This window comes from Klebsiella sp. P1927 (genome assembly GCF_018204675.1).
GTDB classification, from domain to species: domain Bacteria; phylum Pseudomonadota; class Gammaproteobacteria; order Enterobacterales; family Enterobacteriaceae; genus Klebsiella; species Klebsiella pneumoniae.
In genome coordinates, this window is the sequence record NZ_CP073377.1 from 3,095,109 (window position 1) to 3,556,481 (window position 461,373).

A 461,373-nucleotide genomic window follows, 5' to 3' on the forward strand; every position below is an offset into this window, starting at 1 on the left:
TTACCCTTAATCGCGCTCTGTCAGATGTTGCGCCGTGAAAACTACAACCCGCTGTTAGGCTGAGGCAAAAAAAACGGCGGAACTGATTCCGCCGTTGCGCTTATTTGCTCTTCCGTAGCACCTGTAAACAGTGCTTCAGCTGGTTGTCCAGCGGCGCCTCAACGCGCATCACCTCCCCGCTCCCCGGGTGGGTAAACTTCAGCGCCGCCGCGTGCAGGAACAGGCGGTTTAAGCCGGTAGCGGACAGCTGCTTGTCGAACTCGCGGTCGCCATAGCGGTCGTCAAAAGCGATAGGATGGCCGGCATACTGGGTATGAACGCGGATCTGATGCGTGCGGCCGGTGACCGGGCTGCAGCGCACCAGCGTGGCGAATTCGTAACGCTCTTCCACTTTAAAACGCGTCTCCGACGGCTTGCCTTCCTGACTCACGCGAACGATGCGCTCCCCGCTCTGCAGAATATTCTTCAACAGCGGGGCCTGGACCACTTTGGTATGCGACTGCCACTGGCCGCGCACCAGCGCCAGATAATCTTTCTGCATGCCTTTATCGCGCAGTTGCTCGTGCAGCGAACGCAGCGCTGAGCGCTTTTTCGCCACCAGCAGCACGCCGGAGGTATCCCGGTCGAGACGATGCACCAGCTCAAGGAAGCGCGCCTCCGGGCGCAGGGCGCGCAGCCCTTCAATCACGCCGAAGCTTAGGCCGCTGCCGCCGTGTACCGCGGTACCAGAAGGCTTATTGAGCACCAGAATATGATCGTCTTCATAGAGGATCACCTCAGAGAGCGCGGCCACTTTCTGCAGGTGCGGCGATACCGCCTCTTCTTCACGCTCCGCCACGCGCACCGGCGGGATACGGACTTCATCGCCCGCTTCCAGCTTATACTCCGGCTTCACGCGCTTTTTGTTTACCCGCACCTCGCCTTTACGCAGGATGCGATAAATCATGCTTTTCGGTACGCCTTTCAATTGCGTACGCAAAAAGTTGTCGATACGTTGCCCCGCTTCATCAGCAGCAATGGCAACCATTTTTACGGTTGGGGTCTCAGTTTTCATGGTGCGCGATTCTAAATAGCCGGACGCATTAGCGCCACTCATTTTTATATGCTTATATTTATCATTATCCTGTTTTCACGGTTTACCTGACCGCCATTTTGTTTGTTATTAGAACAATCTGTATGGGCAGGTGATAAAACTGTGAGTAACCGGGTGATAAAAGGTGAAAGTCAACTTGCTATAACAAGGTTAGCAATGGAATAATGAGACCGTTTTCCGTATTGCATCTTGTTAGAACAAGACATTAGCGGAATGACCAATTTTGTCTGACCGATCGCCCACGCAGCAATGGCGTAAGACGTTGTGATCTTTCAGACAGTTAGCGGGCTGCGGGTTGCAGTCCTTACCGGTACAGGCTCTATGGATTTCAAGTCGCAGGAAGGCGTCAACTCCGGGACTCCCGGGAGCTCATCTGGATCGCCAGATCGAGGTGAGCAGGTTAAGCCACCATGCCTGCAACGCGAAAGACGACGAGTATAAATGGAATATTCTCTGGTGATACATCCCAGGCTGTTCCCCTGAATAATTGCGCTGTGTTTCCGTTTGAAACATAGGCGACCGACACTCTGCGCCTCTTAAGCGCGCGATAACCGTGAGGTTGGCGACGTGAACCAGACACGAGGCCATCGGTTTTCCCCCGGAAAGGCATTACTCTGCCCGCAGCTTAGTCGTCAATGTAAGAATAATGAGTAAGTTACGATGAAAAGAATGTTAATCAACGCAACTCAGCAGGAAGAGTTGCGCGTCGCCCTTGTTGATGGGCAGCGCCTGTACGACCTGGATATCGAAAGCCCCGGGCACGAACAGAAAAAAGCGAACATCTACAAAGGCAAAATCACCCGCATTGAACCCAGCCTTGAAGCCGCGTTTGTTGATTACGGCGCCGAGCGTCATGGTTTCCTCCCCCTCAAAGAAATCGCCCGCGAATACTTCCCCGCCAACTACAATGCGCATGGTCGTCCTAATATCAAAGACGTACTGCGGGAAGGTCAGGAAGTTATCGTGCAGATTGATAAAGAAGAACGCGGCAACAAAGGCGCTGCGCTCACCACCTTTATCAGCCTGGCGGGCAGCTATCTGGTACTGATGCCGAACAACCCGCGCGCCGGGGGAATTTCCCGCCGTATCGAGGGCGACGACCGTACCGAACTGAAAGAAGCGCTGGCGAGCCTGGAGCTTCCGGACGGCATGGGCCTGATCGTTCGCACCGCTGGCGTCGGCAAATCCGCCGAAGCCCTGCAGTGGGACCTGAGCTTCCGCCTGAAGCACTGGGAAGCGATTCAGAAAGCCGCGGAAAGCCGTCCGGCGCCGTTCCTGATCCACCAGGAAAGCAACGTCATTGTCCGCGCCTTCCGTGACTACCTGCGCCAGGACATCGGCGAAATCCTGATCGATAACCCGAAAGTGCTTGAGCTGGCGCGCCAGCATATCGCCGCGCTGGGTCGTCCGGATTTCAGCAGCAAAATCAAACTGTACACCGGTGAAATCCCGCTGTTCAGCCATTATCAGATCGAATCGCAAATTGAGTCCGCCTTCCAGCGCGAAGTGCGCCTGCCTTCCGGCGGGTCTATCGTTATCGATAGCACCGAAGCGCTGACCGCGATCGATATCAACTCCGCCCGCGCCACCCGCGGCGGCGATATCGAAGAGACAGCCTTCAATACCAACCTCGAAGCGGCTGACGAAATTGCCCGCCAGCTGCGTCTGCGCGACCTCGGCGGCCTGATCGTTATCGACTTCATCGATATGACCCCGGTTCGCCACCAGCGCGCCGTGGAGAATCGTCTGCGCGAAGCCGTCCGTCAGGACCGGGCGCGCATTCAGATCAGCCATATTTCGCGCTTCGGCCTGCTGGAGATGTCCCGTCAGCGCCTGAGCCCGTCGCTGGGCGAGTCCAGTCACCACGTCTGCCCGCGCTGCTCCGGCACCGGCACCGTGCGTGATAACGAATCGCTGTCGCTCTCTATTCTGCGTCTGATCGAAGAAGAAGCGCTGAAAGAGAATACCAAAGAAGTCCACGCCATTGTTCCGGTACCGATCGCCTCCTATCTGCTGAACGAAAAACGTGCCGCAGTGAGCGCTATCGAATCCCGTCAGGGCGATGTGCGCGTTATTATCGTGCCAAACGACGAAATGCAAACGCCGCACTACTCCGTCCTGCGCGTGCGCAAAGGTGAAGAAACCTCAACGCTGAGCTATCTGCTGCCGAAGCTGCATGAAGAAGAGATGGCGCTGCCAGGCGACGATGAGCCGGCGGAGCGGAAACGTCCGGAACAGCCGGCCCTGGCCGCTTTTGTCATGCCAGATGCGCCGCCAGCCCCGATGCTCGAAGAGCCTGCCGCCGCGCCTGTCGCCGCAGCGGCACCGGTCGCGGCCGCCGCACCGGCGCAGCCTGGCCTGCTCTCACGCTTCTTCAGCGCGCTGAAGAATATCTTCTCTGGCGCCGAAGAGGCCAAACCGGCTGAAGTTCAGATCGAGAAGAAAGCGGAAGAAAAACCGGAGCGTCAGCAGGAGCGTCGTAAACCGCGCGCCAACAACCGCCGCGACCGCAACGACCGCCGTGATAACCGCGACAATCGTGACAACCGCGATAACCGTGACAATCGCGACACCCGTGCGGACAATGCCGAGGGCCGTGAACCGCGCGAATCGCGTGAAGAGAATCGTCGCAACCGTCGCGAGAAGCCGTCGCAGAACGTGGAAGCCCGTGATGTTCGCCAAACCTCAGGCGACGACGCGGAGAAAGCGAAATCCCGTGACGAGCAGCAGCCGCGCCGCGAACGCACCCGCCGCCGCAATGACGACAAACGTCAGGCGCAGCAGGAAGCCAAAGCGCAGACTCGCGAAGAGCCGGTTGTGCAGGAGACGGAGCAGGAAGAGCGTGTACAAACTCTGCCGCGTCGTAAACCGCGCCAGCTGGCACAGAAAGTGCGCGTTGAGTCCGCTGTCGTCGAGCCAGTTGCCGAGATCGTGCCAGAAGCCGTAGTGGCTGAAGTTATCGCTCCGCACAGCGAGCCGGTGAAAGCCGAGCTGCCGGCAGGGGTGGAGAGCGTTGCGGACCAGGACGAAAATGGCGAATCCCGTGAAGCGAACGGTATGCCGCGTCGCTCACGTCGCTCCCCGCGTCACCTGCGCGTCAGCGGTCAGCGTCGTCGTCGCTATCGTGACGAACGCTATCCGACCCAGTCGCCTATGCCGCTGACCGTAGCCTGCGCATCGCCGGAGATGGCTTCCGGTAAAGTCTGGATCCGCTACCCGGTGGTTCGTCCGCAGGATCAGCAGCCGGAAGAGGTTCAGGTTCAGGACGCCAGCGTCGCGAAAACTGTCGAGGCCGTAGCGGCCCCGGTTGCCGTCGTTGAAACCGTTACCGCTGCGCCGGTCACCGTCGAGCCGGCTACCATGGAACCAGTAACCGCTGAGCCGGTAGTCGTCGAGCCGGTAGCGGCCGCCGAGCCGCTGGTCGTTGATGCTGCGGAAGTTGTCGCGCCAGCAGCCGTCGAGCCAGCGCCTCAGGAGCCGGTCACCGAAGCACCGGCTGTCGAAGCGCCTCAGGCTATCGCGCCAGTGACGCTCGACCCCGAGCCGGTGGTGGTAGAGCCTGAAGCGCTGGAAACGACGCCTGTCGTTGCAGCGCCAGTTGAAACCATCGCCCCGGTCGCAGAAACCGTGGAGCAAGCGCCAGTGATCGAAGCGGCCCCTGCCGAACCGGTCAAAGCCGAGCCCCCGGTGAGCAAGCCGGTCGTAGTGGCGGGTCATCGCCATGCCACCGCGCCAATGACCCGTGCGCCAGCTCCGGACTATGTCCCGGAAGCACCGCGTCACAGCACCTGGGTGCGCCCGCCGTTCGCCTTTGAAGGTAAAGGCGCCGCCGGTGGTCATAGCGCGACCCATAAAGCCACCGCTGAACCGACTCGCCCACAGCCCGTCGAGTAAGCGTGCTTAATAAAAAAACCGGCCTTTGGCCGGTTTTTTTATGCGCTTTGCGGACGCTGCATCCCGGCGAGATCCGGCATGATCTCCCGCATCAGGTCGAGGAACTTACGCAGGCGTGTCGGGTAATAGCGCGCCCAGGGATAAACCAGATGAACCGGCAGCGAGGCGGGTCGCCACTGCGGGAACAGCTCAATCAGCCGTCCGGCGGCAATATCCTCCACGACCGTCCAGCTGGACACCATCGCCACCCCCAGCCCCGCCAGCGCGGTGTTGCGCGCGACGTAAAGACTGTCAGTGCTCAGACAGGGAGTAATCGCTGTAGAGACAATCTGCCCGCTTGCCTGATGCCTGAGCCGTACCTCATGCTGATAAAAGGTATTAATGGCGATCCATGGCAGGCCCGATAACGCCTCCAGCGAGGTTAACGGCGGATACTTCGCCAGCAGCTCAGGAGAAGCCACTACGCAGCGCGGCACTTCCGCCAGCAGTACGGATACCGTTGCTGGATCCACCTCCGCCCCCACGCGAATAGCGCAGTCGATATTATCGCTGAGGAAGTCGACGGTATTATCGTTTAGCATCCACTCCACCGACAGCTGCGGATGGCGCTGTAGAAATGCCACCAGCGGCGCCAGCAGCTGCTGCTGGCCAAACGCGTGGGGCGCCCGCACTCGCAGAACGCCCACCGGCCGATCGTCGGCAATACGCAGGTCATCCTCCAGCGCCAGCCAGGCGTCCACCACCTGACGGGCGTGACGATAACAGCGTTCGCCATCGTCAGTGAGCTTCATCGCATGGGTGGTGCGCAGGATCAGCTTAACCCCCAGCAGCCCTTCAAGGGACTGCAGGCGGCGGCTGACGGTCGCCTGGGTAGTGTCCATCTGCCCTGCGGCGGCGGAGAGCGATCCGGCCTCTACGATGCGGATATAGGTGCGCATCAGCTCAATGCGGTCTATACGCTCTTGTCTTTTCATTTTCCTTTTGCCTATACGTGCTACGTATAACCGTTTTACCACCAGCCCGGCTACCGCGCCAGTCGCGTTCAGGGAAAAATAGCCCCATCGCATCTATGAGGCATTGAACATGACACCGACTTCCCTTTCCACCCGCGACGCAGGCTGGATTATCTTCATTCTCGCACTCGGCGCCGGCTTTAGCGTCGCCTCTATTTACTACGCGCAGCCGCTGCTGCCGTTGATGGGCGCCAATCTCCACCTGACTGTAGAAGGTATGGGTCTGGTCCCTACCCTGACGCAGGCGGGTTATGCGCTCGGCATTCTGTTCCTGCTCCCGCTCGGCGACCGCCACGATCGCCGCCGGCTGATCCTGGTGAAAAGCGCGCTGCTGGCGCTCCTGCTGCTCCTGTGCAGCCTCACCGGCCAGCTCAGCTCACTGCTGGTGGTCAGTCTGCTGATCGGTATGGCGGCGACCATGGCGCAGGATATCGTCCCGGCGGCGGCGATCCTCGCCCCGGCGGGCAAGCAGGGAAAAATGGTGGGCACCGTGATGACCGGGCTGCTGCTGGGGATCCTGCTCTCCCGGACGGTCAGCGGCGTGGTGGGCGCCGTATTCGGCTGGCGGGTGATGTATCAGGCGGCGGCGGTCAGCGTCGCGCTGATTGGCCTGGTAATGTGGCGCGTCCTGCCGCGCTTCGCTGTGCACTCGACGCTGAGCTATCCGCAGCTGATGGCCTCGATGGCGCATCTGTGGCAGCGTTACCCGGCATTACGCCGCGCCGCGCTAGCTCAGGGCGCGCTCTCCATCGCCTTTAGCGCCTTCTGGTCGACGCTGGCGGTGATGCTCTCCGAACACTATCACATGGGCAGCGCAGTAGCGGGCGGTTTCGGTATCGCCGGGGCCGCCGGGGCGCTGGCCGCGCCGCTTGCCGGCGGTCTGGCCGATAAATTTGGCGCCGGTAAGGTGACACAGATGGGTGCGGCGCTGGTCACCCTCTCCTTTGCCCTGATGTTTGTGCTGCCGCTGCTGCCAGTGCACGCTCAGTTGGCGCTGATTGCCCTGTCGGCGATTGGCTTTGACCTTGGCCTGCAGTCAAGCCTGGTGGCGCATCAGAACCTGGTATATGGCCTTGAGCCACAGGCCCGCGGCCGCCTCAACGCCCTGCTATTCACCGTGGTGTTTATCGGGATGTCGCTGGGATCGGTGCTGGGCAGTAAGCTGTACGTGCTGGCCGGCTGGAACGGAGTGGTCACGCTGGCAGTGATCACTGGCGCGCTAGCCCTGGCGATCCGCCTGCTGGAGAATGCCCGCATCCTCGCTGCCGAACGCAGCGCATCATAAAAAACCCCGCTTCGCCTGAGGCGAAGCGGGGTTTTTCTACCCTCACAACCGCTTACGCCGTGCGACGGACAAACTCTTTCACGCGGAAGCCCAGCACCAGCAGCGTGGCGAAATAGGCTACCACCCCGGCGATAACCACCGCCAGCAAACGCATCAGACGGAACGGCATCGTCCCCAGCGACCACTCAGGCATGAGATGCATGACGCCCAGCAGCGCCGCGGCCATAACCAGCACTGCAATAATCAGACGCAGCAGGAAGGCCAACCAGCCCGGCTGCGGGGTGAAAATTTTCTGTTTACGCAGCTGCCAGTAGAGCAGCGCGGCGTTCAGGCAGGCCGCCAGGCCGATGGACAGCGACAGACCCGCATGCTTCAGCGGGCCGATAAACGCCAGGTTCATTACCTGAGTCATAATCAGGGTGATAATAGCAATCTTGACCGGGGTCTTGATGTCCTGACGGGAATAAAAGCCCGGCGCCAGCACTTTCACCACGATAAGGCCCATCAGCCCCACGGAATAGGCCACCAGCGCGCGCTGGGTCATCGCCGCGTCAAAGGCGCTGAATTTGCCGTACTGGAACAGAGCCACGGTCAGCGGTTTGGCGAGGATCCCCAGCGCCACCGCGCTCGGCAGCGCCAGCAGAAAACAGAGACGCAGTCCCCAGTCCATCAGCCGGCAATACTCGTCATGGTTACCGCTGGCGAAGCTTTTTGACAGCGATGGCAGCAGGATAGTGCCGAGCGCCACGCCCAGCACGCCGGAGGGAAACTCCATCAGGCGGTCGGCATAATACATCCACGACACCGAGCCCGACACGAGGAATGAGGCGAAAATGGTATTGATAATAAGGGAGATCTGGCTTACCGACACGCCAAGGATCGCCGGCCCCATCTGCTTCACCACCCGCATCGCGCCGGCATCTTTCAGATTAATTCGCGGCAGGACCAGCATGCCAATCTTCTTCAGATGCGGCAGCTGGTAAGCCAGCTGCAGCACGCCGCCGACCGTCACCGCCCAGGCCAGCGCCAGCACCGGCGGATGGAAATACGGCGCGGCAAACAGCGCAAAACCAATCATACTGACGTTGAGGAACGTCGGCGCAAAGGCCGGCACCGAGAAGCGGTTCCAGGTATTGAGGATCGCCCCCACCAGCGAAGCCAGGGAGATCAGCAAAATATAGGGAAAGGTAATACGCAGCAGCTGGGTGGTTAGCGCAAACTTATCGGCGGTATCGGCAAAGCCGGGCGCAGTAATGGTGATTACCCACGGCGCCGCCAGCATCCCGATAACGGTAACGATAGCCAGGGCCAGGGTCAGCAGCCCGGAGACGTATGAGACAAACACGCGGGTGGCATCTTCGCCCTGCTTGCTTTTATATTCGGCAAGGATCGGCACAAACGCCTGTGAGAAGGCGCCTTCGGCAAAAATACGCCGCAGCAGGTTAGGCAGTTTGAAGGCGACAAAAAAGGCATCGGTCGCCATCCCGGCGCCAAAAATACGCGCCACAATCGCATCGCGGGCAAAGCCCAGCACGCGCGAAAACATGGTCATCGAACTGACTGCCGCCAGTGATTTTAAAAGGTTCATTACGCTGTTATTCCAAACCCTGGAGTAAAACGCCCGCAAATGCGGGCGCTGGAAAGTGGCGATAGTCTACCGGGTTCAACATGAATTACTACTGTCAGTTGTTACAATGGATTATTCGCTAATGGCGTCGCGCCACAGTTTCTCAACGATCCGCTGAGCCAGCAGCGCCTGTTCGCCTGCAGTTTCAGGAACTGTCTGATTTTGCACGCATTCGATAAAATGGCGCGCGCAGCCGACAAAGCCGCGCTGCTCAAGGGTGGTTTGCCAGCCGGCAACCGGGCGCTGGACCACGCCATGACCGCACTCCTCCTGCCATTCGCGCATCTCGCTGACGGCATATAACCCGCCATCCGTGACCGCCTGCACCCACTCGCGCTGGCTGCCTGCGCGACGATGCATGCTGGTGGTGACCTGCAGCCGGGGCGAACTGAACTGATGTTCGGCATAGAGCATTTCGCCCTGCGGGGTGATCTTCAGCGCGCCGCCGCGCAGACGTGCCTGACCGTCGGCCAGCCATAGCGCGGTATCCACCACATGCAGATAGTCATCAAGCAGCGTAAAGCGCAGATCGTTGCCGACGCTATCGCTACGATGCTTATCCATCCGCAGCGAGGCCGCCTCGCCCAGCCGCCCCTTCAGCTCCCGATAGAGCGGCGCGAAGCGGCGATTAAAACCGACCATCAACGTCAGTCGACGTCGCGCCGCCAGCTCGACCAGCGTCTCCGCCTCACTCAGCTTGTCCGCCAATGGTTTATCCACACAAACATGAACCCCGGCATTCAGTAAGTGATTCACTACTTCATAATGTGAAGCCGTCGAGGTATGGACAAAGACCGCATCGCACTGTGCCGCCAGGGCATCGAGGGAATCAGCGTATGGCATCCGCCAGGTTTCGCAGATCCGCAGCGCCTTCTCTTTACCCGGCGACCAGGCCGCCTGCAGCGTCCAGCTTTCCGCCGCCCCCAGCACCGGCAGCCACGCTTTCTGCGCAATGCTGCCTAAGCCGACCACCCCAATGCGCAATCTTGTCCCCACGTTTTAGTCTCCCAGATGGTGTAACAGCGAATCGAGGCGCGCTTTCAGCTCCGCCACCTCGCCCTCCAGCGCTTCAACCCTGGCGCGCAGATCGCCGTCATCGTCCAGCGGCGCGAGAGCTTCCACTGTGGTGATCAGCGTGTCCATATCGTCGCAAAACAGATGCATATAGCGGCTTTCCCGTTTTCCCGGCTCCCGGGGCAGCCGGGCGACGAAGGGGCCATCTTCGCGCGTCGCCAGCCCTTCCAGCACGCTTTCCACTTCCGCCATATCGCTGAACTCATACATCCGCTGCGCCCGGCTGCGTAGTTCGCCCGGCGCCTGAGCACCGCGCAGCAGCAGCGTCGTGACCACCGCGACCTCGCCGGCGCTAAGCTTCAGATCGCCAAATTCAGAGTTGCAAAAGCGCTGTTCATACTTGGTGACGCGATTACCGAATCCGCTGACCGTGCGCAGATAGTGCCGTTTCACAAGCGTATCCAGCAGGGCCTGGACCTCGCTTTCGCTCAGCGACATCACTGGCTCGCGGTTGGTTTTCTGATTGCAGGCGGTCACCACAGCATTTACCGACAGCGGATACTGCTCGGGGGTGGTGACCTGCTTTTCCAGCAGGCAGCCAATGACGCGCGCTTCATGCGCAGTTAACTGATATTTCATCCTCTCTCCTTAACGTCCCGCAGACCAGTCCGGCGTCGTTAGCGCCGTCAGTACATGGTCACGCCACTGCCCGTCAATCAGCAGATAATCTTTGGCGTAACCCTCTTTTTCAAACCCCAACCGCGCCAGCAGCGCGCCGCTGCGCTGATTATGCGGCATGTAGTTGGCCATAATGCGATGAATATGCTGCGTGCGCTGCATATAGCGAATCGCCGACGTCAGCGCTTCAAACATCAGCCCCTGCCCCTGCCACTTCTCGCCAATGGAATAGCCAAGATAACAGGCATGGAAAGATCCGCGCACCACGTTGGAGAAATTCGCCACACCGATGATCTCTTTTTCCTCAGGGTCGAGCAGCGCGAAATAAAAAGCTGACCCCTGCTTATGAAACTCAGCGATCATCGACAGACGCGCCTGCCATCCGGAGGGATAGCAGTGGCTGTCGTCACGAACCGGCTCCCAGGGTTTTAAGAACGCTTTATTTTCGGCGTAATAATCGGCCAGACGCCAGGCGTCACGATCGTGAACCAGGCGCACCACCAGCCGGTCCGTCGTCAAACGCACCTTCGGCACGTTACTGCGATAGCCAAACATTTCCTTTTTCAGTCCCCCTGACTTCACTCTTGCTTTCATCACTATACCTTTCCTGCACGATAGTGTGAAAACAGCAACATACCATTTTCTGCGCCATCTCCTCTTTTCGATGAATAGGCTCAATCGATCTTGCTTTTTGATAAAAAAATATTGTCGCAAGGGTGCTGGGAAAAGCAGCAGATTGCCCGCAGAATATCCTCGCTTATCTCTATTTTTCCCTGGAGGGGAAATGTCCCGCGTCTCGCAGGCAAGGAGCCTGGGTAAATATTTCCTGTTAGTCGATAACATGCTGGTCGTGCTGGGCTTTTTTGTCGTTTTTCCGCTGATTTCCATCCGCTTTGTCGATCAGATGGGCTGGGCAGCGCTGATGGTCGGCATTGCGCTCGGCCTGCGCCAGCTGGTACAGCAGGGATTAGGCATCTTTGGCGGCGCCATCGCCGACCGCTTCGGCGCGAAACCGATGATCGTCACCGGTATGCTGATGCGTGCCGGCGGTTTCGCGGCGATGGCCGTCGCCCATGAGCCGTGGGTGCTGTGGTTCTCGTGCATACTCTCCGGACTCGGCGGTACACTGTTCGATCCGCCGCGGGCGGCGCTGGTGGTTAAGCTGGTGCGTCCGCATCAGCGCGGCCGCTTTTTCTCCATCCTGATGATGCAGGATAGCGCCGGCGCGGTGATTGGCGCGCTGCTGGGCAGCTGGCTGCTGCAGTATGATTTTCGCCTGGTGTGCAGCGCCGGCGCCGCGCTGTTTATCGCCTGCGCCGCGTTTAACGCCTGGTATCTGCCGGCATGGAAGCTCTCGACGGTGAAAACGCCGATTCGCGAGGGTCTGGGCCGGGTGCTGCGGGACAAACGCTTCGTCACCTATGTCCTGACGCTGACCGGCTATTATATGCTGGCGGTGCAGGTGATGCTGATGCTGCCGATCATGGTGAATGACATCGCCGGCTCGCCGGCCGCCGTGAAATGGATGTACGCCATCGAAGCCACCATTTCGCTCACCCTGCTCTATCCTATTGCCCGTTGGAGCGAAAAACGCTTCCGCCTTGAGCACCGGCTGATGGCCGGTCTGCTGGTGATGACCCTGGCCATGCTCCCCATCGGGATGACCAGCAGTTTACAGCAGCTGTTTACCCTGATTTGCCTGTTTTACATCGGCTCTATCATTGCCGAACCCGCCCGCGAGACGCTGGGCGCTTCGCTGGCGGACGCCCGGGCGCGTGGCAGCTATATGGGTTTCAGCCGTCTGGGGCTCGCCTTCGGCGGCGCGCTGGGTTACGCGGGCGGCGGCTGGCTGTTTGATGCCGGGAAAGCCGTCGGCCAGCCCGAACTGCCGTGGCTGATGCTCGGCGCCATCGGGGTTATCACCTTCCTGGCGCTATGGTGGCAATTCAGTCCGAAACGCTCTGCCTCCGGTATGCTGGAGCCGCGCACCTGATGCGCGCGGCGGCGGTTTCTCCTGCTTTCAGCCTATTCTGCTGGCGCGATGGGTGCTGACAGGTCATGATGCTTTGTGTCAGGATGAAGGAAGGTATGAGCTTGAGGAACCCCATGAAAAAGATATTGATCGCCGCCGCGCTAATTGTCAGCGGCCTGCTGAGTGGCTGTAATCAGCTGACCCAATACACGGTAAGCGAGCAGGAGATTAACCAGGCCCTGCAGAAGCGAAACCATTTCGCCAAAGATATTGGTCTGAAAGGCGTTGCCGACGCCCATATCGAACTGCAGAACCTGACCAGCGCTATCGGGCGCGAGGAGCCGGGCAAAGTCACCCTGAGTGGGATCGCCAACGTCGATCTTAACTCCCTGTTCGGCACGCAGAAAGCGACGATCGATCTGAAGCTCAAAGCGCTGCCAACCTTTGACCGAGAGAAAGGCGCCATCTTCCTGCAGGAAATAGAAGTGGTCGATGCCAAAGTGGCGCCGGAGAAGCTGCAGTCGGTTATTCAGGCCCTGCTCCCCTACCTGAATCAGTCTCTGCGCAGCTACTTCAGCCAGCAGCCGGCTTATGTCCTGCGTGAGGACGCCAGCACCGGCGAAGCGCTGGCGAAGAAATACGCCAAAGGTATAGAGGTGAAGCCAGGCGAGATTGTCATCCCCTTTACCAATTAATCTCCAGGGCGCTACGGCGCCCTGAATTTTTTACGGAAATGAGTGCAAAGGAAAACGTTTACGCTTATCCTTAGTGCCCGGCAAAAAACAGCCCTGATGACTGAACCTATTAGCCGGAGCCTTCCATGACAGCACAATCCCAGGTATTGAAAATCCGCCGCCCAGACGACTGGCATATCCATCTGCGCGATGACGATATGCTGAAAACCGTCGTGCCTTATACCAGTGAGTTTTATGGCCGGGCGATCGTGATGCCGAATCTGGTGCCGCCTGTCACCACCGTCGCGGCGGCTATCGCTTACCGCCAGCGCATTATGGACGCCGTGCCGGCCGGGCATGATTTTACCCCGCTGATGACCTGCTATCTGACAGACTCTCTCGACCCAGCGGAGCTGGAACGCGGCTTTAACGAAGGGGTGTTCACCGCCGCCAAGCTCTACCCGGCCAATGCCACTACTAACTCCAGCCACGGCGTCACCAGCACCGACGCCATTATGCCAGTGCTGGAGCGGATGGAAAAGCTGGGGATGCCGTTGCTCGTTCACGGCGAAGTCACTCACGCCGAGATTGATATTTTCGATCGCGAAGCGCGCTTTATTGAGACGGTGATGGAGCCCCTGCGCCAGCGCCTGCCCGGCCTGAAAGTGGTTTTTGAACATATCACCACCAAAGACGCCGCCGAGTACGTGCGTGACGGTAACGAACTGCTGGCTGCTACCATCACCCCGCAGCATCTGATGTTCAACCGCAACCATATGCTGGTGGGCGGCATTCGCCCTCACCTGTACTGTCTGCCGGTACTTAAACGCAATATTCATCAGCAGGCTCTGCGGGAGCTGGTCGCCAGCGGCTTCAGCCGCGCCTTCCTCGGCACCGACTCCGCACCGCACGCCCGCCACCGTAAGGAAGCCAGCTGTGGCTGCGCCGGCTGCTTTAACGCCCCGACCGCCCTCGGCAGCTACGCCACGGTGTTTGAAGAAATGAACGCTCTGCAGCACTTTGAGGCTTTCTGCTCGCTGAACGGCCCGCGCTTCTACGGTCTGCCGGTCAATGAGAGCTACGTTGAACTGGTGCGTGAAGAGACGACCGTTGTGGACAGCATTGCCCTGCCTAATGACGCCCTGGTGCCCTTCCTGGCGGGTGAAACCGTTCGCTGGACCGTGAAGAAATAAAAACGCAGCCCCCTGTTGTCAACGCCAACCGGATACTGTATAAATAACCAGTATCAAACGCAGGGGGCAATTATGCGCATTGAAGTGTCTATCGCCAAAACGACCGCCTTACCTAACGGCGCGCTGGAAGCGCTGAATAACGAACTCTCTCGCCGTATCGCCGAGCAATTCCCGGCCATCGATAGCCAGGTGAGCGTCCGCTACGCCACCGGTAATCAGCTCTCGGTGTTTGGCGCCCTGAAAGAAGACAAAGACCGGATAAGCGAAATCCTGCAGGAAACATGGGAAAGCGCGGACGACTGGTTTGTCCACGATCTCTCCTGAAGCATGGCGGGATCCAGTTACTCTGGTTTGCTCCCTCATTGTGCTTTTTTTGCCGGGTCGCCCCGGCTTTTTTTATCCCCTCTTCTGTTCAGAATAGTCCTGATTATTCTGCTCAATATCGACTAAAGTGGCCATTTTACGCGCTTATCTTGAGTAAAAAAGCGGCAAAAGAAGAAAATCATGCTGCCTTTCATTTAATTTCTCGAGTTTATTCTTGATCCCTGATATAATTAACTTGCTTCAAAAAATATGCATTAAACCTCGAGAATTGTTGTCTTTTAACATATGAATAAGGGGTTATGATGGAAAAAAATAATGAAGTCATTCAGACCCATCCCCTCGTTGGATGGGACATCAGCACCGTTGATAGCTACGATGCGCTGATGTTGCGCCTGCACTACCAGAACCCCACTCAAGAAAACAGTAATGATGCTGAGATCGGCCAGACGCTATGGCTAACGACGGACGTCGCACGTCAGTTTATTTCAATCCTGGAAGCAGGCATTGCGAAGATTGAATCTGGCGAATACCAGGAAAACGAGTATCGCCGACATTAACGCGGCTTGCGAATGACTTAACATTAAACTTAACAGGCACCTGCGGGTGCCTGAATTATTTTCGGGCTTGTATAAGCACAGGGAGTTAATTACCCTGCTAACAAGGCAATTACCCGGAACTCACCATGCAATACGATCTTATCATTATTGGCAGCGGCTCCGTCGGCGCCGCCGCTGGCTATTATGCGCGCCGTGCCGGACTCAATGTTCTGATGACCGATGCCCATCAACCTCCCCACCAGGAAGGCAGCCATCACGGCAGCAGCCGTCTTATCCGTCACGCCTATGGCGAAGGTGAGAAATATGTTCCGCTGGTGCTGCGTGCCCAGCAGCTATGGGATGAACTGGCAGAGATCAGTGGCGAAGCCGTGTTTGAACGCACCGGCGTCATTAACCTCGGCCCCGCCAGCTCCGCTTTTCTCGCCAACGTCGCCGCCAGCGCCCGTGCGTTCCAGCTTGAGGTGGAAGAGCTGGATGCCCAGGCCGTGATGCAGCGCTGGCCGGAGATACGCCTCCCCGATGACTATCGGGCGATTTTCGAACCCGCTTCCGGCGTACTGCGCAGCGAACTGGCCGTCGAAACCTGGATCCGTCTGGCGCGGGAAGCAGGCTGCGCGCAGCTATTCAACTGTCCGGTCTCGGCTATTCATCACCATGCTGACGGGATCACCATCGATACCCTCGACGGTGAATATCATGGTAAAAAACTGCTGGTCAGCGCCGGCACCTGGGTCACCCGCCTGCTTCCGGACCTCCCTATCCAGCCGGTACGCAAGGTGTTCGCCTGGTACCAGGCCGATGGCCGTTACAGCAGCAAGAATCACTTCCCGGCCTTCACCGGCGAGTTGCCCAACGGCGATCAATATTACGGTTTCCCGGCGGAAGATAATGAACTGAAAATTGGCAAGCATAACGGCGGCCAGCCGATCTCCACCCCGCAGGAGCGGGTAGCGTTTGGCGCTGTCGCCAGCGATGGTTCCGAATCCTTCCCGTTTTTGCGTAACGTCCTGCCTGGCATCGGCGGCTGCCTGCACGGCGCCTCCTGTACCTACGACAATACCGTCGATGAGGACTTTATTATCGATACGTTGCCAGGCAGGCCAGACACGCTGCTGATCACCGGGCTGAGCGGCCACGGCTTTAAGTTTGCGCCGGTGCTGGGCGAAATTGCCAGTCAGTTTGCTCAGGGCGAAGCATCGAGCTTCAATCTGGCCCCCTTTTCTCTGGCGCGCTTTAACGCGTAATGGAATGCGGCACTTTTGCCGTTGGGTAAAGAAACGGCCTCTGCTGAGGCCGTTAGTGATTGAGAGCGGTTATGCGTCGCCTGTTTAATATGCTGGTCAACAACGTGCGCGAGCATTTTATGATCTACCTGGCGCTCTGGCTGCTGCTGGCGATCATCGATCTCGTCTGGTTATGGTTTTTCTGACGGCTCCGGGTCGAGGATCCCGAGTTTGGTATTCAGCCGGCCACGGGATTTATTAAAGATTTTGTTGCCGTTTTCACGCCCGGCGCGCAGCTTACGCTGCTCCTCTTCCGGTAGCTTATGCTCTTCCATGCAGGCTTCGCTACAGCAGCCGGCAAACTTCTCGGCGCAGCTCGGGCACTGGATAAACAGCAGATGGCAGCCATCGTTCAGGCAGTTAGTATGGGTATCGCACGGCGCGCCGCACTGATGACAGTGCGCGATAACGTCATTGGAGATCCGCTCGCCCATCCGCTCATCAAAGACAAAGTTTTTACCAATGAAACGCACCGGCAGCCCCTGCTCGCGGGCGCGACGGGCGTACTCGATGATGCCACCCTCGATGTGCCAGACCTTATTGAAGCCGTTATGCTTCATCCAGGCGCTGGCTTTTTCACAGCGAATGCCGCCGGTGCAATACATGACAATTTTCTTGTCTTTATGGTCCTGCATCATTTCCACTGCTTTCGGCAGCTGGTCGCGGAAGGTATCCGCCGGGATCTCCAGCGCGTTTTCGAAATGGCCCACCTCATATTCATAGTGGTTGCGCATATCGATAAACACGGCATCCGGATCGTCAAGCATCGCGTTGACTTCCGCCGCCTTGAGATACTCCCCCACGTTGGAGGCGTCAAACGAGGGATCGTCGATGCCGTCGGCGACGATACGATCGCGAACTTTCAGGCGCAGCACCCAGAAAGACTTACCATCGTCCTCCACGGCGATATTGAAACGCAGCCCCGCCAGCGCCGGATCGAAGCCATAGAGAAACTCACGCAGAGCCTCAACGTTGCTTTGCGGCACGCTGATTTGCGCGTTGATCCCTTCCCGGGCCAGATAGATGCGGCCAAAAACCTTCAGCTGGGTTAAGGCAACCCACAGCGCATCGCGGGTCGCCTGCGGGTCGACAATAGTGAAATATTTATAGAACGAGATCGTCGTGCGCGGCTCGGTTTCAGCCAGCATTTGCGCCTTTAACGTCTCATTTGAAATGCGGTTGTGTAACACTGGCATGGTGTACCTGCTCGACATAGAAATGAGGAAATAAACGGCGGGCATGATATAGCAAAGCTGTTTAATTTACATCCCTACATTTTACGCTACATTTCTCTCACCCGGTCGCGCCCCGCTTAACAAAACGAGCTGACTGCCGCCGCCTTTGGCTGGCCGGTAAAAAAATGCGATAATATAAGACGTTGCTCACTGATACGGGTATGAAATGACTCATTTGCCTAAATTTTCTCCGGCGCTGTTGCATCCGCGCTATTGGCTGCTGTGGCTGGGTATCGGCCTGCTGTGGCTGGTTGTCCAACTGCCCTACCCGCTGATCTACCGCCTCGGGAACGCCATCGGCCGGCTGGCCATGCGCTTTATGAAGCGCCGGGCGAAAATCGCCTATCGCAACCTTGAGCTCTGCTTCCCCGAGAAAAGCGAGCAGGAACGCCACCGAATGGTGGTGATGAACTTTGAATCGGTGGGCATGGGGCTGATGGAGACGGGGATGGCCTGGTTCTGGCCGGTTCGTCGTATCGCCCGCTGGACCGATACCATCGGCTTTGAGCATATCCGCGATGTGCAGGCGCAGCAGCGCGGCATTCTGCTGATCGGTATTCATTTCCTCACTCTCGAGATGGGTGCGCGGATGTTCGGTATGAACGAGCCGGGGATTGGCGTCTATCGCCCCAACGACAACCCGGTGATCGACTGGCTGCAGACCTGGGGCCGCTTGCGCTCCAATAAGGATATGATTGACCGTAAGGATCTGAAAGGCATGATCCGGGCACTGAAAAAAGGCGAAGTGGTGTGGTACGCACCGGATCACGATTACGGCCCGACCGCCAGCGTCTTTGCCCCACTGTTTGCGGTCGACCAAGCGGCGACCACCTCCGGCACCTGGATGCTGGCGAAAATGTCCAAAGCCTGCGTCGTGCCCTTCGTCCCGCGCCGCAAACCGGACGGTAAAGGTTATGAACTGATTATCCTGCCGCCAGAGTGTTCCCCGCCGCTGGACGACGCGGAAACCACCGCCGCGTGGATGAACAAGATCGTTGAGCAGTGCATCATGATGGCCCCGGAACAGTATATGTGGCTCCATCGTCGCTTCAAAACCCGCCCCGAAGGCATGCCCTCCCGCTACTGATCCCTTTTCCCGGCCGCGCTCATCCCGGCCGGGAAGCTTCGCCGCTCAGGCTTTAGGCTCTCCTTTAGCTTTAAAAGCTCTCCTCCATTGCGGCATCTATTTCTCAGGCGCATAATTAGCAGGCTCATATTTTCTCTTAATTTGACCTGCCGCGCAGGCCAGTGGAACCCTATGTCGTCTGCTGAAACCCCCATTAACTGGAAACGAAACCTGACCGTGACCTGGCTTGGCTGCTTTTTAACCGGCGCCGCCTTCAGCCTGGTCATGCCCTTTCTGCCACTCTACGTCGAACAGCTCGGCGTCACCGGGCATAGCGCCCTGAACATGTGGTCCGGGCTGGTCTTTAGTATTACCTTTCTTTTCTCCGCCATCGCCTCGCCGTTCTGGGGGGGGCTTGCTGATCGCAAGGGGAGAAAAATCATGCTGCTGCGTTCCGCCCTCGGGATGGCCATCGTGATGATGCTGATGGGAATGGCGCAGAATATCTGGCAGTTTCTGCTGCTGCGCGCACTGCTCGGCCTGCTGGGCGGTTTTATTCCTAACGCCAACGCCCTGATCGCCACCCAGATCCCGCGCCATAAAAGCGGCTGGGCGCTGGGGACACTGTCTACCGGCGCGGTAAGCGGCGCCCTGCTCGGCCCGCTGGCAGGTGGCTTCCTGGCCGACCACTGGGGATTGCGCACCGTCTTCTTTATGACCGCGGCGGTACTATTTATCTGTTTCTTGTTTACCCTGTTTTTAATCCGCGAAAATTTTGTGCCGATCGCCAGGAAAGAGATGCTCAGTGCCAGAGAGGTGTTCTCCTCGCTGCAGAATCCCAAACTGGTGCTCAGCCTGTTTGTGACCTCGCTGATAATCCAGGTGGCCACCGGTTCCATTGCGCCGATCCTGACGCTTTATGTACGCGATCTCGCGGGCAACGTCAGTAACATCGCCTTTATCAGCGGAATGATCGCCTCGGTGCCGGGTATTGCCGCGCTGATGAGCGCCCCGCGGCTGGGCAAACTGGGGGATCGCATCGGGCCGGAAAAAATCCTCATCGTGGCGCTGATTATCTCGGTGCTACTCCTGATCCCGATGTCGTTCGTTCAGACCCCGCTGCAGTTAGGTATCCTGCGATTCCTGCTCGGCGCCGCGGACGGCGCGCTGCTGCCGGCGGTGCAAACCCTGCTAGTGTACAACTCCACCAGCCAGATCTCCGGGCGAATCTTCAGCTATAACCAGTCGTTCCGCGATATTGGCAACGTTACCGGCCCCCTGATTGGCGCGTCGGTTTCCGCTAACTATGGCTTCCGCGCCGTATTTCTGGTCACCGCAGGGGTGGTATTGTTTAATGCGATCTACTCCACCCTCAGCCTGCGTCGGCCAGCCGCGGATACTTCGCATTCAGTAAATTAACGTCGAGGGGGGCTCTGTCCCTTGACGCCGTGCGTACCGCCTTCTATAGATTGAATCGTGTTCAATTCATATTCTTCTCAGGAGATTCGCTATGCCAAAGGATTCGATGTTCTACGCCACGCTTGAAGAAGCTATTGATGCAGCACGTGAAGAATTTCTCGCCAACAACCCTGACAGCGATGAAGAGAGCGCCAACGTTGAGCAGCTCAACATTCAAAAGTATGTGCTGCAGGATGGCGATATCGCCTGGCAGGCCGAATTTTTTGCTGACGAAGAGGAACAAGGCGAATGCCTCCCGATGCTCAGCGGCGAAGCCGCGCAGAGCGTCTTCGACGGGGATTATGATGAGATAGAGCTGCGTCAGGAGTGGCTGGAGGAAAATACGCTCCACGAATGGGATGAAGGCGAATTTCAGCTCGAGCCCTCGCTGGACACCGAAGAGGGGCAGACGGCAGCCGACGAGTGGGACGAGCGTTAATCAGTTATAGGGGCCGTGGCTGGCGTCCAGAGGCAGCAGAAGCGTATCAAATACCAGCGAGAACGGCAGGTCGAGAATGGTGAGATAGCGCCATGCCGAATCGCGAACATCCCACTGTACGCCCGGGTAATATTGATTGCCATGCCCCTGCCCGGGCACCGTACGGCTGATAATGCTGCCGCAGCCGCTGAGCAGCAGCGCCATGGCAATGATCGGTAGTATTCGCATCCACATCCTCGTATTTCAGATAAAAAAATACCGGCATCGCTGCCGGTATTTTCCTTAACGTACGGCTTATTTCGTTTTCAGCGCCAGCGGGTTAAGCGCCAACTGCTGATAGGCGTTCACCCATGAAGAGTATTTCTCCGGCGCGGCCCATACGCGATAGTGCAGACGTGACATGGTTACCGGGTCGCTCAACAGCACCAGTCGACGATCGCGGTTCAGCTTATCCGGCGTTTCATTCAGCGCCTGCTCGACATGGCGCTCGCGGGCGATCTCCAGGATATGCCCCTGACGGTGGCGCGCAGTGGCCATTGCGGTGGCGAGGGCGTTAAACGACGGATTAAACACCGCGTGCATAAAGCCATCGTCCAGCGAACGCTGACGGTTCATCGTCAGGTACGCATCGGTATCCTTGAGCACCTGCGGCGGCGAATACTCTTCCGGGATCAGGAACAGCTTCCAGCGCTTGGTGCGCAGGCCCACTGTCGCCCGGCTGGAAATCGCCGATACGAACGGGGAGAGGATCAGCGAGACGACGATCGGCGCTAGCCAGAACAGGAAGCGCAGATCCAGCCATGCCATCCCGACCGCCCACACCAGCCCCAGCAGCAGCTGCGAGCCGTGGCGCATAAAGGCTTCCCCCCACGGCGTGGAGTCATCATCACGCTGCGGCGAATTCCATACCACCTCCCAGCCGAGGAAGGCGCTGACCACGAAGACGGTGTGGAACAGCATACGGACCGGCGCCAGCAGGACCGAGAACAGGACCTCCAGCAGCAGTGAAAGCGTGACGCGGATAAATCCGCCGTACTCTTTCGGCCCTTTACACCACACCAGAATAATACTCAGCAGCTTCGGCAGGAACAGCAGCACCATGGTCGAGGCGAACAGCGCGATGGCCAGCTCAGGCCGCCACTGCGGCCACACCGGGAACAGCTGACGCGGCTGCAGGAAGTACTGCGGTTCGGTCAGGGCATGCACCACCTGCAACGCCGTCGACAGGGCAAGGAACATAAACCACAGCGGCGCCGACAGGTAGGACATCACGCCGGTAAGGAACACCGCCCGGTGAACCGGGTGCATCCCTCTGACAAGGAACAGGCGGAAGTTCATCAGGTTGCCCTGACACCAGCGACGGTCGCGTTTCAGCTCGTCCAGCAGGTTCGGCGGCAGCTCCTCATAGGAGCCCGGCAGATCGTAGGCAATCCACACCCCCCAGCCGGCACGGCGCATCAGCGCGGCTTCGACGAAGTCGTGCGACAGGATCGACCCGGCAAAGTTGCCCTCGCCCGGCAGCGGCGCCAGCGCGCAGTGCTCAATGAACGGCTTCACGCGGATTATGGCGTTGTGGCCCCAGTAGTGGGACTCCCCCAACTGCCAGAAGTGCAGACCCGCCGTAAACAGCGGACCGTACACCCGGGTGGCAAACTGCTGGCAACGCGCATACAGCGTATCCATGCCCGAGGCGCGCGGGGAAGACTGGATGATCCCGGCATTCGGGTTCGCTTCCATCAGGCGCACCAGGCTGCTCAGACACTCACCGGTCATCACCGAGTCAGCGTCCAGCACAACCATATAGCTATACTGGCTGCCCCAGCGGCGGCAGAAGTCATCGATGTTGCCGCTCTTACGCTTCACTCGACGACGACGGCGGCGGTAGAAGATCTGCCCTTCGCCCTGCACTTCGGCAATCAGCTCCATCCACGCCTTTTGCTCAGCAACACAGATATCGGGGTTATAGCTATCGCTGAGGATATAGACGTCGAAATGAGCGGCGTTACCGGTCGCTTTCACCGACTCCCAGGTCGCCCGCAGGCCGGCGAAAACGCGGTCAACGTCTTCGTTACAGATCGGCATTATCAGCGCCGTACGGTGCGCCGGGTTCAACGGTTCGTCACCGACCGTCGAGGCGGAAATACTGTACTTATCGCGGCCGATCAATAGCTGCAGGAAGCCCATTAACGCGGTCCAGAAGCCGGCGGAAACCCAGCAGAACAGCACCGCGAAGAGGATCAGAATACCGCTCTGCAACACGTACGGCAGCAGCTGCATGAACGAGATCCACAGGTTCTGCCCCACCATGTCGGCCGGGTTGATCAGCGCCCAGCCCTGATAAGGCAGAATGGTTTTCATATACCAGGTGGCTACCACGGTCTGCGACAGCGTCAGCAGCAGCAGGATATAGCGACGAATGGTGCCGACGGTACGCCATTTTTGCTCACTCTCGCGCTCTTCTTGCGTCAGACGGGAGAGATAGCGCGGCGTGACATCGCGTCCGCGCAGACGGTCCCAGAAGCGGCCGACCGGGTTGGTACGCCACGGGTCCGGGATCATTGAGGAGCGCTTGGCTTTAGGCATCGCATGCAGCTGAGTACGGCCTTCATCGTCCTTCACCAGCTGATCGCCAGACAGCGAATCCGGCCAGCTATGCGCCAGCCGTGCCTTGACCGACCCCAGCGGGGAGTCGTCTTCGCGGGCGAAGGTCTGATGGTCGTCATCCAGGGCCTGATGAACGGCCTGCAGGCTGGTGTCCGGCAGCGCCGATTTCTCGGCGTCCGACAGCGGCAATGCGTCAATGTACTTTGTTATCTTATTCATTGGCAGGCAGCTGATAGCTCCAGGTTTCGCTCAACGTGTCATCACCGTTAACCAGCGCGGCGCGCATTTCCGTCGTTTTCTTCGGATCTTTCACCTTCAAACGCAGGATCATTCGCCAGCCTTTGGTCACCGGATTGTAACGCACGGTATTTTCAACGATTTCAGCGTTATCGCCGGTACTCGCCTGGGCGGCGACCGGGGTATCCGCCGGCAGTTTTTTCATATCGGCGCCGGTGAAGTCGACAATGAAAGCAATGGTGCCGTCCGGCTGGCGGATCAGGTTCGACTGCTTCACGTCGCCGGTAGAGCGGCGGGTCTGCATAACGTAAGCGTTATCCGGCGCATGCAGCTTGTCTTCATCGCGGCTGAAGGTGATGGTGTACTTGAAGTTCATCTCCTTGCCCGGCTCCGGCAGCTGATCCGGCGTCCAGTAAGTCACGATGTTATCGTTGGTTTCATCGTTGGTCGGGATTTCAACCAGTTCGATTTTCCCTTTGCCCCACTCCCCTTTCGGGGTGATCCAGGCGCTCGGACGCAGGTCATAACGATCGTCGAGATCCTCGAAGCGCGAGAACTGACGGCCGCGCTGCAGCAGGCCGAACCCTTGCGGGTTTTCCATCGCATAGCTGCTAACGGCAAGGTGTTTCGGGTTGTTCAGCGGACGCCAGATCCACTCGCCGTTACCGGCCAGGATCGACAGACCATTGGAGTCGTGTAGCGCCGGACGATAGTTAAGCGCCGGAGAAGGCTGGTTGGAACCGAACAGGAACATGCTGGTCAGCGGCGCCACGCCCAGTTTGCCCACTTTGTCACGCAGGTAAACTTTGGACTGGACATCTACCACGGTGTCGCGTCCCGGCATGATGACAAAGCGATAAGCGCCGGTTGCCCGCGGGGAGTCCAGCAGCGCATAGATAGTCAGACGTTTGTCGGTGGCTTTAGGACGCTCGATCCAGAACTCGCGAAAACGCGGGAACTCTTCGCCGGACGGCAGCGCGGTATCGATAGCCAGGCCGCGCGCGGACAGGCCGTAAACCTGACCCTGACCCAGCACGCGGAAGTAGCTGGCACCGAGCATGCTGACGATCTCATCGTTCTTATCTTTGCTATTGATCGGATACAGTACTTTGAAGCCGGCGAAACCGAGGTCTTTCACCGTGTCTTTATCGTGCTGAACGTTACCAAAGTTAAAATAGTCCGGGCTATATTTAATTTTGCGCACGCTGGTGGCCGTCACTTCATTGATGGTGACCGGCGTGTCGAAGTACATACCCTGATGGTAAAATTCAAGCTTGAATGGGGTTTTCTGGTTATTCCAGTAAGCTTTATCGTGATTAAACTGAATTTGCTGGTAATCCGCGTATTTCATGTCGCGGAAAGCGGAGGGCAGGTTACTCTTCGGCGCTTCATAGCCTTTCCCGGCTAACGTTTTGGCCTCTTTTGCAACGTCATCAATGCTAAATGCCCATGCAGATGAAGTACACAGGGACAACATTACGGCTGCGCTTAACCAACGCATTTTCATCATCTGTGGTTTATGTTTCATATAAGTAAGCACTTCCCCCTTTGTGTGCTTAAATCGATCCGATCTATTTTAATGGAAACTCAGGCAATCCGACAACATAATCCCTGCTTTGTTCAGCGTAGCGGCGCAGGGAATAAACAGTTCGCTATCCCGTTTGCACTTTGCGTGCTTATCCTGGAGACAGGTACCCCGAGTTCATGTAGGGTTGCTGATAATGTAAGCGTTATCATCTTGAGTGATAAGACGAATTATCTGAGATTGTCGTGAATCGTATGAATAATACTCCGGTACAGCGTGAATATTTCTTCGACAGCATCCGCGCCTGGCTGATGCTGCTGGGGATCCCTTTCCACATTTCGCTGATCTATTCCAGCCACAGCTGGCATGTCAACAGCGCTGAGCCCTCGTGGTGGTTGACGCTGTTTAATGACTTCATCCATGCCTTCCGGATGCAGGTCTTTTTCGTCATCTCCGGCTATTTCTCCTACATGCTGTTCCTGCGCTACCCGTTGAAAAAGTGGTGGAAAGTGCGCGTCGAACGGGTCGGTATTCCGATGCTGACCGCTATCCCACTGCTGACGCTGCCGCAGTTTATTATGCTGCAGTACGTCAACGGCAAGGCGGAAAACTGGCACACCCTTTCCGGGTACGACAAATTTAACACCCTGGCGTGGGAGCTTATTTCCCACCTGTGGTTTTTACTGGTGCTGGTGGTGCTGACCTCGCTGGGCGTGGTGCTGTTTAAATGGCTGACGCGCCGCCCGGCAGGGGGCGCCTCAGCCTTTGGTGACACTGTCACTATGGGCCAGCTAACGATGATTTTCCTTGCGCTGGGGGTGCTTTACGCGCTGATCCGCCGATCGCTGTTCCTGATTTACCCGCCGCTGCTTAGCAATGGTCTGTTTAACTTTGTGGTGATGCAGACGCTGTTCTATCTTCCCTTCTTTGTGCTGGGGGCGCAGACCTTTATTAATCCGCGTCTGAAGGCGATGTTTACCACCCCGTCACCATGGTGCTGCGCAGCGGCGCTGCTGGGATTTATCGCCTACCGGCTGAACCAGCAGTACGGCTCCGGCGACGGCTGGATGTATGAAACGGAATCGGTGATCACCATGGTGCTTGGGCTGTGGATGGTCAATGTGGTCTTTTCGCTCGGCCATCGCCTGCTGAACTTCCAGTCGGCGCGCGTAACCTATTTCGTCAATGCTTCGCTGTTTATTTACCTGGTGCACCATCCGCTGACGCTGCTGTACGGGGCGTGGATCACCCCGGTCATTAAGTCCAATACCTTAGGCTTTATTGGCGGGTTAGTTTTTGTGGTGGGTATTGCCCTGATCCTGTATGAAATTCACCTGCGCATTCCGCTGCTGCGTTTCCTGTTCTCCGGTAAACCGATGAACAAACCGGCCAAAACCCCAGCCTCGGCCAGCTAACCACTAGCCTGTGCGGCACGCCAGGCGTGCCGTATTATGCCTGCTCGTCAAAAAGCCGGTCGAAAATCATATTGTACAGGGCTTCTAAATCTGCCTTATCGACCGGGGTGGAGGCGCTCAGCTCACAGCGGTAAGCTGCCCCCTCTGTCAGAACGGCGATGAGCTCTGATGCGGCATTGCGTCGCGCATCGCTGAGCCCGGGATGGTTGCGCTGCGACAGGCGACCGCCCTCCTCTTTCAACCGCCGATCGGCCTGCATCAGGATCTCACGCAAGCGTGGGTTACGCGAGGCCTCGGCATTGATCTCCATCAGCAGATAATTATCGCTTTTGGTGGCTGCCGACGTCGGGATCCTGCCGGCCAAAACCGCCGCTTTACGCGCCAGATTGTGGTTCTCATCGATCATCTCCCCGACTCTGGCGTTGACGATTTCGCTAACAATCGCTTCGATGATCGCTTCCTTGCTGGCAAAAATGCGATATAGCTGACCCACGCTCAGGCCCGCTTCCCGGGCGATATCGGCGACGGAAGCGCCGTGCAGCCCCTTTTCAGCGAAACATTTTTGCGCGGCGACAACGATCTCCGCGCGGCGCGCCTGCTGTTTCTGCTGGACTTTTCCTTCTGACACCCTGCTCCCTCCTGCTACCCATCATTCCCGTCAAGACTGGCGGTTATCATAGCCTATTCTGTTGAATCAGGGGTATGACGCCAGCAGGCGGCGATAGATAGCCGCCGTTTCCTCGTCAAAACAGACGAACAGGACGCGCTCAAGAGGATTATAGCGAGTGAGAAACGCGGTGACGGTGCGCACGGCGATCGCCGCCGCTTCCTCTCTCGGATAGCCATACACGCCGGTGCTTATCGCCGGAAACGCAATGGAGCGATAGTTGTTTGCCGAGGCCAACTGCAGACTGTTTTTGTAAGCATCGGCCAGGGTTTGCGCCTCCATGCGGTCGCCGCCGTGCCAGACCGGGCCCACGGTGTGGATCACCGCGCTGGCCGGCAGATTGCCGGCAATAGTAATTACCGCATGCCCGGGAGGGCATTCGCCCTGCTGCTGCAGCACCTGCTTGCAAGCCGCCAGCAGCGCGGGACCGGCCGCCCGGTGGATGGCCCCGTCTACTCCGCCACCACCCAGCAGCGAGGGATTTGCCGCATTAACAATCACATCGACATCAAGTGTCGTAATATCGCCGAGAATTACCTCAGGTTTAACAGCCATTTCTCCTCCTGTCGGCATAGCGTGTGGATACGGCTTTCTGCCGATACTAGGGCATTCTCGCCTGCGGGAGCAAGATTATCGCTTTGTCCGGTGACGAGAAGATAAAAAAACAGGACCCGTAAGGTCCTGTTTTTTAGTCGTCCCGCCGATCAGGCGTTGTCGTTGGCGAACGATTTATGCTTATCCGCACGGGCCGCCAGCCACAGGCCACTATTTTTCATGGCATAGCCAAAGACCAGACCCAGCGCCAGGGAAGGGATCACCAGACGCCAGTCGCCGTCTGCCGCGAAGGTCGCGCAGGCGCCGATAAAGGTGCCCGGGACAAACGACAGTAGCGTCCGTCGCGCCTGAATGCACATCAGGAAGGCGACCACACCGGTCATCATATAGCTGAGGATCTGCACCTGTGGCGCCAGCGCGCTACCGTGGATAATCACTAACGCCCAGGCCACGCCGCTCATCACCGTGCAGGACGAGATGGCCAGCCCTTTCAAGCCGCCCTGCGGGCAGGCGAAATAGGCCGTACAGCCGAGGAATCCGGCCCAGCTCAGCAGGCCGAGAGCGACCGCCACCCACCCCCAAATCCCGGAGAGGATGCCTGTCGTTAATGCGATTGCGAAGAGTATGTTCATGGCGCGTATCCTAGCAGATACGCGCCGGAAGAATGCGATCTAAAACACAGTATATGAATGAAATTTCTTTCAGTTTCATTCAAACAGTGATTTACATCACATATTATTACTCATCTTCTTCCTGAAGCTCGTCCCACATCGCGGCGATGGCGTCGCGGGTCAACGGCGCCATGGTGCGCCAGAACGGCGTGTGCGCATGGGCTTCGACTTTCCCCAGCATCGTCCCGCACCACGGCAGGATATAGTCGGCAAACAGGAGCTCCAGCGTCTCGCTCTGGTCTTCTGCGGCATGATCCTCCAGCCAGGAGGCGGCCAGCAGCAGCGAGCCGAGATGATCCGCCGGACCTTCCCCTGTCGGGATGCCGTGTTCGCTCAGAAAAGCCCAAACTTCCGCTTCCGAGGAACCCTCCACCCACGCGCTACGGTACGGCGGGACGCTGCAGGCTTCACCGACGAACAGCGCATTATAGTCCGTCGCCAGGGATTGCATTTCACAGCTTTTCTGCAGACGCGCCAGCAGCTCGTCCTGCTCAAGCGGCCAGCTGGCGGCCAGTTTGCCCTCGCGGATCAGGGTAAACAGCGGCACCAGCAGCGGGTCCTGCGGTTGACGGTAATACAGTGAACCCAGCACGCGGCAGAGGATTGAAAACTCGTTCATTCAGTTATTCCAGTTATACAAATTAAAGGTCAGCAAATTCCGGGATCGCCGGCATGCCCCGCGACTCGAGGAAGTTAAGCAGGCGACACGGAGAAACGTTGAGGATCCTCTCCTCCGGGAAATCGACCGCATCAAGGATCTTGCGGCATTCGGTAAATTCCCCAAGGGTAAAGGCGGTGTGAGAGTCCGAGCCCAGCGCCACCCATCCCCCGGCATCACGCACTGCGGCGGCGATGGCCCGGCAGTTGTCTTCACTGCCCACGCGCGATGATACGAACGAGGAGTTATTAATCTCCAGCGCCACCTGGTAGCGAGCCGCCGCTTCGGCAATCGCCGGGATATCCACCGGGAATTTCGGATTACCCGGATGGCTAATCATATGCACTTTACCGCTGGCCATCGCGGCTATCATCGCCTGTGTATGGGTGTCACGATCCTGCGGCGGAAACACCGGCTCATGAAATCCGGCGATGATCAGATCGAGAGAAGTCAACATCGGTCCGGAACAGTCGATCTCGCCTTCAATATTTTTAATATTCGACTCAATACCGCGCAGGATCCCCACCCCGTCTACCAGGCGGGGCCAGATGCGCATATTAACGAAGTGCCAGTAGTGCGGAGCATCCGCCATGTCCGGGCCGTGGTCGGTGATGGCGAAGAGTTTGATCCCTTTACGCTTTGCTTCCGCAATATAATCGTGCAGGGTGCTGTAGGCATGGGTGCTGGCGACGGTATGCATGTGCAGGTCAACGGGATACATCACATTCTCCTCTTCTGTTTGCCGCAAGAATAGCAGGAAACCGGGCTATTGATTAGCAAAAACCCCGCCGTGGCGGGGTTCTCTCGTCTTAATAACCGCGCTGGCGGTCGACCTGACCGCTTACCGGCTCCCCTCGCTCAAGCCGGCTAATGGTCTCCGCAATGTAGGTGATAGCTTCCATTGGACGGGTCACTGCCGCCACATGGGGGGTCATGGCCACCCGCGGATGCGCCCATAGCGGGCTCTCCTGCGGCAGCGGTTCGCGACTGAAGACATCGAGCATCGCCCCTTTGAGCTTACCGCTGTTCAGCGCCGCCAGCAGATCCTCTTCAACGACATGCACGCCGCGAGCAAGGTTGAGGACATAGCTCTCATCAGGCAACTGCGCCAGCAGCGTCTGGTTAATAATGCCGGCGGTTTCGGCGGTATTCGGCAGCAGGTTGATCAGCACGCGAGTGCCCTGCAGGAATTCGCCCAGCTCGGCCTGGCCGGCGAAGCTCTGCACCTGCGGCCAGGATTTGCGGCTACGGCTCCAGACGCGAAGCGGGAACCCCCAGGGTTGCAGACTTTCCGCAACCTTCGCCCCCAGCACGCCGGCGCCCATAATCCCGACGGTGAATTCGTCGGCGCGGTACTCGGGCAGCGGCTGCCAGCGGGAAGCCAGCTTCAGCGCCTGATAGTCATCAAAGCGGCGGAACCAGTGGAGCACCTGGCTCACGGCATACTCCTGCATCTGCCGTCCCATACCGGTATCTTCGAGACGAAACAGCGGAATCGACAGCGGCAGCATATCCGGATGGTCGCGCAGCTTGCTGAGAATAGAGTCCACCCCTGCCCCGAGGGCGAACACGGCCTTCAGCGCCCGGCCCTGCAGCATCTCTACCGGCGGATGCCAGACCAGGGCATAGTCCGCCGGCCGGTTATCGCCCGCTTTCCACTCGCGCACCCGCGCGCCGGGTAACTGCTTTTCCAGCTCACAGATCCAGTATTGGGTATCAAAGGTCGGATGGTAAAAAATAATCTCCATAGGGGCTCCTGATAGCAGACGCCTTTGGCCGATTAACGCTGGCGTCTTATTTTACTCATTGTTTTCTATTGGTTTGCCAGCATAACAAATTTCCCCCGAGCGAAAAGGGAAAAGCTACTGGCGACAAAAAAAACGGATTTCGCACGTTTAAGGAGCAAGTTGCTCGAAGTTTGTCTAAACGCGCTTTTTTTGCAAAAAGTTGATTGACGGGCGATACGTATTTCCCTACATTAGCGCCCGTTCCCGACAACAACGGGAAAGACAATATGGTGAGGTGTCCGAGTGGCTGAAGGAGCACGCCTGGAAAGTGTGTATACGGCAACGTATCGGGGGTTCGAATCCCCCCCTCACCGCCATATTCGAGATGAGAGCCTGTACGAAAGTACGGGCTCTTTTCTTTTATATTCTCCACAGGGGGGGATGAGAACCCCCGACCGGGGTTCGACAACTGGCGCAGCCAGTTGGACAGACCGCGCACGCAGTAAGCGGGCTGCCCCGCAGGGGCGAGCGAAGCGAGTCAATCCCCCCCTCACCGCCATATTCGAGATGAGAGCCTGTACGAAAGTACGGGCTCTTTTCTTTTATATTCTCCACAGGGGGGGATGAGAACCCCCGACCGGGGTTCGACAACTGGCGCAGCCAGTTGGACAGACCGCGAGCCTGCGAGCGGGCTGCCCCGCAGGGGCGAGCGAAGCGAGTCAATCCCCCCCTCACCGCCATATTCAAGATGAGAGCCTGTACGCAAGCACGGGCTCTTTTCTTTTATATTCTCTGCCGGGGGGGGGAGCCCCTCGAGAAAAGCCAATCCCGAAGCTAATCCTCCTCCATCCGCTGATACTCTTCGCTGAGGTAGTCCACCAGCGCCCTGACGGAGGGCAGCAGCCCGCGCCGTGAGGCAAATACCGCATGGATCGCTTCCCGCCGCGGCTGCCACTCGTCCAGAACCACCTCTAATTCACCTGACGCCAGCTGATCGCGCACCATTAATAAAGGAAGCTGCACCACGCCTACGCCGGCCATCGCCGCCTCGCGCAGCGCCAGCATATCGGTGGTCACCATTCGCGGCGTGAAATACACTTCCGCTCTCGCTCCCCCGGGCCCGGTGAGCTGCCATTTATGCTGATGCTTGTTCGCACCCAGGCTGAGGCCCGGCCAGGCGCTCAGCTCGGACGGCGCCTGCGGACGTCCGAGCCGGGAAATGAGATCCGGGCTGGCTACCAGCCGGTGCCCGCGGTCCGCCAGCACGCGCATCACCAGGTCGCTATCCTCGATGGGCCGGGGACGGACGCGGATCGCCACATCAACGCCCTCCCCGACCACATCCACCCGGCGGTTGGTCGCCTCAAGATGCAGCGTTACCCCAGGATAGCGCGCCATAAATCGCGCCAGCATCGGTCCGATATGGACATGCAGCAAGGTGACCGGACAGGTGATCCTGACGCTACCGCGCGGCTCGGCGCGCAGCGTCTCGACCGCCTGCTGCGCCGCCTCGGCCTCAATCAGCATCGCTTTGCAATGCTGATAAAAGGTCTGCCCGACCTCGGTGACCGCGAACTGACGGGTGGTTCGCTGAATCAAACGAACGCCCAACCGCTCCTCGAGTTGCGCAATGCGACGGCTGAGTTTGGATTTCGGCTGGTCAAGCGCTCGCCCAGCCGCGGCGAAACCGCCATGGTCTACCACCTGGACAAACCAGGCGAAGTCATTGAGATCCTGCATCCTTCCTCCATTGTTCCATTTTTGGAACAGTATAGGTCATTTTTGCACACTACCGCATACGTCGTCCCGGATATAAGCTTATTCACATCAGATACCGATACACAGGAGAAAGCCATGAAACAGATCACAGGAGTCTACACCGCGCCTGCGCAGCATTGGGTAGGCGACGGCTTCCCGGTTCGCTCGATGTTTTCCTATCAGACGCACGGCCAGCAGCTGAGCCCCTTCTTACTGCTCGACTATGCCGGGCCGTACACCTTCCCGGCGGGCAGCGAAAAACGCGGCGTCGGTGAGCATCCGCATCGCGGATTTGAAACCGTCACCATCGTCTACGCCGGTGAAGTAGAGCATCGCGACTCCACCGGACGCGGCGGGGTGATTGGTCCAGGCGACGTGCAGTGGATGACGGCGGGCGCCGGGATCCTGCACGAAGAGTTCCACTCGGAGGCCTTCACCCGCAGCGGCGGCGAGCTGAAGATGATCCAGCTGTGGGTCAACCTGCCCGCGAAAGACAAAATGGCGACCCCCGGCTACCAGAGCATTACCGCCGGGACGATCCCCACCGTGGCGCTGGCGAACGGCGCCGGACAGGTTCGGGTTATTGCCGGCCAGTATGACGACGTCAGCGGCCCGGCCCATACCTTCTCACCGCTTAACGTGTGGGATCTGCAGCTGAATCAGGGGCACGACCTCACGCTGCGCCAACCGGAGGGCTGGAGTACCGCGCTGGTGGTGCTGGAAGGGGAAGTGATCATTAACGGTTCCGAATCTGCTCGCGAAGGCCAGCTGGCCGTCCTGAGCCAGGCAGGTGACGCAGTGCATCTGGAGGCGACCGCCCCGGCAAAAGTTCTGCTGATGGCCGGAGAACCGCTACAGGAGCCGATTGTGGGCTATGGCCCGTTTGTCATGAATAACAAAACGCAGATCGCAGAAGCTGTACGCGATTTTAACAGCGGCCGCTTTGGCCAAATCTAACTGATTGAGGTGAATACTATGTCTACTCCCGCTAACTTTAACGGTGCTCGTCCGGTGATTGATGTTAACGATACCGCAATGCTGTTGATTGACCATCAGAGCGGTCTGTTCCAGACCGTCGGCGATATGCCGATGCCAGAGCTGCGCGCTCGCGCCGCCGCGCTGGCCAAGATGGCGTCGCTTGCCGGGATCCCGGTGATCACGACCGCCTCCGTGCCGCAGGGGCCGAACGGTCCGCTGATCCCGGAGATTCATGAAAACGCGCCGCATGCGAAATACATCGCCCGTAAAGGTGAGATTAACGCCTGGGATAACCCGGAATTCGTCGCCGCGGTGAAAGCGACCGGCCGTAAAACGCTGATTATCGCCGGGACCATCACCAGCGTCTGCATGGCCTTCCCGGCTATCGCCGCTGTCGCCGACGGTTATAAAGTGTTTGCCGTGATTGACGCTTCCGGCACCTACAGCAAAATGGCGCAGGAGATCACCCTGGCTCGCGTGGTACAGGCCGGCGTAGTGCCAATGGATACCGCCGCCGTCGCCTCTGAGCTGCAGCGCACCTGGAATCGCCCGGACGCCGCAGAATGGGCGGAGGTGTACACCAAAGTCTTCCCGGCCTACCAGCTGCTGATCGAAAGCTACAGCAAAGCGCAGGACGTCGTGAAGAATAACGAACAGCTGGATTCCCAGCGCTAAAACGCCCGCCCCGCTGAGCCGCAGCGGGGCATTGTTCATTGCGTGAGCGAACGGCAAAGAAAGAAGAAAATATGCTTGACCGTTTTAACGCAACTCCCTATAGTAGCGCCCCGTTGCCCACCCAAGGTGAGCAGCAAGACAATATGGTGAGGTGTCCGAGTGGCTGAAGGAGCACGCCTGGAAAGTGTGTATACGGCAACGTATCGGGGGTTCGAATCCCCCCCTCACCGCCATATTTTAAGAAGAGCTCGTACGCAAGTACGGGCTTTTTTTTTCGCATGTGGCACCCACCGGGGGGGATGAGAACCCCCGACCGGGGTTCGACAACTGGCAACGCCAGTTGGACAGACCGCGAGCCTGCGAGCGGGCTGCCCCGCAGGGGCGAGCGAAGCGAGTCAATCCCCCCCTCACCGCCATATTTTAAGAAGAGCTCGTACGCAAGTACGGGCTTTTTTTTCGCATGTGGCACCCGCCGGGGGGGATGAGAACCCCCGACCGGGGTTCGACAACTGGCAACGCCAGTTGGACAGACCGCGAGCCTGCGAGCGGGCTGCCCCGCAGGGGCGAGCGAAGCGAGTCAATCCCCCCCTCACCGCCATATTTTAAGAAGAGCTCGTACGCAAGTACGGGCTTTTTTTTCGCATGTGGCACCCGCCGGGGGGGATGAGAACCCCCGACCGGGGTTCGACGAGTGGCAACGCCACCCGGACAGAACGAAAAAGACAAACCTAATGATACTTTCTCACTTCGTGTTACAGGGGCTTGTTAAGCAAAAATAAAACCAGATTAGCCATATCCTCTGCATAGGTATCATAGTCATCTTGCGCGAGTGATGTATTGTTAATATGATATTTTCCTGAAACATAAAAAGAAGGCGTACCATGCACTTTCATTTTTTCGACCAGATTATCCTGTCTGGCAATTAAAGCTTTTACCATAAAGTTACTTTGCATTTCGGCATATTTCTCTGACGTAATGCCAAGTTGATTAAACACCATAACAATATCAGCTGCCGTTTTAATATCACGCTTAACCTGTAAACCCTCAAACAATAACTTTTCCACCTTGCCATCTACCCCAGCATATTGTGCTACGGCCCATGCTTCTGTTAATGCTGGTCCTAAAGGCCCCATCTGGCTGACATGGTATTTTTCCAGTTTCATATCGTCGGGCAGGCGCTTTCTGATAGCTGTATCAACATTGATGCGCTCTGCAAACGCATAACAAGGTCCGCAGTAGAAGGAAAAAAACTCAACCAGTGGCGGCGGTTGCTTAACAGTAGAATGAATAACAGTGAAGTTTTTCCCTGCCTGATAATCTTTACTATAAGCAGCGGATGACAACCCCACCATCAAAATAGTAATTAATAACTTGATAACTTTCCCATGTAAGACCATTGTGCTTCCCTTACAAGTATCCATACAATTAAATGAGTAAAACGGCGTAAGACGAAAGAAATTATTAGAAAGGCGCTTATGTATAGCAAAGCAGATATTCTTGTATTACAGAGAAGAAATTCTATCACATACAGCGATGGATCCCTCAAAACAGAAATTTTATCCGCACTTCAGACTGTCGCAAGGATCAAAACAACAAAGCCCGGGCTAGCCCGGGCCTTGCTCACAGTATGACGATTAATAATAGGCTTTCAGCGTCCGCTGGCAGAGAGCCGAGCGCACGCAGTCATCGGTGGTGAAACGCACGATGCCGATCATCTCGTCTTCCTCAAAACGCGCCAGCGCATCGCTCAGGCCAGATCTCACGCCAGAGGGCAAGTCGCACTGGGTGATATCGCCATTGACGATGACCGTCACGTTCTCCCCGAGGCGGGTTAAAAACATCTTCATTTGCGCTGCGGTCACGTTCTGGGCCTCGTCCAGAATCACCACCGCATTTTCAAAGGTACGTCCGCGCATATAGGCGAACGGCGCGATTTCCACCTTGCCGATTTCCGGACGCAGGCAGTACTGCATAAAGGAAGCCCCCAGCCTTTTCACCAGCACATCGTAAACCGGTCGGAAATAGGGAGCGAACTTCTCGGCGATATCTCCCGGTAAGAAGCCGAGATCTTCGTCGGCCTGCAGAACGGGACGGGTAACAATAATTCTGTCCACATCCTTATGGATCAGGGCTTCAGCTGCCTTCGCCGCACTGATCCAGGTCTTGCCGCATCCAGCTTCGCCGGTAGCGAAAATCAGCTGCTTATTGTCGATGGCATTCAAATAATGCGCCTGAGCCTCATTGCGCGCCTCAATTGGGGAAGTATCACGGCTGTCCCGCGCCATGCCAATTGCTTCTACGCCACTCATTTGCACAAGCGATGTGACCGATTCTTCTTCACGCTGCTTATGGCTGCGTGAATCCCGTCTCAGCACACGTTTTGCTTCACGACGAGCTTTGATCACTGCTTTTTGTCTTCCCATGGATAGCACCTTGCGTTGTTGGTTTACATCACACGCGTCAACATCGACGCGACTATGCGCACGAACGATTGAGGTTTGGCTTCCTTGTAAGCCATTGCTTGCCGGTAGAACTGACAACGAGTCGCGGCTACGCGCACCGCGTACCCTGCCAAGGTTGTAATAATGCGAAGCGGAGAGAGAAAGAGTAAGAAAATCGCTGCCGGAAGCGGGGCTTCCGTGCTGAAGAGTACGGTCTGAGGTTTTACGTTGTCCGGTACGGGACCTTACCATTCGCGATCTCCATAGTGAAACGTCACACTGCCGGGAACTACCGCGTATGTAATAAGTACATCAAAAAAGATTCTTAATGCAACTTATTTTTCACAATGACGCAACAAATAGTTCTTAAGCAAGTGTAGGAGACTATCGGTCATTTGTATTACAGAAATATAACACATGGCAGGAAATATAAGAAAAATGAGAAAAACAGCAGAAAACGCCCTGCCCTTACGGGCAGGGTCGGTATCAGGCCTGCAGCAGCGACTCTCCCAGATAGTGTTTATCATCCACTACGCCGGGTAAAACAAAGAAGTAGCCCCCGCCGATCGGTTTGACATACTCCTCCAGCGCCTCGCCGTTAAGTCGTTTCTGCACCGTCAGAAAACCCTTTTCCAGATCGTGCTGATAGCAAACGAATAACAGCCCCATATCCAGTTGTCCGGCGTTAGTAACCCCCAGCGAATAGCTGTAGCCGCGGCGCATCATCAGGCTGGACTGGGTTTCCGGCGTGCGGGGATTGGCCAGACGAATATGGCTATCCAGCGCAATGACTTCGCCGTTAGGATCTTTACTGTAATCCGGGGTATCGTGTTCGTTTTTCATCCCCAGCGGCGCACCGGTGTGCTTGTCGCGACCAAAGATCGTCTGCTGCTCCTTGAGCGGCGTCCGATCCCAGAACTCCACGTGAAACTGGATAATTCGCGCCGCCTGATAGCTGCCGCCCACGGTCCAGGCCGGCTCGTCCTGATCGGCTGTCACCCACACTACCTTATCCATCAACGCGCTGTCGTGGCTCGCCGGGTTAGCGGTGCCGTCCTTAAACCCCAACAGGTTGATGGGGGTCTCTTTGCCTTTGCTGCGCGCCGCGCTGTCGGAGATAAACCCTTCCCGCTTCCAGCGCACGCTCAGCAGATCCGGCGTATGTTTGATGACATCACGCAGGGCGTGGATCACCGTATCCTGAGTATTGGCGCAGATCTGCAGCAGCAGGTCGCCATGGCACAGCGCGGCATCCAGCGAATCGTTGGGGAAGCGGGTCATCGGCTGCAGCTTTTTCGGTGCTTTATCCGCCAGGCCAAAGCGCTCATCAAATAGCGAATGGCCGACCGAGACGGTGATGGTCAGGTTATCTGGCGCAATCCACGGCCCCAGGATGCCGGAATCCATCGGCGGCAGCCGCGGATTCGGCGTGTCCGGCGCCGGGCCGCCCTGGGTTAAAAAGGCGATACGCTGGGTCAGCAGTCGAAACAGCCGCTCGAGGTCGGCTTTATCAGCCGCCAGCACATCGAAGGCCACCAGCATCATCGAAGCCTGCTGCGGCGTCAGAATGCCCGCCTGATGCCGGCCATAGAATGGCTGCTTTTCCTGGCGCGCGTCGGGTGTGAGCGTCCCCGGGGAACTTTCCGCTTTTGCCGCATGCGCTACCGGGCAGCCGCCGGTGATGGCCAGCGCGCCGATCCCTTTCAGTAAGCGACGACGTGACGGCTCGTTCACGTCGTGGGGTTTCTGCTGTGCCATCGACTTAGTCCAGCCCCAGGATCCCGCGCAGCTGAGCCAGATCTTCCGCCAGGGTGGTGATCGGCCCTTTCAGCGCATTACGGTCGGCGGTGGTCAGCTTATCGTAGGTTTCGAAACCGTCTTTGGTGCGATATTTGCTGAGGATGCTGTCCACTTTCTTAAAGTTGGCGTCCACTTTCGCCAGCAGCGCGCTGTTCTCTTTTTGCAGCTGCGGGCGCAGCAGGTCGACAATTTTCTGCGCGCCGTCAATGTTGGCCTGGAAGTCCCACAGATCGGTATGGCTGTAGCGATCTTCTTCACCGCTGATCTTGCTGGCCGCGACTTCCTCAATTAATCCTGCCGCGCCGCCCACGACTTTTGACGGCGGGAACGCCAGCTCGCTGATACGCTTTTGCAGCTCCAGCACATCGCTGTTCAGCTGATCGGCATTTTTTTCCATCCCTTTGACGCTGTTATCGCCAAACAGCGCTTTTTCCAGACGGTGGAAACCGGTAAATTTCGGATCTTCCGCTTTTTTCTCGAAGTCGTCTTCGCGGGCGTCGATGCTGCCGTCAAGGTCAGAGAACAGCTCGGCAATGGGCTCGATGCGCTCGTAATGCTGACGCGTCGGGGCGTACAGCGCTTTCGCTTTTTCGATATCGCCGGCTTTCACCGCGTCGGTAAAGGCTTTGGTGCCGCTAACCAGCTGCGCGGTTTCCGCCGTCACATAGGCTTTATAGGCGGTGATCGCGTCGCCGAGGCTCAGCACCGCATCCGCTTTCGCCGCGTCTTTGGTGGCGGCGCCGGTGACGATCAGTTTGCCTTTCGGGTTGGTGAGCAGGCCACAGGTCATGTCATATTCGCCCGGCTGCAGGTTCGCGGTGAGCTTCTGAGTAAAGCCCGGCGCGATGTTTTCGCGCTCTTCCACCACCATCACCCCTTTCAGAATCTCCCACTCCAGCGCTTTCTGGCTGTGGTTCTGAATAATAAACTGGGTTTTACCCGCGTTAACGGTCACCTGCATCGGCTCGCACTGCTTGTCGTTGACGGTGACTTTGACCTGCGGGATATCCGCAGCCTGTGCACCGAATGCAGAGCTGAGCAGCGCGGCCACGGTCACCCGCAGCGCATTACGGCGAAAATGAATCATCATGATCATCCCTTTCGGTAAGTAGAGTGTCGCTTATAAGCTCGCAGCGCCCGGTCAGGCAGCCCGCGAGGCAGTGGTATTATTCCGCGGCGGCAGGGCAAACAGCACCAGCGCCGGGATCAGATAAAGCAGATAGACAGCCACTTCGCTGACGCTCGGCGTCTCCTGATAACCGAAGATCCCTTCCAGCAGCGTGCCGAACAGCGTATGCGTCGACAGCACGTTGCTCAGATCGAAGGCGGTATCCTGGAACAGGTTCCACAGGCCCGCCTCGTGGAAGGCGCGGATCGCCCCCGCGGCCAGGCCAGCAGCCACCAGCAGAATAAACAGGCTGGTCCATTTGAAGAACACGCCAAGGTTAAGGCGGATACCGCCCCAGTAGATCAGGAAGCCCAGCACGATAGCGGTGGCCAGACCCAGCAGCGCCCCCAGCGGCGGCCAGATACCGACATCCTGCTGGAATGCCGCCAGCAGAAAGAAGACCGACTCCAGCCCCTCACGGGCGACCGCGAAAAAGACCATCATCACCAGCGCCCAGCCGTGGTGATTACCGCGCTGCAGCGCCTTGTCCACGGCCTGCTCCAGCTGCTGCTTGACGTTGCGTGAGACATTGCGCATCCAGAAGACCATCCACGTCAGGATCACCACCGCAATGACCGCGACGATCCCTTCGAACAGCTCCTGTTCACGCTGAGGAAATTCACCGGTGGTTTCGTTGATAAAGATGCCTAAGCCAAGACATAGCGCCGCCGCGAGGATCACGCCAATCCACATCACGCCAATCCAGTTGCCGCGCTGGGTGCGTTTCAGATAGCTGGCGATCAGGCTGACAATCAGCGCCGCCTCCAGGCCTTCGCGTAACATAATGAGAAATGGGACAAACATGCCAATACCCTTAAATGTAAAACACCGTCAACGAATGCAAAAACAGGTAATATTTATGATAGTGATTATCATTACAATGCTCAGAAACACAAGCGAAATGTGCAGAGAATGATGATCAGTTGTAAATAAATCGCTGACAAATAATGACTTATGAAAATATTCGCCTGTTATGAAGGGAAAGAATAAGCAAAGGATTTTTTACGCCAGATATTTACCCGCCGTAGCGGCTATGGCTAAATGGCGGCCTTATTGACTTGCGAAAAGAACAACATGACTGCATTTTTTCATTTCCTGCTGGCGCTGGCGGTGATCCTCGCCCTGGCCTGGCTTGTCAGCTACGACAGACAAAAAATTCGTATTCGTTATATTCTCCAGTTGATTATTATCGAAATAGCGCTCGCTTTCTTTTTCCTGCACGCCGAAAGCGGCCTGTGGCTGGTAAAAAATATTTCCGGCTTTTTTGCTTCGCTGTTAGGCTTTGCCGCCGAAGGGACCAATTTCGTCTTTGGCGGCATGAGCGAAAAAGGCTTAGCCTTTATTTTCCTGGGCGTCCTGTGTCCGATTGTGTTTATTTCCGCGCTGATTGGTATTCTCCAGCACTGGCGGATCCTGCCGATTTTTATTCGCGTGATTGGCACCCTGCTGTCGAAAGTAAACGGCATGGGTAAGCTGGAATCTTTCAACGCCGTCAGCTCGCTGATCCTCGGCCAGTCGGAGAACTTCATTGCCTACAAGGGCGTACTGGGCGACCTCTCCTCACGGCGACTGTTCACTATGGCGGCGACGGCCATGTCGACCGTATCGCTGTCGATTGTCGGCGCCTATATGACCATGCTGGACGCCAAATATGTCGTCGCAGCGCTGATCCTCAATATGTTCAGCACCTTTATCGTGCTGTCGGTAATTAACCCGACGCGGCCGGGCAGCGAGCAGGAAATAAAACTCGAGAAGCTGCATGAATCGCAGAGTTTCTTTGAAATGCTCGGGGAATATATTCTGGCCGGCTTTAAAGTGGCGATGATTATTCTGGCGATGCTGATCGGTTTTATCGCCCTGATCAGCGCCATTAACGCGCTATTCGCCACCCTGTTTGGTCTCAGCTTCCAGCAGATCCTCGGCTACGTCTTTTATCCGCTGGCGTGGCTTATCGGCATCCCGCTGAGCGATGCGCTAAACGCCGGCAGCATCATGGCCACCAAACTGGTCGCTAACGAATTTGTGGCGATGATTGAGCTGCAAAAGATTGCCGCCAGCATGACCCCTCGCGGGCTCGGCATTCTCTCGGTATTCCTGGTTTCGTTTGCCAACTTTGCCTCGATCGGCATTATCGCCGGGGCGATCAAAGGCCTGAATGAACCGCAGGGCAATATCGTCTCCCGCTTCGGCCTGCGGCTGGTGTATAGCGCCACGCTGGTGAGCCTGCTTTCCGCCAGCTTCGCCGGGCTGGTGCTGTAAAACAAACGGCGGGGCTGCCCCCGCCGTTTACTCAGAACTGCACGCAGACCGGCTGGTCGACACGCATCACCGACTCCTGTGCGAAGCGTGATTTATAGCCCTGGCGCAGAGCCTCAATACCCGCCTCGCTCTGCGCGTCATGCCCATGGATCACCATCAGCGCCTTGCTCTGCTCCCGCACCACCTGACCATTCTGGCCAAGCCACTGGCCGTGGGCATCAAACACCGTCAGCCCGTCGCGAAAGCGCGGCGTGACGTCACGGTCGACAAACTGTTGCCACTCTTCAGCGGTGATGTCTTTCCCCGCCGGGCGGCTCAGACCGAAGTAAAGCGTGGTTTGCACCATGGACTTATCCGCCGGGCAGACGCCGGGCTTCGGCGCGCTGGTCGATGAACTTCCACCCGCCACGCAGCCGCTGAGTAACCCTGCCAGCACCAGCGCCATTGCACCCTGTCTGAACGTCATCTTTGCTATCCTCATTGTTATTAGTCAGGAAATATCAGCGGATTTTCAGATAATTAGCAAGGGTTATAATATTCCGGCACGGCACCAGGCAATAAAAAGCCCGCCAGCGGCGGGCTCGTGAGCATTAGATGATCTTACTCAGCCGTGGCGCGTACCGGCGGCGGCGTATGGTAGTGGGCATCCGCTTCGGCAAAGCGCTGCTGCATGCTGGCCGACGGCGCTTTATCCAGCAGGCTAAAGACCACAATCCCGATGCTGCCGAAGACAAAGCCCGGAATGATTTCATACAGGCCCAGCCAGCCAAACTGCTTCCAGACGATCACGGTCAGGGCGCCAATCACCATCCCGGCCAGCGCGCCGTTACGGGTCATGCGCGACCACATTACCGAGAACAGGACCACCGGGCCAAAGGCGGCGCCGAAGCCAGCCCAGGCGTAGCTCACCAGACCCAGCACGCGGTTTTCCGGATTGGCCGCCAGGGCAATGGCCACCAGGGCAACCACCAGCACCATCATACGGCCCACCCACACCAGCTCTTTCTGACCGGCGTTTTTACGCAGGAAGGCTTTATACAGGTCTTCGGTAATTGCGCTCGAGCAGACCAGCAGCTGACAGCTCAGGGTGGACATCACCGCCGCCAGAATCGCCGACAGCAGGATCCCGGCAATCCACGGGTTAAACAGGATTTGCGCCAGTTCGATAAACACGCGCTCGGCGTTCTGGTTAACCGCGCCCGCCAGGCTCGGGTTGTTATTGAAGTAGGCGATGCCAAAGAAGCCGACGGCCACCGCCCCGCCGAGGCAGAGGATCATCCAGGTCATACTAATGCGACGTGCGTGAACGATGCTGTGGTGCGAATCCGCCGCCATAAAGCGCGCCAGAATATGCGGCTGACCGAAATAACCCAGCCCCCAGCCCATCAGCGAGATAATCGCCACGAAGTTCAGCCCTTTCAGCATGTCGATATTTTCGATGCTCTTCTGCTTAATCACTTCCAGCGAATCGCCAAAGCCGCCGACGGAAATAATCACGATCACCGGGGTGAGGATCAGCGCGAAAATCATCAGGCTGGCCTGCACGGTATCGGTCCAGCTAACCGCGAGGAAGCCGCCGACGAAGGTATAGATAATCGTCGCCGCCGCCCCGGCCCACAGTGCGGTTTCATAACTCATGCCGAAGGTGCTTTCAAACAGACGCGCCCCCGCGACAATTCCTGAAGCGCAATAGATGGTAAAGAACAGCAGAATAACCAGCGCCGAAATAATTCTCAGCACCCGGCTTTTATCTTCAAAACGGCCGGTAAAATAATCGGGCAGCGTCAGGGCGTTATTATTCACCTCGGTATGCACGCGCAGGCGACCGGCCACCAGCTTCCAGTTAATCCACGCCCCCAGCGTTAAGCCAATGGCGATCCAGCTTTCGGAAATCCCGGAGAGGAAAATCGCCCCTGGCAGGCCCATCAGCAGCCAGCCGCTCATATCCGACGCCCCTGCGGAAAGCGCGGTCACAAATGGCCCCAGACTCCTTCCCCCGAGAATATAATCATCGAAGTTTTTGGTCGAACGCCAGGCAATAAACCCTATCAATACCATACCAAAAATATAAACAATAAATGTCACCAGCATCGGTGTGCTAATAGCCATGCAAAGTCTCCAGAATTTTTATCGACAGCGTCCAACTTCGTCGTTTTTTTCCACTACCGGAACGGGGTAATGGCGCATTGTTTAATTGGGCGACCGTATCCTGACGGAAGCTTCGGTTTTTCACAAACGATTTAACACAGCATTTACACGAAAAACCGACGGCGCAAAACGTCAATTTGTTAGAGGTTGCACTCTCTCACGTTTTTAAAGGTTGCACCAAACAAAAGTGTTAACTCACGCATACAAATACCCTATGAGCCCGGGGTTAAATTTCTGCTATTTTAGGGGTTATTTTTAACAAATTAGCCATTTCACGGCTTCCGTCACAAGCCACAATTAACAAGGTTGCACAAAGTTGCAACATAGTGGATATTTCCATGCAACCGCATAAGCCTAACGATAAATGACAGGAGTTTTGAGCATGGGCACCACCACCATGGGTGTTAAGCTTGACGACGCAACCCGCGAGCGCATTAAATCCGCCGCGAGCCGTATTGACCGCACGCCGCACTGGCTGATTAAGCAGGCCATCTTTAATTATCTGGAAAAACTGGAGAACGACGAGACGCTGCCTGAGCTGCCGGCCCTGCTCTCCGGGGCCGCCAACGAAAGCGATGACGCCAGCGAACCAACGGAAGAGCCCTATCAGCCGTTCCTCGAATTCGCCGAGCAGATCCTGCCGCAGTCGGTGAGCCGCGCGGCGATCACCGCCGCCTGGCGACGTCCGGAAACCGACGCGGTACCGATGCTGCTGGAGCAGGCCCGTCTGCCGCAGCCGCTGGGCGAACAGGCGCACAAGCTGGCGTATCAGCTGGCGGAAAAACTGCGCAACCAGAAAACCGCCAGCGGCCGCGCCGGCATGGTGCAGAGCCTGCTGCAGGAGTTCTCCCTCTCTTCACAGGAAGGGGTGGCGCTGATGTGCCTGGCGGAAGCCCTGCTGCGTATTCCGGATAAAGCCACCCGCGATGCGCTGATCCGCGACAAAATCAGCAACGGCAACTGGCAGTCGCACATCGGCCGCAGCCCGTCGCTGTTCGTCAACGCCGCCACCTGGGGGCTGCTGTTCACCGGAAAACTGGTGTCGACCCATAACGAGACCAGCCTCTCCCGCTCCCTGAACCGCATCATCGGCAAGAGCGGCGAACCGCTGATCCGCAAAGGCGTGGATATGGCGATGCGCCTGATGGGCGAGCAGTTCGTCACCGGGGAAACCATCGCCGAAGCGCTGGCCAACGCCCGCAAGCTGGAAGAAAAAGGGTTCCGCTACTCCTACGATATGCTCGGCGAAGCCGCCCTGACCGCCGCTGACGCCCAGGCCTATATGGTTTCTTATCAGCAGGCGATCCATGCCATCGGCAAAGCCTCCAACGGCCGCGGCATTTATGAAGGTCCGGGTATCTCCATTAAGCTCTCCGCGCTGCACCCGCGCTACAGCCGCGCGCAGTATGACCGGGTGATGGAAGAGCTTTACCCGCGGCTGAAATCGCTGACCCTGCTGGCGCGCCAGTATGACATCGGCATCAATATTGACGCCGAAGAGGCAGACCGTCTGGAGATCTCCCTCGACCTGCTGGAAAAACTGTGCTTCGAGCCGGAACTGGCCGGCTGGAACGGGATTGGCTTCGTGATTCAGGCCTACCAGAAGCGCTGTCCGTTTGTCATTGATTACCTGATTGACCTCGCCACCCGCAGCCGCCGTCGCCTGATGATCCGTCTGGTGAAAGGCGCCTACTGGGATAGCGAAATTAAACGCGCGCAGATGGAAGGTCTCGAAGGCTATCCGGTATACACCCGCAAGGTTTACACCGACGTCTCCTACCTCGCCTGCGCGAAGAAGCTGCTGGCGGTGCCGAACCTGATTTACCCGCAGTTCGCCACCCATAACGCTCATACTCTGGCGGCTATCTACCAGCTGGCGGGCCAGAACTACTACCCGGGCCAGTATGAGTTCCAGTGCCTGCACGGCATGGGCGAACCGCTGTACGAGCAGGTGGTGGGCAAGGTCGCCGACGGCAAACTGAACCGGCCGTGCCGCATCTACGCCCCGGTGGGCACCCACGAGACGCTGCTGGCGTATCTGGTGCGTCGTCTGCTGGAGAACGGCGCCAATACCTCTTTCGTCAACCGTATCGCGGACAATACCCTGCCGCTGGACGAGCTGGTGGCCGACCCGGTCAGCGCGGTAGAAAAACTGGCGCAGCAGGAAGGCCAGGCCGGCCTGCCGCATCCGAAAATCCCGCTGCCGCGCGATCTCTACGGCAGCGGCCGGAGCAACTCCGCCGGTCTCGATCTGGCGAACGAGCACCGTCTGGCCTCCCTCTCCTCTTCCCTGCTCAACAGCGCGCTGCATAAATGGCAGGCATTGCCGATGCTGGAGCAGCCGGTGGCCGAAGGCGAGATGCAGCCGGTGGTTAACCCGGCAGAGCCGAAAGATATCGTCGGCTACGTCCGCGAAGCCAGCGACGCTGAAGTGCAGCAGGCGCTGACCAGCGCTATCAACAATGCGCCGATCTGGTTCGCCACTCCGCCGCAGGAGCGCGCCGCCATTCTTGAGCGCGCCGCGGTGCTGATGGAAAGCCAAATGCCGACCCTGATGGGGATCCTGGTGCGCGAGGCGGGTAAAACCTTCAGCAACGCCATCGCTGAAGTGCGCGAAGCCGTTGACTTCCTGCACTATTACGCCGGCCAGGTGCGCGACGATTTCGATAATGAAACTCACCGCCCGCTGGGTCCGGTGGTCTGTATCAGCCCGTGGAACTTCCCGCTGGCGATCTTCACCGGCCAGATTGCCGCCGCGCTGGCGGCCGGCAACAGCGTGCTGGCGAAACCTGCCGAGCAGACGCCGCTTATCGCCGCCCAGGGCGTGGCGATTCTGCTGGAAGCCGGCGTGCCGCCGGGCGTTATTCAACTGCTGCCGGGCCGCGGGGAGACCGTGGGCGCCGCGCTAACCTCCGATGAGCGCGTGCGCGGCGTGATGTTCACCGGCTCCACCGAAGTGGCCACCCTGCTGCAGCGCAATATCGCCAGCCGCCTCGATCCCCAGGGCCGCCCGACGCCGCTGATCGCCGAAACCGGCGGGATGAACGCGATGATCGTCGATTCGTCGGCGCTCACCGAGCAGGTAGTGATCGACGTGCTGGCTTCCGCGTTCGACAGCGCCGGCCAGCGCTGCTCCGCCCTGCGCGTGCTTTGCCTGCAGGAAGAGGTCGCCGATCACACCTTAACCATGCTGCGCGGCGCCATGAGCGAGTGCCGGATGGGCAATCCGGGGCGCCTGACCACCGATATCGGTCCGGTTATCGATGCGGAAGCGAAAGAGAATATCGAACGCCATATTCAGGCGATGCGCGCCAAAGGCCGCACCGTCTACCAGGCGGTGCGTGAGAATAGCGAAGACGCCCGCGAATGGCGTCACGGGACCTTCGTGCCGCCGACGCTTATCGAGCTCGACAGCTTCGACGAGCTGAAAAAAGAGGTCTTCGGCCCGGTACTGCACGTGGTGCGCTATAACCGTAACGAGCTGGACAAACTGGTCGAGCAGATTAACGCCTCTGGCTACGGCCTGACCCTCGGCGTGCATACCCGTATCGACGAAACCATCGCCCAGGTCACCGGCAGCGCCAAGGTGGGCAACCTGTACGTCAACCGCAATATGGTTGGCGCGGTGGTCGGCGTTCAGCCGTTCGGCGGCGAAGGGTTGTCCGGTACCGGTCCGAAAGCCGGCGGTCCGCTGTATCTGTACCGTCTGCTCTCCAGCCGTCCGCAGGACGCGGTTGGCGTGACCTTCGCCCGCCAGGATGCAGAGCGTCCGCTGGACGCCCAGCTGAAAACGCTGCTGGAAAAACCGCTGCAGGCGCTGCAGCAGTGGGCCGCGGGCCGTCCTGAGCTGCAGGCGCTGTGCCAGCAGTACAGCGAGCAGGCGCAAAGCGGCACTCAACGCCTGCTGCCGGGGCCAACCGGCGAGCGCAACACCCTGACGCTGATGCCGCGCGAGCGCGTGCTGTGCGTAGCGGATAACGAACAGGATGCGCTGATCCAGCTGGCGGCTGTGCTGGCGGTGGGTTGTGAAGTACTGTGGCCGGACAGCGCCCTGCAGCGCGATCTGGCGAAGAAACTGCCGCGGGAGGTCAGCGAGCGCATTCGCTTTGCCAAAGCGGAGCAGTTGCCTGGCCAGGCCTTCGACGCGGTTATCTACCACGGCGATTCCGACCAGCTGCGCGAGCTGTGCGAGCAGGTGGCGGCGCGCGATGGGGCGATTGTCTCCGTGCAGGGCTTCGCCCGCGGCGAAACCAATCTGCTGCTGGAGCGGCTGTATATCGAGCGTTCGCTGAGCGTTAACACCGCGGCGGCAGGCGGTAACGCCAGCCTGATGACCATCGGCTAAAACGGGCTCCCCGGTGGCGCTGCGCTTACCGGGGCTACCTACCACCGCCAAAGGGTAGCCCGGATAAGGCGCGGTGCGCCGCCATCCGGGCAATCAGTCTGCGCTGCGATCAGCTAATGACAGCTGACGTCAGCTGTGTTTAATTAAGGCTCCCGGACGGGAGCCTTTTTTATGGGAGCAGAACAATGAAACGCACGTTATTTGCCGTGATGGCCCTGCTGGCCAGCGGCGCGGCGCTGGCGGACGAGTGCAGCAGCGCCAACACCCAAACCGAAATGAATCAGTGCGCGGCTGCGCAGTATCAGGCGGCCGATAAAAAACTGAACGACACATGGCAGCAGGCCCTGCAGCGGGCGGTGGGTAAACAACAAACATTACTGAAGCAGGCGCAGCAGGCATGGATCGCCTTACGCGACGCCGACTGCGCCTTTCTCGCGTCCGGCGCCGAAGGCGGCAGCATGCAGCCAATGCTGGTCAGCCAGTGCATGACCGATAAGAGCGTGGAGCGGGAGTCTTTCCTCGCCTCGCTGCTACAGTGCGAGGATGGCGATCAAAGCTGCCCGCTGCCGCCCGCCAATTAACGGACGCGAATGCCTTCGATAATCATCCGCTGGACATTATCGACCGTTTGTTCAAAAAAGGCCGCATCCTGCAGCGTGGCGCCGGTGACCGCCTCCACCTGGGTGGCGAAGTCGGCGTAATGCTGGGTGGTAGCCCAGATCATAAAGATTAAATGCTGTGGATCGACCGGCGCCAGCTTGCCGCGGTCGATCCAGCCGGAGACTATCGCCGATTTCTCATCGACCAGCGCTTTCAGATCCCCGGTCAGTTCGCCCATCAGCAGCGGCGCCCCCTGCAGCATCTCGAGGCAGAAGAGCTTCGAGGCCTGGGGGTGATCGCGGGACACTTCCAGCTTCAGGCGAATATATTCGCGGATCGCCACCAGCGGGCTGATATCCTCACGAAAGGCCTTCAGCGGCGCCAGCCAGATGGCGAGGATCTGCTGCAGGACTGCCACATACAGCGCCTCTTTCGAAGGGTAGTAATAGAGCAGATTGGTTTTCGATACCCCGGCGCGTTCAGCCACCTGCTCCAGCCGCGTACCGTGAATACCAAATTGCGAAAATGCCTCCAGCGCGGCGGCCAGGATGGCCTCCTTTTTGGCGCTGACCGCTTGTGAACGTTTGCCGCTTTTCTTCACCGCGCCCTGTGCCATACATCCTCTCCTTCAGTTGACGCCACCAGCATAGCAAAAGCCCTGCGCCGACACGACCCCATGCACCCTGATTGCGCATGACTGCCGTTTTTTCGTGCACTGATTTTGACCATCCAGTCCACTTTTTTACCGTCCTTTTCAGCAACTCAAAAGTAACACATTAATAACATTAGCATTTATAAAACTGGCATCGCCTTTGCTTTACCTTTTCTGCGAGGTGGTCCAGGGAGAGGCAGGATGCCGCACCATCGCAACCCATCTTCCATGACTGCAGAGAGGTAGGTATGAAAATTGGTGTTTTCGTTCCCATTGGCAACAACGGCTGGCTGATCTCCACCCATGCCCCGCAGTATATGCCGACCTTTGAACTGAATAAGGCCATCGTGCAGAAGGCCGAGCACTACCATTTCGACTTCGCGCTCTCCATGATCAAACTGCGCGGCTTCGGCGGGAAAACTGAATTCTGGGATCACAACCTGGAGTCCTTCACCCTGATGGCCGGCCTGGCCGCGGTGACCTCGAAGATCCAGATCTACGCCACCGCCGCCACCCTGACGCTGCCGCCGGCGATTGTCGCCCGGATGGCCTCCACTATCGACTCCATCTCCGGCGGCCGGTTTGGCGTCAATCTGGTGACCGGCTGGCAAAAACCGGAATATGACCAGATGGGCATGTGGCCGGGAGATGACTATTTCGCCAGCCGCTATGACTATCTCACCGAATACGTCCAGGTGCTCCGTGACCTGTGGGGCACCGGGCGCAGCGATTTCAAAGGTGACTACTTCACCATGAACGACTGCCGGGTCAGCCCGCGCCCGTCGCAGCCGATGAAGGTGATCTGCGCCGGGCAGAGCGATGCCGGGATGGCCTTCTCCGCCCAGCATGCGGACTACAACTTTTGCTTTGGCAAAGGAGTCAACACGCCAACGGCCTTTGCCCCGACCGCCGCACGCATGATGCAGGCGGCGGAAAAAACCGGCCGCGACGTGGGATCCTATGTGCTGTTCATGGTGATCGCCGACGAAACCGACGAGGCGGCGCGCGCCAAATGGGAACATTACAAAGGGGGCGCCGATGAAGAAGCGCTGGCGTGGCTCACCGAGCAGAGTCAGAAAGATACCCGCTCCGGCAGCGATACCAACGTGCGCCAGATGGCCGACCCCACCTCGGCGGTCAACATTAACATGGGCACCCTGGTCGGATCGTATGCCAGCGTCGCCCGTATGCTTGATGAAGTAGCGAGCGTGCCCGGCACCGACGGCGTGCTGCTGACTTTTGATGATTTTCTTGCCGGCATTGACGCCTTTGGCGAACGCATTCAGCCGCTGATGCGCTGCCGGAACCACATTGCTTCTGTTACCCGTGAGGTGGCCTGATGATTACCCTTCCCGCTCGCCCGGAATCCCTGACCTTCGCGCCGCAGCAGAGCGCGCTGATTGTGGTCGATATGCAGAACGCCTACGCCAGCCAGGGCGGTTATCTGGATCTCGCCGGCTTTGACGTCTCCGCTACCCGGCCGGTTATCGACAATATTAATACCGCCGTCGCCGCCGCTCGCGCCGCGGGTATGTTGATTATCTGGTTCCAGAATGGCTGGGATGATCAGTATGTTGAAGCTGGCGGCCCGGGCTCGCCGAACTATCACAAATCCAACGCGCTGAAAACGATGCGTCAGCGTCCGGAGCTGCAGGGCAAGCTGCTGGCGAAAGGCGGCTGGGATTATCAGCTGGTGGACGAGCTGACGCCGCAGGAAGGCGATATCGTGTTGCCGAAACCGCGCTACAGCGGCTTCTTTAACACCCCGCTCGACAGCATTTTGCGCAGCCGCGGCATACGCCACCTGGTGTTCACCGGGATCGCCACCAACGTCTGCGTCGAATCGACGCTGCGCGATGGCTTCTTTCTCGAATACTTCGGCATCGTGCTGGAGGATGCCACCCATCAGGCCGGCCCGGCCTTCGCCCAGCAGGCGGCGCTGTTCAATATTGAAACCTTTTTCGGCTGGATCAGCGACGTCGAGAGCTTCTGCCACGCGCTGTCCCCCGCCGCCCCGCTGCCTTTAGCCAAGGAGAAACGTTATGCCTAAACAGGTGATTATTCCGCCAGGCACCACCGCGCCGATTGCCCCCTTTGTTCCGGGGACGCTCGCCGACGGGGTGGTCTACGTCTCGGGCACCCTGCCGTTTGATAAGCAAAACAATGTGGTGCACATCGGCGACCCAAAGGCGCAAACCCGCCACGTGCTGGAGACCATCAGGAGCGTTATCGAAACGGCGGGCGGGAGTATGGCGGATGTGACTTTCAACAGCATCTTTATCACCGACTGGACAAATTACGCCGCGATTAACGAGGTCTATGCCGAGTTCTTCCCCGGCGATAAACCGGCGCGCTTCTGCATTCAGTGCGGACTGGTGAAGCCCGATGCGCTGGTGGAAATCGCCAGCGTCGCCCATATCGGTACCCCGACATGATGAGGCTCAATATTGCTCCTGCTCCGTGGCCCGGCGCGCCGGTGGTGGTCCTCAGCGCCGGTCTGGGCGGGGGCGGCGGCTACTGGCTGGCGCAGCGCGCGGCGCTGGAGGAACAGTATCAGCTGGTGAGTTATGACCATAACGGGACCGGGGAGAACGCCGGTCCGCTGCCCGCCGGCTACAGCCTGGCGACGATGGCCGGGGAGCTGTTCAGCGCTCTGCAGGCGGCGGGGATCGCCCGCTTCGCGCTGGTGGGCCACGCCCTGGGGGCGCTGATTGGCCTGCAGCTGGCGCTCGATCGCCCCGAGGCGGTGAGCGCCCTGGCGCTGGTCAACGGCTGGCTGTCGCTGTCGCCGCATACCCGCCGCTGCTTCCAGGTGCGCGAGCGTCTGCTGCATGCCGGCGGCGCGCAGGCGTGGGTCGAAGCGCAGCCGCTATTTCTCTACCCGGCGGAATGGATGGCCGCGCGCCTGCCGCGCCTCGAAGCGGAAGATGCGCTTGCCATCAGCCATTTTCAGGGCAAAGAGAATCTGCTGAAGCGGCTGCAGGCCCTGAAGCAGGCTGATTTTTCACGCCGTGCGTCGGCCATCGCCTGCCCGACGCTGATTATCAGCGCCGCTGACGACCTGCTGGTCCCCGCCTCCTGCTCCCGCGTGCTGCAGACGGCGATCCCCGGCAGCCAGCTCGTGGAAATGCCGTGGGGCGGCCATGCCTGTAACGTCACCGACGCCGATACCTTTAATACCATTTTACGCGACGGGCTGTCCGCTATGCTGCCGGTCACCAGGGAGACCCGATGAACGACGCAATAAACCACACGGCCTGCGAGACGCTGTTTACCCAGGCCCGGACCCACAACGGCTGGCTGGATAAGCCAGTGAGCGATGCGCAGCTGCAGGCCGTCTGGGACCTGATGAAAATGGGGCCGACTTCCGCCAACTGTTCGCCAGCGCGCATCGTGTTCGTGCGCAGCGCGGAAGGCAAAGAGAAACTTCGCCCGACGCTCTCCAGCGGCAATCTGCAGAAAACCATGCAGGCGCCGGTGACCGCCATCGTGGCGTGGGATAGCGCCTTCTACGACCGGCTGCCGACCCTGTTTCCCCACGGTGACGCCCGCAGCTGGTTTACCTCCAGCCCGCAGCTGGCGGAAGAGACCGCGTTTCGCAACAGCTCCCTGCAGGCGGCGTATCTGATTTTTGCCTGCCGGGCGCTGGGCCTCGACACCGGGCCAATGTCCGGTTTTGACCGGGAAAAAGTCGACGCGGCATTTTTTGCCGACAACGGCTGGAAAAGCAACCTGCTGGTGAACATCGGCTATGGCGACCCCGGCAAGCTGTACGGCCGCCTGCCGCGCCTGTCCTTTGATGAAGCCTGCCTGCTGGCATAAGGAGTTTACGATGGAGTTAACGGACAAAGCGAGTTTCCGTGACGCCATGGCCCACGTCGGCGCCGCGGTTAACATTATTACCACCGATGGCCCGGCGGGCCGGGCGGGATTCACCGCCAGCGCGGTCTGCAGCGTTACCGACACGCCGCCGACCCTGCTGGTCTGCCTGAACCGCTCGGCTTCGGTGTGGCCGGTGTTCAGCGAACACCACACGCTATGCGTCAATACCCTGGCGGCCGGACAGGAGACCCTGTCGACGCTGTTTGGCGGTAAAACGGCAATGGACGAGCGTTTTGCCGCCGCCGACTGGCAGACCGGCGCCACAGGCTGTCCGCGGCTGGAGGCGGCTCTGGTCAGCTTTGACTGCCGCATCGACCAGCGCGTCAGCGTCGGGACGCACGACATTCTGTTTTGTCACGTCGTGGCCATTACCCGTCACCCGGAGCCCCGGGGACTGATGTGGTTTGACCGCGGCTATCACACGCTTATGCGACCAGCTTGTTAACCTTTAACCCGGGATATCATCATGGCACTCTTCGATTTTCCTCGCTGGAAGCTGACCTCTCCTGCCGCCGAATCCGGCGTTGTCGCCCCCGATGAACGCTTGTCGGCCGGGCAAACGCTGGTGATGGGCGTGCAGCACGCCGTTGCGATGTTCGGCGCGACGGTGCTGATGCCGTTGTTGATGGGGCTCGACCCGAACCTGTCTATTCTGATGTCGGGCGTCGGCACCCTGCTGTTCTTTGTCGTCACCGGCGGACGGGTGCCGAGCTATCTCGGCTCCAGCGCCGCTTTTGTCGGGGTGGTGATCGCCATTACCGGCTTTAACGGCCAGGGGCTGAACCCTCATCTGAGCGTCGCCCTTGGCGGGATCATCGCCTGCGGGCTGGTCTACACCCTGATTGGTCTGGTGGTGATGAAGATCGGCACCCGCTGGATCGAGCGCCTGATGCCGCCGGTGGTGACCGGCGCGGTGGTGATGGCTATCGGCCTGAACCTGGCGCCGATTGCCGTGCGCAGCGTCTCCGCCAGCGCCTTCGACAGCTGGATGGCGGTGTTGACCGTGCTCTGCATCGGCATAGTGGCGGTATTTACCCGCGGGATGCTGCAGCGACTGCTGATCCTGGTCGGCCTGATCGTCGCCTGCGCGCTGTACGCCCTGCTGGCTAACGGCCTGGGCCTTGGCAAACCGCTGGACTTCTCCCCCCTCGCCCAGGCGACGTGGTTCGGGCTGCCGCACTTTACCACCCCATCCTTTAACGGCCAGGCGATGATGTTGATTGCGCCGGTCGCGGTGATCCTGGTGGCCGAGAACCTCGGGCACCTGAAGGCCGTCGCCGGGATGACCGGGCGCAATATGGACCCGTACATGGGGCGCGCCTTCGTCGGCGACGGGCTGGCGACCATGCTCTCCGGTTCGGTGGGCGGCAGCGGGGTCACCACCTATGCGGAGAACATCGGCGTCATGGCGGTGACCAAGGTCTACTCAACGCTGGTGTTTGTCGCCGCGGCGCTGATTGCCATGCTGTTGGGTTTCTCGCCGAAGTTCGGCGCATTAATCCACACCATTCCCGGGCCGGTAATCGGCGGCGCCTCGATCGTGGTCTTTGGCTTAATTGCCGTCGCCGGGGCGCGGATCTGGGTGCAAAACCGGGTGGATCTGAGTCAAAACAGCAATTTGATCATGGTGTCGGTGACCCTGGTGCTGGGCGCCGGCGATTTCGCGCTGTCGCTGGGCGGCTTTACGCTGGGCGGGATTGGCACGGCCACCTTCGGGGCGATCCTGCTGCACGCGCTGCTTCATCGCGGGACGCGCGAGGCGAAGGAGGCCAGGGTAACGCCGGTGTAAGCCACATTAGCGCGGCGTTGGCGCAGGGAGCGGTGTGGGCCTGGGTGGTGTGTTCCTGTAGGCCGGATAAGGCATTTATGCCGCCATCCGGCACCACCACGGGCACGGAACCTGACCGCCCGGCGGCGCTGCGCTTGCGCGGGCCTGGAGACTGCCACGGCCTTCCGGGAATGTCTCAGCGATTTTGAGGCCGTCAGCACCGGCAGTTTCAGCAACAATGGTGAATAAATTAACGGCAGGTCGTACGAACGTAGGCCGGGTAAGGCGCAGCCGCCACCCGGCATAAAAGCGACGCCGTGCCTGATGCCATCGCCCGGCGGCGCTGCGCTGGCACGGGCCTGGAGACAATCAGAGCCGGACGAGTACCAGCCAGGATAAGCGCCGCTGTCGGGTCAGAAGGAAAATATTATGGCTCGCGGCGATCGGCCAGGTCAGCGAGCGGCTGCGCATCGTCGTTTGTGGAAACCTGCGGCGGCGACTTGCGCTTCCACTTCAGCTCGCTCACCAGCACTCCCGCGAGGATCAAAACGCAGCCGAGCAGGGCCAGCAGCGGCAGACGCTCACCGGCCAGCCGGCCAAAAATACCGGCCCATACCGGTTCACCGGTATAAATAAGGGTGGCCCGCGTCGGCGAGACGCTGCGCTGCGCCCAGTTCATGGTCACCTGAATGATCGCGCTGAAAATCCCCAGCCCCAGCGCGACGCCGAGCAGGGCCGGCGTCAACGACGGCACCGATTCACCCGCCGGCTTCATGGCGGCGAAAGCCACCAGCGACGCGGTCGCCAGCTGCACCACCGTCACCCGGCGGACATCGACTTTTCCGGCCCAGGCGCTGATAAGGATAATCTCCGCCGCGATCGCCACCGCGCTTGCCAGAGTGATCATCTCCCCCACGCCAAGCGCCAGCAGATTATTTTCCGGCCCGGCCAGCAGAATTAAACCAATAAAGGCCAGCACAATCCCCACGCAGGACATCACCCCCGGCATACGTCCCAGACACAGCCACTGCAGCAGCGGCACCAGCGGTACATACATCGCGGTGATAAAGGCAGATTTACTGCTGGAGATGGTCTGTAGTCCCCAGGTCTGCAGGCCATACCCCAGCGCAATCGCCACGCCAATCGCTACCCCGGCCTTCACTTCCAGCCACGTCAGACCGCGCAGAGTGCGCAGCGAAAGCAGGCCCACCGCCAGCGCGGCGGTCGCAAAACGCAAACCGACAAAAAACAGCGGCCCGCTAAGGCTCACCGCGTACTGTACGGCAAGGAACGTCCCTCCCCAGAACATGGTGATCATGATAAGGAGCGCTTCCTGGCGGCTAACGGAGAATTTTAACGAAGACATAAGACAGCCATGACGATTAACGGGCGACCAGTGTGCAATCCGCCCGGCGGGAGCGCAACCACCGACAGATAAAAAACCGCCGGCAGATGCCGGCGGCGAGGGCGATGCGGTTGGGTCGGGGAGATTAACACCGCATCAAAGAGAACAGTGCGAGTCGCGCGTTAACTTTCACGACTACCATGACTGTTTTTACCCCCTTTTTTGCCAGCCTCTGAGGCGCGCTGAGGGTCATTTTTAAAATTCCCCCCGCTATGCTGGCCACCTTTACGTCCTGCTTCTGATGCTCTTTCACGGTCTTCAGCAAAGTTGCCGGAACCGCCACGATGGTTTGCCATTACTGACCTCCATTAGGTTAGACATCATAGTGCATTACGCGGGAGCGGCAACGCCGCTGTCCTGCCGCGTATCTATAAGGTTAGTGAATGACTGCGGCTGACGGCGGCGAATGTAACATCCAGAAACAAAGCCGGGCGAAAAAAGCTTCCTCGCGCCGCCAACAGCTCCTAACCGACTCTGCTGGCGAAGAAAAAATAGTCAGCAAAAATGTATCCTGATGCTACATCCTCGCCGCAGCGGCCAAAATAGCAGACGCAACGCTTCCTCCTTCAATTCCCTTTCAGGCCGCGCGGTGCAAGGAAAAGTAAATAACGCTTTGTCATTTTGTTATAAATCAAACAAATGCCCGTTGGATTTGCACTCTCCGGCGGAGGCTTTATCTTTAAAGGTACCAGCTATTTTGCTGGCTTATAATGCAACCGAGGAGTGATGGAAATGGCTAAAATTCTGGTGCTTTATTATTCCATGTATGGACACATTGAAACCATGGCTCACGCCGTCGCCGATGGGGCGAACCGGGTGGACGGCGTTGAGGTGGTTGTGAAGCGCGTGCCGGAAACCATGCAGGCTGAAGCATTCGCCAAAGCAGGCGGGAAAACGCAAAACGCGCCCGTCGCCACGCCGCAGGAGCTGGCAGAGTATGACGCCATCATCTTTGGTACCCCGACGCGCTTCGGCAACATGTCCGGTCAGATGCGTACTTTCCTCGATCAAACCGGCGGTCTGTGGGCGTCCGGCGCTCTGTATGGCAAAATCGCCAGCGTATTTAGCTCAACCGGTACCGGCGGCGGCCAGGAACAAACCATTACCTCGACCTGGACGACGCTGGCCCACCACGGCATGATCATCGTCCCGATCGGCTATGGCGCCCAGGAGCTATTCGATATTTCCCAGGTACGCGGCGGTACCCCTTATGGCGCAACCACCATCGCCGGCGGCGACGGCTCGCGGCAGCCGAGCGAGGAAGAGTTAGCCATCGCCCGCTATCAGGGTGAACATGTCGCCAAACTGGCCGTTAAACTGCACGGCTAATCTTCTGCAGGAGGAGCACTATGCCAACTCAAGAAGCAAAAGCACATCGCGTCGGCGAATGGGCAAGTTTACGTAACACCTCGCCGGAAATTGCCGAGGCGATTTTCGAAGTCGCCCACTACGATGAAAAACTGGCGGAGCAAATCTGGGAGGAAGGCAGCGACGAAGTGCTGGCGCTGGCCTTTGCCAAAACCGATAAAGACAGCCTGTTCTGGGGCGAACAGACGATTGAGCGTAAAAACGTCTAGGAGGTTTATCCCCACCTGGGCTCACCCTAACCTGCTAAAAAAACCCGGAGTGCTCCGGGTTTATATGCCGCGCAATACTTTGAATCTTAAAGGATTAAAATTCAACGCATCCACTTAGCATCCATCAAGCCCCGTCTAGTGCGGGGTTTTTCATGTATCGTTGACGTTGCGTTAAAACGTAGACAGCGTTGACAAACAAGCCACGAGTAATCGTGGCTCAATTTGACTTCATCTATTCTCTATTTCCAGCCACACGCCTGCTGCAGGGGCTTTAATGCATTGTTCAACCCAGTTAACTCAAATGTGACCGATACGGGGCTTTCGTTGTAGGGGGTTATCCTTGCAAACATCTTTTCAGATTTAGCTAGAGCCTTAACAAAATCTATATCTCTGCCACTATAAAAGACCGCTTTGGTGTCGGTAGAAATCGACCAGCTTCTTTCCACGGCTTTCTGCTTATCAAGCCGGTAAAGCATACTTGTTTCCTCAAGTCCTAAGTACACATCCCAATTAATAAAAACTTCAGTTTTCTTTTCACGACAGGCCACAAAAATCGTTGGTGTGACTGTTTCGCCAAATGGGGTTCTGATGGAATCATTGCTAGGTAACATTAGAACCACGTTTTTTGAATCATCAACCGGAGATGTTGTTATATGGGTCAGCCATTTTCCGGGGTTCGGAGTCGCTTCTGCTACAGCAGGCTCATCCTCTTCTGCTGCATCCTGCGGAAAAAGCTTGTCATAACATGCTAATCGCTTGGTGCCATTTAATTCTGAGCGGCACTCATGGACCTTTTCTTTACTGATTGCCTCGTTTTTAGCAACTTCAGCGTCTAAAGGTGCATTTTTGACTGAACTCGCCGGTTTGAAAGTTGGCGAGAAAAATCTGTCATAGCAGGTCAGACGTCTCTCATCCGTTTTTTCATCGGGGCATTGCTCTCTACTTTCAAATTTTTCAGCACTCTTCGTTCGCGAAGGAGGAATTGAATTGTCGTAACAAGAAAGACGCAGCGAGCTATCCTCAATCGACCGGCACTGAAGAACCCCTTTAAAGTCCCTTGACTCCTCTTGAGCGTGAGTAGCTAAAGAAACGGAAGCAGCTAAAAATGTCGCAATGAAAATAAAACTTTTCTTCATGAGGTCATCCTTTTGGTCTAGTAAGAAACACCAGTATTCCAATAACTATGTCGCCGATGACCCAAATAGTACCAATGGCCATCATTCCCAAACCCGCGCCTAAAGCGGCTCCTGCCCTTTCCGCTTCAGATGTAGCATGGCTTATAACTTCACCAGTTCCGCCTAGCCCTTTAAAAAGGACGTAGATCATGAAGATGTTAAATAAAATGAAGATCCATTTTATTAGTACCCCAAAAATTGAGCGACGCGGCTTTCTTAATTGTTTACCGCAGGATGGACACCTCAATGCTGAATCGCTCACTTCTTTCCTGCATTCCGGGCAGCTGACCAAAGCCATAGCAATCATCCCCATCGTTACTTATTAATTGTCATTTGTTACAAACAATTTTATTTTATCGGATAATTCTTCATTGACAAGAAAGAAACCCCGCGTTTGCGGGGGGGGGGCTATTTTAAACTGGGAGGGTTAGTTGATCGCTACCGTAGTGTGAGGCAGGAAAGGCATCAGAGGGGATAAAGCCCGGCGGTAGAGTCTCACGCGGCGCGCGCTTTGTTACCAGTTTTTCAACGCTGTTTAGCGTGGTGAAAGTGATACTACATTCAAAATTCTGGCACTGGTGATAATGCCGAACCGTGGTATTGCTTAACGAGCGACTGGTGCGCGTTTTTGCAACGGCACCACAAACAGGACACTTAAACATGTTGGCCTCCCGGGGCGGGAGTTGAACTCGCTCATATTATGGCCGTTAACTCGCACTTTCTGCAATCCATTCAGGTATTTTCGCCTCAAGCTCCAGCCTGGTTTTGAATCCGCTATCGTCTACCGTATGCCCCACCTTCGCGATTATCCAGTCCTGCTTGTCTATCGCATCTTTAAATCCCGTCACTGTTCCGTGCATCTCCGGATAAAGATCCGCGCGACCATAAGCCAGAGTTAATGAAAATTCAGCTGCGCCGCGCTGAAGCTGCTGCCACTTTGCTGCGGCCGCGCGCTGCGCCGCCATTTCGCTGCTATATGTTGTGCGGAGTACAAACACATTACCATCTTCCCCGGCGATATAATCCCCCTCCCGGCTGCTGCTGCGCGGCTTGTTCTCCGCGGTTTTCTTGCGCTTCTTCACCGTAACTCTTTTCTTTTTGCCGAAGTTCAGATCCAGCCAGTAAGCCTGCACGCCAGTGTAAGCGTCGCGATCTGCAATACGGAACGAATGACGGTCTGCACTACCGCGCGTAATGGCGAACTCCGGCAGCGCTTTGCCGTTCGCACTAACACCGCCCCCCGGCAGAATGAACAACAGGCAACCGTTTTTCACCGTAGCAATGGCGCCGAGAATATCCGCCATACGCGTCAGGAATGACATATCGCTCTCCTGGGTCTGGTCGGCGTGATCTATCTCGGCGTTTATCAGCTGCTCGGAAATAACCGGCTTCAGTTTGTAACGGTGAGCGATAGCCGACACGATGCGCTCTACCGTCACGTCATGCCACGACACCTCGCGTTTGATATTGAATTCATCGCGAAAATCAGCGCTGCGGGCGGTTATCTCGATGCGGTCTGGCGGCCCTGAATGCGCTACCTCATCGACAATATAAATCCCCTTGTAGATTAGCGGCTCCCCCTGCCAGCCGAGCGATAACGACAGCTCGGCGCCACGAGGTGGCAGCTCAATATCACCCTGGCTGTCATCAACGGTGATCGTCAGCTCGTCGGCGTTAAATCCCCGGTTATCCGTCAGCTCCAGAGAAATCATTTTCTCATCCAGCACGGTCAACGCCTTACCGCCAATCAGGACATTAAACGCCGGGATGCGCGACAACTCATCCTGGTATTTTTTGAAGTCCTGAGCGCCCGCATTCAGCAGGCTTTTTGCATTGTCGATTGTGTCTGTGTTCAGCGCCATGATTGCCCTCCGCCGCTGATAGTTCCATGCGCGCGCGAGGCATGCGACGGCTTTTTGTTGTCACGGAACGCCCACAACCACCGCCGCGAGACGACACCATGTATTTCAGGGATTATCACCCCGAACTCACTAAACATGATGGCGGTAGAGTATGACCGACAACTTTTTCCACGGGGCGCGCACCAAAGAAAACACCGACCTACAGACCGTAATCAACGATGTTGATTCAACGGTCATTGGCCTGGTGGCGGTTGCTGAGGATGCCGATCCCGAAACTTTTCCACTTGATACACCGGTGCTGATTACGCGAGTGATCAGCGTGCTGGGTAAGGCCGGCAAAACCGGCTCCCTGTACAAATCACTCAAGGCTATTTCCGACCAGGTCAGCACCCGCGTGATCGTCGTGCGTGTCGCTGAAGCTAAGACCGAGGAAGGCGCACAGACACAGTCTCAGCTCATCATTGGCGGAACGAAGGCAGACGGCAGCTATACCGGCATGTTTGCCCTGCTGACGGCAGAGCAAAAAACCGGTTATCGCCCGCGCATCCTCGGCGTACCAATGTATGACACGCAGGAGGTCACCGCGCAGTTACGCGTGATTGCAAAGCAGTTGCGGGCATTCTCTTACAGCTATTGCGATGGCTGCGAAACGATCACCGAAGCGAAAGCTTATCGTGAACAATTTGCAGAGCGCGAAGGCATGCTGATCTGGCCGAACTTCATCGCCTACAACTCACTAACCGGCGCCAACGAAGAATTTCCTGCCGTGGCTTATGCATTAGGGCTGCGAGCACTGATCGATAACGAGCAGGGCTGGCATAAATCGCTATCTAACGTGGCGGTTAAAAACGTGCTGGGGATTACCAAAGACGTATTCTGGGCGCTACAGGCGGAAGACTCCGACGCCAACGAGCTGAACGCCAATGAAATCACCACGCTGATTAAGCGTGACGGTTTCCGCTTCTGGGGCAACCGCACCACAGACACCGAGGAATATATTTTCGAGGTGTACACCCGTACCGCCCAGATCCTGGCGGACAGTATCGCCGAAGCGCAATTTACCACCGTTGACAGCCCACTCACCCCGGCGAACGTGAAAGACGTGGTAAGTGGTATTAACGCCAAACTTCAGGCACTCGTCACGGCGGGCAAGCTGATTGGTGCGGCGTGCTGGTTTGATATCATCGATAACCCGACCACTGGCCTGCGCCAGGGTAAGGCTGTCGTGCGCTACAACTACAGCCCGGTACCACCGCTGGAAGATTTAACGCTGATCCAGACCTTCACCGATCAGTATTACGAACCGGCTTTTGCATCGCTGGGAGGTGCGTAAATGGCTATTCCTAAAAAACTGCGGCTGTTTACCCTCTTTGTGGACGGGGAAAACTATATCGGGAAAGTTCCGAGCGTCACACTCCCGAAACTCACCCGGAAAACAGAAGACTATCAGGGCGGCGGCATGCTTGGCGCAGCGGGTGTCGATCTCGGCCTGGAAGCCGGGGCGCTGGATGCATCAATGATTGTCGGCGGTGTAGTCGAAGAGCTGATCCTGAAATGGGGCGGCGATATTGACGAATTGCGCCTGCGCTTTGTGGGTGAGATTTACAGCGGCGGTACCAGCTCGCTGCTGGAAGTCGAAATGCGCGGCCGCATCACTGAAATTGATCAGGGTGAAGCAAAACAGGGTGATGACACAAACCACACCTATGCGATCAAAAACACCTATTACAAAGAATCAGTAGACGATAAACCCTTGCTGGAAATCGACCTACTGAACTTCATCTACAAACGCAACGGTAAGAGCCTCTATCCAGATCGGATTGCCTCCGCGCTGGGCCTCGGCCAGTAACTTTTTAACCACTATCAATGGCGGCCAGACCGGCCGCCCGGAGAATTACCAATGTCTGTTACTTTAAGCAAGCCTATCAAACGCGGTGATCAGGAAATTAAAACCATCATTATCACCGACACTATTAAGCAGGCTGGCTCGCTGCGCGGCCTAAAACTGGTTGATGTGCTCAACTTCGACTATGACGCCGTTTCCACGCTGCTGACGCGCACAACCAGCCCGCAACTGACAGCTGTCGAGATTGCCACGATGGCGACCGGCGACTTTACTGCGCTGTGTGAAGAGATCACGCCTTTTTTGACGAAAGCGGATCCGTCCGCAGTCACCGAAGCGGCGACGGCGAGCAAGTAAGAGAAGCAGTTATCTCCGATATCGACGACCTGATCGCCGATATCGCTGTTATTTTTCACTGGCCGCCCTCCGAGATGTACGGCATGGAGCTGCGCGAGCTGATAGCCTGGCGCGAACGGGCGGCTATCAGAAGCGGCAACCATGACAAGGAGGATGACGACGATGGATCTTAGTATTCGCGTTGCGTTCAGCGCCATTGATAAACTCACCCGTCCGGTCAACGCCGCCAGTAAAGCTATTGGCGGCCTTTCTGACTCCCTCAAGAAAACGCAATCGTCGATCAAGGATCTGGAGAAAAACGCAGCGGCATTCGACAAGCTACGCTCGCAGGCCAATGAAACGGCGCAGAAACTAAAAACTACCCAACGAGCCTTTGACGGCCTCAACCAGAAACAACGCGAAGGCGGCCAGCTTACCGAAGCACAGGCGGCTCGTCTTGAATCTCTGCGCGGCAAACTCTCACGGCTGACGGATACCTATAACAAACAGACCACACAGCTGCGAACGGCTGCGCAGGCGGTACGCCAGCACGGCGTTAACCTCTCGTCCGGCAGCGGTGCTGTTCAGAGTGCGATCCGGCGCACCGAGCAATATAACCAGACGCTGGAACGCGAACGCCGTCAGCTGGCGGCCACAACGCGCGCCCAGGCAAGCTATGAACGTACCAAAGAAACCGCAGGGAAACTCCGTGGCGCTGGCATGGGAATGACACTTGGTGCAGCGGCTACAGGTTATGCGGTGGGGTCGTTCCTGGCGCCTGCGGTAGGTTTTGATGAGGAAATGTCGCGCGTACAAGCGCTAACCCGCCTCAACAAAAACTCATCCCAACTCGCCGACCTGCGCGCGCAGGCAAAAAAACTCGGTGCCGAAACGGCCTTTACTACCCGCGACGCCGCGAGCGGTCAGGCATTCCTCGCGATGGCCGGCTTCACCCCTGAAGCTATTCAGGCGGCCTTACCCGGCGTGCTTAACATGGCGCTGGCCGGTGGCATGGATCTTGGCGAAAGTGCCGATATCAGCTCTAACATCCTGTCGCAATTCCGTCTCGATCCAAAAGAAATGGATCGCGTCAGTGACGTGCTGACCGCCGCCTTTACCCGCACCAACACCGATTTAACCAATATCGGCGAAGCGATGAAATACGCGGGTACCGGCATGGCCGGTCTGGGTGTTGATGTTGAACGTACCACCGCCATGATTGGTGTAATGGCGAACGTGGGGCTGCGTGGCAGTATCGCGGGTACAGGCCTGCAAACGACGTTCTCCCGACTCGCTGCGCCCACCACCAAAGCGCAGGCCGCGCTGAAACAGCTTGGCATCACCGTAGCTGACGCTACCGGAAAAATGCGACCGGCAGAAGCCATCCTCTCGGATATCTATAAATCCGTTTCGAAGTACGGCGCCACCGATCAGCTGTCCTTCTTCAAAGATATCGCAGGGGAAGAGGCGGCCAAATCATTCCAGGCACTGGTGAGATCTGCGGGTAGCGGTGAGCTGCAAAAGCTGCTGGCAGATTTACGCGGATCACAGGGTGAAGCGCAGAAAGCGGCAAAAGTGATGGCCGACAACCTTAGCGGCGATCTGAAAAATCTGGATAGTGCATGGGAAGGCTTCCGCATCCAGGTGGAAGAAACCACCGACGGGCCATTACGTAAACTGACTCAGGGGTTAAGTGACTTAATCACGTCAGCCAGCGAATGGGTAAAAGAAAACCCGCGGCTGACGCAGACGCTGATCCTTGTCGGTGGGGCGCTGACTGTCTTTGCCGGGGCGGTGGGTATTGCCAGCATTGCCGCCAGTATTATCCTCGGCCCCCTGGCAAAACTCCGCCTGATTCTCAGCATGATCGGCATCTCATCAATCACCGCGACCGGCGGTATTTCGACGCTCGGCATGGCGTTCTCAGGTTTAAGGGTCATCCTTGCATCTCTGCTGGGGATCCCCGGCCTGATTCTGGCGGCGTTCATTGCCGCCGGTCTGCTCATCTGGCGATACTGGGAGCCGATTAAGGCGTTTTTCTCCGGGCTGTTTACCGGCATCAGCCAGGGGCTTTCCCCACTGATTCAGTCGTTTTCTTTCCTGGTACCGCTGTTTGACGCCATCAGCGCCGGAGTGGCGAAAGTCTGGGGTTGGTTCAGTCAGCTATTTACACCGATTGATTTTTCCCGCGATGCGCTGGATAAGTGCGCCAGCGCCGGGAAAACATTTGGCGAGGTGCTGGGTACCGCCCTGAATCTGCTTTTCACCCCTCTCCGCTTGCTGACCGAAGGAGTCAGCTTGTTACTTGAAAAGCTGGGGTTAATCCCTTCCGGAATTGACGCGGCACGGGCTAAGGCCAACAACCTCGAACCCAAAAAACCGACGTCGTGGGAGTGGGATCCGAAGCAAAAGAAAATGGTTCAAAAGGCGTGGAACTGGTCACCTAAAAAATCAGATTCCCCGGTTACCGCAGGCGCGCCGCCCGCTCCCTCGCCACTGTCCGGCAACACCGGCACAATGCGCCGCTTGAATAGCATTGCGGATAACACGAAGGCGACCGCCGACAACACGAAGGAAGCACGCAAAAAGATTGGCCCTGGTGACATTATTTTTAAAAACCTGCCTCGCGCGCTGGCCTTGCGCGGCGCCTATCAGGAAGCGCGGATCTCACCTCAGGCAGTACCGCGTGTTGCAGCTCCGACGGCAGGCAGCATTCTCTCCGTTCCCTCAGCGACACAAGGCCCGCTGTCGGCGCCCGTATCAGCCCCGACAAGTGGTGCGCCAGTGTTTAACCTGGTCTTTAACGAAGTCGGCCAGCATTCGGCGCGGGATCTGGAAAGAATGGTCAGGAATGCCGTTCGCGATGCAATGGCCAGCACCAACAGAAGTAACCGTGGCTCGTTCCGCGACAGAGATTAGAGGTAATCAGCATGATGATGGTTTTCGGGATGTTTGTTTTTACGCTGCGCACGGCTCCTTATCAGCAGCTCCAGCACGCGCAGGAATGGCGACACGTTAAAAACGACCGGGTTAATCAGTCCGCCGCGTGGCAGTACATCGGGCCGGGTGAGGATAATATTACTCTGACCGGGGTACTCTATCCGGAAATTACCGGCGGCAATCTGTCGCTATCTGCGCTTGAGACGATCGGATTTTCTGGCCGACCCTGGCCGCTGATTGAAGGTGATGGCCGGATTTACGGGATGTACGTTATGACGCGGCTGGAACGAGGTAAAACCGAGTTCGATCAGTTCGGTGGCGCAAAGAAAATTGAATTTACTTTAAGCCTCAGCCGCGCAGATGCAGATTTTCGCGAGAAGCTGCAATCATCCTCCATCAGCGATGCCCTGGCAGACCTTCAGAGCAGCGCCACCAAAGCCATTAACGCAACAACCAACTCACTTAATCGCCTGTTTTAATCCAACAAAAAGCCCCTCATAGAGGGGCTTTTCTATACCGGCAAACATCGCCATTTCTGACCGTGCTGCAGAACGTTATTTTTGACGATGCTCGATACTATGCAACCCGCGCCCAGCACATCAGCAGGGTGTGTGATTCAACAACGCTGAACGATTTACCTTCGCCGAGGTTGGCTGTTTTGCCGTTGGTCGAGTGTTTATGCGTTGGGATCGTGACTTCGTGATCGTGATCTCCGGCATCATCTGTAACGCCCAGCTCTTTAGGGTTAAAGAGCTGACGCACATCACCGCCTATCTCCCAAGGGTTATCTTTACCGGCTACACCACCATGATTGTGAACACCGCCGCGCGTGGTCTTCAGCTTCTGCTCTTCCTGTTCGCTGGTTTCGCCACTCACATCAATCTGTACGGCGGGCAGGTTGGCCCGCTGGAGTGTAACGGTATCGCTGCCGCCGATCTTCCCGACGTCCGAACCGTCAGCCTTGCCAACACGGATTGTTTTATTCTCGCCAGTATAAGTCCATTGCGACCACGGCCATTTCTCGTTCGGATCTACATTTTGAGCAAAGAAGCGTACCGTTCCCGGCGGGTTTTCCTCTTCCCAAAAGTCCCGGCGTGCCGCAGTGATAGCTTCGGCAATAACCTGCTGAATGCTGGTATCAAGATCCCCTACTACCTGATCCGTGTAGTCCTTCGCTTCATCCTTTGCCTTATTCACTTCATCAACCGTAGCGAGAATGACTGTCGGATCGGCTTTTAGCTCAACATCTGCGGTATTGCTTACCGCAATCCAAAGGTTAACGGCGTGCATGCGCCCCGCCCCTTCAGAAAGTTGCGGCTTGTATGATTCCGGCAGGTTCGCGACCGCAAGGCACACGCCGTCGTCATCGTATAAGGCCGCTTCTCTTATCCAGAATCCACCAACCTGCGGCAATATAACCAGCTCAGCACGAATAACATTCGCCGCCTGATCGGCAATAACCAGGCGGTTAAGCGGCGCGCGATAAATCTCGTTAATTAAATCCTGGCGTGCGGTGTCCGGCGGCAACGACTCGCCGCCACCATCACCAACCGCCATAAAAGCAAAGCCCACTGGCTCACCAGTTAACGCTGCCTCTGCCAGCTTCGCTTCTCCGGCAGGCGTCAGCAATGTTGTATATTTTTTCCCTGCCATAGGATCACCTCTTAAATGCTTATGCCACGGCGGGCGTAGTAGGCCTGGAAGTAATCGTAAATTGACTTTATTTCCGCATCAGATAGTGCACGGTCAAAAATCAGTGCGGCCGCAATAGCGTTATCTCCTTGTACCTCCGCATTGTTATGGCTCCGGCCAATACGGTAAGTTAACCCGGCGGTCACAAGAGATTCCATCGTCCCCGCAGCAGTGACGCTACTGCTTTTGTTCGAAGTAATGTCCTTTACAGAAATGGTTTTGCCCGTGTCTTTCGCATACATAAATCCCGGACTACCTGCCTGAACCCCCAGTTGAACCGCCGTAGAAAACGCAATGCTCTTATCTGCGCCGCTGGCATCCTGCCCCTGATAATGCGAGTACACGGTTAAAGCCTGCGCGTCACCATTACCAATAAGAATGGAGCGACCAAACTTAGCATCACCGGTATAACTGGAAACTAAAAATTGACGACGAGCGTTAATGGTGCGTTTAGCCACAACAATCAATGTTGCCTCTTTTGTATTAACAACACCGGTATCCAAAAAATCATTTGCATTAAATTCAGCAAAATGATTATTCACTACCGGCGCGCCGTTAATCACAGCATCAATACCATTTTTAGCAAAGTTCTTTGTAAGACTACCCCGCCCATAAATTCCGGCATATAACAAACCCTCGGTAGAAAACGGCGGATTCCATCCATCCGGGTTAGCAATGATATTAGACGGCACGTTAGATTTAATGACCATAACCATATTGTTTATTCTCCGTAAGGAATAGAAAGGCAGAATTGCACTGATGCGTTGTTTAGCGGGTAAGGCTTGCCAACCAGCTCCGGTATATTTTCAGTCTCATACTGTCCAGTACCCGCTTCAAAAATAAAATCATCCAGTGCGTTAAAAGTGTCGCTATCAAAAACGTTACCGTTTCCTTCGTGGGTAGTTTTATCGCCATACCACAACTTTGCATTACCGGATATATCCCGACCAACCGTGATTTTAATAATCGTATCCGCCACAATTTCAACAGCGGTGATGGCGACTGTCCCGGCGTTATCTGTCACCCGAAAACCTTTATCGACATACATCGTAGCGACGTTTTTCACGTATGACGGCCTGAACGTCAGCGGCGGTGACGGTACATGATAAAACACGTAAATTTCCCGCCCACTGCTCGCAATCTTAATTGGCCCCAGAGGTTCCCAGCCTTGCCCCTCGTTTAATACCAGGTGCTTAACCTGCGCAACTTTCATATCAAACCAGCGGTAGCCATTTGGCCCCAGGTGACCGCCTTTATCCGGGTAGTGATAAACCGGCCCGACCATATAAGCGTTTTCGTTTTCCTGGCAAAACTCCCACTGTGCCATTCCAATAGACAGATAAGCATCATCGCGGGTATACCCCGCGCCGGTCTGGTACATAAACAATGCTGGAGGGGATTTTTGTCCTGCGATACCAACGGCCATATCTGCAATCATGTCGTTATACAGCTTACCGAGATTGCGCTTATAGGTTTCTTTATCGTTTGAGCCATCCCTTTTCTGGTAATTCCATTCCCCCTGGATCCAGAGAATAGCTGCAACGGAATACGTAACACCTAACTGGTCAGCCAGTGCTTTAACCTGCTGCACAGCCTGTAAAGGTCGTTGATAAAGCTCAGGTGATGCCCCTTTTGATAACTGCTCAATACTGCGACCGTTTACGCCCGTGCTGGATAATACGAACCGGCGCGAGGTGTCACGCTCCAGGCAATTACGTTGTAACCAGAGACGACGTAGCGCGTTAGCCATCGCTACACCGCCTTCACCTTCATTCCCGGCCCCTGGTGTCAGCGCAGAAATTTGCTCATCCGTCAGCAAATCATTACCGGTGCCAGACTGCACCACTGCCCGCAGAGGCTTAAGCGTAGCGCTGCCGACAGGGGAGAACTCCGCATTAGTCCGGCTTGCCGGTCGTATTGAATCACCCAGCATCAGGTTATCGAATCCCTCAACCGGCGTTTTGCTCAGGGCGGGCCATCCCTCCTGTTGCGTGCCGAGGCTCTGACTGTAGATGATCAGGTGATTCAGCCCACTAACAAGACGCTGAACGGCAGCGTTATACCGGGCACGAACATTCTGCGAATACGCTTTATTTTGTGCATCAGCAGCAATCAGGTTAAGGTTTTCAACAGGATTTTCTTTGACCCCGATTAGCTCGCCATCCCCATCCGTCAGCGCTTTGAAAAAACCTTCCTCATCCTCAAGATTCAGCCATCCCATACCACCGGCTTTCGTCGTGAACTCACCATCGCCACTCAGCGCGTGTGGCGCCGCTTTACCTGATTGGTCAGCTACGTCAGAATAAAACCCATCGATATCTTCCAGACGCAACCAGGCGCTGTCCGTGGTTTCAGTATGAAATTTGCCGCCACCATTCAGCGTACCCGGACGCTGCCCGATACCATCTGGTCCGACGATGTTTACGCTAAATCCTTCCGGGTCGCGATAAATCAGCCCTGGATCGCCATCCTCATGCGACATCGCCATGTCTTTAACATATAAACCATCAGGCGCGACCATACAGTTAATGGCCCCGAACGCCCCACTTGCCATCACGCGAAAAAATGAGAACCAGTCATCATCAACAAAATCCAGCATCACATCGCCATCATGACGTGACTGGAAAAAGTTATTTTTAATTTCCTGCAGCATTTTATCGCTGGGTAACTTTTTCCCGGTAGGCGTGGCAATGCCATTAATATTTTTATATTCATCCAGCGAATAATCGGCATCATTCGTGCGAACGGTAAAAAAAGCATCAGGCTTAATTAGTCCTTTATCTATATCGACCTGCGCGTCTGCTTCATTGTCGTAAGGTTTTTCGCCAACGGAATAGCCTTCCAGCATTTGCATTAAAAGCAATGTACGGTTTGCCAGCTCCTGCGCCTGAATATTTGCAGCGCCACCACGACCGCCCTCGACTTTATCTGCACGGATAATAAGAGGAACGTCACCCCACATAGGTGTTTCGATAATATTGGTCATATTATTTTCCAGAATAATGATAATTTCCGCTGAAGCTCGCTATACCGTTGTAGTAAATGCTTTCGTCTGGTTGATAGTTTTCCGGGTAAACCGTAATTTCTTCACCATCAATTACCGTCGCTCCGATCCACGCGAAGCCCCTTGCGCTTGTTGAAAGCGTCATTTGCGCTAAATGCCGACTAACCGGCTTCGCTTCCCCTATCAGTCGATTTAACTCATCCAGAGTTTTTGGTGTTATCCCCACCTCGTTCAAATCAATTTCAAGACGGAACGTCCCTGGCTCGTCGCCGACGTCGAACCATTCCGCAAACGTCGCGGAAAAGCCCATATCTTCAATTACTCGCCGCACAGCTGCGCGCGTACCCTTCCGGCGATGAAGCCAGTAGGATTGCTGGATTGACGCTATTTTTTTCTCTGCCGGCCAGTTCTTATCCCACCGATCAACCGACAGCGCCCACGCCAGATACGGCAATAAATCAACCGGGCATGCCGTCGGCGTCCACAGCGTGCGAATGGCTACCGTGATTCCGGACAGCTTCGCCGTGGCAGCTTCGGCGCAACGCATCCACACGCTGGCAGAGGGAGGAAGAAGCGTGTTATTCATCCGTTCCGCCGTTTTCCAGGTTGTAGCCGATATTCCTGGCCGCCTGGATATCGCTGATCCTGATATCGTCCGGCGGGGCATTCAGCACGACACGCTGTACGCCCTGGACATGGAGCGCCGCTGAAATGGCGGAGCGCGCCACGTCTCTGCTGATTTTTTTATCGTTCTGTTTCAGGAACTTTTGCAACGATGCATCAGCAGCATTGATGATCGGCTCTGACTCCGGCCCCGGATACAGGTACAGCGTGGCGTCAATCTCGTAATCGACAATCTCAGCGCTGCGCACCGTCACGCGATCACCCAATGGACGAACCTCTTCATCGTTTACCGCTTCGGCAACAGCGGCGAGCAGTTCTGGCGACGCGGTACCGTCGCCCTCCGTGGACAGCACCGCAATAATCACTTCTGCCGGTGCCGGGCTGGAAGCCCTGGCGTCGGCAACTTTTCCGCTGGCGCTGCGGGCAAAGTATTCATAGGCCGCCGATGGCCCGGCGACACTCATTCCCTCAAAAGCAGCCTGCGCCCGCAGGCGTAGCGCCTCGTCACTTTCCATTTCGGCATCAGTTGTCTCGGTTGCTTCGGTCTTGATCAGGCGTTCGGTATCGAGGTTCGCCGCGATATTATCCAGATCGTCACCGGTCGAATGACTCAGCATGCAGGCGGCCGCCCCTTCGTTAATACGCTGGCGCAGTAACATCTCGCGATATGCCAGTGCCTGGGCGAGTACATTTAATGGTTCAGACTCCAGCGCCAGGGCGGCAATAACGGCGGCCTGCTGATCTGCCGGATAAGCGGCTACCATCACCGCTTTCACCTCGATCAGAATTTCTTCAAAATCCAGTTCCTCGATAATGGTCGGCTGCGGCAGCTGCGAGAGGTCAATTGTCGGCATTTTTGGCACTCCTTAACGTTACCGATCTGGTGCTCTTTTCCATGCTTTCAGTCAGCATTCCGGATAGCTCCGCCGTTACTGCGCCCGAAGCAGAATAGTGAATATTGATAGCGTCAAGCGCGATCCGCGGCTCCCATGCAGCCAGCGCGATAACGGCGGCGCTCATCAGTTGCAGGCGCGTGACGTCGTTCTGCGGGCTGTCGATCAAATCCGGGCAAAGCGAGCCGTAATTGCGGCGCATAATGCGCGTATTAACTGGCGTCAGCAGAATATCGCCCACGGACTGCCACACATGATCTTCATCCGTCAGCGTCCCGGTACCGTTCGCATTCATACCGCGATAGCGCTCACTCATCTGGTGCCCTCCGTCCAGTCGCCACCGCGTTCAACTTTGCCGTGATTGTGGTTATCCACCTGCACGCCGTTAGATATAAACGCCCCGCCGGTATGATTAAAATCACCGCGCATTTCCCCGCCTTCGGTGATATCAAGATTTTTCGCGCGCAACAGGTTGGTGCAGTTCACCTCCGGCGTATCCAGAGTGACGATCACCGACGCCTCGATCACCGCCGATTTAATACCCGTCACCTGTAAGGCGCCCGCCTCGGCGTCATAACGAAAACGCGCACCATCAGGAGCCGTGACTACCATTTCGTTACGCGTCGTACCCGGTGCGGGGTTGTCGTTGCTGTACAGACTGCCGCCAATAATGGCCGTATCCGTGTTCCCGCCGAGACACAAGAGCCAGACCTGCTCGCCAATGGACGGCGGGATCCAGACCTTAAATGCCCCGGCCCGCTGCGCGTTCCAGCGCAACCAAGTCGTTTCCAGCGCGCCGCTCTGTACCCGAACGCGCCATTTTTCCTCGTCGATCTCCGTCACCGTGCCGGTGCGGCCGATGTTCTCCAGCAGGCGGATCAGTTCGGCAATATCCATCAGCGCACTCCCAGCGAATCAATCACCTGCCGGGCAATCATCATGCGATCCGTCTTACTCAGGCCCAGCAGTTCACGGCGGGGATAGCTCGCCATCGCGCCGCTGTCATTCACCCGATCACGCAATCCATACTGGTGAACGCGGGCAATACGGGCCGCCACGCCAGTGAATCCCACGCTTGCCCCTTCAGAGGTGGCGCGAGCTTTCAGAAAACGCGCGGTGCGCAGGCGGCGGAACATGGGATCGGCTTTCGTCGTATCACGGCGAGTCTCGTTGAAGCTGATATCGAGATAACGCTCGATATCAGCACGGTAAAACGACCGCACCGCGCCTCGCCCTTCATCAAATCCGGTCAACATGCGGCCACGACTACCACGCGTCGCCCGCCAGTTACGCAAGCGGCGCTCTTCCCCCTGCCAGATAAACCCGATCCCGGCCTGCGAACGCAGTACCCGGCGGTGCCGCTTCTGGTACGGTGTGCCGTCCGGCGCAACCTGCTTACCGATCCGCTGGCTCTGAGTACGGCGCAGCGTGGTGGCAATGCCTCTTGCCGTGCGCAGGCGACGTGCTGGCGTCATAGCGGAAAGGATTTCCGCGAAGACCTGATCAAGCTGTTGAAACAGCACAGCATCGTTGCTCACGTCATCTCCCCCTCATAGCCCGGATCAAAGACCACTTCCCACTCACCGCCATTAATACGCGGACGGTCTTCCGCCAGGTGCGTAGCAACGGGTTTCCCGTTGACGTTCTCCACCATGACGCGTTCCCAGACCGGCACCTTAAACAGCACATCGGCCATGTCATCGCTGATAATGTCCGCGTCAAACTCAACTTTGCGGTTATTGTCCGGATTGAGCAGCAAATCAGGCTGGTAATGCCATACCCACGCCATAATCGGCAGCATGAGATCATCCACCTGCCCCGGAAAGTCCACGGCCAGCACCTGTATGGTGTAGCGATACATAAACGAGGGTTCGCCGGTCGCCTGCGTCTCAATGCTCCCCTTCTCCACCCAGACGGTGATCAGTTCAGGGTTGGCCTTACACCAGGTGTTTGCGGCGATCAGCGCCTCGCGTAACAATTCGGCTTTTTTCACTTTATCCCCCTGGCTATTCGCCGCAGTTCCAGCTCCTGAATGCCCGCCTTATCGGCGTTGCAGGTATCCAGCGCATCAAGCAGCGCATCAGACCAGAGCACAAGGCTCCCGTAGCGCATCGGTCTGGGCGGTGGCGCTGGCGTTTCAGTTTTTGCCGTCAGGCTTTCTGGCAAAGGCTCCTGAATGATCACCGGCGCCGACTTCGGCTGCGCGCTGGTACAGGCGGTCAGCGACAGCGTCAGGCACAAGAGCAGCAGCACAGGGATCGCCGGCCAGTTCAGTTTTGATATTTTCACGACGTTTCTCCCCGGCTTCGTTACGCTTTTGCCCCAGCGCTTTCACACTGGCTTCAATCTCGCTGACGTCCTGGCGCAGCGCCCGCACTTCGGCCAGTACATCGCTGGTCTGGTTCAGTTTTTGGGTAGCGTCTGCCAGCGCTTTTTCTGCGCCCTCTCGCTTGTTGGTTTCTATGGTTAACCGGATGCAGGCCACCGCCAGGAGGACACAGATCACCGTGATAACGGCAAGCAACCCTTTCACTTCGCCCCCTTAAACACAGGATCTGACAAGCACCACTCCCGGAACTCTTCCCGGCGGTTAACCAGTCCCTGTAAGCGCCTGCCGCCTGAGTTAACAAAATCCGTTACCCGCTCACAGACGCCGCGCCAGTCAGCCGATTGCGCGTTACGCCAGATTGTCGTTCTGACCTTCTTCCCCTGCCTGTTGGTGTACCAGGCAAGCCCGCTACAACCGACATTAAATGCGCCATCGACCAGCGCTTCGAAAACGCGCTGCGGTGCAGCTGCGCCGTTAAACTCGCGGTTAATGCAACGCTCTGCGCGCATCAGATCATTCACCCAGCGCTCTGCAATCTCCTGCTCGGCATACTCCCGGTTCTGCACTTTCCCGGTCGAGCCGATCCCCACGGTTAGTACGCCTGCCGGGCAGTAATACGGGGTCTTGCGACAATCCTCATATTTCGCCATCTTCAGTTGCGCTTCCGGGCTGGTACGCAGTGACTGCGGCCAGAGCACGGCGGCCAGCGAGATAATCGCGGCGACTGAGCAGGCAATAACGCCCTTTTTCATCGTGGCGCCTCCCTGATAGTGCGGATCAGCTCTTTCACGTCCTGCCGGTTTTCCGTGTCGTCGCGAATGGCGTCGATCAAATCGTTCAGCAGCACGTTATTGGTTTCATGGATACGGGCCATACGGCGGCGATGCATTTCACCTAACACCGCCACCACTACCCCTGTTACTGCCGCAATCGCCGTCAGCCAGTCCTTTTGCGTCATCATTCCGACGCTGCCGAGGAACACCGACCAGAGGTATGCGGCCCAATTCCAGGCGCGGTTTATTAACTCCATAGCTGCACCGTCTCCTTTGTCGCCGAGGCGCTTACCTCCGGCAGTTCCACCACCTGCCCGGCCTCCATGAAGATCTGATCAGCCAGTGACTTGTTCGCAGCAAGTACAATCTCGGTGACACCCTGGGTGGTGCCGTAATAACGCTGGCAAAGCAAATCCACCGTATCGCCCTGTAAGGCCTTCACTTTCATCAGAATGCCTCCGCAGAATTGCGAACTTCGCCGCGAATATCGGAGATAGCCCAGCGCGCATCACGCCAGTGATCGTTTGCCTGGCTTGCCAGCGCAGCGGCTTTCTTCTCCCCGGCGTCGCCGGTCGTGTCCACATCACGGAACGTTTCGATCAGCAGGGCGCGGGCTATGCTGTAAACCGCGCGGCGCCAGCGGTAAACCTTTGCGCTCTGCCCGTTAATTTCCATTGCTGGCACGGTATCCAGTGATGCAAATCCGGCGTTCTGCTGTTCGATCCGCCAGGTATCGAGCTGGTCAGCGGCATGGCCCACCGCCTCGATAACAACATGCTTCAGCCTCGAAGTTGTCACCGTGCCGGTAATGCGCATCTCCTTACGGGCATCGCTCAACACAATTTCGGGCCAGAACACACCGGCGGTGACTTTCTCGCCGCCGTCGTCCACATCCGGCACATCCTCTGCTGAGGGGGTTATTGTGCGGGGGGCTACAAGGCTCATGGTGTAGTCTCCAGAAAAGGTGGCGGTGAGCGGACGGAGAAAAGAAAACGCAGTGCGTTGCAGATCTCCGACCGCGCCGCCAGCGCACGGGGCGCAAGTCGGTTATTTTTTGGCGGCAGGCGCTTTTTTCGTTGTGGTTTTGCGCGCCGCTGGTTTTTTGGCTGTGCTTCTACGGGCGGTTTTAGGTGCGGGCTTTCCGGTCGCCACCGCCGGAACCGGTGGTGCTGCAGCGCTATCACTCTGCCCCTCTGCGCCATCGTCGCCAGTAGACTCACCTTCGGTAATAGTCGCAGCAGCGGTTTTCTTCAGTTGACTGGCGAGTTTGTCGATCAGCTTTTTCACGCCTGCGCCAGGATCCATGATCAGTGCAGTGCGCAGCAGCCCTAGTGCAGTTTCCTGCTCGGCAGGCGTGCCGTTGCGCAGGGCAAAAGCGCGTGCTTTGTGGAGTTTGGCGCGCACCATATCTGGCATATCGCTGGCTGCGGTAAACTCGGCTACTTCATCGAGCACCGCCAGATATGGCGATACGTCTGTGCTGTCGTCGGCCTTAACCTGAACCAGGATCGGATCACAAATTTCATCGACCAGAGCTGTCGCCGCCGTGCGGTTAAATCGGTCTGGCATCGCCAGGTTATGCGCGATAACGTAACGCCCGATTCGCGCCGCCAGTGGATAATCACGAACATCTATCGCCCAAATCATCAGGCGCGTGATCACTTCATCCTGGCGGCCGCTATTACCTTCGAGCGTTCCCTCAATCCACCCCTCGTAATTGGGTAGCATCTGGCGCTTAAGCGCGGCTTTCGCCTGCTCGCCCTGAATTTTTTTAAGCGCGGCCATATCCATGCGCATGCGGTGCAGGATCTGCTCATGCGCAGTGCGCGCCGTATCGGACAAATCCTCAGCCTTGCCATGACGTTCAGCCATGACGCGTTGAAAATGTCGTTGTGCCGGTGTCAGCATTGTTTCTTCCCCGATGAACGGCGGGCCGAAGCCCGCCAGTGTGCGGTTACGCGCCGCCTTCCTGCGCCTCGGCAAAGGTGATGCCGTCGATAAATGCGACGTTGCCGTAGTCCTCGATCACAAAGTCATCGTTTGAGGACTGGTATGTCGCGATGCGGTTGTACTCCGGCTCTTCCTTGATCGTCCGGCGCAGTCCGCCGCGCTGGTAGTACACCGACAGGTTTTTAAACGGCGTGATCAATACGCCATTGACCGGGAAGTAAGGCGCAATGAAGGTAGGCATGTTGCCAACGCGTTCCTGCGCAACAATCAGCTGACCGGCCAGCATTTCGGTGTTCGGGTTGGTCTGGCTCATGGCGTTAATGGCCGGGAAATTACCGGTAGTCAGCAGGTCGCCTGCCAGGATCACCACGTTATCCGGATTGCGCTTGTGCCATTCATCCATAAGGCTGTTTTTCGCGTCATAGACCGCAGCGCCGAGGTTGCCGTAGGTACCTTTCGCAATGACTTTGTTATCTTCATCGCGTGAGGTGATGGTGACGCCGGAAATAACGCGGTGAGAGGCTTCAGTGCGGATTTTCTCCAGCCAGCCAATGCCGCAATCCTGCAACAGTGGGTTAGCGGCACGATCTGACGGGTCGCTGTATTTGGTGCCGTTAAAGCCAATCATGATGCGATCCAGCGACATCTGACGAGCCATCGCGGCGCTGATCAGCGGCTGGAAGTTCGGCATATGTGCCCAGGCATCGAGCTGTTCGTAGCTGATCCCGTAGTCGTAATTGACCTTACGGCACATGTAATCAAATGGCTCCATCGTATGATTTGCGCCCGGATTACGGCGGGTAGTGGTGCTGTTGTTGACACCAGCCATCGGGCCTTTGCTACCAATCAACACTTTCTGACCAATCTGCTGATTAACGCCAAACACGTTAATTTTGCTCAGGAAAGAATCGCTCTCCTGCGCTGCCTGCTCCAGCTTTTGCTGACGGGTTGGATCAACCGCAAATTTCGCAGCAACTGCCGCAGGCGATACGCCGTTTAACTGCGCCTGGCGCAAAATGTACTGGTCAAACAGCTGGCGGGTATTGTTTTCCATGTTCTCTGCTCTCGTTGTGAATATCAGTAATCAGCCAGTTGCGCGTTAGCGCCGCCGCCCGCCGGTGGTCGCTGGTTAAAGCTGGCATCGGTGGTGCTCAACTTTTGCCGCAGTTCGGCCAGCTCACTGGTGAGTTTCTCAATGGCGGCTTTGTCCTGCTGGCGCTCCTGCTCGGCGGTGTTAAAGCGGTCAATCTGCTCTGACTGCGATTGCGCCACGGCTTCAACGACCTGGTGCATCTGGCTGAAGCGCTGATCGTCGGTTTTCTGGCCCTTGCCGATGATGCTCATCACCCGGTTAAACCACTTAACCCCTTCATCACTGCGCTGGGCGGCCAGTTCGATCACCTCTGCCTCCAGGGCTTCGGTAAACATTGGCGCTTCGCCCTGCTGGTTGTTAAAGGCCATCACCGAGGCGCGTTGCTGCGCGGCAAACTTCAGGCGATCGGTACCCAGGCTCGCCGGGGTATCGGTCATCGCCAGCCCCACCACATAGGCTTTTCCGTTGAGGGCAAACTGAGGATGCAGCTCAATGCTTGAGTAGACTTTCTGGCCTTTATCGGTCATCTGCACCATGCGATCTGATGGCTCGATCTCGGCATAAAGGGCGGTTCGTCCTGCTAACGGGCCGTCGGTAATGTCTTCAGTGCTGAGTGCCACCACATCCCCCATCGCGCCAAAATCGCTATTCGGGAACATAGAGAGATAGTGCTCAATGTTGACGCGTGCGCCGTACACTTCCGGGTTGTAATTCGCTGCCGCATCGCGAAGGTGCTGCGGTTGAATTTCGCGGCCATCAACGGTATTTCCGGAGACGGCAACGCGGAATTTCTTACGTGCTTTTGCTGTGCCTGCCATGTTCGTTTACTCGCTCGGTTTCTGAGTTCCCGGAGATGATGGCAGGGGGTGACGTGCGCTCTCAACGCGTTGTTGTTGTGAGGAAATCACCACAACCAAAAGCGAGCGAAAGGGCACGCGCGCGCGGGTTAATCTCCCCGGCAGGAAGCGAGGAGGACAAATGGCGATTGAAGAAGCATTCATCATGCAGCGGGCGCGGCAGCTTTACTGGCAGGGGTACCCGCCAGCGGAGATTGCACGCCTGATGGGTATTAATCAGAACACGGTTTACTCATGGAAAAAGCGTGATGAATGGGACGCCACGCCACCGATCCAGCGCGTGACGACGTCCATTGATGCACGGTTGATACAGCTCACCACCAAAGACAAAAAGACCGGCGGCGACTTCAAAGAAATTGATCTGCTTACGCGCCAGCTGAAAAAGCTGGACAACGGCACAACAGCCACCCAGCCGAAGAAGAAGATCCGCAAGAAACAAAACTATTTCTCAGAGTCGCAGATTGCAGCACTGCGCGAGAATATTCTCGGCTCGCTGCACTGGCATCAAAGAGGCTGGTACGACAACCACCACTGGCGCAACCGCATGATCCTGAAAAGCCGTCAGGTTGGCGCGACATGGTACTTTGCGCGCGAGGCCCTGGTGCGCGCCCTTTCCGACGATGTGAAGTACAAGCATCAACGTAACCAGATCTTTCTGTCGGCGAGCCGCCGCCAGGCGTATCAGTTCCGTAGCTTTATTCGCTCTGCTGCCGCTGAGGTTGATGTTGAACTGAAAGGCGGCGACATGATCCAGCTGTTTAACGGCGCCGAGCTGCATTTCCTCGGCACGTCCGCTGCGACGGCGCAGTCGTACACCGGCAATCTCTATTTTGATGAGTTTTTTTGGGTCGGCCAATTTGCCAACCTGAAGAAAGTGGCCGGTGCGATGGCGACGTTAAAAGGGCTGACGCGTACCTATTTCTCCACCCCGTCAGCAGAAAGCCATGAGGCTTACCCTTTCTGGACGGGTGAGGCATTCAACAAAGGGCGCAGCCACGGAAAGCGGGTTGAGTTTGATACGTCCTGGAAGACGCTAAACAGCGGGCTGATGTGCCCGGACAAAATCTGGCGCCAGATTGTCACATTGCAAGACGCTATCGATCACGGCTGGGATCTGACCGACATTGACGAAATCCGCGACGAAAACAGCCCGGAGGAATACGACAACCTGTACGGGTGCCAGTTCATCAAAAGCGGTGAAAGCGCCTTTGACTATAACCGGTTGCTGGCATGCGGTGCAGACGGCTACGACGACTGGCCCGACTGGCGCCCGTATGCCTCCCGCCCGATGGCCGATCGCCCGGTCTGGATTGGCTACGATCCCAACGGTGCCAGCGGTAAAGGCGACAGCGGCGCCATTTCAGTCAATGCCGTGCCAATGGTCGCCGGTGGCAAATTCCGCACCGTCGAGACGCTACGTATACGCGGGATGGAATTCGAAGAGCAAGCCAATCTCATTATCGGCATGCTGAGTCGCTATAACGTGCAACACATCGGGATTGATGGTACCGGTATCGGTGAAGCCGTTTATCAGCTGGTTAAAAAGCACTTCCCGGCAGCAGTCTGTTACCAGTTCTCACCAGCCAGCAAACGCATGCTTGTGCTGAAGATGCAGCAGCTCGTTCGCGGCGGCCGCTGGGAATATGACCGGGGAGAGCTTGATCTCGTTGGCGCGTTCAACTCTGTTCGCAAGATTGTCACCCCCGGCGGCGTTATCACTTACGACACTGACCGCTCACGCGGCGTCAGTCATGGCGATCTCGCCTGGGCGACGATGCTTGCCACCATTAACGAGCCGCTGGGACAGGAAGGCGGCAGCAGTATGACAGTTACGGAGTATTAACCTTGAGCAAACGAAAATCCATGCGCGGCAGGCAGTATGCCAGGGAGCAGGCCGATCTCGCCGTCTCGCTAAAAGCTGCACCCGAGCTGAACTCGTTCACATTCGACGGCCCCTGGCCGGTGAGTAGCGCGTATGACCTGCTCGATAACATGTACTGCGCCGATAACGGGCGATACTACGAAACGCCGGTTGACTGGTACGGGCTGGCCCGCCAGTTCGGCTATGCCAGCTGGCACCAATCGGCTCTGTACTTCAAACGCAACGTGCTGGCCGGTTGCTTTATCCCGCACAAACTGCTTTCACGTCAGGTGTTCTCATCCTTTGCGCTGGACTGGTTCGTATTCGGTAACGGCTATCTGGAGATGAGGAAAAACCGGCTTGGCGGTTCTCTCGGATTCCGTAACTCTCTGGCTAAATATACCCGTCGCGGCTCCGACCTGGACACCTACTGGTTTATTCAATCCGGGCTACAGGATCACCAGTTTACAACTGGCTCTGTCTGCCACGTTCTTAGCCCGGATATTCACCAGGAGATCTACGGTATGCCGGAGTATTTCGCCGGGTTGCTGTCGGCGAACCTGGCACATTCTGCCGACAAGTTCCGCAAACTCTATTACGACAATGGCTCGCATGCCGGGTGTATCGTCTACGTGAACAGCGCAATGGCCGATCAGGAGAGCCTCGACAAGCTGAAGAAGACGCTAACAGATACCCGACGCGGCGGGGCATTCAAAAACATTCTTCTTCACGCCCCTAACGGCGGCAAAGACTCCGTGCAGATCCTGCCGTTCAGCCAGATATCGGCAAAGGATGAATTCGTAGGGGTGAAGTCCTCCACCCGCGATGACATGTTAGCCGCGCATCGGGTGCCGCCTCAATTAATGGGCGCCATTCCGGAAGGCAACGGATCATTTGGCGATATCGAGAAGGCGGCCCGCGTCTTCGCAGTCAACGAGCTGACGCCATACATGGAAGCCATGAAGCATGTTAACGACTGGCTGGGCGAAGAGGTGATCCGCTTCAATCCTTACGCACTGCTCGAAAGCACGAAGTAACACCAGGCCGCATCGTCATTTCTGGCGGTGCGGTACCCGCCAACCCGTATCACCGCCCAGGCCACACAGGCCGCTCACTCACTTTCGAATCCCTACGCCTCACCAGACGCCGCCAGCGCCATTCTGGCGCGTTCACTCACTCGCGCCCTCTGGATCTGAACCAGAAGTCAGCGCGCGACAGGACGCGACTGGCGAACGATACGCCCCCCTTCCTTACCCCCTTTACGCGCGCTTGCTCCCCCGCCTCGCCTGCGCACCAAACATGCGTCTTTTTGTGCACTTTGTGTAGACCGTCCAGGCCCCGCGGCTGCTGGCGCTGCGTGGCAAAAAAGACGTTTCAAAAATTGTGCAAATTTGTGCAAACTCGCGCACACCCCTTACGCTTTTAATCGAACAAAAACCTTCAGTTAAGATTCAAATGGGTAGTCTTTTGAAAGTTCTGGATAATTTTCAACTACCCACTTCTTAACTTCATTAGTTCCTTGGATATCTGCAGGTAGGTGCTCGTGGATCATCCATTCACAGACTCTTCGTGATCTTTGGGACAAAGGCCCGTTGTCTTTGCCTGTGAGTGAATTTAGAAAATACAAAATTTCATATTTTTCTTTTCTATTGAATCTTTTATTGTCAGAAGAAATGATTTTCGGGTCATCAAAAGCAGCCTCGGCAGTATCTACATACTCGTCTTTATAGAGAAGATCGTCGGCTGTAAGTTTTTCCATGTTAGGACCACGGTGTCGCATAAACGTCCAAGTTTGCTTGGGCAACAACCCCTGCCGATTGTCGTTAATTTCAGCAATGAGATGACGCCCTTTTGTACCATTAAACATGATAAACGACTGACTTAACTCATTTGCTGTAGCGTCGGAGACAAGATAAAAACAACCAGGCATATCATAACGCCAATTGGTGATTTTCTCTTCTTGACCGAGCCATGCTTTGATCTGTTCTCTAGTGCCGACTTCTTCGGTATAATTGAAAATATATAGTTTTTTCACACAGACCCCTTATCAATCACTTTCTCTTCAACCGGGAAGTCGGGTTGGCTTTCAATCCTTCTAGAGTCAGGATTAGAAATCATTTCAAGGCTTCTAGCATCAACAGGAGTAAGCGAGCCTTTCTCTTCAATTAAATCAATAACCTGCTTTTTTAACTGATACCCTTCTGATTGCAATCTATCTGGGCTTTTTAAAGCAAAATAGGTATAAACAACAAGCGCAAAAGAAGGCGGAACAATAGCCAGAAAACTTATGACCCATGACGGCTCTCTTTCGGAATAAAAGATAAACGCCAAAGACGGCAGAGAAATCAAGCCGCAAATCCAAAGAATAGGGTTCATTACGTTCCTAACCGTAATCTTTTCGATGGAAGTTTGCGAGCGAGCACTCAATCGATCAAACATGATGACCTCATAACTCAAACGGTTACATAGAACCAATGCCGGTATTGTGTCTGCAATAATTCTTTTGTGCAACCAAGTTTGATGAACTGCCTAGACCTTAAAGAAATTCATCTATGGAACCTCTACGAAAGCAAAATGCTATTTTTGCCATCTAAACTATGAATGCAGTTGTTACTTCAGCGCACTCTTCCAACGCATGACAAGGCCATGCACCGCCATATATTCGGAAGTTAGTTTATCTTTTTCGCCTGCTCGCCATACCTTCACTTCATGTAGCCGGCCACTATCCACCGCTAGTAGGCCGCCACCGTGGCGGACGCGGGCGCCGTCGGCGATTGACCGCACGACGTCATCACTGACGAAAATCCGACAGTCACGGAGCTGCGCTCCGATGCTGGCTATCATCTCTTCGGAGATGCCGTGTTTTTGCGTCGCTTCTTTTTGCTGCGTCTGGCGCAATGCGGCCTCTGCTTTTTTCTTCTGATACTCCGCAACCGCCGTCGCGTAGTTATCTGCGCGCCGTTTCGCCTCGATCTGAAGCTGCTCGCGCCAGCGCCGATCAGCCTCTTCCGGCGTCAGGATCATATCTTTCGCGGCGGCAACTTTTGGCCCCCATGTCGGCGCGGTTTCGTCATCAATCGACGTGCGTAGGCCGCGCGCGGTACGCATGAAGGCTTGATCTGAGCTTTCCTGGGCGGATTTTCTTAGCCTGCTGGTAATCTCCTGCCTTTGCTGGCGTGAATATCGCCTCAAAACATCGATATTCAGCGGAAGTTCTGTCACTGAACTGTCGTCGGGCGCTGTTTTATCAGTTGACACCGCCGTTTCTGACGGTGATTTTTCGTCCGATTCGGCGCTCGCCGTACAGTTATTGACAGAACTCCGAGGGGCCGCTGCGCGGCCTTCTAAGGTCAAATTCTCGACCGGCGACGGATTACTCCTCGGCACAATCTTGTAATCGGTGGTGCGGGTGAAAATGACAGAATCACCGCCCGAATACGGGCAATAGATACCTGTGATTTTGGCGACCGTGTCACCATAATCATTTCCATCCTCGGTGTATTCGTAGTTGAGGCGAACGCGCAGGCAATCTCGCGGAACAAATGGGCCTCCCTGGGCGTTGGTGTATCCCGGCCAGTCCGGCGCATCAGCTGCCGCGCGGGCCGCTTCAAGTTCCGGATGCAATACCAGCTCACGGCTACCCAGCCGGCGCAGCTCGCGCCAGGTAGTAACGGGAGCGCCACCAATCTGCTGAAACTGGCGAATGCTCCAACGAGAAGCCCAAGCCCGAACGCGCTTTGCCATCTCCTTGACTGGCTGGCCGGACTCGTCGTCTAACTCGCCATCCATGCCGTAACCGTCGATATTCTTTGAGATGTATTTCGCGATGTATCCCGTCGCTGAGCCAAATTTTTCATCAATCGGCGTGACGGTAAAACGGTGCTCTTGAGCGCCTGGCTCGCCACCGTCTTCACGCAGCGCGTGTTTGCGGAAAATAGCTGTGGCGTACTCAGCCTCTTCTGGTCGCAGGAACAACAACAGGTGCCAGTGTGGGGTTCCATCATGATGCGGTTCGGCAACACGAAAACCAAAGGTGCGAATGCCTTCGCGCCCCCATTTGGCACGGACGCGCGACCATACTTTGCAGAGGTATTTCTGAGTTTTGCGCGGGCTGGCGTCGCGGTATTTATCGTTTCGCTTCCCGGATTGCACATGCGTTGAGTGATAACGCGACGGGGCAGTCAAGGTGTAGAACATGCCGACCAGGCCCATTTCGTTAGCCATATCTTCAAAACCGCGCATGCGTACCATCAGCTCATGGCGCGCGATCTTCGGGTTAGATACGCTACCCATGACCTTATCCAGCAAAGAACTACGCTCGCCGGTGTCCTGGTCTTCCAGCTCCATCGCATTAAGAAATTCAAGGTTTGCTTTCTTCTGAGCTATCCACTCCCTGAAGCAGGGATCAGAGCAATACGGCGATGCCACCTTGCTGACATAACCCGTTGCAATCATGAGGTGTTCGCGCCAGCGATCGTGGATACGGCGGATTTTACTCAGCCACCATTTTTCTTTCTGAAGGCGCGCAATAGCACGCAGTGCATCTTCGGCCTGAAGTGATTCATCGCAATATTTATCCCAGCCCGGGATCGCAATATTGAGCACCGTCGCTTTGCTGGCGATAAAGCCATATGCGTAAAGCGTGGAAAACTCAACATCAGCGGTTTTCTCATACTGAAAATCAAACTCGCGCATAAACTCGCTTTTCATCAGGTTGGCGAGCTTATAAGCCAGTCGTTTCAGGCGTTTTTTGTCCGCCCTGGGCAGCAGGTGAAAATCATCACGGAGAGGCGCAAGGAGCGCGGGGAGTTCGCTCTGCGGTAGGTATTGGGCGTTTACCGCGTCGACGCGTCGTAACACGTGCCGCTCAAACGTGCTGAACAGCCAGCGCACGGCCTCTTTTGGATCGTGACGCTCCAGCGATTCCAGGCGCAGAGAGAACCGCTTGCGGATAAACACCGGTAGAGTCTGAACCCGGCGGCGCAGGTAGTGGGCGCGTCCTTTGCGGTCGAATGCTTCACGCGCGGCACCTTCGCGCGGGCGCATGGGGGTACGATAAACGGTATCGACCAAATCCGCATAGGCGAGCGTCTTCCGCTCGCCTTTCGGGGTGAGATACTCAATAGCAGAATCTGCAACGCTATTGGGGTTAATAGCCTGCCGTTTGGCGTTCCAGCTCCATGCTAAAGCGGCGGAATCAGACATGATCCACCACTGCCATATAGGATTTTATGAACGCTGCCGCCGCTTCAATGTTGATAGCGTTTCCGTAGGTGCGCACTCTTCCCACTCTGGCGGGAACCCCATCAGCCAACGGGAATGATCCGGGTCTAACTGGCCTCCACCATCCATCCCGGCCGTGGAGCCAATCAGCATCTCTCCAGAAGCCGTTAACCGGGCCGGGCCGCATAACGCAGCTACATCCTGAAGCCGTTTCTGAATCTTTGTTCCATTGTCGCGATACGTCCGCATAGCCTCTTGCGGACATGGCGAGCGGTCGTTGCTCGTGGTCGGCGTAGGCCAGCCCGCAAGCTGCGCAGCCACATCGAGCCTGTCCGTCGATAGCTTCCCGTTGCGGATCCGCCCGCCCTGATAACCGCCTTTCCCGTCCGTTGCCGTCGGTGTGGGCCAACCCGCTAATAACGCCGCTGTCTGAAGGTTTACCCCCCCCTGTCGGTTGAAATTCCCCGCTCCCCTCCCATTGCTGGCAATCGGCGTCGGCCATCCAATAAGCACGGTCTCTCTGGTGCGGCGCGCCGACGCTCGCAGACGGAAACGCAGTCGCCCCGAAGGCATAGCCCAGGGCTTCCACGTCAGCTTGTACAAGGTCGATCCAGTCGTTCGCGTCAGCGCTGCCAGATTGCTCGCCAAAGACCACGACAGGGCGGCGCTGGCCGACAAGCCAATGTGCGGAGGGCCATAAGTGCCGCTCGTCAGCAAACCCAAGGCCTTTGCCTGCCGCGCTGAAAGGCTGGCATGGGCATGATGCTGTCCATGCCGGGCGACTATCTGGCCATCCTGCGCGACGCAGTGCGAGCGACCATCCGCCGATCCCTGCGAAGAAATGGCACTGATTGAATCCGATAAGGTCATTGGGGGTTACGTCCTCAATTGAGCGGGTGTCAACGACGCCCGGCGCAATATGGCCGGCGTCGATAAGGTTGCGCAGGTGCTGCGCCGCGTGGGGGTCTATTTCGTTGTAATAAGCAGCCACAGCGCCTCCCACACCACAGAGAAAACACGAAAGGCGAGATAGCCCATCGGGAGCCAAAACAGCAGCGAGCAGAGGGCGATACAGATAACTGTGCTTCGCCAGAACCGGCGGTAATTGGTTTCTTCGTTCATTTGCGGCACCTCAGATCGTCACCGTGTCGCCGGGCTTAACCTGGCGGGCTTCTTTTTCGCTATCGCGGATGATGATCGTGTTGCTGTAATCGCCGTAGCACAGCGCCTCCACCTCGACGACCCAGAAATGACGATATGGACGAACGTCCAGAACTCGCGTCACAACGGCATCAAGCGTGTTCATCAGATGACTCCTCGTTATCGAATCCGGCGGCCGTGTCAAACCCGATCCATATCGCCGCCGGCCGCAGATGTTCAGTAGCGCTCGTCAAAGCTCCACATGCGCCAGAGTTGCAACCCGCATCGCCGCGAAGAACGCCGATCACTTCACCGGCCATATCGCGGCTTTTGGCGCTGACAGAGCGGCGAACGCTGAAGGCATGGAGATTGAAAGCGGAGTAGATTTCGCGGGTTTCCGGGGTGTCGCTGTTGGATATCACCGCGCGGGTGCCGTGCTGGCGATGAGCATCGAGCAGGGTTGCAACCAGGTCGCGGTGATCGTCCAGGGTAAATGGCCTGCCGTAGGCGGTGAAGTTGGCGGTTTTGCTGGCCGGGATATAGGGGGGGTCGCAGTAAATAACGGCGTCATACGCCAGCTGCATAACGTCAGGAATGGTGTGGCGAAAATCGCCATCAATGAAAACGGCTTTTGTGTCGTTGGCCTTTTCGGCAAAGCGGCGCATCTCGTCAGTCGGAAAGTAAGGTGCGCCATATTTCCCGAACGGGACGTTATGATCACCCATCTGATTGACGCGATATATCCCGTTAAAGCAATGTCGGTTCAGATACAGAAACAAAGCGGCATAAAGTAAAGCAGTATCAGCCTTGCCCGTATCGCTCCACTGCATGGAGTTAAATAGCGCACGGCGCTTGTAATATTGCTCTTCGTTATTGCCACCCAGGAACATTCTGCGAGCGGTATCAATCAGTCGCTCGGTGTTGGAAGTCAGCACACGAAAGAAATTGATCAGCGCGCGATTGCTATCGCAGAGGATGTAACGGCGGTATTCCGTGTTCATAAACACGGTACCGCTGCCAACGAACGGCTCGATTAAACAATCGGCTTTCGGCAGTTGCATCAGCAGCTGCGGCATGACGCGGGTTTTGCCGCCAGCCCATTTGATAGGTGATTTAGTCATTGCGCGCCTCACAATGATTCGAGGTGCGGGGAGGTCAGGCGCTGCCAGATCTCGCAAACCTGCTCGGCCTGATAGATGGCGTCGGTTAAGGCGTTGTGTGCAACTGAGCGGCGCGGATGGGGGGCGTAACCGATAGCTCCGGCCACTGCAAGCAGCGAGCGGAAACAGCATTCATTCCAGTAAAGCCACGGCAGCATGGAAACGCCTTCGAGCGATGAGCGTTCAAATGCAGATTTGAGGATCGGGAAATCAAACGAACCGCCCTTGCACCACACCTTCAGATTCTTTTTCTTGGTTTCAGGGAATGCGCCTTCAATGAATTTGGCGAAATCCAGCATCACCTCAATTTCATGCGACTTCGCGCCTACCAGCTCGCTGATAGGTTCTTTATCCTGCCTGAGCCACCACATTACTGTGTCGGCGGAGATGTGCGCGCCGCGATCCTGCGAGGTTCGCGGATCAATGGTCTGATAGAACGAAGGGCCGATTTTTCCAGTTGACGGTTCGAAGAAGGTCGCGCCAATCGCGCAAATTACCGCATTCGGCTGGGTGCTGAGCGTTTCAATGTCGATCATTAAGTGGTTCATTGTTTGCTTTCCTCAGTGATGGTTAATTCGCGGGCATCGGCCCACTGTTCGATTGATGAATAAATCTCTTCCGGGGTGGCCCTTTCCTTTTTCAGCTGACCGATATAAATACGCAGCAGTCCCAGTAGGTGGGTGCGCTCACGTTTCCGCGCATTGGTGCTTATTTCCACAAACTCTGGATCGCTAATTCCGCCATCCAGTTTTATTGACGTGATCGACATGCGACCTCCTGAAAAAGGCAAAACGAAGCCCCGGCAAAATGATGCCGTTATTTTTAACGCTGGTTAATTAGTGGTTAGGGCGCGGTTTTCTTTTAACCTGTTTAAATAACCTTTCGTGCCAGTAATACAAAAAGTCGATAAACGTCATTCGCGCACGCTCATGATTACCGCGAATTGTTTTCTCCAGACCGTAAATAATTAAGTCTATCGACGGGCTGTCAGCGGTGACATTGACGCGAGCGCCGTTCTTCAGGTGAACGGTGAAGCCCTGCTCTGCGCTTTCCACCGCTTCGCGTATCAGCATTTCACGTTCCCACGATGTTTTCTCTTCGGTAAACATGGCGGACTCCAATGATTAATAGAGGCGTGGGCGCTTCATCTGCGCTGACACCGTGGCCGACTGTTTCAGCTGCTGAAGCATCTCTGGTGTAACTTCCACTGTTACCGCCAGCGGCTTAAAAAACATCACTGTCTTGCTTGCTGCTTCCGGTTGCTCAGCATCCATAGATGACAGGTCGTATGGCTTCGGGATATCGCCATTAGTGATCAAAATGATGATGTTACGCAGCTCTTCCAGCGTAGCCTCATCGTTCTCGCCCTGGAGCATCGCGAAGTGATAAAGGTGGGATACGCCGTGGCGTAAAAGTTGATGGGAATAATCATGGTTCCATTCCAGAAACTCCTTGTTGAAATGGAAGCATTGCAGCAGCGAATTAATTTTGTCTGCGTATTCTCTTTTCATTTTCTGCCTCGGCTAATTAATGAATAGTGAAGCGGTTGTTATTAATAATGCGACCTATCGTTTTGCGTGCTTCAGATAACGCAAAATCAATTCCGAAAGAATCACCATCTTTCATAATTTGATAGCGCTTCTTCCCTACCCTGCGCGGTAATACGCGGATGGTGAAGCCGCAACAGATTCCAGCATGCTTATTAATCCATGTAACTTTCGGCAAGTTATCAAGTGGCGTGCTGCAAATGCTCCCCGAGTGCTTGCCATGCTGTGAGTAGCGTTTATTCATTACCGATCGTCCTTAAGAAATAAACACGTCGATAAGTTTTAGGGTTACCGCGAATGCAATCGCAATAATGCATGCGATGCTAATTCCTATGACGCCCATTGCTATTCTTTCTTTCAAATAACGATTCATGCTGCCGCCCCGCCACCAAACATGTTTACGCCCATATCATTCGCCAGCTTATTGGCTTTCTTGATCCAACCTGCTCGCCAGTCCTGTCGCTCAGGGGGGAGTTTTGACGTAGCTTCATGAACCATCTCAAGCCATTCGTTCCACAGAATCAGGAGGCGGCGAGTACTGCCATCAGGGCCAAGTACTTCGCGCTCAGTGACCATAGGTAAAAGGCGGCGATCCATCATGTGACGAACGGCTGACTCCGTTTTGCCGGTTCGACGAGAAAACTCATCAGCGGTGATCGGATCTGGAATCTTAAACAGCGCGCTCAAAACTGCATCTTTCATGTGATAATCTCCATGTTTGGGGTATTACTGCTTTTTTTACCCCGGAAACGGCATCTGAATTTGAATTTTGTATCATACATTTGGAAAACGCAATATGAATTTGCCAATTAGTGAACGCCTCAAGCTCATGAGGGAAAGCGAGCGCATTACCAGCCGCAACGAAGCTGCTGAAATTATTGGAATTCCTCACAATGCGCTTTGGCGTTATGAGACTGGGGAATCAATACCAAAAGGCGACGTAATGATGAAAATTTTAAATACCCCGAGATTTGAAAAGTATGCCCTGTGGTTCATGACCGGAAAGATCGCCCCTGAATCCGGTCAGATCGCGCCGGCTCTCGCACACTTTGGGCAAGACGAAACAACGTCTCAGCCCTCAGACCAGAAAATTGGCTGAGCATCTTTCTTGCTTATCTCTATGAAAATCATCGCGTAACTATCTGTTACGTGACACAAGATCACGTGTTTACCAGAGGTGACAGCTATGACCGTTAAGCTGCTCGATGGTGGACGCTATAAAGTGGATATTAGACCGCGTGGAGCGACAGGACGTCGTATACAGCGGATTTTTAAAAAGAAAGCTGATGCTGTTGCTTTTGAAAAATATGTCATCAGCAATATGCATGACAAAGACTGGCTGGATAAACCAACCGATCACAGGCGGCTAAGTGAGCTGCTTGATAGATGGTGGGAGCTGCACGGCCGAAGCCATAAGTACGGTGAGAAGCGCCAGCGCGAACTTAAGCGGGTAATTAGTGATATGGGCAACCCTCGTCTTTCAAAAATCAATAAGGGGTTTATTGCTGAGTACAGAAGCATGCGCCTTTATGAAGGGGTTAAGGCTTCCACTGTTAACCGCGACTTGAGCACGTTACGTGGCCTATTCCGTGTATTGACTGAAGCGGAAGATCTCCACGCAGAAAACCCACTAAAAGGTATCACAGATCTCAAGCAGGAAAGGCCCGAAATGTCCTATCTGAGCACTGAAGAGATCGAAAGGCTGCTTTCAGCTTTAAGTAGTGACGCCCGGCGCCTCACTGTTTTGTGCTTAAGCACTGGCGGCCGCTGGGGGGAATCGCTGAATATGCTGGCTCAGAATATGATGCATGGAAAAGTGACGTTTACCAAAACCAAAAACGGGAAGGCGCGCACCGTCCCCATTTCTGATGAGGTCATGAAATACGTCAAAACCAAAACCACCGGCAGACTCTTCGACGTTGACTATGTCGAATATCGCAAGGTACTAAGGGAGGTAAAGCCAGATCTACCTAAGGGCCAGGCTACGCATGTTTTGCGTCATACCTTTGCTGCGCACTTCATGATTAATGGGGGGAATATCTTGACGTTAAATAAAATATTGGGACATTCGAAAATTGAGCAGACTATGACTTATGCGCATTTTTCACCCGACCACCTTAGCGACGCAATTCACCTGAATCCGCTTAGTGATGGCATCCACATTCCATCCACTAAAATGGTGAATAGCGGTTAACGCTGACACCCCAGCAAGCAACTAACCCCATGATTTATTATGAATTACCAAGTAGATCATGGGGACAACAACCCGGAGTGCTCCGGGTTTTTTTCGTTATTTCGCCGCCTCGTTGATCACCTTTTTAAAGGTCTCCAGCGGGCAGAATCCCTGGTCATCAACCGGACAGCCGTTAAGCGCCAGAGTGATCCGCTGCGGCGGGGCCTGCAGGGTTAACGCGTCGGCGTTACGCAGTTGCTCGGTACTTTGATAGACATACTCAATCTTCATCAGATCGCGATTGCCGGCGCTGTCATGCCAGCGCTGAAACAGCAGTTTGCCGCCGATAGGAGTGCGCTCATACTGGCCGGGCAGTTGATAGGGCTTAAAGTCCAGGGCGGTGAGCAGCGAAGCGATATTCGAGTCGTGTCCCACCAGCAGCGTGACTTTCGCCTTGCTGGCTCCCTCGCCCACCAGCGCGTTATCGATATATTTAACCAGCGGTTTGGCGACGTTTTGCGCCACCGCCACCGAGGTAAACAGACTATCCTGATAGCCATTTTTCAGCTTCGACAGCACTTGCCACTGCTTATCGCTGGCGATCTCCCCCCACGCCACCTGATCTTTCGGGAAGCCTTCATAATATTGCAGGGTGAAGGCGTCTACCAGCGAGTTGCCCACCTTCAACGGTCCGGACACTCCCGGCTCCTGCTGATAACCGGCGCTAAAGGTATCTTTACCCTCGCTCAGGGAACAGACCTTCTTCTCTTTGCAGGAGGGTGAGTTGCGGTAATCGATCATCGTCTCCAGCAGCTTGTAGCTCTCGGTCAACTGCATTCCCTGGCGCTCTTTTTCCATCGCCTGCAGCGCTTTCTCGCGAAACGCCGGGGAGTCGTCGGTAATAACCGGGTTGAAGGTCGGGTCCATGGTGCCCATCTGAGGCTGGTGATGCACCGGGATGCCGCAGCCCGGGAACGCGCCGGTGATAAAGAACTGCGCGGTGGCGACGGTGCGCTGCAGGCTGTTAGCGTAGGCATAAACCGCGTTTTCCGGCGGGCACTCGCCGCTGGTCACCAGCTTCTGCTGCGCCAGCCATTCGCGCATATAGTGGCCCATATACACCTCCAGCACACCGCCTTTGGTGGTCAGCTGGCCGCCCGGCACATCCCACTGCGGCCAGGCCTTGGCGGTGGACTGCTCCAGCACGCTGCCGTTATTGGCCAACGGCGCACGCAGGTTGTGACGACTCATGATCAGCACCTGCTGCAGCTGATCCCCCTCCGGGGCGGCCGTGTCCTGCGCCTGAGCGCCAGCGGATAACATCACCGCGCCGGCAACGGCGGCGGCAAGTAGACGTTTTTTCATCCCTTCATCCTTAGTCATTTATTATCATCGCGTTAATTGTGCCGGATTTATGACATTTTTCCTGGTAATCGCTCGCAAACTTAGACCGTAGCCGAAAATTTCCCCTGCCAGGCAAAGAGTTTTATAATGAAACAATTAACCTGGAGGCTTTCGTGAAACGTACCCGTCTGGAAAACAGCTGTTGCCCTATCGCCCGCTCCCTCGACGTTATCGGCGACTGGTGGTCGCTGCTGATCGTCCGCGATGCTCTGCGCGGGGTGCGCCGTTTTAGCGAATTCCAGAAAAACCTCGGTATCGCCAAAAACATGCTCGCCGGGCGGCTGAAAATGCTGGTGGATGAAGGCATCCTGCGCCTGCAGCCGGCCTCCGACGGCAGCGCCTGGCAGGAGTATGTCCTGACCGATAAGGGCCGTGCCCTGCAGACGGTGCTGGTCGCCCTCTCCCAGTGGGCAGACGACTATCTGTTCGATCCTGACGAACCGGCGACCCGGCTCATTGACCGCCAGCAGCGCCAGCCCCTGCGTAAGCTGGTCCTGCAGGCGGCAGATGGCCGTGAGCTGGCCCCGGCGGACATCACCATCGCTATCCCGCTGAACAACTAAACGCTGCCCGCGACAAGCAAAAATGAAAAAGTCCTGGCAAAATGGTTGCATTATTAAACCTAATATCTCATGCTGAATTTGGTTTAATAATGCAACCTTTTACGAGGCATTTCTCATGACCCAACCATCGCACACAGCTTTTATCACCGGCGCGTCCTCAGGTATCGGCGCGATCTATGCCGAACGACTCGCCGCCCGCGGCTACAACCTGATCCTCGCCGCCCGTCGTGAAGACCGTCTGCAGGCGCTCGCCGACCAGCTGCAGGCGCGCTACGCCATCCAGGCAAGCATCCTCAAAGCCGATCTTAGCGAAGAGCACGGGATTGCCGCCGTAGAGCAGCGTCTGCAGCAGGATCCCGCCATCGACCTGTTCATTAACAACGCCGGCACCGCGAAATTGGCGGGTTTTCTCGCCAGTACGCCACGCGAGCACCAGGCGATTCATACGCTCAACACCACCGCGCTGCTGCGTCTGAGCTATGCCGCGCTGGCCGCTTTCACCCCACGACGCCGGGGGACGCTGATCAATATTGCCTCTATCCTCGCGCTGCATACGCTGCCGGGCAGCGCAGTCTACAGCGCCAGCAAAGCCTGGGTGTTGAGCTTCACCCGCGGCCTGCAGGAGGAGTTTGCCGACAGCGGCGTGCGTATTCAGGCGGTATTGCCGGCGGCGACCGCTACCGATCTGTGGCCGACCTCCGGCGTGGCGCTGGACGCTCTGCCCAGCGGCACGGTAATGACCACCGAGGATCTGGTTGACGCCGCTCTCAGGGGGCTGGAGATGGGGGAACAGGTCACCTTACCACCGGTTCATGACCTGGGACTGTGGGAGACTTTTGAGCAGTCCAGACTGGCGCTGTTTACCAGTGCGCGAACCGGACAGCCTGCGCCGCGGTATCGATAAGCGGCACCGTGCGGCGGGCGCTACTCCGGTAGCGGAACCGCCGTCAGGGTACAGATCGCCTCGTGCTCGCCGCCGCGGCGATCGGTAATCACCACCTTATCGCCCGCCTTTTTGCCTTCACACGGCTTGAGGACCTGCTCCACGATCCGCTCGCGGCTCGCCTGACGTTCACTTTCAGCCTGACTGGCGAAGGCAGACAGCGCCAACGCTACGCCCAGCAGGCTGAGGGTTTTCTTATACATGACTGACTCTCAGATCGTTCTTATTCGCGGTCAGCGTAACTCGCTATAGGCCGCACTTCTGTAAAATCACTTAACGGAGTGTTACGCCATTTCAGGTGAAACCCAGGCGGTCACATCCCTGCGGGAAATATTTTATCACAACCCCGCCGCCGGATATTCTCGCGATGAGGCGTCATCTTTCAGACATATCCCGATGTTATCTTCACACAGAGCCCTGTATCTTTTTCCCTTTCCAAACAGAATATTAGGTTGGTCTATGTCGGGTCTTATTCTCTTTATCGTCGCGGTGGCGCTGCTGGGCGTCGCCATCTACAGCCTGGTGTCGTACCTCAAAGAGCGGCGCGCCAGTCAGTTACCTGTCCATAAAAAGAAGAAATAATACCTTCCGTTCCCCACCGTTTTCTGCTGATTTCTTTACCGTCCTGTACTGTCCCTTACCGAAGCCAACACGAAGGCAGGCCTGCGGGCCTGCCTTCGTTCAGTTTATGCCTCAGAACCTATGACTCCCAGGCCTGCTCCGCTTTAGCGGCATCAAACTGCGGCGGCGGTTTGCGGAAGCGTCGGGTCAGATAAGTCAGGTACAGCAGACCAAGCGCCGCCCACACCAGGCCGAGCGTCAGGGAGGTGGCCTCGAGATTGATCCACAATACCCCGACCGTCAACGCCCCGACCATCGGCAGCAGCAGATAATGCAGTCGATCCTTCCAGGTTTTGTTGTACCCCTTGCGCCGCCAGAAGTGGTTGAACACCGACAGGTTAACGAAGGTGAAGGCCACCAGCGCGCCGAAATTAATCAACGCGGTGGCGGTCACCAGGTCGAAGAACAGCGCCGACAGTGCAACGATGCCCACCATAATCACGTTCAGCGCCGGGGTACGCCATTTCGGATGCACATAGCCAAAAATGCGCTCCGGGAAGACGTTGTCGCGGCCCATCACGTACAGCAGACGGGAGACGCTGGCATGGGAGGCCAGGCCGGACGCCAGGGTGTTAACAAAGGTGGTGCACAGGAAAATCGACTGGAACAGCTTGCCGCCCACGTACAGCGCAATCTCCGGCAGCGCGGCATCGGGGTCTTTAAAGCGATGAATATCCGGGAAGAACAGCTGCATAAAGAACGACGCGACGATAAAGATAATGCCGCCGTACATCGCGGTGAGAAAAATTGCCTTCGGGATCACTCGCGCGGCGTCAGGGGTCTCTTCCGACAGGGTGGTCACCGCGTCGAAGCCGAGAAACGAGAAGCAGACAATGGTCGCGCCGGTAATAATCGGGATCAGATGCGCATTCTGGCTGATAAACGGCTGCAGCGACCAGACGGTACCCACCCCCTCGCCTTTATGCAGCCCCTGCACCACCAGAATGACAAACACCACCATGATCGAAATCTGCACCAGCACGAACAGGGTATTGAAGTTGGCCACCAGGTTAACGCTTTTCAGGTTCGCGGCGGTCAGAATAGAGACAAAGGTCACTACCCACACCCACGGCGGCACTTCGGGGAACAAGGCCGAGAGATAGATCTTCGCCAGCAGGACGTTGATCATCGGCAGAAACAGATAATCCAGCAGCGACGACCAACCGACCATAAAGCCGACGTGCGGACTGATGGATTTTTGCGCGTAGGTATAGGCGGAACCGGCCTCCGGAAACTGACGCACCAGTTTGCCGTAGCTGATGGCGGTGAACAGCACGCCAGCCAGCGCCAGCAGATAAGACGCCGGAACGTGGCCATTGCTGATGCCCGAGACGATGCCGAAGGTATCAAACACCGTCATTGGCGTCAGATAGGCCAGCCCCATCATCACCACTTGCCAGAGTTTGAGGGATTTACGCAGACGCGGTCTGCCCGCCTGAGCGGCGTTATGTGCCGGAGGATTAATAGCCATCGCCCATACCCCTCTTGCTGTTAACAGTTTGCGGGCCCAACGTCCGCGTGACAAACCTGCTTAGCAAAGGGGTAAGGCATAGATAAAAGGGTAAGACGGACCGGTAAGCGGTAGCTGGCTGGCATCCAATGCGGCCTGAGCGGCCTCCCTCTCCCTGCGGATATTTGAACATCTGCATCATCTCATTTCCTCGTCACACACTGTGTCGTTAACTGAAGCCCCGTTGCCGCCTGCGCTCCTTAACGCGACATCCGGGAAATGGCTGGGCTCCCAGCAAAAACGTCGGCCAGGCTCCGCTCAGGCCGTATGATGCTACTGATTACCAAACTTATGGGCCCCTCGCGGGGCGACCATCAGGCGTTTTTCAACATCCACTCAATTTCGGTTTCTGTGATAAGACGCTCAAACTGCAGTAATTCATCATGCTTACAGGCATGGAAAACATGGCAGAAACGCTCGCCGAGGCGCTCACGCAAGTGATCGTTCTGCATAAACTCCCACAGCGCATCGCTCTGGCGGATCGGGAACGGCAGGCCCTCTTGTTCCAGACCGTTACCTTCCACCTCTTCCTGTAAAGGCAGCTGGGGGTTATCCAGCCCGTGCAGAATGCCGGCAAAAATCGCCGCCATCACCAGATACGGGTTGGCGTCCGCCCCCGCGACGCGATACTCCACGCGGTGGTTCTGCCGCTCGCCGCACGGAATACGCAGCGCGACGGTGCGGTTGTTATGCCCCCACGAAGCCTGCGTCGGGACGTACATCCCCGGCTGGAAGCGGCGATACGAGTTCACGTTCGGCGCCAGCAGCGCCATCGAGGCCGGCATCAGATCGATCATCCCGGCCAGCGCGCGTTTGAGCAGCGCAGAGTCTTCCCCATCGCCGTCCACCAGCACGTTTTCCCCTTTATTGTTCAGCATGCTGATGTGGATATGCATCCCACTGCCGGCATGCTCTTCATAAGGCTTCGCCATAAAAGTGGCGTGCATCTTATGCTTCTCCGCCATCAAACGCACGAGACGTTTTAACGCCAGCGCATCATCGCAGGCGTCCAGCACGTTATCGGTATGGTGAAGGTTGATTTCAAACTGGCCCGGCGAGGCTTCCGCCACCGCGCCATCGGCGGGGATCAGCTGCAGTTTGGCCAGCTCGTCGATGTCGTTGAGCACGTCAGCGAAGTGGTTAAGGTTATCGACCGAATAGACCTGGCTTTGGGTGTTGCGATCGTCGGTGCCCGGCGCACACGGCGGCTGCAGGTAGCCTTCGGCATCGCGTTTGCGGTCCAGTAAATAGAACTCCAGCTCTACCGCTACCACGGGGAACAGCCCGCGCTGGCGCAACTGCTGCCAGAGGCGGTTGAGTACGTTCCGCGGCTCAACGTCAAAGGGAGCGCCATCTTCATCAACCATGGTTAGCTGTACCTGGGCTATCGATTGTGGGTCAGCCGCCGAAGGGGTTAAGGTGCCGGGTACCGGGATGCAGCTGCGATCCGGCTCGCCCATCTCCTGGCCCAGACCGGCCTCTTCCACCACATTGCCGAGAATATCCATCGCAAACACCGAGGCCGGGAAATAACAGCCTTTCTCCAGTTTGCTCAGGCCGGCAACCGGGATGCGCTTGCCGCGGAAGCAGCCGTTCAGGTCAGTGAGGAGGACATCGACATACTGGGTATCAGGGTAGGTTTCGAGGTAGCGCTTCACTTCTTTCGCGAACGCGCTAACCCGTCTCTCTTCCGTTTGCTGAACAAAATTCTCAACTTCTACGATATTGGTTTCCATGATTCACCGCCGTTGGTTGGGTTTCGGTCCTGCACTCAGACCGTTAAATATAATGTCCACCCCATCGACTGTGTATGCAAATAAATTGTTTGTCAAATGTTAAATTAAGTTTGCAAAGGGCTATTTCCACTGCTAGATTGAGAAAATATTGAACGATATGGCCGTTAAACCCGCTATAGCGGTCATAATTTAGTCCACTTTGTGAGGGCGATCATGGAAAATATAATGTACAAGCCAGTTATTGGCGTCGTGATGTGTAGAAACAGGCTTAAGGGTCACCAGACCCAGACCTTGCAAGAAAAGTACCTGAATGCAATTGTTAACGCCGGCGGACTGCCGATTGCCCTGCCGCATGCGCTGGCGGAGCCGGAGCTACTGAACGTGGTCGTTGATAAACTGGACGGGATCTACCTGCCAGGCAGCCCCAGCAACGTGCAGCCGCACCTTTATGGTGAAAACGGCGATGAGCCTGACGCCGACCCCGGGCGTGATCTTCTGAGCATGGCGCTGATTAACGCCGCGCTCGAAAGGCGCATCCCCATTTTCGCCATCTGTCGTGGACTGCAGGAACTGGTTGTCGCCACCGGCGGGACTCTGTATCGTCGTCTGTTCGAGCAGCCTGAGCTCCTTGAACATCGCGAAGATCCTGAACTGCCCGTCGAGCAGCAGTATGCGCCGTCCCATCAGGTTGAGGTTCAGGAAGGAGGATTGCTGTCGCAATTGATACCGGGCTGCAACACGTTTTGGGTAAACTCGCTACATGGGCAAGGGGCAAAAACCCTCAGTCCGCAGCTGCGAGTGGAGGCGCGAGCGCCGGATGGACTGGTGGAAGCGGTCAGCGTGAACGATCATCCTTTCGCGCTGGGCGTACAGTGGCATCCAGAATGGAACAGTAGCGAATACGCCCTGTCGCGTATGTTGTTTGATGGTTTTATCACCGCCTGTCAGGGCCATCATGCTGAAAAGCGGCGGCGCTGACCACTACCGTTAAGGAAATGCAAATATGAGCGATGACGGACTGGCGCCAGGGAAACGTCTGTCAGAGATCCGCCAACAGCTGGGTCTCTCACAGCGTCGTGCCGCCGAACTGTCTGGGTTAACACATAGTGCCATCAGCACCATAGAGCAGGATAAAGTCAGTCCTGCCATCAGTACGCTGCAAAAGCTGCTGAAAGTCTATGGGCTGTCGCTCTCGGAATTCTTTTCTGAACCCGAAAAGCCGGACGAACCCCAGGTGGTCATTAATCAGGATGACCTGATTGAGATGGGAAGTCAGGGCGTTTCCATGAAGCTGGTTCATAACGGAAATCCGAACCGTACGCTGGCGATGATTTTTGAAACTTACCAGCCTGGAACCACGACCGGGGAGAGGATTAAGCATCAGGGTGAGGAGATAGGCACCATACTGGAAGGTGAGATCGTGCTGACCATTAACGGTCAGTCGTACCACCTGGTGGCTGGACAGAGCTATGCCATTAATACCGGCATTCCGCACAGCTTCAGCAACACCTCGGCAGGCATCTGCCGCATCATCAGTGCCCACACCCCCACCACATTCTGATTATTTCGCCTGAACGAAGTTCAGGCTTACTTCAGGCCTGTCGCGACGGAAAATCTATTTTCGTCGCGGCGAAGAACTCGTAGTAATAACGTCTGCGCCGTACGGAATATTATTTCCTGTTGGCCCTGAAATAATTAACGCCAGTGAATGGCGACTCGCTCCTGAATAATTCGGGTTGCAAACAACCCGTCAAAAATCAGGAGAATAAAACGGTATTCAACTCCGGGGATACGCTATGCCCTGCGCCCGGCGCAGTGCCCCCGTGCAGCCTGAAAACGCCGCACTGATTAATTTGCCGATAATGTTTTTAAGGAGTCATGATGAATTTTCAGCACCTGGCTTACTGGCAGGAAAAAGCGAAAAACCTGGCCATTGAAACGCGCTTATTTATTAACGGCGAATATTGCGCCGCGGCCGATAATACCACCTTTGAGACTATCGACCCCGCCGCGCAGCAGACATTAGCCCAGGTCGCCCGCGGTAAAAAAGCCGACGTCGAACGGGCGGTGAAAGCCGCGCGCCAGGCTTTTGATAACGGCGACTGGTCGCAGGCCTCCCCCGCACAGCGTAAAGCGATCCTCACTCGCTTTGCTAATCTGATGGAGGCCCATCGTGAAGAGCTGGCGCTGCTGGAAACGCTGGATACCGGCAAGCCGATTCGCCACAGCCTGCGCGACGATATTCCCGGCGCCGCCCGCGCCATTCGCTGGTATGCCGAAGCGCTGGATAAAGTCTATGGCGAAGTGGCCCCCACCGGCAGCAACGAGCTGGCGATGATCGTTCGCGAACCAATTGGCGTGATCGCCGCGGTGGTGCCGTGGAACTTCCCGCTGCTGCTGGCCTGCTGGAAACTCGGCCCGGCGCTGGCGGCAGGCAATAGCGTAATCCTCAAACCCTCGGAAAAATCGCCGCTTACCGCCCTGCGTCTGGCCGGGCTGGCGAAAGAGGCCGGCCTGCCGGACGGCGTGTTGAACGTGGTCAGCGGCTTTGGCCACGAGGCCGGGCAGGCGCTGGCCCTGCATCCTGATGTTGAAGTCATCACCTTCACCGGCTCCACCCGCACCGGCAAGCAGCTGCTGAAAGACGCCGGCGACAGCAATATGAAGCGCGTGTGGCTGGAAGCGGGCGGCAAGAGCGCCAACATTGTCTTCGCCGATTGCCCGGATCTGCAACAAGCGGTTCGCGCCACCGCCGGCGGCATCTTCTACAACCAGGGACAGGTGTGCATCGCCGGGACCCGTCTGCTGCTCGAGGAGAGCATCGCTGACGAGTTCCTGGCGCGGCTGAAAGCTGAGGCGCAACACTGGCAGCCGGGCAACCCGCTCGATCCGGACACCACCATGGGCATGCTGATTGACAATACCCATGCCGACAACGTGCATAGCTTTATTCGCGGCGGCGAAAGCCAAAGCACCCTGTTCCTCGACGGACGGAAAAACCCGTGGCCTGCCGCCGTTGGCCCGACCATTTTCGTTGACGTCGACCCGGCATCAACCCTCAGCCGGGAAGAGATCTTCGGCCCGGTGCTGGTGGTGACCCGCTTCAAAAGCGAAGAAGAGGCGCTAAAGCTCGCCAATGACAGCGACTACGGCTTGGGCGCCGCGGTGTGGACCCGCGATCTCTCCCGCGCCCACCGCATGAGCCGCCGCCTGAAGGCCGGCTCGGTCTTCGTCAACAACTATAACGATGGTGATATGACCGTTCCGTTCGGCGGCTACAAGCAGAGCGGCAACGGGCGCGATAAATCGCTGCACGCGCTGGAAAAATTCACCGAACTGAAAACCATCTGGATTGCCCTGGAGTCTTGATCATGACTGAACATACCACTAGCTACTATGCCGCCAGCGCCAACAAGTATGAACCGTTCCCGACGCTGGAGGGATCCATCAACTGTGACGTCTGCGTCGTCGGCGGCGGCTACACCGGCCTCTCGTCTGCCCTGCATCTGGCCGAAATGGGCTACGACGTGGTGGTGCTGGAAGGGGCGCGCATCGGCTTCGGCGCCAGCGGCCGCAACGGCGGTCAGCTGGTCAACTCCTATAGCCGCGATATCGACGTCATTGAAAAGAACTACGGCCCGGATGCGGCAAAAATGCTCGGCAGCATGATGTTCGAAGGCGGCGATATCATCCGCGAACGCATCCAGCGGTATCAGATCCAGTGCGATTACCGCCCGGGCGGCCTGTTCGTGGCGATGAACCATAAACAGCTGGAAACCCTGGAAGAGCAGAAAGCCAACTGGGAGCGCTACGGCAACACCCAGCTGGAGCTGCTGGACAGAGAGGCCATTCGTCGCGAAGTGGACAGCGACCGCTACGTCGGCGCCCTGCTCGACCACAGCGGCGGCCATATTCACCCGCTGAACCTTGCCATCGGCGAAGCGGATGCCATTCGCCTGAACGGCGGCCGGGTGTATGAGCAGTCGCCGGTCACCCGCATCCAGCACACCAGCCCGGCGGTGGTCAGCACCGCGCGCGGCCAGGTCACCGCGCGCTACGTGATCGTCGCCGGCAACGCCTATCTCGGCGATAAACTGGAGCCGGAGCTGGCGAAACGCAGCATGCCGTGCGGCACCCAGGTGGTCACTACCGCTCCGCTGTCGGAAGAGGTCGCCCGCTCGCTGATCCCGAAAAACTACTGTGTGGAAGACTGTAACTACCTGCTGGACTACTACCGTCTGACCGGCGACAACCGTCTGCTGTACGGCGGCGGCGTGGTCTACGGCGCGCGCGATCCGGACGACATGGAGCGGCTGATTATGCCGAAACTGCTGAAAACCTTCCCGCAGCTGCAGGGGGTGAAGATTGACTACCGCTGGACGGGCAACTTCCTGCTAACCCTGTCGCGGATGCCGCAGTTCGGGCGTCTCGATAACAATATTTACTACATGCAGGGCTACAGCGGCCACGGCGTGACCTGTACCCACCTTGCCGGACGCTTGATTTCAGAGCTGCTGCGCGGCGACGCCGAGCGTTTCGACGCCTTCGCCAAACTGCCGCACTACCCGTTCCCGGGCGGCCGCAGCCTGCGCATTCCTTTTACCGCCATGGGCGCCGCCTACTACAGCCTGCGCGACCGCCTTGGGGTTTAATCGCCTCTGCCGACGGCGCTGGCCGTCGGCTCATGCTGCGGATAGTGCAGCTGAAAGTAGTGGCGCAGAAACTCCACGGTGGTGCGGATTTTGGCCGACGTCGCCAGCCGGGAGACGTAAACCGCCCAGACGTTGGCCGGCTGCCAGTAGTCCGGCAGCACCTGCACCAGATGTCCGCTGGCGATATTCTCCCGGACGTCCCACCACGAACGGAGCGCAATCCCCTGCCCGTCCAGACACCACTGATGCACAATTTCACCATGGTTGGAGGAGAGCGGCCCGGTTACCTTGATGGCGTGCTGGCCCTCTTTGCTATGCAATTGCCAGACGCCGAACGGATGATCGCGCTCTTTAATCACCAGGCAGGGTAACGCGGCCAGATCGCTCAGCTGTTTCGGCGGCGCATGGCGGGCAAGGAACTGCGGCGAGGCGCAGAGTACGCGGTGATTGGCCGCCAGCTGGCGGGCAATCAGATTCGGTGCGATATCGTCGCCGACGCGAATATCGAGATCCACCCCTTCATTGACTAAATCCACCAGCCGGTCCTGGACATCGAAACGCAGCTCCAGCTGCGGGTACTGGAGAGCCAGCGCCGACAGCGCCGGGGCGACAACCCGACGGCCAAAGCCGAAGCTACTGATAATACGCAGCGTTCCCTGCGGCACCTGGCGCACGTCGGAAAGCTCATCCATCATCTCATCGACATCCTGCAAAATGCGCTGCGCCCATTCATAGATCCGCTCCCCCTCTTCGGTAATGGTGACCCGACGGGTGGTCCGGTGCAGCAACATCACATTCAGGGTTTGCTCCAGCAGCGAAACCCGCTTGCTGACGAACGCCGGCGATACGCCAAGCTCCTCGGCGGCGGCGGCGAACCCGGCCCGGCGAGCGACCAGCATAAAGACGCGTAAATCATTTAGCAGCGGCAGATTATTCATGATCTGTGTTTTATGTTTCACCAGTTAGCGTGATTAATTATGAACCAGTCAATTATAGGATAGGCAGGTGGTCAAACATCATCGTTAAAAAGTGAGAACCGGAATGAAAAAAACCTGTCGTATTGCCGCCATCCCGGGTGACGGAATTGGCAAAGAAGTTCTGCCTGAAGGGATTCGCGTGCTGCAAGCCGCCGCACAGCGTTGGGATCTGTCGCTGAGCTTCGAGCAGATGGAGTGGGCAAGCTGCGAATATTACGCCCATTATGGCAAGATGATGCCGGACGACTGGCGCGAGCAGCTGCAGGGCTTCGATGCTATCTACTTCGGCGCCGTCGGCTGGCCGGATACCGTTCCCGACCACATTTCGCTGTGGGGGTCGCTGCTGAAGTTCCGCCGCGAGTTCGATCAATACGTCAACCTGCGCCCGGTGCGCCTGTTCCCCGGCGTCCCCTGCCCGCTGGCGGGTAAAAAGGCCGGCGATATTGATTTTTACGTGGTGCGCGAAAATACCGAAGGCGAATATTCCGCCCTTGGCGGCCGCGCCAATGAAGGCACCGAGCATGAAGTGGTGATTCAGGAGTCGGTCTTTACCCGCCGCGGCGTGGACCGGATCCTGCGCTACGCCTTCGAACTGGCGAAAAGCCGCCCACGCAAAACGCTGACCTCCGCAACCAAATCCAACGGTCTGGCGATCAGCATGCCCTACTGGGATGAGCGGGTGGAAGAGATGGCCAAAAACTATCCCGAAATTCGCTGGGACAAGCAGCATATCGATATCCTGTGTGCCCGCTTCGTGCTGCAGCCGGAGCGTTTTGACGTGGTGGTCGGCTCCAACCTGTTCGGCGATATTCTCTCCGATCTCGGCCCGGCCTGTACCGGCACTATCGGCATTGCGCCGTCGGCCAATCTCAATCCGGAGCGCAATTTCCCGTCGCTGTTCGAACCGGTTCACGGGTCGGCGCCGGATATTTACGGTAAAAATATCGCCAACCCGATCGCCACCGTTTGGGCCGGGGCGATGATGCTCGATTTCCTCGGCAACGGCGATGAGCGCTACCACACCGCTCACGATGGCATTCTGGCGGCGATTGAGCAGACGATCGCCTGCGGACCGAAAACTCCGGACATGAAAGGCAGTGCCTCAACGCAGCAGGTTAGCGAGGCTATCTGCAAGGCCATTTTGGCGTAATTACCCCGCCGCTCCCCGGTGGCGCTGCGCTTACCGGGGCTACAATCGCACGATAATGTAGTGTGTAGGCCGGGTAAGGCACAGCCGCCACCCGGCAAAAAAAACGGCACAGCAAGTAGCCCGGGTAAGGCGCAGCCGCTACCCGGCAAAAAACGGCACAGCAAGTAGCCCGGGTAAGGCGCAGCCGCTACCCGGGAAAACCCGCGCGCCTGGTCCGCCAACGCCCCTCTCTTTTCGCTATGCAGAATCCCCCACGATTGACAAGTGAACCGCATCACAGCGGTGAACTTTATTAATTCCTGAAAGGACAGAACCTGCGCCAATTCACCTTTTATTATTTCCGTTTCGTGTTTTATTGCTTCACGAAACGGCCAATTGTTTAATTCATGTAACGAAGAAATAATCCAATTGTTAATAGCATCTTGCTACGAACCCTGACCCTACAGCGTGATAACAACGACAGGCTAAAGCCACCGACGGGCAATCATGCCCAGGAGATCACTCATGTTGAGCAACGTAAAGAAAAAAGATGTGCCGCTGATTGCCATCAGCCTGGCGGCCATTGTTTTCATCGCCGCTACATTAAGTCTCTTCCCCCAGCAAACCGCGCAGGCGGCTGATTCGATTTTTAACGGCGTGACCCGCCTGCTGGGTTCCACGGTACAGGTACTGGTGCTGCTGGCGCTGGGACTGGTGTTGTATCTGGCCACCAGCAAATACGGCAATATCCGTCTCGGCGAAGGTAAAGTCGAATACAGTACCCTCTCATGGCTGTTTATGTTTATCTGCGCCGGTCTCGGCTCCTCCACGCTGTACTGGGGCGTTGCCGAATGGGCTTATTACTACCAGACCCCGGGCCTTAACATTGCCCCGCAATCGCCGAAAGCGCTGGAATACAGCATCCCTTACTCTTTCTTCCACTGGGGCGTAAGCGCCTGGGCAACCTATACCCTCGCCTCGCTGATCATGGCCTATCACTTCCACGTGCGGAAAAATAAAGGCCTCAGCCTCTCCGGGATCGTTTCGGCGATCACCGGCGTTAATCCGCAAGGTTTCTGGGGCCGTCTGGTCGATCTGATGTTCCTGATCGCTACCGTCGGCGCGTTAACCATTTCGCTGGTAGTCACCGCCGCCACCTTCACCCGCGGCCTGTCAGCGCTGACCGGACTGCCGGATAACTTCACCATGCAGGCATTTGTGATCCTGCTCTCCGGCGGTATTTTCTGCATGAGTTCGTGGATTGGCATCAACAACGGCCTGCAGCGCCTGAGCAAAATGGTCGGCTGGGGGGCGTTTCTGCTGCCGTTGGTGGTATTACTGGTTGGCCCGACCGAATTCATCACCAATAACATCATTAACGCCGTCGGCCTGACGACCCAAAACTTCCTGCAGATGAGCCTGTTTACCGACCCGCTCGGCGACGGCGCCTTTACCCGCAACTGGACCGTCTTCTACTGGCTGTGGTGGATCTCCTACACCCCAGGCGTGGCGATGTTCGTCACCCGCGTCTCCCGCGGGCGCAAAATCAAAGAGGTGATCTGGGGACTGCTCCTCGGTAGCACCGCCGGCTGCTGGTTTTTCTTCGGGGTGATGGAAAGCTACGCCATGCACCAGTTCGTTAACGGCGTGATTAACGTACCACAGGTGATGCAGACTCTCGGCGGCGAAACCGCCGTCCAGCAGGTCCTGATGTCGCTGCCGGCAGGTAAGCTGTTCCTCGCCGCCTATCTGTTCGTGATGATTGTTTTCCTCGCCTCGCACATGGATGCGGTGGCCTACACCATGGCGGCGACCAGTACCCGCAACCTGCGCGAAGGCGACGATCCGGATCGCGGCATGCGCCTGTTCTGGTGCGTGGTGATCACCCTCATCCCGCTGTCGATTCTGTTTACCGGCGCTTCGCTTGAGACCATGAAAACTACCGTGGTGCTGACCGCCCTACCGTTCCTGGCCATTTTACTGATTAAAACCGGCGGCTTCGTGCGCTGGTTAAAACAGGACTACGCCCACGTTCCGGTCCATCAGATAGAAACCCATACCCCCGAGCCCATTATTAAAGCCGAGACGCTGCCGGTTGGCGCGGTACTCAAAGGCGACGGCCAGTCGCTGTAAAACCTCTTACTGACAATAATCACAAGGAGACCCTACATGAGCAATTTGAGCCCTGACTTCACCCTGCCGATTAACTTTTGCGCTAATCCGCAGGATGCCTGGACCATTCCGGCCCGTTTTTATACCGACAGCCAGGCGTTTGAGCACGAGAAAGAGCGCATCTTCGCCAATAGCTGGATTTGCGTCGCCCACGGCAGCGAGGTCGCCCGGCCGAACGATTACATTACCCGGGAGATCATCGGCGAAAATATCGTTATAGTCCGCGGCCGCGACAACATTCTGCGCGCCTTCTATAACGTCTGCCCACACCGCGGCCACCAGCTACTGAGCGGCGAGGGCAAAGCCAAAAACGTGATTACCTGCCCCTATCACGCCTGGGCCTTCAAGCTGGACGGCAATCTCGCCCACGCCCGCAACTGCGAAAACGTGGCGAATTTCGATAGCGAAAAGGCAACGCTAGTGCCGGTTCGCCTGGAAGAGTATGCCGGCTTTGTGTTTATCAATATGAATCCGGAAGCGGAGAGTGTGGAAACGCAGCTACCGGGGCTGCAGGACAAAGTGCTGGAAGCCTGTCCGGACGTGCATGATCTGAAACTGGCGGCGCGCTTTACCACCCTCACCCCGGCGAACTGGAAAAATATCGTCGATAACTATCTGGAATGTTACCACTGCGGTCCGGCGCACCCGGGCTTCTCGGATTCCGTCCAGGTTGACCGCTACTGGCACACCATGCACGGCAAATGGACGCTGCAGTATGGCTTCGCCAAACCGTCCGAGCAGTCGTTTAAATTCGAAGAGGGTACCGACGCCGCGTTTCACGGTTTCTGGCTGTGGCCGTGCACCATGTTCAACGTCACGCCGATCAAGGGCATGATGACCGTTATCTATGAATTCCCGGTGGATGAAGAGACCACTCTGCAGAATTACGACATCTATTTCACCAACGAAGAGCTGACTGACGATCAGAAAGCGCTGATTGAGTGGTATCGCGACGTGTTCCGCCCGGAAGATTTACGCCTGGTGGAAAGCGTGCAGAAGGGGCTGAAGTCCCGCGGCTATCGCGGCCAGGGGCGCATTATGGCGGATAACAGCGGCAGCGGTATCTCCGAGCACGGGATCGCGCATTTCCACAATCTGGTCGCCCAGGTGTTCCAGCCGTAATCGTTGAAGGAGCTTGCTATGTCTGTGTTTCACTCAGATCTGTTTCGCCAGCAGGCGCTGATTGCCGGAAGCTGGCGCGACGCCGCCGACGGCACGACGCTTGCCGTCAGCAATCCTTCCACCGGCGCGACGCTCGGCCAGATCCCCAATATGGGGCGTGCGGAAGCGCAACAGGCAGTGGATGCCGCCGCGGCCGCGCTGCCGAACTGGCGCGCGTTCACCGCCGCCCAGCGCGCCGCGCTATTGAAAAACTGGCACCGCCTGATCCTCGAAAACAAGACCGCGCTGGCGCAGATCATGACCGCCGAGCAGGGCAAGCCGCTGGCGGAAGCGGAAGGCGAAATCGCCTATGCCGCCTCGTTTATCGAGTGGTTTGCCGAACAAGGGAAACGCGCCAACGGCGAGATAATCCCCTCCCCCGGCGCCGATAAACGCCTGATGGTGATCCGCCAGGGGGTAGGCGTCTGCGCGGCGATCACCCCGTGGAACTTCCCGGCGGCGATGATCACCCGGAAGGCCGGCCCGGCGCTGGCCGCGGGTTGTACGATGGTGATTAAGCCGGCTAACGAAACGCCGTTTACCGCGCTGGCGATGGCGGAGCTGGCGAATCAGGCCGGGATCCCGCAGGGCGTCATTAACGTCGTTACCGGCCAGTCGCGAGAAATTGGCGCGGTGTTCACCGGCGATGAGCGGGTGCGTAAGCTCTCCTTTACCGGTTCGACCGAAGTTGGCCGCGTGCTGATGCGCCAGTGCGCGGAATCCATCAAAAAGCTCTCCTTAGAGCTCGGCGGTAACGCGCCGTTTATCGTCTTTGACGACGCCGATATCGATAAAGCGGTCGAGGGCGCGCTGATCGCCAAGTTCCGCAACGCCGGACAAACCTGCGTCTGCGTCAACCGCTTCTATATTCATCGCGCCATCTACGACCAATTCTGCGATAAATTCGTCGCTCGCGTCGCCGCCCTGAAAGTGGGCGATGGCAGCGAGTCCGATGTACAGATTGGCCCGCTGATCAACGCCGACGCCGGGCGCAAAGTGCAGTCCCTGCTCGACGACGCCCTGAGCCGCGGCGCCACGCTGTTAACTGGCGGTAAAGCGCATCCGCTGGGCGGTAATTTCTTCACCCCTACGGTGATCGGCGACGTACAGCCGGGGTCATTGCTGCTGCAGGAAGAGATTTTCGGCCCGGTGGCCGCTTTGGTGAAATTTGACGATGAGCAGCAGGTCATCGAGCAGGCGAATAACACCATCTACGGCCTCGCCTCCTATTTTTACAGCAACGATGCCGCCCGTATCTGGCGCGTCTCCGAGCAGCTGGAATACGGCATGGTCGGTATCAATACCGGGCTGATTTCCAACGAAGTCGCACCGTTTGGCGGGGTAAAGCAGTCCGGTCTTGGCCGCGAAGGGTCGGAACACGGAATCGAAGATTACCTGGAGATGAAGTATCTCTGCCAGGGGTTGTAAATGTGCTCTCCCGGCGATGGCGCTAGCCACGCCGGGATTTTTTGATGGAGTTCAGCGATGTCTGATTATCAAATGTTTGAGGCGGTCGTTCGCGATGTTGAACAGATCACCCCTCTTGTGAAGCGTTTTACGCTGGTGTCGCCGACCGGCGCCCCGCTGCCGGCATTCAGCGGCGGCAGCCATATTATCGTCCAGATGCAGGATGGCGAGCAGCGCTACAGTAACGCCTATTCGCTAATGAGCTCGCCGCTGGATACCACCAGCTGGCAGATTGCGGTGCGTCTTGAGTCGCCTTCCAAAGGCGGCTCGCGTTTTATGCACCAGCGGGTGCGCCCGGGCGATACCCTGACGGTGTCCACGCCCAACAATCTGTTCGCCATCGAACCACAGGCGCGAAAACATCTGCTGATCGCCGGCGGCATCGGCATTACGCCATTCTTATCGCATATTCCGGAACTGGAACAGCGGCAGGCCGACTGGCAGCTGCATTACTGTTTTCACGACGCCGACAGTAATGCTTTCGCCGATGCGCTCAGCGCAGCGCCGTGGCGCGATCGGGTCAATGTTCATGTATCAGCGCTCGGCAGCCGTCTCGACCTACCGCGCCTGTTCGCCGACCTCGAGCCAGGAACCCACGTGTATACCTGCGGCCCAGCGGCGCTTAACGAGGCGGTGAAAGCCGCCGCCGAACGCCATCAGGTGCCCGCCAGCCAGCTGCACTTTGAGCAGTTTATCCTTGAGGATAAAAGCGGAGAGGCATTTACCCTGGTGCTGGCGCGTTCCGGACGCGAATTTACCGTGCCGCAGGATATGACCATTTTGCAGGTGATCGAGAATAACAAAGCGGCGAAGGTCGAATGCCTGTGCCGAGAAGGGGTGTGCGGCACCTGCGAAACGATGATTCTGGAGGGGGAAGCCGACCACCGCGATCAGTATTACAGCGAGGAAGAGAAAGCCAGCCAGCAGAGTATGCTGATCTGCTGCTCGCGCGCCAAAGGCGGCCGGTTAGTGCTGGATTTGTAAAGCGCACACCGGCAAAACGGCGGTGAGATGGACTGACCCCGCGGAATTGTTCCAACGTACTACCACTCCATGGCGACGAGGTCAGTGGCGCGGATACTATCGGCTTCATCCTCCGCCTGATTAGCTTTCTGTGCGGCACCGGCGATAGCCGGCGCCGCCTGCTCAGGGATTAGCCGCTAAATACCCGCGCCTTGCCGCTGACCGTCAGTCGCACCATCGCGCCGGGCTGCCACGCGGCCTGGCTGACGGTGCGATCGCCAAGAAACAACGCCGTCTCTTCATCCACCGGCTGCGAGTGATTGCCTTTTCCCTGGCGCTGATGGTATTTCTTGCTGGCGTGTTCGTCATTAACTGGCAACCGGGTCCTGACACTTAGCCCTGAGTCTTTGCCTGATGACCCTCTGTTACTGCTCCCGGCCAGAATGATGGTCAATAAGCGGCCGGTGCTGATCTATCAGACGCGCTTAGCGCCGATCAGGGTGATTGTCACGATCAGCGACATCCATCTGCGCGATGCGCTATATAGCGATACCGATGACAACGGGCTGGCACTCTGGGTGCAGAACCAAATGATTGCCAGATATGGCGATGTTAAGCCGCTGGCTGCGGACCCACACCAGGAGGTATTTACCTCGCCCGCTGGCAAAACAGCACGACGCCAGCGCGCTCGCCCGCGGAATTTATTCCGTTGGCCGAACGTACCGGCTTAATTATTCCCCTAACCCGCAGCCTGATGGCGCAGGTCAACGCGCAGATGAGACCACTCTTTAGTAAACTACCGGATGGGTTTCATATTGGCCTGAATATCAGCGTGTCACATATTAACGCGCCGACGTTTATCGATGACTGCCTGCACTATCAGCGCGGCTTTGAGGGTAAAGCGGTGAAGCTGATGCTGGAGATCACGGAGCAGGAGCCGCTGTTGCTCAACGGGGCGGTTGTGGACAAGCTCAATACGTTACACTCCCGCGGGTTTTCCATCGCGCTGGACGACTTTGGCACCGGCTATTCCGGGCTTTCCTGTCTCCACGAGCTGATTTTCGACTATATCAAAATCGATCAGAGTTTTGTCGGCCGGGTAACCGGGGAGGCGCCGGCAAGCAAGCTGCTGGACTGCGTGATAGAGATGGCGCGGACGCTGTCACTGCGCATCATTGCCGAGGGCGTCGAAACCGAGGCCCAACGGGATTATCTTAATCGCCAGAATATTCATCTGCTGCAGGGCTACTATTTCTGGAAGCCAATGCCCTACGTCGCGCTGGTCATGCTCCTGCTGAGCAAACCGAAGGCGCGGATTGTCGAAGAATAAGCGGGCGTTGTGAAAATTCCTGCCATGCGACGGGCTATGTATCCGTCAGCGCTGTGGGAATGAAAACGTCGTCGGTCGCTGTCCGGGTCATGCACGACCGACCGGACAAAGCAAGAAGGGGTTACCTTTCGGTAACCCCTTCTTTTATATGGCGGAAGCGCAGAGATTCGAACTCTGGAACCCTTTCGGGTCGCCGGTTTTCAAGACCGGTGCCTTCAACCGCTCGGCCACACTTCCGGTGTGAGGCGCACTATAAACACCTCGGCGGATGCTGTAAAGCATCATTTTGATCAACCGCCTTAAAAACAAACAATTTTGTGTTATTCGTCTGAATTTCAGGCAGTTTGCACAGAAAATCAACGCCCATCGCCGCTGGCGGATGGGTGTTTTTTAATGTACATGTCTTTGGTGTAGTAATACCCCAGCTTATCCGGCGTGAAGCCCCCTACCCAAGGTTTCACCAGATGGGTACGTACATAGTGATAGACCGGAATGGCGGGAACATCCTGCGCCAGCAGATCTTCCGCCTGCTGATAGTATTTGCCCCGGGTCGCCACGTCGGAGGCTTTCGCCGCATTGCGCAGGGCCTCATCGTAAGCAGGGTTGCTGTACTGACTGGTGTTCTCGCTATCCCCGGTACGGAAAGTATTGAGGAAGGTGGCGGCATCGTCGTAGTCGGCAATCCACGCGTAGCGGACGGCGTCGAAGTTATGCGTATGCATGGTATCCAGCATCGTCTTCCACTCCTGGTTCTGTAGCTTCGCCTCGACGCCGAGGTTTTTCTTCCACATAGAGCTGGCGGCAATGGCGATACGCTGGTGCGACTCAGAGGTGTTATAGAGCAGGGTAAAGACCAGCGGATGGCTTTCATCATACCCCGCCTGCGCCAGCAGTTTTTTCGCCTCGGCAATCCGTTTCTCACGCGGCCAGCTGGCGTAGTCCGGGTTATGCAGCGTCACGCCGCCGATATCCGGCTGACCGATCAGCCAGGCCGGGCGCTGGCCCTGGCCAAGCACTTTTCCGGCAATGATATCTTTATCAAGCGCCATATTCAGCGCGCGACGCACACGGGCGTCGTTAAACGGCGGCCGGGTAGTATTGAATTCGTAGTAATAGGTCGCCAGCTGCGGCGAAACGTCCAGCTGGTCGCCCATGGTTTTCTGCAACTGCGCAAACTGATTGATCGGCACCGTATAGACAATATCAATCTCCCCTGCTTTGTAGCGGTTGACATCGGCGGCCTCCGAAGAGATTGGCAGGTAAGTCACTTTATTAATAACGGTATGCGCATTATCCCAGTACTTTGCATTACGTTCAGCCACCAGCCGCTCATTCACCACCCATTGGGACAGCTTATACGGGCCGCTGGTGACGATATGCTCTGGTCGGGTCCATTTATCGGCATACCGCTCCACCAGCACTTTGTCGATCGGTACCAGCGAAGGGTGCGCCAGCATCGCCAGGAAGGCGGCATTCGGCTGGGTCAGAGTGACCTGTAGCGTGGTGTCGTTCAGCGCTTTCACCCCCAACGTCTCGGGTCCCTTTTGCCCGAGGGCAATCTCGCGGGCGTTGGCGATATGCATATTGCCAGGGTAGCTCGCGTAGGGGGAGGCTGTTGCCGGCGAGACCAGTCGTTGCCAGCTCCAGACGATATCCTGCGCTGTAATGGCCGTGCTGTCGGACCAGGTCAGACCGGGGCGTAAATGAAAGGTCCATAACAGGTTGTCTTTGTTTTCCCAGCGTTCCGCCAGTCGCGGCTGGATCGCTCCCGCTGGCGACACGTTAACCAGCCCTTCAAAGAGATCGCTAATGATATTGAATTCAACATCGCTCTCGACTTTATGCGGATCGAGTGACGCCGGTTCACTGCCGTTATTTCTGACCAGCTCCTGCTTTTCCGCCAGCTGGGTGCCCGGCGGCACCTGCGCCGCCAGCGCCCCGCCGCTCATAGCCAGCATACTGACAGCCAGGAGTGTTCGGGTGATGTGATTTTTTTTGTGTAATGTCATTTCCCTTTGCCTTTGACGTACGGGGTAATCCCCCTCTTCCACACTTAGTCGCAGAACTGCAATAAGGCAATATTTTTCAGTGACCTATAAGATTTCGATCGGCTCAGCGACGCGAAAAGCGAAAATATATCGCTTTTCCCTATCTATATAGAATTTTATGCCAGGCAAAAGCGGTAAAAACTAAGTAAAGATGGGTAAAAGCATTAGGGCTTCACGCTTGTTTTTCTTATTCTTTATCCCTAATTACATCTGTCATAAGAGAGTGACTCATGGATCGCATAATTACATCATCGCGTGACCGTTCCTCGCTGCTCAGCACGCACAAGGTTCTGCGTAACACCTACTTCCTGCTCAGCCTGACGCTGGCGTTTTCCGCTATCACCGCCACCGCCAGCACAGTGCTGATGCTACCTTCGCCGGGTCTCATTTTGACCCTCGTGGGGATGTACGGTCTGATGTTCCTGACCTACAAAACGGCGAATAAACCCACCGGGATTATTTCCGCCTTCGCCTTCACCGGGTTCCTCGGCTATATCCTTGGGCCGATGCTGAACGCGTATCTTTCTGCCGGCATGGGCGATTTAATCGGCCTGGCGCTGGGCGGCACGGCGCTGGTCTTCTTCTGCTGCTCGGCCTATGTGCTGACGACGCGTAAAGACATGTCATTCCTTGGCGGGATGCTGATGGCCGGCGTGGTGGTCGTCCTGATTGGTATGGTCGCTAACCTGTTCCTGCAGCTGCCGGCGCTGCACCTGGCGATTAGCGCGGTGTTCATCCTGATCTCTTCGGGCGCCATCCTGTTCGAGACCAGCAACATTATCCGCGGCGGTGAAACCAACTATATCCGCGCGACGGTCAGTCTGTATGTCTCGCTGTACAACATCTTTGTCAGCCTGCTGAGCATCCTGGGCTTCGCCAGCCGGGACTAACCGCTTCCCTGCTTAACAGAGGCCTCGCTTATGCGGGGCCTTTTTTTTTGCTACACTGCGGCCAGTTTCAGGCGGTATGTGAAAAATCATGTTTATTTTTGAAGGCAACGAAATTGAAACGGATAGCGAAGGCTATCTGAAAGATACCACCCAGTGGAGCGAGGCGATGGCGGAAGTCATTGCCGCGCAGGAAGGGATAACGCTCGCCGTTGAACACTGGGAAGTAGTGCGCTTTGTGCGCGAGTTTTACCTTGAATTTAACACCTCTCCGGCGATCCGTATGCTGGTCAAGGCGATGGCCAACAAGTTTGGCGAAGAGAAAGGCAACAGCCGCTATCTCTATCGCCTGTTCCCGAAAGGACCCGCCAAACAGGCGACCAAAATCGCCGGCTTGCCGAAGCCGGTGAAGTGCATCTAATAGAGGATCGCGAATTTGTCCCAGCTGCGGGTGGGTTGATGGGGCTCGGTTAACACTCGGTCAACCCGCGCGCTGCGCGGCCCCCCGGCTTTCAGCCAGGCGATGAGTTTTTCCACCTGCTCCGCCTCGCCGCAGGCAAGCACTTCCACCCCGCCGTCATCCAGATTACGGGCATAACCGGTCACCCCCAGCTGCAGCGCTTCCCGCTGCGTGGAATAGCGAAATCCCACGCCCTGAACCGAACCGTAAACCCATGCCATTGTGCAGATACTGGCCATAATCATCTCCTTTTCGCTCACGCTATACGCTGAGGATAGCAAATTCGCTCAGCGTACATGCTTCGGCAGTAAACCATAATGCTGACGGAAGCGCGCGGTAAAGCGCGATCCCGACTGATATCCGCTGTTCTGCGCAATTTCGCCTATTGGCCGCGAGGTGGTCTGCAGCTGCCCCAGGGCGTGGGCCATCCGCACCTCCTCGACGATCTGGCGAAAACTCTGCGATTCCTGCTGCAGCCGACGGCGCAGCGTGGACTCGCCGAGAAAGAGCATTTTCGCCACCCGCGACACGCTCCATGCCTGCGCCGGCGACAGCATAATCAGCTGCCGCACCTGCGCCGACAGATCCTGCTGCCGCTCGACGAGCAGCGGGCCCGCATAGCCAGCCTCATACAGGGCCAGCAGCAGTCCCATGGTCTGGTGCTGCTGCAGCGCGACGGACAATCCCTCCCGCACCGCCTGCAGAACGCTTTGCCACATAAACGCCAGCTCTGTCGTCACCGGTGCGCAGAGCGAGGTCAGGCGCCCTGGCGGTGGTTCGCTGAGATAACGAGTCTTAAACCTCGTCAGCAACTCGGGCGTCAGCGATAGCAGATCGGAGCAAAAGAGGCCATTCTCCGGCTGGTTAATCACCTCCAGTTCCACGTCAGCTGGCAAAACAATCAGCTGTTGCGGAGTCGCCAGCACCCGGCTCTCCCCTTGCACAATCACTTTGCTGCCGCGTTTCACCCGACAGAGCGCCGGGGAGAACAGCCGCACGCGATGCAGTCTGCATAGCCGTCGGGTGGTGATCTCCGCCGCGGTTAAGGCGTTATGCTGAAAGTGGATACTCTCCATCAGACCAACCTTTTATTTTAACGCCCGGCCATCGCCGTCAACTGTGCGCTGGCGAGAGCATGGCTATGTAACAGATAGCCGACCAGCGCCCCGCTGGCCCCGGCATCCACCGGCAGCGTGGGGACATCCAGCGCCCATACCGTAAAGCGATAGCGGTGCGGTTTATCTCCCGCCGGCGGACAGGCGCCGCCGAAGCCGGCATAGCCAAAATCGTTGCGGCCCTGGACCGCTCCGCCCGGCAGTGTAGCGCTGTTTTTATCTCCCGCGCCAGCGGGCAGCGAAAAGACGCTGCTGGCGATATTGACCACCGTCCAGTGCCACCAGCCGCTGCCGGTAGGCGCATCGGGATCCTGGACGGTGACCGCGAAGCTGCGCGTGCCCGCCGGGGCGTTTTTCCATGCCAGCTGCGGAGAGACATTGCCTCCGGTACAGCCGAAACCGGCAAACCAGTGCTGCTGGGCCAGCGGCTGCCCGTCACGCATATCATTGCTGCTTACGCTAAACGGCGCGGCCATCGCGCCGCTGCTCACAGCCGCTACCATCGCCACAGCCATGCGGATACCTGTTTTCATCGTCTGCTCCTCGTTGGGGTGAGAAAACAGGGTATGAGAGTCCGCACCAGCTGAATGTGCCGAAGCGCCTGCATTTTGTGCCGAAACGCTCACCTGTGCCTGCCGGGCGAAAGATGCTTGCGTGCGCCAGGTGTGCTAATCTACGCGCCATTTTTCGGTGCCGACATTCCCGTTGCTTAAAGGTAGCCCCATGACAGATTCCCTATTCCCCCGCTTAGTGTTAGCCAAAGGACGCGAGAAATCCCTGCTGCGTCGCCATCCGTGGATATTCTCCGGCGGCGTCGCCCGCATGGAAGGTAAAGCCCGCAGCGGTGAAACCATCGATATCGTTGACCATCAGGGAAAATGGCTGGCCCGCGGCGCTTACTCGCCGTCGTCGCAGATCCGCGCCCGCGTGTGGACCTTCGACCGCAATGAAGCCATCGATAGCGCCTTCTTTGAACGCCGTCTGCAGCAGGCGCAAACCTGGCGTGCCTGGCTGGCCGAGCGCGATGGCCTCGACAGCTACCGCCTGATCGCCGGCGAGTCCGATGGCCTGCCGGGCGTCACTATCGACCGCTTTGGCAACTTTTTCGTGCTGCAGCTGCTCAGCGCAGGCGCCGAATACCAGCGCGCCGCCATCATCAGCGCCCTGCAGAACCTGTTCCCGGACTGCGCCATTTACGATCGCAGCGATGTCGCCGTGCGTAAAAAAGAGGGACTGGAGCTGGCCCAGGGGCCGGTGGTGGGCGAACTGCCCCCGGCGCTGCTGCCGATCACCGAGCACGGCATGAAGCTGTTGGTCGATATCCAGGGCGGGCACAAGACCGGCTACTACCTCGACCAGCGCGACAGCCGCCTGGCCACCCGCCGCTATGTCGCGGATAAACGGGTGCTGAACTGCTTCTCCTACACCGGCGGCTTTGCGGTGTCGGCGCTGATGGGCGGCTGCCGCCAGGTCACCAGCGTGGATACCTCTCAGGAGGCGCTCGACGTTGCCCGCCAGAACGTGGAGATCAACGGACTGGATCTGTCCAAAGCGGAGTTTGTGCGCGACGACGTGTTCAAACTGCTGCGTAAATACCGCGATCAGGGAGAGAAATTCGACGTGATCGTGATGGATCCGCCGAAGTTCGTGGAAAATAAAAGCCAGCTGATGGGCGCCTGCCGCGGCTATAAAGATATCAATATGCTGGCGATCCAGCTGCTGAACCCCGGCGGCGTGCTGCTGACATTCTCCTGCTCCGGGCTGATGACCACCGATTTATTTCAGAAAATCATCGCCGATGCCGCAATTGATGCCGGGCGTGATGTACAATTTATAGAACAGTTCCGTCAGGCTGCCGACCACCCGGTGATCGCAACCTACCCGGAAGGGCTGTATCTGAAGGGGTTTGCCTGTCGCGTCATGTAACTTGAAAAACGAAACATGAGCCTCATATAGGGAGTATTCATGTTTCCCAGGAGGTGCCTATGATAGCCAGCAAATTCGGTATCGGCCAACAGGTCCGCCATACGCTCTTGGGCTACCTGGGCGTCATCGTCGATGTCGATCCCGAGTATTCGCTCGCGGAGCCGGAAGAGGATGAAATTGCCGCCAATGACGAACTGCGCGCGGCGCCCTGGTACCATGTGGTGATGGAAGATGATGATGGCCAGCCGATTCACACCTATCTGGCAGAAGCGCAGCTGAGCAGCGAAACCCGCGACGAACACCCGGAACAGCCGTCCCTTGACGAACTGGCCAAAACGATTCGTCAGCAGCTGCAGGCTCCGCGCCTTCGCAACTAAAACAAAACCCCGCCAGGCGGGGTTTTTTGTTATTTTGCTAATCCCAGTCGCGGTAGCTCAATGGCCGGGCAACGATCCATCACCACGTTCAATCCGGCTTCCCTGGCCAGCACCGCAGCCTGCTCATTGATCACCCCCAGCTGCAGCCATAGCGTTTTCGCGCCGATGGCTATCGCCTCCTGCGCTACACCCCACGCCGCTTCTGAATTACGGAAGACATCAACCATGTCGACCTTTTCCGGAACGTCGGCGAGCGTCGCATACCCCTGTTGTCCCAGCAGCGTCTTGCCCGCCACCTTCGGCGAAACCGGGATAACGTGATACCCCTGATCCAGCAGATACTTCATGACCCGGTAGCTCGGACGGTCAGGCTTGTCGCTGGCTCCGACCAGCGCAATCGTCCGTGTCGAGGTCAGGATGCCAGCAATATCATTCTCTTTCATGGTTTCCTCCTGCTATTTCACTTAAGTGTATGCTAATCCGCAGCAGGGGGCCATCCAGCCTAACCCACAGATTCAGCAAAATTTTCATCCCCGATGCTTGCAGCGACAGCCACATTCAGTAATCTGTTTGCAGGTCAAAATGTGGAATGAAAATATGGAACTGACAACACGTACCCTGCCTGCGCAAAAACATATCGCGCTGGTGGCTCACGATCACTGCAAAGATATGCTGATGAAATGGGTTGCTCGCCATCAGGCGCTGCTGGCGCAACATATTTTGTATGCTACCGGCACTACCGGTAATCTCGTCTCCCGGGCTACCGGCCTGGAGGTTAATGCCATGCTGAGCGGTCCGATGGGCGGCGACCAGCAGGTGGGTGCCCTCATTTCAGAAGGCAAAATCGACGTGCAGATCTTCTTCTGGGATCCGCTGAACGCCGTTCCCCACGACCCGGATGTCAAAGCGTTGCTGCGCCTGGCCACCGTCTGGAACATTCCGGTCGCCACTAACGTCTCCACCGCTGACTTTATTATCCAGTCGCCGCACTTCGGTCAACCGCTCGATATTCTGATCCCGGATTATCCACGCTATCTTGCCGAGCGCCTGAAATAATCGAGCCGCGATTACGGCTTCCTGGCCACGGGCACATCCAGCGCCTGCAGGATCTCGACAAACGGCGAAGGTTGCGCCTTGTTAAATAACAGCCATACCCGGTGACGAGCGCGGGTGAGCGCCACGTACAACAGTCTACGCTCCTCCGCATCCGGAAAATCTTCCGGCTGCGGCAGGAGCGCCTGCTCCATAATCGACTCGCGCGCCGGGGCCGGAAACGCATCCTCCCCATCCTGTAGTCCCAACACAATGACAAAGTCAGCCTGCTGACCTTTGCTGGCATGAATCGTCATAAAATCAAGCTGCAGGTGCGGCCAGCGCGTCGCCGCTTTGTTGAGCGCCTCAGGCTTCAGATGGTGATAACGGGCAAGCAGCAGGATGCGCTGCTCGGGCTTAACGTAACCGCTCAGCTTATCCAGAAGATCGTCCAGCTTGTCGTCGGCTAACAGCGTGACGGCCTTTTTATCACCTGCCATAAGGCTGTTCAGCGGTTTGCTTAACTGATGCGGATTTTGCTGGATAAAGCCATTGGCTATTTCGCCGATACGCCCGTTAAAGCGATAGGTGGTATCCAGCGCACAGCAATCCCCTTCGCCAAAGTAGTGGTTGAATGCGGTGGTCAGAGAAAGCTGCGCCCCGCTGAACCGATAGATCGCCTGCCAGTCATCCCCGACGGCAAAGAGCGTGGTTTGGCTATTCTGCCGGCGTAACGCGGCCAACAGCGAGGCTCGCTGCGGCGAAATATCTTGAAATTCATCCACCAGAATGTGTTTCCATGGGCTGACGAAGCGGCCTTTATCGAGAATATTGACCGCCTGATGGATCAGGCCGGAAAAATCGACCGCATTCTCGGCCTTGAGCGCCGCTTTCCAGTCTTTCATCAGAGGCGACATCAGCTTCACCCGTTTACTGAACAGGTCGCGTACCGCTTCCGGCGCCCCGGCAATCATCTCCGCCTGGGAGCCGCCGTGCATGCGCATCAGGCTCACCCAGCGGTCAAGCCGGCTGGCCATCCGCCGCTGCACCTTTTTGTCCTGCCAGAAGTCCCCCTCCGGCAGTTGCCAGCCCATCTCTTCTTCCAGCCACAGGCGCCAACCTTTCGCCTGCGCTTTTTTCTCCTGGCACTGCTTTTGCCAGCTTTTCAGCAGCAATGCGTGGCGGGCCGCAGTATCGCTTTCCAGCTTACTGATAGTGGGCACTTTTTTGCTGCCCTGCTGAATAATATGCAACGCCAGCGAATGGAAAGTACGCGCGGTAATATCATCTGATGCCAGACGCTCGCGGATCCGCTCATCCATTTCCTGCGCCGCCTGGCGGCCGAATGCCAGCAGCAAAATTTGATCTGCCGCGGCTTCTCCCCGCGCCAGCAGCCAGCCCGCTCGCGCCACCAGTACCGAGGTTTTACCGCTGCCCGCTCCCGCCAGCACCAGCAGGGAGCGCTCGCCGTTCACTACCGCACGCGCTTGTGACGCATTGAGCGGGGACGACTCAACGCTATCAAAAAATTCGCGATATTGCTCCAGCATCGCCTCGGTAAAGGCCTGGTTATGGGCCAGACGCGTCGCTTCAATATCGCCTAACCAGCGCTGACACTCCCGCCACAGCTCCCGGCAGTTATCAAAGGCATCAAGCCGACTGGTGGGCATCGGCAAACCAGTCAACGCATGGCGTATATTATCCTGAACATCCGCCACCTGCTGACGGGTTAGCCACTTGCCTTCTGCGCGAGTGTGCTCGATCGTCGCCAGCTGCTGCTTCAGCACGCCGGCGGCGATATCGCTCATCTCCGTGCTCCACTGCTGCCAGAGCGTATGTAAATGATGATAAAAGCGCTGCGTTTCGCTCCACTCGGTACCGTGCAAACGCACGACTTTCGCGTCCGGTAGCACAAACTCCAGTTCGCCCCAGACCAGACCGCGCTTACAATGCACTGACAATAACTGATTGAAAGGTATAAGATACTCATGACGATCGCCGGAAACTTTTACCCCGGCGTTCAGTAGCTGCACCCGATCATAAGGGTGCTGAGCCATGCGTTTGCCCAATGTTGTCGCTTTAAGTTCCATATAATGTCGATTTTCAATCAGGGTGGATTGTTTTTCAGTTTAACCGCCCCGGACCAGGTGCTCCAGCGCAAAAAAACGTTACAATCATCAGGTCTTATTATCCACCGGGCAAAACCGAGGCTTTATGCGTACCATTCTGAATATTTTGAACTTTATCCTTGGCGGTTTCGCCACCACTCTAGGCTGGCTACTCGCCACCCTGGTCAGCATCATTCTGATCGTCACGCTGCCGCTGACTCGTTCCTGCTGGGAAATCACTCGCCTTTCGTTATTTCCCTACGGTAACGAGGCGATTCATGTTGACGAGCTCGAGCCGGGGCGCAAAAACGGTCTACTGAACGCCGGCGGTACCGTTCTGAACATTCTGTGGTTCATTTTTTTCGGCTGGTGGCTCTGCCTGATGCACATTTTCAGCGGTATAGCTCAGTGCCTGACTATCATAGGCATCCCGGTGGGGATCGCGAATTTCAAAATCGCCGCCATCGCCCTCTGGCCGGTGGGTCGCCGGGTCGTTTCTGTGGAAACCGCGCGTGCTGCGCGTGAAGCCAATGCGCGTCGTCGCTTTCAGTAACAGAACGGAACACGGACATGATTAGCCCCCTGCTACGCCGCTACACCTGGAACAGCGCCTGGCTTTATAACGTACGAATTTTTATCGCGCTCTGCGGCACAACGCTGTTTCCCTGGTGGATCGGCGAAGTCAAACTGACCATCCCCCTCACCCTCGGCGTCGTGGCTGCGGCTCTGACCGACCTTGACGACCGTCTGGCTGGCCGTCTGCGTAATCTTGCCATTACTCTGGTTTGCTTTTTTATCGCCTCCGCCTCCGTGGAGCTGCTGTTTCCGTGGCCGCCGCTGTTTGCCCTTGGTTTAACCGTGTCTACCATCGGCTTTATTTTGCTTGGCGGCCTCGGTCAGCGCTATGCGACCATTGCCTTCGGCGCCCTGCTTATCGCCATCTACACCATGCTCGGCGTCACGCTGTACGATCATTGGTATCTGCAGCCGTTGTTCCTGCTGGCGGGGGCAGTGTGGTACAACCTGCTGACGCTGTCCGGGCACCTGATCTTTCCGATTCGTCCATTGCAGGACAACCTGGCGCGTAGCTATGAGCAGCTGGCCCGCTATCTTGAGCTCAAATCCCGGCTGTTTGATCCTGACCTTGAGGATGAGAGCCAGGCGCCGCTGTACGATCTGGCGCTCGCTAATGGCCAGCTGGTAGCTACGCTTAACCAAACCAAGGTCTCGCTGCTAACCCGACTGCGAGGCGATCGGGGCCAGCGCGGCACCCGCCGCACCCTGCAGTACTACTTTGTGGCCCAGGATATTCATGAACGCGCCAGCTCATCGCATATTCAGTATCAAACCCTACGCGATCAATTTCGCTATAGCGATGTGATGTTCCGTTTCCAGCGAATGCTTTCGATGCAGGCGCAGGCCTGCCAGAAACTGTCGCGGGCGATTCTGTTACGCGAACCCTATCAGCATGATGCCCATTTTGAACGGGCGTTCATGCATCTCGATGCGGCACTTGAGCGCGTGCGCGCCGGCGGCGCATCCGACGAGCAGCTCAACGCCCTAGGGTATTTACTGAATAACCTGCGCGCTATCGATGCTCAGCTGGCCACCATTGAATCGGTGCAAACCACCGCGCCTGCCGGGAGTAATACCGAGACGCTGCTGGCCGACGACAGACTTGGCGGTCTGAGCGATATCTGGCTGCGCCTGCAGCGCAATATGTCGCCAGAGTCGGCCCTTTTCCGCCACGCAGTACGTATGTCGTTGGTGCTCTGCGCCGGCTATGCCTTTATCCAGTTTACCGGGCTCCAGCATGGCTACTGGATCCTGCTAACCAGCCTGTTCGTCTGTCAGCCGAACTATAACGCCACCCGCCATCGCCTGGCGCTAAGGATTATCGGCACGCTGGTTGGGGTGGCGATCGGCCTGCCGGTCCTGCTGCTGGTTCCCTCTGTTGAAGGGCAACTGCTGTTGATCGTCCTGACCGGCGTGCTGTTTTTTGCCTTCCGTAACGTGCAGTACGCCCATGCCACGATGTTTATTACGCTGCTGGTGCTGCTGTGCTTTAACCTGCTTGGCGAGGGCTTTGAAGTCGCGCTGCCGCGTATCATTGATACGCTGATCGGCTGCGCCATCGCCTGGGCAGCGGTCAGCTTCATCTGGCCGGACTGGAAATTCCGCAACCTGCCGCGGGTGCTGGACCGGGCAATGAACGCGAACTGCCGCTATCTGGACGCGATTCTGGAGCAGTATCATCAGGGCCGCGACAACCGGCTGGCCTACCGTGTCGCGCGTCGTGACGCCTACAACCGTGATGCTGAGCTGGCCTCCGTCGTCTCGAACTTATCGACTGAACCACGCGCGGATGCCACCCAGCGAGAAACCGCCTTTCGTCTGCTATGCCTCAACCACACGTTCACCAGCTATATCTCCGCTCTTGGCGCGCATCGGGAAAAACTGTCCACGCCGGAAATCCTCGCCCTGCTGGATGATGCAGTCTGTTATGTGGATGATGCCTTGCATCATACCCCCGCGGATGAACAGCGGGTGCAACAGGCTTTGAACAGCCTGCAAAGCCGGATCCATCATCTGGAACCGCGCGCGGACAGTAAGGAACCCTTGGTCTTACAGCAGATTGGCCTGCTGCTGGCGCTGCTGCCTGAAATCTGCCGCCTGCAGCAACGGGTCCACGCCCAAACCGAATAACAAGGCTTTTCCGCTACCGGGTAGCCGCCCATTCGAGAAGCTCCTGACGCCGTGGCGTCGGGAGCGCGGCGGCATGTACCCCGGCAATCGCCCCCTCCAGCGCCAGCAATACGCTCAGCGATAAAGAAGCATTATTTACGCGTAGCCTCAGCCATGCCTCCTGCGCACCAACTTCCCGCAACGTCCTAACGTCCGGTATGCCCGCGTGAATCAGCTGCAATTCCATATGAAAGCTGATATTGGGTAAATCCTTCAGGCGGCCCGACGCCCGTCGGTAGTTCTTTTCGCGCTGCGCACTCTGCCACGACAGTAGCGATAGCCGAAAAAGCTGCTGCTCATCGCGCCATAAAGTGTCGTCAATTTGATAATACTTCAGCGGCACTATGCGGCCGTGTCGGCGCAGCGTTAACAGAGGATTACGATGTTCCACCCGATAAGCAGCGCTCTGCTCGCAGGCCTTCAGATAAATGTTCCCCTCGGCCACCATCGCAAACACCGTATCATCAATAGCCAGGCTGTAGCCGCCAAAGAGCGGACGAGTATGCAGTTGACCCAGCGGTGAGACGCAGGCCTGAAATTGCGGGAGCCGCGGACAAACTAGTTTTCTCATGATCATTCCTTTGTTAATCATGTAATTAAACTTAAGTTGTTAACGGATCCGCTAAGAGAAAACATAAGGGACTTCCCGGGCAGCAGCAAGATGATTTTCGCCGACTTTTTCACCAGAATGCGGTTTTGCGAGACGCTTTCAGAAAATCGCAAGCGTTGCAGCAATCGACAGGGAGAAATGAAACCATTAGCGCGCGTTAAGGATTGGATAATGCAGGGGCTTCTCTTGACAGATACGGAACCACGAGAAGCGATTAAATTCCCGGCAGCAAAATGGCAAATTGCGGTTGATCTTTTCCCCTGGCGAAGATACTGTATATGCATACAGTAACTAAAGGCGGGATAGACTATGTTTACTTCAGCTCACGCAAACCGTTCAGCACAGGCTTCTGCTCCGGCAGGCCACTACGCTCATCGTTCTGGCGAACAGAACACCAATGGGCTGATCAGTGAAATTGTCTATCGTGAAGATCAACCCATGATGACGCAGTTATTGCTGCTACCTTTATTACAGCAGCTGGGTCAACAGTCGCGCTGGCAGCTGTGGCTCACGCCGCAACAAAAGCTCAGCCGCGAATGGGTTCAGTCCGCCGGTCTGCCGCTGTCCAAGGTCATGCAAATTAGCCAGCTCTCTCCCAGCCATACCATAGACTCAATGATCCGTGCCCTGCGCACGGGTAATTATAGTGTGGTTATCTGCTGGCTGGCGGAGGAGTTAACCGCTGACGAACACGAACGTCTCGTTAACGCTGCCCAGGTAGGGTCCGCGATGGGATTCATCATGCGCCCGGTGCGAAATCAGGGCACGCTCGGCAGACAACTCAGCGGGCTAAAAATTCACTCAAATTTGTATCATTGAGTGAAATTAGGATTATTCCTGGAATTTTTTTTACCGCTGGGAAAGGTACAGCGTTTTTTATGGTCTTTTTCGCGGAATGCCTGCCACACGGGGATTTCTGTCTTTTTTTCGTGTACGAAAATCAACCATATTTGTTAAATATTGTGTACACAACCCTTTTTTTTCATATGCCTGACAGAGTTCACACTTGTAAGTTTCGAACTAAGTTGTAGACTTTACATCGCCAGGGGTGATCGGCTTACGCTGCATGTATCAGCATAGTTAACAACAAGTCACGCCCCCGGTGAAGGATTTAACCGTGAGGTCTTTTGTAACTTCATGGCGAATTTTGGATGATAATGAGGCGCAAAAAATGAAAAAGACAGCTATCGCGATTGCAGTGGCACTGACTGGCTTCGCTACCGTAGCGCAGGCCGCTCCGAAAGATAACACCTGGTATGCAGGTGGTAAACTGGGTTGGTCCCAGTATCACGACACCGGTTTCTACGGTAACGGTTTCCAGAACAACAACGGTCCGACCCGTAACGATCAGCTTGGTGCTGGTGCGTTTGGTGGTTACCAGGTTAACCCGTACCTCGGTTTCGAAATGGGTTATGACTGGCTGGGCCGTATGGCATATAAAGGCAGCGTTGACAACGGTGCTTTCAAAGCTCAGGGCGTTCAGCTGACCGCTAAACTGGGTTACCCGATCACTGACGATCTGGACATCTACACCCGTCTGGGCGGCATGGTTTGGCGCGCTGACTCCAAAGGCAACTACGCTTCTACCGGCGTTTCCCGTAGCGAACACGACACTGGCGTTTCCCCAGTATTTGCTGGCGGCGTAGAGTGGGCTGTTACTCGTGACATCGCTACCCGTCTGGAATACCAGTGGGTTAACAACATCGGCGACGCGGGCACTGTGGGTACCCGTCCTGATAACGGCATGCTGAGCCTGGGCGTTTCCTACCGCTTCGGTCAGGAAGATGCTGCACCGGTTGTTGCTCCGGCTCCGGCTCCGGCTCCGGAAGTGGCTACCAAGCACTTCACCCTGAAGTCTGACGTTCTGTTCAACTTCAACAAAGCTACCCTGAAACCGGAAGGTCAGCAGGCTCTGGATCAGCTGTACACTCAGCTGAGCAACATGGATCCGAAAGACGGTTCCGCTGTTGTTCTGGGCTACACCGACCGCATCGGTTCCGAAGCTTACAACCAGCAGCTGTCTGAGAAACGTGCTCAGTCCGTTGTTGACTACCTGGTTGCTAAAGGCATCCCGGCTGGCAAAATCTCCGCTCGCGGCATGGGTGAATCCAACCCGGTTACTGGCAACACCTGTGACAACGTGAAAGCTCGCGCTGCCCTGATCGATTGCCTGGCTCCGGATCGTCGTGTAGAGATCGAAGTTAAAGGCTACAAAGAAGTTGTAACTCAGCCGGCGGCTTAAGTTATAACCGATAAAAAAACCCGCTTCGGCGGGTTTTTTTTATGCCCTCTCGCCCACTTCAGCGGCTGAGAGCTGTGAAGCAGCCCCCGGCCAGGGCAACCACCGGCAGGCGGGTCGACGATCCTACCTGGCTATTCTTTCCCTAACAGTACCTGCAGATCGTGCTTCAGGCTCGACATTTTGCTGGCATATTTCTCTTTGTGCTCGGCATCTTCAATCAGCTGGACGATGGTTTCAGACAAGGTTTTGCCCCGCCGCTGCGCCAGGCCAGCAAGACGCTGCCAAACGACAAACTCAAGGTCGATAGACTTCTTACGCGTATGCTGATGCTCAGCGTTAAAATGGCGTTTCCGTCGCGCGCGGATAGTCTGCTTCATGCGGTTCATCAGCGCCGGATTCATATGCTGCTCAATCCAGGCATGCACCAGCACAGGTTCATTCTCGAGCGTCAGCAAGTCATCTACCGCAGCTTGCGCAGCGCTGGCCTCAATGTAGCGGGTAATCAGCTCACCTTCCCGGTGCTTCTTTACCAGATATTTCCATTTCCAGCCGCTTTCAAGATTTTCCAGTTGTTGATATTTCATTGCGATCTCAATGTGACCGTGTAACTCATTTCAGGATATCAGTTTTTTTCTGATGTGCTGAATATAAATCATTATTCGTGAAGTCTGCGACCGGGTAATCATCAGGGTAACCATAATCCTCCGTGTGCTCGGTCGCGGCATCAGGTATAATTGCGCGCTTTACATCTAACTAAAAAACAGCGACTTTGACCATTACGAAACTGACCCGAACCGACCTTGCGCCTGATCTGGAAGCTTACCAGGCGCTGTTTGCTCAAGCTGAACTTTCCCATCCGGCCCCCTCCCTCTCGGGCGATCTGCAGCCGCGTTTGTTCTATGGGCTTGAGCAGCTGCTGTACACGCCGGCAGTCTCCTCCTTCATGCTGGTGAAAGCCCCTGAAGAGCCGGAATATCTGCAATGGCTGGCGGCTGAAACCCGGACTCTGCACGAGCCTGCCGCACCGCTTTACGGCGTCCGCTATGAGGTAACCGACGCTCAGGTGACGCTCGCACCGGCGCAGGGCGCTGAGGATAATTTCGCCAGCACTGCCCCGGTCGTGATGGCCGATTGGGTAGAAGCGGAACAGCTGTTTGGCTGCGTACGCCAGTTTAACGGTGCAATCACCCTCGAGCCTGGGCTGGTCCATCAGGCCAACGGCGGCGTGCTTGTGCTTTCGCTACGTACACTGCTGGCGCAACCGCTGCTGTGGGTGCGTCTGAAAAATATGGTGACTCGTCAGCGCTTTGACTGGCTTTCTATGGATGAATCGCGTCCGCTGCCGGTCAGCATTCCCTCTATGCCGCTGAGTCTGAAAATCATCCTGGTGGGCGAACGCGAATCGCTGGCCGATTTCCAGGAAATGGAGCCGGAGCTGGCTGCGCAGGCGATCTATAGCGAGTATGAAGACACTTTGCAGTTTGCTGACGCCGACACGCTAAAGGCCTGGTGCCAGTGGGTATGGCAGAATGCGCAGCAGCTGGAGCTGCCGGGCCCGGCAGCCGATGCCTGGCCTCTGCTGATCGATGAGGGAACGCGCTATACCGGCGATCAGGAGACCCTGCCGCTCAGTCCGCTATGGATAACCCGCCAGCTGCGGGAGGCTGCCGCCTTCTGCGAAGGCGAAGAGATTACCGGCGAAGCGATGCAGACCATGCTGGCGCGCCGGGTATGGCGTGAAGGCTACCTGGCGGAGCGTATGCAGGATGAAATCCTGCAGGAACAGATCCTGATTGAAACCGAAGGCGAATGCGTCGGGCAGATCAACGCCCTCTCGGTGATCGAATTCCCCGGTCATCCACGCGCGTTCGGTGAACCTTCACGCATCAGCTGCGTCGTGCACATTGGCGATGGCGAATTTATCGACGTCGAACGTAAAGCCGAGCTGGGCGGTAACATTCATGCGAAAGGCATGATGATCATGCAGGCTTTTCTGATGTCCGAGCTGGAGCTGGAGCAGCAGCTTCCCTTCACTGCTTCGCTGACCTTTGAGCAGTCCTACAGTGAAGTGGATGGCGACAGCGCCTCCATGGCGGAACTCTGCGCCTTAATCAGCGCCCTGGCCAACGTACCGATAAATCAGAGCATCGCGATCACCGGCTCCGTCGACCAGTTTGGTCGCGTGCAGCCGGTCGGCGGCCTGAACGAGAAAATTGAAGGCTTCTTCACTATCTGTCAGCAGCGCGGTTTAACCGGCAAACAGGGAGTGATTATCCCTGCCGCCAACGTTCGTCATCTCAGCCTGAGCCACGAGCTACGTCAGGCCGTTGCCGACAACCAGTTTGCTATCTGGGCCATTGACGATATTACCGAAGCGCTGCCGATGTTGACCCAGCTGATGTGGGACGGTGAAGGACAGACGCTGCGACAAACCATTCAGGAGCGGATAGCGCAGGCGACCCAGCAAGAGACTCGCCATCGTTTTCCGTGGCCGCTACGCTGGTTAGGTGGGACAAGTTCTAACTGATCGGACTTGTTCAGCTTACACGTGTTAGCTATCCTGCGTCCCGAACTTAAAATAAGGCTTACTGAAAACATGGTAGATAAACGCGAATCCTATACAAAAGAAGATCTTCTTGCCTCTGGTCGTGGTGAACTGTTCGGCGCGAAAGGCCCGCAGTTACCGGCACCAAACATGCTGATGATGGACCGCGTCATCAAAATGACCGAAACCGGTGGTAACTACGATAAAGGTTATGTTGAGGCAGAACTCGACATCAATCCTGACCTGTGGTTCTTCGGTTGCCACTTTATCGGCGATCCGGTGATGCCGGGCTGCCTGGGCCTGGATGCTATGTGGCAGCTGGTCGGGTTCTATCTTGGCTGGCTGGGCGGCGAAGGCAAAGGCCGCGCGCTGGGCGTTGGCGAAGTGAAATTCACCGGTCAGGTTCTGCCGACCGCGAAAAAAGTCACCTACCGCATCCACTTCAAGCGCATTGTTAACCGTCGTCTGATTATGGGACTTGCGGATGGTGAAGTGCTGGTTGACGATCGTCTGATCTACACCGCGAACGATCTGAAAGTGGGTCTGTTCCAGGATACTTCCGCTTTCTGATAACATTCAGTAGCGATTAAAAGGCGAAGCCCCCGCTATGCGGAGGCTTCTTTTTTAAAGAGACAGTGTCAGGCCGTTAGTACCCTGTCCTCCATGGCTTCTCGCCAGCCTCCCAGCCACCATGAGCGTTGATTCAGGCTCTGGTATGGACACATTTCTTTCGATCTTCCCGCGATACCCGCCTGATATCCGCGTTGGTGTGCCCGTTCCAGGCGATCTCGTTTTTGTCTCTTCATGCCTCGTTTCCCTCATTCTTTGATCTGGTGGAAAAGAAAACAGTGGTCGCAAATTGTGCAGCCACGGGTTACGAATACCGCGAAAAGAAGGCAACGTCAATGCGCAAAATTCACGCCAGTGTCATATTTGTGACCTATATAAGAGTTCATTTTTTGTTCGCTCGGCGCAGCCGCCGGTAACGAACTGACCTGGCAAAAAAAATGCCGCGCGGCCCAGGTGAACCGCGCGGCAGGTCATTATGATGAATTTTACTTATGGCAGACGATTAAGCTCGCTGGCAATGGCAGCCGCCTCCTGGCTCCACGCCTGCGCCAGGGTCTTGACCATCGCGTCATAACCATCCTGTTCCTGCCTGAGGACGATGTTAAACGGGCGCTTAATCAGCTGTCCCTGATGCTTCAGCAGCCACTCACCGCTAACGATAACCCGCCCGTCATAGCGACCATGAAAGCCATTGACCGCAACGTTGAGGGTATCCTGCTCGCTCCCCAGCGGCTGGGACGACACTACCCAGCCGGGCAACTGCTGGCTGAGATTTGCCACCAGCGTAGTGCGCAGCTGCTGATCCAGCGGACTGGCCCACAGATTATTATTGGCGATCACATACTGCACGTCGGTGGTCTGATAGACCACCCCGTTACCCGCCAGATAATCCGGGATGCTGACCTGCTCTACCCACAGCAGACGTGCCCCCTGACTGGCGGCGCTCTGCGCGCCGCCCTGCACAACCGGTAGCTGATAGTATGTCTTGCTTTCCCCGCCGCTACTGCACGCCGTCAGTACGCATACGGCTGCCGCCAGTAACCATTTTTTCATTATTTCGCTCCCTTCGGCTGTGGATCTTTTTTATCCTTCGCCTCAAATACCAGCGCATTGCTCTTATCATTTAGCGTTTTCAGAACCGGCTGCAGCTCACGCAGCACCTGATCCAGACGCTGCATATCGGCCACCATCTTATTGTAGGCCGCAGAGCCAGGCTGGAAGCCCTGCATGCTACGGTTCAGCTCACGCAGCGTCGTCTGCATATCGGCGGGCAGCTGCTGCATTGACTGGCTGGAGGTGATCTTATTCAGATTATCCAGCGTGGTCTGCACGTGCTGCATCGTCTTCTCGCTCTGCGCCAGGGTACTGGTCGCCTGCTCCAGCAGCGGATTAATCGGCAGGTTATTAATCTTATCCAGCGCATCCATCAGACGCTGCTGGATCTGTGCCAGTCCACCGCTGATGGTCGGGATAATCGGATAGCCGTTAAACTCCTGTATTTTCCCGCGCGGGGGCGCCTTCGGATAGAAGTCGAGATCGATATACAGCGCGCCGGTCACCAGGTTACCGGTTTTCAGCGAGCCGCGCAGTCCGCGGTTGATCAGATCGTCAATGTGGGCGCGAATATTCGGATCGCCGCCAAGCTGATTAATCAGCCGTTGCGGTTCAACCCGCACTTCCACTGGAATACGATAGTCATCGTTCAAACGCTGCTTCAGCCCCGGAATAAAGAACGGCACTTTGCCGACGGTGCCCAGACGGATACCGCGGAACTCCACCGGCGCGCCCGGCTGCAGGCCGCGAACCGAGTCTTTGAAGAACATGACGTAATCGATATGCTCGGTAAAGACTGAATCCTGGATGCTCTTCTGATCGTCAAACAGATGGTATTCCGTTTTATTCGCCACCGGCTCGCCGAGGTCCAGTCCTTCAGGAATATCGAAGCTCACCCCGCCGCCAAACAGCGTCGACAGCGAGCCCATCTCGACGCGCATCCCCGCCGAGGTCAAATCTACAGCGATCCCGCTGTCTTTCCAGAAACGAACGTTGGTGGTCACCAGGCGATCGTTCGGCGCATTGATGAACAGCTGGTAAGTTATACGACGTTTCTGCGTATCGAAGGTGCTGGTTTCCACTGACCCCACGCGATAGCCGCGGAACAACACCGGATCGCCCGGCGACAGCTGGCCCGCCTTGCTGCTTTCCAGCAGAATACGGATCCCCTTGGCATCCGGCGAGGCCAGCGGCGGAGAATCCAGTAGCGGATACTGCGCTGGCACCGAACCTTTCGTTCCCGGCTGAAGCTCAATATAGGCCCCGGACAACAATGTCCCAAGACCGCTGATCCCCTCGCGGCCAACCTGCGGCTTTACCACCCAGAAGACGGAATCGTTGTGCAGCAGCTTCTGCATCCCGGAATTGAGGCGGGCTTTGATTTCCACGTGGGTGAGATCGTCGGTCAACGTCGCGCTCTCCACCACCCCAACGTCTACGCTGCGGCTCTTGATCCGGGTTTTTCCCCCTTCAATCCCTTCCGCATTGGTGGTGATCAGCGTGACCTCAGGCCCCTGATGGCTGTAATGATAAAACAGGATCCATGCCCCGATCAGCGCAGTGACGATAGGGAAGATCCACACCGGTGACCAGTTCTTCACCTTCTGCACTTTCGCTTCTCCGCTCTTATTTTCCATGTTGTTGTATTTCCTCATGGCTTGAATCTGGCTCACGATCCCACAGTAAACGGGGATCAAATGTCATGGCTGAAAACATGGTCATCACCACCACCAGCGCAAACATGACCGCGCCGATGGCTGGATAGATATTCATTAACCCTCCCATGCGGACCAGCGCAGAGAGCACGGCGATGACAAAAACGTCAATCATTGACCAGCGGCCAACAAATTCCACCACCTCATAGATCAGATGCATGCGCTCCGAATCTCGCGCGCCGTTGCCGTTGGCGTTCCAGCACAACCAGGCGATAGCGATCATCTTCAGCGTCGGCACCATAATACTGGCGATAAAGATCACCAGCGCCACCGGATAAGAACCTTCGCTCCACAGTAAAATCACCCCGGCCATAATGGTCGATGGCATTTTATCGCCCAGCAGATCGGTGATCATGATCGGCATAATGTTGGCAGGGAGATAAAGGATAAATGACGTCACCAGCAGCGCCAGCGTCCACTGCAGGCTATTTTTGCGCCGCGCCGTTCCTTTACTGTTACAGCGCGGGCAGGCGGTCTGATCGACCGGCAACACCGCCGTACAGCAGGCACAGGAGCGCAGCCCCTGACGGATACCGGTCACCCCGACCTTCAGCGGCTGGGTAATGGCCGGCATGGGGGCAATATCATCCCATAGCCAGCGGCGGTCGACGCACTGAAAAGTACGTAACTGCAGCAGGCAAAACATACACCAGGGAACAAAGCTCAGACCGATGCCGATATCACCGTAGGCCATCAGCTTGACGAAGCTCACCAGCACGCCGGCAAGAAAGATCTCCGCCATGCCCCAGGTTTTCAGTTGAAAGAGAATTCGCGCAAGGAACGTCTTCAGGCCGGCAGGCATTCTGACCCGATTAACCAGCAGCAAAATGGTGACCAGGCAAAACGCCGGCACTAATTGAACAAAGAGTAAAAAGAAAGTCCCGAGACTGGCGTAATCCTCGGTAAACAGTACGTTGGGAATTTCCAGCAGCTCTATTTCGCTACTGATGCCGCCCACTTTCATATAGATAAAAGGGAACAGGTTGGCCAGCAGCAGCATAAACAGCGCGACCAGCGCATACGCCGTGGGACGCTGGCGAGGCGCGTCCCACGTGGTGGTTAACGTTGTACCGCAGCGCGGGCAGGCGGCTTTCTGGCGATGCTCAAGCTGCGGCAAAGCCACCAGCAAATCACATTGGGGACATAGAATATGTCGCGCAGCATGATGATGATCGCACATGACAACTCCTCGGCTCAGGCGCCGTTCTTTAATCCTTCGAGATATTCCCAGCGTTCAAAGGCCGCTTCCAGCGCCTGCTCCGCTTCGGCCAGCTGCGCCAGCACCTGCTGCGTGCGATCGTGCGGTTGCCCGAAGAAATCGGGATCGGCAACCTGATCCTGCAGCGTCTGCAGTTCGGCCTCGAGAGCCTCCAGCTTCTGCGGCAGTTGTTCCAGCTCGCGCTGCAGGTTATAGCTTAGTTTGTTCCCGCCGCGTTTGACAGTTTCTGCTTTTGGCTGAGCGACTTCCGTCGTTTTTTTAACGACCGTCTGCTTTTGCGCCAAAGACTGGGCCTGCTGACCGCGGGCGTCGTGATAGCCGCCGACGTACTGGCCAATACGACCGCCGCCTTCGAAGATCCAGCACTCGGTCACGGTATTGTCGACAAACTGACGATCGTGGCTCACCAGCATCACGGTCCCCTGATAGCCATCGATCAGCTCTTCCAGCAGCTCCAGCGTTTCAACATCGAGGTCGTTAGTCGGTTCATCAAGGATCAGCAGATTGCTGGGTTTCAGGAACAGCCGGGCCAGCAGCAGGCGGTTACGTTCCCCTCCGGAAAGCGCACGTACCGGGGTCATCGCTCGTTTTGGATGGAACAGGAAGTCCTGTAGATAACCCAGCACATGGCGTGGTTTACCGTTAACCATTACCTCCTGTTTGCCTTCCGCCAGGTTGTCCATCACCGTTTTATCCGGATCCAACTCCGCGCGGTGCTGGTCGAAGTAGGCGACCTCCAGCTTGGTGCCAACATGGATCCGCCCGCTGTCGGCCTGCAGCTGGCCGAGCATCAGCTTCAGCAACGTGGTTTTCCCGCAGCCGTTGGGGCCGATCAGGGCGATCTTGTCGCCGCGCTGGATCTGTGCGGAGAAATCCTTCACCAGCACTTTGCCGTCAACCTGATAGTTGACGTTTTCCATCTCAAAGACGATTTTGCCGGAACGGGAAGCCTCCTCAACCTGCATCTTCGCGCTGCCCATCACTTCCCGGCGCTCACCGCGCTCGCGGCGCATCGCCTTCAGCGCGCGGACTCGGCCTTCGTTACGGGTCCGGCGCGCTTTGATACCCTGACGGATCCACACCTCTTCCTGGGCCAGCTTGCGGTCAAATTCCGCATTCTGCAGTTCTTCGACCCGCAGGGCTTCTTCTTTATCGAGGAGATACTGATCGTAATTTCCCGGATAGGTCACCAGCTTGCCACGATCGAGGTCGACAATGCGCGTCGCCATATTGCGGATAAAGGAACGGTCATGCGAAATAAAGATAATCGTGCCTTTAAAGGTTTTCAGGAAACCTTCCAGCCAGTCGATGGTTTCGATATCGAGGTGGTTAGTGGGCTCATCCAACAGCAGCACGCGCGGCCCACTGACCAGGGCGCGGCCCAGCGCCGCTTTACGTAGCCAGCCACCGGACAGCGACGCCAGCTGCGCATTGGCGTCAAGGCCCAGCTGCTCAATCACTTCGTTAATGCGGCTGTCCAGCTGCCATAGTCCCAGGTTATCGAGCTGCTCCTGCAGGCGCGCCAGTTCATTTAAATTTTTGTCGCTCGGCTCGGTCATCACCTGATGCGACACGTCATGGTAGGCTTTCAGATAAGCCGCCTGCTCGGCGATCCCTTCGGCGACAAAATCGTACACCGTACCAGCAACGTTCCGCGGCGGATCCTGCTGCAGACGCGCCACGATCAGGTCCTGTTCATAAATGATGCGTCCGTCATCCAGCCCCTGTTCGCGGTTGAGGATCTTCATCAGGGTAGATTTACCGGCGCCGTTGCGTCCGACGAGGCAGACGCGTTCGTTATCTTCAATATGCAGCTCGGCATTATCCAGCAGCGGCGCATCGCTGAAGGAAAGCCAGGCGCCGTGCATACTAATCAGTGACATTATTTATTCCTTTCAGGCTGCGGTAATCAGCCAGCAGTTGTGGATCTGACGGTTGCGGGCAAAATCCTGCGACAGCGTTTTTTGCGAAATCTCTTGCGCCTTCAGGCCAAGCGCCGCCAGCCCGTCATGATCCATACGGAAACCGCGTTTGTTATTCGAGAACATAATGGTGCCGCCTTTACGCAGCAGACGTTTTAGATCGGTCATCAGGCGAATGTGATCGCGCTGGACGTCAAACGCATCTTCCATTCGTTTGGAGTTGGAAAAGGTCGGCGGATCGATAAAGATCAGATCGAACTGCTCGGTGCTCTCCCGCAGCCAACCCAGCACGTCCGCCTGCATCAGGCGATGCGCGCGGCCGGTCAGGCCATTGAGACGCAGGTTGCGTTCCGCCCACTCCAGGTAGGTGCGTGACATATCCACCGTGGTGGTGGATCGCGCACCGCCGAGGCCTGCGTGGACGCTGGCGCTGCCGGTATAGGAGAACAGGTTCAGGAAGTCCTTACCTTTACTCATCTGGCCGAGCATGCGACGGGCGATACGGTGGTCGAGGAACAGACCGGTATCCAGGTAGTCGGTGAGGTTGACCCACAGGCGCGCGTTATACTCCTGCACCTCAATAAAGTCGCCCTTCTCCGCCATCTTCTGATACTGGTTTTTCCCCTTCTGCCGTTCACGGGTTTTCAGCACCAACTTGTTAGGCGCCATGTCCAGTACGGCGATAGTCGCAGCGATGATGTCGAACAGACGCTGGCGCGCCTTATGCGCGTCGACGGTTTTCGGCGGGGCATACTCCTGGACCACCACCCAGTCGGCATAGCGGTCAATGGCCACGTTGTATTCCGGTAGATCAGCATCGTACAGGCGATAGCATTCAATTCCTTCCTGGCGGGCCCATTTTTCAAACTTCTTCAGGTTTTTACGCAGACGGTTAGCAAAATCCTCCGCCAGCATCGCCGGCTTGCCGCCTTCGCTCTCCGCCAGGTGATAATTCTTCTGCACGCAGTCCAGCGGGCCGTTCTTGGCTTTAAACTGCTTGTCGGCACGCAGCTGCAGGCAACTCAGCAGCTCCGGCGAAGCGCTGAATACCGACAGGTTCCAGCCGCCGAACTGACTTTTCATTATCCGGCCAAGCAGGCTGTGCAGAGCGATCAGCGCTGGCTCGCTTTCCAGACGTTCGCCGTACGGCGGGTTACTGATCACCGTCCCGTACGGGCCTTTCGGTAGCGGGTTGTTCAGTTGGGCGACGTCTTTCACGTCAAAATCGATCAGCTCGCCAATGCCGGCGCGGCGGGCGTTGCGGCGCGCGCGCTCGATTACGCGCGCGTCGACGTCTGAGCCGTAGAAGCGTGACTCATACGCTGCCAATCCCTGACGAGCGCGGGTTTGCGCTTCCGCCTTCACCTCTTTCCAGATGGCGTCATCGTGCTGCGCCCAGCCGCCAAAGCCCCAGTGGCCGCGGTGCAGGCCCGGCGCGCGGTCGGTCGCCAGCATCGCCGCTTCAATCAGCAGGGTACCGGAGCCGCACATCGGATCGAGCAGCGGCGTACCTGGTACCCAGCCAGAGCGCATGACGATCGCCGCCGCGAGGTTTTCTTTGATCGGCGCCATTCCGGTACCATCGCGATAGCCGCGCAGGTGCAGGCCTTCGCCGCTCAGATCCAGCGAGATGTGCGCCGTCTCTTTGTTCAGCCAGACGTTGATCCGCAGATCGGGCGACTCACGATCGACGTTCGGGCGCGGCAGATTCTTACGGGTGAAGCTGTCGACAATGGCGTCTTTAACCTTCAGCGCGCCGTACTGGCTGTTACGGATCTCGTCATTGAGGCCGCTAAAATGCACCGCGAAGGTGGCGCCAGGGTTGAACATCTCCGTCCACGGAATGGCCTGTACGCCGAGGTACAGATCCAGATCGCTGTATACGCGACATTCGCCCAGCGGCAGCATGATGCGCGAAGCCAGCCGGCTCCACATCAGGCTTTGATACAGCAGGCGCGTATCCCCCTGAAAATGGACCCCGCCCTGGACTACCTGGCAGTCCGTCGCGCCAAGCCCTTCCAGTTCAGTTTTTAACAGCTCTTCCAGCCCACGAGCCGTACTGGCAAACAGAGAATTCATATCGTCACTTTTACTTAAAGAAAATTGGTGCGCATTATAGCCAATATGTGCCCTATGTCATAAAGTTATAGGCTTATTTTTGGAACCCGGAGGCAGCGTATGGTAACGCTATCGCGACTTTTTATTCATCCTGTTAAATCCATGCGCGGCATAGGCCTGACCCACGCCTTTGCTGATATCAGCGGCCTGGCCTTCGATCGCCTGTTTATGGTCACCGAAACCGACGGGACCTTTATTACCGCTCGCCAGTTTCCGCAAATGGTGAAATTTATTCCGGCGCCGCTGCATGATGGCCTTCACCTGACCGCACCGGACGGCAGCAGCGCCGTGGTGCGTTTTAGTGATTTCGCCACGCAGGCCGAGCCGACCGAAGTCTGGGGCAACCATTTTACCGCCCTCATCGCGCCCGCCGCCGTTAACCAGTGGCTCAGCGGCTTTTTCAAGCGCGATGTCCAGCTGCGCTGGCTGGGGCCGCAGCTAACCCGCCGGGTAAAGCGCCATGATGCGGTGCCGCTCTCCTTCGCCGACGGCTACCCTTACCTGCTGGCTAACGAGGCCTCCCTGCGCGATCTGCAACAGCGCTGCCCGGCCAGCGTAAGCATAGAACAGTTTCGCCCTAACCTTGTGGTCACCGGCGCGGCGGCCTGGGATGAAGATAGCTGGAAAGTGATCCGCATCGGCGAGGTGGTGTTTGATGTCGCTAAGCCGTGCAGCCGCTGCATTTTTACCACCGTCAGCCCGGAGCGCGGTCAGAAGCATCCCGCCGGGGAGCCGCTGGAAACCTTAAAGCGTTTTCGTACCGCGCTGGACAATGGCGATGTCGATTTTGGCCAGAACCTGATTGCCCGCAACAGCGGGGTGATCCGGGTGGGAGATGAAGTGGAAATCCTTACCCGCGGCCCGGCGAAAGCCTACGGGGCAGGTGAAAGCGACGATACCCCGGCTCCCGAGGCGCAGCAGCAGGCTACGGTTGCCATCGAATGGCAGGGTCAACAGTTTACCGGCAATAACCAGCAGGTGCTGCTGGAGCAACTGGAACAACAGGGCATTCGCGTACCCTATTCGTGTCGGGCGGGGATCTGCGGCAGCTGCCGCATCCGGCTGGAAGAGGGAGAAGTGAGTCCGTTAAAGAAAAACGCGGTTGCCGGAGATGGCACTATTCTCGCCTGCAGCTGTGTACCGAAAACAGCGCTACGCCTGGCGCCTTAAACCGCCTGCCCCAGACTGTAGCTGACCGCGCTCTGCGCCGGCTGCAGTCTGTCATTCATGATTTTTATGACATCGCCCAGCTGCATGACGCGGCCGGCAAGGGTGAGACCCGGCTGAGCCAACAGACAGAGCGCGGCGTTATCGCCCGGCTCCACCACCAGTAAATTCACCTGCTCGCCGGTATCGCTCAGCCAAACGCAGGCGGCGTCGCCGCCGCTCGGCTGCCAGTGATGGGTATGGGCGATAAAGTGCCAGCTTTTCGGCATCTGCGGTTTGAGAAAACGGATGGCGGTGAGCGCGTTAAGGACTAATTCCGCCCGCTGCTCTTTCGATAGCTCGAGATCGCGACATTTTTCTTCAAAAGAGAAATAGAGCGCGGCGTCATCAACGCAAAATCCAGAAGGGGCAAAGGCATCCGGAGTCAGCATGCGCCGGGCGAAGCGCGAGCGAAATAACATGCCATTGGCCAGATCGAGCATCATGCGGTCGTGCTCTTCATCGTAATACCAACGCCAGTTATCGTCAGGTTTAATCCGCATTTTTCCCCCTGTCCCCTTTCATACGCCTCTGCAAAGTTGTTGCGACTTACCGCAGAATATTTTCTAAAATTAAGAAAAGTCTAAAATGTTTAAATAAGCAACAGTGAGGGAATATAAAACAACCAGGGCCGGAAATAAAGCCCTGGGTGGGATTCAGAGGAGGAAAAGATTAGATGTGGGTAACAATTTCTTTAATCAGCGGCGGACCTTTAAAAATAAATCCAGAATAGATCTGCACCAGCGATGCCCCGGCGGCAATCTTTTCCCGCGCGGCAATCACCGAATCAATGCCGCCCACGCCGATGATAGGCAAACGGCCATTCAGCTCAGCGGAGAGCATACGGATAATTTCAGTGCTTTTTAATTGTAATGGACGACCGCTAAGCCCGCCGGTCTCATCGCAATGTTTCATTCCCTGAACCAGGGAACGATCGAGGGTGGTATTGGTTGCAATCACGCCATCAATATTATGACGCACGAGGCTATCGGCAACCTGGATCAATTCCTCAGGCAAAAGATCCGGCGCGATCTTTACGGCGACCGGGACATATTTTTGATGCTTCTGCTGCAGCTCGAGCTGCTTATTTTTAATACCGGAGAGTAAATCATCCAGCGCTTCGCCGTATTGCAGCGTGCGCAGCCCTGGGGTATTCGGCGAGGAGATATTAATGGCGATATACCCGGCGTACGGATAGACTTTTTCCATACAAATCAGGTAATCATCTTTCCCGTGCTCAACCGGCGTATCTTTATTTTTGCCGATATTGATACCCAGCACGCCGTCAAAATGCGCCTTTTTCACATTCTCAACCAGGTTATCGACGCCATGGTTATTAAAGCCCATGCGGTTGATCAATCCCTCGGCATCAACCAGACGGAAGATCCTTGGCTTATCGTTGCCCGGCTGCGGACGCGGCGTCACGGTGCCGATCTCAATCGAACCAAACCCCATCGCGCCCAGCGCGTCAATGCATTCCCCATTTTTATCCAGCCCGGCCGCCAGACCCAGCGGGTTTTTAAAGGTTAGCCCCATGCAGGTGACAGGCCTGGCCGGTACCTTCTGGCGAACCAGCATTTCCAGCGGCGTCCCGGTGACACGGCGTAATTGTTGAAAGGTAACTTCATGAGCGCGCTCAGGATCGAGCTGAAAAAGGGCTTTACGAACGAAGGGGTAGTACATGAACTCTCCTGGATTCCCGGTGTGCAAACCGGGGGCGTATTATGTGCGATCTGTTGCGGAAAGGGAATTGACCTGCGACAAAAAATCCCCCATCAGCGCAAACGATTACCTACCCCGCGCGCCATTATGCGCTTTTCGGCTATCTAACCGCGGATAAATCATTTAGGGAAATAATGGCCCTCTGTCACACTCACTATAAATGTTATCAATTATAGATAAATGCAAACATTTAGTTATAAGGAGAGAGAGATGCGCGTCATTACGCTTGCGGGCAGCCCGCGTTACCCTTCCCGTTCCAGCGCCTTGCTGGAATACGCCAGAGAGACGCTCACCGCCGCCGATATCGAAGTCTGCCACTGGCATCTGCAGAACTTTGCCCCGGAAGACCTCCTGTACGCTCGTTTTGACAACCCGGCGCTGCAGACGCTCAATGAACAGCTGGCCGGGGCTGATGGCCTGATCATCGCCACGCCGGTGTATAAAGCCTCGTTCTCCGGCGCGCTGAAAACGCTGCTCGACCTGCTGCCTGAGCGAGCGCTGGAGGGCAAAATTGTGCTGCCGCTGGCCACCGGCGGCACCATCGCTCACATGCTGGCGGTGGACTACGCGCTGAAGCCAGTGCTGAATGCCCTCAAGGCCCAGGAGATCCTCCATGGCGTCTTCGCTGATGACAGCCAGGTGACCGATTACCAGCATAAGCCGCAGTTTACCGCGAATCTGCAGCGGCGCCTTGATGACGCCCTGGAGACCTTCTGGCAGGCGCTGCATCGCCCCAGCAGCCGTGCGCCGTCGTTAACATCTCTGCGTGGGGTGGAGCATGCTTAATCCTCTCCGCGCCCTGACTCTGGGCGGACTGCTGCTATTCTCTTCGCTGGGTCACGCCGCCCCGGCGGCACCTGACGCTCTGCGCATCGGCTACCAAAAAGGCAGTGTCAGCATGGTGCTGGCGAAGAGCCATCAGCTGCTGGAGCAGCGCTATCCGCAAACCCATATCTCGTGGATTGAGTTCCCGGCCGGTCCGCAGATGCTGGAGGCGCTGAACGTCGGCAGCATTGATATCGGCAGTACCGGCGATATTCCGCCTATCTTTGCCCAGGCGGCAGGCGCCGATTTGGTCTATATCGGCGCGGAGCCGCCCAAGCCCAAGGCGGAGGTGATCCTGGTGGCGCAGGGCAGCCCGATTCATAACGTTGCTGAGTTAAAAGGGAAAAAGGTCGCTTTCCAGAAAGGCTCCAGCTCCCACAATCTGCTGCTGCGCGCCCTGCAGCTCGCAGGTCTGAAATTTAGCGATATTCAGCCGGTTTACCTTGCTCCCGCCGATGCGCGCGCCGCCTTCCAGCAGGGCAATGTCGACGCATGGGCCATCTGGGATCCGTACTACTCCGCCGCGCTGCTGCAGGGCGGCGTCCGGGTACTCACTGACGGAACAGATCTGAAACAGACGGGATCCTTCTATCTTGCTTCCCGGCCCTACGCTGAACGCAATGGCGCTTTCATTGAAGGCGTACTCGACACCTTTACTCAGGCCGATGCCCTGACCCACAGCCAACGCGCGCAAAGTATTACGCTGCTGGCGAAAACGATGGGCTTACCGGAGGCGGTGATCGACAGCTATCTGGACCATCGTCCCCCCACCGCGGTTACCCCGGTGAGCGCCGAAACCGCCGCTCGCCAGCAGCAGACGGCAGACCTGTTCTACGAGAACAAGCTGGTGCCAAAAAAAGTTGATATCCGGGCCCGCATCTGGCAGCCCACCGCCACACAAGGAGCGAAATCATGAGTCTGAATATGTTCTGGTTTTTACCGACCCATGGTGATGGTCGTTATCTGGGTACCGAAGAGGGTGCCCGTCCGGTCGATTATGGCTATCTGCAGCAAATCGCGCAGACGGCGGATCGGCTGGGCTTCACCGGCGTGCTGATCCCGACCGGACGCTCTTGTGAGGATGCGTGGCTGGTCGCGGCCTCAATGATCCCGGTGACGCAGCGGCTGAAGTTCCTTGTCGCCCTCAGGCCAAGCGTGGTATCGCCGACGGTGGCCGCGCGTCAGGCGGCGACCCTGGACCGGCTGTCAAACGGCCGGGCGCTGTTCAATCTGGTCACCGGCAGCGATCCTGCCGAACTGGCAGGCGACGGCGTCTTCCTCGACCACACCGAGCGCTATGAGGCCTCGGCTGAATTTACCCACATCTGGCGTAAGCTGATGGAGGGAGAAACCGTCACCTTTAACGGCAAGCATCAGCGCGTTCGCGACGCCAAACTGCTGTTTCCGCCACTGCAGCAGCCACGTCCACCGCTCTATTTCGGCGGCTCGTCTGAGGTGGCGCAGGAGCTGGCCGCTGAGCAGGTCGATCTTTATCTTACCTGGGGAGAACCGCCGGCCCAGGTGGCAGAGAAAATAGCTCAGGTGCGAGAGAAAGCCGCCCGGCATGGTCGCCAGGTGCGTTTTGGCATCCGTCTGCACGTGATCGTCAGGGAAACCAACGAGGAAGCGTGGCAGGCGGCGGACAGCCTTATCTCCCATCTTGACGACGAGACGATCGCCCGCGCCCAGGCGGCTTTCGCCAGAACCGACTCCGTTGGACAGCAAAGGATGGCGGCCCTGCACAACGGGCGACGCGATAAGCTGGAAATCAGCCCCAACCTGTGGGCTGGCGTGGGTTTAGCGCGCGGCGGCGCCGGGACCGCGCTGGTGGGCGATGCCGCCACCGTTGCCGAAAGGATCAATGAATACGCCGCGCTGGGTATCGATAGCTTTATCTTTTCCGGCTATCCGCATCTGGAAGAGGCGTACCGGGTCGGAGAGCTGCTGTTCCCCCTGCTTGACGTCGCGGTGCCGTCCATCCCGCAGCCGCAAAACCTGCGTCTGCAGGGGGAAGCGGTCGCCAACGAGTTTATTCCGCGTAAAGTAGCGCAAAGCTGAGGAGACCGTGATGGCAAAATCAACCCATCCCCTGTTGTTACGCCTCGCCCCCTGGCTGCTGCCGGTAGGGACGGTCATTGTCTGGCAGCTGGCCTCGTCCGTCGGCTGGCTGTCGACGCGGGTGCTGCCCTCGCCGGAGGGGGTATTGAAAGCGTTCTGGACCCTCTCGGCCAGCGGTGAGCTGTGGCAGCATCTGGCCATCAGCTCGTGGCGGGCGCTGGTCGGCTTCGCCATCGGCGGCTCGATCGGGCTAATACTCGGCCTGATCAGCGGCCTGTCTCGCTGGGGCGAGCGTCTGCTGGATACCTCGATCCAGATGCTGCGCAATGTCCCGCATCTGGCGCTGATCCCGCTGGTGATCTTGTGGTTCGGCATCGATGAGACCGCCAAGATCTTCCTTGTCTCGCTGGGCACCCTGTTCCCGATCTATATCAACACCTGGCACGGGATCCGCAATATTGACCGTGGGCTGGTTGAGATGGCGCGCAGCTATGGCTTATCCGGCTTCGCCCTGTTCCGTCACGTGATATTACCCGGCGCCCTGCCCTCAGTTATAGTCGGCGTGCGTTTTGCCCTTGGTCTGATGTGGCTGACGCTTATTGTCGCCGAAACTATCTCGGCGAATGCCGGCATCGGTTATCTGGCGATGAACGCGCGTGAATTTCTGCAAACCGACGTGGTGGTAGTGGCGATCATCCTTTACGCCATCCTTGGCAAACTGGCCGACGTCTGCGCCCAGCTGCTGGAACGGCTCTGGCTGCGCTGGAATCCGGCGTATCATCTTCAGGAGGCTAACGCATGAACACTGCCCGTCTCAACCCAGGTATCCCGCTGCTGCTGAACGGGGTGACGAAACGCTATGGCGACAACACCATTCTTAACGAGCTGGATCTGCATATTCCCAGCGGCCAGTTTGTGGCGGTGGTGGGCCGCAGCGGCGGCGGCAAAAGTACCCTGCTGCGCCTGCTGGCAGGTCTGGAAAAACCAAACGCCGGCGAACTGCTGGCTGGCGCGACGCCCCTGGCGGCGATCCAGGACGACACCCGGATGATGTTTCAGGATGCGCGCCTGCTGCCGTGGAAAACAGTGATTGATAACGTGGGGCTGGGGCTAAAAGGCGCCTGGCGCGACGCCGCCCTGCAGGCGTTGGCCAGCGTCGGACTTGAAAGCCGCGCACAGGAGTGGCCGGCCGCGCTGTCGGGTGGGCAGAAGCAGCGCGTTGCGCTGGCCCGCGCGCTGATCCATCGCCCGCGCCTGCTGCTGCTGGACGAACCGCTGGGGGCGCTGGATGCCCTCACCCGTCTGGAGATGCAGGAGCTGATCGTCTCCCTGTGGCAGGAGCATGGCTTTACGGTCCTGCTGGTCACGCACGACGTCAGTGAAGCGGTGGCCATGGCCGATCGGGTGCTGTTAATTGAAGAGAAGAAGATTGGCCTCGATTTAAGCGTGGATATCCCGCGACCGCGGCGCACCGGTTCGGCGAAGCTGGCCGAGCTGGAGGCTGAAGTACTGGATCGGGTGATGAAACGCGGCGACAGCGAGCGTGCGCCGCGTTTGTTTAGTCATGGCTGACCGGCGTAACTGTCCGCTATCTGAACGGGGGCATATCGTCATCCGACATGTCCCCGGCTCGCGGGTTGCACAGCCGGGCTACCAACGCCAAATCAGCCGTGTATTCCAGGTCGGGTAAGCATCGCGCCGCCCGACAACATCACCACGCTAACGGGTAACCCGGACAGGGCGCAAGGCGCGCCGCAGCCCGGGGTTATGCCACCGTTACGCCAGCGCCTTACTGATTTTCTCGAACAGGTCGCCAGAGAGATTCTCCAGCCCCTTCAGCTGCTCCAGCGCGGCGCGCATCAGCGCCTGTCGCTTCTCATCATAACGCTTCAGACGAATCAACGGCTCAATCAGGCGCGACGCCACCTGCGGGTTACGCTGGTTAAGCTCGGTCAGCATCTCCACCAGGAACTGATAGCCGCTGCCATCTTCAGCATGGAACGCCGCCGGGTTGCTGCTGGCGAAAGCGCCGATTAACGAGCGCACACGGTTCGGGTTGCTCATGCTGAACGAACGGTGGTTCAGCAGACCGCGCACGGTTTCCACCACGTTGGCTGCCGGGCTGGTGGACTGCAGGATAAACCACTTATCCATCACCAGACCGTCCTGATGCCATTTGTCATCGTACTCCTGCATCAGCGCATCGCGGCACGGCAACTCAGCGGCAACCGCCGCTGACAGGGCGGCCAGCGCGTCGGTCATGTTATCTGCCTGGTGATACTGCGTCGCCACCAGCTTATCGCCCAGCGTCGGTTCCGCAAACGCCAGATAGCGCAGGCAGGTATTGCGCAGAGCGCGCTTACCAATATCGGCGTGCTCCACCCGATAGCTGTCGAGCTTATTGGCGTTATAAACCGCGAGGAATTCGTCCGCCAGTTCGTTCGCCAGGGTGCGGGTGAGCGCTTCGCGCACGGCGGCGATGGCGATCGGATCGATAATCGCGAACATCTCGGCGATTTCGTTGGCTGACGGCAGGGTTAAGATCTCAGCGGCCAGCGCCGGATCAATCTTCTCATCCAGCAGGATGGCGCGGAAGGCATCCGCTACGTGCACCGGCAGCGACAGCGGCTGCCCCTGCTGATGGCGGTTGACGTTCAGCTTGATGTAAGTCGCCAGCAGGCTCTGCGCCGCATCCCAGCGCGAGAAATCATTCCGCGCGTGACGCATCAGGAAGGTCAGCTGCTGATCGCTCCACTTGTATTCCAGTTTCACAGGCGCTGAAAATTCGCACAGCAGCGCCGGCACCGGCTGGAAATAAACGTTATCGAAGACGAAAGTCTGCTCGGCCTGGGTCACATTAAGCACCGGGTGTACCGGGTGACCGCCCTTCTGCAGGGGGATCACCTTGCCCTCGTTATCGTACAGCTCAATGGCAAACGGGATATGCAGCGGCTGCTTCTCGGCCTGCTCGGCGGTCGGCGGCGTACGCTGGCTGATGGTCAACGTATACTGCTCGGTCTCCGGATTATAGTCGTCATGCACGGTGACGATTGGCGTACCGGACTGGCTGTACCAGAGGCGGAAGTGCGACAGGTCGACGTTAGAGGCATCTTCCATCGCCTGCACGAAATCGTCGCAGGTGGCGGCGCTGCCGTCATGGCGTTCAAAGTACAGCTGCATCCCTTTCTGGAAGTTTTCTTCACCCAGCAGGGTGTGCAACATGCGGATCACTTCGGCACCCTTTTCATAGACCGTCAGGGTGTAGAAGTTGTTCATCTCGATAACCATATCCGGACGGATCGGGTGCGCCATCGGGCTGGCGTCTTCGGCAAACTGCAGCCCGCGCATGGTGCGCACGTTGTTGATGCGGTTCACCGCCCGTGAGCCGAGGTCGGAACTGAACTCCTGATCGCGGAACACGGTCAGCCCCTCTTTCAGGCTGAGCTGGAACCAGTCACGACAGGTGACGCGGTTGCCGGTCCAGTTATGGAAATATTCATGACCAATCACGCGCTCAATATCGAGGTAGTCTTTATCGGTGGCGGTATCGGTACGAGCCAGAACATATTTGGAGTTAAAGACGTTGAGTCCTTTGTTCTCCATGGCACCCATATTAAAGAAGTCGACGGCGACAATCATATAGATATCGAGGTCGTACTCGAGGCCAAAGCGCTCCTCATCCCACTTCATAGAGTTTTTCAGCGAGGTCATCGCCCAGGGCGCGCGATCGAGGTTGCCGCGATCGACGTACAGCTCCAGCGCCACTTCGCGGCCAGAGCGGGTGCGGAATGAATCGCGCAGGACGTCAAAATCACCGGCCACCAGCGCAAACAGATAGCACGGCTTCGGGAACGGATCCTGCCACTGTACCCAGTGACGACCGTTCTCCAGCTCCCCTTCCGCCATACGGTTGCCGTTGGAAAGCAGGAACGGGTATTTCGCTTTATCGGCGATAATTTTGGTGGTAAAGCGCGCCAGCACATCCGGACGGTCCAGATACCAGGTGATATGGCGGAAACCTTCCGCTTCGCACTGGGTGCACAGCGCTTCGCCTGACTGATACAGGCCTTCCAGCGCGGTGTTCGCCGCCGGGCTGATCTCATTGACGATGGTCAGGGTGAAATGCTCCGGCAGGCCGCCGATCACCAGCTGATTGTTTTCTTCTTTATAGTCACTCCACGGCTGGCCGTTCACCTGCAGAGCGATCAGGGTCAGATCTTCGCCGTCCAGGCGCAATGGCACATCAGACGCAGCCGCGTGGCGGGAGACCTTGCTCTCGGCCGTAACAACGGTTTTTGCGGCATCCAGGTCAAAGGTCAAATCGATATCGCTAATCAGATACTCCGGCGCACGATAGTCGTGGCGGTATTTGGCTTGGGGCTGTTGTGTCATAAAAAACCTTTAGCATCTTCGGTAAAGTGTCGTCCCAGTCTATTCCTGTTGTGTCAATCGCGCTATGCAGAATCTTCATCTTTTCAACGTGAAACACGGAAATCGCTACATTTTGTTAACACTCGCGGCACGAAATGCCCTCGACCCGACGCAAAGCTTGTGGTGTGATCCATGTTCAATATATTAAACTAGGCCTCGCAAATGACCGTCAGCGTCACCATTGCTCGCCATCGCGGGACAGAGTCGGGTAATAAAGGTATACTCCGCCTCCATTTTCCGCGTTGGTTTCGATGGAACGCTCCAGTGAGAGGATGCTACTGCGCACCATGACACAATTCACTTCTCCTGTACTGCACTCGCTGCTTGATACGGATGCCTATAAGCTGCACATGCAGCAGGCTGTCTTCCACCGCTACGGCGATGTGCATGTGGCGGCGGAGTTTCGCTGCCGCGGAGACGACCTGCTCGGCATCTATGCCGACGCGATCCGCGAGCAGGTGGAGTCCATGCGCGACCTGAGGCTGCGGGATGATGAATATCGCTGGCTGTCCACCCTTCCCTTTTTTCGCCAGGATTACCTCAACTGGCTGCGCGATTTTCGCTATGACCCGAGCCAGGTCACGGTCAGCAATGACAATGGTAAGCTGAACATTCGCCTTACCGGCCCATGGCGGGAAGCCATCATGTGGGAAGTCCCGCTGCTGGCGGTGATAAGCGAGTTGGTCCATCGCTATCGTTCACCAGAGATGGGCGTCGATCAGGCGCTCAACACGCTGGAACATAAGCTAGGCGACTTCGCCACCATGACCGCTGACCTCGACATGAGCGCCTTCCGTCTGATGGACTTCGGCACCCGCCGTCGTTTCTCACGCGAGGTGCAGGAAGGTATTGTGCGGCGTCTGCAGCAGGAACCATGGTTTGTCGGCACCAGCAATTACGATCTGGCGCGCCGTCTGAATTTAACCCCGATGGGTACCCAGGCCCATGAGTGGTTCCAGGCCCACCAGCAGATCAGCCCCAGCCTTGCCAGCAGCCAGCGGGCGGCCCTTGCCGCCTGGCTGGAAGAGTATCCCGACCAGCTGGGCATCGCGCTGACCGACTGCATCACTATGGATGCGTTCCTGCGCGATTTCGGTCCGGAATTCGCCACCCGCTATCAGGGGTTGCGCCACGATTCCGGCGACCCGGTGGAATGGGGAGAAAAAGCTATCGCCCATTATCAGAAGCTGGGTATCGATCCGCTGAGCAAAGTGCTGGTCTTCTCCGACAATCTCGACCTGGCGAAAGCCGTCGATCTGTATCGCCACTTCGCCTCGCGGGTGAAGCTCAGCTTTGGGATCGGCACCCGTTTAACCTGCGATCTGCCGCAGGTTAAACCGCTCAATATCGTGATTAAGCTGGTGGAATGTAACGGCAAGCCGGTGGCGAAACTCTCCGACAGCCCGGGGAAAACTATCTGCCACGATAAGGCCTTCGTCCGCGCCCTGCGCGAAGCGTTCGACCTGCCGCCGATTAAAAAGGCAAGCTAAAAAACTTGGCCCGACGGCATTCTGCTATCGGGCCAATCAATATCACTCCTGCGGCAAACGGGCTCTGACGACCTCGGCAAAATACTCCGCGCCAGTTAGCAATATCTCATCATTAAAGTCGTAGCAGGCATTATGCAACGGTGTATTGCCCTGAGCATCTGAACTATCGCCGTTGCCTAAAAAGATGAAACAGCCGGGGATTTTTTGCAGAAAAGCGCCAAAATCTTCCGAAATCATCATCTGTGCGACGTTGCCGTTCACCTTCTCAGCCCCTACCACGTTAATCGCAGCGGTGACCGCTACATCAACGCATTGCTGCCAGTTCACCGTTGGCGCAAATTCATGGGTATAGCTGAACTGGCACGTCGCACCGTGCATCGCGCAAATCGCTTCGCTAATGGTACGCATTCGTTCTTCGAGCAGCATCTGTACCTCCGGTGCAAAGCTGCGCGTATCCCCTTTGATTTCGACGTGCGTCGGAATCGCATTGCGGATGCCATCGGTGTGCAGTTCAGTACAGGAAATGACCGCTGGCACGTTCGGATCAACATTTCGCGAAACAATTGTCTGCAAAGCCAGGATGATTTCCGCCGCAATGACCAGCGGATCTTTCGCCATATGCGGCCGCGCCGCATGCGCTCCCTGCCCTTTAATACGAATAATAAAGTTATCTTCACTGGCCATAATGCCACCGACTCGCGTGGCGATAGTCCCGGCTTTCATACCCGGCATATTATGCAGACCGTAGATTTCCTCTATGCCAAAGCGTTCAATAACGCCATCGTCCATCATCGCTCTGGCGCCATAGCCAGGTTCCTCAGCAGGCTGAAAAACAAAGCAGACCGTGCCGTTAAAATTCTGCCGCTGCAATAGCAACTGCGCCGCGCCCAGCGCAATGCAGGTATGACCATCATGTCCGCAGCCGTGCATCCGCTCGGCGGTCATGGAGCGGTAAGACCAGTCTCCCTGTTCGGTCAATTGAATGGCATCGATATCGGCACGAATAGCGATAACGCCCTTCCCGTCGCCGCATTTCAATCTCCCCACCACCCCGGTTTTGCCAATATCGCGGTGCACCTCAATGCCCATAGCTTCGAGCTTTTCGGCAATAAACCGTGAAGTATTCTGCTCCTCGAAGGCGCTTTCCGGATGGGCATGCAAATAGTGACGCCAGGCGATAAGCTGCTGCTTTAGCTGTTGCTGATTCATTCTCTGCTCCTGTAAACATTAGTCCATACGCTGGGCGCGCTGTAAAACCACCTGCAGCAGCATATTGGCGCCAGCAATCAGATCTTTGGCTGCGCTATGTTCTTTGACGTTATGGCTAATGCCATCGACGCAGGGGACAAAAATCATCCCGGCGGGACATACCGACGCCATAAATTGTGCATCGTGTCCGGCGCCGCTTGGCAAACGTCGGTAACTGAGCCCCTGACGCTCCGCCTCGGCTTCCACCGCATTGACGATCTCATCGGCAAAGATGACCGGATTAAAGCGCACCAGTGAGCGGCTGGTTATCTCCACGCCCTCTTCCTGCGACGTTTTCGCGACAAATTCGGCTAATTGCTGCTCCGCCAGACATAAGATCGCATTATCGGTATTGCGGAGATCCACTGACATGACGACATGGTTGGGAATGACGTTGATTAGATTAGGCTTCACGCTGAAATGTCCAACGGTAGCTACTTGATCGCCACCAAGGCTTAGCGCCAGCTCACGGGCAAAAACAGCGATTTTCGCAGCCGCCAGCCCGGCATCACGTCTCATGGACATTGGGGTTGTACCCGCATGATTCGATACGCCTCTCAGGGTAAATTCCTGCCACGAAATACCCTGTACGCCGGTAACCACGCCAATATCAATCTGCTCTTTATCAAGAATTGGTCCCTGTTCGATATGCAGCTCAACGTAGCTATCTACCGCCATATCTCCCGGCTGACGTTCGCCTTTATAACCAATGTTACGCAGCGCTTCATCGAGCGTGATACCGTCGAGATCTTTTGCCGCGAGCGCCTGCGCCAACGGATACTCGCCGGCAAACACCACGCTGCCCATCATATCGGGCTGAAATCGCACCCCCTCCTCGTTAGTAAAGAAGGTTACCGCCAACGGTCGTCGGGTGCGGATCCCGGCATCCTGGAGGGTGGCAATCACCTCAAGGCCGGCCATAACGCCGTAGTTGCCATCGTATAACCCACCTGTGGCGACGGTATCGATATGTGACCCCATCATCACCATCGGCAACGTCTCCTCGCCGTGATAAACGCCGGTGACATTGCCGATAGCATCAATTGACACGCTCAGGCCCAGCGCCTTCATGCGGGCTACAACAAAGTCCCTGCCGGCTTTATCTTCGGCAGTCGCTGCCAGGCGGCATACGCCGCCGCCTGGCAGCGCACCATGTTCGCCAAGTGCATACAGGGAATCGATAAGCCGTTGGCCGTTAATCTGCAGATAATGACTCATATAACATCTCGCTAATAATGGTGGTTATTGGAACATGCCGTAAAAAATGGCAGATACGGTGATAAGACCGATCAGGGTGACGAAAACGTTGCTCGCTTTACCGCGCCAGGGGGCAAGCACCGGTAATTTATGAATGGCGTACATAGGCAACAGCAGCAGAATTGCCGCCCCGGTGGGACCGCTGATGCATTCGATAATACCGAGGATACTGGGGTTCTTGTACGCGGCGAACCAGCAGGTAAGCACCATAAACACCAGGATGACCGCGTCGACGAGGCGAATACCAGGTTTTTTCCCGCGTGCGGCGGCGGCCTCCAGAATCAGGTCGCGCAGCGATTCATAGGCGCCGATGTAGTGGCCAAGAAATGATTTAGTAATAGCGACAAAGGCGATAATCGGCGATAGCCAGGCAATAATCGGTGTATCGTACTGATTGGCCAGATAGGACAAAATCGACAGATTCTGGGCTTTGGCTTCCGCCAGTTGCTGCGGCGACAGGCTTAACACGCAGCTGAGAACAAAAAACAGCACCACCACCGTCATGAGCAGGATACCGTAGCGCTGGATCTGCGCACATTTACCCTCAGCGAGCGCCAGACCGTAACGCTGCTTCTGGCGCACCACCATCGGCGAAATGATGGGATAGTGGTTAAACGACATCACCAGTACCGGGAAGGTCATCCACAGGGATAACATGATCCCCTGCCCATCGCCCGTGGCGCTGAAGCTTACGGTTTGCAAAATTGCGCCGTTCCAGTGCGGAATCAGAAAAAGTGCCATAAAAATAAGCGAGATGATGAAGGGATAAACCAGGGTGCTCATCACCCGCATTATCAAACGCTGTCCGAAACGGACGATAAACATCAGCCCGAGGATCAGAACGATGGCCACCAGCGACCGGGGAGGCTCGGCCATCGCCAACTGGTGGGTGATAAAGCTCTGCGCGGTGTTGGTGATAGCCACCGCATACATAATCAGAATGGTATAGACGGCGAAGAAATAGATGACGGTAAATACTTTTCCCGCCAGCGCGCCAAAATGCTCGCCAATAACATCGGTAATACTGCTTTCCGGCGTATTGGAAGAGTAAATGAATCTCGCCAGACCGCGGTGAGCCAGATAAGTAATAGGAAAAGCGAGGACAAAAACAATCAGCAGCGGCCAGAAGCCGCCAATTCCGGCATTAATCGGCAGAAACAGCACCCCGGCGCCAATGGCGGTACCGAACAGGCCAAGGACCCAAACGGTATCTTCGCTATGCCACTTTGCGGGATCGGAATATCCTTTATTGATAATTATATTTTCAGTATTCATCGGTCAGGTTCTCTCTATGCATGACGCGAAAGCGCGTATGTTTTCGTTATGAGTCAGAACGCTTGTCATACCGAGGGCTTGTAGGGTAGGTAAGATGGCCCCCTTGTTATTGTCGATAGCGCTCAACCATTACGGCCAAACCAGACGATGTCTTCATAGACATCGGGTGATGTATCTCCTTCCGTGCTGATTAACAGAACCTGTGCATCGGCATTCAGGCGCAGCGATTCGGCAAGCTCGCGATACGCCGGTTGAGTCATCAGCGCATAAAGCACTCCTGTGCCAATAGCGCCGGATTCCCCGGAGACAAAAGGTTCGTCAGTACCTGGACGCGGAGCGGCCAACAGGCGCATGCCGTTGGCCGCCAGACAATCGTCGGCGGAAATAAAACAGGTGGCATGGTCGCGGAGCATTGGCCAGCTGGTGATGTTAGGTTCACCACAGGCAAGCCCGGCCATCAGAGTTGACATATCCCCGCCGACGCTGTGCGGCAGTCCGTCATTAATGGTTGCCGAGCGATACAGGCAGTTCGCCTTGTGCGGCTCAACGATGATGATGGTGGGAGCCTGCTGCTGCATCTTTTCGATGAAATATCCCATGATGCTACCGGCAAACGACCCGACCCCGGCTTGTAAAAACAGATGCGTCGGCATCGGCGCTCCGCTTTCTGCCAGCTGCTGCCAGATTTCAACAGCGAGGGTCATATAGCCTTGCATGATCCATGTGGGGATCTGCTCGTAGCCCTGCCAGGCGGTATCCTGGAGTAGAACCCATCCCTGCTCGCGCGCGGTTTTGGCCGCCAGCCGAACTGTGTCGTCGTAGTTCAGTTCAGTAATCGTGCATTCGGCGCCATGCCGGCGAATATTCTGCGCGCGTACCGGCGACGAGCCTTTTGGCATATACACCACCGCACGCAGCCCAAGCTGCTCAGCCGCCCACGCCACGCCACGTCCGTGGTTACCGTCGGTAGCAGTCACAAATACGATGTCCTTGATACGCGCCTTAATCACTGGTGAATTAAGCTCGGCAAAGCTCAACGTATTAATATCTCGCTCAAGCAGAGCGGCGAGATATTTCCCCATCGCATAAGATCCGCCTAATCCTTTAAACGCATTCAAACCGAATCGCTGCGCTTCATCTTTTATATGGATCGATCCCAGCCCCAGCCGCTGGCTTAAAAATTCCAGCTTACGCAGCGGCGTGACCCGGTAATCAGGAAATTTTTGATGGAATGCCAGCACTTCGTTCCCCACGCTTTCATTCAGCAGACTCAAGTCTGCTCCCTGGCCATAGGGCTGCCGCCGGGCGTTAAGTTGAAATTTAATTGTGTCCACTATTCAGGCACCTCTATTTTCATATCGTCCTGCGACGATAACGTTATTTGCGACCATTCCGCCTAAACGACGGGTGCACGGATCCGTGCGGCCTGAGACAGGACGGTCGCTTTAAATTGGTTAAGTCAGAATGTGAGAGGCTTTTTGTCGCGATATACCGCTTTCCCACTGCCTGTGATGGTACACTGCGCCCGGCGGTTAATTGGCGCAAAGTTGCCCATCGCGCCGCAATTTTCACTCTGTTTTATCATTCACACGCAACAACGTTGCATTAGTGAGGTTGATCACAGGCTTGCAGGACGAGATATATGATGAAACTTGACGCATGGGATAAAAAAATTCTTACGCTCTTGCAGCGTAATAATCGCTTGTCGCAACGGGAGATCGCCGATCGGATCAGCCTGTCTCCTTCGGCAGTCAATCGGCGTATCGCTGCACTGGAGGATGCAGGGGTGATTAAAGGCAGTGTTAGCTTAGTGGACGCCAGTAAAGTGGGAAGACCAATCACCATTATGGTGCAGGTGACCATTGAGAATGAACGTCTCGATCTGCTTGAGGAGGATAAACAGCGTTTCGTAACCTGTCCGCAAGTGCAGCAGGTCTACTATGTCACTGGCGACTTCGATTTTCTGCTCGTGATCAACGTCCGTGATATGGCGGAATACGAAGCGCTAACCCGTGAACTCTTTTTTGCCTCGGGAAATATCAAGTCTTTCCGGACCATCGTGTCGATGCAAAATGCGAAGCAGGAAATGACGGTCATTATCGAGTAAGTCGTGTAAAAGTCGAAATGGGGAGCCAAAGAACGCCCCGGAGGTGTATTTATTTCCGAAATCCACCCTTCCCTGTGCGAAATCTACTTGTCTGATGGAAGATGACAGGTAACATAGATATCCCCCCGCTGTTGGGGGAAGAGACTTTTTTATTGGACTACATAGAGAGATTATTATGAGCGTTGTGCCTGTAGCCGACGTACTCCAGGGCCGCGTTGCCGTTGACAGCGAAGTCACGGTCCGCGGATGGGTGCGTACCCGCCGAGATTCTAAAGCTGGCTTTTCTTTCCTCGCCGTCTATGACGGTTCCTGCTTTGATCCTGTACAGGCCGTTATTAATAATTCTCTGCCCAATTACAATCAGGAAGTGCTGCGTCTGACCACCGGCTGCTCGGTGATTGTCACCGGTAAAGTCGTGGCTTCTCAGGGTCAGGGTCAAAGCTTTGAGATCCAGGCGACCAGCGTGGAAGTGACCGGCTGGGTGGAAGACCCGGACACCTACCCGATGGCGGCCAAGCGCCACAGCATCGAGTATCTGCGTGAAGTAGCGCACCTGCGTCCGCGCACCAACCTGATTGGCGCGGTAGCCCGCGTGCGTCACACCCTGGCGCAGGCGCTGCACCGCTTCTTCAACGAACAGGGCTTCTTCTGGGTTTCCACCCCGCTGATCACCGCCTCCGATACCGAAGGCGCCGGCGAAATGTTCCGCGTGTCGACGCTGGATCTGGAAAACCTGCCGCGTAACGATCAGGGCAAAGTCGATTTCGACAAAGACTTCTTCGGTAAAGAGTCGTTCCTGACCGTTTCCGGCCAGCTGAACGGCGAGACCTACGCCTGTGCGCTGTCGAAGATTTATACCTTCGGCCCGACCTTCCGCGCCGAGAACTCCAACACCAGCCGCCACCTGGCGGAATTCTGGATGCTGGAGCCGGAAGTGGCCTTCGCCAACCTGAACGACGTTGCCGGCCTGGCGGAAGCGATGCTCAAGTACGTCTTCAAAGCGGTACTGGAAGAGCGTGCGGACGACATGCAGTTCTTCGCCGAGCGCGTGGATAAAGACGCTATCGACCGTCTGCAGCGCTTTATCACCGCTGATTTTGCCCAGGTGGATTACACCGACGCCGTCACCATTCTGGAAAACTGCGGCAAACAGTTCGAGAACCCGGTGTACTGGGGCGTGGATCTCTCCTCTGAGCACGAACGTTACCTGGCCGAAGAGCACTTCAAAGCGCCGGTGGTGGTGAAAAACTACCCGAAAGACATTAAAGCGTTCTATATGCGCCTTAACGAAGACGGTAAAACCGTCGCGGCAATGGACGTTCTGGCGCCGGGCATCGGCGAGATTATCGGCGGTTCCCAGCGTGAAGAGCGTCTCGACGTGCTTGACGCGCGTATGGCAGAGATGGGGCTTAACAAAGAAGACTACTGGTGGTATCGCGACCTGCGTCGCTACGGCACCGTGCCGCATTCCGGCTTCGGTCTGGGCTTCGAACGCCTCATCGCTTACGTCACCGGCGTGCAGAACGTCCGCGATGTTATTCCGTTCCCGCGGACGCCGCGCAACGCGACATTCTAAATTTTTCTGACATCAATCTGAAAGGCCAGCGCAAGCTGGCCTTTTTTTATGTCAATTACTGTTAGTAAAATTCAACAACCTTAAACATCAAGACCTGGAAATCACAATTATGTTACGCACTGTTTCGGTGCATCCTGGTGATGTAGATCGCACTTTATGTTCATAACTGAGCAAAACCGCTGATAAATTTGCTCATTTTTTGACCTTTACCCGCACATCTTGCAAAGACAGAGACTGAATAAAAAGAATACGAATTCAATACACAAAATGAACGAATTGCCGCTTAGCCAAATTAATCATAAATAATTCATATAGATAGATAAGTAATGGCGTTTGCCCTTATCCGGTGGAACGGAATTTTGATTAAGTTCACAAAGTTCCGTTAAATACACATTTAGTTATATGATTTTTCGTTTTGTTACTCATATGAGATATTCGTAGCATTTTCCGGCTAGCGAAACGTTGTCGCGGATGGAAAGATGCCTTCAGACACCAAACTCTCATCAATGGTTCTGTAAGTTTTTATTGACAGAACTTTTTGACGGCAGTGGCACGTGTTCATATAAAAAATATTAATGAGGGTAATAAATAATGATGAAGCGCAATATTCTGGCAGTGGTGATCCCTGCCCTGCTGGTAGCCGGTGCAGCCAACGCTGCAGAAATCTATAACAAAACGGCAACAAACTGGACTTCTATGGAAAAATGGTCGGCGAGCACGTCTGGACCACCAATGGCGACACCAGCAGCGACGATACCACCTATGCCCGTATCGGCCTGAAAGGCGAAACTCAGATCAACGATCAGCTGATCGGCTACGGCCAGTGGGAATACAACATGGACGCGTCCAATGTTGAAGGTTCCCAGACCACAAAAACCCGTCTAGCGTTCGCAGGCCTGAAAGCGGGCGAATACGGTTCATTCGACTATGGCCGTAACTACGGCGCGATCTACGACGTCGAAGCGGCAACCGATATGCTGGTTGAATGGGGCGGTGACGGCTGGAACTATACCGACAACTACATGACCGGTCGTACCAACGGCGTCGCAACCTACCGTAACTCCGACTTCTTCGGTCTGGTTGACGGTCTGAGCTTCGCGCTGCAGTACCAGGGTAAAAACGACCATGACCGTGCGATTCGCAAGCAGAATGGCGACGGCTTCAGCACCGCAGCCACCTACGCGTTCGACAACGGTATCGCACTGTCTGCAGGCTACTCCAGCTCTAACCGTAGCGTCGATCAGAAAGCTGACGGCAATGGCGACAAAGCCGAAGCCTGGGCGACCTCTGCAAAATATGACGCTAACAACATCTATGCGGCCGTCATGTACTCCCAGACTTACAACATGACTCCGGAAGAAGATAACCACTTCGCTGGTAAAACTCAGAACTTTGAAGCAGTTGTACAGTATCAGTTTGACTTCGGCCTGCGTCCGTCCATCGGCTACGTACAGACCAAAGGCAAGGACCTGCAGTCGCGTGCTGGCTTCTCCGGCGGCGATGCGGATCTGGTTAAATACATCGAAGTGGGTACCTGGTACTACTTTAACAAGAACATGAACGTCTACGCTGCGTATAAATTCAACCAGCTGGACGACAACGATTACACCAAAGCGGCTGGTGTCGCCACTGACGACCAGGCGGCCGTGGGTATCGTTTACCAGTTCTAATCTGCAGTACACCCCTTCGTGATATGCCTTCAAAGCAGGACTTCGGTCCTGCTTTTCTGTATTCGTGAGACAAAGATCGTCTCTTTCGAAAACCTTCGCGCTTTTTGTCGCAAACGGTTGGCAATTCGTTATTCTCCCGTTAACCTGATAGCGGATTTCCCTTCAGTAATCACAATGGAACCTCGTCATGTTTGAGAACATTACCGCCGCCCCAGCCGACCCGATTTTAGGTCTGGCCGATCTGTTTCGTGCCGATGACCGCCCTGAAAAAATTAACCTCGGAATTGGTGTTTACAAGGATGAAACCGGTAAAACGCCCGTTCTGACCAGCGTCAAAAAAGCAGAGCAGTATCTGCTGGAAAATGAAACGACTAAAAACTATCTGGGCATCGATGGTATTCCTGAATTTGGTCGCTGCACCCAGGAGCTGCTGTTCGGTAAAGGCAATGCGATTATCGCTGATAAACGCGCCCGCACCGCGCAGACACCGGGCGGTACCGGTGCGCTGCGTGTCGCCGCAGACTTCCTCGCCAAAAACACCGACGTGAAACGTGTGTGGGTAAGTAATCCGAGCTGGCCGAACCATAAAAGCGTATTCACCTCTGCCGGGCTGGAAGTGCGCGAATACGCATACTACGACGCGGCTAACCACGCGCTGGACTTTGATGGTCTGCTGGCCAGCCTGAACGAAGCCCAGGCGGGCGACGTGGTACTGTTCCACGGCTGCTGCCACAACCCGACCGGTATCGATCCGACACTCGATCAGTGGCAGCAGCTGGCGCAGCTGTCGGTGGAAAAAGGCTGGCTACCGCTGTTCGATTTCGCCTACCAGGGCTTCGCCCGCGGTCTGGAAGAAGATGCTGAAGGGCTACGCGCTTTTGCTGCTCTACATAAAGAGCTGCTGGTCGCCAGCTCCTACTCGAAAAACTTTGGCCTGTACAACGAGCGCGTCGGCGCCTGCACTCTGGTCGCCGCGGATCAAGAGACTGTAGACCGCGCCTTCAGTCAGATGAAGTCGGTGATCCGCGCCAACTACTCGAACCCGCCTGCGCATGGCGCCTCCGTGGTCGCCACCATTCTGAGCAACGATGCGCTACGGGCAATCTGGGAGCAGGAACTGACCGATATGCGCCAGCGCATCCAGCGTATGCGTCTGCTGTTCGTCAATACCCTGCAGGAGAAAGGCGCGAGCCGCGACTTCAGCTTTATCAGCCAGCAGAACGGCATGTTCTCATTCAGCGGCCTGACTAAAGAGCAGGTGCTGCGCCTGCGTGAAGAGTTCGCCATCTATGCGGTAGCTTCCGGACGTATCAACGTGGCCGGGATGACGCCTGACAATATGGCGCCGCTGTGCGAAGCCATCGTCGCCGTACTGTAAGCGATAGTATTCGGTATAAAGAAAAAGGCCGCGAATGCGGCCTTTTTTATGTGTTCGCGTCATGTCTGTTACCAGACCGGCATCTCATCCTGCAGAAACGGGTTATTACGGCGTTCCTCACCCAGCGTCGACAGCGGACCATGGCCGGGAATAAAGGTCACATCATCGCCCAGCGGCAACAGCTTTTCCTTGATAGCCGCAATCAGCTGCCCATGGTCGCCGCGCGGAAAATCGCTGCGTCCCACCCCGCCTTTGAAAATCACGTCTCCGGAGATCAGCAGTCGGGAGGCGTCATCAAAAAAGACCACATGGCCCGGCGTATGGCCCGGGCAGTGCAGCACCTGCAGCGCCACATTCCCCACATTGACCACATCGCCTTCATTGAGCCAGCGATCCGGACGCAGCGGTTGGCAATCCTCCAGGCCGAACATCCGGCTTTGCGCCGGTAATCCTTCCAGCCAGAACTCATCCTCTTTTTCCGGACCAATAACCGGTACGCCATAATGCTGCGCCAGTTCAGCCGCGGCGCCAACGTGATCGAGGTGGCCATGCGTCAGCAGGATCTGCATCAGCGTGACGCCAGCCTCCGCCACCACCGCTTTGATACGTTCAGCATCGCCGCCAGGATCGACCAGCGCCGCCAGCCGGGTTTGCCCGCACCAGATAAGAGAACAGTTCTGCGCGAACGCGGTAACCGGAATAATACGATAGTTCATGACGCTCCTTTCGTTACCAGTGCCTTACGGGACCGGTATCAATATGCACAAAGTTACTACGTGGGTAATATCCTACACCACCTGCGCGCATAGATAACGCCGCTTTGCGAATATTGCTTAACGAAATACCTTCAATATGGAAATCCATCGCCTGCCCCTTGGTGTGATAGCTGTGTTTCGCTACACCACGGCTGCGTGCGCGAAGCTCATCGTTGGTATCGAGGGAACGATAGCCAGAGATAAGCTGGACAGGTTTGTTGGTGCCAAGTAGTCCCTGCAACCGATAAAGATGATCGAACAGATTTGGATCGATGGACTTAATTTTATTCGCGCGATAGTCACGGAAAAAATGGTTAAGTCTTGCTAATTCATCCTGAATATAGCCTCTGCCATCGAAAAACTCCGCCCTGAGCGATTCACCGGTATGCAGGTTATTCAGCGTCAAAATACGCGGACGGGGGGTCGAGAGGGTGGCAAATGCCGGCGCAGGGAGAATGGCGGCAGCACCCAGCGCAGCGCCACCCAACGCCAGCAATCTGCGGCGATTAGCGTCAAATTTGTCCATGATAATCAGGTCTACAGTCAATGAATCGTTATATACTTTTTCCGCTTTGCGCGATGCCAGGATCAGCTCGCTATCGCTCGCCACGACCGAGATGTTGCCCGGCAAAGGAGAACGTTCGCGCTAACCGCGCTACGCATTGAGCGGAATGATATGTATATGCACTTCTGGCGCACGAAAGGCACCTTACCGGGCATTATTGCCAACGTCAAGGCAGCCTCACCCCAGGAAAATCGGGCGCTGCAGAGGTGCAGCGCCCTTTTTTACCCAGTGCTAGGACAACAAAATCCATTGAACTACTTCATTTACCTGATTAATTGTTCCGCTTTCGTCAGAATTTGTGCGCTGGATCGCGCGGTGATATCGTAATTGTAAATATCTGTTCGATATTGTGTACGTCCATCAGCGTCCACAAACGCCGTTAAGTAATATAAATTCACCGGTATATTTTGCCGAATATTGACATAGCGCGTATCCCCCTGCTTCAGGGCGTCGGAAATGCGCGTGTCATTCCAGCCCGCGTCCTGCAGCAGCATATTGGCCAGCTCCGAGGCTTTATTGACCCTGACGCAGCCGGAACTGAGCGCACGGACATCCTTCTGAAACAGATTATGATTCGGCGTATCGTGCAGATAGATAGCATCCGAACTCGGCATATTAAACTTGTAACGCCCCAGTGAATTACGTGCCCCAGGCGCCTGCTGAAAACGGAACGGTAAATTGTTCTCGGTGATGGTTGACCAGTCAACCCGGTAAGGATCGATGGTCTCTTTACTGTTCCAGCCGCGCATCACGGTGTAGCCATGCTGCTCCAGATAGCCAGGATTATTACGCACCTTCGGCAGAATATCTTTGCGCGCCAGGGTGGGCGGTACGTTCCACGGCGGATTGACCACTACGTTGTTCAGCGCGCTGCTCATCATCGGCGTCTTGCGGTCCGGACGTCCGACGATCACCCGCGAGGCCAGCACCTGACTGCCGTCCTGGTAATAGACCAGCGAAAACGCGGGAATATTCACCATGATACCAGTCGATAGTTTGCCTGGCAGCAGACGTAGACGCTGAATGTTCAGCGCCAGCACGCCAGCGCGCTGCGCCGATGAGACATTGAGCCAGTCACGGGTGGATTGGCCGATGACCCCATCCGCCCCCAGCCCCTGCATGGCCTGAAAGCGCTTAACGCCCTCCACCAGCTGGCGATCGTACACACCGCGCGCCGCGGGCTTGCTCTTTTTCTTCGCCGAAGGACTCACCACGTCGCCGGGCAGAACGATATTGGCGGAATTTTCCAGCATCCCAGTACGCTGGAGGATCTCGCGCAGCGCGCCGATATCATTGCTCCATTCTCCCGGGCGCAGCGAGCCGCTGCCGGTCATCTGCGGCCATGGACGTGAATCAGCCACCAGCGCCAGCAGCGACTGGTGCATGGCCTCATACTGCGGATGACGCGGCGCCAGGCCGGCGATAAACGCCGGCAGGGAGCCATTATCCAGCGCCAGCTGCCACTGGTTAATCACCGACAGCGGCGAGGTCGCCATCTTGTACGGTGTCGAGCTATATAACCAGCGGGTCCCCTGGGTGGGGATGCCGCTGATAAAGTGCAGATAGCCCATCATGGCATCAGACAACACCACATCGCGCGCCATGCCGGTGACGGCAGGATCGGTCAGCAGACTGACCCAGGTGGTAAACTGCGGCTGAAAACCGGCGATGGCGATCTCCGCCAGCTGCTGCTGGAACGCCTGCACCGCCTCGCGGTTTTCCCACATCGGTTTCATATCCCTGGCGGCGTATAGCGAGACCAGCGGATTCATAAAGACGGGTTTGTAGCCAGCCGGCAATAGCGCTTCGATCTGGGCGCGACTGTTCGCCGCGGCTTCCATCGACAGCGGCTGCTCACCGGCCAGCTTCGCGACCGCCGGCGATTGCCCGTCGCTTTGCGACAGCGCGACGGAAAGCTCTCCAGGCGTAGCGGAGCTATCACCTGGTACGACTTCAGGCTCTGCGGCCTGGACATTGAACAGCGGAGCAAATGCCATTGCCAGGCTCAGACTGAGCGCTGACAATGGACGACCATACCGTTTCTTAAGCAACATCCCTTGCCCCCTGTTGTCACACATTGCCGCCCACAAATTCGTGGGCTTTAACACAGTATATAAAGACGAAAAGGCTTTTGCCTTACCTAATGTAAAGAAGCTTAAAGATTATACCACCCTGGCATAGCAAGCTGGATAGCAAAAAGGGCAACTTAACGTTGCCCTTTTCAGCGCTTACCCGCCAGTAGTGAGCTGCATCGTCAGGAGGCGTCGGCCGTTCCCGGCAGCGCTTCCGGCAGCGGCGCGGCAAACCCGCGCAGCCCCACGACGTGCACATGTTCGTGATTATTGAACACCTTACGCACCAGTTTATAGGTAGTGCCTTTTTCCGGACTGATGTTCTCCGGCGCTGCGATAATCAGCTGCATCTCCAGACGTTCGCACAGCTCGAACAGGGTGGCGATGGAGCGGGCGTCGAGACGCGCCGCTTCATCGAGGAACAGCAGACGGCAAGGCGAGATATCCTTGCCGCGCAGGCGACGGGATTCATCTTCCCAACTCTGCACCACCATCACCAGAATCGACATCCCGGTACCGATAGCTTCCCCGGTAGACAGCGCGCCGGACTCCGCGCGCAGCCAGCCGTCGGAGCCGCGGTTAACTTCCACTTCCATCTCCAGATAGTTGCGGTAGTCGAGCAGCTCTTCACCGATGGTTTGCGGCGTGCGCTGCCCCATGTCGATCTGTGGGTTGAGACGCTGATAGAGCTTGGCCAGCGCCTCAGAGAAGGTCAGACGATTGCTGTTAAACAGATCCTGGTGCTGCTCATGCTGCTCGGAGAGCACGTCGAGCAGCATCGAGTGGGTCTCACGCACATTGACGTTCAGACGCACGCTGTTGACCTGGCCGAAGGAGACGCTCTGCAGACCCTGGTTGAGCATCCGGATACGGTTCTGCTCGCGCTGAATGGTTTTGCGAATAATGTTGGCCACGCTGCGGGAACTGATCGCCAGCTTCTGTTCACGGTTGGTCAGCTCTTCGGTCAGGCGGCTGAGCTCGATCTCCATCTGCTCGATCGCTTCCACCGGATCATCGGTGCGAATAATATCCTGACGAATACGCTCGCGCAGATGCTGGTATACGGCAACGAAGAACTGAATTTTGCGCTCCGGACGCTTCGGATCTTCCGAGATACGCAGCACGTCACGCAGATGTTCGTTATCGGCGACCGCCAGACGCAGCGCCCCCAGCGCCTTATCCGACATTGAGCGCAGCTCATCGGCGGAGAGATAGGCCAGCTCGCGGCGATGCAGACGACGTTCGACGCCGTTGTCTTTCACCAGACGCATCACCGCGCACCAGCCCGCCTTGGCGGTCACCACCTGCTCGCGCATTTCGCAGTAATCGCGCTCCAGCTTGCGCAGTTTACGGGTCAGGTTGTCCATTTCCGCTTCGCAGAAGGTCAACGCTTTCTCCAGCTGATTGCGTCGGGAGCGGTTATTGCTCAGCTGCATGTGCAGCTCATCGCGACGCGCGCGAGCACGCTCTTCCGCGCCGGCGTCGGCGCGCACGCCAATGTCCTGCAATTCTTTATACAGATCGTTGAGCAGCTCTTTCTTGGTGTCATACGAGCTCTTCAGCGAGGCCAGCACCTGATTGTACTGACTAAGCTGCGCCGCATGGGCACGCAACGCGTCGCGCGCGCGGCTGCGTTCGGACTCCGCCTGCTCCAGACGCTGGCGCAGCTTCTCGTTGAGATCGCTGTTGCCGCTGAGCATTTCCGCCGAATCGGAGTAGCTGAAGTGGGCCCTGCGCTGCACAACTTCCGCCAGGGCAAAAGCCTGCTGACGCGCATCGCGCTGGGTTTGCTGCGCATAGGCGTAATCTTCTTTCAGCTGCTCAAACTGCTCCGGATCGCTCTGCAGCACCGAAACAATAGGCTCCAGCTTCGCCAGCTGGTTACCGTGCTGCTGAATAAAGCGCGCGGCCTCCTGCGCTTCGTCCAGACGTTCCTGGATCTCGTCCACGCGGTCGGCCAGCGTATCATCCGCCAGCAGGTTCAGGCGCGGCAGCAGGCGGTTGAGCGCCGACACGCCCTCTTTCGCCTGCTCGTACTGCACACGGTTCTGTTGGTTATCGCTTTCATGGGCGCTCAGCGCACGCTCCAGCTCGCCGCGGCGGCTGTTGAGTTTGCGGATCTCTTCTTCCGGATCGTCCTCGAAAGCCACCGCCAGATGGCTGCCGATAAAGCGGCTGAAGGCCTGGTGCAGGCGCTGGGTTTTCTGCACATCGAACGACAGGGTCGCAAAACGCTCTGACAGCGATTCACGCTCGGCATGCAGGGTTTCAATGCGGTTTTCACGTGCCGCGCGGCCAAACAGCGGCAGCGACGGGAAGCGCGAATAACGCCACTGGCGATCGGCAATCTTCACCACCACCGCTTTTTCCAGCTCGTCGACGCTGAATACGCTGTCATCGAAGGACTGCGGATCGCCTTCGATCAGATAGAGATCTTCCGGGCAATCTTCCAGTCCCTCAAGCTGCTCGGCTACCCGCGACAGATCCGGTACCACGATCGCATGGCGCGACGGACCGTACAGCGCGGAGAAGTACGGCGCATCGTCCAGGCTAACATCATCGTAGATCTCGGACAGCAGAACGCCGCCGAACCGTTCCGCCAGGGCGTTGAGGCGCGGATCTTCCGAACCGCCCGGCTGGCTAAGACGCTCGATTTCTTCGTCGATGGCGCGCTTGCGGGCGCCGACCTCGTCACGTTCAACGATAGCCTCTCGTTCACGCTCCAGCAGCTGCTGCAGGTATTCGGTGACCTCCTGGCCGGACGCAAACTGCTCGCCGCTTTGCTCGCACAGCTGGTTAAGGCTGTTCTGCGCCGCCAGCCAGACCGGCGCCCGACGCATCAGCGTCTGGGTACGCGACTGCAGTTGCTCCAGCTCCTGACGCAGCGCCATGCGCTGCTCCTGAGCATTGGAGACGCTGTCGGCCAGCGACGCGATGCGCGCTTCCAGCTCCTGATGCAGCGTTTCCAGATCGTCGATATCGTAGCGTTTACCCTGGCGTTTGCAGAACTCGGCCAGCTGACGCTCAGCGTCCTGCTGCTCGCGCAGGCGCTGTTCAAGCTCGTTGAGGCGGCTGCGCAGCCCCTGCGCCTGCTCGGCCTGGTGGCGCTGGTTCACGCCGTCGCGCAGCAATTCGCGCGCTACGTCCCAGGCTTCATTGCGCGCCAGCGGGCCGTTAATCGCCGCCACCAACTGGTAAGCCTGTTCAAACTGGCTGTGCGCGGTTTGCGCCACGCTCATTTTCTGTTCCAGCGACAGCATTTTCTCCGTCGCTTCCTGCTCTTTCGCCTGGAAGGTTTCCAGCCACTCGTCGGCGCTCTCCGGGGTCAGATCCGGCAGATGGCACAGCGCCTTCGCGCGCTCCAGCGCCTGCAGCGCCTGGTTATACTGAATGGCGCGGGTCTGCTGCACATCGAGCGCCTGCTGATAGTCGGCGAGTTGGCTTTTCAGCTCATCCACTTCCAGCTCGGCGGCCTCAGCGCGGGCTTCGTTCTCTTCCTGACGATCGACGGCTTCCGCCACCACTTCATTCTGCTCTTCCAGACGGATCTGCAGCTCGTCGAGATCCGCTTCGTAGCGCTCGATTTTTTCCTGCTGACGCAGCGCAGTCTGCACCAGGTTCAGGTGATCGCTGGCGGCCTGGTAATCGGCTTCCAGATCGCCCTCCGCGCCGTTATGCTCCTGCAGTTCGCGCGCCATGTCGACGTGCTTATACTGCTCAGCCGCCAGCTGCGAACGCGAGGTGAAGAGATCGCGGCGATACTCCAGCGCCTTATCCAGGTGAATGCGCCTCTCGTTGGCGTGACGCATATAGTCCGCCGCCACGTAGTTGGTGGCTTCGCTGATCAGGTGTTTAAACAGATCGCGGTCGGACTGGGTAACGCGAATGGCTTCCAGCGTCATGCGGTTTTCCCGCAGCGCCGCTTCCATATCCTGGAACGCTTTACGCACGCCGCTGTTTTCCGGCAGCAGGTAGTCGCGCAGCGAGCGGGTAATGGTGCTGGAGATCCCGCCGTACAGCGAGGCCTCAATCAGGCGGTAGTACTTGCTACGATCGGAGGCGGAACGCAGGCGACGCGCCACCACGCCCAGATCGAACATTAGCGAGTGATATTCGGTGATCGAGTTGAACTGTTTAAACTGGACCCCTTCCATCGCCTCGAGTTTATCTTTCAGCTCGTTGAGGCTCACGACGCGCGCCTGGCGATCGTTCAGCGTTTCGGTCAACAGCTGGGTCGGCAGGATAGAGGTCGGCAGTCCCTGAATGGCGAAAGGTTTAATATCGACTTTACGATCGCGCCCGGCGACCTGCTGCAGGCGCACGCCGACCACCACGCGCTGGTGGCGGGAGTTGATCACATCGAGTACCGAGTAACACACCCCGGCGCGCAGCTTACCGTGCAGGCCTTTATCGCGTGAGCCGCTGGTGGCCCCCGCTTCGGTGGTGTTACGGAAGTGCAGCAGGGTTAAATCCGGGATCAGCGCCGTGACGAAGGCCGCCATGGTCGTGGACTTACCCGCGCCGTTCCCCCCGGAGAGGGTGGTCACCAGTTCATCAAGATCAAAGGTCCGGGCAAAGAAGCCGTTCCAGTTAACCAGCGTTAGCGAGCGAAACTTACCGCGTTCAATCATTACTCTTCCTCCCCGCTATCCGGCTGGTTTTCTTCATTCTCATCATTGAGCTGCAGGTGATTTTCCAGGGCCATCGCTTCCCCGTCGCGGATCAGACGGCGCTGCGCTTCGCGCGGGTCGTCGCCGGCGCGCACATCGGCGCCAAAGCGGAATACCGATTCGGTAATGCGAAACTTGCTGCTATCGTGGCCCATAAACCACACCATCCCCAGACGGCGTAAGCGGTTAAGCGAGGCCCGCATTTTTTCCTGCAGCTTCTGGCGGTCCAGATCCGAACCGGTGGAACGGTTGTTCACCAGCTTCAGCAGCCTGGATTCATCGGCCAGGGTCAGCAGCTCGTCATAGAGCTCCTGCTGGGTAAAAATCCCTTCGTTCGCCAGGCGCTCCGGGCTGAGATAGAGATAGCAAAGAATTTTGCCCACCATCATATCCAGCTCGGACAGTACCGAGCGCGAAATCAGCGTGGTGGACCGCGGGCGCAGGTAGAAGAATCCCTCCGGCGCGCGGATCAGCTCGACGTTATAGCGAGCGTAAAACTCTTCCAGGTAATCCTGAAAATCCATCAAAAATGCGTGATTATCCAGCTCGTCGAGACCGATATGACGGCCCGCGCGCAGGGCGCTGTCCAGCGCCGGAAATAACGGATTGGCCAACGCCTGCGCCAGCTTAACCGGCATCACTTGTTCAATATTTGTCAATGACATGCGCCTGTACCTTGGCTCCGTAATCATTAATCGGCTGCCATTTTGCCGGCAGTCCGGTGAAATCTGCCTGGGCGACGCCCAGCTGTACCGCCTGATCCACGACGATCCGCGCCACGTCGAAGTGACGCCCGCGCGGATACTGCGCCAGGAACTCCCGCGCCACCAGGCCGAGATCCAGCGGTATTCCTTTCTCTTTATAGACCGCCAGCTGCGCTTCGATCAGCGCCGCCAGCTGCTCGCGAATTTCGTTAAACTCTTCAAATTCGAGGTCCGCCGGCAGCTCGCCGGTGACCTCTTCATCGCGCAGGGCCATCTCTTCATCGCGCATATCCAACAGGCGGTCGGCGTTGGCGTAAGTTAGCGCCCACGGTTCATCAAAATAGGTCTGCACCGACTGGCGCAGACGCTGGGCGAAGACGCGGTTCTTATCCATATCGATAGCGGTACGGATAAACTTGTGCACATGGCGGTCGTAGCCGATCCACAGGTCAATCGCCTGCTGACCCCAGCTGACGATGCGGTCGAGCTTGCTTTGCAGATCGAACACCAGCCGATCGACAAAATGGAGATCGTCGCGCGCCATGGTCGAGTCCTGAATGCGCAGCAGGTTCGCCTGCAGCTTATCCCCTGCCGCATCCAGCGTATCCTGCAGTTCGCGCAGGGTGCCGGAGGTTTCCGACAGCAGCAGTTCACAGCTGGAAATCGCCGCGCGCCAGTCTTTATTCAACAACTGCGCGATATCGTCTTTCACCAGCTGCTGCTGCTCATCCATAATGCGCTGCGTCAGGTCGATGCTGTCGAAAATTTCCGCTACGGAATACTTCAGCGGCGCAAAAACGTTGCGATGCCAGTGGAATTCATCACCGCCCTCTTCCGCGGCGTCCGCCGCGCGCTTCAGCTCGCCGGCGACGATCGACAGCTGCATCGAGAGACGCAGCGTCGAGAATTCGCGCTGACGGATATAATAATCGGTGATCCCAATCCCCAACGGCGTCAGGCGATAGATCGCATTGCCTTCGGTAATTTCGCTGGTAAAGCGGTTCAGCAGACGCTGGCGCACCAAATCGTTGATCGCGTTATTGGCGCGCTGGCTGATGGTTTCGCTGGTCTGCTCAAACGCATCACTGACGTGGCGGAACGCATCCACCAGTTCACCCTCGCTCATTTCCCCTTCCAGTCGTTCACCATTCAGAGTGGCGATCGCCAGCAGGAAAGAGAGTCTGTCGACCGGTAGCGAGATTGAAAAATCATTTTTTCTGGCCCAGGCAACCAGTTCGGGGACTGTCTGGGAAAATTCACTCATACTTTATCCTTGCATCTGCGGCTATGAGCCTGGCTCTTAAGCGCGGTGACATGAATATAACGGCCCAGGCTGAGATACGGCTCCTGACGACAGTAGCGCGTCTCCAGCGCCAGCAGCGCCGCATAGCTGTCATGCTGTTGGCGTTTTTCACGCAGATAATCATGAAACACCCGCACGCCGGTTTTGCTGACGATCTGCCAGCCAATCTCTTCCAGCCAGTGATAAACCTGCTGTGGTTCACGCGGATAATCCGGCGACAGCGTGCGTTTTTTCTTTTTTGGCATGCCCAGTTGAACGTAATCAAAATTACCGGCAACCATATTGTGCATCAACAGGCCGTTAGCATTGTAGAACATCAATGACAGTCCACCGCCAGCACGCAGCGTCGACCACAGGGTATGCAGTATTTCCTGGGGCTCCGCCACCCACTCCAGCACCGCATGAAACAGTACCAGATCGACCGGGCTTTCCAAATGCTGCGCAATATCCTGAGCCGCGCATTGTACAAAATGCATGTTGTCGATCACACCTTTATCGGCGGCCGCCTGGCGGGCGCGAGCCACCATCTCAGCGGAGAGATCGCAGAGCGTCACGTGATGGCCCAGTTGCGCGACTTTGATGGCCGTTTGTCCTTCGCCGCCGCCGGCATCCAGCACCCTCAGCGGTCCCGGCCCCAGCTGCGCCAACAGCGGTTCCAGATCCTGCCAAAGGATCGCCTGACGCAACTGGCCTTTTGTGGTGCCGTAAATATTGCGCGAAAACTTTTCAGCAATGTCATCGAAATTGCGATCCTGCACGAGTGACTCCACAAGCCAACACAAAACCGCTATTTTGTCATACCCACGCCGAGAATGAAGCGATCTGTTATAAGATCCGAACATAACTTTGGTTATATGGTTAAAAAAGGAACCATCTGGCATGCTTTTCACGCTAAAAAAGATCGTCGGCGGCCTGCTGTTGCCGCTACCCGCCTTACTGTTGCTGATCGGTATCGGGATCGCGCTGTTATGGTTCAGCCGCTTTCAGCGTACCGGGAAGCTATGCGTGAGCCTCGGCTGGCTGCTGCTGACGCTGCTGAGCCTGCAACCCGTGGCCGACAGCCTGCTGAAACCGATTGAAGATACCTACCCCACCTGGCGCGGCGAGCAGCCGGTGAACTACGTGGTGGTGCTGGGCGGCGGCTATACCTGGAATCCGGAGTGGGCGCCAAGCTCTAATCTTATCAATAACAGCCTGCCGCGCCTGACGGAGGGCATCCGCCTGTGGCAGGCGAATCCCGGTTCGAAAATGATCTTTACCGGCGCGGCGGCGAAAACGAACCCCGTCAGCACGGCGGAAGCCGGGGCGAGAGTGGCGGAGAGCCTTGGCGTACCTCGCAGCGATATCATTGTGCTCGATCGGCCGAAAGATACAGAAGAGGAAGCGCTGGCGGTGAAGCACGCCATCGGCGACGCGCCCTTCCTGCTGGTCACCTCGGCGTCACACCTTCCGCGGGCGATGATATTCTTTCGCCATGCCGGCCTGGATCCGCTTCCCGCGCCGGCCAATCAGCTGGCGGTGACCTCGCCGCTCAATCCGTGGGAGCGGGCCATTCCTTCTCCAGTGTGGCTGATGCACAGCGACCGGGTCGGCTATGAAACCCTTGGTCGCGTCTGGCAATGGCTGAAAGGCAGCTCAGGCGAGCCAGGGCAGGAGTGATTTTGCAGCGAGGTCAAAACGGGCGCGATCAAAGCGCCCGGTGTTGACCAGACTATCCACCTCATCCCACAGCAGATAAAGCCAGCGCCGCCAGACAAAGGCCTCGGAAACTGGCGCCTGCTGCAGGTAGCGCCACAGCAGCTGTTCCGCCTGGCCGCCTTCAGCAAGACGGAACAGTTCATACTCGCGTGGCGCCCACAGCATCATCCCCGGCCCCACCATCGCCAGCAGCTGATCGCTGCGCGGATCTTTTAGCATGCTGCGCAGAGTGAAGTTGCCATGCACCAGCACAGCATTATCATTGAAATCGCGGAACAGCTCCGGAAGGCACTCGCGGGAGCGGAACAAAAGGCGCTTATCCTGCATGGTGAGACCGGTGTCCTGATACAGGTTCAGGGTGCTCCACAATATCTCTACCCGCTGGCGGTACCAGTTCGGCCACAGGTTTTCCTGGGTATTGTCGACCATTCCCACGCAGCCGCCACTGTCCTGCCGATGCCACGCCAGCAGCGCCTCGACGATTTGCTCCTGCAGTTGCTCCCAGCGCGCCGGGGTGCGCGTCGGCGCCTCCACCGGTACGCCGCGCAGGCGCTCAAGCAGCAGCACATCTGGTCCGGGATGTTCTTCGTGCGTCATGACGCCATAAACCACCGGCATACGCACCGTACCATTACGCGCCAGGGTCGAGATCTTCCATGCCAGCTGCCGCGCCACGCCGGGCGTGGTGAAACTTCGCGCCAGCAGCGGCATCGGGTTTCCCTGCGCATCGTACAGGAACCACAGCGCCGTAGCGGCTTGTTCACTGACACACTCCACCCGGCTTAGCTTTTCGCCAAGAAGATGACTGAGTTCGGTTCGCAACTGTTCCATTGTCGATTACCCCTATGAACACTACTGGTTTCATAATGAGCGCCCGCACCTGGGTTGTCATCGGATAAGATCAAAAAGGGGTAAAAAAAGCGAAAAACCGACGGGGATGTCCCCTCCAGCAAGGAGGGGACAGAGGACTAACGCAGCTCAGCGCGGACGCGCTCCAGATCTTCCGGGGTATCCACGCCGGTGCCGGGCACTTCGGCCGCCACGGCGACATGGATTTTCTCGCCATACCACAGCACTCGCAGCTGCTCGAGCATTTCAATCTGCTCCAGCGGGCTCGGCGCCCAGCTGACATAGCGGCGGATAAAGCCGGCGCGATAGCCATAGATGCCGATGTGACGCAGCAGGGAGTCACCGATGGTCTCGCGGGATTGGGCAAAGCGATCGCGATCCCAGGGAATAGTCGCGCGGGAGAAATAGAGCGCGTAACCCTTGGCATCCATCACCACTTTGACCGCATTCGGGTTAAACGCCTCTTCCGCATCATGGATCGGTACCGCCAGGGTCGCCATTCCGCTGCTGCTGGCAGCCAGATTCTCCGCCACCTGGCGGACAATCGCCGGGGGGATCATCGGCTCATCGCCCTGAATATTGACGATAATGGTGTCATCGCTGAACGCGCACTTTTCCACCACTTCCGCCAGCCGTTCGGTGCCGGACTGATGGTCGGCGCGGGTCATACAGACCTCGCCGCCGGCGGCTTCAACCGCCCGGGCGACATCTTCGTGATCGGTGGCGACAATAATGCGATCCGCGCCGGATTCGCGAGCGCGCTCCAGCACATGGACAATCATCGGCTTACCATTAATGTCCTGCAGTGGTTTTCCCGGCAGGCGCGTGGAGGCGAAACGCGCAGGAATAATGACCACGAAACTCATGAGTGACTCTCTTCTAGCGCCAGCGGACGCGCCTCTGTCTCCAGCAGCACCGGGATACCGTCGCGCAGCGGAAACGCCAGGCTATCAAGTTTGCAAATAAGTTCTTGCTTATCCTGACTGTAATACAGCTTGCCGTTACAGACCGGGCAGGCGATGATTTCAAGTAAACGGTGATCCATGTTTCCTCCTGATGGACCGGATAGATTTCTCAGCAGCATATCACAGGAAGGCAGGCGCCGGGATCAATCGGCGTCGATTTCCCACCCCTGCTCCTGGCCGACAAACAGCCCTTCCGGCAGGCGTCGGCACAGGATCCGCTCTGCCGATTGCCAGTGTGCGAAGTCGTTAATCGCCCGGCGCAGCCCCTGCTCCAGACCACGGGTGATCTTCACCCCCTCCTCCAGCCATAGAGCGAAGATCTCCAGCTCCCGGCTTTTGCGATGTATTTTACTGTCCATCCGCCCGACCAGTTTTCCCTGGTGCAGCAGAGGCAGTACGAAGTAGCCATACTGACGCTTCGGCGCCGGGGTATAACACTCCAGGCGATAGCTGAAGTTGAACAGCTGCTCAGCGCGTTTCCGATCCCAGACCACCGGGTCGAAGGGCGAGAGCACGGCGCTATGGCTGGCGGTCAGCTTACCGCCGGGCGCGGTCTCCAGCTGCGCCAGCGCCTCGTGATGCAGCCACATCTCGCCGAGTGCTTCCACGTTAACCGGCACCACCAGCCCCTCTTCCTGCCAGGCCGCCAGCAGACCCGGTAGCGCCGGCTGGCGCAAGCGATAGTAATCGGCCAGCCACTGGGCGCGGAAGATGCCGAGGCTACGGGCGCTATTGCGCAACATAATGGCCTCTGCGTCTTCGCGGGAGAGCGCGTCGCGCTCGTCGTCCCAGTCCGGCATCACCCGCCGGGTTAGATCATACACGCGGTGAAAATTGCGCCGCTCCACCACCATCACTTCGCCGGCGGTAAACAGCCCTTCAAGGTGGCGCTTATGCGGTTTCCACTCCCACCAGCCGCTGGCGCCTTTGCGCGGGTGGGTAAAATCCGCCGAGCGAACCGGGCCGTTTTGCCCGATATGCGCCACCAGCTCGGCAATACTCCCGGCATGCTCCTCCATCCACGCGCGATGGTATTTCCAGCCCATATTGTCGGGATTCAACATGCGATGGCGCACCAGGGCGAAATCGCTGCGCGGCAGAAAGCAGGCTTCATGCGCCCAGTATTCCATTAGCTCGCCGTTGCGCAGCGACTCATCCAGCCAGTGCTGCGGATAGCTGCCAAGACGGCTGAACAGCACCAGGTAGGGGCTGCGGGCCACCACGTTGATGGTATCGATTTGCAGCAGCGACATCTGCTGGATGGTGGAAAGAATGTCTTTCGGGCGAGCGCGACGTCGGGGCTTCTTTAACAACCCCTGCGCCGCGAGATGGAGGTGGCGCGCCTCGTTAAGCGATAGTTGCAATACCGACATGCAGGTTCTCCGTCAGGAATTCCAGCACAGCGGCGAGCAAAGCCGGCGCGTCAGTTAACGTTGCGCCAACGTCGCTAAGTCCGCAAGCAACCGCTGTGCGCGTTCATCGGCCATTATGGCGTCGACCGGTAAATACCACCAGTTTGCAGCGGCGAAATCGCGACATTTCACGGCATCTTTCTCGGTCATCAGCAGCGTCTGATCGGCGGTCACCAGGGCGGCGACATCAGCCTGGCTCAGCGCCTGATGGTCCGCCAGCGCCACGGTTTTGACCGGCTGGACGCCGCAGCTTTCGAGGGTGGCGAAGAAGCGCGGCGGATGGCCGATGCCGGCCATCGCCACCACGTTCGTGAAGGTGGAGACATCGCGACGTTCGCCGGTAAGCAGGTTAACCGCCATCCCTGGGCGCAGCCGCATCGGGATCTCACCCGGACGCGCCACGCCGCCGTTAACGATAACCGCATCAACGCTTTGCAAGCGCGACGCCCGCTCGCGCATCGGCCCGGCAGGCAGCCACCAGCCGTTGCCAAAGCGGCGCACGCCGTCAATAACGACAATTTCTCTGTCCCGCGCGAGCTTATAGTGCTGTAAACCATCGTCGGTCACAATCATCTGCAGATCGTGCGCGCTGAGCAATGCTTTTACCGCGTCGCTGCGCAGCGGGGCGACAGCGACCGGGGCACCGGTACGCTGATGGATCAACACCGGTTCATCACCCGCCTGCGCCGTACTGGTCCTGTCGTCCAACACCAGCGGATAGCGGTCGGCTTTACCGCCGTAGCCGCGAGACACGACGCCAACGCGAATACCGCGCTGCTGCAGCTGCTCCACCAGCCAGATCACCACCGGCGTTTTGCCATTGCCGCCAGCGGTCAGGTTACCAACCACCACCACCGGCACCGGCGCGCGCCAGGCTTTTTGCCACCCCAGCTGATAGCTGAGGCGAATCACCCCGCTCACCAGGCCATACAGCCAGGAGAGCGGCAGCAGCAGGCGCCACAGCGGCGATTCCCCGGACCAGATGCGCGCGATCATTCGCCGAATTGCATCTTATGCAGCTGGGCGTACACGCCCTTATGCTCCAGCAGGTCATGGTGCGTTCCGCGCTCCACGATCCGCCCGTCTTCAACCACCACGATTTCATCAGCCTGCTCAATGGTCGACAGACGGTGAGCGATAACCAGCGAGGTACGGTTTTTCTGCAGCTCATCCAGCGCCGCCTGAATAGCACGCTCGGACTCGGTATCCAGCGCCGAGGTGGCTTCATCGAGGATCAGGATCGGGCTGTTACGCAGCAGCGCGCGGGCAATAGCAATACGCTGGCGCTGGCCGCCGGACAGCATCACGCCATTCTCGCCGATGATGGTATCCAGACCATTATCCATCTTGTTAATGAAATCCATGGCGTAGGCCATGCGCGCGGCCTCTTCAATCTGCTCGCGGCTGTACTCTTCGGTACGGGCATAGGCGATATTGTTGGCGACGGTATCGTTGAACAGATGCACGTTTTGTGAAACCAGCGCCACCTGGTCGCGCAGCGAGCTCAGCTTGTACTCGCGCAGGTCGTGGCCATCCAGCAGGATCTGCCCCTCGTCGACATCGTAGAAGCGGGTGATCAGGCTGGCAATGGTCGATTTACCCGACCCTGAGCGCCCCACCAGCGCCACTGTTTTCCCTTCCGGGATATCGAGATTGATATTGCGCAGCGCGGCCACTTCGCGACCCGGGTAGGTAAAGGTGACGTTCTCGAACTTGAGATTGCCTTTCGCCCGCTCAATGACCCGCGTACCTTCGTCTTTTTCCTGCTCGGAATCGAGGATCGCAAACAGCGTCTGGCACGCCGCCATCCCGCGCTGGAACTGGGCATTGACGTTGGTCAGCGACTTCAGCGGACGCATCAGCGCAATCATCGAGGAGAAGACCACGGTAATGGTCCCGGCGGTCAGGGTGTCCATCACGCTCGGGAAGCTGGCGGCATACAGGACAAAGGCCAGCGCCAGGGAGGCGATAAGCTGAATGATCGGGTCGGAGATAGACGAGGCGGAAACCATCTTCATCCCCTGCAGACGCATTTTATTGCTGACTTTATCAAAACGTTTGGTTTCCACTTCCTGGCCGCCAAACATCAGCACCTCTTTGTGCCCTTTCAGCATCTGCTCGGCGCTGGTGGTGACCTGCCCCATCGTGTTCTGCATATTCTTACTGATATTGCGAAAACGCTTGGAGACCACGCGGATCGCCACCGACACAATCGGCGCCAGTACGATCAGGATCAGCGACAGCTGCCAGCTGTAATAGAACATCATCACGAACAGACCGATAATCGATGCTCCTTCGCGGACCACGGTGATCAGCGCGCTGGAAGAAGAGGAGGCGACCTGCTCAGAATCATAGGTGATGCGTGACAGCAGCGTTCCGGTAGACTGCTTGTCAAAGAAGGCCACCGGCATACCCATCATGTGGCCGAACAGGCGACGACGCATGGTCATCACCACTTTGCCGGAAACCCAGGAAATACAATAGCTCGAGATGTAGCTGGTGATCCCACGCAGCACCATCAGGCCGATAACCACCAGCGGCATCCATAGCAGCACTGAGCGATCCGTTTTACCAAAACCATCATCCAATAACGGTTTAAGAAGCGATAACATGAAGGTGTCACTGCCCGCGTTAAGCACCAACGCCACCGCCGCTACGATTAGCCCGGCTTTAAACGGCGCGATAATCGGCCAAAGTCGGCGGAAGGTCTGCCACGTGGAGAGATCTTTATCGTTCTGCATTCAATAAACCAGCTTGTGTTGAAATAGCCGCATATTCTACCCGTTATCGGCGGGCGCGCCAAACCACTGATGATACCAACGCGGTAAAACTTGATCCCGTAAGCTATGGATTTGCCACCCTTCTGCGGAAAAAACCACCGTTATCTGCCCCTGCTGCGGCGTGGCGAACCAGCGATAACCCCGCTGGCGGTAGCGCTGAACCACCTTGTACGAGGGCATCCGCCACGCATTGTAGCGCGAAGCGGAGGCCAGCGCGGCCGCGCCATCCACCCGGCGGACCAGCAGCGCGCTGGAGGAGGTATTGCTGCCGTGGTGGGGAACCTGAATAAGTGTAGACGTCAGATGCCGCCAGTAACGGCTGATCATCGCCTGCTCCGCCTGACGTTCTATATCGCCGGTGAGCAGGATGCTGGAGCGACCATCATCGATCCGCACCACACACGAATGATTGTTACCCTTTGCCGTGCTGCCCGGCAGCGGCCACAGGGCCTGGAAGTTGAGTCCCTGCCATTGCCAGCGCTCACCGCGATGACACGGCAGATGATGCGCCCAGCCTAACGGGCTGCGCACCCAGGCCTGCGGCCATGCCTGCAGCACTGAATCAAGGCCGCCGCGATGATCCAGATGTTCATGGCTCAGCATAATCCCTTGCAGCTGCAGATGGTGCCAGCGCAACCACGGGATAATCACCTGTTGACCGCTATCACCCTGCGGCCAAGCCGGCCCGGTATCGTAAAGCAATGCCTTACCGTGACGCTCGATCACCATCGCCAGCCCCTGCCCGACATCCAGCATCGTCACCCGCCATTCGTCCGCAGGCGGTTGTCGGCTGAATGGCCGCGTCAGTAAAAACAGCACGCTGAGACACAGCGCCGGTGAATGCCGCCAGCTCTGAAAACGCCAGCCCATCACCAACAGCCACGGCAGGATACTGATCCACAGCCAGCGAGTATCCAGCGTCAACCAGCCGTCCGGTAAACGTCGTAATCCCCAAAACAGTAGCGCCAGCACGCGATCGGCCGCCAGCCAGAGCAGCGACTCCACTATCTCCGGCCCCGAGAGATGCACCAGCATCGCGGTCAGAATAAGCGGCACCGCCAACAGGGTGACTAACGGTACCGCCAGCAAATTAGCCGCCATCGACGTCAGGCTGACTCCATGGAATAGCAACAACTGCAGCGGCAGCAGCAGCAGCGTCACGCCAGCCTGCAAATGAACAAGAGCAATTATGGTCTTCCACGGCCAGCGCCAGCGGCCGGCAGGCAACGGGAGCCACTGGAACCAGAAGATCAGCCCCGCCACGGCGAAGGCAGATAGCCACAGGCTTTGCGACAGCACCGCCAGCGGGTCGGCAACCAGTATCGCTCCCAGACAGCAGAGCCACACCTGCCACGCCGTCCAGCGTTGACCCGACAAACGTAAAGCACAACAGACCGCAAGCCCTAAGCAAGTGCGCAGGGCCGGCGGCTGCATACCCGTCAGCCAGGCATAGCCGACGGCGCCGGCCAGCCCGGCCAGCAGCGGCAACCGCCAGCCGATCCAGCGGCCCGGGAGAATATACTGCACGCCGCGCAGCAACAGCATGATAAGAGAAGCCGCGAGAGCGATATGCAGACCCGAGATAGCCATCAGATGGGAAGTGCCCGTGTTCTGCATCAGGACCTTTATCTCCGTCGGCAAAGACAGCCGCTCCCCCATTCCTAATCCCAACATCACCGCGCGCCAGGGATAAGTCTGCAGTCGCCGGGTCAGCGACGTCAGATAGCGGGCGCGCAGACTGCAGCGGGCATCCAGCGCGGAAGCGGCGACGATCCCTCCGCTCAGCGGTCGGTGCTGCGCCAGCGCATAGCGCTGGCTGTCGAAGCCCCCGTCATTGAGCTGCCCGTGCACCGGGCGCAGGCGCAGCGTCATCAGCCAGTGTTGACCCGCACAGGCTGGCGCAGGTGCAAGTTCCCCGTACAGCGTTACGCCTACCGGGGGAAACAGATAGCGGCCCCGCAGGCTCACCATCTGTCCACGGTGCAAGGTCTGGCCATCCGTCTCGCTAAGGATCACTTCCGCTTGCCGGATGGCGCCGGTAAGGTGCCGGGTCGGCCACAGCGCCTGATGCGCGCTCAATACTCCCCAGACCACCAGCAGAAGCGTCATCGCCACTCCGGCGACGGCCCTTCCATGCAGACGAATCAGCGCCAGCGCCAGTGCGCCCGCGCCCGCCAGACTGCACGGGCCCGGCAAAACGGGTAGCCAGAGAAGCGGCAGCATTGCAATGATGGCGCATCCGGCAAGCCATGGTAGACGCATAAACACCTCCCTGTGAGTGGGCAGTGTTACGCAAAGCGGTGCTGGCGTCCTGGAGGCGAATTCAGGCTTGCGCGGCGCATTCCAGACAATCGCCTCGCTTGCAGCCGGGCACGCTTTTTTTGTGAGGATGGCCGTAAATGGCGGGCACAAAAAAAGCACCCGAAGGTGCTTTCTTTATCGTCAGGCAGGCTGCACGTCGTGCAACTCACCCTTCATAAATATTGGCGCGGTCACGTAATTCTTTCCCGGGCTTAAAGTGCGGAACGTACTTACCTTCCAGTTCGACTTTATCACCAGTTTTCGGGTTACGTCCGGTGCGAGGTGCTCGATAGTGCAGAGAAAAGCTGCCGAAACCGCGGATTTCAATGCGCTCACCTTGAGCAAGCGTTGAGGCCATATGTTCCAGCATTTCTTTAACAGCATCTTCCACCGCTTTCGCCGGAATGTGAGATTGCTGGCTGGCAAGTCTTTCAATCAATTCTGACTTGGTCATTATTCCTCCGGTTTCCTTCAAGGCAAAAATTAGCTAACAGCTTAAACAAGGGCGGCCGTAGCCGCCCTTTGTGCTTGATTACAGGACGAATCCTGCAATCTGTCAAGTAAACTCGTCGCTATTCAGGTTGTTATTACCTGAATGACAAAGATTACTCGCCTTTCGCTGCTTTGAACGCTTCAGCCATAGCGTTGTTGGAGAAGTTCGCGTCTTCCTGCTTGTTCACGGTAGCGATAGCGTCTTTTTCTTCCGCTTCGTCTTTCGCACGTACAGACAGGCTCACTACGCGGTTCTTACGATCCACGCCGGTGAATTTCGCTTCAACTTCGTCGCCAACGCTCAGAACCAGAGTTGCGTCTTCAACGCGGTCACGGGATGCTTCAGAAGCACGCAGGTAACCTTCTACGCCGTCAGCCAGTTCTACGGTTGCGCCTTTAGCGTCAACTGCAGTCACTTTACCAACAACGATAGCGCCTTTCTTGTTCAGAGCAACGTAGTTGTTGAACGGATCTTCCGCGAGCTGTTTAACGCCCAGGGAGATACGCTCACGCTCTGCGTCAACCTGCAGAACAACTGCTGCGATTTCGTCGCCTTTTTTGTATTCACGAACTGCTTCTTCGCCTGCAACGTTCCAGGAGATGTCAGACAGGTGAACCAGGCCGTCGATGCCGCCGTCCAGGCCGATGAAGATACCGAAGTCAGTGATAGACTTGATTTTACCTTCAACACGGTCGCCCTTGTTGTGGGTTTCCGCGAACTGCTGCCATGGGTTAGATTTGCACTGCTTCAGACCCAGGGAGATACGACGACGCTCTTCGTCGATATCCAGAACCATTACTTCCACAACGTCGCCAACGTTAACAACTTTGGACGGGTGGATGTTTTTGTTGGTCCAATCCATTTCGGAAACGTGAACCAGGCCTTCAACGCCCTCTTCGATTTCAACGAAGCAGCCGTAGTCGGTCAGGTTGGTCACGCGACCAGTCAGTTTGGTACCTTCCGGATAACGTTTAGCGATAGCTACCCACGGATCTTCGCCCAGCTGTTTCAGGCCCAGGGATACACGGGTACGCTCGCGGTCGAACTTCAGCACTTTAACAGTGATTTCGTCGCCAACGTTTACGATTTCGCTCGGATGCTTAACGCGTTTCCAGGCCATATCGGTGATGTGCAGCAGGCCGTCAACGCCGCCCAGATCAACGAATGCACCGTAGTCAGTGAGGTTCTTAACGATACCTTTGACTTCCATGCCTTCCTGCAGGTTTTCCAGCAGCTGATCGCGCTCTGCGCTGTTTTCGGATTCGATAACGGCACGACGAGAAACAACAACGTTGTTACGCTTCTGGTCCAGCTTGATGACTTTGAACTCAAGCTCTTTGCCTTCCAGGTGCAGCGTGTCGCGCACCGGACGAACGTCTACCAGGGAACCCGGCAGGAACGCACGAATACCGTTCAGCTCAACAGTGAAGCCACCTTTAACTTTGCCGTTGATAACACCGGTAACAGTTTCAGCGTCTTCGTAAGCTTTTTCCAGCGTGATCCAAGCTTCGTGACGTTTAGCTTTCTCACGGGACAGCAGAGTTTCACCGAAGCCGTCTTCTACTGCATCCAGAGCAACGTCAACTTCGTCACCAACCTGGATTTCCAGCTCGCCCTGGGCGTTTTTGAACTGCTCAGCCGGGATGGCGGACTCAGATTTCAGACCGGCGTCAACCAGTACTACGTCTTTGTCGATAGCAACAACAACACCACGAACGATGGAACCCGGGCGGGTTTCGATTTCTTTTAAGGATTCTTCAAACAGTTGAGCAAAAGATTCAGTCATGTTTAATCTTCAGGTTAATATTAACGTCCACCTGGCTCCGTGCCGGATGGGGTTGTTTCACATACCCGCTGACCATCCATTGCAGCGGGGTACTGCTATAATTCGGAGGCTTCGGCGCGTTACCGGTTAAGGCCTACGCAACGGCCAATTTTTCGCGCGCATATTGTAGCGCTTTTTCAATCACTTGCTCAATGTTTAGTTCGGTTGAATCGAGAACTAATGCATCGGCAGCCGGGACAAGCGGCGCCACGGCGCGATTTCGGTCGCGATCGTCACGCTCTTTTATCTCGGACAAAAGACGTTCAAAGTTAACATCAAAGCCCTTTTCCTGCAACTGCCGCATGCGGCGATGCGCCCGCTCGTCGGCCGAGGCATCGAGGAAAATTTTCACCGGCGCGTCCGGGAAAACTACCGTTCCCATATCGCGACCGTCGGCGATAAGCCCCGGCAGTTCGCGGAAGGCGCGCTGGCGGCGCAGCAGCGCTTCGCGAACGCGCGGAAAAGCCGCCACTTTCGAGGCCGCGTTCGCGACCTCCTGAGTGCGAATTTCGCTACTGACATCTTCCCCTTCCAGCACCACTTCCAGGTTGCCGTCAGTAGAAATAAAACGCACGTCAAGATGGGCAGCCAGGGGCACCAGCGCCTCTTCGGACTCCACGTCGACATGATGATGCAGCGCCGCCAGCGCCAGAACGCGGTAGATCGCGCCTGAATCTAACAGATGCCAGCCCAGCGCTTCCGCCATTGCCTTGCACAACGTACCTTTACCCGCACCGCCAGGCCCATCAATGGTGATTACCGGAATATTCGCCGTCATCTTTTTCTCCTTCAGCAAGGCGCATGGAATATAAACGCCGCGCATTATACGCATCAATACGCCGGAAAGTGAGCATTGCTTGTAAATTACGGACTACAGGAAATGAAAAGCAGAAGTTTTGCGCAATTATAGCGGGCTGACAGGATATCAGCCCGCGGGATGACAAAGTTTTACTCAGGCGAGGGTACTGATCCGCGCCAGCTGCTCAAAGTAGTCAGGGAACGTTTTGGCCGTACATTTGGGATCAAGGATGGTCACCGGCGTATCAGACAGCGCTACCAGCGAGAAGCACATCGCCATCCGGTGGTCGTTATAGGTGCCGATTTCTGCGTACTTCAACTTTGCCGGCGGGGTGATGCGGATATAATCTTCCCCCTCTTCCACCTCGGCGCCCACTTTACGCAGCTCGGTCGCCATGGCGAACAGACGGTCCGTCTCCTTGACCCGCCAGTTGTAGATATTGCGCAGGGTAGTGGTCCCTTGCGCGAACAGCGCGGCGGTGGCGATGGTCATCGCGGCGTCCGGGATATGGTTCATATCCATATCGACCGCCTTGAGCTCGCCGTGGGTGCAGGCGATGAAATCGTCGCCCCAGGTGACGGTGGCGCCCATTTTCTCCAGTACGTCGGCGAAACGAATGTCGCCCTGTACGCTGTTGCGGCCGATACCGGTGACTTTTACCGTGCCGCCCTTAATGGCGCCAGCGGCGAGGAAATACGAGGCCGAGGAAGCATCGCCTTCCACCAGGTAATCTCCCGGCGACTGATACTGCTGCTTGCCGCGCACCACAAATCGCTGATAAGACTGATTGTCCACCTCAACGCCGAAGGTTTTCATTAGGTGCAGCGTAATGTCGATATAGGGTTTCGACACCAGATCGCCCTTAATGACGATGACGGTATCCTGCGGCGCCAGCGGCGCGGTCATCAGCAGCGCGGTCAGGAACTGGCTGGAGACGCTGCCGTCAACCTCGACGTTGCCGCCCTGAAAACCGCCGCGCAGGCGCAGCGGTGGATAATTTTCCTGCTCCAGATAGTCGATCTGAGCGCCGCCCTGACGCAGGGCATCCACCAGATGGCCGATCGGACGCTCTTTCATCCGCGGTTCGCCGGTCAGCACGATATCGTTGCTGCCAAGGCACAGAGCCGCCGCCAGCGGACGCATCGCGGTACCGGCGTTGCCAAGGAACAGCTCCAGCGCCGCGGCAGAGCGCAACGGGCCGCCGTTGCCGGTCACTTCGCAGCGGGTGCGGTCGGCAGACAGGGTATATTGAACCCCCAGCGCACTCAGGGCATTCAGCATATGGCGCACATCGTCGCTGTCCAGCAGGTTGGTCAGCACCGTCGTGCCGCGGGCCAGGGCAGCCAGCAGCAGCGCGCGGTTGGAGACGCTTTTCGAACCTGGCAGGTTCACGGTGCCCTCTACGCGTGCGATGGGTTGTAACGTCAGGGATTCCATCAAACTTCACTCTCAAACAAACAGAATAAAAACCCCGCAGACAGGCCGCGGGGAGGAAGAAAGAAACAGGCGATTAACCGTGGCGGCGTTCGAAGTCCAGCATAAAGTCGGTTAACGCCTTCACGCCGTCCAGCGGCATGGCGTTGTAGATGGAAGCACGCATGCCGCCCACCACCCGGTGGCCCTTCAGCGCGTGCAGCCCGGCAGCAAACGACTCTTCGAGGAACAGTTTGTCCAGGGCGCTGTCCGCCAGCTGGAACGGTACGTTCATACGCGAACGGTTGGCCTGCGCCACATCGTTACGATAGAAGCCGCTGTTATCGATCACGCCGTAGAGCAGTTCGGCTTTCTGCTGGTTGATTTTATCCATCGCGGCAACCCCGCCCTGCTGTTTCAGCCACTTAAACACCAGTCCAGCCAGATACCATGCGAACGTCGGCGGTGTGTTAAACATCGAGTCATTCTCGCTTAACACGGTGTAGTCAAGAATTGATGGGCAGGCCACGCTGGCTTTGCCCAGCAGATCTTCACGCACGATGACCAGCGTCAGCCCAGCCGGACCGATATTCTTCTGCGCGCCGGCGTAGATTACGCCGAAGCGGTTGACGTCAATTTCGCGGGAAAGAATGGTGGAGGAGAAATCGGCGGTCACGATGACGTCGTCGCCGAAGTTCGGCGTCTCATCAATCGCGATACCATCAATGGTTTCGTTCGGGCAGTAGTGCAGATAGGCCGCTCCCGGGGTCAGCTGCCACTCGCTCATCGGCTTCACAGCGCGCTTGCCGTCGACGGTGATTTTCGCGTCGATAACGTTCGGCGTGCAGTATTTCTTCGCCTCTTTGACCGCGCTGGCCGCCCAGTAACCGGCGTCCACATAGTCAGCGACCTTTTTATCGCCGAGGATGTTCAGCGGGATCCCGGCGAACTGGCCGCGGCCGCCGCCGTGGCAGAATAAAACTTTATAGTTGGAAGGGATGTTCAGCAGAGCGCGGAAGTCCTGTTCTGCCTCTTCTGCCACCTGGATAAACTCCTTACCACGGTGACTGATCTCCATGACCGACGTCCCCAGACCGTGCCAGTCGCACAGTTCCTGCTGCGCCAGTTTGAGTACTTCCGCCGGCAGCATTGCCGGGCCCGAACTGAAGTTATAGACCTGAGCCATTTCCCCTCACCACGTTGCTATGTTGTTTTGCCCGCGAACCGCCGCGGGCATAAGTTATTCCTGTGGCTATCGGTTTTATCATTCAGTGACACGGTCCGCAATGGCTAAAACTCGCCGACGGTAAAACGCGGCCGCCGTCACACAACAGAATCTATCGGCTTGATGTAATAAAACCGACATATTTGCTGTCAGGTAAGCCGTTTCGCCCGGCTGGCCTTCGACCATTCTGCATTTGCGCAGCGCGGACATATTCGTTTTTCTCCCGCCTGCATCGCCATTACGATGCTGCAGCGCACGCAGGCATAGATCCCCTCTTGCGGAATGGTGGTATAGCGTGTGGTACAATGCGCTGGAAGGATCGATAATCCGGCCCTCACCTCTTCATCGGGATAATAAAACACGCTGATCTGCCCGTTGGTTTCGAGGATTGCCAGCCGGACCTGGCCAAGCTGCTCGACGCTGTTGACCCGCAGCTCCATAAAAAATTCGAATTCGGTCATGTTTTCCGCATGCAGCTTCTCCCAGGCCAACTGCCCCTCTTCCACCACTACGATAGGTTTCCCCTCCAGTAGATCCTCCAGCTTTTCGCTATGCCCCATCAGCCACATAATGCCGCGATACAGTAGCGCCAGCGTAACGAAGACCACCAGCACCGGCAGCAGCGGCACATCGTCATAAAACGCCACGTCACCCGCCGCCGAGCCGAGGGTCAAAATAATCAGCACCTCGAACAGCGACATCTGCCGCACGCCGCGCCGTCCGGTAATCTTGAGGAAAATAAAGACCAGAACGAAGGTATAGAGGCTGCGCAACGCCACCTCCGCCAGGAATTCCACCGGTACTTTATCGAGCGCCATCCGCTGCCAGTCAAAGGCTTTCATTTTCCATCTCCCTGTGTATTAAAGATGCCTCTAAGCATAGCCAGATGATGGAGATAGCACCTGTCAGATAAAAGCCGTATCATTGCGCGCTTTCCGTACGACAAAAGTGATCGCCATGACCCAAACGTTTATTCCCGGCAAAGATGCCGCCCTGGAAGATTCCATCGCTCGCTTCCAGCAGAAATTGCTCGACCTCGGATTTGATATCGAAGAGGCCTCGTGGCTGAACCCGGTGCCGCACGTGTGGTCCGTTCACATTCGCGATAAAGCGTGCGCGCTGTGCTTTACCAATGGTAAAGGCGCCACCAAAAAGGCAGCCCTGGCCTCCGCGCTGGGCGAATATTTCGAACGTCTGTCCACTAACTATTTCTTCGCCGACTTCTGGTTAGGCGACACAATCGCTAACGGCCCGTTTGTTCACTACCCGAACGAAAAGTGGTTCCCGCTGACTGAGGATGATGAAGTCCCGGAAGGTCTGCTGGATGCCCGCCTGCGCGCGTTCTACGATCCTGACGATCAGTTAACGGCCAGTATGCTGGTGGATCTGCAGTCGGGTAACGATGAGCGCGGCGTGTGCGGTCTGCCTTTTACCCGCCAGTCCGACGGCGAAACCGTCTATATTCCGATGAATATTGTCGGCAACCTGTACGTCTCCAACGGCATGTCCGCCGGTAACACCCGCAACGAAGCGCGGGTACAGGGTCTGTCAGAGGTCTTTGAACGTCACATTAAAAACCGCATCATCGCTGAAAGCATCAGCCTGCCGGAGATCCCGGCGGAAGTCATGGCGCGCTATCCGGGCGTCGTGGAGTCGATCGCCAAACTGGAAGCTGAAGGTTTCCCGATCTTTGCCTATGATGGCTCGCTCGGCGGCAAATATCCGGTTATCTGCGTCGTGCTGTTTAACCCGGCTAACGGCACCTGCTTCGCCTCCTTCGGCGCCCACCCGGACTTTGGCGTGGCGCTGGAGCGAACCGTCACCGAACTGCTGCAGGGCCGCAGCCTGAAAGACCTCGACGTCTTCACGCCGCCAACCTTCGATGACGAAGAGGTCGCCGAGCACGCGAACCTCGAAACCCACTTTATCGACTCCAGCGGCCTGATCTCCTGGGATATGTTCAAGCAGGACGCCGACTATCCATTCGTTGACTGGAGCTTCTCTGGTACTACCGAAGAAGAGTTCGCCACCCTGATGGCCATCTTCAAGGCCGAAGATAAAGAAGTGTACATCGCCGACTACGAGCACCTGGGCGTTTACGCCTGCCGTATCATCGTCCCGGGGATGTCGGACATATACCCGGCGGAAGACCTGTGGCTGGCGAACAACAGCATGGGCGCTCATCTGCGGGACACCATTCTGTCCCTGCCGGGCAGCGAGTGGGATAAAGAAGATTACCTGGCGCTGATCGAGCAGATGGACGATGAGGGTCTGGATGATTTCACCCGCGTTCGCGAACTGCTGGGGCTCGCCACCGGAAAAGACAACGGCTGGTATACCCTGCGCGTCGGCGAGCTGAAAGCGATGCTGGCCCTGGCCGGCGGCGATCTGGAACAGGCGCTGATCTGGACCGAGTGGACCATGGAATTTAATGCTTCGGTCTTCAGCGCGGAGCGCGCGAACTACTATCGCTGTCTGCAAACCCTGCTGCTGCTGAGCCAGGAAGAAGAGCGTCAGCCACTGCAGTACCTGAACGCCTTCATCCGTATGTACGGCGCAGACGCGGTCGAAGCCGCCAGCGCGGCGCTGAGCGGGGAAGCGCCGTTCTATGGTCTCCAGGCGGTCGATAGCGATCTGCAGGCCTTCCCGGCCCATCAGTCGCTGCTGAAAGCCTATGAAAAACTGCAGCGGGCGAAAGCGGCGTTTTGGGCAAAATAAGCCCAGCTTGCGCCATCGTTCATGCTTACAACGGAGCCCTCAGCGGCTCCGTTATTTAACCCTAAGAAAGCGCCTCCTATAATTTGTAGTTGTAAAGTTAATTAATGTTAAATAACGCCATTTCATCATTTATCAATTGTTAAATTTAATAAAAATACTCCATTTTAATTAACTCAAAAATGGGGTAAAAAAGAAAAAATTCAACATTATTTATAAAATTTAAAAATTATTTTCTCTATACATTTCATGAGCTTACTGATAATTTCAATAAAAACCACACACTAAAAAGGCATATAGTTCCGGTGAGATATGATCTATATCAATTTCCCTTCTATAATGCTTTGTTAGTATCTCACCGCCAACTTATATAAAGAGAGAGTTAGTGTGAAAGCTGACAACCCTTTTGATCTTTTGCTCCCTGCCGCGATGGCGAAAGTCGCCGAAGAAGCAGGTGTCTATAAAGCAACGAAGCATCCGATGAAGACGTTTTATCTGGCGATCACCGCTGGCGTTTTCATCTCCATCGCTTTCGTATTCTATATCACCGCGACCACCGGCACTGCCGCGATGCCTTATGGGATTGCCAAACTTATCGGTGGGATCTGTTTTTCTCTGGGTCTGATTCTGTGCGTTATCTGCGGCGCTGACCTCTTTACCTCTACGGTACTGATCGTGGTGGCCAAAGCCAGCGGTCGAATTACCTGGGGGCAACTGGCAAAAAACTGGCTCAACGTCTATTTTGGTAACCTGGTGGGCGCGCTGCTGTTTGTGCTGCTGATGTGGTTATCAGGCGAATATATGACTGCCAACGGCGGCTGGGGGCTAAACGTTCTGCAGACCGCCGACCACAAAATGCATCATACTTTTGTGGAGGCCGTGAGCCTGGGTATCCTCGCTAACCTGATGGTTTGTCTCGCCGTATGGATGAGCTATTCCGGTCGTAGCCTGATGGATAAAGCGATGATCATGGTCCTGCCGGTAGCGATGTTCGTTGCCAGCGGCTTTGAGCACAGCATCGCCAACATGTTTATGATCCCGATGGGTATCGTAATCCGCAACTTTGCAAGCCCGGAATTCTGGACCGCCATCGGTTCGACTCCGGAAAGTTTCTCTCACTTGACCGTTATGAACTTCATCACTGATAACCTGATTCCGGTAACTATCGGGAACATTATCGGCGGGGGTCTGCTGGTCGGGTTGACATACTGGGTCATTTACCTGCGTGGCAACGACCATCACTAAGGGTTGTTTCAGGCAGTAAATAAAAAATCCACTTAAGAAGGTAGGTGTTACATGTCCGAGCTTAATGAAAAGTTAGCCACAGCCTGGGAAGGTTTTGCGAAAGGTGACTGGCAGAATGAAGTCAACGTCCGTGACTTTATTCAGAAAAACTACACCCCATATGAAGGCGACGAATCCTTCCTGGCTGGCGCGACTGAAGCGACCACCAAGCTGTGGGACACCGTAATGGAAGGTGTAAAACAGGAAAACCGCACTCACGCGCCTGTTGATTTTGACACTGCCCTGGCTTCCACCATCACCTCTCACGACGCGGGCTATATCGAGAAAGGTCTGGAAAAAATCGTTGGTCTGCAGACCGAAGCGCCGCTGAAACGTGCGATCATCCCGTTCGGTGGTATCAAAATGGTTGAAGGTTCCTGCAAAGCGTATAATCGCGAGCTGGACCCGATGCTGAAAAAAATCTTCACAGAGTACCGTAAAACTCACAACCAGGGCGTTTTCGACGTCTATACCCCGGACATCCTGCGCTGCCGTAAATCCGGCGTGCTGACGGGTCTGCCGGATGCTTACGGTCGTGGTCGTATCATCGGTGACTACCGTCGCGTTGCGCTGTACGGTATCGACTTCCTGATGAAAGACAAATTCGCCCAGTTCAACTCTCTGCAAGCGAAACTGGAAAGCGGCGAAGACCTGGAAGCGACCATCCGTCTGCGTGAAGAAATCGCTGAACAACACCGCGCACTGGGCCAGATCAAAGAGATGGCGGCTAAATATGGCTATGACATCTCCGGTCCGGCGACCACCGCTCAGGAAGCGATTCAGTGGACCTACTTCGGTTACCTGGCTGCCGTGAAATCTCAGAACGGCGCGGCAATGTCCTTCGGTCGTACCTCCAGCTTCCTGGATATCTACATCGAGCGTGACCTGCAGGCGGGTAAAATCACCGAGCAAGACGCGCAGGAAATGGTTGACCACCTGGTCATGAAACTGCGTATGGTTCGCTTCCTGCGTACCCCGGAATATGATGAACTGTTCTCCGGCGACCCGATTTGGGCAACGGAATCCATCGGCGGTATGGGCGTTGACGGCCGTACTCTGGTGACCAAAAACAGCTTCCGCTTCCTGAACACCCTGTATACCATGGGGCCGTCTCCGGAGCCGAACATTACTATCCTGTGGTCTGAAAAACTGCCGCTGAGCTTCAAGAAATTCGCCGCTAAAGTGTCCATCGATACCTCTTCTCTGCAGTATGAGAACGATGACCTGATGCGTCCGGACTTCAACAACGACGACTACGCTATCGCATGCTGCGTAAGCCCGATGGTTGTTGGTAAGCAAATGCAGTTCTTCGGCGCTCGCGCTAACCTCGCGAAAACCATGCTGTACGCTATCAACGGCGGCGTGGATGAAAAACTGAAAATGCAGGTTGGTCCGAAATCTGAACCGATCAAAGGCGACGTCCTGAACTTCGACGAAGTAATGGATCGCATGGATCACTTCATGGACTGGCTGGCTAAACAGTACGTCACCGCGCTGAACATCATCCACTACATGCACGACAAGTACAGCTACGAAGCCTCTCTGATGGCGCTGCACGACCGTGACGTTATCCGCACCATGGCGTGTGGTATCGCTGGTCTGTCCGTTGCTGCTGACTCCCTGTCTGCTATCAAATATGCGAAAGTTAAACCGATTCGTGACGAAGACGGTCTGGCTATCGACTTCGAAATCGAAGGCGAATACCCGCAGTTTGGTAACAACGACCCTCGCGTCGATGACATGGCCGTTGACCTGGTTGAACGTTTCATGAAGAAAATTCAGAAACTGCACACCTACCGCAACGCTATCCCGACTCAGTCTGTTCTGACCATCACCTCTAACGTGGTGTACGGTAAGAAAACCGGTAATACCCCAGACGGTCGTCGCGCTGGCGCGCCGTTCGGTCCAGGTGCTAACCCGATGCACGGCCGTGACCAGAAAGGTGCAGTAGCCTCTCTGACCTCCGTCGCTAAACTGCCGTTTGCTTACGCGAAAGATGGTATCTCTTATACCTTCTCTATCGTGCCGAACGCGCTGGGTAAAGACGACGAAGTTCGTAAGACCAACCTGGCAGGTCTGATGGATGGTTACTTCCATCACGAAGCGTCCATCGAAGGTGGTCAGCACCTGAACGTGAACGTCATGAACCGCGAAATGCTGCTCGACGCGATGGAAAACCCGGAAAAATATCCGCAGCTGACCATCCGCGTATCTGGCTACGCCGTACGTTTTAACTCCCTGACCAAAGAACAGCAGCAGGATGTTATTACCCGTACCTTCACTCAGACCATGTAATTCCCTGTCTGACTGAAAAGGCGTACAATAAAGGCCCCACATCAGTGGGGCCTTTTTAACAAGCATTCCCCACCCCAGCCTGCTTTGCCAGTTATCTATACTTTGGGTACCTGTCAAAACAGACTCGACGCAGCCGCTGAGCTGCGCACCAACACGGCCCCGGATGGGCCACATCTGGAGAAAACACCGCAATGTCAGTTATTGGTCGCATTCACTCCTTTGAATCCTGTGGTACCGTTGATGGCCCGGGCATCCGCTTTATTACCTTTTTCCAGGGCTGCCTGATGCGCTGCCTGTACTGCCATAACCGTGACACCTGGGATACCCACGGCGGCAAAGAAATCACCGTTGAAGAATTAATGAAAGAGGTGGTGACCTATCGTCACTTTATGAATGCTTCCGGCGGCGGCGTCACCGCCTCGGGCGGTGAGGCGATCCTGCAGGCGGAGTTTGTTCGCGACTGGTTCCGCGCGTGTAAGAAAGAAGGCATCCACACCTGCCTGGATACCAACGGCTTCGTACGTCGCTACGATCCGGTTATCGACGAGCTGCTGGAGGTAACAGACCTGGTGATGCTGGATCTCAAGCAGATGAACGATGAGATTCACCAGAACCTGGTCGGCGTCTCTAACCATCGTACGCTGGAATTCGCCCAGTATCTGGCGAAGAAGAATATCAATGTCTGGATCCGCTACGTGGTGGTTCCCGGCTGGTCAGACGATGATGATTCCGCGCACCGCCTGGGCGAATTTACCCGCGATATGGGCAATGTCGAAAAAATCGAGCTGCTGCCCTACCATGAGCTGGGTAAACACAAATGGGTAGCGATGGGCGAAGAGTACAAGCTGGACGGCGTCCATCCGCCGAAGAAAGAGACCATGGAGCGGGTAAAAGGCATCCTTGAGCAGTATGGTCACAAAGTAATGTACTAATCCCGCCCGGGCCGGTGATGCGCTTATGCCGGCCTGCAACGGCGTGGGAAGCTGTGTCCGCCCCGCCGTTTCATTCTCATGAAAAACGACTTGTCCTCTCTGCAGCAGTAAGCCTATGCGATTGCAGCAGATGACGCGCAGCATGCGCTGCGCGTTGCAGGGTCAGGCGTGCGCCACCGGCGTCGGATGATGCCCGGCTTTGCGCAGCAGGGTCAGCAGATAGATAAACGACACGCTGGCGATCATGATAAACAGCAGGTTGTCTGAGAAGTTCTGCATCAGCATCGCCGTCAGGGTCGGGCCCAGCAGGCTGCCGATGGTATAGCTCATCAGCAGCGCCTGATTCATCGCCACCAGCTGATGGTGCTCCACTTTTTCACAGGCCCAGGCCATCGCCACCGGATACAGCGTGAAACCAGATGCCCCAAGCACAAACAGCGCCGGGGCCATTGCCGCCTGACTAAGCATCGCCAGACATCCCAGAATGACCACAAAGACCTGTACCCGCAGCACCAGCAGGCGACCGTAGCGGTCTGCCAGGCGCCCTACCGGCCACTGGCCGAGGATCCCCGCACTCACCATCACCGCCATCCAGAAGCCGATGCCGGAGTCGCTGACGCCCTGATGGTTCAGCCACAGCGGCATCAGGCCATACAGCGAGCCGAGGACAATCCCCGAAATAATACAGCCATTGACCCCGTGGCGCGCCTGGCGTAGCTTCAGCATCGGCCAGATACGTACCGTTTCATGCGGCTCTTCTGCCTGCCCCATAATGCGGGTAAACAGCAACGGCAGGATCGCCGCCAGCGCCAGGCCGGTCACCCACGGCAGGACGCTCATTAAATCGGTGGGTAATTTACTGACCATCAGCTGGCCCAGTACGGTACCGACGTAATAGACCATCATGTACGCCGCCAGCAGACGACCGCGACTGCGGGAAGTGCCGCTGCAAACCAGCGCGCTTTCCACCACCACCCAGATCATCGCGCAACCTACGCCGGCGATAAAACGCCAGCTCAGCCATGTCCAGAAGCCAACGGTGATCCCCAGCCCTACGCAGCCGACGGCGAAAATTAACGATGCGAGATAATAGCTACGGTTAAACCCCAGGCGCTTGATCACCCAGCCGGCCAGCAACGTACCTGCCAGGTTGCCGGTAAAATAGGATGACCCCACCATGCCGACCTGCCAGGTTGGCATGTTTTCATGGGCGAGCCAGAGCGGGACGAGCGTATTCAGCACCGCTATCGCCAGGGTCAATAAAAGCAGGCCACAGAGCAGCATTTGCACTGGCCGGGTGTAGATGGTCATGGGTAAAAACCGTGAGGAATGTTCAGATCGCGAGCGCATCATGCCACTGCTAAAAACATTGTCAATCCACCTGAAATCAGGCGTGACGCGGTTTTGTCGGCTACGATAGAAGTTTTTTATCCAGAGGATGGAAAAAGGTGAGACAACAGATAATACGCTATTGTTTTTGCTGGTTTATTAATAAATGCCGAAGTTAATTTCAGTTGAAAAATTTCATCTATCGACAGCACGTTTTCATCATGCCGGTGGTTAGGCACCGGCATGATGGAGGTAGTTAACTGGCGACAGCCATCCCAACGGTCATATGCAGGCCATAGAATACGCCGCGGCCGATCATCTCTCCCGCCAGTATCAGAACAAAGGCCAGGCCGAGCAGCGAGACCGCCGGTTTGCGGCCGCGAATCTGCGGCACGCACCAGCAGGCCAGGGCCAGGGCCAGCAGCACCACGCGCCAGGCCATAAGCAACCCGTAATCCGGCACCAGGGCGGAGGCCTGCTGAACTGAGCTGCGGATGGTGGCAAGTTCACTTCCCTGCATCACGACCACCATAATACTGACCAGCAGCGCCAGCAAACTAACCACCGGCAGCAGGCGCAGCGCCCAACCATCGACGCCTGCGACGCGCAGCAGCAGGTAGCCCAGCAGTGGACCGCCGATAAACAGCGTCAGGAAGAAGCTCAGCGGCGTCCAAACGGTGTACCAGGTCGGCACCGTGTCGATGGTGTTGTATACCCGCACCATCATCCACACGAAAATCACGCCCAGCACCATGGTCACCACCAGCCACAGGCTCCGCAGGCCGGCAGGCAGCTTTTTGCACACGGCCAGCAGCCAGCCAATTCCGCCGACGGCGAAGAAGATCGCCCCGCTGGCGATTTCATTACTCAGCGACGAGGCTCCCACGCGATTCAGCGAATTAAAGGCCCGCAGCGGCGAGCCAAGGTGCATCGTCGAGGCAATAAACCCGATCCCCATCAATACCCACAGGCCGAACATGCTGCCCACCACGCGCTGCTCCTGCTCACGGGAAAGCTTGCCTGTCATCAGCGCCAGCGCCAGAACAATAAAGCCGCCTACGACGCACTGGCCGAAGACCGTAAAGACCATCAGCGGCCATTCATGCCATCCGTTTCCCATCTCACACCTCCTTCGGGTTCGCCAGGTAACCGGTGGTATCGCCACACGGCCGGGCATTGGCGTTAGGTTTGATAACGATACTCGGCCGGGTAAAGTGCGCCGACGGCAGCGGCGCTACCGCGGCCAGCTGGCCGTGCTTAGCGCGCAGTTCGGCAATCGGCCCGAAATCCAACGCCCGCAGCGGGCAGGACTCGACGCAGATCGGCTTTTTCCCCTCGGCGACGCGCTCGTGACAGCCATCGCACTTGGTCATATGGCCTTTGTCGGCGTTGTACTGTGGGGCGCCGTACGGGCAGGCCATATGGCAGTAGCGGCAGCCAATGCATACCTCTTCGTTGACCACCACAAAACCGTCTTCGCGCTTATGCATCGCGCCGCTCGGACAGACCTTGGTGCAGGCCGGATCTTCACAGTGGTTACAGGCGATTGAGAGGTAATAGGCAAACACGTTCTGCTGCCAGACGCCGTTGTCCTCCTGCCAGTCGCCGCCGGCATATTCATAGATGCGGCGGAAGCTGACCTCCGGGGTCAGGTTCTTGTAGTCCTTACAGGCCAGTTCGCAGGTTTTGCAACCGGTGCAACGGGCGGAATCAATAAAAAATCCATACTGAGTTGTCATCGGTTACTCCTTACAGCTTCTCAACCTGAACAAGGTTGGTATGCGACGGGTTTCCCTTCGCCAGCGGCGACGGACGCTGGGTGGTCAGCACGTTGATGCTGCCCGCCTGATCCACACGCGAGGCGTCCGGGTTGTACCAGGCCCCTTCCCCCAGCGCGACGACGCCCGGCATCATGCGCGGCGTCACCTTCGCTTCGATATGCACTTCACCCCGATCGTTGAAGATGCGAATACGATCGCCGTTGGCAATGCCGCGCTTGCGGGCGTCGATCGGGTTAATCCACATCTCCTGCCGACAGGCGGCCTTCAGCACATCGACGTTGCCGTAGGTCGAGTGGACGCGAGATTTATAGTGGAAGCCGGTGAGCTGTAGCGGGTATTTCGCTGTCAGCGGATCGTTGTAGTTTTCGAAACCCGGGGTGTAGATCGGCAGCGGATCGATAACATCCCCTTCCGGCAACTCCCAGGTGGCCGCGATTTTCGCCAGATCCTGCGAGTAAATTTCGATCTTGCCCGAAGGCGTTGTCAGCGGATTAGCCTGCGGATCCTCACGGAAGGCTTTGTAGGCCACATGATGACCTTGCGGATCGCGCTGCTTATAGATGCCCTGCTGACGGAAGGTGTCGAAATCCGGCAGGTCGGGAATCGCTTTGCGCGACTGCTCATACAGATAGCGCATCCAGCCTTCCTGGGTACGGCCCTCGGTAAACTGCTCTTCGACGCCCAGACGCTTTGCCAGTTCGCTGGTCATCTCATAGATGGTTTTGCATTCAAAGCGCGGCTTGATGGCCTGATCGGCAAAGATAACGTAGGACATGTTGCCGCAGGAGGCATCCAGCGCGAAATCCATCTGCTCGGAGGCGGTACAGTCCGGCAGCAGAATATCAGCGTATTTCGCCGAGGAGGTCATATGGCAGTCAATGACCACAATCATCTCGCATTTCTTGTCGTCCTGCAGGATTTCGTGGGTCCGGTTGATCTCAGAATGCTGGTTAATCAGACAGTTGCCCGCATAGTTCCAGATCATTTTGATCGGCACGTCGAGCTTATCTTTACCGCGTACGCCGTCGCGCAGAGCGGTCATTTCCGGGCCGCGCTCAATCGCATCGGTCCACATAAACATCGAGATACTGGTCTCAACCGGATTCTCCAGCGTCGGCATACGCTCAAAAGGCAGACTATACGAGCCCTCGCGCGCCCCGCTATTGCCGCCGTTGATCCCGACGTTACCCGTCAGAATGGCGAGCATTGAGATGGCGCGGGTGGCGATCTCTCCGTTGGCGTGACGCTGCGGACCCCAGCCCTGGCTAATATAGGCCGGTTTGGCGGTGGCAATTTCGCGCGCCAGTTTAACAATGCGTTCGCGCGGAATACCGGTAATTGTCGAGGCCCACTCCGGCGTTTTGGCGATACCGTCAATGCCCTGGCCAAGAATGTAAGCTTTGTAATGACCATTGGCTGGCGCACCGGCGGGCAGCGTTTTCTCGTCGTATCCCACGCAGTATTTATCGAGGAAAGGCTGGTCGACCAGATTCTCGGTGATCATCACCCACGCGAGGCCCGAAACCAGTGCCGCATCGGTCCCAGGACGAATCGGGATCCATTCATCTTCACGCCCGGCGCCGGTGTCGGTATAGCGCGGATCGATGATTATCATCCGGGCATTGGATTTCTGCCGCGCCTGTTCAAGGTAGTACGTCACCCCGCCGCCGCTCATCCGCGTTTCGCCGGGGTTATTGCCGAACAGCACCACCAGCTGACTGTTTTCAATATCCGATGGGCTGTTGCCGTCCGCCCAGCCGCCGTAGGTGTAATTCAGACCGGCAGCAATCTGCGCTGATGAATAGTCGCCATAATGGTTGAGATAGCCACCGCAGCAGTTCATCAGACGGGCAATCAGCGTTTTCCCCGGCGGCCAGGAGCGGGTCAGCGTCCCGCCGAGCGTGCCGGTGCCGTAGTTCAGATAGATGGATTCGTTGCCGTACTCTTTAATCAGCCGCTGCATATTGCTGGCGATGGTATCCAACGCCTCTTCCCAGCTGATTTGCTCGAACTTGCCCTCACCGCGTTTACCAACGCGCTTCATCGGGTACTTCAGACGGTCCGGATTATAGACCCGGCGGCGCATTGAACGCCCACGCAGGCAGGCGCGGACCTGGTGCAAACCGTCATAGTTATCATCACCGGTATTATCGGTTTCGACGTATTTAATCGCGCCATCCACCACGTGCATGCGCAGCGGGCAACGGCTACCGCAGTTGACGGTGCAGGCGCTCCAGACCACCTTCTCACTGGCGGGCGCCGGCGTATCGGCAGCATGCGACAGTCGGGTAAAAGGTAACGTTAGTGCGTTGCTGGCCAGCGCCAGGCCGCCTATTGCCGTGGTTTTCATCAGACCACGGCGGCTTACCTCAGCAGCCAGTAAAGCATCAGGGGCTTTAATTTTCATGGATACTCGCTTTGGTTGCTCACAATAAACTGACAAGCGTTATATAGACATATATATAATGCTTTGCGATATTATTGGTTTTTTATGCTGGTTTAATCCAAAGGGAGTATCACTGCATTCGCGAAAAGGATTATTGCCCGGTATCAATAAGGGCGTAAAAAAAGCGCCCGCAGGCGCTTTTAAAAGAAGGAGTGAGAAGTTTAGCCGATATATTCGAGGCCGCGCATATACGGGCGCAGCACTTCCGGGATCTCGATACGGCCATCAGCCTGCTGATAGTTTTCCATCAGCGCCACCAGCGTACGACCTACTGCCAGGCCAGAACCATTCAGGGTATGAACGAGACGGGTCTTCTTATCGGACTTGCTGCGGCAGCGAGCCTGCATACGACGCGCCTGGAAATCCCAGACGTTGGAGCAGGAGGAGATCTCACGATAAGTGTTTTGCGCCGGAACCCATACTTCGAGGTCATAGGTTTTGCAGGCGCTGAAGCCCATATCGCCGGTGCACAGCGCGACCTTACGGTACGGCAGGCCCAGCAGCTGCAGCACTTTCTCGGCGTGACCGGTCATCTCTTCCAGCGCGGCCATAGAGTCTTCCGGGCGGACGATCTGCACCATTTCAACTTTATCGAACTGGTGCATACGGATCAGACCGCGGGTGTCGCGGCCATAGGAACCGGCTTCAGAGCGGAAGCACGGCGTATGGGCGGTCATTTTGATCGGCAGATCGTCTTCGTCGATGATTTCATCGCGCACCAGGTTGGTCAGCGGCACTTCCGCCGTCGGGATCAGCGCGTAGTTGCTGCTGTCAGCCTCTTCTTCCAGCGGACGGGTATGGAACAGGTCGCCGGCGAATTTCGGCAGCTGGCCAGTGCCATACAGGGTGTCCTGGTTTACCAGGTACGGGACATAGTTTTCGCTGTAGCCATGCTGTTCGGTGTGCAGATCCAGCATGAACTGCGCCAGGGCGCGGTGCAGACGGGCCAGCTGCCCTTTCATCACCACGAAGCGCGAGCCGGTGAGCTTAACGGCGGCGGCAAAATCCAGCCCCCCGTGCATTTCACCCAGCGTCACATGATCGCGCACCTCAAAATCGAACTGACGCGGCGTACCCCAGCGGCTAACTTCAACGTTGTCGTTTTCATCGCGACCAACCGGCACATCATCATGAGGAATATTCGGGATCGCCAGCGCGATATCGCGAATTTCCGCCAGCAGCGTTTCCAGCTCGGATTTTGCAGCATCCAGTTGTTCGCCAAGCTTGTTAACTTCCAGGCGTAATGGCTCGATGTCTTCCCCGCGCGCTTTCGCCTGGCCAATGGATTTCGATCGGGAGTTACGCTCCGCCTGCAGGTTTTCCGTTTGCACCTGCAGAACTTTACGACGCTCTTCAAGCGCGCGAAGTTTATCTACATCCAGCTTAAAGCCCCGGCGTGCCAGTTTTTCTGCGACTGCGTCTGGCTCGGTACGCAGCAGATTGGGATCGAGCATGCTTATCCTGTGCTTATCGAATTAAAAAAGAAAAGTGGCCGCAGACTACGACCACGGAAATAGTGTAATAACCTTACCGCAACGCCTCAATTAGCGGTAGCGTTTTATCGGGCTATTTTGATCCTGTTCAGCGAGCCAGGCGAGCTTTTCGCCAATTTTGCCCTCAAGCCCCCGGTTTGTCGGGTGATAATAGCGCGTTTGCGCCATTTCCTGCGGGAAGTACTGCTCGCCGGCGGCGTAGGCGTTGGGTTCGTCATGAGCGTAACGATACTCCTGGCCGTAGCCCATCTCTTTCATCAGCTTCGTCGGCGCATTGCGCAGATGAACCGGAACGTCGTAGTCAGGACGATCCCGCGCGTCGGCCAGCGCCGCTTTGAAGGCGGTGTACACCGCGTTGCTCTTCGGCGCGCAGGCCAGATAGACGATGGCCTGGGCAATCGCCCGTTCGCCTTCCGCCGGCCCGACGCGGGTAAAGCAATCCCACGCCGAAATAGCGACCTGCATCGCCCGCGGGTCGGCGTTGCCGACATCTTCCGAGGCAATCGCCAGACAGCGGCGGGCAACGTACAGCGGATCGCCGCCGGCGGTGATGATCCGCGCGTACCAGTAAAGTGCCGCATCCGGCGCGCTTCCGCGCACCGACTTATGCAGAGCAGAAATCAAATCGTAGAACCGGTCGCCTTTATTATCAAAGCGCGCGCTACGCTCGCCGGCGATCTCGGTCAGCAGTTCCGCCTTCAGCACCCGCTTGCCCGAGTCATCGCTTTCGGCCATATCGGCCATCATTTCCAGGGTATTCAGCGCTCGCCGCGCGTCGCCGTTCACTAGCTCGGCAATGGCCCTGCGGGTCTCATCCGGCAAAATGATATCCTGGCCGCCGTAGCCGCGGGTTTTATCGTTCATCGCCTGGTCAAGCACCCGCTCGATATCGTCGGTGGTGAGCGATTTCAGTAAGTAGACGCGAGCGCGGGAGAGCAGCGCCGAGTTAAGCTCAAAGGAGGGGTTTTCGGTGGTCGCGCCAATAAAAGTAATGGTGCCGTCTTCAATATGCGGCAGAAAGGCATCCTGCTGGCTTTTATTAAAGCGATGCACTTCGTCAACAAACAGGATGGTCCGCCGGCCGGCGTTGCGATTTTGCCGCGCGCGCTCAATAGCCTCGCGAATCTCTTTCACCCCGGAGGTTACCGCTGAGATCCGTTCGACATCGGCGCTGGCGTAGCGGGCAATCACTTCCGCCAGAGTGGTCTTGCCGGTACCCGGCGGCCCCCAGAGGATCATCGAATGCAGGTGCCCGGCCTCAATGGCCCGCGGCAGGGGTTTACCCGGCGCCAGCAGGTGCTGCTGGCCAATATACTGCGCTAAATTTTCTGGCCGCATGCGAGCGGCCAGAGGTTGAAACGCGTTGTCGGAAAAATCGAGCGACAGATTGCTCACTTTCGCCTCTACTTACGTTGATCGTCCACCGTCACCCCTTTCGGCGGCGTAAAGGTGAACTTAGCTGCGTCGACGGCGCCGTTCTGCTGCGATTTCAGCTGATAGCTGCTGCGCTGATCATCCTGCTCGACGGCGCTGAACTGATGGATAGTGCCGTCCCGACCGACGTTGATCGTGAACTGCTTGAGGTTGCCGCTGCCGCTTTTTGGCGTCAGCACAAAATCATCGCCATTTTGCTTGATATTATATTGCTGCCAGTCGCTGGACTGGTTGCGGGCAATCAGCATAAACGGCGTGTTGCTGGTAGCGTCTTTCAGCCAGGTCGCCGTGGCCTGCTCGACGAACGGGTTATAGAACCACAGCGTTTTACCATCCGAAACGAGGACGCTCTCATCCGGCTGGGTCATATGCCAGTTAAACAGGTTCGGGCGTTTCACCCACAGGTCTCCCTGCCCGTCCTGCACGGCGTTACCGCTGCCGTCGGTGACTTTTTGCGTGAAGCTGGCATGGAAGCTGCTCACTTTATCAAGACGGCTTTTTAAGTCGCTGGCCGCATCTGCCCAGACCTGGCTGACGACCATACCAGACAGTAATGCACAGGTGATTGCGAGTTTTTTCATTGTTCTTCCTTAATGTGCGTCACTCCCGACGCGGGAGCCTCTTCTGCCCCTACTGTAGGACCGCCGGCGGCGGCGGGACAGAAGAATTGGCTGATTTTGCGCTTATTTACCCAACTTTGCACTCATTCAAAGGGCGGCGGCGCCAGCACTTCGCGGTTACCGTTATGGCCCTGCTCGCTGACGATACCCTGCGCTTCCATCTGTTCGATAATACGCGCGGCACGGTTATAGCCGATGCGGAACTGACGCTGAACCCCGGAAATCGACGCTTTGCGCTTCTCGGTCACAAAGTTGACTGCCTGATCGAACAACGGATCCAGCTCTTCCCCGCCGTCGAAGCCGCCACCGCCGCCTTCGCTTTCGCTGTCGGAGGTAATGCCATCCACATATTGCGGGCGACCGCGGGCTTTCCAGTCCTGAACCACGGCGTGGACTTCCTGGTCGCGCACAAACGCCCCGTGGACACGCACCGGCGTGGTAGAGTTCGGCCCGGAGTAAAGCATATCCCCCATACCCAGCAGCGATTCCGCGCCGCCCTGATCGAGAATGGTACGTGAGTCAATTTTACTCGACACGGTAAAGGCGATGCGCGTCGGGATGTTGGCCTTAATCAGGCCGGTAATAACATCTACCGACGGACGCTGTGTCGCCAGCACCAGGTGGATCCCCGCCGCGCGCGCTTTCTGCGCCAGGCGAGCGATCAGCTCTTCCACCTTTTTGCCGACGGTCATCATCAGATCGGCGAATTCATCCACCAGCACCACGATGTACGGCAGTTTTTCCAGCACCGGATGTACGGCGTCCATGCTGTCGCCAGGCTTCCAGTACGGATCCGGGATCGGACGTCCCATGCGCGCGGCTTCGGCGATCTTCTCGTTGTAGCCCGCGAGGTTACGCACGCCCAGCGCCGACATCAGCTTGTAGCGGCGCTCCATCTCATTGACGCTCCAGCGCAGCGCATTGGCGGCGTCTTTCATGTCGGTGACTACTTCCGTCAGCAGGTGCGGAATTCCTTCGTAGACCGACAGCTCGAGCATTTTCGGGTCGATCATAATGAAACGCACATCTTCCGGCTGCGCCTTGTAGAGCATGCTGAGGATCATGGCGTTGACGCCAACAGACTTACCGGAACCGGTGGTACCGGCCACCAGCAGATGCGGCATTTTCGCCAGATCGGCTACTACCGGATCGCCAGCGATGTCTTTACCCAACACCACGGTGAGCGGAGATGGGTTATCACGGAACTTGGCGTTGTCGAGCACTTCACGCAGGTAGACGGTCTGGCGTTTTTTATTCGGCAGCTCAAGCCCGACATACGGTTTGCCCGGGATCACCTCCACCACGCGCACGGCGACCGTTGACAGCGATCGCGCCAGGTCCCGTGACAGGTTAGAGATCCGTGCGGCCTTAACGCCAGGCGCCAGATTCAGTTCGAAGCGGGTGATCACCGGCCCCGGTGAGTAGTTCACCACATCCGCTTTAATGCGGAAATCGGCGAGTCGCGCTTCCACCAGGCGTGCCATCTGCTCGAGAGCAAAGGTATCCACCGGCTCGACTTCACTCGGCGGCGGGGTAAGCAGATCCAGCGACGGCAGTGGCGTGGTCGGCTTTTGCAGCGGTCGACTATCGCCATTGCGCATCAGCAGCGGGTGGATCAGGCTCTCCTGCGGCGCAGGGGCGGCAGGCTGATGCCCCTGAGGGGCAACCGGTTGTTGCGGCTGCACGGGCTGCGACGCAGTCGGATAGGACTGCGGCTGCGGCGGCACAGGCTGATGGTGTATCGGCTGATGCTGCGCAGGTTGATAACCCTGCTGCGGAGCGGCCGCCGGTTGTTGATAGCGCTGGGCCGGCTGCTGCGGCTGGACTTCCGGCGTCGGCGTAAACAGCGGTTCGCTCGGGCCGTCATTGACCAACGTTTTCATCGGCGAGAATTCATAATCTGCCGGCGAGAACGGGTTGGCGCCCGGCGGCTGCTCGGTAGCGTACCGCTGCTGCTGGGTAGCGGCAAACTGACGCGCCAGCTCCGCTTCCGCGGCGGCGTCGGCCTCATCGTCATCAGTCGCGTTATCGTCTTCCCAGCGATGACCGTAGCGCTGCTGCTGGGTGGCGGCGAACTGGCGAGCCAGTTCATCCTGCTCCATAGCATCCGCTTCCTCATCCGAGAGCAGCTCATCATCATAATGCGGATCGCGCTCCGCCTGCCGCGCGCGCTGTTCCGCCTCCCGCTGCGACGGTAGCTTGATGCCGTAGGAGGCCAGTTCCCGACGCGTAGGAACACGCACGCGATTGGGCCGCGGTAGTTTTGGACCGATGCCCTCTTTCACCTGAACCCGTGGGCCGCTGGACGCCGGGCTGAACAATGGCGTAGCCGCAGCGGATGCGGCAGTGGACGAGGTTGCTGCCGCCGCGCCGCCGCTGGCGGCGGTAGCCTGATGCACCCCAGCCGCTACCGCAGAGACTACGGTTGTCTCCACTGGCGGTTTGGACGCAGTGGTCGGCGGCGTCAGCGGTTTAGTGGCAATCGGACTTTCCGGCTCAGGAATTGGCTGATACCAGGAGGCCAACAGCTCGCGTTCGCGCGCCCGCTTCTCTTCCACTTCCTCGAAATAATAGAGCGGCGGACGTTTCACTTCCTCCTGCACGACCTCGGGCTCTGGCTCCGGTGGGGGAACTGGCGCGCTTTGCGGCTGATACGCCGCTGGCTCCGGCTGATACGGCTGCGGCGCGGGCTGGCCGGCATTCGGATCGTAAGCCGGCTGCTGATAGGTCTGCGGCGCGAGCTGACCGGCATTCGGATCGTAAGCCGGCTGCTGATAGGTCTGAGGCGCAGGCTGACCGGCATAGGGATCGTAAGCCGGCTGCTGATACGGCGCTGGCTCCGGCTGATAGGCCTGCGGCGCAGGTTGACCGGCATGCGGATCGTAAGCCGGCTGCTGATACGGCGCTGGCTCAGGCTGATAGGCCTGCGGCGCAGGTTGACCGGCATACGGATCGTAAGCCGGCTGCTGATACGGCGCTGGCTCAGGCTGATAGGCCTGCGGCGCAGGTTGACCGGCACGCGGATCGTAAACCGGCTGTTGATACGGCGCTGGCTCAGGCTGATAGGCCTGCGGCGCAGGTTGACCGGCACGCGGATCGTAAACCGGCTGTTGATACGGCGCTGGCTCAGGCTGATACGCCTGCGGTGCGGTTTGCCCCGCTGGCGGCTGATAAGCAGCCTGCTGGAACGGAGCGGGTTCAGGCTGATAGGCCTGCTGCGGCGGATAGCTGGCTTCCGGCTGATAAGCTGGCGCAGCGCCGTGATGGCCCACCGGTGATTCTGCCCACGCCTGCGGCGCGGCAGTAGCCGCCGCCGCTGCGCTTACCGGCTCAGCGATACTGTGGCCATTCAACAACGGATCGTAAGGGTCGAAATCGCCCGGGCGCACGGCGCTGGCGCCGGAGAACAGCACATCATCCTCTGCGGGACGCGCGGCGCTGGCGCCGGAAAACAGTACATCGTCGGCGGCAACAGGCGCCCCGCTGGCGCTGTATTGCACCACCTCTTCGCCGTCATCCATCCGTTTGCCGGAGAAAAGCGCAGCGTCGGTTTTACGCCCCATAGGGTTGGTAAACTTCTCGGCCAGACGCTTACGCCGCGCCAGCGCGCTGCGTAAGATACGGGCGCGACGCGATTCCTGCGGCCTGGCCGCCTCTTCGTCGTCGTACTCTTCCTCGTCGTCTTCGTATTCGCCTTCATCGACCCAGGTATCATCCCGACGGGTACGGTTGCTGGCAAAGGTGAGAACGGACAGGATGCCGCCGCCCAGCTTTTCCGCAATGCTGACCCACGACCAGCCGGTGAACAGCGTCAGCCCGGCCGCCCAGATACACAACAGGGCGATGGTGCCGCCGCTGCTGTGCAGCAGGGGTTGCAGCGTGGTGCTCAGCAGGCTGCCGATCACCCCGCCGGAGGCGAAGTACCAGATATCATCGGCGTTAATCGCCGCCAGACCACAGGAGGTCAGGATCAGGGCTAACGCACCGATGAGGCGAAGGGAAACGGCAAAATAATCAATGTATTCGTCGTTTTCCTGATGCCGCCAGGCAAACCAGCATCCGCCGATGATGATCACCGGGATGGTGTAGGCCATGACGCCAAAAATGAAAAAGAGGGTATCGGCAAGCCACGCACCGGGGGCGCCGCCTAAATTATGAATAGGCTCATGCCATGCCGTTTGCGACCAGCTGGGGTCCGAGGGGTTAAAGCTCAGTAGTGCCGCCATCAGCCAGATGGCGAAGAGGGAGCAAAGGATGAGCATCGCCTCAAGGAGTCGGCGCCCGCTGCTGAGTTTGGTTAGTTTGACTTCTTTGTCTTCGGTGTATTCCTGGCTCAAGAAAGGCTCTCCAGGTATCAGGCTGTTTCCTGCCTGCTGCTAAAACGGACAACAGCGCCGGGTCTCCCCGGCACTGTTGCTGTATGGATTAACAGGAGTGTAATCAAACTACGTCGAGTTTGCACCTGTTCCGTGTTAGCGCGTCTTAATAACCAGACGATTACTTTGCTTGACTTCTTCCATTACCACGTAGGTACGGGTGTCGTTAACGCCCGGCAGGCGCAGCAAGGTCTCGCCCAGTAATTTACGATACGCTGACATATCCGGTACACGGGTTTTCAACAGATAGTCGAAATCACCGGAAACCAGATGACACTCTTGAATTTCTTCAAGTTTTTGTACTGCGGCGTTAAATTGCTCAAACACATCCGGTGCGCCACGATTCAGAGTAATCTCAACAAATACCAGAAGTGATGCATCCAGATAATGCGGGTTGAGCAGCGCCGTATAGCCCTGAATAAAACCCTGTCTTTCAAGACGACGCACACGCTCAAGGCAAGGCGTCGGAGAAAGTCCCACCCGTTTAGAAAGCTCGACGTTAGAAATTCGCCCATCTTTTTGCAATTCATTCAGGATGTTACGATCAATGCGGTCGAGATCTTTGCCAGGGCGCTTCTTGCTATCTACCATTATTATTGTCTCTCTGTATTCCTTCCCTACTCCTGTTCCGGCTCTGAGCCTTCACTGCCAGAGCCCATCCTGTTATCACCCGTACGACATTGGGTAACCCAGGGGTACGTGAGAAGCCCGTTGCCTGACGGCAGTCACCGACATCACGCATGGCGTCTGTCCACACCATGCGTAGATTTCGTTAACCCGGATAAAAATGGCATTTGCGTGCATGAAAATTCGCCGCACGCTAAATACTGCTTTTCTTCTTCCTTGAATGTTTTCGCAAAAGCACAGGTGATTGTCAAAGCAAAACATCGATTTTTAGTACAAGATGCCAGATATTCATCATCCGCCCTGGTTGATTCTCATTTTTTCGTCTTATAATTGTCCCGCCGACAGTAGAAATAGTTATATTCCTTGCCGGGAAAATCACCAATTCATTGGCAGCTTCTATTGCACACATCGTTAACAAAATCGCTGTGCTCTTTTTTTACGACAACAAATTCCCTACAATCCCAGCCCAATGTATGCCAATTATTATGGGGATCTCATGGGCACAGCCAAACACAGTAAACTGCTTATCCTTGGTTCTGGACCTGCGGGATACACCGCGGCGGTCTATGCCGCACGCGCCAACCTGCAGCCGGTGCTGATCACCGGGATGGAAAAAGGCGGTCAGCTGACCACCACGACGGAAGTGGAAAACTGGCCAGGCGATCCGAACGATCTCACCGGTCCGCTGCTGATGGAGCGCATGCACGAGCATGCCGCAAAATTTGAAACCGAGATCATTTTCGACCATATCAGCCGCGTCGATTTGCAAAACCGCCCGTTCCGTCTGACAGGCGACAGCGGCGAGTACACCTGTGACGCGCTGATCATCGCCACCGGCGCTTCCGCCCGTTACCTGGGCCTGCCTTCCGAAGAAGCCTTCAAAGGCCGCGGCGTTTCCGCGTGCGCTACCTGCGACGGATTCTTCTATCGCAACCAGAAAGTGGCGGTGATCGGCGGCGGCAACACCGCAGTGGAAGAGGCTCTGTATCTGTCGAATATCGCCTCTGAGGTACACCTGATCCACCGTCGCGATTCCTTCCGTGCGGAAAAAATCCTCATCAAACGCCTGATGGATAAAGTGGCAAGCGGCAACATCGTGCTGCATACCGATCGTACCCTCGAAGAGGTGACCGGCGACCAGATGGGCGTCAGCGGCCTGCGCCTGCGCGATACCAAAAACAGCGACAATGTCGAGTCCCTGGAAGTGGCTGGTTTATTTGTCGCCATCGGCCACAGCCCGAACACCGCCATCTTTGAGGGCCAGCTGGAGCTGGAGAACGGCTACATCAAAGTGCAGTCCGGTATCCACGGCAATGCGACCCAGACCAGCATCCCGGGCGTGTTCGCCGCCGGCGATGTCATGGACCATATCTATCGTCAGGCCATCACTTCTGCGGGCACCGGCTGCATGGCGGCGCTGGACGCGGAGCGTTACCTCGACGGTTTGGCTGACGCTTGCAAATAATCTTTACAAGTCAGTAACAAAGGTAAAGAAGGCGACGAAAAGTCGCCTTTATTTTTGCTGCGATGTAACATTGCCGTGCCCAATACTCCGATAACGACACCTGCAAAGCGCGCAATGAATAAAACCCGTCAACAAGAGTTAACCCGCTGGTTAAAACAGCAAAGCATTATCTCCCGTCGCTGGTTGATGATTTCCCGCCTGCTTGGCGTGGCGAGCGGTCTGCTGATCGTGGCGCAGGCCTGGTTCCTGGCGCGGATCCTGCACCGGATGGTGATGGAGAATATTCCAGCGACCGCCCTGCTGCTGCCGCTCACGCTGCTGGTGCTGATCTTTGTACTACGCGCCTGGGTGGTCTGGCTGCGTGAGCGGGTCGGCTTTCAGGCCGGGCAGCATATTCGCTATGAAATTCGCCGCCAGGTTCTTGACCGCCTCCAGCAGGCAGGCCCGGCGTGGATCCAGGGCAAACCGGCCGGCAGCTGGGCAACGCTTATTCTTGAGCAAATCGACGACATGCACGACTATTATGCCCGCTACCTGCCCCAGATGACGCTGGCGGCCTGCGTACCGCTGCTGATCGTTATTACTATTTTTCCGATTAACTGGGCCGCCGCGCTAATCCTTCTCGGCACCGCCCCGCTGATCCCGCTTTTCATGGCGCTGGTCGGGATGGGCGCCGCCGACGCCAACCGGCGTAACTTCCAGGCGCTGGCCCGCCTCAGCGGCCACTTCCTCGACCGCCTGCGCGGCATGGAAACCCTGCGTATTTTTCATCGCGGTCAGGCAGAAACCGATAATATTCGCGACGCCTCGCAGGATTTTCGCCAACGCACCATGGAAGTCCTGCGTCTGGCCTTCCTCTCCTCCGGGGTTCTGGAGTTTTTCACCTCCCTCTCCATTGCGCTGGTAGCGGTGTATTTTGGCTTTTCTTACCTTGGCGAGCTGAACTTCGGCCACTATGGCGCGGGCGTCACGCTGATGGCGGGATTCCTGACGCTGATCCTCGCCCCGGAATTTTTCCAGCCGTTACGTGACCTGGGTACCTTCTACCATGCCAAAGCTCAGGCCGTGGGCGCCGCAGACAGCCTGAAAACGTTTATGGAAACGCCGCTGACCCAGGTAGAGCGTGGCGAGAAAACGTTAAATGACAACGATCTGATTAGCGTGGAAGCGCGCGACCTGGTGATCAAATCTCCGGAAGGTAAAGTTCTGGCGGGGCCGCTTAATTTTGCGCTGCCCGCCGGCGCTCGCGTGGTGCTGGTCGGCCAGAGCGGATCCGGGAAAAGCTCTTTGCTGAATACACTGCTCGGCTTTCTGCCCTATGAGGGGTCGCTGATGGTCAACGGCGTAGAGCTGCGCGAGCTGGACGCTGAGCGCTGGCGCCGCCTGCTGAGCTGGGTAGGACAGAATCCGCAGTTGCCTGCCGCCACGCTGCGGGAAAACGTGCTGCTGGCGTGGCCCGAAGCTAGCGAAGCACAGCTTAGGCTGGCGCTGGACAAGGCCTGGGTCAGCGAGTTTATCGCCCTGCTGCCGCAGGGGATCCATACCGCCGTAGGCGATCAGGCGGGGCGTCTGTCGGTAGGCCAGGCGCAGCGTATCGCGGTCGCCCGCGCGCTGTTGGTGCCGTGCCGCCTGCTGCTGCTGGATGAACCTGCCGCCAGCCTTGACGCCCATAGCGAACAGCGAGTCATGCAGGCCCTGACCCACGCCTCCAGTGAGCAAACCACGCTGCTGGTCACCCATCAGCTTGAGGGGCTGGCCGACTGGGACGACGTCTGGGTGATGCAGGACGGACAGATTATCGAACAAGGCGACTACGCCACGCTGGCCCGTGCTGGTGGGGTCTTCTCGGCGCTGCTGGCCCATCGTCAGGAGGAGATTTAAATGCGCGCACTTTTACCCTATCTGGCGCTCTATAAACGCCATAAATGGATGCTGCTGCTTGGCGTCGTGCTGGCCATTGTGACCCTGCTGGCCAGCATCGGCCTGCTGACACTCTCCGGCTGGTTCCTCTCCGCCTCAGCGGTGGTGGGCGTCGCCGGGATCTACAGTTTTAACTATATGCTGCCTGCCGCGGGCGTTCGCGGCGCGGCAATTATCCGTACCGCCGGGCGCTACTTTGAGCGCCTGGTCAGCCACGACGCTACCTTTCGCGTGCTGCAGCACCTGCGCGTTTTCACCTTCAGCAAACTGCTCCCCCTCTCTCCGGCGGGGCTGGCGCGCTTTCGCCAGGGTGAGCTGCTCAACCGGGTGGTAGCCGACGTTGACACCCTGGATCATCTCTACCTGCGGGTCATTTCGCCGCTGGTCGGCGCGCTGGTGGTGATTGTGGTCGTCACCTGCGGATTAAGTCTGCTCGACGTCACCCTCGCGCTGACGCTCGGCGGTATCATGCTGGCGACCCTGCTGGTTATGCCGCCGCTGTTCTATCGCGCAGGTAAGCCAGCCGGCGAAAGTATGACGCAGCTGCGCGGCCAGTATCGCCAACAGCTCACCGCCTGGCTGCAGGGTCAGGCGGAGCTGATGGTATTTAACGCCAGCGACCGCTACCGCGCACAAATGGAAAAGACCGAGCTCAGCTGGCAGGATGCACAGCGGCGCCAGGCCGAGCTGACCGCGCTTTCGCAGGCGGTAATGCTGTTAATCGGTGGCATCGCCGTGGTGGCCATGCTCTGGCTGGCCTCAGACGGCGTCGGCGGCAATAGTCAGCCCGGGGCGCTGATCGCGCTATTCGTATTCTGCGCGCTGGCGGCTTTTGAAGCCCTGGCGCCAGTCACTGGCGCTTTCCAGCATTTAGGCCAGGTGATGGCCTCCGCGCGGCGGATCTCGCAGATTACCGACCAGCAGCCGGAGGTCACCTTTGTCGAAGATGAAGCCAGTCCGCCAGCGCAGGTGGCCCTAACGCTTCGGGAGGTCACCTTCCGCTATCCTCAGCAGCCCTCCCCTGCCCTGGAGAATATTTCCCTGCAGATTGCCGCCGGAGAGCACATCGCCATTCTTGGCCGGACCGGCTGCGGAAAATCGACGCTGTTGCAGTTGCTTACCCGCGCCTGGGACCCGTCACAGGGAGAGATTCTGCTCAACAATCAGCCGCTCTCCGGCCTCAGCGAAGCCACTCTGCGGCAGGCAATGAGCGTAGTGCCGCAGCGCGTGCACCTGTTCAGCGCCACCCTGCGCGACAACCTGCTGCTGGCGGCGCCTGAAGCGGATGACGCTCATCTCAGCGCTACCCTTGAGAAGGTGGGCCTCGAAAAACTGCTGCAAGATGGTGGTCTTAACGGCTGGCTGGGCGAAGGCGGGCGTCAGCTCTCCGGCGGCGAACTGCGCCGACTGGCCATTGCCCGCGCGCTGCTCCACGATGCGCCGCTGATGCTGCTCGATGAACCGACAGAAGGTCTGGATGCGGCCACCGAAAGCCAGATCCTGCATCTGTTGGCAGATGTCATGCGCGACAAAACCGTGCTGATGGTGACCCATCGCCTGCGGGGCCTGGCGGGTTTTAATCAGATAATAGTCATGGACAACGGCCAGATAATTGAGCAAGGTAGTCACGCGGAGCTGCTCGCTAAACAGGGCCGGTACTTCCAGTTTAAACAGCGTCTGTAGGCTATTCTATTATCTAATTTTTGCTGATGCGTATTGAGGTTAAAATGCGTCTGGTTCAGCTCTCCCGGCACTCTATCGCCTTCCCCTCTCCGGAAGGCGCCTTGCGAGAACCTAATGGCCTGCTGGCGCTCGGCGGCGATCTGAGCCCCGCGCGGCTGCTGATGGCCTATCAGCGTGGTATTTTTCCCTGGTTTTCCCCTGGCGACCCGATCCTCTGGTGGTCGCCCGACCCCCGGGCGGTACTTTGGCCAGAGCAATTCCATCTCAGCCGCAGCATGAAGCGCTTTCATCAGCGTTCGCCCTACCGGGTCACGCTCAACCACGCCTTTGGCGAAGTGATTGAGGGCTGCGCCAGCGATCGTGACGAAGGCACCTGGATAACCAGCAGTATCGTTCGCGCCTATCACCAGCTGCATGAGCTGGGTCATGCCCACTCCATTGAAGTCTGGCAGGAGAATACCCTGGTGGGAGGAATGTACGGCGTAGCGCAGGGAGCGCTGTTTTGCGGCGAATCGATGTTTAGCCGGGCGGAAAATGCCTCCAAAACCGCGCTGCTGGTATTTTGCCAGGACTTTGCGCACAGCGGCGGTAAATTAATTGACTGTCAGGTACTGAACAACCATACCGCGTCATTAGGCGCAGTGGATATTCCCCGCCGCGATTATCTGGACTATCTGTCGGTATTACGCGGCTACCGACTGCCCGAGCGATTTTGGGTGCCGCGGGTGCTATTTCCTGGCGGATAATAAAATGTTTTCAGCACATTTTGCGTCAGGATGGTATAATTGCGCGGTAGAGTAGCTTCTGCCTGTTGCCCCGCCGCCGTTTGGGAATAATAAGAGTCAGATAACGCCCATCGTTCTGTCACTCCCCTTTACGTTTGCGCCTGTCACGCGGCATGGCCGTGTGTGTCCCGGGCAATGCGCCAAAACTACTTCGGCGATTCATACCCGTCATATTTCCGTAGCCGCTGCGCTGACTATGCGCCTTGCGGCAAGGTGAATGATTCAGGGTAGATACGTAAAACTTTACTTACATGATGAACTTCGGCATTATCTTGCCGGTTCAAAACTACGGTAGTGATACCCCAGAGGACTAGATGGCCAAAGAAGACAATATTGAAATGCAGGGCACCGTACTTGAAACGTTGCCTAACACTATGTTCCGCGTAGAACTGGAAAACGGTCACGTGGTAACCGCGCATATCTCCGGTAAAATGCGTAAAAACTACATCCGCATTCTGACGGGCGACAAAGTGACTGTTGAGCTGACCCCGTACGACCTGAGCAAAGGCCGCATTGTCTTCCGTAGTCGCTGATTGTTTTCGCCCCTAAGGCGTCAGATGCTGAAGGCCGGGATAATTCCCGGTCTTTTCATTTCTGCCGTCAGCAAAAAAAAACCGGCCCCTGGCCGGTTTTTTTACATTGAAGATATCGCCTTAGTGGGCCGCTTCCGGTTTGTGCTTCGGCGCGCTCTGGAAGTCGTAAGTCAGCGTATTTTTGTCGCTGTCCAGAGAGACAGTGACCTGACCACCGTCGACCAGCGAGCCAAACAGCAGCTCGTTCGCCAGCGGTTTTTTCAGGTTGTCCTGAATGACGCGTCCCATTGGACGTGCCCCCATCGCCCGATCGTAGCCTTTCGTCGCCAGCCAGTCGCGCGCTTCCTGACTCACTTCCAGGGAGACGCCTTTCTGGTCCAGCTGGACCTGCAGCTCGACGATAAACTTGTCGACAACCTGATGGATCACCGTGGTAGACAAATGATCGAACCAGATGATGTTGTCGAGGCGGTTACGGAACTCCGGCGTAAAGATCTTTTTGATCTCATCCATCGCATCCGGACTGTTGTCCTGCTGAATAAGGCCAATCGATTTACGCTCGGTTTCCCGCACCCCGGCGTTGGTGGTCATCACCAGCACCACGTTGCGGAAGTCCGCTTTACGGCCGTTATTATCGGTCAGCGTCCCGTTATCCATCACCTGCAGCAGCAGGTTGAACACGTCCGGATGCGCTTTTTCGATCTCATCAAGCAGCAATACCGCGTGCGGATGTTTAATCACCGCATCGGTCAGCAGCCCGCCCTGATCGAAGCCGACGTAGCCTGGAGGCGCCCCGATCAAACGGCTGACGGTATGACGTTCCATATATTCGGACATGTCAAAGCGCAGCAGCTCAATACCCAACGCCTTCGCCAGCTGGACGGTCACTTCGGTTTTCCCGACCCCGGTCGGCCCGGCGAACAGGAACGATCCCACCGGCTTGTGCTCATGGCCCAGCCCGGCGCGCGCCATTTTAATAGCCTCGGTCAGCGCCTCGATGGCTTTATCCTGTCCAAAGACCAGCATTTTCAGACGGTCGCCCAGGTTTTTCAGCGTGTCGCGATCGCTGCGGGAGACGCTCTTCTCAGGGATCCGCGCAATGCGCGCCACCACTGATTCGATATCCGCCACGTTAACCGTTTTCTTACGCTTGCTGACCGGCATTAAGCGCGCCCGCGCGCCCGCTTCGTCAATGACGTCAATCGCCTTATCCGGCAGATGACGATCGTTAATGTATTTCACCGCCAGTTCTACCGCCGCACGCACCGCTTTGGCGGTATAACGCACATCATGGTGCGCTTCGTACTTCGGCTTCAGGCCGTTGATAATCTGGACCGTCTCTTCCACCGACGGTTCGGTAATATCGATCTTCTGGAAACGGCGGGCCAGCGCACGATCTTTTTCAAAGATGTTGCTGAACTCCTGGTAAGTGGTGGAGCCGATCACCCGGATCTTGCCGCTGGAAAGCAGCGGTTTGATCAGGTTAGCAGCATCGACCTGGCCGCCAGACGCCGCCCCCGCACCGATAATGGTGTGGATTTCATCAATAAACAGGATGCTGTTGGTATCCTGCTCCAGCTGTTTGAGCAACGCTTTGAAGCGTTTTTCAAAATCGCCACGATATTTGGTCCCTGCCAGCAAAGAGCCAATGTCGAGCGAGTAGATAGTGCAGTCGGCCATCACTTCCGGCACATCGCCCTGCACAATACGCCAGGCAAGGCCTTCGGCGATCGCGGTTTTACCGACGCCGGATTCCCCCACCAGCAGCGGGTTATTTTTCCGCCGACGGCACAGGACCTGAATCGCGCGCTCCAGCTCTTTTTCACGGCCGATCAGGGGATCAATGCCGCCGACGCGAGCAAGCTGATTGAGGTTGGTGGTGAAGTTTTCCATACGTTCCTCCCCGCCGGCTTGCTCTTCATTGCCAGGCTGGCTTCCGCTGTTATCGGAAGACTGGCTCGGCTCGTCTTTGCGTGTACCATGAGAAATGAAGTTCACCACATCAAGACGGCTCACTTCATGTTTACGCAGCAGGTAGGCGGCCTGCGACTCCTGCTCGCTGAAAATCGCCACCAGCACGTTGGCGCCGGTCACTTCGCTGCGGCCAGAAGATTGTACGTGGAAGACGGCGCGCTGCAGCACACGCTGGAAGCTTAGCGTCGGCTGGGTGTCGCGCTCTTCTTCCGTGGCTGGCAGAACGGGTGTGGTTTGTTCGATGAAGGCTTCAAGTTCCTGACGCAATGCCACCAGGTCCACTGAACACGCTTCCAGGGCCTCACGGGCCGAGGGGTTGCTTAGCAGAGCCAGCAGCAAGTGCTCGACGGTCATAAACTCATGACGGTGCTCGCGCGCTCTGGCGAAAGCCATATTTAAACTGAGTTCCAGTTCTTGATTGAGCATAGGCACCTCCCCCAATTTTCATGCCTGTATTCAGGCTTTTTCCAGCGTACACAGCAATGGATGCTCGTTCTCCCTCGCGTACTGATTCACCATAGCGACTTTGGTCTCCGCCACTTCCGCGGTAAACACGCCACAAATCGCCTTACCTTCATAGTGAACCGTGAGCATCAGTTGCGTTGCACGTTCAACATCATAAGAAAAGAATTTTTGTAACACGTCAATAACAAACTCCATCGGAGTGTAGTCATCATTGACCAATATCACTTTATACATAGATGGCGGTTTAATCGCATCACGAACTTCGTCGTCAACCAGGTGCTCGAAGTCCAGCCAATCTCTCTTACTCATCGTCAGTGTTCATCATCGGTTGCTGTTGCCAACAGGCGGAGGCCTGTCGATGACCAGAGGTTATGCTCATCACAAATCTACAATAGATCATAGATAACTATCATCTATCGCTTCTATCCGCGACGGCTGTCACATTCCCCGGCAATAGCGTTAACTGCTTCAAATTTTGACGCATTTTTCGCCGTTCCCCCTCCTCAATCGCTTGACGCGTTTTCGTATTTCTCTAAATTGTAGTGGCGAGAGTTGGCGAGCAATTGAACAACTCGTCACTCCACCACCGGTTCATTCCATCTTACTAATAAAGATTTACGAAGGATGTCGAAGTATGGAAATGGGTACTGTTAAGTGGTTCAACAATGCCAAAGGGTTCGGTTTTATCTGCCCTGAGGGCGGCGGCGAAGACATTTTCGCCCATTACTCCACCATCCAGATGGATGGTTACAGAACGCTAAAAGCCGGACAAGCCGTTCGGTTTGATGTTCACCAGGGGCCAAAAGGCAATCACGCCAGCGTGATCGTCCCTGTGGAAGCGGAAACGGCTGCATAACTCTTTTGCTTCATTGTGTACATCCTGCTAATAAAATGCCAGTCCTTCTGACTGGCATTTTTATTTCTCGCCCCGCCTATTCTCGCGCCAGGGCATCCACCGGATCGAGCCGCGCCGCGTTGCGCGCAGGCAGCCAACCAAACAGCACCCCGGTCAGCGTCGAACAGAGAAACGCCGTCAGCAGCGCCAGCGGAGAAAAACCAATCTCCCAGCCGGGGAGAAACAGCTGTAAAATAAAGGCGATCATCAGCGACAATGCTACGCCCAGCGCGCCACCGACCAGGCAAACCAGCACCGCTTCAATGAGAAACTGCTGCAGCACATCGCTGGCCCGGGCGCCAACCGCCATGCGGATGCCGATCTCCCGGGTTCGTTCGGTCACCGACACCAGCATAATATTCATTACGCCAATCCCGCCGACCACCAGGGCAATCACCGCCACCAATGTCAGGAACAGCTGTAAGGTATGTGTGGTCCTTTCGGCGGTTTTCAAGACGCTGTCCATATTCCAGGTGAATACATCTTTTTTACCATGCCGCAGCTCCAGCAGACGCAGCAGCTGTTTCTCTGCGGTTTCACTGTCGTAGCCTTCATGAACGCGCACAGTGATGGAGTTCAGCCACGACTGGCCCATTACTCTTCCCGCCATGGTGGTGTAGGGCAACCAGACGCGGAGAATTTTGCTGCTGCCGAACATCGACTGTTTTTCATCCGCAACGCCAATCACCGTGGCCGGCATATTGCCCACCAGAATCACCTCTCCCACCACTTTCGCTTTATTGGGAAACAGCTGCCGACGGGTATTGCTGTCGAGCACTACCACCTGTGCCCGACTGTTGAGCTGCAGTTCATTGAAGGTATTGCCTTCGCTAAAGGTCATGCCGTAGACATTAAAATACTGTGGACCGACCCCCTCCGCACTGGCGGCAACGTCAATATTGTTGGCGCGCAGGCGCAGGCTTTTTGAAACCGCCGGCGTGGCGGAGCGCACCCACGGCTGCTTCTGGATCGCCAGCAAATCGTCATACTTCAGCGCCTGCTGATAGCGCGGGTCGTCGTCGCCAAAATCCTTACCAGGATACACATCAATGGTATTGGTGCCGATGGCGCGAATATCCGCCAGCACCATCTGCTTGGCGGCATCCCCCACCACCACGATCGACACCACCGAGGCAATACCGATAATAATGCCGAGCATGGTCAGCAGGGTACGCATTTTATTCGCCGCCATCGCTCGCCAGGCCATCACCAGCGCTTCGCGAAAGCCGCTGGTAAACTGACGCCACGCCGAAGGCTCCGCCTGCGGACGGGCGCGCAGTCCGCCGCCCTGGCGGCTGGCGGGCGGGTTGCGGACGATCTCGCCATCGCGGATCTCGACGATCCGCTCCGCCTGAGCGGCGACCTGCGGATCGTGGGTCACAATGATGACCGTGTGCCCCTGCGCTTTTAGCTGGTGCAGGATCGCCATTACCTCTTCGCCGGAATGGCTGTCCAGCGCGCCGGTCGGTTCATCAGCGAGGATCACCTCCCCGCCATTCATCAGGGCGCGGGCGATACTGACCCGCTGCTGCTGACCGCCAGACAACTGTGACGGTTGATAGTCGGCGCGCTCGCCCAGCCCCAGCCGCACCAGCAGCTCATGAGCGCGCGCCAGGCGCGCGCGCCGTTCACTGCCGGCATACACCGCCGGCACTTCGACATTCTGCGCGGCGGTCAGATGGGACAGCAGATGGTAGCGTTGAAAGATAAAGCCAAAGTGTTCCCGCCGCAGACGGGCCAGCGCATCGCCATCCAGCTGCGCGATATCGGTTCCCGCCACCCGATAGGTGCCGCTGGTGGGTTTGTCGAGGCAGCCAAGGATATTCATCAGCGTCGATTTTCCCGAGCCGGAGGCCCCGACGATCGCCACCATCTCACCCGCATGGATGCTGAGGGTGATCCCCTTCAGGACCTCAACGCTGCCGTCGCCGGAAGGATAGCTGCGACGTATATCTCGCAGCTCAAGCAGCGCCGTCATTTTGCCGCCCCGCTCGCGCTCTCGCCGACGATCACTTCGTCGCCCTCTTCCAGACCTTGCACCACTGCGACGTCGGTATCATTGCGGGCGCCAATGATAACCTCACGCTCTTTGACCTCACCGGTGCGCAACAGTCGAACGTGGTAGCGGTTATCGCCTACCGCGTCGCCCAGGGCGCTCAGCGGGATAGTAATCACGTTCTTCACCTCAGCCAGCTGAATGTGCACCTGCGCGGTCATGTCGAGGCGCAGGATCCCCTGCGGGTTCGGTACCTCGAAGCGGGCATAATAGAAGATGGCGTCATTCACTTTTTCCGGCGTCGGCAGAATGTCTTTCAGTTTACCTTCATAACGGGTAAGCGGGTCGCCCAGCACGGTAAACCACGCTTTTTGCCCCGGTCTGAGGTGGATGACATCCGCTTCAGAGACCTGCGCTTTAACCAGCATGGTGCTGAGATCCGCCAGCGTCAGAATGTTAGGCGCCTGCTGGGCGGCGATCACTGTCTGTCCCTGCAGGGTGGTAATTTGCGTCACTTCGCCGGCCATCGGCGCCAGGATCCGCGTGTAATCGAGGTTGGTCTTCGCCGTATCGAGCGTCGCCTGGTTACGCTTTATTTGCGCTTCAATAGTGCCGATCTGCGCCTGTTTCACCGCCAAATCGGTGGCCGCGGTATCAAGGTCCTGCCGCGAGACCAGCTGGCGCTGCGCCAGCTGCTGCTGACGGGCCAGAGTCACTTGCGCCAGTTTGCTCTCCGCGCGCGCCTGATTGAGCTGGGCGCGCAGCTCCATGAGCGTCGCTTCCACCTCTTTAATCTGGTTTTGCGCCTGCTCCGGATCGATAACCCCCAGCAACTGATCCTTTTTAACCTTATCGCCAATATTGACGTGCAGCGTTTTCAGCTGTCCGCTGACCTGGGCGCCGACGTCAACTTTTCGCAGGGCATCCAGTTTGCCGGTGGCCAGCACGCTCTGCTGGAGATCCCCTTTGCGAACTACCAGCGTCTGGTAGTTCGGCAGCGGCGCATTGAGGATCCGCCATCCCCAGATAGCCAGCCCCAGCACAACGATCGCCAACAGCCACCAGACGGTCCTGCGTTTTCCCTTCACTTTCATATTCCGATTCCTGCTGTTTCCCTGCCGCTCCAGGCGGTGATTCTATCGAAACCCGTTGGCAACAGGACACCCATTTTTCTCGTCAATGAGGTTTTGTTTAGCTGCCGGAGAGCTTTGTGCCGCCGTAAATGACGACGGCGGTGAGATTAATCGGCACGACCGCGGGCTAGCCACAGCACCCGTGAGAACATTTTCTTCAGCAGCGTCGGCACAGCGTCCACGCCACGGCGGCCGGCCTCCATCGCCACCTCAATCGCCAGGTCCGGCTTGGATGAGCGATGGATGGCTTTGGTGATCACCCGCCGCATATTCATCGGGACATTATCCGGGATCTGCGCCACCCGATGATAAACGTCATCAAATCCCTGACGATACATAAAGTGTTCCATATCCAGCGCCGGCAGACTGGTCAGATGGTCGCGCTCCAGCTCGCGATCGTTATTAAGCAGACCTCGTACCGTCGCGGCATATTTTTTCCCCGCCTCATCGCCGTCCACCAGCACGTGCCACTGGATCCCCATCCGGCGGGCAAACTTGATCAATGGCTTCAGGCCGGACTGGGCGAATTCGATCACCTTAACCCCTTCAGCATCAAAATGATGACCGCACTGCCGGGCCAGTTCGTTGATAACCCAGGTTTCCGTCTCTCCCTCCACCAGCAGCCAGCAGCGGGCGAAGAGCGATGAGGCGCGATTGAAGCGGATGTGAAAAGCAATGCGCCGGCTCTCTTCGGCATTCATTCCGCCCGGCCCCAACCGCCACGCCGATACCCGCGTCGACTCACGCACCAGCCGGCAGACCTGCTCTACCGGCGTCAGGGACAGCAGCTCTCCGGAGTTGGTGGTGGTCACACGCTGCAGCGGCAACAAATTCAGCAGGTGCCAGGCGACGGAAAGCATGATCGGATGCAGACGGGTCTCGGGATCTTCAATCAACAGCAGCGGTCGCGCGTCGCGATCGAGGCGCACCGTCCCTTTCGCCTGCAGGAGGGTGGCAAACAGCCCCAGCAGGATCACCCGATGGCTGCGCCCGCCGGGCTTGTCGATCATCCGGTTGATAATATCCAGATAACGCCAACTGCGCTGTTCATCATGGGAGCGCCGCCGCATCAGGCGATGCCGCGTCTGAGCGCTGCTTTGCTCGGCAAAGTAATGCTCAAGCAGTTGCACCATGGCCGATAGCCCCTGACGGATCTGACCGTCCGATAAATTTTGCGGATGGCTGACCAGTTCGCGGGAGAGAAAATCCAGCTGACGGGCGGTGATCTCTATCTGCGGCGAGTGCGGTACCGTCCCGTTATGGATGCGGCGCATAAAGCGCGCATCGCGCAGGCGCAGCACCGGCATCAAACGCACCAGGTGTCGGGCCAGCTCATCAATCTCCTCCAGCACCAACGCTTCGCCTTCACCATCGATAAAGCTCCGCAGGGTCATCACGCTGTCATCTTCGGCGAGCTCGCCCTCCAGGCGATAGAACACCCGGTGATACCCGTCATCGCAAGGCACCCAGCAGCGCTGAAGCGGACGGAAACGCCGGACCCGATGGCGGCCTGGCTCCGTTTCGCGTAAGGTCAGGATAATATGCAAATGGTGTTCGCGCCCCTGGATGTCGCCCGGGGGAAACCAGAAATCATCGCGAATAAAGTGATAAAGATCGAACTCCGGCGACAAAAGCAGGGTCAGCGCATCAAGCAGACTGGACTTCCCCCACGCGTTCTCCCCGATCAGGACGTTATTTTGCTCCAGCATCAACGACAAACGATTGATACCGCGAAAACCGACGATTTCTACGCGCTCAAGAAGCATATCCCCTCCGCTACACCACCACTCTCCTTCAGTAATCAACAGTATAGCGAGGGCGGAGGCAAGATGACACTCTGCTTAATCGCATCCGTGGCTCATATTCAGCGGATTAAATATATTCATAAAATTACTCACTTATCGCCTATTACCGGCCGTTGATTATTCATCAAACAAAATAGTTTTATTTCAGGCGTTATGATCTACACTATTGATAATCTTCCATGGATAAAGGAAAGGCTAAACTGGCAAAAGGAATCCACTCACCTTGCCCTAAATCAAATAATATCAATATATTTAACTGGCTCCGGGATGGCGATTATCTCTAGAATAACGCCGCTTTATTTTTATCGTCATCCCTTATCACGATAAATAAAGACCGGCACGGTCCGCTCGTGCGCGTAAACAATTTAATTGAGGTGGTTATGTTCAGAAAATTAGCAGCCGAATGCTTCGGCACCTTCTGGCTTGTATTTGGCGGCTGCGGTAGCGCCGTGCTCGCCGCGGCTTTCCCCGAGCTGGGTATTGGTTTTGCCGGCGTCGCGCTGGCATTTGGCTTAACGGTATTAACCATGGCGTTTGCGGTCGGCCATATTTCCGGGGGGCATTTCAACCCGGCGGTCACCTTAGGCCTGTGGGCCGGCGGCCGTTTTCCGGCAAAAGAGGTCATTGGCTATATTATCGCTCAGGTGGTCGGCGGAATTATTGCCGCGGCGGTGCTGTACGTGGTTGCCAGCGGTAAAGCCGGCTTTGATGCCGCCGCCAGCGGCTTTGCCTCCAACGGCTATGGCGAACACTCCCCGGGCGGCTTCTCCATGCTGTCGGCTATCGTCATTGAAATTGTCCTGACCTGCGGCTTCCTGCTGGTTATTCATGGCGCGACCGATAAACATGCGCCGGCGGGCTTTGCCCCCATCGCCATCGGCCTGGCGCTGACCCTCATCCATTTGATCAGCATTCCAGTCACCAATACCTCGGTCAACCCGGCGCGCAGCACCGCGGTGGCAATTTTCCAGGGCGGCTGGGCGCTGCAGCAGCTGTGGCTGTTCTGGGTCATGCCAATCGTCGGTGGGATCCTCGGCGGCGTGCTGTATCGCACCCTGCTGGAAAAACGCGATTAACGCTTTTCAAAGCCCGGGTCTCCGGGCTTTTTCTTTCTGGCGACAGCTTTACTCGGCCCGGTGATTTGGGTAGTGTCATGGGCGCTATTCTCATCATGCAAGGGCTGCATCGTTCATGTTTTCGGGACTCTTTATTATTCTGTTGCCGCTGGTCGTCGGCTATTTACTGCCTCTTCGTCACTCCTCCGCGCTAAAGCTGATAAACCGCATGCTCAGCTGGATTGTCTATGTAATCCTTTTTTTTATGGGTATCAGCCTGGCGTTCCTCGACAATCTGGCCAGCAACCTGCTGGCAATATTGCATTACGCCGCGGTGAGCGTGGTTATCATTTTACTGTGTAATATCGCCGCACTGCTGTGGCTGGAAAGTAAAATGCCATGGCGCAGTCAGCATCGTCAGGAGAAATTACCCTCGCGCCTGGCCATGGCCCTGGAATCGCTGCAGCTGTGCGGTGTGGTCGTGCTCGGTTTTCTGCTCGGTCTGACCAGACTGCCTTTTTTACAGCACGCGACAGAAGCCAGCGAATATACGTTGATTTTTCTCCTGTTCCTCGTTGGTATCCAATTACGCAATAATGGAATGAGTCTGCGACAAATAGTCCTTAACCGCCGGGGAATGATCGTCGCCGTGGTGGTTACGGCCAGTTCATTACTCGGCGGGATACTTAACGCCTTTATTCTCGGTCTGCCGTTAAAGACCGGTCTGGCAATGGCCAGCGGTTTCGGCTGGTATTCGCTCTCCGGTATTTTACTCACCGAATCCTTTGGCCCGGTCATCGGTAGCGCGGCGTTCTTTAACGATCTCTGTCGCGAGCTGCTGGCCATCATGTTAATTCCGGGCCTTATTCGCCGCAGCCGCTCCACGGCGCTGGGGCTGTGCGGCGCCACCTCGATGGACTTCACCTTACCGGTACTGCAGCGTTCCGGCGGCGTCGAAATCGTCCCTGCCGCCATCGTGCACGGTTTTCTGCTTAGTTTGCTGGTCCCGATCCTGATCGCCTTTTTTACCGCCTGAGCACCCGCTGGCGGCAGCCCTCCTGCCGCCAAATTTGCGCTAAATCAATCTCCCTTTAAGTTGTCTGAGAAATACCTTTTCACCCGTTGCCGCGCGGCATAACCTTAAACATGTATATCAAATATAACTTTAAAGGTGTGACCATGTTTTGTGTGCAATGTGAACAAACCATTCGTACCCCAGCCGGCAACGGCTGCTCTTACGCGCAGGGGATGTGCGGTAAAACAGCGGAAACCTCGGACCTGCAGGATCTGCTGATTGCGTCACTGCAAGGCCTGTCCGCCTGGGCGCTTAAAGCGCGCGAATATGGCATTATCGATCATCAGGTCGACAGCTTTGCCCCCCGCGCCTTCTTCTCCACCCTGACTAACGTTAACTTCGATTCCCCGCGCATCGTCGGCTACGCCCGCCAGGCAATTGCCCTGCGTGAGGCGCTGAAAGCGCAATGCCTGGCGATCGATGCCAGCGCCGCGGTCGACAGCCCGGTCGCCGACCTGCAGCTGGTCAGCGACGATCTGGGCGACCTGCAGCGTCAGGCGGCGGACTATACCCCGAATAAAGATAAAGCCGCCATCGGCGAAAATATTCTCGGTCTGCGCCTGCTGTGCCTGTACGGTCTGAAGGGTGCGGCGGCCTATATGGAGCACGCCCACGTGCTCGGCCAGTACGACAACGCTATCTATGCCCAGTACCATAAAATCATGGCATGGCTGGGCACCTGGCCTGCGGATATGAATGCGCTGCTCGAATGTTCGATGGAAATCGGCCAGATGAACTTCAAAGTGATGAGCATCCTCGACGCCGGTGAAACGACCAAATACGGCCATCCGACGCCGACTCAGGTCAACGTTAAAGCAACCGAAGGGAAGTGCATCCTGATCTCCGGCCACGATCTGAAGGATCTGTGTAACCTGCTGGAGCAGACGGAAGGCACCGGCGTCAACGTCTATACTCATGGCGAAATGCTGCCGGCTCACGGCTATCCGGAGCTGCGTAAATTCAAACATCTGATTGGCAACTACGGCAGCGGCTGGCAAAACCAGCAGGTGGAGTTCGCCCGCTTCCCGGGCCCCATCGTGATGACCTCTAACTGCATCATCGACCCGACCGTCGGCGCCTACGACGATCGCATCTGGACTCGCAGCATCGTCGGCTGGCCGGGTGTGAACCATCTGGAAGGTGAAGACTTCTCCCCGGTCATTGCCCAGGCGCAGCAGATGGCGGGCTTCCCGTACAGCGAAATCCCGCATCTGATCACCGTCGGCTTTGGCCGTCAGACCCTGCTTGGCGCGGCGGATACGCTGATCGATCTGGTCAGTCGTGAAAAACTGCGCCATATCTTCCTCGTCGGCGGCTGCGACGGCGCCCGCGGGGAGCGTAACTACTTCACCGATTTCGCCACCAGCGTGCCGGATGACTGCCTGATCCTGACCCTGGCCTGTGGTAAATACCGCTTCAACAAACTGGACTTTGGCGATATCGAAGGGCTGCCGCGCCTGGTCGACGCCGGGCAGTGTAATGACGCTTACTCGGCGATTATTCTGGCGGTCACGCTGGCGGAGAAACTGGGCTGTGGCGTCAACGATCTGCCGCTGTCGCTGGTGCTCTCCTGGTTCGAACAGAAAGCGATCGTCATCCTGCTGACGCTGCTGTCGCTGGGTGTGAAAAACATCGTCACCGGTCCGACGGCACCTGGTTTCTTCACACCGGATCTGCTGGCGGTCCTCAATGAGAAGTTTGGTCTGCGTTCCGTGACCACCGTGGAACAAGATATGCAGCAGCTGCTGAGCGCTTAAGGAGTCCCTGATGACTATGCCAACCTCCCAGTGCCCGTGGCGGATGCAGGTTCACCACATTCACCAGGAAACCCCGGACGTGTGGACCCTTTCGCTGCTGTGCCACGATTACTATCCGTACCGCGCTGGCCAGTACGCTCTGGTTAGCGTGCGTAACTCGGCGGAAACGCTGCGCGCCTATACCCTCTCCTCGACGCCGGGGGTCAGCGAATACATTACGCTGACCGTTCGCCGTATTGACGAGGGTACGGGTTCGCAGTGGTTGACCCGCGAGGTCAAACGCGGCGATTACCTTTGGCTGTCCGATGCGATGGGCGAGTTTACCTGCGACGATAAAGCGGAAGATAAATTCCTGCTGCTGGCCGCCGGTTGCGGCGTGACACCGATCATGGCGATGCGCCGCTGGCTGGCTAAGTATCGACCGCAGGCCGACGTACAGGTGATTTATAACGTGCGTTCGCCGGAAGATGTAATCTTTGCCGAAGAGTGGCGCAACTACCCGGTCACCCTGGTAGCGGAGCACAATGCGACGCATGGTTTTGTCGCCGGCCGTCTGACCCGGGAGCTGCTGCAGAGCGTGCCGGATTTAGCCAGCCGCACCGTGATGACCTGCGGCCCGGCGCCTTATATGGAGAAGGTCGAGCAGGATGTTGCCGCCCTGGGCGTCACCCGCTTCTTTAAGGAAAAATTCTTCACCCCGGTGGCTGAGGCCGCCACCAGCGGGCTGAAATTTACTAAACTGCAGCCGGCGCGCGAGTTTTACGCGCCGGTGGGCACCACGCTGCTCGACGCGCTGGAGAGCAATAAAGTGCCGGTGACCGTCGCCTGCCGCGCCGGCGTCTGCGGCTGCTGCAAAACCAAAGTGGTTTCCGGGAAGTACAGCGTCACCAGCACCATGACGCTGACCGACGCCGAAATCGCCGACGGCTATGTGCTGGCCTGCTCCTGTCATCCGCAGAGCGATCTGGTTCTCGCCTGAGGTCAAAATCCCCGGTGGCGCTACCGCTTACCGGGGCTACATCGCTGTGCGATTTGGTAGCCCGGAGAAGGCGCAATGCGCCGCCTCCGGGAAAATCCCTGGCGACAATAAACAAACGCTCAGGCGACATGAGATAAACGCTTTCCCGGACTGAAAAAATTGCAAATCGCCAACAGTATCGACTTTACGCCCCAGGACGAATGAGGCATTTTTACCGCCAGGCCGACTGACCGGCCAGCGAATAACGCCCCGCGCCGAGTAGCGCAATCGCCAGTGCGCCAACAAAGAAATAGACCAGATTCTCAATGGCCCACGCTCCCACCGCATCAAGCGCAAACGTCTTATCTAAGCCGACCATCAGCCACGCCACCACCATGGTGAACGCCAGCACCAACGCCGCCGGGCGGGTCAGGACGCCGAGAATTAACAAGCAGGGAGCGACCACTTCCCCCACCAGCACACCGTAGGCGATAAACCCGGGCAATCCCTGCGCCGCCAGCATCCCGCTAATGCCATCCACACCATCTATCAGCTTATGGATTCCATGGAAAAGCATTAAGCCGCCGACGGCAAGTCGTAACAAGAGTTTACCGGCGTCATCATGTGACAGCCTGCGATTTACTGTGTTTAACAATCCTTTAACCATTTGATGTGCATCCTGTTTTGCATCCTGTGTACTTCCTGAGTATGCGCAGCCGGAGAGGAATAAAACCAGCAAAAAATCAGGGGTAATCGGTTACATTGCGGTCAGTTTCATCTAAGCTTGAAGGCGTTATCAAAAAAAGGAGATGGAGATCATGAAACAGACCGTGGCGGCATACATTGCCAAAACGCTGGAACAGGCCGGCGTGAAACGTATCTGGGGCGTCACCGGAGATTCCCTCAATGGATTGAGCGATAGCCTTAACCGCATGGGCACCATCGACTGGATGCCCACCCGGCACGAAGAGGTCGCCGCTTTCGCCGCTGGCGCGGAAGCGCAGCTGACCGGCGAGCTGGCGGTCTGCGCCGGCTCCTGCGGACCGGGCAACCTGCATCTGATTAACGGTTTGTTTGACTGTCATCGCAACCATGTCCCGGTGCTGGCCATCGCCGCCCACATCCCATCCAGCGAAATCGGCAGCGGCTATTTTCAGGAAACCCATCCTCAGGAGCTGTTCCGCGAGTGCAGCCATTACTGCGAACTGGTCTCCACGCCGGAACAGATCCCGCAGGTGCTGGCAGTGGCGATGCGTAAGGCAGTGATTAACCGCGGCGTCTCGGTGGTGGTGCTACCCGGCGATGTGGCACTGAAGGCCGCCCCGGAAAGCGCCAGCAGCCACTGGTATCATGCGCCGCTGCCGACGGTCACCCCGGCGGAAGAAGAGTTGCGCAAGCTGGTGCAGCTTATTCGCTACTCCAGCAATATCGCGCTCATGTGCGGCAGCGGTTGCGCCGGCGCCCACCAGGAACTGGTGGAGTTCGCAGCCAAAATTAAAGCCCCCATCGTCCACGCCCTGCGCGGCAAAGAGCACGTGGAGTACGACAACCCGTACGATGTGGGCATGACCGGGCTGATTGGCTTCGCTTCTGGCTTCCACACCATGATGAACGCCGATACCCTGATCCTGCTGGGTACCCAGTTCCCCTATCGCGCCTTCTACCCAACCGACGCGAAAATTATCCAGATCGACATCAACCCCGGCAGCATCGGCGCACACAGTAAGGTCGACATGGCGCTGGTGGGCGATATTAAATCGACGCTGAAGGCGCTGCTGCCGCTGCTGGAAGAGAAAACCGATCGCCACTTCCTCGATAAGGCGCTGGAGCACTATCGCGACGCGCGAAAAGGGCTCGACGATCTGGCTAAACCCAGCGATAAAGCCATTCACCCGCAATATCTGGCGCAGCAGATCAGTCATTTTGCCGATGAAGATGCCATTTTCACCTGTGATGTCGGCACCCCGACCGTCTGGGCGGCACGCTATCTCAAAATGAATGGTAAACGCCGCCTGCTGGGCTCGTTCAACCACGGCTCAATGGCCAACGCCATGCCGCAGGCCATCGGCGCCAAGGCCACTGCGCCGGAGCGGCAGGTAGTGGCCATGTGCGGCGACGGCGGGTTCAGCATGCTGATGGGCGATTTTCTGTCGCTGGCGCAGATGAAGCTGCCGGTGAAGATTGTCATCTTTAACAACAGCGTGCTGGGCTTCGTGGCGATGGAAATGAAGGCCGGGGGCTATCTCACCGACGGTACGGAGCTCCACGATACCAACTTCGCCCGCATCGCCGAGGCCTGTGGTATCAAAGGTATACGCGTTGAAAAAGCCTCCGAGGTGGATGAAGCGCTGCAGACCGCCTTCCGCACCGACGGTCCGGTGCTGGTCGACGTCGTCGTCGCCAAAGAGGAACTGGCGATCCCGCCGCAGATCAAGCTGGAGCAGGCCAAAGGCTTTAGCCTGTATATGCTGCGGGCGATCATCAGCGGGCGCGGCGATGAGGTCATCGAACTGGCGAAAACCAACTGGCTCAGGTAAAACAGAAGCAATACGTTGAACCAGACCAAGGAAAAGCCGTGATCGATTTACGCAGTGATACCGTTACCCGTCCCGGGCGCGCCATGCTGGAGGCCATGATGGCCGCCCCGGTCGGGGACGATGTGTATGGCGACGACCCTACCGTCAATGAACTGCAGCGCTATGCCGCCGACCTGGCCGGCAAAGAAGCGGCGCTATTTCTACCCACCGGCACCCAGGCCAATCTCGTTGGCCTGCTCAGCCATTGCCAGCGCGGCGAAGAGTATATCGTCGGCCAGGGGGCGCATAACTATCTGTACGAAGCCGGCGGCGCGGCGGTCCTCGGCAGTATTCAGCCGCAGCCGATCGACGCCGCGGCGGATGGTTCGCTGCCGCTGGATAAAGTGGCGGCGAAAATCAAACCCGACGATATCCATTTTGCCCCCACCCGCCTGCTGAGCCTGGAAAACACCCATAACGGTAAGGTGCTGCCGCGCGACTATCTGCAGGAAGCCTGGGCGTTTACCCGCCAGCGCAATCTGGCGCTGCACGTCGACGGCGCGCGCATCTTTAACGCCGTGGTGGCCTACGGCTGCGAGTTACGCGATATCGCCCAATACTGCGACTCCTTCACCATCTGCCTGTCAAAGGGGCTTGGCGCTCCGGTAGGCTCGCTGCTGCTCGGCAGCGAGGCGTACATTCGCCGCGCCGTCCGCTGGCGGAAAATGGTCGGTGGCGGGATGCGCCAGGCGGGCATCCTGGCCGCCGCCGGGCTGTACGCGCTGAAAAATAACGTGCAGCGCCTGCAGGAGGATCATGACAACGCCGCGTGGATGGCGGAGCAGCTGCGCGCTATCGGCGCCGACGTCACCCGTAACGATACCAACATGCTGTTCGTTCGCGTCGGCGAAGAGCAGGCCCCGGCGCTCGGCAAGTTTATGCAGGCGCAGGGGGTATTGATTAACGCCTCGCCTGTTGTCCGTCTGGTCACTCACCTGGATGTCAACCGTCAGCAGCTGAGCGAGGTGGTCGCCCACTGGCAGGCTTTTTTACAACGCTAAGGAGTCAGGCGTGTCGCAATCAGTTCTGGTGCTCGGCGCCAGCGGCTATATTGGCCAGCATTTGGTGCGCGCATTAAGCGCGCGGGGCTATCCGGTGCTGGCGGCGGCACGCCATATCGACCGATTGCAAAAACTCGCTTTGCCCGGCGTTACCTGCCGGTCAGTCGATCTCAATCAGCCGCAGGACCTGCCTGCGCTACTCACCGGTATCGATACCCTTTATTATCTGGTCCACGGCATGGGCGAAGGCGGTGATTTTATCGCCCATGAGCGGCGGGTGGCGACGTATGTGCGCGATGCCCTGCGTCAGTCATCAGTGCGCCAGGTGATATTTCTCAGTTCGCTGCAGGCCCCGGCGCAGGAGCAGTCCGACCATCTGCGCGCTCGTCAGATTACCGGCGATCTCCTGCGTGAGTCGGGCGTGCCGGTGACCGAGCTGCGGGCCGGGATTATCGTCGGCGCCGGCTCCGCCGCCTTCGAGGTGATGCGCGACATGGTTTATAACCTGCCGGTGCTAACCCCTCCGCGCTGGGTACGTTCGCGTACCACCCCTGTCGCGCTGGAAAACCTGCTCGTTGACCTGGTTGAGCTGCTGAATCATCCCTCCGATGCGCACCGCGTCTTCGAAGCCGCCGGTCCGGAGGTGTTAAGCTATCAGCAGCAGTTCATTCGCTTTATGGCCGTCAGCGGTAAACATCGCCCGCTCATTCCCATTCCCCTGCCGACGCGCTGGATCTCGGTGTGGTTCCTCAATGTCATCACCTCGGTGCCGCCGACCATCGCCAAGGCGCTGATTCAGGGGCTGAAGCACGATCTAATCGCTGACGATCGGGCGCTGCGGGCGCTGATCCCGCAAACGCTGATCCCCTTCGATCAGGCGGTTCGCCGCACGCTGAAAGAAGAAGAGCAGTTAGTAAACTCCAGCGACTGGGGCTACGACGCTCAGGCTTTCGCCCGCTGGCGACCAGAGTACGGCTACTATCCGAAGCAGGCAGGTTGCACCGTCGCCACTCAGGCAAGCCGCCAGGCCCTGTGGCAGGTCGTTAACCAAATCGGCGGGGAAGAGGGGTATTTTTTCGGCAATCTGCTGTGGAAAACCCGCGGCGCGATGGATCTGCTGGTCGGCCACCGGCTGGCCAAAGGGCGGCCGCAGCGCGCTTATCTGCAAACCGGCGATACGGTCGACAGCTGGAAGGTAATTATCGTGGAGGAAGAAAAACAGCTCACCCTGCTATTCGGTATGAAAGCGCCCGGGCTGGGCCGATTAAGCTTTACCATTAACGATAAAGGCGATCGTCGTGAACTGGACGTGCGCGCCTGGTGGCACCCGCACGGTATGCCAGGCCTGATCTACTGGCTGCTGATGATCCCGGCGCACCTGTTTATTTTCCGCGGTATGGCGCAACGCATCGCCCGGCTGGCCGAACAAATCTCAGGCAGAGTCGAAGGATAAGCGTTATTCTTTCATGATTCTCATTGCATAGTCGGGAGAATCACGGAAAAATGCGCACGAAATTCTTTTCTGGGACAGTAGAGTGATATGAAGGTACTGGTTACCGGTGCGACCAGCGGATTAGGCCGCAACGCAGTGGAATATCTGCGCAACAAGGGCATCAGCGTGCGAGCGACCGGGCGCAACGAAGCGATGGGCAAGCTTCTGAGCAAAATGGGGGCGGAATTCATCCCGGCAGATTTAACCGAGCTGGTCTCTTCGCAGGCTAAAGTGATGCTCGCCGGTATCGATACCCTATGGCACTGCTCCAGCTTTACCTCGCCATGGGGCACTCAGCAGGCTTTCGATCTCGCTAACGTCCGCGCCACCCGTCGTCTGGGCGAATGGTCAGTGGCATGGGGAGTGCGCAATTTCGTCCATATCTCTTCGCCATCGCTCTATTTTGATTATCACCATCATCGTGATATCCAGGAAGATTTCCGTCCACACCGCTTCGCCAACGAGTTTGCCCGCAGCAAGGCGGCCAGCGAGGAGGTGATCAACCTGCTGGCGCAGGCCAACCCGCATACCCGTTTTACCATTCTGCGGCCGCAGAGCCTGTTTGGGCCGCACGACAAAGTCTTTATCCCCCGGCTGGCGCAAATGATGCAGCATTATGGCAGCGTCCTGCTCCCGCGCGGCGGCAGCGCGCTGGTCGACATGACCTATTATGAAAACGCCGTACATGCGATGTGGCTGGCGAGCCAGCCGGCCTGCGATCATCTTCCCTCCGCCCGCGCGTGGAATATCAGCAACGGCGAACCGCGCACCTTGCGGAGCATCGTGCAGAAATTGATCGACGAGCTCGGTATCAAATGCCGGATCCGCTCAGTTCCCTATCCGATGCTGGATATTATCGCCCGCAGCATGGAGCGCTTTGGCGATAAAACCGCCAAAGAACCCGCGTTTACCCACTACGGCGTCTCCAAGCTTAACTTTGATTTTACGCTCGATATCACCCGCGCGCAGGACGAGCTGGGCTATCAGCCGGTGGTGACGCTTGACGACGGCATCGTGCGCACCGCCGCCTGGCTTCGCGACCACGGTAAACTACACCGCTAACCCTGGCCATATTTTTCTAACAGCGCCTCGGCTATCGCTTCGGTTTGCGCATCCGCTACCCCATCCCAGCGCTGCGGACGGAAGTGCATCTGGAAGGCGATAATCACCCGCTTCTTCTGCGCGGGGGTCATCTCCGACGTCACCTGATAGCCATAGCGCGAGAGCAAATCCAGTACGATTTCGGGGTCCACTGGCTCGCTGGCCGGCCGCCCGTTGAGATAAAAGGCCACCCGCTGCTCGTCAGGCCAGGCGCCGATCCCCTGCTGCGCCAGCTGTTGCCAGGGGAATAACGGCCCCGGATCGTCTTTGCGCTGCGGGGCGATATCCGCATGGGCGACCACATTCTGCGGCGCGATGTGGTAGCGGGCGATGATATCGCGCGCCAGCGGGATCAGAGCCGCAATCTGTTCCGGATGAAAGGGGGTAAAACTTTTGACGCCCGCCGTCTTCTGCCAGCCGCGGTTCTCCAGCTCAATGCCAATGGAGGTATCGTTAATGCGCGTACTGCCGCGCCAATAGCTTACCCCGGCGTGCCAGGCTAAATCCTCTTCCGGCACCAGCTGCCAGATCCGCGGTTTATGCTGATAACGCGGGGGCTGTTCAGGAATTAAATAGTGGGAGCTGACCTCTTTATCGGTCAACGTGGCCAGCGAGACATCAAAATTGTCAGCCGTATAGTGGATCACTAACACCTTTATTCGCGGATAGGCAGCCTGCGCCGGATGACGGGTGTCCAGCTGGTATCCGTCGCGATCGATAATGCCCTTTTCCCCAGCGCAGCCGGTTAGCAGCAGCGCCAGCAGCACGATCCGCATCATCCGTTTCATCCCTTCTCCCTTGCCCGGCAGCGTCTCCGGGTTAATAAGACCATTGATTACGTCCTTTATTTTTCGCCTGATACAGCGCCCTGTCCGCCCGGGCGATCAGCGTCTCTATCGGGACCGTGCCATCGGAGGCGACGATCCCGATACTCACGGTGACCTCCGACGCCACCGCCGAAGCGGCGTGCGGTAGGCCTGCCTCGCGGATCTTCTGCTGAATGCGCTCGGCAATAGCGGTGGCATGCGCTAAGGACACCCCGGGCAACACGACGACAAACTCTTCGCCGCCGTAGCGAGCCACCAGATCGCCCTCCGCCCGGACCGCCATTTTAAGCACCTGCGCGACAGAAGATAAGCACTCATCACCAGCCTGATGGCCATAGCGATCGTTATAGCGCTTAAAATAATCGACATCGATCATCATCAGCGCCAGCGGCGTTTTTTGCTGCCAGATCGCCGCCAGGTAAGCATTGAGCGCCCGACGGTTAGCGGTTCCGGTTAAGGCATCCTGGTTGGCGATACTTTCCAGCCGCTGAATAAGCTGCATATTCTCCTGGTGGGTATCCCAGGCTTCGTCATACCAGCGCTGCAAAATACGTCGGCCATACAGCAAAATCGCGGTAAAAATGGCCCAGAGGATCAAAAAGCGGATCTCGGTGTGATAGTGGAGCTGTATTCCCGCCAGCAAGGCGGTCACCCACAGCGGCAGCATAAAAGCGGTTATGCCGGGCCAATGGTGATACAGCGCGGTGAGGCCGGTAGTCATTAATATCACCAGCAGCGGCCAGGCAAAGGGCAAGGTCCAGAAAAAAATAAAACAATAATTACTCAGGGACCAGCACAGACTGAGCGCCAGCAGCAGCCCGGTGATGATATTCAACGTATATCGTCCCTGCGCCAGTCGCGGCGTGAGGGCAATAATCACTAAAATGGCCGAAATGATAATAACCGCAATCAACGCCGCTTCGATATAAGGAATAACCGCCCGGTGCGTCAGTAGCCTCTTATCAAAATAGGTAAAGATAAAATTGCGGAAGAAAATCATTAACGCAAAAGCGATATTGACAAAGGCCAGCCAGGGCATACTCATGGACAGCGCATGGCGCTGGACATTATCTCTGGTGGCCCACAACGCGGCTCGCTGCTGCCGGGCGCGCTCTCGCTTATTTGTTAACATCTTAACTCCCTGGTGACCTGCATGACCATGGGCGCAGCCCCTGCTTTTCTATATGATAAACCATGTTACCGGGAATGTCTGTCAGCGCCCTATCCCCTCAGCTCCGGCCTCTCAGGGTGATTTTCAGCTAACGACCGAAGAAAATAGCCTGGTCCGCTCCCGATGGGTAACCGGCTCAAAAAACAAGCATCAGCACTGCGAAATACGTCATCTTTTCGCTAAAAAGCGTTAACTAACCGTCATTAAATTGCAGCATTTTGCTTACAAAAAGCAGTGTGAGTTCAATCTGAATCATTCATTGGTGAATGCAAACAAGAGCATGATGATAGCGAGATAAACAATAGGGGCTAAGAATATTAAATATGCAGCTTTAGTGGCAGGTACAGCATTGTTTTAAGCGGCCAATGCCGTCTCCGCAGAAATTTTAACAAAACAGCTTTTGATAAAGTCCATACGCAATATACCAAAATCGGCGCCATTTCCTCTACTGGTCAAACCGCATCCAACGATGCCCGTGAAGAGCTGATTAAAAAAACAAATGAACAAGGGGGGCGTCATTGTCCCGTCCTTCGGTAATACGGATAAAAAAATGCACGTCGCCACTCGCATCTATAAGAAGAAATAATTACCCTTATCTTTCAAGAGCCATTTCCCTATTTTACGGGGTAATATTTCTTGTTCACGGGAAAATTAAGTTTATTTTTATACTGCCCTGCCTTTTAGCGCCTGACGGAATTCTGTCATCCCCGTGCCGATTTCCCGCCCTAAGGCTGTAGCCACATCAAGGTCTTAGCTCTTTGCGTCAAGTACAATCCGCACGCTATACGCTATGCTTTAACGGAAACTGAAAACGTAGTTCGCTTATAAGGAAATCATCATGCGCTACAAACTTTTTGCTGTACTTCTCCCTTGCGCGCTGGCGCTCAGCGCCTGTACGACCGTCACCCCGGCCTATAAAGATAATGGCACCCGCAGCGGCCCCTGCGTCGAAGGCGGCCCTGACGACGTAGCGCAAAAATTCTACGACACCCAGATCCAGAATCGTACTCAGGATCCGGCGGCGCTGCGCCCCTATCTGAGCGACGGCCTGGCGCAGTTACTCAATGACGCCCGCCAGGATCCCGCCAACAGCAAATTACTGCAGGCTAATCCGTTCTCCAGCAGCAGCACCCCGGCAGACAGCGCCGTGGTCGCCAGCGCCTCCACCATCCCGAACCGCGATGCGCGCAATATTCCGCTGCGCGTCGATCTGAAACAGGGCACCCAGAGCTGGAAAGATGAAGTGCTGATGATCCAGGAAGGCCAGTGCTGGGCCGTCGATGACGTTCGCTATCTCGGCAACAACAGCCATGCGCCAGCCGGGACGCTGCGACAGAGTCTGGAGAAACGCTGATTCCGGAGTTGAAGCGACGCCGCTGAAACGATAACCCCGGTAAAATGTCGGTATTCGCCCCAGGAATGCCGACATTTGCGCCCCCCTCACCCACCAGGCCATATTTTGTGCTAACTTTAAAGCTAAACGTGGTTTAGATTTAACTTTTAACGCATAAATATTGCATAACTATTCTGCCAAAGGTAGTATTTGCGGCCTCAATAGCTATTCGTATCAGACTGCCCAGATGAGTATTAAACTAAACGGCATTAATTGCTTCTACGGCGCACACCAGGCGCTGTTCGACATCACGCTGGATTGCCCGCAGGGGGAAACGCTGGTGCTGCTCGGCCCCAGCGGTGCCGGGAAGAGCTCGCTGCTGCGCGTACTCAACCTGCTGGAGATGCCGCGGTCCGGTTCGTTATCCATCGCCGGTAACCAATTCGACTTCACCAGAGCGCCGCCCGATAAAGCGATTCGCGAGCTGCGTCAGAACGTCGGCATGGTCTTTCAGCAATACAACCTGTGGCCGCACCTGACGGTACAGCAGAACCTGATCGAGGCCCCCTGCCGCGTACTGGGGTTAAGCAAGGATCAGGCGCTGGCTCGCGCAGAGAAGCTGCTGGAGCGCCTGCGTCTGAAGCCGTACAGCGATCGTTACCCGCTGCATTTATCCGGCGGCCAGCAGCAGCGGGTGGCTATCGCCCGCGCGCTGATGATGGAGCCGCAGGTTCTGCTGTTCGATGAGCCTACCGCGGCGCTCGACCCGGAAATCACTGCCCAGATCGTCAGCATCATTCGCGAGCTGGCTGAAACCGGCATCACCCAGGTTATCGTCACCCACGAAGTTGAAGTGGCGCGCAAGACGGCCAGCCGGGTGGTGTATATGGAAAATGGCCATATCGTCGAGCAAGGGGATGCCTCCTGCTTCACGCATCCGCAAACTGACGCGTTTAAAAACTATCTTTCACATTGATGTTTTTCGGGGAAATGACGATGAAAAAAGTACTGATTGCCGCCCTGCTCGCAGGCATGAGCCTCTCCGCTTCCGCCGCGCAGACCATTCGTTTCGCCACCGAGGCCTCTTATCCTCCTTTTGAGCTGGTGGACGCCAACAACCAGATCGTCGGTTTCGATGTCGATCTGGCGAACGCGTTGTGTAAAGAGATCGACGCCACCTGTACCTTCACCAATCAGGCCTTTGACAGCCTGATCCCGGGACTGAAATTCCGCCGTTTCGACGCGGTCATGGCCGGGATGGACATCACGCCGGAGCGTGAAAAGCAGGTGCTGTTCTCTACCCCGTATTATGACAACTCGGCGCTGTTCGTCGGCCAGCAGGGTAAGTTCACCAGCATTGACCAGCTGAAGGGCAAAAAAGTGGGCGTGCAGAACGGCACCACCCACCAGAAATTCATCACCGATAAACATCCAGAAATCACTACCGTGCCTTACGACAGCTACCAGAATGCGAAGCTGGACCTGCAGAACGGTCGTATCGACGCGGTCTTTGGTGACACCGCCGTGGTGACCGAATGGCTGAAGAGCAATCCGAAGCTGGCGGCCGTGGGCGATAAAGTGACCGACAAAGCCTATTTCGGCACCGGGCTGGGCATTGCCGTACGTCAGGGCAACACCGACCTGCAGCAGAAATTTAACGCTGCGCTGGAAAAAGTGAAGAAAGACGGCACTTACCAGACCATCTATAACAAATGGTTCCAGAAGTAAGACTGAATGAACGAAATTTTTCCATTAGCAAGCGCCGCCGGGATGACCGTCGGCCTTGCCGTTTGCGCGCTCGTCATCGGCCTGGTCCTGGCGATGCTCTTTGCGGTACTGGAGTCAGTGAAATGGCGCCCGGTAGCCTGGCTTGCAACCGGCATAGTGACCATCCTGCGCGGGCTACCGGAAATTCTGGTGGTGCTGTTTATCTATTTCGGCTCTTCCCAGCTGCTGCTGACGCTCTCTGACGGTTTCACCATCCCGCTCGGGTTCACGCAGATCCCGGTGCAGATGCAGATTGAGAACTTTGACGTCAGCCCGTTCCTCTGCGGGGCGATCGCCCTGTCGCTGCTGTATGCCGCTTACGCCTCGCAAACGCTGCGCGGCGCGCTGAAAGCGGTTCCGCAGGGCCAGTGGGAGTCCGGCCAGGCGCTGGGGCTGTCGAAAGCGGCCATATTCTTCCGTCTGGTGATGCCGCAGATGTGGCGCCATGCCCTGCCCGGCCTCGGTAACCAGTGGCTGGTGCTGCTGAAGGACACCGCGCTGGTGAGCCTGATCAGCGTCAACGATCTGATGCTGCAGACCAAAAGCATCGCCACCCGCACTCAGGAACCCTTTAACTGGTATATCATTGCGGCGGCAATCTATCTCGTCATCACCCTGTTGAGTCAATACATCCTTAAGCGGATTGACCAGCGTGCGACGCGCTTCGAACGGAGACCAGGCTGATGCTCGACTATTTACCCGAACTGCTGAAAGGACTGCATACCAGCCTGACGCTGACCGTGGCGTCGATTATCGTGGCGCTGATCCTGTCGCTGATCTTCACCATTATCCTGACCCTGAAGACGCCGGGGCTGGTATGGATGGTGCGCGGCTATATCACCTTGTTTACCGGTACGCCGCTGCTGGTGCAGATCTTCCTGATCTACTACGGCCCGGGACAGTTTCCTTCGCTGCAGGATTATCCGTGGCTGTGGCATCTTATCTCCGAGCCGTGGCTGTGCGCCCTGATCGCTCTGTCGCTCAACAGCGCCGCCTACACCACTCAGCTATTTTATGGCGCCATCCGGGCGATCCCCGACGGGCAATGGCAGTCCTGCAGCGCGCTGGGGATGAGTAAAAAGGATACCCTGGCGATCCTGCTGCCGTACGCCTTTAAGCGTGCGCTATCGTCCTATTCCAACGAAGTGGTGCTGGTTTTCAAGAGTACCTCTCTGGCCTACACCATCACGCTGATGGAAGTGATGGGCCACGGCCAGCTGCTGTATGGACGCACCTACGACGTGATGGTGTTCGGCGCCGCCGGGATTATCTATCTCATCGTTAATGGACTGCTGACGCTGCTGATGCGCCTGGTGGAACGCAAAGCGCTGGCCTTCGAGCGACGTAGCTAGCACCTGAGCATATTGCATAAAAAGCAAACAGCAAGGCGGACAAGTCTAACACCTGTCCGTCTTTTTTTATGACGATAAAAATACTTAATCATTTTTATTGCATATAAATTCATTTAATGGCATTGTCACTCTATGCCGCAGACACGGTGAATAATCATAAGATTGACAGACGGGAGTTCCACGATGAAAAAGTTAGTTCTGGCTGCATTGCTCACCTCTTTCGCGTTCGGCGCCGCTGCCGCGGAAAAAATCAGCTTTGGCGTCTCCGCAACCTATCCGCCGTTTGAATCGATGGACGCTAATAACCAGATTGTCGGCTTTGATATCGATCTGGCCCACGCGCTGTGCAAACAAATGCAGGCAGAATGTACCTTTACCAACCACGCGTTTGACAGCCTGATCCCGGCGCTGAAGTTCAAGAAATATGATGCGGTGATTTCCGGAATGGATATTACGCCGGAGCGGAGCAAGCAGGTGGCCTTCACCGACCCGTACTACGCCAACTCGGCGCTGGTGATCGCCAAAAAAGATGCGTTCCATTCTTTCGATGACCTGAAAGGCAAACGGATCGGCATGGAAAACGGCACCACCCACCAGAAATATCTGCAGGATAAGCATCCTGAGGTGAAGACCGTCGCCTATGACAGCTACCAGAATGCGATTATCGATTTGAAAAATGGCCGTATCGACGGCGTGTTCGGCGACACCGCGGTGGTCAACGAATGGCTGAAAACTAACCCGCAGCTGGGGGCAGCCACGCCGAAAGTGACCGACCCGCAATACTTCGGCACCGGACTCGGCATTGCCGTGCGCCCGGATAACAAGGCGCTGCTGGAGAAACTGAACGCCGCGCTGAAAGCGATTAAGGCCGACGGTACCTACCAGAAAATTAGCAACCAGTGGTTCCCGGAGTAACTTTTTTCGCCGGGTGGCGGCTACGCCTTACCCGGCGATTTCTCAAAGTGGCACGAAGAACCTGAACCGCGCCCCGCTTACCGACTCCACCAGTCTGATATCGCCCCCGTGCAGCTCCAGCATTCGTTTCACAATCAGCAACCCTAACCCACCGCGATCCTCCCGCGATGCCTGGGTAGACAACGCCGACGGCCGCTGGAACAGATCGTCGCGCAGCGCGGCATCGACGCCCGCTCCGTTGTCTGCCACTTCGACCTGAAGCTGTTGATTCTCCTGCCAGACCGCCAGACGGATCTCCCCGCCGACGGGAGTATGCCGCATCGCGTTATCGAGCAGATTGGTCACCACCCTCTCAATCATCGACACATCGGCGTTAATCAGCGGCAGCGGTCCCGGTACATCAATATGCAGGTTCACCTCGCGCGTGCGGGCAGTTAATTCAAACTTCTGCGCCACGTCGGAAATCAGCTCCCCCATCGCGAAACGCTCGCGCTGCGGCTTAATGCCTCCATGCTCCAGTCGCGCCAGCTCAAACAGCTGCTGCGAAAGATGGCGCACTTTGTTGCCCTGGCGCAGGGCGATGGTGAGATACTGCCTGCGCTCCTCGGCGGTCAGCCATTCATCCTTCAGGGTCAGCGTTTCCAGATACCCCAGCAGCGAAGTCAGCGGCGTGCGCAAATCGTGAGAGATATTGGCCACAAATTCACGGCGCTGGCGATCGCTGTCGGCCAGCCGATCCCACTGATCGGCAATCTGCCGGGCAAGGTCAATAAAGCGGTTCTCGAGCACCGCCACCTCGTTACCAGGCCGGGGCTCCGGCCTGCGGGCCGCCAGGGTTTTGATGGCGCTGATGCTGTCCTGGCCGCTCGCCGCCACCTGGGCGGTGAGCAGGCGGACCGGCCGGGTGACCCAGAACCATGCCAGCCCCCCTGCCAGCAGGCCAAACAGGGCCACCAGCAGCAGCGTCCACAGAACAATGCTCCACAGCGTTTTTTGCCAGGCGTCGGCCGCCAGCTGATTAAACGTCTCCCCCTGCAAAATGATATACAGGTAGCCGCGCAGTTGGCCGTCGACGCGCAGCGGGGCGGCGCTGAAGACTTTTCGTCCGTCGGGACTGCGCGGATCGTCGCCATACACCGGCGACGCACTGCCGGTGAGAAAAGCCTGCACCGGCGCCATGTCGATACGCTGGCGCTGGATATGGCCCGGCGGCGCCGCATCGGCCAGCAGGTCGCCATCCGGCGACAGCAGATAGAGCTCCACGCTGGGATTAAAGGTCATCAGTCGGTCAAACAGCGACTTCAGGGTTTGCCGGTTGACCTCGCCGTGGGCGTCCAGCAACGGCTCGCGGGCGACAATCTGTTGAGCCAGCCCGGACGACAGACGCTGCACCATGGCGTTGCCATACTGCGCGCTACTGTGTAACTGGACGGCGCATACCGCCACCGCGCATAGCATCAGCAGGGAAACCACCACCAGCGCCAGCCGCTGGCTGAGGCTCAGGCGGCGGATCACGGGGCGGCCTCTTGCGTCACCGGGGCGAACTTATAGCCTTTTCCCCAGACGGTAAGAATGATGTCCGGCTCGGCCGGGTCACGTTCGATTTTACTGCGCAGGCGGTTGATATGGGTATTGACGGTATGCTCATAGCCCTCGTGCTGATATCCCCAGACCTGCTCCAGCAGCGCCAGGCGGGAAAACACTTCCCCGGGGTGGCGGGCGAAGTAATACAGCAGGTCGAATTCACGCGGCGTGAGGTCCACCGTCTCGCCGCGCAGCTTCACTTCGCGCGACAGCGGGTCGATGCTCAGGCCATGGCAGGACAGGCGCCCGGCGTCCATCAGCAGATTCTGCCCCATCGCCTCCTGGCGACGAAACAGCGCTTTGACGCGGGCGATAAGCTCCAGCAGTGAAAAGGGCTTCGCCAGATAGTCGTCGGCGCCCATCTCCAGGCCCAGCACGCGGTGCATTTCACTGGTGCGAGCGCTGATGATAATCACCGGCAGGTAGCGGGTCATCTGGCGGATACGCCGGCAGATCTCCAGACCATCGACGCCGGGCAGCATCAAATCGAGGATCACCGCATCCCAGACCTGCGTCTCCAGCCGGGCGAGGGCCTGGCCGCCGTCGGCTTCATGGACGATCTGATAGCCCTCATCCTGAAGATTGAGCCGCAGCAGCGTGGCTATATCCTCGTCATCTTCCACCAGCAGAATGGTTTTGGCCATTAGATTCCCCCCACCAATAACAAAACATGCTGCCTCAAGCTTACCCGATTTCAGCGGCGCAAAGCCTTCACATTTTGTTTAAACTTCGCGGACCAGCAGGGTCAGCACTTCGTAGTGGGCGGTGTGAGGGAACATATCAAACAGCTGGACCCGCTCAACGCGATAGCCGCTAAGACGAGCGATATCGGTCGCCATGGTGCGGGCGTTACAGCTGGAATAGATAATATAGGGCGGCGCCATGCGGCTTAAATAGTCGCATAGTTCAGCGCCAATACCGCGGCGCGGCGGGTTAACCAGCACCAGCTGCGGGGCATCCGCTTCGTGAGTGGCGAACTGCGTGGAGTCCAGCGCCTGAAAATGCAGATTGCTGAGCCCCAGCTGCGCGGCTGACTGTCTGGCGCAGGCGATGGCTTCCGGGGCGATCTCGATACCGGTCAGGCGCATCGTCGGCGTCGCGCAGTGCAGGCCAAATCCCCCAACGCCGCAAAACAGATCCCACATATGCTGGACCGGCAGCGCGCGCACCCAGTCGCGGGCCGTGGCGTACAGCCGGCTGGCTACCGCCGGATTGGTCTGAAAGAAGCTTTGCGGGCGGATCCACAGCGGCACCCCATTAAAGACCTCCCCCAGCGCCTGCTGTTCGGTGAAGAAGATCTCCTGCTCACCTTCCATGATTGCCATATGCACCGGCTGGATATTCGCCGTGATCACGCTGAGCTGCGGCAGCTGTGCCTGTAGCCACGGCAGCGCGGCGCGCAGCTGAGCCACCTTGGCCTCTGAGCGCAGCACGAAGCGCAGCATCATCTCCCCCTGCTGGCTGGCGGTCAGCAGCAGATATTTCAGCTCCCCGCGTTTGCGCGCGACGTTGTAAGGTGTTAACCCGGCGCGGGCGATAAAGGGCTTCAGGGCAGCAAAAACCGGGGCAAACTCGGCGGGATAGAGCGGGCAGTCGGTGAGGTCCACCGGAGTGCCATCGCGGTGCAGCATCCCCAGCAGCGGACGCTCAACGCTGCCGCTGACCACCATTTTAGCCTTGTTACGGAAAGCCGCCTCCGGCCCGCTGACCGGCTCGCCCCAGGCTGCGACCGGGATCGCCGCCAGCAGCGTGCGCAGATCGGCCATTTTATCGGCGAGCTGTTGCGGGACCGGCCGCTCCAGCCATTGACAGGAGCGGCAGCGGCCGGCGTCGTAGAGTGCGCAATGCATAATTGACCTTCAAAAATCCAGGGGCGGGGATTGTATCACCGTTATTGCAGGCGGAAAAAGCGACGGCAGTTCGCCGGCACGAACAGCAGCGTCAGAACCAGCAGATCCGGCAGTTTTTGCATCACCAGCGAGTGGAAAATCTCTCGTTTTGATTCCCCGGGAATGCTGAACAGCTCCGGATACCCGTAGCCCAGCGACGCCGCCCACAGGTAGCCGGCAGCGATAATCTGCGTCAGCAGATAGATCCAGCGCGCCCAGTTGCGCCCTTTCACCAGCGAGAAGGCGCACCAGATCTCGATAAACACCAGCGCCAGGCTGCCGAGGAAGACCAGCGTCAGGTTCCAGGTCTGAACGCTGCGGTGTATGAATTCGTTCAGCCCCTGCAGGCCCAACAGATTAAGGATCATCAGCAGATCCAGGCCACGAATCAAAATAATAGCAAAGGCCGCCACCTGCACCAGCGCAGGGACGTTAAGGCGGGCATGCGATGAGCGAGTTTTCGTAAACAATCCCAACGTAATGTCTTCCATGAAAACGGCGCCACAGGGTGGCGCCGACCGGAGGCTGCTGTACCGATTTTAGGTGGTTCAGCCTTGTCTTGCACGCTGGATATCGCGCACTCGCTGCTTTTCTGCGCGGGCCATCAAATACCAGGCGATAAAACCAACAATACCGACCACGCCGAGGATGAGCGTCGCCAGGGCGTTGATCTCCGGGTTGACCCCCATGCGCACGCTGGAGAAGACCAGCATCGGCAAGGTCGTGGCCCCGGGACCGGAGACAAAGCTGGCGATCACCAGGTCATCCAGCGACAGCGTGAAGGCCAGCAGCCAGCCGGAGATCACCGCCGGCATAATCATCGGCAGCGTGATGACGAAGAAGACCTTCAGCGGCGCGGCGCCAAGATCCATCGCCGCCTCTTCAATGGAGTGGTCCAGCTCGCGCAGGCGCGAGGAGATCACCACCGCCACGTAGGCGGTACAGAAGGTGACATGCGCCAGCCAGATGGTCAACATGCCGCGGTCCGACGGCCAGCCGATGGCATGTCCCAGCGCCACGAACAGCAGCAGCAGCGAGAGACCGGTGATCACGTCCGGCATGACCAGCGGCGCGGTGATCATAAACGCGAAGCCGTTGGAGCCGCGAAAACGCCCAAAGCGCACCATCACCACCGCGGCGATGGTACCGAGGATCGCCGCCGCCGTCGCCGCGCAGGCGGCGATGGTCAGGCTCAATCCTACCGCGCTCATCATCGCATCATCGTGGAACAGTTCGCTATACCAGCGCGTCGACCATCCGGCCCAGACCGTTACCAGCTTCGAGCTGTTGAACGAGTAGATCACCAGCATCAGCATCGGGGCGTAGAGGAAGGTGAACCCGAGCACGAGGATCAGAATGCGCCACGGCGAGCGTACTACCGGCAAGTCGTTCATCCCTGCTCTCCCATCTGTTTTTGCTGGTGCTTGTGGAACCACATGATCGGCACGATCAGCAACAGCAGCATGACAATCGCCACCGCCGAGGCGACCGGCCAGTCGCGGTTGTTAAAGAACTCCTGCCACAGCACGCGGCCAATCATGATGCTGTCCGGCCCGCCCAGCAGTTCCGGGATCACGAACTCGCCGACCGCCGGGATAAACACCAGCATGGAGCCGGCGATAATGCCGCCTTTGGTGAGCGGGACGATCACCTGGAAGAAGGTCTTCAGCGGCCGGGCGCCGAGATCCAGCGAGGCCTCCACCAGCGAATAGTCGATGCGGGTCAGCGCGGTGTAGATAGGCAGCACCATAAACGGCAGATAGGCATACACGATACCGATGTACACCGCCAGGTTGGTGTGCAGGATCTCCAGCGGCTGATCGATAACCCCTAACCACAGCAGGAAGTTATTCAACACCCCGTTGCTCTTCAGCAGCCCCATCCAGGCATAGACGCGGATCAAAAACGAGGTCCACGACGGGAGGATCACCAACAGCAGCAGAATATTACGCGTCGACGGCTTGCTGTGCGCCACCGCCCAGGCCAGCGGATAGCCCAGCAGCAGGCAGCAGATCGTCGAGATACCCGCCACCTGCAGCGACTGGAGATAAGCTTCAAAATAGAGCGGATCGTCAGTCAACTGTAGGAAGTTGGCAAAGTTAAGCGTCAGCGTCAGCTGGCCGTCCGCCCACTCCATCAGCTCGGTGTAGGGAGGGATCGCCCGCGCCATCTCGGCAAGACTTATCTTGAACACGATCAGGAACGGTAGCATAAACAACAGGATCAGCCACAGATAGGGCAGCGCAATCACCAGCTTGCGGCCATGCGCCATCTGCAGGCGCGCCGCCCACAGCGCGAAGCCGCCCGGTTTTTTCGCCCCTGACGGGGATTCAACGGTATTCATCGCCCTCTCCTCACACCGTCAGCACAACGCAGCTGTCAGCATCCCAGCATAAACGCACCTCATCGCCCCAGGTGGGCGTCCCTTTCCGATGGCGGTGTTCATTCTGCAGCTGGGCGCTGATCATCTGCCCGCTTTGCAGGCGCACATGATAGATAGAGAGATCCCCCAGATAGGCGATATGAATCACCTCGCCGACGGCAAAATTGTAGCCGTCCGCCGGCGGTTCATCGCACAGCATGATCTTCTCCGGACGCAGCGCCACCCAGACCGGCACGTTGTCCACCACAGAGGCGTCGGGGTCGACCTTCAGCGGATGCATCAGCCCCGGCGAGCTTAGCACCAGACCGTCTTCCAGACGCTCCTTCACCAGCCCTTCAAAGACGTTCACCGAGCCGATAAACTCGGCGCTGTAGCGGGTGGTCGGGTGCTCGTAAATCTCTTCCGGTTCGCCAATCTGCACAAACTTGCCGCGATTCATGATGGCGATACGGCCCGCCATGGTCATCGCCTCTTCCTGATCGTGGGTTACCATCACGCAGGTCACGCCAACGCGCTCAAGAATATCCACCACCTCGAGCTGCATGCGATCGCGCAGCTTTTTATCCAGCGCCCCCATCGGTTCATCAAGCAGCAGCAGCTTGGGCCGTTTCGCCAGGCTGCGCGCCAACGCGACGCGCTGCCGCTGGCCGCCTGAGAGTTGGTGCGGCTTACGTTTGGCAAACTCCTGCATATGTACCAGGGCCAGCATCTCCTGCACCCGGGCGGTGATTTCCGCCTTAGGCAGGCGGTCCTGCTTCAGGCCGAAGGCAATATTCTGCTCAACGGTCATATGGGGAAACAGGGCATAGGACTGGAACATCATATTAATAGGCCGCTGATAGGGCGGCACGCGCGCCAGATCCACGCCGTCGAGCATAATTTGCCCGGCGGTCGGTTGTTCAAAGCCCGCCAGCATGCGTAGCAGCGTCGATTTCCCGCAGCCTGACGCGCCCAGCAGAGCAAAAATTTCGCCTTTGTAGATAGTGAGACTGACGTCGTCGACCGCATGCTGGCCATCAAACGACTTGGTTAAGTTACGGATTTCCAGTAGCGGGGTCAGCGCTTTGGGGGCTTTCGCCTGTGGGCGGGGCATTACGTCGTTCAATCGGGTGCTCTCCGGCAAAAAAACGATCACCATATGGTCCGGTGCCATACTTCGTGCTTAACAGTGCATTTGCACCATCCTGGTGCTTCTGCTCGCCGGGCGCGCTGCTATTTCCCGGCGAGTGCAGATCTGATTTGGCCCGTGTTCGACGGGCCGTCAGGAATTATTTGCCGCTCTTCACTTTGGTCCACGCGCGGGTGCGCACGCGGTCAATCTTCGGATCCTGCACCTTCAGCGTGAACAGTTTGGCGAACACATCCGCTGGCGGATAAATCGCCGGGTTGTTACGGATAGTCTCGCTGACCAGCGGTGTGGAAGCCTTGTTGCCGTTGGCGTAGAACACCTGGTCGCTGATTTTGGCGATGACGTCCGGACGCATCAGATAGTTAAGGAACTGATAGGCTTCATCTTTATTCTTCGCGTCGGCCGGCATGGCAAAGACGTCAAAGAACGCCAGCGCGCCTTCCTTCGGAATAAAGTAGGAGACATTGACGCCGTTCTTCGCCTCTTTCGCGCGGTTGGCCGCCTGCCAGACGTCCCCTGCCCAGCCGATCGCCACGCAGATGTCGCCATTGGCAAGGTCGTTAATATATTGCGAAGAGTGGAAGTAGCGAATGTTCGGCCGCAGCTTCAGCAGCAGATCGGTCGCCGGGCCGGTGTAATCATCCGCTTTGCTGCTGTTCGGATCTTTGCCGAGGTAGTTCAGCACGGTGGCAAAAATCTCTTCCGGCGCGTCGAGGAAGGAGACGCCGCAGCTTTTCAGTTTTTCGAGGTTCTCCGGCTTCAGCACCAGATCCCAGCTGTCCACCGGCGCATCTTTGCCGAGAACGGCTTTCACCTTATCCACGTTGTAGCCAATGCCCGTCGTCGCCCACAGGTAAGGCATGGCGTATTTATTCTCCGGGTCATGCTTGGCGACCAGCTTCAGCACTTCGGGGTCAAGGTTCTTCCAGTTGGGCAGCTTACTTTTATCCAGCGGCTGGAACACGCCCGCCGCCAGCTGGCGTTCGAGGAAGCTTGCCGACGGCACCACCAGGTCGAAACCGGTGCTACCCGCCATTAATTTGCCTTCCAGCACTTCGTTGGAATCAAAAACGTCATACACCACTTTAATCCCGGTCTCTTTTTCGAAATTCGCTACCGTGTCCGGCGCGATATAATCAGACCAGTTATAAACATGCAGGGTTTTTTGTTCGGCGGCGAGCGAACCGGCAGAGACGGCCATCAGCGCACCCGTAACCAGACCTGTTAACCATTTTTTACCAAAGGCGGTCATATCTCTTTTCCTTCTCAACGCCCGTTAACTTACGGGCTCAAATATACGCATTTCTACGCATGCAAAAATCATGCATATTTTTTCATTGCCTGAGAAAAGGAGAGCGGATCTCTCCCGGAGTGGTTGCTCGCAACTGGAAGCATCGCCAGAATAACTGTAGCCAGAATAAGAGGCTATAGCCCAGGTAAAAAAACGCCTTTTATCAAATTTTTATGCAATAACGGTCTACGTGATAAGCCAAAACGGCCTGAATGGCGGTGAATAATGCTTTAAAGAAAGGTTAAATGCAGAATAAAAGCGGGTAATACGCAGCCGCTGCGGTAGTGGCTGCGCTAATTTTAGGCAGGTTTAGTGAAGAAAATGGTATTGCACGTTTTCCGCCGCAGGCTCTTCTTCTTCGCCTTTGTACAGCAGCTGATTTGCGCCGGCTTCGAGGATTACCATCGAGATCTGCTCTTCGCTTTGGCGGAAGAACCAGGCGAACTGCTCCATGGTCACCCCTGGGCCGATAGACAGCGACTGGCAAACCACCAGCTTGGGCAAATTATCGTCCTGAATGTCGATAAACGCCTTCACGGTTAACGAGCTGGCGTTGATGGCCGAGAGATCCGCCGACAGCGCCAGCAGGGCAGACGGCTTCACCTCCGCCAGGGCGGAAAAGAGCACCACGTTGTCCACCAGGTCAATTTTGGCATCAAAAATACCGTCGAAATTCTGCATATGCGGCAGGTGCAATGCCTGACAGGAATCGCACTCAAAAAAGCTGATGCCGATCTCGTCCAGCCAGCGACGTAGCGTATCCAGACCTGGAACGACCAGTGAATCCATAGTGCCTGTGACCTCTTACAGTGGAAAAACGACGCCATAGCTTACGCAAAAAAAGCGCCGCATACCATGGCCGTCTTGCATCCGGCGGTTAGCCGCCTATTTTCAAACAGAATTCCGGCGTCGCCTGGCGCTCGATCCAGGCGATCATCTTGCCGGCGACATCCACGCCGGTGGTGGTTTCCACCCCTTCCAGCCCCGGCGAGGCATTCACCTCCATCACCAGCGGCCCGCGGGCGGCGCGTAAAATATCGACACCGGCGGCGTCCAGCCCGAGAGTTTGCGTTGCCTTGATGGCAATGGCCCGCTCCTCGTCGCTAATCTGCGCCACCGTGGCCATGCCGCCGCGGTGCAGGTTAGAGCGGAAATCCCCCTCTTTCGCCCGCCGCTCGATCGCCGCCACCACCTCATTGCCGACCACCAGGCAGCGGATATCGCACCCTTTCGCTTCGGCAATGTATTCCTGCACCAGAATATGAGCGTTCAGTCCGCGAAAGGCGTCGATCACGCTCTCCGCCGCCTGGCGGGTCTCCGCCAGCACCACGCCGATCCCCTGGGTGCCCTCCACCAGCTTCACCACCAGCGGCGCGCCGCCCACCATGGCGATCAGATCGCTGGTGTCATCCGGGGAGTGAGCGATGCCGGTCAATGGCAGATCGATGCCCTGGCGCGCCAGCAGCTGCAGCGAGCGCAGCTTATCGCGAGCGCGGGTGATGGCGACCGACTCATTCAGCGGATAGCTTCCCAGGAGCTCAAACTGGCGCAGGGCCGCGGTGCCATAGTAGGTGATCGCCGAGCCAATGCGCGGGATCACCGCATCAAAGTGCGGCAGCTGACGCCCTTTGTAGTGGATCGACGAGGCCACCGGGCTGACGTTCATATAACAGGAAAGCGGATCGAGGATCTCGATCTGATGACCGCGCTGTTGCGCTGCTTCGCGCAGGCGCCGACATGAATAAAGCGTTCCATCCCGGGATAATATGGCAATTTTCATCCTGCACCTCTGCGAAAAGACCCGCTCTGGCGGGCCTCAGCTATCGAACACACTTTCACCTTTCCTGCGGCCGGCGGCGGATATCACCTGGCCGGAGCAGCAGTGTACACGTAATCAGCGCGTTGCCCACCCCTGCTTATGCAGATAGTCAAGAATAAACGGACGACTCTCTTTCACGATAGTGCGCCGGATATGGTCGCTCCAGGTATCGCGGCGGGCGTTGCTGCCGCGCGACAGATAATAGTGCGCCAGCTGTTCGTCATACTCCGCCAGCAGCGCGTTATCCAGCGGCTGATAGCGGTTCTCATGCACCAGCATGGCCGCCGGCATCCGCGGCTTGATGTCCGGGTTATCCGCCGGCCAGCCAAGGCAAAGACCGAACAGCGGCAGGACGTGCTGCGGCAGCTCCAGCAGCTCTGTGACGGCCTCAATGCTGTTGCGCAACCCGCCGATATAGACGCCCCCTAGTCCAAGGGACTCGGCGGCGGTCAGCGCGTTTTGCGCCAGCAGCGCCGTATCGACAACGCCGATCAGCAGCTGTTCCGCCAGCCCCAGCTGCGCCTGTGGGCAGATCTGCAGGTGGCGATTAAAGTCGGCGCAGAAGACCCAAAACTCCGCCGCCTGGGCGACGTGCTGCTGGCCGCCGGTCAGCGGGACCAGACGTTCACGCAGGGCCGGGTCAGTAATACGGATGATGGAGGTGCACTGTAAAAAACTCGAGGTAGATGCCGCTTGCGCGCTGGCGATAATCGCCGCGCGCTGTTCGTCCGCTCACGGGGGCATCGGTGAAGTGGCGGATAGAACGGTGGCTGCGCAGCAGCTCAATGGTCGGCGTCATTTCGTTTTTCTCTGTCAGACAAGGATTCAGGCTTAGGAGAGTGCGTTAACTGCGGGGCCACGATCTGCGCCACCCGCCACATAACGACGAGGGCGGCGGGGATCATCAGCACGATCCCGGCAAAGAGCATCACCAGCGCCGCGGTCGGGCTGGCAATGGGCGCAGGCAGCTGGACATACTGGTTAAGGGAGAGCCAGGCGAGGGTTAACAGCCCCATCCCGAGGATCTCAACCAGCAGAATGCTTTTCGGCAATGGGGCAAATTTTCGCATCACGCCTCTCCGGTTGATAAACGCGGCGCGCCAGCCAATTCCACCGCGCCGTCGGGCCAGTATACGTGTTTTGACAGTCCGACATTTATCAAACATAGCCGTAAACCATCGAAGTAAAAGGCAGAACCTTCTTTCCCTCCCCGCCCGTTGCAGGCATCATAAGCGCCATTCGCCATCCGGCTGAGGTTTAAGGAGAGAAGCAATGTTTACCGTTATTTTTGGTCGTCCAGGCTGCCCTTACTGCGTTCGCGCTAAAGAACTGGCAGAAAAACTGACCAACGAGCGTGATGATTTCAACTACCGCTACGTGGATATTCATGCCGAAGGCATCAGCAAAGCTGACCTGGAAAAAACCGTTGGCAAACCGGTTGAAACCGTGCCGCAGATTTTCGTCGACCAGAAACACATCGGCGGCTGCACCGATTTTGAAGCCTGGGCAAAAGAGAATCTCGGCCTGTTTGCCTGAGTCAATTTATTTGCTCGATGAATGACTGCGCCAGGTATCAAGCCAGGCGCAGATAAACAAAAAGCACAATGCCCCAAGCGCGCACCAGAACACGGCGCTCAACACCCACGCCATCTCCTGCCAGAACGTCCGGTGGGTCACGAAGAACAGCCGCATCGTCACCATGCAGACCGGCGCCGCCAGTATCGCGCCGAGCAAAGGACGCAGCACCCGCCGTCCAGGAGAGAGACAGCTCGCCGCCGCCCCTGGCAGCAAAAAGAAGAGCAGGCCCAGCTCCGGGTTGCCGCTGGCGCGAAATGCCCCTTTCATATGTAACAACAACGATAAGCACACCACAATGAACAGAACGAAGCCACAGATAATGCCGGCCCAACTACGCTCAGATTTCACCGTATCCTCCTGATGTTGCCTCTAACTCACGTCCACGTCGCCCAGTCAGATAAAGCATTTCGGCAATCCATGCCAATAACTCCCCTACCAGCCTAAAAACGATTGTCACTAGCCGCCGCATCCAGGAAGGATTAAACTAGCGGTATATTTTTGCTGGTTATAACAGGGTGCCAGAATAGGTTCGCGACAACGCGAACGCCTGAGCAACCTTAGACCAAATAACCATTTCCTTCAACAACTTACTAGTAAATGAGAAGTTGGCTTTCGTGAATATAAACGTCGCAGATTTGTTAAACGGGAATTACATCCTGTTATTATTCGTTGTACTTGCATTAGGACTATGCCTGGGAAAACTGCGTCTCGGCTCAGTACAACTTGGTAATTCCATTGGCGTTTTAGTCGTTTCTCTATTATTAGGCCAGCAGCATTTCGCGATTAACACCGATGCCCTTAATCTCGGCTTTATGCTGTTTATTTTTTGCGTTGGCGTAGAAGCCGGGCCCAACTTTTTTTCTATTTTTTTCCGCGACGGGAAAAACTACCTGATGCTGGCGCTGGTGATGGTCGGCAGCGCGATGCTGATCGCCATGGTGCTGGGTAAAGTGTTCGGCTGGGATATCGGGCTCACCGCCGGTATGCTGGCAGGCGCCATGACCTCCACCCCGGTGCTGGTGGGCGCGGGCGACACCCTGCGCCATTTCGGCCTGCCCAGCGATCAGCTGGCGCAGTCGCTTGACCATCTGAGCCTCGGCTATGCCCTGACCTATCTGGTTGGTCTGGTGAGCCTGATCGTCGGCGCCCGCTATATGCCCAAGCTGCAGCATCAGGATCTGCAGACCAGCGCCCAGCAAATCGCCCGCGAGCGCGGCCTCGATACCGATTCCAAACGTAAAGTCTACCTGCCGGTGATCCGCGCCTACCGCGTCGGCCCGGAGCTGGTGGCCTGGGCGGATGGCAAAAATCTGCGCGAACTGGGTATTTACCGCCAGACCGGCTGCTATATTGAACGCATTCGTCGCAACGGCATTCTGGCCAACCCGGACGGCGACGCGGTGCTGCAGATGGGTGACGATATTGCGCTGGTGGGCTACCCGGACGCCCACGCCCGCCTCGACCCGAGCTTCCGCAACGGTAAAGAGGTGTTCGACCGCGATCTGCTCGACATGCGCATCGTCACTGAAGAGATAGTGGTCAAAAACCACAACGCCGTCGGCCGCCGCCTGGCGCAGCTCAAGCTTACCGACCACGGCTGCTTCTTAAACCGGGTTATTCGCAGCCAGATCGAGATGCCTATCGACGATAACGTCGTACTGAACAAAGGCGACGTGCTGCAGGTCAGCGGCGACGCCCGCCGCGTAAAAACCGTGGCCGACCGCATCGGCTTTATCTCCATTCACAGCCAGGTGACCGATCTGCTGGCCTTCTGCGCCTTCTTTATCGTTGGCCTGATGATCGGCATGATCACCTTCCAGTTCAGCTCCTTCAGCTTCGGCATCGGCAACGCCGCCGGCCTGCTGTTCGCCGGCATCATGCTTGGCTTCCTGCGCGCCAACCACCCAACCTTCGGCTATATCCCGCAGGGGGCGCTGAACATGGTGAAAGAGTTTGGTCTGATGGTGTTTATGGCCGGAGTCGGTCTCAGCGCCGGGGCCGGGATCAATAACGGGCTGGGCGCCGTCGGCGGCCAGATGCTGGCGGCAGGGCTTATCGTCAGCCTGGTGCCGGTGGTGATCTGCTTCCTGTTCGGCGCCTACGTGCTGCGCATGAACCGGGCGATGCTGTTCGGCGCCATGATGGGAGCCCGCACCTGCGCCCCGGCGATGGAGATCATCAGCGATACCGCGCGCAGCAACATTCCCGCGCTCGGCTACGCAGGCACCTACGCCATCGCCAACGTGCTGCTTACCCTTGCCGGGACGCTCATCGTGATCATCTGGCCAGGGCTACAATAATTTTTTGAGAAAAAAGCCGTCACAGGCAGAACTTTTTCTCAGGGCATCAGTCATAAGTAATGCCACTGCTTTTCTTTGATGTCCCCATTTTGTGGAGCCCATCAACCCCGCCACTTCGGTTCAAGGTTGATGGGTTTTTTGTTGCCTGAAATTTATACCGTTTAAAATCATGATGTTAGAAGCACTTTTTTTAACGATGGCGACAAAATGGCGGCAGCGTCAAAGAGAGAGCGCCACCTGTCCTGATTTCATTGGATGCGGCTGAACCGGATTTGACTCTTTTGGCGTTGCAATCGAACGAACAAAAGTTTCATGGGTAACAAAAGTATGGCTGCAGTTAATGTTCTGGCACTGGTTGTAACGCTCTTTGGTCAATGAAGATACCTGAAAACTGCTGCGAGTATGGGCGGCACTTCCACACAGTGGGCAAATCATCATTTTTTCGAGTTCTCCCCATTTTTGCTAAATTCACAATAATGATACCGCATTATTCCATTTTGAAAACTTAAAAGTTCTCCATTGCGAAGAATCATTCCATTTCGAAATCATCAATCTTCACTTCAAGCTCCAGACTGGTCGTAAAACCGTTATCCGGGCTGACAGTATGCGTCAGGGTGGTAATAGTCCATTCCGCATCATCTATCGGCTGTTTAAAGCCACTGACTTTCACTGGCATTTCCGTGTAGAGATCTGCCCGCCCTTCCGCCAGTTGTAGCGAGAATGACGCAACGCCGCGTTGCAGGCGTTCCCACTGCATTTTCGCCGCTCGTTCGGCGTTGCTCCGGTTGGCATAAGTGCGATTAAGTACCAGCACATTTTCATCCGTACCCACCAGGTAATCGCCCTGCTTCGCTTCCGGCTCTTTCTTCTGCTTCTTAGTTCTGCGCTTACGCTTCACCGTGGTGCTTTCTTTCTTCGCAGGTTCACGGGTATGCAACCAGCTGGCAATTACGCCCGTGTAGGCTCCGCGATCTGCCAGGGTAAAGCGGTGACTGTCGCCGTCCTTGCGTGTGATAGTGATCACTGGCAGTGGTTTACCAGTGGCGCTTTTGCCCTGCCCCTGCCGGATGAATAACAGATTGCCATTTTTCACCGACGCGATGGCACCGTACTGTCGCGCCAGTCGCATCAGAAAACTGCCGTCACTCTCATTAGTCTGGTCTATATGCTCCACGGGCTTATCCGACAGCTCTTTACCCAGTGCCATCTTCAGCTTGTGCCGCGCGGCTATTTCCTTCACCACTTCCCCGATGGTGGTGTTATGCCACGATTTTTCACGGCGGGTATTCAGGGTTTCCCGAAAATCAGCACTTCGCGCCCGGATAGTCAGGCGGTCCGGTGCGCCAGTGTGTTCAATCTCGTCCACCGTGAATGCCCCTTTCGGGAAAAGCGGCTGCCCCTTCCAGCCCAGCGCCAGCGTAATGACCGCACCACGGCGCGGCAGCACGATTTTTCCATCGGCGTCGTCCAGCTCCAGATCAAGCTGGTCCGCTTCAAATCCCCGGTTATCCGTCAGCGTCAGCCCCATCAGGCGGTTGTCCAGCACAGTGGTGATATCCCTGCCTTCAATACTGATGCTGAATGCCGGAGTTTTGTTGCCTTTGTTAAGCAGTTCAGAGCTGAAATTCACGACAGCAGCCCTCCCACCGTTTTACTGATATCGCTTAAGGCAGATGTTTCCGTTCCCTGCAGATTATTCAGTTGCGCACTGAGATCACCGAACATATCGGACAGGGATTCATCCACGCGTTTTAGCGACAGGGTGAACTCAATCCTGCGCGGCATACCGTCGCGGAAAAACTCCGTTTTAGTCTGATTCAGTCCCTCAATCACATACATGCCGTAAATCGTGCCGCTGCCTTCAATCAGGGGCCACGCCTTCCCCTGCTCTGCCATCAGCTCCAGCGCCAGCAACGACAACCGGCCGCCGGTCACTTCCGGCATGAGGACGCCGGAGAGCGTCAGCTGATCGTTATCTGGCCCCAAAAATTGCGTTGTCGGACGGCGATTAACGCGGTTGTTGGTCACATGGCGCCAGTTCCGCTGATACTGCAGTTGCTGATAGGGAACCGTGCGCAGCTGAAACACAAATAAGCCCAGGACCATCATCATGAATCGTACCCCCCTTGATCACTGAAATTGCTGCGGGCCTTCGCCTTCATGCGTCGCTCGCGCGCATCAAGCTGCCGTGCAACTTCCTGCGCAATATCCTGCGCACTCTGACCGGGCAGAGCCTGGATAATAATTTGCGCATGGGTTTCAAACTGGAATACAGGCTGGCTGCCTGCTAGCTTATCAGTTACAGGACGGTATGAAGCTGCCGGCAGACTCATGGGATGAAGCGGGGCGGCCTCTGCTGGCATTGCTCCCCCCATCATTCCGGCGACTACGGACGCCAGCGCGGCCGTTCTCCTGCGGCTGGTCACATAGGCCGGGCCGTTAATCAGCTCCGGGCCATTCTCGCCAGCAATGCCCACCTTCCCGTGTGGAATATAGCCGCCGCCGTCATACATCCCCGCGAAAAATCCGCTCGGCCCTTTCTGCTGAGGTGCGCCTGGCGATTTGTCCCCGCCGGTCATCCAGTCCGGCAGATAGCTTTTGACCGATGCCAGCTTGCTCTTAAGCGTTTCCCACTTCTCATTGATACCGCTCAGGATGCCGTCAATGATCGCCCCGCCCACTGCTTTAAACTTTGCGGCCAGCGCGGCAACATCACTCAGAATTTCATCCCATTTGCTGCTTATGGTCTGCTTAATCACAGTCCAGGCTACTGACACCCCTGACGTGATGGCATCCCAGAGTGCTTTAAACTTCGGCCCCAGCGTTTCCCAGTTCTGCCAGATATAGATGGCTCCCATCGCAATCAGGCCAACTATCGCCAGAATGGGGTTAGCCATCATCAACCGGCCTAACCAGATGACCGCCTGGCCTGCACCGCCAATTACTCTTGTGACCAGACCAAACGCAGAAGCAAATATCAGCTGGAGAATGCCAGCACTTACCCGCAGTACCGCCATAGGACCCAAAATGGATGCCAGGGCCAGTGACACCACACCCGCTGCGGTAGCTACCACGGCAAATACGGCCGCAATTTTAAATAGCGCCGCCGTCAGTTGCGGATGACGCTTCACAAAACCATCCAGCGCGGACGCCAGATTACCCAGCCAGTCCGCTATATTTTTCAGCACTGGAGCGACGGTTTCTCCGATGCTTGCCATGGCGTTAGTAAAAGAGCCGCCAGCGGCTTCCCATTTGTTGCCTAAGGTATTCAGGGACGCCTCGACGCGCTCGCGCAGAGTTGCCTGGCTCTCCAGTTTAGCGACGGTTTCACGATAGCCCGCCATGCCTTTTGACATCATGGTATTCAGCGCTTTTAGCACCTCATTATCATTACCAAACAGGGCTTTCATCGTTGCAAATTTCGTTTCAGGATTTAGTTTTTCAAGCTTTTCTAACTGCGCGTACATCTTTTCCAGACCACCAAATCCGCCTTTCCCGTCGGAGAAATCGAACTTGATGCCCTTTCCTTTCAGCCCGTCGTTTATGCCCTTAATATTTTTCGCATCCAGCGTGGCCTGAAAAATTTTACGGTAGGCATTACCCGCTGACTCTCCAGCCATCCCCGCCTGATCGGCCATGACGAGAAGCGGACTGAAGGTTTTTGCAGCATCCAGGCCCTTCTGCTTGATAATGTCCATAGCGCTGCTGATATTTGCGAAACCCTGCAGCATATTCCCGGGGTCTACGCCCGCATAAAAACCACGCTGGATAAGATCCATCAGGCTCATCATGTCTTTTTCGGTGGTCTGCGTGGCGTCCTGCAATTTTGCGGCAAACTCTGCAGCCTCCGTCGGCGCCATCTGCAGCTGCACGCCAAGGTAAGCCGCCGACTCACCCAGCCCGCCCAGGATAACCTGCGCTGACATCCCCTGACGACGTAACATGGTCATCATGTTCTGAAAGTCTGCCGTGGTGCCGGGCAGCCGGTCACCCAGGGCTATTGCCAGTTTGTTTAGTTTCATGAACTCAGGCGCCACCTTTCCGCCCGGCCCCATCATTGAGCCTGCCAGCTGGTTTGCGGCGTTCTCTGATTCCGAGTAGGCGCGAATAGGCGCCAGCAGCGTCGCGCCCGTTGTCACCCCGGCGGCCATCATCCCGGCACCGTTCCCCGCCAGGTTGTTACGCACGTCGCGCATCTTGTCAGCTTTGGCCCTGATCGCATTCAGCTTGCGCTGGCGCTCGCCCACGTCCCGCAAGCGCCGCTCCTGCTCTGCCAGCTGCTGGTTATAGCGATCAGTTTCGCGGGTAATGCGGGCTGTTTCACGGGCACCGCCGCCCGCAGAGATGCCAAGGCGGTACAGCTCCGCCCTGGTTGCCGCCATCTGCCGCGTTTCCTGCTGCTGCTTTTGTTCCAGGCGTGATACGGCGCGCCATTGCGCCTCAAGCGCCTGCGTCTGTTTTTTCGTGGGGGATTCGAGCGCTGCCAGTTCGCGCGTCATCATCTGCGCACGCAGCCGCGCCTGGTCCAGCTCGTTGCTGGTCCGGTTCAGACTCTGTGAGAGTTGATCAAAAGATTTTAACTGGCTCCCCGCGTCGTTAAGCCGTTTAAGCTGATCACGGGTCTGCCGGATGCCGGAGGCCAGCTCCTTCGAGCCAGCCAGCGCATTTTTTAAAGGGCGGGTGAGTTTATCAACCGCATTCAGAACCACCTGCAGGCGCAGGTTTTTATCACTCATCGCTGGCCCCGCTACGCATTATCGCTCTGTGCCGCCACTCCAGCACTTCCGTCAGCGGCATAACGTCAGTGACGGACGGCGGCCAGTGAAAGATCGTGGCGATATCCGCCACCAGGTCATCTACCGTCAGGCTGTCGGCAAATCGGCAAGTGCCGACTTCGGCAACAAAAAAAGGACCACCTCGACAGACATCGCGGCCAGGTCTGCCGGGTCGAGGTCCGCCATTTCCTGCGGGGTCAGCGTTGGCGTGGAGATGCGGGGGATCACGGTCATCATTGAGGCCACGTCCATCTCCATCACCGCCTGCAGTCGCGTACCGCGCAGCGCGCCGGATTGCGGCTTACGCAGCATAATTTCCGTAATCGTGGTATCACCACGCTTAATCGGGCTATCCAGTTTCACCGTTGCTTCTGTTTTCTCACTCATGCTCTTTTCCTGTTATGGGTTGGCTGGCGCGACCTCGCGCGCCAGGAAAAAATTACAGACCGATGGCGTTACGGTGTTCTTCCATCAGGTCAACACCATCAACAACTTCAATCATGTTGATCGCATCGACCTCATAGAGCACTTCACCGTTAATGGTCAGCTTCGCGTAACAGTTAACGCTGCTGACCTTGGTGGAATTGCTCTCGCCGGTTTTCCACTCGCCGGAATCCACCTCTTTGTGGCGCCCACGGACGACCAGCTCAACGGCCTGAACTTCGCCGGTGTCGTCACGCTGAATAGACCCGGTAAAGCGCAGCTGCACGCCGTCCACCGTGGCTTTGCCCATCTGTTTAAACAGAAGCGCCTCAGTGCCGCCGATGGTCATTTCCGTATCCAGCGCGCCATCATCCAGCCCCAGATCAATACCGACTGAACCGGGCATACCGCCGCCGCGGTAGTTTTCCAGCTTGCGGGTGAATTTCGGCAGGGTGACGGATTCAGCAATGCCCATCCAGTTGTTACCGGCATTAAAAATATTCAGGTGTTTTAACTTGCGTGGTAAGGCCATGGGTCCCCCTTATGCGCTTACGCGGGTGGTGAAATCCACCAGGTAACGGTCAGTGATGCGCTGGCGCAGCATCAGGTTTTCCAGTGGAGGCACTGGCGTATAGTCGTAGTCGATCCAGAGTTTCCCGGCTTTCAGCGTGTCTTTGTCATTCACACTGTCATCAATCCAGCAATCACCGCCAATGAGGTAGCCCTGATTTACCAGGCTGCGCATTTTGGCGCGGATACCTTCGATAATGTCGCGAGCCAGCGAAGGGTTAAGCGGCATGTCCACCGCCCACATATGCGCCTCCGCCATGGTGTCTGCCAGCACCTGCGCGGTACGGGTGTAGTTTTCAAACTGGAATAACGGGTCATCGCTCAGGCAGCGGGAACCCCAGAAGCGGAAACCATCCTTGCGGATCAAGGTGGTGACGTCGTTCTGGTTCAGCAGTCCGGCATCGGTTGCCGGGTCCTGCAGATCCCAGAACACATCCGCAGACAAGCCGGTTACGCCGTTGACGCCCACGTTAGAAAGGGTTTTGTGCCAGCCGGTCTGCTCGTCGATTTTTGCACGCAGACCCAGCGCGCGGGCAGTGGCGTAAGCAGTCGCATCCGCCTGCAGCACCGTGTCAAAGTTGATGAAATCAGGCCAGATCAGCATCCCTTCTCGCTGACTGAAATTTTCGCGGTAGGCAATCGCTTCTTCCACGGTTTTACAACCGTAGGCAGACAGGTACGCAAAGCCGCGCAGGCTCTGCGCCACGCTTAACAGTTCAGTGGAAACAGCCTGCGTGTCATGGCCCGGCACACCAAGAATGCGCGGCTTTAAACCCAGCTGCGACTGCGCCGAAAGCAGCGCTTTGATGCCCGTTTTCTTACCGTCAGCGGTTACGCCGCCGATAATATTGGAGGTGGTTTCCGCTTCGGTTTCGCCCTGGGCAACACGCACCACAACGGTGACGGGTTTTGCCTGGTCTGCGATGGCATCCAGTGAGCGGGCCAGCGTGCCGGACTCGCCCGCTTTACCGCTGGCGGTCAGTACATCGGTAAGCAGAACCGGCTTATTGAGCGGGAACACTGAGGCATCGGCATCATCGCCGGTGCATACCATGCCCACAATCGCCGTGCTCACCGTCGTGATAGAGCGGGTGCCGTCGTTAACTTCAACAACACGCACGCCATGGTGATAGTCTTGCGCCATGAATGAATCTCCTGTTTAGGGGTTCACCCATGGTAGGGAAATCATGCACCGCAAGCCGTTGATGGCCGTTGTACCGTCAATGGCACAACCGCAGACAGAAAAAAGCCCCTTATCGGGGCAGACTGATACCGGGATTTATCAGGCAACGCGGCTCCAGCACATCAGCAGTGTGTGGGCTTCAACCACGCTGAATGATTTCCCTTCACCGAGGTTATCGGTTTTGCCGGTGGTCGTGTGTTTGTGGGCTGGCAAGTCCACAATATGGCTATGATCGGCCACCTCATCCGTATAATTTCTGGTGCGGCGGCTGTCGTTATCCGAACCGACTATGTAATTATCATCCCAGGCCTCGCCAGGGGCGAGCATTCCGCCTTTGTGTTTATGCCGTCCCGCCTCCCTGGTGGTCAGCTCCTGCCCGGGGAGTTCACTGGTTTCGCCACTGACGTTAACCTGCACAGCGGGCAGGTTAGCCTGCTGGAGTGTGACAGTATCGCTGCCGCCTGTCTGCCCGACGTCCGAACCGTCAGCCCTGCCGACGCGGATCGTTTTGTTTTCGCCGGTGTACACCCATTGCGACCACGGCCAGCGCTCATTGGGATTGAGGTTCTGGTTAAAAAAGCGGGTGGTGCCAACCGGATTATCATCTTCCCAGAAATCTCGCTTTGCCGCCGTTATAGCATCAGCAATCACCTGCTGAATATTCTTGTCTAAGTTACCTACAATTTCGTCGGCGTAATCCTTTGCCTCACCCTTAGCCTTATCAACCTCAGTTATCGTTGCCAGAATGATCGCCGGGTCAGTAATTAGTTGCACATCGGCAATATTGTTGACGGTGATGTAAATATTCACCGTGCTCATACGCCCTGCCCCTTGTTCCAGCAATGGCTTATAGGATGGAGGTAAACTTGCTACGGCCAGACAGATCCCTCTGTCATCAAATAACGCCGCTTCACGCAGCCACCATCCGCCAACCTGGGGCATCATCAGCATTTCTGCCCGGATGACATTTCTGTCCAGATCAGCAATAACCAGCCTGTTTAACGGAGCGCGGTAAACTTCATTAACTAGTCCCTGCATTCCGTCAGGATTAATATTATTACCGCCACCATCTCCAACAGCCATTTCAGTAATAGAGATTGGTTCATTATTCATGACTGCGCGAGTCATGGCATTAACTCCCGCCGCGGTCAGTTTTGTATAAAAGGCTGTGCTCATCTCTTATCCTTTTCTGTCTGGCGCCTCGGCTATTCTTGAGCTAAAACGTGATAGCTCAGGGTATATCCATCACTAGCCGATAATGCGGCCTGGCTGTTTTTATCCTCATTTATCCATCCGCTGATAATGTCATCCCGTTCGTACTGGTTCAGATTTACCCAGTTTTCAGATACACGCGAAAAAGTGACCATGCTGCCATTAACTGTTTCAATGCGTACTTCTACGGTTGTCATACTGCCTGCCCTCTTAAAGCCATGATGTTTTTACCCAGCGCGACAGCCGTCAGAGTGTCGCCTGCGGTAAATTCTTTTTCCCATGCACCAAAGAAAGCCAGATCACCTTTCATCATTGATGAACCGGCAGCACTGGCACCCAGCATTAGCTTGTTTCCCGCCACGTTTAACAGATAACCCGCAGGGCTTGCAGCAATTGCAGTCCCATCTGACAACGTTAATTTGTGATTGCGGTTAGGAGAAATGACACCGCATGCCACATACCATTGCCCCGCAACAATCGTCTTACCTTCCTGAAAATAGATACCCTGACTACCGTCAGGCCAGCCGACACGAAGCTCAAGCCGCTGACCGGCAGGGTTAAACGTAATGGCGTAACCATGGCCTGTACCTGGTGTCAGATCCCTGCAGTCAAGCACGTACTGAAATACATCAACTGCGCTTAACCGAAATGCAGTAAGAAAAGACAGTCCGGACAGTCCGGACTTTGCAAACGTAGTCTGGCTACCGGCGGAACCAGGAAATTCAAGTCCATACCCTTTCAGGATCTGCACACCTTGCTGCACGCTGAAACCATGTCGTGAGTTATCTACAGGAGTCAGTAAATCAAAAGCCACGATCGGGTTTGCAATTGCTGCCAGTGGTGACTTTACTGGTTCAAAATATTGCTTTTCCCAGTTAGTAATAACACCGTCCGAGTTAAGTAAAATACGCGTTCCGTTTCCCATTTATTATTCCTCAATAAAAGCTTTTGCAGGAAGGTTTGGTGCTTTAGCACTTTCTCCGATCATTTCGTTTCCTGAACCACGTAACGTACCTGGATAGGTTGCACCACTGGCCGGGTTCAGCCATGAACAGCCCGTCACCAGCGTTTTATCTGCTGCGAAATAGGTCACACCCGCCGCATCAGGTATCAGCTCAATATCAGCACCAGTGACCCGGCAGCGGTTGCTATTGCCGTTGGTGTAGACCCGCGCCAGCTTGCCGCCATGAATATCGACAACAGCTTTTGCGCCAGGAGCATGGATAATTGCCGGGATACAATTTTCCAGGATAATCCGCGGTATCCAGCTGTAATCACTGTTCAGGTAATCAGCGGTCCAGGTTGCCGCGTTTCCCGGAATATCGACGGTCTGGGCTGCAGCCAGCTCGATAGACGGATTGTTGATAACGCTGTGCAGGTTGCGCAGCGTTATGCGGGCGTTCGTCCCGTCGCTGCCCTTTTTGTTGCGTGAGCCCACAGTGTTCTGATAGAGGTCGGCAGGCAATTTGATGCCGCACATCACCGCGTTCTGCGTGGGCTGAACGTTAATAGCTGTCATTCCGTCAACGGTGATATTGTCGGGTAGCAGCGTTTTACGTCCGGTTACCGAGTAGTCGGTAAACTGAGAACGTAAGGCCGTAACAGCGCAGAACTCAAAATTGTCATTCGGTCTTCCGGTCTGGATGCCGGCAAGGTCAAACACGACATTGCGAATTCTGATAACGGGGGGTAATTTGCTGTCAATCCCCTGATCAAGAGAGTTGGCTGTATCGATAATTCTGACAAGGTCAAATGACCGGGTCGTGTTGTACCATGCGGGTAGCCCTCTGTCCCACATCACCGTGACACCATCAATATTGAGAATGCCATCACAGTCACTGGCATAGTCCTGCCTCATGCCGATGGCGTAGTTAAGGAAATACTCCACTGCATCGCCACTGGTACGGGTGATATACAGCCGAAGTTTCTCTATCGACCACTCATTACCTCCCTGCAGGTTGATTTGCCTGCCTTTCACAGTCAGATCTTTGAAGAAAACATCGTACCCGAAGCTGTGGAAATCAACGCGGTTAAACGTATTTCTGTTGCCGTATAAACCCTTTATTCCGTGATGCCCCTGTAACCCCCAGCCATGCAGTCCGTAATAGTTATCGATATGCACGTTACAGGTATCACGAATGCAAATGACATATGAACCGTTCTCGGCCGGGTGACAAGTGGTTTCTCCGTATTCGCAAAATACGTCAAAAACCTCTCGCGCAGAAATAACCACGCGGCTTTCGAGGCTTGTTGCGTTAGTCTGCCATGACGTATGCACCAGATTTTTAATGCGCACCATCGGCCTGGAGACTTCGATATTCAGGAATCGACGACTGTCGCCCAGTTCAATAAAATGCGGGCATTTAAATTCCAGAAAATCATCTTCTTTCTGTATAATGGCGGCATATCCAATCGTCCCGTCTGGAATGTCTTTCACAATCCTCTCGGTCAATGCGCCATTTTTTCCAATACGTGAAAACTCTCGGTATAACACGCGGTCACGCGGCTTATTCCTTTCTCCATTGCGGTAAATTTCCACTTCATGCGACAGCGCATAGAACATCCCACCGTAATACGCGTACAGTTTCGGATAAGGCAGGTACTGAGAGCCTTTTTTCAGATACTTTGAATACGTTGCGTTAAATGTCGCTAACTCTTCAGCTGTCAGTTCAATACGCGGTTTACCTTTTATGTTGAACATGCGCATCGGTTCAGGTGCTGAAGGGTCAAGCAGTCGTAAAGGTCCCCAGCGTATCTCGTTCACACCGGAATTTGCAGAGGTAAGAATTATCGCCCCTGACAGGTCGGTATTTGTTCGTACTTCTGCTTCATGATCAACCAACATCAGGAATGCACCGTCATTCTGACGTACGGGGATTTTCATGATGTTCGCAAAGCGGTGAGCCGCCTGGATAGCTTTATCTGCTGCCTCCACTCCTGCGAGGTATGCTATTGCTGATGACCTGTTCCCCATTGCCAGTGCAACCTGTACGGACAACAGAGTCGCTGCGGGTATTCGCGGCGCAAGAAACATATCATAGGAAACAAAATCAGCCTGTCGATACCATCGACGCCCCAGCACATCGACCAGTATCCCTCCGGGGATCTCCTCCGATGTGGTGTCATCCGGATTAACAACAAAACGACCGCCAGCGCGTTTCCCAACTACGTCACGCACTGTCGCTGTACCTGAATACATTCGAATTGAATCATAGTCAGGAGCTGTATCACCTGGTTCAATAGAACCGCCACCGCTCCCCCCCTCACCAAAACCGATCATTGTGCCGTCATCTTTTTGACCACACATCACTAACCCGTTGCGGTAGTAAATAACAAATCTCCAACCTTCTGGAGGATTATTATCAATTATGCTGCCACCAAACTCTAACCCGGAATCTGAGGAGTATAGCTTTTCAAATTCATCAGCGTATAAGCGTCCATTTTTATAGCCCAACGGAGAAAGCCCATTATCGAAAACGACAGAAAATGGGTTATCTCCCTGATCACTAATCAGGTTGCTCAATATTTTGACTAACTCTGTGCCAGGCTGCCATGCAACCGGAACAGCATCACCATCATCATTCCGATAATAGATAAAAGAGTTTTCGCTATCGATCCCCTGAGCAACACGAAATAGCTGGCCGTCATGGGTTTCAGCGATTCCAGCTAACTTTCCTTCCGGATCATTTTCAGTTTTATAAAATGTGAATTCGCGGTAATCCGGAATAGATTCAACAACGTTTTTTAGATACCGGGTACGTTCTGCCAGCGTCTTCGCCTGCATATTCGCTATACCACCGACACCACCTTCTACTTTATCACCACGCGCGATCTGATAGACCTCATCTTCCCAGCGCGGCAATTCTTTTATGCTCGCCATATCATTCCTCATACTGATAATTGCCGTCATGGAAAATCAGGCCATCGTAAAAAATATCGTTGCCCGGCTTATATTGCTGCGGATAAACACTTACTTCGTCGCCAATAATTGCGGCAGCACCAAGATGCGCAATACCGCGAGAGGTAGTAGACAATGTCATCTGAGAGATGTGTCTGCTCGCCGGTTTGGCATCACCTATAATCCTCTCAAGCTCATAAATCATCGGCTCAGTGATGCCGATTTCATTCAGATCGATCTCAAGCCGAAACGTCCCGGCGGGGTCGGCCACCTCCCACCATTCCTCAATGGTCATCGAATACCCCAGCCCCTCGATCACCCGCTTAACTGCCGCCACCGTTCCTTTTCGCTGATGGATCCAGAACGCATCACTTACTGCCTGCCGCTTAGCGGTTTCTGTCCAGGTTTCCTCCCATCGATCAACGGAGAAAGCCCAGGCCAGGTACGGCAGAAACTTTGCCGGGCATTTCCACGGGTTCCACAGGTCACGCAGCGGCACGTTTAAATCACTGATACCTGAACAGGCTTGCGCCAGCCTGCGCTCCAGCGCAGACGACCCCGGCGGCAACAGGCTGCTAGTCATCAGAGCCACCAATTTCTGCTTTAAAATCGGTGCAATATGACGCCTGCGTTTTATCTAGCACCATGTCCGTCAGTGGCTTTATCAGTTCGACGCGCTGGACACCCTGAACATGCAGCGCGGCATAGATCGCGGACAACCGCACATCACGCCCCAGGCGACGCTGCTCGTTGATGTATGCCGTGCCCTGCGCTTTCGCTGCCGCCAGGATGGGTTCCTTAGCCGGGCCGGGGTAGACATAAAGAACCGCATCAATTTCATAGGGGACAATCTCAGCAGATCGGACGCTCACCCGATCCGCCACTGGCCGCACAGCCTCATCATTCAGGGCCTCACCGACGACCTGCAGTAAGTCTTCAGGCGCAGTACCATCGCCGTCGCGGGCCAGAATAGTCACCACGACTTCTGCCGGTGACGGGCTGAACGCTGACGCATCCGCCACCCGACCATCCGAGCTAAGCGCGTGATATTCATAGGCTCCGACTGGTCCGGCAACGCTCATCCCCTCAAATGCAGCAGGAATGCGCTGGCGATAATCCGCGTCAGATTCCATTACCGCCTCCGTGGGTGGTGTTGTGGTGTCATCTGCAGCTGTAATCACCCGGCGCTGTACGTTGTTATTTGCGCCTAAATTGTCCAGGTCATCCCCGCCGGAATAGGCCACCATCACGGCTCTCGCTGCCTCGTTAATCCTCTGGCGCAGCAGCAACTCCCGGTACACATTTTCCTGCAGCATTTTCACCACCGGCTCAGACTCAAGCGTTAAGGTGCGGGCCACGGCCTCCTGTTCTTCTGCCGGAAATAACGCGACAAATTCAGCCTTGCGCTCAGTCAGCAGGGTTTCAAAATCCGGCACATCCACAATTTGCGGCGGCGGCAGCTGGGAAAGGTCAATAACGGCCATTGCCTGCTCCTGTCGATACGGAAAGGGACACGGGCACGCCGTCATTACGCTGGCCTGCCAGCTCAATAACCATTGCGCCATCCATGTTGCTGCTGTTAACCGTGATGGTGTCCAGTTGCAGCCGCGGCTCCCAGCGCCGCAGCGCCACATACACCGCAGCCATGATTTGCAGGCGCAGCGCCGGGTTTTGCGGCTGGTCAATGAGCGCTGAAAGCAGGGAACCATACTCCCGGCGCGCAAGCCGGCTCCCTTGCGGGGTCAGCAAAATGTCACGCACCGACTGACGCAGGTGGTCAGATTCCGTAATAGCTCTGCCGGTATCGCGGCTCATCCCGATATAGAGCGTCAAAATGGGTCTCCTGTCGTTCCGCCACTGTCGCCAGGGTGTTTATGCTTATCAGCAACGACGCCGTTTGACGTCATCGCGCCGCCGCCGTGGGTCACATCGCCATTCAGGATCACATTGCTGTTAATACGGGTGGTGTCAGCCTCGATCACAAACTCACCGGTTTTGCAGGAGACAACCTGCGAAGACTCAATCAGCACGCTTTTCACGCCGCGAATAATCCAGCGCCCGGTGGCGGGGTCGTATTCGAACCAGCCGCCATCCTCGTATGCGGTCACGTCCGCACTTTCAGAGTCTGACGGCGGCGGGCAGGCGTTGGAGTAGATGGCCGGAAGCGCAAAGGCTGTCTCCAGATTGCCGCCCAGGCTGAACAGCACCACCTGCTCCCCTGGAGACGGGCACCACCAGGTGCGGGATTTACCTGCACGGTAGGTCAGCCAGTTAATCCAGTTGGTTTCGAGGTCGCCCGTTTTCACCCGGCACAGCCAGCTGTCCCGGTCCACTTCGGTCACAATGCCGGTGCGGATCAGATTAGTGATAAGGCGCATGATTTCGGTTAGTTGAGTATTCATCCAATCAGGATGACTGTTTGTCGACTTTTTAGATAGTTCAGGTAGATTGTATGAACAACAGTACAATACTTCTGGTACAGCAAGAGAGAAAGATATGGACGAAGAACAAAAAATTTATTTAGAAACTTTAAAAGAGTTAAACACAAGAAGTATTAGCACAAGAAGAATAACAATCACTTTTATATACATTCTTTTGTTGGCCACTGCCCTAGTATTAACCGGAATCTTCGCAATCAAATCAAAAAACAACAACCCAATAACAAATTTCATATCAAGCATGATTGATGGAAATAATGAACTATATCAAGCAACCACTATTCTAAATAACTACACAAAAGCCTTAGAGGCCTTTTTCAATACAAAAACACAAAACCTACATGACAAAAATAATAGCGTTAGCGATGCCAACACCGCTAGGGAAAGTGCGAATAAGCAGGTCATTTCTTCCCAAGCTGACTCGTTGATTAAAATTTCGCGGATCTGGGCCGATTTTTTTCCCGCAAACACATCGAATCAGCCTATTTAGGCTATTTTTTCCACCATTTCTGGCGTTATTTCCGGTTTTTACTGAGATCTCTCCCACTGACGTATCATTTGGTCCACCCGAAACAGGTTGGCCAGGGTGAATAACATCGCCAGTTGGTTATCGTTTTTCAGCAGCCCCTTGTATCTGGCTTTCACGAAGCCGAACTGCCGCTTGATGATGCGAAACGGGTGCTCCACCCTGGCACGGATGCTGGCTTTCATGTATTCGATGTTGATGGCCGTTTTGTTCTTGCGCGGATGCTGCTTCAAGGTTTTTACCTTGCCGGGACGCTCGGCGATCAGCCAGTCCACATCCACCTCGGCCAGCTCCTCGCGCTGTGGCGCTCCTTGGTAGCCGGCATCGGCTGAGACAAATTGCTCCTCTCCATGCAGCAGATTACCCAGCTGATTGAGGTCATGCTCGTTGGCCGCGGTGGTGACCAGGCTGTGGGTCAGGCCACTCTTGGCATCGACACCAATGTGGGCCTTCATGCCAAAGTGCCACTGATTGCCTTTCTTGGTCTGATGCATCTCCGGATCGCGTTGCTGCTCTTTGTTCTTGGTAGAGCTGGGTGCCTCAATGATGGTGGCATCCACCAAAGTGCCTTGGGTCATCATGACGCCTGCTTCGGCCAGCCAGCGATTGATGGTCTTGAACAATTGACGGGCCAGTTGATGCTGCTCGAGCAGGTGGCGGAAATTCATGATGGTGGTGCGATCCGGCAGGGCGCTATCCAGGGATAATCGGGCAAACAGGCGCATGGAGGCGATTTCGTACAGGGCATCTTCCATGGCACCGTCGCTCAGGTTGTACCAATGCTGCATGCAGTGAATACGCAGCATGGTCTCCAGCGGATAGGGCCGTCGGCCATTGCCCGCCTTGGGATAAAACGGCTCGATGACAGCGGTCATATTCTGCCATGGCAGAATCTGCTCCATGCGGGAGAGGAAAATCTCTTTTCGGGTCTGACGGCGCTTAGTGCTGAATTCACTATCGGCGAAGGTGAGTTGATGGCTCATGATGTCCCTCTGGGATGCGCTCCGGATGAATATGATGATCTCATATCAGGAACTTGTTCGCACCTTCCCTAGAAATGATAGATTCAAGTTACAACCTGATGATTTAATTTACCTCAAAAAAGACAAGTCAGAAAAAATAGCCGATTCAATAGCCTCTATATTAATTAGCTTTTCCGTTCTTTTATTTATAGGATATGTAACACGCATATTTGTTATTTTTACCAAATATTACATGCAACTTAGCAATGATTATGAGAACCAAAAGATAGCATATATGCTATCTCGGGGAGATATATCAAAATTCTCGTCTACTCTAGATGCCTTAAGGAATCACAATATCAGCTTTGATAAAACCCCGCATCCTCCACAAGAAAAATTAATTGCAGGGCTAACAGAGGCTATAGCAGCACAAACAAAAAGTAAATTTAAAAATGAAAATTAATTAAACAACCATCTATATAAACTATTGTGAATTAACTCAATGACATGATGATTAGCTCCTAGTAATCGTCGATGCGGATAAGTAATCACAGGGCCTTTACGGCTGACCCGATCACGCAAGCCATAGTGATGCACACGGGCTATGCGCTGCACACGGCTCTCAAACTCGACGCTTGCCGAGTCCTGGCTGGCGACGGCTTTCAGGTATTTTGTTGTGCGGAGTTTTGCAAACATCTGCCGACGGATGCGGCCCTGTTTCGTTCTGGCCGTCACGCGACGCGGCTCGTAAGCCGTCCCGTCCGGGTTGCGCTGCATCCTGATATTTTTCTGCTGGTTGAGGCGCAGCTGCTGCGCCAGCTCCCGCATCATGCGCTTACGTGCGGCAGGCTCCAGACCCGCCAAGAGCGCATCTAACCAGGCGTCAACTTCCTGCAGATCAGCCACGGCTCACCGCCCACATTTCGTCCGGTTCGTCCGGTTCCGGCACTGCTTCGACGCTGGACACGTCACCGTCAGCGCTGACTATCACACGCTCTGTCAGTTGCAGGTTCAGGCTGATATCACAGATATCATTGCGCAAAATATCGACTTCAAAGGAAAGCAACTTTTCCCGCAGCTCCGGGTTATGAATGGCATCCGGCTGATTCTCCATGAGCCAGGCCACCACCGGCGCCATCAATAACCCCTGATCGCCGCTGAAATCCACAATCACCACATTCAGGGTGTAACGATATTCCCATGAAAGTGACGCTGCCCCGGTTGCCACCACCGATCCGTTATCAACGAACAAATGCAGCTTATCCGGGTTATCACGGACATATGGCACCGCGTTATTCAGGGCGCGGCGTAAGGATTGAGGCTTGTTCACTGTTTCGCTCCTGACAGGAAATTATCGTGTCCACTTTATCGGCGCAGACCGCCCAGGCCGCCTCCGCTTCATCCAGCGCGGTCAGCAGATCGCCGTTAGTGCGTGCCACCGACTTTTCCAGGCGGCACTGCGTCACTCTGGGACAACCATTCACGGTAAGCAGCACCTCCGGCGAGGGCTGGACGTTCGCGCATCCTGATAACGTCAGCAGGCAGAAGAGTGTCAGCCCAGCGGCGTAAATCCTCATTTTCACGTTTTAACTCCTCAATTCTGCGCTGACGGCTTCGCAGCAGCGCGTTTGTACTTTCTGCCACCGCGTAAAGCCTTGCCTGTTCCCGGTTATTGGTTTCGGACAAGATGGACAGGGCGATCAGCTGGCTGTTCGTCTTTGCCAGTTTTTCGCCTGTCGTTTTCAGATCCCGCCCTTGCCGCTCGATGGTCTGGCTGGCCTCCTTCATCCGCCATGACTGCCAGCCAAGCGCCAGCACTACCAGCGCCAGAATTACCGCCAGCGCCTTCGTCATACCGTCACCGGCTCCGCATCAATAATCTGCGCACGCAGAACCTTAAGCGCGGCCAGCGTCAGCAGATAAAATACCAGGGTGACAACGTGGCCCGTAAAGGGGAGAAAAATCACAAGTAGTGAACACCTGGCCCATCGGATCACCTGGTTTCCTGGCGTGCTGAAAAAGCGCGTCAGCGCCTGCTTTGCCTCCCGCCGATGAGTGCCGCCCGCATACCATCCAGCCAGGCATAGTAGCACCGCTCCCCAGCTCAGCAGGCAGGCTATCCAGGTCAAGGCTGTAACCAGTGCCGGAACAATATTGTTTGGAACAAAGAGACTAAAAATCATCAGAGCCGTGTACAGCACCGAAAATAACCCACCGATCAGTTTCTTTTTCATTTCGTTACGCTCCTTTTAAGCACCAGGACAGCTCCCGCGCGCGGCGGTTGTCCAGTCCCGGATTAAATACGCCTTTGACGTATACCCAGCGTGGCAACTGATAGCAGGCCTCGCGCCAGCGCTTCTGATTGATAAACTTCACCATGGTTGAACCGCAGGCATTGCCGGTTCCCACGTTGAAGGCCAGCGATACCAGCGCGTCATAGACGTTCTGCGGTACGCTCACCAGGACACAGCGATCCAGCGCCTTCTCCACCCTTAAAACGTTGGTGATGAAACTCCCGGCGGCCTGCCGTTCCGTGATGGTCTTCCCCGGCACCACGCCGGACGTATTGCCAATGCCATCGGTCCACACCCCCGCATCACACTGATACGGCTGCAGGCGGCAGCCCTCGTAATCGGCTATCAGCTTCAACCCTTCCATTGAGGTATGAAGTTGCTGAAAGCCCGGCAGGGTGGCGGCAATCGCCAGCACCGCCCCTACCAGGCAGCGTTTAACGGTTGAAGGATTCATATTCCCCCCGTGTAATTTTTCCGCCGCGCAGCAGCTGGTAGGTTTTGTGTTTGTAGTACCAGTTGATGGCCAGCATCAGCACGCCAATCAACACACCGCCCACTGTCGACACATCCTTAAGCGATAAATCTCCCATCCATGCCAGCAGTACAGCGATGCAGTACGTGATGAAGGCGCTGATCCGTTCAAGCGTCATATTTCAGTCCCATAACTGGACGGTCTGCACCGTGGAGGTGGTGGCAATATCCGGCAGATCCACCTGCAGCCCGTGTGGTAAGAACGGGCCGTGCTCAGCCAGCCCCGGATTTGCCTGCAGTACCTGCTCCGTGACGCCCTGCGTGCGTCCGTAATGACGCCAGCAAAGCGCGTCCACCGTGTCACCCTGGTACGCACGCACTTTCATCAGATCAGCTCCACTGTGCAGTGCGGCGCATCCTGCACCCGGCTGACGGCCCAGCGGGCGTCACGCCACAAATCACCGCTGGCTTCTGCCAGTTCTTCGCCGCGCTTCACACCGGATGCCGTGGCGTCATAGTCCTGGTATCGTTCGTTGAGCATGGCGCGTGCCCAGCAGTAAACCGCGTTGAAATAGTGCTGAATGCGCTCACTTTTCCCGTCCAGCTGTTCTGCCGGAACCTCTGCCAGCGAGGCATACCCCAGCATCTGCTGGCGTCTGCGAAACTCATACAGCTCTGCGTTGACCTCCGAAATTGCCGACAGCGCAACCTGCTTTAAACGCGGCTGCGTCACCGTGCCGTCAGTGCGCATCACGCTGCGAAACTCCGACAGGTCCACATCAGGCCAGAACGGCGTATTTCTGATGATTTCCGCCTGTTCCGGTGCCTGTTCTGGCGCAACAAACTTCATGCTGCTTTCTCCTGAAATAGAGGGCGGTGGACGGGGTTTTGATGTGGCGGTGCCTTTCGCCACCCCGTGCCGCCCGTGCGCGGGGGCACGTTCTGTCAGCGGCTGTCATTGCGCAGTCTGCGCTCCAGCTGCTGTTTGTCTTTTTTCACGCCACAGCGGGGATCGAGCTGTAACGCATGGTTAAGATGATTAAGGGCGGAAGCCGGATTGCTTTCACTCAGGACAGCGCCAATCGCTTTATGCAGACGCGCCCGTGACTGGTCCGGCATATCCAGACCGTCTGTCAGCTCCAGCGTCTGCAGCAACAGATCGGCATCAAAGCCGGTGGCGGCAAGCATTGCGCTCTGGGCTGCATCTGCCATTTCCTCTGCCAGCACGGTCTGCACGTTGCGGTTACCCAGCGGCATCACCCAGCCATGACGCAGGGCATGACGCCCGATCTCCAGCGCCCCGGCATAATCTCCGGCATCAATGCGCCACAGCATCACGTACATCAGCACGTCATCCTGTTGAGCGCCTCCGGCAGCCAGGACGCCCTCCGCCCAGGCGGCATATTTCGGCAGCAGCTCCACCTTTATTTCCGCTTTTTTCACCGTGGACTGAACGCCCTTGAGACGGCGGCGGTCTTCCGCCAGTTGCAGCAGCATCAGGTCATAGCCCGACGCGTGGCGAACACTGCCGCCTTCACGGGCGGCCTGTTCAGCCTGAACGCGCAGGCGATGCTGCCGTGCGGGACTCAGGCTCATAGGTTACGCTCCGGCTTCTGCTGCGGCGGCGCTGAAATCGCCAATCTGGATGTTTTCCACCAGTGCGGCGCAGCGGTAGTCCTCAACCACATAGGCTTCGTTAACAGATTCAAAGTTTTCAATCCGGTCACGTTTCGGGTTGTCGATAACTGAACGGCGGCGGGTGTCTTCCTGCCAGTAGATGGACAGGTTATCCAGACGGGTGATCAGCAGCGCATTCGGCGGGAAGAACGGCGCACGCACGGCCTGCAGACCGCCCATGCGTTTCTGACTGATAATCATATCGGCTGCCAGTTTTTCACTGTTTTCCTGCTCTTTGTTGACCAGCGGGAAATACTTGTCAGACAGCAGTTCACGACCGCAAATCACCACCAGATCGTCATCGTCCTGGTAGACCACGTCGATAAGCTCATTAACGGCATCCATCACCACGGCGTCCAGGTTGGCATATTCGCCACCTTTACCGACTTTCACCGCACCCGGTGTGGTTTCACCGCCCGTGGTGGTGCTGCCCATGACGTGCTCCGGTGCATCCTCACGGATTTTCTGCAGCCAGCCTTTGTTCACATCCTGCAGCAGCGGGTTTTCGCTACGGTTGGAGGTTTTCGCACGCTTCACGCCGTTAAAGCCGATCATGATGCGGTCCAGTGCCTGACGTTTCACGATGGCGTTACGGATACGCACCTGGAAATCCTGAAACTTCGCCCACAGGTCCAGCTTCGCGTAGGTCAGCACCGTGTCAAAGTTGGTCTGTTCGCATTTGTATTCCACATCGACCATCAGCGTCGGATCGACAGGTTCACGCTCTTTCGCGGTGGTGTCAGTGGTTCCGGCAATGGTGCTGCCAACCCCCAGCCCCAGCAGCTGACCGGACTGCTCAGTCACTGGCGTGACGTTAATCAGCGTCAGGAAAGCGGCGGACTGCTGGATCTGGTCTTCCAGCGTCTGCTGTACAGACGGCTCCACGGTGAACTTGCTGGACAGTTCTTCAGCTGCCACACCGTTCAGACGCGCCAGCTGCTGCAGGTAAGCGTTAAAAGCAAAGCGGGTATTCTTCTTCATCGGGTTTTATGCTCCATCAGCAATTGGTCAGAGTGTCAGCGGGGGCGTTACCGCCTGTTGCACGCTGGCGGTAGTCCTGGCGGCAGTCCTCATGGCTCAGCTTGTCCACCAGTTCGTTAAAGGCGGCCTGTTGTGCCTGCAGGGCTGTCTCCAGCTCAGACAGGCGTTCTTCCTGCTCAGACAGGGATTTTTCGGTGCGTGCGCTCAGGTTTTGCTGCTCAGTGGCGACCAGCTCCACGGCCTTATGCACATCAGAGAACCGGGCATCGTCGGACTGCTCTTTTTTGGTGAACAGCGCCGTGACGCGGGCAAACAGGGACGGCTTGTCCTCCTGGATTTCTTCCAGTTCGATCACCGTTTCCTCTGCGGCGGTAAAGAGATTGGCGGGATTCTGCTTGCGGTTTGCCAGCGGGTTATGGGCTGCACTGGCGCTGAATGTCAGCATTTCCGTACCCAGACTGGCTGGATCATCAGTGGCAGCCAGGCCAACCAGGTAGGCTTTGCCCGTATCAGCGAACTTCGGGCTGACTTCCATAGAAGTGAATAATTTCTGGCCTTTTTTCACCAGCTCCACCAGGGACTCCGTTGGCTCAACGTCGGCATACAGCGCCATCTTGCCTGCCAGCGGACCTTCCGTGATTTCTTCAGCAAACAGCGCCGTTACCTTGCCGTAGCGGTTAAAGGTGCTGTCCGGCAGATAAGACTTGATGTGCTCAAGGTTAATCAGCGCGGTATACACTGCCGGGTTGTAGCTGGCTGCCATCTGTTCCAGCCATTCACGCTGGATTTCGCGTCCGTCGGTGGTGGCACCTTCCACCCCGATGCGAAAACGCTTTGCTTTCACTGTCATGAGCCGTGCTCCGTTAGAAAAAACTTACTGGAGCCTTATGGTTGCGGTGATGAGGGCAGTGAAACAATGCACGGTATTTGTACCGACAACCACACAAACCGCAGGCGGGGAAAGCCTTCATTCAAGGCTGTAGGTTTGTGCCATGAACACCACACTGACATCCGCAGATCTCGATCCCCGTCGGCAGGCCATGCTGCTGTACTTTCAGGGATATCGCGTAGCCCGCATTGCTGAAATGCTGGGCGAGAAAGTTGCAACCGTTCACAGCTGGAAGAAACGCGACAAGTGGGGTGACTATGGGCCGCTGGATCAGATGCAGCTCACCACCGCCGCACGCTACTGCCAGCTCATCATGAAGGAGCACAAAGAAGGGAAAGATTTCAAAGAGATTGACCTGCTGGCGCGCCAGTCGGAGCGCCACGCGCGGATCGGCAAGTTTAACAATGGCGGCAACGAAGCCGACTTAAACCCTAACGTCGCCAACCGCAACAAAGGCCCGCGTCGTCAGCCGGAAAAGAACGTTTTCACCGATGAACAGATTGAGAAGCTGGAAGAAATCTTCCATTCCTCCATGTTCAACTACCAGCGCCACTGGTGGGAAGCCGGAAAAACCAACCGCATCCGCAACCTGCTGAAGTCACGCCAGGTCGGCGCGACCTTTTACTTTGCCCGTGAAGCCCTGATTGACGCCCTGCTTACCGGACGTAACCAGATTTTCCTTTCCGCCAGTAAGGCACAGGCCCACGTCTTTAAACAGTACATCATCGACTTCGCCAAAGAAGTGGAAGTGGAGCTGAAAGGCGATCCGATGGTGCTTCCCAGCGGGGCTACGCTTTACTTCCTCGGCACCAATGCCCGCACGGCCCAGAGTTACCACGGCAACCTGTATCTGGATGAATATTTCTGGATACCGAAATTCCAGGAGCTGCGCAAAGTGGCTTCCGGTATGGCTATTCACAAAAAATGGCGACAAACCTATTTTTCCACACCATCCAGCCTGACACACAGTGCTTATCCGTTCTGGTCCGGTGCGCTGTTCAACCGTGGGCGCAACAAAGCCGATAAGGTGGACATCGACCTGTCCCACAGCAATCTGGCCCCCGGCCTGCTGTGCGCAGACGGGCAATACCGCCAGATAGTCACCGTGGAAGATGCTGTGCGCGGCGGATGTAACCTGTTCGATCTCGACCAGTTGCGCATGGAGTACAGCCCGGACGAATACCAGAACCTGCTGATGTGCGAGTTTGTGGACGATCTCGCGTCCGTGTTTCCGCTCAGCGAGCTGCAGGCGTGCATGGTGGACAGCTGGGAAGTCTGGACCGACTTTCATGCACTGGCCCTGCGCCCGTTTGGCTGGCGCGAAGTGTGGATCGGTTATGACCCGGCAAAAGGTACGCAAAACGGCGACAGCGCCGGGTGCGTGGTGGTGGCACCGCCAGCCGTGCCGGGCGGTAAGTTCCGCATTCTTGAGCGTCACCAGTGGCGCGGGATGGACTTCCGCGCCCAGGCTGACGCCATCAAAAAACTGACTGAACAGTACAACGTGACATACATCGGTATCGACTCAACCGGCGTCGGTCACGGGGTTTACGAGAACGTGAAAGCGTTTTTTCCTGCCGTCCGGGAGTTTGTCTACAACCCCAACGTTAAAAACGCTCTGGTACTCAAGGCCTACGACATTATCAGCCACCGCCGTCTGGAGTTTGACGCCGGGCACACCGACATTGCGCAGTCATTCATGGCAATCCGTCGCGCCACCACCGCCAGTGGCAACCGCCCGACGTATGAAGCCAGCCGCAGCGAAGAAACCAGCCACGCCGATCTGGCGTGGGCAACAATGCACGCACTGTTTAACGAACCACTGCAGGGCGAGTCCGCCAATACCAGTAATATTGTGGAGATTTTTTGATGGGAAAGAGTAAGAAGAACCGCGCTGCGTCGCAGAACCAGACCCAGCATAAAAGCCAGACTTCAGCCGAAGCATTCAGCTTCGGCGATCCCATTCCAGTTCTGGATCGCCGCGAACTACTGGACTATGTGGAATGCGTACAGACAGATCGCTGGTATGAGCCGCCAGTGAGTTTTGACGGACTGGCGCGAACCTTCCGCGCCGCCGTGCATCACAGCTCACCGATTGCAGTAAAGTGCAATATTCTGACCAGCACCTATATCCCTCACCCGCTGCTCAGCCAGCAGGCTTTTTCACGTTTTGTGCAGGACTATCTGGTTTTTGGTAACGCCTACCTGGAGAAACGCACTAACCGCTTCGGTGAAGTTATCGCCCTTGAGCCTGCTCTGGCAAAATACACCCGACGCGGATTAGACATGGATACTTACTGGTTTGTGCAATATGGTATGACAACCCAGCCGTATCAGTTCACGAAAGGCAGCATTTTTCATCTGATGGAACCGGACATCAACCAGGAGATCTACGGCCTGCCCGGTTATCTTTCTGCCATCCCATCCGCTTTGCTCAACGAGTCCGCCACGCTGTTCCGCCGCAAGTATTACATCAACGGCAGCCATGCAGGCTTCATCATGTATATGACCGATGCCGCGCAGAATCAGGAGGATGTGAACAATCTCCGCAACGCGATGAAAAGTGCCAAAGGTCCTGGTAACTTCCGTAACCTGTTTATGTACTCGCCTAACGGTAAAAAAGACGGGCTTCAAATCATCCCGTTATCAGAAGTCGCGGCGAAGGATGAATTTCTGAATATCAAAAATGTCAGCCGCGACGACATGATGGCTGCGCACCGCGTGCCGCCGCAAATGATGGGGATTATGCCTAATAATGTTGGAGGGTTTGGGGATGTAGAGAAAGCCAGTTGCGTTTTTGTTCGTAACGAATTAATGCCGCTACAGAAACGGCTACAGGAACTAAATAGATGGTTGAAAGATGAAATTATTCGTTTTGCGACATACTCATTATGACGACAATATGTTCGCTGATCAGTAAAATATCAAGAAGGCCTCTTACAAGGCCTTCTTTTAGTTAGAATGCGGATTTGATTTTTTTCTCAAATGCCTCATATACAGGCTGGTTCATTTGGGCCGTTGCAGTAATAAGCTGTGAAAAATTTGATATACAATCTTTAACTTTTGTAGGACTTTTCAACCCTCCTTCAACCAGTGCAGGCAGCAACTGATTACTTAAAGCCAGACACACATCTACAATTGGCTCCCAAATACTTTCAGCCTGAGAAGGAGAGACCGTACTTCCAAACGAAACTCTAAATAAATTAGGAACGGGACGGCCCAAAAAGTTTTCCAAACATTCGGCAATAGCCGAGCACAATAAAGGTATTGAACCACGATGCCTGAGATATCCCAATTGAGCGCTATCATTTTTTGAAAGAGTATCTTTCTTTGCCAAAGCTATTTTCTTGTTCTCAATACACCGCATGAGAGAATACGCACAAACAATATGTGAAGCTTTTGTACTGTCATTAAAAATCTTAGAATAATGAGAGTCATTAGTCCAAATTGCAGATCGCTGATTATAAGCTATCGTCGGCTCTCCATGGAAACTCATCAAAGCTTGACCAACAGTATAAGAAGGCAGTAGATTAGTTTTTCGACGAATGACACTTTCAGCACCTCCTCGTCTTCCTCCATCATATTCAGCATCAGGAATAGAAGCAAATTCATTTTTAAGTCGTTTTTGAATTTTGTCTGTGCTTCTGAAATCAGATGCTTCAACTTTATTCTGACTGTTATTATACTGAATTATATTCTGAATTAGATCAGCATCCGCATCTTTGACTTTTATAAATCTAGCTTGGACTTTAACTGATTCTGGAGGTAATCGTGGCAGCGTTCCTAAAGCACCTGTTGTCTGTGCTCCATTAACTATTGACATCCCTCTGATTTCAAGATTCTTTGATGCTTCATTGAATTTATATTCATGAACCAAAACAGTTACGCCATTATTGTATGCCCAAAATTCTGATGCTGAATTTTCCGCACTGTTACGGATACCATTATTGATATTTGAATCAGATGACCTTGATCCAAGGTAGTCTCTAACATTTGCTGAAAATATTTTTAATTTATGCTTTTTGTACGCTCTAGCTAAATCTCTTCCCTGAATGGTAGTACAGAATGCATTCCAATTATCTCCTTTTATTTCATAGCCACCATCACTGACTTTAATATTGAAAATCTCATCAACCAGTATTGGTGATAGTGATTCACTATACCATTCCGTCAACTTTTCAGTGCCTACTTCCATTGCATGCACTTGTATTTTAGCATCTTCAAAATCATGTTTTAAAATAGTTGCTGCTGTCTGCTGAACCGTAATTAGCTCTTGAGCCACATTTGTTGAAGATGGTAAGTTATGAACATACCAAACGTACAGAGTTTTAATTTTCCCTTGTTTGATTGATGTCCGTATCTGTTGAGCAGAAGATTTTATTCTATCGGGTACATCATGCAAATCTCTTTGCAGAAGCCATGCTAAAGCAATATTAAGATCACTCGCTTTATTTGCTGGAGCTTCCTGTCTATCTTTGCTTGAGAAATAGCATTGAGCAAGTACAGCAAATTCTTCTTCTTCATTAATATACACAAGGTCACATTTCTTATCGTCATGTCCATCGGTAATGGACTCTGCTGCGACACTATCAATATCATCAATTCTGAAATGTAATGCTAACGCAAACAAAGCCAGTCCATTATCACCATACGATTTCAAATCTTCTCTTGCAGAATAGGCTTGGTTCCAGGTACTCATTATCACTCCTTAGTAATAAAGTTTTAGCGAAGGTTATCTCTAAGAAGGTACATTTTCAATTCCATTTATCCCTCCAGCGCGCGCTCGTATCCCCGCCACGCCTGCCCACTTTATGTAGTGGTTTTCATGCACCTGCATGATCTACGCAAAAGCCCGCTAGAACTGGCGGGCCTTAACACAAAAGATCCTCAAACGATCATGCGATCTCATGCAGCATAGACATGCGCGTTTATGCAGAATGTGCAAAATCGTAACATACTCAGTAAGCGTGAAACCTAGAACGTGACAGCCTTGTCAAAGCCAGAAATAATGGTATAAGAAATAGACGAGTTATCAGCCTTGTTCACTTTGAACTTGGCACCTTTGTAAGCGATAACATCACTTCCTTTAGAATCTACAGAAAAATCTGTTGTAAATGCTGCACGAGCCATATCGTTTGCAAATTCACGATAGGTGAACTTCATTACACCGCCTGCATTTCCATTGTATTCGATAGTCTTAACCAATGAGTTACTCACTCGACACAGCCCATCAGGAACACGTTTGATAGAAATTTCTGATGCAGTATAAGAAGTGCCATTTGGCGGTGATATCTCATTTTTTGCAGCATCGTAACTAACATAATCAACATAGTTACCGATTTGCCCATAGAGATTTTTTAACGCAACAGCTTGAGGGTTATGATAATTGCGATAAATTCCATTCCCCTCACTGCAATATGTACCAGCAGCGATAGAAGACAATGCACCATTAGCCGCACCAAGTTCTAATACGTCCGTTTTAAATCCAGTAGCAGATGTGATAATGGGATCGCCCATGTAGGCGGTAGCACTTTGCCCAATAGCAGGCTTCACCACTTCAATAGCAGTGATATTTCGGTTAGAAGCATGTGGTACGCAACCAGTTAGGATTACAGCAAGAGATATTGGTAACGCTACATTATTAATTTTCATTTTTAGCCTATTATTCTTTTCTTGACAAAAAACAAGGCGATATCTGATTGATCATCGCCTCTCACTCATATGTAACCCTTTTTGATTAGAAAAAACAAGCGTCTATTGACAAAATCAATGCAGCCAGCTGTCGTCTTCCCACACCTTCTGCATAATTTTCATCACTTGTTTTCTTTCTTCGTCCAGTTGCAGTCCGGTCAGTTCCACACCGTTAGAGCTACCTTTACGGATACGGATTACCGTTTTGGGATACAGGGGGCGCAGATTGCGGTAAAGCTCGGATTCAAGGGCGTCCAGGGTAGACTGGCTAATCTTCTGCTCTTTATCGATCATTATTTCAATGCGCATAAAAGTCACCTCAGCTGATGACATCCATTGAGCGGTTGTATTCGTGGGTTCTGATTTTTGCCATGAGTTCATCTGTCAGTTCAGAAACCCACTGCAAAGCCAGCCCCTTCTCTTCATCACTACACTCACTAGCCGCTACAAGCTTAAGAAAAAAATCAATGCGCTGGAGCTTCAAAGACTCCAAAAAATAGTCCTGCATCTTTCCTCCTATGACACCACAAGCAACACTGTATGTATAGCCGTCGCGGTAGGGATACCCGTTACCGGATACCCCCCGCACAGATCCCGGCGTGCGCGATTTACGCACCGGGCTCCTGCCTCGGGTGTCTGGCGGTGAACCGCTCCACAGGCCATGGATGAAGAACCCGAACCCTTGGTAGCCATGCGGCTGCCAGTTTGTTTGCTTTCGTCCAGGTCGTATCATCCTTCTGGCTCCTGCGCCTGAGCGCCCGGCGCCAGAGGTTTGTTACGTGTGTCCTGAACTTCTGCATGGTGGGGAAGTTGCCCGGTACCGAGTGATAGTTCAGGTATCCCTGAACCACTCTCCTGAGCCATTTTCCCTGTTCGGGGATTGAGTAATGCCAGCGCCTTCGCAGACCGTCTTTGATGGCTTTCAGAGTTGCCGTCATCCGATCCCGGCGGGTCTTTCGTATCAGCATGAACCTGCCGTTGCGATCTTTCCCGCTGATGTGCGTGAACCCGAGGAAGTTGAACGTTTCTGGTTTGCCTTTTCCCCTGATGGCACGGTTTTCGGCAGCGAAGCGGCCGAACTCCATCAGACGGGTTTTCTCCGGGTGAACCGTGAGTCCGAACTCCCTCAGTCTGCGCTGCATGGCTATACGGAAGCGCCGGGCATCGTATCGTTTGTCGAACCCGATGACGATGTCATCGGCGTATCTGACCATTACCACATTGCCTGTGGCATAGCGACGTCGCCACTGATGCGCCCACAGATCGAAGACGTAGTGGAGGTATATGTTTGCCAGCAGCGGTGAGATGACCGCACCCTGTGGGGTGCCTTCCTCCGTTGCTCGCCATTGACCCTCCTCCGACGTCCCGGCTGTGAGCCACTTACGTATGAGCCTGATTACCCTCCGGTCGCCGATCCGATGCTCTGTGAACCTGATCAGCCATTCGTGGCTCACCCTGTCGAAGAACTGACTGATGTCGGCATCCAGTACCCAGTTTACGTTAGTGCGTACCAGCCCTGTGGCCAGTGCGTCCAGTGCATCGTGCTGGCTTCGCCCGGGTCTGAACCCGTATGAGAACCCCATAAAGTCGTTTTCATAGACTGCGTTCAGGATTTTCACCAGCGCATACTGGACGATCTTGTCCTCCAGCGAGGCGATGCCGAGCGGGCGTTGTTTTCCATCCGCTTTTGGGATGTAGTGACGCCTGCCGGGCTGCGCCCTGTAGCTGCCCTGATGTAGCCTCCGGTGCAGATCTGTTATGTTGTTCTTCATGTTTCCGGCGTAGTCCATCCACCTGATGCCATCCACTCCGGCGGCCGCTTTCCTGCTCAGGGAGAGGAATGCGGCTTCCAGTGCTTCGACTGTCAGCAGGTGGAACAATGCTGTAAACCGTTCTTTCTTCCGCTGCTTCGCAGCTTCCCGCACGCGTGACAGCCTCTGTGACATGCTTTCCCGGCTCTGTGTCCGGCGCATGTGTGGCTGTTCCGCGTTCCCCTTGGCCCCGCTCCTTCGCTCCACTGACTCCGCTCCTTTCGGGTTGTTCGCCTGCTTCGCCGCTACTATGAGCGAGTCCGACTTCTCCTCTCCGTACATCACCGGCTATGACTCCTCGTCTTCCCGGTGCGGGCCATCTCCGACACTGGCAGATGGTCAGAGGGGAGATCTCCCGGTTCCCGCGTAGAGATCGTATTGACATGCCAGGGTCTCAGACCCCGCCGGGTCCATGTGGCACTCGCAGTATCGCACCCTATGATGTTGCCTTCCGTTAACAGTACAACGTCGGCACCCGGTAATTTAATATACATTTCGTGGCTCAATGGCTGGCCTGTCAACACCCCTGTCAACGCTTCGCCCCATACCTCGCGGTATGCAACGCATGACTCGGGGACCTTGTGGATTGCTGGTCCTTCAATGGTCGGGGACTTTCACCCCTTGATCTCTAACCGGTCTCCCGGCGCACACTGTTTATATTTACAGTATATAATAATATTACTGATGTAAAACGTTTTTTTACGTTCATCAGCCTGATATGCCTGGTATTATTAAGAGCACGAATTGTTAACCCGCGTAATTAATACAGGTTTCGCCACTTATCATCTTCCTGCAAACGCTGGTTCCGATAGAAGATACGCAGGCCTGCTCCTGATGGAATACTGCCGCCGCGAAGGAGTAAATCGACCTCTTTCTCGCTGCCATCAAATCCTCTGGACTTCAGTTCATAGACGAGCTGCTGTCGCTGATGGTCTGTAATTCGCTGTTTGTAGTCTTTACGCCGTTTCGGTTTCACCAGGCGTAACCTTGCAGCCAGTTCCCGGCGCTCTTTTTTGCTCATACTGTGCAGGTAATCGTGCAACTCCTTGTCATCCATGCGGGTAATGTCCGTCCTGGTATCCCCATCAGCTGATTTGTCTTTCCCTTGTTGGTTCAAATTTTCAGCAAGGGGACAGTTATTGCCACGAGTCCAAGGGGCGCAAGCGCCCTGGTCGGCTGCCGCCTCCTGAACGTCAACGGCCTTACGAACCATTTTCCACTTCACTGCATGAGTGCAGATCTTGCCCTCTGCAATGGGTGACCAGATGCCATAAATACGAATACCGTGATCGCCATAGGCGGTCGGCTCTTCGTTAATTTCATAAGCAGTTCTGATGAGGTGATATTTACGGGGAACCAGTACACCTCCCTGCTTCATGATATAGGTGGCAAAACAACCAGCATCAGCAGCAGCCAGAATGGCATCAAGGCGCGGGTTATCCAGTACCGGCACACCTGCTTTTTTGTCACCCTGCTGCCTTGCCGCCTGACCAGCCAGCAATCGCAGTTCACGGTAAGCCTGACGCCCCGGAATACCAAAGAAGCGGAATTGCTGAACACGATGCAAAGACGCCCAGGCATTCACGTATTCAGCGTTATCACGAAGAGATTTACCCGTTTCCTTGCTGATCTCGCCAGCCAGACCACGCCCGTCAATGTTCTTACTGATGTATTTCGCTATGTAGCTTGTCGGCGTTCCTTTGCGCGGGTTAATCAGCTCAGACTTAAAGCGCGGCCCCGTGTTATTGCCCAGCTCCTCGCGGTCTTCACGGATAGCAAACTTACGCAACAATGCAGTAATGGCGCGGCGGTCTTTTTTGCGCATGAAACACAACAGGTGCCAGTGAACTGTGCCGTCGTGATGCGGCTCAGCCACCCGCACGCCATACCAGCGCAACCCGGCTTTGTGCATCGCCTTACGAAATGCAGCAAACATATCGACCAGATAATCGCTGCTTTGTCTTACCGTCGCGTTTTTCCAGGTCGGATTGGGTCTGCCGTTATTGAGCGTGGAATGGAAACGTGACGGACAGGTAATGGTGTAGAAAACGGCGCAGTCACCGCGCATTTCCGCGATAAGCTCCAGACCTTTAACACAGGCCATCATCTCATTGCGGCGATGCGCCGGGTTGCTGCAGCTGGCGTTTACCACATCTTCCATGTCCAGCGTGTCGCCGTCTTCGTTCACCAGTTCATGAGAACGGAAAAACTCCAGCGACTTACGGCGCTGCTCACGTTTATGCATCACAGCTTCATAGCTGACATAGGGAGATGCTTTTTTGCTGACCAGGCAGACAGCACGCAACTGCTCTTCCCGCCATTCACAACGCATCTTCCACAATTTCCGATACCACCAGTCGGCGCACAGCATACGCGCCAGCGAGCCCGGAATGAGTTCATAGGGCACTGGTTTACGGCGGTTTCTTTTCCGACGGAGTTGCTCAAACGCAGGCGGGATGACATCCAAACGTAGGGTTTCCGCTGCCACCTTTTCCCATGTCTTGCGGATTTCTTCTGGCTTAACATCATCGGTGGCGTACAAATCACCACAAGCGGCATCAAGACACATGCTCATATGCGCAGCGACAAGGGTAGACAGGCGTTTCACCTGATCCTGACTCATTTCAGGCAGGATCAGCAGGCCGTCCAGCCCTTCATGGCTTGCCATAAAGCGAAAAGAAGTGGATAGCTGACTGTCGCGTACATGCTCCAGTCGTTCCAGACATGGCTTAATCGTCTCACGCAAATAGCGGGAATAAGCCTTTGGCCTGCCCAGGCTGCTGAAGTATTCAATACGTTGCATCAGCGGCTTGCTGATATGGGAAGGCTGGGCGTTGACGTCAGCCAGAATGACCATGTCTGGATTAAAACGCTGCTGCTCATGCGCCAGCTTTACCCGGCTAATGAGCTTATCCTGCTCCATTTCGCGCTGGACAGGATCACGGGATTCATTAAAGAAATAACGCTCCCAGACCTGCTCACTCAGTGCCTCGCGGCGCAGTTGTTCCTGCTCGTTATCGGCAGCATACAGAGTGATCAGGTTTGAAAGTGCAGACTCCGGCGCAACTTCCGCCGGGTCCAGATAAGGATTAATGGCCTTTTTCGGGCCGTTCCATGAAAATGATGCAGCGGCCTCGTTAAAGCCGCTAGAGTTGCTCATATCGTCATGACTCATACACGCACCTCGTACACAGCAGAACTATCTACGCCACGCGAAGGAGCAAATCCCACCCAGCAGCGCGCCCCGGAAACAGCAATGATTTCTGTTGCAGATTTACTCTCGCCAGCCGACACGCCGATGCTGCGTTTTGCCTTGATGTAGTGGTGAGTGAAATTGCGATACAGCGAACGAATCAGGGATGTGTCACTGTTAGAAACAATGACCGGATGACCTTCAGATGATCGATGTTCAAGAACGGATGCCAGGTGATACTGGTCATCCTTAGTGAAGCCATCAGTGTGATAGCCGGAAAACGTACCGTAATAAGGCGGATCGCAATACACCACATCCCCCGCCTTCAACATCGCCAGCGTTTCATCAAAGCTGGCGCAGATAAACGTTGCTCGCTGGGCTTTTTCTGCAAATTTGCGAATTTCTTTTTCAGGGAAATACGGATTTTTATAATTCCCATAGGGAATGTTGAAATGCCCGCTCTTGTTATAGCGACATAACCCACGGTAACCATGACGATTGAGATACAGGAAATATACCGCTTTCATGAAATCAGTAATTTCAGTGGAGTAATTAAACTCCTGCCTTATGTTGTAATAAGCCACCTCCCTGTTTGCTTCCTCAAATAAAGCTCTGGCACGAGATATAAACGCCTCGCAATCAGCAGCAACCTTTTTATAGAGGTTGATTAAATCAGGATTAATATCCGCAACAAGATAGCTGGGGTAATCCGTCTCTATCATCACAGCACAAGAACCCGCGAAAGGTTCAACCAGTCGCGGGCCAGCAGGAAGGTATTTTTTCAGTTCTGGCATAATGGCGGTTTTATTACCCGCCCATTTCAGGATGGTGCTCATACAGCACCTCCGTTGTAATGTTTGCCTTTCAGCTCTGCGATTTCCTGACAGGTAATGCAAAGCTGCACACCCGGAATGGCGCGACGTCGTGCTGGCGGAATTGGTGCTTCACACTCAATGCAAAGCACGCGGGATACGCCCGGCGTTTTGGCGCGGGCAGTACGGATATGACGCTGGCGTTCTTCTTCAACGCGCTGCTGTACGAGATCCATTGCATCAGCCATCAGTGGATCTCCTGCGCTTCGTTCTGGATTGCTTCAGCAGTCACACGCAGCAGTTCTGCCGCTTCGACGTGGTTTAGCTGGCGGGATGTGATATGACACGCCAGGCTATCAAGGCGAGCTGCCATTGCTTCAGCCCTTGCCCGGCGGTCTTCCAGACGAGCCTCTGTCAGTAAAATATTAAGCCCTGCATCATCCGGTCCGGTTTTAGTCGTGAGGGTTTCAATACTACGCATAATCAATTCTCCTGAATTTAGATAAAGGGATGCCCGGCGGGTTTACGCCATGAATTTCATTAGTTGGTTAATTCGGCATGGTTAGCCGTCTGGGAAATAAGCTCACCACTGCACGAAAATGATTCATTGCTTTAATCAGCTCCCGCTTTTCGTCAGTGGTCAGCTCATTAATGCTGATGCTATGACGTTCAGCTGGGATTTTTGCCATAAAGAATATGGCAGCCAGTGCCCGTTTATTTTGTTCATTATTGATATCCCGTGGATCACGCATATCTTTAATAAACCGCTCAAGCTCTGACTCAATATTCAGGCCAAATACTTTCGCCCTTAATTCCGCAATGTGATTAAGTCCGTTCAGGCGTTCACCGGGGCTTAATGGAACAGTCGCCGCAGCGCCTTCAATAGCCATTTGTTCCCCTGTTTTTTCGTAGATAGTTCTGCCAGCAATTCATCTTGTGAACGGCACGGATGCCAGCGTTTACCATCCTCACCCATGATCCAGCCGTGCCCGTAGTGCATTGCCGGACTTTGTTTTACCAGCAGCGATGCAAATGATGGTTCTTTCGTCAGCATAAGCACCTCACAGCAAACCGAATGAAGCACCGAGGCCAGTCACGGTATCAACTGCACTCGCCATCGCAGGATTAGCCTGTAAACGGGCCTGCAATGAAACAGCGGCCAGCGCCATCAGTCGTGTTACAGAGTTAATGCTGCTGATAGCATCACGACGACCTGCACTGGTTTTTACATCGCCAGATACCGCACCTGCTGCAACACGCCCGATCTCTGCGGTTGCACTCATGACGTAATGTGGCAGTTTCTCTTTTGCCACCTCATTAATCGGTACACATGGCAGACAATGAATCTGTGCCAGAAAACCATCTACCAGCGTTGAATCTTCAGTCAGATCGGTAAGCAGCCAGATTTCTGGTGCGGTTAATAAATGAGGTTGAGCTGGGTTCAGCTTGTTCCGCAGAATCTGCACATTCATGCCAGCACGTTCTGCCAGTTGCACCAGGTTGTGGCGCAATGCGAATGCACGACAGGCTTCATCAAAATGTGGATGTTTGGAAACTTGGTAATCAAACATGGTCGACACCCCTGATGCATCCCAAAATGGAACTAGTTGAATACAACATTGCAATCAGTAAGTGCATCAACGGTAAGAGCAGCAAGGTTGATCATCACCTTTTCTCTTTTCTTGTCTTTCCGAAGGCGATGCCGAGGGATGCGACCGTCAGCCAGCATATCGTTAATTGTGTCGATTGAAAGACCAGTAAGTTCGCTATAACGCTCAATTGTGACATGTGGCGTATTCAGGGTTATTGAAATGTTAGGGGTCATGATGCAACATCTCCTATTGGCTTGTGGTGAGTCAGTTTTAATCGTGGCTTCAACTTCACATTTCGGAGAATAGGATCACAAATCGGTTATGTCAACACACGAAATCACATTTCGCCATGTGGACGAAAAAAAGAAATCCTTAATCATGCAGAATCGCGGAGGGCAATCGGTTATAGCTCGGATACTGAAAGCCTATGGTTTTTCTTCCCGACAAGCATTCTGTAATCACCTAGGTATATCGCAAAGTACAATGGCGAACAGGTATGCCCGTGACACTTTCCCTGCTGATTGGGTCGTTATCTGTAGCATGGAGACTGGAGTGCCGGTCGAGTGGTTGGCATTTGGCACTGATACAGAGAAGGGAAGAATTACAAATAATGCAGAAAAAAGTCACAACAATTGTGACAGCAAGCATCAACATCTCAATAGAGAACAAGACATCCAAAATGAGAACTTTTTTACTATTAACCAAGGCGGAAAAGCAGCAATAGAGCGAATCGTTTTGGCTTATGGATTTAAGACAAGACAAGCTTTAGCTGATCATATTGGTGTATCAAAAAGTACATTAGCCAATCGTTACATGAGAGATACCTTTCCTGCTGACTGGATTATTCAATGCTCACTGGAAACTGGTGCTTCATTAACATGGCTAACCACTGGTAACGGGGCAATGTTTGAAAAGCCTCGAATCAATACTATCACTATCCCATATCATAAAATAATTGATGGATCTCTTGCTCAAGAAACCGTTTTGACTTTTGACTCTAAGTTGTTAGAAGGAACCTTTCTGCAACCTTTAGCAGTATTCATTGATGAGGAAATATATATTGTAGAATCAAAATTTAATGAAGTTACTGATGGCAAGTGGCTTGTGAATATTGAAGGGAAAATAAGCATCAAAGATTTGACTCGCATACCCGTTGGTATGGTTAAAGTTGTAGGCACTAACGCAAGTTTTGAATGCTTACTTACTGACATTATCGTTTTGGCAAAATGTAAAAGAGTTTTTACTAAAAATGTATAAAGAGAAACATCATGACTGAACCAACCAATAAAGATAGCGAAATAAAAAAACACCTATTAGACTTGCTTAATTCACAGTCTGAAAATATAGCAAAACACTTCTACTCTCATATAAAAAACTTAATAGAAGCAGGAGAGTTTTCTGAAGCTCATAATAACCTAGCACTAATTGAAAAATACATGACTAGGCCACAGATGGATGAAGAACCCAATATAAATGAAAATGAAACTAATAAAAGAAAAAATGTAAAATCACTTGAACCTAATAATTATGTAGAACATATAATACAATTAGAAGAACGAAACAGCATATTAACTCTACAGTTAGAGCATTATACTCAGGATCTTAATAGAAAAAACGCAATAATCGAAAAAAACGTAAAACAAGTTAATTCTTTGATTAGTGAAAATAAGGAACTCCGTAGCCAAGTACAGCAACAAAGAATCGATGAAAAAATCCCCACCTATGTTAACGATGTTAAATCAGATCTTGCTAGTGATGACAAACATTTTATATTGATGTCTATTATCTGGTCTATTGCTGGGGTATTTTTTGGCTTCCTTGCGGTAATATCTGCTTTTTTTACATTATACATGAACTTAGATTTAAAAAATCTCACTAACCTTCAGTTAATATATATCTTCACGCGAGGATTAGTTGGAATCGCCATTCTTTCATGGCTATCATATATCTGCCTTAGTAACTCAAAAAAGTACACACATGAATCGATCAGGCGAAAAGATCGTCGACATGCTTTGATGTTTGGTCAAGTTTTTTTGCAGATATACGGTTCTACAGCAACTAAAGAGGATGCAATAGAAGTCTTTAAGGATTGGAATATTTCAGGTGACTCTGCATTTTCAGGTCAGACAGAGCAACCACCGAGCTTTGCGTCATTTTTGAATACAATCAAAGACAAAGTTAAAGTAACTGGAAGTGATAAAGAAACAGATTAATCATGAACATGTATGCTCCTAAGTAAAAAATACATTGAATGTCGCGGTAGGGATACCCGTTACCGGATACCCCCCGCACAGATCCCGGCGTGCGCGATTTACGCACCGGGCTCCTGCCTCGGGTGTCTGGCGGTGAACCGCTCCACAGGCCATGGATGAAGAACCCGAACCCTTGGTAGCCATGCGGCTGCCAGTTTGTTTGCTTTCGTCCAGGTCGTATCATCCTTCTGGCTCCTGCGCCTGAGCGCCCGGCGCCAGAGGTTTGTTACGTGTGTCCTGAACTTCTGCATGGTGGGGAAGTTGCCCGGTACCGAGTGATAGTTCAGGTATCCCTGAACCACTCTCCTGAGCCATTTTCCCTGTTCGGGGATTGAGTAATGCCAGCGCCTTCGCAGACCGTCTTTGATGGCTTTCAGAGTTGCCGTCATCCGATCCCGGCGGGTCTTTCGTATCAGCATGAACCTGCCGTTGCGATCTTTCCCGCTGATGTGCGTGAACCCGAGGAAGTTGAACGTTTCTGGTTTGCCTTTTCCCCTGATGGCACGGTTTTCGGCAGCGAAGCGGCCGAACTCCATCAGACGGGTTTTCTCCGGGTGAACCGTGAGTCCGAACTCCCTCAGTCTGCGCTGCATGGCTATACGGAAGCGCCGGGCATCGTATCGTTTGTCGAACCCGATGACGATGTCATCGGCGTATCTGACCATTACCACATTGCCTGTGGCATAGCGACGTCGCCACTGATGCGCCCACAGATCGAAGACGTAGTGGAGGTATATGTTTGCCAGCAGCGGTGAGATGACCGCACCCTGTGGGGTGCCTTCCTCCGTTGCTCGCCATTGACCCTCCTCCGACGTCCCGGCTGTGAGCCACTTACGTATGAGCCTGATTACCCTCCGGTCGCCGATCCGATGCTCTGTGAACCTGATCAGCCATTCGTGGCTCACCCTGTCGAAGAACTGACTGATGTCGGCATCCAGTACCCAGTTTACGTTAGTGCGTACCAGCCCTGTGGCCAGTGCGTCCAGTGCATCGTGCTGGCTTCGCCCGGGTCTGAACCCGTATGAGAACCCCATAAAGTCGTTTTCATAGACTGCGTTCAGGATTTTCACCAGCGCATACTGGACGATCTTGTCCTCCAGCGAGGCGATGCCGAGCGGGCGTTGTTTTCCATCCGCTTTTGGGATGTAGTGACGCCTGCCGGGCTGCGCCCTGTAGCTGCCCTGATGTAGCCTCCGGTGCAGATCTGTTATGTTGTTCTTCATGTTTCCGGCGTAGTCCATCCACCTGATGCCATCCACTCCGGCGGCCGCTTTCCTGCTCAGGGAGAGGAATGCGGCTTCCAGTGCTTCGACTGTCAGCAGGTGGAACAATGCTGTAAACCGTTCTTTCTTCCGCTGCTTCGCAGCTTCCCGCACGCGTGACAGCCTCTGTGACATGCTTTCCCGGCTCTGTGTCCGGCGCATGTGTGGCTGTTCCGCGTTCCCCTTGGCCCCGCTCCTTCGCTCCACTGACTCCGCTCCTTTCGGGTTGTTCGCCTGCTTCGCCGCTACTATGAGCGAGTCCGACTTCTCCTCTCCGTACATCACCGGCTATGACTCCTCGTCTTCCCGGTGCGGGCCATCTCCGACACTGGCAGATGGTCAGAGGGGAGATCTCCCGGTTCCCGCGTAGAGATCGTATTGACATGCCAGGGTCTCAGACCCCGCCGGGTCCATGTGGCACTCGCAGTATCGCACCCTATGATGTTGCCTTCCGTTAACAGTACAACGTCGGCACCCGGTAATTTAATATACATTTCGTGGCTCAATGGCTGGCCTGTCAACACCCCTGTCAACGCTTCGCCCCATACCTCGCGGTATGCAACGCATGACTCGGGGACCTTGTGGATTGCTGGTCCTTCAATGGTCGGGGACTTTCACCCCTTGATCTCTAACCGGTCTCCCGGCGCACACTGTTTTTATATACAGTTAAATTTAGCCCTCTGATATGAGGGCTTTTTTTATGGCAGTACGAAAACTCACCACAGGAAAATGGCTTTGCGAATGTTACCCCGCCGGACGTAGTGGACGTCGTGTGCGTAAACAATTCGCCACCAAAGGCGAAGCTCTGGCTTTTGAGCGTCACACGATGGAAGAAACCGAAGCAAAGCCCTGGCTGGGTGAATCAGTGGATCGTCGAACACTGAAAGACGTGGTTGAACTATGGTTCAAACTACATGGTAAATCTCTGACTGCTGGGCAGCATGTCTATGACAAATTGCTGCTGATGGTTGACGCTCTGGGCAATCCCCTTGCAACCGATCTCACATCTAAAATGTTTGCCCATTATCGAGATAAACGACTGACAGGTGAGATCTACTTCAGCGAGAAATGGAAGAAAGGAGCCAGCCCGGTCACCATTAACCTGGAGCAAAGCTATCTAAGTAGTGTTTTTAGCGAACTATCCCGTCTGGGCGAATGGTCGTATCCGAACCCACTGGAGAACATGCGAAAATTCACCATCGCAGAAAAAGAGATGGCATGGCTTACCCATGAGCAGATTGTTGAATTGCTGGCTGATTGCAAACGTCAGGACCCAATTCTGGCACTGGTAGTTAAGATATGCTTAAGCACAGGCGCACGCTGGCGTGAAGCCGTAAATCTTACCCGCTCACAGGTGACCAAATACCGAATTACCTTTGTCAGAACAAAAGGGAAGAAAAACAGAAGCATCCCTATCAGTAAAGAGCTTTACGAAGAGATCATGGCGCTTGATGGGTTCAATTTCTTCACAGACTGTTATTTTCAATTTTTATCCGTGATGGAAAAAACGTCTATCGTGCTCCCTCGCGGTCAACTCACACACGTTCTGCGCCATACGTTTGCGGCGCACTTCATGATGTCGGGTGGAAACATTCTGGCCTTACAAAAAATTCTCGGACACCACGATATAAAAATGACTATGCGTTACGCACATCTGGCACCGGATCATCTGGAAACGGCGCTCCGTTTCAATCCTCTGGCAACGCTGCCAAGAGGCGACAAAGTGGCGGCAGCGGTTGGCATTACCCCGTAATAACCACCACTGACCACCAATCTAACTTATTGTTTTTAATCTAACTTATTGTTTTCATTAACCCGTTTACATAAATGGGTTTTTTGTTGCCTGCGTTTAGCCATTCCGGGTGAAACGCCGCTTCAGCGCCCCTCTTCCTGCGCCCTCTCCCCCGCCAGCTGCCCGACCATCATGCGGATTGCCGCCTTCGACAGCGGCGCGCGGTCGGTGACAAAGTGCAAGGTCATCCCTTCAATAAAGGCGTCGAGACCGCGGGCGGTATCGGGGGCGAACCACTGCTCCAACGTCTGCTGGCTGCGCCGCATCCAGTTCTGCATCACCGCCTTCAGCGCCGGCTGACTGCTGCAGAACGCGTACAGCTGGTACATCAGCTCCATATTGCGCGCCGTGGTCACCTGGGCGCTGAAGATCAGATCCGCGATGGCATCGCAGGCTTGTTCCCGGTTCGTTACCCCGACGAAGCCTTGCTGATACTGCGCCGACATCTCGGCGGTAAACAGGCTGAACGCCTCCTCAATTAACGCCTCAATGCCGCTGAAATAGTAGGTCAGCGATCCCAGCGGCACATTCGCGCAGGTGGCGATTTTACGGTGCGTCACCGCATGGATGCCGTGCGCCGCGATGGTATCCAGCGTCGCCTGCAGGATGCGCTCGCGGCGCTGCGGATCGTTTGGTCTACGGGCCATGATTTTCCTCTTCCGGTTTATGTACAAATGTACACATACTTGCTACTGTTGTCTTCACTCTTCTCCTTTAAGGCGTTTACGGATGACGACGCAATCCTCGCGCAGAGCGCTGCAGCTTCGGCTATGGGCGCTGTTTATGTTCTTTTTCATCCCCGGCTTGTTAATGGCCTCCTGGGCCACCCGCACGCCGGCGATCCGCGATCTGTTGGCGCTATCCACCGCAGAGATGGGCGTGGTGCTGTTTGGTCTGTCGGTGGGGTCGATGAGCGGTATTCTCTGCTCGGCGTGGCTGGTGAAGCGCTTTGGCACCCGCAAGGTCATCCGCACCACCATGTCCTTCGCCGTGCTTGGCATGCTGGTGCTCAGCCTGGCGCTGTGGGTCACTTCCGCCCCGCTGTTCGCCTTCGGCCTGGCCATCTTCGGCGCCAGCTTTGGCTCTGCAGAAGTCGCTATTAACGTCGAAGGCGCGGCGATCGAGCGGGAGATGAATAAAACGGTGCTGCCGATGATGCATGGCTTCTACAGCTTTGGCACCCTGTTCGGCGCCGGGGTGGGCATGGCAGTGACCGGATTCGGTCTGCCGGCCGCCCCGCACATCCTGGCGGCTGCGCTGGTGGCTATCCTGCCCATCGCCATTGCTATCCGCGCCATTCCCGACGGCACCGGTAAAAATGCCGCCGAAGTCGCCCACGGTGAGGCGAAAGGTCTGCCGGTGTGGCGCGACGCGCAGCTGCTGCTGATCGGCGTCATTGTCCTGGCGATGGCCTTTGCCGAAGGCTCGGCCAACGACTGGCTGCCGCTGCTGATGGTGGATGGCCACGGCTTTAGCCCCACCTCCGGCTCCCTGATTTATGCCGGTTTCACCCTCGGCATGACGCTGGGCCGCTTTACCGGCGGCTGGTTTATCGATCGCTACAGCCGGGTGGCGGTGGTCCGCGGCAGCGCAGTGATGGGCGCCCTCGGCATAGGCCTGATCATCTTCGTCGATAACCCCTGGGTGGCGGGCATCTCGGTGCTGCTGTGGGGCATTGGCGCCTCGCTCGGCTTCCCGCTGACCATCTCCGCCGCCAGCGATACCGGGCCGGACGCGCCCAAGCGCGTCAGCGTGGTGGCGATCACCGGCTATCTCGCTTTCCTCGTCGGGCCGCCGCTGCTGGGTTTCCTCGGCGAACACTTCGGCCTGCGCAGCGCCATGATGGTGGTGCTGGGTCTGGTGATGGTGGCGGCGCTGGTCGCCCGCGCGGTGGCTAAGCCACAATCTGAACCCGTTATGGAGAACAGCTAATGAGCATCAAACTGATTGCGGTGGATATGGACGGCACCTTTTTAAGCGATGCCAAAACTTACAACCGGCCGCGCTTCCTCGCCCAGTACCAGCGAATGCGCGAACAGAATATTCGCTTCGTGGTCGCCAGCGGCAACCAATATTATCAGCTGATCTCCTTTTTCCCGGAGATCGCCCATCAGATCGCCTTCGTGGCGGAAAACGGCGGCTGGGTGGTGAGCGGCAATGAAGACGTCTTCAACTGCCAACTGCCGGTTCACCACTTCAACGCCGTGGTCGACCATCTGCAGACGTTGCCGAATATCGAAATCATCGCCTGCGGGAAGCGCAGCGCCTACACCCTCAATCGCTACAACGACGCGCTGAAGACGGTGGCGGCGAAGTATTATCACCGCCTTGAACTGGTGGATGATTTTAACCATCTCGATGACACCATCCTCAAATTTGGTCTCAACGTGCCAGACAGCCTGATCCCGGAAATTCAGCCGAAGCTGCACGCGGCGCTGGGGGACATGGTCACCGCGGTGGCCACCGGCTACGGCAGCATCGACTTAATTATCCCGGGTGTGCACAAAGCCAACGGGCTGCGCATTTTGCAGCAGCGCTGGGGCATTGAGGATCACGAGGTAGTGGCGTTCGGCGACAGCGGCAACGATATCGAAATGCTGCAGCACGCCGGGTTTGGCTTTGCCATGGCCAACGCCCGGGAAGACGTCAAAGCCGTCGCCCGCTATCAGGCGCCGCATAACAACGAAGAAGGTGTCCTGCAGATTATTGATAAGGTGTTGGATCGCGAAGCGCCGTTCGCCTGATAAGACCCGGATGTGAGCGCATCCGGGTTGAAAACAACTACCCCTGCTGCGAATTGCCGACGCTTTTATCTTTCAGAAAGTAAATCATCAGCCCCAGCCATAGTACCCCACCCAGCAGGTTAAACAGGCTGAACAGCCCGTTGCCGCCCAGCTCGTAAGCATGTTTGCTGAGCTCGATGCCGACGGTGAAGATCAGCATCTGCAGCATTCCCATCGCCGCCGAGACCGTGCCTTTACTCATCTCGCTGGCGAACAGGGTTAAACGCACCAGGCCGGCGTTCGCGAGGCCAATCCCGAAGGCGTAGAAGCTCAGACCGGCCGTCATCCACAGATAAGCGTGGGAAGAGACCACGGTCGCCGCCGCAGAGAGGATCAGGCCAAACATGATCGGCCAACCGCCCATGATAATCAGCGAGCGCACGGTCCGACGCGCAGTCAGGCGCGCCAGCACCAGGTTGCCGGCAATCAGCGCCCCGAAAATCGGCACCTGCAGCATGCCGTACTCATAGCTGGTGGCCTGTTCGCCGCTGATAATAATCACCGGCGACTGGGCAATCCACGCCAGCAGCGGCAGGCTGACAAAGCCAGTGGCCAGCGCGCCGGCGACGAAGCGCAGGTTCTTCAGCACCAGCCGATAGTCGCGGCCCAGCTCTTTCACCGACAGCTTTTCGCCCAGCCGCGTCGCGGTCTCCGGCATCGCCCGCTGCAGGCCGAAGAACGAGATGGCCGCCAGCACGGCGAACAGGACAAACATCATCTCCCACGGCAGGACATGCACCCAGGCGGCGCCCACCAGCGGCCCCAGCAGCGGGGCAATCAGCGCCACGTTAGCCATCAGGGCGGTGATTTTGATACACACCGCCTCCTCAAAGGACTCCTGTATCGCCGCATAGCCCACCGCGCCGATAAAGCACAGGCTGATCCCCTGCAGGAAGCGCAGCAGGGTAAACTGCTCAATGGTCTGCGCCAGCAGCGTCGCCAGGCAGGTGACGATAAACCATACTACGCCGGTCAACATCACCGGACGGCGGCCAATACGATCCGACAGCGGCCCCAGCAGCCACTGTAAAAACATGCCGCCTGCCAGATAGGCAGTCATTGAAGTAGGTACCCATTCGTTGCCCACCTGAAATTCCTGCACCACGGCTAACATGCCCGGCTGAATCATATCGTTGCCGATATAAGTGGAAAACTCGTACAGCACCAGACATAACGGGAACAACAGCGCCTGCCTTCCGAGGCGGCGGCCTGAAAGCGAATAATTTTGCATGAAATCTCTTATCTATCAAAAATCGCGCAAAGTGTAATGAAACTCCCGGCGCGGAGATAGTGAATTGTGGGTGACACCGCACAATATTACGAGCCGTGCGCCATCGTCCCGCCTCTCCCCTGTTATTCAGCCTGTGTATATATTCCGTTTATGTTTCAGCAATGTGACAAACGATATACTGACGTTTTTCAGGCTGTTAGCCGTAGACTTTATGGTAGTGGATTTCATAACAACCTGATCTTTAAGACAATGCCGCCTTTATCTCCGCACCGCTTTTATTTAGGGTAGGCGGCTTAATTGCTATCGGACCAACGAGCCTGGAAGTCTATGCTGGAAAATATTAACTATGCGCTGTTCGCCCTGCTCAACGCGACGCCTGCCTCGCCGCAGTGGGCCATTGAGATGGCGATCTTCATCGCTAAAGATCTGATTCTGATCGTGCCTCTGCTGGTGGTGACATTGTGGCTGTGGGGGCCTGCCCAGCGGCAGATGGTGTTTAAGCTGATGCTGGCGCTGACGATCAGCCTGACCGTGTCGTGGGCGATCGGCCACCTCTATCCGCACGATCGGCCGTTTGTCGCCGGCGTAGGCTATAACTTCCTGCACCACGCGGCGGACGACTCCTTCCCCAGCGACCATGGCACCGTCAGCTTTACCTTTGCCCTGGCCTTCCTGTTCTGGCATCGCCTGTGGTCCGGCGCCCTGCTGATGGCCATTGCCGCCGCCATCGCCTGGTCCCGTGTCTATCTCGGCGTGCACTGGCCGCTGGATATGGTCGGCGGGCTGCTGGCCGGGATGTGCGGCTGCCTTGGCGCGGCGCTGATCTGGCACACGTTCGGCCCGGCGCTATACCATCAGCTGCAGCGGCTGTATCGTCTCTGCTTCTCCTTGCCAATCCGCAAAGGCTGGGTGCGCGGCTAAACGCCGCCGTCGCTGCGGCCACCGCGTGACTAACCCGCAAGCGACAGGTAAAATCCCGCTAACGCCCTGCCCCCGCAGGGCGATTTTAGCGCAGAGGGAATATGGAAACTCGCCGTGACGAACGTATCAGTCAGCTCATTCAGGCACTTAAACGCAGCGATAAGCTGCATCTGAAAGAAGCCGCTTCCCTGCTTGGGGTGTCGGAAATGACCATTCGTCGCGACCTCAATGGCCACAGCGGCCCGGTTGTGCTGCTCGGCGGATACATTGTGCTGGAGCCGCGCAGCGCCACCCATTATCTGCTCAGCGATCAAAAAACCCGGCTGGTCGAGGAAAAACGCCGTGCCGCTCGCCATGCGGCCGCGCTGCTGGAGGCCCATCAGATGGCCTTCTTCGACTGCGGGACCACCACGCCGTGGATTATTGACGCCATTGACGATGCCCTGCCCTTCACCGGCGTCTGCTACTCCCTGAACACCTTTCTGGCCCTGCAGGAAAAACCCCAGTGCCGCGCGGTCCTGTGCGGTGGGGAGTTTCATGCCAGCAACGCGATTTTTATGCCGCTGAGCCTTGAGGATACCCTCAGCCATCTGAGCCCTGATATCGCCTTTTACTCGGCGGCGGGGATCGACTGCGAGCAGGGGGCGACCTGCTATAACCTGGAAGAGCTGCCGGTTAAGCACTGGGCGATGCGTCACGCGCGCTATCACGTGCTGGTGGTCGACCACAGCAAGTTTGGCAAAGTGCGTCCGGCGCGCATGGGGGCGTTAGCGAAATTTGACGTGATTGCCAGCGATATCTGCCCGGATGATGAGCTGGTCGCGCTGGCGAAGGCGCAGCAGATTTCCCTACTGTATTGAAGCGTCGCTGCCCGCGCCCCGCAGGGCGCGGGCAGGCATCAGGAGAACCAGCTGCCGAACCAGCCGTGCAGTTTCATCAGCACGAAGTCGATCATCCGGCTGAAGAAGCCGCCCTCTTTTACCGACTCCATGACAATCAGCGGACGCTGTTCAATGGTTTTATCATTTAGCTTAAAGTCGATAGTCCCGACCACCTGCCCCTTCTCCAGCGGCGCGGTAAGCTGCGGCTGATTTAAGGTATAGCTGGCTTTCAGGTTTTTCAGCTGGCCCTTCGGCAAAGTGATAGAGCCCGCCTCGCCAGCCCCCAGTTTCGCTTCATTGCTATCGCCAAACCACACGCGCTGGGTAACGAAGGTGGCATCTGGTTTAATCGGCGTCACGGTTTCAAAGAAGCGGAAGCCCCAGGTCAGCAGTTTTTCTGACTCGTTAAAGCGAATGCGGTCGGTTTTGGTCCCCAGCACCACGGCGATCAAACGCATATCACCCTGAGTGGCCGAGGAGACGAGGTTATAGCCGGCCCCGGCGGTGGTCCCGGTTTTCACGCCATCGGCGTTGAGGTTGCTGCTCCACAGCAGGCGGTTGCGGTTCGGCTGGCGAATTTTATTGAAAGTGAACTCTTTCTCTTTATGTACCGCGTACTCTTCCGGTACGTCGTGGATCAGCGCTTTGGTCAGCAGCGCCATATCGCGGGCGGTGCTGAACTGCCCCGGCGCGTCAAGGCCGTGGACGGTCATAAAGGTGGTGTTGGTCAGCCCCATCTTTTTGGCGTAGCCGTTCATCAGGCTAACGAAAGCGTCCTGGCTGCCCGCTACGTAGTCAGCAATCGCAATGCTGGCGTCGTTACCGGACTGAATGATGACCCCTTTGTTCAGATCTTCTACGGAAACCTGCATGCCAGGCTTGAGGAACATCACCGATGAGCCGCGCAGCGCCGGGTTGCCGGTCGCCCAGGCATCGCGCCCAACGGTCACCATATCGGTCAGTTTGATTTTTCCCGCTTTTATTGCCTGCCCTACCACGTAGCTGGTCATGATCTTCGTCAGACTGGCCGGGTCGAGTTTTTCATCGGCATTGCCTTCGCTGAGCACCTTCCCGCTGGCATAGTCCATCAGGATCCAGGCGCGAGCGTCAATTGAAGGGGCGTCGGGGAGTTGTTCCGCAGCCTGCACCGCAGGTGCGACAAGAAATAACAGCGCGCAACCTGCCGCGAGGCCGCGAAGGGAAAAAGCGTCATGCATCATAAGAGCCACCCAAGTATCCTTTCCAAACAAAATATGCCGCGCCACTCTGACCGCGCCGCAGCAACCGGTGAGTAAAGCGTACAAATGACCTTAAAGAAACAGCGAGTTGGTAAAGTTTTTAAAGTTTACGCAATAACATGCCGCTGTGCTTTAATCAGAACAATTTTTTTGATCGTAATCGCCTTAATGTTAACTTTATTATGGCAAGAAAAAAATCGCCTTTCAAAACCAATTAGTCACCGAAATTTCAATGACATAGCTAACTTGTCTTCGGGAAAAATGCTACTAAAGAGACGTCGCGAGCGTGTCTTTCATCGTGGTTTGCCTGGTCATAGATTCACATTATGGCGGGGCCGTGTGGGGTAAGCGAAAGCCTGGCCAGTGATATCCAGTCGCCTCGCCCCTACCCCCTTCACCTGAGAACCGGGGATGGTTGTTACTGCTGATACCCTTCACAAAACTCAAAATGTCGGCCCGGTTGCATTCCATGAGGCCCAGTTCAACTTCCGAACTCACAATAACCACATCTGGCTTGCTGCTGTAGAAGTCTCAGACGCTTAAATATAAACCTGAAGGTTCTGTAGGCCGTATTTACGCCTGAAATGCAGTTGAGAACTCCCGGGCTATGCTTGAGACGGTCATTACGCCCGTCTCAGGAAATTAGCAACAACGCCCGCACTTTTCTCTCCATCGGGCCTGCCTGATCGCCATGTTCAGCAAGGCTTCGATTGCCATAGCATTCCGCCGATGGAGGCGCAATATCCTTGATAAAGGATATCAATCAGCTATCCCCTCTATACGCCACCATCAGGGATTGAGGTCAGGAAGGGAGAGCCTCCCGCTAATGATATGAATTATTCGCCCACTGGATAAGCAGGCAGACGGCTTCCCTGTTTTAGTCGGCATATCGGTAAAAAATAGTTTATCGGGCTATTTTCACTTTCCGTATTACACAAGTAAGAAAAATAGCACATCGATACGGATGGATTCCTGGTCATTAAATACAGTATAGTTTCCCCTGCAATCTTTATGGAAGCGGGTAGCTCACCCGCAGTTATTCCATAAATTAAGATTCGCATATTGTGTTGAAAATGGCATATCCCTTTATGCGTGTAATTACACCCCAGCCTGTCGCTGGGCTTTTTTTTTCAAGGCGACTCTGGATCGTGATAAATTTTACAAATACATTCATAACAGCGCATCCACAGCCGTGGCCTTTACAGAAGTATTGCTCTCAAAACCCCGGGCCGCTCTGATTCTGTTGCCCGTTATTAATCACGCCGGTTTGATGAAAAGATTAACATCTCTTCCCGGGTAATCTCCTACCCTTCTCGTCCGATGCCATATCGAGCTCTACGACTCGCTCTTCCAGACTGCAGTTCGCCAGTGCTTCTTTTATCCCTATTTCGTTTTGCAGGGATGTTTTGATAGCACCGCGATAGTATGCTGGCCATCCTTATCAGTCATTCATTTTAACCGCCTTTTTCAAATCCTTCCGGGGAAAGTAAAGTCCTCTACCAGGCTCTGCTCGTTTAACGCTATAGATTCAAATACTGATTATTGCATTATATACCACTTACCCCCGCAGTGATTACCCAGGTAAGATAAATAGCACAAAAGTAAGGGTGGATTCCTGGTTATTTAATACAGTATATTTCCCATGTAGTCTGTATGGAAGTTGATGGTTACCTTTGGTTAACCCATACTTCGAGACTCGAATATTATCTTGAGAACAGCATGCAACCCTGAGTAAATTTACTCCCCAGTGCCAGTCACTGGGTTTTTTTTGCTATTTTTCAGAATATCTTCCAGCCAGTCGGCGCCTCTCATGGTCTATTTTTTCTGGGTGGGATGAGAAAGATGTATATCCGATCGATAAAAACAACAGTTCATCCCTGTAAAAAAAATAATTCTTTCACTGACTTTCTATTTATTAATATTAACCTGTGTTCCTCAGATGATTGCGATGCAATAATCAGCATCAAATTATACCCTCAGGCGACATTGAGATTTTAACCGAGACGGAGAGGGAGCGTTTTTATAGATGCACGCCTAATTTAAAGCTTTAATTATCAATAAGATACACCATATTCACGCCCTTTCCTTCGTAGCGTAACACCCGATAGATATTACTCCTGTAAAATAGTAAAAACACTTTCCGGGCCCTGTGACCCAGGAGTGCCCCTGGCTGAAGGGAGTAAGCATAAAAACCTTTAATAACAGCCAAATAAAAAAGCTTGCCGGATTTTTAACTTTATCCCAACATGATCGCCGATCGCGCTGCAACGGCAGTGAAACAAACTCAGGAGCGAAAATGATTACACTGTGGGGACGTAATAACTCGACCAACGTGAAGAAAGTACGCTGGGTGCTGGAGGAGCTGGATCTGCCTTATCAGCAGATCCTCGCCGGGCTGGAGTTTGGTCTCAACCATGACCCGGAATATCTGGCGATGAACCCGAACGGGCTGGTGCCGCTGTTAAAGGACGATGCCACCGGGGTGGTAGTGTGGGAATCAAATACGATTATTCGCTACCTGGCGGCCCAGTATGGCGTTGACCGTCTGTGGCTTGCCGCGCCGGCGCAGCGCGCGCAAGGGGAAAAGTGGATGGATTGGTCCAACGGCACCCTCTCACCCGCCCATCGCCCGGTATTAATGGGCCTGGTGAGAACGCCGCCGGAGCAGCGCGACCCGGCGGCCATCGCCGCGGGGATCAGCGCCTGCGAAGCGCTGTTCGCCATGCTGGATGACGAACTGGCCAAAATGCCGTGGCTCTCCGGCGAGCAGTTCGGCCTTGGCGATATTGCCGTCGCTCCCTTCGTCTACAATCTGTTGTCGATCCTCGACAGCTGGCAACCGCGGCCCCATCTGCAGCGCTGGTATCAGCAGATTAGCCAACGTCCTGCCTGGCGCGAAGTAGTGCAGATCCCGGTGACCTGAGGCTAAGCCTCGGGACTCAACCGCAATAGCTCGCCGTTAGACTCGTCGGTTAAAACGTACAGATAGCCGTCGGGTCCCACGCGAACATCGCGGATGCGTTTTCCGCGCGCCTCCAGTAATCTCCCCTCCTCGCGGACCTGATTACCGTCCACCGCCAGGACAATCAGCGATGTCTCCTTCAGCGCGCCGATAAACAGCTTATGCTGCCACTGGGGAAAGGTCGGCGCCGAATAAAAGGCCATCCCGCTCACCCCGGGAGAGACCGGCCAGACATACAGGGGAGGTTCGGTCCCCGGAACCGTTTTGCCTTTTGCTTCCGGAATGGGCAGGCCGCTGTAGTTAATACCGTGCGTCGCCAGCGGCCAGCCGTAATTTTTCCCCGCCTGCGGAATATTAATTTCATCTCCGCCGCGCGGGCCATGCTCGTTCAGCCACAGCGCCTCGCTCCAGGGATTCATCGCCATGCCCTGCGGATTACGGATGCCGTAAGCCCAGATCTCCGGCCTGGCGTCAGCCCGGCCGACAAAAGGGTTATCCGGCGGTACACCTCCGGTCTCCGTCAGGCGGACCACTTTCCCCTGCAGCTTGCTGAGATCCTGGGCGGTGGCACGCTGATTATTTTCGCCCAGCCCGATAAACACATATCCTTTGCCGTCGAACACCAGCCTGCCGCCAAAATGATTGCCGACGGAGAGCTTCGGCTGCTGGCGAAAGACCACGGTAAAGTTCGTCAGCTGCGTGGCATCCTCGCTCAACCGCCCATAGCCCACCGCGGTGCCCGCCTTACCGCTGGCGTCGCTTTCCGCATAGCTCAGCCACACCCGCCGCGACTGGGCGAAATCCGGGGCCAGCGCCACGTCCAGTAGGCCACCCTGGCCGTTGGCCCATACCTGCGGCACGCCGGCTATCGGCGCCGACAGACCTTTACCCGGCTGCCAGCGCTTGAGCTCGCCGCCGCGCAGGGTGATCAGTATGCCCTGATCGTCAGGCAGAAAGGCCATGCCCCACGGCTGGGCCAGCCGGTTTTGCAATACCTCCACCCGCACCGCGGCCCGGCTCAGGGCTGGTAGCGCTAAGGCGCTCAATATCAACAGCAGTGGGATCGGACGCATGGCATTCTCCTTTCGTCAGCTCTGGGCTAAAGGGTAGCCAGCGGGGAAATTTGCGCGGGGATTTTTACATAACCTTTAACAGGGGAAGCGTTCACTTCCCCTGGGTTTCAGCCGATCAGGCATGAGTGATTGGCGCCAATTTATTCAATTTATGAATATTTGAGGTCAATCCTGTCAGACAGCGTTCTAGCTTCTCTACGTTAACAGCGATGTATAGCGGACAATCATGATGCCCGCTCATCAGGCATAGTGCAGCGGCGGCGACCGATTCGCCGGCCAGGCGAAGGACATCCCTCTCCTCCGGTGAAATGGCATTCTGCAGGCGCGGCGCCTGCGCACGCATTTCACGGCAAAGCTCAAACAAGTTATCACGCAGATGGTCATTTTCGCTGACTGACATGTAGCCTTTGGCCTTTCGCAGTTGCAGATAGGCGTCAATATCGATATTGGCGTTAATAAGCTTCTGCAGAAGGTGGCGGTATAGTCTGTCAACGGTCATCACGGTTCCTCCTCTGTCGTCCTTTACCCTTTCCATAATACGGTTATTTTTTGTGCAAAATGATGCGCCAGGTCAATAATCCCCAGTTCTTTAACATCATTTACAATGTGGCAACTTTAACGCATTGTAGGGTGTATAACAAAAACAATGTTATACGATCACAATTAATTTCAATCTGAAATTAACAAACAGAAAATGGCAATAAGAGACAAAATTAGTGCAGCAATGATCACAATACCTCATATGACCTGTTGCACCATCGTCAATTAGGATGTCATAACAAATAATTAATGTAATACGTATAACATGTCAAGAAAACAGCGAACGCGGCCCGCGGATCGCTGAAATTCTCTCTGCCCATTTGCAAGGAACTGAAACATGACGTCCGGTAAAAGAAACTACCTTCTGTTGAGTCTTTTCGATTTCCTCTACCTGTTCGCCTGGTCGTCGACCATGGCTTTCTTCGTTATCTGGACCACCCAGCATCTTGGCATCAGCGCCACGAAGACCGGGCTGCTTTACTCGGTCAACGCCTTTATCGCCCTGCTGATGCAGCCTTTCTTCGGCTTTATCTCTGACAAGTTCGGCCTGAAAAAACGGCTTATCTGGCTGCTGGTCGCCCTGCTCCTGCCGGTGGGCCCCTTCTTTATCTACGTTTACGCGCCGCTGCTGGTGCACAACTTTTGGTTTGGCGCCTTGCTGGGAGGGATCTATCTGGGGATCATCTTTAACTCCGGCTGCGGAGTAATCGACTCTTATATCGATAAGATTTCCCGGCGCTATCAGTTCGAATATGGTCGTGTGCGGATGTGGGGCTCGTTAGGCTGGGCAGCGGCGGCCTGGATTGTGGGTAAATATATCGACAGCAATCCTAATCTGGCCTTCTGGCTCGCCAGCCTCGCCATTGTCATCGCCGCCATCTGCTTTATGCTAACCAAAATTGAATTAACCGACGCCGATGTGGCGCGAAGCGAATCGCTGAAGGTCTCTCATGCCCTTGAGCTGGCGAAGAATGGTCAGTTCTGGATGCTGCTGCTCTTTACCCTGTTCGTCACGCAGATTTACGACACCTACGATCAGCAGTTTGCCCAGTACTTCTCGCTACAGTTCCCGACGCCGGAGGAAGGCAACCGCTGGTACGGGATCCTCGCGTCTATTCAGGTCTGCGGTGAAACCCTGTTCCTCTGCCTGATGCCATGGTTTGTTAACCGGACCGGCGCCAAATGGGCGCTGATCATCGCCGGGCTGATCATGTCGGTACGTATTGTCGGCTCAGCCGTGCCCCTCGGCCCGGTGTGGATTGGTGCGGTGAAAATGATGCATGCTCTGGAGAAGCCGTTGATTCTGGTATCGGTCTTTAAATTCATCGCCGCCAACTTCGACCACAAGCTCTCTTCGACGGTCTATTTGCTGGTGCTGTTCGTCGCCTCGATCGCCACCGCCATTTACTCTCCGCTGGCAGGCTATCTGTACGATACCATTGGCTTCGCCAACACCTATCTGATTCTCGGCAGCGTCGCCGGGCTCTTTACCCTGATCTCTATTTTCACGCTGCAGGATAAGCGCGAGCCGAAAAAAACCGGCGCCACGCCCTCCGCAGCCATTAACCCGGCGCAATAAGTCTCTGCCCGGCAGCCACGCCGGGCTTGAGCCGCCTGTGCGCACGGCTTGTCAGAAGCGTGTCCCGCCCCTCTGCTCCGGGGCGTGTGGGATCCGCTCTGGCGGTGGGGGGCGTAAAAGACAGGTCGGGGGCGCTTTTTCACCATTAACCGCGACGGAGCTATACTCTTTTTCGCAAAGATCTGTAGAATTCCTGCCCTGACCATTCCAATAATTGAACACTTTTTAAGCTATGAGCAATGTCACGCATCAGCCGAAAATCGGCTTCGTCTCCCTGGGCTGCCCGAAAAACCTCGTGGACTCAGAGCGTATCCTGACCGAACTGCGCACCGAAGGTTATGACGTCGTACCGACCTACGACAACGCCGATATGGTGATCGTTAACACCTGCGGCTTTATTGATAGCGCTGTGCAGGAATCGCTGGAAGCGATCGGCGAAGCGTTGAAAGAGAACGGCAAGGTAATCGTCACCGGCTGTCTCGGCGCGAAAGAGGATCAGATCCGCGAAGTGCATCCGAAGGTGCTGGAGATCACCGGTCCGCACAGCTATGAGCAGGTGCTGGAGCATGTCCACCATTATACGCCGAAGCCGAAGCACAACCCGTTCCTGAGCCTGGTGCCGGAACAGGGGGTTAAGCTGACGCCGCGCCACTACGCCTACTTAAAAATCTCTGAAGGCTGCAACCATCGCTGCACCTTCTGCATCATCCCGTCCATGCGTGGCGATCTGGTGAGCCGTCCGATTGGCGAAGTGCTGGCCGAAGCCAAACGCCTCGCTGACGCCGGCGTGAAAGAGCTGCTGGTGATTTCGCAGGACACCTCCGCCTACGGCGTCGACGTCAAGCACCGCACCGGCTTCCACAACGGTATGCCGGTGAAGACCAGCATGGTCAGTCTGTGCGAAGAGCTGGCGAAGCTCGGCATCTGGGTGCGCCTGCACTATGTCTATCCGTACCCGCACGTTGACGATGTGATCCCGCTGATGGCGGAAGGCAAGATTCTGCCGTACCTCGATATTCCGCTGCAGCACGCCAGCCCGCGTATTCTGAAGCTGATGAAGCGTCCAGGTTCTGCGGACCGTCAGCTGGCGCGCATTAAGCAGTGGCGTGAAATTTGCCCGGATCTGACCCTGCGCTCCACTTTTATTGTGGGCTTCCCGGGCGAAACGGAAGAAGATTTCCAGATGCTGCTCGACTTCCTGAAAGAGGCGCGTCTCGACCGCGTCGGCTGCTTCAAGTACAGCCCGGTTGAAGGCGCTACCGCCAACGAGCTGGCGGACCAGGTGCCGGAAGAGGTGAAAGAAGAGCGCTGGAACCGCTTTATGCAGCTGCAGCAGCAGATCTCTGCCGAGCGTCTGCAGGAGAAAGTGGGGCGCGAAATCCTGGTGCTGGTAGATGAAGTTGATGAAGAAGGCGCCATTGGCCGCAGCATGGCCGACGCTCCGGAAATCGACGGCGCGGTGTACCTGAACGGCGAAACCCGCGTTAAGCCGGGCGACGTGGTGCGGGTGAAAGTCGAGCACGCCGACGAATACGACCTGTGGGGTACCCGGGTCTAGTCCAGCTTCCCGGATAGCGGCTTAGCGCATTCCACGGCCTACGGGGTCCTCCCGTAGGCTCATCCCCCCAGGCCCGCGCAAGCGCAGCGCCGCCGGGTAATTTATCAGTCATCATGCCTTCATATTGCCGGGTGGCGGCTAACGTCTTACCCGGCCTACAGTTCGTGCGGCCTGCCGTTAATTTATTCACCATTGTTGCTGAAACTGCCGGTGCTGGCGGCCTCAACATCGCTGAGACGTTCCCGAAAGGCAGGGGCAGGCCGCATGGATGCGGGCTGAGGGCCGTGTTTTGCAGGGACGCTGCTTCGGCCCAACCCGAAGCCTGCAGGGATAAGTCGAAGGCACCACGCAGTGGCGATGTTGCTGGCCGGAGCCCGGGGGTACAGGGGGCGGCGGCGACTGGCCGCCCCCTGTGCGCTCCCTGCGCCATAAGAGACATAACGCAGACGATTAACCGGGAGCGCAAACTACGCTGAAGCCGCAGATAACATAAAGGACTCCCGGCGGAGCTTTCCCTCATCCTACCCCTTTAACTTCGGATCCAGCGCATCGCGCAGGCCATCTCCCAGCAGATTAAACGCCAGCACGGTCACGAAAATCGCCACCGCCGGAAAGAGCGCCACGTGCGGAGACATCACCATATCCGCCCGCGCTTCGTTGAGCATCGCGCCCCACTCCGGGGTGGGCGGCTGCGCGCCGAGGCCGAGAAACGACAGACTGGCCGCCGAAATAATCGATACCCCAATGCGCATGGTGAAATAAACCACGATCGATGACACCGTCCCCGGCAGAATATGGTTGAACAGAATGGTGGCGTCGCTGGCGCCGATGCTGCGCGCCGATTCAATAAAGGTCTGCTGCTTCAGAACCAGCGTATTGCCGCGCACCAGACGAGCAAACGCCGGGATCGAGAAGATCGCCACGGCGATGATCACGTTGGCCATCCCGCTGCCCATGACGGCGACCACCGCGATCGCCAGCAGGATCCCCGGAAAGGCGAACAACACGTCGCAAAGTCGCATAATGAGCCGGTCCCACCAGCCCTCATAGTAGCCAGCCAGCAGCCCAAGCACCGTGCCGATGGCCGCGCCAATCAGCACCGCCAGTACCCCGGCGGCCAGCGAGATCTGCGCCCCGACCAGCACCCGGCTGAAAATATCCCGTCCCAGGGAGTCGACTCCGAACCAGTGCACCAGCGAAGGTCCCTCGTTCAGACGGTCGTAGTCGAAATAGTTTTCCGCATCGTACGGCGCTATCCATGGGGCAACGATGGCTACCGCAATCAGCAACAGCACGAAAATACCAGCGCCCATCGCCACCGGCTGGCGACGAAAGCGCCGCCAGAACTCATGCCAGGGGGTATGGATCTCGCCGGGTCTGATGCCCGGCATGGCGTTCAGCGCCGCCTGCCTTCTCCAGTTAAGCAATCGCACCTTACTTATACCTGATAGCCGGGTTTATGGCCGCGTACAGCACATCCACCACTAAATTGATAAGAATAAACTCCAGCGAAAAGAGCAGCACTTCCGCCTGAATCACCGGATAATCGCGCATCTCCACCGAATCGACCAGCAAGCGCCCAAGCCCCGGCCAGTTAAACACCTTCTCCACAACGATCGACCCGCCGAGCAGAAAGCCGAACTGCAGCCCCATCATGGTCACCACCGGGATCATCGCATTGCGCAGACCATGCTTGAGCACCACCCTCGTTTCGCTCACCCCCTTCGCCCGGGCGGTACGCATATAGTCTTCATGCAGCACATCGACGAATGACGCGCGGGTAAAGCGCGCCATGACCGCCGCCACCGCCGCGCCAAGGGTCAACGACGGCAAAATATAGTGCCGCCAGCTGTCGGCCCCCACCGTCGGCAGCCAGCCCAGCTCAACCGAAAACACCTGCATCAGCAGCATACCAAGGGCAAAAGCCGGAAACGAAATGCCGCTCACCGCCAGCGCCATTCCCAGACGGTCGGGCCAGCGATTGCGCCACACCGCGGCCGCAATCCCCGCCGCCATCCCGAACAGTACCGCCCAGCTCATGCTGGCCAGCGTCAGCCACAGCGTGGGCATAAAGCGACTGGCTATCTCACTGGCAACGGGACGCCGCGAGGCCATGGAAATGCCAAAATCGCCGCGCAGCACGTTGGTGATGTAGTGCCAGAACTGGACATGCAGCGGCTGGTCAAGCCCCAGCTGCTGGCGCACCATCGCCACCACCTGGGCATCGGCCTCAGGTCCGGCAATCAGCCGCGCCGGGTCACCGGGCAGCATATGGACGAACAGAAACACCAGCACCGCGACGATAAGCAGAGTAGGGATCAGGCCCAGCAGGCGCTTAATCACATAATTCAGCATCGCTCCCTCCCATTCCGGGAGAGAGGACGCATGAAGATGAACATGATCACGGCGTCAGGTCCGCCTGTTCGAAGCTAAAGCCGGTATCCGGCTGGATATAGAAACCGGTGAGGTTCTTGCTGTGGGCGGAGACCAGTTTCTCGACCACCAGCGGCACCCACGGCGACTCTTTCCAGATAATATCCTGCGCCTCTTTATAGAGTTTGGTTTTCTGTTGCGGATCGGTGGTTTTCAGCGCCTCGCTCAGCGCGTTATCCACCTGCGGGTTGCTGTAAAACGCGGTATTAAACAGCGTCGGCGGCCAGTTTTGCGAGGCGAACAGCGGCGACAGCGCCCAGTCGGCTTCACCGGTGGAGGCGGACCAGCCGGTATAGAACATCCGTACCCCGCTCTCTTTCTGCCCTTTACCTTCCACTTCCGCCGCCCGCTGACCAGCGTCCATCGCCGTCACCTGCGCCTTAATCCCCACCTGCGCCAGCTGCTGCTGGGTGAACTGCAGTACTTTCTGCGCGGTGCTGTGATTATGTGATGACCACAGCGTGGTGCTGAAACCGTTAGGGTAGCCCGCCTCTTTCAGCAGCTGGCGCGCTTTCGCCGGATCGTATGGCCAGGCGGTGTAGGTCTGGGCATAGGCGATCGACGGCGGCACCACTCCGGTCGCCGGGGTGGCGTAGCCGGCGAACGCTACCTTCACCAGCGCCTGGCGGTTAATCGCATAGTTGATGGCTTCCCGTACCTTCGGATTATCGAACGGCTTCTGCGTCACGTTCATGCTGATGTAGCGCTGCATGATCGACGGGCTGGCCACCAGCTCCAGTTTGCTGTTTTTCGCCAGCAGCGGCGCCTGTTCGTAAGGGATCGGGAAGGCGAACTGCGCCTCGCCGGTCTGCAGCATCGCCGCCCGGGTATTGTTATCCACCACCGGACGCCAGGTGATAGAATCCAGCTTTGGCAGCCCCGGCTGCCAGTACCCATCGAACTTGCTGACCTTCACAAAATCCGTCTGGTTCCAGGTGTCGAGCTTATAAGGCCCGGTGCCCACCGGGTGGAAGCCGATATCCTTACCATATTTTTTCAGCGCCGCCGGCGAAATCATCGCTGTCGCCGGATGGGCGAGAATGTTAATAAACGCCGAGAAGGGCTGCTTCAGGGTAATTTTGACCGTAGTCGGATCGACCGCCTCGGTGCTGGCGATATTTTTATATAGGTTATAGCGCTTGAGATGGTTATCCGGGTTACTCGCGCGATCGAGGTTAGCCTTTACCGCCTCGGCGTTAAAGTCAGTGCCATCCTGGAATTTCACCCCGCTGTGGAGCTTAATGGTGTACACCAGGCCGTCCGGTGACACGGTATAGCTCTCAGCAAGAACGTTTTGCAGCTTCATCTCTTTATCAAGGCCGAACAGGCCTTGATAAAAGGACTTCGCCACCGCCTGCGACAGGGTATCGTTGGCATCATAGGGGTCGAGGGTCGTGAAGTTAGACCCGACCGCCACCACCACATCTTTGGCGGCAAAGGCGGGAGCGCTCGCCAGGGCCGCCGCGATACTCAGCGCCAGCCACCATTTGCGTGAAACAGGTTGTGTCATCGTGTTCTCCTGAAAAGATGCGTTATGTGTTGTTATGTTCTGCCCAGCACATCGGCGGATTCGCGGGCGACGAAGTGGCCCGGCCCGACCTGCTGCAACGGCACGCTGGCGATCTCCTCGCCCCGCTTATAAATATTGCCCGGGACGTCATCAGACAGCAGGACCCGCTGCGGATGACGGTGGCCCGGGTCGGCCACCGGTACGGCGGCCATGAGCTTACGGGTATAGGGGTGCTGCGGGTTTTCAAACACCGCGCGGCGCGGGCCTATTTCGACAATGCGACCGCGATACATCACCGCCACGCGGTGGCTGATGCGCTCCACCACCGCCATATCATGGGAAATAAACAGAAACGCGATGCCCATCTCGCGCTGCAGGTCGAGCATCAGATTGATAATCTGCGCCCGAATGGAGACATCCAGGGCCGACACCGACTCGTCGGCTATCACCACCTTCGGATTCAGCGCCAGCGCGCGGGCAATGCAGATCCGCTGCCGCTGGCCGCCGGAAAAGGCATGGGGATAGCGCCAGGCATGCTCCGGCTGCAACCCCACGCGCTTCAGCAGCCAGGCGACCCGCTCACGCGCTGCTTCCCCACGCAGCAGGCCATGCACCCGCAGCGGCTCCATAATCGAATCGCCGACCGTCTGACGCGGATCAAGCGAGGCGTAAGGATCCTGAAAAATAAACTGAATATTGCGCCGCAGAGCCTGCAGCTTGCCGCCGGCGAGGGTATCGATCCGCTGACCGTCGAAGGTAATGGTGCCTCCCTGGGTCTCTACCAGCCTCAGCAGCGCCCGGCCGGTGGTCGACTTGCCGCAGCCGGACTCGCCCACCAGCGACAGGGTCTCTCCCGGCCAGAGATCAAAACTGACCTTCTCCACCGCATGCACTTCGCGCGTCACGCGATTGAGCAGCCCGCCGCGCACCGGAAAACGGGCCACCAGGTCACGCACCTGCAGGATCGGCTCGCCGGCGACTACCGTATCGGGCGTTTCGCTCTCCGCCAGCGGCTGGCCCGGCAGCGGAAAACGGCGCGGCAGATCCTGGCCACGCATCTCCCCCAGCCGCGGGACCGCCGCCAGCAGCGACTGCGTATACGGGTGCTGCGGCGAACGAAAGATCTCCTCAACGCTGCCGGTCTCTACCGCCTCACCGCGATACATCACCAGCACCCGATCGGCGATATCGGCCACGACGCCCATATCGTGGGTGATAAAGATCACCCCCATCGCCATCTCCTTTTGCAGAACGGCAATGAGTTGCAGAATTTGCGCCTGGATGGTGACATCCAGCGCCGTGGTTGGCTCATCGGCTATCAACACCGCCGGCCGACAGGAGAGCGCCATGGCGATCATCACCCTCTGGCGCATGCCGCCGGAGAGCTGGTGCGGATAGCGCGAGAGCATCTCTTCCGCCTGAGGAATACGCACCTGATCGAGCATCTTTTTCGCCGCGCGCAGCGCCTCTTCGCGCCCCAGCCCCTGGTGCAGGCGCAGGGATTCGGCAATCTGCTCGCCGATGGTAAAAACCGGATTCAGCGAGGTCATCGGCTCCTGAAAAATCATGGCCAGATCCGCGCCGCGCACCCGGCGCATCTCAGCGTCCGTTTGCTCATTGAGCGCGATCACCTGCCGGTTACGCCGCCGCAACCACAGCCCCTCGCTGTTCACCTCGCTGCTGGCCGCGTCTAGCAGACGCATCAGCGCCAGCGCGGTCACCGATTTTCCCGAACCGGACTCACCCACTATCGCCAGCGTCTCGCCGCGGCGCAGGCTGAAGGAAAGCTGACGCACGGCCTGCACCTCCGGCGCATCCTGCTGGCGGAACGCCACGTTCAGGTTGCGCACCACCAGCACTTCGCAGGTATCGGTTTCGTGAGTTTGCGACACTCGCCCTCTCCCTTGTTCTATTCGCGATAAATGCCAATGGTCGGCGTATCGCCGGCATAGCACCAGGCGCGGTACATGCCTTCACTGTTAAACGGTAAAACGACGTTGCCTTCGCGATCGACGGCTATCAGCCCGCCGCTGCCGCCGAGAGCCGGCAGTTTCTCCATCACCACCCGCTCGCAGGCGGAATAGAGACTAAGCTGCCCATACTCCATCAGGGCGGCGATATCGTAGGCCGCCAGGGTGCGCATAAAGACTTCGCCGGTGCCGGTACAGGAGACCGCCACGCTGGCATTATTGGCATAACACCCCGCGCCCGGCAGCGGGCTGTCGCCGACGCGTCCGGGCAGTTTGTTGGTCATGCCGCCGGTGGAGGTCGCCGCCGCCAGATTGCCGGCCAGATCGAGCGCCACCGCGCCGACGGTGCCCATTTTCTGGCGTTCGTCGAGGGGAGCGGCGTGGTGGTCGAGGATAATCTCCCCGCCCGCTTTCGCCTCCTGCAGCTGCAGCAGCCTTTCAGGAGTGGAAAAGAGATCGTTATACACGCGCGCCATCCCGTGGGAGATGGCAAAATTTTCCGCCCCCTCGCCGATCAGTAATACGTGCGGACTCTTCTCCAGCACCAGACGCGCCGCCAGCACCGGATTACGCAAATGTTTGACCCCGGCTACCGCGCCCGCCTGCAGGCTGTAGCCGTCCATTACGCAGGCGTCCAGCTCGTGGGTTTGATCGCGGGTAAATACCGCGCCCATTCCGGCGTTGAACAACGGACACTCCTCCAGCAGCCGAACGGCCTCGGTCACGGCATCCAGCGCGCTGGCGCCCGCGGCCAACATTTTCTGCCCGCTTTCGACGATAGTCGACAGCGCCGCCACATACTCTCGCTCCCGCTCCGGCGTCATTTGCGCGCGAGAAATCGCCCCTGCGCCGCCGTGAATTGCTATAACCGCCTTGCCCATTTCGCCAGTCCTTAACGATGAAGTGGATCGCCCCTGCCCTGTCGTACCGCGGCGCGGCGCCGGTCACGTCATGAATAAGGGTATTGATATCATTATATTGCTGAATGTCTTATACAATTTTTGAATATAGAAAGAGCGGCGGGCGATGTAAAGCCTCGTACCCAGGTGGCATACAGCCCGCGCCGCTTTTCTGCCATAATAGGCGTTTTCGCTGTTTTGCCCGCAGGAGTGACCCATGGATTTTACCGCCGGACTGATGCCGCTCGACACAGCCCTCGCCCAGATGCTCGATCGTATTACGCCGCTGAACGCGACGGAAACTGTACCGCTGTTGCAGGCCTTCTCGCGTGTGACCGCCCATGACATCGTCTCCCCGCTGGACGTGCCCGGCTTTGATAACGCGGCGATGGATGGCTATGCCGTCCGGCTGAACGACCTTCGCGACGGCGCCGCGCTGCCGGTCGCCGGTAAGGCCTTCGCCGGCCAGCCGTTCAACGACGCCTGGCCGTCGGGCACCTGTATCCGCATCATGACCGGCGCGCCGGTGCCGGAAGGCTGCGATGCGCTGGTGATGCAGGAAGAGACCGAACAGACCGAGGCCGGTGTGCGCTTTATCGCGCCGGTAAAAGCCGGGCAGCATATTCGCCGCCGCGGAGAAGATATTGCCCAAGGCGCGGTGGTCTTCCCGGCGGGGACACCCCTGACGGTGGCCGAGCTGCCGGTGCTGGCCTCGCTGGGCATTGCCGAGGTCGAGGTGGTGCGCAAGGTACGCGTCGCGGTCTTCTCAACCGGCGATGAGCTGCAGCTGCCGGGTCAACCGCTCGGCGACGGCCAGATTTACGATACCAACCGCCTGGCAGTGCACCTGATGCTGCAGCAGTTGGGCTACGAGGTCATTAACCTGGGCATTATTCCTGACGACCCGGCGAAGCTGCGCGACGCCTTTATCGCCGCCGACCAGCAGGCCGATGTGGTCATTAGCTCAGGCGGCGTCTCGGTGGGTGAAGCCGATTACACCAAAACTATCCTCGAAGAGCTGGGGGAGATCGGCTTCTGGAAGCTGGCGATTAAGCCGGGGAAACCCTTCGCCTTCGGCAAGCTCAGCAGCAGCTGGTTCTGCGGCCTGCCGGGTAACCCGGTGTCCGCCACCGTCACCTTCTGTCAGCTGGTGCAACCCCTGCTGGCGAAACTCTCGGGCAAGCACGGCCCGCTTCAGGCGCCCCGCCTGCGGGTCCGCGCCGCCACGCGCCTGAAAAAGTCGCCTGGCCGCCTCGATTTTCAGCGCGGTATTCTGCAGCGTAACCCGGACGGCGAACTGGTGGTGAACACCACCGGCCATCAGGGCTCGCACATTTTCAGCTCCTTCAGCCTCGGCAACTGCTTTATCGTGCTGGAGCGTGAGCGCGGCCATGTTGAAGCAGGCGAATGGGTCGAGGTCGAACCCTTCAGTCACCTGTTTGGGGGGCTGTAATGACCGTTGAGCTGAGCGATGAAGAGATGCTGCGCTATAACCGGCAGATCGTCTTGCGCGGTTTTGATTTTGACGGCCAGGAGCGGTTAAAAGCCGCTCGCGTGCTGGTGGTCGGCCTCGGCGGGCTCGGCTGCGCCGCCGCGCAGTATCTGGCCGCCGCCGGGGTCGGGCAGCTCACCCTGCTCGATTTCGACACTGTCTCGCTCTCCAACCTGCAGCGCCAGACGCTGCACAGCGACGCCACCCTCGGCCAGCCGAAGGTGGATTCCGCCCGCGAGGCGCTGGCGCGCATTAACCCGCACGTCCGTCTGGTCCCGCTCAATGCCTTGCTGGATGAGACCGCGCTGGCGGCGCAGATTGCCGATCACGATCTGGTGCTCGACTGCACCGACAACGTCGACATTCGCAACCAGCTTAACGTCGGCTGCTTTCAGCACAAAACCCCACTGGTCTCCGGAGCGGCGATCCGTATGGAGGGGCAAATCAGCGTCTTTACCTATCAGGATGGCGAACCCTGCTACCGCTGCCTGAGCCGTCTGTTCGGCGAAAATGCCCTCACCTGCGTCGAAGCCGGGGTAATGGCCCCGCTGGTGGGCACCATCGGTTCGCTGCAGGCGATGGAGGCGATTAAGCTGCTGAGCGGCTACGGCACCCCTGCCAGCGGAAAAATCGTCATCTACGATGCCATGACCTGCCAGTTTCGCGAAATGAGGCTGATGCGTCACCCGCAGTGCGAGGTATGCGGCTCGCACTGACCCTCACACCGGCGACGAGAGTCGCCGGTGGTTTTGTGACCGCTCTCGTTATTTTCTCCTCTCTGACTTATCCCCATCCCGCTTGTTGATTTGCGTCAACATAACTTTCATTCGAAAGTGTTTTTATGTTCATACGCAAACAAGAGGATAAGCCATGATCTTCAACATCCAGCGCTATTCCACCCATGACGGCCCAGGGATCCGCACCGTCGTCTTCCTGAAAGGCTGCTCGCTGGGCTGCCGCTGGTGCCAGAACCCGGAGAGCCGCGCCCGTAGCGAAGATCTGCTGTATGACTCGCGGCTGTGCCTGGCCGGCTGCGAGCTGTGCCAGCAGGCGGCGCCGGCGGTTATCACCCGCACCCTCGATGGCCTGATCATTCACCGGCAAAACGTTAACGACAGCCATATCGCCGCGCTGCGCGACTGCTGCCCCACCACCGCGCTCACGGTGTGCGGCGAGGAGAAGAGCGTCGAGGAGATCATGGCGACGGTGCTGCGTGATAAACCATTCTACGATCGCAGCGGCGGCGGCGTCACTCTTTCCGGCGGCGAACCCTTTATGAACCCAACGCTGGCGCAAGCGCTGTTCGAAGCCAGTCATCAGGCAGGCATTCACACCGCCGTGGAAACCTGCCTGCACGTGCCGTGGAAATACATTGAACCGTCTTTACCCTTTGTCGACCTGTTTCTCGCCGATCTGAAGCACGTTGACGAGGCCGTTTTTCAGCAGTGGACCGACGGCAGCGCCCGCCGGGTGCTGGATAACCTGCAGCGTCTGGCGCTGGCGGGGAAAAAAATGATTATTCGCGTGCCGTTGATCCAGGGATTCAACGCCAGCGAAGCCGACATTGCCGCGATCACCGATTTTGCCGCCGACCGCCTGCAGGTCAGCGAGATCCATTACCTGCCGTACCACACGCTGGGAATGAACAAATACCAGTTACTCAGTCAGCCCTACACCGCACCGGACAAACCGCTGGATGCTCCTGAGCTGCTCGCCTTCGCGCAGGATTATGCGCAAAGCAAGGGGCTAACGGCGATATTACGAGGATAACCCTATGACTACCCTGAAGCTCAACACCCTCAGCGCCCGTATCCAGGCCCATAAAATGGCGCTGGTGCATATCGTCAAGCCGCCGGTCTGTACCGAGCGCGCCCGCCACTATACGGAGATGTATCAGCGGCATCTCGATAAACCGATCCCGGTGCGCCGCGCGCTGGCGCTGGCTCACCACCTGGCGGAGCGCACCATCTGGATCAAGCACGATGAGCTGATCGTCGGTAACCAGGCCAGCGAAGTGCGCGCCGCGCCTATTTTCCCGGAATACACCGTCAGCTGGATTGAGAAAGAGATCGACGATCTCGCCGACCGCCCCGGCGCCGGCTTCTCGGTCAGCGAGGAGAATAAACGCGTATTGCATGAAGTGTGCCCATGGTGGCGCGGCCAGACCGTACAAGACCGCTGCTACGGTATGTTCACCGATGAGCAAAAGGCGCTGCTCGCCACCGGCATTATTAAGGCGGAAGGCAATATGACCTCCGGGGATGCTCACCTCGCGGTCAACTACCCCCTGCTGCTGGAGAAAGGGCTCGACGGGATGCGTGCGAAAGTCGCCGAACGCCGCTCGCGTATCAATTTGACGGTACTAGAAGACCTGCATGGCGAGCAGTTCCTGAAAGCGATTGATATCGTGCTGGAAGCGGTCAGCGATCACAGCAAACGCTTCGCCGCGCTGGCGCGCGAGATGGCGACAGCAGAATCCCGCGAATCACGCCGCCACGAACTGCTGACGATTGCCGAAAACTGCGACGTCATCGCCCATGAGCCGCCGAAAACCTTCTGGCAGGCGCTGCAGCTGTGCTACTTCATTCAGCTTATCCTGCAGATTGAATCCAATGGCCATTCGGTATCCTTCGGCCGTATGGACCAGTACCTCTACCCGTACTACCGCCGCGACGTTGAGTTGCAACAGTCGCTGGATCGCGAACAGGCCATTGAGCTGCTGCACAGCTGCTGGCTGAAGCTGCTGGAGGTCAATAAGATCCGTTCCGGCTCACACTCCAAAGCCTCTGCCGGCAGCCCGCTATACCAGAACGTCACCATCGGCGGCCAGAATCTGGTGGATGGTAAGCCGCAGGACGCGGTCAACCCGCTGTCGTATGCGATCCTGGAATCCTGTGGTCGCCTGCGTTCTACCCAGCCGAACCTCAGCGTGCGCTACCACGCCGGGATGAGCAACGACTTCCTCGACGCCTGCGTCCAGGTGATCCGCTGCGGTTTCGGCATGCCGGCGTTTAACAACGATGAAATCGTCATCCCGGAATTCATTAAGCTGGGCATTGAGCCGCAGGACGCCTACGATTACGCGGCTATCGGCTGTATCGAAACCGCGGTCGGCGGTAAGTGGGGCTACCGCTGCACCGGCATGAGCTTTATTAACTTCGCGCGGGTGATGCTGGCGACGCTGGAAGGCGGCCGCGATGCCACCAGCGGTCAGGTGTTCCTGCCGCAGGAGCACGCCCTGTCGAAAGGCAACTTCGCTAACTTCGATCAGGTGCTGGCCGACTGGGACCGCCAGATTCGTTACTACACCCGTAAATCCATCGAGATTGAGTACGTGGTCGATACCATGCTGGAAGATAACGTCCACGATATTCTCTGCTCGGCGCTGGTCGATGACTGCATCGAACGGGCGAAAAGCATTAAGCAGGGCGGCGCGAAGTATGACTGGGTTTCCGGCCTGCAGGTGGGTATCGCCAACCTCGGCAACAGCCTCGCGGCGGTGAAAAAACTGGTCTTCGATCAGGGCGCCATCGGCCAGCAGGAGCTGGCGAAGGCGCTGGCGGAAGATTTCGACGGTCTGACCCACGAGCAGCTGCGCCAGCGGTTGATCAACGGCGCGCCGAAGTATGGTAACGATGATGACAGCGTCGACGAGTTGCTGGCGCGGGCCTACCAGACCTATATCGACGAGCTGAAGCAGTATCACAATCCGCGCTATGGCCGCGGCCCGATTGGCGGCAATTATTACGCTGGCACCTCCTCTATTTCCGCTAACGTCCCGTTCGGCGCGCAGACCATGGCGACGCCGGATGGCCGTAAAGCGCATACCCCGCTGGCGGAGGGGGCCAGCCCGGCCTCCGGTACCGACCATCTGGGGCCGACGGCGGTTATCAGTTCGGTGGGCAAGCTGCCGACCGGGGCGATCCTCGGCGGCGTGCTGCTTAATCAGAAGCTGAATCCGTCAACGCTGGAGAACGAGTCCGATAAGCAGAAGCTGATGGTGCTGCTGCGCACTTTCTTCGAGGTGCACAAAGGCTGGCATATCCAGTACAACATCGTGTCGCGCGACACGCTGCTGGAAGCCAAGAAACATCCTGACCAGTACCGCGATTTAGTGGTCCGCGTCGCTGGATACTCGGCGTTCTTCACCGCCCTGTCGCCGGATACCCAGGACGATATTATCGCCCGTACCGAACATACGCTGTAATCCTTCGTGCCCGCTGGCGCTATGCTTAGCGGGCCAATCCTGTTCTGCAGGCCGGAAAAGACATGCCCTTCCGGCATTTTCTGAATGCCTGAACTTTCATTCGAAATAAATTTGTGCTCCCCATCACATTGTAATTAGAATGTTACTGGTCGAAGTTAAGCCAGGAGCACTCTCTTATGACCGTTAAAGTTATCGTCACCGATATGGACGGAACTTTTCTCAATGACGCCAAGCAGTACGACCGCCCGCGTTTCCTCGCCCAGTTTGCGCAGCTCAGGCAGCAAGGTATGGAATTTGTTGTCGCCAGCGGCAACCAGTACTATCAGCTGATCTCATTTTTCCCGGAAATTCGCGAGCAGATTTCATTCGTCGCAGAAAACGGCGCTCTGGTTTATGAACATGGCAAGCAGCTGTTCCACGGCGAACTGACCCGCCACGAATCACAAGTGGTGATTGGCGAATTGCTCAAAGATCCGCAGCTCAACTTTGTCGCCTGCGGCCTGCAGAGCGCCTACGTCAGCGATAAAGCTCCGGACGCCTTTGTTGAGCTGATGTCGAAGCACTACCATCGCCTACAGCGGGTGAGCGACTATCACGCCATCGACGATACGCTGTTTAAATTCTCTCTCAACCTGCCGGACAGCGAGATCCCACAGCTGATTGATAAACTGCACGTGTCGCTCGACGGCATCATGAAGCCGGTCACCAGCGGCTTTGGCTTTGTCGATTTGATTATCCCTGGCCTGCATAAAGCCAACGGCATCAGCCGTTTGCTCAAGCGCTGGGATCTTTCGCCGCAGCAATGCGTCGCCATCGGCGACAGCGGCAACGACGCCGAAATGCTGAAGCTGGTGAAATACGCTTTCGCCATGGGTAACGCTGCCGACAGCATCAAGGCCATCGCCGGCTACGCTACCGACGATAATAACCATGACGGCGCGCTGAACGTTATCCAGGCCGTCCTCGATAACACCCCGCCCTTCAACGCCTGACCCTTCGCCGGGGCATCGCGCCCCGGTTTTCCATTTTGTGCGCCGCAGCAAGATTTTAAACTTGCATTAACTCCATTTTAACTTAAATTAACGTTTGTAATATTTCATACTTTCGAATGAAAGATACAGCGAGGTTATTATGGCTGCTCTCCCGACCCACGAAACACTTCCCGCCGATCACAAAGCGGCGATTCGCCAGATGAAACAGGCCCTGCGGGCGCAAATTGGCGACGTCCAGGCGGTGTTCGATAAGCTCTCAGCGCGCATCAGCGAGCGGTTGCAGGAGATTGAGACACTGAAAGCCGCAGGCCAGGAGGTCTGGCCAACCATTCCGTTCCGCGATATCGCCGAAGGAACAGTGAGCGATGAGCAGCGCGCGGCCATTAAGCGCCGTGGCTGCGCGGTGATTAAAGGCCACTTCCCACGCGAACAGGCGCTGGCGTGGGATACCGCGATGCTGGAATATCTGGATCGCAACCATTTCGACGATGTTTACAAAGGGCCTGGCGACAGCTTCTTCGGTTCGCTGGAGGCTTCGCGCCCGGAGATCTACCCGATCTACTGGTCGCCCTCGCAAATGCAGGCGCGGCAGAGCGATGAAATGGCGGCAGTGCAATCTTTCCTCAACCGCCTGTGGCGTTTTGAACAGAATGGCAAACGCTGGTTCGATCCGGACGTCAGCGTGATCTATCCCGACCGCATCCGCCGCCGCCCGCCGGGAACCACTTCGAAGGGGCTGGGGGCGCATACCGATTCCGGCGCGCTGGAGCGCTGGCTGCTTCCCGCCTATCAGCAGGTTTTCGCCAACGTTTTTAATGGCAATATCGACGCCTACGACCCGTGGGACGCCGCGCACCGTACCGAAGTGGAAGAGTATACCGTCGACAACACCACCAAATGCTCGGTGTTCCGCACCTTCCAGGGCTGGACCGCGCTGTCGGACATGATCCCGGGTCAGGGGCTGCTGCACGTGGTGCCGATCCCGGAGGCGATGGCTTATGTGCTGCTGCGCCCCCTGCTCGACGATGTGCCGGAAGATGAGCTGTGCGGCGTTGCGCCGGGCAGAGTGCTGCCGATCTCTGAGCAGTGGCACCCGCTCTTAATTAAAGCGTTAAGCTCGATTCCAGCGCTGAATGCCGGGGACTCCGTCTGGTGGCACTGCGACATCATTCACTCGGTGGCGCCGGTGGAAAATCAGCAGGGCTGGGGAAATGTGATGTACATTCCGGCCGCGCCGATGTGCGAGAAGAACCTCGCCTACGCGCAGAAAGTAAAAATCGCCCTGGAAAAAGGCGCCTCGCCGGGGGATTTCCCGCGCGAGGACTATGAAGCCAGCTGGCAGGGGCGCTTCACCCTGGAGGATCTGAATATCCACGGCAAACGGGCGCTGGGTATGCCGGTCTAATCGTCATACAGCCCCTGCGGCTCGACGGCGGTATGGCCTTTGCCCGGCCGGATCCGCCGTACCGAATCGCGTACCACCAGCGTGCCATGCAGCAGTAGCGAGCCGTGCGGCGCCTCCGGGCGCAGCAGGCGCTGCTGCAGGAGATGCACCGCCTCGCTGCCCAGTTCATCCCGCGGCACATGCACCGCGGTCAGCGGCACCTCCTGAATCGCCGCCAGATTAAATCCGTCAATGCTCATCACCGAGACATCCTGCGGCACCCGCAGGCCACGCTTTTGCAATGCGCTGACGGTGCCGGCGGCCATAAAATCGCCGCCCACCAGGAAGGCGGTGGGCAACGGCCTGCCCTGTAAGCCGTCAAGCCAGGCGCCCACCTGCTCTTCCGTCTCTCTGGCGCTAAAGTTGGCGACGCTGATAAGATCCCGGCTGGCGGTAAAGCGCAGATTACGCGCGCGCCACGCCTCCTGAATCCCCCCCAGCCGCAGCTCCATGGTATAGCGGCGCAGGCACATCACGTTCATCACCGCCCGATGCCCCATATCAAACAGATAGCGGGCTGCGCACTGGCCGATCAGCCGATGATCGGGAGCGATGGACGGCAGCCGCATCCCTTCATCCCGACAGTTGATCAATACGCAGGGTTTGCCCAGATCCGCCGCCAGGCCATGAATATGCGGATCGTCGATCCCCAGCAGCACCGCGGCCTGGGTCTCAGGTTCATTCATGCGGGCAAGAAACAGGTTGGCGTCGCTGTCGTTCTCATCCAGCGCGCAGTAGCGCAGGCGCACTTCATGCGCCGCCAGCGCGTTATTGATGCTCTGGATCACCCGGTAGTAGAAGATATCCGATCGCTCATCGAATGCGCGCTGCGGGGCAAACACCAGCAGATGATTGAGCAGCAGACGCCCGGCGGCCAACCCCTGCATGACACCCAGCTCGCGGGCGCAGTCCAGCACCGCCCGGCGCGCCTTGTCGCTGGTATTCGCTTTCCCGGCCAGGACGCGTGAAACGGTGCTGGGCGATAGCCCGGTGCGGGCGGCAATTTCGGCGACGCGCAGCTTTTTATCCATTTTGTGATCCAGCTCCGATTGAAAAATGAAAGAATTTTCATAATCGCCAAAGCACACGTTACAAGCAAATTCCGCTGTCAAATATGCGATCTCGCTCATTTCATGAAAAAACTTGCATAAATAGCGCTTTGCCAGACGATTTTTCTGCCCTAGCCTGAATTGGTCCAACATCTCCCATACTAGTTATACCAATGATGTTGAGATTAAAAATAGACTATTCAAATAGTTAATAAATCTACGTGACCACTCAGGGAAAGAGACCGTCACTTTCCCCCTACAAACGTCTTGTGGAGTGTGCTATGAGTCAAGGCCTCAACAATGATATCGCTGTCAGCAAAACGCGCCGGGTAGTGAAAAACCTGCGCTGGTGGGTGCTGGTCCTGTTTTTACTTGGCGTTACCGTCAACTACATCACACGCAACTCGCTGGGAATTATCGCGCCGGAACTGAAAGCGACCCTCGGCATTACTACCGAACAATACTCGTGGATCGTCGGCGCGTTTCAGCTGGCTTACACGATTTTCCAGCCGCTGTGCGGCTGGCTTATCGACGTCATCGGCCTGAAGCTTGGCTTTATGATCTGCGCCACCCTTTGGGCGCTGGCCTGTATCGCCCACGCCGGGGCCGGTAGCTGGCTGCACCTGGCTATGTTGCGCTTCTTTATGGGTGGGGCCGAGGCGGCCGCTACTCCGGCCAACGCCAAAACCATCGGCGAATGGTTTCCGAAATCTGAACGGCCAATCGCCGCCGGCTGGGCTGGCGTTGGGTTCTCCATCGGCGCGATGCTGGCCCCGCCGATCATCTACTTCGCCCACGCCTCCTTCGGCTGGCAAGGGGCGTTTATGTTTACCGGCGCGCTGGCGCTACTGTGGGTAGTACTATGGTGGGCCTTCTATCAGACCCCGGAAAAGCACCCCAATCTCAGCAAAAGCGAGCTGGAGTACATCAAACAGGATAACGAAGCCCCGCCGGTAAAACAGCCCTTCTTTACCGCGCTCAAAACCGTCTCGAAAAATAAACGTTTCTACGGGATCGCCATTCCCGCCTTTATGGCCGAGCCCGCCTGGGCGGTGCTGAGTTTCTGGGTGCCGCTGTACCTGGCGAAAGAGCACGGCATGGATTTGAAGCAGATCGCCATGTTCGCCTGGCTGCCGTTTCTCGCCGCCGATCTCGGCAGCGTGGTCAGCGGCTACCTCACCCGCCTGTATGTTCGCTGGTTCGGCTGTACGCGAGTGAACTCGGTGATCGCCAGCTCGGTAACCGGCGCGTTCCTGATGCTCTCCCTGGCCCTCGTCGCCATCACCCGCGATCCCTATATCACCATCATCCTGATCTCCATTGGCGGCTTCGGCCATCAGATCATCTCCTGCATGCTCAGCGCGCTGGTGGTGGAGTCTTTCGACAAGGGACAAATGGCGACGGTCAACGGTATGCGCGGCTCCGCAGCGTGGATCGCCAGCTTCTTGTTCTCGTTATTAATCGGGGTGACCGCCGACAAAATCGGCTTCAACCCGCTATTCATCGCCATGGGTTTCTTTGACCTGATTGGCGCCGTTTTCCTGGTGGCATTTATTGCTGAACGTCGCGCCAAGCGCGCCTGAGAGTGGATGTAAGATATGAAGACGCTGAAACACTGGAGTTTGCATCAACAGCTGGAGCATCACGTTGAACTGACGGTCGATGGCCAGCACACCCTGTGCCTGTACGTACTGGAAGAGAATTTGTTCCGCGTCCTGCTAAAACGCCAGGGCCAGCTGGCGCTGGATCGCACCTGGAGCATCGCTCCGCAGCAGGATGTGCCGTGGGAAGGCCGCGCCCGGGATGACCTCAGCGGTTTTAGTCTCCCGGCCTGGCAGCTGGCCCAGGAGGGCGATACGCTGACTATCGCCACCCGCCAGCTGCGCGTCACCGTTCACCAGCCGCTGTGGCTGGAGTGGAGCTATCGCGACGAGGCCGGCGAATGGCAGCCGCTTGCCAATGACCGTCCGACCAGCGCCTACCTGGCGAATGCCCACGGCGACGGCGTCGCCCATTATCTGAGCCGCCGCAAAGACGAGCGTTTCTACGGCCTGGGCGAAAAGGCCGGCGACCTGCAGCGCACCGGTAAACGCTACGAGATGCGTAACCTCGATGCCATGGGCTACAACGCCGTCAGCACTGACCCGCTGTATAAACATATTCCGTTCACCATCACCCAGCGCAGCGATATCAGCTACGGCCTGTTCTATGACAACCTGAGCAGCTGCTGGCTGGATCTGGGGAACGAGATCGACAACTACCACACCGCCTATCGCCGCTGGCAGGCGGAAGCCGGCGACATCGATTATTACCTGTTTACCGGTAAGCAGGTGCTGGATGTGACCAAAGCCTTCGTTCGCCTGACCGGTAAAACGCTGTTTGGACCCAAATGGAGCCTCGGCTACAGCGGCTCCACCATGCACTATACCGACGCGCCGGATGCGCAAAATCAGCTGATGAACTTTATCCGCCTGTGCGAGCAGCACGCGATCCCCTGCGATTCGTTCCAGCTCTCTTCCGGCTATACCTCAATCAACGGCAAGCGCTACGTCTTTAACTGGAACTACGACAAGGTGCCGCAGCCCAAAGTGATGAGCCAGTCGTTTCACGATGCCGGGCTGAAGCTGGCCGCCAATATCAAACCGTGCCTGCTGCAGGATCACCCGCGCTACGGCGAGGTGGCGGAGCGCGGTCTCTTCATTCGCGATTCGCAAACTGACGCTCCGGAGCGTTCCAGCTTCTGGGATGATGAAGGGTCGCATCTCGATTTCACCAATCCGCAAACCGTGGCCTGGTGGCAGGAAGGCGTGACCACCCAGCTACTGGAGATGGGCATCGATTCGACCTGGAACGATAATAACGAATACGAAGTATGGGACGGCGAAGCCCGCTGCTACGGCTTTGGCCGTGAAATCGCCATCAAACATATTCGCCCGGTGATGCCGCTGTTGATGATGCGCGCCTCGCTGGAAGCCCAGCAGCGCTTTGCGCCGCAAAAGCGCCCATATCTGATCTCCCGCTCCGGCTGCGCCGGGATGCAGCGCTACGTACAGACCTGGAGCGGCGACAACCGCACCAACTGGGATACGCTGCGCTATAACATCCGCATGGGCCTGGGGATGAGCCTTTCCGGGCTGTTTAACGTCGGCCACGACGTCGGCGGTTTCTCCGGCGATAAACCCGAGCCGGAACTGTTTGTGCGCTGGGTACAAAATGGCGTCATGCATCCGCGCTTTACCATTCACTCGTGGAATGACGACCAGACGGTAAACGAAGCATGGATGTACCCGGAAATCACCCCGGCGATCCGCTCAGCCATTGAGCTGCGCTACCGCCTGTTGCCCTATCTGTACACTCTGCTATGGCAGGCGCATGCTGATGATGAGCCGATGCTGCGCCCGACCTTCCTCGATCACCAGCACGATGCGCAGACCTTCGCCGAATGCGATGACTTCCTGCTGGGCCGCGACCTGCTGGTGGCCAGCGTGGTCGAGCCGGGCGCCCGCCAGCGTGAAGTATGGCTGCCGGATAATCAGGCCGGTTGGTACGATTTCTACAGCCATCAGTGGTTCGCCGGCGGCCAGTGGGTGACGCTGGACGCGCCGCTGGAAAAACTGCCGCTGTTGGTCCGCGCCGGCGCCGGTCTGCCGCTTAGTGAACGTATCAGCCATGTCGATGCGCAAAAAGACGATCGTCGCGAACTGCAGCTGTTCCCGCTGAAAGGTACCGGCTCAACCCGCGGTCTGCTGTTTGAAGACGACGGCGAAAGCTGGGGCTATAAACAGGGGGATGCGCTCTGGCTGGAGTGGGAAATGACCTGCAGCGCCAGCAGCATAAACCTGGATATCAACGCCCGCGGCAACTATCGCCCGGCGTGGAAAGCGCTGAAGCTGTCATTACCGGTAGGAGAAAAGCGTAAGCTGCTGGTGAATGGCGTTGAAGGAACGGAGTGGAGGTTCTGACCATAGGCCGGTAGTTTCAGCCAGCATGGTAAATAAATTAAAAGCAGGCCGTACGGACCTTGGTTACTGTTCTCGGTTTGCAACGGTTTTGGTCCGGGAAAAACAGTTCTTTTTTATTATTTCAGAGCAGATTGCGCTCCCGATATTTCTTCTGCGTTATGTCTCTCATGGCGCAGGGAGCGTACAGGGGGCGGCCAGTCGCCGCCGCCCCTGTACCCCGGGCTCTGGCCGCCAAAATCGCCACTTCGTGGTACCTTCGACTTATCCCTGCAGGCTTCGGGTCGGGCCGAGGCAGCGTCCGTGCAAAACACGGCCCTCAGGCCGCATCCATGCGGGCTGCCCCGGCCTTCCGGGAACGTCTCAGCGATTTTGAGGCCACCAACACCGGCAGTTTCAGCCAGCGCGGTGAAGACATTAAAGGCAGGTCGCAAGAACCGTAGGTCGGGTAAGGCGTTAGCCGCCACCAGACAAAAAAACGGCACCGCGTGTCGCCCGGGTAAGGCGTAGCCGCTACCCGGGTAACGGACAGGGATTACTCGATACCTTTGCTGCGCAGGTAGTCTTCGTAGTTGCCGCTGAAGTCGATCACGCGGTCCGGAGTGATCTCCAGGACGCGGGTCGCCAGCGAGCTGACAAACTCACGGTCGTGGGAGACAAAGATCAGGGTGCCCTGATACATCTCCAGCGCCATGTTCAGCGATTCAATCGACTCCATATCCAGGTGGTTGGTCGGTTCGTCCATCACCAGGATGTTTGGCTTCTGCATCATCAGCTTACCGAACAGCATGCGCCCTTTCTCGCCACCGGAAAGCACCTTCGCCGGCTTTTTGATATCGTCCTGGCTAAACAGCAGACGGCCGAGGATGCTGCGTACTGCCTGCTCGTCGTCGCCTTCCTGCTTCCACTGGCTCATCCATTCGAAGACCGTCAGGTCGTTTTCGAACTCGTACTCATGGTCCTGCGCGTAGTAGCCGATTTGCGCGTTTTCAGACCATTTCACGCTGCCGTTGTCCGGCTGCAGTTCGCCTACCAGGGTTTTCAGCATGGTGGATTTACCCACGCCGTTGGCGCCCAGAATGGCGATCTTTTCGCCCACTTCCAGCAGCAGGTTGACGTTTTTGAACAGCGGACCTTCATCAAAGCCTTTGGTAAGGGCTTCCACTTCCAGCGCGTTACGGAACAGTTTCTTATCCTGCTCGAAGCGGATAAATGGGTTCTGACGGCTGGAGGCTTTAACCTCTTCCAGCTTGATTTTGTCAATCTGGCGCGCGCGCGAGGTGGCCTGACGCGATTTAGAGGCGTTGGCGCTGAAGCGGCTAACGAAGGACTGCAGGTCCGCAATCTGCGCTTTTTTCTTGGCGTTGTCCGCCAGCAGACGCTCACGCGCCTGGGTGGCCGCGGTCATGTATTCGTCGTAGTTGCCCGGATACACGCGCAGCTCGCCGTAGTCCAGATCCGCCATGTGGGTGCAGACCATGTTCAGGAAGTGACGGTCGTGCGAAATGATAATCATGGTGCTGTCGCGATCGTTCAGCGTCTGCTCCAGCCAGCGAATGGTGTCGATGTCCAGGTTGTTGGTCGGTTCATCGAGCAGCAGGATATCCGGATTGGAAAACAGCGCCTGCGCCAGCAGGACGCGCAGCTTCCAGCCCGGCGCGACTTCGCTCATCGGGCCATAATGCTGTTCAACCGGAATGCCGACGCCGAGCAGCAGTTCGCCGGCGCGCGCTTCCGCCGAGTAGCCGTCCATTTCGCCATATTTGACTTCCAGGTCGGCCACTTTGTAGCCATCTTCTTCGCTCATCTCAGCGAGGGCGTAGATACGATCGCGCTCCTGCTTCACTTCCCACAGCTCGCCGTGGCCCATGATGACCGTATCCAGCACGGTGAACGCTTCAAAGGCGAACTGATCCTGACGCAGCTTACCGATGCGCTCGTTCGGGTCGAGAGAAACGTTGCCCAGCGTCGGTTCGAGATCGCCGCCGAGGATCTTCATAAAGGTCGATTTACCGCTGCCGTTGGCGCCGATCAGACCATAACGGTTGCCGCCGCCAAATTTAACGGAGATATTTTCGAACAGCGGCTTGCTGCCAAACTGCATGGTAACGTTGCTGGATACTAGCACGGGGATATCCTGAAAAAAGAGTATGAGGGGTGTGATACAGCAGACATTATGCCAGCAAATGACACACTTTTCACGGCCTGCGGTAAATTCCACCGCGGCGCTTGTGCTAAGGTCTTTGTCAGACGAGCCGGAAACCCGCGCTCAAACGGTTATTCTGTACGTATTTATAAGGAGTCCCATGACCAGCAGCCTATCGCGACACCCGGCTTTTTTATCCCTGCAGGGCGGCATCAATTTTCGCGACCTGGGCGGCCAGCTTGCCGCCGATGGACGCCGCGTCCGCAGCGGCAAGCTATTGCGATCCGGCGCGCTAAACCGGTTAACGGCGGAGGATCTCAACCACCTCGATACTTTGCCGCTCAGCCGGGTGCTCGACTATCGCGACCCCGGAGAGGTAGCCCGTACTCCGGACAAGCTTAGCCCGCTTACCCATTATCTTAACGCGCCGGCCAATCCGCCGGTGAGCGAGGTAAATGCGAAGGTCACCGAGCTGAATGCCGCCACCCTTAACGCGCTGAACGGCGAGCAGTTTATGCTGCAACTCTACCGCCAGCTGCCGTTTAACAACCCGGCCTATCGCCAGCTCGCCGCCTGGCTGACCACGCCTTTTGAAGGCGCTTTACTGCAACACTGCGCGGTCGGCAAAGATCGCACCGGCGTCGGCTGCGCGTTAACGCTGTTCGCCGTCGGCTGCGACAGCGAAACGGTGATGGAGGAGTATCTCCTTACCCACGGCATGCTGACGCAGGTGGAGGCCTGGATGTTGGAGCTGCTCGGCAACGACCTCACTGCCCAAGGGCGCCAAAGCCTGGCGGATATTCTGACGGTAAAAGAGTCCTATCTCGCCGCCGCGCTGTCGGCTATTCACCAGCGCTATGGCACCGTCGACGCCTGGCTGGCGGCAGAGTACCAGCTTACCGCGCCGGTTCGCGCCGCGCTGCAGGCCCGGCTGCTGGAAGAGTAACCGCCCGTTACCCGCGCGGCGAGCGATGCTTCGGCCGCCTGCCGGACCGCGGCAGCCGAGGCGACAGGGAAAAAAATGTGATTTCGTACACATCTGATTTACCTGTTCAGCGGAATGCACATATAATGCGCTCCCATCTACTGTCTCAATCATTAACAAAGGCCTGTGTGGCGTTGATTTCGCACACGACATTAAAGACTATGAAATTATCTACACTCTTAGCGGCAGCCTTCGCCATCGTAGGCTTTTGCAATACAGCGTCTGCTGTCACCTATCCTTTGCCAACCGATGGCAGCCGTTTGGTTGGTCAGAATCAGGTCATTACCATTCCGGATGATAACAAACAGCCGCTGGAATACTTCGCGGCGAAATATCAGATGGGGCTTTCCAACATGCTGGAAGCCAACCCGGGGGTGGATACTTACCTGCCGAAGGGCGGTAGCGTCCTGAACATCCCTCAGCAGCTGATTCTGCCGGATACCGTGCATGAAGGGATCATTATCAACAGCGCGGAAATGCGTCTGTACTACTACCCGAAAGGCACCAATACCGTGATCGTTCTGCCGATCGGCATCGGCCAGTTAGGTAAAGATACGCCGATCAACTGGACCACCAAAGTCGAACGCAAGAAGGCCGGCCCGACCTGGACACCGACCGCCAAAATGCATGCTGAATACGCCGCCGCCGGCAACCCGCTGCCAGCCGTCGTACCGGCCGGTCCGGATAACCCGATGGGGCTGTACGCGCTGTATATCGGCCGTCTGTACGCCATCCACGGCACCAACGCTAACTTCGGTATCGGCCTGCGCGTGAGCCACGGCTGCGTGCGTCTGCGTAACGATGACATCAAATTCCTGTTTGAGAACGTGCCGGTCGGCACCCGCGTACAGTTTATCGATGAGCCGGTAAAAGCGACCACCGAGCCGGACGGCAGCCGTTACATCGAGGTGCACAACCCGCTGTCGACCACCGAAGCGCAGTTCCAGGGCGGCGAGATCGTGCCGATCACCCTGACTCAGCCGGTACAGGCAGTTACCAGCCAGTCTGATGTCGATCAGAACGTGGTTGAGCAGGCTATCCAGAACCGCTCCGGTATGCCGGTGCGTCTGAACTAAGTTGTGCTGACAAGAAAAACGGCGGGCCTGATGCCCGCCGTTTTTTTATCGGCATTTTCCCTCGAGGCGGCTAACGCTCGCCCGGGCTACCAAACCCTACCACGCCGTAACCCCGCTATGCGCAGCCGCCAGCAGGAGCCCCGGCCTAGCCGTTATTCACCAGAATAATCCCGCCGTGATCGTAGCGATAATGGCAGTGGGCGTACTCCAGCGGCGTGCCATCCTCCAGATAGATAACCTGCTCCACCTCCAGCACCGGATCGGTCGGTTCGCAGTGAAGATGCTGTTTATCCAGTTCCCCGGGCTTCATCGCCCGCACCACGCGGTAAGATCCCATCAGCTTCAGCCCCAGCGTCTCCTGCACATAGCGAAACACGGAACCTTCCAGATGGCTTTTGGTTAACCCCGGCACCAGCCCCACCGGCATGACCGTCAGATCCAGCGATACCGGCTCGCCGTTGAGCAGCCGCAGGCGAACAAAGTCATACACCGGGGCATCGGCGTCGATAAGCAGCGAACTTTGCTCCTTGTCGCTGGGAAAGCGCACCGCAAAACGCACCACTTCGCTTTGCACCTCGCCAAGATGCTCCCAGGTTTTGGTGGCGCCGAAATAGTCGCTGCCGGGCAGCTCCCACTGCGACAGCTGAAGGAAATTTTTCCGCACAAAGGTGCCCTGCCCTTTTCGGGTATAGATCAGCCCTTCGACGATTAACTGGCGCATCGCCTGCTGGATGGTCATCCGGCTGGTGCTGAACTCCGCCGCCAGCGCAAACTGGTCGGGTAGCGGCGCGCTAGCCGGATACTGCTGGCTGATGATGCGTTTTTTTATTTCCCGCGCGATTTGCAGATACTTCGCCGTCATTTCCCGGTCCTTATCCATTCAGTGAGTGGCTGGCGGGCTGGATACACCATCTGACCGCCAGGGCAGCGTTACATCGCTTCGCCGTTGCTGCGGAACACCTGCTTCAGCCATGCATAGCTCTTCTTCGGCACCCGCCGCAGGTCCTTGAGGTCATGGTTTTCGCGATTGACGTACACCACGCCGTAGCGCTTACGCATATCGCCCTGTGAGCTCAGGATATCGATTAATCCCCAGCCGAGATAGCCGATCACCTGCGCCCCATCCTCAAAGATGGCCGCTTTCATGGCGTTGATATGGTCGCGATGGTAAGCGATGCGGTAATCGTCGGCAATGGGATGTTCGCCGTCCCAGGACTCAATCACCCCGATGCCGTTTTCAATCGGGAACACCGGCAGGCGCCAGTCGTTATAGTAACGAGTGATGATCGTCCGGAAGCCCAGCGGATCAATCTGCCAGTTCCATTCCGTCGCTTTCAGGAACGGGTTATCCTGGTTGCCAAACAGCATATAGTTGTTGACCGCCGTTCCCGGCGGGATCGCGTCGCTGTTCAATGTGCGGCTGGCGTAATAGCTGAACGCCAGATAATCGACCCTCACCGTCGCCATCAGGGCAAGATCCTCCGGACGATAGATATCATCGAATCCTTCCGCGGCGACAAAATGCATCACCTCCGGGCTATAACCCTCACCCGCGTAGGCGCGCAGCAGGTTCTGGTTTAAGAACTCATCCAGCTGCTGGGCGCAGAGGATATCGCGTGGTTTGCAGGTAGCCGTATAGACCAGAGCGTGAGCCAGCATTCCGCCCATCTGACACTGCGGCTTCGTCTGGTGCAGATAGTGAGTCAGATGGACGTGCGCCATCATGACATGATGCTGGATCAGATACAGTTCGCGCAGGGTCTTCTCCCCCTGCAGATAGCCGGAAATCAGAAACGCTTCCGGCGAATGGTACAGATTCTGCTCATTAAAGGTGAGCCAGTATTTCACCTTGTCGCCATAGCAGGCGATCATCTTCTGGCCGTAGCGGATAAAAGCGTCCATCACCCGGCGGTCGGTAAAACCGTTGTAGCGCTCCGCCAACGACAGCGGCATATCGAAGTGGTACAGGCAGATCATCGGCTCAATGCCGCGGGCGAGCAGTTCATCTATAAATTGATGGTAGAAGGCGATCCCCTGTTCATTGAATTCGCCATCTCCGTCAGGGCACACCCGGCTCCAGGCGATCTGAAAACGGTAGCAGTTCATGCCCAGATCCTGCATCAAATCGAAATCTTCCCGATAACGATGATAAGAGTCGGTCGCCACCTTCCAGTCGGAGGCGAACTCCGCCGGTTGACGGATATCATACACCGACATCCCCTTGCCACCCTCGTTCCACGCCCCCTCCGTCTGCATGCTGGAGACGGAATTTCCCCATAAAAAATCTGCCGGTAGTCTGTTCTTCATGCTGCGCCTCGGTATATGACTAGCCATTTAAACATAATGACTAGTCATATACCGGAAAGTGAAAAGGTAAGCAAAGGCCGGGATCGGTTTCTGTGAGCCGGACAAAAAAAGATCGCCCCGAAAGGCGATCCTGGCGATCGATGTGAATGATGGCGCGATTATGTTGAGATCAGGCGCTGAGTTTGAAGAGCCAGTAGCCGCTGAGTGCCGCCCATAGCAGCATTGGAATGGAGTAGAGATGGAAGCGCCACCAGATGCGCCGATCGCTGGCCATACGCAGGGCGATAATATTGGCCAGCGAGCCCGGCAGCAGGCCAAAGCCGCCCACGTTAACCGCCCATGCGAGCAGTATCGACGGCGGGACATAGTTGAGCAACAGAATAGTCGAGGGCACATTACTGATCACCTGCGACAGGCCAATAGCAGTAAGCCACAGTCCACCGCCGGAGAGGGTCCCCACCCCGCTCAGCACCTGGTGCAGCGCCGGAAGCTGGGTCAGCAGATGGACGTCAATAAACATCACCATAAACACCAGCAACAGCGACCAGTCGACATGGACGATCACCGCCCGGGCCAGCACCAGGAAGCCCAGCAGCACGAGCGCCAGCCCCCACAGGGCCTGATTCATCTCCAGCGCCGTCAGAAACACCACATACAGTCCCAGACAGCTCCAGACGAGCTTGGGTTGCCATGACGGCGCCCTGTCGCTGCTCTGGTAACTGAGCCGCTTCGCCGGAAAACAGAACCAGCACAGCGCCAGCAGGGTCAGCATCATCGCCGCTGCCAGAGGCAGCATCTGACCGATAAACCCGAAGAAAGAGAGGCCGGATCGTCCCCACAGCAAAATATTCTGCGGGTTGCCGATCGGCGTCAGCAGCGAACCGGCGTTCACCGCCAACGCTTCGAAAATAATCAGCCGGTTCACCGGGATGGCGCACCATTTTTTTAGCGTCAGCGTCAACGGCACCACAATAAACAGCGCAACGTCGTTGGTAAGAAAGGTAGACAACAGCGCCGCCGCCAGCACCATAAAGATGGCCAGCTGGCGCTCAGTCACAAAGCGGCGGGCCATTTTTCGGCCCAGCACGTCAAAATAGCCGCTCAGTTCGATCCCCTTAGTCAACAACATCAGGCCGCTAAGCGTGACGATGGTATGCCAGTCAATGGCCGCCGGCCAGCTTGCCGGGACAAACGGCACGATGGCGCTGAGCACGCAGGCGATAATCAGCAGCAAATGGAGAAAACGATCGCGCAGCAGCGACTGGACGAAGGGAAGAGTCATGCTTCCTGAGATCCCTGTGTTTGGGTAAATTTCAGGAACATCGCCAGCGTCTCTTCGCTCACGTGATGCTCCATCCCTTCCGCATCACGTCGGGCAATCTCCGGGCTGACGCCGATCGCCAGCAGGAAGTTCTCCACGATTTGATGGCGCTCGCGGCTCTCCTGGGCTAGCTTCTCACCTTCCGAGGTTAAGAAGATCCCGCGCCAGGGGATCTGTTCAATAAGACCGACGCTGGCCAGGCGTTTGAGCATTTTAGCGACCGTAGGTTGCGAAACGCCAAGACGCGCGGCCATATCCACCTGGCGCGCCTCGCCCACTTCGTTGATCAGATCGGAGATCAGCTCCACATAGTCATCGATCAGCTCGCGGCGATGCGCTTCCCGCACCTGGCGAAACCCTTCCACGTGCTCTTCAACATTCACTAACTGCGTCACTTTTTTTGTTATTGGCTTACCTGCGCGACGGTTCATTGTGCTTCCTCATTCGTGTGACGCGTCAAGCATCGTATAAAAAGATCCACATTGTAATGGATTGCGCCAAGAGCACAAAAAATTAACGTTTTAGCCATAGCTATAAAATATAGCCTGTGCTATATCTGTATATAATGCAAACATCCATCAGGGAATGACGGAGCGAACTGGCAGGAGGAGAGCAGATGAATGAATTCAAGAGGTGCATAAACGTGTTTAGCCATTCACCCTTTAAAGTACGATTAATGCTGATCGGTATGCTGTGCGAGATGATCAACGGTAAACCGCAGCAGGGCAAACCCAATTCCTAAGGCGGCGTCGCGGTACGCCGCTTCATTTTTCTGTCATTTTCCGCCGGTAAAATGACCGGTTCCCCCGTTTCCCTGACCTTTTTTCAAGTTTTGTAAGCGCTCTCGCAAAACAATCTGTTATGCCTGGTTGACCTTACCATTTACAAGCCCTATCTTTGCACAGCCCTGCCACATTCGCGGCTCGCAGAGACCCTCTTCACGCACTGTCCAGCAGGTTTTACCCCTTGACGCCAGGGGATGCGCATGGCCTCTTTTTGATTGTTTACTATGAATGTCACCACCCTGAAAGATACGCTGGTCGCCCGCCGACTGGCACTGAACCCATGGACGGGATTCTACTTTTTACAGTCGCTGTTAATTAACCTGGCGCTGGGCTATGAATTTAGCCTGCTTTATACCGTGGCATTTACCTGTGTGTTACATCTGCTGTGGCGCGCCTTTCCGCGCGTCCAGAAAGCGGTGGTCGGCGCCTATTCCCTGCTGGCGGCTCTGTACTATCCCTTTGGCCAGGCCTACGGTGCCCCCAACTTCAACACTCTGCTGGCGCTGCACGCCACCAACGTGGAAGAGTCTACGGAAATCCTGACCATCTTCCCGTGGTACAACTATCTGCTGGCGGTCTTCATCTTCGCTCTCGGGGTCATTGCGGTTCGCCGTAGGATCGTTGAGCCATCACGCTGGGGAAAAATGGATACGCTGGGCCTGTTGTTCAGCATCGGGATCTTCTTTCTCCAGCCGGTGCAAAACCTTGCCTGGGGCGGTGTATTCAAGGTGATTGACACCGGTTATCCGGCCTTTCGTTTTGTCAAAGACGTGGTGGTGAATAACAACGAGGTGCTGGACGAACAGGCCCGGATGGCGCAGCTGGCTGGCATGAAAGACAGCTGGCACGTGTTGGCGGTAAAGCCAAAATACCATCTCTATGTGGTGGTGATCGGTGAAAGCGCGCGCCGCGATGCCCTCGGCGCTTTCGGTGGCCATTGGGACAACACGCCGTTTGCCAGCTCGGTAAACGGTTATCTGTTTAACAACTACATCGCCGCCAGCGGCTCAACGCAGAAATCGCTCGGCCTGACGCTTAACCGGGTGGTCGATGGCAAACCACAGTATCAGGATAACTTTGTCACCCTCGCCAACCGCGCCGGTTTCCAGACCTGGTGGTTCTCCAACCAGGGGCAAATTGGCGAGTACGACACCGCTATCGCCAGCATCGCCAAACGGGCGGATGAAGTACAGTTCCTGAAAAACGGCGATTTCGAAGCCAATAAAAACACCCAGGACGAGCAGTTGCTGAAGCTGACCGAGCAGGTGCTCTCAACCCAGCGTACCCAGCCGCAGCTGATTGTCCTGCACCTGATGGGCTCTCACCCACAGGCCTGCGATCGGACCAAGGGCAAATACACGGTTTTCGTTCAGTCGAAAGAGACCTCATGCTACCTCTACAGCATGACGCAGACCGATTCGCTGCTGGCTAAGCTTTATCATCAGTTGCAAAATTCCGGTGACACTTTTTCCCTGACCTATTTTTCCGATCATGGTCTGGCGTTCAAGGAGCGGGGCAAAGAGGTGCAGTATCTGGCGCATGACGATAAGTTCCAGCAGAACTTCCAGGTGCCGTTTATGGTGCTATCCAGCGATGACAAAGCGCATAAAGTGATTAAGGCGCAGCGTTCGGCGAATGATTTCCTCAGTTTCTTCTCCCAGTGGACCGGGATCCAGGCGGCGGAAATCACCCCACGCTATCGGTTTATCTCTGAGCAAAAGGCCGGTCCGGTGTACATCACCAACTTCCAGCTGCAGAAGGTGGACTACGCTCACCTCGGTACCGATGAGTTCACAGTCAATTAATCGCGCCGGCCCGGCCAGTCGCCCGGGCCGGCCGTCAGCAGGCAAAAAAAATCCGCCCCGAGAGGCGGATTTTTCATATCACCGGAGTGATTAGAAGCGGTAACCCACGCCAGCAATCCAGGTGCCGACGTCAACGTTACGAATACGAGACTGCTCGTAGGAGAAGTCCAGAGCAACGTTTTCGATCGGGTTGAACTGCAGACCAGCACCGTAGGAGAAACCGTAGTCGCTCATATCGGATTTATGAGGGTAGTTGTTGTTCTGGAATTTACCGTAACCAACACCCACTACGCCGTAGATGCTTGCCCAGTCGTTCAGACGGTAAGCCGGACCAGCGGTGATGCCGTAGTACTGACCTTTGTTGTAAGTACCGTTGCTGTTGTTATCCTTCTCGGTGTAGGTGAAGGAACCGATAACGCCCAGCGGGTTGTTATCTTGCTCGTAACGGTATTTCAGGTTGAAACCGCCAGCTTTGTTCGCTTTACCCTGCATGTCGCTCTGCGCGTAACCGCCGGTTACGGTAGAAGTTGCAGCAAATGCAGTGGTACCTACGGATGCAGCCAGAACAACGGCCAGTGCTGAAAGACGTGCAATTTTATTCATAACCACCTCAAATGTGTTTCTAATAAGTCCTAAGCCTTAAATATATCAAAAACTTTTGGGAAACTCTTTGGAGTTTACATTGTCTAACATACTTTTTCATGTAACCAAAAGTTTCCATATTTCTGTAACAATATGGAAAACAACAATTTTTGGCGTTAACTTACATCTTAACGCTCATTAAGAAATTCGCAAGCATCCAGATTAATCCTAACCGCCTGGTGAATTTCTCAGCAGTTTTCGCCATTGTACTGTTTTTGCCCCTGTTTTTTTCAACATTAGCTCAACCGCCGGCAGGTAATTCCAGTACACTGGAACTTTTACCCCTTTTGACAAAACCTGACAGGAGAAAGGATGCCCGGTCCATCCAGAAAAGCGGCGGCATGGTTGCCGATACTGGTGATTTTAGTCGCCATGACCTCGATTCAAAGCGGCGCATCGCTTGCTAAATCGCTGTTCCCGGTGGTCGGCGCCCCGGGCGTCACCGCCCTGCGTCTGGCGTTGGGAACGCTGATTCTGGTGGTGGTGTTCAAGCCATGGCGGCTACGTTTCTCCCCGGCGCAGCGCGTGCCGCTGCTACTGTACGGCCTGGCGCTCGGGGCGATGAACTATCTCTTTTATTTATCCCTGCAGCGCATTCCGCTCGGCGTGGCGGTGGCCCTGGAGTTTACCGGCCCGCTGGCGGTGGCGCTGTTTGGTTCGCGCCGCCCGCTGGATTTTGTCTGGGTGGCGCTGGCGATCCTCGGACTATGGTATCTTCTGCCGCTGGGGCAGAACGTGGCGCAGGTCGATTTAACCGGCGCGCTGTTCGCCCTCGGCGCCGGGGCGTGCTGGGCGGTCTATATTCTGACCGGACAGCGTGCCGGTGAAGAGCATGGTCCAGCCACGGTAGCGATGGGGTCGCTCATCGCCTCGCTGGTGTTTGTGCCGTTAGGCATGGCGCAGGCCACCGATACGCTGTGGCAGTGGTCGCTGCTGCCGCTGGGTTTGGGGATCGCGATTCTCTCCACCGCGCTGCCCTACTCCCTCGAGATGATGGCCCTGACGCGCTTGCCGACGCGCACCTTCGGCACGCTGATGAGCCTTGAGCCAGCGTTAGCTGCCCTCTCCGGTATGATCTTCCTCGGTGAAACGCTGAAGCTCTCCCAGACCCTGGCGCTCGGCGCGATCATTATCGCCTCGATGGGCGCCACGCTGACTATGCAACGGCAGAGTAAAGTCGAGCAGGTCGATATCAATTAACATTCTGTTACGGCGCCGGCCCGAGAGAAATCCGGGCCGTTCAGCCAAATATAAATACCTGATATTTAAATATTTTTAAAATAACCAACCACTTTGCGCTATCGGAGTGATATAGCCTGCCGATGCCTCACTCTTGAAAACCCTTGCTATACTTATTTCCGAAGTCATTTGGGACAACGCTCCACATCATTCAGATCTGAAGTGTGATGAGCATCAATATCAAGAGGATATGAAACGATGAGTACCGCAAAACTGGTTAAATCAAAAGCGTCTAATCTGGTCTATACCCGCAACGATGTCGCTGACAGCGAAAAGAAAGCGACCATTGAGCTGTTGAATCGCCAGGTGATCCAGTTCATTGACCTGTCACTTATCACCAAGCAGGCACACTGGAATATGCGCGGTGCGAACTTTATCGCCGTGCACGAAATGCTGGATGGCTTCCGTACCGCGCTGACCGAACATCTGGACACCATGGCCGAGCGCGCGGTGCAGCTGGGCGGCGTCGCCCTGGGTACCACTCAGGTCATTAACAGCAAAACCCCGCTGCAGAGCTACCCACTGGACATCCATCACGTTCAGGATCACCTGAAAGCCCTGGCTGACCGCTACGCGGTAGTGGCGAACGATGTGCGTAAGGCGATCGACGAAGCAAAAGACGAAGACACTGCAGATATCTTCACCGCGGCTTCCCGCGATCTGGATAAATTCCTGTGGTTCATTGAAGCCAACATCGAGTAAGGCTTTGCCGCCGGCCCAGCGCGGTCGGCGGCGCCTCAGCGTTTCTCCCTGCCCTATATTCCATCCTTTGCTTTTCATCCCCCACTGGCCTTGCACCGTTTCAGGGCACCAGATTGATGAAAATGCGCGCAAAAGTAAAAAGATTGTAATAATCACCTCACACAATCGTTACGTCGAGATTGTTTTCCCATCAGGGTTTGCGCTAAAAATGGGCTGGTAATTCAGCACCCTTATGACGCACCAAAATGACGCCCCATCATGGTGCAGTCACTGCCTGAAATGATCGTTCTTGTGCAACGACTTACGCTTCGTTTGTTGAAAAACAACAGCTTGTAAAAGTGGCACGATTTTTTCATTAGGCTAGTCGTTCTCGCAGGGGATCGTCCCGTGGATATAAAAGGAAATGCTATGAAGTCTGTATTTAAAGTTTCACTGGCTGCACTGACCCTGGCTTTTGCGGTTTCTTCCCATGCCGCTAATAAGACCCTGGTTGTCGCCACCGATACGGCGTTCGTCCCGTTCGAATTTAAGCAAGGCGATAAGTATGTGGGTTTTGACGTTGACCTGTGGGCGGCTATCGCCAAAGAGCTGAAGCTCGACTACACCCTGAAGCCAATGGACTTCAGCGGCATTATCCCGGCGCTGCAAACCAAAAATATCGATCTGGCGCTGGCGGGGATCACCATTACCGACGAGCGTAAAAAAGCGATCGACTTCTCCGACGGCTACTATAAAAGCGGCCTGCTGGTGATGGTCAACGCTAATAATAACGACATCAAAGATGTCAAAGATCTGAACGGTAAAGTGGTCGCGGTGAAGAGCGGCACCGGCTCCGTTGACTACGCGAAAGCCAATATCAAAACCAAAGATCTGCGTCAGTTCCCGAACATCGATAACGCCTATATGGAGCTGGGAACCGGTCGCGCGGATGCCGTGCTGCACGATACGCCGAATATTCTGTACTTCATCAAAACCGCGGGCAACGGTAAGTTCAAAGCGGTAGGCGAATCACTGGAAGCGCAAAACTACGGTATCGCCTTCCCGAAAGGCAGCGACGAGCTGCGTGAGAAAGTGAACGGTGCGCTGAAAACGCTGCGCGACAATGGTACCTATAACGAAATTTATAAAAAATGGTTCGGCACTGAACCCAAATAATAAAAACGTACTTCGCCGGACCGAGGTCCGGCGACACCACAACGGTCTTCCGGCACAGGCTCGGCGGGAGACGGTATTTTGGCGGAGGCTTTCCTCTGCTCTCGACACGGTAACAGGAACGTATTATGCAGTTTGACTGGAGTGCCATCTGGCCTGCCATTCCGATTTTGCTGGAAGGCGCCAAAATGACGCTGTGGATTTCCGTCCTCGGCCTGGCCGGCGGTCTGATAATTGGTCTGGTGGCCGGTTTCGCCCGCTGCTTCGGCGGCTGGATCGCCAACCACATCGCGCTGGTCTTTATTGAAATCATTCGCGGCACCCCGATTGTGGTGCAGGTTATGTTCATCTACTTTGCGCTGCCGATGGCCTTTAGCGATCTGCGCATCGACCCCTTCTCCGCGGCGGTAGTGACCATCATGATAAACTCGGGCGCCTATATCGCGGAAATCACTCGCGGCGCGGTGCTCTCCATACATAAAGGCTTCCGCGAAGCGGGCCTGGCGCTTGGCCTGTCGCGTCGCGAAACCATTCGCCACGTGATCCTGCCGCTGGCGCTGCGCCGCATGCTGCCGCCGCTGGGCAACCAGTGGATCATCAGCATCAAGGATACCTCGCTGTTCATCGTCATCGGCGTCGCCGAACTGACCCGTCAGGGACAGGAGATCATCGCGGGCAACTTCCGCGCGCTGGAAATCTGGAGCGCCGTAGCCGTGATCTACCTGATTATCACCCTGGTCCTGAGCTTTATTCTGCGTCGTCTTGAAAGAAGGATGAAAATCCTGTGATTGAGTTTAAAAACGTCTCCAAGCACTTTGGTCCGACCCAGGTGCTACACGATATCTCTCTGAAAATTAATCAGGGTGAAGTGGTGGTCATTATCGGCCCTTCCGGTTCCGGTAAATCAACGATGCTGCGCTGCATCAATAAGCTGGAAGAGATCACCAGCGGCGATCTGATTGTCGATGGTCTGAAGGTCAACGACCCGAAGGTGGACGAACGTCTGATTCGTCAGGAAGCCGGGATGGTTTTCCAGCAGTTTTATCTGTTCCCGCACCTCACGGCGCTGGAAAACGTGATGTTTGGCCCGCTGCGGGTACGCGGCGCCAGCAAGCAGGCGGCAGAGAAGCAGGCGAAAGAGCTGCTGGCGAAAGTCGGTCTGGCTGAGCGCGCGCATCACTATCCGTCCGAACTCTCCGGCGGCCAGCAACAGCGTGTGGCCATCGCCCGCGCGCTGGCGGTGAAGCCGAAGATGATGCTGTTTGATGAACCGACCTCCGCGCTCGACCCGGAGCTGCGCCATGAAGTGCTCAAGGTGATGCAGGACCTGGCGGAAGAGGGCATGACGATGGTGATTGTGACCCACGAAATCGGCTTTGCCGAAAAAGTGGCCTCGCGACTAATCTTTATCGACAAAGGACGAATTGCTGAAGACGGCAATCCCCAGGAGCTGGTGAAGAACCCGCCCAGCCCGCGCCTGCGTGAATTCCTGCAACACGTCGCCTGACCCACAACGGCTCTCTCCCCCACGATGAGAGCCGCTTTTCCAGAATCCTCTTCCCTCCCCTTCCGCCAGCGGCTTCTATACTTACCCGTTTACGTTGCAACGGAGGTGCCCATGCCGTGGATCCTGCTTTTGCTCGCTGCACTGTTTACTGCCCCGCTTTCCGCCGCCACCCTCCCCGGCGTGCCGACGCCTAACACTGATAAAAACAGCGCCAGCGAACCCGATGTGGAACAGAAAAGAGCGGCTTATGCCGCACTGGCCGATGTGCTGGCCAACGACTCCGCCCGTCAGGAGCTCATTGACCAGCTGCGTAAAGCAGCCGCCACGCCGCCGCCCGACAGCACCCCGACGCTGACGCCACCGGCGGTGAAAGAAGAGACCACGGTACTGGAGAACGTCACCCAGATAAGCCGGGAATATGGCGAACAGCTCTCATCACGCTTTTCCCAGCTGTGGCGCAATATCACCGGCTCACCGCATAAGCCCTTTAATCCGCAAACCTTTACCAGCGCGGCCTGGCATTTTTTACTGCTGGCCGGGCTGGTGTTTGCCTTCTGGTGGCTGGTACGCCTCGCGGCGCTGCCGCTGTATCGCAAAATGGGCGAATGGGGACGGCATAAAAACCGCGATCGCGGTAACTGGCTCCAGCTGCCCCTGACCATCGCCGGGGCGTTTATCATCGACCTGCTGCTGCTGGCGCTAACCCTGTTTGTCGGTCAGCTGCTAAGCGATCGCCTGAATGGGAATAACCCTACCATCGCCTTCCAGCAGAGCCTTTTCCTCAACGCCTTCGCGCTGATCGAGTTTTTTAAAGCTATTCTGCGGCTCATTTTCTGCCCGCGCATTCCTGCCCTGCGGCCCTTTAACCTCAGCGACGAGGCCGCGTCATACTGGAGCCTGCGCCTGAGCGCGCTCAGCAGCCTGATTGGTTACGGTCTGATCGTCGCGGTGCCGATTATTTCCAATCAGGTGAATGTTCAGGTTGGCGCGCTGGCTAACGTCGTCATCATGTTGTGCATTACGCTGTGGGCGCTGTACCTGATTTTTCATAACAAAGCGGTGATTACTCAAGGGTTGATCCACCTGGCCGACCACTCACTCGCTTTCTTTAGCCTGTTTATCCGCGCCTTCGCGCTGGTCTGGCACTGGCTGGCCTGCGCCTACTTTGTGGTGCTTTTTTTCTTTTCGCTGTTCGACCCGGGCAACAGCCTGAAATTCATGATGGGCGCCACCCTGCAAAGCCTGGCGATTATCGGCGGCGCGGCGCTGGTGTCTGGCATCCTGTCGCGCTGGATAGCCAAAACCATCACCCTGTCGCCCGCCACTCAGCGCAACTACCCTGAACTGCAAAAGCGTCTAAATGGCTGGATCTCCGCCTCGCTGAAGGCGGCGCGCATTCTCACCGTCTGTGTCGCCATTATGCTGCTGTTGAGCGCCTGGGGCCTGTTTGACTTCCGGGAATGGCTGCATAACGATGCCGGGCAAAAAACGGTGGATGTGCTGATCCGCATCGCCCTGATCCTCTTCTTCTCCGCCATTGGCTGGACGGTTCTGGCCAGCCTGATTGAAAACCGGCTGGCATCGGATATTCATGGCCGTCCGCTGCCCAGCGCGCGGGCCCGGACGCTGCTGACGCTGTTTCGCAACGCGCTGGCGGTGGTGATCAGCACCATCACGGTGATGATCCTGCTCTCGGAAATTGGGGTAAACATTGCGCCGCTGCTGGCGGGCGCCGGGGCGTTAGGGCTGGCCATTTCGTTTGGTGCGCAAACCCTGGTCAAAGACATTATCACTGGCATATTTATCCAGTTTGAGAACGGGATGAACACCGGCGACCTGGTCACCATCGGTCCTTTGACCGGCACCGTGGAACGAATGTCGATTCGCTCAGTGGGGGTACGTCAGGATACCGGCGCCTATCACATTATTCCCTGGTCCTCGATCACCACCTTTGCCAACTTCGTGCGCGGCATTGGCTCGGTTGTGGCTAACTATGACGTTGACCGCCATGAGGATCTGGATAAAGCCAGCCAGGCGCTGAAGGCAGCGGTGGACGATCTGCTGGCCCAGGAGGAGATCCGCGGTCTGATCATTGGCGAACCGTCGTTCGCCGGGCTGGTGGGGCTGAGCAATACCGCCTTTACGCTACGCGTCAGCTTCACCACCCTGCCGCTGAAGCAGTGGACGGTGCGTTTTGCCCTCGACACCCAGGTGAAAAAGCACTTCGACCGCGCCGGGGTTCGCGCGCCGGTACAGACCTGGCAGCAGCTGCCGATGCCGGGCGCCGACAGCCCGGCCGCCGAGTAGCGTTAGAATGGACGACGGCGTTTGGCGTCGTCCATAAAGCTCCAGGCGATAAAGCGACTTTGCTTTTGCCCCTGGGCCATCTCCTTTTTCACCACTTTCACTGCGCCGACCTCGGTCAGCAGGCGGTAGAGCGGCGGCAGATTATCGCCACGCGACACCAGCGAGGTAAACCATTTCACCTGGCGGGCGAAGGCCTGGCTTTCGCGGATCATCTGCGAGATAAAGGCTACTTCGCCCCCTTCGCACCACAGCTCCTGCTGCTGACCGCCAAAATTGAGGCCACTTTCGGCGCCGAGTCCGAGGTTGCGGCGCTTGCGCTCGCCCCCCGCCCGGGCGCTCTCTGCGGAGTCATGGAACGGCGGATTACACAGCGTGGCGTCGTAGGTCTCGTTTTTATGGATCACGCCGTGAAAGATAGCCTGGCTCTCTTTTTGCCGGCGCAGGCGGATCTGCCGGGTCAAGCCCGGGTTGCCATTGATAATCGCCTGCGCGCTGGCGAACGCCTGCGGGTTGATTTCACTGCCGGTAAAGCGCCAGCCATACTCGTGAGCGCCGATCAGGGGATAGATGAGGTTAGCGCCGGTGCCAATATCAAGGATCGTGGCATCCTTCGGCACCTCGCCGCTATCCCCGGCCAGCAGATCCGCCAGATGATGAATATAGTCGGCCCGCCCAGGCACCGGCGGACAGAGAAAGCCGTCAGGAATGTCCCAGTGTTTGACCGCGTAGAAATGCGCCAGCAGCGCTTTATTCAACGCCTTCACCGCCTGCGGATTGGCAAAATCAATGGTCTGCTCACCCAGCGGATTGAGCGTAATGTAGCCCTGCAGGTCAGGATGGGCCTGGCAGAGCGCGGGCAGGTCGTAGCGTTGATGGTGGCGGTTACGCGGGTGTAACCCCGGTTTCTGGGCTTTCATGACAATCTCCTTTGAACAGCCGCGTAAGATACCCGTTGACGGCGGCGCGGTAAATAAGGGAGTCTGGATATCTCCATTATCCGTGACAGGTGCAGCATGTACTTTTATCAACCTTCGCAGGGCCACGGCCTGCCGCATGACCCGCTGAACGCGATAATCGGGCCTCGCCCGATAGGCTGGATCGCCTCCCAGGACGCCGAGGGCCAGCGTAATCTGGCGCCATACAGCTTTTTTAACTGCTTTAACTATCGGCCGCCAATCATTGGTTTCGCCAGTAGCGGCTGGAAAGACAGCGTGCGAAATATCGTCGAAACAAAGGAGTTCGTCTGGAACCTGGCGACGCGACCGCTGGCCATGGCGATGAATGAAACGTCAGCCTCGATTCCGCACCATGAGGACGAATTCGTGCGCGCCGGCCTCACCGCCGCCGCCAGCCGCCTGGTCAGCGCTCCCCGGGTCGCGGAGAGTCCGGTAAACTTTGAGTGCCGTCTGTCGCAGTGTATTCAACTCACCACCGCCGACGGCAACCCTGTCGATACGTGGCTGGTGCTCGGTGAAGTGGTCGCCGTGCATATCGATGAATCACTGCTGGACAACGGTATCTATCAAACCGCCCGGGCCCAGCCGATCCTGCGCGCCGGTGGCCCGAGCGCCTATTACGGTATTGATGACAGCCTGCGCTTTGACATGATCCGCCCTGACGCCCGCTAAATAATCTACCGGCCAGAGTAGCGCTCCCCTGCGCCGGTAGCATGCAAAACGCACTGTTTTGCATTAAACATTCCCTGTCGCGCGGTCTGGAAAGACCTACACTTAAGCTATGTCCCATGCGGTTTATGAGGATATGCTGATGAAATTCGTCTCGCTGCTGTTCGCCGCGGCGCTCACCGCTCATGCCACCGCGGCCTCTCCCCTGCCACCGCCACCCGTACTGCCCTATAACGGGCCGCTCCGCCCTGTCGGCACCGTCTCCGCCTTCGGCGCCAGCACCCTGGACGACCTGGCGGCCGCCCTCGCGGATAAGGCCCACCGCCAGGGGGCGATAGCCTGGCGGATCAATGCCGCCAGCAGCGGTAACCGGCTGTACGGTTCAGCTATAATTTATCAATAACCTTTTACAGGAGGCAGACGATGGCATCAGGTTGGGCAGGCGACGGCGCCGTACAGGATCAGATCGACAGCACTATTGACGATGCGGTGGCTCGCGCCCGCCGCGAGCTTCCGCGCGGCGAAAGCAACAAATTTTGTGATGAATGCGGAGAGCCGATTCCGGAGGCCCGTCGACAGGCCATCCCAGGGGTCAGATACTGCGTGAAGTGCCAGCAGGAGAAAGATTTACATAACAATACATTTTCAGGATATAATCGTCGCGGTTCCAAGGATAGCCAGCTACGCTGACTTTCCTTTACCGTTTATGACAGCCTTTCGCATTATCTTTTCGCGCACATTTTTTGGCGGAAAAAGTCGCAATATGTGCCCTTAAACGCGTCGGTCTTCCACGCTACGCTTCGTGACGAAAAGAATGAGAAATAATTTATTAATAATCAGTAAATTATTAATCATTCAAAAAATTCGATGAAGACTGTGAATTTCCTTCGATTTTATCTCCCGCAAAAAAGCGTGATACTTATCACATCGACGGAACATCGTCCCCTGAACAGAACAACCTGCGAGAGATTAACTATGAAAAACATCACATATGCTGCCGCTGCCATCGCTCTGACCGCTCTTTCCTTCGGCGCCTTTGCCGCCGAACCGGTTACCCCCGCTCAGGCTGAAAGCATGAATAAGATCGGCGTGGTGTCTGCGCAAGGCGCAACCACTTTAGATGGTCTGGAAGCAAAACTGGCTGCTAAAGCCGAAGCCGCTGGCGCGACCGGCTACAGCATTACTTCCGCTAACACCAACAACAAACTGAGCGGTACTGCGGTTATCTATAAATAATCGCTGCACCCATCTGTAAGCCACTGAATTAACCCTGAAAAGACCTTTAATACCCTTGCCTTGCCCGTCCGAGCCACCGGACGGGCTTTTTTTTATCCTGCAGATCCGATCACCAACAGTCGTTGACGCGGCTGAGGCCCTGCTCCAGCGAGGTGACTTCCCCGCAGGCCAGCAGGCAGCAGGCAAGCTGGATCTTCAACGAGTTGGGCACCGGTTCGACGCCAGCGACGCAGCGTTCAATCCAGCGCGCGGTGACCTCAGGGTCTTTCGAGGTCGGCAGGACCACCGCCTCCGCTGCCATCTCAGTCTGGCGTTCGTACAGCACCCGCACGCCCTGCTCATCAATCAGGCTGATCTGCGGACAGCGCTGCGGGTTGGCGTACACTTCGCCCTCGGTACCATGCATCAGCAGCGCGCGGCCACCGGTCTCGCGAAAGAAGTTCGCCACCCGGGGAACATATTCCGGATGCGACACGCTGGAGAGACGCAATGCCTCCCCTTCGCCAAACGGCGTGGCCAGCTTGGCCAGGGTATGGGCGCTGTTGCGTACGCCCATCCGCCAGCGCATCGCCAGCTGTTTCTCCAGCGGCGGACAGAAGGTCCCCACCGGGATATACACCGGTTCATGGCCCTCCAGCTGCGCCTGAGCCTGTCCGGCGTGCAGGGTGGCCGGAATGTCCAGCAGGGTAAAAATGGTTTCGGTCAGCACCCGGGTGGGATCGTGACTGACGCCGTGAACCACCACCGGAAATCCCAGCTTGTGCAGGAGCATCGCCAGCAGCGGCGTGAGGTTCGCCTGCTTGCGCGCGCCGTTGTAGCTGGGGATAACGATCGGCATCGGCTTGCCGGCCGGCGGGGTCAGGCGCAGCGTATGCTGCTGCATCGCGGCGTAAAAACCTTTCATCTCCGCTTCGCCTTCGCCTTTAATGCGCAGGGCGATTAATATTCCCCCCAGCTCCAGCTCCGGCACCTCGCTGTTCAGCATCCGCGCGTAGAGCGCACGGGCGGTCTCTTCATCGAGATCGCGGGCATGATTCTTACCGCGACCCACCTCTTTTATAATTTTGCTGTACTCCATGGCTCCCCCTGGTGCATCACGCGCCGGCGTCAGCGACGTTTGCGGCCCGTCTGTTTTGCTGTCTGTTTTGCTGTCTGTTTTGCTTTCCGTTTTACTATAACCTCCGGAACGCCCGGCTGCTCTATGGGAAAAACAGGTAACGCGTTCAGTAGACGCGCGCCGTAGTTTTTGGTCAACAGACGCTTATCGTAAATCACCACCTCTCCCCAGCAGTTATGGCTACGGATCAAACGCCCCACCTGCTGAATAAGATTAAAGGAGGCGCTGGGCAAACTCTGTACCTCGAAGGGATAACGATTGAGGCTTTTCAGCCATTCGCCTTCGGTGATCACTACCGGGCTGTCGATGGGCGGAAAAGCGATTTTATGGATATGCACCTGGCTCAGCAGATCGCCTTTTAAATCGAGACCTTCGGCAAAGGACTGCAGACCCACCAGCACGCTGCGCTCGCCGCTTTCCACCCGTTTGCGATGCAGCTCCACCAGCCGGTAGCGCGGCTGGTCGCCCTGCACCAACAGCATCAGGCGCAGATCGGTCACATGCTCGAGGAAGCGGTTCATCGCCCGCCCGCTGGCAAACAGCACCAGCATCCCGAGATGTTTTTTGCTCTCCACCTGCTGGCGAAAATAGGCCGCCATCTCGGCAATGTGCTGCTCTTCGTTATCCATCAGCGGTTCATAACGCATTTGAGGAATAATAATTTTCCCCTGCTCCACGTGGTTGAACGGCGAATCCAGCGCCACGAAGCGGTCCCCCGCTTTCTCCTTCAGACCGCTCATCTCCTGCAGGCGCGAGAAGCTGTTTAGCGAGCGCAGCGTCGCTGACGTCACCACGATATGCGGCACGCTGCGCCACAGCAGCCGTTCAAGCTGATCGCTGACGCGGATCCCGACGCAGTGGAACCAGACGTGGATCTGGCCATCGCGCACCACCCGCGTCGCCCATTTGGTTACCGGCGCGCCTGAGGACTGCGCCAGCGACGCCAGGCGCCACAGCTTGCTTTGGCTTTCAAACATGCCAAGGGCGCGGTTCATCTGCAGCAGCACCCGATGCAGGCGCACCACGTCATGGCTGCCGGTCTTTTCGCTGAGATCGTTCAGGAACAGCTCCGCCAGGCCGCGCAGCAACTCGGTGAGCTTCGCCAGCCGCTGGCAGATCTCCATCACCTCCTGCGGCAGTTCGCCCATCGGGAAGCGATGCTCCGCTTCCTGACCGGCGGGCATATAGAGATTGAGAATATTATTCAACGAGGCAATCAGCTCGAAAAGCTCTTCGCAATGAGCGGTGAGCCGCTCCGGATTGGCCAGCGGCGGCGTGGTTTTCGGACGAAACTGCTCCATGCAGGTGGCCACCAGCTTGCAGAACAGATCCAGCTGCAGGCGAAACCAGGGGGCGGTGATCTCGGCGCTCATCTCCAGCGCGTCGCGGGCGACGTCCGGCAGATGATGGCCTTCATCGAGGACCAGCAGCAGGTTTTTCGGCTCCGGCAGCACCGCTTCGCTCTCCATCGCCGCCATCACCAGCGCATGGTTGGCCACCACCACTTCCGCCTCCTGAATTTCCCGCCGCGCCACAAAGAACGGGCACTCGCGATAGTAGTGGCAGTTGCGGTTCAGGCAGCTGGCCTTATCGGTGCTCAGCCGGCTCCATAGCCCATCGTCGATGGCTTTGTCGGTATGGTCGCGCAGGCCGTCCCAGCGGTAGCTGTCGAGATCCTGCTTCAGGGTCGCGCACAGCTTCTGCTCCGCCTGATTATTCGGGGTGAGATCGTCATCGAGAAAGGCCAGCAGATCCTGCTGCGACGGCTCGGTGCTGGCCAGCGCCGTCAGGTTGCGCGGACAGACGTAGCGTCCGCGGCCAAAGGCGGCGGTGAAGCGCAGGTAGGGAATGATTTTACGCAGCAGCGGCAGGTCCTTACTGTAGATTTGATCCTGCAGGGCGACGTTGGCGGTGCTGACCACCAGCGTTTTTTGTTCCTCGCGGGCGATGGCGATGCCCGGGATCAGATATGACAGCGTTTTGCCGACGCCGGTCGGCGCTTCGATAGCCAGATGCCTGCCCTCTTCCCCGGCAAGGGTTTTCGCCACATCGGCGATCATCTGCCGCTGCGGGGGACGCGGAATAAAGTCCGGGATCTGTTCCTGAAGCGCCTTATACCAGGCGGCGATTTGCGCTTTCAGCGCAGCGGTCAAAGCCATGAGAAAACCTGAATACTGTATAAACAGCCACTATTGTGCCATTTTTGCCCGCCCGGAGGTATTGCTTTCTGCGGAGTGTGGAAGCCTGCTCGACAAATAGTGTAATGGAAAGAAAAAGGCCCGCCGCCGCGTAGCGGACAGACGGGCCTGAGCCGGGGCGCGTTATCGCGGCCCGGACATCAGCGTGTTATTCGCCAGCCGGTTTACGCGGGCGACGGCGGCGCGGCGGTTTGCCGTCCTGAGTGCGCGCTTTCGGCGCCTCGCCGTCCTGACGGCGCGGGGCATTATTCTGGCTGCGCGGCTGTCCGCTGCGTCCCTGACCCTGGCCGCCGCGTCCCTGACCTTGCCCACGACCGCCGCCGCGCTGCTGGCGACCGTTCTGGATAGGTTCGGCTTTAATGGACGGATCCGGCTCATAGCCGGCAATCGCGATGCGCGGGATCTCTTTTTTCAGCAGGCGCTCGATATCGCGCAGCAGCTTATGCTCATCCACGCACACCAGCGATAAGGCTTCGCCGGTGGCCGCCGCGCGACCGGTACGGCCGATACGGTGGACGTAATCTTCCGGTACGTTCGGCAGCTCGTAGTTCACCACGTGCGGCAGCTCTTCGATATCCAGACCGCGGGCGGCGATATCGGTCGCCACCAGCACGCGAATGCCGCCGGATTTAAAGTCGGCCAGCGCGCGGGTACGCGCTCCCTGGCTCTTGTTGCCATGGATCGCCGCGCTGCGGATGCCGTCTTTGTTGAGCTGTTCCGCGAGGTGGTTGGCGCCATGCTTGGTACGGGTAAACACCAGCACCTGCTGCCAGTTGCCTTCGCCGATAAGCTGCGACAGCAGTTCACGCTTGCGGTTCTTGTCAACGAAATGGACGTGCTGGGTGATCTGCTCGGACGCGGTGTTACGACGCGCCACTTCCACTTCCAGCGGGTTGTGCAGCAGTTTCTCGGCCAGGCCCTTGATCTCGTCGGAGAAGGTCGCCGAGAACAGCAGGTTCTGTCGACGCGCCGGCAGTTTGGCCAGTACGCGACGGATGTCATGGATAAAGCCCATATCCAGCATACGGTCCGCTTCGTCCAGCACGAGGATTTCAACTTTATCAAGACTGACGGCGTTCTGATGTTCAAGATCCAGCAGACGGCCCGGGGTGGCGACGAGGATGTCGACGCCGCCGCGCAGCTTCATCATCTGCGGGTTGATGCTCACGCCGCCAAAGACCACCAGCGAGCGAATATTCAGGTATTTACTGTAATCGCGGACGTTCTCGCCCACCTGCGCCGCCAGCTCACGGGTCGGGGTCAGGATCAGCGCGCGCACCGGACGACGGCCCTTTGCGTGCGGCTCATTCTGGATCAGGCGCTGCAGCAGCGGCAGGGTAAAGCCCGCCGTTTTACCGGTGCCGGTCTGGGCGCTGGCCATCAGGTCACGGCCCTGCAGTACCGCCGGGATCGCCTGCTGCTGGATAGGGGTCGGCTCAACGTAGCCCTGCTCAGCGACAGCGCGCAGGATATCGGGATTCAGGCCTAGGGAATCAAAAGACATAACAACTCCGAACCGCCCCGGCCCGGTGAAGGGCGTAGTTTTCAGGGAGATTATTGCGATAAGAGATGGCAAAAACCACAATGCCATGAAGGGGCGCAGTCTAGCAGATTTTGTGACAGGCCGCATAAAATCTGCAAAAGAATGCCGCGCCTGGCTGGCGGGCATGAGAAGGCCGCTGAGCGCGCTCAGCGGCCAGTGGGCCATAGCAGCGCGGTTAACGCAGACGATACTTAATTTTTTCGACAATCTTCGCGGTGGAGATGCCGTAGCGATCGTGGAGGGTCGGCAGGGCGCCGGCTAACAGGAACGCGTCGGGCAGCCCCACGCTATCCAGCTCACAGCGTACGCCCTTACGCATCAGCAGCGCGGCCACCGCTTCCCCCAGGCCGCCGACCGCGGTGTGGTTCTCCGCAGTTACCACCAGGCGGCCCGGCTTCGACGCCTGTTCAATAATCGCTTTCTCATCCAGCGGTTTGATGGTCGGCACGTGCAGAACCGCCACGCCGATATTATCGGCCCGCAGCTTTTCAGCCGCCTCCAGCGCGCGCATGGTCATCAGCCCGGAGGAGATAATCAGCACATCGTTGCCGTCCTCCAGCAGCTTCGCCTTACCCAGTTCGAACTGATAGTCATATTTATCCAGCACCAGCGGCACCTTACCGCGCAGCAGACGCATATACACCGGCCCCTGGTGATCGGCAATGGCCGGTACCGCCTGCTCTATCTCCAGCGCATCGCAAGGATCGACGATAACCATCCCGGGGATACCGCGCATGATCGCCAGATCTTCGGTGGCCTGATGGCTGGGGCCATAGCCGGTCGTCAGGCCCGGCAGCGCCGCGCAGATCTTCACGTTCAGATGCTCTTCGGCGATGACCTGGTGAATAAAATCATAGGCGCGACGGGTTGCAAAGGCGGCATAGGTGGTGGCGAAAGGAATAAATCCCTCCTTCGCCATCCCCCCTGCCGCCGCCATCAGCAGCTGTTCGGCCATGCCCATCTGGAAAAAGCGATCCGGGAAGGCCTGGGCGAAAATATGCAGATCGGTATATTTTGACAGGTCCGCGGTCATGCCGACGATTTCCGGGCGCTGCGCCGCCAGTTTTGACAGCGCGACGCCGAAGGGCGCAGGGACGGTCGCCTGGCCTTCATCAGCAATCGAGGCGATCATCGCCGACGTTTTTAAACGGGGTTGACTCTGGCTCATTACAGCACTCCTTCCGGTTTGTTAGCGTCCAGCACCGCGATCGCTTTTTGCCATTCGTCGGCATCGACGCGAATAAAATGGTTTTTATCGCGGGTTTCGAGGAACGGCACCCCTTTGCCCATCAGCGTGTCGCATAAAATGACCCGCGGCTGATTGCCGGAATAACTTTTCGCGTTGTCAAAGGCGGCCATCACCGCCGGCAGATCGTTACCGTCCACGCGCTGTACGTACCAGCCGAAGGCGGCCCATTTATCCTGCAGCGGCTCAAAGCCGAGGATTTTGCGTGAATCGCCGTCAGCCTGCTGTTTGTTGACATCGACAAGGTTAATCAGGTTGCTCAGGCCATAGTGAGCCGCCGACATCGCTGCCTCCCAGGTCGACCCTTCGTCCAGCTCCCCATCGGACATGGAGTTGTAGACCCAGGCCTTGCTCTGTTTCTGCCGCAGCCCAAGCGCCATGCCGACGGCAATGGACAGCCCCTGCCCCAGCGAGCCGCCGGACATCTCCATCCCCGGGGTGTAGGTCGCCATGCCGGACATCGGCAGGCGGCTGTCGTCGGAGCCGTAGGTTTCCAGTTCGGCTTCCGGGATAATGCCCGCCTCCAGCAGCGCGGCATAATAAGCGATAGCGTAATGGCCATGAGAGAGCAGGAAGCGATCGCGCCCCTCCCACTCGGGATCTTCCGGGCGATAGGTCATGGCATGGCTGAAGGCGGTGGCGAGCACATCGGCATAGCCCAGCGCCTGGCCGATATAGCCCTGCCCCTGCACTTCCCCCATTTGCAGGGCGTAACGGCGAATACGCCACGCCGCCGCGGCGACTTTTTGTGATTCGGTCATCTTCATCTGTTTGCCTCGCTTAGTGAATTAACATGCCGCCGTTGACGTCCAGGGTGATGCCGGTGGAGTAGGAGGAAAGATCGCTGCCGAGGAACAGCGCGGCGCGCGCGATGTCTATCGCGTCGCCAAGGCGGTTCATCGGAATGCCGGCAAGAATGTTGGCCGTCATGTCATCAGTCAGCTTGCCGGCGGTAATGTCGGTCTGAATCAGCCCCGGGGTGATGCAGTTAACGCGGACGTTATCCGGGCCAAGCTCGCGCGCCATCGCCCGCGCCAGACCCAGCACCCCGGCTTTTGCCGCGCTGTAGTGCGGTCCGCCAAAGATACCGCCGCCGCGCTGGGCGGAGACGGACGAGATGCAGACGATGCTGCCGGATTTTTGCGCCCGCATGGTGGGGATAACCGCCTGCGACATCAGCAGCGTACCGCGCAGGCTAACATCAAGAACCGCGTCATAGTTGGCGCGCTTGATATCCATCAGCTTCAGCGGCTGGGTAATCCCGGCGTTATTGACCAGTACATCAACCCGACCGTATTTCGCCAGGATCTGTTCGATGGCCGCCTGCACCTGCACTTCATCAGCGACGTTGGCTGCCAGGCCGAGATGGCCTTCGCCTAATGCCGCCGCGGCGGTTTTACTGGCTTCGCCATTGAGGTCGATAATGACCACTTTCGCGCCGTTTTCGGCGAATAATTTCGCAGTCGCGAAGCCCAAACCGCGTGCGGAGGCCGCGCCAGTAATAATGGCGACTTTATCTTTTAATAACATAGTTTCACTCCATGACATTACGTCATATTAATTAACAGGATATATTTCCGTTATTGTGGTTCATCGAGGAAAAGAATCACCACCAAACCAATGGCGGCGCAGATACCAAAATAGGTAAATACAGAATTAAAACTCCCGGTTTTATCAAGCAAGAAACCAGCCGCCATCGGCGCGACAAATCCACCGAGGTTGCCGCCGCTATTAATTATGGAAGAGGCGATTGGATAGGTTTTGCTATCCGAAACGGCCATACCGTACGCGGTAAAGGCTGGCCAGCCGATATTTAAACAAAAGCCGACAAAGAATAATCCAATACAAACTGCCAGGGTGCTGGCCGGGATATTCAGCATAATTAGCATCATGACCACCGTTGACACCGCAGTGAACATCATGGTGGGTTTACGCCGGCGGCCTAATAGCTTATCCGAAACCCATCCGCCGCCGATCGCGCCAATAAAGCCGCCGATGCACGGCATACTGGCCACGAAGCCCATACTCATTACATCGAAACCGCGCTCTTTCACTAAATACAGGGGGATCCAGGTTAATAATCCGTACAGCACGCTAACCATCATAAAATACGCCAGGCAGTCACCGAGAATATTTTTTGAGGTGAATAAGCCTTTCGCCGTATCAATTGGCGCCATCTTCTTTACCCGAATGATTTTATCCAGCCAGGTAAATCTTTCGGCAATTAAGATATTTTCGCGTACGCTATTATTATGACTTTCACGCCCGGCATTAATCTCTGCCAGTTCGCTTTGGGAAACAAATCCGCTCTCAGCAGGCTTGGATTTGACCAGCAGATACCACGCGATGGCCGCCACAATTCCGGGTATAGCAAAAGAGAAAAAGACCCACCGCCAGCCCCAGGTTACCGCAATCCACACCGCCAGCGGCGGCACAATAATCGGCGCAAACATGGTCGCCGCGATGTAAACGCCGGTTGCTGTGGCTTTCTCTTTTGGTGGAAACCAGTTATTTATGGTGGAAGCCAGCCCCACCGGGCAAGGCCCTTCGCTCAGCCCCAGTCCCAGCCGCACCAGCTTCAGGCCAAACACCGAGCTCACCGTGCCCATCAGCCAGGTAAAGGCGGAGAAGCCGAAAATGGAGAGCGATACCAGCCCCCGGGTACCGCGTTTGGCGATGAAAAAGCCGGCCGGGATCTGGCTTACCGCATAGCCGAGGAAAAACATACTGGCGATGGCCCCGGCTTCAAAATTATTGATATGAAACTCATCAATGATGAAAGGCAGTACCGCGCCAATATTCGTTCGGTCGGCGTAATTGATGGCATACACCAGAAAAATCATCGTCAAAACCACGAAACGATATTTCGTTTTCCTGGCGTCAGTACAGACCAGCGTATCTATACGTGACATAGGGTTTCCTCGTTTTATACCTCATCCACTTCGCTGTAAGCTGCCGCTTCGGATCACCGCGTTTTACTATCCATACAGGAGCAAGAGATAAATGCTTTTCGCCAGCGAAACAGGTGGTTAGGTGTTTTATAATTGCGATGCAAGAGCATCGCAGTTTGTTATCAGGCCTGTGAGAGGAATATAACAACCCCAAAATGAAACGGTATTCAAAAAACCTCAATTATGATTGAGAAAAATTGAGTTAGTGACTTCCCGCAAATTTTTAGCGTTTACTGACCTGCGCGCTTTTAACAAGATAAATTGTTAAGCCCATCACAAATTAACGTTGTTTTTTCGCTTTTCCCTATGCTGTACATCCCGGCTGCGCCACGCTGTTCGCTATTTTCTTTTATTCGCGCCCCGCGCAGGATGCCGCCATGAGCCAACCGCTACCCAATAAAAATCTGCCGATGCCCTCTTTACGCAATATCCAGGCTTTTATTGAAGTCGCCGCTACCGGCAGCCTTAACCTGGCCGCAGAGAATCTCAATATTACCGCCTCGGCGGTCAGCCATCAGATAGCTAGCCTGGAGCACTTTCTGGGGAAAAAACTGTTCTCCCGCAGCAGCAAAGGCGTCACGTTAACGGCGGTGGGAGAAAAATATCTCAAAGAGGTCTCCGGGGCGCTAAATATGATTGGCCAGGCCACCAGCCAGGTGATCAACGATATCCATCAGGATTATTTACGCATTCATTCGGCGCCGAGCTTCGGCCTGCTATGGCTGATGCCCCGTCTGGATAAATTCCGCCAGGCGTGGCCGGCGTTAAAAATCAGCCTGACCTGTTCATACGAAAGCATCCAGTTCTCCCGGGATAATATTGATATCGATATTCGTCACGGGCTGTCACAGTGGCCGACGCTGCTGGTCAGAACCATTAAAAATGAGCGCGTCCTGCCCTACAGCGCAGCGTCTTATTTAGCCTGCCATCCTGTGCAGGTTGTGGAAGATCTGCTGGCCTGCGATCTGATCCACTCCGACAGCACCTTGATTAACTGGAGCAACTGGCTGTCGTGGCACAAGGTCCGCGGCTGGCATAAAAACTTCATTTTTAATTTCGACCGGTCATATATGAGCATCGAGGCGGCCAGAATGGGGATGGGCGTGATCCTCGAGAGCAATCTGCTGGCCGGCGGACACGTGCGCCAGGGGCAGCTGACGCCGGTATTTGCCGACGAGCGGAGCATGCCGGTCGGCGCGCACCACTTCGTCCTCCCCCACGCTAATGAACAGAAGGAGAAGGTCCAGCGCTTCTTCGCCTGGGTCGCCGGAGAGCTGAAAGAGGAAGGGTTCCATATTTGATCCCGGCTGGTGGACAAACCGCCAGTCGGCGCCTAAAGTTAATCAATCGATTGATTAATTTTTACCGAGCGCGATGACCAGTAAAGGCGAACAGGCAAAAAATCAGCTTATCGCGGCCGCTATCGCCCAGTTTGGCGAGTACGGCCAGCACGCCACCACCCGCGATATCGCCGCCCAGGCCGGGCAGAATATCGCCGCTATCACCTATTATTTTGGCTCGAAAGACGATCTGTATCTTGCCTGCGCCCAGTGGATCGCCGATTTTATCGGCGACAATTTTCGCCCGCAGGCCGAAGCGGCGGAGCACCTGCTTGCCGGGGAAGCGCCGGATCGCCAGGCGATCCGCGACCTCATCCTTAGCGCCTGCCACAACATGATCCTGCTGCTCACCCAGGACGATACGGTTAACCTAAGCAAATTCATTTCCCGTGAGCAGCTGGCGCCGACCGCCGCCTACCATCTGATCCACCAGCAGGTGATTGCCCCCCTGCACCATTATCTCACCCGGCTGATTGCCGCCTGGACCGGCTGCGAAGCCAGTGATACGCAAATGATCCTCCATACCCACGCCCTGCTGGGCGAGGTGCTCGCTTTCCGTCTCGGGCGTGAAACTATCCTGCTGCGCACCGGCTGGACGCAGTTTGACGCGCAAAAAACGGAACAGATTTTCGAAGTCATTACCTGTCATATCGATTTCATCCTGCATGGGTTATCGCAAAGGAGTTTGGGCTGATGAAAAAACCCGTCGTCGTCATTCTGCTGATCGTAATTCTTCTCGCCGCGCTGGGCGGCGGCTGGTGGTGGTACCAGAGCAGCCGGCAGCAGCCGCTGACCCTGTATGGCAATGTCGATATCCGCACCGTCAACATGAGCTTCCGCGTTGGCGGTAGGCTGGCCTCGCTGACCGTCGACGAAGGCGACAGCATCCGCGCCGGGCAAACTCTCGGCGAGCTTGACCGCGCGCCGTATGAAAATGCCCTGCTGCAGGCCCAGGCCAATGTCTCCACCGCCCAGGCGCAGTATGACCTGATGATGGCCGGCTACCGCGCGGAAGAGATTGCCCAGGCCGCGGCGGCGGTGAAACAGGCGCAGGCCGCTTACGACTATGCGCAAAACTTTTATCAGCGCCAGCTCGGGCTGCGCGCCAGCAGCGCCATTTCCGCCAACGATCTGGAGAATGCCCGCTCCTCGCGCGATCAGGCGCAGGCAACGCTCAAATCGGCGCAGGATAAGCTGCGTCAGTATCGCGCCGGTAACCGCCCGCAGGAGATTGCCCAGGCCAAAGCCAGTCTGGAACAGGCGCAGGCGGCGCTGGCCCAGGCCAAACTGGACCTGCACGATACCGTGCTCACCGCCCCTTCTGACGGTACGCTGATGACCCGCGCCGTCGAGCCCGGCACTATGCTCAACGCCGGCGGTACCGTACTGACCCTGTCGTTAACGCATCCGGTGTGGGTCCGCGCCTATGTTGACGAGAAAAACCTCGGCCAGGCGCAGCCGGGACAAGAAGTGCTGCTCTATACCGACAGCCGGCCGGATAAGCCCTATCACGGCAAAATCGGTTTTGTCTCGCCGAGCGCTGAATTCACGCCGAAGACCGTCGAGACCCCGGATCTGCGCACCGATCTGGTCTACCGTCTGCGCATTGTGGTGACTGATGCCGACGGCGCGCTGCGCCAGGGAATGCCGGTGACCATCTCCTTTAGCCACGGGAACGGACATGAGTGAGACCGTCATCGCCTTAAACGGCCTGAGCCGCCGTTTTCCCGGTATGGACAGGCCAGCGGTAGCGCCGCTCACCTGTACGATCCGCGCCGGCTACGTCACCGGGCTGGTGGGGCCCGACGGCGCGGGGAAAACCACCCTGATGCGAATGCTCGCCGGATTGCTCAAGCCTGATGAGGGTCGCGCCAGCGTGATAGGCTTCGACCCGCTAAAAGACGACAGCGCCCTGCACGCGGTGCTCGGCTATATGCCACAGAAGTTCGGCCTGTATGAAGATCTGACGGTGATGGAAAACCTGACCCTGTACGCCGACCTGCGCAGCGTCACCGGCGAGGCGCGGAAGAAAATTTTCGACCGCCTGCTGGAGTTCACCTCCCTTGGTCCATTCACCGAACGGCTGGCAGGCAAGCTTTCCGGCGGGATGAAGCAAAAGCTGGGCCTCGCCTGTACCCTGGTGGGCGATCCGAAAGTACTGCTGCTCGATGAGCCCGGCGTCGGCGTCGACCCTATCTCGCGCCGCGAGCTATGGCAGATGGTGCACGAGCTGGCCGGCGACGGCATGCTGATCCTGTGGAGCACCTCCTATCTCGATGAAGCCGAGCAGTGTCGCGATGTGCTGCTGATGAACGAAGGCAAACTGCTCTACCAGGGCGAGCCGACGGCGCTGACGCAAACCATGGCCGGGCGCAGCTTTCTGGTTTCCAGCCCGCAGGAAAACAACCGCCGCCTGCTGCAGCGGGCGCTGAAGCTGCCGCAGGTTAGCGACGGGGTGATCCAGGGCAAATCGGTGCGTCTGATCCTGAAAAAGGACGCGCGCATTGAGGAAGTCCAGCAGCATGGCGACATGCCGCCCCTGCAGGTGGCCGACACCGCACCGCGCTTTGAAGATGCGTTTATCGACCTGCTCGGCGGCGCCGGGACCGCTGAATCGCCGTTGGGGGCGATTATCCATCGCGTTGACGGCAGCAAAGAGGAAACGGTCATTGAAGCCCAGTCGTTAACGAAAAAGTTTGGTGATTTCGCCGCTACCGACCATGTCGATTTCCAGGTTAAGCGCGGTGAAATTTTCGGCCTGCTCGGCCCCAACGGCGCCGGGAAATCCACCACCTTCAAAATGATGTGCGGCCTGCTGGTGCCCACCTCCGGCAAAGCGCTGGTGCTGGGAATGGATCTCAAGGTCAGCTCTGGCAAGGCGCGCCAGCATCTGGGCTATATGGCGCAAAAATTTTCGCTGTACGGCAACCTCAGCGTCGAGCAAAACCTGCGCTTTTTCTCCGGCGTCTATGGCCTGCGCGGCCGGGCGCAAAATGAAAAAATCGCCCGGATGAGCGATGCCTTTGGCCTGAAAAGTATCGCCCGCCACGCCGCCGACGAGCTGCCGCTCGGCTACAAGCAGCGGCTGGCGCTGGCCTGCTCCCTGATGCATGAACCCGATATTCTGTTTCTCGATGAACCCACCTCCGGCGTCGATCCCCTTACCCGCCGCGAGTTCTGGCTACATATTAATAGCATGGTTGATAAAGGCGTGACGGTAATGGTCACCACCCACTTCATGGATGAGGCGGAATACTGCGACCGCATCGGGCTGGTCTATCACGGCAAACTTATCGCCAGCGGGACCCCGGACGCGCTGAAGGCCCAGGCGGCGGACGACAGCCAGACGGACCCAACCATGGAGCAGGCGTTTATTACCCTGATTAACCGCTGGGACAAGGAGAATAGCCATGGGCAATAGCATTCTCTCCTGGCGGCGGGTCCGCGCCCTGTGCGTCAAAGAGACCCGGCAGATTGTGCGCGATCCCAGCAGTTGGCTGATCGCGGTGGTGATCCCCCTGCTGCTGCTGTTTATCTTCGGCTACGGCATTAACCTCGACTCCAGCAGGCTGCGGGTCGGGGTATTGCTTGAGCAGCAGAGCGAAGAGGCGCTGGATTTCGTCCATACCATGACCGGCTCGCCCTATATCGACGCCACCGTCAGCGACAGCCGCAGGCAGCTGATTGAGATGATGCAGGCCGGGCGCATCCGCGCCATGGTGGTCATTCCGGTGGATTTCGACCGCCAGATGGCCCGCCCCGGCGCCGACGCACCGCTGCAGCTCATCACCGACGGCAGCGAGCCCAATACCGCCAACTTCGCTCAGGGCTATGTGGAAGGTATTTGGCAAATCTGGCAGCAGCAGCGGGCGGAAGACCGCGGCGAAACCTTTGAACCGCTGATCGACGTGCAGATGCGCTACTGGTTTAACCCGGCGGCTATTAGCCAGCACTTTATTATCCCCGGGGCGATCACCATCATCATGACCGTGGTCGGCGCCATACTGACCTCGCTGGTGGTGGCCCGCGAATGGGAGCGCGGCACCATGGAGGCGCTGCTGTCGACGGAGATCACCCGCGCCGAACTGCTGCTGTGCAAGCTCATTCCCTACTATTTCCTCGGCATGCTGGCGATGCTGTTGTGTATGCTGGTGTCGGTATTTATTCTCGGCGTGCCCTATCGCGGCTCGCTGCCGATCCTGTTTGTCATTACCAGTCTGTTTTTGCTCAGCACCCTGGGGATGGGGCTGCTGATCTCAACCATTACCCGCAACCAGTTTAACGCCGCGCAGGTGGCGCTGAACGCCGCCTTTTTACCGTCGATTATGCTGTCCGGGTTTATTTTCCAGATAGACAGTATGCCGGCGGTGATCCGCGCGGTGACCTATGTGATCCCGGCGCGCTATTTCGTTAGTACTCTGCAAAGCCTGTTTCTGGCGGGCAATATTCCGGTGGTGCTGCTGGTCAACGTGCTGTTTTTGATTGCGTCGGCGGTGATGTTTATCGGTCTGACGTGGCTGAAAACCAAACGGCGTCTGGATTAGGTTTTGTCCGGTGGCGCTGCGCCGACCGGGCCTACGGTTTAACCAACATCGATTATACGGTTCGCCGATCCCGTAGGCCGGGCAAACGCAGTGCCGCCCGGCGTGGTTGAATGGGCCAAAGGAGCTATTATGTTTCACCGTTTATGGACATTAATCCGCAAAGAGCTGCAGTCGCTGCTGCGCGAGCCGCAGACGCGGGCGATTTTAATCATGCCGGTGCTGATTCAGGTGCTGCTTTTTCCCTTTGCCGCGACGCTGGAGGTGACCAACGCCACCATCGCTATCTACAACGAGGACAGCGGTCGCCACGCGGTGGAACTCACTCAGCGCTTTGCCCGCGCCAAAGCCTTTACCCACGTCCTGCTGCTGCAAAGCCCGCAGGCGATCCAGCCGACCATCGATGAACAAAAAGCTCTGCTGGTGGTGCGCTTCCCGGCCGATTTCTCGCGCAATCTGGATAACTATCAAACCGCCCCGCTGCAGCTTCTGCTCGACGGACGCAACTCCAACAGCGCGCAAATCGCCGCCAACTATCTGCAACAGATTGTGAAAAACTATCAGCAGGAGCTGCTGGAGGGTAAAGCGAAGCCGAACAACAGCGAGCTGGTGGTGCGCAACTGGTACAACCCGAATCTCGACTATAAATGGTTCGTGGTGCCGTCGCTTATCGCCATGATCACTACCATCGGGGTGATGATCGTCACCTCGCTGTCGGTGGCTCGCGAGCGCGAGCAGGGCACCCTTGACCAGCTGCTGGTCTCCCCCCTCGCCACCTGGCAAATTTTCGTCGGCAAGGCGGTGCCGGCGCTGATCGTCGCCACCCTGCAGGCAACTATCGTGCTGGCGATTGGTATCTGGGCCTATCAGATCCCGTTTGCCGGCTCGCTGCTGCTGTTCTATTTCACCATGGTGATTTACGGTCTATCGCTGGTGGGCTTTGGCTTATTGATTTCGTCGCTGTGCGCCACCCAGCAGCAGGCGTTTATCGGCGTGTTCGTCTTTATGATGCCGGCTATTCTCCTGTCGGGGTACGTCTCACCAGTGGAAAACATGCCGCAGTGGCTGCAGAATCTGACCTGGATAAATCCCATCCGCCACTTTACCGATATCACCAAGCAAATTTATCTGAAGGATGCGAGTCTGGAGATTGTGTGGGGAAGTTTGTGGCCGCTACTGGTCATAGCGGCCACCACCGGCTCAGCGGCGTATGCGATGTTCCGAAGGAAGATTGCGTAATACCCGTCATCGTTCAAACTACAACGGCGTTGGCTTTCCTTACTCACCCCAGTCGCATAGTTATCTATGCTTCTGGGGATTCGCTGCGTTGCCGCCTTGTTGTAGCCCGAACGCTTTAGGGTAACGGCTCTTATCTTTCGCCAGCAGCGAGACCACCGCCGGGCCTGCCAGTATCACCAGCCCGGCGAGGGCCAGCAGCAGGTTGTTGTGCAGCACGCGCGACAGCAGCCACAGCGCTATCATGGCCGCGCCGAAGTACCAGGTCGTGGTGAGCTCCTCAAGGAAGTCTCCCACATCGCGCCAGCGCGCCTCATGGTGACGCTGTAAAAACAGCATCGCCAGCAGCGTGACGCTGTAGAGGACGCACAGTCCCAATCCGACGCGCACCAGCGCGCCGCTAATCCAACCCATCACCAGTACTGCCACGACCAGTAGATGCAACATAATCTGCCAGCAACTAAGACCCGTTGCGACGCGTACACGTTGTTGCCACTTCATGGCTTCTCTCCTGAAGGATTTTTCTCTGCTACTCAGAGTACCGCACTTTACGGAAAATTCCGTAACACCGCATCTTTTTGTGACGTCTACTACACTATTTTATTCAGGAAAGTGACATTTACTGGAGAATTATGGCTGAGCCAACGGCGGGATTTTCGTTGAACGTGCTGACAATTAACACCCATAAAGGCTTTACGGCGTTTAATCGGCGTTTTATTTTGCCCGAACTGCGCGACGCCGTGCGCAGCGTTAGCGCGGATATTGTTTGCCTGCAGGAGGTGATGGGCGCTCATGAGGTACATCCGCTGCACATCGAAAACTGGCCGGATACGACCCATTATGAATTTCTCGCCGACACCATGTGGAGCGACTACGCCTACGGGCGCAATGCGGTTTATCCGGAAGGCCACCACGGCAACGCCGTGCTGTCGCGCTTTCCCATTGAATACTACGAAAATCGCGATATCTCGGTCGGCAACGGGGAGAAGCGCGGCCTGCTGTACTGCCGCATCGTGCCGCCGCGGAGCGGGATAACTATTCACGTGATTTGCGTCCATCTCGGTCTACGCGCCGACCAACGGCAGGCGCAGTTGACCATGCTGGCGGAGTGGGTCAATACCCTGCCCGCGGGCGAGCCGGTGGTGGTGGCTGGCGATTTTAACGACTGGCGTCAGCAGGCTAACCAGCCGTTAAAAGCCCAGGCCGGGCTGGAAGAGATCTTTACCCGCGCCCGCGGACGGCCGGCGCGCACCTTTCCGGTCAGTTTTCCGCTGTTGCGCCTCGACCGCATTTACGTCAAGAACGCCCACGCCAGTCGCCCGAAGGCGCTGGCCCTTAAACATTGGCGGCATCTGTCCGATCATGCACCCCTTAGCGTGGAGATACATTTGTGAAATGTCGTTGGCAGGAAGGCAACCGCATTACGCTACTGGAGAATGGCGACCAGTACTATCCGGCGCTGTTTGCGGCCATCGGTCGCGCCAGCCGGCGGGTGATCCTCGAATCCTTTATCTGGTTTGAAGATGAGGTAGGCCGGCGGCTGCACGCGGTCCTGCTCGAGGCTGCCCGCCGCGGCATCCAGGTGGAGGTGCTCCTCGACGGCTATGGTTCCCCGGATCTCAGCGATGAATTTGTCGGCGAGCTCACCGCCGCTGGCGTGATTTTCCGCTACTACGATCCGCGTCCTAAGCTGATGGGGATGCGCACCAATCTGTTCCGTCGCATGCACCGTAAAATCGTGGTAATCGACGACACCACCGCCTTTGTCGGCGGTATTAACTACTCCGCCGAACATATGAGCGACTACGGTCCGGAGGCGAAGCAGGATTATGCGGTGCAGGTCGAAGGGCCGGTGGTGCTCGACATCCTGCAGTTCGAGCTGGAAAACCTGCCCAACAGCGAAACCGCCCGCCGCTGGTGGCGACGTCGTCGCCACCAGCCGGAGATTAACCAGACCCCCGGCGAGGCGCAGGCGCTGTTCGTCTGGCGCGACAACCAGGATCACCGCGACGATATTGAACGCCACTATCTGAAGATGCTGACCAGCGCCCGCCGGGAAGTGATTATCGCTAACGCCTATTTTTTCCCCGGCTACCGCCTGCTGCATGCGATGCGCAATGCCGCGCGGCGCGGAGTACGGGTTAAGCTGATCGTGCAGGGCGAACCGGATATTCCCATTGTGAAGTTTGGCGCCCACCTGCTCTATCACTATCTCGTTAAGGGCGGGGTGCAGATTTACGAATATCGCCGTCGCCCGCTGCATGGCAAGGTCGCTCTGGCAGACGACCACTGGGCCACCGTTGGGTCAAGCAACCTGGATCCGCTCAGCCTGTCGCTGAATCTGGAAGCCAATCTGATCATCCACGATCGGGTGTTTAACCAGACGCTGCGCGATAATCTCAACGGGCTTATCGCCCGGGATTGCCAGCGGATCGATAAAACGATGCTGCCGAAACGCAACTGGTGGCGGCTGGGCGTCAGCGTGATGGCTTTCCACTTTCTGCGCCACTTCCCGGCATGGGTCGGCTGGTTACCGGCTCATACCCCGCGGCTGGCCAGAGTCAGCCCGCCGGTCCAGCCGGAAATTGAAACTCAGGACCGCGTCGAGTCTCCAGCCAGGGATAATCCACTATGAGCAAATCACATCCCCGCTGGCGGATGGCGAAAAGAGTGCTGACCGTGCTCTTTTTTATCGCCGTCATCGTCCTGTTGGTGATCTACGCGCAAAAAGTCGACTGGCAGGACGTGTGGAAGGTGATCCGCGGCTACGATCGGCTGGCCTTGTTTAGCGCCATTGCGCTGGTTATCGTCAGCTACCTCATTTACGGCTGCTACGATCTGCTCGGTCGGGCCTATTGCGGGCACAAGCTGGCGAAACGCCAGGTCATGCTGGTGTCGTTTATCTGCTACGCCTTTAACCTGACACTCAGCACCTGGGTCGGCGGGATCGGTATGCGCTACCGGCTGTACTCGCGGCTGGGGCTGAACGGCAGCACCATCACCCGTATTTTTTCCTTAAGCATTACCACCAACTGGTTGGGCTATATTCTGCTGGGCGGGGTGATATTCACGGCAGATCTGGTGAAGCTGCCGCCGCACTGGTACATCAGCCAGACCACTCTGCGCATTATCGGCGGGGTGATGCTGATCCTTACGCTTTGCTATCTGTTCGGCTGCGCGTTCGCCAAACGCCGTCACCTGACGATTAAAGGCCAGCGGCTGGTGCTGCCCTCCTGGCGCTTCGCGCTGCTGCAGATGGGGCTCTCGGCGGCGAACTGGATGGCGATGGGGGCGATAATCTGGCTGCTGTTGGGCAGCGAGATTAACTATTTTCTGGTATTAGGGGTGCTGCTGGTGAGCAGTATCGCCGGGGTGATTATCCATATTCCGGCTGGGATCGGCGTGCTGGAGGCGGTGTTTATCGCCATGCTCTCCGGGGAAGATATTTCGAAGGGCGCGATCATTGCCGCCCTGCTCGCCTGGCGCGCGCTCTATTATTTCCTGCCATTGCTGCTGGCGACGGTGGCCTATCTGCTGCTGGAGAGCCGGGCGAAAAAGCTGCGGCAAAAGAACCAGCGCAAGCTGGCCCGCGAATGAAACGGTCAGGCCGCGCTGCGCTTGCACGGGCCTACGGGGTGTGAGCCTGTGAGAGGAGCCTGTAGGCCGGGTAAGGCGCAGCCGCCGCCCGGCAGCACCACGGGTACCGTGCCTGATGCCATCGCCCGGCGGCGCTGCGCTTGCGCGGGCCTACGGAGTGTGAGCCTGTGAGAGGATCCTGTAGGCCGGGTAAGGCGTAGCCGCCGCCCGGCAACATCAAGAGTACCGTGCCTGAAATCTCGCCCGGCGGCGCTACGCTTGCGCGGGCCTACGGAGTGTGAGCCTGTGAGAGGATCCTGTAGGCCGGGTAAGGCGCAGCCGCCACCCGGCAAAATCAAGGGTACCGTGCCTGAAATCTCGCCCGGCGGCGCTACGCTTGCCGGGCGTTCGGAGATGCAACCCTGTGATATAAAGAGGTTAGCGGCGGTTGCCCATAATACGCAGCAGCATCAGGAACAGGTTGATGAAGTCCAGATACAGCGTTAAGGCGCCAAGGATCGAGTATTTACGCAGCGTGGCGCTGTCGCGGGTATCAATCTGCTCGCCGATGTTTTTCAGCTTCTGGGTGTCATACGCCGTCAGACCGACAAACAGCACCACCCCAATATAGGTCACGGCCCACATCAGCGCCTCGCTCTTCAGCCACAGGTTGACCAGCGACGCCAGCACGATGCCAATCAGCCCCATAAACAGCATGCTGCCGAAGCCGCTCAGATCGCGCTTCGTGGTGTAACCATACAGGCTCATCGCCCCAAACATCCCGCCGGTGACCACAAAGGTGCTGGCGATCGAGGAATAGGTATAGGCGATAAAAATGCTCGATAGCGTCAGTCCGGTCAGCGCCGAATAGAGCATAAACAGCGTGGTGGCCATCCCGGCGCTCAGCCGCTGCACCATTCCCGACAGCACAAACACCAGCGCCAGCTGGGCAATAATCAGCCCGAAGAAAGTGATTTTGCTCGAAAAGACGAACATCATCACCGCCGGAGTATTCGCTGCAAACCACGCGATAAACGCCGTCAGCAGCAGGCCGACCGTCATCCAGCCGTACACCTGCGCCATGTAAGTCTGCAGGCCGGTACGGCCCTGCACTATTGAATCGGAACGCGGATATCTGTCCATGACTCTCTCCTGATTAACAAAGTTTCACCCTGTAAGCGTATCACACTACCAGCGCTCTGCCGCCTGGCGATCGCTGTCGCGGGCGTCGACCCAGCGTTCGCCATCCGGCGTCGCTTCACGCTTCCAGAACGGCGCGCGGGTTTTCAGGTAATCCATAATAAACTCGCCGGCGGCGAAGGCGCTGCCGCGGTGAGCGCTGGTGACGCCGACAAACACAATCTCTTCCCCCGGCCACATTTCGCCGATGCGATGGATAACCGTCACCCGGCCCAGCGGCCAGCGCTCGCGCGCCAGCTCGACAATTTCCGCCAGCGATTTTTCAGTCATCCCCGGATAGTGCTCGAGGGTCAGCGCCTTCACGCTGTCGCCGAGGTTGTGGTTACGCACTTTACCGGTGAAGGTGACCACCGCGCCGTCTTCATCGCGTTCCGCCAGCCAGGGATATTCCTCACTGACGCTAAAGCGCGCCGGGCTGACCACGATACGGGTTTGCGTCATGTCAGCCCCCCGTTACCGGTGGGAAGAACGCCACTTCGTCGCCGCTGGCCACTGGATGTTCGAAAGAGGTTAGCGTCTGGTTAACCGCCGCCAGCAGCTTGCCCTCCTCCAGGGCCAGCGCCCAGCGATCGCCGCGGGCGGCAAGCTGCTGACGAACCGCTTCGACAGTCGCCAGTTCGCTGGCATCAAGGGTCAGCGAATCGGTACCGACCAGCTCGCGCACCTGGGCAAAAAACAGAACCTTAATCATGGCATTCACCCACCTTAAAATCGCCGGACTTGCCGCCGCTTTTCGCCAGCAGGCGCACTGGGCCAATCACCATATCCTTCTGCACCGCTTTGCACATATCGTAAATGGTCAGCGCGGCAACCGAGGCGGCGGTCAATGCTTCCATCTCAACGCCGGTTTTCCCGGTGAGTCGGCAGAGCGATTCAATGCGCACCCGGTTATGTTCCGGCTGCGCCTGCAGATTGACTTCCACTTTGCTGAGCATCAGCGGATGACACAGCGGGATCAGCTCCCAGGTGCGTTTGGCCGCCTGGATCCCGGCGATACGCGCGGTGGCAAACACGTCGCCTTTATGGTGGCTGCCGTCGATAATCATCGCCAGGGTCGTCGCCTGCATTTCAACGTAAGCCTCGGCGCGCGCTTCGCGCACCGTTTCCGCTTTGCCGGAGACATCGACCATATGGGCTTCACCCGCGGCGTTAATATGGGTCAGTTGTGACATAGATTATTTCTTCAGGTGTGGAATGAAGTTACAGGGACGGGTGCGGGCATCAAGCTGCGGGGCGATGATGTTGTCCCACGCCGTACGGCAGGCTTTGGTTGAGCCCGGCATGGCGAAAATCAGCGTGCGATTGGCGACGCCGGCCACGGCCCGGGACTGCAACGTCGAAGTGCCGATCTCTTCGAAGGACAGCATGCGGAACACTTCGCCAAAGCCTTCGACCTCACGATCAAACAGCGGCAGCAGCGCTTCCGGCGCCTGATCGCCGTCGGTAAAACCGGTGCCGCCGGTGATCAGCACCACCTGCACGTTATCGCTGGCTATCCACGCCGATACCTGAGCGCGGATGGCGTAGCGATTCTCTTTGACGATCGCCTTCTCGACGACTTGGTGCCCCGCCTCCTGCGCCGCCTCGCGCAGCCAGTGACCGGAAGTGTCGTCCTCTTCGCCGCGACGGCTGGAAACGGTAAGAATAGCAATACGGGTCGGGATAAACTCAGCGCTAGCCTGGCTCATCTGAATGCTCCTTTCGAAAACGATTAACCGCCAATATAGGACAGGTTCTGCGTAATACCGGTGTTGCCCTGATGCAGGAAATGGGTCTGCTTTTTATGGGTTAAGGCTTCGGCGATCCGCGCCTCAAGCGCGGCCTGCTGCTGGTCTTCGGCCATCAGGTCGCGCAGGTCGACGCCGCCTTCGCCAAACAGGCACAGGTGCAGTTTGCCAACGGACGAGACGCGCAGCCGATTGCAGGTGGCGCAGAAGTCTTTTTCATACGGCATGATGAGGCCGATCTCGCCGGCGTAGTCCGGGTGACAAAAGACCTGCGCCGGGCCATCGCTGCGCTGGCGGATCTGATGGATCCAGCCGCGGCGCAGCAGTTCATCGCGCAGCACCATGCCGGAGAGATGGTGACGGCGGAACAGGTCGCTGCCTTCACCGGTTTCCATCAGCTCAATAAAGCGCAGCTGGATACGACGGGGTTGGATCCAGGCGAGGAAGGTATCGAGCTGGTGATGGTTAACATCACGCATCAGCACGGTATTCACCTTTACCTTGTCAAAGCCGGCGGCGAAGGCGGCGTCAATGCCGTCCATCACCTGGTGGAACTTGTCCTGGCCGGTGATGGCATGGAACTGGCGGGCGTCGAGGCTATCAACGCTGACGTTAATCGCCGTCAGGCCGGCATCGCGCCAGCGTTCGACATCGCGCGCCAGGCGGTAACCGTTGGTAGTGACCGCAATCTGACGGATCGCCGGGTTTTCACGCACGGCGGCAATAATCTCGGTGAAGTCGCGGCGCAGGGAGGGTTCCCCACCGGTGAGGCGAACTTTTTCGGTGCCCAGCGCAGAGAAAGCGCGCGTAACCCGGCGTACTTCGTCTACGCTGAGAAAGCCATTGTTATTGACGGCGCCGGGCTTATAACCGTTCGGCAGGCAGTAGGTGCAACGGAAGTTGCACACATCGGTAATCGACAGACGCAGGTAATAAAACTTACGCGCGAATGCATCGGTAAGCTGTGAGGCCATATACACCTTTCCAAATACGGGAGACGCGGTCATTTCTTTCCACGCCCTGGCGACAACCGGCGGCGTCGCGGCCAAATCGCCATATCTTTTGACACAGGCGAAGAGGCTAGAGTGTTAACAGGTTATGTCGATAGTAGCGCGTTACAGGCAGTTTCGCCATTGGCGATTTCGCTATATAATCTTATACATATCGCTATCTTCGTGCATTTTCGCTACAGAATAGCCATAAATCATTTTTTTGCCTTGATGTCGGTCAGTTTGTCGGGCTCCTCCCATCGTCTTTTAGGGGTAGATCGGGTAGTGTGTGGCCGTTTATGTGAAATAAGGAATTTCTATGCGCAATCGTACATTCGCTGACCTCGATCGGGTGGTCGCGCTCGGCGGCGGGCATGGTTTGGGCCGGGTGATGTCCTCCCTCTCCTCGCTCGGCTCACGGCTGACCGGCATTGTCACCACCACCGATAACGGGGGTTCCACCGGGCGGATCCGTCGTTCGGAAGGTGGCATTGCCTGGGGCGATATGCGCAATTGCATCAATCAGTTAATTGCCGAGCCGAGCGTAGCGTCGGCGATGTTTGAGTATCGTTTTGGCGGTAACGGCGAGCTTTCCGGGCATAACCTCGGAAATTTGATGTTAAAGGCGCTGGATCACCTGAGCGTGCGGCCGTTAGAGGCGATCAATTTGATCAGAAACCTGCTGAAAGTGGACGCTTTCCTGATCCCGATGTCAGAACAACCGGTGGATTTGATGGCGCTCGATCATGAAGGCCATGAAGTTTATGGCGAAGTGAATATTGATCAGCTTGATAATGTGCCGCAGGAGCTGATGCTCACCCCGCCGGTACCGGCCACCCGCGAGGCGGTGGAGGCTATCGCCGAAGCCGATTTGATCCTCATTGGGCCGGGCAGTTTTTACACCAGCCTGCTGCCGATCCTGTTGCTCGACGAGATGGCCCGGGCGTTGCGCCGCACCCCGGCGCCGATGGTTTTTATCGATAACCTCGGCAAAGAGCATAGCCCGGCCGCGAGGCTGTCGCTGGCGGAGCGCATCGCGATTATGGAGCGCTATGTAGGCAAGCGGGTGGTGGATGCGGTGATCGCCGGTCCAAAAGCCGATATCAGCGGCATTGACGACCGGTTGGTGATCCAGACGCCGCTGGAGGCCAGCGACGTTCCCTATCGTCATGACCGGGCGCTGCTCCGCGGGGCGCTGGAGAAAGCGATCCAGCTGCCGGGCTGATCCTGCGCGCCGGAGGCGGCCCTCTTCGGCGCACCTTAAAATCTTAAGGTTGTCTTAAAATAGGGCTGGCACTATACCCTCATCTTTTTCTGTGGGTGTGCATTATGTCGTTATTGCCTCTGCGTCGGCCGGTGGTCAGTCGCACGACTTATCTGATTCTCTTTGCTTGCTATATCGGCATCTTTCTCAACCTGGCTTTTTATCGCCAGGTTTTCCCGTTACTGCCGGTAAATAGCCTGCATAACTGGCTGGTATTTCTCAGTATGCCGATCGTGGCCATTAGCGTGATGAATATCCTCACCACTCTCGCCTCGTTCCTGAAGCTGGACCGGCTGGTGATTAGCCTGTTCATTCTGCTCAGCGCCTCGGCGCAATACTTCATCTGGAACTTTGGCGTGGTGATCGACCGCAGCATGATCACCAATATCCTCGACACCACTCCGGCGGAAAGCTTTGCTCTACTCTCCGGCGAAATGATTGCCGTCCTCGGCCTTTCCGGGGTTTTGGCGGTATTCGTCGCCTGGTGGGTGAAAATCCGTAAGCCCGCCACGCGGTGGCGCGGCGCGGCGATGCGCCTGCTCAATATCGCCGTTTCGGCGCTGCTGATTATTCTGGTGGCCGCGCTGTTCTACAAAGATTACGCCTCGGTGTTCCGTAACAACAAAGAGCTGGTGAAATCCCTGAGCCCTTCCAACAGCATTGTGGCCGTGAACTCCTGGTATGCTCATCATCGGATGGACAACCTGCCGCTGGTGAAGATTGGCGAAGATGCCACGCAGAAAGCGGTGATGCATAACGCTCCCCGTAAGAACCTGACGATCGTCGTGCTCGGCGAGACTTCGCGAGCGGATAACTTCTCACTGGGCGGCTATTCGCGCGACACCAACCCGCTGATGCGGCAGGACGGCGTGATCTATTTTCCGCATACCACTTCCTGCGGCACGGCAACCGCAGTTTCCGTGCCGTGCATGTTCTCCAATATGCCGCGCGCACATTATGATGAAGAGCTGGCGCACCATCAGGAAGGCGTCCTGGATATTCTACAGCGCGCAGGGATCCGGGTGCTGTGGAACGATAATGACGGCGGCTGCAAAGGCGCCTGCGACCGGGTACCACACCAGAACGTCACCGACCTGAAGCTCACCGGGCAGTGCATCGATGGCGAGTGCTACGATGACGTCCTGTTCCATAATCTCGACAGCTATATCGATAACCTGCAACAGGATGGCATTATTGTGCTGCATACCATCGGCAGCCACGGTCCGACGTACTACAATCGCTATCCAGCGGCGTTTCGCAAATTCACGCCGACCTGCGACACCAATGAGATCCAGGGCTGTACCCGGGAGCAGTTGACCAATACCTATGACAACACCATCCTTTATGTCGACTATGTCGTTGATAAAGCGATAAAACTACTGCAATCTAAACAGGATAAATTTACCACTAGCCTGGTTTATTTGTCCGACCACGGCGAATCGCTGGGAGAAGATGGCGTCTATTTGCATGGTCTACCGTATTCCATCGCGCCGGATACGCAGAAACATGTGCCGATGGCGCTGTGGCTCTCCGCCGACTACCAGCAGCGCTACGGCATTTCCGCGCACTGTCTGCAGCAGCGGGCGCAAAAAGAGAATTACTCGCAGGATAATCTGTTCTCCACCCTGCTCGGCCTGCTCGGCGTCAGCACCCGCGAGTACCAGGCGGCAGATGATATCTTAACGCCATGTAGAGAGGCTGGTTGATGAAAATCTTAGTCATTGAAGACGATGCGCTGCTGTTGCAGGGGTTAATTCTGGCGATGCAAAGTGAAGGATACGTGTGCGACGGCGTCTCCACCGCGCACGAAGCCGCGCTATCGCTGGCCAGCAATCATTACAGCCTGATCGTGCTGGATCTCGGCCTGCCGGATGAAGACGGGCTGCATTTTCTCTCCCGCATGCGGCGGGAGAAAATGACCCAGCCGGTGCTGATCCTCACCGCCCGCGATACGCTTGAGGATCGCATTAGCGGTCTCGATACCGGGGCGGATGACTACCTGGTAAAACCCTTTGCCCTGGAGGAACTCAATGCGCGCATTCGCGCCCTGCTCCGCCGGCATAACAACCAGGGCGATAATGAAATCAGCGTCGGCAATCTGCGCCTTAACGTCACTCGCCGCCTGGTGTGGCTGGGTGAAACGGCGCTGGATCTTACGCCGAAAGAGTATGCCCTGCTGTCGCGGCTGATGATGAAAGCCGGTAGCCCGGTGCATCGCGAGATCCTCTACAACGACATTTACAGCTGGGACAACGAGCCGGCGACCAATACCCTGGAAGTGCATATTCACAACCTACGCGAAAAGATTGGCAAATCGCGGATCCGCACCGTCCGGGGCTTTGGCTATATGCTGGCTAACAACATCGACACGGAATAGACCATGGCTCTGTTTGCAACTGAAACCTGGACCATGCGCCACCGGCTGCTGCTGACCATCGGCGCCATCCTGGTGGTCTGCCAGCTGATAAGCGTCTTCTGGCTATGGCATGAGAGCAAAGAGCAGATCCAGCTGCTGGTGGCCAGCGCCATCGAAGGGCACAACAACCAGAAACATGTGGAGCATGAGGTACGGGAAGCGGTTGCCAGCCTGCTGGTGCCGAGCCTGCTGATCGTTGGCCTGGCGCTGTATATCAGCATGCTGGCGGTGCGCAAGATCACCCGCCCGCTTTCACGACTGCAAAGCGAACTGGAGAACCGCACGCCGGACAACCTCACTCCTATCGTACTCAGCGAATCGGTGCCCGAAGTCACGGCGGTGACCACCGCCCTGAATCAGTTGGTTTCCCGCCTCAATCTGACCCTCGACCGCGAGCGGCTGTTTACCGCCGACGTGGCGCATGAGCTACGCACCCCGCTGGCCGGGCTGCGGCTGCACCTTGAGCTGCTGGCGAAAGTGCATGGCATGGGCGTCGACCCGCTGATCCAGCGTCTCGATCAGATGACCACCAGCATTTCCCAGCTGCTGCAGCTGGCGCGCGTCGGCCAGTCCTTCTCCGCCGGCAGCTACCAGCAGGTGCTGTTGCTGGATGACGTGGTAAAACCGCTGCAGGACGAACTGGAGGCTATGCTGGCGCAGCGTCAGCAGCGGCTGCTGCTGACGGATATCGAAAACGAGGCCGTCGTCTCTGGCGATGCGACGTTAATCGGCGTGATCCTGCGCAATCTGGTGGAGAATGCTCACCGCTACAGCCCTGAAGGGTCGACGATCCGCGTGTCGGTGAAAGCGGGCCTGATGCCGGTGATGGCGGTGGAAGATGAAGGGCCGGGGATCGATGAGGCGAAAAGCGGCGAACTCAGTAAAGCCTTCGTGCGCATGGACAGTCGCTACGGCGGCATTGGCCTCGGACTGAGCATCGTCACGCGCATCGCTCAGCTGCATGACGCCCAGTTTTTTTTGCATAACCGACAGCCAGGGCCAGGGGTCCGCGCGTGGGTGCTATTCCCGCAGCGCGGGGGTCAGAACGTCAGCACCCATTGATGGAAGAAGGCAACAATAATGACCAGGGCGGTGGCGACCGCCAGATATTCACGGAAGTTAATTTTTTGCATGGGCGCTATCCTCATCAGGTTGAAGATAGTGTCGCCTGGCGAGATTAAGCAAACATTAAGAAGGCCGCAACGCGGCCTTTTTTCTTCTCAAATGTTTGTTATCTGGCAAGCAGGACGATAAGAGAAGCGCGCCTTCACTATACCCCGCACGTCCACTCCGCCAGTCTGCGCCCAGAATCAGGAGGCGGCGATAAACAGCTCGCGTAGCTGATGCAGCTGGTCGCGTATTTGCGCCGCCTCCTCAAACTCGAGGTTCTGCGCGTGCTGCATCATCTGCCCTTCCAGCTCGTGGATTTTCTGCTGCAGCGCTTTTGGCGTCATATCCACAGCGCTAAGCCCGGCAGGCTCAACGGCCTTCGCTTTACCGCGCCCTTTGGCTTTGGTTTTCGCCAGGCCCTGGCCCAGCTGCAGGATATCCACCACTTTCTTATTGAGCCCCTGCGGCACGATGCCGTGCTCTTCGTTGTAGCGCTGCTGTTTCTCCCGTCGACGCTCGGTCTCGCCAATGGCTTTGGCCATGGAGGGGGTGATCTTATCGCCGTAGAGGATGGCCTTGCCGTTGACGTTGCGCGCCGCGCGGCCGATGGTCTGGATCAGCGAGCGTTCAGAACGCAGGAAGCCCTCTTTATCCGCATCCAGGATCGCCACCAACGACACCTCAGGCATATCCAGCCCCTCACGCAGCAGGTTGATCCCCACCAGCACGTCAAACTCGCCAAGACGCAGGTCGCGGATGATTTCCATGCGCTCGACGGTGTCGATATCCGAGTGCAGATAGCGCACGCGCTCGCCGTGCTCCTCAAGGTACTCGGTTAAGTCCTCCGCCATCCGCTTGGTGAGAGTGGTGACCAGCACGCGCTCGTTGATGGCCGTGCGCAGGCGGATCTCTGACAGCAGATCGTCGACCTGAGTCGCCACCGGGCGCACTTCGATGATTGGGTCAAGCAGACCGGTCGGCCGCACCACCTGATCCACAACCTCGCCGCCGGATTTATCCAGCTCATAGGCGCCCGGAGTCGCCGACACATAGATGGTTTGCGGCGCCAGCGCTTCGAATTCTTCAAACTTCATCGGCCGGTTATCCAGCGCCGACGGCAGGCGGAAACCGTATTCCACCAGCGTCTCTTTGCGCGCCCGGTCGCCCCGGTACATACCGCCGATCTGCGGCACCGTGACGTGGGATTCGTCAATCACCAGCAGGCCATCCGCCGGCAGATAGTCGAACAGGGTCGGCGGCGGCTCGCCGGGTCCGCGCCCGGAGAGAAAGCGCGAGTAGTTTTCAATGCCCGAGCAGTAACCCAGCTCGTTCATCATTTCGAGGTCAAACTGGGTACGCTGGGTTAAGCGCTGCTCTTCCAGCAGCTTGTTGTTGGCCAGCAGCACCTTGCGCCGCTCCGCCAGCTCAAGCTTGATCTCTTCCATCGCCTGGACGATGCGCTCCCGCGGCGTTACGTAGTGGGTCTTGGGATAAATGGTATAGCGCGGCACCGTCCCTTCGACGTGGCCGGTGAGCGGGTCGAATAGCGACAGACGCTCGACCTCTTCGTCAAACAGCTCAATGCGCAGGGCGATATCGTCGGATTCCGCCGGGAAGACGTCGATCACCTCGCCGCGCACGCGAAAAGTGCCGCGCTGGAAGGCCTGATCGTTGCGGGTATACTGCAGTTCGGCCAGACGACGCAGGATCGCCCGCTGGTCAATCAGCATACCGACCGTCAGATGCAACATCATTTTCAGATACAGGTCCGGGTCGCCGAGGCCGTAGATCGCCGAGACTGACGCCACCACCACTACGTCGCGCCGCTCGAGCAGCGCTTTGGTGGCCGACAGACGCATCTGCTCAATATGTTCGTTTACCGAGGCGTCCTTCTCAATGAAGGTATCTGAGCTGGGAACGTAGGCTTCCGGCTGATAGTAATCGTAGTAGGAGACGAAATACTCGACGGCATTCTCCGGGAAAAACTCTTTCATCTCGCCGTAGAGCTGAGCCGCCAGGGTTTTGTTTGGCGCCAGCACCATCGTCGGCCGCTGTAGGTCGGCAATCACGTTGGCGATGGTAAAGGTTTTACCGGAGCCGGTAACCCCCAGTAGCGTCTGATGCGCAAGCCCATCCTCCAGCCCCTCTTCCAGGCGGCGGATGGCTTCCGGTTGGTCTCCGGAGGGGCGAAAGGCGGAATGCAGTACAAACGATTTACTCATCAATCAGAACCTGAAAAAAGAATTAGCGGCCGGTGTTTAATTCTACCCCCCGGACCGTTTTTTGCCAATAAATTATACTGGATATTTAAACAGTACGTACTTATGATAACGCCACAAAAGGGTCTTATTGGCTAGCAAGCTGGGTGCAAAACGCGCGTCAGACGGAATAATCCTCCGGCCGCCAGGGTTATCCCCAGAAAATTTTACCTTTTAACATTTGTCAAGCGGACGGATTAAACTTTTATGGCAGCAGATGACGCTTTTCTTACACCCATTGATTTTATCTAACAAGCTGATATTTAAGATCTTTAAAGAAAAGACGCCTTTCGCGCCAATTCAGCCGCAAGCCGCGTACGCTCTAGCTTGCCGCAGGTTTTCTAACTCTAATACACAAGGTTATCCACAGGAATAGTGGATAACTGTCCGCAGCCCAAGACCACCGCCGCCCGGCGCCTGTCGCCTTTTGCGGTCAACCGCGTGGCGAAAAATTTTTATCGAACTATTTTTGATAACTATCCGCTTAAAGCCGCTCGATTTTTGCTGCTTTTTGCACCACCCTTTAGCGTCGGGCACCGGAAAAGTGCAGCCCCGGCGCTGACGAGGCCCGATGGTATCGGCGTTTAGCGCTTTTTTCCGAGCGTTCTTTTTCCTGGCAAGAGTTTTGCAGCATCTTTCTGTCGCCCTGACGCCAGGATAAGGAGAAAACGTCCATGTTGAATTTACAGGCAGTAAATCACTTTTACGGCAACCAGCATTCGCTGTGGAATGTCGATCTAGTACTACGCCCGGGAGAGTGCATTGGCGTACTGGGACGCGAGGGCATGGGAAAAACCACCCTGGTTAACTGCATTGCTGGCCACCTGCCGGTGGCCAGCGGCCGGATGACCTGGCATGACATTGGCGCCCCGCCGCAGGATCTCACCCCCCTGTCCGCTCAATCGCGCAGCGCCATTGGTATCGGCTACGTGCCACAAGATAAACGCATTTTTTCCCAACTCAGCGTGGAAGAGAACCTGCACATCGCCCTGGCGGCCGGGAAACCCGGGGCTAACGCCAGCGGCGGCGAGATTTATGAGCATTTTCCCGAGCTCTATGCCCTACGGCAGCGCAAAGGCGCCTCGCTGAGCGACGACGATCAGTACCAGCTGGCGCTGGCCAGGGCGCTGATCGTCCAGCCGCGGCTGCTGATCCTTGATGAACCCTCGCGCGGCAGAGGGCCGCGCTGCCTGCAAAAGCTGGCGGATCTGCTGCTGCGGTTAAATCGCGATATCGGCCTGACGGTGCTGCTCGCCGAGCAGCACCTGCCCTTTATCCGCCGGGTGGCGGATCGCTTCTGTGTCTTGCACCGGGGCCGTAACGTCGCCGAAGGCGATATTATGGCGCTGGATGAGCCGCTGCTGGCGCAGTGGATAACGCCGGATCCAGCGCCCTGAGGTCCAGATACTGCCCGAGATCGTCGCGCTGCGCGATATCGGCAAGCCACGGTATTTCGCCGAGGAACGGCGCGGCCAGTCGGTTTTTCAGCGTCGCCAGATATTCGGCGTGGCGCTTGCCCGGCGGCTGTACGTCATTGGCGATCCACCCCGCCAGCGGTAGTCCCGCCTGGCGTACCGCCTGAGCGGTAAGCATTGCGTGGTTGATACAGCCGAGCTTAACGCCCACCACCAGAATGACCGGCAGCTGTTCCGCCTGCGCCCAGTCGGCGAAGGTCAGGGAATCCGAGAGCGGCGTAAACCAGCCGCCGGCGCCTTCCACCAACACCCAGTCGGCGAGACCTTCCAGCTCACGCAGCCCGCTGGAGAGCCTGGCCGCGGCGATCGGCCGCCCTTCGTCGGCGCTGATGATGTGCGGGGAGGTCGGCTCGGCGAAGGTATAGGGGTTCACCTGGTCGTAACGCAATGCGACCCGACTATGACGCTGCAGCGCCAGCGCATCTTCATTACGCAGCCCATCGCCGGTAAGCTCGCTACCGGAGGCCACCGGCTTATAGCCGGCAGTGTGAAAACCCAGCAGATTCGCCGCCTGCAGCAGGGCGCTGCTGGCGATGGTTTTACCGACTTCAGTATCGGTTCCGGTGACAAAAAAACGTTTAGTCACGCTCAATGACTCCTGTAAAAAGAGAATACGTCAGCGGGCAGATGCCCTGCCGCTGCAGCCAGGCCAGCTGCAGCTCGCGCAGTTTGCCGCGGCCAAGCGGGGCGGCGGTCCGCCCCTGGTGCAAATGGGTGGCGCCGATGCCCTTCAGGGAGCGCATAGCGCTCAACGCATCGGCGAACGGCAGGCTAATCTGATGAACCTCGCCGGTCGCGCGCAGGCCGCTAAGCGCCGCGCGCACCGCCGCTTCGCTAAGGAAACGGTTGGCATGCGGCCGGTCGTCGATGGCCTGCCACGCCTGATTGAGCTCCGGCAGCGAGTCGGCGAGCAGCGTGCTAAACGCCACTCTGCCGCCGGGACGCGCCACCCGGTACAGCTCGCCAATTGCCGCCCGTAGATCGTCGCACCACTGCACCGCCAGATTGCTCCACGCCAGATCGACGCAGGCGTCCGGCAGCGGCAGCGCCTCAATATCCCCCAGCAGATAATGCTGCGCGGCGTCGTTACGCTGCGCCTGGGCGAGCATCCCGGCGGAGAGATCCAGCGCGGTCACCACGCTGCCCGCCTCACGCCAATAGCGACTCATACTGCCGGGGCCGCAGCCGGCATCCAGCACCTGCGCAAAATCGCGGCGCGCCAGCTGGCGCAGCAGTAGATCGGCGCAGCGCCGCTGCAGTTCATCATGTTGCGTATAGCCGCTGGCCGCCCGGCCAAACGCCGCGGCCACCGCCTGCTTATTCACTGTGGCCATGCAGCACCTCCAGTAAACGGTTAATGTCTTCAGCATGATGGGCGGCTGTCAGGGTCAGGCGCAAACGCGCGCTGCCGACCGGCACCGTCGGCGGACGGATCGCCGTTGCCCAGCAGCCCGCGTCGCGTAGACGGCAGGCCAGGTTCAGCGCCCGGGCGTTGTCGCCGACGATCAGCGGCTGGATCGCGCTGACGGAGTCGGTCAACCCCAGCGACACCTTGCCCATCCCCTCACGGAACTGACGGATGCGGGCGGCCAGGATGTCGCGACGCTGCCGCCCTTCATCGCTGCGAATGATCCCCAGGGCAGCGCTCAACGCCACCGCCTGGGCGGGCGGCATCGCGGTGCTGTAGATCAGATGACGGGCAAACTGCAGCAGATAATCGGCCATTGCTTCGTCGCACAGCACCGCCGCGCCGCTGACGCCGAAGGCCTTGCCGAAGGTAACCACCAGCAGCTCAGGGCGCACCGCCTGCGCGGCGCAGCTCCCGCGTCCTTCGTCGCCGACCACGCCAACACCGTGGGCGTCATCCACCAGCAACACTGCCCCTGCGGCCTGCGTCGCGGCGTGAATGGCCGCCAGCGGCGCGCTGTCGCCGTCCATGCTGAAAATGCCTTCAGTGACCGCCAACTGTTCGCCCGCCAGCGGCTTAGCCAGCAGTTGCGCGAGCTGCTGCGGATCGTTGTGGGTAAAGCGCCGCAGCTGGGCCGGGCTGAGGCTCGCCGCCTCCAGCAGAGAGGCGTGGCTCAGGCGGTCGGCGACAATCCGATCGTCTTTCTCCACGAGGGCGGCGATCAGCGCCTGATTCGCGGCAAAGCCGGAGATAAACAGCAATGCGCGCGGATAGCCCAGCCAGTCGACGAGCGCCTCTTCCAGCGCGCGGTGGGCTTCGCTATAGCCGCTCACGTGGCCCGAGCCGCCGGCACCGACGCCATAGCGCGTGGCCCCCTGTTGCCAGGCGGCGATAATCGCCGGATGCTGACTCAGGCCCAGATAGTCATTGCTGGAGAAGTTAAGCCAGCGCTCCCCTTCCCGCTCCAGCCAGCGCCCGGCGCCGTGCGTCACCGGCAGGCGGCGGCGAAAAGCTTCCGCCGCCCGCCGCTCGTCCAGCGCCCGATCGATTCGCTGCTGCCAGCTCATAGCGCCGCCGCGTTGTAATATTCCTCAGTGTCCGGGGTGAGTAAGGCCTGCTCCAGACGCTGCTGCTGCTCATTGTCGCCTTCCAGCACCGCCGTCTGCTGCGGGTTGATCCCCAGCTTGCGGAACAGCTGCAGGTCTTTGTCCTCTTCCGGGTTCGGCGTGGTCAGCAGCTTGCAGCCGTAGAAAATCGAGTTCGCCCCGGCCATAAAGCACATCGCCTGGGTCTGCTCGTTCATCTGCTCGCGGCCGGCGGAGAGACGCACGTAGGAGGTGGGCATCATGATGCGCGCGATGGCGATAGTGCGGATGAAATCGAAAGCGTCGACGTCGTCGTTATCCGCCAGCGGCGTGCCCTTGACCTTCACCAACATGTTGATCGGTACGCTCTCCGGCGGCGTCGGCAGATTAGCCAGTTGCAGCAGCAGTCCGGCGCGATCTTTTACGCTCTCTCCCAGCCCGACGATGCCGCCGGAGCAGACTTTGATCCCAGCATCACGCACTTTATCCAGCGTATCCAGGCGCTCCTGGTAGGTGCGGGTGGTGATGATGTTGCCGTAAAATTCCGGCGAGGTATCAAGGTTGTGGTTGTAGTAATCGAGGCCCGCTTCGGCCAGGCGCTGCGCCTGACTGTCGGTCAGGGTGCCGAGCGTCATACAGGACTCCAGCCCCAGCGCCTTCACCCCTTTCACCATCTGCTCCAGATAAGGCATATCGCGGTCATTGGGGTTTTTCCACGCCGCGCCCATACAGAAGCGGGTGGAGCCGGCGTTTTTCGCCTGGCGCGCTGATTCCAGCACCTGCTCAACCTCCATCAGGCGCTCGGCTTCGAGGCCGGTTTTGTAGCGTGCGCTCTGCGGGCAATATTTACAATCTTCCGGGCAGGCGCCGGTTTTGATCGACAGCAGGGTGCTGACCTGCACCTGGCGCGGATCAAAGTGTTGACGATGGATTTGCTGCGCTTCGAATAGCAGATCGATCAGCGGTTTATTAAATAATTCCGTTACTTGCGACATTGTCCAGCGAGGTTGGTGAGCCATTTTCCTCTCCAAAAGGTCGTACACTTCCTATTTCACACAGCCTCTTTGTTGGCGGCACTCGCGCACCCGAGTCACATAGTGAACTATGCTCCTGGGGATGTTCTCGCTTGCCGCCTCGATGCTGCGCGAAATATTTTGTGTACGTTTCATTGTAAGTAAGTTCAGTGTAGACTTGTAAACCTAAATGTTTTCAAAATGGTTTACAAGTCGCTTATGACACTGGACGATCTCGCTTTCGATCGGCGCCACATCTGGCACCCCTACACCTCTATGACTTCCCCCCTGCCGGTCTACCCGGTGGTGTCCGCCCACGGTTGCGAGCTGTCCCTCGCCGGCGGCGAACAGTTGGTTGACGGTATGTCTTCCTGGTGGGCGGCGATCCACGGCTACAATCACCCACGCCTCAATGCGGCGCTGAAGGGGCAAATTGACCAAATGTCGCACGTGATGTTCGGCGGGATCACCCATCCGCCGGCAGTAGCGCTATGCCGTCAGCTGGTGGCGATGACCCCGGCCTCGCTGGAGTGCGTTTTCCTCGCCGACTCCGGTTCAGTGGCGGTAGAGGTGGCGATGAAAATGGCGCTGCAGTACTGGCAGGCTAAAGGCGAACCACGTCGTCGTTTTCTGACCTTCCGCAACGGCTATCACGGGGATACCTTCGGAGCGATGTCGGTCTGCGATCCGCAGAACTCGATGCACAGCCTGTGGCAGGGCTACCTGCCGGATAACCTGTTCGCCCCCGCGCCGCAAAGCCGCTTTGACGGCGAGTGGGACGAGATGGATATGGTGCCGTTTGCCCGCCTGATGGCCGCGCATCGTCATGAAATCGCCGCGGTGATCCTCGAACCTATCGTCCAGGGGGCGGGCGGCATGCGGATGTACCATCCGGAGTGGCTGAAGCGGGTGCGTAAAATGTGCGACCGGGAAGGGATACTGCTGATCGCCGATGAGATTGCCACCGGCTTTGGACGCACCGGCAAGCTGTTCGCTTGTGAACACGCCGGGATTACCGCCGACATTCTGTGTCTGGGCAAAGCGCTGACCGGCGGCACCATGACCCTTTCCGCCGCCATCACCACCCGAACGGTTGCTGAAACCATTAGCAATGGCGAAGCCGGTTGCTTTATGCACGGCCCCACCTTTATGGGCAATCCGCTGGCCTGCGCGGTGGCCGGCGAAAGCCTGCGCCTGCTGGAGAGCGGCGAATGGCAGCCGCAGGTGACGGCGATTGAAGCCCAGCTGCAGGCCGAGCTGGCCCCGGCGCGGGGATCTGCGCTGGTCGCGGACGTCCGCGTGCTGGGCGCTATTGGCGTGGTTGAAACCCGTCGCCCGGTCAACATGGCCGCCCTGCAGCGCTTTTTCGTCGAGCAGGGAGTCTGGATCCGTCCGTTTGGCCGGCTGATTTATCTGATGCCGCCGTACATCATCACGCCCGAGCAGCTGACCCGCCTGACCCGTGCGGTCAACCAGGCAGTGCAGGACGAAACATTTTTTAGCGAATAAATAGCGGAATTGCGTCGTCGGGAAGGCTACACTTCTTTGTTAATCAGCGCATTATCAATGAGGATGAAGCATGAAACTGATCAGTCACGATCTCCAGGACGGCGGTAAGCTGCCTAATCGTCACGTCTTCAACGGCATGGGCTACGATGGCGACAATATTTCGCCGCATCTGATGTGGGATGATGTGCCCGCGGGAACCAAAAGCTTTGTGGTGACCTGCTACGATCCGGATGCGCCGACCGGCTCCGGCTGGTGGCACTGGGTGGTCGCTAACCTGCCGGCCGATACCCGCGTCCTGCCGCAAGGGGCCGGTTCCGGTCAGGCGGAGCTGCCGGAAGAGGCCGTTCAGACCCGCACCGATTTTGGTAAGGCAGGCTACGGCGGCGCGGCGCCGCCGAAGGGCGAAACCCACCGCTATATCTTCACCGTCCACGCCCTGGACGTCGAGAAAATTGAGGTGGATGCTGAGGCCAGCGGCGCGATGGTCGGCTTTAACGTCCATTTCCATTCCCTCGCCAGCGCCTCCATCACCGCCCTGTTCAGTTAATCTTCCCCGGATAGCGGCTTGCGCCTTATCCGGGGTACCCGCGGCGCCATTTGTTTTTCGGGTGGCGCTGCGCTTACCCAACCTACACTACCCCCACGCCCATGCTAGCGCAGCGCCGCCGGGCGATTGCCGCGGGCACGGAGCCGCTTTTATGCCGGGCGGCGGCTGACGCCTTGCCCGGCCTACGGTGCTATTGCGCGGTTATTTTGCCGGGCGGCGGCTGACGCCTTACCCGGCCTACGGGGTCCAGACCCAGTATGTGAATCGCCGCCAAACATGGGGCCGCTGAAACTGCCGGGGCTGGCGGCCTCAACATCGCTGAGACGTTCCCGGAAGGCCGGGGCAGCCCGCATGGATGCGGGCTGAGGGCCGTGTTTTGCAAGGACGCTGCCTCGGCCCGACCCGAAGCCTGCAGGGATAAGTCGAAGGCACCACGCAGTGGCGATGTTGCTGGCCGAAGCCCGGGGGTACAGGGGGCGGCGGCGACTGGCCGCCCCCTGTGCGCTCCCTGCTCCATGAGAAACATAACGTAGAAGACATTTCGGGAGCGCAATGTGCTCGGAATTAATACAAAACAACTGTTTTTACCGGATTAAAACCGTTACAAGCCGATAGCAGTATCTACAATACCCCCAGGCCCGCGCAAGCGCAGCGCCGCCGGACGATTGCCGCGGGCACGGAGCCGCTTTTATGCCGGGCGGCGGCTGACGCCTTGCCCGGCCTACGGTCCGTGCCATTTGTAGCCCCGGTAAGCGCAGCGCCACCGGGGAAATTGATCTTACTGTTCAGTGGCTACCTGCAGCGCCGTTTTACGCACCCGCGCATACCACACCACCGTCAGCAGCCCGAGCCAGACCAGGCCGGCGATCAGCGCCATCCGCGTTTCGGCAAACATCCCTAATACGGCGATGACCAGCCCCATAAACAGCAGCGTCAACAGCGGCGCAACCGGCCAGAACGGAATGGGAAAGGCGATCTGGCTGCGCTCTTCGGCAGACAAACCGCGGCGCATGGCAAAATGGGATAGCAGAATCATCAGCCACACCCATACCGTGGCGAATGCCGCCAGCGAAGCAATTAGCACAAATACCTGCTCGGGGATCAGATAGTTCAATACCACCGCCGCCAGCAGCGCGCCGCCCATGACCACCACCGTCATCCAGGGCACACCGTTGCTGGCGATGCGCTGGAAGCTTTTCGGCGCCAGCCCCTCTTTCGACATGCCGTACATCATGCGTCCGGCGCCAAAAATATCGCTGTTAATCGCCGAGATGCTGGCGCTGATCACGATGATGTTAAGGATGGTCGCCGCCGCCGGGATCCCCAGACCGTCGAAAATAAGCACAAACGGACTCCCCTGTTCGCCAAAGCTGTTCCACGGGAAGATCGCCATCAGTACCGCCAGGGTGCAGACGTAGAACAGGATAATGCGCAGCGGAATGGTATTGATGGCCTGCGGGATCACCTTCTTAGGATCCTTCGCTTCCGCGGCGGTGACGCCGATAATCTCCACCCCGCCGAAGGCGAACATCACGATGCCAAGCGAGGCGATAACGCCCTGCCAGCCGTTAGGGGCAAAGCCGCCGTGGCTCCAGAGGTTTTCCAGCCCGGTGGCCGGGAAGCTGTGGCCAAAGCCAAAGAAGATGATCCCCGCCCCCGCCAGCATCATGGCGATAATCGCCACCACCTTCACCAGAGACAGCCAGAACTCCATCTCGCCAAATACCCGCACGTTGCACAGGTTCATCGCGCCGATAAAGAAGATGATGCTGAGGATCCAGATCCAGCGCGGCACATCGGGGTACCACAATCCCATATAGATGCCGAAGGCGGTGACGTCGGCCAGGGCGACGATCACCATTTCAAAGGTGTAGGTCCAGCCGGTAATAAACCCGGCCAGTGGCCCGAGATACTGGCGGGCATAGCTGCCGAAGGAGCCGGAAACCGGGTTGCGCACCGCCATCTCGCCCAGCGCGCGCATGACGATAAACACCGCCGCGCCGCCAATCAGATAGGCCAGCAGCACCGCCGGGCCCGCCGCTTTGATGGCTGAGGCCGAGCCATAGAACAGCCCGGTGCCGATAGCGGAGCCGAGCGCAATAAACCGAATGTGTCGGGCATTGAGCCCGCGCAGCAGATGTGGCTTGTGTTGTTGTTGCATATACAGGTGTCCTGATTTTTTTATATGACGACAAATATGCGGTGTAGGGCGGTCGGGGGAATGACTTCCCCCGACGCGGGTACAGAGAACAACGGTGATTAATGCAGTACGGCAGGCAGCAGACGCGTCAGGTGACGGGCCGCCAGAAGCGCAATGGCGTTATCGATATCCGGGGCGAAGTAGCGATCCTGCGTATAGTGCGGCACGCGTTCGCGCAGCAAGTGACGCGCCTCTTCCAGCAGCGGACTGGTGGTCAGTCCTTCGCGCATATCCAGCCCCTGCGCCGCCGCCAGCCACTCAACGGCCAGCACCCCGCGGGTGTTCTCGGCCATCGCCCACAGGCGGCGACCGGCAGCCGGCGCCATGGAAACATGGTCTTCCTGGTTCGCGGAGGTGGGCAGGCTGTCAACGCTATGCGGGTGCGACAGCGCTTTGTTTTCACTGGCTAAGGCCGCCGCCGTGACCTGGGCAATCATAAACCCGGAGTTGACGCCGCCATTTTTGACGAGGAACGGCGGCAGCTGCGACATATGGCTGTCCATCATCAGCGCGATGCGGCGCTCGGAGAGCGAGCCGATTTCGGCGATCGCCAGCGCGATATTATCCGCGGCCATCGCCACCGGTTCGGCATGGAAGTTACCGCCGGAGATGACGTCATTTTCGGCGGCAAAGACCAGCGGGTTATCGGAGACCGCGTTGGCTTCAGCCAGCAGCACCTCAGCCGCCTGGCGGATCTGCGTCAGGCAGGCGCCCATCACCTGCGGCTGGCAGCGCAGGGAGTACGGGTCCTGCACCTTGCTGCAGTTATGGTGCGACTGCGAGATCGCGCTATCGTCGGTCAGCAGGTGGCGATACAGCGCCGCCGCATCAATCTGCCCGCGCTGGCCGCGCACTTCATGGATGCGCGCATCAAACGGACGACGTGAGCCCAGCGCCGCTTCGGTGGTTAACGCCCCGCAGACGACCGCGGAGGCGAACAGATCCTCGGCTTCGAACAGACCGCGCAGGGCAAAAGCGGTCGAGGCCTGGGTGCCGTTGAGTAGCGCCAGCCCCTCTTTCGCCGCCAGGGTAATCGGCTCCAGCCCCACCTGACGCAGCGCTTCGGTGGCCGGCAGCCATTCGCCGCCGCGTACCCGCGCTTTACCTTCTCCGAGCAGGGTTAACGACATATGCGCCAGTGGCGCGAGGTCGCCGGAAGCGCCGACGGAGCCTTTGGCCGGGATCCACGGCGTCACGCCGGCATTCACCAGGCCAATCAGCGCCTGGATCACGCTCAGGCGGATCCCGGAGAAACCGCGGGACAGGCTGTTAATCTTCAGCACCATAATCAGCCGCGTCAGATCATCGTCCAGCGGCTCGCCAACGCCCGCCGCATGGGACAGCACCAGCGAACGCTGCAGGTTCTCCAGATCTTCCGTCGAGATACGGGTTTGCGCCAGCAGGCCAAAACCGGTGTTGATGCCGTAGGCGGTACGCCCTTCGGCAAGGATGGCGTTGACGCAGGCCACGCTCTCGTCAATGGCGGCAAACGCGCCGCTGTCGAGGGTAATATTTACCGGGTGGCTGTAAACGTCGCGGAGCTGCGACAGGCTGAGTTGACCCGGGATCAAAGTTAAAGATTTCATTTAGCGTTCCCCTGCGTTGCCGCCACCATCGGAAGATTCAGACCCTGTTCTGCTGCGCATTCAATGGCAATCTCATACCCCGCGTCGGCATGACGCATTACGCCGGTCGCCGGGTCGTTGTGCAGGACGCGGGCGATACGCGCCGCCGCTTCATCGGTACCATCGCAGACGATAACCATCCCGGAGTGTTGCGAGAAGCCCATGCCTACCCCGCCGCCGTGGTGCAGCGACACCCAGGTCGCGCCGCTGGCGGTATTGAGCAGGGCGTTGAGCAGCGGCCAGTCGGAGACCGCATCAGAACCATCGCGCATCGCTTCGGTTTCGCGGTTCGGGCTGGCGACGGAGCCGGAGTCAAGGTGATCCCGGCCAATGACGATCGGCGCGGAGACTTCGCCGCTGCGCACCATTTCGTTAAACGCCAGACCGAGTTTTTGCCGCCACTCCAGACCGACCCAGCAGATACGCGCCGGCAGTCCCTGGAAGCTGATGCGCTCGCGCGCCATATCCAGCCAGTGGTGCAGATGCTGATCATCTTTGATGATCTCTTTCACTTTCGCGTCGGTTTTGTAGATATCCTGCGGATCGCCGGACAGCGCTACCCAGCGGAACGGGCCGATACCGCGGCAGAACAGCGGGCGGATATAGGCCGGCACGAAGCCCGGGAAATCGAAGGCGTTGCTGACGCCCACTTCCTGCGCCATCTGGCGGATGTTGTTGCCGTAGTCGAAGGTTGGGACCCCCATCTCATGGAAGGCCAGCATCGCCTGCACGTGATCGGCCATCGAGCGTTTCGCCGCCAGAATAGTGCCCTGCGGGTCGGATTCGGCTTTCTGCTGATACTCTTCCCAGCTCCAGCCTTTCGGCAGATAGCCATGCAGCGGGTCGTGGGCGCTGGTCTGGTCGGTGACCATATCCGGGCGCACGCCGCGCTTCACCAGCTCCGGTACGATCTCCGCGGCGTTGCCGCACAGCGCGATAGAGATGGCCCGCCCTTCGGCGGTGTATTTTTTGATGCGCGCCAGGGCGTCATCCAGCGAGGTGGCTTGCTCATCCACGTAGCGGGTACGCAGACGGAAATCGATGCGGCTCTGCTGACATTCGATGTTCAGCGAGCAGGCGCCGGCCAGCGTCGCGGCCAGCGGCTGCGCGCCGCCCATGCCGCCCAGACCGGCGGTTAATACCCAGCGGCCTTTCAGGCTGCCCTGGTAGTGCTGGCGACCGGCTTCGACGAAGGTTTCGTAGGTACCCTGCACGATGCCCTGGCTGCCGATGTAGATCCAGCTGCCGGCGGTCATCTGGCCGTACATCGCCAGCCCTTTGGCATCCAGCTCGTTAAAGTGTTCCCAGGTGGCCCAGTGCGGGACCAGGTTGGAGTTGGCGATCAGCACACGCGGTGAGTTTTCATGGGTTTTGAATACGCCCACCGGCTTCCCGGACTGCACCAGCAGGGTTTCATCGCTTTCCAGGTTCTTCAGCGCCTTCACGATAGCGTCATAGCATTCCCAGTTGCGCGCTGCGCGACCAATACCGCCATAGACCACCAGCTCGTGCGGGTTTTCGGCGACATCGGGATCAAGGTTATTCATTAACATACGCAGCGGGGCTTCGGTCAGCCAGCTCTTCGCGGTCAGCGTCGTGCCTCTTGGCGCACGGACGTCCAGCTGGCGATATTTGCTTTGCGACATCGGGGTTTCTCCTGACAATGAACGTTGTTTACGTAGATACATATACTTGTCTATACAAGCATGCGCAAGCCAGGATTTAACAGAAATGATACAATTTTGTTATATTGCGTCAGCAATCACGTTTTGCTGACGCCAGCGTGGATCAGGAGCCAAAGCGCCCCTGCAGACGATATCGGCTACCGGGGAACAGCAGGCGCGCGTGGGAGACGATGTGGGTTGTCGACCAGGTGCGGCGACGGATCAGCAGGCACGGATCGTGGGCGTGAATATGCAGCAGCGCGCACTCTTCCGCCGTGGCCTGCACCGCTTCAACAATATGTTCACCTTCAGTTAACGGCGCGATCAGCGACAGGTAATCATGGGGCGTGGTGGCGGTGTAGTCCTGATGCAGATAGTCCGGGACCACTGCGGCATTGACGCAGCGATCTTCGATTTGCACCGGCACCTCGTTTTCGTAATGCACCATCAGCGAGTGAAAGATGCGGGTGCCTTCCGGGACGCTGAGCGCCGTCGCCTGAATATGATCCGCCCGGGTCTCCTCAAGCAGGAGTACCTCACAGCGGTGCTGATGGTGACGGGCGACAATTTCTGCGGCAATACTGCGCACCTCGAACAGCGCCGACTGCCCTTTCGGCTCGGCGACAAAGGTTCCCACCCCTTGCAACCTGACCAGCAGGCCTTCGTCCGTCAGCTCACGCAGCGCGCGATTGATGGTCATTCGGCTGAAGCCGAACTGGGCCACCAGCTCAGCTTCCGACGGGATACGGTCATGCGGTCGCCAGACGCCGCTGTGGATCTTTTCGCTGATCGCCTGCTTCACCTTTTCATAGAAAGGCGCGGGCGCGGAACGAGGTTGTTGTGCAAACATGGCCTGGCTTTCCTTATGCGTAATAAGCGGAGCGGCGAAACGAAAATAATAGCGCGGATCGCTAGCGCCACCAATGGGCGATTTGCCATGCCAGACGGGCCGCCGCGCGAGCGCCCTGACCGTCAATGTCAAACAGCGGGTTAAACTCCACCAGATCCACCGCCTGCAGCTTACCGTTGCGGCACAGCGGCTCAACGATGCGCAGCAGCGTGGCCAGCGGCACGCCCAGCGCCGCCGGGGCCGACACCGCCGGCATTTCTCGCGCCGGCAGTACGTCGAGATCGATAGTCAGATACAGACGGTCGAATTGCGCGATATTGCGCTCAAGCTCCGGCAACACGCGAGTTTCGAAGGCTGTCAGCACCTCCAGATCTTCAACGATAGCCACCTGGCGGCGCGCCGCTTCATCCCATAGCGCCTGGGTGTTCGCCGCCCGGCTAACCCCGATGCAGGTATAGTGAAAACCGCGCTGCTGCGCGTCACACTCCAGCGCCAACTGGCGGAACGGCGTCCCGGAGCTGGCGCAGTCGGCAAAGCGCAGATCCAGATGCGCATCGAGATTAATAATGCCCACTTTTTCGCCCGGGAAGGCATCCAGTACCCCAGCGCCGTGGCCGAAGGCCGTCTCGTGGCCGCCGCCCAGGACCAGCGTGCGTTTACCCACCCGCTGACAGTCGGCCACCGCCTCGCGCAGCGCCTGATGCGCGGCTTCTAACTGCTCGCCGTCGACGCTGATGGTGCCCATATCCACGCAGCGGTCATGACCCTGATGGCTGGCCATATTGGCCAACGCCCGGCGCAGGGTCGCCGGGCCGTCCGCTGCCCCGGTACGCCCCTTGTTACGCCGAACCCCTTCGTCACAGGCGAAGCCGAGCAGCGCGATATCGCCGGGCATCTCCTGCGGCGCGAAGCGTTCCGCGCGGACGATGGTCTGGAACAGGCGCAGCGCATTGGGCGCTTCCGCGCTGTCGTCGCGTCCCTGCCAGAGACTGGCTGGCGTAGCTTGCCACAGCATCATTGCAACTCTCCTTGAACAACGCGATGCCAGAGCGGACTGCGCCCCGGCTCATACACCATCTCGACGGGATGCTCAGCATCCCAGATGGCGAAGTTAGCGACAAAGCCCGGCGCCAGCTGGCCGTGGCTGGCCTGGCGCCCCAGCGCCCGCGCGGCATGGCGCGTCACCCCGGCCCACGCCTCCTCCGGCGTCAGGCCAAACTTAACGCAGGCCATGTTCATCGCCAGATGCAGGCTGGCGAAGGGGCTGGTGCCGGGGTTGAAATCGGTCGCCACCGCCATCGGCACCTGGTACTTGCGCAGCAGCTCGACCGGCGGTTTACGGGTTTCATTAAGGAAGTAGAATGCGCCGGGGAGCAGGGCTGCCACGGTGCCGCTTTCGCGCATCGCCGCCACGCCCTCTTCCGTCAGATACTCGATATGGTCGGCGGAAAGCCCATGATAGCGGCTCACCAGCTGCGCGCCGCCCAGCGACGAGAGCTGCTCAACGTGGCCTTTTACCGGAATGCCCAGCGCCTGCGCCGCCTGAAAGACGCGCTCAGTTTGCTGCGGGCTGAAGCCGACGTTTTCGCAGAAGACGTCAACGCTTTCAAACAGTCCCTCCTGCCACAGCGTCGGTAAAATGGTCTCGCAGACCAGCGTAATATAGCCGTCAGCATCGCCTTGATATTCCGGCGGCGTGGCGTGGGCGGAGAGCAGCGTCGCCGACAGTTCCACGCCATTATGATCGGCCAGTTGTCGGGCGACCCGCAGCATTTTGCGTTCGTTTGGCAGGTCGAGGCCGTAGCCGGATTTGATCTCCAAGGTGGTCACCCCTTCACGCAGCAGGCGTTCCAGACGCGGCTGGGCCAGCGCCAGTAGTTCAGCTTCGCTGCTGTCGCGCGTGGCGCGCACGGTGGAGTTAATGCCGCCGCCGCTGGCGCTGATGGTTTGATACGACACGCCGTTCAGCCGCTGCTCCCACTCCTGGGCCCGGCTGCCGCCGAAGACGAGATGGGTGTGGCAGTCGATTAATCCCGGCGTTACCAACCGGCCTTCAAGATCGATACTGCGCCCGCTGGGGACGTCATCTTCGGCGACAATCGCCGCGATGCGGCCGTCGCGCACCAGCAGCGCATGGCGCTCCAGCAGGCCGTAAGGTTGAGCGTGATCGGGGTTCAGGGTGGCGAGACGCCCGTTTCGCCAGATAACGAGTTCGGAAGTGGCTTCAGTCATAGCGCTTAACTTGTCATGGGTTGTATAGACATTTATTTTCATAACGCCGGTAAAGTCAACAATAGCGCAGGGAAATGTTATTTTTTTGTGACTAAAGACCATCCGGCAGGGCTGCGCGTTGCGTAAAGACGGTAAGTTTTTCCGTCCACGTCTTCCCGTTTCGTTCAAGTTAGTATAAAACAGCAGGTTTTAAAGGACTTATACCCTGGCGTCTCAGCCGGGGTATTTCACTACGCTTAATTTTGCCCGGAGCAACATGAACACATATTCCGTTTCCCGTCTGGCGCTGGCGCTGGCCTTCGGCGTGACGCTGTCCGCCTGTAGCTCGACGCCTGCCGATCAACAGCCCTCAACGCAGACTGCACCGGGCACTACCGCGCGTCCCATACTCAACGCCGAAGAAGCGAAAAACTTCACGCCGGCGGCCTATTTCCAGTCGCTGGCTCCCAACGCCGCCGCCTGGACGCCGTCTGCCATCAGCCTGCCGGCGCAGCCTGACTTTATCGTCGGCCCTGCGGGAACCCAGGGCGTAACCCATACCACCATTCAGGCGGCGGTGGATGCGGCAATTGCCCGTCACTCTAACCGTCGTCTGTATATCGCGATTATGCCGGGCGAGTACCCTGGAACCGTCTACGTTCCGGCGGCGCCGGGCGCCCTGACCCTGTATGGTACTGGCGATAAGCCAATCGACGTGAAAATCAGCGAAGCCATTGATTCCGAGATGGATCGCAACACCTGGCGTCGTCTGGTCAATCCAGGCGGTAAATATATGCCGGGTAAACCGGCGTGGTATATGTTCGACAGTTGCCAAAGCAAATCCGCGGCGACCATCGGCGTAATGTGTTCCGCAGTCTTCTGGTCACAGAATAATGGTCTGCAGCTGCAGAACCTGACCATCGCCAACAACCTCGGCGACAGCGTTGACGCCGGTACCCACCAGGCGGTGGCATTGCGCAGCGATGGCGACCAGGTGCAGATCAATAAGGTCAATATTCTTGGCCGTCAGAACACCTTCTTCGTGACCAACAGCGGCGTGCAAAACCGTCTGCAGGACAACCGTCAGACCCGCACCCTGGTGACCAACAGCTACATTGAAGGCGATGTGGATATCGTTTCCGGCCGCGGCGCGGTGGTGTTTGATAACACCGATTTCCGCGTGGTGAATTCCCGTACCCAGAAAGAGGCCTACGTCTTCGCGCCGGCTACTCTGAAGAGCGTGACCTACGGCTTCCTGGCGACCAACAGCCGCTTCACCGCCTCCGGGGATAACGTCGCGCAGCTCGGCCGCGCGCTGGATGTCGATGGCAATAGCAACGGCCAGGTGGTGATCCGCGACAGCGCTATCAATGAAGGCTTTAATATTGCCCAGCCGTGGGCGGCGGCGGTAGGCTCCGGCCGCCCGTTCAGCGGCAACACCGGCAGCGCCGATGACAAAGGCAATCTGCAGCGCAACCTCAACGACAACGGCTTCAACCGCATGTGGGAGTACAATAACCGCGGCGTGGGAAGCACCGTGGTCGCCGAGCCGAAACAGTAAAGCGCAACAAGCGTGAACCATAATAAAAGAGAGGGCGATGCCCTCTCTCAAACTGCTGACAACGTGCAATCTTCAGGAATTGCCCGGCGGCGCTGCGCTTGCGCGGCCCTACAGATAACTGCATAACGGTTTGATATTGAAGTCTTTCGTAGGCCGGGTAAGGCGAAAGTCGCCACCCGGCAGAAATGCGAGCACAATGACGAAACAGGTTTGTCGTCAGCCAGAGAGGGGGCGATGCCCCCTCTTTTCTTTTTCGTTCAGCGCTTCACGCCGTCAGGCGGAACGCCATTTGCGGGTCAGCGGTTTTTCCAGTTCCACGATCAGGAACATGGCGAAGCCGATGATAAAGGTGATCACCCAGTAGCGGAACGGCAGCCCGGTGGTGCCGAACAGCATCTGCATAAAAGGCGCGTAGATAATCAGCAGCTGTAGCACCAGCAGTACGCCGCTGACGATCCAGATCCCTTTGTTGGCCAGCAGACCTTTGGTTAACGAGAATCCATCCGATACGCGGCAGTTCAGCATATAGAACCACTGGGCGGTGACCAGAGTCTGCAACAGCACGGTACGAATAAACTCCGGCGAATAGCCGCGCGGCTGCAGCCAGGCTTCGAGAATAAAGGCGCTGACCGCAATCATTGACCCCACAAACGCTACGCGCCAGATGGCAAAGCCGTCCATCACGTGAAGGCTGTATGACAGCGGTGACCTTTTTCACCATCTATAACACCTGGGATCGCTTTGATTATGACTATCACTGGATCCTCGGGCTGCTGACCTTTATCTCGACCATCGCGACGCCGCTGTTTTTTGTCGTGGCCGGCTATCTTGATGCGCAGACGCGCCACGATGCCAACTGGCAAATTGGTAAAATTAAAAGCGTGGTCATCGTCTTTCTGTTTTGGGTGACGGTCTATTATGTCTGGGAGCCTTACCAGCGCGGCTACCTGATCCAGCCCTGGTTTATTTTCGCCCTGATTGTCATCTATACCTTTCATCCTTTGATCGCCTGGCTCAGCCAGCGGCGCGGGCTCTTTTTCGCCGTGCTCCTGACGCTGCTGTGCTGCTCCTACGGTTACGACCTGCTCTCGGTGATCTACCCGGACAGACATCTTTTCAGTTTGCCGCCGCAGTATCGCCTGTGGACATGGCTACTGTTTTATTTAACCGGGCAGTTGTTTAACGATCCAAAGGTCGCGGAGTGGATACGCAACCCACAGGTGATTAAAGGGTCGATTATCGCTCTGCCCTTTGTCTATTTATTTACCTGGTTTTATGAACGCCATTTCTTCTTCGCCCTGTTTAAAGCAGATCGTAATGCGTTCATTCTCACGGGATCGCAAATTTATATCCTGATCGTCCTGCTGGTGATCGCCGCTAACGCCGTGCAGTTTAAAAAGAACCGCGAGTGGAAAGAGGCCGTGCTGGCGACGGTCAGTAAAGCGATGACCGGAGTTTATATCCTCCACTATTCCGTGTTTCACCTGCTGGTGATGCTCATCCCTGTGCATTCGCTAGCCACCAAGTTGGGGGTAATAGCGCTGACCTTTGTCCTGTCGGTGCTCATTTCCCTTGCCGCGCTCTCCAGTACGCTGCTCAGGAAGGTGATTACCTTGTAACCGACAACGGGACGATTTAGCGGAAGCTCCACTGGATACTAATCACAAACACGCTGGGAATAATAATGCCGCTTTCAACGGCGAAATAATCGGTGAAGTTATACTGGATAGCGTGGTAGATATAGGGTGAAAAGCCGATCCCCGTGGCGTCCTTAAAGTCTTTATAGGAGCCATGATCGCCGCAATGCTCGAAGGCGTCGAAGAAGAATTCGCCGGTATAGCCGTAAACGCCTTTGAAGGTCCACCCGCTGCCGCTGTGGTACCAGTCTCTTCTCACCCCCAGCGCCAGGCAGCGATCGTTGAAGCTGTTATTCATAGTGCCAAGCAGAAGGCTGTATTTGGAGTCTGCAGAGAATTTCCGCTCCACTGAGAAAAAATGATTTTCGAAATTCTCTGTATATTGTCCGTGATTATTGGTCAGATGGTAAACATAGGAACCGGTATTCACAGAATAGAGGTTAAGTTCGTTCGCCTGCGCGAGAGAGGCTAACCCGGCCAGGAGCATCACGCTTTTGCCGCGCATTTTCCCTCCTCAGTCCTCAAGGCCTGTCCAGGGACAGAAAGCTTTTGCCGTATTTACCGGTCGTGACAGGGGTATAAGACTCGACAGGGAAATGGGGGAAAAATAACGATGCCAAACCACCGCGTCGTTACCAAAAAGCGTAGCACAGCCCTTATTCGCCAACAAATCGAATGGGCCGTTTACGACATGGCAGACGTTACCCCTTTACCTTACTGTGCAAAAAGCAGACAAAGCCTCATCATATTTAATGAGATGGTCACTCCCTCCTTCCCAGTACTATGCTGAGGACAGGCTTTCATTCGGAGAACCATCATGGAAAACATTGCGCTTATTGGTATCGATCTGGGTAAGAACTCTTTCCATATTCATTGTCAGGATCATCGTGGGAAGGCCGTTTACCGTAAAAAATTCACCCGACCAAAGCTAATCGAATTTCTGGCGACATGCCCGGCAACAACCATCGCGATGGAAGCCTGTGGCGGTTCTCACTTTATGGCACGCAAGCTGGAAGAGTTAGGGCATTTTCCAAAGCTGATATCACCGCAATTTGTCCGCCCATTCGTTAAAAGCAACAAAAATGACTTCGTTGATGCTGAAGCTATCTGTGAAGCAGCATCACGTCCATCTATGCGTTTCGTGCAGCCCAGAACCGAATCTCAGCAGGCAATGCGAGCTCTGCATCGTGTCCGTGAATCCCTGGTTCAGGATAAGGTGAAAACAACTAATCAGATGCATGCTTTTCTGCTGGAATTTGGTATCAGCGTTCCGCGAGGTGCTGCCGTTATTAGTCGACTGAGTACCCTTCTTGAGGACAGTAGTTTGCCTCTTTATCTCAGCCAGTTACTGCTGAAATTACAACAGCATTATCACTATCTTGTTGAGCAGATTAAAGATCTGGAATCTCAGTTGAAACGAAAGTTGGACGAAGATGAGGTTGGACAGCGCTTGCTGAGTATTCCCTGCGTTGGAACGCTGACTGCCAGTACTATTTCAACTGAGATTGGCGACGGGAAGCAGTACGCCAGCAGCCGTGACTTTGCGGCGGCAACAGGGCTGGTACCCCGACAGTACAGCACGGGAGGTCGGACGACATTGTTAGGGATTAGCAAGCGGGGCAACAAAAAGATCCGAACTTTGTTGGTTCAGTGTGCCAGGGTATTCATACAAAAACTGGAACACCAGTCTGGCAAGTTGGCCGACTGGGTCAGGGAGTTGTTGTGTCGGAAAAGCAACTTTGTCGTCACCTGTGCTCTGGCAAACAAGCTGGCCAGAATAGCCTGGGCACTGACGGCGCGACAGCAAACTTACGAAGCATAAAGGCAGAAATACACCAGTTTAAACAATCATTCATCTGGTTTTGCGAATACTGATATTGATGATACTAACGGCCCACCGGCCTGTTGAGGAACCTGTAAAACGGAAAGGCTCATTGAAGCCGTATATTTTCTGGAGGTTCATCAGGCGCGGAACTCATCGAGGCGCGGGAATAAAATCCCATTCAGACGCCGGATAGATTCAAGCAAGCCAACTTGTCGTCAAAATCGGTGTTGCAAAAACGGGAGTGACCATAGATTCCGCTATGCTCAGAGTCCGACGCGGAAGAAAGCCACCTGTCGACGACAGCGTTGCTGTTTACCCCTTCGCGCGTCGGCGCAATCTCATGCATTTCGCCAGCCATGACAGAATTTTCACAATTGGCTTTCTTCTACCATCATCAGCTTCTTCCCGCTGGTTTTACAGCTAAATCCTGCACAACCCGACTTTTCTGTACAAGTTATCACTTAATAAAATTATTATAAATCAACAAATTAAAACACACACAAAAAATAAGCCGTTACGTTGTACATATAGTAATGAAAAAAGTTGTACATAGTGAAATCAGCGTCTATAGTTTTGGAGTGTTAACTGCTTGTTGCGCAACAAAGCGGGGAAGCTTGACGATTGCGCAGCGAGTCGGACGGTGGTTCCTGGTTATACATTTCCTGTTCGTGACTTGGCGCGTACCAACGGTACGCTGCGACTTTTATTGTCTGTTTGCTTTATACGTGGGAGAGTTCGAGCTATGCATATTAAAAATACCATTCCAGCAGAGTTTGTCTTCAATTCGGCCCTGATGAAGAATATTGAGAATACGCTCATTAAGCAGCACAGAACGGTAAATAATGAGCGGATGATTACGGAAATCCAGCATCGTCTGCAAACGGAAAGTAACGAAATACTTTCCGATCTCTATCTGCAGGCGCTGGATATGCTGTACAGCAAACCTCATCATTAAATAAACCCACTGTGCTGGCAGCAGGCTTCGACCTGCTGTACCGGCGCGCCTGGGTCTCTATCGGCTAACTGAGGCAAAAAAATGTCACACCATAATACTTGCTATCGTTCTGAGCATTACGATCTGTGGTTTGATAATGGTTTTCTTCTCTATGGGATGTCGCTGATCCTGAATAGCCTGCCGGCATCTTACTTCCGCAAAAAACATGTTTTCTTCACCAGCGACAATTATTTCGCGGTACTGCAGCACAACTATAATCGGCGGGATACATTATTTATTCTGTTAACCGAAGGCAACGATCTTAATTTTCTTAGTGAACTGCCTATGCTGCGCTTACCGGCCAACTCGACGCCGGAAGAGTTAAAGATATTTCTGCATCAACCCACCCGCTATTACAAAACCCATCCGGCGCCAGGCGCCTCGGTGCAGTTTACCGAGCGGGAAAAGAAAGTTATTCAACTTATCAGCAATGGCGAAGCGGTCGCCAGCATTGGCCGGTCGCTAAACCTGCATATAAAAACCATTTATCAAATCCGGCTGAATCTGATTAAAAAGCTCGGCTGCAGCGGTAGAACCGATTTTTTTAATATCAGCCGCAGCGAAACGTTCAAATCCTGGAGCCAGATTCACCTGTAACCCAGCACTCAAGCCCTGATCCGCACCACGGATCGGGGCGCTTAATTTTGGCCGTGAAAATGGATGCTGAAGCCCTGCTCCTGCCAGTGGCTGAGCAGCTCCTCCTGCAGAGGCGTGGCGGCACGTCCGGTCCAGACGAAAATATGCTGCCCGGGAAATAGCTCAGGCCGCGGCGACTCCAGCGGTTCGGCGAGAACGTTGACATGCCAGCCGCGTTGGGAAAGACGCCATGCCTCCAGCCACAGACGCGTCCTGTCCTCATTGCTCCAGCCCACCAGCAGCGTCTCTTTGCCATTTTTTTTACGCGCTTCGGCGAGAAACAACGCTACGCAGTCAATTAACAGGCCGTCCAGCATGCTGCTAATCACCAGCGAGGTATTCTGATCCAGCTTGAGACGCTGTCGTACCGGCACTAACAGGCTATCGATGAGGGTGTCGATGGGGTGTTGATGACTCAGCGCCATTAATTTGGCGCGGATTCTGGCGGGCTGCATAGGACATCATCTCTTCCTGAAGATGCGCGGATTCGTCGCGCGCCGCCGGCAGGTTATCCTCCAGCAGCGCTTTGACTTTCCCTACTGATACACCGCGCTCTATCCAGCGCTTGATCTCTTCGATACGCAGGATATCTTCTTCATCAAATTGTCGATGCCCGCCTTCGCTACGCTGCGGTTTCAGTAGACCGTAACGACGCTGCCAGGCGCGCAGTGTGACCGGATTGATTCCGCAACGTTCGGCGACTTCACCGATACTGTAAAACGCCATAGCAGCCTCACATCAACCTGATACCTTAATACCTAAACTAACGAATTCAGGCATCCTGTACAACTCTATTTTCTTGTACAGATAAAGATATCAGGTTGCGGCTCACAGCGCCCGGGAAAAAAGATGAAAAAATGTTTAGCTGATTTCGCGGTGGTTCATTTTTTCTCCGGCCATGCGACGGCGGGTAGGCCCCCCAGGCGCGCGCTGGCGAACAAATTGCCCTGAAACTGTGAAATACCGGCTGATTCCAGCCACATCCACTCTTCAGCACGCTCAACGCCGACGGCTGAGACCGCAATCTCCAGAGAAGTACAGCATTTGATAATCGCCTGTACAATCGACTGGCGCGGTCCGTCCTGGTGGATATTGCGGATCAGCTCATGGTCGATTTTAATTCTGTCGGGTTGGTATTGCGCCAGCAGCGATAGCCCGGCAAACCCGGCGCCGAAGTGATCGATGGCAAGATTAATTCCCGCGCCCTTCAGTTTGCGCACCGCATCGGTAAAATCGTCCATCCGCGAAATCACTTCCCGCTCAGTGAACTCGACAATAATCTGCTCCGGAATAAGGTCATTGCGACTAATTTCGTCGAGCAGGAAAGCCACCGCATTCGGCGCTTTGACCATGGTCATCGGCAGTAAATTAATGCTTAACGCCTTATTACGTAAACCTAATTTTCCCGCCAGCGACAACGCCACCCGTTTACTGTGCAGGTCGGCGAGATAAATATCGTCCCCGGTCAGCCCGGCAAAATAGGCGCCGGGGGATTGCCCGTCCGGTGTACGCAACAGCGCTTCCCACGAAATAATTTCGCAGGCGAAAGGGTCGACAATCGGCTGGAAGGCAAAGGAACAACCTTCCGTATTATCGATAATCGGGGTATCAGGATAGAACGTCTCCTTATCAGGAATAAAAACCCAACTATCTGCGGAAGGAATCTCAAAATAGTTCGCTTTTTCTGTGGCTTCGACAAAAGTACGGAAAAATTGCAGCGCCCGGTCATCATAGGTGAGCTGATATTTTGACGTCCCCCGGTCCATCACCGCCTGCAGAACTTCCTCGCGATCGTGTTCGCGTAAATCAAACAGTTCCATCCCGACCTTACCAAAACGACGGGACGGCGCATAATCGCAAAGCAACTCCACCAGATTATAGTGGCGAGGATCCCGGCAGATATGCTGATAAATATCCTGAACCTTTTCTTCAGGCCCCTCAATGAGTTGAAAAAAATGCGTCCCGTTAAAAAGTAAAATACCGGTGACGTCCGCCTGCCCATTTCTTTCGTTTGCCCTGGCGACCATGGCCTCGATCGATTTGAATGAGACATTGTCGCAGATATGGCTGCGATAAATGATGGTGGTTAGCATAGTGATTCCAGATGGGAGGGATAAGCATTCACAGTAGCAGTTATCAGGCTAAGGGTCTCGTAAAACTACGTTTTGTCTTAACAAAAAAGATACACTAAAAATCCCTTTTTTGTGCAAGGTTTTCCCTTTTTTTCTTTCCTTGTACAACATGCAACGCTAAACCCCACCTTTACAAGCCAGAACCGCGCCAGGCAAAAAAAAATTAAACAATTAAAAATCATATAGTTAAACTAACATGAATCATTATTGTGCAACTTTGTGTGTACAGGTTAATAATTATTGTATAAGTTTAATGGCAGTTAACAGATGAATGAAATGAAAGGAGCACATATGCAGCAGAATGGTTACATTCCAGATACAGCGAACGCAATTGCCCAGTATTTCAACAAAGCATCTTTGCCTTCCCAGCAGGAAACCCTGGGTCAGATCGTGATGGATATTCTTAACGAAGGGCGTCATCTCAACCGCAAAGCGCTATGCACCAAACTGTTGAGCCGCCTGGACCGCGCTCGCGCGCCGGAGGAAGAGAGCCACTATCAGACCTTAATTGGTCTGCTGTTTGCTGGCCAGGAATAACGTCATCGATCGTCGCCTGTTGCAGCGCCGCAGTAGCAGATGAGGGGCGATCGCTTCCACAAACCTGCTGCTGACCTGAATGCCGTTCGCCTATTCAGGAAAAGGGTGGCATGCATAGAGACGGTTATGAATAACAGTGAAACTGAGGAAATAACCGATGAAATCATCGGCGAGGCGGTTCTAGCGCTTCTGAAAACGAATCGCCCGATTACCACCCCGACCCTGCTGGTTCGACTTCGGTTAATGCAGGCGACAGAACCAGATCGCCAGCGTAGAAAGATCATCGCTGCCGTGATCGAAGAAATTTGCGCGAAGCTTATCCGTCAGCGGAAGTACGCGCCTTTACAGGTAAAGAAAATCAATGGCCGTTGGGAAACCAGAGGTTCGCTGGCGCCAGACAGCATGCCGTCGGAAGCTAAAAAGATCCACTGATTATCCCAACCATGGTGAATTAAACAGAGTGAGAATGTGATGAGACAGACTATGCATCAGCAACCAGATATTTACGCAAGACTGCAGGACACCGCGCTCTCCGACTATTTCCGTAACGCCGGTGATAAACTGGTTGATGAGTCCGCCGTCATGTCGCTCGCCATCAACAGTATTCTCCAGTCCGAGGGTCACCTGAACAATAAGGCCATTATTTTATGGCTGATTCAGGCGCTGGAAACCACCGATGACGTGGTGACCGCGGACGTGATCCGAAAAACGCTGGAGATTGTCGTTGGCTACACCATGGACGATATCTAACGTCGTCACGCTTCTGGCCCGCCAGGACAACGCCTTCTCCGCAGAGCCTGTCCGCTCTGAGCAAAAAAAACCTCGCTAAGGCGAGGTTTTTTCTTTTACCTGATGGCGGTTCAGTGGGCGTTGACCACCACCCACATCGGCCCCTGCCCAACCGCATAGCGGCCTTTCTCCTGCAGCAGTCCCTGCTCACCGACGATATCGTACACCGCGATATGGTGCGACTTCTGCCCGGCGGCAATGAGATATTTACCGCTGTGATCGAGGTTAAAGCCGCGCGGCTGGGTCTCGGTAGGCTGATAGCCTTCCACCGCCAGCACGCTACCATCTTCCGAAACGCTGAACACCGTGATGATGCTGGCGGTACGATCGCAGGCGTAAAGATGACGGCCATCCGGGGTGATATGAATATCCGCCGCCCAGCGCACGCCGCTAAAATCAGGCGGCATCATATCCAGGGTCTGTACACATTCGATGTTGCCCTTAGGATCTTTCAGCTCCCAGACGTCAATCGAGCTGTTTAGCTCATTGACGCAGTAACCATACTGCTGGTTGGGATGGAATACCATGTGACGCGGACCGGCGCCCTCGACGGTCGTCACTTCCGCGGGCTCCTGTGCCGAGAGGAAACCATCGTCGCTGAGGGTAAACAGGCAAATGCGATCCTGCTTCAGCGCCGGCACCCACAGGGTGCGATTATCCGGGGAGATATTGGCCGAGTGGCAGCCTTCCAGCCCTTCCACCACGGTGATGGTTTCGCCCGGCAGGCCGTCGTGCAGCGGGGTCACGCTGACACAGCCCTGATTGTAGGAGGCGCTGAAGACAAAGCGGCCATGACGATCGGTAGAGATATGGGTCGGGCTGCCCGGCAGCGCAGCTTCGCCCGCAAAGGTTAACGCCCCGTTATCCGGCGTGATGCGATAGGCCAACACGCGAAACTCCGGACGAACGCCAACGTACAGAAATTCCTTGTTGGGGCTGACCACCATCGGCTGGACCTGCCCTGGGGCATCAACCACCTGCACCAGCGTCAGTTTGCCGTCCGCTTCAAGACTCCAGACATGGATTTGTTGGCTTTCCGGGCTGGCGGTATAAACGGTTTGTTTCATGACTACTCCTTCCCTCACTGCACGTGGAATTTTCATTTTCAGGATAACAGCACCCTGAAAATTATAAGACATCCGCCCATGATACTCGCATCGTCCGCCGAATTTCCGCCGGACGGCGGCACAAAGGGCATACAGACATTCACGGCAGATGTGGAAAAATTGGTCCTGACGCCACGGCGGTGTACCATCATGGCCAGGTCACTTTTCAACATCAACCGGAAATAACACATGACAACACGCGTGATTGCCCTGGATTTAGACGGCACCCTGCTTACCAGCAAAAAAACCATTCTGCCCGCTTCGCTGGAGGCGCTGGCCCGCGCCAGAGAGGCAGGCTATCAGGTCATCGTCGTCACCGGACGTCATCACGTCGCTATCCATCCTTTTTATCAGGCACTGGCTCTCGATACACCTGCAATTTGTTGTAATGGCACCTATTTGTATGATTATCACGCAAAAAAGGTTTTGGCCGCCGATCCTATGCCGGTGGAGCAAGCGGTAAGCCTCACTGCCATGCTCGCCAAACAGCAGATCCACGGCCTGGCATATGTGGACGACGCGATGCTTTATGAACACCCCACCGGGCATGTGATCCGCACCCGCAACTGGGCGCAGGCGTTACCGGAAGATCAGCGTCCGGTTTTCGCTCAGGTCGATTCGCTGGCGCAGGCGGTTCGCGAAGTTAACGCGGTATGGAAATTCGCTCTCACCGATGACGACATTCCCCGCCTGCAGCGGTTTGCGCAGCAGGTTGGCGAGACGCTGGGCCTCGAGTGCGAATGGTCGTGGCACGATCAGGTGGATATCGCGCGCGCCGGCAACAGCAAAGGCAAACGCCTGGCGCAATGGGTGGCCGACCAGGGGCTGTCGATGCAGGATGTGGTGGCCTTCGGCGATAACTACAACGATCTTAGCATGCTGGAAGCGGCGGGCACCGGGGTGGCGATGGGCAACGCGGTGGACGAGGTGAAAGCCCGCGCCAACATAGTCATCGGCGACAATGAGTCCACCAGCATCGCCGAGTTTATCTACCGCCAACTGCTGTAATCAGGCGGCGATCGACACGCTTTTAATCTGGGCAAACACCTGCTGACCTGGCGCTATCGCCAGGTCGTCCCGCGCCCATGGGCTAATCCTGGCCCATAGCAGACGGCCACTCACTCTGAGCTGCACTTCAATCTGTCCGTTGACCTCCAGATACTGAACCACCTCGGCGCGCAAGATATTGCGGATGCTGGTCCCGGACGGCTGGGCCAGTGTCAGCGAAACGTCCGACGCCTGAATGCGGATCCGTGCGGTGTCGCCTGCGGGACGTTCGAGCCGGTTGACCCACAGCAACTGGTCCCCCAGCGCCAGGGCCGTCATCGCATACTGCGGGTGCTGCGCGGCGACGGTGGCGCTAAGGATAGTACTCTGCTGCTCCGCCGGCAGCCAGGGGTGCATCACGCTGCTGCTCCAGACCTCCTCCAGCGGACCGAAAGCTTTCACCTTACCGGCCTCCAGCACCAGCACACGATCGGCCAGATGCTGGATCTCATCCAGCGAGTGGCTGACGTAAAGCATCGGAATATGAATCTCCTGCGCCAGCCGCTGCAGGTAGGGCAATAGCTCGCGTTTGCGCGGAATGTCCAGCGAGGCCAGCGGCTCATCCAGCAGCAGCAGCTCCGGCGCGGTCAGCAGGGCGCGGCCGATAGCCACTCGCTGCTTTTCGCCGCCGGATAACCGGCCCGGCAGACGATCCAGCAAGGGCGCAATCCCCAGCAGATCCACCAGCTTATCGAACTGGCTGACCATGGATTTCGCCATCCCATACTGCAGATTGCCGCGCACTTTATAATGGGGAAACAGGCGCGCATCCTGAAAGACATAGCCGATACGGCGCTGCTCCGGCGCCAGGCAGATACGCTGCGCGGTGTCGTTCAGCACCCGGCCATTGAGCACGATCCGCCCCGCCTGGGGTCGGGTCAGGCCGCTGATGGCGTTAATAAACGAGGTTTTGCCAGCGCCGGAGACGCCAAAGACGGCGGTGATCCCGCTGGCGGGCAGAGTTTCACGGATCTGCAGGCAGTGGCTACCGAGGGTCTGGGTAAAGTCCAGCTCCAGCATCATTATCCTCCCATGCGCTGGCGGCTCACGCGGGCCAGCCATTCCGAAATCAGCAGCGAAACCAGCGCCAGACCGATGGCGATGAGGCAGAGGCGGGCCGCCGCCCCCTCCCCGCCCGGGGTTTGAATCAAGGTGTACATCGCCGAAGGGAGGGTGCGCGTTTCACCGGGAATATTGGAGACGAACGTGATGGTCGCGCCAAACTCCCCTAACGAGCGGGCGAAGGCCAGCACCGTGCCGACAATAATCCCCGGCAGAGTCAACGGCAACGTAATGGTCAAAAATACCCGCCAGCGGCTGGCCCCGAGGGTTCTCGCCGCTTGCTCCAGTTTGACGTCCACCCCTTCCAGCGCCAGGCGAATGGCGCGCACCATCAGCGGGAAAGACATCACCGCCGCCGCCAGCACCGCCCCGCGCCAGCTAAAAGCAAAGCTGATGCCGAACCAGTCATACAGCCAGCTGCCAATAAACCCGCGCCGCCCCATGGCCACCAGCAGCAGGTACCCCACCACCACCGGAGGCAGCACCAGCGGTAAATGGAGAATACTGTCGAGCAGCGCCTTGCCGGGAAAGGTGCGCCGAACCAGCAGCCAGGAAAAAAAGATGCCAAAGGGCAAGCTCAAGGCCACCGCCAGGGAGGAGACTTTCAGGCTCAGCAGCACCGCCTGCCATTCGGGTTCGCTCAGAAACATCAGCGGGTGGTAAATCCGTAACGTTTAAAGATAGCGGACGCTTCCGGCCCTTTCAGGTAGTCATAGAAGGCGCTCACAGCCGCATTGCGGTGCCCATCGACAATCGCCAGCGGGTACTCGACTTTCTGATGCGAGGCTTCCGGGAAGGTGCCGACCACTTTCACCCCCTTGCTGGCCACGGCATCGGAGCCATAGACAATCCCCAGCGGCGCTTCGTTGCGCTCCACCAGCGCCAGCGCACCGCGCACGTCTTCAGCCGGGGCGAGCTTCGGCGACAACGTCTCCCAGGCACCGAGTTTCTGCAGTGCTTCTTTGGCATAGATACCGGCCGGGACATGCTGTGGATCGCCCACCGCCAGACGGCCTCCTTTCAGCAGGCTGGTCCAGTCGGTTTTCTCATCAATGGTTATCGCCCCCTGCGCACTGGCTTTCGGCGCGACCACCACCAGGCTGTTGCCAAGCAGAGTGGCGCGGGTTGCCGGAACGATGGCCTTTTTATCTGCCGCGTAATCCATCCATTTCTGATCGGCGGAGATAAACAGGTCCGCTGGCGCACCCGCTTCTATCTGCCGCGCCAGCGTCGACGACGAGGCAAACGACGACACGACCTCGACGTTTTTTTCTTTCTTGTACGCCTGGGCAATATCCTGCATCGCGTTGGTTAACGATGCGGCGGCGAAAACGGTCACTTTACCCTCTGCCGCCAGCGCCTGACCCGCGACGCACAGCGTGAGTGATACCCCGACAACCCCGCGTAACCAAGAACCTGCCATCTTACTCTCCTGTCAATGCGTTATGTAGTCGATAATATAACGATATGCGAAGCGTTTTTATAGTGATACAGGACAATAAAACGAAGGGAAATGATACAGGAGGGAAATAGCACAGCGCCCGGTTAAACCGGGCGCCGGGAAATCAGTGATTTTGCTGGCTGCGATCTTTGTGGCCTACGCCGGAGAAGAGGTTGAACACTTCGCCAAGACCGTAAATCAGTCCCAGGATGACCGCCATCACCACCGGTACCATGATGACCGCAAAAACCAGACTTTTCAAAAGCTCTAACATGGTTCACTCCAGATAGTATGATTTCCTGATTGTAACGATTTCAGCCGAAAAAACACGTCCCATTTGTGCGGTGGGTAATGACCAACCGCGCAGAGAGGTTTTGCAAGTGGGCGACTATCGGTCACAATACCCTTTTTTGTCAGGAAACGATTATGCAGGCCGAAATTCTTCTCACCCTTAAGCTACAGCAGCGCCTGTTTGCCGATCCGCGGCGGATCGCCCTGCTCAAACAGATTGACCAGACCGGTTCGATAAGCCAGGGGGCGAAGCATGCGGGTATCAGCTATAAGAGCGCTTGGGATGCCATCAATGAGATGAACCAGCTCAGCGAACAGCCGCTGGTGGATCGCGCCACCGGCGGAAAGGGCGGCGGCGGCGCGGTGCTGACCCGCTACGGGCAGCGTCTGATCCAGCTGTACGATCTGCTGGCGCAGATCCAGCAGAAAGCGTTTGATGTACTCAGCGATGACGATGCCCTGCCGCTGGATAGCCTGCTGGCGGCCATCTCGCGCTTTTCCCTGCAGACCAGCGCCCGCAACCAGTGGTTCGGCACCATTACCGGCCGCGATCGCCAGCAGGTGCAGCAGCACGTGGAAGTACTGTTGGCTGACGGAAAAACCCGCCTGAACGTCGCCATCACCGCGCAAAGCGCTGAGAAGCTGGGACTCGATGAGGGCCAGGAGGTGCTGGTCCTGCTCAAAGCGCCATGGGTCGGCATCACCCTCGATCCCGCAGCAGCCCGCCAGGCCGATAACCAGCTGTCGGGACGTATCAGTCATATCGAATGCGGGTCCGGACAGTGCGAAGTACTGATGACCCTGGCGGACGGTCAAACCCTGTGCGCCACCCTGCCACAGGCGCAGGCCGCTGGCCTGGCGGAAGGAACGGAGGCGATCGCTTACTTCAATGCCGATCGCATCATTCTCGCGACGTTATGCTGACCCCATTGACATTACGCGCCTGAAGTCGTATCCCTGATGCACATCGCTGCAAAAAATGGGATACATCATGTCATCATTGCAAATTTCGCAAGGCACGTTTCGCCTGAGCGATACAAAGACCTTAAAAATAGACCACCTGAGCGTGGCGGCGGGTGAAAGCTGGGCGTTCGTCGGCAGCAACGGCAGCGGCAAATCCGCCCTCGCGCGAGCCCTGGCCGGCGACCTGCCCCTGCTCAGCGGCCAGCGCGAAAGCCATTTCTCCCGCGTGACCCGCCTCTCCTTCGAACAGTTGCAGAAGCTGGTCAGCGACGAGTGGCAGCGCAATAACACCGACCTGCTCAGCCCAGGCGAAGAAGATACCGGCCGCACCACCGCGGAGATTATCCAGGATGAGGTGAAAGATCCTGCCCGCTGCGCGCGCCTGGCTGAACAGTTTGGCATCAGCGCCCTGCTGGACCGCCGGTTTAAATACCTGTCGACCGGGGAAACGCGTAAGACCCTGCTGTGTCAGGCCCTGATGACCGATCCGCAACTGCTGATCCTCGATGAACCTTTCGACGGTCTCGACGTCAACTCCCGCCAGCAGCTGGCTGCCCTGCTGGCCGACCTGCACAGCGCCGGCATCACCCTGGTGCTGGTGCTCAACCGTTTCGATGAGATCCCGGAGTTTGTGCAATTCGCCGGCGTGCTGGCTGACTGCACCCTCAGCGAGACCGGCGAGAAGTCTTCCCTGCTGCAGCAGGCGCTGGTCGCCCAGCTGGCGCACAGTGAAAAACTGGACGGCATCACCCTGCCGGAGCCGGATGTCCCACCGGCCCGTCATGCGCTGGCAGACTCGGCGCCGCGTATCGTGCTCAACGACGGCGTGGTCTCCTATAACGATCGCCCGGTCATCAATCACCTCTCATGGACCGTGAATCCAGGCGAACACTGGCAGATCGTCGGTCCCAACGGCGCCGGTAAATCTACGCTGCTGAGCCTGGTCACCGGGGATCATCCGCAGGGCTACAGCAACGATCTCACGCTCTTTGGCCGCCGGCGCGGCAGCGGTGAGACCATCTGGGATATTAAAAAGCATATCGGCTACGTCAGCAGCAGCCTGCATCTGGACTACCGGGTCAGCACCAACGTCCGCAACGTCATCCTGTCGGGCTATTTTGACTCGATCGGCATTTATCAGGCGGTCTCCGACAAGCAGCATAAGCTGGTGCAGCAATGGCTGGATATTCTCGGCATCGATAAGCGCACCGCCGACGCGCCGTTTCACAGTCTGTCGTGGGGCCAGCAGCGGCTGGCGCTTATCGTCCGCGCGCTGGTGAAGCATCCAACCCTGCTGATCCTCGATGAACCGCTGCAGGGGCTGGACCCCCTCAACCGCCAGCTAGTGCGCCGCTTTGTCGACGTGTTGATTGGCGAAGGGGCCACACAGCTGCTGTTTGTCTCGCACCATGCGGAAGATGCCCCGGACTGTATTACCCATCGCCTGGCGTTCGTTCCCAGTGGAGACGGTTACACTTATCAGCTCGGCCCCGTGGCCTGACGCCCCCTGCCGGGGATCGAAAGATCCCTGGTATTTTTCAGAAAAATAGCGCCAAAATAATATAATGACATGTTTTTAAAGCAAAATATATTCAATGATATCATTTCGCCCTTGAGTGTAAACGATTCCACTAACTTGCCCTATGTCACACTTTTCACTTCTTTGATATGCTATCTTCCTCACAAACGATAAGCCGAATGGAGCGAATCATGAAAGTTCTGGTTACAGGTGGTAGCGGTTACATTGGAAGTCATACCTGCGTTCAACTGCTGCAGCAGGGACACGAGGTGGTGATCCTCGACAATCTCTGCAACAGCAAGCGCAGCGTACTACCGGTGATTGAACGTCTCGGCGGCAAAGAAGCCACCTTTATTGAAGGCGATATTCGTAACGAAGCGCTGATGACGGAGATCCTCCACGATCACGCCATTGAGGCAGTGATCCACTTCGCCGGGCTGAAAGCCGTCGGGGAGTCCGTCGCCAAGCCGCTGGAATATTACGACAATAACGTCACCGGCACACTGAAATTAGTCTCTGCCATGCGCGCCGCTGGCGTGAAGAACTTTATCTTTAGCTCCTCCGCTACCGTCTACGGCGATCAGCCGAAAATCCCGTATGTCGAAAGCTTCCCGACCGGCACCCCGCAAAGCCCCTACGGCAAAAGCAAGCTGATGGTGGAGCAGATCCTGACCGACCTGCAGAAAGCCCAGCCGGAGTGGAGCATTGCCCTGCTGCGCTACTTCAACCCGGTCGGCGCCCACCCGTCGGGCGACATGGGGGAAGACCCGCAGGGGATCCCGAACAACCTGATGCCCTACATCGCCCAGGTCGCCGTTGGCCGTCGCGAATCGCTGGCCATTTTTGGTAACGACTATCCGACCGAAGATGGTACCGGCGTGCGCGATTACATCCATGTGATGGACCTCGCCGATGGCCACGTCGCGGCCATGGAAAAACTGGCTGACAAAGCCGGGGTGCATATCTACAACCTTGGCGCCGGCGTCGGCAGCAGCGTGCTCGACGTAGTCAATGCTTTCAGCAAGGCCTGCGGCAAACCCATTAACTACCATTTCGCGCCGCGCCGCGATGGCGACCTCCCGGCCTACTGGGCGGATGCTGCCAAGGCCGACCGCGAGCTGAACTGGCGCGTAACGCGCAACCTGGACGAAATGGCGCAGGACACCTGGCACTGGCAGTCCCGTCATCCGCAGGGTTATCCAGACTAAGGAACCTTCATGAGCGTATTTAACCCCGTTGACCATCCACATCGTCGTTATAACCCGTTAACCGGACAGTGGATTCTGGTTTCTCCGCATCGCGCCAAGCGCCCCTGGCAGGGGGCGCAGGAAACGCCGGCAAAACAGACCTTGCCGGCCCACGATCCGGACTGTTTCCTGTGCCCGGGCAACACCCGGGTGACCGGCGACACCAACCCGAATTACACCGGTACCTACGTATTTACCAACGACTTTGCGGCCCTGATGACCGACACCCCGGACGCACCGGAGAGTGACGATCCGCTGATGCGCTGCCAGAGCGCCCGCGGCACCAGTCGGGTGATCTGCTTCTCGCCAGACCACAGCAAAACGCTGCCGGAACTGAGCCTTGAAGCGCTGGAAGACGTGGTTAAAACGTGGCAGGAACAGACCGCGGACCTCGGGAAAAGCTACCCGTGGGTGCAGGTTTTTGAAAACAAAGGGGCAGCGATGGGCTGCTCCAACCCTCACCCGCATGGTCAGGTGTGGGCCAACAGTTTCCTGCCCAATGAAGCGGAACGGGAAGACCGTCTGCAGAAAGAGTATTACGCCGCACAGGGCCAGCCGATGCTGCTGGACTATGTGCAGCGCGAACTGGCCGACGGCAGCCGCACGGTGGTGGACACCGAGCACTGGCTGGCGGTGGTGCCCTACTGGGCCGCCTGGCCGTTCGAAACGCTGCTGTTGCCGAAAGCGCACGTGCAGCGCATTACCGATCTCACCGACGCCCAGCGCAGCGATCTGGCACTGGCGTTGAAAAAGCTGACCAGCCGTTACGACAACCTGTTCCAGTGCTCATTCCCCTACTCCATGGGCTGGCACGGCGCGCCGTTTAACGACGAAGACCATAACCACTGGCAGCTTCATGCCCACTTTTATCCGCCGCTGCTGCGCTCCGCGACGGTCCGCAAGTTTATGGTTGGTTATGAGATGCTGGCCGAAACTCAGCGCGATCTGACCGCCGAGCAAGCTGCCGAACGACTGCGCGCCGTCAGCGACGTCCATTTTCGTGAATCCGGAGTGTAATGATGAGTCTGAAAGAGAAAACCCAAACCCTGTTCGCTGACGCCTTCGGCTACCCGGCCAGCAATGTCATTCAAGCGCCAGGCCGCGTCAACCTGATCGGCGAGCATACCGATTACAACGACGGTTTTGTGCTGCCCTGCGCTATCGACTACCAGACGGTGATCAGCTGTGCGCCGCGCGACGATCGTACCGTGCGGGTGATTGCCGCCGATTACGACAATCAGACCGATGAGTTCTCTCTCGACGCGCCGATTATCAGCCACGACACCCAGCAGTGGTCGAACTATGTCCGCGGCGTGGTAAAGCATCTGCAGCAGCGTAACAGCCACTTTGGCGGCGCGGATCTGGTGATCAGCGGCAATGTACCGCAGGGTGCGGGGTTAAGCTCCTCAGCCTCGCTGGAAGTCGCCGTCGGCACCGTGTTCCAACAGCTGTATCATCTGCCGCTGGATGGCGCGCAAATCGCCCTCAACGGCCAGGAGGCGGAAAACCAGTTCGTCGGCTGCAACTGCGGCATCATGGATCAGCTGATTTCAGCGCTGGGCAAAAAAGACCACGCGCTGCTGATCGACTGCCGTTCGCTGGGCACCAAAGCCGTCTCGATGCCGAAAGGCGTGGCGGTGGTGATCATCAACAGCAACTTTAAGCGTACTCTCGTCGGCAGCGAGTACAACACCCGTCGTGAACAGTGCGAAACCGGCGCGCGCTTCTTCCAGCAGCCCGCCCTGCGCGATGTCACCCTTGAGCAATTTAACGCCGTCGCCCATGAGCTGGATCCGGTGGTCGCGAAGCGCGTACGCCACGTGCTGACGGAGAATGCCCGCACTGTGGAAGCCGCCAGCGCCCTCGAAAAAGGCGACCTGAAGCGGATGGGTGAGCTGATGGCAGAGTCCCACGCCTCGATGCGTGATGATTTCGAGATCACCGTCCCGCAGATCGACACCCTGGTGGAGATCGTTAAGGCCGCGATCGGCGATAAGGGCGGCGTGCGCATGACCGGCGGCGGCTTTGGCGGCTGCGTGGTAGCGTTAATCCCGGAAGATCTGGTCGATACCGTTCAGCAGGCCGTTGCCAACGAGTATGAAGCGAAAACCGGTATTAAAGAGACATTCTATGTCTGCAAACCGTCACAGGGGGCCGGGCAATGCTAACGCAAACCACCGCGCTGGCCCCGGACGGCCGGCCATGGCAGCAGGTGACCCTGCGCAATAAGTCGGGGATGACCGTCACCGTGGCGGACTGGGGCGCGACGCTGCTCAGCGCCGAGGTGCCGCTGGCCGATGGCAGCCTGCGCCGACCGCTGCTGGGCTGCGCAAAGCTGGAAGACTATGCTCGCCAGGCCGCATTTCTTGGCGCCTCGGTAGGCCGCTACGCCAACCGTATCGGCCACAGCCGCTTCCCGCTTGACGGCCAGGTCGTCAACGTCACGCCGTCAAACGACGCGGGCCACCAGCTCCACGGCGGCCCGGAAGGGTTTGATAAGCGCCGCTGGCGCATTGTCCGCGCCGACGAGCAGGAAGTGCTGTTCGCCCTGACCTCGCCCGATGGCGATCAAGGCTTTCCGGGCACCCTGCAGGCCACCGCGCACTATCGTCTGACCGACGATAACCGCATCGCGATTACCTATCGCGCCACCGTGGACCAACCCTGCCCGGTGAATATGACCAATCACGTCTATTTCAACCTCGACGGTGAGCAGGGCGATGTGCGCCAGCATCAGCTCCAGATCCTCGCCCAGAGGTATCTGCCGGTGGAAAGCGACGGTATCCCGGGTGGCGAACTGAAAGATGTTGCTAACACCAGCTTTGATTTCCGCCAGCCGAAAACCATCGCCGCCGACTTCCTCGCGGATGCCGATCAGCAAAAGGTGAAGGGATACGATCATGCCTTCCTGCTGGATGCCAAAGGCGACGCCAGCCAGCCTGCGGCACAGGTCTGGTCGCAGGATGGCAAGCTGCAGATGACGGTCTATACCTCCGCTCCGGCGCTGCAGTTTTACTCCGGCAACTATCTCGGCGGCACCCCGTCGCAGACGACGGAGCCCTACGCCGACTGGCAGGGACTGGCGCTGGAGAGCGAATTCCTGCCGGATTCGCCGAACCATCCGCAATGGCCGCAGCCGGACTGTGTATTACGTCCGGGCCAGGAGTACGTCAGCCTGACGGAATATCAGTTTATCGCCCGATAATCGCCAGCGCCCTCCATCAGGGGGCGCTGCTTTTCGTCCCCGCCCTCCTCTCTGCCGCCTCTTTTTTCAGCAACCTGCTCTATTTTCCGTCACCAAAGGACAAAAAAATAACCTGTGTATTACAAGCACCTTACACTGCGCCACTATTTTCGCTATGGTTAGGGATAAGCATTGCCGTGCGCCAAATCACGGCAATATAATGAGAATAGTTATCAATCAATAACACATACACCATCACATTCAGCGCACCGTTCGCGGCGCGAGGGATGGCGTGTAGAGAGGAGTGAGAGAATGGCTGTAACTAAGCTGGTACTGGTTCGTCATGGCGAAAGCCAGTGGAACAACGAAAACCGCTTCACCGGTTGGTACGACGTGGATCTGTCCGAGAAAGGCGTTAGCGAAGCAAAAGCAGCGGGTAAACTGCTGAAGGCTGAAGGCTTCAGCTTTGATTTTGCTTATACCTCCGTGCTGAAACGTGCCATCCACACCCTGTGGAACGTGCTGGACGAACTGGATCAGGCCTGGCTGCCGGTTGAGAAATCCTGGAAGCTGAACGAGCGTCATTACGGCGCGCTGCAGGGCCTGAACAAAGCGGAAACCGCTGAGAAATATGGTGACGAGCAGGTTAAACAGTGGCGTCGCGGCTTCGCTGTCACTCCGCCGGAGCTGACCAAAGACGACGAGCGCTACCCGGGCCACGATCCGCGCTATGCAAAACTGACCGACGCCGAACTGCCGACCACTGAAAGCCTGGCGCTGACTATCGACCGCGTCGTGCCTTACTGGAACGAAACCATTCTGCCGCGCCTGAAAAGCGGTGAGCGCGTGATCATCGCCGCTCACGGTAACTCCCTGCGCGCGCTGGTGAAATACCTCGACAACATGGGCGAAGACGAGATCCTCGAACTGAACATCCCGACCGGCGTACCGCTGGTATATGAGTTCGATGAAAACTTCAAGCCGATCAAACATTACTATCTGGGCAACGCGGAAGAGATCGCGGCGAAAGCGGCTGCCGTCGCCAACCAGGGTAAAGCGAAGTAATTTCTCCTGGTGAGAACAAAAAAGCGTGGAAATCTCCACGCTTTTTTTATGACCTGCGCTAGCGCGGAGTAGCTTAGCCGCGGCGGGTTTTCACCGCTTCCGCCAGCTGACGCAGGATCGTTTCGGTATCCTCCCAGCCGATGCAGGCGTCGGTGACGCTCTTGCCGTAGGTCAGCGGTTCACCGCTCTCGAGGCTCTGGTTGCCTTCCACCAGATGGCTTTCAATCATCACGCCCATAATGGCGCGCTCGCCGCCGGCGATCTGCTGGCATACGTCGGCGCCCACTTCCATCTGCTTCTTGAACTGCTTGCTGGAGTTGGCATGGCTGAAGTCGATCATCACCTGGGCCGGAAGACCCGCTTTCGCCAGACCGATTTTCACCTCCGCCACGTGCTTCGCGCTGTAGTTAGGCTCTTTGCCGCCGCGCAAAATAATATGACAGTCGCCGTTACCGCTGGTATTCACGATGGCGGAGTGGCCCCACTTGGTGACCGACAGGAAACAGTGCGGCGCGCCGGCGGCGTTAATCGCATCGATAGCCACCTTGATGGTGCCATCGGTACCGTTTTTAAAGCCCACCGGGCAGGAGAGTCCGGAGGCGAGCTCACGGTGCACCTGGGATTCGGTGGTTCGCGCGCCAATGGCGCCCCAGCTCATCAGATCGGCGACATACTGCGGGGTGATCATATCGAGGAATTCCCCCGCCGCCGGCAGGCCGCTGTCGTTAATGTCCAGCAGCAGTTTGCGCGCGATGCGCAACCCGTCGTTGATGCGGAAGCTGTTATCCATATGGGGATCGTTGATGAGCCCTTTCCAGCCGACGGTGGTGCGCGGTTTTTCAAAATAGACCCGCATGACGATCTCGAGCTCGCCCTTCAGCGCCTCGCGCAGGGTCAGCAGGCGGGCGGCATACTCTTTCGCCGCTGCCGGATCGTGAATAGAACAAGGCCCAATCACCACCAGCAGACGGTCATCGTCGCCTTTGAGGATCTGATGGATCGCTTTGCGAGCATGTGCAACGGTGTTTGCAGCATTTTCGGTAGCAGGGAATTTTTCCAGGAGCGCAACGGGAGGTAATAATTCGTTGATCTCTTTAATGCGTAAATCGTCGTTCTGATAATTCATCTTATTTCCAGCGTGGCCATACTTATTCAATGAAATGCAATCCCTCCAATCTATCTCTTCGCTGAAATAGTGTAAACGTGATTTTACAGTAGTGATGGAATAATCCTGGAAATAGGCAAAAATACGCCATAAAGTAGCGAAACCAGGCTCATGAACTACAATATTTAACTGTTAAAGCTAATTAAGTCTTACGTTTCAGGATTATATAGTGACACTGCGATCGTCTGCGGAGTCTTAAACCATAGCGAGTCAGATCCCTGGCACACTCACCGCGGGAAGCGCATTTCCCCTTCCCGGCTTAACAGGAGTATCCGATGAATATGAAAAAACTGACGACCCTTTTGCTCACCGCCACCTTAGGTCTTGCCAGCGGCGCGGCCCTGGCGGCAGACACCGGCGCCCAGTCCAATAATGGCCAGGCCAACTCTTCCGCGGATGCCGGTCAGGTGGCGCCGGATGCCCGTGAGAACGTGGCGCCGAACAACGTGGACAATAGTCAGATCAACTCTGGCTCTGGGGGCACCACGGGCTCGACGATGACCCAGGATAATATGTCGAGCGATGAGGTACATAAAAACTCGATGTGTAAAGACGGCCGCTGTCCGGACACCGGTAAAAAACTGGACAACGGCGGCAATACGACCCAAGACAACAGCAAAACCGACGGCACCACCCAGTAACACATGAGGTGGGCAGATCGAAGAAAAGGCGAGCCGGTCTCGCCTTTTCTTCGTTTTTTATCGCTCTCTGTTTATGATGTCATAGCGTAATAATGATAAGTATTAAGGGACGACACTATGGCGCACTCGCATTCGCACTCCTCTGTCCAGGCTCCGGATAACAGCAACGCCCGCCGGCTGCTATGGGCGTTTATCGTCACCGCCGGCTTTATGCTGATTGAAGCCGTCGGCGGCGCGATCTCCGGCTCGCTGGCCCTGCTGGCGGATGCCGGCCATATGCTCACCGACTCCGCCGCTCTGCTGTTTGCGCTGCTGGCGGTTCGCTTCGCCAGCCGCCCACCAAATGCCCGCCATACCTTTGGCTGGTTGCGTTTAACCACCCTGGCGGCGTTTCTCAATGCTATTGCTCTGGTGGTGATCACCATGCTGATTGTCTGGGAGGCGATTCAGCGCTTCCAGCATCCGCAGCCGGTAGCCGGCGTGACGATGATGGTCATTGCAGTCGCCGGTCTGCTGGCCAACGTGCTGGCGTTTTGGATCCTACATCGGGGTAGCGAGGAGCGGAATCTTAACGTACGCGCCGCAGCGCTACACGTGCTTGGCGACCTGCTGGGCTCGGTCGGCGCGATCGTGGCGGCCGTGGTGATCCTCACCACCGGCTGGACGCCTGTCGACCCGATTCTTTCCGTGCTGGTTTCCTGCCTGGTATTACGTAGTGCCTGGCGATTACTGAAAGAGAGTCTGAATGAATTGCTGGAAGGCGCGCCGCGTTCGCTGGATGTGGCGGCCCTGCAGCGGGATATCCGTCGCTCTATCCCGGAGGTACGCGATGTTCACCACGTCCACGTCTGGCTGGTGGGGGAAAAACCGGTGATGACGCTCCATGTACAGGTCGTTCCACCGCACGATCATGACGCGTTACTCAACCGCATCCTGCATTTCCTGGAACATAAATATGAAATTGCGCATGCCACGGTGCAGATGGAGTACCAGCCCTGCAGCGGCCCGGAGTGCCATCTCAACACGATGCACGCCGGGCACGATCATCACCACCACCATTAGCCAGAAAACGCGTGAGAACCTCGCTCACGCGCGCTGTTTATCCACATCCGGCTGCCGTTCAACGCAATGAACGTCAGCAAGAGGTATTCCAGCGACATGGCATAGACGCCCTGACGGGCAAAAATCACCACGCTTATCACGTTGACGATCACCCACAGCAGCCAGTTTTCAACATACTTGCGGGTCATTAAGATCATCGCCACCACCGACAGCACCGTCATACAGGAGTCCCAGAACGGGAAAGCATCCGGCTGCAGTTCCGGCATAGTGACCTGCAAACCGAGCGCTTGCATCAGGCTGACCGCGATCCGCGTCAGGAAAGCAAAGAACGGGTTGATAAAAAGGGTCAGCAAGCCGATCGCTACCACGCAGGCCGCCAGCCAGCCCAGCGCTTTGCTGCGCGGCAGCCAGCGGATCTGCAGCTCAGCCTCATGGTTGCTGCTTTGTCGCGACCATGCATACCAGCCGTAAACGTTAGCGGCAAAAAAGAACAGTTGCAGCAGCAGGCTGGCGTACAGCTGGATCTGAAAGAAGATGATGGCGAACAGCGTGACGTTGACCAGCCCGAAAGCATAGTTACTGATCTTCTCCAGGCTCGCCAGCCAGATACACAACAGCCCGGCAATCGTCCCCACGGCCTCTATCCAGGAGAGATCGTACCCCCCAGCGCCGATGGGTATATGTACTAAAATATTCTGCGTGCTAAAAAAATCCATTTCCTCCCCTCAGCGTCTGGCGACGCGACAATAGGTTATCCCCGTAGTGTAGCCGCAAAATCCAGCATCCGGTTAAGGGGAATTAATGCGCCGGTTCGCAGCGCTTCGTCGACATGGATTTCATGTTCAGCGCCGCCCTGCTCGAGACCCTCGGCAATGGCTTTCAGGCCATTCATCGCCATCCACGGACAATGCGCGCAGCTGCGACAGGTCGCTCCTTCGCCGGCGGTGGGCGCTTCCAGCAGCGTTTTCTCCGGCACCGCCTGCTGCATTTTATAGAAAATACCGCGATCGGTGGCCACGATCAGCTGGCGCTGGGGCAGGCTTTTCGCCGCCGCAATCAGCTGGCTGGTGGAGCCTACGGCATCGGCCATCTCAACGATCGCCTGCGGCGACTCGGGATGGACCAGCACGGCGGCTTCGGGATGCAGAGCCTTCATCCGCATCAACGCCTGGGTTTTAAACTCGTCGTGCACGATGCACGCCCCCTGCCAGCACAGCACGTCTGCGCCGGTCTGACGCTGAACGTAACGCCCAAGGTGGCGGTCCGGCGCCCAGAGGATCTTTTGACCAAGACTATCCAGATGGTCAATGAGTTCCACGGCGATGCTGGAGGTCACCACCCAGTCGGCGCGGGCCTTCACCGCGGCGGACGTATTGGCATAGACCACGACGGTGCGGTCAGGATGGGCGTCGCAAAAGGCGTTGAATTCCTCAATCGGACAGCCCAGATCCAATGAACACTCGGCGTTCAGGGTCGGCATCAAAATGGTCTTTTCCGGGCTGAGGATTTTGGCTGTTTCCCCCATAAAACGCACTCCGGCGACCAGCAGCGTGGAGGCCGAATGGCGGGCGCCAAAGCGCGCCATCTCCAGCGAGTCGGCGATACAGCCGCCGGTCTCTTCCGCCAGCTGTTGAATTTCAGGATCGGTGTAGTAATGCGCCACCATCACGGCATCGCGCTCGCGCAGCAGGCGCTTGATTTTTTCGCGGTAAAACTGCTTTTCGTCGACGGTCAGCGGCTGCGGTTTAGCAGGGAAAGGATAAATCGCCGTTTCAGGATCAAACATTACGCTCATCATGCAATCTCGTTTTACTGGCTTAACTCTACAACCGTCAGTATGGCCTGTCGGCGGCTTAACACGGTCATGGTGTTTTATATGCTAAACAAGATAGCCGATTACGAGCTAAAAGTCGTGATGAATTTTGTACATCAGACCCTTTTCCCGGGGACGGTGCTGCGCATCTGCCCGAACGACCGGTTCGTATCCTGTGCAGGCACGGTAAGCGCAGCGTGACCGTGGGAAAATGATGAATTAAGAAATTATTAACATTGATGAGTGGCAGGGAAATGCAGATAGCAAAAAGGCGCCTTTAGGGCGCCTTTTTACATTGGTGGGTCGTGCAGGATTCGAACCTGCGACCAATTGATTAAAAGTCAACTGCTCTACCAACTGAGCTAACGACCCCTTGCGGGATTTTACTGCTGCCATCATTCAGGATGGTGGGTCGTGCAGGATGACTCGACTTCGCCTCGCCCTTCGGGCCGTTGCTGTCGCAACGTTATCCTTCACGTTCAGCATCTGAGTTAAATACTGAAATTGGTGGGTCGTGCAGGATTCGAACCTGCGACCAATTGATTAAAAGTCAACTGCTCTACCAACTGAGCTAACGACCCGAGTGGTGGGTGATGACGGGATCGAACCGCCGACCCCCTCCTTGTAAGGGAGGTGCTCTCCCAGCTGAGCTAATCACCCGAAACTGCGCTGGATACTACCGATACTGCGTCCACCTACCCCATCATAAAAATGATTGGAGTGCAGGATGACTCGCTTCGCTCGCCCTTCGGGCCGTAGCTGAAGCAACGTTATCCTTCACGTTTAACACCGACGTTCGATGTTAAAGATGGTGGGTCGTGCAGGATTCGAACCTGCGACCAATTGATTAAAAGTCAACTGCTCTACCAACTGAGCTAACGACCCGGTGGTGGGTGATGACGGGATCGAACCGCCGACCCCCTCCTTGTAAGGGAGGTGCTCTCCCAGCTGAGCTAATCACCCGATACTACGCTGGATACTACTAAGCGGTGGGTCGTGCAGGATGACTCGGCTTCGCCTCGCCCTACGGGCCGTTGCTGACGCAACGTTATCCTTCACGTTTTACTATCGCGTTCCACCAGAACGATTGGTGGGTCGTGCAGGATTCGAACCTGCGACCAATTGATTAAAAGTCAACTGCTCTACCAACTGAGCTAACGACCCACTCTGGCATTGCTTTGGGCTTGTTTGATATCCCTTGGCAACGGCGGCATATATTACTGATTTCAGAATTCAGCGCAACTAAAATTTCGATAAAGATCACTTAACTGCTGGCGATTCAGGCGACAAGACCAGAAATAACGCGATTTCTGGTCATGCCGTAATCAACCAAGAGCATTAAGTCGTTTTTGCGCTTGTTTCGCACCGTCGGTGCCGGGGAATTTATTGATCACCTGCTGGTAAACCGCTTTCGCTTTCGCGGTATCACCTTTGTCCTGCATGATCACGCCGACTTTAAACATCGCGTCAGGCGCTTTTGGCGATTTCGGGTAGTTCTTCACCACCGAAGCGAAGTAAAACGCCGCGTCGTCTTTTCTCCCCTTATTGTAGTTCAACTGCCCGAGCCAGTAGTTAGCGTTTGGCTGGTAGGTTGAATCCGGGTACTTTTTGACGAAGTTTTGAAACGCCACCATCGCGTCATCCTGGCGTGAGGCATCCTTCACCAGGGCAATAGCGGCATTATAATCGGTGTTCGCATCGCCGGTCATCGCCGGGGCGCCTGAGGTGGCCGCTGGCGCTGCGCTGGTGGCAGCCGCGCTCTGATCGCCAGAAGACGACGGAGCCTGCGCACCTGATGCTGCGCCGCCACCGCTGCTCAAACTATCTATCTGCAGCAGAATCTGTTTCTGGCGCTCAACGATCTGATTCAGCTGGTACTGGTTCTCCTGGATCTGCCCGCGGAGAGAATCAATGTCAGTCTGGTTATCAGAGAGTTGTTGCTGGAGTTGGGTTAAAAGCTGGCTGTGAGCATTGGAAATACGCTCGAGTTGAGTGACGCGGTCTTCGACCGAGCCTGAGCCGACACTACTGATTGGCGCCTGAGCAAAAGCGGCCCAGGGGGCCGCTATGCCAACCAGTAACGACAGACTCAATAAATGATGTCTGAAGTTACTGCTCATGCAATTCTCTTAGTAAACCAGTACGGCGCGACGGTTTTTGGCATATGCCGCTTCGTCATGACCCAGTACTGCTGGTTTTTCTTTACCGTAAGAAACGATGGAGATCTGATCGGCAGAAACACCTTTGCCCTGCAGATACATCTTAACGGCGTTAGCACGACGCTCACCCAGAGCGATGTTGTATTCCGGCGTACCGCGCTCATCCGCGTGACCTTCTACAGTCACTTTGTAGGACGGGTTGCTGCGCAGGAAGTTAGCGTGCGCGTCCAGCATAGCAGCGAAGTCAGAACGGATATCGTACTTGTCGAGATCGAAGTAAACGATGTTGTTCTGCTGCAGCTGCTGCATCTGCAGACGAGCTTGCTCTTCAGAAGACATGTTGCCGCCGTTACCGTTAGCGTCCATACCAGTGCCGGCACCCAGCATGCCTTCACCGCTCTGGTCGTTGCTGGCGTTCTTGTTAGAAGAACATGCCGCGATTGCCATAACCGGCAGAGCGATCATCAGCCCTTTCAGCACTTTGTTCAGTTGCATTTCTTTGATTCCTTTAATAATCAATTATTTATTATCACAGATACGGCGACCAGGCAGGCGATTTTACCTGTCCATCAGTTGCCGGAAGACGCGCTTTGAAACGCCCATCTGTAGAAACCAGATTCAGCACGGATCCCATCCCCTGAGAAGAGCTGTAGATTACCATAGTGCCGTTAGGTGCCAGACTTGGCGTTTCGTCTAAAAACGTTGATGACAGAACCTGTACACCACCCGTTTCCAGATCTTGTTTGGCAATGTGCTGCTGACCGCCGGCCGAGCTGACCATTACCATGGTTTTACCATCCGCGCTCACGTCGGCGTCCTGGTTCTGAGAACCTTCCCAGGTGATACGCTGCGGCGTGCCGCCATTAATGTTGACTTTATATACCTGCGGACGACCTGCCTGGTCAGAAGTGAAGGCCAGATTCTGGCTGTCCGGGAACCAGCTTGGTTCGGTGTTGTTGCTGCGACCGTTGGTCACCTGACGAATCTGACCCGATCCCAGATCCATTACGTACAGGTTCAGGCTACCGGTTTTCGACAGCGCGAACGCCAGTTTAGAACCATCCGGTGAGAACGCCGGGGCGCCGTTGTGCTGCGGGAAGGAGGCGATCTGACGCACAGAGGCGTTCGCCAGGGTCTGAACCACCAGCGCAGAACGACCGCTTTCAAAGGTAACGTAGGCCAGTTTAGAACCGTCCGGAGACCAGGCCGGGGACATCAGCGGCTGGGAGGAACGGTGAACCAGGAACTGGTTGTAACCATCGTAGTCGGACACGCGCAGTTCGTAAGGGTACTGGCCGCCGTTTTTCTGCACCACGTAGGCGATACGGGTACGGAAGGCGCCCTTGATGCCGGTCAGCTTCTCAAATACCGCGTCGCTGGCCGCGTGCGCCGCATAGCGCAGGTACTGCTTAGTGACTTTAAAAGAACCTTGCGCCAGCGTTGTGCCCGGCGCTCCGCCGGTGTCCACCAGTTGATACGCAACCTGATAAGAACCATCCGGATTTTGCGTGACCTGGCCGACGACTACGGCGTCAATACCCAGCGCAGACCAGGCAGCAGGCTGCACTTCCTGGGCACTAGTCGGCTGCTGCGGCAGACGAGAGCGATCCAGCGGATTGAATTTACCGCTGTTGCGCAGGTCAGCTGCCACGATACCACCGACATCTTCCGGCGCAGCGCCCTGGCCGGCCCACTGGAACGGTACCACGCCGATAGGGCGCGCCGAGTCCACCCCCTGGGTGATCTCGATACGTACTTCTGCGTGCAGCACCGCCGCCCACAGCATTAAAAAACCAAATGCTACTCGTAATGCCTGCTTCATCATATCTCCCTTATCCGGGCGGAAAGCCCACGATAATTTAGCAGAATGTTAACAAACTCAAATATACAAAACTACCAAAACCCTGTGACTACCATAGATTGTTTTTCCCCGTTTGCACGGGGAAAAATGTCACTGAGGTTTGAAGTCCAGTGGCGCATTTTTGAAGACTTCATATACTGCCTGGCTAGGTGGTTTCGGAAACTTAGCCTGTCGGGCTGCGGCAAGAGCGGCCTGGCACAGAGCAGGATCACCACCTTCGGACTGTATATTTAACAACAGACCGTCAGGAGCAAGTTTGATACGCAAGGTACATGTTTTGCCCGCATAGGACGATGCGTCATAAAACTTACTTTCAATCGCCGATTTTATCTGTCCGGCATAGTTGTTGATATCAGCCCCTGAGGCACTGTTTTTAGTATTACCACTCCCGGCAGCGGAGGCATTGTTTCCTTTGGCCCCACCGCCTGTTTTAGGCGCATTCTTACCAGAACTCAGATCGCCGAGCAGGTTGTCAACGCCGTCCGCTTCTTTCGCAGCCGCCGCTTTCTTCGCCGCCGCGGCTTTTGCTGCTGCCGCCTTGGCCGCTTTATCAGCTGCAGCCTTCTCTGCTGCAGCCGCTTTCGCTGCCGCCGCTTTTTCAGCGGCTGCGGCTTTCTCGGCGGCGGCCTTCTCAGCGGCCGCTTTTTGCGCGGCTGCTTTCTCAGCGGCTTTTTCGGCAGCCGCTTTTTCAGCTGCCGCCTGCTTAGCCGCTTCCTGCTGGGCTTTTTTCTCCGCTTCCTGTTGCGCTTTCTTCGCAGCCGCCGCTTCCGCTTTCTTCTGCGCCTCGGCCGCAGCTTTCGCCGCTTCAGCTTCCGCCTGTTTCTTCGCCTCGGCAGCGGCTTTCGCTGCAGCGGCTTCGGCCTGCTTCTTCGCGTCAGCAGCCGCCTTGGCCGCCGCCTGTTCTGCCGCTTTCGCCTGGGCATCCGCCTTCGCTTTCGCCTCGGCGGCCGCTTTGGCAGCGGCTTCCTGCGCTTCTTTTGCCTGTGCGTCCGCTTTGGCTTTTGCCGCCGCGGCGGCCTTGGCAGCCGCTTCTTCAGCCTGCTTCTGCTGCTCCTTCGCTTCTTTCGCCGCTTCCTGCGCCTGCAGCCGCTCCTGTTCGAGCTGTTTCAGCCGTTCCTGTTCCGCCGCCTGTTTCTCACGTAACTCTTCCGCCTGCTGCTGCGCCTGTTTTTCACGCTGTTCAGCGGCGCGACGTGCGCTGGCCTGCTGCTGTTGCTGACGGTTATAGTTATTTACCACCGCCCCCGGATCGACCATGACGGCATCAATCGACGATCCGCCGCCGCCGGCAGAGGCATCCAGATGCTCGTCAAACGAACTCCAGATCAGCAGCGCGATCAGAATGATGTGCAGCGCGACTGAAATGATGATCGCTCGTTTAAGCTTGTCGTTTTGTTCGGTTGCCTTTGACACTATCGGTTCCCAAAAGCTGTTCGCCTGTATCCGCGATGCGCACCGACGACGAGCGATACCCGCCACCGGACGCCGCGCGGACGCACCTACCTGAAGCGATTAAATAGGTTTGGTCATCAAGCCGACCGATTTAACCCCTGCACTATGCAACAGGTTCAGCGCTTTAATAATTTCATCGTAAGGGACGTCTTTCGCACCGCCGATCAGGAATACCGTTTTTTCATTGGCTTCAAGACGACGCTTCGCTTCGGCAATTACCTGCTCCGGCGGCAGCTGGGACAGCGTCTCCTGCCCCACCTTCACGCTGTACTGCCCTACCCCGGAGACTTCCACAATCACCGGCGGATCGTCATTGCTTTTCACCGCTTGCGATTCCGTGGCGTCCGGCAGATCGACTTCCACGCTCTGCGTAATGATCGGCGCCGTTGCCATAAAGATCAGCAGCAGCACCAGCAGGACATCCAGCAGCGGAACGATGTTGATCTCGGACTTCAGTTCGCGACGTCCGCGTCCACGTGCTCTGGCCATGGCTTACCCCTTATTGCTTTCGCTGGTGGTAAAGGCCTGACGGTGCAGAATAGCGGTGAACTCTTCCATAAAGTTGTCGTAATTCAGTTCAAGCTTGTTCACGCGCTGGTTCAGGCGGTTATACGCCATGACCGCCGGGATTGCGGCGAACAGACCAATCGCGGTGGCGATCAGCGCTTCGGCGATACCTGGCGCCACCATCTGCAGGGTGGCCTGCTTCACCGCGCCAAGGGCGATAAAGGCGTGCATAATCCCCCAGACGGTACCGAACAGACCGATATACGGGCTGATCGAGCCTACGGTGCCGAGGAACGGAATATGGGTCTCCAGCGTTTCCAGTTCGCGGTTCATCGAAATACGCATCGCGCGCGATGCCCCTTCGACAATCGCTTCCGGCGCATGGCTGTTAGCCCGATGCAGGCGTGCAAACTCTTTGAAACCGCTGTAGAAGATTTGTTCCGAACCGGTCAGGTTATCGCGACGCCCCTGGCTCTCCTGGTACAGACGAGAGAGCTCGATCCCGGACCAGAATTTGTCCTCGAACGCTTCAGCTTCACGCGCGGCCGAGTTAAGGATACGCGTTCTCTGAATAATGATAGCCCAGGAAGCGATAGAAAAACCAATCAAAATCAACATGATAAGTTTTACCAGAAGGCTCGCCTTCAGGAACAAATCAAGGATATTCATGTCAGTCACTGCTTAAACTCCGCGACAATAGACTTGGGAAGCGCACGTGGCTTCATTAAGAGTGGATCAACGCACACAATGAGAACCTCAGCTTCGTTTAACACTGTATTCTCGGCGTTGACGATTCGCTGCGTGAAAACCAAAGAGGTGCCGCGCATCGAGGTAATTTCCGTCTGGACTTCGAGCATGTCGTCGAGTCTGGCGGGGGCAAAATACTCCAGCGTCATTTTGCGAACCACGAAGGCAACGCGTTCAGCCAACAGCACCTGTTGACTAAAGTGATGGTGGCGCAGCATCTCTGTGCGTGCTCTTTCATAAAAAGCGACGTAACTGGCGTGGTAAACCACACCACCGGCATCGGTATCTTCGTAGTAGACCCGAACCGGCCATCGAAACAGCGTTGTATTCACTTTACATCCCGGTAATGCAAAAAAAGGTTAGAGCTTTCAAACTTCGCTACTATACGCGCGGGAAAGGTGCTTTGGAATGGGGGAAAGTAAACGGGGCGTAAATTTTTATGGGCTTATGCAAGCCCATAGCATTAACAGAGATCTCTTATTCAAAAGAAGAAAAAGAAGAGACCTAAAGCGAGCACGATATCAGCGATAAGCGGACAAAAAATCCCCTGCCAGTGAACGGCACGCGGGCGAAAGCCCACGCCGTGAATAACGCCGCTGCAAACCGCCCACATCAGCAAGAAACCATGCCAGATTTCCAGCTCGCTGGTCTTCGCCGCAAAGCGCGACGGATCCCAGAAAATGCAGCCAGCCAGCAGCAGCGCCATCAATAAGGAAAGCGCCCGGAGCGGGCGCTTGTCCATTATCGCGTACAGAGTAGCGATAAATTTCATCAGATTTCTTCTTTCTTCCCGGCTTTGGTGGCTTCCACGTGCTCAAGCGCCAGCGCGGTAATGACCCCAAAAGCACAGGCAAGAAGCGTTCCCAAAATCCATGCGAAGTACCACATATATAGCTCCTTACCTTAGTACAGCGAGTGGGTATTCTTTTCGATGTCTTCGCGCGTTATGCGGCCAAACATCTTCCAGTAACACCAGCTGGTGTAGGCCAGAATGATCGGCACGAAAACAATCGCCACGTAGGTCATCAGGTTCAGCGTCCGCTGACTGGAGGTCGCGTCCCACATTGTCAGGCTGGCGTTCAGCATGGTGCTGGACGGCATGATGAACGGGAACATCGCGATACCGGCAGTCAGAATGATGCAGGCCAGGGTCAGCGAGGAGAACAGGAATGCCCAGGCACCTTTATCCGCTTTGGTCGAAACGACGGTCAGCAGCGGCAACACCACGCCCAGGGCAGGCACCGCCCACAGCGCTGGCATATTGTTAAAGTTCACCATCCACGCGCCAGCTTCCCGCACCACTTCCTTGGTCAGCGGGTTAGACGGGCCGGTATGGTCAATCACCGATTTCACCACATAGCCGTCGATGCCGTAGTAGACCCACACGCCCGCCAGCGCGAAGCAGACCAGCGTCACCAGCGCCGCCACCATGGAAACGGTGCGAGTACGCAGGTGCAGTTCGCCTACGGTACGCATCTGCAGATAGGTGGCGCCCTGAGTCAGGATCATCGCCACGCTGACGATACCGGCCAGCAGACCAAACGGGTTCAGCAACTGGAAGAAGTTACCGGTATAGAACAGACGCAGGTATTCATCGACGTGGAACGGCACGCCCTGCAGCAGGTTGCCAAAGGCCACGCCAATCACCAGCGGCGGCACGAAGCTACCGATGAAGATGCCCCAGTCCCACATGTTGCGCCAGCGGGTGTCCTCGATCTTGGAACGGTAGTCAAAACCGACCGGACGGAAGAACAGCGAGGCCAGCACCAGAATCATCGCCACATAGAAGCCAGAGAACGCCGCGGCGTAAACCATCGGCCAGGCAGCGAACAGCGCGCCGCCGGCGGTGATCAGCCACACCTGGTTACCGTCCCAGTGCGGGGCGATGGCGTTGATCATAATCCGACGCTCGGTGTCGTTGCGGCCGAGGAAGCGGGTGAGCATGCCCACCCCCATGTCGAACCCGTCGGCGACGGCAAAACCAATCAGCAGAATGCCAATCAGCAGCCACCAGATAAAACGCAATACTTCATAATCGATCATTTGACGACTCCTGTCTTAGCGTGCCGACTGAATAGCCGCAGAGGACTGTTCAAAGTGATAGCGGCCGGTTTTCAGGCTGCTAGGTCCTTTGCGGGCAAACTTGAACATCAGGAACAGTTCAGCCACCAGGAACAGCGTGTACAGACCACAGATCAGCAACATTGAGAAGATCAGGTCGCCCGCGGTCAATGATGAGTTAGCCACCGCCGTCGGCAGGACCTCACCAATCGCCCACGGCTGACGGCCGTATTCGGCAACAAACCAGCCCGACTCCACGGCAATCCACGGCAGCGGCAGGCCGTAGAATGCGGCGCGCAGCAGCCATTTTTTCTCGCCGATGCGGTTACGGATCACGCTCCAGAAGGAGGCGCCTATAATCAGCAGCATCAGGATGCCGCACGCCACCATGATACGGAAGGCGAAGTACAGCGGTGCGACGCTTGGAATGGAATCTTTGGTCGCTTTGGCGATCTGCTCTTCCGTGGCGTCAGCGACGTTCGGGGTATAGCGCTTCAACAGCAGGCCATAACCGAGGTCCTTCTTCACGTTATTGAACTGGTCGCGCACGGCCTGATCGGTTGAACCGGCGCGCAGCTGTTCCAGCAGCGCGTAGGCTTTCATGCCGTTACGGATACGCTCTTCGTGCTGAACCATCAGATCCTTGAGGCCGATAACCGGCTTGTCCACCGAGCGGGTAGCAATGATGCCCAGCGCGTAGGGGATCTGGATCGCAAAGTGGTTGGTCTGCGCATTCTGATCGGGAATACCAAACAGGGTGAAGGCCGCCGGCGCAGGCTGGGTTTCCCACTCTGCTTCGATAGCCGCCAGTTTGGTTTTCTGCACGTCACCCATTTCGTAACCGGATTCGTCACCCAGCACAATAACGGAGAGGATCGCCGCCATACCGAAGCTGGCTGCGATGGCAAAGGAGCGCTTGGCAAAGGCGAAGTCGCGACCTTTCAGCATGTACCAGGAGCTAATCGCCAGGATGAACATCGCGCCGGTGACATAGCCCGACGCCACAGTGTGAACGAATTTCACCTGGGCGACCGGGTTGAGCACCAGTTCAGAGAAGCTGACCATCTCCATACGCATGGTTTCGAAGTTGAAGTCCGATGCGATAGGGTTCTGCATCCAGCCGTTGGCGACAAGGATCCACAGCGCGGAGAGGTTGGAACCCAGCGCAACCAGCCAGGTGACGGCCATGTGCTGAACTTTGCCCAGACGATCCCAACCGAAGAAGAACAGACCTACAAAGGTGGATTCGAGGAAGAAGGCCATCAGACCTTCAATGGCCAGCGGCGCACCAAAGATATCGCCCACGTAGTGTGAGTAATACGACCAGTTAGTCCCGAACTGGAACTCCATGGTCAGACCGGTCGCCACACCCAGCGCGAAGTTGATACCAAACAACTTGCCCCAGAATTTGGTCATATCTTTATAAATCTGTTTGCCGGAAAGGACGTAGACCGTTTCCATGATGGCCAGCAGGAACGCCATACCGAGCGTTAGCGGCACAAACAGGAAGTGGTACATCGCGGTCAAGGCAAACTGTAAGCGCGACAGTTCGACTATATCTAACATCATGACTCCTTGCTCATCGCATGAAGACTCCGAAAATGAACCGAGAAGCTCTGGCTCATACGCATGCCCCAATACAAATTTATTTGTCGCCCGTCCACAGCAGGTTTCAATCGAAGGTAAAACCATGCCAGGGTAAGGTTACAAATACGTTAACGAAAAACCCAATTGATTCCCCAATATATTACGCCGCAATAACCTTACAATAAATATGTTTTTATTGTTCCAGTTTTACATTTTTCGACGGTGATCAATATATAGTGAAGATGGCTGAATTCAGCCAATTTGACTTGAGACAATTTAACGTTTTTTGAGGGATTTTTCCAAGGATTAAGTATTGATATAAATCAATTTTTACTCTATGTGTTAATTATGTAGCCCAATAAAGAATATTGGTGAACTTAATGTTAATTAAGTGTTTAAACTATGGCTTTTCCAGTTACTAAAAAGAGAGATATGAGAATCATAGGTAATATTATTTAACGTCGTGGAAAAAAAACAAAAAAAAGGAACCGTTCCGAATAATGTTAGACCGCTCACAGTATTTTATCTTCTTCCTTATCCCCTGCCCCACGCTTTTTCGCTGCCGCTTTTGTTTCCCAACGGTACAGCCGGGATATATTTTTTAGCCAGTACAGCGCATCGAAAATACTTATTAAATAATAAATTAAATCAATATGATAGATAGGGCTTTTCGCAGAAAATCAATTCGTTGTTGGCGCTGCGGTTCTGACGAGACGGGATAACGGTCACAAAAAAGGCCACCTGACGGTGGCCAACCATGTCGAAATCGGACAGATTTCTGCTTGCGGACAAGCAGAGAGGGTTTACTTGATAATAGCTTTCAGCGCTTCGCCGATGTCGGCCAGGCTGCGAACAGTTTTCACACCCGCCGCTTCCAGCGCTGCGAATTTCTCATCCGCTGTACCTTTACCGCCGGCGATGATAGCGCCCGCGTGGCCCATACGCTTGCCTTTCGGCGCGGTAACGCCCGCGATGTAGCCGACAACCGGCTTAGTGACATGATCTTTAATATAAGCAGCCGCTTCTTCTTCCGCGCTGCCGCCGATCTCACCGATCATGACGATCGCTTCGGTCTGCGGATCTTCCTCGAACATCTTCAGGATATCGATGAAGTTGGAGCCCGGGATCGGGTCGCCGCCGATACCGACGCAGGTAGACTGGCCGAAGCCGTAGTCGGTGGTCTGCTTAACCGCTTCATAGGTCAGGGTGCCGGAACGGGAAACGATGCCCACTTTACCCGGCTTGTGAATGTGACCCGGCATGATGCCGATTTTGCACTCGCCCGGAGTGATAACGCCCGGGCAGTTCGGGCCGATCATACGCACGCCCGCTTCGTCCAGCTTCACCTTCACGGTCAGCATATCCAGCGTTGGGATACCTTCGGTGATGGTGATGATAAGCTTAATGCCCGCGTCGATCGCTTCCAGGATGGAATCTTTGCAGAACGGCGCCGGAACGTAGATCACGGTCGCGGTCGCGCCGGTCGCTTCAACGGCTTCGCGCACGGTGTTGAACACCGGCAGGCCCAGGTGAGTGGTGCCGCCTTTGCCTGGCGTCACGCCGCCAACCATTTGCGTACCGTAAGCGATCGCTTGTTCAGAGTGGAAGGTCCCCTGGCTACCGGTGAAGCCCTGGCAGATAACCTTGGTATCTTTATTGATTAAAACTGACATTATTTCCCCTCCACTGCGGCAACAACCTGCTGTGCTGCGTCCGTCAGACTTTTCGCTGCAATAATATTCAGGCCGCTGTCAGCCAGTTTTTTCGCGCCCAGTTCGGCGTTGTTACCTTCCAGACGTACAACAACCGGAACGTTAACCCCTACTTCCGCTACCGCGCCGATGATGCCGTCAGCGATCAGGTCGCAACGCACGATGCCGCCGAAGATGTTAACCAGCACCGCTTTAACGTTGTCGTCAGAGAGGATGATTTTGAACGCTTCGGTCACGCGCTCTTTGGTCGCGCCGCCGCCTACGTCGAGGAAGTTAGCCGGTTCGCCGCCGTGCAGCTTAACGATGTCCATGGTACCCATCGCCAGGCCTGCGCCGTTAACCATGCAGCCGATGTTGCCGTCCAGCGCGACGTAGTTCAGTTCCCACTGCGCCGCCTGCGCTTCACGTGGGTCTTCCTGAGACTGATCGCGCATTTCGCGCAGATCCGGCTGGCGGAACAGCGCGTTGCCGTCAGCGCCCAGTTTGCCGTCGAGGCAGATCAGGTCGCCCTGCTTGGTGATCACCAGCGGGTTGATCTCGATCAGCGCCAGGTCGCGCTCAAGGAAAATGGTCGCCAGACCCATGAAAATCTTGGTGAACTGCTGAACCTGTTTACCTTCCAGACCCAGTTTGAACGCCAGTTCACGACCCTGGTAAGGCATCGGGCCCGCCAGCGGATCGATGGCGATCTTGTGGATCAGGTGCGGGGTCTCTTCCGCCACTTTCTCGATTTCCACGCCGCCTTCGGTAGACGCCATGAACACCACGCGACGGGAGCTACGGTCAACAACCGCGCCCAGGTACAGCTCTTTGTCAATATCGGTCGCCGCTTCAACCAGGATCTGGTTAACCGGCTGGCCGTTCGCATCTGTTTGATAGGTCACCAGACGTTTGCCCAGCCAGTGCTCGGCAAATGCGCGGATCTCTTCTTTGCTCTTAACTACTTTCACACCGCCCGCTTTGCCGCGGCCACCAGCGTGAACCTGACATTTCACTACCCACGGACCCGCGCCGATTTTTGAAGCGGCTTCTTCTGCTTCACGCGGAGTAGTACAGGCATAACCCACCGGCGCCGGTAAGCCATAGCGGGCAAAAAGTTGTTTTGCCTGATATTCATGTAAGTTCATGTGTTCAGTCCATCCTTCAGGGTGTAATTATCTTTAAACCTGTAGGCCTGATAACGGCGCTAACGCGTGTTATCCGGCCTACGGTAGGTAATACGCTTGCTGACTACACGTCCAGCAGCAGACGGGTCGGATCTTCCAGCAGCTCTTTAATCGCCACCAGGAAGCCTACCGATTCACGTCCGTCGATCAGACGGTGGTCATAGGAGAGCGCCAGGTACATCATCGGCAGGATCTCTACCTTGCCATTGACCGCCATCGGACGGTCTTTAATGGCATGCATACCCAGAATAGCGCTCTGCGGTGGGTTGATGATCGGCGTGGACATCAGGGAGCCGAAGACGCCGCCGTTGGTAATAGTGAAGTTACCGCCGGTCAGGTCGTCTACGGTCAGCTTGCCGTCGCGGCCTTTCACTGCCAGCTCTTTGATATTCTTTTCGATATCCGCCATGCCCAGCAGGTCGACGTCACGCAGCACCGGGGTGACCAGACCGCGCGGAGTGGATACGGCCATGCTGACGTCGAAGTAGTTGTGGTACACCACGTCGTCGCCATCGATGGAAGCGTTCACTTCCGGATAGCGTTTCAGCGCTTCCACTACCGCTTTCACGTAGAAGGACATAAAGCCCAGGCGGATGCCATGACGTTTTTCGAACGCCTCACCGTACTGCTTACGCAGATCCATGATGGGCTTCATGTTGACTTCGTTAAAGGTCGTCAGCATGGCGGTAGAGTTTTTCGCTTCCAGCAGACGTTCGGCTACGCGTTTACGCAGACGGGTCATCGGGACGCGTTTTTCCGAACGGTGGCCCAGCTGCGGCGCCGGCGCGGCTGCCGGGGCGGCGGCTGGCGCTTTGGCTTCTGCCGGCGCCGGGGCTTTCGCCAGATGTTTCTCAACGTCTTCGCGGGTCAGACGACCGCCGACGCCAGTGCCTTTGATGGCCGCTGGGTCAAGGTTGTGTTCAGCCAGCAGACGACGGATCGCCGGGCTCAGCGCGTCGTTGTTCTGCTCTTCCAGAGAGGCCTGCTGACGCTGCGCCGGAGTGGACGCTTTCGCATCGGCTTTCTCGCTGCTTTCTTTACCTGCGCTGTTGCCTTCGCGCAGGCGGCCAAGGATCTGGCGAGACAGGACGGTGGCGCCCTCGTCTTCCAGCACTGCATCCAGAATGCCGTCCGCTGATGCCGGTACTTCCAGTACCACTTTGTCAGTTTCGATTTCGACCAGAACTTCGTCACGGACGACCGCGTCGCCCGGTTTTTTGTGCCAGGTGGCGACGGTTGCGTCAGCTACGGACTCAGGCAGGTCGGGAACCAGAATATCTACGCTACTCATTGTGTATCCTTTAATTAATCGACGTTCAGCGCGTCATTGACCAGATCTTGTTGCTGTTTCTGGTGAACGGACATATACCCTACCGCCGGAGAGGCGGAGGCCGGGCGGCCTGCATAACGCAGAGAGGCCCCAAACGGAATCACTTCACGGAAGTGATGCTGGCTGCAGTACCATGCGCCCTGGTTGAGCGGCTCTTCCTGGCACCAGACAAAATCATGCACGTGCGCATACGCTTTCAGCGCTTCCTGCACCGCCTGATGCGGGAACGGATAGAGCTGCTCGATACGAACGATAGCGACATCTTTTTGCTCGTTTTTGCGGCGCTGTTCCAGCAGGTCGTAGTAAACCTTACCAGAGCACAGCACAACGCGCTTCACAGCCTGCGGATCAAGTTGATCGATTTCACCAATAGCCGGCAGGAAAGTGCCGTTCGCCAGCTCATCCATGCTGGAGACCGCCAGCGGATGACGCAGCAGCGACTTCGGCGACATCACCACCAGCGGACGACGCATACCGCGCAGCGCCTGGCGACGCAGCATGTGATAAACCTGTGCCGGCGTGGACGGCACGCAGACCTGCATGTTTTGTTCAGCGCACAGCTGCAGATAACGCTCCAGACGCGCGGAGGAGTGCTCCGGGCCCTGGCCTTCGTAACCGTGCGGCAGGAGCATCACCAGGCCGCACATCCTTCCCCATTTCTGCTCACCGGAGGAGATGAACTGGTCGATCACCACCTGCGCGCCGTTGGCGAAGTCGCCAAACTGCGCTTCCCAGATGGTCAGAGTGCGCGGCTCGGCGGTGGCGTAGCCATATTCGAACGCCAGCACCGCTTCTTCAGACAGTACCGAGTCCCAAACGCGGAACTGGCCCTGGCCGTTATGGACATGCTGCAGCGGCGTGTAGGTTGAACCATTGGTCTGGTTATGGATCACCGCATGACGGTGGAAGAAGGTGCCGCGGCCGGAGTCTTCGCCGGACAGACGAACCGGAATACCTTCGTCAACCAGCGTGGCGTAGGCCAGGTTTTCGGCGCCGCCCCAGTCAAACAGCTTCTCGCCTGCCGCCATCGCCTGGCGGTCGGCGTAAATTTTCGCCACGCGGGACTGCATTTCGATACCTTCCGGTACCGTGCTGATGCGTTTGGCCAACTCCTGCAGACGTTTCGGCTCAACTTTATCCGGATAGCTCTCGTCCCACTCGTGGTTGAGGTACGGCGACCAGGTAAAGGAATGCATATTCATCGGACGCCATTCCTGCACCACGCATTCGCCGGCATCCAGCGCATCGCGATAGAGGTTAACCTGCTCGGTCGCATCTTCCAGAGTCGCCACCTTCTCCTGCTCCAGCTTGTCAGCATAGATTTTGCGCGGAGTCGGATGCTTTTTGATCTTCTGATACATCAGCGGCTGGGTTGCGCTCGGCTCATCGGCTTCGTTGTGGCCGTGACGGCGGTAGCACACCAGATCAATGAAGACATCGCGTTTAAAGGTATTGCGGAAATCAAGCGCCAGACGGGTGACGAAGGCGACCGCTTCCGGATCGTCCGCATTGACGTGGAAAATCGGCGCCTGCACCATTTTACCGATGTCGGTGCAGTACGGCGTCGAGCGCGCATCCAGCGGGTTAGAGGTCGTGAAGCCCACTTGGTTGTTGATAACGATGCGCACGGTACCGCCCACTTCGTAACCGCGGGCTTTGGACATGTTCAGAGTTTCCTGAACCACGCCCTGGCCGGTGACGGCGGCGTCGCCGTGGATGGTAATAGGCAGAACTTTGTTGCTGCTTGGCTCGTCCAGACGATCCAGACGGGCGCGTACGGAACCGATAACCACCGGGCTGACGATCTCGAGGTGCGACGGGTTAAACGCCAGCGCCAGGTGCACCAGACCGCCTTCGGTTTCCATATCGGAAGAGAAGCCCATGTGGTACTTCACGTCGCCGGTGCCGAGGTGTTCTTTATGTTTGCCCGCGAACTCGTCGAACAGGTCCTGCGGTTTTTTACCCAGCACGTTGACCAGCACGTTCAGACGGCCGCGGTGCGCCATGCCCAGCACCACTTCGCGGGTGCCGCTTTTGCCTGCATGGCGGATCATCTCTTTGAGCATCGGGATCAGGGCGTCGCCACCCTCCAGCGAGAAGCGCTTCGCCCCCGGGAATTTGGCGCCGAGGTAGCGCTCCAGACCTTCCGCGGCGGTCAGTTCGCTGAGGAAGCGTTTTTTCTCTTCCGGGGTAAAGCTCGCTTTGCCAGCTACCGATTCAATGCGCTGCTGGATCCAGCGTTTTTCTTCGGTAGAGGTGATATGCATGTATTCCGCGCCGATGGAGCCGCAGTAGGTTTGCTTGAGGGCGACAATCAGCTCGCCCAGCTTCATCGTGTCTTTACCGATGGCAAATGAACCTACGTTATAGCTTTCCTGGAAATCGGCCTCGGTCAGATCGTGGTAGGCCGGATCGAGATCCGCCACTCTCTCTTGCTTCCACAGCCCCAGCGGATCGAGATTCGCATGCTGGTGGCCACGGAAACGGTATGCGTTGATGAGCTGCAGGACTTTAACCTGCTTCACATTAGTGTCTGGGTCGGAAATCGAAGAAGTGTAACGTGAGGCATCCTTCGCCAGTCGACGGAAATAATCACGCGTTTTGGAATGAAATTGATCCGGTTTAACTCCGGTGCCAGGTAACTGCTGGAACATTGAACGCCAGTTGGCGTCAACAGAGTCAGGATCGGTTAAGAAGTCTTCATAGAGCTGTTCTATCCAGCTCTGGTTCGAACCAGAGAGGTAAGAAGAGTCCAGCCAGGCTTTCATTGCGCCGTTCTGCATCGTGATCCCTTAAGCATTCATATGCTTATTTCGCCGTAGAAACTACCACGCACACCGAGTGCACGTGCCGGGGTTCACTTGTTGCGGACGAGTTGTGGTTTCTATCCGCTAAGGAACCTTTAAAAACTGCCATTAATCTTCAGCGTTCAGGCTGCGGTTGCGTTGGCTGCCTTCGCTTACCCCGGTCACATAGTTCACTATGCTCCCGGGGATGCGCTCAGTTGCCGCCTTACCTCGCACTGAACGCCTCGATTACTGGTACATCTTGTGGCGGTTTTTAAAGATTTCCTGCTATATCCCCCGGCGGCGCTAACGCTTGCCGGGGCTACTGCTTTGGTAGCCCGGATAAGCGCTAGCGCCATCCGGGACAGACCGTGTTGCTTACGCGCTGCGCTGCAGCAGCATCGACTTAATATGGCCGATGGCGCGCGTCGGGTTCAGCCCCTTCGGACACACACTGACGCAGTTCATAATGCTGTGACAGCGGAATACGCTGAAAGCATCGCTCAGGCCGTCCAGGCGCTCGCTGGTTTCGGTATCGCGACTGTCGATCAGGAAGCGATACGCGGCCAGCAGGCCAGCCGGGCCGATGAACTTGTCCGGGTTCCACCAGAACGACGGGCACGAGGTCGAACAGCAGGCGCACAGAATACACTCGTACAGCCCGTCGAGTTTCTCACGCTGCTCAGGCATCTGCAGATGCTCGCGAGCCGGAGGATTTTGCCCATTATTCAACAAGTAAGGCTTAATCTTCTCATATTGTGCATAGAATTGCCCCATGTCCACCACCAAATCACGGATAACCGGTAATCCTGGCAGCGGACGGATAACAATCTTCTTGCCCGGCTGATTCAGCGCGGAGATTGGCGTGATGCACGCCAAACCGTTTTTCCCGTTCATGTTCAGACCATCGGACCCGCAGACCCCTTCACGGCAGGAGCGGCGGAACGACAGCGACGGATCTTTTTCTTTCAGCTGGATCAGCGCATCCAGCAGCATCATGTCGCGACCTTCTTCCGCTTCAAGGGTGTAATCCTGCATGTGCGGAGCGTCGTCAACATCCGGGTTATAGCGATAAATTGAAAACTCGAGTTTCATTTTCCTGTCTCCGCATTAGTAAGTACGAATCTTCGGCGGGAATGCCGGACGCAGTTTCGGTTCCATATTGACGCTACGACGCGTCATGGATTCCGACTCTGGCAGGTACAGGGAATGGCACAGCCAGTTTTCATCATCACGATCCGGGAAGTCGAAGCGGCTGTGGGCGCCACGGCTCTCGGTACGGAAGTTAGCGGATACGGCGGTCGCGTAGGCGGTTTCCATCAGGTTATCCAGCTCCAGGCACTCAACGCGCTGGGTGTTGAACTCGCTGGAGGTATCGTCGATACGGGCGTTTTTCAGGCGCTCGCGGATCACTTTCAGTTGCTCCAGACCTTTGTGCATCGCATCGCCTTCGCGGAACACCGAGAAGTTATGCTGCATACATTCCTGCAGCGCTTTACGAATCGCCACCGGATCTTCACCAGAGCGGGTGTTGTTCCAGCGGTTGAGGCGATCCAGCGAGCCTTCGATATCGGATTCGCTGGCGTCGCGCAGCGTGCCCTGCTCGGCAATGGATTCCTGCAGATGCAGGCCCGCCGCGCGGCCGAAGACCACCAGGTCGAGCAGCGAGTTGCCGCCCAGACGGTTGGCGCCGTGGACCGATACGCAGGCGATTTCGCCTACCGCGAACAGGCCCGGGATCACCACGTCTTCGCCCTTCTCATTCACGGTCAACGCCTGGCCGGTGACTTTGGTCGGGATACCGCCCATCATGTAGTGACAGGTTGGGATAACCGGGATCGGCTCTTTCACCGGATCGACGTGGGCAAAGGTACGGGAAAGTTCAAGGATACCCGGCAGACGAGATTCCAGAACCTCTTTACCGAGGTGATCCAGTTTCAGTTTCGCGTGCGGGCCCCACGGACCGTCGCAACCGCGGCCTTCGCGGATTTCGATCATGATGGAACGCGCCACCACGTCACGGCCCGCCAGGTCTTTAGCGTTCGGGGCATAACGCTCCATAAAGCGTTCGCCGTGTTTGTTCAGCAGGTAACCGCCTTCGCCGCGGCAACCTTCGGTAACCAGAACCCCAGCCCCGGCGATACCGGTCGGGTGGAACTGCCACATTTCCATATCCTGCACCGGCACGCCGGCGCGGATGGCCATCCCGACGCCGTCACCCGTATTGATGTGGGCGTTGGTGGTGGACTGATAGATACGGCCTGCGCCGCCGGTCGCCAGCACGGTGGCGCGGGCTTTAAAGTAGACCACTTCGCCGGTCTCGATGCACAGGGCGGTACAACCGACTACCGCGCCGTCCTGGTTTTTCACCAGATCGAGGGCGTACCATTCGGAGAAGATAGTGGTGTGGTTTTTCAGGTTCTGCTGATACAGAGTGTGCAGCAGGGCGTGACCGGTACGGTCAGCCGCCGCCGCGGTACGCGCCGCCTGTTCGCCGCCGAAGTTCTTCGACTGGCCGCCAAACGGGCGCTGATAAATACGGCCATCGTCAAGACGAGAGAACGGCAGTCCCATGTGCTCCAGCTCAAGAATCGCTTCCGGGCCGGTCTTACACATGTATTCGATGGCGTCCTGGTCGCCGATATAGTCCGACCCTTTTACGGTGTCGTACATATGCCATTCCCAGTTATCTTCATGGGAGTTACCGAGCGCGACGGTGATGCCACCCTGCGCGGATACGGTATGGGAACGGGTAGGGAACACTTTGGAGAGCAGTGCACAAGTCTGTCCGCTCTGGGAAATTTGCAGCGCCGCGCGCATACCTGCGCCGCCGGCACCGATGACAACAGCATCAAACTCTCTGACTGGCAATTTCATTACACACCCCACACCACAACAAATCCATAAAGAACGTAAGCCACCAGCGCCACAACGATAGCCAGTTGCAGAACCAGGCGCAGAGCCAGTGGTTTAACGTAGTCTGTTAACACCTGCCACATCCCGATCCAGGCATGGATGAGAATGGAAACGAGAGCCAGCAGAGTGAAGACTTTAGTGAAGCCGGAGGCAAAGAATCCGGTCCACACTTCCCATGAGATTTCACCGGTGGTGGCGAAGAAGCCAACCATGTAGATGATGTAGAGGGTCAGAACGATGGCGGTAGCACGGACCAGGATAAAGTCATGTACGCCGTTGCGTCCCAGTGCTGAGGCGTTGCTTACCATACGAGGACTCCTGCGAGAAGTGAAAGCACGACAGTAATAACAAAAGAAATTTTGGCGGAACGTTTCCCTGCTTCGAGGGTTTCGTCAAGGTAGCCAAAGTCCATCATCAGATGGCGAATACCGACAACGACGTGATAGGCCAGCGCGGTGAGAATGCCCCACATGATGAACTTCACAAAGAAGCTATCCATGATGGAGGCCGCCGTCAGAAAACCTTCTGGGGAGGAAAGGCTGGTGCCCAGCAGCCAAAGCAGAATTCCGACCGCCACGAAGGTGATGACACCGGAAACGCGATGGAGAATGGACGCTATCGCCGTGATTGGGAACCGTATCGTTTGTAGATCCAGATTGACAGGTCTTTGTTTTTTCACATTTCTTACCATGAATAACGCCCACATGCTGTTCTTATTGTTTCCTTCCTCCGGTCTGCTTGCGGGTCAGACAGCGTCCTTTCTATAACCAGAAGTCATGTTAAAACGTCTTTTCAGGCATTAAAACATCACTAAACAACGCTGGGTGGCTCGGGATTGCAGGGTGTTCCGGAGACCTGGCCGCAGTATAGGCCGTTCACAAAATCATTACAATTAACCTACATATAGTTTGTTGGGTTTTCTCCGGAACAGTGATCAAGGTCACGATACCAACATTTTTTTAATTTTTAATCACCTGATTTGACAAATATTAAACATTCTTGTTACAACCATTACCAGTTAAATGCAATAATGCTCAAAAGTTATGGGGTCACTCTTTCACCTGAGAATAAGTTATGTAACAGTGTGTCAGTATTGACCGATGTAATCAGGACAGTTATTAGTGGTATATAGGTTTTAATATTCGGACTGCTAAAACGCTGATTTGCTGTTGTTTCACCGCAGCCCTGAAGGACGTGCCATCAAGCGCCGTTGCTCTGTACCCTGCCCTTTTCGCTGACGCAGAGCTGTGTGCAACATAACAAACTGGTAACGTATGCAGGCGCGGGCCGAAAGCAAATCCACCACCCGGCAGTCTTAAGCAATAAAGGCGCTAAGGAGACCATAAATGTCTGATGCTAAAGCAAAAATCACCCTGGGTGGTGACACTGCTATTGAACTGGATGTGCTAAAAGGCACGCTCGGTCAGGATGTTATTGATATTCGTAGTCTTGGTTCAAAAGGCGTATTTACCTTTGACCCAGGTTTCACATCAACGGCTTCTTGTGAATCTAAAATTACGTTTATCGATGGTGACGAGGGGATCCTGCTGCACCGCGGCTTCCCGATCGACCAGTTAGCGACCGAATCTAATTATCTTGAAGTCTGTTATATCCTGCTGTACGGCGAAAAGCCGACCCAGGCCGAATATGACGAATTCAAAACTACCGTCACCCGCCACACCATGATTCATGAGCAGATCACCCGTCTGTTCCACGCGTTCCGTCGCGATTCCCACCCGATGGCGGTGATGTGCGGGATCACCGGCGCGCTGGCGGCGTTCTATCATGATTCCCTCGACGTGAATAACCCGCGTCACCGCGAGATTGCCGCCTACCGTCTGCTGTCCAAAATGCCAACCATGGCAGCCATGTGTTACAAGTATTCTATCGGCCAGCCGTTTGTTTATCCGCGCAACGACCTCTCCTACGCCGGCAACTTCCTGCGCATGATGTTTGCGACACCGTGCGAAGAGTATGAAGTCAATCCGGTGCTGGAGCGCGCGATGGATCGTATTCTGATCCTGCACGCCGATCACGAGCAGAACGCGTCGACCTCCACGGTACGTACCGCAGGCTCCTCCGGCGCTAACCCGTTCGCCTGTATCGCTGCGGGCATCGCCTCCCTGTGGGGACCGGCACACGGTGGCGCCAACGAAGCGGCGCTGAAAATGCTGGAAGAGATCAGCTCCGTTGAGCACATTCCGGAATTTGTTCGTCGTGCGAAAGACAAGAATGACTCTTTCCGCCTGATGGGCTTCGGCCATCGTGTTTACAAAAACTACGATCCGCGCGCCACCGTGATGCGTGAAACCTGCCATGAAGTGCTGAAAGAGCTGGGCACCAAAGACGACCTGCTGCAGGTGGCCATGGAGCTGGAGCATATCGCGCTGAACGACCCGTACTTCATCGAGAAGAAACTGTATCCGAACGTCGACTTCTACTCCGGTATCATCCTGAAAGCGATGGGTATTCCGTCCTCCATGTTTACCGTTATCTTCGCCATGGCGCGTACCGTGGGCTGGATTGCGCACTGGAACGAAATGCACAGCGATGGCATGAAGATCGCCCGTCCGCGTCAGCTGTATACCGGCTACGCCAAACGCGATTTCCAGTCCGACATTAAGCGTTAATCTCACTGTCCGGATCATAAAAAACGCGCCTGCTGGCGCGTTTTTTATGCCTGATAACGCGCTTCATGCTGAAATCGCCCGCCAGCCGGCTTAATGCTGGCATCCTGGACACCAGTAAAATGGCCGCGAGGAGAGCGTCGTCTTCTCAATGATTCCCCCACAGCGTTCGCACCTTTCCCCATCGCGATGGAAGACCTTAAAGCGAAACAGCGCGCCATGATGCTTGTTGTCATCCACCAGACCGCGAGTACGATAGGACAGCCGCGGGATATCGAGCAGCGCGTGCGCCAGCGCATCCAGCTGACTGTCGCTCAGTTCAGCGGCTTTACGCTTACCGCTTAATCCCACCTGCCAGAGAATTTCCACCCGCAGATAGTTTCCGAGCCCGGCAAGAAAAGCCTGATCCAGAAGCAGGCCGGAAAACTGACGATTGCGGAATTTGGCCGACAGCAGCCGCGCTTTCACCTGCTCCGCGGTTAACGTCATGTCCAGCACGTCCGGTCCGACGCGCAGCAAGAACGGATGGTTGGCAACCTGCTCCGCCGTGAGGATATCAATGTCCGACGCGCTGTAGAGCAAAATCGCCTTGCTGGCGGTCTGCAGCCTGACACGCAGTACGCGGTTCGATTGCGGCTCAACGCCGGCATCCACCACCCGCCAGACGCCGTACAGCTGGTTATGGCTATACAGGGTCAATCCGCCGGAGAAGTGGGTTAACAGGGCCTTGCCGCGGGTGGCGATATGGGTCACCCGCTGACCAATTAGCTGAGTTTGATAGGGTTGCAACTGAGGAAAGGCGAACCAAACGTTGGTTAAGGGTTCGCCTTTTATTGCCGCCTCCAGTTTATCCGCCGCACGGCGGATCTCCGGACCTTCCGGCATACTGTCATCCTTCTGTTAATGGGTGGCGCCGCCGCCAATTTTGACATCGTCATTCTGTTCAAGGGCGACGGCAATCGCCGTTTCCAGCGCCGCGCGTACCGTCGCGACCGACATACTCGCCTGCCCCGGGTGGGCCGCCGCCTGTTCAGGCAGATAAGGAATATGGATAAAACCTCCCTTCTGCCCGCTTTTTCCCTGCAACTGATGCAGCAAACCATACATCACGTGATTGCAGACGAAGGTGCCCGCGGTTTGCGACACCGAGGCCGGGATCCCCTGCTGGCGCAACGCGCTAACGATCGCTTTGATCGGCAGCGTACTGAAGCAGGCCGCAGGGCCATTAGCGACGATCGGCTCATCGATCGGTTGCTGGCCTTTATTGTCGGGGATCCGCGCATCATCGACATTGATCGCTACACGTTCGACGGTAATATCGACACGGCCGCCGGCCTGTCCGACGGCAATCGTCAGCCGCGGTTGATAGGTTTCCAGCGCCGCCTTCAGCACCGTCAGCGCTTCGCCGAATACGCAGGGTAACTGTTTAGCCACCACCTGCTGTCCGCGAATAATCATGCCATCCAGCTGCTTAACCACTTCCCATGAAGGGTTAACCGTTTCGCCGCCGAACGGCTCAAAACCGGTAATCAATACGCCAGCCATCATCCCTCCTTACAGGAACATCAGGAAATAGAGTAAGAATACATTGACGATAAGCAGCAGGATACCGGTCGGTATCTGGGCTTTAATCACCGCATTTTTATCCGGCAGTTCCAGCAGCGCCGCCGGGACAATATTGAAGTTCGCCGCCATCGGCGTCATCAGCGTGCCGCAGTAGCCGGAAAACATACCAATCGCCGCCATTACCGCCGGATTGCCGCCGTGCTGCAGGACTAAAATCGGAATGCCAACTCCGGCGGTCACAATCGGGAAAGCGGCAAAGGCGTTGCCCATCACCATTGTCAGCACCGCCATGCCGATGGCATACACAGCCACGGCGATAAAGCGGTTATCGACCGCCAGATAGTGCTCGGTCAGCCATGAAATGCTGGTTCCGACGCCCGCTGCGGTAAACAGCAGCCCCAGCACCGCGAGGATTTGCGGCAGGATAAAGGCCCAGCCGACGGAATCAAGCAAACGGCGCGCTTCCTGCATTGGCTGCGCCACCGTTTCATGCGTCATACGAATCGCCATCGCCAGGCCAATCAGCGTACCGACAGTCATCGAGAACAGAGTAATCAGCGTCGCGTGGTTGCCCGGCCCGAAGAGCGCCACCTGCCATGAGGGCAGATTGTTAAACAGCAGTACGCCAATGACGGTGACGACCGGAATCGCCAGCGCCGGAAAGAAAAGTTTGTTGCCGAGGCGTTTCGCGCTGGCGGTTTTCTCTTCCTGGCTACGCTGATGGTAGCTGCCGAGGCGCACGCCGCCAAAACCGGCGATCAGCGCCAGGACGACCACCACCCCGCCGACAGCGATATTCACCTTACGCTTATCGCCCACCAGTTGATATGTCCAGTCGCCGAGCAAGAACACCAGCCCGTACAGGCCCCAGAACAGACCGGTTGTCAGACGTCGCGGATTGCTTTTGTCGCGCCAGGACATGATAGCCACGACCAGCAGTACCGCGCCGGCCAGCCAGTATAAATAGGTTTGCTGGAAATTCATGCCGCACCGCCTTTCGCCTGTCCGGCGTTTATCCGGTCCAGCTCGCGCTGGAGATGGCGATCGAGTCGCCACAGGCGCGCGGCGTGGATCAGAAAGGCGCAGATCGCCGTCGGGATCCCCCACAGGGCAATATGCAACGGTTCTGTCTGGATCCCACCCGACTCCAGCATAAAGTTGTGCATGAAGATGATCGCGCCGAAGGCGACAAAAATATCTTCGCCGAAGAACAGCCCGACGTTATCGGTCGCCGCCGACATCGCGCGCAGGCGGTAGCGTACATTGCCCGGCAGCGGGCCAAAGCGCTTTTCCGCCGCCCCCTCCGCCATCGGCGCCAGCAGCGGGCGCACCATTTGCGGATGTCCGCCGAGGCTGGTCAACCCCAGAGCGGCGGTGGCTTCGCGCACAAACAGATAGACGATCAGCAGACGTCCGGCGGTCGCGCTATGGATCTTCGCGATCCACGCCTGCGCCCGCTCTTTCAGACCATGGCGCTCCAGCAGCCCGATCACCGCCAGCGGCAGCAGCAGAATAAACGGCAGATTACGGGTATTCAGGAAGCCCTCGCCCAGTTTCTCCAGAATAGTGGCTATTGGCATATGCGCCGCCACGCCGGTGACGATCCCGGAGATAATCACCACCAGCACCGGGTTAAAGCGTAATACAAAACCGACCACAATCACGGCAATGCCGATTAGCGGCCAGAGGGATATCGCCTCTTGCATAATAACGTCCTGTTCAGTTGTGAGTATTGTGAGTGTTGTTAATTATTTGATTTAATTATTATTAATAACTTAGGCGGACTATTACTCGAGGTCCGCGCTGACGTCGATATTCCGCCCGGCAAACGCGGCGCGCAAGCGTCGGGCGAAATCGAGCGCGTGAGCGCCATCGCCATGCAGGCAGACCGTTTCCGCCTTTACATGCGCCCATTCGCCGCTCAGGCTGCGCACCCGGTTGTGCTGCACCATTTCCAGCGTTTGCGCCAGCGCCTGCTCTTCGCTCTCAATCAGCGCGCCCGGTTGGCTACGCGGCACCAGGCTGCCGTCGGCCAGATAGCCGCGATCGGCGAAGACTTCCTGGCGCGTCGTCAACTGATAATGCTGTCCGGCGCGGATAAGCTCGCTGCCCGCCAGCCCAACCAGCACCAGGTCGGCGTCGGCATCGCGCACCGCACGGGCGATAGCGTCGGCCAAAGGCGGCTCTTTCGCCGCCTGGTTGTACAACATGCCATGCGGTTTGACGTGCCGCAGCTCGCCCCCCTGGGCGTGTACGATTGCCGCCAGCGCGCCAATTTGGTACAGCACCTGGGCGTAGACCGTCTCTGGCGGTAACTGCATCGCGGTTCGACCGAAATTTTCCCGGTCCGGGAAGCTCGGGTGTGCGCCGATAGCGACGCCGTTTTTCAGCGCCTCGCGCACGCATTGCTGCATGAGAACCGCATCGCCGGCGTGAAAGCCGCAGGCGATATTGGCGGAAGAGACCAGCTGCAGCAGCGCGCTATCGCTGGCGCAGCCTTCGCCGAGGTCGGCATTTAAATCAATTTTCATCGCTTAATCTCCAGGCCAGTTGTTCAAGGTAGCGCTGCTGGTCGGCGCGCGCTTTTAGCGCTTCCTCCAGCGAACAGGGGACGAAATGGATCGGCTGACCTAGCGGAATTTGCGCCAGTTGGTACATATCGGCTTCAATAATGCAGGCTATACGCGGATAGCCGCCGGTGGTTTGCGCATCGTTCATCAACACAATCGGCTGGCCGTTATGCGGTACCTGTACCACGCCGGGCAGCAGGCCATGAGAGAGCATTTCCCGGTCGGTTGTGCGCCTGAGCGGCTGCCCCTGCAGGCGGTAGCCCATACGGTTGCTTTGCGGACTCAGCTTCCACGGCGAGCGCCAGAAAGACTCCTGCGACACGCTGTCGAATTCGTGATACTCCGGCCCCGGCAGCGCGCGAATAATATTGCCTATCGGCAGCTGTTTAACGCCGCGCGAGGCGCTAAAGCGGCGGGACGATTTCCCAATCTTCACTTGATCGCCATCCTGCAACCGGCGCCCTTCGATTCCGCCGATACCGACTTTCAGATCGGTAGAGCGGGAACCTAAAACTTCAGGGACATCAATACCGCCCGCGACCGCCAGATAGCTGCGGATCCCATGCTGAGGATTTTTCAGCACCAGCCGCTGCCCGGCCTTCGCCTCCATTCGCCAGCCCAACCAGACCGGCGCGCCGTCGAGCGTCGCTTCACAGGCGGCGCCGGTCAACGCGAACCAGCAGTGGCGGGTAAACTGCACATCGACCTGACCCAGCGTAATTTCCAGCGCCGCCGCCTCCGGCGCATTGCCCACCAGCAGATTGGCAATGGTCATCGCCGGTTTATCCAGCGCGCCGCAGCGGCTAATCCCCCACTGGCGCTGGCCTTCCCGGCCGCCATCCTGTACCGAGGTATACATGCCGGCGCGGATAAATTTCAACATACCCCCTCCTTCTGCGGCACAAAGCGCACGCGATCGCCGGAACGCAGCAGCACCGGCTCTTCACGTTTTGGATCGAATAATGCCAGCGGCGTGCGCCCCAGCAGCTGCCAGCCGCCCGGCGTCGCCAGCGGATAAATACCGGTTTGCGATCCGCCGATGCCGACGGATCCCGCCGGTACCAGTACGCGCGGCTCGGCGCGACGCGGCATCGCCAGCTGCTCCGGCAGGCCGCCAAAGTACGGAAACCCCGGCTGGAAACCCAGAAACCACACCATGTACTCCACCGAAGAGTGCAGTTCAACCACCTGCTTTTCGCTCAACCCGCTATGGCGCGCGACGTCGCCAAGATCTGGTCCCGCCTCGCCGCCGTAGATAACCGGGATACTTATCTCACGGTATTCCGGCTCCAGCGCATCGCTCTCTTCCCACCAGCGCTGCAGCTTGTCAATCGCCTCCCACGCCATCTCCTGCGGACGACGCAGCACAACGGTGATGTTGTTCATCCCCGGGATCACTTCAACCACCTCTTCGCGATCGGTCAACCGCTGCGTCAGTCCCCAGATACGTTTTTGGCTCTCCAGGGTCACCGGAGGCTCAAGCTCCAGGACCACCGCCGTTTCACCTAACAGATAACAACGCGCTCGCTGCACTTTCTTCTCTCCCGTCAGGCAGGGTTAGGAATATCAATAAAGGTAACATCCAGATCGGTCGTTTCCGTCAGCCATTCGCTGAGGGCGCGAATGCCGCCACGCTCGGTGGCGTGGTGGCCGGCGGCATAAAAATGCAGGCCCTGCTCGCGGGCAGAGTGAATAGTTTGTTCCGACACTTCGCCGGTGATAAAGGCGTCCACGCCAAAGCGCGCCGCGGCGTCGATAAAGCTCTGGCCGCCGCCGGTACACCAGGCGACGCGGCTGACGGTGTCCGGCCCGGTATCGCCGCACCACAGCGGCTTGCGCCCCAGCCGCGCTTCGATCCACGAGGCCAGTTCGAGGCCGGAAACCGGCATCGACAGCTCGCCCCACGGCACCAGCGGTTCGATTTCGCCGAGCACGTTAATCCCCAGCAGATGCGCCAGCTGCGCGTTATTGCCCAGCTCCGGATGGGCATCCAGCGGCAGGTGCCAACCGTAGAGATTGATATCGTTGGCCAGCAGGGTTTTCAGGCGACGGCGCTTCATGCCGCGGATCACTGGCAATTCGTTTTTCCAGAAATAGCCGTGATGAACAATCACCGCATCCGCCTGCAGACGGACGGCCTCATCCAGCAGCGCCTGGCAGGCCGTCACTCCGGTGACGATCTTGTGCACCGTTTCGCGTCCTTCCACCTGCAGACCGTTAGGGGCGAAGTCACTGATGGCCGCACTATTGAGCTTGTCGTTAATCAGTTGTTCCAGTTCGCTATTTTTCATCGCCACTCCAGCAGATAATCAGGTTATACAAAGGCATAACATAACCATATCCATTCGGGTCGTCGATAGTCCGCTACCGTCACTGACCATGACTTTTTAACGAATCCCGCAATTTGTCTATTCATCCCGCCGCGCATTAGTGTATATTTATGCACTAATAAAGCATATTAAATAATCAGAAAGCCCCTCAAGCCATGAATATGACTGATAAATCGCTATTCATGCAGAACGATCGACTTTCGCTTTACGCCAGGAAACACACGTCATATGCAGACAACATCATCGCAGCCGCGGGCGATCTACTACGTCGTGGCGCTGCAAATCTGGGAGTACTTTAGCTTTTACGGCATGCGCGCCCTGCTGATCCTCTATCTCACCAATCAGCTCAAATATGACGATAACCATGCCTACGCCCTGTTCAGCGCCTACTGTTCGCTGGTCTATGTGACGCCGATCCTCGGCGGCTATCTGGCCGATAAGCTGTTAGGCAACCGGATGGCGGTCATGCTCGGCGCGCTGCTGATGGCCATTGGCCATCTGGTGCTCGGGGCCAGCGAAACCGCTCCGCTTTTCCTGTACCTGTCGCTGGCGATCATCGTCTGCGGCTACGGGTTGTTTAAATCCAACGTCAGCTGTCTGCTGGGCGAGCTGTACGAACCCGCCGATCCGCGTCGCGATGGCGGCTTTTCGCTGATGTATGCCGCCGGCAATATCGGCTCGATTATCGCGCCGATCGCCTGCGGCTACGTACAGGAGGAGTATAGCTGGGCGATGGGCTTTGCCCTGGCGGCCATCGGCATGGTCGCGGGGCTGGTGATTTTCCTCTGCGGCAACCGTCATTTCCAGCATACCGCTGGCGTCAACCGCCAGGCGCTGTGCGCGCGCCGCTTCCTGCTGCCAAACTGGGGCTGGCTGCTGGTGTTGCTGGTTACCGCCCCGCTGCTGATTGCGGTACTGTTCTGGCAGGAGTGGTCGGTGTATGCCCTGATCGTGGCCACGGCCATTGGCCTCGCGGTACTGGCGCGGATCTACCTGCGCGCCGAAACCGATAAACAGCGCAAGGATCTGCGCCTGATCGTCGTCCTGACCGCCTTCAGCCTGCTGTTCTGGGCCTTCGCCCAACAGGGCGGGAGCTCCATCAGCCTGTATATTGACCGCTTCGTTAACCGCCATATCATGAGCTACGAAGTCCCTACCGCTATGTTCCAGTCAATCAACGCCTTCGCGGTGATGCTCTGCGGGATGGTGCTGGCGTGGCTGGTGAAAGAGAGCGTGAACGGCAATCGCACCGTGCGCATCTGGGGGAAATTTGCCCTCGGTCTGGGCCTGATGAGCGCCGGGTTCTGCATTTTGACCCTCAGCGCCCGCTGGTCGGCGGCCTATGGTCAGTCGTCCATGCCGCTGATGGTGCTGGGTCTGGCGGTGATGGGCTTTGCCGAACTGTTTATCGACCCGGTCGCGATGTCGCAGATCACCCGCATTGAGATCCCGGGTGTCACTGGGGTGCTGACCGGTATTTATATGCTGCTCTCAGGGGCCATCGCCAACTATCTGGCCGGCGTTATCGCCGACCAGACCTCGCAGGCGTCATTCGACGCCGCCGGAGCGGTGAACTACTCCATTGACGCCTACATTACCGTCTTCAGCCAGATCACCTGGGGCGCGCTGGCCTGCGTCGGCGTGGTGCTGGTCATCTGGCTGTATCATTCGCTGAAAGTCAGGACCCGCCGTCTGGCGGTGGAGTAATTCCTTTTCTGGCGGCCTCCCAGGCCGCCAGCGTCTCCTGCCGCGCCTGCTTGTGATCAACTATCGGGCGCGAATAATCCAGCGTGATCCCTTGTTTATCCGCCCACGCCCACGGCTGATGCAGGGCCTTCTCCGGCACCTTTGCCAGCTCCGGCAGCCAGCGACGTATAAACACCCCCTGTTTATCAAACTTTTCGCCCTGGGTGGTGGGATTAAATATGCGGAAATAGGGCGCGGCGTCGGTGCCCGTTGAAGCCGCCCACTGCCAGCCGCCGTTATTCGCCGCCAGGTCGCCATCAATCAGCTGGCTCATGAAATAGCGCTCGCCCGCCCGCCAGTCGAGGCGCAAATCTTTGGTCAGGAAGCTGGCTACAATCATGCGCAACCGGTTATGCATCCAGCCGGTGGCGTTAAGCTGGCGCATGGCGGCATCAACAATCGGAAAACCGGTCTCCCCGCGCTGCCAGGCCTGTAGGGAGGCCTCCTCTGCGCGCCAGGCGACCTTATCTGTCCAGGCAGTAAATGGCCGCCCTTTACAGAGCTTCGGATAGTAGACCATCAGATGGCGGTAAAACTCGCGCCAGATCAGCTCGTTAAGCCAGGTGGCGCCGGCTCCGCCGTCCAGCGCGGCGGGATGTTCCGTCAGCAGACGATGCAGGCACTGGCGGGGGGACAGCACGCCGATGGCCAGGCAGGGCGACAGGCGACTGGTCCCTTCCACGGCCGGGAAGTCGCGCTGCCCCTCGTAATCCGCCGCCGCTTGCTGACAAAACGCGCGCAGACGCGCCAGCGCCGTTTTTTCATCCGCGGCAAACAGCAGCCCGTCAAACGGCGTTTGCGGGTAGTTAAGCTCAGGCAGCGGCGGCGCCTGGCGGGCAGGCGCCTGGCGCGGCTTCGGGGCCGCCACGCACGCCGGCAGCCCGTCCCGCAGACGGCGAATAAACGCATTTTTAAACGGGGTGAAGACTTTATACATTTCGCCGCCACCGGTCAGTACGCTGCCGGGGGGCAACAGGACGCTGTCGTCAAAGCCCTGGCAAATCACGTCGCACAAGGTGTTCTCAACGGCGGCATCGCGCTGGCGTTCATTGAATTCGTACTGATAGTTGTAGAACAGGTGACTGACCTGATGCTGCTGGCAAAAATCGGCCAGCCGTTCGACGCTGGCGGTAAAATCGTCCGCCTCTTCTACCCACAGCGGTATGCCCCGTTCCGCCAGCGCGGCATGCAGACTCTGTAAATGGCTGGCGATAAAAGCGGCCTGCCGTGGCGCCAGGTGATGTTCACGCCACTGCCCCGGGGTGGCGATATACAGCGCCAGCACCTGCGCCTGCGGATCGCGGCAGGCGGCAGCCAGCGCCAGGTTATCGTGAATGCGTAAATCCGTGCGTAACCAGACCAGATGGGTGGCCATATCACTCCTTATTATCCGTCAGCAATACTCATCTTATGATCTAAGCCGGCAAAAATAGCGCGCTCCGGCAAAATACGCACCTGCCAATTCCAAGGCGGCGCATAAAAACGAGTGTAGACAAGCGGCGAAAAAAAACCGCCGGGGCAACCTGGCGGTCTTGTTATTTTCTTCGCAGCAGGAGGATTAATAGAAATCGTGAGCGGCTTTCTCCGCCTGCGCCATCCACACCGGCTGCTCGCTGGTTTTCGACCACACCCGGTGCAGCCAGCTGTAGTAGCGGGCGCGATCTTTCCAGAACAGCATCACCGGCAGCGCTGCGACACCAGCCACGACGGCGAAAGCACGACGCAGCAAAATAATATGAGCAGGATAAGCTTTGTACAACGCCATCATTTCTCTCCCCTTTGTCAGGCCGGCAAGCAGCGCCGGTAAAATTAATCATGTTTGTCTGAGCAAAATAATACCGCTCTGCTTGTAATTTTACTACTCATCCGACCACTAAAAAGCACGTATTTATACTTAATTTACATTCGCCACGTAAATTAGTTACGAAAAAGTTAAATTAATACTAACCATCAGTTAATTTGTGCCTTTGTCATTTTTATACTTTTTTTACACCGCACCCGCGGATTTTTGCGAAATCTTTGCGCCGTAATTTCTATCCTCCAGGTAAATCGAAAACACACCCGGAGGTGGATTGTGACTGCAGGCGTACTCACTGGCGTTGGGCTGGTGTTCCTGTTACTGGCTTATCTGGTTTATGCCTTGATACATGCGGAGGCATTCTGATGGCTGCCCAGGGATTTTTATTATTAGCCAGCTATCTGCTGGTATTGCTGGTGCTGGCGCGCCCGCTGGGGATGTGTCTGGCGAGAATGGTGAACGATATCCCGCTTCCCGGCCTGGCCGGCGTCGAGCGCGTCCTGTGGCGCGTGGCCGGGATCCGCGCCGAGGAGATGGGCTGGCTGCAGTATTTGCTGGCGATCCTGCTGTTTAACGCCCTCGGCGGCCTGGCGCTGTTTGCCCTGCTGATGCTCCAGGGCGTGCTGCCGTTTAACCCGCAGCACCTGCCGGGGCTGTCATGGGATCTGGCGCTCAATACCGCGATCAGCTTTGTCAGCAATACCAACTGGCAGGCTTACGCCGGCGAAAGCACCATGAGTTATCTCAGCCAGATGGTCGGCCTGACGGTGCAGAATTTCCTCTCCGCCGCCACCGGCATCGCCGTGGTCTTCGCCCTGACCCGCGCCTTCGCCCGGCAGAAAATGTCGACCCTCGGCAATGCCTGGGTCGATCTGACGCGCATTACCCTGTGGCTGCTGCTGCCGCTCTCTCTGCTGGTGGCCCTGTTCTTTATTCAGCAGGGCGTGCCGCAGAATCTGCAGGCCTACCAGCCCTTTACCACCCTCGAAGGGGTGCACCAGCTGCTGCCGATGGGGCCTGTCGCCTCACAGGAAGCGATTAAGCTGCTGGGCACTAACGGCGGCGGTTTCTTCAATGCCAACTCCGCCCATCCGTTTGAAAACCCGACCGCGCTGACCAATCTCGTGCAGATGCTGGCGATCTTCCTGATCCCGGCGGCGCTGTGCTTCGCCTTCGGCGAGGTGGTAAGCGATCGGCGTCAGGGACGCGCCATCCTGTGGGCAATGACGCTGATCTTTATCCTCTGCGTCGCCGTGGTGATGTGGGCGGAGACCCGCGGCAATCCGCATCTGCTGACGCTGGGTGCCGACAGCAGCCTGAATATGGAAGGAAAAGAGAGTCGCTTCGGTATTCTCGCCAGCAGTCTGTTCGCGGTGATCACCACCGCCGCCTCCTGCGGCGCGGTCAATGCCATGCATGACTCCTTCACCGCGCTGGGCGGCATGGTGCCGATGTGGCTGATGCAGATTGGCGAAGTGGTATTCGGCGGCGTCGGCTCGGGCCTGTACGGCATGCTGCTGTTCGTTATGCTGGCGGTATTTATCGCCGGGCTGATGGTCGGCCGCACCCCGGAGTACCTCGGGAAGAAAATCGATGTCCGGGAAATGAAAATGATCGCCCTCGCCATTCTGGTCACCCCGACGCTGGTGT

440 protein-coding genes, 9 tRNA genes, 2 other RNA genes, 6 pseudogenes and 1 riboswitch (2 of these 458 running past the window's edge) are annotated in these 461,373 nt (G+C 56.9%); of the genes and pseudogenes, 181 read left to right on the forward strand and 276 right to left on the reverse strand.

Annotated elements, in window-relative coordinates; translation table 11 throughout:
• On the forward strand, positions 1-63 hold the 3' end of the coding sequence (locus KB892_RS15770; RefSeq protein WP_002899273.1) for a Maf family protein. It extends 522 nt beyond the left edge of the window; only the last 63 of its 585 coding nucleotides appear in the window; its start codon lies off the left edge, out of view; it ends in the stop codon at positions 61-63.
• A 37-nt stretch (positions 64-100) separates the two neighbouring features.
• Here KB892_RS15770 and rluC read toward each other — a convergent pair whose 3' ends face one another.
• The gene (gene rluC, locus KB892_RS15775; RefSeq protein ID WP_002899271.1) at positions 101-1,054 is read right to left on the reverse strand and encodes a 23S rRNA pseudouridine(955/2504/2580) synthase RluC; all 954 of its coding nucleotides are present in this window, start codon (positions 1,052-1,054) and stop codon (positions 101-103) included.
• A 699-nt stretch (positions 1,055-1,753) separates the two neighbouring features.
• Here rluC and rne point away from each other — a divergent pair.
• Complete coding sequence (gene rne, locus KB892_RS15780; protein ID WP_004152941.1) at positions 1,754-4,987, forward strand: ribonuclease E; 3,234 nt, start codon at positions 1,754-1,756, stop codon at positions 4,985-4,987.
• Positions 4,988-5,025: 38 nt separating this feature from the next.
• On the opposite strand, the gene KB892_RS15790 is transcribed toward rne, so the two are convergent.
• Positions 5,026-6,054 (reverse strand): LysR family transcriptional regulator, encoded by a 1,029-nt coding sequence (locus KB892_RS15790; RefSeq protein ID WP_004218670.1) that lies wholly within the window; start codon positions 6,052-6,054, stop codon positions 5,026-5,028.
• Positions 6,055-6,070: 16 nt separating this feature from the next.
• Between KB892_RS15790 and KB892_RS15795 the strand changes: the two genes are divergently transcribed.
• On the forward strand, positions 6,071-7,285 hold the full coding sequence (locus tag KB892_RS15795) for an MFS transporter (RefSeq protein ID WP_004147923.1): 1,215 nt from the start codon (positions 6,071-6,073) through the stop codon (positions 7,283-7,285).
• 52 nt (positions 7,286-7,337) lie between these two features.
• Here KB892_RS15795 and murJ read toward each other — a convergent pair whose 3' ends face one another.
• From murJ to rimJ, 4 genes are all read right to left on the reverse strand, one after another.
• On the reverse strand, positions 7,338-8,873 hold the full coding sequence (murJ, locus tag KB892_RS15800; protein WP_002899104.1) for a murein biosynthesis integral membrane protein MurJ: 1,536 nt from the start codon (positions 8,871-8,873) through the stop codon (positions 7,338-7,340).
• A 111-nt stretch (positions 8,874-8,984) separates the two neighbouring features.
• Positions 8,985-9,896, reverse strand: coding sequence for a Gfo/Idh/MocA family protein (locus KB892_RS15805; protein ID WP_004140718.1), 912 nt, complete (start codon positions 9,894-9,896; stop codon positions 8,985-8,987).
• A gap of 15 nt (positions 9,897-9,911) precedes the next feature.
• Positions 9,912-10,565 (reverse strand): YceH family protein, encoded by a 654-nt coding sequence (locus KB892_RS15810; protein WP_004150823.1) that lies wholly within the window; start codon positions 10,563-10,565, stop codon positions 9,912-9,914.
• A 9-nt stretch (positions 10,566-10,574) separates the two neighbouring features.
• The gene (gene rimJ / locus KB892_RS15815; RefSeq protein ID WP_002899099.1) at positions 10,575-11,159 is read right to left on the reverse strand and encodes a ribosomal protein S5-alanine N-acetyltransferase; all 585 of its coding nucleotides are present in this window, start codon (positions 11,157-11,159) and stop codon (positions 10,575-10,577) included.
• Between the two features lie 229 nt (positions 11,160-11,388).
• Here rimJ and mdtH point away from each other — a divergent pair, with 229 nt between their 5' ends.
• The 7 genes from mdtH (at position 11,389) to KB892_RS15850 (ending at position 16,753) form a co-directional block, all read left to right on the forward strand.
• Positions 11,389-12,597 carry a multidrug efflux MFS transporter MdtH gene (gene mdtH / locus KB892_RS15820; RefSeq protein WP_002899096.1) on the forward strand — a complete coding sequence of 403 codons (1,209 nt, stop codon included), beginning with the start codon at positions 11,389-11,391 and terminating at the stop codon, positions 12,595-12,597.
• A 113-nt stretch (positions 12,598-12,710) separates the two neighbouring features.
• Positions 12,711-13,271, forward strand: coding sequence for a lipoprotein (locus tag KB892_RS15825; RefSeq protein ID WP_062954979.1), 561 nt, complete (start codon positions 12,711-12,713; stop codon positions 13,269-13,271).
• A 125-nt stretch (positions 13,272-13,396) separates the two neighbouring features.
• Positions 13,397-14,443 carry a dihydroorotase gene (gene pyrC, locus KB892_RS15830; RefSeq protein ID WP_002898996.1) on the forward strand — a complete coding sequence of 349 codons (1,047 nt, stop codon included), beginning with the start codon at positions 13,397-13,399 and terminating at the stop codon, positions 14,441-14,443.
• Between the two features lie 72 nt (positions 14,444-14,515).
• Positions 14,516-14,767, forward strand: coding sequence for a DNA damage-inducible protein I (dinI, locus tag KB892_RS15835; protein WP_002898994.1), 252 nt, complete (start codon positions 14,516-14,518; stop codon positions 14,765-14,767).
• Positions 14,768-15,069: 302 nt separating this feature from the next.
• A complete protein-coding gene (gene bssS, locus KB892_RS15840; protein WP_002898992.1) occupies positions 15,070-15,324 on the forward strand; it encodes a biofilm formation regulator BssS in 255 nt (84 codons plus the stop codon).
• A gap of 125 nt (positions 15,325-15,449) precedes the next feature.
• Positions 15,450-16,568: an N-methyl-L-tryptophan oxidase gene (gene solA / locus KB892_RS15845; RefSeq protein WP_002898990.1), complete on the forward strand. Its 1,119-nt coding sequence runs from the start codon at positions 15,450-15,452 to the stop codon at positions 16,566-16,568.
• A gap of 71 nt (positions 16,569-16,639) precedes the next feature.
• Positions 16,640-16,753 carry a DUF2770 family protein gene (locus KB892_RS15850; RefSeq protein WP_002898988.1) on the forward strand — a complete coding sequence of 38 codons (114 nt, stop codon included), beginning with the start codon at positions 16,640-16,642 and terminating at the stop codon, positions 16,751-16,753.
• On the opposite strand, the gene KB892_RS15855 is transcribed toward KB892_RS15850, so the two are convergent.
• Complete coding sequence (locus KB892_RS15855; RefSeq protein WP_002898987.1) at positions 16,739-17,803, reverse strand: oxygen-dependent tRNA uridine(34) hydroxylase TrhO; 1,065 nt, start codon at positions 17,801-17,803, stop codon at positions 16,739-16,741. The two genes, KB892_RS15850 and KB892_RS15855, sit on opposite strands and share 15 nt — an antisense overlap.
• Before the next feature lie 205 nt (positions 17,804-18,008).
• Between KB892_RS15855 and KB892_RS15860 the strand changes: the two genes are divergently transcribed.
• From KB892_RS15860 to KB892_RS15870, 3 genes are all read left to right on the forward strand, one after another.
• Positions 18,009-18,929 carry a Kdo(2)-lipid IV(A) acyltransferase gene (locus KB892_RS15860; RefSeq protein ID WP_004150825.1) on the forward strand — a complete coding sequence of 307 codons (921 nt, stop codon included), beginning with the start codon at positions 18,009-18,011 and terminating at the stop codon, positions 18,927-18,929.
• A 171-nt stretch (positions 18,930-19,100) separates the two neighbouring features.
• Positions 19,101-20,327, forward strand: a complete 1,227-nt coding sequence (gene mdtG, locus KB892_RS15865; RefSeq protein ID WP_002898984.1) for a multidrug efflux MFS transporter MdtG — start codon at positions 19,101-19,103, stop codon at positions 20,325-20,327.
• 91 nt (positions 20,328-20,418) lie between these two features.
• Complete coding sequence (locus KB892_RS15870; RefSeq protein WP_002898981.1) at positions 20,419-20,805, forward strand: MysB family protein; 387 nt, start codon at positions 20,419-20,421, stop codon at positions 20,803-20,805.
• On the opposite strand, the gene KB892_RS15875 is transcribed toward KB892_RS15870, so the two are convergent.
• From KB892_RS15875 to mdoG, 3 genes are all read right to left on the reverse strand, one after another.
• Positions 20,806-21,033 (reverse strand): YceK/YidQ family lipoprotein, encoded by a 228-nt coding sequence (locus tag KB892_RS15875; protein WP_002898978.1) that lies wholly within the window; start codon positions 21,031-21,033, stop codon positions 20,806-20,808.
• Between the two features lie 66 nt (positions 21,034-21,099).
• Positions 21,100-23,628 (reverse strand): glucans biosynthesis glucosyltransferase MdoH, encoded by a 2,529-nt coding sequence (gene mdoH, locus KB892_RS15880; protein ID WP_002898967.1) that lies wholly within the window; start codon positions 23,626-23,628, stop codon positions 21,100-21,102.
• Positions 23,621-25,174, reverse strand: coding sequence for a glucans biosynthesis protein MdoG (gene mdoG, locus KB892_RS15885; RefSeq protein ID WP_004140751.1), 1,554 nt, complete (start codon positions 25,172-25,174; stop codon positions 23,621-23,623). The genes mdoH and mdoG overlap by 8 nt, the downstream gene beginning before the upstream one ends.
• Before the next feature lie 251 nt (positions 25,175-25,425).
• Here mdoG and mdoC point away from each other — a divergent pair, with 251 nt between their 5' ends.
• Positions 25,426-26,586 (forward strand): glucans biosynthesis protein MdoC, encoded by a 1,161-nt coding sequence (mdoC, locus tag KB892_RS15890; RefSeq protein WP_002898962.1) that lies wholly within the window; start codon positions 25,426-25,428, stop codon positions 26,584-26,586.
• A gap of 34 nt (positions 26,587-26,620) precedes the next feature.
• Here the strand turns inward: mdoC and KB892_RS15895 are convergent, their stop codons facing one another.
• The 6 genes from KB892_RS15895 to ghrA form a co-directional block, all read right to left on the reverse strand.
• The gene (locus tag KB892_RS15895) at positions 26,621-27,214 is read right to left on the reverse strand and encodes a TetR/AcrR family transcriptional regulator (RefSeq protein ID WP_002898960.1); all 594 of its coding nucleotides are present in this window, start codon (positions 27,212-27,214) and stop codon (positions 26,621-26,623) included.
• Positions 27,215-27,280: 66 nt separating this feature from the next.
• Positions 27,281-27,808, reverse strand: a complete 528-nt coding sequence (ymdB, locus tag KB892_RS15900; RefSeq protein WP_002898953.1) for an O-acetyl-ADP-ribose deacetylase — start codon at positions 27,806-27,808, stop codon at positions 27,281-27,283.
• A 149-nt stretch (positions 27,809-27,957) separates the two neighbouring features.
• The gene (locus KB892_RS15905; RefSeq protein WP_002898950.1) at positions 27,958-28,440 is read right to left on the reverse strand and encodes a DUF1097 domain-containing protein; all 483 of its coding nucleotides are present in this window, start codon (positions 28,438-28,440) and stop codon (positions 27,958-27,960) included.
• A 106-nt stretch (positions 28,441-28,546) separates the two neighbouring features.
• Entirely contained in the window at positions 28,547-29,098 is a 552-nt protein-coding gene (locus KB892_RS15910) for a TorD/DmsD family molecular chaperone (RefSeq protein ID WP_002898941.1), read from the reverse strand.
• A gap of 22 nt (positions 29,099-29,120) precedes the next feature.
• Positions 29,121-29,858: a phosphatase gene (locus KB892_RS15915; protein WP_002898939.1), complete on the reverse strand. Its 738-nt coding sequence runs from the start codon at positions 29,856-29,858 to the stop codon at positions 29,121-29,123.
• An 88-nt stretch (positions 29,859-29,946) separates the two neighbouring features.
• Positions 29,947-30,885, reverse strand: a complete 939-nt coding sequence (gene ghrA, locus KB892_RS15920) for a glyoxylate/hydroxypyruvate reductase GhrA (protein WP_002898938.1) — start codon at positions 30,883-30,885, stop codon at positions 29,947-29,949.
• A 268-nt stretch (positions 30,886-31,153) separates the two neighbouring features.
• Between ghrA and KB892_RS15925 the strand changes: the two genes are divergently transcribed.
• The 3 genes from KB892_RS15925 (at position 31,154) to KB892_RS15935 (ending at position 31,604) form a co-directional block, all read left to right on the forward strand.
• Positions 31,154-31,241 (forward strand) — tRNA-Ser (locus KB892_RS15925).
• A 43-nt stretch (positions 31,242-31,284) separates the two neighbouring features.
• Positions 31,285-31,423, forward strand: a non-coding RNA gene (locus KB892_RS15930) — RtT sRNA.
• Between the two features lie 43 nt (positions 31,424-31,466).
• Positions 31,467-31,604, forward strand: a non-coding RNA gene (locus tag KB892_RS15935) — RtT sRNA.
• A gap of 94 nt (positions 31,605-31,698) precedes the next feature.
• Here KB892_RS15935 and KB892_RS15940 read toward each other — a convergent pair.
• Positions 31,699-32,604, reverse strand: coding sequence for a LysR family transcriptional regulator (locus KB892_RS15940; RefSeq protein WP_002898935.1), 906 nt, complete (start codon positions 32,602-32,604; stop codon positions 31,699-31,701).
• A gap of 114 nt (positions 32,605-32,718) precedes the next feature.
• Here KB892_RS15940 and KB892_RS15945 point away from each other — a divergent pair, with 114 nt between their 5' ends.
• The 3 genes from KB892_RS15945 to KB892_RS15955 all read left to right on the forward strand — a co-directional run bounded on the left by KB892_RS15945 (position 32,719) and on the right by KB892_RS15955 (position 34,508).
• Positions 32,719-33,579, forward strand: a complete 861-nt coding sequence (locus KB892_RS15945; RefSeq protein WP_004199757.1) for a pirin family protein — start codon at positions 32,719-32,721, stop codon at positions 33,577-33,579.
• An 18-nt stretch (positions 33,580-33,597) separates the two neighbouring features.
• The gene (locus KB892_RS15950) at positions 33,598-34,275 is read left to right on the forward strand and encodes an isochorismatase family protein (protein WP_002898927.1); all 678 of its coding nucleotides are present in this window, start codon (positions 33,598-33,600) and stop codon (positions 34,273-34,275) included.
• A gap of 145 nt (positions 34,276-34,420) precedes the next feature.
• A tRNA-Ser gene (locus KB892_RS15955) sits at positions 34,421-34,508 on the forward strand.
• Between the two features lie 519 nt (positions 34,509-35,027).
• Here the strand turns inward: KB892_RS15955 and KB892_RS15960 are convergent.
• From KB892_RS15960 to efeU, 5 genes are all read right to left on the reverse strand, one after another.
• Positions 35,028-35,672 carry a DsbA family protein gene (locus tag KB892_RS15960; RefSeq protein ID WP_002898924.1) on the reverse strand — a complete coding sequence of 215 codons (645 nt, stop codon included), beginning with the start codon at positions 35,670-35,672 and terminating at the stop codon, positions 35,028-35,030.
• Between the two features lie 237 nt (positions 35,673-35,909).
• On the reverse strand, positions 35,910-36,698 hold the full coding sequence (gene phoH / locus KB892_RS15965) for a phosphate starvation-inducible protein PhoH (RefSeq protein ID WP_002898923.1): 789 nt from the start codon (positions 36,696-36,698) through the stop codon (positions 35,910-35,912).
• 504 nt (positions 36,699-37,202) lie between these two features.
• Positions 37,203-38,474, reverse strand: a complete 1,272-nt coding sequence (gene efeB, locus KB892_RS15970) for an iron uptake transporter deferrochelatase/peroxidase subunit (protein WP_062954980.1) — start codon at positions 38,472-38,474, stop codon at positions 37,203-37,205.
• Positions 38,475-38,478: 4 nt separating this feature from the next.
• Positions 38,479-39,606: an iron uptake system protein EfeO gene (gene efeO / locus KB892_RS15975; protein WP_072353966.1), complete on the reverse strand. Its 1,128-nt coding sequence runs from the start codon at positions 39,604-39,606 to the stop codon at positions 38,479-38,481.
• Between the two features lie 51 nt (positions 39,607-39,657).
• Positions 39,658-40,488, reverse strand: coding sequence for an iron uptake transporter permease EfeU (gene efeU / locus KB892_RS15980; protein WP_002898913.1), 831 nt, complete (start codon positions 40,486-40,488; stop codon positions 39,658-39,660).
• Between the two features lie 270 nt (positions 40,489-40,758).
• Between efeU and KB892_RS15985 the strand changes: the two genes are divergently transcribed.
• Positions 40,759-41,943, forward strand: a complete 1,185-nt coding sequence (locus tag KB892_RS15985; RefSeq protein WP_002898911.1) for a NupC/NupG family nucleoside CNT transporter — start codon at positions 40,759-40,761, stop codon at positions 41,941-41,943.
• Between the two features lie 31 nt (positions 41,944-41,974).
• Here the strand turns inward: KB892_RS15985 and KB892_RS15990 are convergent, their stop codons facing one another.
• On the reverse strand, positions 41,975-42,409 hold the full coding sequence (locus KB892_RS15990) for a DUF3574 domain-containing protein (protein ID WP_004150827.1): 435 nt from the start codon (positions 42,407-42,409) through the stop codon (positions 41,975-41,977).
• A gap of 134 nt (positions 42,410-42,543) precedes the next feature.
• Positions 42,544-44,052, reverse strand: coding sequence for a sodium/proline symporter PutP (gene putP, locus KB892_RS15995; RefSeq protein WP_004147889.1), 1,509 nt, complete (start codon positions 44,050-44,052; stop codon positions 42,544-42,546).
• A gap of 421 nt (positions 44,053-44,473) precedes the next feature.
• Here putP and putA point away from each other — a divergent pair, with 421 nt between their 5' ends.
• Positions 44,474-48,436 (forward strand): trifunctional transcriptional regulator/proline dehydrogenase/L-glutamate gamma-semialdehyde dehydrogenase, encoded by a 3,963-nt coding sequence (putA, locus tag KB892_RS16000; protein ID WP_004183621.1) that lies wholly within the window; start codon positions 44,474-44,476, stop codon positions 48,434-48,436.
• A gap of 185 nt (positions 48,437-48,621) precedes the next feature.
• Entirely contained in the window at positions 48,622-49,017 is a 396-nt protein-coding gene (locus tag KB892_RS16005; protein WP_002898886.1) for a lysozyme inhibitor LprI family protein, read from the forward strand.
• Here the strand turns inward: KB892_RS16005 and rutR are convergent.
• Positions 49,014-49,652, reverse strand: a complete 639-nt coding sequence (gene rutR, locus KB892_RS16010; RefSeq protein WP_002898883.1) for an HTH-type transcriptional regulator RutR — start codon at positions 49,650-49,652, stop codon at positions 49,014-49,016. The two genes, KB892_RS16005 and rutR, sit on opposite strands and share 4 nt — an antisense overlap.
• A gap of 284 nt (positions 49,653-49,936) precedes the next feature.
• Here rutR and rutA point away from each other — a divergent pair, with 284 nt between their 5' ends.
• Genes rutA through rutG form a run of 7 tightly spaced genes read left to right on the forward strand, consistent with a single transcriptional unit; the run spans position 49,937 to position 55,359 of the window.
• Positions 49,937-51,028, forward strand: a complete 1,092-nt coding sequence (rutA, locus tag KB892_RS16015; protein ID WP_002898881.1) for a pyrimidine utilization protein A — start codon at positions 49,937-49,939, stop codon at positions 51,026-51,028.
• Complete coding sequence (gene rutB, locus KB892_RS16020; protein WP_002898879.1) at positions 51,028-51,738, forward strand: pyrimidine utilization protein B; 711 nt, start codon at positions 51,028-51,030, stop codon at positions 51,736-51,738. Before rutA ends, rutB begins: the two co-directional genes overlap by 1 nt.
• Positions 51,731-52,123: a pyrimidine utilization protein C gene (gene rutC / locus KB892_RS16025; protein WP_002898877.1), complete on the forward strand. Its 393-nt coding sequence runs from the start codon at positions 51,731-51,733 to the stop codon at positions 52,121-52,123. The genes rutB and rutC overlap by 8 nt, the downstream gene beginning before the upstream one ends.
• Positions 52,120-52,923, forward strand: a complete 804-nt coding sequence (rutD, locus tag KB892_RS16030) for a pyrimidine utilization protein D (protein WP_004150830.1) — start codon at positions 52,120-52,122, stop codon at positions 52,921-52,923. Before rutC ends, rutD begins: the two co-directional genes overlap by 4 nt.
• Positions 52,920-53,510, forward strand: a complete 591-nt coding sequence (locus KB892_RS16035) for a malonic semialdehyde reductase (protein WP_002898814.1) — start codon at positions 52,920-52,922, stop codon at positions 53,508-53,510. Before rutD ends, KB892_RS16035 begins: the two co-directional genes overlap by 4 nt.
• Before the next feature lie 10 nt (positions 53,511-53,520).
• Positions 53,521-54,015 (forward strand): NADH-dependent FMN reductase RutF, encoded by a 495-nt coding sequence (gene rutF / locus KB892_RS16040; protein WP_002898812.1) that lies wholly within the window; start codon positions 53,521-53,523, stop codon positions 54,013-54,015.
• Positions 54,016-54,036: 21 nt separating this feature from the next.
• Positions 54,037-55,359: a pyrimidine utilization transport protein G gene (rutG, locus tag KB892_RS16045; protein WP_002898810.1), complete on the forward strand. Its 1,323-nt coding sequence runs from the start codon at positions 54,037-54,039 to the stop codon at positions 55,357-55,359.
• 406 nt (positions 55,360-55,765) lie between these two features.
• Here the strand turns inward: rutG and KB892_RS16050 are convergent, their stop codons facing one another.
• Together KB892_RS16050 and KB892_RS16055 are read right to left on the reverse strand one after the other, a co-directional pair.
• A complete protein-coding gene (locus tag KB892_RS16050) occupies positions 55,766-56,704 on the reverse strand; it encodes a DMT family transporter (protein WP_004199515.1) in 939 nt (312 codons plus the stop codon).
• Positions 56,705-56,865: 161 nt separating this feature from the next.
• Positions 56,866-57,039 (reverse strand): con-10 family general stress protein, encoded by a 174-nt coding sequence (locus KB892_RS16055; protein ID WP_002898708.1) that lies wholly within the window; start codon positions 57,037-57,039, stop codon positions 56,866-56,868.
• An 87-nt stretch (positions 57,040-57,126) separates the two neighbouring features.
• On the opposite strand from KB892_RS16055, the gene KB892_RS16060 reads away from it, so the two are divergent.
• The 3 genes from KB892_RS16060 (at position 57,127) to KB892_RS16070 (ending at position 58,320) form a co-directional block, all read left to right on the forward strand.
• The gene (locus KB892_RS16060) at positions 57,127-57,258 is read left to right on the forward strand and encodes a hypothetical protein (RefSeq protein WP_004221451.1); all 132 of its coding nucleotides are present in this window, start codon (positions 57,127-57,129) and stop codon (positions 57,256-57,258) included.
• A gap of 217 nt (positions 57,259-57,475) precedes the next feature.
• Entirely contained in the window at positions 57,476-58,072 is a 597-nt protein-coding gene (gene wrbA, locus KB892_RS16065) for an NAD(P)H:quinone oxidoreductase (protein ID WP_002898704.1), read from the forward strand.
• Positions 58,073-58,092: 20 nt separating this feature from the next.
• The gene (locus KB892_RS16070) at positions 58,093-58,320 is read left to right on the forward strand and encodes a YccJ family protein (RefSeq protein ID WP_002898701.1); all 228 of its coding nucleotides are present in this window, start codon (positions 58,093-58,095) and stop codon (positions 58,318-58,320) included.
• Positions 58,321-58,559: 239 nt separating this feature from the next.
• Here KB892_RS16070 and KB892_RS16075 read toward each other — a convergent pair whose 3' ends face one another.
• From KB892_RS16075 to KB892_RS16090, 4 genes are all read right to left on the reverse strand, one after another.
• Positions 58,560-59,456 carry a type VI secretion system-associated protein TagO gene (locus tag KB892_RS16075; protein ID WP_040197735.1) on the reverse strand — a complete coding sequence of 299 codons (897 nt, stop codon included), beginning with the start codon at positions 59,454-59,456 and terminating at the stop codon, positions 58,560-58,562.
• 4 nt (positions 59,457-59,460) lie between these two features.
• Positions 59,461-59,793 (reverse strand): zinc ribbon domain-containing protein, encoded by a 333-nt coding sequence (locus tag KB892_RS16080; protein WP_032436279.1) that lies wholly within the window; start codon positions 59,791-59,793, stop codon positions 59,461-59,463.
• Positions 59,794-59,908: 115 nt separating this feature from the next.
• Entirely contained in the window at positions 59,909-60,157 is a 249-nt protein-coding gene (locus KB892_RS16085) for an ogr/Delta-like zinc finger family protein (protein WP_072353965.1), read from the reverse strand.
• A 45-nt stretch (positions 60,158-60,202) separates the two neighbouring features.
• Positions 60,203-61,357: a phage late control D family protein gene (locus KB892_RS16090; protein ID WP_077273873.1), complete on the reverse strand. Its 1,155-nt coding sequence runs from the start codon at positions 61,355-61,357 to the stop codon at positions 60,203-60,205.
• Between the two features lie 151 nt (positions 61,358-61,508).
• Here KB892_RS16090 and KB892_RS16095 point away from each other — a divergent pair, with 151 nt between their 5' ends.
• Genes KB892_RS16095 through KB892_RS16120 form a run of 6 tightly spaced genes read left to right on the forward strand, consistent with a single transcriptional unit; the run spans position 61,509 to position 66,955 of the window.
• Entirely contained in the window at positions 61,509-62,690 is a 1,182-nt protein-coding gene (locus tag KB892_RS16095) for a phage tail sheath subtilisin-like domain-containing protein (RefSeq protein WP_072353964.1), read from the forward strand.
• Complete coding sequence (locus KB892_RS16100) at positions 62,691-63,206, forward strand: phage major tail tube protein (protein ID WP_004187274.1); 516 nt, start codon at positions 62,691-62,693, stop codon at positions 63,204-63,206.
• Between the two features lie 51 nt (positions 63,207-63,257).
• Positions 63,258-63,557, forward strand: a complete 300-nt coding sequence (locus KB892_RS16105; RefSeq protein ID WP_072353963.1) for a phage tail protein — start codon at positions 63,258-63,260, stop codon at positions 63,555-63,557.
• A 32-nt stretch (positions 63,558-63,589) separates the two neighbouring features.
• On the forward strand, positions 63,590-63,730 hold the full coding sequence (locus KB892_RS16110; protein ID WP_040209255.1) for a GpE family phage tail protein: 141 nt from the start codon (positions 63,590-63,592) through the stop codon (positions 63,728-63,730).
• Complete coding sequence (locus KB892_RS16115; protein WP_072353962.1) at positions 63,720-66,455, forward strand: phage tail tape measure protein; 2,736 nt, start codon at positions 63,720-63,722, stop codon at positions 66,453-66,455. The genes KB892_RS16110 and KB892_RS16115 overlap by 11 nt, the downstream gene beginning before the upstream one ends.
• An 11-nt stretch (positions 66,456-66,466) precedes the next feature.
• Positions 66,467-66,955: a phage tail protein gene (locus KB892_RS16120; RefSeq protein WP_072353961.1), complete on the forward strand. Its 489-nt coding sequence runs from the start codon at positions 66,467-66,469 to the stop codon at positions 66,953-66,955.
• Between the two features lie 97 nt (positions 66,956-67,052).
• Here the strand turns inward: KB892_RS16120 and KB892_RS16125 are convergent, their stop codons facing one another.
• The 17 genes from KB892_RS16125 to KB892_RS16210 form a co-directional block, all read right to left on the reverse strand.
• Positions 67,053-68,129 (reverse strand): phage tail protein, encoded by a 1,077-nt coding sequence (locus KB892_RS16125; RefSeq protein ID WP_072353960.1) that lies wholly within the window; start codon positions 68,127-68,129, stop codon positions 67,053-67,055.
• 11 nt (positions 68,130-68,140) lie between these two features.
• Entirely contained in the window at positions 68,141-68,884 is a 744-nt protein-coding gene (locus KB892_RS16130; RefSeq protein WP_064144972.1) for a hypothetical protein, read from the reverse strand.
• A gap of 5 nt (positions 68,885-68,889) precedes the next feature.
• A complete protein-coding gene (locus KB892_RS16135) occupies positions 68,890-71,154 on the reverse strand; it encodes a sialate O-acetylesterase (RefSeq protein WP_211778016.1) in 2,265 nt (754 codons plus the stop codon).
• A 1-nt stretch (position 71,155) separates the two neighbouring features.
• Complete coding sequence (locus tag KB892_RS16140; protein ID WP_072353958.1) at positions 71,156-71,758, reverse strand: phage tail protein I; 603 nt, start codon at positions 71,756-71,758, stop codon at positions 71,156-71,158.
• Positions 71,751-72,650: a baseplate assembly protein gene (locus KB892_RS16145; RefSeq protein WP_040209819.1), complete on the reverse strand. Its 900-nt coding sequence runs from the start codon at positions 72,648-72,650 to the stop codon at positions 71,751-71,753. Before KB892_RS16145 ends, KB892_RS16140 begins: the two co-directional genes overlap by 8 nt.
• Positions 72,637-73,005, reverse strand: coding sequence for a GPW/gp25 family protein (locus tag KB892_RS16150; RefSeq protein WP_004187254.1), 369 nt, complete (start codon positions 73,003-73,005; stop codon positions 72,637-72,639). The genes KB892_RS16145 and KB892_RS16150 overlap by 14 nt, the downstream gene beginning before the upstream one ends.
• Positions 73,002-73,586: a phage baseplate assembly protein V gene (locus KB892_RS16155; protein WP_072353957.1), complete on the reverse strand. Its 585-nt coding sequence runs from the start codon at positions 73,584-73,586 to the stop codon at positions 73,002-73,004. The genes KB892_RS16150 and KB892_RS16155 overlap by 4 nt, the downstream gene beginning before the upstream one ends.
• Positions 73,586-74,227 (reverse strand): phage virion morphogenesis protein, encoded by a 642-nt coding sequence (locus tag KB892_RS16160; RefSeq protein ID WP_072353956.1) that lies wholly within the window; start codon positions 74,225-74,227, stop codon positions 73,586-73,588. The genes KB892_RS16155 and KB892_RS16160 overlap by 1 nt, the downstream gene beginning before the upstream one ends.
• Positions 74,224-74,682, reverse strand: coding sequence for a phage tail protein (locus KB892_RS16165; protein WP_004187249.1), 459 nt, complete (start codon positions 74,680-74,682; stop codon positions 74,224-74,226). The genes KB892_RS16160 and KB892_RS16165 overlap by 4 nt, the downstream gene beginning before the upstream one ends.
• Before the next feature lie 144 nt (positions 74,683-74,826).
• The gene (locus KB892_RS16175; RefSeq protein ID WP_117328715.1) at positions 74,827-75,222 is read right to left on the reverse strand and encodes a DUF2570 domain-containing protein; all 396 of its coding nucleotides are present in this window, start codon (positions 75,220-75,222) and stop codon (positions 74,827-74,829) included.
• A complete protein-coding gene (locus KB892_RS16180; protein ID WP_072353955.1) occupies positions 75,219-75,770 on the reverse strand; it encodes a lysozyme in 552 nt (183 codons plus the stop codon). Before KB892_RS16180 ends, KB892_RS16175 begins: the two co-directional genes overlap by 4 nt.
• Entirely contained in the window at positions 75,767-76,048 is a 282-nt protein-coding gene (locus KB892_RS16185; protein ID WP_004187237.1) for a hypothetical protein, read from the reverse strand. The genes KB892_RS16180 and KB892_RS16185 overlap by 4 nt, the downstream gene beginning before the upstream one ends.
• Entirely contained in the window at positions 76,039-76,239 is a 201-nt protein-coding gene (locus tag KB892_RS16190) for a tail protein X (RefSeq protein ID WP_004187236.1), read from the reverse strand. The genes KB892_RS16185 and KB892_RS16190 overlap by 10 nt, the downstream gene beginning before the upstream one ends.
• Positions 76,239-76,736, reverse strand: coding sequence for a head completion/stabilization protein (locus KB892_RS16195; RefSeq protein WP_032705909.1), 498 nt, complete (start codon positions 76,734-76,736; stop codon positions 76,239-76,241). The genes KB892_RS16190 and KB892_RS16195 overlap by 1 nt, the downstream gene beginning before the upstream one ends.
• Positions 76,737-76,838: 102 nt before the next feature.
• Positions 76,839-77,699 carry a phage terminase small subunit gene (gene gpM, locus KB892_RS16200; protein ID WP_072353954.1) on the reverse strand — a complete coding sequence of 287 codons (861 nt, stop codon included), beginning with the start codon at positions 77,697-77,699 and terminating at the stop codon, positions 76,839-76,841.
• 46 nt (positions 77,700-77,745) lie between these two features.
• The gene (locus tag KB892_RS16205; protein ID WP_060528036.1) at positions 77,746-78,795 is read right to left on the reverse strand and encodes a phage major capsid protein, P2 family; all 1,050 of its coding nucleotides are present in this window, start codon (positions 78,793-78,795) and stop codon (positions 77,746-77,748) included.
• 23 nt (positions 78,796-78,818) lie between these two features.
• Positions 78,819-79,652, reverse strand: a complete 834-nt coding sequence (locus KB892_RS16210; protein ID WP_072353953.1) for a GPO family capsid scaffolding protein — start codon at positions 79,650-79,652, stop codon at positions 78,819-78,821.
• Between the two features lie 160 nt (positions 79,653-79,812).
• Between KB892_RS16210 and KB892_RS16215 the strand changes: the two genes are divergently transcribed.
• Together KB892_RS16215 and KB892_RS16220 are read left to right on the forward strand one after the other, a co-directional pair.
• Positions 79,813-81,534, forward strand: coding sequence for a terminase large subunit domain-containing protein (locus KB892_RS16215; protein ID WP_060528038.1), 1,722 nt, complete (start codon positions 79,813-79,815; stop codon positions 81,532-81,534).
• Between the two features lie 2 nt (positions 81,535-81,536).
• Entirely contained in the window at positions 81,537-82,589 is a 1,053-nt protein-coding gene (locus KB892_RS16220) for a phage portal protein (RefSeq protein WP_072353952.1), read from the forward strand.
• 407 nt (positions 82,590-82,996) lie between these two features.
• On the opposite strand, the gene KB892_RS31185 is transcribed toward KB892_RS16220, so the two are convergent.
• The 13 genes from KB892_RS31185 to KB892_RS16285 form a co-directional block, all read right to left on the reverse strand.
• On the reverse strand, positions 82,997-83,587 hold the full coding sequence (locus KB892_RS31185; protein ID WP_223277944.1) for a hypothetical protein: 591 nt from the start codon (positions 83,585-83,587) through the stop codon (positions 82,997-82,999).
• Complete coding sequence (locus tag KB892_RS16230) at positions 83,584-83,928, reverse strand: hypothetical protein (protein WP_087565626.1); 345 nt, start codon at positions 83,926-83,928, stop codon at positions 83,584-83,586. Before KB892_RS16230 ends, KB892_RS31185 begins: the two co-directional genes overlap by 4 nt.
• 234 nt (positions 83,929-84,162) lie before the next feature.
• Positions 84,163-86,757: a replication endonuclease gene (locus tag KB892_RS16235; protein WP_072353950.1), complete on the reverse strand. Its 2,595-nt coding sequence runs from the start codon at positions 86,755-86,757 to the stop codon at positions 84,163-84,165.
• Complete coding sequence (locus KB892_RS16240) at positions 86,750-87,766, reverse strand: DNA cytosine methyltransferase (protein WP_072353949.1); 1,017 nt, start codon at positions 87,764-87,766, stop codon at positions 86,750-86,752. The genes KB892_RS16235 and KB892_RS16240 overlap by 8 nt, the downstream gene beginning before the upstream one ends.
• A complete protein-coding gene (locus KB892_RS16245; RefSeq protein WP_158413321.1) occupies positions 87,742-87,897 on the reverse strand; it encodes a hypothetical protein in 156 nt (51 codons plus the stop codon). The genes KB892_RS16240 and KB892_RS16245 overlap by 25 nt, the downstream gene beginning before the upstream one ends.
• Positions 87,898-87,907: 10 nt before the next feature.
• Positions 87,908-88,081, reverse strand: coding sequence for a hypothetical protein (locus KB892_RS16250; protein ID WP_023328153.1), 174 nt, complete (start codon positions 88,079-88,081; stop codon positions 87,908-87,910).
• Positions 88,068-89,036, reverse strand: a complete 969-nt coding sequence (locus tag KB892_RS16255; RefSeq protein WP_072353948.1) for a DNA adenine methylase — start codon at positions 89,034-89,036, stop codon at positions 88,068-88,070. Before KB892_RS16255 ends, KB892_RS16250 begins: the two co-directional genes overlap by 14 nt.
• 8 nt (positions 89,037-89,044) lie before the next feature.
• Positions 89,045-89,611 carry a 3'-5' exonuclease gene (locus KB892_RS16260; RefSeq protein ID WP_223278681.1) on the reverse strand — a complete coding sequence of 189 codons (567 nt, stop codon included), beginning with the start codon at positions 89,609-89,611 and terminating at the stop codon, positions 89,045-89,047.
• Positions 89,612-89,619: 8 nt separating this feature from the next.
• Positions 89,620-89,844: a hypothetical protein gene (locus KB892_RS16265; protein WP_046624145.1), complete on the reverse strand. Its 225-nt coding sequence runs from the start codon at positions 89,842-89,844 to the stop codon at positions 89,620-89,622.
• 67 nt (positions 89,845-89,911) lie between these two features.
• Entirely contained in the window at positions 89,912-90,184 is a 273-nt protein-coding gene (locus KB892_RS16270) for a hypothetical protein (protein WP_004187204.1), read from the reverse strand.
• Between the two features lie 15 nt (positions 90,185-90,199).
• Positions 90,200-90,586 carry a hypothetical protein gene (locus tag KB892_RS16275; RefSeq protein ID WP_004187203.1) on the reverse strand — a complete coding sequence of 129 codons (387 nt, stop codon included), beginning with the start codon at positions 90,584-90,586 and terminating at the stop codon, positions 90,200-90,202.
• A 16-nt stretch (positions 90,587-90,602) separates the two neighbouring features.
• Entirely contained in the window at positions 90,603-90,866 is a 264-nt protein-coding gene (locus KB892_RS16280) for a hypothetical protein (protein ID WP_023328157.1), read from the reverse strand.
• Positions 90,867-90,991: 125 nt separating this feature from the next.
• Positions 90,992-91,324 carry a Cox family DNA-binding protein gene (locus KB892_RS16285; RefSeq protein WP_023328159.1) on the reverse strand — a complete coding sequence of 111 codons (333 nt, stop codon included), beginning with the start codon at positions 91,322-91,324 and terminating at the stop codon, positions 90,992-90,994.
• 94 nt (positions 91,325-91,418) lie between these two features.
• Between KB892_RS16285 and KB892_RS16290 the strand changes: the two genes are divergently transcribed.
• Together KB892_RS16290 and KB892_RS16295 are read left to right on the forward strand one after the other, a co-directional pair.
• A complete protein-coding gene (locus KB892_RS16290) occupies positions 91,419-91,721 on the forward strand; it encodes a helix-turn-helix domain-containing protein (protein WP_004201485.1) in 303 nt (100 codons plus the stop codon).
• Between the two features lie 87 nt (positions 91,722-91,808).
• Positions 91,809-92,816, forward strand: a complete 1,008-nt coding sequence (locus tag KB892_RS16295; protein ID WP_072353947.1) for a phage integrase — start codon at positions 91,809-91,811, stop codon at positions 92,814-92,816.
• Positions 92,817-92,912: 96 nt separating this feature from the next.
• On the opposite strand, the gene agp is transcribed toward KB892_RS16295, so the two are convergent.
• On the reverse strand, positions 92,913-94,160 hold the full coding sequence (gene agp, locus KB892_RS16300; RefSeq protein WP_206659702.1) for a bifunctional glucose-1-phosphatase/inositol phosphatase: 1,248 nt from the start codon (positions 94,158-94,160) through the stop codon (positions 92,913-92,915).
• Between the two features lie 152 nt (positions 94,161-94,312).
• Here agp and KB892_RS16305 point away from each other — a divergent pair, with 152 nt between their 5' ends.
• Together KB892_RS16305 and KB892_RS16310 are read left to right on the forward strand one after the other, a co-directional pair.
• Positions 94,313-94,762 carry a winged helix-turn-helix transcriptional regulator gene (locus KB892_RS16305; RefSeq protein ID WP_002898606.1) on the forward strand — a complete coding sequence of 150 codons (450 nt, stop codon included), beginning with the start codon at positions 94,313-94,315 and terminating at the stop codon, positions 94,760-94,762.
• A 115-nt stretch (positions 94,763-94,877) separates the two neighbouring features.
• A complete protein-coding gene (locus tag KB892_RS16310; protein ID WP_004150831.1) occupies positions 94,878-95,666 on the forward strand; it encodes an SDR family NAD(P)-dependent oxidoreductase in 789 nt (262 codons plus the stop codon).
• Between the two features lie 20 nt (positions 95,667-95,686).
• Here KB892_RS16310 and KB892_RS16315 read toward each other — a convergent pair whose 3' ends face one another.
• The gene (locus KB892_RS16315; RefSeq protein WP_002898602.1) at positions 95,687-95,908 is read right to left on the reverse strand and encodes a hypothetical protein; all 222 of its coding nucleotides are present in this window, start codon (positions 95,906-95,908) and stop codon (positions 95,687-95,689) included.
• 256 nt (positions 95,909-96,164) lie between these two features.
• On the opposite strand from KB892_RS16315, the gene KB892_RS16320 reads away from it, so the two are divergent.
• Positions 96,165-96,287 carry a small membrane protein gene (locus KB892_RS16320; RefSeq protein ID WP_002898600.1) on the forward strand — a complete coding sequence of 41 codons (123 nt, stop codon included), beginning with the start codon at positions 96,165-96,167 and terminating at the stop codon, positions 96,285-96,287.
• 118 nt (positions 96,288-96,405) lie between these two features.
• Here KB892_RS16320 and KB892_RS16325 read toward each other — a convergent pair whose 3' ends face one another.
• On the reverse strand, positions 96,406-97,797 hold the full coding sequence (locus KB892_RS16325; protein ID WP_002898598.1) for an APC family permease: 1,392 nt from the start codon (positions 97,795-97,797) through the stop codon (positions 96,406-96,408).
• A 353-nt stretch (positions 97,798-98,150) separates the two neighbouring features.
• Positions 98,151-99,572 (reverse strand): glutamine synthetase family protein, encoded by a 1,422-nt coding sequence (locus tag KB892_RS16330; protein WP_002898595.1) that lies wholly within the window; start codon positions 99,570-99,572, stop codon positions 98,151-98,153.
• Between the two features lie 225 nt (positions 99,573-99,797).
• On the opposite strand from KB892_RS16330, the gene puuD reads away from it, so the two are divergent.
• From puuD to KB892_RS16350, 4 genes are all read left to right on the forward strand, one after another.
• Positions 99,798-100,550 (forward strand): gamma-glutamyl-gamma-aminobutyrate hydrolase, encoded by a 753-nt coding sequence (puuD, locus tag KB892_RS16335; RefSeq protein ID WP_004221445.1) that lies wholly within the window; start codon positions 99,798-99,800, stop codon positions 100,548-100,550.
• A 25-nt stretch (positions 100,551-100,575) separates the two neighbouring features.
• Complete coding sequence (puuR, locus tag KB892_RS16340) at positions 100,576-101,133, forward strand: HTH-type transcriptional regulator PuuR (RefSeq protein WP_002898590.1); 558 nt, start codon at positions 100,576-100,578, stop codon at positions 101,131-101,133.
• A 320-nt stretch (positions 101,134-101,453) separates the two neighbouring features.
• On the forward strand, positions 101,454-102,941 hold the full coding sequence (puuC, locus tag KB892_RS16345) for an aldehyde dehydrogenase PuuC (RefSeq protein WP_004150832.1): 1,488 nt from the start codon (positions 101,454-101,456) through the stop codon (positions 102,939-102,941).
• Positions 102,942-102,943: 2 nt separating this feature from the next.
• On the forward strand, positions 102,944-104,224 hold the full coding sequence (locus KB892_RS16350; RefSeq protein ID WP_062954981.1) for an NAD(P)/FAD-dependent oxidoreductase: 1,281 nt from the start codon (positions 102,944-102,946) through the stop codon (positions 104,222-104,224).
• On the opposite strand, the gene KB892_RS16355 is transcribed toward KB892_RS16350, so the two are convergent.
• Complete coding sequence (locus tag KB892_RS16355) at positions 104,221-105,183, reverse strand: LysR substrate-binding domain-containing protein (RefSeq protein ID WP_004221441.1); 963 nt, start codon at positions 105,181-105,183, stop codon at positions 104,221-104,223. The genes KB892_RS16350 and KB892_RS16355 overlap by 4 nt on opposite strands.
• An 82-nt stretch (positions 105,184-105,265) precedes the next feature.
• On the opposite strand from KB892_RS16355, the gene KB892_RS16360 reads away from it, so the two are divergent.
• The 5 genes from KB892_RS16360 (at position 105,266) to KB892_RS16380 (ending at position 112,114) form a co-directional block, all read left to right on the forward strand.
• Complete coding sequence (locus KB892_RS16360; RefSeq protein ID WP_002898577.1) at positions 105,266-106,351, forward strand: tartrate dehydrogenase; 1,086 nt, start codon at positions 105,266-105,268, stop codon at positions 106,349-106,351.
• A 504-nt stretch (positions 106,352-106,855) separates the two neighbouring features.
• Positions 106,856-108,463: a BCCT family transporter gene (locus KB892_RS16365; RefSeq protein WP_002898574.1), complete on the forward strand. Its 1,608-nt coding sequence runs from the start codon at positions 106,856-106,858 to the stop codon at positions 108,461-108,463.
• A gap of 36 nt (positions 108,464-108,499) precedes the next feature.
• The gene (yeaW, locus tag KB892_RS16370; RefSeq protein ID WP_002898571.1) at positions 108,500-109,624 is read left to right on the forward strand and encodes a carnitine monooxygenase, oxygenase subunit YeaW; all 1,125 of its coding nucleotides are present in this window, start codon (positions 108,500-108,502) and stop codon (positions 109,622-109,624) included.
• A gap of 18 nt (positions 109,625-109,642) precedes the next feature.
• Positions 109,643-111,091, forward strand: a complete 1,449-nt coding sequence (locus KB892_RS16375) for an NAD-dependent succinate-semialdehyde dehydrogenase (RefSeq protein WP_004150833.1) — start codon at positions 109,643-109,645, stop codon at positions 111,089-111,091.
• Between the two features lie 57 nt (positions 111,092-111,148).
• On the forward strand, positions 111,149-112,114 hold the full coding sequence (locus KB892_RS16380; protein WP_002898475.1) for a PDR/VanB family oxidoreductase: 966 nt from the start codon (positions 111,149-111,151) through the stop codon (positions 112,112-112,114).
• A 169-nt stretch (positions 112,115-112,283) separates the two neighbouring features.
• On the opposite strand, the gene KB892_RS16385 is transcribed toward KB892_RS16380, so the two are convergent.
• A complete protein-coding gene (locus KB892_RS16385; RefSeq protein ID WP_002898472.1) occupies positions 112,284-112,472 on the reverse strand; it encodes a hypothetical protein in 189 nt (62 codons plus the stop codon).
• A 64-nt stretch (positions 112,473-112,536) separates the two neighbouring features.
• Here KB892_RS16385 and KB892_RS31190 point away from each other — a divergent pair, with 64 nt between their 5' ends.
• Positions 112,537-112,824: a hypothetical protein gene (locus tag KB892_RS31190; protein WP_004176625.1), complete on the forward strand. Its 288-nt coding sequence runs from the start codon at positions 112,537-112,539 to the stop codon at positions 112,822-112,824.
• Positions 112,803-113,423 (forward strand): EAL domain-containing protein, encoded by a 621-nt coding sequence (locus KB892_RS16390; RefSeq protein WP_002898466.1) that lies wholly within the window; start codon positions 112,803-112,805, stop codon positions 113,421-113,423. The genes KB892_RS31190 and KB892_RS16390 overlap by 22 nt, the downstream gene beginning before the upstream one ends.
• Positions 113,424-113,572: 149 nt before the next feature.
• On the opposite strand, the gene KB892_RS16395 is transcribed toward KB892_RS16390, so the two are convergent.
• Positions 113,573-113,660, reverse strand: a tRNA-Ser gene (locus tag KB892_RS16395).
• A 119-nt stretch (positions 113,661-113,779) separates the two neighbouring features.
• The gene (locus KB892_RS16400; protein ID WP_004150834.1) at positions 113,780-115,432 is read right to left on the reverse strand and encodes an ABC transporter substrate-binding protein; all 1,653 of its coding nucleotides are present in this window, start codon (positions 115,430-115,432) and stop codon (positions 113,780-113,782) included.
• 269 nt (positions 115,433-115,701) lie between these two features.
• Here KB892_RS16400 and yccA point away from each other — a divergent pair, with 269 nt between their 5' ends.
• Both yccA and tusE read left to right on the forward strand, forming a co-directional pair.
• Positions 115,702-116,361 carry an FtsH protease modulator YccA gene (gene yccA / locus KB892_RS16405; RefSeq protein ID WP_002898458.1) on the forward strand — a complete coding sequence of 220 codons (660 nt, stop codon included), beginning with the start codon at positions 115,702-115,704 and terminating at the stop codon, positions 116,359-116,361.
• A gap of 88 nt (positions 116,362-116,449) precedes the next feature.
• Positions 116,450-116,779 (forward strand): sulfurtransferase TusE, encoded by a 330-nt coding sequence (gene tusE, locus KB892_RS16410; RefSeq protein ID WP_002898457.1) that lies wholly within the window; start codon positions 116,450-116,452, stop codon positions 116,777-116,779.
• Here the strand turns inward: tusE and yccX are convergent.
• Genes yccX through KB892_RS16425 form a run of 3 tightly spaced genes read right to left on the reverse strand, consistent with a single transcriptional unit; the run spans position 116,776 to position 118,466 of the window.
• Positions 116,776-117,057 (reverse strand): acylphosphatase, encoded by a 282-nt coding sequence (gene yccX, locus KB892_RS16415; RefSeq protein ID WP_004150835.1) that lies wholly within the window; start codon positions 117,055-117,057, stop codon positions 116,776-116,778. The two genes, tusE and yccX, sit on opposite strands and share 4 nt — an antisense overlap.
• Positions 117,058-117,105: 48 nt before the next feature.
• A complete protein-coding gene (locus tag KB892_RS16420; RefSeq protein WP_002898450.1) occupies positions 117,106-117,894 on the reverse strand; it encodes an AraC family transcriptional regulator in 789 nt (262 codons plus the stop codon).
• A 17-nt stretch (positions 117,895-117,911) separates the two neighbouring features.
• Entirely contained in the window at positions 117,912-118,466 is a 555-nt protein-coding gene (locus KB892_RS16425) for a YbhB/YbcL family Raf kinase inhibitor-like protein (protein WP_002898447.1), read from the reverse strand.
• Positions 118,467-118,656: 190 nt separating this feature from the next.
• On the opposite strand from KB892_RS16425, the gene rlmI reads away from it, so the two are divergent.
• Complete coding sequence (gene rlmI / locus KB892_RS16430; RefSeq protein ID WP_004141630.1) at positions 118,657-119,859, forward strand: 23S rRNA (cytosine(1962)-C(5))-methyltransferase RlmI; 1,203 nt, start codon at positions 118,657-118,659, stop codon at positions 119,857-119,859.
• Between the two features lie 59 nt (positions 119,860-119,918).
• On the forward strand, positions 119,919-120,236 hold the full coding sequence (gene hspQ / locus KB892_RS16435) for a heat shock protein HspQ (RefSeq protein ID WP_002898441.1): 318 nt from the start codon (positions 119,919-119,921) through the stop codon (positions 120,234-120,236).
• Positions 120,237-120,265: 29 nt separating this feature from the next.
• Here the strand turns inward: hspQ and KB892_RS16440 are convergent, their stop codons facing one another.
• A complete protein-coding gene (locus tag KB892_RS16440; RefSeq protein ID WP_002898434.1) occupies positions 120,266-120,679 on the reverse strand; it encodes a CoA-binding protein in 414 nt (137 codons plus the stop codon).
• Positions 120,680-120,833: 154 nt separating this feature from the next.
• On the opposite strand from KB892_RS16440, the gene mgsA reads away from it, so the two are divergent.
• Positions 120,834-121,292, forward strand: a complete 459-nt coding sequence (gene mgsA, locus KB892_RS16445; protein ID WP_077273871.1) for a methylglyoxal synthase — start codon at positions 120,834-120,836, stop codon at positions 121,290-121,292.
• 11 nt (positions 121,293-121,303) lie between these two features.
• Here mgsA and helD read toward each other — a convergent pair whose 3' ends face one another.
• Positions 121,304-123,358 (reverse strand): DNA helicase IV, encoded by a 2,055-nt coding sequence (gene helD / locus KB892_RS16450; RefSeq protein WP_002898429.1) that lies wholly within the window; start codon positions 123,356-123,358, stop codon positions 121,304-121,306.
• Positions 123,359-123,482: 124 nt separating this feature from the next.
• Here helD and KB892_RS16455 point away from each other — a divergent pair, with 124 nt between their 5' ends.
• Both KB892_RS16455 and yccS read left to right on the forward strand, forming a co-directional pair.
• Positions 123,483-123,929, forward strand: a complete 447-nt coding sequence (locus KB892_RS16455) for a YccF domain-containing protein (RefSeq protein ID WP_002898425.1) — start codon at positions 123,483-123,485, stop codon at positions 123,927-123,929.
• 17 nt (positions 123,930-123,946) lie between these two features.
• A complete protein-coding gene (yccS, locus tag KB892_RS16460; RefSeq protein ID WP_002898422.1) occupies positions 123,947-126,082 on the forward strand; it encodes a YccS family putative transporter in 2,136 nt (711 codons plus the stop codon).
• 13 nt (positions 126,083-126,095) lie between these two features.
• Here the strand turns inward: yccS and KB892_RS16465 are convergent, their stop codons facing one another.
• Positions 126,096-126,692 carry a TfoX/Sxy family DNA transformation protein gene (locus tag KB892_RS16465; protein WP_004150836.1) on the reverse strand — a complete coding sequence of 199 codons (597 nt, stop codon included), beginning with the start codon at positions 126,690-126,692 and terminating at the stop codon, positions 126,096-126,098.
• Positions 126,693-127,040: 348 nt separating this feature from the next.
• Between KB892_RS16465 and sulA the strand changes: the two genes are divergently transcribed.
• Together sulA and ompA are read left to right on the forward strand one after the other, a co-directional pair.
• Entirely contained in the window at positions 127,041-127,550 is a 510-nt protein-coding gene (gene sulA, locus KB892_RS16470; protein ID WP_002898418.1) for an SOS-induced cell division inhibitor SulA, read from the forward strand.
• 352 nt (positions 127,551-127,902) lie between these two features.
• Positions 127,903-128,973, forward strand: coding sequence for a porin OmpA (ompA, locus tag KB892_RS16475; RefSeq protein ID WP_062954987.1), 1,071 nt, complete (start codon positions 127,903-127,905; stop codon positions 128,971-128,973).
• Positions 128,974-129,104: 131 nt separating this feature from the next.
• Here ompA and matP read toward each other — a convergent pair whose 3' ends face one another.
• On the reverse strand, positions 129,105-129,557 hold the full coding sequence (matP, locus tag KB892_RS16480) for a macrodomain Ter protein MatP (protein ID WP_002898404.1): 453 nt from the start codon (positions 129,555-129,557) through the stop codon (positions 129,105-129,107).
• 185 nt (positions 129,558-129,742) lie between these two features.
• Here matP and KB892_RS16485 point away from each other — a divergent pair, with 185 nt between their 5' ends.
• Positions 129,743-131,500, forward strand: coding sequence for an AAA family ATPase (locus tag KB892_RS16485; protein WP_002898401.1), 1,758 nt, complete (start codon positions 129,743-129,745; stop codon positions 131,498-131,500).
• A gap of 69 nt (positions 131,501-131,569) precedes the next feature.
• Positions 131,570-132,088, forward strand: a complete 519-nt coding sequence (gene fabA / locus KB892_RS16490; RefSeq protein WP_002898398.1) for a bifunctional 3-hydroxydecanoyl-ACP dehydratase/trans-2-decenoyl-ACP isomerase — start codon at positions 131,570-131,572, stop codon at positions 132,086-132,088.
• Positions 132,089-132,156: 68 nt separating this feature from the next.
• On the opposite strand, the gene rmf is transcribed toward fabA, so the two are convergent.
• The 6 genes from rmf to rlmKL all read right to left on the reverse strand — a co-directional run bounded on the left by rmf (position 132,157) and on the right by rlmKL (position 140,076).
• Complete coding sequence (rmf, locus tag KB892_RS16495) at positions 132,157-132,324, reverse strand: ribosome modulation factor (RefSeq protein ID WP_002898396.1); 168 nt, start codon at positions 132,322-132,324, stop codon at positions 132,157-132,159.
• A 253-nt stretch (positions 132,325-132,577) separates the two neighbouring features.
• The gene (pqiC, locus tag KB892_RS16500; protein WP_002898392.1) at positions 132,578-133,141 is read right to left on the reverse strand and encodes a membrane integrity-associated transporter subunit PqiC; all 564 of its coding nucleotides are present in this window, start codon (positions 133,139-133,141) and stop codon (positions 132,578-132,580) included.
• Positions 133,141-134,778 carry an intermembrane transport protein PqiB gene (gene pqiB, locus KB892_RS16505; RefSeq protein WP_002898390.1) on the reverse strand — a complete coding sequence of 546 codons (1,638 nt, stop codon included), beginning with the start codon at positions 134,776-134,778 and terminating at the stop codon, positions 133,141-133,143. Before pqiB ends, pqiC begins: the two co-directional genes overlap by 1 nt.
• Entirely contained in the window at positions 134,768-136,036 is a 1,269-nt protein-coding gene (gene pqiA / locus KB892_RS16510) for a membrane integrity-associated transporter subunit PqiA (RefSeq protein ID WP_002898387.1), read from the reverse strand. The genes pqiB and pqiA overlap by 11 nt, the downstream gene beginning before the upstream one ends.
• Before the next feature lie 14 nt (positions 136,037-136,050).
• A complete protein-coding gene (locus KB892_RS16515; RefSeq protein WP_004150837.1) occupies positions 136,051-137,958 on the reverse strand; it encodes an ABC transporter ATP-binding protein in 1,908 nt (635 codons plus the stop codon).
• Between the two features lie 12 nt (positions 137,959-137,970).
• Complete coding sequence (gene rlmKL / locus KB892_RS16520) at positions 137,971-140,076, reverse strand: bifunctional 23S rRNA (guanine(2069)-N(7))-methyltransferase RlmK/23S rRNA (guanine(2445)-N(2))-methyltransferase RlmL (protein ID WP_004147847.1); 2,106 nt, start codon at positions 140,074-140,076, stop codon at positions 137,971-137,973.
• A 99-nt stretch (positions 140,077-140,175) separates the two neighbouring features.
• On the opposite strand from rlmKL, the gene KB892_RS16525 reads away from it, so the two are divergent.
• Positions 140,176-141,285, forward strand: a complete 1,110-nt coding sequence (locus KB892_RS16525) for a YcbX family protein (RefSeq protein ID WP_002898310.1) — start codon at positions 140,176-140,178, stop codon at positions 141,283-141,285.
• Here KB892_RS16525 and zapC read toward each other — a convergent pair.
• Positions 141,282-141,824 carry a cell division protein ZapC gene (zapC, locus tag KB892_RS16530; RefSeq protein ID WP_002898308.1) on the reverse strand — a complete coding sequence of 181 codons (543 nt, stop codon included), beginning with the start codon at positions 141,822-141,824 and terminating at the stop codon, positions 141,282-141,284. The genes KB892_RS16525 and zapC overlap by 4 nt on opposite strands.
• Before the next feature lie 169 nt (positions 141,825-141,993).
• On the reverse strand, positions 141,994-143,004 hold the full coding sequence (gene pyrD, locus KB892_RS16535; RefSeq protein WP_002898303.1) for a quinone-dependent dihydroorotate dehydrogenase: 1,011 nt from the start codon (positions 143,002-143,004) through the stop codon (positions 141,994-141,996).
• Between the two features lie 249 nt (positions 143,005-143,253).
• Here pyrD and ssuE point away from each other — a divergent pair, with 249 nt between their 5' ends.
• The 5 genes from ssuE to ssuB are packed head-to-tail and all read left to right on the forward strand — an operon-like array spanning position 143,254 to position 147,498.
• Entirely contained in the window at positions 143,254-143,829 is a 576-nt protein-coding gene (gene ssuE / locus KB892_RS16540; protein ID WP_002898296.1) for an NADPH-dependent FMN reductase, read from the forward strand.
• On the forward strand, positions 143,822-144,784 hold the full coding sequence (locus tag KB892_RS16545; protein WP_002898294.1) for a sulfonate ABC transporter substrate-binding protein: 963 nt from the start codon (positions 143,822-143,824) through the stop codon (positions 144,782-144,784). Before ssuE ends, KB892_RS16545 begins: the two co-directional genes overlap by 8 nt.
• A complete protein-coding gene (gene ssuD / locus KB892_RS16550) occupies positions 144,781-145,926 on the forward strand; it encodes an FMNH2-dependent alkanesulfonate monooxygenase (RefSeq protein WP_002898293.1) in 1,146 nt (381 codons plus the stop codon). Before KB892_RS16545 ends, ssuD begins: the two co-directional genes overlap by 4 nt.
• A 10-nt stretch (positions 145,927-145,936) precedes the next feature.
• Positions 145,937-146,728 (forward strand): aliphatic sulfonate ABC transporter permease SsuC, encoded by a 792-nt coding sequence (ssuC, locus tag KB892_RS16555; protein ID WP_002898292.1) that lies wholly within the window; start codon positions 145,937-145,939, stop codon positions 146,726-146,728.
• Positions 146,725-147,498, forward strand: coding sequence for an aliphatic sulfonates ABC transporter ATP-binding protein (gene ssuB, locus KB892_RS16560; RefSeq protein ID WP_004150838.1), 774 nt, complete (start codon positions 146,725-146,727; stop codon positions 147,496-147,498). The genes ssuC and ssuB overlap by 4 nt, the downstream gene beginning before the upstream one ends.
• Before the next feature lie 204 nt (positions 147,499-147,702).
• Here the strand turns inward: ssuB and pepN are convergent, their stop codons facing one another.
• Entirely contained in the window at positions 147,703-150,318 is a 2,616-nt protein-coding gene (gene pepN / locus KB892_RS16565; protein ID WP_002898220.1) for an aminopeptidase N, read from the reverse strand.
• 326 nt (positions 150,319-150,644) lie between these two features.
• Between pepN and pncB the strand changes: the two genes are divergently transcribed.
• Complete coding sequence (gene pncB / locus KB892_RS16570) at positions 150,645-151,847, forward strand: nicotinate phosphoribosyltransferase (protein ID WP_002898217.1); 1,203 nt, start codon at positions 150,645-150,647, stop codon at positions 151,845-151,847.
• Between the two features lie 42 nt (positions 151,848-151,889).
• Here the strand turns inward: pncB and KB892_RS16575 are convergent, their stop codons facing one another.
• From KB892_RS16575 to dpaL, 4 genes are all read right to left on the reverse strand, one after another.
• The gene (locus KB892_RS16575) at positions 151,890-153,056 is read right to left on the reverse strand and encodes a M20 aminoacylase family protein (RefSeq protein ID WP_002898215.1); all 1,167 of its coding nucleotides are present in this window, start codon (positions 153,054-153,056) and stop codon (positions 151,890-151,892) included.
• A gap of 18 nt (positions 153,057-153,074) precedes the next feature.
• Positions 153,075-154,313, reverse strand: a complete 1,239-nt coding sequence (locus KB892_RS16580; RefSeq protein WP_004150839.1) for a Zn-dependent hydrolase — start codon at positions 154,311-154,313, stop codon at positions 153,075-153,077.
• 24 nt (positions 154,314-154,337) lie between these two features.
• Complete coding sequence (locus KB892_RS16585; protein ID WP_004176676.1) at positions 154,338-155,627, reverse strand: aromatic amino acid transport family protein; 1,290 nt, start codon at positions 155,625-155,627, stop codon at positions 154,338-154,340.
• Positions 155,628-155,749: 122 nt separating this feature from the next.
• A complete protein-coding gene (gene dpaL, locus KB892_RS16590; RefSeq protein WP_002898211.1) occupies positions 155,750-156,901 on the reverse strand; it encodes a diaminopropionate ammonia-lyase in 1,152 nt (383 codons plus the stop codon).
• 371 nt (positions 156,902-157,272) lie between these two features.
• Here dpaL and KB892_RS16595 point away from each other — a divergent pair, with 371 nt between their 5' ends.
• The 4 genes and pseudogenes from KB892_RS16595 (at position 157,273) to KB892_RS16610 (ending at position 162,358) form a co-directional block, all read left to right on the forward strand.
• Positions 157,273-157,734, forward strand: coding sequence for an Lrp/AsnC family transcriptional regulator (locus KB892_RS16595; RefSeq protein ID WP_002898209.1), 462 nt, complete (start codon positions 157,273-157,275; stop codon positions 157,732-157,734).
• A gap of 175 nt (positions 157,735-157,909) precedes the next feature.
• The gene (gene asnS, locus KB892_RS16600; protein WP_002898206.1) at positions 157,910-159,310 is read left to right on the forward strand and encodes an asparagine--tRNA ligase; all 1,401 of its coding nucleotides are present in this window, start codon (positions 157,910-157,912) and stop codon (positions 159,308-159,310) included.
• Between the two features lie 591 nt (positions 159,311-159,901).
• Positions 159,902-160,980, forward strand: a pseudogene (ompK35, locus tag KB892_RS16605) (porin OmpK35).
• 187 nt (positions 160,981-161,167) lie between these two features.
• Positions 161,168-162,358 carry an amino acid aminotransferase gene (locus KB892_RS16610; protein WP_002898202.1) on the forward strand — a complete coding sequence of 397 codons (1,191 nt, stop codon included), beginning with the start codon at positions 161,168-161,170 and terminating at the stop codon, positions 162,356-162,358.
• 68 nt (positions 162,359-162,426) lie between these two features.
• Here KB892_RS16610 and KB892_RS16615 read toward each other — a convergent pair whose 3' ends face one another.
• The 7 genes from KB892_RS16615 to cmoM all read right to left on the reverse strand — a co-directional run bounded on the left by KB892_RS16615 (position 162,427) and on the right by cmoM (position 173,185).
• Complete coding sequence (locus KB892_RS16615; RefSeq protein WP_002898200.1) at positions 162,427-163,074, reverse strand: MBL fold metallo-hydrolase; 648 nt, start codon at positions 163,072-163,074, stop codon at positions 162,427-162,429.
• A gap of 13 nt (positions 163,075-163,087) precedes the next feature.
• Positions 163,088-163,639, reverse strand: coding sequence for a YcbK family protein (locus tag KB892_RS16620; RefSeq protein ID WP_002898198.1), 552 nt, complete (start codon positions 163,637-163,639; stop codon positions 163,088-163,090).
• Positions 163,640-163,941: 302 nt separating this feature from the next.
• On the reverse strand, positions 163,942-165,732 hold the full coding sequence (gene ldtD / locus KB892_RS16625; protein ID WP_071177716.1) for a L,D-transpeptidase: 1,791 nt from the start codon (positions 165,730-165,732) through the stop codon (positions 163,942-163,944).
• A 200-nt stretch (positions 165,733-165,932) separates the two neighbouring features.
• On the reverse strand, positions 165,933-170,381 hold the full coding sequence (mukB, locus tag KB892_RS16630) for a chromosome partition protein MukB (protein ID WP_002898193.1): 4,449 nt from the start codon (positions 170,379-170,381) through the stop codon (positions 165,933-165,935).
• Entirely contained in the window at positions 170,381-171,085 is a 705-nt protein-coding gene (mukE, locus tag KB892_RS16635; RefSeq protein WP_004150840.1) for a chromosome partition protein MukE, read from the reverse strand. The genes mukB and mukE overlap by 1 nt, the downstream gene beginning before the upstream one ends.
• Positions 171,066-172,388: a chromosome partition protein MukF gene (gene mukF / locus KB892_RS16640; protein ID WP_002898189.1), complete on the reverse strand. Its 1,323-nt coding sequence runs from the start codon at positions 172,386-172,388 to the stop codon at positions 171,066-171,068. Before mukF ends, mukE begins: the two co-directional genes overlap by 20 nt.
• A complete protein-coding gene (cmoM, locus tag KB892_RS16645; protein WP_002898187.1) occupies positions 172,385-173,185 on the reverse strand; it encodes a tRNA uridine 5-oxyacetic acid(34) methyltransferase CmoM in 801 nt (266 codons plus the stop codon). The genes mukF and cmoM overlap by 4 nt, the downstream gene beginning before the upstream one ends.
• A gap of 121 nt (positions 173,186-173,306) precedes the next feature.
• Here cmoM and elyC point away from each other — a divergent pair, with 121 nt between their 5' ends.
• Positions 173,307-174,086 (forward strand): envelope biogenesis factor ElyC, encoded by a 780-nt coding sequence (gene elyC / locus KB892_RS16650; protein WP_002898184.1) that lies wholly within the window; start codon positions 173,307-173,309, stop codon positions 174,084-174,086.
• Here the strand turns inward: elyC and KB892_RS16655 are convergent.
• From KB892_RS16655 to KB892_RS16715, 13 genes are all read right to left on the reverse strand, one after another.
• Positions 174,063-174,956, reverse strand: a complete 894-nt coding sequence (locus KB892_RS16655) for a YcbJ family phosphotransferase (RefSeq protein ID WP_002898182.1) — start codon at positions 174,954-174,956, stop codon at positions 174,063-174,065. The genes elyC and KB892_RS16655 overlap by 24 nt on opposite strands.
• A 137-nt stretch (positions 174,957-175,093) precedes the next feature.
• Positions 175,094-175,840, reverse strand: coding sequence for a 3-deoxy-manno-octulosonate cytidylyltransferase (kdsB, locus tag KB892_RS16660; protein ID WP_002898180.1), 747 nt, complete (start codon positions 175,838-175,840; stop codon positions 175,094-175,096).
• Positions 175,837-176,019, reverse strand: coding sequence for a protein YcaR (ycaR, locus tag KB892_RS16665; RefSeq protein ID WP_002898177.1), 183 nt, complete (start codon positions 176,017-176,019; stop codon positions 175,837-175,839). Before ycaR ends, kdsB begins: the two co-directional genes overlap by 4 nt.
• A gap of 63 nt (positions 176,020-176,082) precedes the next feature.
• Positions 176,083-177,312: a winged helix-turn-helix domain-containing protein gene (locus KB892_RS16670; RefSeq protein WP_002898176.1), complete on the reverse strand. Its 1,230-nt coding sequence runs from the start codon at positions 177,310-177,312 to the stop codon at positions 176,083-176,085.
• A 54-nt stretch (positions 177,313-177,366) separates the two neighbouring features.
• Entirely contained in the window at positions 177,367-178,347 is a 981-nt protein-coding gene (gene lpxK, locus KB892_RS16675; RefSeq protein WP_002898174.1) for a tetraacyldisaccharide 4'-kinase, read from the reverse strand.
• Positions 178,344-180,092 (reverse strand): lipid A ABC transporter ATP-binding protein/permease MsbA, encoded by a 1,749-nt coding sequence (gene msbA / locus KB892_RS16680; RefSeq protein ID WP_002898170.1) that lies wholly within the window; start codon positions 180,090-180,092, stop codon positions 178,344-178,346. The genes lpxK and msbA overlap by 4 nt, the downstream gene beginning before the upstream one ends.
• Positions 180,093-180,128: 36 nt before the next feature.
• Complete coding sequence (locus KB892_RS16685; protein WP_002898168.1) at positions 180,129-182,393, reverse strand: ComEC family protein; 2,265 nt, start codon at positions 182,391-182,393, stop codon at positions 180,129-180,131.
• A gap of 205 nt (positions 182,394-182,598) precedes the next feature.
• Positions 182,599-182,886 carry an integration host factor subunit beta gene (ihfB, locus tag KB892_RS16690; protein WP_002898165.1) on the reverse strand — a complete coding sequence of 96 codons (288 nt, stop codon included), beginning with the start codon at positions 182,884-182,886 and terminating at the stop codon, positions 182,599-182,601.
• Positions 182,887-183,037: 151 nt separating this feature from the next.
• The gene (rpsA, locus tag KB892_RS16695; RefSeq protein WP_002898162.1) at positions 183,038-184,711 is read right to left on the reverse strand and encodes a 30S ribosomal protein S1; all 1,674 of its coding nucleotides are present in this window, start codon (positions 184,709-184,711) and stop codon (positions 183,038-183,040) included.
• Positions 184,712-184,844: 133 nt separating this feature from the next.
• Complete coding sequence (gene cmk / locus KB892_RS16700) at positions 184,845-185,528, reverse strand: (d)CMP kinase (protein WP_002898160.1); 684 nt, start codon at positions 185,526-185,528, stop codon at positions 184,845-184,847.
• A 174-nt stretch (positions 185,529-185,702) separates the two neighbouring features.
• Complete coding sequence (gene aroA, locus KB892_RS16705; protein WP_002898157.1) at positions 185,703-186,986, reverse strand: 3-phosphoshikimate 1-carboxyvinyltransferase; 1,284 nt, start codon at positions 186,984-186,986, stop codon at positions 185,703-185,705.
• A 73-nt stretch (positions 186,987-187,059) separates the two neighbouring features.
• Positions 187,060-188,148, reverse strand: coding sequence for a 3-phosphoserine/phosphohydroxythreonine transaminase (gene serC, locus KB892_RS16710; RefSeq protein ID WP_002898155.1), 1,089 nt, complete (start codon positions 188,146-188,148; stop codon positions 187,060-187,062).
• 188 nt (positions 188,149-188,336) lie between these two features.
• Complete coding sequence (locus KB892_RS16715; protein ID WP_002898152.1) at positions 188,337-189,029, reverse strand: DUF421 domain-containing protein; 693 nt, start codon at positions 189,027-189,029, stop codon at positions 188,337-188,339.
• 115 nt (positions 189,030-189,144) lie between these two features.
• On the opposite strand from KB892_RS16715, the gene ycaO reads away from it, so the two are divergent.
• The 4 genes from ycaO (at position 189,145) to pflA (ending at position 195,413) form a co-directional block, all read left to right on the forward strand.
• Positions 189,145-190,905 carry a 30S ribosomal protein S12 methylthiotransferase accessory factor YcaO gene (gene ycaO, locus KB892_RS16720; RefSeq protein ID WP_004150842.1) on the forward strand — a complete coding sequence of 587 codons (1,761 nt, stop codon included), beginning with the start codon at positions 189,145-189,147 and terminating at the stop codon, positions 190,903-190,905.
• A gap of 384 nt (positions 190,906-191,289) precedes the next feature.
• Positions 191,290-192,147 (forward strand): formate transporter FocA, encoded by an 858-nt coding sequence (focA, locus tag KB892_RS16725; RefSeq protein WP_002898150.1) that lies wholly within the window; start codon positions 191,290-191,292, stop codon positions 192,145-192,147.
• 51 nt (positions 192,148-192,198) lie between these two features.
• Positions 192,199-194,481, forward strand: a complete 2,283-nt coding sequence (pflB, locus tag KB892_RS16730; protein WP_002898148.1) for a formate C-acetyltransferase — start codon at positions 192,199-192,201, stop codon at positions 194,479-194,481.
• A gap of 191 nt (positions 194,482-194,672) precedes the next feature.
• Positions 194,673-195,413 carry a pyruvate formate lyase 1-activating protein gene (gene pflA / locus KB892_RS16735; protein ID WP_002898145.1) on the forward strand — a complete coding sequence of 247 codons (741 nt, stop codon included), beginning with the start codon at positions 194,673-194,675 and terminating at the stop codon, positions 195,411-195,413.
• A gap of 162 nt (positions 195,414-195,575) precedes the next feature.
• Here the strand turns inward: pflA and KB892_RS16740 are convergent, their stop codons facing one another.
• From KB892_RS16740 to lrp, 9 genes are all read right to left on the reverse strand, one after another.
• The gene (locus KB892_RS16740; RefSeq protein ID WP_004150843.1) at positions 195,576-196,724 is read right to left on the reverse strand and encodes an MFS transporter; all 1,149 of its coding nucleotides are present in this window, start codon (positions 196,722-196,724) and stop codon (positions 195,576-195,578) included.
• 274 nt (positions 196,725-196,998) lie between these two features.
• On the reverse strand, positions 196,999-197,862 hold the full coding sequence (locus tag KB892_RS16745; protein ID WP_004150844.1) for a dimethyl sulfoxide reductase anchor subunit family protein: 864 nt from the start codon (positions 197,860-197,862) through the stop codon (positions 196,999-197,001).
• A gap of 1 nt (position 197,863) precedes the next feature.
• Positions 197,864-198,481 (reverse strand): DMSO/selenate family reductase complex B subunit, encoded by a 618-nt coding sequence (locus KB892_RS16750; RefSeq protein WP_004150845.1) that lies wholly within the window; start codon positions 198,479-198,481, stop codon positions 197,864-197,866.
• 10 nt (positions 198,482-198,491) lie between these two features.
• Complete coding sequence (dmsA, locus tag KB892_RS16755; protein ID WP_002898141.1) at positions 198,492-200,930, reverse strand: dimethylsulfoxide reductase subunit A; 2,439 nt, start codon at positions 200,928-200,930, stop codon at positions 198,492-198,494.
• A 200-nt stretch (positions 200,931-201,130) separates the two neighbouring features.
• Positions 201,131-202,423, reverse strand: a complete 1,293-nt coding sequence (serS, locus tag KB892_RS16760; RefSeq protein ID WP_002898139.1) for a serine--tRNA ligase — start codon at positions 202,421-202,423, stop codon at positions 201,131-201,133.
• Between the two features lie 90 nt (positions 202,424-202,513).
• Positions 202,514-203,857 carry a replication-associated recombination protein RarA gene (rarA, locus tag KB892_RS16765; protein ID WP_002898137.1) on the reverse strand — a complete coding sequence of 448 codons (1,344 nt, stop codon included), beginning with the start codon at positions 203,855-203,857 and terminating at the stop codon, positions 202,514-202,516.
• An 8-nt stretch (positions 203,858-203,865) separates the two neighbouring features.
• Complete coding sequence (lolA, locus tag KB892_RS16770) at positions 203,866-204,477, reverse strand: outer membrane lipoprotein periplasmic chaperone LolA (protein WP_002898132.1); 612 nt, start codon at positions 204,475-204,477, stop codon at positions 203,866-203,868.
• 122 nt (positions 204,478-204,599) lie between these two features.
• Positions 204,600-208,853, reverse strand: coding sequence for a DNA translocase FtsK (gene ftsK / locus KB892_RS16775; RefSeq protein ID WP_004150846.1), 4,254 nt, complete (start codon positions 208,851-208,853; stop codon positions 204,600-204,602).
• A gap of 135 nt (positions 208,854-208,988) precedes the next feature.
• The gene (gene lrp / locus KB892_RS16780) at positions 208,989-209,483 is read right to left on the reverse strand and encodes a leucine-responsive transcriptional regulator Lrp (protein WP_000228469.1); all 495 of its coding nucleotides are present in this window, start codon (positions 209,481-209,483) and stop codon (positions 208,989-208,991) included.
• A gap of 532 nt (positions 209,484-210,015) precedes the next feature.
• On the opposite strand from lrp, the gene trxB reads away from it, so the two are divergent.
• The 5 genes from trxB (at position 210,016) to infA (ending at position 215,905) form a co-directional block, all read left to right on the forward strand.
• A complete protein-coding gene (trxB, locus tag KB892_RS16785) occupies positions 210,016-210,984 on the forward strand; it encodes a thioredoxin-disulfide reductase (RefSeq protein ID WP_002898019.1) in 969 nt (322 codons plus the stop codon).
• 114 nt (positions 210,985-211,098) lie between these two features.
• Positions 211,099-212,865: a heme ABC transporter permease/ATP-binding protein CydD gene (gene cydD, locus KB892_RS16790; protein WP_002898017.1), complete on the forward strand. Its 1,767-nt coding sequence runs from the start codon at positions 211,099-211,101 to the stop codon at positions 212,863-212,865.
• On the forward strand, positions 212,866-214,587 hold the full coding sequence (cydC, locus tag KB892_RS16795; protein ID WP_004150847.1) for a heme ABC transporter ATP-binding protein/permease CydC: 1,722 nt from the start codon (positions 212,866-212,868) through the stop codon (positions 214,585-214,587). It abuts the gene before it with no gap.
• Between the two features lie 44 nt (positions 214,588-214,631).
• Complete coding sequence (aat, locus tag KB892_RS16800) at positions 214,632-215,333, forward strand: leucyl/phenylalanyl-tRNA--protein transferase (RefSeq protein ID WP_002898014.1); 702 nt, start codon at positions 214,632-214,634, stop codon at positions 215,331-215,333.
• Positions 215,334-215,686: 353 nt separating this feature from the next.
• Entirely contained in the window at positions 215,687-215,905 is a 219-nt protein-coding gene (gene infA / locus KB892_RS16805) for a translation initiation factor IF-1 (RefSeq protein ID WP_001040187.1), read from the forward strand.
• Between the two features lie 120 nt (positions 215,906-216,025).
• Here the strand turns inward: infA and clpA are convergent, their stop codons facing one another.
• Positions 216,026-218,305 carry an ATP-dependent Clp protease ATP-binding subunit ClpA gene (gene clpA, locus KB892_RS16810; RefSeq protein ID WP_002896522.1) on the reverse strand — a complete coding sequence of 760 codons (2,280 nt, stop codon included), beginning with the start codon at positions 218,303-218,305 and terminating at the stop codon, positions 216,026-216,028.
• A 30-nt stretch (positions 218,306-218,335) separates the two neighbouring features.
• On the reverse strand, positions 218,336-218,653 hold the full coding sequence (gene clpS, locus KB892_RS16815; RefSeq protein WP_002896520.1) for an ATP-dependent Clp protease adapter ClpS: 318 nt from the start codon (positions 218,651-218,653) through the stop codon (positions 218,336-218,338).
• A gap of 325 nt (positions 218,654-218,978) precedes the next feature.
• Here clpS and cspD point away from each other — a divergent pair, with 325 nt between their 5' ends.
• Positions 218,979-219,200 carry a cold shock-like protein CspD gene (gene cspD / locus KB892_RS16820; protein ID WP_002896516.1) on the forward strand — a complete coding sequence of 74 codons (222 nt, stop codon included), beginning with the start codon at positions 218,979-218,981 and terminating at the stop codon, positions 219,198-219,200.
• Positions 219,201-219,276: 76 nt separating this feature from the next.
• Here cspD and macB read toward each other — a convergent pair whose 3' ends face one another.
• The 3 genes from macB to KB892_RS16835 form a co-directional block, all read right to left on the reverse strand.
• Positions 219,277-221,217 (reverse strand): macrolide ABC transporter ATP-binding protein/permease MacB, encoded by a 1,941-nt coding sequence (gene macB, locus KB892_RS16825; protein ID WP_004150848.1) that lies wholly within the window; start codon positions 221,215-221,217, stop codon positions 219,277-219,279.
• Positions 221,214-222,329, reverse strand: a complete 1,116-nt coding sequence (gene macA / locus KB892_RS16830) for a macrolide transporter subunit MacA (protein WP_002896440.1) — start codon at positions 222,327-222,329, stop codon at positions 221,214-221,216. The genes macB and macA overlap by 4 nt, the downstream gene beginning before the upstream one ends.
• A gap of 146 nt (positions 222,330-222,475) precedes the next feature.
• Positions 222,476-224,134: an ATP-dependent endonuclease gene (locus KB892_RS16835; protein ID WP_002896437.1), complete on the reverse strand. Its 1,659-nt coding sequence runs from the start codon at positions 224,132-224,134 to the stop codon at positions 222,476-222,478.
• Positions 224,135-224,553: 419 nt separating this feature from the next.
• Between KB892_RS16835 and aqpZ the strand changes: the two genes are divergently transcribed.
• From aqpZ to hcr, 4 genes are all read left to right on the forward strand, one after another.
• The gene (aqpZ, locus tag KB892_RS16840; protein ID WP_002896434.1) at positions 224,554-225,249 is read left to right on the forward strand and encodes an aquaporin Z; all 696 of its coding nucleotides are present in this window, start codon (positions 224,554-224,556) and stop codon (positions 225,247-225,249) included.
• 115 nt (positions 225,250-225,364) lie between these two features.
• Complete coding sequence (locus KB892_RS16845; RefSeq protein ID WP_004147773.1) at positions 225,365-226,264, forward strand: LysO family transporter; 900 nt, start codon at positions 225,365-225,367, stop codon at positions 226,262-226,264.
• Positions 226,265-226,407: 143 nt separating this feature from the next.
• Positions 226,408-228,060, forward strand: a complete 1,653-nt coding sequence (gene hcp / locus KB892_RS16850; RefSeq protein WP_002896412.1) for a hydroxylamine reductase — start codon at positions 226,408-226,410, stop codon at positions 228,058-228,060.
• A gap of 10 nt (positions 228,061-228,070) precedes the next feature.
• A complete protein-coding gene (hcr, locus tag KB892_RS16855) occupies positions 228,071-229,039 on the forward strand; it encodes an NADH oxidoreductase (RefSeq protein ID WP_002896410.1) in 969 nt (322 codons plus the stop codon).
• Between the two features lie 211 nt (positions 229,040-229,250).
• Here hcr and KB892_RS16860 read toward each other — a convergent pair whose 3' ends face one another.
• On the reverse strand, positions 229,251-229,685 hold the full coding sequence (locus KB892_RS16860; protein ID WP_002896408.1) for a DoxX family protein: 435 nt from the start codon (positions 229,683-229,685) through the stop codon (positions 229,251-229,253).
• A gap of 151 nt (positions 229,686-229,836) precedes the next feature.
• Here KB892_RS16860 and poxB point away from each other — a divergent pair, with 151 nt between their 5' ends.
• The 4 genes from poxB to KB892_RS16880 all read left to right on the forward strand — a co-directional run bounded on the left by poxB (position 229,837) and on the right by KB892_RS16880 (position 235,149).
• On the forward strand, positions 229,837-231,555 hold the full coding sequence (poxB, locus tag KB892_RS16865) for a ubiquinone-dependent pyruvate dehydrogenase (protein ID WP_002896406.1): 1,719 nt from the start codon (positions 229,837-229,839) through the stop codon (positions 231,553-231,555).
• Between the two features lie 38 nt (positions 231,556-231,593).
• Positions 231,594-232,595, forward strand: a complete 1,002-nt coding sequence (gene ltaE, locus KB892_RS16870; protein ID WP_002896404.1) for a low-specificity L-threonine aldolase — start codon at positions 231,594-231,596, stop codon at positions 232,593-232,595.
• A 10-nt stretch (positions 232,596-232,605) separates the two neighbouring features.
• On the forward strand, positions 232,606-234,048 hold the full coding sequence (locus tag KB892_RS16875; RefSeq protein ID WP_002896401.1) for an SDR family oxidoreductase: 1,443 nt from the start codon (positions 232,606-232,608) through the stop codon (positions 234,046-234,048).
• An 87-nt stretch (positions 234,049-234,135) separates the two neighbouring features.
• A complete protein-coding gene (locus tag KB892_RS16880) occupies positions 234,136-235,149 on the forward strand; it encodes an NAD-dependent epimerase/dehydratase family protein (protein WP_002896399.1) in 1,014 nt (337 codons plus the stop codon).
• On the opposite strand, the gene KB892_RS16885 is transcribed toward KB892_RS16880, so the two are convergent.
• On the reverse strand, positions 235,146-235,976 hold the full coding sequence (locus tag KB892_RS16885) for an N-acetylmuramoyl-L-alanine amidase (protein WP_002896397.1): 831 nt from the start codon (positions 235,974-235,976) through the stop codon (positions 235,146-235,148). The two genes, KB892_RS16880 and KB892_RS16885, sit on opposite strands and share 4 nt — an antisense overlap.
• A 31-nt stretch (positions 235,977-236,007) precedes the next feature.
• The gene (locus KB892_RS16890; protein ID WP_004150851.1) at positions 236,008-237,147 is read right to left on the reverse strand and encodes a GGDEF domain-containing protein; all 1,140 of its coding nucleotides are present in this window, start codon (positions 237,145-237,147) and stop codon (positions 236,008-236,010) included.
• An 877-nt stretch (positions 237,148-238,024) separates the two neighbouring features.
• Between KB892_RS16890 and KB892_RS16895 the strand changes: the two genes are divergently transcribed.
• The 6 genes from KB892_RS16895 to artJ all read left to right on the forward strand — a co-directional run bounded on the left by KB892_RS16895 (position 238,025) and on the right by artJ (position 242,553).
• Positions 238,025-238,540, forward strand: a complete 516-nt coding sequence (locus KB892_RS16895; protein ID WP_002896394.1) for a lipoprotein — start codon at positions 238,025-238,027, stop codon at positions 238,538-238,540.
• A gap of 226 nt (positions 238,541-238,766) precedes the next feature.
• Positions 238,767-239,495, forward strand: coding sequence for an arginine ABC transporter ATP-binding protein ArtP (gene artP / locus KB892_RS16900; protein WP_032419144.1), 729 nt, complete (start codon positions 238,767-238,769; stop codon positions 239,493-239,495).
• A gap of 20 nt (positions 239,496-239,515) precedes the next feature.
• The gene (artI, locus tag KB892_RS16905) at positions 239,516-240,247 is read left to right on the forward strand and encodes an arginine ABC transporter substrate-binding protein ArtI (RefSeq protein WP_002896390.1); all 732 of its coding nucleotides are present in this window, start codon (positions 239,516-239,518) and stop codon (positions 240,245-240,247) included.
• A 6-nt stretch (positions 240,248-240,253) separates the two neighbouring features.
• Positions 240,254-240,970 carry an arginine ABC transporter permease ArtQ gene (gene artQ / locus KB892_RS16910; RefSeq protein WP_002896386.1) on the forward strand — a complete coding sequence of 239 codons (717 nt, stop codon included), beginning with the start codon at positions 240,254-240,256 and terminating at the stop codon, positions 240,968-240,970.
• A complete protein-coding gene (gene artM / locus KB892_RS16915; protein ID WP_004150852.1) occupies positions 240,970-241,638 on the forward strand; it encodes an arginine ABC transporter permease ArtM in 669 nt (222 codons plus the stop codon). The genes artQ and artM overlap by 1 nt, the downstream gene beginning before the upstream one ends.
• A 183-nt stretch (positions 241,639-241,821) precedes the next feature.
• Positions 241,822-242,553, forward strand: coding sequence for an arginine ABC transporter substrate-binding protein ArtJ (artJ, locus tag KB892_RS16920; RefSeq protein WP_002896384.1), 732 nt, complete (start codon positions 241,822-241,824; stop codon positions 242,551-242,553).
• Positions 242,554-242,595: 42 nt separating this feature from the next.
• On the opposite strand, the gene KB892_RS16925 is transcribed toward artJ, so the two are convergent.
• The 12 genes and pseudogenes from KB892_RS16925 to KB892_RS16980 form a co-directional block, all read right to left on the reverse strand.
• Entirely contained in the window at positions 242,596-244,068 is a 1,473-nt protein-coding gene (locus tag KB892_RS16925; protein WP_002896382.1) for a sensor histidine kinase, read from the reverse strand.
• Complete coding sequence (locus tag KB892_RS16930) at positions 244,065-244,781, reverse strand: response regulator transcription factor (RefSeq protein WP_002896380.1); 717 nt, start codon at positions 244,779-244,781, stop codon at positions 244,065-244,067. Before KB892_RS16930 ends, KB892_RS16925 begins: the two co-directional genes overlap by 4 nt.
• 78 nt (positions 244,782-244,859) lie before the next feature.
• Entirely contained in the window at positions 244,860-245,987 is a 1,128-nt protein-coding gene (rlmC, locus tag KB892_RS16935; RefSeq protein WP_002896378.1) for a 23S rRNA (uracil(747)-C(5))-methyltransferase RlmC, read from the reverse strand.
• A gap of 41 nt (positions 245,988-246,028) precedes the next feature.
• A complete protein-coding gene (locus KB892_RS16940; protein ID WP_002896376.1) occupies positions 246,029-246,517 on the reverse strand; it encodes a YbjO family protein in 489 nt (162 codons plus the stop codon).
• A gap of 57 nt (positions 246,518-246,574) precedes the next feature.
• Positions 246,575-247,420, reverse strand: coding sequence for a putrescine ABC transporter permease PotI (potI, locus tag KB892_RS16945; RefSeq protein ID WP_002896372.1), 846 nt, complete (start codon positions 247,418-247,420; stop codon positions 246,575-246,577).
• A complete protein-coding gene (gene potH / locus KB892_RS16950; protein WP_002896371.1) occupies positions 247,417-248,370 on the reverse strand; it encodes a putrescine ABC transporter permease PotH in 954 nt (317 codons plus the stop codon). Before potH ends, potI begins: the two co-directional genes overlap by 4 nt.
• Positions 248,371-248,380: 10 nt before the next feature.
• Positions 248,381-249,514, reverse strand: coding sequence for a putrescine ABC transporter ATP-binding subunit PotG (potG, locus tag KB892_RS16955; protein WP_002896370.1), 1,134 nt, complete (start codon positions 249,512-249,514; stop codon positions 248,381-248,383).
• A gap of 163 nt (positions 249,515-249,677) precedes the next feature.
• Positions 249,678-250,790 carry a spermidine/putrescine ABC transporter substrate-binding protein PotF gene (gene potF / locus KB892_RS16960; protein WP_002896368.1) on the reverse strand — a complete coding sequence of 371 codons (1,113 nt, stop codon included), beginning with the start codon at positions 250,788-250,790 and terminating at the stop codon, positions 249,678-249,680.
• 348 nt (positions 250,791-251,138) lie between these two features.
• Complete coding sequence (locus KB892_RS16965; protein WP_002896365.1) at positions 251,139-251,618, reverse strand: type III secretion system chaperone family protein; 480 nt, start codon at positions 251,616-251,618, stop codon at positions 251,139-251,141.
• 88 nt (positions 251,619-251,706) lie between these two features.
• Positions 251,707-252,609, reverse strand: a complete 903-nt coding sequence (gene rimK / locus KB892_RS16970) for a 30S ribosomal protein S6--L-glutamate ligase (protein WP_002896363.1) — start codon at positions 252,607-252,609, stop codon at positions 251,707-251,709.
• Between the two features lie 114 nt (positions 252,610-252,723).
• Positions 252,724-253,447: pseudogene (nfsA, locus tag KB892_RS16975) on the reverse strand (nitroreductase NfsA).
• Positions 253,431-253,718 (reverse strand): YbjC family protein, encoded by a 288-nt coding sequence (locus KB892_RS16980; RefSeq protein WP_002896354.1) that lies wholly within the window; start codon positions 253,716-253,718, stop codon positions 253,431-253,433. The pseudogene nfsA and the gene KB892_RS16980 overlap by 17 nt, the downstream one beginning before the upstream one ends.
• 202 nt (positions 253,719-253,920) lie before the next feature.
• Between KB892_RS16980 and KB892_RS16985 the strand changes: the two genes are divergently transcribed.
• Complete coding sequence (locus KB892_RS16985) at positions 253,921-254,184, forward strand: GrxA family glutaredoxin (RefSeq protein ID WP_002896352.1); 264 nt, start codon at positions 253,921-253,923, stop codon at positions 254,182-254,184.
• Between the two features lie 6 nt (positions 254,185-254,190).
• Here KB892_RS16985 and ybjM read toward each other — a convergent pair whose 3' ends face one another.
• Positions 254,191-254,574 carry an inner membrane protein YbjM gene (ybjM, locus tag KB892_RS16990; protein WP_002896351.1) on the reverse strand — a complete coding sequence of 128 codons (384 nt, stop codon included), beginning with the start codon at positions 254,572-254,574 and terminating at the stop codon, positions 254,191-254,193.
• 266 nt (positions 254,575-254,840) lie between these two features.
• On the opposite strand from ybjM, the gene KB892_RS16995 reads away from it, so the two are divergent.
• On the forward strand, positions 254,841-256,526 hold the full coding sequence (locus KB892_RS16995) for an aspartate:alanine antiporter (RefSeq protein WP_004179131.1): 1,686 nt from the start codon (positions 254,841-254,843) through the stop codon (positions 256,524-256,526).
• Between the two features lie 219 nt (positions 256,527-256,745).
• On the opposite strand, the gene KB892_RS17000 is transcribed toward KB892_RS16995, so the two are convergent.
• The 18 genes from KB892_RS17000 to KB892_RS17090 all read right to left on the reverse strand — a co-directional run bounded on the left by KB892_RS17000 (position 256,746) and on the right by KB892_RS17090 (position 272,534).
• The gene (locus KB892_RS17000) at positions 256,746-256,964 is read right to left on the reverse strand and encodes an ogr/Delta-like zinc finger family protein (RefSeq protein ID WP_000972391.1); all 219 of its coding nucleotides are present in this window, start codon (positions 256,962-256,964) and stop codon (positions 256,746-256,748) included.
• 91 nt (positions 256,965-257,055) lie between these two features.
• Positions 257,056-258,156, reverse strand: a complete 1,101-nt coding sequence (locus KB892_RS17005; protein WP_002896225.1) for a phage late control D family protein — start codon at positions 258,154-258,156, stop codon at positions 257,056-257,058.
• The gene (locus KB892_RS17010; protein ID WP_002896224.1) at positions 258,153-258,638 is read right to left on the reverse strand and encodes a phage tail protein; all 486 of its coding nucleotides are present in this window, start codon (positions 258,636-258,638) and stop codon (positions 258,153-258,155) included. Before KB892_RS17010 ends, KB892_RS17005 begins: the two co-directional genes overlap by 4 nt.
• A complete protein-coding gene (locus tag KB892_RS17015) occupies positions 258,635-261,262 on the reverse strand; it encodes a phage tail tape measure protein (RefSeq protein ID WP_002896222.1) in 2,628 nt (875 codons plus the stop codon). The genes KB892_RS17010 and KB892_RS17015 overlap by 4 nt, the downstream gene beginning before the upstream one ends.
• On the reverse strand, positions 261,255-261,374 hold the full coding sequence (locus KB892_RS17020) for a GpE family phage tail protein (RefSeq protein ID WP_002896220.1): 120 nt from the start codon (positions 261,372-261,374) through the stop codon (positions 261,255-261,257). The genes KB892_RS17015 and KB892_RS17020 overlap by 8 nt, the downstream gene beginning before the upstream one ends.
• A gap of 14 nt (positions 261,375-261,388) precedes the next feature.
• Positions 261,389-261,688, reverse strand: coding sequence for a phage tail assembly protein (locus KB892_RS17025; protein ID WP_002896204.1), 300 nt, complete (start codon positions 261,686-261,688; stop codon positions 261,389-261,391).
• A 52-nt stretch (positions 261,689-261,740) separates the two neighbouring features.
• On the reverse strand, positions 261,741-262,256 hold the full coding sequence (locus tag KB892_RS17030; protein WP_002896201.1) for a phage major tail tube protein: 516 nt from the start codon (positions 262,254-262,256) through the stop codon (positions 261,741-261,743).
• 9 nt (positions 262,257-262,265) lie between these two features.
• Positions 262,266-263,438: a phage tail sheath protein gene (locus KB892_RS17035; protein WP_002896193.1), complete on the reverse strand. Its 1,173-nt coding sequence runs from the start codon at positions 263,436-263,438 to the stop codon at positions 262,266-262,268.
• Positions 263,439-263,576: 138 nt separating this feature from the next.
• Entirely contained in the window at positions 263,577-264,653 is a 1,077-nt protein-coding gene (locus tag KB892_RS17040) for a phage tail protein (RefSeq protein ID WP_002896191.1), read from the reverse strand.
• Between the two features lie 29 nt (positions 264,654-264,682).
• Positions 264,683-264,886, reverse strand: coding sequence for a hypothetical protein (locus KB892_RS17045; protein WP_002896188.1), 204 nt, complete (start codon positions 264,884-264,886; stop codon positions 264,683-264,685).
• Positions 264,883-265,614, reverse strand: coding sequence for a LamG-like jellyroll fold domain-containing protein (locus tag KB892_RS17050; RefSeq protein WP_002896186.1), 732 nt, complete (start codon positions 265,612-265,614; stop codon positions 264,883-264,885). Before KB892_RS17050 ends, KB892_RS17045 begins: the two co-directional genes overlap by 4 nt.
• Positions 265,615-265,617: 3 nt before the next feature.
• Complete coding sequence (locus tag KB892_RS31200; protein WP_004152882.1) at positions 265,618-268,569, reverse strand: hypothetical protein; 2,952 nt, start codon at positions 268,567-268,569, stop codon at positions 265,618-265,620.
• A gap of 1 nt (position 268,570) precedes the next feature.
• A complete protein-coding gene (locus KB892_RS17065) occupies positions 268,571-269,170 on the reverse strand; it encodes a phage tail protein I (RefSeq protein WP_004150856.1) in 600 nt (199 codons plus the stop codon).
• Positions 269,163-270,071 carry a baseplate assembly protein gene (locus KB892_RS17070; protein ID WP_002896182.1) on the reverse strand — a complete coding sequence of 303 codons (909 nt, stop codon included), beginning with the start codon at positions 270,069-270,071 and terminating at the stop codon, positions 269,163-269,165. The genes KB892_RS17065 and KB892_RS17070 overlap by 8 nt, the downstream gene beginning before the upstream one ends.
• Positions 270,058-270,420, reverse strand: a complete 363-nt coding sequence (locus KB892_RS17075) for a GPW/gp25 family protein (RefSeq protein WP_032441567.1) — start codon at positions 270,418-270,420, stop codon at positions 270,058-270,060. The genes KB892_RS17070 and KB892_RS17075 overlap by 14 nt, the downstream gene beginning before the upstream one ends.
• On the reverse strand, positions 270,417-270,989 hold the full coding sequence (locus KB892_RS17080) for a phage baseplate assembly protein V (RefSeq protein WP_002896177.1): 573 nt from the start codon (positions 270,987-270,989) through the stop codon (positions 270,417-270,419). Before KB892_RS17080 ends, KB892_RS17075 begins: the two co-directional genes overlap by 4 nt.
• A gap of 373 nt (positions 270,990-271,362) precedes the next feature.
• A complete protein-coding gene (locus KB892_RS31540; protein WP_309242297.1) occupies positions 271,363-271,572 on the reverse strand; it encodes a hypothetical protein in 210 nt (69 codons plus the stop codon).
• A complete protein-coding gene (locus KB892_RS17090) occupies positions 271,554-272,534 on the reverse strand; it encodes an IS5-like element ISKpn26 family transposase (RefSeq protein WP_000019445.1) in 981 nt (326 codons plus the stop codon). Before KB892_RS17090 ends, KB892_RS31540 begins: the two co-directional genes overlap by 19 nt.
• 70 nt (positions 272,535-272,604) lie before the next feature.
• Here KB892_RS17090 and KB892_RS17095 point away from each other — a divergent pair.
• Positions 272,605-272,976, forward strand: a pseudogene (locus tag KB892_RS17095) (hypothetical protein); the annotation flags it as partial.
• Here the strand turns inward: KB892_RS17095 and KB892_RS17100 are convergent.
• The 12 genes from KB892_RS17100 to KB892_RS17155 all read right to left on the reverse strand — a co-directional run bounded on the left by KB892_RS17100 (position 272,973) and on the right by KB892_RS17155 (position 278,786).
• Positions 272,973-273,419, reverse strand: a complete 447-nt coding sequence (locus tag KB892_RS17100; protein ID WP_002896175.1) for a phage virion morphogenesis protein — start codon at positions 273,417-273,419, stop codon at positions 272,973-272,975. The pseudogene KB892_RS17095 and the gene KB892_RS17100 overlap by 4 nt on opposite strands.
• Positions 273,412-273,843, reverse strand: a complete 432-nt coding sequence (locus tag KB892_RS17105; RefSeq protein ID WP_002896172.1) for a phage tail protein — start codon at positions 273,841-273,843, stop codon at positions 273,412-273,414. The genes KB892_RS17100 and KB892_RS17105 overlap by 8 nt, the downstream gene beginning before the upstream one ends.
• Complete coding sequence (gene lysC / locus KB892_RS31205; protein WP_223174618.1) at positions 273,806-274,054, reverse strand: Rz1-like lysis system protein LysC; 249 nt, start codon at positions 274,052-274,054, stop codon at positions 273,806-273,808. The genes KB892_RS17105 and lysC overlap by 38 nt, the downstream gene beginning before the upstream one ends.
• Positions 273,939-274,367: an Rz-like lysis system protein LysB gene (gene lysB, locus KB892_RS17115; protein ID WP_002896168.1), complete on the reverse strand. Its 429-nt coding sequence runs from the start codon at positions 274,365-274,367 to the stop codon at positions 273,939-273,941. The genes lysC and lysB overlap by 116 nt, the downstream gene beginning before the upstream one ends.
• Positions 274,364-274,747: a DNZ54_00345 family protein gene (locus tag KB892_RS17120; RefSeq protein ID WP_002896163.1), complete on the reverse strand. Its 384-nt coding sequence runs from the start codon at positions 274,745-274,747 to the stop codon at positions 274,364-274,366. The genes lysB and KB892_RS17120 overlap by 4 nt, the downstream gene beginning before the upstream one ends.
• A 4-nt stretch (positions 274,748-274,751) precedes the next feature.
• Positions 274,752-275,261, reverse strand: coding sequence for a lysozyme (locus tag KB892_RS17125; RefSeq protein ID WP_002896161.1), 510 nt, complete (start codon positions 275,259-275,261; stop codon positions 274,752-274,754).
• Positions 275,242-275,457 carry an HP1 family phage holin gene (locus KB892_RS17130; protein WP_002896158.1) on the reverse strand — a complete coding sequence of 72 codons (216 nt, stop codon included), beginning with the start codon at positions 275,455-275,457 and terminating at the stop codon, positions 275,242-275,244. The genes KB892_RS17125 and KB892_RS17130 overlap by 20 nt, the downstream gene beginning before the upstream one ends.
• 3 nt (positions 275,458-275,460) lie before the next feature.
• Entirely contained in the window at positions 275,461-275,664 is a 204-nt protein-coding gene (locus KB892_RS17135; protein ID WP_002896155.1) for a tail protein X, read from the reverse strand.
• On the reverse strand, positions 275,664-276,128 hold the full coding sequence (locus KB892_RS17140; RefSeq protein WP_002896151.1) for a head completion/stabilization protein: 465 nt from the start codon (positions 276,126-276,128) through the stop codon (positions 275,664-275,666). The genes KB892_RS17135 and KB892_RS17140 overlap by 1 nt, the downstream gene beginning before the upstream one ends.
• 95 nt (positions 276,129-276,223) lie before the next feature.
• Positions 276,224-276,874 carry a phage terminase small subunit gene (locus KB892_RS17145; RefSeq protein WP_000059191.1) on the reverse strand — a complete coding sequence of 217 codons (651 nt, stop codon included), beginning with the start codon at positions 276,872-276,874 and terminating at the stop codon, positions 276,224-276,226.
• Between the two features lie 3 nt (positions 276,875-276,877).
• A complete protein-coding gene (locus KB892_RS17150) occupies positions 276,878-277,936 on the reverse strand; it encodes a phage major capsid protein, P2 family (protein WP_002895972.1) in 1,059 nt (352 codons plus the stop codon).
• Between the two features lie 16 nt (positions 277,937-277,952).
• Positions 277,953-278,786 carry a GPO family capsid scaffolding protein gene (locus tag KB892_RS17155; RefSeq protein WP_002895967.1) on the reverse strand — a complete coding sequence of 278 codons (834 nt, stop codon included), beginning with the start codon at positions 278,784-278,786 and terminating at the stop codon, positions 277,953-277,955.
• Between the two features lie 142 nt (positions 278,787-278,928).
• Here KB892_RS17155 and KB892_RS17160 point away from each other — a divergent pair, with 142 nt between their 5' ends.
• Both KB892_RS17160 and KB892_RS17165 read left to right on the forward strand, forming a co-directional pair.
• Entirely contained in the window at positions 278,929-280,695 is a 1,767-nt protein-coding gene (locus KB892_RS17160; protein ID WP_004150858.1) for a terminase ATPase subunit family protein, read from the forward strand.
• The gene (locus tag KB892_RS17165) at positions 280,695-281,720 is read left to right on the forward strand and encodes a phage portal protein (RefSeq protein ID WP_002895959.1); all 1,026 of its coding nucleotides are present in this window, start codon (positions 280,695-280,697) and stop codon (positions 281,718-281,720) included. Before KB892_RS17160 ends, KB892_RS17165 begins: the two co-directional genes overlap by 1 nt.
• Before the next feature lie 61 nt (positions 281,721-281,781).
• On the opposite strand, the gene KB892_RS17170 is transcribed toward KB892_RS17165, so the two are convergent.
• From KB892_RS17170 to KB892_RS17230, 13 genes are all read right to left on the reverse strand, one after another.
• A complete protein-coding gene (locus KB892_RS17170; RefSeq protein WP_004199124.1) occupies positions 281,782-283,524 on the reverse strand; it encodes an AIPR family protein in 1,743 nt (580 codons plus the stop codon).
• 275 nt (positions 283,525-283,799) lie between these two features.
• On the reverse strand, positions 283,800-284,477 hold the full coding sequence (locus KB892_RS17175) for a hypothetical protein (RefSeq protein WP_000700647.1): 678 nt from the start codon (positions 284,475-284,477) through the stop codon (positions 283,800-283,802).
• A gap of 114 nt (positions 284,478-284,591) precedes the next feature.
• The gene (locus KB892_RS17180; RefSeq protein WP_001217575.1) at positions 284,592-284,825 is read right to left on the reverse strand and encodes a DinI-like family protein; all 234 of its coding nucleotides are present in this window, start codon (positions 284,823-284,825) and stop codon (positions 284,592-284,594) included.
• 10 nt (positions 284,826-284,835) lie between these two features.
• Positions 284,836-285,024, reverse strand: coding sequence for a hypothetical protein (locus tag KB892_RS17185; RefSeq protein WP_001154434.1), 189 nt, complete (start codon positions 285,022-285,024; stop codon positions 284,836-284,838).
• A gap of 100 nt (positions 285,025-285,124) precedes the next feature.
• Positions 285,125-286,612 carry a group II intron reverse transcriptase/maturase gene (gene ltrA, locus KB892_RS17190; RefSeq protein ID WP_004178082.1) on the reverse strand — a complete coding sequence of 496 codons (1,488 nt, stop codon included), beginning with the start codon at positions 286,610-286,612 and terminating at the stop codon, positions 285,125-285,127.
• Positions 286,613-287,087: 475 nt separating this feature from the next.
• A complete protein-coding gene (locus KB892_RS17195) occupies positions 287,088-289,502 on the reverse strand; it encodes a replication endonuclease (protein ID WP_004150862.1) in 2,415 nt (804 codons plus the stop codon).
• A complete protein-coding gene (locus KB892_RS17200) occupies positions 289,499-290,356 on the reverse strand; it encodes a DNA adenine methylase (RefSeq protein ID WP_004150863.1) in 858 nt (285 codons plus the stop codon). The genes KB892_RS17195 and KB892_RS17200 overlap by 4 nt, the downstream gene beginning before the upstream one ends.
• A complete protein-coding gene (locus KB892_RS17205; RefSeq protein ID WP_000752622.1) occupies positions 290,353-290,580 on the reverse strand; it encodes a TraR/DksA family transcriptional regulator in 228 nt (75 codons plus the stop codon). The genes KB892_RS17200 and KB892_RS17205 overlap by 4 nt, the downstream gene beginning before the upstream one ends.
• The gene (locus tag KB892_RS17210; protein ID WP_004150864.1) at positions 290,580-290,813 is read right to left on the reverse strand and encodes a DUF2732 family protein; all 234 of its coding nucleotides are present in this window, start codon (positions 290,811-290,813) and stop codon (positions 290,580-290,582) included. The genes KB892_RS17205 and KB892_RS17210 overlap by 1 nt, the downstream gene beginning before the upstream one ends.
• Positions 290,814-290,880: 67 nt before the next feature.
• Positions 290,881-291,222 (reverse strand): DUF5347 domain-containing protein, encoded by a 342-nt coding sequence (locus tag KB892_RS17215; RefSeq protein WP_000963473.1) that lies wholly within the window; start codon positions 291,220-291,222, stop codon positions 290,881-290,883.
• Entirely contained in the window at positions 291,186-291,386 is a 201-nt protein-coding gene (locus KB892_RS17220; RefSeq protein WP_000956179.1) for a phage filamentation protein Fil family protein, read from the reverse strand. Before KB892_RS17220 ends, KB892_RS17215 begins: the two co-directional genes overlap by 37 nt.
• A 7-nt stretch (positions 291,387-291,393) precedes the next feature.
• On the reverse strand, positions 291,394-291,903 hold the full coding sequence (locus KB892_RS17225; RefSeq protein WP_000460893.1) for a phage regulatory CII family protein: 510 nt from the start codon (positions 291,901-291,903) through the stop codon (positions 291,394-291,396).
• Positions 291,904-291,935: 32 nt separating this feature from the next.
• Positions 291,936-292,157, reverse strand: a complete 222-nt coding sequence (locus tag KB892_RS17230; RefSeq protein ID WP_000188448.1) for a MerR family transcriptional regulator — start codon at positions 292,155-292,157, stop codon at positions 291,936-291,938.
• A gap of 145 nt (positions 292,158-292,302) precedes the next feature.
• On the opposite strand from KB892_RS17230, the gene KB892_RS17235 reads away from it, so the two are divergent.
• Positions 292,303-293,181 carry a phage repressor protein CI gene (locus KB892_RS17235; RefSeq protein WP_004152885.1) on the forward strand — a complete coding sequence of 293 codons (879 nt, stop codon included), beginning with the start codon at positions 292,303-292,305 and terminating at the stop codon, positions 293,179-293,181.
• Positions 293,182-293,192: 11 nt separating this feature from the next.
• Complete coding sequence (locus KB892_RS17240) at positions 293,193-294,137, forward strand: hypothetical protein (protein ID WP_004150866.1); 945 nt, start codon at positions 293,193-293,195, stop codon at positions 294,135-294,137.
• Positions 294,138-294,235: 98 nt separating this feature from the next.
• Here the strand turns inward: KB892_RS17240 and ltrA (KB892_RS17245) are convergent, their stop codons facing one another.
• Positions 294,236-295,723 carry a group II intron reverse transcriptase/maturase gene (ltrA, locus tag KB892_RS17245; protein WP_004178082.1) on the reverse strand — a complete coding sequence of 496 codons (1,488 nt, stop codon included), beginning with the start codon at positions 295,721-295,723 and terminating at the stop codon, positions 294,236-294,238.
• 415 nt (positions 295,724-296,138) lie between these two features.
• Between ltrA (KB892_RS17245) and KB892_RS17250 the strand changes: the two genes are divergently transcribed.
• Positions 296,139-297,191 carry a phage integrase gene (locus KB892_RS17250; RefSeq protein WP_004151720.1) on the forward strand — a complete coding sequence of 351 codons (1,053 nt, stop codon included), beginning with the start codon at positions 296,139-296,141 and terminating at the stop codon, positions 297,189-297,191.
• Between the two features lie 122 nt (positions 297,192-297,313).
• Here KB892_RS17250 and KB892_RS17255 read toward each other — a convergent pair whose 3' ends face one another.
• On the reverse strand, positions 297,314-297,877 hold the full coding sequence (locus KB892_RS17255) for a TetR/AcrR family transcriptional regulator (RefSeq protein ID WP_004141969.1): 564 nt from the start codon (positions 297,875-297,877) through the stop codon (positions 297,314-297,316).
• An 82-nt stretch (positions 297,878-297,959) separates the two neighbouring features.
• Between KB892_RS17255 and KB892_RS17260 the strand changes: the two genes are divergently transcribed.
• On the forward strand, positions 297,960-299,162 hold the full coding sequence (locus tag KB892_RS17260; RefSeq protein WP_004151719.1) for an MFS transporter: 1,203 nt from the start codon (positions 297,960-297,962) through the stop codon (positions 299,160-299,162).
• Positions 299,162-299,974 (forward strand): Cof-type HAD-IIB family hydrolase, encoded by an 813-nt coding sequence (locus tag KB892_RS17265; RefSeq protein WP_004141971.1) that lies wholly within the window; start codon positions 299,162-299,164, stop codon positions 299,972-299,974. The genes KB892_RS17260 and KB892_RS17265 overlap by 1 nt, the downstream gene beginning before the upstream one ends.
• A gap of 37 nt (positions 299,975-300,011) precedes the next feature.
• On the opposite strand, the gene kdeA is transcribed toward KB892_RS17265, so the two are convergent.
• Complete coding sequence (gene kdeA, locus KB892_RS17270; RefSeq protein ID WP_004151718.1) at positions 300,012-301,244, reverse strand: multidrug efflux MFS transporter KdeA; 1,233 nt, start codon at positions 301,242-301,244, stop codon at positions 300,012-300,014.
• Between the two features lie 327 nt (positions 301,245-301,571).
• On the opposite strand from kdeA, the gene ybjG reads away from it, so the two are divergent.
• Together ybjG and deoR are read left to right on the forward strand one after the other, a co-directional pair.
• Complete coding sequence (gene ybjG, locus KB892_RS17275; protein WP_004141974.1) at positions 301,572-302,165, forward strand: undecaprenyl-diphosphate phosphatase; 594 nt, start codon at positions 301,572-301,574, stop codon at positions 302,163-302,165.
• Between the two features lie 101 nt (positions 302,166-302,266).
• Positions 302,267-303,025: a DNA-binding transcriptional repressor DeoR gene (gene deoR, locus KB892_RS17280; protein ID WP_004151717.1), complete on the forward strand. Its 759-nt coding sequence runs from the start codon at positions 302,267-302,269 to the stop codon at positions 303,023-303,025.
• A 38-nt stretch (positions 303,026-303,063) separates the two neighbouring features.
• Here deoR and dacC read toward each other — a convergent pair whose 3' ends face one another.
• Both dacC and KB892_RS17290 read right to left on the reverse strand, forming a co-directional pair.
• Positions 303,064-304,266, reverse strand: coding sequence for a serine-type D-Ala-D-Ala carboxypeptidase (gene dacC / locus KB892_RS17285; protein WP_004151716.1), 1,203 nt, complete (start codon positions 304,264-304,266; stop codon positions 303,064-303,066).
• 652 nt (positions 304,267-304,918) lie between these two features.
• A complete protein-coding gene (locus KB892_RS17290) occupies positions 304,919-305,047 on the reverse strand; it encodes a hypothetical protein (protein ID WP_014342958.1) in 129 nt (42 codons plus the stop codon).
• 1,533 nt (positions 305,048-306,580) lie between these two features.
• Here KB892_RS17290 and KB892_RS17295 point away from each other — a divergent pair.
• Positions 306,581-307,207 carry a glutathione S-transferase family protein gene (locus KB892_RS17295; RefSeq protein ID WP_004151714.1) on the forward strand — a complete coding sequence of 209 codons (627 nt, stop codon included), beginning with the start codon at positions 306,581-306,583 and terminating at the stop codon, positions 307,205-307,207.
• A gap of 2 nt (positions 307,208-307,209) precedes the next feature.
• Here the strand turns inward: KB892_RS17295 and KB892_RS17300 are convergent, their stop codons facing one another.
• Both KB892_RS17300 and bssR read right to left on the reverse strand, forming a co-directional pair.
• Positions 307,210-308,319: a PQQ-dependent sugar dehydrogenase gene (locus KB892_RS17300; protein WP_004151713.1), complete on the reverse strand. Its 1,110-nt coding sequence runs from the start codon at positions 308,317-308,319 to the stop codon at positions 307,210-307,212.
• A 115-nt stretch (positions 308,320-308,434) separates the two neighbouring features.
• A complete protein-coding gene (bssR, locus tag KB892_RS17305) occupies positions 308,435-308,818 on the reverse strand; it encodes a biofilm formation regulator BssR (RefSeq protein ID WP_004151712.1) in 384 nt (127 codons plus the stop codon).
• A 378-nt stretch (positions 308,819-309,196) separates the two neighbouring features.
• Between bssR and KB892_RS17310 the strand changes: the two genes are divergently transcribed.
• Both KB892_RS17310 and rimO read left to right on the forward strand, forming a co-directional pair.
• The gene (locus KB892_RS17310) at positions 309,197-310,438 is read left to right on the forward strand and encodes an oligosaccharide MFS transporter (RefSeq protein ID WP_004147732.1); all 1,242 of its coding nucleotides are present in this window, start codon (positions 309,197-309,199) and stop codon (positions 310,436-310,438) included.
• Positions 310,439-310,670: 232 nt separating this feature from the next.
• Positions 310,671-311,996 carry a 30S ribosomal protein S12 methylthiotransferase RimO gene (rimO, locus tag KB892_RS17315; protein WP_004141985.1) on the forward strand — a complete coding sequence of 442 codons (1,326 nt, stop codon included), beginning with the start codon at positions 310,671-310,673 and terminating at the stop codon, positions 311,994-311,996.
• A 521-nt stretch (positions 311,997-312,517) separates the two neighbouring features.
• Here the strand turns inward: rimO and gsiD are convergent.
• Genes gsiD through iaaA form a run of 5 tightly spaced genes read right to left on the reverse strand, consistent with a single transcriptional unit; the run spans position 312,518 to position 318,790 of the window.
• A complete protein-coding gene (gene gsiD, locus KB892_RS17320; RefSeq protein ID WP_004147729.1) occupies positions 312,518-313,429 on the reverse strand; it encodes a glutathione ABC transporter permease GsiD in 912 nt (303 codons plus the stop codon).
• A gap of 1 nt (position 313,430) precedes the next feature.
• The gene (gene gsiC, locus KB892_RS17325) at positions 313,431-314,351 is read right to left on the reverse strand and encodes a glutathione ABC transporter permease GsiC (RefSeq protein ID WP_002892997.1); all 921 of its coding nucleotides are present in this window, start codon (positions 314,349-314,351) and stop codon (positions 313,431-313,433) included.
• 46 nt (positions 314,352-314,397) lie between these two features.
• A complete protein-coding gene (gene gsiB / locus KB892_RS17330) occupies positions 314,398-315,939 on the reverse strand; it encodes a glutathione ABC transporter substrate-binding protein GsiB (RefSeq protein WP_002892991.1) in 1,542 nt (513 codons plus the stop codon).
• Between the two features lie 32 nt (positions 315,940-315,971).
• Positions 315,972-317,831 (reverse strand): glutathione ABC transporter ATP-binding protein GsiA, encoded by a 1,860-nt coding sequence (gsiA, locus tag KB892_RS17335; protein ID WP_004151710.1) that lies wholly within the window; start codon positions 317,829-317,831, stop codon positions 315,972-315,974.
• A gap of 17 nt (positions 317,832-317,848) precedes the next feature.
• Positions 317,849-318,790 (reverse strand): beta-aspartyl-peptidase, encoded by a 942-nt coding sequence (gene iaaA / locus KB892_RS17340; protein WP_004151709.1) that lies wholly within the window; start codon positions 318,788-318,790, stop codon positions 317,849-317,851.
• 235 nt (positions 318,791-319,025) lie between these two features.
• On the opposite strand from iaaA, the gene moeA reads away from it, so the two are divergent.
• From moeA to KB892_RS17370, 6 genes are all read left to right on the forward strand, one after another.
• Complete coding sequence (gene moeA / locus KB892_RS17345) at positions 319,026-320,261, forward strand: molybdopterin molybdotransferase MoeA (RefSeq protein WP_004151708.1); 1,236 nt, start codon at positions 319,026-319,028, stop codon at positions 320,259-320,261.
• Positions 320,261-321,016, forward strand: coding sequence for a molybdopterin-synthase adenylyltransferase MoeB (gene moeB, locus KB892_RS17350; RefSeq protein ID WP_004151707.1), 756 nt, complete (start codon positions 320,261-320,263; stop codon positions 321,014-321,016). Before moeA ends, moeB begins: the two co-directional genes overlap by 1 nt.
• Before the next feature lie 154 nt (positions 321,017-321,170).
• Entirely contained in the window at positions 321,171-322,070 is a 900-nt protein-coding gene (locus KB892_RS17355; protein WP_002895893.1) for a glycyl-radical enzyme activating protein, read from the forward strand.
• A 4-nt stretch (positions 322,071-322,074) separates the two neighbouring features.
• On the forward strand, positions 322,075-324,507 hold the full coding sequence (locus KB892_RS17360) for a formate C-acetyltransferase/glycerol dehydratase family glycyl radical enzyme (RefSeq protein WP_002895891.1): 2,433 nt from the start codon (positions 322,075-322,077) through the stop codon (positions 324,505-324,507).
• 176 nt (positions 324,508-324,683) lie between these two features.
• Complete coding sequence (locus KB892_RS17365; RefSeq protein ID WP_002895889.1) at positions 324,684-325,499, forward strand: Cof-type HAD-IIB family hydrolase; 816 nt, start codon at positions 324,684-324,686, stop codon at positions 325,497-325,499.
• A 139-nt stretch (positions 325,500-325,638) separates the two neighbouring features.
• A complete protein-coding gene (locus KB892_RS17370) occupies positions 325,639-326,904 on the forward strand; it encodes a DUF1479 domain-containing protein (protein WP_002895887.1) in 1,266 nt (421 codons plus the stop codon).
• Here KB892_RS17370 and KB892_RS17375 read toward each other — a convergent pair.
• Positions 326,901-328,031 (reverse strand): LacI family DNA-binding transcriptional regulator, encoded by a 1,131-nt coding sequence (locus KB892_RS17375; protein ID WP_004219745.1) that lies wholly within the window; start codon positions 328,029-328,031, stop codon positions 326,901-326,903. The genes KB892_RS17370 and KB892_RS17375 overlap by 4 nt on opposite strands.
• A 242-nt stretch (positions 328,032-328,273) precedes the next feature.
• Between KB892_RS17375 and KB892_RS17380 the strand changes: the two genes are divergently transcribed.
• Positions 328,274-329,575 (forward strand): MFS transporter, encoded by a 1,302-nt coding sequence (locus KB892_RS17380; protein ID WP_002895884.1) that lies wholly within the window; start codon positions 328,274-328,276, stop codon positions 329,573-329,575.
• 15 nt (positions 329,576-329,590) lie between these two features.
• Entirely contained in the window at positions 329,591-331,954 is a 2,364-nt protein-coding gene (locus tag KB892_RS17385; RefSeq protein ID WP_002895882.1) for a glycoside hydrolase family 31 protein, read from the forward strand.
• A 532-nt stretch (positions 331,955-332,486) separates the two neighbouring features.
• Here the strand turns inward: KB892_RS17385 and KB892_RS17390 are convergent.
• Positions 332,487-334,079 carry an ABC-F family ATPase gene (locus tag KB892_RS17390; protein WP_002895876.1) on the reverse strand — a complete coding sequence of 531 codons (1,593 nt, stop codon included), beginning with the start codon at positions 334,077-334,079 and terminating at the stop codon, positions 332,487-332,489.
• 48 nt (positions 334,080-334,127) lie between these two features.
• On the opposite strand from KB892_RS17390, the pseudogene KB892_RS17395 reads away from it, so the two are divergent.
• Both KB892_RS17395 and ldtB read left to right on the forward strand, forming a co-directional pair.
• A pseudogene (locus tag KB892_RS17395) lies at positions 334,128-335,043 on the forward strand (tyrosine-protein phosphatase).
• A gap of 200 nt (positions 335,044-335,243) precedes the next feature.
• Positions 335,244-336,158 (forward strand): L,D-transpeptidase, encoded by a 915-nt coding sequence (ldtB, locus tag KB892_RS17400; RefSeq protein WP_002895871.1) that lies wholly within the window; start codon positions 335,244-335,246, stop codon positions 336,156-336,158.
• Between the two features lie 145 nt (positions 336,159-336,303).
• Here the strand turns inward: ldtB and KB892_RS17405 are convergent, their stop codons facing one another.
• The 4 genes from KB892_RS17405 to mntR all read right to left on the reverse strand — a co-directional run bounded on the left by KB892_RS17405 (position 336,304) and on the right by mntR (position 340,217).
• Positions 336,304-337,020: a GntR family transcriptional regulator gene (locus tag KB892_RS17405; RefSeq protein ID WP_004151705.1), complete on the reverse strand. Its 717-nt coding sequence runs from the start codon at positions 337,018-337,020 to the stop codon at positions 336,304-336,306.
• A gap of 68 nt (positions 337,021-337,088) precedes the next feature.
• The gene (locus tag KB892_RS17410) at positions 337,089-338,465 is read right to left on the reverse strand and encodes a glycoside hydrolase family 1 protein (RefSeq protein WP_002895865.1); all 1,377 of its coding nucleotides are present in this window, start codon (positions 338,463-338,465) and stop codon (positions 337,089-337,091) included.
• Between the two features lie 169 nt (positions 338,466-338,634).
• Positions 338,635-339,747 (reverse strand): anion transporter, encoded by a 1,113-nt coding sequence (locus KB892_RS17415; RefSeq protein ID WP_002895863.1) that lies wholly within the window; start codon positions 339,745-339,747, stop codon positions 338,635-338,637.
• Positions 339,744-340,217, reverse strand: coding sequence for a manganese-binding transcriptional regulator MntR (mntR, locus tag KB892_RS17420; RefSeq protein ID WP_004151703.1), 474 nt, complete (start codon positions 340,215-340,217; stop codon positions 339,744-339,746). The genes KB892_RS17415 and mntR overlap by 4 nt, the downstream gene beginning before the upstream one ends.
• Before the next feature lie 185 nt (positions 340,218-340,402).
• Here mntR and mntS point away from each other — a divergent pair, with 185 nt between their 5' ends.
• A complete protein-coding gene (gene mntS, locus KB892_RS17425; RefSeq protein ID WP_002895851.1) occupies positions 340,403-340,528 on the forward strand; it encodes a manganase accumulation protein MntS in 126 nt (41 codons plus the stop codon).
• 267 nt (positions 340,529-340,795) lie between these two features.
• Positions 340,796-342,376, forward strand: coding sequence for a phosphoethanolamine transferase (locus tag KB892_RS17430; RefSeq protein WP_002895847.1), 1,581 nt, complete (start codon positions 340,796-340,798; stop codon positions 342,374-342,376).
• Between the two features lie 90 nt (positions 342,377-342,466).
• Here the strand turns inward: KB892_RS17430 and ompX are convergent, their stop codons facing one another.
• Positions 342,467-342,979 (reverse strand): outer membrane protein OmpX, encoded by a 513-nt coding sequence (gene ompX / locus KB892_RS17435; RefSeq protein WP_002895845.1) that lies wholly within the window; start codon positions 342,977-342,979, stop codon positions 342,467-342,469.
• 351 nt (positions 342,980-343,330) lie between these two features.
• Between ompX and rhtA the strand changes: the two genes are divergently transcribed.
• The 6 genes from rhtA to ybiO all read left to right on the forward strand — a co-directional run bounded on the left by rhtA (position 343,331) and on the right by ybiO (position 349,925).
• Positions 343,331-344,218: a threonine/homoserine exporter RhtA gene (gene rhtA, locus KB892_RS17440; protein ID WP_002895842.1), complete on the forward strand. Its 888-nt coding sequence runs from the start codon at positions 343,331-343,333 to the stop codon at positions 344,216-344,218.
• 237 nt (positions 344,219-344,455) lie between these two features.
• Complete coding sequence (gene dps / locus KB892_RS17445) at positions 344,456-344,959, forward strand: DNA starvation/stationary phase protection protein Dps (RefSeq protein WP_002895841.1); 504 nt, start codon at positions 344,456-344,458, stop codon at positions 344,957-344,959.
• A 408-nt stretch (positions 344,960-345,367) separates the two neighbouring features.
• Positions 345,368-346,114, forward strand: a complete 747-nt coding sequence (gene glnH, locus KB892_RS17450) for a glutamine ABC transporter substrate-binding protein GlnH (RefSeq protein ID WP_002895839.1) — start codon at positions 345,368-345,370, stop codon at positions 346,112-346,114.
• Positions 346,115-346,239: 125 nt separating this feature from the next.
• Positions 346,240-346,899 (forward strand): glutamine ABC transporter permease GlnP, encoded by a 660-nt coding sequence (gene glnP / locus KB892_RS17455; protein WP_002895837.1) that lies wholly within the window; start codon positions 346,240-346,242, stop codon positions 346,897-346,899.
• A complete protein-coding gene (gene glnQ, locus KB892_RS17460) occupies positions 346,896-347,618 on the forward strand; it encodes a glutamine ABC transporter ATP-binding protein GlnQ (RefSeq protein WP_004142040.1) in 723 nt (240 codons plus the stop codon). The genes glnP and glnQ overlap by 4 nt, the downstream gene beginning before the upstream one ends.
• 111 nt (positions 347,619-347,729) lie before the next feature.
• Entirely contained in the window at positions 347,730-349,925 is a 2,196-nt protein-coding gene (gene ybiO / locus KB892_RS17465) for a mechanosensitive channel protein (protein WP_002895833.1), read from the forward strand.
• 2 nt (positions 349,926-349,927) lie between these two features.
• On the opposite strand, the gene rlmF is transcribed toward ybiO, so the two are convergent.
• Entirely contained in the window at positions 349,928-350,842 is a 915-nt protein-coding gene (rlmF, locus tag KB892_RS17470) for a 23S rRNA (adenine(1618)-N(6))-methyltransferase RlmF (RefSeq protein WP_002895831.1), read from the reverse strand.
• A 96-nt stretch (positions 350,843-350,938) separates the two neighbouring features.
• Between rlmF and KB892_RS17475 the strand changes: the two genes are divergently transcribed.
• The 4 genes from KB892_RS17475 to ybiJ all read left to right on the forward strand — a co-directional run bounded on the left by KB892_RS17475 (position 350,939) and on the right by ybiJ (position 352,786).
• Positions 350,939-351,553: a flavin reductase family protein gene (locus KB892_RS17475; RefSeq protein WP_002895828.1), complete on the forward strand. Its 615-nt coding sequence runs from the start codon at positions 350,939-350,941 to the stop codon at positions 351,551-351,553.
• A gap of 139 nt (positions 351,554-351,692) precedes the next feature.
• Positions 351,693-351,953 (forward strand): YdgH/BhsA/McbA family protein, encoded by a 261-nt coding sequence (locus KB892_RS17480; protein ID WP_004176771.1) that lies wholly within the window; start codon positions 351,693-351,695, stop codon positions 351,951-351,953.
• Positions 351,954-351,973: 20 nt separating this feature from the next.
• Positions 351,974-352,240: a DksA/TraR family C4-type zinc finger protein gene (locus KB892_RS17485; RefSeq protein ID WP_002895824.1), complete on the forward strand. Its 267-nt coding sequence runs from the start codon at positions 351,974-351,976 to the stop codon at positions 352,238-352,240.
• Positions 352,241-352,525: 285 nt separating this feature from the next.
• The gene (ybiJ, locus tag KB892_RS17490; RefSeq protein WP_002895822.1) at positions 352,526-352,786 is read left to right on the forward strand and encodes a DUF1471 family protein YbiJ; all 261 of its coding nucleotides are present in this window, start codon (positions 352,526-352,528) and stop codon (positions 352,784-352,786) included.
• Between the two features lie 109 nt (positions 352,787-352,895).
• On the opposite strand, the gene ybiB is transcribed toward ybiJ, so the two are convergent.
• The 8 genes from ybiB to KB892_RS17530 all read right to left on the reverse strand — a co-directional run bounded on the left by ybiB (position 352,896) and on the right by KB892_RS17530 (position 362,227).
• On the reverse strand, positions 352,896-353,864 hold the full coding sequence (gene ybiB, locus KB892_RS17495; RefSeq protein ID WP_002895821.1) for a DNA-binding protein YbiB: 969 nt from the start codon (positions 353,862-353,864) through the stop codon (positions 352,896-352,898).
• 29 nt (positions 353,865-353,893) lie between these two features.
• Positions 353,894-356,062, reverse strand: coding sequence for an ATP-dependent DNA helicase DinG (gene dinG / locus KB892_RS17500; RefSeq protein WP_002895819.1), 2,169 nt, complete (start codon positions 356,060-356,062; stop codon positions 353,894-353,896).
• A gap of 187 nt (positions 356,063-356,249) precedes the next feature.
• The gene (gene rhlE / locus KB892_RS17505; RefSeq protein WP_004151702.1) at positions 356,250-357,605 is read right to left on the reverse strand and encodes an ATP-dependent RNA helicase RhlE; all 1,356 of its coding nucleotides are present in this window, start codon (positions 357,603-357,605) and stop codon (positions 356,250-356,252) included.
• 214 nt (positions 357,606-357,819) lie between these two features.
• Positions 357,820-358,812, reverse strand: coding sequence for a transketolase family protein (locus KB892_RS17510; protein ID WP_002895757.1), 993 nt, complete (start codon positions 358,810-358,812; stop codon positions 357,820-357,822).
• Positions 358,812-359,657, reverse strand: coding sequence for a transketolase (locus KB892_RS17515; RefSeq protein ID WP_002895753.1), 846 nt, complete (start codon positions 359,655-359,657; stop codon positions 358,812-358,814). The genes KB892_RS17510 and KB892_RS17515 overlap by 1 nt, the downstream gene beginning before the upstream one ends.
• Positions 359,658-359,670: 13 nt before the next feature.
• Entirely contained in the window at positions 359,671-360,420 is a 750-nt protein-coding gene (locus KB892_RS17520; RefSeq protein ID WP_002895750.1) for an SDR family NAD(P)-dependent oxidoreductase, read from the reverse strand.
• Positions 360,421-360,470: 50 nt separating this feature from the next.
• Positions 360,471-361,802, reverse strand: a complete 1,332-nt coding sequence (locus KB892_RS17525; protein ID WP_002895749.1) for an MFS transporter — start codon at positions 361,800-361,802, stop codon at positions 360,471-360,473.
• Between the two features lie 287 nt (positions 361,803-362,089).
• Positions 362,090-362,227, reverse strand: a complete 138-nt coding sequence (locus KB892_RS17530; RefSeq protein ID WP_004142057.1) for a hypothetical protein — start codon at positions 362,225-362,227, stop codon at positions 362,090-362,092.
• On the opposite strand from KB892_RS17530, the gene KB892_RS17535 reads away from it, so the two are divergent.
• The 6 genes from KB892_RS17535 (at position 362,219) to KB892_RS17560 (ending at position 368,961) form a co-directional block, all read left to right on the forward strand.
• Positions 362,219-363,142 (forward strand): LysR substrate-binding domain-containing protein, encoded by a 924-nt coding sequence (locus KB892_RS17535; protein ID WP_002895747.1) that lies wholly within the window; start codon positions 362,219-362,221, stop codon positions 363,140-363,142. The genes KB892_RS17530 and KB892_RS17535 overlap by 9 nt on opposite strands.
• A gap of 73 nt (positions 363,143-363,215) precedes the next feature.
• Positions 363,216-363,875: a transcriptional regulator CecR gene (cecR, locus tag KB892_RS17540; protein ID WP_002895746.1), complete on the forward strand. Its 660-nt coding sequence runs from the start codon at positions 363,216-363,218 to the stop codon at positions 363,873-363,875.
• A complete protein-coding gene (gene hlyD / locus KB892_RS17545; RefSeq protein WP_002895745.1) occupies positions 363,875-364,870 on the forward strand; it encodes a secretion protein HlyD in 996 nt (331 codons plus the stop codon). The genes cecR and hlyD overlap by 1 nt, the downstream gene beginning before the upstream one ends.
• Positions 364,863-366,602: an ATP-binding cassette domain-containing protein gene (locus tag KB892_RS17550; RefSeq protein ID WP_002895741.1), complete on the forward strand. Its 1,740-nt coding sequence runs from the start codon at positions 364,863-364,865 to the stop codon at positions 366,600-366,602. The genes hlyD and KB892_RS17550 overlap by 8 nt, the downstream gene beginning before the upstream one ends.
• Positions 366,592-367,725: an ABC transporter permease gene (locus KB892_RS17555; protein ID WP_002895739.1), complete on the forward strand. Its 1,134-nt coding sequence runs from the start codon at positions 366,592-366,594 to the stop codon at positions 367,723-367,725. Before KB892_RS17550 ends, KB892_RS17555 begins: the two co-directional genes overlap by 11 nt.
• Positions 367,726-367,854: 129 nt before the next feature.
• The gene (locus KB892_RS17560; RefSeq protein ID WP_002895736.1) at positions 367,855-368,961 is read left to right on the forward strand and encodes an ABC transporter permease; all 1,107 of its coding nucleotides are present in this window, start codon (positions 367,855-367,857) and stop codon (positions 368,959-368,961) included.
• A 60-nt stretch (positions 368,962-369,021) separates the two neighbouring features.
• Here KB892_RS17560 and KB892_RS17565 read toward each other — a convergent pair whose 3' ends face one another.
• Complete coding sequence (locus tag KB892_RS17565; protein ID WP_002895734.1) at positions 369,022-369,459, reverse strand: YbhQ family protein; 438 nt, start codon at positions 369,457-369,459, stop codon at positions 369,022-369,024.
• A 131-nt stretch (positions 369,460-369,590) separates the two neighbouring features.
• Between KB892_RS17565 and KB892_RS17570 the strand changes: the two genes are divergently transcribed.
• The 3 genes from KB892_RS17570 to KB892_RS17580 are packed head-to-tail and all read left to right on the forward strand — an operon-like array spanning position 369,591 to position 372,555.
• The gene (locus KB892_RS17570) at positions 369,591-370,352 is read left to right on the forward strand and encodes an endonuclease/exonuclease/phosphatase family protein (protein ID WP_002895732.1); all 762 of its coding nucleotides are present in this window, start codon (positions 369,591-369,593) and stop codon (positions 370,350-370,352) included.
• Positions 370,349-371,593, forward strand: coding sequence for a cardiolipin synthase ClsB (clsB, locus tag KB892_RS17575; protein ID WP_002895730.1), 1,245 nt, complete (start codon positions 370,349-370,351; stop codon positions 371,591-371,593). The genes KB892_RS17570 and clsB overlap by 4 nt, the downstream gene beginning before the upstream one ends.
• Complete coding sequence (locus tag KB892_RS17580) at positions 371,590-372,555, forward strand: lysylphosphatidylglycerol synthase domain-containing protein (RefSeq protein ID WP_002895728.1); 966 nt, start codon at positions 371,590-371,592, stop codon at positions 372,553-372,555. The genes clsB and KB892_RS17580 overlap by 4 nt, the downstream gene beginning before the upstream one ends.
• Positions 372,556-372,972: 417 nt before the next feature.
• Here KB892_RS17580 and KB892_RS17585 read toward each other — a convergent pair whose 3' ends face one another.
• The 6 genes from KB892_RS17585 to moaA form a co-directional block, all read right to left on the reverse strand.
• Positions 372,973-373,677: a Bax inhibitor-1/YccA family protein gene (locus KB892_RS17585; RefSeq protein WP_004142079.1), complete on the reverse strand. Its 705-nt coding sequence runs from the start codon at positions 373,675-373,677 to the stop codon at positions 372,973-372,975.
• Positions 373,678-373,722: 45 nt separating this feature from the next.
• Positions 373,723-374,175, reverse strand: a complete 453-nt coding sequence (moaE, locus tag KB892_RS17590) for a molybdopterin synthase catalytic subunit MoaE (RefSeq protein ID WP_002895674.1) — start codon at positions 374,173-374,175, stop codon at positions 373,723-373,725.
• A gap of 1 nt (position 374,176) precedes the next feature.
• On the reverse strand, positions 374,177-374,425 hold the full coding sequence (moaD, locus tag KB892_RS17595; protein WP_002895672.1) for a molybdopterin synthase sulfur carrier subunit: 249 nt from the start codon (positions 374,423-374,425) through the stop codon (positions 374,177-374,179).
• Positions 374,418-374,906 carry a cyclic pyranopterin monophosphate synthase MoaC gene (gene moaC, locus KB892_RS17600; RefSeq protein ID WP_002895670.1) on the reverse strand — a complete coding sequence of 163 codons (489 nt, stop codon included), beginning with the start codon at positions 374,904-374,906 and terminating at the stop codon, positions 374,418-374,420. Before moaC ends, moaD begins: the two co-directional genes overlap by 8 nt.
• Before the next feature lie 3 nt (positions 374,907-374,909).
• The gene (moaB, locus tag KB892_RS17605) at positions 374,910-375,422 is read right to left on the reverse strand and encodes a molybdenum cofactor biosynthesis protein B (protein WP_002895668.1); all 513 of its coding nucleotides are present in this window, start codon (positions 375,420-375,422) and stop codon (positions 374,910-374,912) included.
• Positions 375,423-375,445: 23 nt separating this feature from the next.
• Positions 375,446-376,435, reverse strand: coding sequence for a GTP 3',8-cyclase MoaA (gene moaA / locus KB892_RS17610; protein ID WP_002895665.1), 990 nt, complete (start codon positions 376,433-376,435; stop codon positions 375,446-375,448).
• A riboswitch (molybdenum cofactor riboswitch) is annotated at positions 376,423-376,561 on the reverse strand. (Overlaps the previous gene by 13 nt.)
• 208 nt (positions 376,562-376,769) lie before the next feature.
• Here moaA and yvcK point away from each other — a divergent pair.
• From yvcK to pmrB, 4 genes are all read left to right on the forward strand, one after another.
• Positions 376,770-377,675, forward strand: coding sequence for a uridine diphosphate-N-acetylglucosamine-binding protein YvcK (gene yvcK / locus KB892_RS17615; protein ID WP_002895662.1), 906 nt, complete (start codon positions 376,770-376,772; stop codon positions 377,673-377,675).
• A gap of 104 nt (positions 377,676-377,779) precedes the next feature.
• Entirely contained in the window at positions 377,780-379,420 is a 1,641-nt protein-coding gene (gene eptA, locus KB892_RS17620; protein ID WP_002895660.1) for a phosphoethanolamine transferase EptA, read from the forward strand.
• The gene (gene pmrA, locus KB892_RS17625; RefSeq protein ID WP_002895659.1) at positions 379,420-380,091 is read left to right on the forward strand and encodes a two-component system response regulator PmrA; all 672 of its coding nucleotides are present in this window, start codon (positions 379,420-379,422) and stop codon (positions 380,089-380,091) included. Before eptA ends, pmrA begins: the two co-directional genes overlap by 1 nt.
• 3 nt (positions 380,092-380,094) lie before the next feature.
• Positions 380,095-381,192 (forward strand): two-component system sensor histidine kinase PmrB, encoded by a 1,098-nt coding sequence (gene pmrB / locus KB892_RS17630; RefSeq protein WP_002895658.1) that lies wholly within the window; start codon positions 380,095-380,097, stop codon positions 381,190-381,192.
• Between the two features lie 248 nt (positions 381,193-381,440).
• On the opposite strand, the gene uvrB is transcribed toward pmrB, so the two are convergent.
• Entirely contained in the window at positions 381,441-383,462 is a 2,022-nt protein-coding gene (gene uvrB / locus KB892_RS17635; RefSeq protein WP_002895655.1) for an excinuclease ABC subunit UvrB, read from the reverse strand.
• Positions 383,463-383,873: 411 nt separating this feature from the next.
• Here uvrB and KB892_RS17640 point away from each other — a divergent pair, with 411 nt between their 5' ends.
• The gene (locus KB892_RS17640; protein WP_002895652.1) at positions 383,874-384,086 is read left to right on the forward strand and encodes a hypothetical protein; all 213 of its coding nucleotides are present in this window, start codon (positions 383,874-383,876) and stop codon (positions 384,084-384,086) included.
• Between the two features lie 86 nt (positions 384,087-384,172).
• Complete coding sequence (locus KB892_RS17645) at positions 384,173-384,895, forward strand: ABC transporter ATP-binding protein (protein ID WP_004152853.1); 723 nt, start codon at positions 384,173-384,175, stop codon at positions 384,893-384,895.
• On the opposite strand, the gene bioD is transcribed toward KB892_RS17645, so the two are convergent.
• From bioD to bioB, 4 genes are read right to left on the reverse strand one after another with little or no spacing between them, the layout of a single operon-like run.
• Complete coding sequence (gene bioD, locus KB892_RS17650; protein WP_002895648.1) at positions 384,837-385,559, reverse strand: dethiobiotin synthase; 723 nt, start codon at positions 385,557-385,559, stop codon at positions 384,837-384,839. The genes KB892_RS17645 and bioD overlap by 59 nt on opposite strands.
• A complete protein-coding gene (bioC, locus tag KB892_RS17655; protein WP_206659708.1) occupies positions 385,552-386,307 on the reverse strand; it encodes a malonyl-ACP O-methyltransferase BioC in 756 nt (251 codons plus the stop codon). The genes bioD and bioC overlap by 8 nt, the downstream gene beginning before the upstream one ends.
• Complete coding sequence (bioF, locus tag KB892_RS17660; RefSeq protein ID WP_004151700.1) at positions 386,291-387,448, reverse strand: 8-amino-7-oxononanoate synthase; 1,158 nt, start codon at positions 387,446-387,448, stop codon at positions 386,291-386,293. Before bioF ends, bioC begins: the two co-directional genes overlap by 17 nt.
• Complete coding sequence (gene bioB / locus KB892_RS17665; RefSeq protein ID WP_002895580.1) at positions 387,445-388,485, reverse strand: biotin synthase BioB; 1,041 nt, start codon at positions 388,483-388,485, stop codon at positions 387,445-387,447. The genes bioF and bioB overlap by 4 nt, the downstream gene beginning before the upstream one ends.
• A 213-nt stretch (positions 388,486-388,698) precedes the next feature.
• Between bioB and bioA the strand changes: the two genes are divergently transcribed.
• Entirely contained in the window at positions 388,699-389,988 is a 1,290-nt protein-coding gene (gene bioA / locus KB892_RS17670) for an adenosylmethionine--8-amino-7-oxononanoate transaminase (RefSeq protein ID WP_002895578.1), read from the forward strand.
• A 70-nt stretch (positions 389,989-390,058) separates the two neighbouring features.
• Complete coding sequence (locus KB892_RS17675; protein WP_002895575.1) at positions 390,059-390,535, forward strand: kinase inhibitor; 477 nt, start codon at positions 390,059-390,061, stop codon at positions 390,533-390,535.
• 778 nt (positions 390,536-391,313) lie between these two features.
• On the opposite strand, the gene KB892_RS17680 is transcribed toward KB892_RS17675, so the two are convergent.
• The 6 genes from KB892_RS17680 to hutI form a co-directional block, all read right to left on the reverse strand.
• A complete protein-coding gene (locus KB892_RS17680; protein ID WP_004147672.1) occupies positions 391,314-392,696 on the reverse strand; it encodes an amino acid permease in 1,383 nt (460 codons plus the stop codon).
• Positions 392,697-392,794: 98 nt separating this feature from the next.
• Positions 392,795-394,321 carry a histidine ammonia-lyase gene (gene hutH, locus KB892_RS17685; protein WP_002895420.1) on the reverse strand — a complete coding sequence of 509 codons (1,527 nt, stop codon included), beginning with the start codon at positions 394,319-394,321 and terminating at the stop codon, positions 392,795-392,797.
• Positions 394,318-396,006, reverse strand: a complete 1,689-nt coding sequence (gene hutU, locus KB892_RS31210; protein WP_004151699.1) for a urocanate hydratase — start codon at positions 396,004-396,006, stop codon at positions 394,318-394,320. The genes hutH and hutU overlap by 4 nt, the downstream gene beginning before the upstream one ends.
• 142 nt (positions 396,007-396,148) lie before the next feature.
• Positions 396,149-396,874 carry a histidine utilization repressor gene (locus tag KB892_RS17700; protein WP_002895358.1) on the reverse strand — a complete coding sequence of 242 codons (726 nt, stop codon included), beginning with the start codon at positions 396,872-396,874 and terminating at the stop codon, positions 396,149-396,151.
• 61 nt (positions 396,875-396,935) lie between these two features.
• Entirely contained in the window at positions 396,936-397,892 is a 957-nt protein-coding gene (hutG, locus tag KB892_RS17705) for a formimidoylglutamase (RefSeq protein WP_004151698.1), read from the reverse strand.
• The gene (gene hutI / locus KB892_RS17710) at positions 397,889-399,208 is read right to left on the reverse strand and encodes an imidazolonepropionase (RefSeq protein ID WP_004153329.1); all 1,320 of its coding nucleotides are present in this window, start codon (positions 399,206-399,208) and stop codon (positions 397,889-397,891) included. The genes hutG and hutI overlap by 4 nt, the downstream gene beginning before the upstream one ends.
• Before the next feature lie 154 nt (positions 399,209-399,362).
• On the opposite strand from hutI, the gene KB892_RS17715 reads away from it, so the two are divergent.
• Entirely contained in the window at positions 399,363-400,646 is a 1,284-nt protein-coding gene (locus KB892_RS17715; protein ID WP_004151696.1) for a putative acyl-CoA thioester hydrolase, read from the forward strand.
• 273 nt (positions 400,647-400,919) lie between these two features.
• On the opposite strand, the pseudogene KB892_RS17720 reads toward KB892_RS17715, so the two are convergent.
• Positions 400,920-401,342 (reverse strand): annotated as a pseudogene (locus KB892_RS17720) (cation transporting ATPase C-terminal domain-containing protein); the annotation flags it as partial.
• On the opposite strand from KB892_RS17720, the gene KB892_RS17725 reads away from it, so the two are divergent.
• Positions 401,342-402,265 (forward strand): acyltransferase, encoded by a 924-nt coding sequence (locus KB892_RS17725; RefSeq protein ID WP_002895284.1) that lies wholly within the window; start codon positions 401,342-401,344, stop codon positions 402,263-402,265. The pseudogene KB892_RS17720 and the gene KB892_RS17725 sit on opposite strands and share 1 nt — an antisense overlap.
• A 16-nt stretch (positions 402,266-402,281) precedes the next feature.
• Here the strand turns inward: KB892_RS17725 and KB892_RS17730 are convergent, their stop codons facing one another.
• Positions 402,282-402,788, reverse strand: a complete 507-nt coding sequence (locus KB892_RS17730) for a hypothetical protein (RefSeq protein WP_002895283.1) — start codon at positions 402,786-402,788, stop codon at positions 402,282-402,284.
• Between the two features lie 312 nt (positions 402,789-403,100).
• Here KB892_RS17730 and KB892_RS17735 point away from each other — a divergent pair, with 312 nt between their 5' ends.
• The gene (locus KB892_RS17735) at positions 403,101-404,105 is read left to right on the forward strand and encodes an IS110-like element IS5075 family transposase (protein ID WP_000427619.1); all 1,005 of its coding nucleotides are present in this window, start codon (positions 403,101-403,103) and stop codon (positions 404,103-404,105) included.
• A 181-nt stretch (positions 404,106-404,286) separates the two neighbouring features.
• On the opposite strand, the gene KB892_RS31215 is transcribed toward KB892_RS17735, so the two are convergent.
• Positions 404,287-404,466, reverse strand: a complete 180-nt coding sequence (locus tag KB892_RS31215; RefSeq protein WP_048256250.1) for a hypothetical protein — start codon at positions 404,464-404,466, stop codon at positions 404,287-404,289.
• A gap of 384 nt (positions 404,467-404,850) precedes the next feature.
• Between KB892_RS31215 and KB892_RS17745 the strand changes: the two genes are divergently transcribed.
• Together KB892_RS17745 and KB892_RS17750 are read left to right on the forward strand one after the other, a co-directional pair.
• On the forward strand, positions 404,851-405,063 hold the full coding sequence (locus KB892_RS17745; RefSeq protein WP_002895280.1) for a biofilm development regulator YmgB/AriR family protein: 213 nt from the start codon (positions 404,851-404,853) through the stop codon (positions 405,061-405,063).
• Between the two features lie 81 nt (positions 405,064-405,144).
• Positions 405,145-405,699: a helix-turn-helix transcriptional regulator gene (locus KB892_RS17750; RefSeq protein ID WP_004151695.1), complete on the forward strand. Its 555-nt coding sequence runs from the start codon at positions 405,145-405,147 to the stop codon at positions 405,697-405,699.
• Positions 405,700-405,740: 41 nt separating this feature from the next.
• On the opposite strand, the pseudogene KB892_RS17755 reads toward KB892_RS17750, so the two are convergent.
• Positions 405,741-406,464: pseudogene (locus tag KB892_RS17755) on the reverse strand (MerR family transcriptional regulator).
• 155 nt (positions 406,465-406,619) lie between these two features.
• Entirely contained in the window at positions 406,620-407,831 is a 1,212-nt protein-coding gene (locus KB892_RS17760; protein ID WP_004147656.1) for a diguanylate phosphodiesterase, read from the reverse strand.
• A gap of 330 nt (positions 407,832-408,161) precedes the next feature.
• On the opposite strand from KB892_RS17760, the gene ycgZ reads away from it, so the two are divergent.
• The 3 genes from ycgZ (at position 408,162) to KB892_RS17775 (ending at position 409,157) form a co-directional block, all read left to right on the forward strand.
• Positions 408,162-408,407 carry a regulatory protein YcgZ gene (gene ycgZ, locus KB892_RS17765; protein ID WP_004151693.1) on the forward strand — a complete coding sequence of 82 codons (246 nt, stop codon included), beginning with the start codon at positions 408,162-408,164 and terminating at the stop codon, positions 408,405-408,407.
• A gap of 126 nt (positions 408,408-408,533) precedes the next feature.
• Positions 408,534-408,839, forward strand: coding sequence for a hypothetical protein (locus KB892_RS17770; protein WP_004147654.1), 306 nt, complete (start codon positions 408,534-408,536; stop codon positions 408,837-408,839).
• A gap of 51 nt (positions 408,840-408,890) precedes the next feature.
• On the forward strand, positions 408,891-409,157 hold the full coding sequence (locus KB892_RS17775) for a biofilm development regulator YmgB/AriR family protein (RefSeq protein ID WP_002895168.1): 267 nt from the start codon (positions 408,891-408,893) through the stop codon (positions 409,155-409,157).
• Between the two features lie 110 nt (positions 409,158-409,267).
• On the opposite strand, the gene pgl is transcribed toward KB892_RS17775, so the two are convergent.
• Positions 409,268-410,263 carry a 6-phosphogluconolactonase gene (gene pgl, locus KB892_RS17780; protein ID WP_002895166.1) on the reverse strand — a complete coding sequence of 332 codons (996 nt, stop codon included), beginning with the start codon at positions 410,261-410,263 and terminating at the stop codon, positions 409,268-409,270.
• 228 nt (positions 410,264-410,491) lie between these two features.
• On the opposite strand from pgl, the gene KB892_RS17785 reads away from it, so the two are divergent.
• Positions 410,492-411,310, forward strand: a complete 819-nt coding sequence (locus KB892_RS17785) for a pyridoxal phosphatase (protein ID WP_002895164.1) — start codon at positions 410,492-410,494, stop codon at positions 411,308-411,310.
• On the opposite strand, the gene modC is transcribed toward KB892_RS17785, so the two are convergent.
• From modC to KB892_RS17805, 4 genes are all read right to left on the reverse strand, one after another.
• A complete protein-coding gene (modC, locus tag KB892_RS17790; protein WP_002895161.1) occupies positions 411,311-412,369 on the reverse strand; it encodes a molybdenum ABC transporter ATP-binding protein ModC in 1,059 nt (352 codons plus the stop codon).
• Positions 412,370-412,371: 2 nt separating this feature from the next.
• Positions 412,372-413,061: a molybdate ABC transporter permease subunit gene (gene modB, locus KB892_RS17795; protein ID WP_002895159.1), complete on the reverse strand. Its 690-nt coding sequence runs from the start codon at positions 413,059-413,061 to the stop codon at positions 412,372-412,374.
• A complete protein-coding gene (modA, locus tag KB892_RS17800) occupies positions 413,061-413,834 on the reverse strand; it encodes a molybdate ABC transporter substrate-binding protein (RefSeq protein WP_004151692.1) in 774 nt (257 codons plus the stop codon). Before modA ends, modB begins: the two co-directional genes overlap by 1 nt.
• Positions 413,835-413,976: 142 nt before the next feature.
• Positions 413,977-414,126: an AcrZ family multidrug efflux pump-associated protein gene (locus tag KB892_RS17805; protein ID WP_002895156.1), complete on the reverse strand. Its 150-nt coding sequence runs from the start codon at positions 414,124-414,126 to the stop codon at positions 413,977-413,979.
• Positions 414,127-414,278: 152 nt separating this feature from the next.
• On the opposite strand from KB892_RS17805, the gene modE reads away from it, so the two are divergent.
• The 7 genes from modE (at position 414,279) to gpmA (ending at position 422,121) form a co-directional block, all read left to right on the forward strand.
• On the forward strand, positions 414,279-415,067 hold the full coding sequence (gene modE / locus KB892_RS17810; protein ID WP_002895154.1) for a molybdenum-dependent transcriptional regulator: 789 nt from the start codon (positions 414,279-414,281) through the stop codon (positions 415,065-415,067).
• A gap of 67 nt (positions 415,068-415,134) precedes the next feature.
• Complete coding sequence (modF, locus tag KB892_RS17815) at positions 415,135-416,607, forward strand: molybdate ABC transporter ATP-binding protein ModF (protein WP_002895152.1); 1,473 nt, start codon at positions 415,135-415,137, stop codon at positions 416,605-416,607.
• Positions 416,608-416,816: 209 nt separating this feature from the next.
• The gene (galE, locus tag KB892_RS17820) at positions 416,817-417,833 is read left to right on the forward strand and encodes a UDP-glucose 4-epimerase GalE (protein WP_002895150.1); all 1,017 of its coding nucleotides are present in this window, start codon (positions 416,817-416,819) and stop codon (positions 417,831-417,833) included.
• A gap of 9 nt (positions 417,834-417,842) precedes the next feature.
• Positions 417,843-418,889: a galactose-1-phosphate uridylyltransferase gene (galT, locus tag KB892_RS17825; protein ID WP_002895147.1), complete on the forward strand. Its 1,047-nt coding sequence runs from the start codon at positions 417,843-417,845 to the stop codon at positions 418,887-418,889.
• A 2-nt stretch (positions 418,890-418,891) separates the two neighbouring features.
• Positions 418,892-420,040: a galactokinase gene (galK, locus tag KB892_RS17830; protein ID WP_002895144.1), complete on the forward strand. Its 1,149-nt coding sequence runs from the start codon at positions 418,892-418,894 to the stop codon at positions 420,038-420,040.
• Positions 420,034-421,077: a galactose-1-epimerase gene (gene galM, locus KB892_RS17835; RefSeq protein ID WP_004151691.1), complete on the forward strand. Its 1,044-nt coding sequence runs from the start codon at positions 420,034-420,036 to the stop codon at positions 421,075-421,077. The genes galK and galM overlap by 7 nt, the downstream gene beginning before the upstream one ends.
• A gap of 291 nt (positions 421,078-421,368) precedes the next feature.
• Positions 421,369-422,121, forward strand: a complete 753-nt coding sequence (gene gpmA, locus KB892_RS17840) for a 2,3-diphosphoglycerate-dependent phosphoglycerate mutase (protein ID WP_002895089.1) — start codon at positions 421,369-421,371, stop codon at positions 422,119-422,121.
• Between the two features lie 73 nt (positions 422,122-422,194).
• Here gpmA and aroG read toward each other — a convergent pair whose 3' ends face one another.
• The gene (gene aroG, locus KB892_RS17845; RefSeq protein ID WP_002895086.1) at positions 422,195-423,247 is read right to left on the reverse strand and encodes a 3-deoxy-7-phosphoheptulonate synthase AroG; all 1,053 of its coding nucleotides are present in this window, start codon (positions 423,245-423,247) and stop codon (positions 422,195-422,197) included.
• A 314-nt stretch (positions 423,248-423,561) separates the two neighbouring features.
• Here aroG and KB892_RS17850 point away from each other — a divergent pair, with 314 nt between their 5' ends.
• On the forward strand, positions 423,562-423,927 hold the full coding sequence (locus KB892_RS17850; RefSeq protein ID WP_002895084.1) for a YbgS-like family protein: 366 nt from the start codon (positions 423,562-423,564) through the stop codon (positions 423,925-423,927).
• A 117-nt stretch (positions 423,928-424,044) separates the two neighbouring features.
• Positions 424,045-424,989 (forward strand): CDF family zinc transporter ZitB, encoded by a 945-nt coding sequence (gene zitB, locus KB892_RS17855; RefSeq protein ID WP_004147641.1) that lies wholly within the window; start codon positions 424,045-424,047, stop codon positions 424,987-424,989.
• On the opposite strand, the gene pnuC is transcribed toward zitB, so the two are convergent.
• Both pnuC and nadA read right to left on the reverse strand, forming a co-directional pair.
• A complete protein-coding gene (pnuC, locus tag KB892_RS17860) occupies positions 424,986-425,705 on the reverse strand; it encodes a nicotinamide riboside transporter PnuC (protein WP_004151689.1) in 720 nt (239 codons plus the stop codon). The two genes, zitB and pnuC, sit on opposite strands and share 4 nt — an antisense overlap.
• Positions 425,706-425,740: 35 nt before the next feature.
• Complete coding sequence (gene nadA / locus KB892_RS17865; RefSeq protein WP_002895074.1) at positions 425,741-426,784, reverse strand: quinolinate synthase NadA; 1,044 nt, start codon at positions 426,782-426,784, stop codon at positions 425,741-425,743.
• Between the two features lie 69 nt (positions 426,785-426,853).
• Here nadA and KB892_RS17870 point away from each other — a divergent pair, with 69 nt between their 5' ends.
• Positions 426,854-427,003 carry a hypothetical protein gene (locus KB892_RS17870; protein ID WP_004218635.1) on the forward strand — a complete coding sequence of 50 codons (150 nt, stop codon included), beginning with the start codon at positions 426,854-426,856 and terminating at the stop codon, positions 427,001-427,003.
• Positions 427,004-427,098: 95 nt separating this feature from the next.
• Here the strand turns inward: KB892_RS17870 and KB892_RS17875 are convergent.
• The 25 genes from KB892_RS17875 to sdhC all read right to left on the reverse strand — a co-directional run bounded on the left by KB892_RS17875 (position 427,099) and on the right by sdhC (position 447,792).
• Positions 427,099-427,174 (reverse strand) — tRNA-Lys (locus KB892_RS17875).
• A gap of 133 nt (positions 427,175-427,307) precedes the next feature.
• A tRNA-Lys gene (locus KB892_RS17880) sits at positions 427,308-427,383 on the reverse strand.
• Positions 427,384-427,386: 3 nt separating this feature from the next.
• A tRNA-Val gene (locus KB892_RS17885) sits at positions 427,387-427,462 on the reverse strand.
• 149 nt (positions 427,463-427,611) lie between these two features.
• Positions 427,612-427,687: transfer RNA gene (locus tag KB892_RS17890), tRNA-Lys, on the reverse strand.
• A gap of 2 nt (positions 427,688-427,689) precedes the next feature.
• Positions 427,690-427,765 (reverse strand) — tRNA-Val (locus tag KB892_RS17895).
• A gap of 125 nt (positions 427,766-427,890) precedes the next feature.
• A tRNA-Lys gene (locus tag KB892_RS17900) sits at positions 427,891-427,966 on the reverse strand.
• Positions 427,967-428,127: 161 nt separating this feature from the next.
• Complete coding sequence (cpoB, locus tag KB892_RS17905) at positions 428,128-428,922, reverse strand: cell division protein CpoB (RefSeq protein WP_002895071.1); 795 nt, start codon at positions 428,920-428,922, stop codon at positions 428,128-428,130.
• A 9-nt stretch (positions 428,923-428,931) separates the two neighbouring features.
• Positions 428,932-429,456 carry a peptidoglycan-associated lipoprotein Pal gene (pal, locus tag KB892_RS17910; RefSeq protein ID WP_002895068.1) on the reverse strand — a complete coding sequence of 175 codons (525 nt, stop codon included), beginning with the start codon at positions 429,454-429,456 and terminating at the stop codon, positions 428,932-428,934.
• A 34-nt stretch (positions 429,457-429,490) separates the two neighbouring features.
• On the reverse strand, positions 429,491-430,783 hold the full coding sequence (gene tolB, locus KB892_RS17915; protein ID WP_002895066.1) for a Tol-Pal system beta propeller repeat protein TolB: 1,293 nt from the start codon (positions 430,781-430,783) through the stop codon (positions 429,491-429,493).
• 129 nt (positions 430,784-430,912) lie between these two features.
• Entirely contained in the window at positions 430,913-432,235 is a 1,323-nt protein-coding gene (gene tolA, locus KB892_RS17920; protein ID WP_002895064.1) for a cell envelope integrity protein TolA, read from the reverse strand.
• 99 nt (positions 432,236-432,334) lie between these two features.
• Positions 432,335-432,763 carry a colicin uptake protein TolR gene (gene tolR / locus KB892_RS17925; protein WP_002895061.1) on the reverse strand — a complete coding sequence of 143 codons (429 nt, stop codon included), beginning with the start codon at positions 432,761-432,763 and terminating at the stop codon, positions 432,335-432,337.
• A gap of 3 nt (positions 432,764-432,766) precedes the next feature.
• Positions 432,767-433,459 carry a Tol-Pal system protein TolQ gene (tolQ, locus tag KB892_RS17930; RefSeq protein ID WP_004152221.1) on the reverse strand — a complete coding sequence of 231 codons (693 nt, stop codon included), beginning with the start codon at positions 433,457-433,459 and terminating at the stop codon, positions 432,767-432,769.
• The gene (ybgC, locus tag KB892_RS17935; RefSeq protein ID WP_002895056.1) at positions 433,456-433,860 is read right to left on the reverse strand and encodes a tol-pal system-associated acyl-CoA thioesterase; all 405 of its coding nucleotides are present in this window, start codon (positions 433,858-433,860) and stop codon (positions 433,456-433,458) included. The genes tolQ and ybgC overlap by 4 nt, the downstream gene beginning before the upstream one ends.
• 149 nt (positions 433,861-434,009) lie before the next feature.
• Positions 434,010-434,300 (reverse strand): cyd operon protein YbgE, encoded by a 291-nt coding sequence (ybgE, locus tag KB892_RS17940; RefSeq protein ID WP_002895053.1) that lies wholly within the window; start codon positions 434,298-434,300, stop codon positions 434,010-434,012.
• Positions 434,300-434,416 carry a cytochrome bd-I oxidase subunit CydX gene (gene cydX, locus KB892_RS17945; protein WP_002895051.1) on the reverse strand — a complete coding sequence of 39 codons (117 nt, stop codon included), beginning with the start codon at positions 434,414-434,416 and terminating at the stop codon, positions 434,300-434,302. The genes ybgE and cydX overlap by 1 nt, the downstream gene beginning before the upstream one ends.
• 15 nt (positions 434,417-434,431) lie before the next feature.
• On the reverse strand, positions 434,432-435,571 hold the full coding sequence (cydB, locus tag KB892_RS17950) for a cytochrome d ubiquinol oxidase subunit II (RefSeq protein ID WP_002895049.1): 1,140 nt from the start codon (positions 435,569-435,571) through the stop codon (positions 434,432-434,434).
• 15 nt (positions 435,572-435,586) lie between these two features.
• Entirely contained in the window at positions 435,587-437,155 is a 1,569-nt protein-coding gene (cydA, locus tag KB892_RS17955; RefSeq protein WP_002895047.1) for a cytochrome ubiquinol oxidase subunit I, read from the reverse strand.
• An 824-nt stretch (positions 437,156-437,979) separates the two neighbouring features.
• A complete protein-coding gene (gene sucD, locus KB892_RS17960) occupies positions 437,980-438,849 on the reverse strand; it encodes a succinate--CoA ligase subunit alpha (protein WP_002895043.1) in 870 nt (289 codons plus the stop codon).
• Positions 438,849-440,015: an ADP-forming succinate--CoA ligase subunit beta gene (gene sucC / locus KB892_RS17965; RefSeq protein WP_002895039.1), complete on the reverse strand. Its 1,167-nt coding sequence runs from the start codon at positions 440,013-440,015 to the stop codon at positions 438,849-438,851. The genes sucD and sucC overlap by 1 nt, the downstream gene beginning before the upstream one ends.
• A gap of 103 nt (positions 440,016-440,118) precedes the next feature.
• Entirely contained in the window at positions 440,119-441,345 is a 1,227-nt protein-coding gene (odhB, locus tag KB892_RS17970; protein WP_004142209.1) for a 2-oxoglutarate dehydrogenase complex dihydrolipoyllysine-residue succinyltransferase, read from the reverse strand.
• Positions 441,346-441,359: 14 nt separating this feature from the next.
• Positions 441,360-444,167 (reverse strand): 2-oxoglutarate dehydrogenase E1 component, encoded by a 2,808-nt coding sequence (gene sucA, locus KB892_RS17975; RefSeq protein ID WP_004152222.1) that lies wholly within the window; start codon positions 444,165-444,167, stop codon positions 441,360-441,362.
• Between the two features lie 381 nt (positions 444,168-444,548).
• Positions 444,549-445,265, reverse strand: a complete 717-nt coding sequence (gene sdhB, locus KB892_RS17980) for a succinate dehydrogenase iron-sulfur subunit SdhB (protein WP_002894954.1) — start codon at positions 445,263-445,265, stop codon at positions 444,549-444,551.
• A 15-nt stretch (positions 445,266-445,280) separates the two neighbouring features.
• Positions 445,281-447,047 carry a succinate dehydrogenase flavoprotein subunit gene (gene sdhA, locus KB892_RS17985; protein ID WP_002894951.1) on the reverse strand — a complete coding sequence of 589 codons (1,767 nt, stop codon included), beginning with the start codon at positions 447,045-447,047 and terminating at the stop codon, positions 445,281-445,283.
• A complete protein-coding gene (gene sdhD, locus KB892_RS17990; protein WP_002894949.1) occupies positions 447,047-447,394 on the reverse strand; it encodes a succinate dehydrogenase membrane anchor subunit in 348 nt (115 codons plus the stop codon). The genes sdhA and sdhD overlap by 1 nt, the downstream gene beginning before the upstream one ends.
• Positions 447,388-447,792, reverse strand: a complete 405-nt coding sequence (sdhC, locus tag KB892_RS17995; RefSeq protein WP_004142216.1) for a succinate dehydrogenase cytochrome b556 subunit — start codon at positions 447,790-447,792, stop codon at positions 447,388-447,390. Before sdhC ends, sdhD begins: the two co-directional genes overlap by 7 nt.
• A 640-nt stretch (positions 447,793-448,432) precedes the next feature.
• On the opposite strand from sdhC, the gene gltA reads away from it, so the two are divergent.
• Entirely contained in the window at positions 448,433-449,716 is a 1,284-nt protein-coding gene (gltA, locus tag KB892_RS18000) for a citrate synthase (RefSeq protein WP_002894943.1), read from the forward strand.
• A 90-nt stretch (positions 449,717-449,806) separates the two neighbouring features.
• On the opposite strand, the gene nei is transcribed toward gltA, so the two are convergent.
• The 8 genes from nei to KB892_RS18040 all read right to left on the reverse strand — a co-directional run bounded on the left by nei (position 449,807) and on the right by KB892_RS18040 (position 456,140).
• Entirely contained in the window at positions 449,807-450,598 is a 792-nt protein-coding gene (gene nei / locus KB892_RS18005) for an endonuclease VIII (RefSeq protein WP_002894935.1), read from the reverse strand.
• Positions 450,599-450,613: 15 nt separating this feature from the next.
• Complete coding sequence (gene pcp / locus KB892_RS18010) at positions 450,614-451,258, reverse strand: pyroglutamyl-peptidase I (RefSeq protein ID WP_002894932.1); 645 nt, start codon at positions 451,256-451,258, stop codon at positions 450,614-450,616.
• Between the two features lie 9 nt (positions 451,259-451,267).
• Positions 451,268-452,263 carry a DUF979 domain-containing protein gene (locus KB892_RS18015; RefSeq protein WP_004152224.1) on the reverse strand — a complete coding sequence of 332 codons (996 nt, stop codon included), beginning with the start codon at positions 452,261-452,263 and terminating at the stop codon, positions 451,268-451,270.
• On the reverse strand, positions 452,260-452,985 hold the full coding sequence (locus KB892_RS18020) for a DUF969 domain-containing protein (protein WP_002894928.1): 726 nt from the start codon (positions 452,983-452,985) through the stop codon (positions 452,260-452,262). The genes KB892_RS18015 and KB892_RS18020 overlap by 4 nt, the downstream gene beginning before the upstream one ends.
• 81 nt (positions 452,986-453,066) lie before the next feature.
• Positions 453,067-453,810, reverse strand: a complete 744-nt coding sequence (pxpA, locus tag KB892_RS18025; protein ID WP_002894926.1) for a 5-oxoprolinase subunit PxpA — start codon at positions 453,808-453,810, stop codon at positions 453,067-453,069.
• The gene (gene pxpC, locus KB892_RS18030) at positions 453,800-454,732 is read right to left on the reverse strand and encodes a 5-oxoprolinase subunit PxpC (protein WP_002894923.1); all 933 of its coding nucleotides are present in this window, start codon (positions 454,730-454,732) and stop codon (positions 453,800-453,802) included. Before pxpC ends, pxpA begins: the two co-directional genes overlap by 11 nt.
• Entirely contained in the window at positions 454,726-455,382 is a 657-nt protein-coding gene (pxpB, locus tag KB892_RS18035; protein WP_002894921.1) for a 5-oxoprolinase subunit PxpB, read from the reverse strand. The genes pxpC and pxpB overlap by 7 nt, the downstream gene beginning before the upstream one ends.
• Before the next feature lie 14 nt (positions 455,383-455,396).
• Entirely contained in the window at positions 455,397-456,140 is a 744-nt protein-coding gene (locus KB892_RS18040; protein WP_002894919.1) for a type 2 GTP cyclohydrolase I, read from the reverse strand.
• Between the two features lie 267 nt (positions 456,141-456,407).
• Here KB892_RS18040 and dtpD point away from each other — a divergent pair, with 267 nt between their 5' ends.
• Positions 456,408-457,886, forward strand: a complete 1,479-nt coding sequence (gene dtpD, locus KB892_RS18045) for a dipeptide permease DtpD (RefSeq protein WP_004199663.1) — start codon at positions 456,408-456,410, stop codon at positions 457,884-457,886.
• On the opposite strand, the gene phrB is transcribed toward dtpD, so the two are convergent.
• The gene (phrB, locus tag KB892_RS18050) at positions 457,858-459,300 is read right to left on the reverse strand and encodes a deoxyribodipyrimidine photo-lyase (RefSeq protein WP_004152225.1); all 1,443 of its coding nucleotides are present in this window, start codon (positions 459,298-459,300) and stop codon (positions 457,858-457,860) included. The genes dtpD and phrB overlap by 29 nt on opposite strands.
• 183 nt (positions 459,301-459,483) lie before the next feature.
• The gene (locus KB892_RS18055) at positions 459,484-459,693 is read right to left on the reverse strand and encodes a DUF2517 family protein (RefSeq protein ID WP_004142243.1); all 210 of its coding nucleotides are present in this window, start codon (positions 459,691-459,693) and stop codon (positions 459,484-459,486) included.
• A 306-nt stretch (positions 459,694-459,999) separates the two neighbouring features.
• Between KB892_RS18055 and kdpF the strand changes: the two genes are divergently transcribed.
• The gene (gene kdpF, locus KB892_RS18060; protein ID WP_020323459.1) at positions 460,000-460,089 is read left to right on the forward strand and encodes a K(+)-transporting ATPase subunit F; all 90 of its coding nucleotides are present in this window, start codon (positions 460,000-460,002) and stop codon (positions 460,087-460,089) included.
• Positions 460,089-461,373, forward strand: partial view of a potassium-transporting ATPase subunit KdpA gene (gene kdpA, locus KB892_RS18065; protein ID WP_004152226.1) — the 5' portion only. 395 nt of this gene lie beyond the right edge of the window; 1,285 of the gene's 1,680 nt are visible here — the first part of the coding sequence; it begins with the start codon at positions 460,089-460,091; its stop codon lies off the right edge, out of view. Before kdpF ends, kdpA begins: the two co-directional genes overlap by 1 nt.

Bases quoted from the DNA above. Each gene is read 5' to 3' on its own strand.
- rluC (WP_002899271.1), bottom strand. From the start codon at position 1,054: ATGAAAACTGAGACCCCAACCGTAAAAATGGTTGCCATTGCTGCTGAT.
- rne (WP_004152941.1), top strand. From the start codon at position 1,754: ATGAAAAGAATGTTAATCAACGCAACTCAGCAGGAAGAGTTGCGCGTC.
- KB892_RS15790 (WP_004218670.1), bottom strand. From the start codon at position 6,054: ATGCGATGGGGCTATTTTTCCCTGAACGCGACTGGCGCGGTAGCCGGG.
- KB892_RS15795 (WP_004147923.1), top strand. From the start codon at position 6,071: ATGACACCGACTTCCCTTTCCACCCGCGACGCAGGCTGGATTATCTTC.
- murJ (WP_002899104.1), bottom strand. From the start codon at position 8,873: ATGAACCTTTTAAAATCACTGGCGGCAGTCAGTTCGATGACCATGTTT.
- KB892_RS15810 (WP_004150823.1), bottom strand. From the start codon at position 10,565: ATGAAATATCAGTTAACTGCGCATGAAGCGCGCGTCATTGGCTGCCTG.
- rimJ (WP_002899099.1), bottom strand. From the start codon at position 11,159: ATGTTTGGCTATCGCAGTAACGTGCCGAAGGTGCGTTTGACGACGGAC.
- mdtH (WP_002899096.1), top strand. From the start codon at position 11,389: ATGTCCCGCGTCTCGCAGGCAAGGAGCCTGGGTAAATATTTCCTGTTA.
- KB892_RS15825 (WP_062954979.1), top strand. From the start codon at position 12,711: ATGAAAAAGATATTGATCGCCGCCGCGCTAATTGTCAGCGGCCTGCTG.
- pyrC (WP_002898996.1), top strand. From the start codon at position 13,397: ATGACAGCACAATCCCAGGTATTGAAAATCCGCCGCCCAGACGACTGG.
- dinI (WP_002898994.1), top strand. From the start codon at position 14,516: ATGCGCATTGAAGTGTCTATCGCCAAAACGACCGCCTTACCTAACGGC.
- bssS (WP_002898992.1), top strand. From the start codon at position 15,070: ATGGAAAAAAATAATGAAGTCATTCAGACCCATCCCCTCGTTGGATGG.
- solA (WP_002898990.1), top strand. From the start codon at position 15,450: ATGCAATACGATCTTATCATTATTGGCAGCGGCTCCGTCGGCGCCGCC.
- KB892_RS15850 (WP_002898988.1), top strand. From the start codon at position 16,640: ATGCGTCGCCTGTTTAATATGCTGGTCAACAACGTGCGCGAGCATTTT.
- KB892_RS15855 (WP_002898987.1), bottom strand. From the start codon at position 17,803: ATGCCAGTGTTACACAACCGCATTTCAAATGAGACGTTAAAGGCGCAA.
- KB892_RS15860 (WP_004150825.1), top strand. From the start codon at position 18,009: ATGACTCATTTGCCTAAATTTTCTCCGGCGCTGTTGCATCCGCGCTAT.
- mdtG (WP_002898984.1), top strand. From the start codon at position 19,101: ATGTCGTCTGCTGAAACCCCCATTAACTGGAAACGAAACCTGACCGTG.
- KB892_RS15870 (WP_002898981.1), top strand. From the start codon at position 20,419: ATGCCAAAGGATTCGATGTTCTACGCCACGCTTGAAGAAGCTATTGAT.
- KB892_RS15875 (WP_002898978.1), bottom strand. From the start codon at position 21,033: ATGCGAATACTACCGATCATTGCCATGGCGCTGCTGCTCAGCGGCTGC.
- mdoH (WP_002898967.1), bottom strand. From the start codon at position 23,628: ATGAATAAGATAACAAAGTACATTGACGCATTGCCGCTGTCGGACGCC.
- mdoG (WP_004140751.1), bottom strand. From the start codon at position 25,174: ATGAAACATAAACCACAGATGATGAAAATGCGTTGGTTAAGCGCAGCC.
- mdoC (WP_002898962.1), top strand. From the start codon at position 25,426: ATGAATAATACTCCGGTACAGCGTGAATATTTCTTCGACAGCATCCGC.
- ymdB (WP_002898953.1), bottom strand. From the start codon at position 27,808: ATGGCTGTTAAACCTGAGGTAATTCTCGGCGATATTACGACACTTGAT.
- KB892_RS15905 (WP_002898950.1), bottom strand. From the start codon at position 28,440: ATGAACATACTCTTCGCAATCGCATTAACGACAGGCATCCTCTCCGGG.
- KB892_RS15910 (WP_002898941.1), bottom strand. From the start codon at position 29,098: ATGAACGAGTTTTCAATCCTCTGCCGCGTGCTGGGTTCACTGTATTAC.
- KB892_RS15915 (WP_002898939.1), bottom strand. From the start codon at position 29,858: ATGTATCCCGTTGACCTGCACATGCATACCGTCGCCAGCACCCATGCC.
- ghrA (WP_002898938.1), bottom strand. From the start codon at position 30,885: ATGGAGATTATTTTTTACCATCCGACCTTTGATACCCAATACTGGATC.
- KB892_RS15940 (WP_002898935.1), bottom strand. From the start codon at position 32,604: ATGCAGGATCTCAATGACTTCGCCTGGTTTGTCCAGGTGGTAGACCAT.
- KB892_RS15945 (WP_004199757.1), top strand. From the start codon at position 32,719: ATGAAACAGATCACAGGAGTCTACACCGCGCCTGCGCAGCATTGGGTA.
- KB892_RS15950 (WP_002898927.1), top strand. From the start codon at position 33,598: ATGTCTACTCCCGCTAACTTTAACGGTGCTCGTCCGGTGATTGATGTT.
- KB892_RS15960 (WP_002898924.1), bottom strand. From the start codon at position 35,672: ATGGTCTTACATGGGAAAGTTATCAAGTTATTAATTACTATTTTGATG.
- phoH (WP_002898923.1), bottom strand. From the start codon at position 36,698: ATGGGAAGACAAAAAGCAGTGATCAAAGCTCGTCGTGAAGCAAAACGT.
- efeB (WP_062954980.1), bottom strand. From the start codon at position 38,474: ATGGCACAGCAGAAACCCCACGACGTGAACGAGCCGTCACGTCGTCGC.
- efeO (WP_072353966.1), bottom strand. From the start codon at position 39,606: ATGATGATTCATTTTCGCCGTAATGCGCTGCGGGTGACCGTGGCCGCG.
- efeU (WP_002898913.1), bottom strand. From the start codon at position 40,488: ATGTTTGTCCCATTTCTCATTATGTTACGCGAAGGCCTGGAGGCGGCG.
- KB892_RS15985 (WP_002898911.1), top strand. From the start codon at position 40,759: ATGACTGCATTTTTTCATTTCCTGCTGGCGCTGGCGGTGATCCTCGCC.
- KB892_RS15990 (WP_004150827.1), bottom strand. From the start codon at position 42,409: ATGACGTTCAGACAGGGTGCAATGGCGCTGGTGCTGGCAGGGTTACTC.
- putP (WP_004147889.1), bottom strand. From the start codon at position 44,052: ATGGCTATTAGCACACCGATGCTGGTGACATTTATTGTTTATATTTTT.
- putA (WP_004183621.1), top strand. From the start codon at position 44,474: ATGGGCACCACCACCATGGGTGTTAAGCTTGACGACGCAACCCGCGAG.
- KB892_RS16005 (WP_002898886.1), top strand. From the start codon at position 48,622: ATGAAACGCACGTTATTTGCCGTGATGGCCCTGCTGGCCAGCGGCGCG.
- rutR (WP_002898883.1), bottom strand. From the start codon at position 49,652: ATGGCACAGGGCGCGGTGAAGAAAAGCGGCAAACGTTCACAAGCGGTC.
- rutA (WP_002898881.1), top strand. From the start codon at position 49,937: ATGAAAATTGGTGTTTTCGTTCCCATTGGCAACAACGGCTGGCTGATC.
- rutB (WP_002898879.1), top strand. From the start codon at position 51,028: ATGATTACCCTTCCCGCTCGCCCGGAATCCCTGACCTTCGCGCCGCAG.
- rutC (WP_002898877.1), top strand. From the start codon at position 51,731: ATGCCTAAACAGGTGATTATTCCGCCAGGCACCACCGCGCCGATTGCC.
- rutD (WP_004150830.1), top strand. From the start codon at position 52,120: ATGATGAGGCTCAATATTGCTCCTGCTCCGTGGCCCGGCGCGCCGGTG.
- KB892_RS16035 (WP_002898814.1), top strand. From the start codon at position 52,920: ATGAACGACGCAATAAACCACACGGCCTGCGAGACGCTGTTTACCCAG.
- rutF (WP_002898812.1), top strand. From the start codon at position 53,521: ATGGAGTTAACGGACAAAGCGAGTTTCCGTGACGCCATGGCCCACGTC.
- rutG (WP_002898810.1), top strand. From the start codon at position 54,037: ATGGCACTCTTCGATTTTCCTCGCTGGAAGCTGACCTCTCCTGCCGCC.
- KB892_RS16050 (WP_004199515.1), bottom strand. From the start codon at position 56,704: ATGTCTTCGTTAAAATTCTCCGTTAGCCGCCAGGAAGCGCTCCTTATC.
- KB892_RS16055 (WP_002898708.1), bottom strand. From the start codon at position 57,039: ATGGCAAACCATCGTGGCGGTTCCGGCAACTTTGCTGAAGACCGTGAA.
- KB892_RS16060 (WP_004221451.1), top strand. From the start codon at position 57,127: ATGACTGCGGCTGACGGCGGCGAATGTAACATCCAGAAACAAAGCCGG.
- wrbA (WP_002898704.1), top strand. From the start codon at position 57,476: ATGGCTAAAATTCTGGTGCTTTATTATTCCATGTATGGACACATTGAA.
- KB892_RS16070 (WP_002898701.1), top strand. From the start codon at position 58,093: ATGCCAACTCAAGAAGCAAAAGCACATCGCGTCGGCGAATGGGCAAGT.
- KB892_RS16075 (WP_040197735.1), bottom strand. From the start codon at position 59,456: ATGAAGAAAAGTTTTATTTTCATTGCGACATTTTTAGCTGCTTCCGTT.
- KB892_RS16080 (WP_032436279.1), bottom strand. From the start codon at position 59,793: ATGGCTTTGGTCAGCTGCCCGGAATGCAGGAAAGAAGTGAGCGATTCA.
- KB892_RS16085 (WP_072353965.1), bottom strand. From the start codon at position 60,157: ATGTTTAAGTGTCCTGTTTGTGGTGCCGTTGCAAAAACGCGCACCAGT.
- KB892_RS16090 (WP_077273873.1), bottom strand. From the start codon at position 61,357: ATGGCGCTGAACACAGACACAATCGACAATGCAAAAAGCCTGCTGAAT.
- KB892_RS16095 (WP_072353964.1), top strand. From the start codon at position 61,509: ATGACCGACAACTTTTTCCACGGGGCGCGCACCAAAGAAAACACCGAC.
- KB892_RS16100 (WP_004187274.1), top strand. From the start codon at position 62,691: ATGGCTATTCCTAAAAAACTGCGGCTGTTTACCCTCTTTGTGGACGGG.
- KB892_RS16105 (WP_072353963.1), top strand. From the start codon at position 63,258: ATGTCTGTTACTTTAAGCAAGCCTATCAAACGCGGTGATCAGGAAATT.
- KB892_RS16115 (WP_072353962.1), top strand. From the start codon at position 63,720: ATGGATCTTAGTATTCGCGTTGCGTTCAGCGCCATTGATAAACTCACC.
- KB892_RS16120 (WP_072353961.1), top strand. From the start codon at position 66,467: ATGATGATGGTTTTCGGGATGTTTGTTTTTACGCTGCGCACGGCTCCT.
- KB892_RS16125 (WP_072353960.1), bottom strand. From the start codon at position 68,129: ATGGCAGGGAAAAAATATACAACATTGCTGACGCCTGCCGGAGAAGCG.
- KB892_RS16130 (WP_064144972.1), bottom strand. From the start codon at position 68,884: ATGGTTATGGTCATTAAATCTAACGTGCCGTCTAATATCATTGCTAAC.
- KB892_RS16135 (WP_211778016.1), bottom strand. From the start codon at position 71,154: ATGACCAATATTATCGAAACACCTATGTGGGGTGACGTTCCTCTTATT.
- KB892_RS16140 (WP_072353958.1), bottom strand. From the start codon at position 71,758: ATGAATAACACGCTTCTTCCTCCCTCTGCCAGCGTGTGGATGCGTTGC.
- KB892_RS16145 (WP_040209819.1), bottom strand. From the start codon at position 72,650: ATGCCGACAATTGACCTCTCGCAGCTGCCGCAGCCGACCATTATCGAG.
- KB892_RS16150 (WP_004187254.1), bottom strand. From the start codon at position 73,005: ATGAGTGAGCGCTATCGCGGTATGAATGCGAACGGTACCGGGACGCTG.
- KB892_RS16155 (WP_072353957.1), bottom strand. From the start codon at position 73,586: ATGGATATTGCCGAACTGATCCGCCTGCTGGAGAACATCGGCCGCACC.
- KB892_RS16180 (WP_072353955.1), bottom strand. From the start codon at position 75,770: ATGAAAAAGGGCGTTATTGCCTGCTCAGTCGCCGCGATTATCTCGCTG.
- KB892_RS16185 (WP_004187237.1), bottom strand. From the start codon at position 76,048: ATGGAGTTAATAAACCGCGCCTGGAATTGGGCCGCATACCTCTGGTCG.
- KB892_RS16190 (WP_004187236.1), bottom strand. From the start codon at position 76,239: ATGAAAGTGAAGGCCTTACAGGGCGATACGGTGGATTTGCTTTGCCAG.
- KB892_RS16195 (WP_032705909.1), bottom strand. From the start codon at position 76,736: ATGAGCCTTGTAGCCCCCCGCACAATAACCCCCTCAGCAGAGGATGTG.
- gpM (WP_072353954.1), bottom strand. From the start codon at position 77,699: ATGCTGACACCGGCACAACGACATTTTCAACGCGTCATGGCTGAACGT.
- KB892_RS16205 (WP_060528036.1), bottom strand. From the start codon at position 78,795: ATGGAAAACAATACCCGCCAGCTGTTTGACCAGTACATTTTGCGCCAG.
- KB892_RS16210 (WP_072353953.1), bottom strand. From the start codon at position 79,652: ATGGCAGGCACAGCAAAAGCACGTAAGAAATTCCGCGTTGCCGTCTCC.
- KB892_RS16215 (WP_060528038.1), top strand. From the start codon at position 79,813: ATGGCGATTGAAGAAGCATTCATCATGCAGCGGGCGCGGCAGCTTTAC.
- KB892_RS16230 (WP_087565626.1), bottom strand. From the start codon at position 83,928: ATGAACCCTATTCTTTGGATTTGCGGCTTGATTTCTCTGCCGTCTTTG.
- KB892_RS16235 (WP_072353950.1), bottom strand. From the start codon at position 86,757: ATGTCTGATTCCGCCGCTTTAGCATGGAGCTGGAACGCCAAACGGCAG.
- KB892_RS16245 (WP_158413321.1), bottom strand. From the start codon at position 87,897: ATGAACGAAGAAACCAATTACCGCCGGTTCTGGCGAAGCACAGTTATC.
- KB892_RS16250 (WP_023328153.1), bottom strand. From the start codon at position 88,081: ATGAACACGCTTGATGCCGTTGTGACGCGAGTTCTGGACGTTCGTCCA.
- KB892_RS16255 (WP_072353948.1), bottom strand. From the start codon at position 89,036: ATGACTAAATCACCTATCAAATGGGCTGGCGGCAAAACCCGCGTCATG.
- KB892_RS16260 (WP_223278681.1), bottom strand. From the start codon at position 89,611: ATGATCGACATTGAAACGCTCAGCACCCAGCCGAATGCGGTAATTTGC.
- KB892_RS16265 (WP_046624145.1), bottom strand. From the start codon at position 89,844: ATGTCGATCACGTCAATAAAACTGGATGGCGGAATTAGCGATCCAGAG.
- KB892_RS16270 (WP_004187204.1), bottom strand. From the start codon at position 90,184: ATGTTTACCGAAGAGAAAACATCGTGGGAACGTGAAATGCTGATACGC.
- KB892_RS16275 (WP_004187203.1), bottom strand. From the start codon at position 90,586: ATGAAAAGAGAATACGCAGACAAAATTAATTCGCTGCTGCAATGCTTC.
- KB892_RS16280 (WP_023328157.1), bottom strand. From the start codon at position 90,866: ATGAATAAACGCTACTCACAGCATGGCAAGCACTCGGGGAGCATTTGC.
- KB892_RS16285 (WP_023328159.1), bottom strand. From the start codon at position 91,324: ATGAAAGATGCAGTTTTGAGCGCGCTGTTTAAGATTCCAGATCCGATC.
- KB892_RS16290 (WP_004201485.1), top strand. From the start codon at position 91,419: ATGAATTTGCCAATTAGTGAACGCCTCAAGCTCATGAGGGAAAGCGAG.
- KB892_RS16295 (WP_072353947.1), top strand. From the start codon at position 91,809: ATGACCGTTAAGCTGCTCGATGGTGGACGCTATAAAGTGGATATTAGA.
- agp (WP_206659702.1), bottom strand. From the start codon at position 94,160: ATGAAAAAACGTCTACTTGCCGCCGCCGTTGCCGGCGCGGTGATGTTA.
- KB892_RS16310 (WP_004150831.1), top strand. From the start codon at position 94,878: ATGACCCAACCATCGCACACAGCTTTTATCACCGGCGCGTCCTCAGGT.
- KB892_RS16315 (WP_002898602.1), bottom strand. From the start codon at position 95,908: ATGTATAAGAAAACCCTCAGCCTGCTGGGCGTAGCGTTGGCGCTGTCT.
- KB892_RS16320 (WP_002898600.1), top strand. From the start codon at position 96,165: ATGTCGGGTCTTATTCTCTTTATCGTCGCGGTGGCGCTGCTGGGCGTC.
- KB892_RS16325 (WP_002898598.1), bottom strand. From the start codon at position 97,797: ATGGCTATTAATCCTCCGGCACATAACGCCGCTCAGGCGGGCAGACCG.
- KB892_RS16330 (WP_002898595.1), bottom strand. From the start codon at position 99,572: ATGGAAACCAATATCGTAGAAGTTGAGAATTTTGTTCAGCAAACGGAA.
- puuD (WP_004221445.1), top strand. From the start codon at position 99,798: ATGTACAAGCCAGTTATTGGCGTCGTGATGTGTAGAAACAGGCTTAAG.
- puuR (WP_002898590.1), top strand. From the start codon at position 100,576: ATGAGCGATGACGGACTGGCGCCAGGGAAACGTCTGTCAGAGATCCGC.
- puuC (WP_004150832.1), top strand. From the start codon at position 101,454: ATGAATTTTCAGCACCTGGCTTACTGGCAGGAAAAAGCGAAAAACCTG.
- KB892_RS16350 (WP_062954981.1), top strand. From the start codon at position 102,944: ATGACTGAACATACCACTAGCTACTATGCCGCCAGCGCCAACAAGTAT.
- KB892_RS16360 (WP_002898577.1), top strand. From the start codon at position 105,266: ATGAAAAAAACCTGTCGTATTGCCGCCATCCCGGGTGACGGAATTGGC.
- KB892_RS16365 (WP_002898574.1), top strand. From the start codon at position 106,856: ATGTTGAGCAACGTAAAGAAAAAAGATGTGCCGCTGATTGCCATCAGC.
- yeaW (WP_002898571.1), top strand. From the start codon at position 108,500: ATGAGCAATTTGAGCCCTGACTTCACCCTGCCGATTAACTTTTGCGCT.
- KB892_RS16375 (WP_004150833.1), top strand. From the start codon at position 109,643: ATGTCTGTGTTTCACTCAGATCTGTTTCGCCAGCAGGCGCTGATTGCC.
- KB892_RS16380 (WP_002898475.1), top strand. From the start codon at position 111,149: ATGTCTGATTATCAAATGTTTGAGGCGGTCGTTCGCGATGTTGAACAG.
- KB892_RS31190 (WP_004176625.1), top strand. From the start codon at position 112,537: ATGATGGTCAATAAGCGGCCGGTGCTGATCTATCAGACGCGCTTAGCG.
- KB892_RS16400 (WP_004150834.1), bottom strand. From the start codon at position 115,432: ATGACATTACACAAAAAAAATCACATCACCCGAACACTCCTGGCTGTC.
- yccA (WP_002898458.1), top strand. From the start codon at position 115,702: ATGGATCGCATAATTACATCATCGCGTGACCGTTCCTCGCTGCTCAGC.
- tusE (WP_002898457.1), top strand. From the start codon at position 116,450: ATGTTTATTTTTGAAGGCAACGAAATTGAAACGGATAGCGAAGGCTAT.
- yccX (WP_004150835.1), bottom strand. From the start codon at position 117,057: ATGGCCAGTATCTGCACAATGGCATGGGTTTACGGTTCGGTTCAGGGC.
- KB892_RS16420 (WP_002898450.1), bottom strand. From the start codon at position 117,894: ATGGAGAGTATCCACTTTCAGCATAACGCCTTAACCGCGGCGGAGATC.
- KB892_RS16425 (WP_002898447.1), bottom strand. From the start codon at position 118,466: ATGAAAACAGGTATCCGCATGGCTGTGGCGATGGTAGCGGCTGTGAGC.
- rlmI (WP_004141630.1), top strand. From the start codon at position 118,657: ATGACAGATTCCCTATTCCCCCGCTTAGTGTTAGCCAAAGGACGCGAG.
- hspQ (WP_002898441.1), top strand. From the start codon at position 119,919: ATGATAGCCAGCAAATTCGGTATCGGCCAACAGGTCCGCCATACGCTC.
- KB892_RS16440 (WP_002898434.1), bottom strand. From the start codon at position 120,679: ATGAAAGAGAATGATATTGCTGGCATCCTGACCTCGACACGGACGATT.
- mgsA (WP_077273871.1), top strand. From the start codon at position 120,834: ATGGAACTGACAACACGTACCCTGCCTGCGCAAAAACATATCGCGCTG.
- helD (WP_002898429.1), bottom strand. From the start codon at position 123,358: ATGGAACTTAAAGCGACAACATTGGGCAAACGCATGGCTCAGCACCCT.
- KB892_RS16455 (WP_002898425.1), top strand. From the start codon at position 123,483: ATGCGTACCATTCTGAATATTTTGAACTTTATCCTTGGCGGTTTCGCC.
- yccS (WP_002898422.1), top strand. From the start codon at position 123,947: ATGATTAGCCCCCTGCTACGCCGCTACACCTGGAACAGCGCCTGGCTT.
- KB892_RS16465 (WP_004150836.1), bottom strand. From the start codon at position 126,692: ATGAGAAAACTAGTTTGTCCGCGGCTCCCGCAATTTCAGGCCTGCGTC.
- sulA (WP_002898418.1), top strand. From the start codon at position 127,041: ATGTTTACTTCAGCTCACGCAAACCGTTCAGCACAGGCTTCTGCTCCG.
- ompA (WP_062954987.1), top strand. From the start codon at position 127,903: ATGAAAAAGACAGCTATCGCGATTGCAGTGGCACTGACTGGCTTCGCT.
- matP (WP_002898404.1), bottom strand. From the start codon at position 129,557: ATGAAATATCAACAACTGGAAAATCTTGAAAGCGGCTGGAAATGGAAA.
- fabA (WP_002898398.1), top strand. From the start codon at position 131,570: ATGGTAGATAAACGCGAATCCTATACAAAAGAAGATCTTCTTGCCTCT.
- rmf (WP_002898396.1), bottom strand. From the start codon at position 132,324: ATGAAGAGACAAAAACGAGATCGCCTGGAACGGGCACACCAACGCGGA.
- pqiC (WP_002898392.1), bottom strand. From the start codon at position 133,141: ATGAAAAAATGGTTACTGGCGGCAGCCGTATGCGTACTGACGGCGTGC.
- pqiB (WP_002898390.1), bottom strand. From the start codon at position 134,778: ATGGAAAATAAGAGCGGAGAAGCGAAAGTGCAGAAGGTGAAGAACTGG.
- pqiA (WP_002898387.1), bottom strand. From the start codon at position 136,036: ATGTGCGATCATCATCATGCTGCGCGACATATTCTATGTCCCCAATGT.
- KB892_RS16515 (WP_004150837.1), bottom strand. From the start codon at position 137,958: ATGTCACTGATTAGTATGCACGGCGCCTGGCTTTCCTTCAGCGATGCG.
- rlmKL (WP_004147847.1), bottom strand. From the start codon at position 140,076: ATGAATTCTCTGTTTGCCAGTACGGCTCGTGGGCTGGAAGAGCTGTTA.
- KB892_RS16525 (WP_002898310.1), top strand. From the start codon at position 140,176: ATGGTAACGCTATCGCGACTTTTTATTCATCCTGTTAAATCCATGCGC.
- zapC (WP_002898308.1), bottom strand. From the start codon at position 141,824: ATGCGGATTAAACCTGACGATAACTGGCGTTGGTATTACGATGAAGAG.
- pyrD (WP_002898303.1), bottom strand. From the start codon at position 143,004: ATGTACTACCCCTTCGTTCGTAAAGCCCTTTTTCAGCTCGATCCTGAG.
- ssuE (WP_002898296.1), top strand. From the start codon at position 143,254: ATGCGCGTCATTACGCTTGCGGGCAGCCCGCGTTACCCTTCCCGTTCC.
- KB892_RS16545 (WP_002898294.1), top strand. From the start codon at position 143,822: ATGCTTAATCCTCTCCGCGCCCTGACTCTGGGCGGACTGCTGCTATTC.
- ssuD (WP_002898293.1), top strand. From the start codon at position 144,781: ATGAGTCTGAATATGTTCTGGTTTTTACCGACCCATGGTGATGGTCGT.
- ssuC (WP_002898292.1), top strand. From the start codon at position 145,937: ATGGCAAAATCAACCCATCCCCTGTTGTTACGCCTCGCCCCCTGGCTG.
- ssuB (WP_004150838.1), top strand. From the start codon at position 146,725: ATGAACACTGCCCGTCTCAACCCAGGTATCCCGCTGCTGCTGAACGGG.
- pepN (WP_002898220.1), bottom strand. From the start codon at position 150,318: ATGACACAACAGCCCCAAGCCAAATACCGCCACGACTATCGTGCGCCG.
- pncB (WP_002898217.1), top strand. From the start codon at position 150,645: ATGACACAATTCACTTCTCCTGTACTGCACTCGCTGCTTGATACGGAT.
- KB892_RS16575 (WP_002898215.1), bottom strand. From the start codon at position 153,056: ATGAATCAGCAACAGCTAAAGCAGCAGCTTATCGCCTGGCGTCACTAT.
- KB892_RS16580 (WP_004150839.1), bottom strand. From the start codon at position 154,313: ATGAGTCATTATCTGCAGATTAACGGCCAACGGCTTATCGATTCCCTG.
- KB892_RS16585 (WP_004176676.1), bottom strand. From the start codon at position 155,627: ATGAATACTGAAAATATAATTATCAATAAAGGATATTCCGATCCCGCA.
- KB892_RS16595 (WP_002898209.1), top strand. From the start codon at position 157,273: ATGAAACTTGACGCATGGGATAAAAAAATTCTTACGCTCTTGCAGCGT.
- asnS (WP_002898206.1), top strand. From the start codon at position 157,910: ATGAGCGTTGTGCCTGTAGCCGACGTACTCCAGGGCCGCGTTGCCGTT.
- KB892_RS16610 (WP_002898202.1), top strand. From the start codon at position 161,168: ATGTTTGAGAACATTACCGCCGCCCCAGCCGACCCGATTTTAGGTCTG.
- KB892_RS16615 (WP_002898200.1), bottom strand. From the start codon at position 163,074: ATGAACTATCGTATTATTCCGGTTACCGCGTTCGCGCAGAACTGTTCT.
- KB892_RS16620 (WP_002898198.1), bottom strand. From the start codon at position 163,639: ATGGACAAATTTGACGCTAATCGCCGCAGATTGCTGGCGTTGGGTGGC.
- ldtD (WP_071177716.1), bottom strand. From the start codon at position 165,732: ATGTTGCTTAAGAAACGGTATGGTCGTCCATTGTCAGCGCTCAGTCTG.
- mukB (WP_002898193.1), bottom strand. From the start codon at position 170,381: ATGATTGAACGCGGTAAGTTTCGCTCGCTAACGCTGGTTAACTGGAAC.
- mukE (WP_004150840.1), bottom strand. From the start codon at position 171,085: ATGTCATTGACAAATATTGAACAAGTGATGCCGGTTAAGCTGGCGCAG.
- mukF (WP_002898189.1), bottom strand. From the start codon at position 172,388: ATGAGTGAATTTTCCCAGACAGTCCCCGAACTGGTTGCCTGGGCCAGA.
- elyC (WP_002898184.1), top strand. From the start codon at position 173,307: ATGCTTTTCACGCTAAAAAAGATCGTCGGCGGCCTGCTGTTGCCGCTA.
- KB892_RS16655 (WP_002898182.1), bottom strand. From the start codon at position 174,956: ATGGAACAGTTGCGAACCGAACTCAGTCATCTTCTTGGCGAAAAGCTA.
- kdsB (WP_002898180.1), bottom strand. From the start codon at position 175,840: ATGAGTTTCGTGGTCATTATTCCTGCGCGTTTCGCCTCCACGCGCCTG.
- ycaR (WP_002898177.1), bottom strand. From the start codon at position 176,019: ATGGATCACCGTTTACTTGAAATCATCGCCTGCCCGGTCTGTAACGGC.
- KB892_RS16670 (WP_002898176.1), bottom strand. From the start codon at position 177,312: ATGTCGGTATTGCAACTATCGCTTAACGAGGCGCGCCACCTCCATCTC.
- lpxK (WP_002898174.1), bottom strand. From the start codon at position 178,347: ATGATCGCGCGCATCTGGTCCGGGGAATCGCCGCTGTGGCGCCTGCTG.
- msbA (WP_002898170.1), bottom strand. From the start codon at position 180,092: ATGCAGAACGATAAAGATCTCTCCACGTGGCAGACCTTCCGCCGACTT.
- KB892_RS16685 (WP_002898168.1), bottom strand. From the start codon at position 182,393: ATGCGTCTACCATGGCTTGCCGGATGCGCCATCATTGCAATGCTGCCG.
- ihfB (WP_002898165.1), bottom strand. From the start codon at position 182,886: ATGACCAAGTCAGAATTGATTGAAAGACTTGCCAGCCAGCAATCTCAC.
- rpsA (WP_002898162.1), bottom strand. From the start codon at position 184,711: ATGACTGAATCTTTTGCTCAACTGTTTGAAGAATCCTTAAAAGAAATC.
- cmk (WP_002898160.1), bottom strand. From the start codon at position 185,528: ATGACGGCGAATATTCCGGTAATCACCATTGATGGGCCTGGCGGTGCG.
- aroA (WP_002898157.1), bottom strand. From the start codon at position 186,986: ATGGAATCCCTGACGTTACAACCCATCGCACGCGTAGAGGGCACCGTG.
- serC (WP_002898155.1), bottom strand. From the start codon at position 188,148: ATGGCTCAGGTCTATAACTTCAGTTCGGGCCCGGCAATGCTGCCGGCG.
- KB892_RS16715 (WP_002898152.1), bottom strand. From the start codon at position 189,029: ATGAAAGCCTTTGACTGGCAGCGGATGGCGCTCGATAAAGTACCGGTG.
- ycaO (WP_004150842.1), top strand. From the start codon at position 189,145: ATGACCCAAACGTTTATTCCCGGCAAAGATGCCGCCCTGGAAGATTCC.
- pflB (WP_002898148.1), top strand. From the start codon at position 192,199: ATGTCCGAGCTTAATGAAAAGTTAGCCACAGCCTGGGAAGGTTTTGCG.
- pflA (WP_002898145.1), top strand. From the start codon at position 194,673: ATGTCAGTTATTGGTCGCATTCACTCCTTTGAATCCTGTGGTACCGTT.
- KB892_RS16740 (WP_004150843.1), bottom strand. From the start codon at position 196,724: ATGACCATCTACACCCGGCCAGTGCAAATGCTGCTCTGTGGCCTGCTT.
- KB892_RS16745 (WP_004150844.1), bottom strand. From the start codon at position 197,862: ATGGGAAACGGATGGCATGAATGGCCGCTGATGGTCTTTACGGTCTTC.
- KB892_RS16750 (WP_004150845.1), bottom strand. From the start codon at position 198,481: ATGACAACTCAGTATGGATTTTTTATTGATTCCGCCCGTTGCACCGGT.
- dmsA (WP_002898141.1), bottom strand. From the start codon at position 200,930: ATGAAAATTAAAGCCCCTGATGCTTTACTGGCTGCTGAGGTAAGCCGC.
- serS (WP_002898139.1), bottom strand. From the start codon at position 202,423: ATGCTCGATCCCAATCTGCTGCGTACCGAGCCAGACGCAGTCGCAGAA.
- lolA (WP_002898132.1), bottom strand. From the start codon at position 204,477: ATGAAAAAACTCGCAATCACCTGTGCATTACTGTCTGGTATGGTCGTC.
- lrp (WP_000228469.1), bottom strand. From the start codon at position 209,483: ATGGTAGATAGCAAGAAGCGCCCTGGCAAAGATCTCGACCGCATTGAT.
- trxB (WP_002898019.1), top strand. From the start codon at position 210,016: ATGGGCACAGCCAAACACAGTAAACTGCTTATCCTTGGTTCTGGACCT.
- cydD (WP_002898017.1), top strand. From the start codon at position 211,099: ATGAATAAAACCCGTCAACAAGAGTTAACCCGCTGGTTAAAACAGCAA.
- cydC (WP_004150847.1), top strand. From the start codon at position 212,866: ATGCGCGCACTTTTACCCTATCTGGCGCTCTATAAACGCCATAAATGG.
- aat (WP_002898014.1), top strand. From the start codon at position 214,632: ATGCGTCTGGTTCAGCTCTCCCGGCACTCTATCGCCTTCCCCTCTCCG.
- infA (WP_001040187.1), top strand. From the start codon at position 215,687: ATGGCCAAAGAAGACAATATTGAAATGCAGGGCACCGTACTTGAAACG.
- clpA (WP_002896522.1), bottom strand. From the start codon at position 218,305: ATGCTCAATCAAGAACTGGAACTCAGTTTAAATATGGCTTTCGCCAGA.
- clpS (WP_002896520.1), bottom strand. From the start codon at position 218,653: ATGAGTAAGAGAGATTGGCTGGACTTCGAGCACCTGGTTGACGACGAA.
- cspD (WP_002896516.1), top strand. From the start codon at position 218,979: ATGGAAATGGGTACTGTTAAGTGGTTCAACAATGCCAAAGGGTTCGGT.
- macB (WP_004150848.1), bottom strand. From the start codon at position 221,217: ATGACGGCGCTGCTTGAGCTGCGAGATATACGTCGCAGCTATCCTTCC.
- macA (WP_002896440.1), bottom strand. From the start codon at position 222,329: ATGAAAGTGAAGGGAAAACGCAGGACCGTCTGGTGGCTGTTGGCGATC.
- KB892_RS16835 (WP_002896437.1), bottom strand. From the start codon at position 224,134: ATGCTTCTTGAGCGCGTAGAAATCGTCGGTTTTCGCGGTATCAATCGT.
- aqpZ (WP_002896434.1), top strand. From the start codon at position 224,554: ATGTTCAGAAAATTAGCAGCCGAATGCTTCGGCACCTTCTGGCTTGTA.
- KB892_RS16845 (WP_004147773.1), top strand. From the start codon at position 225,365: ATGTTTTCGGGACTCTTTATTATTCTGTTGCCGCTGGTCGTCGGCTAT.
- hcp (WP_002896412.1), top strand. From the start codon at position 226,408: ATGTTTTGTGTGCAATGTGAACAAACCATTCGTACCCCAGCCGGCAAC.
- hcr (WP_002896410.1), top strand. From the start codon at position 228,071: ATGACTATGCCAACCTCCCAGTGCCCGTGGCGGATGCAGGTTCACCAC.
- KB892_RS16860 (WP_002896408.1), bottom strand. From the start codon at position 229,685: ATGGTTAAAGGATTGTTAAACACAGTAAATCGCAGGCTGTCACATGAT.
- poxB (WP_002896406.1), top strand. From the start codon at position 229,837: ATGAAACAGACCGTGGCGGCATACATTGCCAAAACGCTGGAACAGGCC.
- KB892_RS16880 (WP_002896399.1), top strand. From the start codon at position 234,136: ATGAAGGTACTGGTTACCGGTGCGACCAGCGGATTAGGCCGCAACGCA.
- KB892_RS16885 (WP_002896397.1), bottom strand. From the start codon at position 235,976: ATGAAACGGATGATGCGGATCGTGCTGCTGGCGCTGCTGCTAACCGGC.
- KB892_RS16890 (WP_004150851.1), bottom strand. From the start codon at position 237,147: ATGTTAACAAATAAGCGAGAGCGCGCCCGGCAGCAGCGAGCCGCGTTG.
- KB892_RS16895 (WP_002896394.1), top strand. From the start codon at position 238,025: ATGCGCTACAAACTTTTTGCTGTACTTCTCCCTTGCGCGCTGGCGCTC.
- artP (WP_032419144.1), top strand. From the start codon at position 238,767: ATGAGTATTAAACTAAACGGCATTAATTGCTTCTACGGCGCACACCAG.
- artI (WP_002896390.1), top strand. From the start codon at position 239,516: ATGAAAAAAGTACTGATTGCCGCCCTGCTCGCAGGCATGAGCCTCTCC.
- artQ (WP_002896386.1), top strand. From the start codon at position 240,254: ATGAACGAAATTTTTCCATTAGCAAGCGCCGCCGGGATGACCGTCGGC.
- artM (WP_004150852.1), top strand. From the start codon at position 240,970: ATGCTCGACTATTTACCCGAACTGCTGAAAGGACTGCATACCAGCCTG.
- artJ (WP_002896384.1), top strand. From the start codon at position 241,822: ATGAAAAAGTTAGTTCTGGCTGCATTGCTCACCTCTTTCGCGTTCGGC.
- KB892_RS16930 (WP_002896380.1), bottom strand. From the start codon at position 244,781: ATGGCCAAAACCATTCTGCTGGTGGAAGATGACGAGGATATAGCCACG.
- rlmC (WP_002896378.1), bottom strand. From the start codon at position 245,987: ATGCATTGCGCACTCTACGACGCCGGCCGCTGCCGCTCCTGTCAATGG.
- KB892_RS16940 (WP_002896376.1), bottom strand. From the start codon at position 246,517: ATGGAAGACATTACGTTGGGATTGTTTACGAAAACTCGCTCATCGCAT.
- potI (WP_002896372.1), bottom strand. From the start codon at position 247,420: ATGAACGACTTGCCGGTAGTACGCTCGCCGTGGCGCATTCTGATCCTC.
- potH (WP_002896371.1), bottom strand. From the start codon at position 248,370: ATGAATACCGTTGAATCCCCGTCAGGGGCGAAAAAACCGGGCGGCTTC.
- potF (WP_002896368.1), bottom strand. From the start codon at position 250,790: ATGACCGCCTTTGGTAAAAAATGGTTAACAGGTCTGGTTACGGGTGCG.
- KB892_RS16965 (WP_002896365.1), bottom strand. From the start codon at position 251,618: ATGGATTCACTGGTCGTTCCAGGTCTGGATACGCTACGTCGCTGGCTG.
- rimK (WP_002896363.1), bottom strand. From the start codon at position 252,609: ATGAAAATTGCCATATTATCCCGGGATGGAACGCTTTATTCATGTCGG.
- KB892_RS16980 (WP_002896354.1), bottom strand. From the start codon at position 253,718: ATGCGAAAATTTGCCCCATTGCCGAAAAGCATTCTGCTGGTTGAGATC.
- KB892_RS16985 (WP_002896352.1), top strand. From the start codon at position 253,921: ATGTTTACCGTTATTTTTGGTCGTCCAGGCTGCCCTTACTGCGTTCGC.
- KB892_RS17000 (WP_000972391.1), bottom strand. From the start codon at position 256,964: ATGATGATTTGCCCACTGTGTGGAAGTGCCGCCCATACTCGCAGCAGT.
- KB892_RS17010 (WP_002896224.1), bottom strand. From the start codon at position 258,638: ATGATGATGGTCCTGGGCTTATTTGTGTTTCAGCTGCGCACGGTTCCC.
- KB892_RS17015 (WP_002896222.1), bottom strand. From the start codon at position 261,262: ATGAGTGATAAAAACCTGCGCCTGCAGGTGGTTCTGAATGCGGTTGAT.
- KB892_RS17025 (WP_002896204.1), bottom strand. From the start codon at position 261,688: ATGAGTGAGAAAACAGAAGCAACGGTGAAACTGGATAGCCCGATTAAG.
- KB892_RS17030 (WP_002896201.1), bottom strand. From the start codon at position 262,256: ATGGCCTTACCACGCAAGTTAAAACACCTGAATATTTTTAATGCCGGT.
- KB892_RS17035 (WP_002896193.1), bottom strand. From the start codon at position 263,438: ATGGCGCAAGACTATCACCATGGCGTGCGTGTTGTTGAAGTTAACGAC.
- KB892_RS17040 (WP_002896191.1), bottom strand. From the start codon at position 264,653: ATGAGCACAGCCTTTTATACAAAACTGACCGCGGCGGGAGTTAATGCC.
- KB892_RS17045 (WP_002896188.1), bottom strand. From the start codon at position 264,886: ATGACAACCGTAGAAGTACGCATTGAAACAGTTAATGGCAGCATGGTC.
- KB892_RS17050 (WP_002896186.1), bottom strand. From the start codon at position 265,614: ATGGGAAACGGAACGCGTATTTTACTTAACTCGGACGGTGTTATTACT.
- KB892_RS31200 (WP_004152882.1), bottom strand. From the start codon at position 268,569: ATGGCGAGCATAAAAGAATTGCCGCGCTGGGAAGATGAGGTCTATCAG.
- KB892_RS17065 (WP_004150856.1), bottom strand. From the start codon at position 269,170: ATGACTAGCAGCCTGTTGCCGCCGGGGTCGTCTGCGCTGGAGCGCAGG.
- KB892_RS17070 (WP_002896182.1), bottom strand. From the start codon at position 270,071: ATGGCCGTTATTGACCTTTCCCAGCTGCCGCCGCCGCAAATTGTGGAT.
- KB892_RS17080 (WP_002896177.1), bottom strand. From the start codon at position 270,989: ATGAATACTCAACTAACCGAAATCATGCGCCTTATCACTAATCTGATC.
- KB892_RS17090 (WP_000019445.1), bottom strand. From the start codon at position 272,534: ATGAGCCATCAACTCACCTTCGCCGATAGTGAATTCAGCACTAAGCGC.
- lysB (WP_002896168.1), bottom strand. From the start codon at position 274,367: ATGACGAAGGCGCTGGCGGTAATTCTGGCGCTGGTAGTGCTGGCGCTT.
- KB892_RS17120 (WP_002896163.1), bottom strand. From the start codon at position 274,747: ATGAAAAAGAAACTGATCGGTGGGTTATTTTCGGTGCTGTACACGGCT.
- KB892_RS17125 (WP_002896161.1), bottom strand. From the start codon at position 275,261: ATGAATCCTTCAACCGTTAAACGCTGCCTGGTAGGGGCGGTGCTGGCG.
- KB892_RS17130 (WP_002896158.1), bottom strand. From the start codon at position 275,457: ATGACGCTTGAACGGATCAGCGCCTTCATCACGTACTGCATCGCTGTA.
- KB892_RS17135 (WP_002896155.1), bottom strand. From the start codon at position 275,664: ATGAAAGTGCGTGCGTACCAGGGTGACACGGTGGACGCGCTTTGCTGG.
- KB892_RS17140 (WP_002896151.1), bottom strand. From the start codon at position 276,128: ATGAAGTTTGTTGCGCCAGAACAGGCACCGGAACAGGCGGAAATCATC.
- KB892_RS17145 (WP_000059191.1), bottom strand. From the start codon at position 276,874: ATGAGCCTGAGTCCCGCACGGCAGCATCGCCTGCGCGTTCAGGCTGAA.
- KB892_RS17150 (WP_002895972.1), bottom strand. From the start codon at position 277,936: ATGAAGAAGAATACCCGCTTTGCTTTTAACGCTTACCTGCAGCAGCTG.
- KB892_RS17155 (WP_002895967.1), bottom strand. From the start codon at position 278,786: ATGACAGTGAAAGCAAAGCGTTTTCGCATCGGGGTGGAAGGTGCCACC.
- KB892_RS17160 (WP_004150858.1), top strand. From the start codon at position 278,929: ATGAACACCACACTGACATCCGCAGATCTCGATCCCCGTCGGCAGGCC.
- KB892_RS17165 (WP_002895959.1), top strand. From the start codon at position 280,695: ATGGGAAAGAGTAAGAAGAACCGCGCTGCGTCGCAGAACCAGACCCAG.
- KB892_RS17170 (WP_004199124.1), bottom strand. From the start codon at position 283,524: ATGAGTACCTGGAACCAAGCCTATTCTGCAAGAGAAGATTTGAAATCG.
- KB892_RS17175 (WP_000700647.1), bottom strand. From the start codon at position 284,477: ATGAAAATTAATAATGTAGCGTTACCAATATCTCTTGCTGTAATCCTA.
- KB892_RS17180 (WP_001217575.1), bottom strand. From the start codon at position 284,825: ATGCGCATTGAAATAATGATCGATAAAGAGCAGAAGATTAGCCAGTCT.
- KB892_RS17185 (WP_001154434.1), bottom strand. From the start codon at position 285,024: ATGCAGGACTATTTTTTGGAGTCTTTGAAGCTCCAGCGCATTGATTTT.
- KB892_RS17195 (WP_004150862.1), bottom strand. From the start codon at position 289,502: ATGAGTCATGACGATATGAGCAACTCTAGCGGCTTTAACGAGGCCGCT.
- KB892_RS17200 (WP_004150863.1), bottom strand. From the start codon at position 290,356: ATGAGCACCATCCTGAAATGGGCGGGTAATAAAACCGCCATTATGCCA.
- KB892_RS17205 (WP_000752622.1), bottom strand. From the start codon at position 290,580: ATGGCTGATGCAATGGATCTCGTACAGCAGCGCGTTGAAGAAGAACGC.
- KB892_RS17210 (WP_004150864.1), bottom strand. From the start codon at position 290,813: ATGCGTAGTATTGAAACCCTCACGACTAAAACCGGACCGGATGATGCA.
- KB892_RS17215 (WP_000963473.1), bottom strand. From the start codon at position 291,222: ATGGCTATTGAAGGCGCTGCGGCGACTGTTCCATTAAGCCCCGGTGAA.
- KB892_RS17220 (WP_000956179.1), bottom strand. From the start codon at position 291,386: ATGCTGACGAAAGAACCATCATTTGCATCGCTGCTGGTAAAACAAAGT.
- KB892_RS17225 (WP_000460893.1), bottom strand. From the start codon at position 291,903: ATGTTTGATTACCAAGTTTCCAAACATCCACATTTTGATGAAGCCTGT.
- KB892_RS17230 (WP_000188448.1), bottom strand. From the start codon at position 292,157: ATGACCCCTAACATTTCAATAACCCTGAATACGCCACATGTCACAATT.
- KB892_RS17235 (WP_004152885.1), top strand. From the start codon at position 292,303: ATGCAGAATCGCGGAGGGCAATCGGTTATAGCTCGGATACTGAAAGCC.
- KB892_RS17240 (WP_004150866.1), top strand. From the start codon at position 293,193: ATGACTGAACCAACCAATAAAGATAGCGAAATAAAAAAACACCTATTA.
- KB892_RS17250 (WP_004151720.1), top strand. From the start codon at position 296,139: ATGGCAGTACGAAAACTCACCACAGGAAAATGGCTTTGCGAATGTTAC.
- KB892_RS17255 (WP_004141969.1), bottom strand. From the start codon at position 297,877: ATGGCCCGTAGACCAAACGATCCGCAGCGCCGCGAGCGCATCCTGCAG.
- KB892_RS17260 (WP_004151719.1), top strand. From the start codon at position 297,960: ATGACGACGCAATCCTCGCGCAGAGCGCTGCAGCTTCGGCTATGGGCG.
- KB892_RS17265 (WP_004141971.1), top strand. From the start codon at position 299,162: ATGAGCATCAAACTGATTGCGGTGGATATGGACGGCACCTTTTTAAGC.
- kdeA (WP_004151718.1), bottom strand. From the start codon at position 301,244: ATGCAAAATTATTCGCTTTCAGGCCGCCGCCTCGGAAGGCAGGCGCTG.
- ybjG (WP_004141974.1), top strand. From the start codon at position 301,572: ATGCTGGAAAATATTAACTATGCGCTGTTCGCCCTGCTCAACGCGACG.
- deoR (WP_004151717.1), top strand. From the start codon at position 302,267: ATGGAAACTCGCCGTGACGAACGTATCAGTCAGCTCATTCAGGCACTT.
- dacC (WP_004151716.1), bottom strand. From the start codon at position 304,266: ATGATGCATGACGCTTTTTCCCTTCGCGGCCTCGCGGCAGGTTGCGCG.
- KB892_RS17295 (WP_004151714.1), top strand. From the start codon at position 306,581: ATGATTACACTGTGGGGACGTAATAACTCGACCAACGTGAAGAAAGTA.
- KB892_RS17300 (WP_004151713.1), bottom strand. From the start codon at position 308,319: ATGCGTCCGATCCCACTGCTGTTGATATTGAGCGCCTTAGCGCTACCA.
- bssR (WP_004151712.1), bottom strand. From the start codon at position 308,818: ATGACCGTTGACAGACTATACCGCCACCTTCTGCAGAAGCTTATTAAC.
- KB892_RS17310 (WP_004147732.1), top strand. From the start codon at position 309,197: ATGACGTCCGGTAAAAGAAACTACCTTCTGTTGAGTCTTTTCGATTTC.
- rimO (WP_004141985.1), top strand. From the start codon at position 310,671: ATGAGCAATGTCACGCATCAGCCGAAAATCGGCTTCGTCTCCCTGGGC.
- gsiC (WP_002892997.1), bottom strand. From the start codon at position 314,351: ATGCTGAATTATGTGATTAAGCGCCTGCTGGGCCTGATCCCTACTCTG.
- gsiB (WP_002892991.1), bottom strand. From the start codon at position 315,939: ATGACACAACCTGTTTCACGCAAATGGTGGCTGGCGCTGAGTATCGCG.
- iaaA (WP_004151709.1), bottom strand. From the start codon at position 318,790: ATGGGCAAGGCGGTTATAGCAATTCACGGCGGCGCAGGGGCGATTTCT.
- moeA (WP_004151708.1), top strand. From the start codon at position 319,026: ATGGATTTTACCGCCGGACTGATGCCGCTCGACACAGCCCTCGCCCAG.
- moeB (WP_004151707.1), top strand. From the start codon at position 320,261: ATGACCGTTGAGCTGAGCGATGAAGAGATGCTGCGCTATAACCGGCAG.
- KB892_RS17355 (WP_002895893.1), top strand. From the start codon at position 321,171: ATGATCTTCAACATCCAGCGCTATTCCACCCATGACGGCCCAGGGATC.
- KB892_RS17360 (WP_002895891.1), top strand. From the start codon at position 322,075: ATGACTACCCTGAAGCTCAACACCCTCAGCGCCCGTATCCAGGCCCAT.
- KB892_RS17365 (WP_002895889.1), top strand. From the start codon at position 324,684: ATGACCGTTAAAGTTATCGTCACCGATATGGACGGAACTTTTCTCAAT.
- KB892_RS17370 (WP_002895887.1), top strand. From the start codon at position 325,639: ATGGCTGCTCTCCCGACCCACGAAACACTTCCCGCCGATCACAAAGCG.
- KB892_RS17380 (WP_002895884.1), top strand. From the start codon at position 328,274: ATGAGTCAAGGCCTCAACAATGATATCGCTGTCAGCAAAACGCGCCGG.
- KB892_RS17385 (WP_002895882.1), top strand. From the start codon at position 329,591: ATGAAGACGCTGAAACACTGGAGTTTGCATCAACAGCTGGAGCATCAC.
- ldtB (WP_002895871.1), top strand. From the start codon at position 335,244: ATGAAATTATCTACACTCTTAGCGGCAGCCTTCGCCATCGTAGGCTTT.
- KB892_RS17405 (WP_004151705.1), bottom strand. From the start codon at position 337,020: ATGACGGCGAAGTATCTGCAAATCGCGCGGGAAATAAAAAAACGCATC.
- KB892_RS17410 (WP_002895865.1), bottom strand. From the start codon at position 338,465: ATGAAGAACAGACTACCGGCAGATTTTTTATGGGGAAATTCCGTCTCC.
- KB892_RS17415 (WP_002895863.1), bottom strand. From the start codon at position 339,747: ATGACTCTTCCCTTCGTCCAGTCGCTGCTGCGCGATCGTTTTCTCCAT.
- mntR (WP_004151703.1), bottom strand. From the start codon at position 340,217: ATGAACCGTCGCGCAGGTAAGCCAATAACAAAAAAAGTGACGCAGTTA.
- mntS (WP_002895851.1), top strand. From the start codon at position 340,403: ATGAATGAATTCAAGAGGTGCATAAACGTGTTTAGCCATTCACCCTTT.
- KB892_RS17430 (WP_002895847.1), top strand. From the start codon at position 340,796: ATGAATGTCACCACCCTGAAAGATACGCTGGTCGCCCGCCGACTGGCA.
- ompX (WP_002895845.1), bottom strand. From the start codon at position 342,979: ATGAATAAAATTGCACGTCTTTCAGCACTGGCCGTTGTTCTGGCTGCA.
- rhtA (WP_002895842.1), top strand. From the start codon at position 343,331: ATGCCCGGTCCATCCAGAAAAGCGGCGGCATGGTTGCCGATACTGGTG.
- dps (WP_002895841.1), top strand. From the start codon at position 344,456: ATGAGTACCGCAAAACTGGTTAAATCAAAAGCGTCTAATCTGGTCTAT.
- glnH (WP_002895839.1), top strand. From the start codon at position 345,368: ATGAAGTCTGTATTTAAAGTTTCACTGGCTGCACTGACCCTGGCTTTT.
- glnP (WP_002895837.1), top strand. From the start codon at position 346,240: ATGCAGTTTGACTGGAGTGCCATCTGGCCTGCCATTCCGATTTTGCTG.
- ybiO (WP_002895833.1), top strand. From the start codon at position 347,730: ATGCCGTGGATCCTGCTTTTGCTCGCTGCACTGTTTACTGCCCCGCTT.
- rlmF (WP_002895831.1), bottom strand. From the start codon at position 350,842: ATGAAAGCCCAGAAACCGGGGTTACACCCGCGTAACCGCCACCATCAA.
- KB892_RS17475 (WP_002895828.1), top strand. From the start codon at position 350,939: ATGTACTTTTATCAACCTTCGCAGGGCCACGGCCTGCCGCATGACCCG.
- KB892_RS17480 (WP_004176771.1), top strand. From the start codon at position 351,693: ATGAAATTCGTCTCGCTGCTGTTCGCCGCGGCGCTCACCGCTCATGCC.
- KB892_RS17485 (WP_002895824.1), top strand. From the start codon at position 351,974: ATGGCATCAGGTTGGGCAGGCGACGGCGCCGTACAGGATCAGATCGAC.
- ybiJ (WP_002895822.1), top strand. From the start codon at position 352,526: ATGAAAAACATCACATATGCTGCCGCTGCCATCGCTCTGACCGCTCTT.
- ybiB (WP_002895821.1), bottom strand. From the start codon at position 353,864: ATGGAGTACAGCAAAATTATAAAAGAGGTGGGTCGCGGTAAGAATCAT.
- dinG (WP_002895819.1), bottom strand. From the start codon at position 356,062: ATGGCTTTGACCGCTGCGCTGAAAGCGCAAATCGCCGCCTGGTATAAG.
- rhlE (WP_004151702.1), bottom strand. From the start codon at position 357,605: ATGTCTTTTGATTCCCTAGGCCTGAATCCCGATATCCTGCGCGCTGTC.
- KB892_RS17510 (WP_002895757.1), bottom strand. From the start codon at position 358,812: ATGAGCCAGAGTCAACCCCGTTTAAAAACGTCGGCGATGATCGCCTCG.
- KB892_RS17515 (WP_002895753.1), bottom strand. From the start codon at position 359,657: ATGAAGATGACCGAATCACAAAAAGTCGCCGCGGCGGCGTGGCGTATT.
- KB892_RS17520 (WP_002895750.1), bottom strand. From the start codon at position 360,420: ATGTTATTAAAAGATAAAGTCGCCATTATTACTGGCGCGGCCTCCGCA.
- KB892_RS17525 (WP_002895749.1), bottom strand. From the start codon at position 361,802: ATGTCACGTATAGATACGCTGGTCTGTACTGACGCCAGGAAAACGAAA.
- KB892_RS17535 (WP_002895747.1), top strand. From the start codon at position 362,219: ATGAGCCAACCGCTACCCAATAAAAATCTGCCGATGCCCTCTTTACGC.
- cecR (WP_002895746.1), top strand. From the start codon at position 363,216: ATGACCAGTAAAGGCGAACAGGCAAAAAATCAGCTTATCGCGGCCGCT.
- hlyD (WP_002895745.1), top strand. From the start codon at position 363,875: ATGAAAAAACCCGTCGTCGTCATTCTGCTGATCGTAATTCTTCTCGCC.
- KB892_RS17550 (WP_002895741.1), top strand. From the start codon at position 364,863: ATGAGTGAGACCGTCATCGCCTTAAACGGCCTGAGCCGCCGTTTTCCC.
- KB892_RS17555 (WP_002895739.1), top strand. From the start codon at position 366,592: ATGGGCAATAGCATTCTCTCCTGGCGGCGGGTCCGCGCCCTGTGCGTC.
- KB892_RS17560 (WP_002895736.1), top strand. From the start codon at position 367,855: ATGTTTCACCGTTTATGGACATTAATCCGCAAAGAGCTGCAGTCGCTG.
- KB892_RS17565 (WP_002895734.1), bottom strand. From the start codon at position 369,459: ATGAAGTGGCAACAACGTGTACGCGTCGCAACGGGTCTTAGTTGCTGG.
- KB892_RS17570 (WP_002895732.1), top strand. From the start codon at position 369,591: ATGGCTGAGCCAACGGCGGGATTTTCGTTGAACGTGCTGACAATTAAC.
- KB892_RS17580 (WP_002895728.1), top strand. From the start codon at position 371,590: ATGAGCAAATCACATCCCCGCTGGCGGATGGCGAAAAGAGTGCTGACC.
- KB892_RS17585 (WP_004142079.1), bottom strand. From the start codon at position 373,677: ATGGACAGATATCCGCGTTCCGATTCAATAGTGCAGGGCCGTACCGGC.
- moaE (WP_002895674.1), bottom strand. From the start codon at position 374,175: ATGACGCAAACCCGTATCGTGGTCAGCCCGGCGCGCTTTAGCGTCAGT.
- moaD (WP_002895672.1), bottom strand. From the start codon at position 374,425: ATGATTAAGGTTCTGTTTTTTGCCCAGGTGCGCGAGCTGGTCGGTACC.
- moaC (WP_002895670.1), bottom strand. From the start codon at position 374,906: ATGTCACAACTGACCCATATTAACGCCGCGGGTGAAGCCCATATGGTC.
- moaB (WP_002895668.1), bottom strand. From the start codon at position 375,422: ATGAGCCAGGCTAGCGCTGAGTTTATCCCGACCCGTATTGCTATTCTT.
- moaA (WP_002895665.1), bottom strand. From the start codon at position 376,435: ATGGCCTCACAGCTTACCGATGCATTCGCGCGTAAGTTTTATTACCTG.
- yvcK (WP_002895662.1), top strand. From the start codon at position 376,770: ATGCGCAATCGTACATTCGCTGACCTCGATCGGGTGGTCGCGCTCGGC.
- eptA (WP_002895660.1), top strand. From the start codon at position 377,780: ATGTCGTTATTGCCTCTGCGTCGGCCGGTGGTCAGTCGCACGACTTAT.
- pmrA (WP_002895659.1), top strand. From the start codon at position 379,420: ATGAAAATCTTAGTCATTGAAGACGATGCGCTGCTGTTGCAGGGGTTA.
- pmrB (WP_002895658.1), top strand. From the start codon at position 380,095: ATGGCTCTGTTTGCAACTGAAACCTGGACCATGCGCCACCGGCTGCTG.
- uvrB (WP_002895655.1), bottom strand. From the start codon at position 383,462: ATGAGTAAATCGTTTGTACTGCATTCCGCCTTTCGCCCCTCCGGAGAC.
- KB892_RS17645 (WP_004152853.1), top strand. From the start codon at position 384,173: ATGTTGAATTTACAGGCAGTAAATCACTTTTACGGCAACCAGCATTCG.
- bioC (WP_206659708.1), bottom strand. From the start codon at position 386,307: ATGGCCACAGTGAATAAGCAGGCGGTGGCCGCGGCGTTTGGCCGGGCG.
- bioF (WP_004151700.1), bottom strand. From the start codon at position 387,448: ATGAGCTGGCAGCAGCGAATCGATCGGGCGCTGGACGAGCGGCGGGCG.
- bioB (WP_002895580.1), bottom strand. From the start codon at position 388,485: ATGGCTCACCAACCTCGCTGGACAATGTCGCAAGTAACGGAATTATTT.
- bioA (WP_002895578.1), top strand. From the start codon at position 388,699: ATGACACTGGACGATCTCGCTTTCGATCGGCGCCACATCTGGCACCCC.
- KB892_RS17675 (WP_002895575.1), top strand. From the start codon at position 390,059: ATGAAACTGATCAGTCACGATCTCCAGGACGGCGGTAAGCTGCCTAAT.
- KB892_RS17680 (WP_004147672.1), bottom strand. From the start codon at position 392,696: ATGCAACAACAACACAAGCCACATCTGCTGCGCGGGCTCAATGCCCGA.
- hutH (WP_002895420.1), bottom strand. From the start codon at position 394,321: ATGAAATCTTTAACTTTGATCCCGGGTCAACTCAGCCTGTCGCAGCTC.
- hutU (WP_004151699.1), bottom strand. From the start codon at position 396,006: ATGTCGCAAAGCAAATATCGCCAGCTGGACGTCCGTGCGCCAAGAGGC.
- KB892_RS17700 (WP_002895358.1), bottom strand. From the start codon at position 396,874: ATGTTTGCACAACAACCTCGTTCCGCGCCCGCGCCTTTCTATGAAAAG.
- hutG (WP_004151698.1), bottom strand. From the start codon at position 397,892: ATGATGCTGTGGCAAGCTACGCCAGCCAGTCTCTGGCAGGGACGCGAC.
- hutI (WP_004153329.1), bottom strand. From the start codon at position 399,208: ATGGTCTTTAGTCACAAAAAAATAACATTTCCCTGCGCTATTGTTGAC.
- KB892_RS17715 (WP_004151696.1), top strand. From the start codon at position 399,363: ATGAACACATATTCCGTTTCCCGTCTGGCGCTGGCGCTGGCCTTCGGC.
- KB892_RS17725 (WP_002895284.1), top strand. From the start codon at position 401,342: ATGACAGCGGTGACCTTTTTCACCATCTATAACACCTGGGATCGCTTT.
- KB892_RS17730 (WP_002895283.1), bottom strand. From the start codon at position 402,788: ATGCGCGGCAAAAGCGTGATGCTCCTGGCCGGGTTAGCCTCTCTCGCG.
- KB892_RS17735 (WP_000427619.1), top strand. From the start codon at position 403,101: ATGGAAAACATTGCGCTTATTGGTATCGATCTGGGTAAGAACTCTTTC.
- KB892_RS31215 (WP_048256250.1), bottom strand. From the start codon at position 404,466: ATGGCTGGCGAAATGCATGAGATTGCGCCGACGCGCGAAGGGGTAAAC.
- KB892_RS17745 (WP_002895280.1), top strand. From the start codon at position 404,851: ATGCATATTAAAAATACCATTCCAGCAGAGTTTGTCTTCAATTCGGCC.
- KB892_RS17750 (WP_004151695.1), top strand. From the start codon at position 405,145: ATGTCACACCATAATACTTGCTATCGTTCTGAGCATTACGATCTGTGG.
- KB892_RS17760 (WP_004147656.1), bottom strand. From the start codon at position 407,831: ATGCTAACCACCATCATTTATCGCAGCCATATCTGCGACAATGTCTCA.
- ycgZ (WP_004151693.1), top strand. From the start codon at position 408,162: ATGCAGCAGAATGGTTACATTCCAGATACAGCGAACGCAATTGCCCAG.
- KB892_RS17770 (WP_004147654.1), top strand. From the start codon at position 408,534: ATGAATAACAGTGAAACTGAGGAAATAACCGATGAAATCATCGGCGAG.
- KB892_RS17775 (WP_002895168.1), top strand. From the start codon at position 408,891: ATGCATCAGCAACCAGATATTTACGCAAGACTGCAGGACACCGCGCTC.
- pgl (WP_002895166.1), bottom strand. From the start codon at position 410,263: ATGAAACAAACCGTTTATACCGCCAGCCCGGAAAGCCAACAAATCCAT.
- KB892_RS17785 (WP_002895164.1), top strand. From the start codon at position 410,492: ATGACAACACGCGTGATTGCCCTGGATTTAGACGGCACCCTGCTTACC.
- modC (WP_002895161.1), bottom strand. From the start codon at position 412,369: ATGCTGGAGCTGGACTTTACCCAGACCCTCGGTAGCCACTGCCTGCAG.
- modB (WP_002895159.1), bottom strand. From the start codon at position 413,061: ATGTTTCTGAGCGAACCCGAATGGCAGGCGGTGCTGCTGAGCCTGAAA.
- modA (WP_004151692.1), bottom strand. From the start codon at position 413,834: ATGGCAGGTTCTTGGTTACGCGGGGTTGTCGGGGTATCACTCACGCTG.
- KB892_RS17805 (WP_002895156.1), bottom strand. From the start codon at position 414,126: ATGTTAGAGCTTTTGAAAAGTCTGGTTTTTGCGGTCATCATGGTACCG.
- modE (WP_002895154.1), top strand. From the start codon at position 414,279: ATGCAGGCCGAAATTCTTCTCACCCTTAAGCTACAGCAGCGCCTGTTT.
- modF (WP_002895152.1), top strand. From the start codon at position 415,135: ATGTCATCATTGCAAATTTCGCAAGGCACGTTTCGCCTGAGCGATACA.
- galE (WP_002895150.1), top strand. From the start codon at position 416,817: ATGAAAGTTCTGGTTACAGGTGGTAGCGGTTACATTGGAAGTCATACC.
- galT (WP_002895147.1), top strand. From the start codon at position 417,843: ATGAGCGTATTTAACCCCGTTGACCATCCACATCGTCGTTATAACCCG.
- galK (WP_002895144.1), top strand. From the start codon at position 418,892: ATGAGTCTGAAAGAGAAAACCCAAACCCTGTTCGCTGACGCCTTCGGC.
- galM (WP_004151691.1), top strand. From the start codon at position 420,034: ATGCTAACGCAAACCACCGCGCTGGCCCCGGACGGCCGGCCATGGCAG.
- gpmA (WP_002895089.1), top strand. From the start codon at position 421,369: ATGGCTGTAACTAAGCTGGTACTGGTTCGTCATGGCGAAAGCCAGTGG.
- aroG (WP_002895086.1), bottom strand. From the start codon at position 423,247: ATGAATTATCAGAACGACGATTTACGCATTAAAGAGATCAACGAATTA.
- KB892_RS17850 (WP_002895084.1), top strand. From the start codon at position 423,562: ATGAATATGAAAAAACTGACGACCCTTTTGCTCACCGCCACCTTAGGT.
- zitB (WP_004147641.1), top strand. From the start codon at position 424,045: ATGGCGCACTCGCATTCGCACTCCTCTGTCCAGGCTCCGGATAACAGC.
- pnuC (WP_004151689.1), bottom strand. From the start codon at position 425,705: ATGGATTTTTTTAGCACGCAGAATATTTTAGTACATATACCCATCGGC.
- nadA (WP_002895074.1), bottom strand. From the start codon at position 426,784: ATGAGCGTAATGTTTGATCCTGAAACGGCGATTTATCCTTTCCCTGCT.
- KB892_RS17870 (WP_004218635.1), top strand. From the start codon at position 426,854: ATGGTGTTTTATATGCTAAACAAGATAGCCGATTACGAGCTAAAAGTC.
- cpoB (WP_002895071.1), bottom strand. From the start codon at position 428,922: ATGAGCAGTAACTTCAGACATCATTTATTGAGTCTGTCGTTACTGGTT.
- pal (WP_002895068.1), bottom strand. From the start codon at position 429,456: ATGCAACTGAACAAAGTGCTGAAAGGGCTGATGATCGCTCTGCCGGTT.
- tolB (WP_002895066.1), bottom strand. From the start codon at position 430,783: ATGAAGCAGGCATTACGAGTAGCATTTGGTTTTTTAATGCTGTGGGCG.
- tolR (WP_002895061.1), bottom strand. From the start codon at position 432,763: ATGGCCAGAGCACGTGGACGCGGACGTCGCGAACTGAAGTCCGAGATC.
- ybgE (WP_002895053.1), bottom strand. From the start codon at position 434,300: ATGAAATTTATCGCTACTCTGTACGCGATAATGGACAAGCGCCCGCTC.
- cydX (WP_002895051.1), bottom strand. From the start codon at position 434,416: ATGTGGTACTTCGCATGGATTTTGGGAACGCTTCTTGCCTGTGCTTTT.
- cydB (WP_002895049.1), bottom strand. From the start codon at position 435,571: ATGATCGATTATGAAGTATTGCGTTTTATCTGGTGGCTGCTGATTGGC.
- cydA (WP_002895047.1), bottom strand. From the start codon at position 437,155: ATGTTAGATATAGTCGAACTGTCGCGCTTACAGTTTGCCTTGACCGCG.
- sucD (WP_002895043.1), bottom strand. From the start codon at position 438,849: ATGTCAGTTTTAATCAATAAAGATACCAAGGTTATCTGCCAGGGCTTC.
- sucC (WP_002895039.1), bottom strand. From the start codon at position 440,015: ATGAACTTACATGAATATCAGGCAAAACAACTTTTTGCCCGCTATGGC.
- odhB (WP_004142209.1), bottom strand. From the start codon at position 441,345: ATGAGTAGCGTAGATATTCTGGTTCCCGACCTGCCTGAGTCCGTAGCT.
- sucA (WP_004152222.1), bottom strand. From the start codon at position 444,167: ATGCAGAACGGCGCAATGAAAGCCTGGCTGGACTCTTCTTACCTCTCT.
- sdhB (WP_002894954.1), bottom strand. From the start codon at position 445,265: ATGAAACTCGAGTTTTCAATTTATCGCTATAACCCGGATGTTGACGAC.
- sdhA (WP_002894951.1), bottom strand. From the start codon at position 447,047: ATGAAATTGCCAGTCAGAGAGTTTGATGCTGTTGTCATCGGTGCCGGC.
- sdhD (WP_002894949.1), bottom strand. From the start codon at position 447,394: ATGGTAAGCAACGCCTCAGCACTGGGACGCAACGGCGTACATGACTTT.
- sdhC (WP_004142216.1), bottom strand. From the start codon at position 447,792: ATGTGGGCGTTATTCATGGTAAGAAATGTGAAAAAACAAAGACCTGTC.
- gltA (WP_002894943.1), top strand. From the start codon at position 448,433: ATGTCTGATGCTAAAGCAAAAATCACCCTGGGTGGTGACACTGCTATT.
- nei (WP_002894935.1), bottom strand. From the start codon at position 450,598: ATGCCGGAAGGTCCGGAGATCCGCCGTGCGGCGGATAAACTGGAGGCG.
- pcp (WP_002894932.1), bottom strand. From the start codon at position 451,258: ATGGCTGGCGTATTGATTACCGGTTTTGAGCCGTTCGGCGGCGAAACG.
- KB892_RS18015 (WP_004152224.1), bottom strand. From the start codon at position 452,263: ATGAATTTCCAGCAAACCTATTTATACTGGCTGGCCGGCGCGGTACTG.
- KB892_RS18020 (WP_002894928.1), bottom strand. From the start codon at position 452,985: ATGCAAGAGGCGATATCCCTCTGGCCGCTAATCGGCATTGCCGTGATT.
- pxpA (WP_002894926.1), bottom strand. From the start codon at position 453,810: ATGAAAATTGATTTAAATGCCGACCTCGGCGAAGGCTGCGCCAGCGAT.
- pxpC (WP_002894923.1), bottom strand. From the start codon at position 454,732: ATGTTGAAATTTATCCGCGCCGGCATGTATACCTCGGTACAGGATGGC.
- KB892_RS18040 (WP_002894919.1), bottom strand. From the start codon at position 456,140: ATGAAAAATAGCGAACTGGAACAACTGATTAACGACAAGCTCAATAGT.
- dtpD (WP_004199663.1), top strand. From the start codon at position 456,408: ATGCAGACAACATCATCGCAGCCGCGGGCGATCTACTACGTCGTGGCG.
- phrB (WP_004152225.1), bottom strand. From the start codon at position 459,300: ATGGCCACCCATCTGGTCTGGTTACGCACGGATTTACGCATTCACGAT.
- KB892_RS18055 (WP_004142243.1), bottom strand. From the start codon at position 459,693: ATGATGGCGTTGTACAAAGCTTATCCTGCTCATATTATTTTGCTGCGT.